Below are 336,457 nucleotides of genomic sequence, written 5' to 3'. Positions count from 1 at the left end.
CGAAACAGCATTTGATGAATATCTTGATAATAGACACCAGGGCTTCCATCTTTGGTAAACCAGCCTGGATCATAGCCTGAAATAGAACCAAAAAAGATGGCAAAAAAGATAATTTTAAGCCAGACATTGATTCCCATCGCTACCATGGAGGGAACTTCAATTGTATCCTTATCTATCCGGGTAATGGAGAGATTGATCGCTTCCACCACATCCGGGTTTTCAGTGGGATTGGGAATCAGTTGAATCGGTGGTAACGCCATTTAGGTATCCTATAGACTGTTAAAGTCGACTCGGTGCATCGATCAAAAGCGGCTCATTCAGAGTAAAACGCTGGGTATCGCCCCAAGGGAGTATTCGTTCATAACTGATATCCAGACGCAGCTTTTTCTCCTGAGCATAGGCAGACAGATCCAGAGAGGCCAAACCCGGTCCGAGCCATTCTCGCCGTACAGACTGGCTGGATATGGTTTGCCATCGGGGTGAACCTTGCAGCATGATGGCATCAACACCATGCAGGTATTTTTGTACTCGAATGGATAATCGTCCAAGTTGATCTGGAGTGGTTAACCCCGGAAACTCTACCGTTACCCGGCCATCTTCATCCTGAATATTTTTAACCTGAATACGCCAGATCACTTGCTCAAAGGCACGCATTTCCTGGTTGTAGAAGCTTTTAAGTTTTTCTACTTCAACTTGGAAGGTCGGATGCATGCTCAGTAAAATTTTGGATTCACTTAATTGCTCAGAGAAGTCAACATACCTTTCTTTTCCCCAATAAGGCCCTTTCCCCCAAAACCCTTCATACACCCACTGCTCTACTTCCGAACGACGCACCGAAGCAAAAAACAAACCGCCTGCCAATAACACCCCACCGATGATAGCCAATGGCAGTGCAGCAGCCGATAGCGCGGTACCCAGGGTCGCCAGGTAGGGCATCCCCGTGAAAGCTAACCCACTCCCAATCAGCTTAGAGGTCATTAATATACCACCCACACCCTGCAAACTGTGGCCCACAATTCGCGCATAATCGTTTCGAGCTCGGCCTTCTTTGAGCTCACCATACGAGATCAGCAAGGTCGCGGCCAGTGCGGCTGAACTTAACCACGAGGCCACCAGCGCACGTTGAGCTATCTGCCGTGATGACACCCCTATCACGGGTTTATCGGGTACCACTACAGTCGTTTGTCCTGGTAAGTTACGGCTCAAGTGCAGCTGTAGTCGTTGCGCTAACCGGGACGTGGTGCTGCTGAGCTGTACATAGGTTGGGGAGGCGTAGATCGAAGCACCACCGGCCATGACGCCGACCAGGCTGGCACTGAGTTGTATAGCAGGCAAGTTGGCCAGCGCCCCCAAACCGGAACGGGCATTGAAATCGTTGTTGTTCCACTCGTTGATCGTCTGTTGTGCACCGAGTAGCCCAAACAAAATCCCCAGCCCTGAGAAGCCCAGACCACCATAACTTCGAGCTAAGTGTGCACCTGTGCCTTCTATTTTTTCATAACTAAAGTAAGTCAAAGAGGTTTGCTGTGATATCGAAGCCGCACTGCCATGGGTTGACGGAGTTGAAACTGTTTGTTGCTGCAATATTGTCGTGATATGTGTGGATGATCTGCCCCGCAATAGGCGTTCATAGTTTTGCCTGGCAGTCGCTTCCAGATCTCGCAAGGGTATTCTGGTTGAACGAGCAACTACACCGGCTAGCTTTTCCAGGTGGTGTTGTTGAATCCGGCTATTCCCTGCCTCTAGAAGCACGGCCAGCTCGGTGGCAGTCTCGGCAATAATAAGCTCAATACGATGCAGTGCGCGGGTATCCTGTAGATTACTGATCACGGCTGAAGCCGCTGTAACCAAGGCCGCTAGCAATTTGATATAGTGTGCCTCTTCGCTCGTGTTGTCGTCGGGTATCTCCAGCTGTTTTTTTACGCAGCTGGCACCTTCGGCTGATTGTTTAATGCCTGCCATATAATGGTATAACTGACCGGCGCTATAATCGAAACAGGCTTCACAGCCATTCTGTTCTGCCCCTTGTAGTGCCAGCTCCACTTCGTCTCGCCAGCGTGGTCGTTCATCCAATGCAGCCCACAAGCTGATCAGTTGCTGTTGTGATTCTTCACGCTCTGGAGGACCAAACGCGGCAAACGCATGGCGCTGAGCTTCGGCTGAACGGTTAAGTGGATCATTACCGACAATCTGGCGCCCCAGATGGGTGATTTTACTCACAAAGCCTTCCGGGTTACGGTAGCGTTGGTCTATCTCCTGCTCATAGGGCGCAATCGCCTTGGCTGTGCTAAGGGCGTAGTGATAGGTGGTTTCATAGGCCTGGATATTGGCTTCTACCACCTCAGCCAGCCGCAGCAGGTCCTTGGCTTCACCCAGGGTGTCTTGCAGTGCCACGATGCGCGCGTACCCATAGCGTTCAGGGTGGGTCTCTTTCATCCTCTCATAGGGTTCAAGATTGAACATACTGATCGGGGTATGTCGCAAGATATTAGCTTCACGATCTTTCGTTTTGATGCCTTTAAAATCTTCCACATAGTCAGCCAGTTGATCTATCTTCAGCACATGCGGATCATCACCATGCAGGTCGAAGGGTTGCATCACTTTGTTTCGCCAACCTTCATCACGCTCCAGCACCTCAAACATATAGGCGGGCCAACGCTCTTCACTGTAGGCAATGTAGGTATCCATCGCACAAAGATTCACATAAGCAAATGGCTCAGTTTCCATCTGGTTGGCAACCCACTCACTGCTTGGTGTGCCTTTTTTCCATGTATAGCTATAAAACTGAAAGGGGGTGGCACAGGCGGTGGGCTCATCGAGTGAGTTGCAGTCGTCGGCACGGGTTTGGTAGCGAAAAATCAACCATTTGGCTTTATTATCCGTGACATTACTTCCGTCAATGCTCAGGTAGCCATAGATATACACATAACCCTGACGCAAAGACGCTAATTGATGGTGGGGAGCTTGATCTACACCGGCTGGAGGCGTCAGTACTGGAGGCAGCGCTTTGGAATCAGTCAGTAAAAGCTCGTCTGATATGACGTAACGACAAGGGTAAATGGGTATGATTTCTCGCGGGTCGCATCTGGCGATAACGTTTGATGACATGAGTCTACAGTCCCTTGTTGAATCTCAGCTGGCGTTGATCTGTACAGTAGCCAGATCCGGGCGTTCCTTGGTTGCAGCCAACTGCGTCTATGCCCTTGGGGTCAAAAGTAAACCAAAATATAGCCAAGGTGTCCAGTCATCGATGGATGCTATGATACTGATCCAAATTGAACACATTTGCTTTGCGAGTAAACACCTTGAAGCCGTTACCCATCGATGATGTCCTGCCTGAACTACGCCAGACGTTGCAACAGCCTGGCACCCTGCTGCTCAGTGCCGCACCGGGTGCAGGTAAAACCACGCGGGTACCGCTGGCATTACTGGATGAAGAATGGCTGGCCGGGCAGCGGATAGTGATGCTGGAACCTCGGCGTATTGCGGCACGACATGCGGCGCAGTTTATGGCGCAGCAACTGGGTGAGCCGGTCGGCCAGCGTGTCGGCTATCGTATTCGGCTGGAAACCCGCGTCAGCGCTCAGACCCGCATCGAGGTGGTGACCGAAGGCGTACTGACGCGACTGTTACAGGATGATCCGGAACTCAGCGGTATCGGGCTGGTGATTTTTGATGAGTTCCACGAACGCAATCTGCATGCCGATCTGGCACTGGCGCTGACGCACCAATGTCAGCAGCTGTTACGCCCGGATCTGCGTCTGCTGATCATGTCTGCCACACTGGATGAACAAGGGCTAAGCAGCGCACTGGAGGCTCCATTACTGATCAGTCAGGGGCGCAGCTTTCCGGTGGATATACACTACCTGCCCAATCCGAATGCCAACCAATCCATCACCGAACATACGGCACGTGTGATACGCCAGGCACTGCAGCACCCGGGCGATATGCTGGTATTCCTGCCCGGAGTGCGCGAAATCAGACAGGTACAGCAGACCCTCGAAGACCTGCCACCCGGCATTCAGTGTCTGCCGCTACACGGCCAACTGAGTGATGCCGAGCAAAAAGCGGCCCTCATGCCAGCCGCCAGTGGTCAACGCAAAATTCTGCTGGCGACCAATATTGCCGAAAGCTCACTGACTGTCGACGGGGTCCGCATTGTGGTGGATTCAGGTCTGGAGCGGCGCAGCGTGTTTCATCTCGCCAGTGGCTTGCACAGCCTGCAGACGCGACAGATCTCCCGGGCATCCGCGACGCAGCGCAGCGGTCGTGCCGGACGTCAGGCAGACGGGGTCTGCTATCGGCTCTGGTCAGCGCAGCAACACGAACGTCTGGATGCACAGATTCGCGCCGAAATACTGGATGCCGACCTCTCCTCCTTACGCATGGCACTGGGACAATGGGGCGCGGATGCCGATGAACTCTTCTGGCTCACACCACCGCCCGATACCGCATTACGACAGGCGGAAACCTTGCTGCAACAGCTCGGGATCCTGCATCCCGAGACCGCCAGCCTCAGTGATCATGGCAACGCCTGCGCCCGACTGGGCATTGAGCCACGCTGGGCGCATGCACTCCTGTCTGCACACGCGCTGGGTTATGGGGAGTACGCCTGCACGCTGGTGGCACTGGTACAGGAATGGCCCGGCACCCGTCGCAGCAGCGACGATCTGCTCAGACTCCTGAGCCATGCCCGGCAACAACGCGGCCTCTGGCAACAACGGATTCAGCCTCTGGCACAGAACCTCTGGCGCACACTGCAAGGCATGACACCCGAGCCCCATACCACTGACATCAGCAAAGATGACCTGCCCGCCCTGCTGCTGGCTCTGGCCTATCCGGATCGTATAGCCAAACGTCGCGACCAACGCGAAGGCTTCCTGCTCAGTCAGGGGCGTGGAGCAGAATGCAGCCCTGAATCAGACCTGGCACAGACCACCTGGCTGGCCTGTGCCGACCTCAGCACCCATGGACAACGCACCATTATACGTCTGGCCACCGAACTGTCTTCCAGTGCCTTGGCTGCATTGAAACAGATTGCACCGCAGCTGTTCACGGAAGTCACCGAAATCGGCTGGCAAGATTCCGGGCAATTTATCGCACAACGTCATCAGCAACTCGGTCAGATCCGCTTGCGCAGCCAACGCCTGCCCGAACTCAATGCCGAACAGTGGCAGGCCGCCTGGCAACACTTTATTCAACAACGTGGACTCGACTGCCTGCCCTGGTCAACCGAAGCACTTAACCTGCGGGCACGCATCGCCCTGATGCACCAGCACGCCGGTGCCCCCTGGCCCGATGTCAGCGACAGCGCACTGCTGGAAAAGGGACTCGACTGGCTGCTGCCCTACCTGCACAACGCCCGCCACCAACGCGACCTGGACAAGATCGACACCGGCAGCGCCCTGCGCAACCTGCTGAGCTGGGAACAACAGCAACAACTGGATAAACAGCTACCGACACACCTGAGCGTACCCAGCGGCTCACGCATCGCCATCGACTACACCCAACAACCACCCGTACTGGCAGTCAAACTCCAGGAAATGTTCGGCTACGAAGGCCAACCCAGCGTTCTGAACGGTCAGGTTCCCTTGCTCATCCACCTGCTCTCCCCTGCACGTCGTCCTCTGCAGGTCACCGCCGACCTGCCGCATTTCTGGCGAAACACCTACGCAGACGTACGCAAAGAAATGCGAGGCCGCTACCCAAAACACCCCTGGCCTGAAGACCCACTCAGCGCCGAAGCCACCCGTTTGACCAAAGCCGCCTTGCAACGCCGCAAGGGTCCTGTTTAAATCACAGACAGACAATCAGGGAATACACACAGCTGTGATGGAGCACGGGCCGGGCGGTAGCGTGCCTGACGGTAAAAACTCTCTTCTTTTTTATGATGGCTGGATGTGGTTGAAGTGTTTCACGTGCTTAATATCTTTTTCAGGCACTCCGTGTTGAGCTGGATACCTTTTAGGGAAATGTGCCGAATGGCTCACATGGAAAAGTCTATTAATATCAAGCTACTAGAAAAATTTATTAACCAAGGCCATGTTATAAAGGTATACCCTCTAATAAATATTATAAGGTCGAAGACCTCATTAACTAACTGTTAGCCATAATAATGAAAGAAATAAAGAGACCAGACGGGTGGGTAATTCAAGAAATAATTGATCCCAAAACAGGTGAGCGGAAGAATCGCTATTTTTACAAGAGAAATCGAGCGCCAAGGGTGCAACTTAAAAGTAAAGTTGCGCAGCAGTTAGCTGGCTATTCACTAATTGAGAAGGATCTTAGGAACGTTATTACTTGGCTAACAGAGATAGACAAGTTACACCCTAGGGATAGCCACAAATCAAAACCTTTTCAGGCATCACCAAATAGAGAGACATTTAATATCGTAAAAGGCTTATATGTTGCCTCGCTAACATTTTACGGAAAATGTTTTACTTCTTGCGATGGAAGACGAGTCAAGATTGAGAAATCGATAATTGATGATAAATTCAAAGAAGCACACGAAGACATCATGCATATGCGCCACAATTTCGCTGCACACAGTGGCGCCGATAGCTTTGAGGAAGTAAAAATAGCTCTTGTTCTTCATCCAAAAGTGAAGTCAAACATGAAGCCAGAAATATTCCGAGAATTATCCCAGGCAGACTTTAAAGATAGTCATGAGGAAGATGTGAGGTTTTTACGGTTAGCTGAACACGTTAGAAGGAAGGTCATAAGTAAAATAGACTCACTTGCTGAGCGAATATATGAGAAGGAAATTAGGCCGAAGGGGAAGAAATATTGGTACAACCAAGCAAAATAAGGCTAACAACCACATCAAGAACGCTCACTGTCGTTCGCTGGGACGCCGCTACCGCGGCGCCCCTTATGTGAAACGTTTTATAGTGCTTCGTAATTCGTAAATCTATTTGTAGGCCTCTCTAGTCGCAATCTTGTTATCAAGTTTAAATGGAGTTTATTATGAGTATATATCCTAAAGGTTCTGAGTGGCGAAAGTGGGACTTGCATGTTCATACCCCAGCTTCTGTACTAAGAAATGAATTTGGTAGCGATTGGGATGAATATGTTACTTTTTTATTTAAAAAGGCAATTGAAAATGATATTAGTGCAATAGGTATAACGGATTACTACTTGCCTGAAGGGTATAAAAAGCTAAAAAGAGAATATTTGGAAAACGATTCGAAATTAAACACTCTATTCGATAGTTCAGAGATTGATCTGATCAAAAAAATTAAAGTATTTCCTAATATTGAGTTCAGAATAAGCAAGTTGGTTTTAGGGAAAGAAAAGGACTTGTCCTGGAATAGAAAGGTTAATTACCATGTTATTTTATCTGATGATATACCGATAGAAAAAATAGAAAGTGATTTCATATCTCAAATTAAGATTTGTTTTGATGCTTCCACTGGAGCCTCAGTCCAAAAAAGACCATTAACAAGAGATAATCTGGAAGATCTTGGTATAAGACTTATAAATGAACACCCCCCATTTTCTGCTAGCGGAAGCGAGATTTTTGTAGGTATGCTTAATGCTTCTGTTGACGAAGATGATCTAATTACCATTCTAAATGGAAACTCAAGTTTTAAAGATAAGTATCTATTAGGGCTTCCTTGTGATGAAGACTTAAGCGAAATCAGCTGGAACTCGCAAGGCCATAACATACGTAAGAACTTAATAAAGCAAGCGCATATTATATTTTCTTCTAATCCCAATACTAAAAAATTTCTTCTTGGCGGCAAGGATGTATCGGCCTTCAAAAAAGAGTTTGGTTCGATTAAACCATGTGTCTGGGGGTCTGATGCTCATTCAAAGGATGAATTATTTATGCCTGCCAAAAATAGACATACCTGGATAAAAGCGGACCTTACATTCGATGGTTTAAAGAGTATAGTATACGATCCTAGTTCAAGAGTGGCTATTCAAGAGTTTAGCCCACAACAAAAAAGTGGCTATCAAACTATTGAACGAGTTAGATTCATTGATAATAGCCCCACTAAATTATTTAGCGAGCAATGGCAGCCTATAAACCCAGATTTAAATACGATTATTGGTGGTAAGTCATCAGGTAAATCATTATTTCTTTACCATATCGCTAAATCTATAAATGCTGATGAAGTCAATAATAAAGTAAGGCTATCGAAATCTGCATCATATGACGATCTGAATAGCATAAATTTTGAGGTTGAGTGGTCTAACGGTGAAATAAGTTCACTTTCAGATAGATTAGATACTAAGCCTATAACATACATTCCGCAGTTATATATTAACCATCTAGCAGAGGAAGATGGGAAAAATCAGCTAAACACATTGGTTAAAGATATTCTAAAACAGAATGAGCGCTTTAAACAATTTGGGGAAGCACAAGAGAAGAAAATCATCGGTGTTAGCAAAACACTCGTTTCTAAAATCGATAATCTTTATGAATTACGTGAAAAATATGCGCTACTAACGAAAGATATGGAGGCTTTTGGCACTAAATCAGCAGTTACAGGTGAGATAGAAAAGCTGAAAAATGACATTGCATTGCTAAGAGAAAAATCAGGATTTACTGAAGAAGAGGAAACTGCATATAAAATACTTTCATCAAGAAATTCTACACTTGATAAGCGGTTAGATATATTAAAGCAAATCAGTGATTGCAGTGCGCAGGTTGCTTCTTCAGCAGATTCATACTCTGAGGAAACTTTTTCAGGTTATTTAAATAAGATTATTTCCGATGTCGATATTCCTAACGACTCAACCTACTTAAACTCATTGCTTAATTCATTAAAAATTGAGCTCGATAACGTCGTATCTAAATTCAAGAATGATATTTTATCTAGGTCAGAATCAATACCGCAGAGTTTTTTGAAAATTAATACACAAAAAATTATTGTCGAAGAAAAACTTAAGCCTTTATTGACGAAGGTCAAAGATAAGGAAATATTAGACTTGACCGATAAAAACTTAAAAATTGAAGAAAATAAGCTAAGAAATATTGATGAAATCGAAAAGAAAAAGAAATCTATACATAAGCAGGGTTCGGAATGCAAGGATGAAATAAAGCAGTTATACAAAGACTTAGTGGGATATTATAAGGATTATGTCACAGAAATTTCTAATCCAGACTATCAGTTCGAAGAGGATATTAAAATCTCAGCCGAAGTAGCCTTCAATTCGGACAAGTTCAATGAATTTGTAAACTCATTTGACAGGCGAGGCAATATGCATTCATTGATAGGAGACCTTGTTAAAGAAAATGGAGACTTTGATTTCAACATCGATTGTCATGCGGAAAGGATCATAAATATTCATTCTAGTTTTGATAGTAAATCTGACATTCCTGCTGTCCGAAAAGGAATAGAGCACATAGATCTAGTAAAAAAACTTTATACTGATTGTTTTTATATTAACTTCATCGTTCAGTATAAAGATGATGACATAGTTAGGATGTCTCCAGGAAAACGAGGGTTGGTTTTGCTCAATCTGATTCTACATTTAAGTAATTCTTCTCATCCAATACTAATCGATCAGCCGGAAGATAATTTAGATAACAGAACTATTTACGATCAGTTAAATGAATTTATTAGAACTAGAAAGGTTAAGCGACAAATAATTATGGTAACCCATAACGCGAATTTAGTTGTTGCTGCTGACTCGGAATGTGTAATTGTAGCAAACCAAGCAGGGCAACAAGCAAATATTGAAAATGAGGAATTTAAGTTTGAGTACTATAGCGGTAGCCTGGAGTGCTCATTTGAAGATATAAGTAAGGCTGGGGCATTAAAGAGCAAAGGCATTCGCCAGCATGTTTGTGAGATTTTGGAAGGTGGTGTTTCAGCATTTAAAGAAAGAGAAATGAAGTATGGATTTAAGTCGTAAAGGCACCATACAAGTTGCTGTACCAGACAGCTTGCGCTGCTGGTGAGCAAGGCGTTAACCAAGGAGAATAATACGTGGCAATTACCCACCAGGAGGTTGACCCTCACCTAAACTACTTCCTTTGCTTGGAATCAGATATTCAGGGCCTTTCGCGTTGGATCGAATTCTCTCAGGAAAACGAAAATGTTTACTCAATAGAGTTGGCTCGCTTACTAATGGCAGCAAGCTCCGAAGTAGATGTTATTGCTAAAAGGGTTTGTAGTAGCATAAATTCTGAGTGCGATGCCAATAACATCCACGTCTATCAATCCATTTTATGTGAGGCTTTACCTATGCTGCCGGATGCATCGGTCGAAATGCCACGCTTTGGGATGACATTTTATCCTTGGTCGAATTGGCATCAGCCAAAGTCTCCACCAAACTGGTGGAAAGGCAATAACAAAGTCAAGCACCAGAGGGCTGAGCATTTCAAGCAAGCCAATCTAAAAAATGTCTTAAATGCATCAGCCGCTTTGCTAATTCTTTTGATTTTATATTTCCGATCCCGAGGAAATCACCACTTCCCTGCAATGAATCTTTTTAGTCCTAGAAGTTTTGCATATAAGGATGGACATATAGTGATTCCAGATGGAGCAATCGTTCCGTGGGGCTAACAAGCCACAGCAGTCGCTCCCTGTAGTTCCCCCGTTTTAGTGGACACCTCGACCTAACTTATAGACTTCCCCCACAGTAGCGGTTAATAATTTCAGTCTCAGCTTGTTCAAACACCACTATCAAAATCATGTAAACTGACTGATCACCTTAAATTTATTGGCCGGAAAATACTTACCATTTTTGCAATAAACCACCCTTCACTACAGCCAAAGAGTAAAGCGGCACGCACTCTGAACTACACCATTAACAAGCCAAGAAAAATACGCTATTAACCACATAAGGACATCAAGTGGACATATCCAAAATACTAATCAATAGCATTTTACAAGTCTGGTATATAATACCACTATTAATCCTCGTATTAACTTTAAAAAGCCGCTGGTTTAAAGGTGTTCTAGGTGAATATATAGTCAACAAGCTGTTGGCTGGCCTACCTGAAACCGACTACAAGTTAATTAAAAACGTTACTCTTCCAACAGAGGATGGACCACGCAAATTGATCACATCCTGGTTTCACGGTTTGGTATCTTTGTGATCGAAACCAAAAACATGAAAGGCTGGATATTTGGTTCACCTCATCAAAAGCAGTGGACACAAAAAATTTACCGCCACTCAGCCAAATTTCAAAATCCACTGCATCAAAACTACAAACACATTAAAACACTGGAATCTGTTTTGGACTGTAATCCTGAGTTCATGCACTCTTTAATTGTGTTTGTGGGTGATAGTACTTTCAAAACTGAAATGCCGGATAATGTGACTGCTGCACGAGGCTGTCTGGACTATATCAAGCAGTTCAATGAGGCGGTGATGCCTGACACGGAAGTCTACCGGCTGGTTACAAAGCTGAACCAAATCAAGCTGAAGCCCTGTCTGGTAACGGACTATAAACACCGCCAGCATGTGAAGGAGCTTGTGGTCAGTAAAAAAGAGGTCGCTAAAGAGGTCGGTAAGGAAGTCAGTCAGGAGATCATTCAAGAAGCCAGTATCGTGAGTAGTGATCCCCTCTGCCCACGTTGTGGTTCTGCCATGGTCATCAGAGAAACCAAGCGTGGTGCAAATGCGGGTCAGCAATTTTGGGGATGTTCCACCTTTCCCAAGTGTCGTGGGTTACAATTAAAAGAGAACTGACATACACCTCCCCTACTCCCACAGGAACTCCCAATGCACCAGGAACAACCCAACAACCCTCTACACGGTCTGAGTCTGGAGAAAATACTCACGCGTCTGGTGGAGCATTACGGCTGGGCAGCTTTGTACGAGCAGATACAGATCAACTGCTTTGATAATGATCCGTCGATTAAGTCATCACTGAAGTTTTTACGCAGAACGCAGTGGGCCAGAGACAAGGTGGAGCGTTTGTATATCAACACCTTCACCTGACCCACTCAAGGCTGCTCAGGGCGAACTGAGCTTACATCTCACTTTCCACATAGGGTGGCAATGAGTCGGCATCTGGCACTTTGGTCGGTTTGCCCTCGTCATCCAGTGCTACGAATTTGAACACTGCCTCGGTGACTTTTTCACGCTTGCCGATACGGCCTCGTCTGACCCAGCTTTCGACATGAATATCGAGTGAGCTGCGCCCTACCCGACAGACTTCGGTATAGACGCCCAGTATGTCCCCTACTTTCACGGGCCGAATGAAGCTCATGCCATCCAGAGCAACCGTGACGACGCGACACTGGGCACGCTGACCGGCGCAGATACCGGCGGCCAAGTCCATTTGCGACAGCACCCAGCCGCCGAAAATATCACCTGACGGGTTGGTATCGGATGGCATCGCCAGGGTGCGAATGGTGAGTCGGCCACGGGCGGGGGCATCGTCTTGTTGCTGCATTGATCTTCTCTCTGTGTCGCTGTGTTGATTTGCCTGTATTTATACCGCATTTTTGAACTGGAATACCGCTTCTTTTTGATAACGTTTCAAGACAATGGTGATCAACAGGGTGCGGTGTGGCTGAAAGATGGCTTTGAGTTCTTGCGGGTTTAATGACAGGGTTGAGATATCTTCATCTGTGTAGGTTTTGTAGCCGACAAGCCCGCTGCTCAGTTCAGGTACGGCGGTGAGGCTGATGTTCAAGCGATCTTCTGGCTGATCGATAATTTTATACAGCTCGGTGCAGTTGATCAGAAAACTGCGGTAGGACGCATCACCGGACCAGGCATGCACTTTGTTAATCGCCTGTTCCTGCAAACGCTGGGTACGCAGTCGGTTACGTTGGCCTTTGTCGTCATTGGCAAAGAGTTCGATCACATAGTCGGTGACGGGTGTGCCGTGATGATCCACCACTCGAATAACTGTATTTTGATAGCTGTTGTAGTGAGAACTGCGGCGCTTCTCGGCCTGCTCTGTCACGTCGCGATTGTGTCTTTCCAGCTGTTGCTGCCAGGCTGTAAACCCGTCATCTTCAACACGAAGCGCATTGCAGATCAGCGCCCAGGTTGGCTGCCGACGCGGCCCCCCGCCCTTGGCGGCAATGGAACTGTGATCTTCCAGATCTGCAATCCCGAAAGCGGTACCTAACTGGGTCTGGTGCATGCGCGGTAACACTTCCCGAGTCGGATCAGTAAAGTCGAGTTCGAATGCAGCTACATTGAGATTGGCTGTCGAGACACGTACTGTGCCATCAGTACCCGGCTGATTCGCCAGTGCCGAGATACCTTTATATCCGGCATTCCCTACTAGTACGGTGCAGAGTATTCGCCCCGGACCATAGTAAATCTGTTCGCCCAACAGATCCTTCTCAGCCAGTTTCCAGGTATAGGAACTGGCAATCTCCAGCCCTTTGAGTATCTGTGCACCCGTCTCAAATAGACGTGTCCCCTTCCAACCTTTCACTGCCCGGCCAATCATACTTCGCCCTGTGTGCGCCAGCGGCGACCCAAAGTTGGCGGGAGCCAGCATTAACAGACGTTTGATGGGTACGGTGTCCGGGGTAAAGTAACGTGTTATCCAGTGCCGCACTACCAGACCGCCGGTGCTGTGAATGACTACATCAACACTGCGGTGAGCGGTGGGCAGTTCCAGATCGGTCCAGGCTCGCTGCATCGCTTCTGCCAGGTCTTCATAATTGACCTGATCGTCCAGCGTGACATAATCGCCCAGCCTGACATGCCGGATGTCAGCAGCAATGCCTTCCGGTTGTGCGGCTGCCAGTTTCCTGGCAAGGGTTTTAAAAGAGCTGTAGTTATCGCTCCATCCATGGATAATGATGAGCATCGTCGTTCCTGCCTCTGCTTGTTGTTCTTCAACGTATCGTTAGAGGTATAGTACAAAGTTGGCTTTTCATCCATCAGAACACTGAGGTGCTTTTGCTCGATATTACCGAAACCATCCACCTGGCTGACTGGGAGATTGAATTCCAGCCGATCCGTGCGCAGGGTTCAGGTGGACAGAATGTCAACAAGGTCGCCTCGGCTGTACATTTGCGCTTCGACATCCACCGCTCGTCCTTGCCTCCGGCATACAAGGAGCGTCTGCTCAACTATTCAGACCAGCGCATCAATCAGGACGGTGTGATTGTGATCAAGGCGCAGCGTTTTCGTACCCTGGAGATGAATAAAGAAGACGCGCTGCTGCGCCTGAAAGAACTGATTCAGCTCGCCATCAAGCAGGCGAAGCCCCGTCGGGCAACGAAACCGACCAAGGGTTCGCAACGCCGTCGGGTGGATGAGAAAACGCAACGCGGAAAAACCAAGGCGTTGCGCAACAAGGTCGATTTCTGAGTTGGGCACCCCTGGAATTATCACACTATACTCAATGCAGGTTTTATGTCGTAAGCACCTGCATGGGAACTGAATTCTGCAATTACTGAGTCGCGCCGGGATAGTGCTGTTCTGTCTTTTATCCACGCCTGTCGGAGCATTTGTTGTGCCTTCAGACTTCACCGGATCGACAGACTATTTGCGTGAGCCGCTGCTCACGGCGCAGGAAGGACCGGAGCGCCTTGCGGCAGAAGATGCACTGGCAAGCCTTGAATTCGACACCGCTTTATTCCATCCGGCCAGTGATCTTTCTGCCCAGGCCTATTGGCACAAAATCGAGTTTGCTCCGGTTGATACACCAACTGAGTTAATCTTTCGGCTCAGCAATATCATGATTGATGAGCTGGATTTTTATCTACTCCAGAACGGTGAGGTCGTGCGTCACTGGGTGCGTGGCGATACACAGTCATGGAGTCCGGATGCCGCCTATGCCAGCATCTGGTTCCCGGTGGAGCTGCAGCCGGGCAGTACTCATCAGGTGTTGATTCGTAAAGCCAGTGAAGGACCGCTTCTCTTACCGCTGCGGCTGATGAGTCCGAAGCAGTTTGAGCAACTGACCGAGACGAGTTTCAAGATCTGGGCAGCCGCTGCCGGTGCACTGCTGATCTTGCTGATCCATAACACCGTCACTTTTTTACTGTTCCGCTATCCTGCCTACGGTTTTTACATCCTGTTTCACTCGCTGGTGTTTCTCAGCCTGGGCGTCACACAGGGGTTTGGCCCCTGGTTGTGGCCGATGGCGTTCAACCAGTTTTTGGGTTCAATTATCTTGACCCTGTATACCCTCTCGGCCTGGTGTATTTTTCACTTCAGCTTACAGTTTCTGCAAATTCGTACCCGTTTACCCGGCTGGTGGCGTTATCGCCGCCTGGCTGATCTGGCCTTTGCCAGTGCCGTGCTGGTCAGCCTGGTTGTACCTGAATACGCCTATGCGACCCCTTTTTCAGTGCTCCAGGGTGCGGTATCCATCTATTGCCTGTACCTCGGTTTCAAAATTTTACGCACGGGATTCTCCCCTGCCGCACTGTTTCTGGTCGCCTGGTCGTTCTTCATTGTTGGGGCCGCTATTGGCGGCATGGTGTTCCGTAGCCAGTTGCCTTTTAACACCTTCACCGAACACGCCTTGCTGATCAGTACGGTTATTGAGCTGCTGTGCTTCTCGTTCAGTCTGACTCAACGTACCCGCTATCTGGAGACAGAAAAAAATCAGCAACTGCTGACGAGCCCGGTTTCAGGATTGGCCAACCGGAACTATTTTATCAACCACCTGCACCGGCAACATGCGCTACCCAATGATAGAGTGCATCTGGTACTGATTCAGTTATCCGGTATCACCGAGCTGAGCGAAGCGGTGGGACCGGAAAGCGCGATGAAAGCCTCGGCAACACTGGCACAGCGCATCAATCAGGCGCTGGAGTCTGAACCCCATATTCTGCGCCATCGTCTACCCAATCTCAGTCATTCCAATGTCATCGATATGGATCAGGAAAACCTGGTGTTTCTGTGTGATCATCTGGACAGCCCCGGAGCGATTATTGAGCATCTGGAACCGGTGCTGAACCAGACGATCCATCTGAGCCAGCTTGAGTTTCAGCAGCTGTTCTCTATCGGCGTGGCATCAGGCGATCTGAACAGGATGGATGTGACGACGCTCTACCAGCATGCACAGCTGGCGGCTCGCGCCAACTGGCGCTCAACCCACCTGTGGAGCCCCTATCAGCAGGACCTGCAATCGCGCCAGCATCGGCAATTGATGCTGGTGGCTGAAATGAGCAAAGCAATCCGCAATCATGACTTTCACTTTGAGATCCAACCCAAAATCGTCCTGGCGACAGGCCAGATCAACAGTGGTGAGGTGTTGTTACGTTGGCATCATGCAAGCCTGGGCAGGGTGTCACCCGCAGATTTTATCCCGCTGGCTGAACATGTGGGGCTGATCTATCAACTGACACAACTGATACTGCATCAGGTACTCAGCTGGATGCAACAGCATGCAGATCAACTGCAGGGAACAACACTGGCAATCAATATTTCTGCTCGCGATCTGCTGCAGCAAAATTTTGCAGCGGGTGTCATCGAACTGTGTAAGGGCTATGGTATTTCACCTGGCAGCATTGTCCTGGAGATTACCGAAACATCGGTCGTCAGTGACAGTGGGCTAGCCGTTGATAATGCGGCCCTGCTGAGATCGGCAGGATTTAGTCTGTCCATAGATGACTTCGGCGCAGGTTATAGCTCCATGCAAAACATCCACCGCCTGCAGCCGGATGAAATCAAGATTGACCGCCTGTTCGTGTCAGATCTGGACAGTAATCCGACCCACCAGACGCTATGCCGCAGTCTGATTCAACTGAGCCGGGATCTGCACATTCATACGACAGCCGAAGGGATTGAGACAGAGGAGCAGTTGAAGCTGCTCTCTTCCTGGGGCTGCCATTCCGGTCAGGGGTATTTTTTTCATCGCCCCATGTCGCCTGAGGAATATCTTGATCTATTATAACTTGCAACACTCAGGATCAGGTGTTAGAACCAGGGACAGATATATGAAACCGGACTTTAGCGCATGACTGACATAACCCTCTATCAGTTTCCTATTTCACATTATTGTGAAAAGGTACGCTGGACGCTCGATTGGAAAGGACTCGACTACAAAACCTGTAACCTGATACCCGGTTTTCATATCAAAACTATCGGCACGTTATCCCGCTCGACAGCCCTCCCTCTTCTGGTAAAGGGAGACCAGATCATTCAGGGTTCTGCGGCTATTCTGGACTATCTTGATCGTTTGCAGCCGAACCCTTCTCTGGTTCAGGGCAGTGAGGCTGAACTGCAGCAGATCCAGCACTGGGAGTCACGACTGGATACTGAAGCGGGTACCGCTGTCCGGGTATTTGCCTATCATTATCTGCTTGATCGGCCAGACATTCTGGTTCTCTGGCTGACAACAGGTTCACCGGCTTACAAACGCTGGCTATTCCGACTGTTGTTTCCAAAAGTCGCACAGGTGATGCGTAAAAAAATGCGTATCAATGCTGCCAATGCCGACGTCGCACGCCAGACAGTTGAAGCCTGTTTAGGTGAAATCAGTGAGATCTATCGTTCAGGACGCTATCTGGCAGGAGATCACTTTTCCCGTGCTGACCTGACAGCTGCCGCGCTGTTTTCCCCACTGTTTATGCCTGCTGGTTATGGTATCGACTGGGGTAATACTCGACGTTTGCCGACAAAGATGCTGGCATGGATGGATAAACATCAGGCTGATCTGAATGAGCTGGCAGGCATTTATGAGCGATACCGCCACCTGAATACAAACAACCTTACAGGAGCCTCTGCAATCACATGAAAAAATATACAAGCACTCTATTTATTCTGCTGTTATTGTTCGCTGGCCATGCGCATGCTTCCAGCTTGCGCTTTGACAATACGCTCATCAATGAAGGAAAGCCGGCAAGCCTGCTTCTGATACATCTCGGTGAGCCTTTGAACAAAACAACATCGGATGTGTGTACCAGTCATAACCGCCAGGGTGACTGCCGTGAATGGCGCACCAATGAGATCTGGTTCTATCGCTATAATGATCTCAATTACACTATTCATATATCCGATGGCGTGATCGACAAAATTGAGTGGAGCCGCTTCTAGTACGCCTCCAGAACAACCTCACGACCAAGGATGATCGATACAATGAAACCTTTTTCAACACTACTGATTAAGCTGCTGGGCCTGTATCTGGGCTTGAACCCTCTTTTGGCTGTTACGCCGTTGCTGTTCAGCGCCAACGTCCATGAGTTCTGGACAGATGAATGGCGTCCAGTGTTCATCGCTACACTGGCCATTCCTATGATTGCAGGCTTGCTGTTATGGTATTTTGCCAGCGCGATTGCTAGCCGTCTGCATGACGATACCGCCACAACTCCGGCCATTCATGACGATGATCTGGTGCGCGCCGGAAGCTTTCTGATCGGCATGTATCTGTTTATCCAGCACCTTGGTCTGGTCATTAACCGCTATACCACCACCGGCGAGCTTTCCTATGGCTCCCTGCTGGTGGTGATCTTGAGTATTCTGATACTGCTGGGCCAAAGCGGTTTGCTGCGGATTTATCGGTGGGTAAAATACCTGGGCTTGCGTAAGCAATCGGTGGATCATCACTGAAACTCCTGTGCGCTGCGTGTATAATCGTGCAATCTTTTTGCAACTGTCACTTACACCAAGAGCACGCTGCGTTACATGTCTGATAATACTGAAAATACCACGGGTTATGTGAATCGACGTTTTTCCATTGCCCCGATGATGGACTGGACTGATACCCACTGCCGTTCCTTCCATCGTCTGATGTCACAACACGCCCTGCTCTATACCGAAATGGTGACCACCGGTGCGCTGATTCATGGCCACCGTGAGCGTTTTCTGCGTTACAGCGCTGATGAGCATCCTGTCGCCTTGCAGCTGGGTGGCAGCAATCCCGAAGAGCTGGCACTCTGCGCCCGTATGGCAGAGGATCATGGTTATGATGAGGTCAACCTGAATGTCGGCTGCCCCAGTGACCGGGTACAGAATAATATGATCGGTGCCTGTCTGATGGAGCATCCTCAGCGGGTGGCGGAGTGTCTTGCCAGGATGCAGGATGCTGTGCGCATTCCGGTGACAATCAAGCATCGCCTTGGTATTGATGAGCTGGACAGTCAGGAGTATCTCCTGAGCTTCATCGAACAGGTGCGCCAGAGTGGCTGTCAGACGTTTATCGTTCATGCGCGCAAGGCCATTCTGCAAGGTCTTAACCCGAAGCAGAACCGCGAGATACCGCCGCTCTGTTATGACCGGGTGTATGACGTCAAACAAACGTTTCCAGACTTGGAAATTATCATCAATGGCGGTATAACAACTCTGGATGATTGTATTACGCACTTGCAGCACGTCGATGGTGTAATGATTGGTCGGGAAGCCTATCAAAACCCCTATCCACTCCTCAGTGAGGTGGATGCCCGACTGTTTGATGACCACCATCCAATAGCGTCGCGTGTGGAGATAGCACAAGCCTTTATTCCCTACATAGAAACACAGGTTGCGCTCGGTGCCCCTTTGTATGCCATCACCAAGCACCTGCTCGGTCTGTTTCATGGTCAGCGCGGCGGTAAGCAGTTCCGCCGCCATATCAGTGAAAATGGCCACCAGAAAACTGCCGGGCCTGAGGTATTTCAACAGGCACTTGAATTTGTCACAGGATAAGGAAGTAACGATGGACCAGCTTGAACAACTGAAACAGATTACCAGCGTGGTTGCGGATACCGGCGATATCGAAGCGATTGCCCGATTCAAGCCGGTGGATGCCACCACCAACCCATCACTGATGCTGAAAGCAGCGCAGGACCCCAAGTATGCACATTTGTTGCAACAGGCCAAGCAGCAGGCGCTGGCCGTTGACGGCTCTAATGCTGAACAGCTGCAGCGTATGACCGACCACCTGGCGGTCTTGCTCGGGAGTGAAATCAGTCAGATGATTCCCGGACGCATTTCCACCGAAGTGGATGCACGCCTGTCTTTTGACACTCAGGCAACGCTGAGCAAGGCACGCCAGCTGATTGAGATGTATGCCAAACTGGGTGTGGGGCGTGAACGTGTTCTGATCAAGATTGCATCCACCTGGGAAGGCATCCGCGCTGCCGAAGTACTGGAAAAAGAAGGGATTCAGTGCAACCTGACACTGCTGTTTGGTTTCAGCCAGGCCAAAGCCTGTGCAGATGCCGGGGTGTTTCTGATTTCACCTTTTGTGGGCCGCATCCTGGACTGGCACAAGGCACGCTATCCGGAGCAGAATTTCAGTGGCGATCTGGACCCGGGTGTTGCCTCGGTCAGCCGCATCTACCGCTATTACAAAACCCATGCGTACAACACGGTGGTGATGGGTGCCAGCTTCCGTAACATTGATGAGATACGCGCTCTGGCAGGCTGTGACCGCTTAACCATCAGTCCGGCATTAATGCAGGAACTGGCGGAGTCGCAAGCGCCGCTGGTACGTCGTCTGGATGCGGAACAGTGTTCATCAGATGACGCAAAGCAGCCTGTCGACGAAGTTGCCTTCCGCTGGCAGATGAACGAAGATGCCATGGCGACCGAGAAACTGGCCGAAGGTATTCGTAACTTTGCTCAGGATCAGGTCAAACTGGAAACACTGCTGAGTCAGATCTGACCTGCAGCGCGTCAGGAACAGCTTTCAAGGGTCTCAACCAGATCCTTGAAAGCACTGCGGTTGCCTTCGTTCAGATCTATCAGGACCTTGTGGGCGTGAATGATACGCTTGCGCACATCATCCTCAGACTCCAGCACAAAGGGCACCTGCTTCAGGTCTTTTACACTGGTGGGCAAGAAGTCGAGCAGTAAAAAGACCTGATCGAAGCCCATCGCTAACAGAATCTGTGTGATATCCGGATTGGTGGACACCAGCGTAGGCTTTGGCATGTCACGCTCACTGCATTTGATTGCCAGTTTGGCAACCAGCCCCAGCGAGGTACTGTCGATATTGGTTGTTTCTGTCAGGTCGATCAGCGTATCTTTGATCGCTTCGTTGGAAAGACACTGCTCAAGGTGCTTGTCGATGGTGGAACAGAGCGTTAAACGCACTTCTCCGACAAACTTGAGTACATAGTGCCCATCCTGACAGGCATAAAAAATTTCACCGTCACTCATGGTCAGGCTCGAGATACTGTCATAATGGCAACATCATCTGGATGGCTTTCAGCACCAAACTCAAGTTCAGTGGTCAGCTGCTCCGATGATACAAATCCATCTTTCAATTTTCTCAGCAGCAAGGCTTCCTTGTCCGCCAGAGAAGGTTCAGCAATAGTTTCCAGAATCCCATCTGAAAATAACGTCAGGGTGAAATGCTCAGGCAGCACAATTTCACGTTCCTCAAAAACCGGCTTTTCAAACAAGCCAACCGGCATACCACGACCTTGCAGAAACTCTGCATGTCCCGCTGTACTCAGTACAGGCATGGGATGATGTCCACCCACTGCATAGGTGAGCGTCGAATTACGGTTATCCAGCAACCCGACAAACATCGTCATGTGCTTGCCCATACGCGTCAACAGAATTTCCTGATTGATACGGTTCAGGGTCGCCGAGGGTGACAACAGGTCAAAACTTGAGTGTCTGCGGTAGTTACGTACCAGACGCCCCGTCAGATTCTTGAGCAGGACCGTTACCAGTGCAGACGAAGCGCCATGACCTGACACATCGGCCAAATAGAACATGGTCTGATGGTCATTGATCTGAATTGCATCGACAAAGTCACCGCTGAGCAGCAGCGAAGGTGTCAGGGTATATTCGAATTTCAAACCGTTGATCACCTGCTCTCGTGGAGGCAGCAGGTTTTGCTGCACGTGCTGGGCGGCATGATGATCTGAGCGGAGTTCATCCAGACTGCGTTCGAGAGACTCACGTAAACGCCCGGCATCTTCAATATAGGCTGCCCGGCTGATTTGACGCTGCATTGAGGTCACAAACGCATCGGTATTATCAAACAATTCACTACACAAGAATACATCATCTGCACCGGCACGCAACGCCTGACGCAATGCGGTCGAACTATCCTGCGGAATCAGGGCGACTACCGGTTTTGGGGTCAGACGCGCAGCGAGATGGCGTAAAGTATCGAGATCGACCAGAGACAAATCCAGAATGGCAACCGAGTGTTCACGGCTTTCCAGCAAACTGTATGCAGTGTCGAGATCACGCGCCAACGAGATTTTAAGATTGGGTCTATCGCAGAGTTCGCACAGCTCGATCAGGCGATCTACAGTTTCAGTACATGCAGATACCAGAAGCACATGCTGAAAGATCCGACTCATAAATCACTGAACCTGTTGTTGATTGGATTCATGAGCGGACCTGTTGACAACACGGGTTTCAAGAGACTTTAGAAATCCGATTCATCAAATCGAACTTCCATCTCACCATCATTGATGAGGTATTCCCGACGTTGCAGGTAAGCATCACGAATGAATACATAACGATCACCGCTGATAATACGCTCAGCATTCATCAGCTGTGAACGCGTATCGATCAGGCGGACAGCACGTAATGAATTACGGACAGCACGGTCATCCACATAGGTAACCGGGTCCAGGTACCAGTCCGGCACCATGCCGACTGTATCGCGAACGGTACTCGGTCCAAAGAGTGGCAGTACAACATAGGGACCTGAAGACACACCCCAATAGCCCAATGTCTGACCAAAGTCTTCGTTGTTCTTGGGGATTCCCATCGGGGTTGCCACATCGATCAGACCACCAATACCAAAAGTGGTATTGAAGGTTATACGGGAAAAATCTTCCAGCGCATTATGAACCTTGCCTTGCAGCAGGTTGTTGATCATGGTGCGCACATCTCTGAGATTTTCAAAGAAATTGTTCACGCCTGTCTGGGCAATTTCCGGAGTGACGTAGCGATAACCCTGAGTCACCGGTTTTACGATGGCACGATCCAGACCATCGTTAAAAGAAAACATTGCGCGGTTAAACCCTTCCCAGGGATCATTTTCCTGTTGAGCCTGAGCAGCCGTAACAGACAACGACATGACAACACTCGCGGTAAACGCAACTTTTCTCAAGGATTTAGACAGCATTTCATTTCCTATATTCTGCCAGAGATGCGAAGCTAATGAGGTCTATTGTAGTCATTGATGCGCTGCGAATAAAGCGGATTAAGTTTATAATTGAAACAAAACCAACTGACAGGGATGCTTGCATGAGCCACCTTTTGATCAAAAACGCCAAAATTGTCAACGAAGGTCGTATCAGCGATGCGGATGTATTGATTCAAGGGGAACGAATCGAGAAGATTGCCGACTTTATCAGTCCGCCGATCGACTGCGAGGTACTGGATGCCAGCGGCAAGTATCTGTTACCCGGCATGATTGACGATCAAGTGCATTTTCGTGAACCTGGCGTGACCTATAAAGGCGATATCTATACTGAATCGCGCGCTGCCGTGGCCGGTGGTATCACCAGCTATATGGAGATGCCGAATGTCAAACCGCCTACCCTGACAATTGAAGCCCTGGAAGACAAGTTTGCCCTTGCCGGGCAAAAATCCATCGCCAACTACTCATTCTATATGGGCGCTTCCAATGACAACCTTGAGCAGATCAAGCGTCTGGACAAAAACCAGGCCTGTGGTGTCAAGGTATTTATGGGTGCATCGACCGGCAATATGCTGGTCGACAACATTCAGGCGCTGGAGGGCATTTTTCGTGAAGCCCCGTCTATTGTTGTGACGCACTGTGAGGACTCCCCCACTATTCTGGCCAACGAAGCAAAATACCGTGCTGAATATGGTGAGCAGATACCGGTGATGTATCATCCGGAGATACGTTCACGCGAGGCTTGCCTGAAGTCTTCGACGCTGGCGGTGGGGCTGGCCAGGCAGTTTGGTACCCAGTTGCATGTACTGCATTTGACTACGGCCGATGAACTGTCACTGTTCACCCCCGGCCCGGTCAGTGGCAAGCAGATTACCCTGGAAGCCTGTGTACATCATCTGTTTTTCAGCAGCGACGACTATGCCCGCCTGGGCAATCAGATCAAATGTAACCCGGCCATCAAGTCCCTGACAGATCGCGAAGCCCTGCTGCGTGCAGTCAATGAGGACATCATCGACATCATCGCCACGGATCACGCGCCGCATACCTGGGAAGAAAAACAGGCCGAAAGTTATTTTAACGCACCTGCCGGGTTACCTCTGGTACAACACGCCCTGCCGAGCCTGCTGGAACACTATCACAACGGCATTTTCACGCTGGAGCGGATTGTGCAGAAGGTCTGTCATAATGTTGCCGAGCGTTACAAAATTGCCGACCGTGGCTACCTGCGTGAAGGCTATTTCGCCGATATGGTTCTGGTTGATCTGCATAAGCCCTTTACCGTGACGCGCAACAACATCCTGTATAAGTGCGGCTGGTCTCCTTTTGAGCACTATCAGTTCCGCAGCAGCATTGATACAACACTGGTAAATGGCCGGATTGTCTATCGAGAAGGGCAAATTCAGGAACCCGGCGTGACCGGGCAGCGTCTGGCATTTAGTCGCTGAGCAGTAAACGTTCCTTGGCGCAGCGACTGAGCTTTTTCAGCGCTGCCTCGCGTTTGAGTGCGCTGCTACGATCCGGATGACTTTCCTGCCACACCAGAGTGACCGGTCGACGGCCACGGGTATAGCGCGCGCCCAGACGATCACAGTTGTTATGTTGATCCAACCGGCGTTGCAGGTCAGTGGTAATACCGGTGTAAAGCGACTGGTCAGCACAGCGCAGCATGTAGACATACCATTCATTCATGCGCGCATCATGCCAGAAATTACCGCACAGCGGTATCAGGCGTCCTGCCCGAACCAGCTGAGCTGAGATTGCAGCGCAACCACTTCACCCACAATAATGATTGCCGGTGCTTCCAGCTGCGCCTCAGCCTGCTGTGCCACGATGGTCTGCAGCTGCCCGGTCAACACCCGCTGCTGAGGCGATGTGCCCTGAGACACGATGGCAATGGGTGTATCAGCCGGTTTACCCTGCTCCAGCAAACCCTGAACCAGCAGCTCAAGCGTATGCAGTCCCATGTAAAACACGATGGTTTGATTCGGTTGTACCAGCTCGGCAAAATTCAGATCACTGGTGCGGTTTTTCAGCTGTCCGGTCACAAATTTGACGGATTGGGCATAGTTCCGGTGGGTCAGCGGGATACCGCCGTAGGTTGAACAGGCACTGGCGGCTGTAATACCGGGCACCACCTGAAACGGGATACCGGCAGCCTTGAGCTGCTCCAGCTCTTCCCCGCCCCGGCCGAAGATAAATGGATCACCACCTTTCAGGCGGACAACACGGCGTCCTGCCTGCGCATGTTCAATCAGGAGTTGATTGATATCCTGCTGTGGCACGGCATGATGATCGCGTTTTTTACCGACATAGATCATATCGGCATCGCGGCGGCACAACTCCAGCACCTCGTCGGATACCAGACGGTCGTACAGCACCACATCCGCCTGCTGCATCAGCCGCAGGGCTTTGAAAGTCAGCAGTTCCGGATCACCCGGCCCCGCACCGACCAGATAGACCTCACCTGTCTGACTGTCGCCTGAACCCGCCTGTATCTGTTCCAGCAACAAGGACTCCGCTTCGGCATCCCGTCCGGCAAAGACCCGCTCGGCAACCTGCCCATTGAGCACTTTTTCCCAGAAAACACGGCGTTCATTCACCGAACTGAAACGCGCTTTTACCTGATCACGCAGCCGTCCGACCAGTGCGCCCAGGCGACTGAAGCTGACCGGGATCTGGCTTTCCAGACGTGAGCGCAGAATACGCGCCAGGACCGGCGACTGACCGCCAGAGCTGATACCGATTACGATCGGGGAACGATCCACAATCGCCGGAAAGATAAAGGTGCAGAGCGGCGGATTATCGACCACATTCACCGGCACATTGACGGCCACGGCATCATGATGCACCTGCTCATTCAGCGGCTCATCATCCGTTGCCGCCAGCACCAGCGTTTTCTGCTGCAGCAGCCCGGCATGATAGTCACCGATTAACGCTTGCCCCTGATGTGCATTCAGCAGCGCCAGCAGCTCTGGATGGATCTGGTGTGCCACCACCGTCAGCCGGGCACCTGCCCGACTCAACAGCCGGGCTTTGCGCAGCGCGACATCACCACCGCCGACCAGCAGTACTTCACGTCCCTTGAGATCAAAAAACAGTGGCAAGTATTCCATACGGAGAGTCCTGATGCGGTTCAGCGAGGGCGTAACGGAATGCTGGAGGCAGCGTGCAGCCCACACTCACGGTTTTCCGGATTTTCCCACCACCAGCGACCGGCACGTACATCTTCACCCACGCTGATCGCACGGGTACAGGGCGCACAGCCAATACTGGGGTAATGGCGATCATGCAGTTCATTGTAGGGCACGTTGAAATGCCGCAGATAGGCCCAGATCTCTTTGGTACTCCAGTCCGCCAGCGGATTGAGCTTCTGCAAACCGTTGGCCGCATCCCATTCGGAAAACGCTACCGTATCACGCGTCACCGACTGTTCCCGCCGCAACCCGGTGATCCAGGCGGCACGGCCTGTCAGGGCACGCTTGAGCGGTTCAAGTTTGCGCACGCCACAACAGGCTTTACGCAATTCCTGAGACTGATAAAAAGCATTGATGCCCTGCTCACGCACATAGGCTTCCACGGCAGCGGCTTCGGGATAGTACACATCAACCTGTAACTGCGGGTAATGCTCTGTCACGCGTGCCAGCAGAGTCAGGGTTTCCTCAGGCAAACGACCGGTATCCAGCACAAACTGGCTGATATCCGGAAGATAGCGTGCCAGCAGGTCAGCCAGCACCATATCTTCGGCACCCAGACTGTTGGCCAGCACCAGATTACCCTGATACTGCGCAGTTGCTTCACGCAGCTGAGTCACCACCTGATCGATTTTCTGCTGCAGCTCGGGAGTCAATTGATCAGACATGTGATCACCTTATACCGTGGATTCAGAATGTTGACGATACACCGGGCGTGGATCATCAGCGGCACCCTGATAACGTACAGAAATCTCACTGAATGCTTTCAGGGTATCCGGGCTGTAGCGATCATCTGCCAGACTGAACGCATTGAAACCGCAACGTTCCATATAGCCCAACTGATCACGCCCCACATTACCAACTGCTCTGAGTTCACCTTCATAGCCCAGACGGCGTATCTGACGGGCAAGACTGTAGCCACGACCATCACGGAACACCGGGAATTCAACGGCAATCAGCGTCACTCGGGCAAGCCAAGGCTGCAACTGGGCAACGCTATGGTCACCATTGATTTGCACCCCTAACGCAGCCGGATTCAGCGCGGCGGCTGCATCCAGCTGTTCAATCGGCACCAGCAGAGCGTCTACACCTGTCGCCAGCGCTTCCAGTGTCTCGCCCTCTTGTGGCTGAATCAGCGTCCAGCGATCGGCAGCAGGCTGACGATTAATGAGCAGAGGCATAGACTTTCTCCTTAAACGGGGTCAAACCGACACGACGCACGGTATCCAGAAAACGTTCTTCGTCTGTGCGTTGTTCAACATAGGTTTCCAGAATTTTACGCAAGACAGCAGGTACTTCATCGGCCGCAACCGCTTTACCCAGCACCTTGCCGAGAGACGCATCCTCACGACCAGAGCCACCCAGTGTAATCTGGTACCAGTCTTCACCCTTTTTGTCGACGCCCAGAATACCGATATGGCCAACATGATGGTGACCACAGGCATTGATACAACCCGACATATTCAACTGGATATCGCCCAGATCATAGAGATAATCCAGATTATCAAACTCGGCGTTGATCGCATCGGAGATATTCAGTGTCTTGGCATTGGCCAGCGCGCAGAAGTCAAATCCCGGGCAGACAATCATATCTGTCAGGGTGTTGATATTGGCGCGTGCCAGATTATATTCGGTCAGCACGGTCCACACGGCATAGAGATCGTCCTGGCGCACTTCAGCCAGTACCAGGTTCTGATCGTGGGTTGAGCGGATTTCAGCAAAGCTGTACTGCTCTGCCAGCTCAGCGACCACATCCATCTGGCGATCGGTAATATCCCCTGGAGCACCCAGCAGTGGCTTCAGTGATACCACCACGCAGCGATATCCGCTGACCTTGTGTGCACGGGTATTGCGCTCGAACCAGACCTTAAAGTCGCTGTCTGACTGCAGCTGCTGTTGCAACGCAGGGGATTCGGCAGGTAACGCCTCATAGGGATGAGGCTGGAAAAAGCCCTTTACTCGCGCAATTTCAGCATCCGTCAGACGCAATTCGGTATCCCGGGTATGTTGCCACTCAGCTTCCACCTGATCGCGGAACGCATCCACGCCCATGGCTTCAACCAGAATCTTGATACGGGCCTTGTACTTGTTGTCACGACGACCGTTCAGGTTATAGACCCGCAAAATCGCGTCCAGATAGGACAACAGATCCTGCTTGGGCAGGAATTCACGGATCACTTTACCTATCACCGGGGTCCGTCCCAGACCACCACCGACCAGCACTTCAAAGCCGATGTCCCCCTCAGCATTACGCACCAGGTGCAAACCTATATCATGCACTTGACTGGCGGCCCGGTCTTCAGCACTGCCGGTCACCGCAATTTTGAATTTGCGTGGCAGATAGGCAAATTCCGGATGCAGAGTCGACCACTGACGAATGATTTCACACCAGGGCCGTGGATCTTCCAGCTCGTCCGGTGTCACTCCGGCAAAGTGATCTGTGGTGGTGTTACGGATACAGTTACCTGAGGTCTGGATGGCATGCATCTGTACCTGCGCCAGCTCTGCCAGAATATCCGGCACCTCTTCCAGCTTCGGCCAGTTGAACTGAATATTGGTACGCGTGGTGAAATGCCCATAGCCCTTGTCATAGGTACGGGCAATATGGGCCAGTTTGCGCAGCTGGTTAGCCGACATCAGGCCATACGGAATGGCAACACGCAACATGGGCGCCTGACGCTGAATATACAAGCCATTCATCAGACGCAAGGCCAGAAACTCATCATCAGACAAGTCTCCGGCCAGGTAGCGTCGGGTTTGATCGCGGAACTGTTCGACACGCTCATCAACAATCTGCTGATCGACAGTGTTATATTGATACATCGCTTAGCTTTCCCCTGACACCTGCAATTCAGGCGATGGTATTGACAGATGGGCGCAGTCTACTCTGAATGCAATATAACTTAAAATACTAATTATGAATTTTGTTATAATTAAAACACATTTAACCCACCTGACTCTCCGTCTGCTGGCCTGACAGGTCGATCTCAATCCAGCCAGCCTGCTCACGAACAGGCCAGCAGCGAATGCGCATGTTCGGATCTTCAAGACACTGTCCATCTGCCAGACTGAAGTGCTGTTTGTAAAGCGGCGATGCCACAGACCACTGCCCGTCACTTTCACAGAGCAATCCATGCGCCAGCACTTCGGCACCGGAGAAAGGGTCTCGGTGTGAAACAGCATAATAGGCAGGCTGTTGATCCGGCAACCAGAACAGCGCTACTGGCTGAGTCTCAACCAGTACCGCTACGCCTGAGCCGGCAACCAGATCCTCGGTGCGACACACCGGCAGCCAGGATGATTTCAGGTTAATCACCGCATTCATGCCACTTCCTCCTCGGTCAGGTTACGTGCCGGAATCCGCTGACCCCGCTCTTCAATCAACTGAATACGTGCGCGTCTGGGTTCACTGGCATTCACATAGCTGCGGAAACGCTTGCGCTTCTGCGGGTCTTCAACAGCGGTTTTCCATTCGCACTGATAGCTGTCCACCACATGCTGCATACGTGCCTCCAGTTCCTCGGCCAGCCCCAGACTGTCGTTCATCACCACCGCCTGAAGGTAGCTCAAGCCACCCTCCAGGTTTTCCATCCAGACAGATGTACGCTGCAGGCGATCAGCGGTGTAGACATAAAACATCAACAGGCGGTCGATATAACGGATCAGGGTTTCATCATCCAGATCGGTCGCAAACAGATCGGCATGACGCGGCTTCATGCCACCATTACCACACACATACAGGTTCCAGCCTTTTTCAGTGGCAATGACCCCGACATCCTTGCTCTGGGCTTCGGCACATTCACGGGTACAGCCGGAAACGGCCATCTTGACCTTATGCGGTGTCCTCAAGCCCTTGTAACGATTCTCCAGGCGTATCGCCATACTCATGCTGTCCTGTACCCCATAACGACACCAGGTATCACCGATACAGGATTTGACCGTACGCAGCGACTTGCCATAGGCGTGCCCTGTTTCGAAGCCGGCTGCAATCAACTCTTCCCAGATCAGCGGTAACTCATCCAGGGTGGCGCCAAACAGGTCGATGCGCTGGCCACCGGTGATTTTGGTATAGAGGTCGTATTTGCGCCCTACTTCACCCAGGCTGATCAACATCTGCGGGGTGATCTCTCCACCGGGAATACGCGGTACGACAGAATAGGTGCCATTTTTCTGCATATTCGCCATAAAGGTGTCATTCGTGTCCTGCAAGGCGACATGTGCGGGCTCGTGAACATGCTCGTTCCAGACGCTGGCCAGAATGGATGCGACAGCGGGTTTGCAAACCTCACAACCACCGCCTTTGCCATAGCGTTGCAGCAGATCGGCAAAGCTGTGTATCTCTTCCACCCGAATCAGATGAAACAGCTCCTGACGGGTATAGGCAAAGTGCTCACAGATCGATTTGTCGACCTGAACCCCTCGCTTCTCCAGCTCGGCATCCAGTACATTTTTCACCATCGCCGAACAACCACCACAACCGGTTGCCGCCCGTGTCATCTGCTTCAGGTCCGCCATGGAAACGGCGCCGTCATTCATCGCCTCGCAAATGTCGCCTTTGGTCACGTTGTGGCAGGAACAGAGTGTCGCTTCCTGTGGCAGTGAGGCAACACCCAGTACCGGCTCTGCTCCCGCAACGGCAGGCAGAATCAATGTTTCCGGATACTCCGGCAACACAATGGCGTTCAAGGCATACTGCAACAGCGTGTCATAGTAACTGTTATCGCCGATCAGGATCGCACCCAGCAGATGCTGACCATCGGCAGACACCACCAGACGCCGATACACACCTGACAGCTCATCCGCATAGCGGTAGTTCAATGCCCCCGGTGTAAGGCCCTGGGCATCACCGATCGAACCCACATCAACACCCAGCAGCTTCAGCTTGGTGGACATATCTGCCCCACTGAAACGGGTCCCGACATCACCACTGAGGTGGGCGACAGCGACCCGAGCCATGGTATATCCGGGTGCCACCAGGCCAAACTGCTGTTGATTCCAGATTGCGCACTCGCCTATGGCATAAATCGAGGGGTCACTGGTGCGACACTGGCTGTCAATCTGAATGCCACCACGTTCGCCCAGTACCAGTCCGGCCTCTGCGGCCAACCGGTCCTGCGGACGGATACCTGCCGAAAACACGATCAGATCGGTTTCCAGATAGCTTTCATCACTGAAACACATTTTCAGGCGTTGCGTATCACCACTGACAATGGCCTGAGTGGCCTTATCGGTATGTACCTGCACACCCAGCGCTTCGATCTTGCGCCGCAGCAGCTCGCCAGCCTGAGTATCCAGTTGCACCGGCATCAGTCGTGGCGCGAATTCCACCACATGCGCTTCCAGACCGAGTTTGGTCAGTGCATGCGCTGCCTCCAGGCCGAGCAACCCACCACCCACCACAACACCACGTTGGGCACCCTGCGCACTTTCCCGAATCGCATCCAGATCTTCCAGCGTCCGGTACACCAGACAATGTGGCTGCTCCCGTCCGGGAATAGGTGGCACAAACGGATAGGAACCGGTCGCCAGCACCAGGGCGTCATAGGCATACTCCCCCTGGGCGGTAATCACTCGACGCCTGTCACGATCCAGCCGGATCACGGGTTCTGCCAGATGCAATGCAATCGAGTGCCGGGTGTAAAAGTCTGGCTCACCCAGTTGCAGGTGTGTGGCATCCGGATGATCAAAATATTCCGACAGATGCACACGGTCGTAAGCGCGGCAAGGCTCCTCGGCGAAAACGCTCACCTGATACTCGTCAGCGACCGATGACGCCATCAGCTGCTCGACAAAATGATGGCCAACCATACCATTGCCAATGACTACAAGTTGCTTTTTCATGTTATGACCTCTTAAACCCGTAATGACTTGCTGGAACATCAGGCCTGCGCCGCCTTCCGTGCCACTGGGGACGCCTCTGCTTTACGCGCGGCACTCAGCGGCTCAACCTTGCGTTGTTTCTCATACAGGAAACGCAACACTTCGCGGCGATAGCGGTTGTATTTCGGGTCATCCGCAAGTTCAATGCGATTGCGCGGCTTGGGCAAGTCAATCTCCAGCACTTCACCAATCGTGGCTTCCGGCCCATTGGTCATCATGACAATCCGGTCCGACAGCAACACCGCCTCATCAACATCATGGGTAATCATAATGATGGTACTGTTGATCTCTGACTGGATTTTCATCACCTCATCCTGAAGGTGTGCCCGCGTCAGCGCGTCCAGTGCACCAAACGGCTCATCCAGCAGCAGCACTTTGGGTTCCATCGCCAGCGCACGGGCGATGCCGACACGCTGCTTCATCCCGCCGGAGATCTCTGCCGGGCGCTTGTCCAGTGCATGTGACATATGCACCATTTCCAGACTGCGCAGAATCCACTCATGACGCTGCGCTGCTGTTTTGGTTTTACGGAAGGTTTTGTTGACCGCCAAGGCCACGTTTTCATAGACCGTCAACCAGGGCAGTAATGAGTGGTTCTGAAACACCACACTCCGGTCAGGACCTGGTGCATTCACCTCTTTACCATCCAGAATCACCGCACCTTTGCTGGAAGGCAGCAGTCCCGCCACGATGTTCAACACTGTTGATTTGCCACACCCTGAGTGACCTATGATGGAGATGTATTCACCCTTTTCGATATTCAGGTTGACATCTTTTAACACGCAGCTGGCTTTATGGCCTGTGCCAAAGGTTTTGCTGACACCTTCAATTGCTAGATAATGCTTAGACATACTGTTGACCTCTCACTGTCTGTTAATGCTGTCTGACCCGTTACTGAGCGGAGGTACCGCGCGTAACCAGGACGGAAATGAAGCCGATCATGCGATCCAGCAGGAATCCGACCACTCCGACATACACCAGGGCCAGAACGATGTCGCTGATCATCGAGGCATTCCAGGCATCCCAGATAAAGAAGCCGATACCGACACCGCCAATCAGCATTTCAGCCGCCACAATTGCCAGCCAGGACAGGCCGATACCGATGCGCAGTCCGGTGAAGATGTAGGGCGCAGCCGCTGGCAGCATGATTTTGACAAAGTACTCATAGCCATTCAGTGACAGCACTCGGGATACATTGCGATAGTCCTCGGGAATGTTGCGTATCCCGACAGAGGTGTTGATGATGATCGGCCAAATGGCAGTAATAAAAATCACGAAAATGGCTGACGGGTTGCTGTCCTGAAAAGCGGCCAGCGAAATCGGCAACCAGGCCAGTGGCGGTACCGTCCGCAAAATCTGGAAAATCGGGTCCAGACCACGCATCGCCCAGGTGGATTGCCCCACCAGCACTCCCAGACTGATGCCAGCGACCACCGCCAAACTATAGCCATAAGCGACTCGCTCAAGGCTGGCGAGAATCTGCCAACCCATACCCACATCGGTACCGCCATGATTGTAAAAGGGGTTGACGATCAACTCCCAGGTATCAGACACCACCTTTGAGGGTGATGGCAAAGCGGCACCGGGGGCCGCGGTCATCCATTCCCAGATCAGAATGAACAGGCCACCAATGATCAGTGCGGGTAATACATTTTTCAAAAAACCATCGCCCAGGGGCTTCAGTTGACGAGTGACTTTTTGCAGCACTCCCGACACTTCAACACCACCGGAGCGGAAACTGTATTGAGTTCTTGCTGTCATGTTCTATTCTCCTGCATGAACGCGATTCAGATACGCTTGATTGTCAGACTGTCGAGATAAGCCTGAGGGTTTTCGGGATCAAACACCTTGCCATCGAAGAAGGTTTCCACCCCGCGTGAGCTGCTTTCAGGGATATCACTGGCATCCACACCCAACTCTAGGGCCGCTACACGCCAGAGGTCTTCCCGGTTGACCTGCTCAATCAAGGAGGTAGTGTCGAGTGTGGTTGGCAGATAGCCCCAGCGCTGATTTTCGGTCAGGAACCAGAGATCATGGCTTTTGAAGGGGTAAGACGCCTGGTCTTTCCAGTAACGCATCTGATCAGGATGGTTCTCGACCACCTTGCCAGTGCCATAATCAAAATTGCCTTCCATGCGATCGACAATGTCGTCAAACGGCGCATGAATCCAGCGACGACGTGAGCAGATCTGCGCCACTTCACGACGATTCTCCGGTTGCTCGCAGAAAATCTGCGCTTCCATTATCGCTTTCAGCAGTGCTTTGGTTGAGTTGGGGTTGGCATCCACATAATCGGCACGCATGGCAAACGCCTTTTCCGGATGGTTATGCCAGAGTTCGCCGGTAGTATTGGCGGTGTAACCAATGCCCTGATTGATCAGTTGCTGGTTCCAGGGTTCACAGACACAAAAGGTATCCATGCTGCCGACTCGCATATTGGCGACCATTTGTGCCGGCGGCACTACAATCGTGGAGATATCACGATCCGGGTCTATTCCACCGGCCGCCAGCCAGTAACGGATCCACATATCATGGGTCCCACCCGGGAAGGTCATGGCAGCGTTCACGGGTGCGCCACCAGAGCGTTTGTCAGACAGCGCCTGTCCGAATGCTGACGTGTCCAGACCCACCTTCAAATCGTTGTATTCCCGACCAACCGAAATGCACTGACCTGCCAGATTCAAGCGCGCAAGAATATACATAGGCACAGGTACGTTATTCGGCGTCATCGCACCAGAGGCGATCAAATACGGCATAGGGGTGAGAATATGCGCACCGTCGATACCGTTGCGCTGAGACCCCAGTACCAGATTATCGCGTGTAGTCCCCCAGGAAGACTGTTTCAGCACATCCACATCAGTCATGCCATGCTTGGCAAAAAAACCTTTTTCCAGTGCGACAAATAAGGGAGCGGCATCGGTCAGGGCAATAAAGCCCAACTTGGCAGAACGGGTTTCCAGTGGACCATTGCTGGCCGCCTGAGCCTGACCAGGCCAGATCCCTCCCAGAGTTGCCGCCCCGGCGACAGCCGCCAGGCCGCCGATGAAACGGCGACGATCCGGGTTACTGGGCTGAGTTTCAAGCAGCGAGTGATAATATCGTTTCATGTGATACTCCTTGGCGGCCCGGTCTTGCTGTGCAGGCCCTGAAAGAAACCAAAAAAAAACGGCGTCACCTCAGATCATCCGTAAACGAATGTGAGGTGGACGCCGTTGTCCAAATTCTTGCTATTAACAGTTTGCCCCGCAGGGCCGGTACTCATGAAGGATAAAGCAGTTATTGTGCCAACAATAAAAAATAAAATATGAATCAACCTTTTAGCTGAAAAATCTGTTTTCAGGCAGGGGGATCTGCCCCGCACTGACGCACTCATCTTGTGCAGCGCGCACTGAAATAACTCACAGATTCAGGGGAATTATAGTGACCGATGCTAACGCAGCAGCATCCGGGTTCGGTCAATAATCAGCTCGGCAACATCCTGCAGACGCAGGTTTTGCTCCATGGCTGACTGGCGCAACTGGCGATAAGCTTCAGCCTCAGTCAGACCCTGATATTCCATCAGCAGTCCTTTCGCTCGCTCCAGCACCTTGCGCTCAGTCAGGGCCTGCCGAGCCTGCTGCAGCTCATCACTGACGACCTGCAAACGTACGGACTGAGCCTGCAGCAGATCGTATACCGAACGCCCTGCAGTTGGCTCTGCCAATTGCACACTATCAGTCAAATAACGCAACGAGGCAGACTCAGCTGTTTCACCTGCAAGACTATCGAGCATAAAACGGTGTGTCTGCAAATCCTGGCGTGCAGCCTTGAGCTTATGCCGACACAGCTGCAACAGCGCATCTGCCAGACCTTCTTCAATACCTTTCAGCACATCGATACGGCAGGTTGCTACGTCGTACCAGATTTCGCTGAACGCTGACGGAACCGCTTCCTGATGACCTGCCCGTGCCACAATTTGTCGTAACCGGTTCAGTTCCGTGACACAGGTATGCTGCTGCAATGAACGCCAGGCGGACAAAGGCTGGTCCGGGCTGAAATTTTCAAACACTTCAAAACAGCGGGCCTGAGCTTCAATCAGATGTTGCAGTTTCTGCTGATCCTCGGCTGTGAAGTAGCCAGCTGCAAAACCACTGGCGCCCCAGGCACGCTCCTGACCAGCCAGTTCCTTGCCCTGCATGAAGTTAAACTTGGCTACCAGAATACGAGTAATGTCGGGATCAGCAGAGGTATCTGCAGCTTCAAACACCACCGACAGCAAACCGGCAATCAGGGTACTGATCATCTGAGTAAGCTCCGGTGCAGTGATTTGCTGCGTCAGAGCTCTCTGGCGTATAGCGGGTAACGCCTCCAATCCATGCAACACATGCGCCACACAGGTATACAAACGCACATGACCAGACAGATGACAGGCTCCCAGATCCAGCGTCTCCAAACGCTGACGCAGGCGTACTTCCATTTCCTGACATGCCTGCACCTGCTCCAGGCGCTGTGCAGCAAAGCGTGCGCCTGCTGATGCGAGGAACACATTGGACAGCCCTCGCTCTCGTTGCAACAGGTGTACCAGCTGACTGACCTCAGCCACCAGCTCACCAGTCAACAGCAACTGCTCCAGGTTGGCGATCTCACAACGCTTGGATGCCAGCAAAAAATCTTCAGCACTGCGGGTTAACATGCATCACTCCAGATATAACGTCCTGAAGATAGCTGCAAGGTTTATACCAGCCTCAGGAAACCCAGGTTGGCAAACTGACCTCACCCGCGACCGCCACCTGCCAGAGCTGACGACATTGCGATGGCGTGTAGCCCGCTGCCAATAGCCAATGCAGTTTGCTGAAGGCGGCTTCCGGTGTCATGTCCGCAGCCGCCAGAACACCAATGCGATTGAATTCGGCACCGGTAGCATAGCTGCCCTGCTCTACACCGCCCGTCAGGCATTGGCTGACATTGACGACCATGACATCCCGACGCACCAGTTCAGCCAGACACGGCAAAGGCCCGTCCTCAGCCGTGGGTGGATTGCCTGCGCCATAGCTCAGTACCACCAGGCCACGTAAACGCGGCTGCTCCAGCAACCAGTCACACGCCGAGCGCTGAATACCCGGATAGAGCATCAGCATCGCAACGGCCTGTGCATCCAGTTGATCAGGCAGCTGTTGTGGCTGAAAACGGAGATCCGCTGGCGGCAGGTTTGAGGTAACCTGCCAGTCAGGCGCAATTCCCAATTGCAGTAGCGGCTGACAGGCGGGTGAATCAAATGCAGCCATCGCCTGACTGTGCAATTTGCGACTGCGATTACCACGCAGCACCCGATCATGAAAACAGATACTGACCTCATGTAGCTGCCCGGCTGCAGCCAATGCCAGACTGTTACTGACATTCAACAACGCATCACTGCGCGGCCGGGATAACGGAATCTGTGCACCGGTCAGGACAACCGGCTTGTCCACTGCACCCAGCAGGAAGGACAAGGCTGAAGCGGTATACGCCAGCGTATCCGTGCCATGCAGAATGACAAAACCGGCATAGTCATACCAATGCTGCCTGATAAGCCTGGCCAGACGCAGCCAATCGGCTGGCTGAGCAGCCGCACTGTCAATCAGGGGCGTAATTTCATGCCAGTCAAACTCAGGGGTATCACTCCCCAGGCGCTGACGTAATTGTTGTTCCAGACCGGACACAGGTGCATAGCCCTGCCCGGTCTGCTGCATACCAATGGTGCCACCGGCATAAATCACCAGTACCGGATGTATCATGCGACCCTCCCAGAGGCCTCGATTAAAGAAGGCGCCAGCATGGCCTGAGGACTGAGCAAGCGGTCCAGCGTCTCTTCAGTCAACAGTGCTTCTGCCAACACCAGTTCCCGCACGGTTGCACCTGTATGCAGCGCGATAGACGCAATCCGTGATGCCTGACTGTAACCGATATGCGGTACCAGTGCAGTAATCACACCAATACTGTTGTTCAGATGTGCCGCACACCGCTCCGTATCGGCCTGAATTCCGCGAATACAACGCAACTCCAGCATCTCGCACGCCGAGCGCAACATCCGGATAGCATTTAACAGGTTATAGACAATCAGTGGCTCCATCGCATTTAGCTGTAGCTGACCCGCTTCAGCAGCCAGCGTCACCGCCAGATCGCTGGCAATGACCTGGAAGGCGGTCTGGTTCACGGCTTCCGGAATCACCGGATTCACCTTACCCGGCATAATCGAAGAACCGGGCTGCACGGCGGGCAGATGTATTTCGCCCAGGCCGGTACGCGGTCCACTGGAGAGCAAACGCAAGTCATTGGCCAGCTTGCTGAGTTTGATCGCCAGACGCTTCAGCATACCGGAGAAAAACACAAAGGCTCCCATATCTGACGTGGCTTCAATCAGATTGGACGCTGGCACCAGCGGCTTACCGGAAACCTTGGCCAAATGCCGAATGGCCAGGGCGGAATAGTCCGGATGCGCATTCAGACCGGTACCGATGGCAGTACCGCCCAGGTTCACTTCACACAGCAAGGTACAGGCTTCATGCAGGCGGTCAATATCCTCACCCAGTGTTACGGCAAAGGCTTCAAACTCCTGCCCCAGTGTCATAGGCACCGCATCCTGCAACTGAGTGCGCCCCATCTTGACGATACCGGCAAAAGCCTGCCCCTTGTCACGCAACGCATCAATCAGGCTGCTCAGACTGTCAATCAATGGATCCGTGGCACACTGAATGGCGACGCAGGCTGCTGTTGGATAGGCATCATTTGTTGACTGGGAGCGGTTTACATCATCATTGGGATGCAGATACTGATACTCCCCCCGGGCATGCCCCAGACGCGCCAATGCCAGATTGGCGATCACTTCATTGGCATTCATATTGGTTGAAGTGCCTGCACCACCCTGAATCATATCCACCACAAACTGATCATGCAGATGCCCCTGACAGACCTGTTCGCAGGCGGCGATAATCGCCTCCGCCTTATGCGCTGGCAGCAATCCAAGGTCGCGGTTGGCTGCTGCTGCGGCCAGTTTCACCATCGCCAGTGCATTCACCAGTTCCGGAAAATGACTGATCGGTACGCCAGTAATGGTAAAATTATCCAATGCACGTTGAGTCTGAATACCGTACCAGCAGTGTTCAGGCAGGTGTTTATCGCCCAGCAGGTCGTGTTCGGTACGCATTTGCATGATGAGATGTGTCCAATTGTTGTTGTAGGAATTACTCCATTTAAACAACTTTGCATCCTGGGAGCTATTTTGTAACCTGTCGCCCGATGATGCACTATTGCATCTATAGTGCATCAGAGTGCATCATATCGGAGAAATCGCACACCGGTCTAAAACAGGTAGCCATCATGAGTGAAGACTTGACCCGAAATCTGCGGCTGCTGTGCAGCTATTACCGGTCTATTTCCGAGGTCTGTCGACGTCTGGACGTAAACCGTACCCAGTTCAATCGCTACCTCAGTGGCAGCAATCGGCCTTCTGCACACATGATGCAGCGCCTGTGCGATTTCTTTGGCGTGGAAGAGCATGAAATACTGCTGCCCCATCATCAGTTTCAACGCCTGATTGATGTCAGACCCCGACAGCATACTGCCCGGGAACCTCAGCACCCTGAGCAGGAGCACCTGCAACATCTGCAGCAGTTGACCGGACAGTCGCTGGATAAGTATCTGGGCTATTACTTTGAGTACTATCTGTCGATGGCCTGCCCCGGCAATATTCTGCGTACGCTGGTGCATCTGGAAAAACCGGACAAGCAGGTCTATTACCAACGCCTGGAACGACTTCAGGAAGCCCCGGATGAGCGCCCCTATCATGGCATTTATCTGGGTGCTGCCTACCTGCTGACGGACCGGATCTTCCTGGTAGATTACGAATCTCTGACCGGTCAGGAAATCAGCCAGACCATTTTATTCCCCAGCTACAAGAACCGCATTTCCTATTTGTCCGGATTAAAAATCGGAGCCGCTGGCAGTGGCGATCGGATGCCCTGCGCCACCCGCGTGCTGTACGAGTATCTCGGTCATTCGGTTAACAAGCGCCAGGCCCTGAAACGCTGTGGTCTCTATCCGCTGGATACCGAACAGATCGAGCCTTCCCTGAAGCAGGCCCTGATCAACCAACTCGATGATGACGAGTATCATCTGCGCGCCAGACATTTGCACCGCTAACGCTCACCTGCACACCCAAAAGCACCAAACAGGTGCAGACTTAACCCGATGAATAACTGAACACCACAGGTGATTCGGTATTACATACTGTTTTCAGAGACCAATGCTGTTCTGGCATCTTTATTGCTTATTCTCGTTAAACAATTCGATGAATAGCCGGGGTTAACCTGGCAAAGGCAATGGCGCCCGCATCTTCTGACTGCTTCTGGCAGTTCGAGGATGCGGGCTTTTTTTTTGGGAGATTGGCAGCGCATGAAACAACACACCACCTGTCCTTACTGTGGCGTCGGTTGTGGCGTAACCGCGGAACTGGCAGACAATCGCCTGATTGCGGTCAGTGGCGACAGCCAGCATCCAGCTAATTTTGGCCGCTTGTGCATCAAGGGAATGACCCTGCCGGAAACAGTCTCAGCTGATGCGCGCCTGCAATTACCGCGTTTGCATGGACAAGCGATCAGCTGGGATGATGCCATGACCCAACTCAGCCAGGCGATTACCGAAGCGTTAGAAAGCCATGGGCCTGACAGCATCGCATTCTATCTGTCAGGCCAGTTACTGACTGAAGACTACTATGTCGCCAACAAACTGATGAAAGGCTTTCTTGGCTCTGCCCAGGTAGACACCAACTCGCGCCTCTGCATGGCATCGACGGTCGCAGGACACAAGCGTGCCTTTGGTGCCGATGCGGTACCCGGGTGTTATGCGGATATTGAGCTGGCTGACCTGGTGATCCTGGCTGGGTCCAATGCAGCCTGGAATCACCCCATCCTGTATCAGCGTATTCAGACTGCCCGTCAGGCACGGCCGGCGGTAAAAGTGGTCGTTATTGATCCTCGCGCCACTGCCAGCTGTGATATAGCCGACCTGCATCTTGCCTTGCGTCCCGGCACCGATGCCCTGCTGTTCAACGCCCTGCTGGTCTATCTGGCTGATCAGGGCTGCCTCGACCAGCAGTATATTGAGCAGCATACGCAGGGCTTTGATGAAACGCTGCAACAAGCCCGACAAGCCACGCCAAACCTGCAACAGGCTGCGCAACAGACGGATTTGCCCCTTGAGGACCTGACGCGTTTTTGCGAATGGTTTGCCTCTACAGACAAGACCCTGTTTCTGTTTTCACAGGGTATCAACCAGTCCAGCTCAGGCACCGATAAGGTCAACAGCCTGATCAATTGCCATCTGGCCACCGGCCGGGTTGGCAAGCCGGGCAGCTCTCCGCTGTCGTTAACCGGGCAGCCAAATGCCATGGGTGGCCGTGAAGTCGGCGGCCTGGCCAACCAACTGGCCGCCCATATGGATTTCACCCCCGAACATATCGATCGGGTGCGCCGCTTCTGGAATGCTCCCAATATGGCCACCGCGCCTGGACGCAAAGCCATTGATCTGTTTCATGCCGTTGAGCGTGGCGAAATCAAGGTGCTATGGATTATGGGCACCAATCCACTGGTCAGCCTGCCGGATACTGAACGGGTCAAGCGTGCGCTGAAACGCTGCGAGTGGCTGGTGGTCTCTGAACCCATGGCCAGTACCGATACGCTTAACCTTGCAGATCTCTGCCTGCCATCAACAACCTGGGGTGAGAAAAACGGCACAGTGACCAACTCGGAACGCCGCATTTCACGCCAGCAACCGCTGCTCTCCGCCCCAGGCGAGGCGCGGCAGGACTGGCAGATTCTGTGCGACCTGGCACAACGCCTTGGTTTCGGAAATGCCTTCAATTATCAGCACCCGGCAGACATTTTCATCGAACATGCCGCGCTGTCCGGATTCGAAAATCAGGGTAGTCGCTGCTTCGACATCAGCGGCTTAAGCCAGCTGGATCAGCATGCCTACGATCGGCTACAACCCATTCAGTGGCCTGTCACCACTACAACACCCTATGGAACCCAGCGACTGTTCAGCGAAAACCGATTCTATACCCCCTCTGGAAAAGCACACTTTGTCCCTGTTCAGTTTCGTGCGCCCGAACAAACCCTGAATGATAACTACCCGCTACGTTTGAACACCGGCCGTATTCGTGATCAGTGGCATACCATGACACGCACAGGGCGCAGCGAGCGATTGTTCCAGCATCGCAGTGAGCCTTTTATTGATCTGCATCCTCAGGATGCAAGCGCACGCCAGATCAGCACCGGCGATCTGGCACAGGTCGAAAACCAGCAAGGGCGTTATATCGGACGTGTCCGTCTGACCACCGACCAACGCCCAGGCGAAGTATTCATTCCTATGCACTGGAATCATCAATTCAGTGCTCAGGGTCGCTGCAATGCATTAATCCAGCCCGTCACCGATCCGGTTTCAGGACAACCTGAATCAAAACAGGGTGCCGTAGAGGTGCGTCGTTTTCCAGCCCGCTGGCACGGACAACTTCTGACACGCGACAACATCAGTGCACAATTACGTGGTTACTGGAGCCGCCAGCCTCTGGCACCCTGCCAGCAGTACATACTGGCCGAGACAGACTGGCCCGGCGACTGGTCCAACTGGTGCCTGCAGCATCTTGGACAACGTCCCGACGGTTATCTGGAAAACCCGATAACCGGCCAATTTCAGGCCTATGCCACGGAGCAGCAACGCCTGAAATGGTGGCTGCTGATCACCCCCACTTACCAGCCTGCTGATCTGCGGCAGATGGCCGCTCTGTTCGAGTCACCCTCATTGACACCATCACAGCGCGGCCGACTGCTACACGGACTGGATAGCCCGCAACACACGCAGGTGTGCAGTTGCTACCAGGTGGATGAACAGCGTATCCGTGAGGCAATTCAATCCGGTTGCCGCAGCGTTACCGAACTGGGCGACAGGCTGAGCTGCGGCACACGCTGCGGCTCCTGTATTCCCGAACTTAAAGCGCTCTTGGCGCAGGAGGTTGAACATGCAACAGTCGATCTCGACTAGGTTTCCAGGCGAAGTCGCTCTGGTTGGTGCAGGACCTGGCGATCCTGAGCTGATAACTCGCAAAGGCTGGCGCTTGCTCCTGAATGCCGACCTGATTGTCTATGATGCACTGGTCAGCGCCGAACTGATGGCTGAGATACCCGGCCACATCGCTCGCCACTATGTCGGCAAGCGTAAAGGACAGCATTCGCACAGCCAGGCAGACATCTGCCGGTTCCTGGTGCAACAGGCTCGACTGGGCAAACGTGTGGTCCGCTTGAAAGGTGGCGACCCTCTTATTTTTGGCCGTTTGACGGAAGAGCTGGACGCACTGCAAGCCGCAGGTATCCCCTTCACGTTAGTACCCGGCATTACTGCAGCATCCGGTTGTGCCGCCAGTTGCGGCCTTTCGCTGACAGAGCGTGGTATCGCCTCCAGCCTGAGATTTATCACCGCGTCCCACTGTGATCAGCGCAGCGTGCCCTGGGCAGACCTGACGCGACGGGATGAAACCCTGGTGTTCTACATGGGACTGTCACAAGCTTCCAGGATCAGTCAGGAACTACAACGCCATGGCTTACCGGCAGACTGGCCGGTCATGCTGATTGAGCGCGGCACACAGCCGGACCAACGCAGTATTCACACCCATTTGGCGGGATTGCCTCAGGCAGTGGAGATGCACGGCGTACAGGCTCCGGCACTGATCCTGATCGGCCAGGTAGCCAGACAAACACAGGAGAAAGCCCAATCTCAGGCCGCCTGATAAAAGATGTATTTTATTTACATCTTTTATTAAATGCGTCTACAATCCGTTTGAGTGCACGTGCGATCCAGCAGACTTTTGTCCCCCTTAGCTGAAGGATGATCGGATCGCCGTGCACGCTTTTTAATTGACGGAGTACTGACAATGCGGGCGGACCCAACACCCCCTCTGCTGGCCTATGCGTTTCGGCCATTTTTCCTGCTGTGCGCGCTTTACGCCGTACTGTTGATGCTGGGCTGGTCGCTCTGGCTGTCCGGTGTTGTCGAACTGCCGGTACGCTGGCCCGCTATTTACTGGCATAGCCACGAAATGCTGTTTGGATTTGTCACCGCAGCCATTGCCGGATTTTTGCTCACCGCCATGACCAACTGGACCGGAGCACCACCACTCAAGGGCGCAGGGCTGCTGGCGCTGGTACTGCTCTGGCTGGCAGGACGCATCGTTATGGGCCTCTCGGCATGGATCAATCCACTGTGGGTTGCCGCTGTTGATCTGGCATTTCTACCCCTGCTGGCAACCTATGTCGCGCGGATATTGCTAGGTCACGGAAACCGCCGGAACATGATCATGGTGGTGATTCTGGCGCTGTTGTGGGTGGCCAACCTGTTAATGCATCTGGGGCAACTGCAGCCCTCTGTCTGGCTGGTCCGTCAGGGTGAGTGGCTGGCTTTAAACCTTATCACGCTGATGATGGTTGTAATTGCAGGACGCATCACCCCCGCCTTTACGGCCAACTGGATTCGCTTGCAAGGCGGCAATCCTGAACAGGTTATTCGTTCAGCCAAAACCGACCTCTGGGCCATACTCTCGGTAGCCTTGCTGATACCGCTAACGCTGGGCAGTGCGCCAGAACCGATTGTTGCACTGACAGCCTTGCTGGCCGGGCTGATCAATGCCTATCGGCTATACCAGTGGCGAGGCTGGAAAGTCTGTCGGGAGCCGCTGCTCTGGATACTGCATCTGGGCTATCTCTGGATCGTACTGGCGCTGATATTGCGTGCAGCAACACCCTTGGGTCTGACCGATTCGCTTTGGCAGCACCTGCTGGGTGTCGGTGCCATGGGCACCCTGATTCTCGGGATCATGACCCGGGTCGCCATGGGACATACCGGACGCCCTCTCAAACTGGTACGCTTCGGTCTGCTGATCTACTGTGGCATACTGCTGGCGGCAGTGTTGCGGCTCCTGGCAGCGGCATCGCTGATTCACTACACGGCTGGTGTGCTGGCATCAGCTGCCTGCTGGATTGCTGCGTTCAGCCTGTTTCTGCTGGCGTATTGGCCCATACTCAGCCGTCCACGTGCGGATGGACGGCCCGGATAACACCTGGATCAACCATGCATATTACCCGCTTTACCGACTACACCCTGCGTGTACTGATTCAGGTGGCCGCCCAGTCACCTCAACCCTGCACCATTGCCGAAGTCGCCACACGCTACAATATTTCCCGCAACCATCTGATGAAAGTGGTGCAGGCGCTGAGTCAGCGTGGCTACCTCGCTGCTCAGCGCGGGAAAAATGGCGGTCTGCAGCTACCCAAGCCTGCAGCTGAGATCAATCTTGGTCAATTAATCCGCGACTGTGAGCAGGAGCGGCCATTGGTCGAGTGTTTTGGCTCCGATAACCAGTGCGTGATTACCTCCGCCTGTCGGCTGAAATCACTGCTCGCCGAGGCCCAGGAAGCCTTTTTCAGTGTACTGGATCGCTACACGCTTGCTGATCTGGTGGGTACTGTACATCGACAAGCCCTGATTGAATTGCTTCAGCTACCCCATCATCCCGACGAGCATTCATTAGGTTATTCTTAATTGATCTATAAAAATTCATATTTATTCTTTTTTATTTTATAGCAGATCCGCCATAATCCGGGCATCTTTCATCAACGACCGCTATTAACGGAAGCTTGTTGCCATGCCGGGATTACCTGAAGACCGACTCACTCATCTCAAACAGCTGGAAGCGGAGAGTATTCACATCATCCGCGAAGTCGCTGCGGAATTTGACAACCCGGTAATGCTTTACTCTATCGGTAAAGATTCGTCAGTCATGCTGCATCTGGCCCGTAAAGCCTTTTATCCAGGCACACCGCCCTTCCCGCTTCTGCATGTGGATACCACCTGGAAGTTCAGGGAAATGATTCAGTTCCGTGACAATATGGCCAAAGAAGCCGGTATGGATCTGATTGTGCATATCAACCCGGAGGGCGTTGCCATGGGCATCAGTCCTTTTGAGCATGGCTCCAAAAAGCACACGGACATCATGAAAACCCAGGGACTCAAGCAGGCGTTGAATCAATACAAGTTCGATGCGGCATTCGGTGGAGCCCGCCGCGATGAGGAAAAATCGCGCGCCAAAGAGCGTATTTTTTCCTTCCGCGACAAAAACCACCGCTGGGATCCAAAGAATCAGCGCCCAGAACTCTGGAACCTGTTCAATACCCGCGTCGATCCGGGTGAAAGTATTCGCGTCTTCCCGTTGTCGAACTGGACTGAGCTGGATATCTGGCAATACATCTATCTGGAAAACATCGACATCGTACCTCTGTACTACTCTGCTGTACGCCCAGTGGTTGACCGTGATGGCATGCTGATCATGGTCGATGATGAACGCATGCCTTTACGGCCGGAGGAAACCCCGGTGATGAAGTCAGTGCGCTTCCGTACCCTTGGCTGCTACCCCCTGACCGGTGCTATCGAATCCGAGGCAGACAGCCTTGAAGAGATTATTCAGGAAATGCTGCTGGCCACCACTTCCGAGCGCCAGGGGCGTGCTATCGATCACGATGGTGCCGGCTCCATGGAGCAAAAAAAGATGGAAGGGTATTTCTGAGTATCCGCTGAATAGTACAGCGCTCGAGAACACAGCGCTGCAACACGACAGAGCCAAGAGACTGAATACATGAGCCACCAGAGCGAACTGATTGCCAGCGATATCAAAACCTATTTGCACCAGCATGAAAACAAGGAGCTGTTACGCCTCCTGACCTGTGGCAGTGTGGACGATGGAAAATCCACCCTGATCGGTCGCCTGCTGCATGACTCCAAAATGATCTATGAAGATCAACTGGCTGCCATTACCCAGGACAGCAAGAAAGTCGGTACCACCGGTGAAACTGTGGATCTGGCACTGCTGGTCGACGGCCTGCAGGCTGAACGCGAACAGGGCATTACCATCGACGTTGCCTATCGCTACTTCTCTACCGCAAAACGCAAGTTCATCATTGCCGACACCCCGGGCCATGAGCAGTACACCCGCAACATGGCTACAGGTGCCTCTACCTGTGATCTGGCAATCATCCTGATCGATGCACGTCATGGTGTTCAAGTACAGACACGTCGCCACAGCTTTATCGTCTCCTTGCTGGGCATTCGCCATACACTTGTTGCAATCAACAAGATGGACTTGGTGGACTACAGCGAGGAACGCTTTAACCAGATCAAAGCCGACTATCTGGAATTTGCCAAATCCCTGAATCTTCCTGATATTCAGTTTGCACCCATCTCTGCCCTGCAGGGCGATAATGTCGTCAATCCATCTGCCAACATGCCCTGGTATCAGGGCCTGCCACTCATGTCGCAGCTGGAAGCGATTGAAATCTCGCGTGACCAGAACTTCGATGAATTGCGCTTCCCGGTACAGTATGTCAACCGTCCCAACCTGAATTTCCGCGGCTATTGTGGCACGCTGTCTTCCGGGGTGATTGAAGTTGGTGATGCCGTGACCGTGTTGCCATCCGGCAAACAAAGCCGGGTACGTTCAATTGTTACCTGGGAAGGCGAGTTACAGCGCGCCTTTGCTCCCATGGCCATTACCCTGACCCTGGAAGATGAGATAGACATTTCCCGTGGTGACCTGCTGGTACACAGCCGGGCGGTTCCTCAGACTCGCCTGACCTTCGCTGCACATCTGGTGTGGATGGATGAGCAACCGCTCAACCCGGCACGCGATTACGAGGTCAAGCTGGCCACCAGCCGCCAAACCGGTCGTGTCAGCCGCATTCACCACCGTATCGACGTCAATACGCTGCAGCAGTCACCCGCAGGCGTGCTGGAACTGAATGAGATTGCACAGGTCGACATCACCCTGGAGCGCCCGGTGGTAGCTGACGACTATACGCAACACAAAGGCACCGGTGCCTTCATTCTGGTTGACCGTCTGACCAACCGCACAGTGGCTGCCGGCATGATACAAAGCGGCGACTCAGCATCCGCAAGCCTGAACCTGACAGATCAATCGCAGCTCAACCAGACGCTGTGGCAACAACGTCTGAAACAGCAGGCGCGCTGCCTTCAAGTGATCGGTGGTAGCCAGACGGCACGTAAAACAGTTATTTACAGTCTGGAAAAAGCACTGTTTGAACGTGGTCTACAGGCCTGGGCGCTGGATCAATCATCCGCACCACCGCTGACGGCTGATTCAGCAGCAGCCTGGATTGACTGGTTACTGGCACAGGGAATTATTCTGCTAACCGATGTCGAGTACTCTCTGCCCTCGGCCCAGACACTGGACCTGGATCAGACGTCGCAGGATCTGGAATCCTTGACGCAACAGTTACTCAAACAACTGACGGAACCTAGCTGAATACCCAGACATAGATAATTGAAGCAAAACAGCTTTCCGCTCCTCAAATAGGTGTTCAGTTGCGCTGGATCAACAACACGCGACTGTACCCTGAGGGGCGGAATCCGTTAAACTATGCAGATCACCGAAATATTGCCTGCTTCACTCATTGCTTCAGGATTCACTGACCAAGCGCATGAATGAATTTCTGCTTATTCTGATCAGTACCGTGCTGGTCAACAACTTTGTATTGGTACAGTTTCTGGGACTGTGCCCCTTTATGGGTGTCTCCAACAAACTGGAAACGGCCATGGGGATGTCGCTGGCAACCACCTTTGTACTTACACTCGCATCCGTTTGCAGTTACCTGGTATACCGCTATCTGCTGCTGCCTTTTGATATCACCTGGCTAAGGACCATCTCTTTCATTCTGGTCATTGCCGTGGTGGTGCAATTCACTGAAATGGTGGTTCACAAAACCAGCCCGCTGCTGCACAAGTTACTGGGCATTTTTCTGCCCCTGATTACCACCAACTGTGCCGTACTGGGTGTCGCCCTGCTGAATATTCAGAAGCAGAACAACTTTATTGAATCCATCGCCTACGGTTTCGGTGCAGCAGCCGGCTTCTCCATGGCGCTGGTGCTGTTCTCGGCACTGCGTGAGCGCATCGCCGTAGCAGATGTTCCTGTCACCTTCAGAGGTGCTGCAATCGGGATGGTGACGGCAGGACTCATGTCCCTGGCCTTCATGGGATTCACCGGACTGGTCAGGGTCTGAGGGTGATATCGGCATGACAACGATTGTAACCGCCGTACTGATTCTGCTGTTATTGGCACTGGTATTCGGTCTGATTCTGGGCTTCGCTGCGGTGCGTTTTCGCGTTGAAGGTGACCCGATAGTCGAGCAGATCGACGCCCTGCTCCCCCAGACTCAGTGCGGTCAATGCGGATATCCCGGCTGTCGCCCCTATGCTGAAGCCATCTCCAATGGCGATGCCATTAACAAGTGCCCTCCCGGTGGTCAGAGCACCATTGAAGCCCTGGCGGATCTGCTGGACCGGGAAGTTGTGCCTCTGGATTCCGAGCACGGAGAAGAACAACCCAAAACCGTAGCCTATATTCGCGAAGACGAGTGCATTGGCTGTACCAAATGTATTCAGGCCTGCCCTGTTGATGCCATTCTCGGTGCGGCCAAACAGATGCATACCGTGATTGTCAGCGAATGTACCGGTTGTGATCTCTGTGTTGAACCCTGCCCGGTTGATTGTATCGATATGTTGCCGTTACCCGTGACTCCGACGAACTGGAAATGGCCTGCGCCGGTTTCCGATCCCAACCTGATCCTGACGGATCGTGGACGAGGACATCTGCTGCAGGGAGGTTCTCAATGACCCGCCTGTACAGCTTTCATGGTGGTGTACACCCACCGGAAAACAAGCGCCAGTCGCTGGGAGCACCGATCCGCCAGGCACCGCTGCCAGCACGGCTGATTTTGCCGTTGCAGCAGCATATCGGCAAACCCGCGACACCGCTGGTCGCCGTTGGCGATACAGTCCTGAAAGGACAAAAAATTGCGGAACCCAGTGGCCATGTCAGTGCAGCGATTCATGCACCCAGTTCAGGCAGCATCACCTACATCGGACTGCAACCGGTACCCCATGCTTCGGGTCTGGAGTCCCCCTGCATCGTTATCGAAACAGATGGTCAGGAGCAATGGATTGAGCGCCAGCCGCTGACCGACTATCAACAACTCGACAAACAGGCACTGATCCGTCATATCCGTAATGCCGGGATTGCAGGCCTGGGTGGTGCAGGCTTCCCTACCGATATCAAGCTGAATCTCGGACGGGATCATATCGTCAACACCCTGATCATTAATGCAGCCGAGTGCGAACCCTATATCACCGCCGATGATGCGCTGATGCGCGAGCGTCCCGACGAGATCCTGTCGGGTATCGAGATCATCGCACACCTGCTGCAACCCAGCCATATTCTGATCGGCATTGAAGACAACAAACCTAATGCAATCAAAGCACTGCGGGATGCTATCCGAGCCCGCAAGCTGCCGATTGATCTGGTCGTAGTACCAACCCGCTACCCTTCCGGTGGCGAAAAACAGCTGATTCAGCTGCTGACTGGTATCGAAGTTGCCAGTGGTTCTATTCCTGCCGATGTCGGGATTGTCTGCCAGAATGTGGGGACGGCTGCGGCTATTTACCGTGCAGTAATACTCGGCGAACCACTGATTTCGCGTATTGTGACACTGACAGGCTTTGCCTTGGGACACCGGCAAAACTATGAAGTGCTGATCGGTACGCCCTTCTCTGTCCTGCTGGAATCGGCTGAAGTAGACAGATCACGTATGTTCCGGCTGGTCATGGGCGGCCCCATGATGGGCATCTCCATCGAAGATGACCGTATTCCGGTGATCAAAACCACCAACTGTATCATCGCCGCTACACGTGAAGAGATGCCTCCCTCGCCACCGGCACAGCCCTGTATACGCTGCGGCATGTGTGAACAGGTCTGTCCGGCATCGCTGCTGCCACAACAATTGTTCTGGTTTGCCAAAGGGCGCGAGTTTGATAAGGCTCGTCACCACAACCTGTTTGACTGTATCGAGTGTGGTGCCTGCGCCTATGTCTGCCCGAGCAATATTCCACTGGTACAGCACTACCGCTTTGCCAAGTCTGAAATACGCAATGAAGAAGCAGAACAACTGAAGGCTGCACAGGCACGCGAGCGTTTCGAAGCACGGCAGGCACGTCTGGCACGCGAAGAGCAGGAAAAGGAACAGCGCCGTAAAGAGCGTGCTGAAGCAGCTGCGCGTGAACAGGCTCGTAAAAAAGCGGAAGCTGAACAGGCTGATGCAGGCGAGCAGGACCCGGAAGCGGAATTAAAAAAACTGAAAACGGCCGCCTCCATCGCCCGCACCAAGCTGAAAAAAGCCCGTGATGCGCTGAAGAATGCACAGGAAAAAGGACTGGACGGCACAGACAAGCTGGAAGCCACGGTACTTCAACTGGAACAAAGCGCCCAGGCAGCCGAACAGGCCTGGCAAAATGCGACAGGAGTACAGCACTGATGGCTCTGATACACCTCAGCTCGCCACATGTTTCCAAAGCCAATGCAACCGACCGTGTCATGCGACTGGTATTACTGGCGACCCTGCCTGCCCTGCTGGCACTGACCTTCTTTTTTGGCTGGGGAAGTCTGATTCAATTGTGTCTGGCAGCCACTTCCGCACTGCTGTTTGAAGCTGTCTGCCTGCGATTACGCAAGCGTCCGATACTGTTCTTTCTACGCGATGGCAGCGCACTGGTCACAGCGATATTGCTGGCACTGGCAATTCCCCCTTTTGCCCCCTGGTGGGTCGTGGTGATTGGCAGTTTTACCGCTATAGTGATTGCCAAACACCTGTATGGCGGACTGGGCAACAACCCCTTTAATCCGGCCATGGTGGCCTATGCACTACTGCTGATCTCCTTTCCGGTAGAAATGACCCAGTGGAATGCACCCTTCGTACTCATTGGTGACAGCTGGAAGGCATTAGCCAGTTTCCCTGAAAGTCTGATGATTATTTTCAGTGGTGTGAACCATCATTTGATTGATGCATATACCGGCGCCACCCCGCTTGAAGTCCTGAAACATCGTGGCGGCATGACCACGGAAGAGGTCTGGCGTAATGTACCGGTTCTCAGTGATGGGGTTTTTGCCTGGTACGGTATCAGTGCAGCCTGGCTGATGGGCGGGGTTTTTCTGATCTATCGCAAGGTGATCACCTGGCACGCACCCTTTGCCATGATTTCCATCCTGTTCCTGCTGTCCAGCCTGTTTTATGCAGGTGATCCGTCCAACTTTGCCGATCCCTTTGTACATATAGGGGTCGGTGCAACAATGATGTGTGCCTTTTTTATTGCCACTGACCCGGTGTCCTGTGCAACCAGCAATCGCGGCAAAATTGTGTTTGGGATCGGCGTCGGTGCACTGATTTACATCATTCGCACCTGGGGCAGTTTTCCGGATGCGGCCGCCTTCGCCATTTTGCTGATGAACCTGGCAGCGCCCTTTATCGATCACTATACCCAGCCGCGCAGCTACGGTCATCGGCGCGCCAATCGCGGTATTGGTGGAGGGCGATAAGATGCAGGAACTACTCAACAGCATTCGTCGCAATACGCTGGGCATTTCACTGTTTGCCGCCGTCACCGCCGGATTGATTGCCATCACTCAGGTGCTCACGCAGGATCGCATTGCGGCCAATCAGGAAGCACACCAGGCACGTATTCTGTATGAGATTCTGCCGCAGTCACTGGACCCCAACCTGCATCTGCAAACGCTTTCTCTGCCAGCACCGGAACTCGGCATGCATGAACCCATACGTGTGTTTCAGAGTATCGTCGATAATCAGGTACAGGCGGTGATTCTGCCAGTCACCGCACATGATGGTTACAGTGGTGATATTCACCTGCTGGTCGGTATCTGGCGAGATGGCCGTGTTGCGGGCGTCAGGGTGGTCAGCCATCGCGAAACACCCGGACTTGGTGATAAGATTGAAGTAGAAAAGTCGGACTGGATACACAGTTTCGACGACCTGCGCTGGTGGGGCGAGCAGGATCAGCGCTGGAATGTTCGCAAGGATGGTGGTGAGTTTGATCAATTTACCGGGGCAACCATTACCCCCAGAGCTGTCGTTCGTCGCGTGGCTGATACACTGGCCTATTTTGAACAGCGTAAAGCACAGTTGCTGACACCCGTCACCCGGACAGCAACGTCTGAAACAGAACGAGGTCATCCAAATGAATCCTGAACTCCGGAAAATCACGCTGGACGGCCTGTGGCACAATAACCCGGCACTGGTTCAACTGCTCGGGCTCTGCCCGCTACTGGCTGTGACTGGCAGCGTTGTCAACGCAATAGGTCTGGGCATTGCCACCACCGTGGTACTGGTGGGTTCCAACCTGACCGTCTCCCTGTTTCGTCATCAAGTGCCCGAAGCGGTGCGTTTACCAATTTTCGTGATGATCATCGCCGCCTTCGTCACCGCAATAGAGCTGCTGATGCAAGCACTGACCTATGAGCTGTTCCTAATTCTGGGGATTTTCATTCCATTGATCGTCACCAACTGTGCGATTATGGGACGCGCTGATGCCTTTGCGTCACGTAACCCGGTCCCGGCCGCAGTGGTTGATGGTCTGATGATGGGCATCGGCTTCAGTATTGTACTGATCCTGCTGGGTGCCATGCGTGAGGCCCTTGGAGCTGGCACACTGTTCAGTAACATGCATCTGCTGTTTGGAGAAACCGCGCGCAGCTGGCAAATCACCCTGGTTGAGAATTATCGCGGCTTTCTGTTTGCCGCTCTGCCGCCAGGCGCATTTGTCGGCATGGGTTTATTGATTGCTCTGAAAAATTTGATCGATGCTAAACTGAAACAACGTATAGAAAAATCAAAATCCACACAAACCGACCCGGTTGCCAGTAAGCGGGTCAGAATTACCGGATAACACAGGATATCATGAGCACAAACCTGCCAGGACTGACGCAACGCTTACTTCACTCCTTTTTTGTGTTACTTCTGATCGGGCTGTCGATCTCTGTGCAGGCCGATACAGGCCCTGCCAGCCAACCGGCGACATCGTCGCAGCTCCTGGCGGATTTGCTGGAAAATCCTGAAACCCGCGACCAGTTGATCCGCGAGCTGAGGGCACTGGCAACAGCCGAGGAAGGCGCAGCAGATAGCGAACAGCTGACGCTGGTACAGCAGGTGGCGGATACCACCCAAGCCTTTGCGCAACAACTCACCACGCAGATTCTGAATGCGCTGGACGCGATATCCACACTCGGTCAGACCGAGTGGCACCTGCTGGTCCCTCATGCGCTGAACTTTCTGTATGTCATTATTGCCACCCTGGCCAGTTATCTGGTGCTGCGCAAACTGGCGATACCACTGTTTCGCTACGCTAACAATCTGGTCAACACCCAACCAGGCGCTGGCCGACTACTGACACGCCTGGGAGTCGTACTGGGCGCATGGGTGGTGGATCTGCTCACCATTCTGCTGGCCTGGGTGGCCGGTTACAGCATTGCACTGTTCCTTATTGGTGAACTGGGCGAGATGGAGACAGTACAATCTCTGTTTCTGAACGCGTTTCTGGTCATCGAACTGTTCAAGGCGATGGTTCGTCTGTTTTTCTCGGCACGCTATGACCGCCTCAGACTTCTGCCTTTCTGTGCAGAAACAGCAGCCTACTGGAATGCCTGGCTGGCACGCATCAGCAGCTTTATCGGCTACGGTATGCTGTTACTGGTGCCTGTTGTCAATTTTTACCTGGCGCCGGCACTGGGACATCTGCTCAGTCTGATTATCATGCTGATCGCGTTTGCCTATGCCCTGGCCATCATTTTGCAAAACAAGAAACGTGTGGCACTGAACATCAGCGAGCAGGCTGAACAAGCCGATTTTGCCTTTACCACAGTACTGCTGAATATGCTGTCACGCAGCTGGCATTTGCTGGCAATTGCCTATTTCGCCGGGTTACTGCTGGTCACGGCAATCCGTCCCGAAGATGCACTGCCGGTGATGCTGCAGGCGAGTTTGCAAACACTGCTGGCGATCGTTGTCGGTCTGTTTATTTCAGCCTTGCTGACGCAGATGATTTCACGACAAATGCGCATTTCAGATGAACTGAAACAACGTTTCCCTGCACTGGAACAACGTCTGAACGAATTTATCCCTACCTCGCTGAAAGTGGTACGACTGGTCATCATGCTGGTCGTTTTTGCATTTGTACTGGATGCCTGGTCGCTGTTCAATGTCTCTGACTGGCTTAACTCGGAAGCAGGTACCCGTATTATTGGTTCAGCCCTCTCGGTTGCCATTATCCTGCTGGTGGCCAAGCTGCTCTGGATTGCATTTGCCAGCTGGGTAGAACACCAGCTGAATCCCACAACGGGCCGGGGGGCGGCCAGTGCACGCCAACGGACGCTGCTCAAGCTGCTGAGCAACGCAGTGATGATTACCCTGATCGTGTTCACCGTGATGATTACGCTGGCTGAGCTGGGTCTGAATATTGGCCCGCTCATCGCCGGTGCCGGTGTCGTCGGTCTGGCGATCGGCTTTGGCGCCCAGACACTGGTCAAGGATGTGATTACCGGGGTATTTATACAGCTGGAAAATGCCATTAATACCGGTGATGTAGTGACTGCCGACGGCATCACCGGCACCGCTGAAAACCTAACCATCCGCTCACTGGGGCTGCGTGATCGTTTTGGCACCTACCACCTGATCCCCTTTTCGTCGATTACCAGTGTTTCCAACTACATGCGCGGCTATGGCTACCATGTGGGTGAATATGGTGTCGCCTATCGCGAAGATACAGACGAAGTTATTGTTCATCTGCGCGCCGCATTTGATGAGCTGATGAGTGACCCTGAGGTACGTGACAACATTATGGATGATCTTGAAGTACAGGGTGTCACCGCCCTGGCCGACAACTCGGTCAATATCCGGGTACGTATCAAAACACTGCCTGGCGCTCAATGGTCAATCGGACGTGCCTACAACCGACTGGTTAAACGTCATCTGGATGCAGCTGGTATCGAGATTCCGTTCCCTCACCTGACACTCTATTTCGGTCAGAACAAAGATGGTTCAGCCCCTCCTGCTGCCCTCAATCTTGTCAGTACCCCTGCCTCGCGTCGTGCTGAAAAAGGGCTGAATACACAGCCCGATCAGGCACGTTCGAACCCGGAACCAGGAACCGATTTTGATGAGGTGTAGCGTTTAAAAATCAGACACAAGCTGTTATCCAGACGTTAGGTTAACCGGTTGCATAACAGCTTGTTTTTCTTTAACCTCGACAGGTTAAAAAATACCCATTCTCAATGGAGCCCTAGTCTGTGGCAGAACCGATTCCTGTTGTTATCTGTGATGATTCACAGCTAGCACGTAACCAGATGAGTCGAGCACTCAAACACTGGAATGTAAACATTACGTTTGCAGAGCATGGTCTGAAAGCATTGGAAGCGATTCGAGAGGGCAAAGGTCACTTACTGTTCCTCGACCTGACCATGCCAATTATGGATGGCTACGAAGTACTGGAACGCATCCGTCGAGATGACCTGCCCTGCCTGACAATTGTAGTCTCGGGTGATGTACAGCAAGCGGCGCAACAACGTGTCATGGCGCTGGGTGCGATCGACTTTATCGCCAAACCTATTGATGCCGTACGCCTGGGCGATTCTCTGCGCTCTTACGGGCTCATTGAAGAACTGGACCCTCAGCAGAGCGGCACAGGCAGCTCAACCGCCCCCGTTGTACAGCTGACAGACAAAGTCCAGGAAATTGCCAATATTGCCATGGGACGCACAGCCAGCCAATTGGCAGAGATGCTGCAAACCTTTATACGCCTGCCCGTACCACGCGTGGACCATCTGACCACATCCGATCTGGTCATGACACTGCGCAATGCCACAGGCCAACAACCCTCGACAACAGTCAGCCAGGGCTTTATCGGACCCGGTCTTGCGGGTGAAGCCCTGCTGATTTTTCAGGACTCATCCGTCGCAGACCTGGCCAGACTGCTGCATTATGATGGCCCTTTGAATGAAACGGCAGAGCGCGAGGTGCTGATGGATATCGCCAATGTCCTGACCGGCGCGTTTTTTACCAATTTCAGCAAGTTACTACAACTGTCTCTGAGCCGGACGACTCCGCGTATTCTGGGCCTGCACTCTGAGCCTCCCACCCTGCATAACAGTCCGGTTGCCAGTGAACAGTTGCTCTGCATTGAAATTGATTACCATATTGGTGACGATACCACCCATTGTGACCTGTTGATGCTCTTTACTGAAGACTCCTTGCCCGTGCTCACGTCTCAACTGGAGCGTTTGTCATGACCGAACTCAGCCATCAGAAAGCACTACATGACCTGCATGGTCAGCTCGGTTTGCTGGAAAATCTGGATGTCGGACTGGCGATTCTGGACAAGGAGTTCCGGGTGACCTTCTGGAACAGTTTTATGGCTAACCATTCCGGGATTAGCCAGGCACAGATACAGGGTCAGTCACTCTTCGGCCATTTCAAGGACCTGGATACGCAATGGTTCCGGCGCAAACTGAACAGCGTACTCGGTTTGCATAACCCGGCATTTATGACCTGGGAAGAACGCCCTTGGTTATTCCGCTTTAAAAGTTATCGTCCGATCACTGGCAACACACCCTGGATGTTTCAGAATATCACCCTGCTGCCACTGGCGGATGCCAAAGGGGAAGTTAATCAGATCGGTTTGATTCTCTATGATGTCACTGATGAAGCCGTCAGTCGTCAGGCACTGAAAAATGCCAACCTGGAACTGAGCCAACTCAGCCGCACCGATCACCTGACCGGCCTCCACAACCGCGGTTATTGGGAGCAGTGCCTGGAACAGGAGTATGAACGCTTTATCCGCACTCAGCAGCCCACGACTCTGGTGATGCTGGATATTGACCACTTCAAGCAGGTAAACGATACCTATGGTCACCTGGCCGGTGATGCTGTGCTCCGGTTTATATCCGATATCATTCGCCAGATGATTCGTTCAACCGATATTGCCGGGCGCTTCGGTGGTGAAGAGTTTGGCATACTCTTACCCAACACCCCCTCATCCAATGCTGAAATTCTGGCGGAACGTCTGCGTTACGCGATTGAAACCCGGCCAATACGCCATGAAGACGAGCAACTCCTAATCACGATCAGCCTGGGCATCGCCGCTGCCGACAGCGCCTATCTGGATTATAAAAGCTGGCTGGATCAGGCCGATCAGGCGCTATACCAGGCCAAGGAAAATGGCCGCAACCAATTCGTCACCTGTTAATGAACGTCTTATGAATGCTGAAAAACGTTACCAGATCTTTAGTCGATTGAGAGAGCACAATCCGGAACCCAAAACCGAACTCGAATACCAAAGCCCTTTCGAGCTGCTGATCGCCGTACTCCTCTCTGCCCAGGCCACCGATGTCAGTGTCAATAAAGCCACACGAAAGCTGTTTGCCGTCGCCAATACACCGGAGAAGATGCTGGCATTGGGCGTTGAAGGTGTTAAGCACTATATTCGTACGATTGGCTTGTTCAATACCAAAGCCGAGAACGTTATCAAAACCTGTGCACGCTTGCTTGACGAACATCAGGGTGAAATCCCCCAGACCCGTGAAGCGCTGGAGAAACTGCCCGGTGTCGGCCGTAAAACAGCCAACGTAGTGCTGAATACAGCCTTTCGGCAACCAGCCATGGCCGTAGACACACATATCTTCCGAGTTTCGAATCGTACCGGGATTGCCAAAGGCAAGAACGTGCTGGAAGTCGAACAGCGACTGATGCGTCTGGTACCGAAAGAATTTCTGCTTGATGCACACCACTGGCTTATTCTGCATGGACGTTATATTTGCACAGCACGAAAGCCTCGTTGCAATGCTTGCCTGATCGAGGATTTGTGCGAATTCAAGGAAAAAACTGACTAGTTATCCACCTGTTTTGTTATGCACAACATCTGTGGATAAAACTGTGATTAGTTTTTGGATCAATGACGCTGTTCAGCGTAATACGTGGCCTTCAGCAAATTGAAGCAAAAACAACCAGATGATATTTCACCTTATTTTTCAAATAGTTAAACATGTCAATACAGTTAACACATAAAAACTATTGAGTTAAGTCAATAAAATGTTGTCAAGTGTTTTGGATGTGCAAAAGTCGGAAAATGATGCTTGATTTTTGCACTGAAATAACGCAGATCAGCAGAAACCGCACATCGAAGAGGCATGTAACTACAGACAGGAGCTGACCTGATTGTTAATCAGGCAGCTCAATCTCGATATGGGATACAGGACGACAGCAGCAGGTGAGAATTTCATCATCCTTGAGATCGATCAAGGCATCCTGAACAGCTTCCACCTGCCCTTCCAGCAGGCGCACTTTACAGGTTCCACAGTAACCACCGCGACAGTTGTACGCGGCTGGAATCTGCTGAGCTTCCAGCGCATCCAGCAGAGAAAACTCATACTGGTAATAGAACGTATGATGGTTATTGACCTTGATTCTGGGAATACCGGACATAGTGCCTCTCAGAGATCAAAACCATCGAAGTCTTCGGTTTCAACATCGTTGTCTATCTGGCCTACCAGATAGGAACTGATTTCAGACTCCTGAGGTGCAACCTGCACGTTGTCACTGATCAGCCAGGCATTCATCCAGGGCAAGGGGTTCTGGCGTGGAGCGAACAACTCTTCCAGACCCAGCGCCTTCATGCGCACATTAGTAATATACTCAACATAATCGCCCAGAATGCGAGCATTCAGACCTATCATGGACCCCTGACTGAACAGATACACTGCCCAGTCTTTTTCCTGCTGTGCGGCTTCCTGGAAAATGCCAATGACATCCTGACGACACTCAACGGCGATATGCTTGAAGTCCGGATCATCCTTGCCAGATGCCAGTATATTCAGCATTTGCTGGGTACCGGTTAAATGCAGGGCCTCATCACGGGCGATCAGGCGAATGATTTTGGCATTCCCTTCCATAATCGCTCGCTCGGCAAAGGCAAATGAGCAGGCAAAACTGACATAGAAGCGGATCGCTTCCAGTACATTCACCGACACCAGGGTCAGATAGAGCTTTTTCTTCAGGTTATACAGCGTGGCATCCAGCTTTCGGCCATCCACCTCGCGCACACCCGGTCCATACAGCGAATACACTGTGACCAGTTCAATAAACTCATCATACAGACGTGTTACGGACTCGGCACGGCGTACAATTTCCGGATTGGTGACGATCTCATCAAACACCACAGAGGGTTCGGTGATGATGTTGCGAATGATATGCGTATAGGAACGGCTGTGAATCGTCTCGCTGAACGCCCAGGTTTCAAACCAGGTTTCCAGCTCCGGCAAGGACACGACCGGCAAAAATGCAATATTGGGTGAGCGCCCCTGAACTGAATCCAGCAAGGTCTGATACTTGAGGTTACTCAGGAAGATATGCTTCTCATGCTCCGGCATGTCCGCAAAATCCTTGCGGTCTTTAGTCAGATCAACCTCTTCCGGACGCCAAAAGAACGACAGCTGTTTTTCGATCAGTTTTTCGAAGAGTGGATACTTCTGCCGGTCATAGCGGGCAACATTGACGCTGCGTCCAAAAAACATGGGTTCGCGGGTTGCATCGTGATCACTGGTACTGAATGTTGAATAAGACATGTCGTTGCTCTTGTTTCCTTTGGTTCACCCTGGGTTGCTGTCAGTGCAGGCATCTGCAAGCGCGTTAGAGCTTGCAGGCACCGCCTTCACAACCCGAATCATCCTGCTGATCCGAAGCACCATCACGGGTGTTGTGATAATACAGGGTTTTCAGACCGTACTTGTAGGCTGTCAGCAAATCCTTCAGCAACTGCTTCATCGGTACTTTATCACCGGGGAAACGGGTTGGATCATAGTTGGTATTGGCAGAGATCGCCTGGTCGACAAATTTCTGCATAATACCCACCAGCTGCAAGTATCCTTCATTATTCGGAATATCCCACAGCAGTTCATACTGCTGACGCAGCGCCAGATATTCCGGCACGACCTGCTTCATGACACCATCTTTACTGGACTTGACCGATACAAAACCACGTGGCGGCTCAATACCGTTGGTGGAGTTGGTAATCTGTGATGAAGTCTCACAAGGCATCAACGCCGTCAGTGTTGAGTTGCGCAAGCCAAACTCACGGATATCCTCTCGCAGCGTTTCCCAGAAGTAATGCAGTGGCTCTTCACAGTAGCTATCGACATCCCGCTTGTAGGTGTCAATAGGCAACAAACCTTTGGCATAGGTAGTTTCATTAAACTTTGGACAGGCTCCCAACTCTTTAGCCAGCTGGTTCGAGGCCTTCAGCAGGAAGTACTGAATCGCTTCAAATGTCCGGTGTACCAGGCCATTGGCTGAGCCGTCTGAATAACGCACACCATTTTTAGCCAGATAATATGCCAGGTTGGTCACGCCGACACCCAGAGTACGGCGATTCTCTGTCGCCATCTGAGCGGCCGGAATCGGGTAATCCTGATAGTCCAGCAAACTGTCCAGCGCACGCACAATCAGATCAGCCAGTTCTTCCAGCTCATCCAGTGATTGCAGCGCTCCCAGATTGAAAGCAGACAGAGTACACAGTGCAATTTCACCGTTCGGATCATTTACATCATTCAATGGCTTGGTCGGCAGTGCAATCTCCAGACAGAGGTTGGACTGACGTACAGGCGCGACAGCCGGATCAAACGGACTGTGAGTATTACAGTGATCAACGTTCTGAATATAGATACGACCGGTAGAAGCTCGCTCTGCCGCCAGAATACCAAACAACTCAACGGCCTTGATGGTTTTCTTGCGGATATCCGGCTGCTGCTCATACATCAGATACAGGCGCTCAAACTCGTCCTGATCCGCAAAGAAAGCTTCATAAAGTCCTGGTACTTCATGCGGGCTGAACAGGGTAATCGTCTCACCCTTGATCAGGCGCTGGTACATCAGCTTGTTGATCTGCACGCCGTAATCGATATGGCGTACGCGGTTTTCTTCAACACCACGGTTATTCTTCAACACCAGCAGTGATTCCACTTCAAGGTGCCAGATCGGGTAGAACAGCGTCGCCGCACCGCCACGCACGCCACCCTGCGAACAGGATTTCACCGCTGTCTGGAAGTGCTTGTAGAATGGAATACAACCTGTATGGAAGGCTTCACCATTGCGGATCGGACTACCCAGTGCGCGGATACGGCCCGCATTGATGCCGATACCGGCACGCTGCGAAACATACTTGACGATCGCCGCTGCCGTCGCGTTGATTGAATCCAGGCTATCATCCGTCTCAATCAGTACGCAGGAGCTGAACTGACGTGTAGGTGTACGTACACCTGCCATGATCGGTGTCGGCAAGGACAACTTGAACAAGGACGTTGCGTCGTAGAAGCGTTTGACGTAGTCCAGACGCGTCTCTTTCGGGTAGCTGGAGAACAGGCAGGCAGATACCAGCATGTAGAGCAGCTGGGGTGACTCATAGACCTGGCCGGTGACGCGGTTCTGCACCAGATACTTGCCTTCCAGCTGCTTCACTGCAGCATAGCTGAAATTCATATCGCGGCTGTGATCGATACAGCGGTTCAGTTCGTCAAACTCAGCCTGGGTGTAGTCTTCCAGCAGGTGTGCATCGTAGCGTTTCTCAGCTACCATGCGACTGACATGGGAAAACAGGTCCGGCGCTTCAAAGCAACCGAATGCACGCTTGCGCAGATGGAAAATAGCCAGACGCGCAGCCAGATACTGATAATCCGGGGAATCTTCAGAGATCAGGTCTGCCGCTGATTTAATCAGTGTTTCGTGGATATCGGATGTTTTGATACCCTCGTAAAACTGCAGGTGAGCACTCAGCTCTACCTGTGAAACCGATACATTCTGCAACCCTTCTGCAGCCCAGATAATGACCCGGTGAATCTTCTCCAGATCGATGGGTTCCTGGCGTCCGTCTCGTTTGGTTACCATCAGATTTTTCTGCATAACACCGCTCTTCCGTATATCAAATGTTCATAGGGTCGCCAGAATGAAACAACTGGTCACTTTTTAGCCTGAAAACACAATATATAGTGTGCGTAACTCAAGTTGACACCAAATATAGTTATTTATAAAACAATTTCAACTCTTGATTTTAGTCCGTCAGAGGTGTAATCGGCCCTGATCACACCTCTGCAACAGCCTGAAAATGCGGCTTCCGAGGCGATTGAATCTGAATTTTTCCTGCACACAGCCGACGTGATTTTTTTTCATTGTAAGAGAAAGCTGGCTGCACTGTTTTGATCTTTGACATACTCATGCATTCATTCACGTCTGAACTGTCTCAGCGATGTTGGCGCATCAAGCCACGTAGAAATAATTAAAATTCACTAATTCAGTGCATTTTTCATCCAGAGTCGCACCAATAGCGCGCAGATTATACGAAAGTATTACATTGAAATTAAATGTTATTTTTCAGTTAATTACTCTAAATAAATAAGGATTTTCAGAATTTTTTGATTATCAGACATCAGGCATTCTCCCCAGAATAGTGCGTAAGCAGTATGATATGCGCCATTTTTTTGCCTTTTGGCTTACTTTCGAAGGAAGTGCTTATGCCTTACGTACACGACACACTGCTCCGGCTGCAAAAAAGCAGCCCTGCTCAAACAGAGTTTTACCAGGCGGCTGAGGAGGTTCTTGACTCAATCCGCCCACTTCTGGACAAGGACAAGCACTACCGCGAGCAGGGTATCATTGAACGTCTGGTTGAACCTGAACGACAGATTTTCTTCCGCGTAGTCTGGCACGATGATCAGGGACGTGTTCAGGTCAATAAAGGCTATCGTGTGCAATTCAATTCAGCACTGGGGCCCTACAAAGGGGGATTACGCTTCCACCACAGTGTGAATGCCGGGATTATCAAATTTCTGGGCTTTGAGCAGATCTTTAAGAATGCCCTCACTGGCCTGGCCATTGGTGGTGGCAAGGGCGGTTCAGACTTCAACCCGAAAGGTCGCTCCGATATGGAAGTAATGCGCTTCTGCCAGGCGTATATGACAGAACTCCACCGCCATATCGGTGCCACCATGGATGTTCCGGCGGGTGATATCGGTGTGGGCGCGCGTGAAATCGGCTACCTCTATGGACAGTACAAGCGTCTGACCGGCAGCTATGAAGGCGTACTCACCGGTAAAGGCTTAAACTGGGGCGGCTCACTGGCACGTAAGGAAGCTACAGGTTATGGTGCTGTCTACTTTGCCGAAAACATGCTGCAAGACCGTAACGATTCTCTGAAAAATAAAGTCTGCCTGGTTTCCGGGGCAGGTAACGTCGCGATTTACACCATCGAAAAACTCTATGAACTGGGCGCTCTGCCAGTCACCTGCTCTGATTCGCAAGGTACCCTGTACCATGAACAGGGTATCGATCTGGCGCTGCTGAAAGACATCAAAGAGCGCCGACGGGGTGCACTGACGGAATATCTGGACAGCCATCCGGATGCACGCTTTATCTCTGTGGATGAATACCCTGCTGACGGGCATGCTGTCTGGCGCTTCAAGGCGCAGGCCGCCTTCCCCAGCGCTACGCAGAATGAACTGACTGAAGCAGATGCCCAGGCCCTGCTGGCCAATGGCGTCACCTGTATCAGTGAAGGCGCCAATATGCCATCGACAGCAAAAGCCGTTGATCTGTTCCTGGAAGCAGGTATCTGCTACGGTCCCGGCAAGGCTGCCAATGCTGGAGGTGTCGCCACCAGCCAACTGGAGATGGCACAAAATGCCAGCATGACCCAGTGGAGCTTTGAAGAGGTCGACAACCGCCTGAAAGAGATCATGCGTGGTATTTATCAACGCAGCAGCGATACCGCCCGGGAATTCAACCAGCCGTCCAATCTGGTATTGGGTGCCAACATTGCCGGATTCCGTAAAGTCGCCGATGCAATGATCGACCAAGGTCTGGTTTAAATCCGTTCGGCTGATAGAATGCAATTTTTATCAGTCGCAATGGAGCTCGACAATGGACGAAAACCTCACCCAACTCGGCAATGATGTCGGCGGCTGGATAACCAACAACCAGGAGCTGATCATCAGTTATGCAGTGAACCTGACTGCAGCACTGCTGATCATTCTGGTTGGTTCAATGGTTATCCGCCTGGCTACCAATTCGCTCAATCGCCTGCTCAAGGCGCGTAAAGTCGATCCAACTATCGCTAACTTTGCTACCAGCCTGATCAAGTATGCCCTGCTGGCATTTGTCGTCATCGCGGCACTGGGACGTGTTGGCGTACAAACCGCTTCATTTGTTGCCATTGTCGGTGCCGCCGGTCTGGCCATTGGTCTGGCGTTGCAGGGATCGCTGTCCAACTTTGCTGCCGGTGTGCTGCTGATCGGCTTTCGCCCGTTCAAGGCCGGAGACTTTATTGAAGCCGCCGGTACTGCCGGGGTGGTTGAATCAGTACAGATCTTTACCACCGTACTGAAAACCGGCGATAACCGGATTATTGTAGTTCCTAACTCCAATATTCTGGGTGGCAATATCATCAACTACTCCAAGGAAGAACGTCGACGTATCGATCTGGTAATCGGCGTATCCTATGACGCTGATCTGCAAAAAACCAAACAGGTGCTGCAGCAGATTATCGAGCAGGATGAGCGCATTCTGACAGAACCAGGCTGCACGATTGCCGTCAACGAACTGGGTGCATCGTCGGTAGATTTTATTGTTCGCCCCTGGGTGAATACTGCAGATTTCTGGGCGGTACGCTGGGATCTTCTGGAAAAAATCAAGCAGGCACTGGATGCCAATGATATTGGTATTCCTTACCCGCAGATGGATGTACATCTGATTCGTGAAGAAAAGTCTGCCTGAGCAGGCCGAACAGGATAGCAGCGCCCGCCAGGCGGGCGCTGCTGTTTATCAACCCAGGTTTGCCTGGTCTCTCAGGACAAACTTCTGAATTTTGCCCGTTGAGGTTTTGGGCAGATCACAAAACACCACTTTTTTCGGGATCTTGAAACGTGCCATATTGTCACGACAGAACTGAATAATATCAGCCTCACTGACCTCTCCAGCTGCAGAAGCCTTTAACGTCACAAAAGCACAGGGTACCTCACCCCATTTTTCATCATTCATGGCAACAACAGCCGCTTCCATGACCGCAGGATGACGATAGAGTACATCTTCAACCTCAATAGACGAGATATTTTCACCGCCAGATATGATGATATCTTTGGAGCGATCCTTGATCTCGATATAACCATCCGGATGCCAGACAGCCAGATCACCTGAATGGAACCAGCCACCCCGGAAAGAAGCATCAGTGGTTGTTGGGTTTTTAAGATACCCTTTCATCACCAGGTTGCCACGCATAAAGATTTCACCCAGTGTTTTGCCATCCTGCGCCACCGGTTCCAGTGTTTCAGGGTTAGCGACCATCAACCCTTCCAGCATGGGTGCGCGTACACCCTGACGCGATTTTAACCGCGCTTTCTCGGCAGCGGATTTCTCATCCCACTCCTCATGCCAGGCACAGACAACGCTGGGTCCATAGGTTTCGGTCAGGCCGTACACATGTGTAACTTTAAAGCCCATCTGCTCCATGCTTTCAATCACTGCCGCTGGGGGCGCAGCACCTGCTGTCATCACTTTGACCTGATGCTCAATACCTGCTTTCATCTCATCCGAGGCATTATTCAGCATGTTCAGAACAATTGGCGCACCACAGAAATGATCCACTTTTTCAGATTTGATCAGTGCATAAATATCGTCAGCACGGACATGACGCAGGCAGACACTGACTCCCGCCGTTGCTGCGATCGCCCAGGGGAAGCACCAGCCATTGCAGTGGAACATCGGCAGGGTCCAGAGATACACCGGATGATGGCCCATATTCCAGGACACGATATTGCTCATGGCGTTGAGATACGCACCACGGTGGTGATAGACCACCCCTTTAGGATCACCGGTAGTCCCTGAGGTATAGTTCAGCGTGATAGCGTCCCATTCATTGTCGGGCAGCTGCCAGACATATTCAGGATCACCTTCCGCGATAAAGGCTTCGTAGTCGAGGCTGCCGATCAATTCACCGCCTTCATAGGATGGATCATCAATATCGATGACCAGTGGCTTCTGTGCCATCATCCGTACTGCGCGCTGGATAACTTCAGAAAACTCACGATCCACCATCACGACCTTGGCTTCACCATGCTGCAGTATAAAGGCAATGGCTTCTGCATCCAGGCGGATATTCAGTGCATTCAGTACCGCACCGGTTGCAGGTACACCAAAATGCGCCTCAAAGACTTCCGGCAGATTAGGTGCCATCACCGCTACGGTATCTCCCTTACCAATACCGCGCTTTGTCAGTGCACTGGCCAGCTGTCGGCAGCGCCGAAAGGTTTCCAGCCAGGTGCGTCGCACACCGGTATGTACAACAGCTGTTCGCTGTGGAAACACATCCGCCGCACGTGCGATAAAGCTCAAGGGGCTGAGTGCGGTATAATTGGCTGGATTCTGATCCAAACCGAGGCTATAGGGATTATGATTTGACATTGTCATGTTATTCTCCAGTATTGTCCCTGTCATTCTGTGCAATAATACGTACTTTCCCTTATTTCACAAGACGACTTAAGACAAATACCGACTCTTCGTGCGCAACACAATAAGGAAAATAAATCGCATGACAGATTTGCAACAAGCACTACTGCACTGCCAGAAAGAAGCAAACCGCTATCGGCTGCTGGCGGAACAGTCCACCGATTTGATATCACGCCATACAGCCACTCCGGAATGGACCTTCATTGATGTCAATCCGGCGATCGAACCCCTGCTGGGTTATCGGGCAGAAGAAGTGATCGGTACATCTGGCTATGCCCTGTTTCACCCTGACGATGCCGATAATCTGAAAAACCGCACGGGCGATGTCCGCTATCGTGACGGTCTCTATACCAATGTGTATCGCTATCGACACAAGCGCGGCCATTATATCTGGTTCGAAACCACCAGCCGTACCATTCGCGATGAACTGGGACATCCGCTGGAAGTCATTTGTGTGTCTCGCGATGTCACTGAGCGAGAACTGGCCCAACAGGCTACGCGACGTCTGGCCAAGGTAGTCGAAGCTTCATCAGACATGATTCTGTTCTGTCAGCACACCAGCCTGATTCTGACCTATCAGAATGAGTCAGCCCAGCGAACCCTGAGCAGTGCCGGCCCCACTTTACGTAACCGCCTGCCCCATCTGTTTACAGAAGCACTCTTTCACGAAGCAGTAGTCCCTGCACTCAACCAGGCGGCACAACAGGGCAACTGGCACGGTGCCATCCCTATGGCGCTGGATGATGACAGTGGTCGCGTTGCTGAATTGCGTGAAGTTATTGCCCACCGTGACCGCAATAACCGCAAGCATGTGGACTACTACACACTGATCGGTCGTGATGTGACAGCTCGCAAACATGCCGAGCAACAATACAAGCGCCAACAAAATGAAATGGCGCACATGTCTCGACTGTTATCAGTCGGAGAGATGGCCACAGAGCTGGCACACGAGATCAATCAACCGCTGGCTACCATCCTGAACTATAGCAATGGTACCCTGCGACAGATTGAAGAACAGCAACTCAAGGATGTCTCGCAAACACGACGTGCCCTGGAACTGATCTCACGCCAGGCACACCGGGCGGCTGAAATCATCCGGCGTATTCGTCGTTTTGTGCAGCGTACCGAGGTGCAATATACCGCGTTTGATATCAACGACTGTTGTCATGAGGTCATGACATTTTTAAATCAGGATGCGCGTGATCAGCAGATCTGCTTCCAGTTTGACCTCGATCCAGACTGCCCAATCGTGTACGGGGACCGGGTACAGGTTGAACAGGTACTGATCAATCTGTTGAGAAACGCCATAGAGGCCTATGCCAGTCACCCTTGCGAATCGCCTCTGATTCAGATAAAAACACGTCAGGAAAATCAGCAGGTTCAGATCAGTGTATGCGATCAGGCAGGCGGCGTAGCTCCCGAGATGATGTCGCAGTTGTTTGAACCCTTCACCACCAGTAAAGTAAACGGCTTGGGAATGGGTTTATCCATCTCACGTTCACTGATTGAAAGTCATGGTGGCCAGCTCTGGGCCGAGAGCGATGGTCAAAGCCAGAGCTGCTTTCATTTCAAACTGCCATCGAGAAACACAGAATGAAAACAGATAACACATACGTATTCCTGGTAGACGATGACACGGACTTTCGCGACTCCATGCAATGGTTACTCAGTTCCGCAGGCTATAGCGTCATCTGTGCCGGCTCTGCCAGCGAATTTCTTGAACGTTATCAGGGAGAACAAGGCTGCCTGTTGCTTGATGTTCGCATGCCGGGAACCAATGGTCTGGCACTGCAGCAGATCCTGCAGGAACGGGATATTCAGTTGCCTGTCATTCTGATCAGTGGTCATGGCGACATCCCGATGGCTGTCAATGCCATCAAGGCTGGTGCGCTGGATTTTATTGAAAAGCCCTTCGATGATCGCCGGGTACTGAATCTGGTCAGCAAGGCTTTACAGGAGGCTGAACAGCGCTTTAAAGCCCATGGCGAAACACAGGCACTCAAGCAACGCTACCATAACCTGAGTCAGCGAGAGCGCGAAGTCATGGCACTGGTGATTGAGGGGCAAGCCAACCGCGAGATTGCGGAAGCACTCGGCATCAGCCCCAAAACAGTTGAGGTTCACCGTGCCCGGGTCATGTCCAAAATGCAGGCCAGCAGCTTGCCGGTACTGGTCAATATGGGCAATCGATTGACGCAATCAGGTATCACCCTGCCTTAGACAAAGGATTGAGCAGGGCTTGATCCTGATCAGTAGCATGACGCGTCATCAGACGGTAAAATAGTGTCCGTACAATAATTATAAATACAAGTTCAGGAACAATGGACGATGGATAAGATACTGGTCAGCGCCTGTCTGATGGGTGCCAAGGTACGTTATGATGGACGCGACAACCTGCTGGAGCATCCTGCCCTGCAACGCTGGAAGGCCCAGGGACGACTGTTAATGGTCTGCCCCGAGTCACTGGGAGGCCTGCCAACACCTCGGCCACCCGCAGAAACACAATCCCGCTTTCCTATTCTGGTGACCACCCGTGAAGGTGACGATGTCACGCCCGAATTTCTTGCTGGCGCTGAAGCCACTCTTAAGCTGGCCAAACAGCACAGTGTCTGTTGTGCGCTGATGAAATCCCGCAGCCCGTCCTGCGGCAATACGCAAATCTATGATGGCAGTTTCTCTGGCACCCTCACCGAAGCACCCGGCGTCGCAGCAGATGAACTGATTCGCAATGGAATACCGGTATTTAATGAACACCAGTTGGAAGAACTGATACGCTTTGTTGAAGCGCAGACCGAAGCGGCCTAAAATGAAGGCCATTTTTTCGTCAACTACGGAATCGCTTCCCTATGCGCGCCAGTCAATACCTGATTTCAACCCTGAAAGAAACCCCTTCCGATGCTGAAGTCATCAGCCATCAGCTGATGCTTCGGGCCGGTATGATCCGCAAACTGGCTTCAGGCCTCTATACCTGGTTGCCCCTGGGACTGCGGACACTGCGCAAGGTTGAACGTATCGTCCGCGAAGAGATGGATGCAGCAGGTGCCCAGGAAGTACTGATGCCCGCTGTACAGCCCGCCGAGCTGTGGCAGGAGTCTGGCCGCTGGGAGAAGTATGGCCCTGAGCTGCTGCGTATCCAGGACCGTCATCAACGTGACTTCTGTGTCGGCCCGACCCACGAAGAAGTGATTACCGACATGATTCGCCGGGAGATTCGCAGCTACAAGCAGTTGCCCGCCAATTTCTACCAGATTCAGACCAAGTTTCGTGACGAGATCCGTCCGCGCTTTGGTGTGATGCGCTCACGTGAGTTCATCATGAAGGATGCTTACTCCTTCCACACCAGCCGTGAATCATTACAGGAAACCTATGACCGCATGTATGACGCCTACAGTCGTATCTTTACCCGACTGGGGCTGGACTTCCGTCCTGTACTTGCGGACAACGGCTCTATTGGCGGCAACTCCTCGCATGAATTTCACGTGCTGGCCGCTTCTGGAGAAGATGATATTGCTTTCTCCGACAGCGGCAGCTATGCCGCCAACATTGAAAAAGCTGAAGCCCTGGCACCCGCAACTACACGCCCTGCGCCCAGCGAAGAGATGCGTCTGGTTGATACCCCTGATACCAAAACCATCGCTGCACTGGTAAACGGTTTTAATCTGGCAATCGAGAAGACCATTAAAACTCTGATCGTCGCAGCCAGTGATGAATGTGATGCAGACTTTGTCGCCTTGTTGATTCGCGGTGACCATGAACTGAATGAGATCAAGGCTGAAAAACTGCCTCAGGTTGCCAGCCCGCTGCGCATGGCAACGGAAGAAGAGATTCGTGCAGTAGTTGGCGCCGGGCCCGGTTCTCTCGGACCTATCAATTTGCCAATCCCCTGCATTATTGATCGCAGCGTTGCCGTGATGGCTGATTTTGGCGCCGGCGCGAACATCGATGACAAACACTATTTCGGCATTAACTGGGAACGTGATCTGCCCATGCCCGAAGTGGCTGATCTGCGCAATGTGGTTGCTGGCGATCCCAGCCCCTGCGGTCAGGGTACCCTGGAAATCAAGCGCGGTATTGAAGTCGGGCATGTGTTTCAACTGGGCAACAGTTACTCAACAGCAATGAACGCAACCGTGCTGGATGAAAACGGCAAAGCGGTGGTCATGGAGATGGGGTGTTACGGTATCGGTGTTACCCGTGTCGTCGCCGCTGCCATTGAGCAGAATCACGATGATAACGGCATCATCTGGTCTGAAGCCCTCGCCCCTTTCACCGTTGCACTGGTACCACTGAACTATGACAAGTCCGAAACCGTGCGTGAAAAAGCCGATGCACTGTATGCCGCACTGAATGCAGCCGGTATCGATGTATTCCTGGATGACCGCAAGGAGCGTCCTGGTGTGAAATTTGCCGATATGGAACTGATCGGCATTCCGCACCGTCTGGTCATTTCCGAGCGTGGTCTCAACAATGGCACACTGGAATACAAACACCGTCGCGATGCTGAATCACGCGATATTGCGGCAGATGATGCCCTCGCATTTCTGCAACAACAGCTGAGTTAATAGAGAAGACGGGGCACAGGCCGCTACAATACAGCCTGTGACCCGTACCACCTCAGTCTACAAATGCACGCTCGATCACGTATTCACCGTGCACACCCTTGCGGGTTTCCTTGAATCCCCAATCATCCAGTACTCGCGTCAAGTCCTGCAACATGGCTGGACTGCCGCACAACATAAAACGGTCATCTTCAAGGTTGGGTGCGGGCATACCCAGATCTTCAAACAACTTGCCATCCAGCATCAGGTTAGTGATACGTCCCTGATTGATGTAGGGCTCACGGGTCACTGTCGGGTAATAAAGCAGCTGCTCAGCGATTTGCTCACCAAAAAATTCATTTTTAGGTAATGCATGCTGAATCTCCTCCTGATATGCCAGCTCGGAAACGTGACGCACGCCGTGGACCAGAATGACTTTTTCGTAGAGTTCGTAGACCTCAGGGTCTTTGATAATACTCATGAACGGTGCCAGGCCGGTTCCGGTTGCCAACAAATACAGATGCTTGCCTGGCAACAAAAAATCAGTCAGTAACGTACCTGTTGGCTTACGACTGATATAGATCTGATCACCCGGCTGAATCTGCTGCAAACGCGATGTCAGCGGACCATCAGGCACCTTGATACTGAAAAACTCCAGATTTTCTTCATAATTGGCGCTGGCAATGCTGTAAGCTCGCAACAATGGCTTGCCTTCCACTTCCAGACCTATCATGGTGAAGTGTCCGTTTTTGAAACGAAAACCCTGATCACGGGTAGTTTTAAAGCTGAACAAGGTATCATTCCAGTGCTGCACTTCAAGCACTGTCTCTTTCTGCAGATTGGACATCCTCGATCTTCCCATTAAATGCAAATGAATAGTGTTTGCACTTTAACGCATCGGCTCATATAAAATAAAAGAATTATTAGATATTTTTTAATGCCATAAATGAATATAAAAAACACGCTTTCTATTAAGGATAGTCTAATATAAAGTAAACTGACTAAATTGGATCACTCGACTTAACAGAGGAGAGCACTATGGACTTGAAAGTAAATGTAGGCGGAATAGACAAAATTGCACGCATTCTGGTGGGCGCGATTCTGCTCATACTGGCAATCATGGGTACTGGCACACCCTGGACCTGGATCGGTATCCTGCCACTGATTACAGGGCTGGCAGGACGTTGCCCGGCATACAGCCTGTTGGGCATTAACACCTGCGGCATCAAAAAATAAGCCCAACAGGGTTGGGCTTCAAAGACCATGGAGGTTTTTAACAAGCCTCCATGTGTTCTCACTCAGGGGGACAACAAGCCTTGAGCAAAACTGAATCGCTTAAAATGCATCACCGGGAATACGCACCCAGCCTTCCATCAGTACCCGCGCACTGCGGCTCATCACCGCTTTGGTAGCCGTCCATTCACCGTCGACCAATGCAGCCGCGGCACCGACGCGCAGGGTGCCGGAAGGATGACCGAAGGTCACGGCATCCCGCTCTCCGCCACCGGCAGCCAGGTTCACCAGTGTGCCCGGCACGGCCGCAGCCGTGGCAATGGCTACAGAAGCCGTGCCCATCATGGCGTGGTGCAGCTTGCCCATGGAAAGCGCACGAACACAAAGATCAATATCACCCGCTTGCAGGTTTTTACCACTGGAGGTGACATAGTCTGTGGCCGGAGCAACAAAGGCGATCTTGGGGGTGTGCTGACGGGCGGCGGCTTCAGAAATATCCTTGATCAGACCCATCTTCACCGCGCCATAAGCACGCATGGTTTCAAATTTTGCCAGCGCCTCGGCATCCGAGTTGATGTCTTTCTGCAGCTCGGTACCGGTGTAACCGATATCCGCGGCATTGACAAAAATGGTCGGAATACCGGAGTTGATCATGGTGGCTTTGAAGGTGCCGATGCCGGGCACTTCCAGCTCATCCACCACATTACCGGTGGGGAACATCGAGCCTTCACCATCGGCGGGGTCCATGAACTCAATCACCACCTCGGCTGCCGGGAAGGTCACACCATCCAGTTCAAAATCACCGGTTTCCTGTACTTCACCGTTAGTGATCGGTACATGGGCAATGATGGTTTTACCGATGTTCTTCTGCCAGATACGCACGGTGCAGATGCCGTTTTCCGGAATGCGTGAAGCATCCACCAGACCCTTGCTGATGGCAAAGGCACCCACGGCACCGGTGAGGTTACCGCAGTTACCGGACCAGTCGACAAAGGCCTTATTGATGGCGACCTGACCAAACAGGTAATCCACATCGTGATCCGGCTGTTCACTTTTGGCCAGAATCACGGTTTTGGAGGTGCTGGAAGTGGCACCACCCATACCGTCAATCTGCTGGCCGTAAGGATCAGGACTGCCGATCACCCGCTGCAGAATCTTGTCACGTGCCTCACCCGGCACCTGCGCCACTTCGGGCAGGTCGGTCAGGCTGAAAAATACACCCTTGGAAGTGCCGCCGCGCATGTAGGTGGCGGGAATCTTGATCTGGGGAACACTGGACATAACATGTCTCCTTAAAAGGTTACAACACCCAATCTTCGGTGCAAGACGGGAACAGGTCTTATCTGTTTGGACACGCCGTGAACCCTTCCCTGGGGGCTCGCTGTTGCCATCCCTGGCAACAGACGGTCCAACCAGATAAGACCCGTTCCCTTCTATAGAGCGCAGTTACGCAGCACCTTCTAAGAAGTTCTGGGCGAAGCGCTGCAGTACACCACCCGCTTTGTAGACATTCAGCTCAGCGTAGGTGTCTAAACGACACAACATAGGCACTTTAACCTGTTCACCATTCTTGCGGTTGATGACCAAGGTCATGGTGCCACGGGGTGCCAGCTCGCCTTCCACATCGTAGGTTTCAGTACCATCCAGACCCAGGGTCTTGCGGGTGGTGCCAGCTTCAAACTGCAGCGGCAGCACACCCATACCGATCAGGTTGGTGCGGTGAATGCGCTCAAAACCTTCAGCGGCAATCACTTCCACACCGGCCAGACGCACACCCTTGGCAGCCCAGTCACGGGAAGAACCCTGACCATAATCCGCACCGGCCACAATGATCAGCGGCTGTTTGCGTTCCATGTAGGTTTCAATCGCTTCCCACATGCGCATGACCTTGCCTTCCGGCTCCACGCGCGCCAGTGAACCCTGTTTGACCTGACCATCCACCACGGCCATTTCGTTGATCAGTTTCGGGTTGGCAAAGGTGGCCCGCTGAGCGGTCAGGTGGTCACCACGGTGAGTGGCGTAAGAGTTGAAGTCTTCTTCCGGCACGCCCATCTTGTGCAGGTACTCACCGGCGGCAGAGTCCATCATGATGGCGTTGGACGGTGACAGGTGGTCGGTGGTGATGTTGTCCGGCAGGATGGCCAGCGGACGCATGCCTTTCATGGTGCGCTCACCGGCCAGAGCACCTTCCCAGTAAGGCGGACGACGGATGTAGGTGGACATCGGGCGCCAGTCATACAGTGGGCTTTCGGCTTCCTGACCACGATCCAGATCAAACATCGGGATGTAGACCTGCTTGAACTGTTCAGGCTTCACGCTGGAAGCCACAATGGCGTCGATTTCTTCATCAGACGGCCAGAGGTCTTTCAGGGTGATCGGGTTACCGTTCTTGTCGGTGCCCAGCACGTCTTTTTCGATGTCAAAACGCACGGTACCGGCCAGTGCATAAGCCACGACCAGTGGCGGTGACGCCAGGAAGGCCTGCTTGGCGTAGGGGTGAATACGGCCATCAAAGTTACGGTTACCGGACAGCACCGCCGTGGCGTAAAGGTCACGGTCGATGATTTCCTGCTGGATTTTCGGGTCCAGTGCACCGGACATGCCGTTACAGGTGGTGCAGGCATAAGCCACGATACCAAAACCGAGTTTTTCCAGCTCAGGCAGCAGACCGGCTTCTTCCAGATACAGGCGGGCGACTTTGGAGCCAGGCGCAAAGGAAGATTTAACCCAAGGCTTGCGCACCAGACCCAGCTCGTTGGCTTTTTTCGCCAGCAGACCGGCCGCGACCACGTTGCGCGGGTTGGAGGTGTTGGTACAGGAGGTGATGGCCGCAATGATGACCGCGCCATCAGGCATCAGGCCCTGCTCTTCCTGCTTGCGTGCTGCGTCCAGATTACCGGCAATGCCTTTGGCCGCCAGATCGCTGGTGGAAACACGGGCATGCGGGTTGGAAGGACCAGCCATGGTGCGAACCACGCTGGACAGGTCAAACTTCAATACACGCGGGTACTGGGCTTTGACCAGACTGTCAGCCCACAGGCCTGTGGTTTTGGCGTAGTTTTCAACCAGTGCCACCTGCTCCGGCTCACGACCGGTCAGCTTCAGGTAATCAAGGGTCTGCTCGTCGATGTAGAACATCGCGGCAGTGGCACCGTATTCCGGTGTCATGTTGGAGATGGTGGCGCGGTCACCGATGGACAGGCTGGAAGCACCTTCACCGAAGAACTCCAGGTAAGCACCGACGACTCGCTCCTTGCGCAGGAACTCGGTCAAGGCCAGGACGATATCCGTGGCCGTGATGCCGGGCTGACGCTTGCCCACCAGTTCCACACCGACGATATCCGGCAGGCGCATCATGGAAGGCAGACCCAGCATGACAGTTTCGGCTTCCAGACCACCGACACCGATGGCAATCACACCCAGGGCATCCACGTGCGGAGTGTGGGAATCCGTACCGACACAGGTATCGGGGAAAGCCACGCCATCACGTGCCTGAATCACCGGAGACATCTTCTCCAGGTTGATCTGGTGCATGATGCCGTTACCGGCAGGAATCACGTCGACGTTTTTGAACGCGGTTTTGGTCCACTCGATGAAGTGGAAACGGTCTTCGTTACGACGGTCTTCAATGGCACGGTTCTTTTCAAACGCATCGGGATCAAAACCGGGGGCTTCCACAGCCAGCGAGTGGTCAACAATCAGTTGGGTAGGTACCACCGGGTTGACCTTGGATGGATCACCGCCTTTTTCAGCGATGGCATCACGCAGACCGGCCAGATCCACCAGAGCGGTCTGACCCAGAATGTCGTGGCACACCACACGGGCGGGGTACCAGGGGAAGTCCAGCTCCTGCTTGCGCTCGATCAGCTGTTTCAGCGCATCGGTCAGGTCTTCGGGTTCACAGCGGCGCACCAGCTGTTCGGCCAGTACACGAGAGGTGTAAGGCAGGGTTTCATAAGCACCGGGCTGGATGGCTTCAACCGCCGCACGGGTGTCGAAGTAGTCAAGGCTGGTACCGGGAAGGGGTTTGCGGAATTCAGTATTCATTGTGGCTTACCATTAAAAAGGTTGGCTCAATCGGCAAGAATCTGGGTGGCACCGGCTGCCACCCTTTTATCAGTCCGGGCTTAGCTGCGCTCAGAGAGCGCAGGCACCGGACGACAGTCTTCACCCACATAATGAGCGCTTGGACGAATGATTTTTCCATCAATACGCTGTTCAATCACATGCGCGCTCCAACCCGATGTGCGCGAGATGACAAACAGTGGTGTAAACATATCTGTCGGCACACCCATCATGTGATAACTCACCGCAGAGAACCAATCGAGATTCGGGAACATCTTTTTCAGATCCCACATCACCGACTCCAGACGCTCGGCGATATCATACATTTTGGTATTGCCCTGCTCTTCAGACAGCTGCTTCGCTACCCGCTTGATCACTTCGTTACGTGGGTCAGACACGGTGTAAACCGGATGACCAAAGCCGATGATGACTTCCTTGCGGCCAACACGCTCACGAATATCCGCCTCAGCCTGATCCGGGCTGTCATACCGCTTCTGGATTTCGAACGCTTCTTCATTGGCCCCACCATGTTTCGGACCACGCAGCGCACCGATGGCGCCAGCAATACAACTGTAGAAGTCGGAGCCAGTACCGGCAATCACACGACTGGTGAAGGTGGAAGCATTAAATTCATGCTCCGCATAAAGAATGAGTGACGTGTGCATGGCACGCACCCAGGATTCACGCGGCTTTTCGCCGTGCAGCAGGTGCAGGAAATGCCCACCGATAGAATCATCATCCGTTTCCAGATCAATACGCTTGCCGTTGTAGGCATAGTGATACCAGTACAGCAGCATGGAACCCTGGCACGCCATCAGTTTATCGGCGATATCGCGTGCACCGGGATGATTGTGATCATCTTTCTCTGGCTTGATACAACCCAGGACAGACACACCGGTACGCATTACGTCCATCGGATGTGCAGAGGGTGGCAGCTGTTCCAGTGCAGCTTTCACCGCAGCAGGCAGGCCACGCAAGGCTTTGAGCTTGGCTTTATAGGCAGTCAGCTCAGCCAGTGTCGGCAATTTTCCGTGCACCAGCAGATACGCAACTTCTTCAAACTCACATGTCTCAGCCAGGTCCAGTATATTGTAACCACGATAGTGGAGTTCATTGCCGTTACGTCCCACAGTACAGAGAGCGGTGTTGCCGGCGGCGGTACCGGACAGGGCAACGGACTTCTTCGGCTTGGGCAGCACGGTATTATTATCGGACATGATTGACTCCTGTTAAGACGGATTACTTGTTTTTACCCTGGGCGAATAACTGATCCAACTTCTGCTCAAAGTCGTGATAGTTCAGGAAATCGTACAGTTCCATACGGGTCTGCATGGTATCGACTACAGCCTTCTGATCGCCGTCATCCAGCAGATGCTGGAATACATTCAGGGCAGCCTTGTTGGCGGCGCGGAAGGCAGACAGGGGGTAAAGCACCATGGAAGCGCCGTTTTCCGCCAGTTCTTTTTTGTTGAACAGTGGCGTGGCACCGAATTCGGTAATGTTGGCCAGCAGGTGAGCACCCTTGATGCCGTCCGCAAACGCTTTGTAGTCTTCCAGGGTGTGTACGGCTTCAGCAAAGATGCCGTCAGCACCGGCTTCCAGGCAGGCCTGAGCACGCTCAACAGCCGCATTCAGCCCTTCCATCTGGAAGGCATCCGTACGGGCAATGATAAAGAAGTCGTCATCAGTACGGGCGTCTACAGCAGCCTTCACGCGATCAACCATCTCCTGCAGGGAAACAATCTCCTTGTTGGGACGGTGACCGCAGCGCTTTTGCTGTACCTGATCTTCCAGATGCACAGCCGCAGCACCGGCCTTGATCATCTCTTTAACGGCGCGCGCCATGTTGAATGCGCCGCCCCAACCAGTGTCGATATCTACCAGCAGTGGCGTTTCCACGGCGCTGGTGATACGGCGTACATCTTCCAGCACATCATTCATGCTGGTCATACCCAGATCCGGCAGACCATAAGAGGCATTGGCAACACCGCCACCAGACAGGTAGATCGCTTGATGCCCCACGCGGGTGGCCATCATGGCATGGTACGCATTAATGGTGCCGACAATCTGCAGTGGATTATTGTCTTGCAGAGCTTTACGAAAACGTGCGCCGGCAGTCAGTTGATTAGCCATTCTTTTCCCCTTTGGTTTCAGACTCTTGGTTCAGCTTGTTCTCAATATTGCGACGCGCGGCGCTGATATGTCGGCGCATCAGCAACTCTGCCAACTCCGGATCCCGGGCTTCAATTGCATCGATAATCTGCCGATGCTCTTTCAACGCCCGCTTGGGACGGGAACTGGAAACGCTGAACTGATAACGGTACATGCGTACCAGGTGATACAGGTCAGCACCCAGCAGCTCCAGCAGCTTGGCGTTTTTGCTCCCCTGTACAATGCGATAATGAAAGTCGAGATCTCCCTCTTTCTGGAAGTAAGAGCTCCAGGACTCCTCTTCCACCGAGAGTTCATGCTGATCCAGCAGACCCTTCAGTGAAGCGATCTCACGATCACTCATATTCTGTGCTGCCAGACGACAAGCCATACCTTCCAGCGCTTCACGCACATGATATATTTCGATAAGTTCATGGGCAGTCAGTTTGACCACACGTGCCCCGACATGCGCCTTGCGCTCAATCAGACGCAACCCCTCCAGACGGCGGATGGCCTCACGCAGAGGCCCGCGGCTGATGCCATACATGCGCGCCAGTTCTGGCTCGCTGATTTTATAGCCCGCCGGTAACTCGCCCTTGACAATCGCCGTGACGATCTGTTGACAGACCCGGTCCGCCAGGGTGCGGGTAATCGGCTCGAGAGGCAGAATATTATCTTTGTCTGACATGGTCACCCTTCAAGATTGTCGACAATATTTATGAGAAGCAACCTTACCGAGCCAAAATCATGCCGTCAACAGAGATTTCTGCTAAATATGTCTACACTAGACAAAAGTATACTGATTATTAGGCGGGTTTTTCCGTCTGGTAACGCAGCATTTCCTGATTCATCAACCGGGCGATCTGACGAGGCTTCTGAAACGGCAAAGAATGATCTGTTCCTGGCACCAGAAAGTAGTGCCAGTTCGGCAGAGTTGATGCCAGATTGGCGTGCAGTTGATGCATCAACTCGACACTCTGACCACCGATAAAACTGCTGACATCTCCCTGGGCGGCAATCAATGCTGCACGATCAAGCGTACGAATACCCTGGCTGACTGCATCCAGAGCATAGGCAAAGCCCAAGGGACGCTGAGCTAATCGACTGATTGCCAGTTGATCCGCCTGGGGTGTAGTACGTCGATTCGGAGAAATGGTCTCCAGAAACTGGCGGATACCTGACTCAACATCCTGACTGCGCAAATGTTCAGCCGCCTCACTGTACTTGTCACGCAACGCAATGGTTTCCTCCATACACACCCGGTCCAGCAACGCTGATTCCAGCAAAAACTGCTTGCCAACATGATCCGGATACTGCTGCTTATAGATCAGACTGACCAAACCGCCCAGAGAATAACCACCCAGATCAAAATGCTGCCACCCCAGATGTGTCACCAGCGCATGCAAATCACTCACCAGCATCGGCAGGGTAAAGGGATGTTCCTGATGATCCGGATAGTGACTCTGCCCTGCACCGCGTTGATCCAGCACCAGAACACTGGACCAATGCTGCAGAAAAGCCACCAGCATTTCCCAGGTATCGCGCCCGGCCACTCCAGCCCCATGCACCAGCACCAAATGCCGTTCCGGCAACCCGGATTGCGTATACAGACGGTAAGACAAGCGCTGATCAGCCAAACACAGCTGGTCAACATGACATTCAAACGGGTGCTTCATAACGCTCTCTCTTGGCAACACTCACATGGACTTCTGAAAGATACTTTTCAGCAGACTGACGGATAACATTGGCTCACAGGTCGGCTTCGGGCTCGCCAGCCTGAATACAGACAGGTAGAATCGCCTTTTTTGCAGACCGGTGTCGACAGTGATCAGTCATTATCCTCTACCCTATCCTTTAAATGCCAGTCAGGTTTTTGAACAGCTGCGCGCCCTCGGTGGCGCTGTTATTCTGGATAGTTGCCAACCTCACAGTCGTTTTGGCCGCTATGATCTGATCAGCGCGGCCCCCGCCCGTAGCGCTCGACTGAGCAGCAACGGACTGGAAATTCGTGAAAGCGCCTCAGACTGGCACGTAACGGATGAGGATCCTTTTACACTGCTGCAGCAATGGCTTAATACCCTTGGACCGGTCCATGACCCTGTCCCCCCATTTAACGGCGGATTGATAGGCTACTTCAGCTACGACCTGGGGCGCCATCTGGAACACTTGCCCAGCCACGCGACAGCGGACTTATCCTTACCTGACTTGCAACTGGGTTTGTACCTGCAAGCGGTCATTATTGACCACGAGACGCAAACCAGCCGTCTTGTGGTCCATTCAGATGCCGCTCCCGAGATAGTCGAACAGTTTCTGACCCTGCTTGGCCAGCCCACTTCGGTTTCCGTCAAGCCAGCGTTTCACCTGCGCTCATCGTTTAACAGCAACATGACCGCAATGGACTACCAACAGGCACTGGAGAAAATTCATGCCTATATCCAGGCCGGTGACTGTTATCAGATCAATCTGGCACAGCGCTTCAGTGCCGCTTATGAAGGCGACCCCTGGCAGGCCTGGTGTCTGCTGAAAGCAGCCGCTCCAACACCCTTCGCTGCTTATATTGAACTGGACCAGGATGCTGTACTGTCTCTGTCCCCTGAGCGCTTTCTGTTTTGCGATCCTGAAGGAAAGGCAGAAACACGTCCAATCAAGGGTACACGACCGCGGGGCGACACACCGGAAACAGACCAGCAGCTGGCCACTGAGCTACTGCAGTCAGAAAAAGACCGGGCTGAAAATGTCATGATCGTTGATTTACTGCGCAATGATCTGAGCAAAGTCTGCCAACCTGGCAGTGTGAAGGTACCAGAGCTTTTTCAACTGGAGAGCTATCCCAATGTGCATCATCTGGTCAGCAGCGTCACTGGACAACTTGAAGCCCATTACAGTCCTCTGGATCTGATACGTGCCTGTTTTCCGGGTGGCTCGATTACCGGTGCGCCGAAAATTCGCGCCATGGAGATTATTGATGAGCTGGAACCTCAACGCCGTTCTGCTTACTGCGGCTCCATCGCCTACATCAGTGCTTGCGGGCAGATGGACAGCAGTATCACGATTCGCACGCTGGTATGTCACCAGCAACAGATTCACTGCTGGGCCGGCGGTGGTATCGTTGCCGACTCACAGATCCCAGCTGAATACGCTGAGACTTTCAGCAAGGTAAACAACCTGCTTAACACGCTGGAAGCGACTCTTGAGCTAAAAAACTGAAATTCCTATCATATTTCTGACTCTTTTTGTCAAATATACTTCTATACTTTGGTATATAATCCCGGGCCGCATAGATGTTTAGATGCTGTTCCGGACATTCTATGCTTGCAGGGAAGACTGTAAGGCGAGGCGTGCCTGTTTTTCAGTGATTATTCAGGAGTCCTCTATATGAAACTCAGCTTTCAGTCCAAGCTACTTATTTCCATGCTGCTGCTGTTGCTGGTGTCGTTACTGGCACTCAGCAGTCTGGCACATCGCCTGTTAAATACCGAGGTTACGCAGGCGGTTCAGAGTGAAATCAACAACACGCTCAGAAATGTTGAAACCTTTGCTGCCGGCTGGCTGAATGCCAAATCGGATCTGGTGGTCAGCCTGACCCAACAGATTCCGGCACAGCGCAGTGATGCAGAGCATTTTCTGACGTATGCCAGAGAGGCCGGACAATTTGATCTGGTCTATGTTGGCACCGCTCAAGGTGAAATGTGGCAATCCAGACCCGCAGCCAACCTGCCCTCTGACTATGATCCACGTACCCGCCCCTGGTATCAGCAAGCCAGCAGCCGTAACAGCCTGGTGGTAACACCTCCCTATGCAGACGCAGGCACGGGTGAAATGATCATTTCACTGGCTGCGCCTTTGCGCAACGGCAGTCGTGGCGTGATCGGCAGCGATATCAGCATTGATTCGGTGATCCGGGAACTGCTCAGTATCGAGTCACGCTGGACATCTGAACTGTGGATGCTGGATGGAAATCAGACGGTGATTGCTCATCCCGATACAGGTCGCATTCAGCAAAATGTGCGTCAATTCCTGCCTGATCTGACGATACCTCGCCAGCAGAACGTCGTTGAAATCCGCTACAACAATGAAGTATGGTTAATGTCTGCCACACATATTGCCGAAGCCGACTGGACATTTCTATTACTGGTCAAGCGCAGTGAAGCGATGGAGGCCATCAGTCAACTCACCTGGACGCTGCTGACACTGAGCCTGCTGGTCCTGGTACTGTCTGGTGGTATTCTTTACCTGCTGGTCAATTATCAGACACGCCCACTGAAAGAACTCGCGCTGGCACTTGAAGATGTGTCTCAAGGTGAAGGAGATCTGACCCATCGCCTTAAAGTTGAAACAGCTGATGAGTTCGGTCAAATGAGCCTGGCATTCAATCGTTTTGTGGCCCAACTGCAGACAACCATCAGTGAAATGATTTTGCTGACAGATCAGGTTAATCAGGCGGCAGGCCGTAGCGTCGAAGACGTGCATAACAGTCTGGAACAGCTGACCCGGCAAAAAGAAGAGCTGACACAACTGGCTGCAGCCGCTCAGGAGATGTCATCAGCGACAGGCGAGATAGCCCGCAATGCAGAACAAACTGCCGACATAGCACAACAATCCTCTGAATCGACCCAGGCTGGATTACGGGTGGTCAAGACCAATCGTGAGCAAACACTGGCCCTGACTCAGCGTATCAGCGACAGTACAGCAGCCATCAATACAGTTGATCAACATGTGCAGCGTATCACCGGGATTCTCGACAACATCCAGAGTATTGCTGAACAGACCAACCTGTTGGCGCTCAATGCGGCGATTGAAGCGGCACGCGCCGGAGATCAGGGACGCGGATTTGCAGTCGTTGCAGATGAAGTACGTACCCTTTCGCAACGCAGCCATCAGGCTACCGAAGATATACGCGCCATGATTGCCGAGCTGCAAGACTCTACGCGCGATGCAGTCAACTTGATGGGACAGAGCCAGGAGCAGGCACGCATTAACGTTGAAAGTGCAGAGAAAGCCGAGCAGCAACTCATGACCATTGATCAGGCCAGCGGCACTATCAGTGGTATGGCAATTCAGATCGCCAGCGCGGTGGAAGAGCAGAATGCAGTCACCACGGAAATCAGCAGCAATACCGAACAGATCAAGGTATTGGCTGACAACCTGACTGACCAGACCAGCGACGCTGGCAACCGTGCCAATCAGCTGAAACAGGTGGCTAATGCCCTGCATCAACTGTCAGACAGGTTCAAGGTCTGAACCCGTCTGACAAATCAGTAATCAGAGTGACAGATCACGATTACTGGCAGCGATGAAGGCCTGTTTCAGGTCTTCATAGTTATGCACTGCAGGAAACTGCGGAAACTCACGTATGACATTTTCCGGGGCATGGAACAGGATGCCAGCCTCGGCCTGAGTCAACATGGTGGTATCGTTGTAGGAATCGCCTGCAGCGATGACTCGATAATTGAGCAACTGCAGCGCCCGCACCGACTGACGCTTGGGGTCACGCTGGCGCAGGGTATAGCCGGTGATCCGTCCCTGCTCATCAACATTCAGTTTGTGGCACAGCAGGGTCGGAAAACCCAACTGACGCATTAATGGCTGAGCGAACTCATAGAAAGTGTCAGACAGAATGACCAATTGAAAGCGCTCTCGCAGCCAGTCAACAAACTCAACGGCCCCCTCAAGCGGTGTCAAACGGCTGATGGTATCCTGAATCTGCGGCAAGGTCAGGCCATGCGCATCCAGTATCCGTAAACGCTGCTGCATCAGTTGATCATAATCGGGAATATCCCGAGTCGTTGCCTTGAGTTCATCGATACCGGTTTCTTCCGCAAATGCGATCCAGATTTCCGGAATCAATACACCCTCCAGGTCAAGACAGGCCAGTTCCATTCAATACTCCATACGTCAGGTTCAGACAAAAATCAGTGTTCCGGCAGAACTGTCTCTTTGAACAGCTCATCCACTTCATGGCGGTTCGCGCACGCCTGTACGCGATCAACTACATCAGGGGTTAAATGTGGTGCAAACAACCTAATAAAATCATACATATAACCACGCAAATAAGTCCCTTTCCGAAAGCCTATACGCGTTGTACTGGCTTCAAAAAGATGTGATGCATCTATAGCCACCAAATCCTTGTCCTGCTCCGGCTCTACCGCCATGGTTGCAATGATGCCAACGCCCAGACCCAATCGCACATAGGTCTTGATGACATCCGAGTCGACGGCAGTAAAGACGACCTTGGGTTCAAGCCCTTTCTGAATAAAGGCTTCATCCAGCTTGGAGCGGCCTGTAAAACCAAATACATAGGTCACAATCGGATGCTTGGCCAACTCTTCAAGAGTCAACTGACCAATCTGCGCCAGCGGATGATCCTTAGGCACGACCACGGAACGGTTCCAGTGATAGCAGGGCATCATGATCAGATCCGGGAAATGCGCCAGTGCTTCCGTCGCTATAGCAAAATCAACTTCGCCATCTGCTGCCATTTCAGAAATTTGCATGGGCGTGCCCTGTTGCATATGCAAAGCCACATCCGGGTACATCTTGATAAATTCATGGATAGTCGGCGGCAAGGCATAGCGTGCCTGAGTATGGGTCGTCGCCAGGCTGAGGCTGCCTTTGCGTTCATCGCTGAACTCCTGGGCCACCTGACGAATACTGTCGACTTTCTGCAGTATTTCACCGGCAATCTGCAGTATCGCCTCACCGGCAGGTGTTACCCGTGTCAGGTGCTTACCACTGCGGGCAAAAACCTCCACTCCCAATTCATCCTCTAACAAACGCACCTGTTTGCTAATACCTGGCTGCGAGGTATACAGGCTCTGTGCGGTCGCCGAAACATTGAGATCATGTCTGGCAACCTCCCAGATATATCTGAGCTGCTGAAGTTTCATGTGTCTTTACCCGAGCATAGTAAATGTATTTATATATAACTACAAAGAATAACAAAAAACTCCAGCAACGCCAATCGCTTCAAAGGCGGGCGTTCAAACGGCGAATTTCTTCATCATTTTGAATCAACCGTTTTTCCAACGAATTGATTTTTGCTTCAGCACGTACCAGCAATTCTTCTTTTTCCATAAGCTGTGCACGTAACAGGTTATCCCGCTTGGCAGCTTCATTGGTATAGGTAATATTTTTCTGGTTGCTGCGGCGCATATCTTCCTGCAGCTCTTTGACCTTGGCTTCCAGGCGCTTGGTTTTATTCAGTTCAGCCAACAACTGACTGTTTATTTTGGTCATATCTCGCTGCATCACACCGTGATCCTGACGCATTTTCAACAAGTCCGTTTCCTGACTTTTTACCTGCGACTTCAAGGTTTCAATCTTGACATCCTTGCGAGCCATGCGCGCCTGAAGATCATGAATCTCTCGTGTCAATTCCGATTCTTTTCGGCCAGCCTCTTCGCGTGCCTTTTCCAGGGCATTTCGATAATAACGCGTGTCGACCTCTTCTTTGGCCAGGGTTTCAAGCATATGGCGCTGCTCATCCTTGATACGCTGGTCAAACATGCGCCGGGCATCTTCATGCGCCTTGCGCAGCTGGGCCAGTTCATGTTCCAGGGCTGAACGTGCTTTTTCCTCTTTTTTTCGGGAGTTGGTTTCGCTGGAAAGATTGGTTTTTAACACCGTGATCTCGGCATTTAATGCCTTGATCTGTTCATAGCTTTCTTCAAGCTTTAACGTCTGCTCACGGTAACGGGCTTCCATCTCTTGCTGCAAGTGCTGAGAACGTTGCAAGGCTTCATCCGTACTGCGTTTTTCCACCTCTGCACCGATATCGGTACGCTGACGTGTCAAAGAAACACGTGACTGGGCTTCCTGTACAGCCTGATGCCAGATGCGTACAAATGACTGAGCCAATGTATCGGGCATGCCCGGCATTTTCAGATTTCGGTCCGTAAAAATAACGCGCTGAGGCAGCTCACTGCGCCACTGTACTAAAAAGCAGCCGATATCTTCCGAAGCGTGCTGCAGTTGCTCAGCAATAATCTCTGTCTGGGGAAAGGTGCCAGATAACAGCAACTCATCCGCTAATTCAAATACTTGTGTTTTAACCTGTTCCGTATCCATGCCGTCTCATTAACCAGATGTAAAGCGGATAATAAGCGGGTCGCGTGATTCCACGCAGCCCGCGGTGTAGAGGCTATAAGGATACATCATCAAAACGGAGGTTTCACTGTGGCTGAGTGCAGGATTCTCCGTTAATGTCTCTGGCTATGAGTCAGATTAATCAATCAGTGTATCAATCAGATCGATCATGAACTCACTGTCTTCCTCGCTCATCAGCTCCCAGCCGACCAACCCCATGTTTTGCAATACATTACGCCCTTTTTCCTCATCCGCCATCGACAACAGAGTTGACTTCAATGCGTCTTCATGGGACTGAAATGCGGGTCCTGCAAGCAACACATGGTGTATCACGCCAATCTGGCTGCTGACCAGCGGTTTCATTTCACTACGAATCAGCTCGGAAAGCTCATCATAGGCCTGCTTCAGGAAAAATCCGGCATCCGCTTCTCCCTTTAACAGGGTTTTGGCCACTAGCACATAGTTTTTCAGGGTTTTCACCTGAATATTGCTGTCATCCAAATCAGCCGATTCCAACATGATCATACCCATGGTATGCACATCGGGATCATCTGTGGTTGCAATGACTGAGCCCGGCTGCAAATCCTCGACAGAACCACAGGGGGAGGAGACTGAAACAGCAATCACTGTTTCATCCGCTTTATGTGCTGGCTTCATCAATGCCTTGAAGCCCAGTTCCCGCACCAGCATTGAGGCATCGTAAGGATTGGCATAGATCAGATCCACCTTTCCTTCGCGAATGTCCTGGCGCTGTTTTTCGAAACTGTCATACAACTCAAGGTGAATCGGTATCCCCAGCTGACGCTGCAGATAGGTATTGAAGTAAAACCATCCAGAGATGTGATCAGGTGCAAAATCCGGGCTTACAGTCAAATTCAGAGGCATAGGAGATCTCCACTTACATCAGCGTGGCATAAAGGGCTTCACTTTCACGAATTTTGCTGCGTGAAGGCTTACGCCGGACTGAGGTGTAACCTACCAGCTGTCCATTACGGATATTCGGAATCACCGTGGCCTTGACCCAGTAATAGGTACCATCTTTACGCAAATTTTTAACGAAACCCTGCCACTTCTTCCCTTCTGCGACTGTATCCCACAACCCCTTGAATGCCACTGCAGGCATGTCCGGGTGACGCAGGATATAGTGGTTGGTTCCGATCAGCTCTTCGCGACTGTAGCCGGACATATCGACAAAGGCCTGATTGGCATGCGTAATAATGCCTTCAGGATCTGTGCGGGACACAATCAGCTTGCCGTCTGGATAAGGCACCTCCTGATCAACAATCCGAGCCACCCGCTCGGTTCCATCATAGTAGCGAATCAAGACTTCACGTACCTGGCCGGTATCTTGTTCTGACATAGTACTTCTCCCAGCTATGCATGTATGCGCCCCCAAACAGAGGCGCAACCGCGTGACTTACAGGATCTTGCCGATCGCTTCAGCGGCGCGCTTGACGTCGAGAAAGATCAAGCCCAGACGAGCGTTGGTCTTGGCCACAACGGTCAATACCGAGTCTTTATTGGCATGGGTCATCAGGATATAACCTGACTTGCCCTTGACCAGCACCTGCTCCAGTTCGCCGCGCGCCAGTTCCTGAGCGGTGCGCTCTCCCAATGACAGCATCGCCGCACTCATGGCACCCACACTGTCCTCATCCATCGAGGCGGGCAGTAGTGAATCAATCATCAGACCATCCGTAGAAATCACTGCAGAAGCTTCAATCTCAGCCGAAGTACTGTTCAGATCATTAAGAATGGAAGTAAGCATTTCTGAGCGCATCGTTATCTCCTTTACGCCGTTAGCACAAATGTCGCAGTTAAGTATTTCCGTTGACTTCAGTAATCCAGATAACGGCGCATCAGCACCGAAAGCAGATTGACAAAGGACTGACGGTTCAGTGTTGGCATTCCTTCGAGTACCAACAAAAATTTCTGGTGACCAACATGTAACGTCCAAAACCCCAGTTCGCTGTGCCCGGCTGCATCCAGCAGCCCCCAGGACACGCTGTTAAATCCCAGATGTTCATGCAGCAGTCGCTGATGACGCTCGTGCATCAACACGATATCGGCAGAGAGTGCTGCCAAAGCCTCAGCTTCTTCATCAGCATAGCCTGACTGCCCCAGGCAAAAACCTTGTTCATCTGCCAACAGAACCCGGCCCTCAGCCAGCTGTGGCAAGTATTCAGGTAACAGTTGCTCAATCGACCCTGAAGGTACCGGCTCTGGCTCGCTGGTCAGCTGCAAAAAACCGCGCTCGGTTAGCCACTCAAGCAGCTCCTGAGCTTCTTTGTCGCTCTGCCCTGTCAGCTTTTTCAAGACTGCTGGGAAATAAGGTACATGCGTGTCCGCACTCAGAAGCTGTAGCAACAATGCACGACGTTCATCCATTTCAGGACTCAGCGTCGCATAATAGGAACCGCTCGGGGTTACTTGAAAAAACTCTGTCACTTCACTCTGGTCTTGATTCACAGTCGAACTCCGATTTCATTCCAGATGGGGCGCAGACCATCACTGCTAGGGGTTAAAATATCCAACAGCATCCGCTGCCACTAAAAAGGTAAACACATAGCGCTGGGGAACTGCCAATTCTGACAGCATCTGCACCGGGCTGAGCCGTTTGCTGTACCAGAGTTCTGCCAACGTACGCGCATGAGGTATTCGTTCAAAATGGGTAAAATCCGGCTTACGGATCAGCTGCAATGGACGGTTAAGGTCAATGCCTTCAGGCAAGCGTCCACGTGATGTCAGCAATGCCAGCTTCCACAACAGCTTATCCGCTACAATGTGGCGTACGGTTTCCTGCTGCATAGCCGCTGACACATCACATGCAACCAGCGAAAGCTCGCCCAGTGCAAACTTGGCACGCGCCATATGCAGCAACAGATCTTCATCCAGCCCACAAAAAAAGCTGTCTTCAGCAGGCAGGTAGATCAGCACTCCCGGAAGCCCGGAAACCTGCTGAGCCTGACGGGTCTGCCTGCCTGTCTTGACTGCCTGTACCACCCAGGGCAACAGACTGCGTTCCAGGTTAAAACGGATACGGCGCTGACCGGCTGTATCATTGAGATCCTGATCCGGCAGATGGCCACAATAATCAGGCAAGGTGTCCGCAGCGACCGTATCGGCAGAGGGTGTTACGGGTTTGATCTCGGCAACAGCCTCCTCAACAGCAGGCGTTTCCTGTACAGCCACTTCCTGACGACGGTGCGCCAGCACCAGATGTGCTTTTGAAATGACTTCCTGCACACCGTGACGATCCAGAGGAAACAGCTTGCGGCTACCATCCTGCAATTGCTTGCCACGATTCCACTGCTGCATCGCTTCCAGTCCTGCCTGCTTGCGTGCCTGCCATTCAGCAAAGACGCTGTCGCGGTCACTGACTGTAACCATCGACAGAGTCTCAGGTGACTTCAACTGCTGACTCAATCGTTCCAGCTGTTCTGACAGCACATTCAGTGTCAGAGGCCGTTTTAGTGGCAAAAACTTTTCAGGTGTATCCCCTGTTTCCACCAGCGCAATACCCGGCAATTCACTACAACCGGGATGCTGTCGCAACAATTTGAGATATTGCATTTCACCCGTCGCCGAAGACAGATCAACCAACAGCGCATTCGCCTTGTCGGGTGCCGTCAACATAAACAGCTTTTGCTGGCGGCCATTAAAAAACAGCTCAAGCATGGTCTGTTCAGCTGCACTAAACCCTACCAGACTGATCTTGTTATTCTGCTGGATAGCCACTGGAAGAATTCCTTATGCACATGCCTCAAACTGGGCAGGATTGAAGCACTGGGGCGATACGGACAAACTGCCATTAACAAGCACAGAATATTCCAGGGGCAAGCTACGGATAAAACGAAAATCAGACGTATCCGCGAACTTGCGCAGCGCACTCAAGGTCTGCTTATCCAATAAAGGTTCAGCCTGATCAATCACGCGATTGACCAAGGCTTTGCCCTTGCCACGCAATACCAGAAACAGGTCAATCAGGGCTCCTACAAGGCGCGGAGAATCCCCCTTGCGTATGGCGAAGTAGATACGTCGTATGTGCGTACGCAGGTGTTTGGGTACAGCACTGATATAACGAGAGGAATAGTTCAGCCCTAAATCGGTATCGGCATGCTCACAAATCAAAGACCGGCTTTTCTGCAGCTCAAAACAGATCTGCAGCTTTTCAGCAAAGCGGTCGGTTTCATAAACGGGAGTTGTCAGCGCATTCATTTTTACTGCCTCATGGACTCAATAACGCGTTGAATCCAGTTATACGCACCGGCTGAATCGCTGGCAATCATAGATCAACGTTTACTTGATTAGCGTCAATTTGCAGTGGCAAAACCCTTTTTTGTGCCCACCTTTATCCAAAGTATAAGCCTCGGATTGTCGACAAAACTTAACTTTACCCCCCCTATCCGCTAAAATTCACAGCGCCAATCACCATTCGATAACACATTCGAAACGACATCGGCGGACACTGACCGATGTTCGGTAGTGACAACAGATGAGGGCTATATCGTGCTTGAAGCTTACCGTAAACATGTAGAAGAACGTGCCTTAGAAGGCATCCCACCGACGCCGCTGGACCCTGAGCAGACGGCCGCACTGGTTGACCTGCTGAAAAACCCGCCGGCAGGTGAGGAAGAGTTCCTTCTGGATCTGTTGAGCAACCGTGTACCGGCCGGTGTTGACCAGGCCGCTTACGTTAAAGCCGGTTTCCTGGATGCTATCGCAAAAGGCGAAGCTTCCTCTCCGCTGGTCAGCCCGGAAAAAGCTGTGGAGCTGCTGGGTACCATGCTGGGTGGATATAATATCCAGCCATTGATTTCCGCACTGGACAAAGACGCTCTGGCACCTATCGCTGTTAAAGCGCTGTCTCACACCCTGCTGATGTTCGACGCATTCCACGATGTTCAGGAAAAGGCAGAGGCTGGCAATGCGTTTGCCAAACAGGTCATGGAGTCCTGGGCTGCAGGTGAATGGTTCACCTCCAAGCCTGAAGTACCCGAAAAAATTACTGTCACGGTTTTCAAAGTGCCAGGTGAAACCAACACCGATGACCTGTCTCCGGCACCTGATGCCTGGTCACGTCCGGACATCCCGCTGCATGCCAATGCCATGCTGAAAATGGAGCGTGAAGGGATCGAGCCGGTTGAACCGGGTGCTGTTGGACCGCTCAAGCAGATTGAAGCAGTTAAAGCCAAAGGTTTCCCGGTTGCCTATGTCGGTGACGTAGTCGGAACCGGTTCTTCACGTAAATCGGCAACCAACTCTGTACTCTGGTTCTTCGGTGATGATATTCCAAACATCCCGAACAAGCGTGCTGGCGGTTTCTGTTTCGGTGGTAAAATTGCACCGATCTTCTACAACACCATGGAAGATGCTGGCGCCCTGCCCATCGAAATGGATGTATCCAAAATGAACATGGGTGATGTTGTCGATGTTTACCCATACGAAGGCGTTGCCAAAAACCACGAAACGGGTGAAGAGCTGTGCCGCTTTGAACTGAAAACCCAGATGCTGCTGGATGAAGTGCGTGCCGGTGGCCGTATTCCGCTGATCATTGGTCGTGGTCTGACTCAAAAGGCACGTGAAGCACTGGGCCTGCCTGCTGCTGATCTGTTCCGCACCCCTGAGCAGCCAAATGACACGGGTACTGGCTATACGCTGGCTCAGAAAATGGTTGGTAAAGCCTGTGGTGTCGCTGGCGTTCGTCCCGGCACCTCATGCGAACCCAAAATGACCACCGTCGGCTCACAGGACACCACCGGTCCAATGACCCGTGATGAACTGAAAGACCTGGCCTGCCTGGGCTTCTCTGCAGACCTGGTGATGCAGTCTTTCTGCCACACAGCTGCCTATCCAAAGCCTGTCGACGTCAACACTCACCACACCCTGCCTGATTTCATTATGAATCGCGGTGGTGTCGCACTGCGTCCTGGCGACGGTATCATCCACTCCTGGTTGAACCGCATGCTGCTCCCGGACACCGTTGGTACGGGTGGTGACTCCCACACCCGCTTCCCGCTGGGCATCTCCTTCCCGGCCGGTTCAGGTCTGGTTGCCTTCGCCGCTGCGACAGGCGTGATGCCACTGGATATGCCAGAATCTGTTCTGGTACGCTTCAAAGGCAAGCGCAACGCTGGCATCACCCTGCGTGACCTGGTACATGCGATTCCTTACTATGCGATCAAAGAAGGTCACCTGACCGTTGCCAAAGCCGGTAAGAAGAACGTTTTCTCTGGCCGCATTCTGGAAATCGAAGGTCTTGAGGACCTGACAGTAGAACAGGCCTTTGAACTGTCTGATGCTTCTGCCGAGCGTTCAGCGGCGGGTTGTACCATCAACCTGTCTGAAGGATCTGTGGCTGAGTACCTGCGCTCCAACATCATCATGCTGAAATGGATGTTGTCTGAAGGTTACGGCGATGTCCGTACCATCGAGCGTCGCATCAAAGGCATGGAAGAGTGGCTGGCTAACCCAAGCCTGATGCGTGCTGACAAGGATGCCGAGTACCACACTGTCATCGAGATCGACATGTCTGAAATCAAGGAGCCAATTCTCTGTGCTCCAAATGATCCGGATGATGCCCGTTTGCTGTCCGAAGTGACTGGCGACAAGATCGACGAAGTGTTTATCGGCTCCTGCATGACCAATATTGGTCATTTCCGTGCAGCGGGCAAGCTGCTGGAAGCGGCTGGAAAAACCATTCCGACACGTATGTGGATCTCTCCACCAACCAAAATGGACCAGGCACAGCTGACCGAAGAAGGCTTCTACAGCATCTTTGGTAAAGCCGGTGCACGTATGGAAATGCCAGGCTGCTCACTCTGCATGGGTAACCAGGCGCGTGTCGCAGACAAGGCAACCGTAGTGTCTACCTCAACACGTAACTTCCCGAACCGACTGGGTAATGGCGCCAATGTGTACCTGGCCTCAGCCGAACTGGCAGCGGTTGCTGCACTGGAAGGCAAACTGCCAACCGTTGAGGAATACATGGCTTATGCCAACAAGATCGACAGCATGGCCGGTGAAATCTACCGCTACCTGAACTTCGATCAGATGGAAAAATACGTTGAGAAAGCCTCAAGTGTGATTCCGACAGCCAACGTCTGACAAACAGGCGTCAACTGACACCCAAGCCCCGGCCATGCCGGGGCTTTTTTGTTATATACAGGAGGTACAGGGACGGCGATTCAGGTGCACCACCGATACGCTGTTGTTACAATACGCCAACACCTGATACGAGGATTGTATGAAATCACTAAACCCCGATACCGCTCCAGAGCCCGGTTATGAAACCGCTCAAACCAAAAATGGCTTTCTGGCTTTAGTCTCACGTCTGGTTTTCGATGAAAAACTGCCGATCCGCTTTATGTATAAAACCGTTCCGGAGCATCTGAATGATACCGGCTGGCGGATGTTCACCGGCTATGAAACCGATGAGTTTCTGGCCAATGAGCAATTGAATTTGTTACCTGTTCCCCTGGAGAAAGTCTGCCAGCTCGACCCTGCCTTGCCAGAACTGGTGCAATATAATGCCGGAACGGTATGGGAACGCCCGCCAGAATCCAGCGAATGGGTGCAGGTACACGACTTTGATATCCCGGCACCGACGACAGAGGTCGCCATCACCAATGATGTTGAAGACTTCATTAAATCACGTGAGCGCAGTTAAGAGGTTTTTGCATGACCATGTCATCTTTCAGTACCTATGTACTGCACTTTTTCGGTATTGCCATCGTCCTGATCGGCCTCTCGATTAAACCTAACTTCAAAAAGCTGGGGATCGCCCTGGCCGTCGCCGGTTTTTTACTCGGCACATCACCTGTCTGGTATTCAGCATTGAACCAGCCCAGTGATGAAGAGCTTTACGAAGCCTGGAGAGAACAACAGCAACAACAGCAGCAGCGTCAACAGCTGCCTGACTGAGCTAAAATCGCCTGGCGGATCAGGCGTGGATCCTGATGACTGCGAATCTGGCTGAACAGGATGTCAGCCTGAGGAAACTGACGACGCAGCATATTCAGCCATTGCTTGACCCGGCCATGCACATGACGTTCGGATAAATCCAGCATGACTTGTGCAAGGTAAGTATCCAGCAAAGGCAGCACACGAAACCACAGCTGCTCTGTCGCCTGAGCGGGTTCAGCGTTTCGCAGACTTTCAGCCAGGAAAGGGTTACTCAGCATCCCACGGCCCAGCATGACATCATCACAGCCCGACAGGGCACGACAGCGCTGGTAGTCGTCCAGATTCCAGACCTCACCATTGGCAATAACATGCACACGCACAGCCTCACGAATACGGGCAATCCATTCCCAGTGTGCCGGTGGTTTATAGCCTTCCAATTTGGTTCGAGCATGCACGGCCAGGCTGGCAGCACCTGCTGCCTCGATGGACTGAGCATTTTCAATTGCCAGCGCTTTATCCATATACCCCAGACGCATTTTCGCGGTAACCGGTATATTAGACGGTACAGCCTGACGCACCGCAGACACAATCGCATGCAAGAGTTCAGGCTCTTTCAGCAGTACCGCACCACCACGGCTTTTATTCACTGTTTTGGCTGGGCAACCAAAATTCAGGTCAATCCCTGGCGCACCCAGCTCTGCAGCACGGGCCGCATTATCTGCCATTAACGCAGGGTCACTACCCAGCAATTGCAGGTAGACCGGAACACCTGAGCGAGTACAACCACCCTGATACAACTCCGGCGCAAGACGGTAAAAGACCGAAGCAGGTAACAGACGATCAGATACACGGATAAACTCCGTGACACATTGATCGATACCTGCAATCTCAGTCAGTAACTCCCTGAGGGTAAAATCAAGCACGCCCTCCATGGGGGCAAGATACAAGCGCGCCATGATTCAGTCGAAGGGTCTGTCGATCACAATGCAGCCAGGCCGCGCAGCATATCCGTTTGCAGATCACTGAGCGCCTCCAGACCCACCGACAGGCGAATCAGGTTGGGGCGAATCCCGGCTTTTTCTTTCTCTTCAGCCGTCATCCGACCATGTGTCGTGGTATCGGGATGCGTAATCGTGGTTTTGACATCACCCAGATTACCGGTAATGGAAACCACTTCTGTAGCATCGATGAAGCGCCAGGCAGCATCACGGTCACCTTCTACTTCAAAGGACAGCACCCCACCAAAACCCTGTTGCTGACGACAGGCCAGCGCATATTGTGGATGGTCCGGCAGGCCCGAGTAGTAAACCTTACGAATACCCGGCTGCTGCTGCAACCACAGCGCCATTGCCATGGCATTTTCACTCTGCGCCCGCATACGCAAAGGCAAGGTTTCCAGGCCCTTGAGAAAAACCCAGGCATTGAATGGACTCATACAACTGCCGCCTGTACGGATGAAGCCAAATACATCTTCCATCTCTTTGTCACGGCCAACCAGCACACCACCAATACAACGTCCCTGGCCGTCGAGATACTTGGTTGCCGAGTGCATCACGATATCCGCACCCAAATCCAGGGGGCGTTGCAGAATCGGCGTCAGGAAACAATTATCCACTACCAGCAATGCACCCTGAGCGTGAGCGATTTCAGCAACCGCAGCAATATCAGTTAACTCAGCCAACGGATTTGAAGGGGTTTCCAGAAACAGCAAGCGGGTTTCTGGCCGTATGGCAGCAGACCAGGCGGACAGATCCGTCGGATCAACAAAGGTGGTGCTGATCCCCGCGCGGCTAAAATAACGGTCAAACAAAGCGACAGTGGAACCAAACACGCTACGCGAGCAGACTACATGGTCGCCTGTTTTCATCAGCGCCAGTCCCAGACTCAGAATCGCGGCCATGCCAGAGGCTGTCGCGACAGCGCGTTCTCCGCCTTCCAACGCTGCTATACGCTGCTCAAACGCACGAACAGTCGGGTTGGTAAAGCGGGAATAGATATTACCCGGCTCTTCTCCACCAAAGCGTGCGGCAGCCTCACGTGCACTGGAAAACACAAAACTGGAAGTGGTAAAAATCGGATCACCATGCTCGCCCTCTCCGGTACGCTGCTGGCCGGCACGCACGGCCAGCGTCTCCAGTTCGCAATCCTGTTGCGAAAACTGGATACGCGCATCGCGCTCAAAACCTTGGCTCATGGATCGCTCCTTATTCAATTCGGGCATGCAGATCGCCAGACGCATCACTGTCGATATCCGCATCACTGTTTTCCTGCGGATGCTTGGCTTCATCCTTGCGCTTGGACTCCAGGCGCTGCAGGTAATCCTGATCCACGGTACCCGTCACATATTGACCATCAAAAACACAGGTATCAAATTCAGTAATGGCCGGGTTCAGTTGCGTCACACAGGATTTCAGGTCATGCAAATCCTGATACAGCATCCAGTCACAGCCAATATAATCACCGACCTGATCTGCTGTACGGCCATGGGCCACCAGTTCAGATGCTGTGGGCATATCAATACCATACACATTGGGGAAGCGCACTTCTGGTGCCGCCGAAGCAAAATAGACTTTGCGAGCACCGGCATCACGCGCCATTTCCACAATCTGCTTTGAAGTCGTGCCACGGACAATAGAGTCATCTACCAGCAGCACAACCTTGTCTTTAAACTCACTGGCAATCGGATTCAGCTTCTGGCGGACAGATTTTTTACGCAGCTTCTGACCAGGCATGATAAAGGTACGGCCTATGTAACGGTTTTTAATGAAGCCTTCACGGAAGGTCACGCCCAGCGTATGCGCCAGTTCCAGCGCGGAGGTGCGACTGGTATCCGGAATCGGGATTACCACATCAATATCATGATCTGGCCGTTCCTTGAGTATCTTTTCCGCCAGGCGCACACCCATCAGCATTCGGGATTCATGTACCGAGACACCGTCAATAATGGAATCAGGACGTGCCAGATAGACATACTCGAACAGGCAAGGTGCCAGGGTCTGCTGCTGCGTACACTGCTTCAGATGCAGGCCACCTTCACTATCGATAAAGATCGCTTCACCCGGGACGATATCGCGAACGCGCTCAAAGCCTGATGTATCCAGCGCCACACTTTCGGATGCCACCATATATTCAGCCTGACCGTTTACCACTCGCTTACCATACACCAGCGGGCGAATGCCATGCGGATCACGGAAAGCGAGCACACCATAACCGGTAATAATGGCAACCACCGCATAGCCGCCCTGACAGCGCTGATGCACTTTGGAAACCGCGGCAAAGATGTCTTCAGGAGTCGGATTCAGCTTACCCAGCTGCTGCAACTCATGCGCAAAGACATTCAATAAAACCTCGGAATCAGAGGTAGTGTTCACATGACGCAGATCGGCACGGAAAATATCATCGGCCAGCTCTTCAGCATTGGTCAGATTGCCATTATGCGCCAGTGCGATGCCGTATGGAGAGTTCACATAAAAAGGCTGGGCCTCGGCTGAACTGGAACTACCTGCTGTCGGGTAACGCACATGACCTATACCGAGATTGCCGGCAAGCCGTTTCATATGACGGGTCCGGAAAACCTCGTTCACCAGACCATTATCCTTGCGCATAAAGAAGCGATTGCCTTCGCACGTTACAATACCGGCAGCATCCTGTCCGCGATGCTGAAGCACCGTCAAGGCATCAAAAAGGGTCTGATTAACGTAGCTTCTGGCAAAAATGCCCACTATACCGCACATGCATTCAACCTCTGAGGTGATATTTTGATAAGGTTACCGACATTCAGCTTCCAGCCTGCCAGATCATCTGTCCGATATCTCTGGCCATATCCCGTGACCAGGTTTCCATGACCAGAAAGTGAGGAATCAACACGGACTCCCGCCACCATGGATCTTCAATTGCAGGTGTCATTTTTATTAACACCAGCATAATGACGACGACCAGGCCGCCACGCAAGGCGCCAAAGCCCACGCCCAACACCCGATCAGTCGCAGACAGGCCGGTTAGTTTAACCAATGAGCCGATCAGCGCACCGATCAGGTTACCCACAATCAATGTGGCTATAAAGAGTATCAGGAAGGCTACCAACTGGTGCACGGAGGGTGCAGCATTGAAGTAGCCTGCAACGATCTCGGCCAGCACTTCGTAAAACAGACGTCCTACAATAAATGCTGCAACCCAGGTCGCCAGGGATACGGCTTCACGCACAAAGCCGCGACGCAAGCTCATTAAAGACGATATCAACACAATCGCCAGTATTACCCAATCAGCCCAGTTCATCATCCTGCAGTCTTCATCAGTTTAGCTATTGCGTTGTAAAACGCACGATCATCCCTTCCAGACCATATTCCTGCTGCAAGGACACTTTTAACTCTTCAAGACGACTGCGTTGCATTTCCGGTCCGACAAACACCCGCACCACATCTTCGCCCTGACGGATATACACGCGATAGCCAGCATTAATCAGTCGGGTTCTCAATTCACGGGCATTGGCCTCTTGTCGGAAACTGGCTAATTGCAGTGCCCAAGCGGCGGGCACCTGATCGGCATCCAGTGCGGGGGCTTCTTCGGCCGGATTCAGACTGGGCCGCAATGCATCCAGAGATTCGGTAATCTCTGATACTGGAGCTGATACCACCGGCGTTTCTGTGACAGGGGCAACAGGCACCTGCTCTATAATGACCGGAGCTGGACGCTCTGTTTGCACCAAGCGCACCACTTCGGGTGCCGTCGGAATACGCGATTCAAGACGTCGCTCTTCGTAGCCAGCTGCGTTAAATACCAGCGGAAAAAAGGCGATACCGATCAATAGCAGCACCGCTCCACCGACTAAACGCTGTTTCAGATTAGCCTTGATCTCCATCCACCCACTCAACTTTCTGTAATGCATCACTGACGGTAAAGAAAGAGCCGGCAATCACTAAACGTGACCTGGCTCCCAATCGTGCAGGCAACTGCGCCAAGGCGCTCGCAACACTGTCGTATTCTGCCACTGATTCAGAATTCACACCAAGCGAATCCAGAATCTGCTTCAACTGTGCCGCCGTTGCACCTCTGGGCGTGTGCAGGGTGACCAGGTGCCAACGCTGAACGACCGGCAACAACTGCTCACAGACAGCATGCATGTCTTTATCGGCCAACATGCCCAACAGCAGATGTGTCTCCGACGTGGTACCTTCAGCCAGAGCTTGTGCTAAATACTGGGCAGACTCCGGATTATGTGCCACATCCAGAATACAGTCATGCCCAGCCAGACGTGCGGGCTGCATGCGTCCGGTCAATTGCGCCCGACGCAACCCTTCAGCAATCTGTGCAGGGGTAATGGCCAGCGGAATAAAGGGTAACACTTGCAATACAGCCGCCGCATTCTGCAATGGCAGTCGCGGACGCGGCAGATCGGCTAACACAAACCTGTCTCCCTGTGCATCCAGTCCACCCCAGGACCAGCATGAAGGCTCAACCTGATACTGATAGGCCTGACCATGACAGTGCAATCGGGTACCCAGCCTGGCTGCATGGTCGAGTAACGACTGAGGTGGCTGCGGGTCACCACAGACCGCCACTTGTGCAGGCCTGAAAATCCCGGCTTTTTCAAAGCCGATAGACTCTCGATCCGGACCGAGCCACTCGGTGTGATCCAGGGCAATGGTTGTGACCAGTGCGATATCTGCATCCACCAGATTGACCGAATCCAGTCGTCCTCCCAGGCCTATTTCGAGTAACAACACATCCGGGCGCTGCTGCGCAAAAATCAACAGCGCTGCCAGGGTACCATACTCAAAATAGGTCAGCGGTATGCCTTCACGCACCGCTTCGATCTGCGCAAACGCAGCACAAATCAACGCATCTTCAACCGGTTGTCCGGACAAGGAGATACGTTCGTTGTAGCGAAAAAAATGAGGTGATGTATAGGTCCCGACTGAATAGCCTGCCGCCAGCAGAATGGACTCCAGCAAGCGGATGCTGGTGCCCTTTCCATTGGTGCCGCCTACGACAATTCTGAAGCTCTGTTCAAGCTGCAGTGGCAGACGCTCCGCGACCTGTCGCATGCGATCAAGGCCCAGCTCAATCTCTGCCGGATGACAGGCTTCAATCGCCGCCAGCCACTCGGAGAGTGGCGAATCAGCATTTAAAAGTTCAGGTGACACGCTTTGACCGCCTGTCAGTGTTCGCTGACGTGTTCTTCTGCCTGATCGTCTACAGACGGGATCAAGCAGGCCGTTGAAATACCTGCCAACTTACTCAGTAAGGCAGCTATACGTGCACGCATTTCACCACGACTGATGATCATATCCACCTGGCCATGCTCCAGCAAAAACTCACTGCGCTGGAAGCCTTCCGGCAGTTTTTCACGCACAGTCTGCTCGATAACACGAGGCCCGGCAAAACCGATCAGAGCATTGGGTTCAGCAATGTTCAAATCACCCAGCATTGCCAGACTGGCTGACACACCGCCATATACAGGATCGGTCAACACAGAAATATAGGGCACCCCGGCTTGACGCATTTTTTCAAGCGCGGCACTGGTTTTGGCCATCTGCATCAGAGAGAAAAGTGCTTCCTGCATACGCGCACCACCCGATGCAGAGAAGCAGATCAGCGGAATCTTTTCTTCCAGCGCAAGGTGTGCAGCACGTACGAACCGCTCACCAACCACGGAGCCCATTGAGCCGCCCATGAACCGGAACTCGAACGCGACAGCCACGACTGGCGAACCTTCCAAAGTACCTTTCATGGCAACCAGGGCATCCGTTTCACCGGTTTCTTTTTCCGCGGCCGTCAGACGGTCTTTGTACTTTTTGGAGTCCTTGAACTTGAGCCGGTCAACAGGCAGCACATCGGCACCAATTTCAACACGGTTTTCAGGGTCCAGGAACAGGTCCAGGCGGCGCCGTGCCCCCACGCGCATATGGTGATCACACTTGGGGCAAACGTTCAGATTCTTGTCCAGTTCAGGCTTGTACAGCACTGAATCACACTTGGGACATTTTTCCCAAAGCCCTTCAGGCACGCTGCTGCGTTTACGCTCAGTACGCTTTACCAGAGAAGGAACAATTTTATCCAGCCAGCTACTCATCGTTCGTTACATTTCCGCTTAAAGAATTAGGTTTCAGGCATCCATTGCTGATCGCATATCGGCAATCACTTGACTCACCTGCGCAGGAATTAATGCAGGGGTTTGCGCCAGTTCAGCAATACGATTTACCAGGACACTGCCCACGATCACACCATCGGCAACATCAGCAATGGCCCTGGCAGATTGCGGGTCCCGAATACCAAAGCCCACTGCCAGTGGCAAATCTGTCATACCGCGAACCTGATTGATTTTATCAGCAACTTCGCCAACATTCAGTGCTGCAGAGCCCGTTACACCCTTCACTGACACGTAATAAAGATAGCCACTGCCGCGTTCACATATCTGCTGCAGTCGGGCGGCAGAGGTTGCTGGCGACATCAGATAGATATTATCCAGTCCTTTGCTGCTGAATAATACGCTGGTCTCTTCAGCCTCTTCGGGTGGCAGATCGACGGTCAGTACACCATCGACACCCGCCGCCACCGCCGCATCAGCAAAACGTTCATAACCGATCGCTTCAATCGGGTTCAGATACCCCATCAATACCACCGGTGTCTGATTGTCCGTTTTCCTGAATTCAGCAACCATGGCAATGACATCCAGTAAACGCACATGATGTTTCAGCGCGCGTTCACAAGCCAATTGTATCACCGGCCCATCAGCCATGGGATCAGAAAAAGGCACGCCCAACTCAATCACATCGGCACCGGCCTCAACCAGTGCATGCATCAGGGGCACGGTGACATCCGGCTGTGGATCACCGGCAGTCACATAGGGTATCAGGGCTTTACGTCCACTGGCACGCAGTGACTCAAAACGTTGCTGTAATCGGCTCATCGTTGTATTCGGTCCTATATCAGATCTGAATGCCATCCAGCTCGGCGACTGTATGTATATCCTTGTCACCACGACCAGACAGATTCACGACCAGCACCTGGTCTTTGTCCATGGTCTTGGCCATTTTCATCGCCTGGGCAACGGCGTGACTGCTTTCCAGAGCGGGCATTATACCCTCAACCTGGGTCAGAGTGCGAAACGCTGCCAGCGCTTCCTGATCATCAATCGCCACATACTCGGCACGACCAATATCTTTTAACCAGGCGTGTTCAGGCCCGACACCCGGATAGTCCAGCCCGGCGGAAACTGAATGTGTAGGCAGAATCTGTCCGGCGTCATCTTCCATCAGATAGGTCCGCATGCCATGCAATACACCCGGACGTCCATCGCTCAGCGGGGCTGCATGCTGACCGGTTGCCAGGCCGTAACCACCGGCCTCGACACCCACCATGCGCACACCGGTATCTTCAATAAACGGATGGAACAGACCTATCGCGTTAGACCCACCCCCAACACAAGCGATAATGGCATCAGGCAAACGACCTATCTGCTCAAGACTCTGAGCACGCGCCTCTCGACCAATAACGCACTGGAAGTCGCGCACCAGTTTTGGATAAGGGTGCGGACCTGCCGCTGTCCCTATGATGTAAAAAGTATTATCAACGTTAGTGACCCAATCCCGCATTGCTTCATTCATGGCGTCTTTCAGCGTACGGGTACCGGAGGTTACCGGAATCACTTCAGCGCCCAGCAGACGCATACGATAGACATTGAGTGCCTGACGTTTAACATCTTCGGAGCCCATATAGACTTTACATTCAAGGCCCAGACGAGCAGCCACCGTGGCAGATGCAACACCATGCTGACCAGCACCGGTTTCCGCAATAACACGCGGCTTGCCCATAAACTTGGCCAACAATGCCTGCCCAATGGTGTTATTAACCTTGTGTGCGCCGGTATGATTCAGGTCTTCACGCTTGAGGTAGATCTGTGCACCGCCGACCTCACGGGAAAGGCGTTCAGCATGATACAGAGGTGATGGACGGCCGACATAATGTGCCAGATCACGATCAAACTCAGCCTGAAATGCCGGATCTGCCCAGAGCTTTTCATACACCGCTTCCAGCTCTTCCAGGGCCCCGATCAGAGTTTCAGAAACAAAACGGCCACCATAAGGGCCGAAGTGCCCCCGAGCGTCGGGATAGGTCTGCTTTGCAGTCTGCTCAGTTTGCATTGACACGGTTCACCTCATTCATAAAGTGTCTGATTTTTTCAGCATCTTTGATGCCTTTTGCAGCCTCGACCCCACCGCTGACATCTACAGCGAAGGGTTGCACCTCGCGAATCGCCTCAGCGACATTATCCGCCGCCAGGCCACCCGCCAGCACCAGGCGAGGTGCCAGTTCCCTCGGTATGGCTTGCCAGTCAAACCGGGTACCTGTACCACCGGGAATTCCGGGAACAAAGGCATCCAGCAGAATCGCTCGCGCACCGGGATAACGGGCTGCTTCGGCAGTAATATCCATGCCTTCATGCACACGCAATGCCTTGATATAGGGTCGGCTGAAGCGCTCACAGAAGTCCGGATCTTCATCGCCATGGAACTGTAACAGGTCGATCCGGGTTGCGGACAGCAGGCTGTCCACTTCATTACGCGTTGCATTCACAAATAGAGCAGTTGAGGTTACAAATGCCGGCAAACGATCCAGAATAGAGACTGCCTGTTCAACCGCCACATAGCGCGGACTGGGTGGGTAAAACACAAAACCCAATGCATCCGCACCCAGACTTGCTGCGCAAAGCGCATCTTCCAGGCGCGTGATACCACAAATCTTGACTCGAGTCCGCATGACCACTCCCACTGCTCGTGAGCGGCTATGATACCAGAGCCTGAGAGCTGCGTCAGTCTGCCGATAACAGGAAATACGGCCCTAACGCTGTTTGTGGCAGGACAAACTCGGGAGGATATCCGACATCAACAAAATACAGCCCAAAAGGTGGAGCAGTGACTCCACCTTGCCGACGATCCCGAGCATCCAGCACCTGTTGTGCCCAATCCACTTCAGCCTCGCCTGCACCAATTTTCATCAGTACCCCGGCAATATTGCGCACCATGTGATGCAGGAATGCATTGGCCTTGATATCAATCACCAGCAGCTGACCTTCGCGGTAAATCTGCAGATGCTCAACACGACGTACCGGGTTCTTGGCCTGACAGCCAACTGCACGATATGAGGTGAAATCATGCTCCCCCACCAGCGCCCTCGCCGCCTGCTGCATACGCTCAATCTCCAGCGTCTTCCAGGTCCAGGTCACCCCCTTGGTGAGCACCGCAGGTTTGACCGCCGAGGAATATATCAGATAACGATAGCGGCGAGACAAAGCTGAGAATCGTGCATGGAAGTCGGCTCTGACCGGCTTCACCCAAAGGAAAGCGATATCATCTGGCAGATGGGTATTACCACCCATTAACCATGCCCGCTCAGGCCGCTCCACCCAGGTATCGAAATGAATCACCTGGCGACAGGCACTGACACCCGCATCGGTGCGCCCGGCACAGACCACATCGACGGGATGGTTTGCGATCCGGGAGAGTGCACTTTCCACTTCAGACTGAATAGAAGGCACAGGGTCTCGTGTCTGTTTTTGCCACCCATGGTAGGCAGCACCTGCATACTCAACCGCGGCCGCATAACGATAAGGGGCGACATCTGTCGCCCCTGATAAAGGTCTATCTTGTTGCATTCAATCCATAACTCAGTTCAGACTATCCAGCAAAGTTTGCGCTTCTTGCTTCTGTTTGTCATTGCCTTCAGCCAGAATCTCGCCCAAAATTTCACGGGCACCCTCTGCATCATCCATTTCCAGATAAGCGCGTGCCAGATCCAGCTTGGTTTCATTTTCATCAGCACCATCCAGCAGATTGAGACCATCCAGCATATCAATAGCTTCATCCGCTGACTGACTCTCTTCCAGTGCAATCTCATCATCAGTACTGCTGAGCAGATCATCCAGCTCATCATCCAGATCTGTTTCCAGATCATGCATGATATTTGCTGTCAGCTCTTCCTCAACCAGCGCGCCCGGCTTGGCAGGCGGCTCAGCTCCATCAGTCTCTTCCAGTTCCAAAGAGCCCAGCAGGCTATCCAGGTCATCTTCTTCAGGTGCTGCTTCAACATCGGCTGACCCAGTGGTTTCAGGCTCCTCGACAGCATCCTGCAGAATAAAGTCCAGATCATCCGCATCCACATCAGCGGAAGCTTCCTGCAGCTCAGGCAGATCATCCAGCTCATCTGCTTCATCAGTCTCTTCTGCAGGTGATTCCGTCATCAACAGATCATCCAGAGAGCCCAGCGTATCCTCTTCCTCGGGTTCAGATACTGTCTGCTGGGCATCAGAAACCGGGGGTTCTTCAATATCCAGCAACTCATCCAGCGAAGGCTGCTCCTCTTCGACTTCAGCTGTGACTTCATCAACCACGTCCACCTCAGGTTCTTCTGCAGGCACATCAGAAACCGGCTCTTCAACATCCAGATCCGTTTCTGCCAGCAAATCACCCAAATCATCTTCAGCTGCCAGGTCGTACTCTTCGTCTATGACCCGAACAGCATCGTCATCGGTTTCATTAAGCTCAAGATCCAGATCAAGATCCAGGTCCAGATCCGAGAAGTCATCCGTTGCTTCAGCAACAGAAGCCACTTCCTCTACCTCAGGCTCGGCTGTTTTCTCTGCTTCAGGCTCAGCCACAGCTGCTGCAGCCACTGCAGCCCCGGCTGCTGCGGCAGGTACTGCAGGATCGACATTGGCTGCTGCCGGAGCTTTAAACATAGGCTCGGGGGTTTTCTTGCCGCCACGACGGCGCGCCAGCAACAGGGCTGCCAGTGCCGCAATCAGGGCAGCCACAAGTCCTCCCACTACAGGCAGACTGGTCAGCTTGTCTACCAGGCTGCTCTCAGGCTCCGGTTGCGCTTCAATCGCCTGGAGCTCGGCGATCTGCTGATCTTTCAGCTCCATCATCCGTTGCAGTAATGCCATCTGCTCCTGCAGACTGGCAACACTGTCTTTCAAATCCTGGTTTTCCAGACGCACACGATCCAGATTTTCTTCGGTCATGATCAGGCGTGTATCGAGCTGCTCACTGCGTTGTAGCAAGGTATCCGCCACCTCGGCAGAGACACCTGACTCTTCACGCGGTGCGGTATCACCAATGACCGCCGTTTCCTGCTCCTCAGCAGCCACTTCTTCCGGTTCTGGTGTCACTATTCTCAGCTCGGCCTCAGCCAGCGCCTCAGCGGCTGCCGCCAGCGCTTCAGCTTCTGCAGCCGCCAACTCTTCGGCTGAAGGTTCGGCAACTTCCGGCTCAGCGGCTTCTTCTGCAACAGGCGCATCAGTCACGGCAGGCGCAGCATCGGCTACTGGAGCAGGAGCGGTTGCCGCAGCTGGTCGCGCCCGCCCTTCTCTCCATACCTCTGTCTGACGTGCCACTTCAGCAGACGCTTCTGCAGGTGACAATGCACGGATCTGATCGATACTCGGGATATCCATCACCGTTCCGGCACGCATCACATTGATATTGGCTGTCGGGAACGTCTGTGGATTATGACGCTGCAGTGCAACCATCATCTGCTGTGGTGTGATGGATGAATCGGGACGATGGCGGTTGGCCAGCACCCAAAGCGTATCATTGGAGCCAACATGGATCTGTCCTGGCCCGGTAGGCAGGGTACGCTGCTGCTGTGGTGTTGCCGCTCGGGCAGGTGCCACAGGCTGCGGCGCAGCACTCACTGCAGGTGTCACAGCTGGCTGGATCTGGCCACTGATCGGAGCCGGGTCAAAGACCGGCGGATCAAGCAGCACCGTATATTCACGGACCAGACGACCATTTGGCCAGTTCACTTCCACCAGAAAGTTCAGGAAAGGTTCCCGAACCGGCTCACTGGAACTCATGCGAATCACTCCGGAGCCATCCGGCGACACCTGCACCTGGAAGCGCACATCATTCAGAAACCGGGATTTGTTTAATCCGGCAATTGAAAATTCATCCGCATCAGCCATACGTGGTTGAATTTGAAGGGGTGAGAGATCACGGACCTGCATCAGCCGTATCTCGGCATTCAAAGGCTCGTTCAATGCCGAACGGATATTGATCTCACCAAGCCCCAAGGCATTTGCATTAGGTACTCCAAGCACCCCGGCGATGGCGAGGCTTAAGGCAAGTTTACGCAGCATCTGTTTTCCCTCTTGATATGCAAGTTCTCCGATTTTGCCAACAAAACAGAGGCTTGCTTATCCAATATAAGTAAACCAAGTATTATGTATAACCCCTTCAGTGGTCAAGCTGCGTCAACAGGTGTTCTGCAATCTGTATAGCATTCAAGGCCCCACCCTTCCGGAGACTGTCACTGACGGCGAACAGCATGATCCCCGCATCATTGTCAGCCTCGGTCCTCAGCCGGGAAATAAATACCTCGTCCTGCCCTGCAGCATCACTCACCACCGTGTAGTGCTGATCAGCCACACAACGCAAACCCGGTGTCTGACGCAACAGGGATTGTGCCTCATTCAGATCCACAGGAAATTGACATTCCGCATGTAAAACGACATTTTGTCCATGAAACAGCGGCAGCTGCAGACTGGTCACCGCCACTTCCAGCTGCTCATCACCCAATACCTGCTGTAACTGTCTGGAAACCCGGGTTTCAGTATCGGTTCGTCCGCTGGCATCAACACTGCCGGTCACTGGTAACAGGTTGAACGCGATCTGCTGACCAAAATATCCAGCTTCGGCATCCCGGCCATTGAGTAATTTCGCCGTTTCTGATGCCAGCGCCTCAATTCCCTTCCGCCCAGCTTCAGCCACCGAGCACAAACTGATCAGGTTCAAGCGTAATAATTTAAATCGCTGATGTAATGCCGACAACGCCATCGCTGCAACCACCACTGCCGGCATCGGTGAAATCAGGTAAGACGCACCACTCACTTCTCCGGCATTCACCTCAGGTACAATGCAAGGTGCATCGACACCGACCTCAGGACACAGGTCTATCACCCGCACACCGGCAGGAATCCGCCCCGGAGTGAATGCCTCCGGCAGCGCACCTGGCTGGCAGTTAAACAGCAGATCAATACCATTGAAATCAGCTTTATCAGCCGACACCACGCGATTGGCGTGACCGGCAAACATGACACTGCGACCAACCACCTCACCCGGGTCGGTTAACACCAGGCGCGCCACCGGAAACGCTCGGCTTTCCAAAATTTCCAGCAGATTTTCACCCAGCAGTGATGATACACCGGTAACAGCAACAACAATCGACATAACGCTTTGTATTCCTTAACAGGCTAAAAACAAAAACAGCCCGACAAACCTTGCGGTGCCGGGCTGCTGACATAACTCACTACACTCAGCTCTGCTGCATCAGGATTCTCAGCATCCGACGTAACGGCTCAGCAGCACCCCAAAGCAATTGGTCACCCACACTGAACGCATTCAGATAGTCAGGCCCCATCTTCATTTTACGCAGACGACCAACCGGGATACTGAGTGTTCCGGTCACGCGGGTCGGGGTCAGTTCGCGCATGGTGATTTCACGCTCGTTCGGTACCACTTTGACCCAGTCATTTGCAGATGCAATGATTGATTCAATCTCATCCAGCGGCACATCCTGTTTCAGCTTGATGGTAAACGCCTGACTGTGGCAACGCATCGCACCGATACGCACACAGGTACCATCAATGGCAACAGGATCAGAAGAGCGACCCAGTATTTTGTTGGTTTCAACAAAACCCTTCCACTCTTCCTTGCTCTGCCCGGCATCAACCGCTTTATCAATCCACGGAATCAGCGATCCGGCCAGAGGGACACCAAAGTTTGCAGTTTCGAATGACCCACTGCGCATGGTTTCTGCAACCTGACGATCAATCTCCAGAATGGCCGAAGCCGGGTTGGCCAGCTCAGCTTTCACGGAGGCTTCGATCTGCCCCATCTGGCTGATCAGCTCACGCATGTTCTGAGCACCCGCTCCGGATGCCGCCTGATAGGTCATGGAGCTGACCCATTCCACCAGATTCTCACGGAACAGGCCACCCAGGCCCATCAGCATCAGCGACACAGTACAGTTTCCACCCACAAAGGTTTTAATACCCTGTGACAGGCCCTGTTCAATGACACTCAGGTTGACCGGATCAAGAATAATGATGCTGTCATCCACCATACGCAGTGTAGATGCGGCATCAATCCAGTAGCCTTTCCAGCCGGCTTCACGCAGTTTTGCATAGACTTCAGTGGTGTAATCACCGCCCTGGCAGGAGATGATGGCATCCATCTGCTGCAGTTCACTGATATCGCGGGCATCCTTCAGCGTCGGAATGGTTTTGCCAATATCCGGCCCAGGCTGTCCTGCCTGAGATGTGGTAAAGAAAACCGGCTCGGCGATCAAATCAAAATCACGCTCTTCCAGCATTCTTTGCATCAGTACTGAACCGACCATACCACGCCAGCCAACAAACCCTACACGCTTCATTCGTGCCCCCAACTCTATTGAAATTTAAAAACAGGTCTTCACTCAGTATAGATAGGAACCCTACTGAGGACTCTCGGATCAGGCCAGTGCGGCAACAACCGCATCCCCCATTTCAGAGGTACTGACGCGACGCATGCCTTCAGACATAATATCGGCTGTGCGTAACGGCTGATCCAGCACCTTGCTGACGGCTGCTTCGATCGCATCAGCTGCCTCAGGCGCATTTAAAGAATAACGTAACATCATAGCGGCTGAGAGGATGGTTGCCAACGGATTTGCGATCCCCTGTCCCGCAATATCTGGTGCAGAACCATGACAAGGCTCATACATCCCCTTGTTATTCGCATCCAGTGACGCTGATGGCAGCATACCGATAGAACCGGTCAGCATTGCAGCCGCATCGGAGAGGATGTCACCGAACATATTGCCTGTCACCACCACATCGAACTGTTTCGGTGCACGAACCAGCTGCATGGCGGCATTATCCACATACATGTGGCTCAGCTCGACATCCGGATATTCCGCAGCCAGTTCATTCATGACCTCACGCCAAAGCACGGTGACCTCAAGAACGTTAGCTTTATCGACTGAGCAAAGCTTTTTGTTACGTGCACGCGCCGCTTCGAAAGCAACACGACCTATGCGTCGAATTTCATTCTCGTCGTAAACATAGGTATTAAAGCCCTCGCGAACACCACCTTCCTTGGTACGATAACCGCGCGGCTGACCAAAGTAGATCCCCCCTGTCAACTCACGCACAATCAGAATATCCAGGCCGGAAACAACTTCAGGTTTCAGTGTTGATGCATGTGCCAACTGCGGATACAGAATTGCCGGACGCAAGTTGCCAAACAAACCCAACTGAGAACGAATACCCAGCAAGCCTTTTTCCGGGCGAATCTGAAAATCCGGATTTGTATCCCATTTAGGCCCGCCGACAGCACCCAGCAAAATTGCATCGGCAGCTTTTGCTGCTGCCAGCGTTTCGTCAGGCAGGGGCACACCGGTCGCATCAATGGCAGCACCACCAACAAGTGCTTCATTCAGTTCCAGCCCTAATGAAAACTGCTGATTAACGCGCTCCAGCACCTTGCGCGCTTCCGCAACGATTTCAGGACCTATGCCATCACCCGGAAGAATCAATACGTTTTTTGCCATGTTAAGCCTATACCTTGATATGCATTAAAAAATAATCAGGAGAACATCCAGGGCGCTTCGGCCCGACGTCGCTGCTCATAGGCGCGGATGGCATCGGCGTGCTCCAGTGTCAGACCGATATCATCCAGCCCATTCAACAGGCAGTGCTTGCGAAAGGCATCAATCTCAAACGGCAACGACGTACCATCAGGCTTGATCACACACTGCTGTTCCAGGTCGATTTTCAGCTGATAGCCTTCCTGAGCCTCCACTTCACGGAACAGTTGATCCACCAGGTCTTCTTCCAGAATGATCGGCAACAGTCCGTTTTTGAAACTGTTATTGAAGAAGATATCTGCATAGCTCGGCGCGATAATGGCACGAATACCGAAATCCTCAAGTGCCCAGGGCGCATGCTCACGACTGGAACCACAACCAAAATTCTTGCGCGCCAGCAGCACACTGCAGCCCTGATAGCGCGGTTTGTTCAACACAAAGTCAGGATTCAGCGGACGCTGACTGCAATCCTGATCCGGCTGCCCCTCATCCAGATAACGCAGCTCATCAAACAGGTTCGGACCGAAACCGGAACGCTTGATGGATTTGAGGAACTGTTTTGGAATGATCATATCCGTGTCAACATTGGCACGATCCAACGGAGCAACAATACCTTCATGCAGAGTAAATTTTTTCATGACCTGGACTCCTGATCAGACTCGGGAAATTTCACGGATATCGACAAAGTGGCCCGCAATTGCAGCGGCCGCCGCCATGGCCGGGCTGACCAGGTGCGTACGACCACCAAATCCCTGCCGTCCTTCAAAGTTACGATTGGAAGTTGAAGCACAATGCTCACCGGCACCCAACTTATCCGGATTCATGGCCAGGCACATGGAACAGCCTGGCTCTCGCCACTCCATACCGGCTTCGATAAAGATTTTATCCAGACCTTCAGCTTCTGCCTGCATTTTCACCAGACCGGAACCCGGCACAACCAGTGCCTGCTTCAGCGTGGATGCCACCTTGTGCCCTTTAACGACAGCGGCCGCTTCACGCAGATCTTCGATACGTGAGTTAGTGCAGGAGCCGATAAAGACCCGATCCAGACGAATATCCGTAATTTTCTGGCGAGGCTGCAATCCCATATAGCGCAGGGCCCGCTCAGTTCCCTCACGCTTCACCGGATCGGCAATTTCTGCAGGGTCTGGTACCTGCGCGGTGACGGGGGCAACCATTTCCGGTGACGTTCCCCAGGTAACCTGAGGCTGAATATCTGCTGCGGCAATTTCCACTACCTGATCGAAAACCGCATCCTCATCTGATACCAGGTCTTTCCACGCAGCGACAGCTTGTTCCCAGTGTTCATCTTTAGGTGCAAATGGACGCCCTTTGACATAGTCCAGCGTTTTGTCATCTACAGCCACCAGACCGACCCGGGCACCCGCCTCAATCGCCATATTACAGATGGTCATACGTCCTTCCATGGAAATGGAACGGATCGCATCGCCACCGAATTCGATGGCATATCCGGTGCCACCAGCCGTACCGATCACACCAATAATATGCAGGACAACATCCTTGGCTGTGACGCCAGCTCCCAACTGACCGGAGACCCGAATCAGCATATTTTTCATTTTTTTCGCGATCAGACACTGAGTCGCCAACACATGCTCAACTTCCGATGTACCTATGCCATGCGCCAACGCGGCAAATGCCCCATGTGTTGCAGTATGCGAATCCCCACAGACCACCGTCATGCCCGGCAGGGTCGCACCCTGCTCCGGCCCGACAACATGCACGATGCCCTGGCGCGGATCGTTCATTTTGAATTCAGTGATACCAAAACTGTCACAGTTTTCATCCAGTGTTTTCACCTGAATCCGGGAAATAGGATCGGCGATAGAATCGACACCACCTGAACGATCCGTGGTTTGAACGTTGTGATCAGGTGTCGCAAGATTGGTATCCAGACGCCAGGGCTGGCGACCGGCCAGACGCAGTCCTTCAAACGCCTGAGGCGATGTCACCTCATGCAGTAAATGACGGTCAATATACAACAAGGCGCTACCATCAGCGTTCTCTGTCACCAAGTGGTCATCCCACAATTTGTCGTACAGGGTTTTGCCAGTCATCACATATTCTCCGGACAGGTTTTTATCGGTTTAAACACATGGTAAAAGAGTCGCACAAAATACTCAAATTCATATTTTTTATTTATTCAATTCCAAAATGGAATACAATGAGACATACAGCATACAGATTACCCGGATGAATTGATGGATACTCACAGCCTGCAAGCCTTTGTAATGGTCGCCGAAACGGCCTCATTTTCAGAAGCAGCCAATCGCCTGTTTTTGACACAATCAGCCATCAGCAAACGCATTGCACTCCTGGAGCAACAGCTCAACTGTCGCCTGTTCGACCGCATAGGGCGTCATGTAAAAATGACAGAGGCAGGACAACGCTTATTGCCCAAGGCGCGCGACATCCAGTTGGCACTCAAGGATGCTGAAACACTGGTGAACAATCTTAACCAACAGGTATCCGGCCGTCTCTCATTTGCCGCCAGCCACCATATCAGCCTGCACCGGTTACCGCCTTTATTGAAACACTACGCTCAGTCATTTCCGGAAGTCGAACTGGACCTGCGTTTTGATGAGTCGGAAATGGCCTACGAGCGTGTACTGAAAGGTGATATTGAACTGGCGTTGATCACGCTGGCACCTGAAGCTGATCCTCGTATCTGCAGTGAACAGATCTGGGATGACCGATTGTTCTATGTCGTGTCCTGTCAACACCCACTGGCGCAGTCTGAACACGTGACACTGGCGGCATTAAATGCCTATCCTGCCCTGTTACCACGCCCAGAAACCTTTACACATCAACTGGTACGACAACAGATGTCAGCCTGGCAACTGGAGCCTAATCTGGGCATGAGTACTAATTATCTGGATACAATACGCATGATGGTTTCAATCGGTCTCGGCTGGAGTCTGTTACCGGAGACATTGATTGATGATCAATTAACCCGTCTGCAACTGGACGCGGCTCCAATTCATCGCCCCCTGGGATACATTTACCACCGCGACCGCACCTTGTCGAATGCAGCTCAACAGATGGTCAGATTGTTACAACAGCATCGTGATGGAACGCAGCAACAGGATTGATTCCCGATCAGCTGTTTTAAAAAGCAGCTGCTCTGTATTACTATCTCATCAGAGAACACCGTCCGGCAGATGGAGCCCAATGTGACAGATGACCTGCAAGCAACAATCCGGCGCTGGCTTGAGCTTTTTCCGGCGCACACGGATCCTGCAGAGATGCCGGACTGGACCGAGTTGATGCAGCAGCTTCAACAGACCGGCTGGAAGCACCTGCCACAGCAGCATGCTGAGCTACTGGCGGTGATGACTCAGGAATCTATCGAATTCACGCGCTTTGCCAGCCAGCTGATCAGTCAGTATCAACAGCAGGAACAACCCGAGCTGGCGAGTTTTTTTAACGACTTTCATCAGCATATTAATCGTCTGACAGATGACTGGATACTGAAACGCTGGCAGCTGCCTGAGCAAATGGGTGCTCTTTTGCGTACACGTGCTTTCCAGGATGAAACCTGGCTGGAGCCCCCCTGGCTAAAGGGGCTGAACCACTTGTTGGAAACACCCTCTACGGAGCTGCATCATGCACAACAGAAAGCCTTACAGGATATGCTACAACTACTGAACACCCACCAGCAGGCGTTACAGCACTATGCTGACCAGTATGCACGTATTAATACACAAGCCTTGAATCAACTGTCTCAACAGATCGAATCAACAGATCAACAGATCAGCAGCCTTCGCCAATTACATCAGCTTTGGGTGGATGCTTACGAGCACAGTTATGCTGAACGCCTGGCAACAGAAGAGTATCAACTGGCACATGGTCGCATCAGCAACAGCATGATGCAGCTCAGACTCTGGATACAAACACAGCGTAACCAGCAGCTCAAACACCTGGGTATTGCTACCGAAACCTCGTTGAATCTGGCGTTCGAAAAAATTCATCAGCTAAGCAAGCAGGTCAGGCAATTACAACAGCAACAACAGCAGACCCTGACACTGCAGCAGGATCTGAATGCGTTACGCGCCAGTCTGAACAACATTCAGGAGGATACGCCTTGAGCCGTATCCGCCTTGATCCGGAACAGCTCAAACTGGAGCTGCTACAGTTTAATCAACAGCTCCTGGAAAGCTACCGGGTACTGAAACAACTTTCGCCTGTCGAGACGGGCCAGACGCCCGCTGAAACGTTACTACAGATCGATAAGGTCCGTTTACAGTATTATGCTCCGGAGCAGGTCAGCCCAGACATTCCCCCGGTACTGATCTGCTATGCACTGGTCAACCGTCCCTACATGATTGATTTGACACCCGAGCGCTCTCTGGTGCAGAAACTGCGCCAGCAAGGGATCGGCGTGTACCTGATCGACTGGGGATACCCTGATGCATCAGACCGCTATCTGGATCTGGATGACTATATCAACCACTATCTGGATCGCTGTGTTGACCATGCCTGCAGGCACGCAGGACTGGAGCGTGTTTCGTTGATGGGTATCTGTCAGGGCGGCACCTTCAGCCTCTGTTATACCGCTTTGCACCCAGAGAAAATTGAACGGCTGATCACGCTGGTTACGCCCGTTGACTTTGATACTGCTGATTTTACCCTTAGCAAACTGGCCCGACATATTGATGCAGATCTGGCGGTAGCAACCTACGGCAATATTCCCGGCGCACTGTTGAATGACACCTATAATGCGTTAATGCCAATGCGCCTTGGGCTACAAAAAAATATGGATCTCCCGCTGACACTCAGCGACGAAGCCAGTGCACGGGCCTTTCTGAGCATGGAAAAGTGGATTTATGACAGCCCTGACCAGGCAGGTACAGCCTTCAGCGAGTTTATCCAGAAGTTTTTTCAACAGAATCAGCTGGTCCGGGATCAGCTAGAGATAGGCGGTCAGGCTGTACGACTGGATCGTATTACGCAACCCCTGTTAAACATCTACGCCTCGCAAGACCATCTGGTCCCGCCCTCCTCATCGAAAGCACTGAAAGGCAAAACAGCCAGCTGCCTCTACCGCGAGAAAAGTATCCGAGCTGGCCATATCGGGTTGTTTGTCAGCAGTCGCAATGGCCACCAGTTATCGGATGCCATCAGCAACTGGCTGAATTTTAACCCTGCTGATAACACCTGATACCAGGAGGTCTGCAATCAGGAAGGCATGATCAAGAGGGCTTTGGCTTACCTGCACGCTGGCTGCTGCCATCTGTTTCATCCGCAACCGAGACCGAGTCTGTTGCAGATGCTGCCGATTTGGCTGCCTCACTGGCTGTCGGACTAAACATTTTCCACATCGCCAGATTCTGATCTGCAATACGATTCATCATGGTCAAGGGGTTCGCTGCACCGATCATGCTCTGCATCTGGTCACGAATCAAATCCTGGTGTTCCAGAAACGCAGCAATGCTCTGCTCCAGATACTGGCTCATCATCCCCTGCATACTGTCGCCATAAAAACGAATCAGCTGCTGTAATACCTGATTGGTCAGCAGCGTGCCATGGCCTTCAGCCTCCTGCTCACTGATGATCTGCATCAGGATATTACGCGTCAGATCCTGACCCGATTTTGAATCCAATACCTGAAAAGGCTCTGAGTTCAGAACCAGTTCCTTGACATCCTCCAAGGTTACATAACAACTGCGGGACGTGTCATACAAGCGCCGGTTAGTATACTTTCTCAGAATACGCACGCTACTACCCTTGTGTTTGATGGTCATCAGTTTTTCATTCCTCAGGTCCGTCCTTATGGCCGGCGCGGGTGTATTGATTCATCAAGCCAAACATCAGTTTCTGGAAGCCTTCCACTGTACCCAGCCCGGACGTCATAAACGGTTTGAACAGAGTCACTGGATCATAGCCTTCCACACCCTGATGCATACGCTCTCGAATGGTGTCGATCATCTCAGTGTGCAGGGATGACACATCCGGCAAACCCAGGCTTTCCCTGAGTTCCTCCGGAGTCATCTCAATATCGATCCTGAATTTCATCGCATCCCCCTTTGGATGTCAGACACCCGATTATCACCCTAGGATATAACAACTTCCTGATATTAATCCAGTTGTCTGAAGCGTTCAGGGTAGATCCAGCGACTTGCCAGAACCAACCCGACCACACAGATACAAGCCGCTGCCAAAAACGTCCCCTGCCCACCCCAGCTATCCCAAAACCAGCCGGAGAGCAGCGCGCCGGCTGCACCACCCGCACCAAACCCGGCACTTGCAAACAGCGCCTGTCCCCGCCCTTGCGTATTGTGGCTAAAGTAATGATAGACCAGTGCAATACCTATCGCATGCAAACTGCCAAAGCTGGCGGCATGCAGTAACTGAGCCAGCAAAAGCACCTCGACGCGCTGCGCCAAAAACGCGATCAACAGCCAACGCAGAATACACAGCGACAAGCTGACCAGCATCAGAAAACGCAGGGAAAAGCGCCGGAACAGTAACGGCATCACCACAAACAGCAAAACTTCAGCGACCACACCGACAGCCCAGAGCTGTCCAATCTGCCCACGGCTGTAACCCAAATCCTGTAGCATGACACTGTAGAAGGTGTAGTATGGACCGTGACTGAACTGCACCAGAAAGAACACTAACAGAAAAACCTGTACCTGAGGCACACCGAGGATACTGCGCAAACTTTTTGCAGGCTCTGCCGTATCGGCTGTCGTTCCCTGAGGTGCAGAAACCACCAGTGTATTCAGCCAGATCAGCAACATCAGCAGCAGCGCTATCCCGGGCAGCCAGCGTATATCCACATGATCCAGCAGCACCCCTGTTCCCATCACTGCCAGTACAAAACCTACCGAACCCCATACACGAATACGGCTGTAACGATCCCGTGATACTCCCAGATGTTGCAAGGTCAATACCTCGAACTGAGGCAGCACAGCGTTCCAGAAAAAGCTGAACAGCAGCATCACCACACCGATACCCAGAGCGCTGGTCTGCCAGAAAATAGCAATGAAGATTATCCAGGTCAGGCAGGCACCATAACGCACAATGCGCATACGCTGCCCGGTACGATCTGCTATCCAGCCCCAGATATTGGGAGCAATGACACGCGACAGATGCAACAGTGCCATCAGCACGCCAATCATCTGAGCACTCATCCCGAAGGACTGCAAATACAGGCTCCAGTAAGGCACCAGAGTCCCCAGCAGCGCGAAATAGAACAGATAAAATCCGGAAAGTCTGAAATACGGCATCGACGGGTTACCACCCTCCATGACAGCCAACTGAGCATATCAGGACAGAAAAAAATGACATGTAATATTTATTATTTAAAACAATAACATATAAAAATATATTATAAAAATATTCCCATTGCTCTATAAATTTTATCTGCAATTAACTTGCAGTCACCGCTTCATTTTGCCACGCTAAATAAGTATCAACCGTCAACGAGGAAAGTACAGCATCTCTGAGAGCGATAGGAATTCGCTCCAAACAAACCCAGCGAGGAGCACAAGATGACCCTGAAAAAACGACTGACAACCGCCGTTGCCGGCGCCCTGATCACCGGCATGGTGGCTTTCAGCAGCACTGCCGCAGCCGCCAACTGGCGCTATGCACATGAAGAGTTTGAAGGCGATGTACAGGATGTATTTGCACACAAGTTCAAGGAGTATGTCGAAGAGCACTCGGACAATACCGTACAGATTTTCCGCTTTGGTGAACTGGGTGAATCCGATGACATCATGGAACAGACTCAAATGGGCATACTGCAGTTCGTCAATCAGTCCCCGGGCTTTACCGGCTCTTTGATTCCTGAAGCACAGATTTTCTTTATTCCCTACCTGCTGCCAGTGGATGACGATGATATCATCGATTTCTTCCGCACCAGTAAAGCCATCAACGAAATGTTCCCTGAACTCTATGCTGAGCAGGGGCTGGAACTGCTAAAAATGTATCCCGAAGGTGAAATGGTTGTCACCGCAGATACACCGGTCCGTTCACCCGAAGACTTCCGGGGTAAAAATATCCGCACCATGACCAATCCGTTACTCTCGGAAACTTACCGGGCATTTGGCGCAACGCCAACACCTTTGCCCTGGGGTGAGGTCTATGGCGGCCTGCAAACCAATATCATTCAGGGACAGGAAAACCCGATTTTCTGGATACAATCTGGTGGTCTGTACGAGGTCTCTCCTAACCTGATCTTTACCGGACATGGCCAGTTCACTACGGCGCTGATGGCCAACCAGGATTTCTTCAACAGTCTGTCTGCCGATGAACAGCAGCTGGTTCGGGATGCCTCAGAATATGCCTTTGATTACATTACCGAGTATGTTCCCGGGCTCAGTGACGAAATGCTGGACAAGATTCTCGAAGCCAGCCCGGATGTCACCGTCACACGCTTAACCGAAGAGGAACGTCAGGTATTCATGGATCGCGCACCGCGTGTGGAACAACGATTTATCGATATGACCGGTGAGCGTGGTGAAGCACTGCTTGAGCAATTCAAGGCAGACCTGGAACCCTATCAGTCCCGCTAGTCTGAACATGGCAGCGGGGAATCCCTCGCTGCCTGATTCAGGCCTGGCCCTGATTTCAGCCAGGAGACTCCTAGATGAAGGATGACCTTCAGGATACGCACACATCCGGACTGCCCGGCTTTCTGGGTGTTATCGACTCAGGCATCAGTCGAATCGAATCCGTTATTCTGGCCGTTGGCGTACTGCTGATGGCTGTCAACACTGTCGCCAATGTGATCGGTCGCTTCGTTTTTGGTGAAAGCCTCTTTTTTGCTGAAGAGGTCAATCGCATTCTGATTGTCATGATCACCTTTGCCGGTATTGGCTATGCCGCTCGACACGGTCGGCATATCCGTATGTCAGCACTCTATGACGCCCTGCCAACCTCGGCACGACGCCTGCTGATGATTTGTATCGCCTTCGTGACCTCCGGCACGATGTTTTTCCTGTGTTATTACGCATTCACCTACATGCAAAGCATCTACAACACCGGACGCGTACTCCCCACCATGGGAATACCACTCTACCTGATGTATGTCTGGGTACCGATTGGATTTGCCGTGACCGGTATTCAATACTTGCTGACCGGAATCAAGAACATTTTTTCACGTGATGTCTATCTGTCGACTCATGTCGTCGATGGTTATGAAGAGACAGAAACCGAAGTCTGAACGCCTGGAGAAAGGATAATCAGATGATTACATACATGCTGGCGACCATGATCATACTCCTGCTACTGGGCTTCCCGATGATGATCCCGTTGATCATGGCAGCACTGGTAGGCTTCTATATGACCTTCGATGGCTTTGGCCAGATGAATATCATGATCCAGCAAATGATGGGGGGTATCCGCCCTACTGCACTGATCGCAGTCCCTATGTTCATTCTGGCTGCAGACATTATGACGCGCGGCCAGTCCGCCAACCGGCTGATTAATATGGTGATGGCTTTCATCGGTCATATCAAGGGCGGTCTGGCTGTCAGTACCGCTGCATCCTGCACCCTGTTTGGGGCAGTTTCCGGTTCAACCCAGGCAACCGTGGTGGCTGTCGGCTCTCCGCTACGTCCCAAACTATTGAAAGCAGGCTATAAGGATTCATTCACTCTTGCATTGATCATCAACTCCAGTGATATCGCCTTTTTGATTCCGCCCAGTATTGGCATGATTATCTATGGCGTGATCTCCGGTACATCTATCGGCGAGCTTTTTATCGCCGGTGTCGGACCTGGGTTACTGATTCTGGCAATGTTTTCCGCCTACTGCATTGCCTATGCCTACATTCACAAAGTGCCGACCGAACCCAAAAGCAGCTGGAAAGAGCGCCTCATTGCCATCAAGGATGCACTCTGGCCATTGGGTTTTCCGGTGATCATCGTCGGTGGTATTTATGGTGGTATTTTCAGTCCAACCGAAGCGGCCGCGGCCTGCGTACTGTATGCAGTCATTCTTGAGTTCATTGTATTCCGTTCTCTCAAGGCAACAGACATCTACAGAATCGCTAAATCAACGGGCTTGATTACAGCCGTAGTGTTTATCCTTGTGGCTGTCGGCAATGGCTTTTCCTGGATCATCTCCTTTGCACAAATCCCGCAAGCCATTCTCGGAGGGTTGGGGATCGATCAGGCCGGGCCTATTGGCGTACTGTTTGCCATTGCTATCGCATTTTTCATCGCCTGCATGTTTGTCGATCCGATAGTAGTCATTCTGGTGCTGACACCAATATTTGCCCCAGCCATCGCATCGACCGGCCTGGACCCGGTGCTGGTCGGTGTCCTGATTACCCTGATGGTGGCAATTGGCTCAGCCACGCCGCCGTTTGGCTGTGATATTTTCACTGCCATTGCCATTTTTAAACGTCCCTACTGGGAAGTGATCCGGGGTACGCCACCCTTTGTGTTCATGCTGGTGCTGGCATCAGTACTGATCATTTTTTTCCCGCAGATTGCGCTGTTCCTGCGTGACCTGGCGTTCCGATAACTCTGGAGGTGACTGTGTTTAACAAAATACTGGTGGCTGTTGATGGCTCTGAAGGGGCTCTCAAAGCACTGGAAAAGGCTGTTGAAATCCAGAAACTCACGGATGCAGAAATCTATCTGCTGTGTGTCTTCAAGCATCACAGTCTGTTTGAAGCATCCCTGTCGATGGTTAGGCCTGACTCGGTACAGATTCCCGATCAGGCATTGAAAGAATATGCGACAGATGTCGCCAACCATGCACGTGAGCATGCCAAACTTCTGGGCGCGTCGGCAAAAGTACGGGCATTCGTCAAGGGCGGACGCCCGTCGAAAACCATTGTCAAATTTGCCAAGGACAAGGACGTTGATCTGATTGTTGTTGGTACCCGCGGCACCAACGGTGATGTAGAGGGCTACTTTCTGGGCAGTGTTTCCCAGCGTGTCGCCAGCCGGGCCAAATGCCCGACACTGGTTGTCTGATATTCCGGGTCAGGACCAGGAATATCAGACACAGTATGGGCTTCAGGCACCAACAGCCTGTTGCAAAACCGAACGCTCAACGCTCTTCTGCGTTTTTTTTTTATGCCACTGGATCAGTTCCGGCTCACCTGCCTCGGATGTAAACAGATGCCCGACATCCGGCACCGCATAGCAGCGATCACCACGCATCGGCTGCCACTCATTGTACTGAGCATGACTGATGCCGACTTCCCAGGGCTCGGGGCTCTGCCAGCCATCGGCTTCAAGTTCAATGCGCACCTCAGCCCCGATCAGACTGACCGCACTGATACGCAACGGCAAATGCGCATGCGCTTCAGGTGTCAACTGTAAACGCACTTCGTGCGGACGCAAATAGCACTGAGCCTCACCAACCGGCAGAGTGCTTTCCGGCAGACCGATCCAGGCATCGCCCTGACTCAGACGTCCCGCCTGTATCTCACCCTGCAACACGTTGATGTGTCCCAGAAAACCCAGCACAAAACGGCTGTCCGGCTGAGCATAGAGTGTCTGCGGGGTATCGACCTGTTCAATACGACCAGCACTCATGACCACAACCTGATCGGACAGCTCCAGCGCCTCTTCCTGATCATGGGTGACAAACACACTGGTAAAATGCAATTCATCATGCAAACTGCGCAACCAGCGGCGCAGATCCTTGCGAACCTTGGCATCCAGAGCACCAAAGGGCTCATCCAGCAACAATACCTGCGGCTGCATCGCCAGCGCTCTGGCCAGGGCTACACGCTGTTTCTGGCCACCCGACAGCTGTGCCGGATAGCGTGTTGCCAAATGCCCCAACTGAACCATTTCCAGCAAGTCGCTGACGCGCTTGCGAATCTCGGCAGCTCCTGGACGACTTGCTTTAGGCATGACCTCAAGACCAAAAGCAATGTTCTGGGCAACTGTCATATGACGAAACAGCGCGTAGTGCTGAAACACAAAGCCCACCCGACGATCTCGCACATGCACACGCGTGACATCTTCGCCGTGAAACAGAATACGCCCTGTGTCTGCAGTCTCCAGGCCAGCAATAATGCGCAACAGGGTGGTTTTACCGGAGCCCGAAGGTCCCAGCAGGCCAATCAGCTGGCCATCTGGAATTTCCAGCGACAAGGGTTCCAGTGCCTGAAACTTGCCAAAGCGCTTACTGATATTCTCAACCTGGATACTCATACTTCCTCCTCACTCAGCGCTGCACGCTGACGCATTTGGCGCCACTCGATAAAGGACTTCACCAACAAGGTCAACAACGCAATACCGGCTAACAACGACGCACTGGTAAAGGCGCCCACCACATTATAATCCTGGTACAACAACTCAACGTGGAGCGGCAAGGTATTGGTTTCACCACGAATATTGCCTGATACCACCGATACTGCACCAAACTCACCCACCGCTCGTGCGTTGGTCAGCACCACGCCGTAAATCAACGCCCATTGAATATTCGGCAAGGTTACACGTCTGAACAGCTGCCAGCCGGAAGCGCCCAGAGTTACGCCCGCCTCTTCTTCTTCACGCCCCTGCTGCTGCATCAGAGGAATCAGCTCTCTGGCCACGAACGGACAAGTTACAAATACCGTCACCATCAGGATACCCGGCCAGGAAAACATCAACTGAATATCCTGATCCATTAACCAGCCACCCAGCCACCCATTGGAACCATAAAGCAGCAGATACAGCAGACCCGCCACCACCGGCGATACCGCAAATGGAATATCAATCAAGGTAATTAACAGTTTGCGTCCCGGGAACTCAAACCGTGTTACCAGCCACGCCAGAAAGACACCGAATACCAGATTGATCGGCACTGTCAGTGCTGCAACAAACAGAGTCAAACCGATGGCGCGCAGGGTGTAGTAATCAGTCAGGTTCGCCACATAGGTCTGCAGACCGCCAGAAAATGCCTGAGCAAAAATTGCCACCAGAGGCACCACCAGCAGCAGCCCGACCAGCGTCAGAGCCAGACTGATCAACGACCATTTAACCCAGGGCTGATCACCCACACGAAGATGTGAAGCCGTACGCATGTCTATCGCCCGTGTATGCGGCGCAGGTAGTGCGCCTGCCAGAGATTAATTGCAAACAGCAGCAGCAAGGATGCCAGCAACACAACCGATGCAATTGCACTGGCGGCAGCATAATCAAACTCCTGCAAACGGATGAAAATCATCAAACTGGTAATCTCACTGACGTAAGGCATATTGCCCGCAATGAAAATGACCGCACCGAACTCACCCAGACTTCGAGTAAAGGACAAGGCGATACCGGTCATCAACGCAGGCCAGAGACTGGGAAATACCACCCTGCGAAAGACTGTCATATCCGATCCCCCCATGCTGATACCTGCTTCCTCATCTTCCGCTGCCAGATCTTCCAGCACCGGTTGGACTGTACGCACGACGAACGGCAGACTGGTAAATGACATGGCCACAATAATACCCAGCGGGGTGTAGGACACCTTGACACCGACTTCAGCCAGAATCGAGCCATACCAGCCATTTTCAGCAAACAGTGCTGACAGGGTAATCCCTGCTACAGCCGTCGGTAATGCAAACGGCAGATCCATCAAGGCATCTACAATACGCTTGCCCGGAAATTCGTAGCGTACCAGCACCCAGGCCAGCAGCAGACCTACCAGGCCATTAAACAGGGATGCAAAGGCTGCCGCCCAAAGCGTGACCCGATAGGATGCAACAACACGAGGATCACTGATAACGGCCCAATATTCCTGCCAGGACATACCGGCTGTTTGCACCACCAAACCAGTGATTGGCAACAACAGGATCAGACTGATAAACAGCAGGGAGATCCCCAGACTGAGGGCGAACCCCGGCAGCACACGCTTACCGGGGTTCAGGGAAATGGCTGATGTGATCGCCAGAGACATGAGTGATCGGCTTCCCTGTCCGCTTAACGACGCTGCAATTGATCGAGCTTGCCACCGTTGGCAAAATGCTCAGTCATGGCACTTTCCCAGCTGCCTGCAATCTGTTCGATGGTCAGCAACTCCAATGGCGGGAACTGATCAGCAAACTCGGCCTGAACAGTTTCATTGTGCACCCGGTAGTTAAAGCCTGCCAGCAACCGCTGTGCGTCTTCTGAATACAACTCTTCAAGATAGGCGCGTGCCAGCTCCAGATTACCGTTACGTTCAGCATGACGCTCGACGACAGCAACCGGGAACTCAGCCAGGAAACTGACCTTGGGTACGACCACCTCAAACCCATGGTCTGGATATTCAGCAATAATATTGTTTACTTCAGATTCGAAGGTCAGCAATACATCACCGATACCGCGCTCTACAAATGTGGTTGTCGCACCACGGCCACCGGTATCAAACACCGCAACACGATTCAGAAACGTTCTGACGAAAGCATCAATTGCGGCCTGATCGTCTCCGAACACCTGCTGTGCGTACCCATAGGCTGCCAGATAGGTATATCGACCGTTACCGGATGTTTTCGGGTTAGGAAAGACACTGCTGACATCTTCACGTGCCAGGTCATCCCAGTTCTGAATATTTTTAGGGTTACCCTTACGCACCAGGTAGGCCATGGTGGAGTAGTAAGGCGAACTGGCATTGGGCAACTGTTCACGCCAGTCTGCAGGCAACAGGTTGCCACGCTCGTGCAGCACGTCTACATCAGTGACCTGATTGTAGGTCACCACATCGGCACGCAAACCCTGAATGATGGCTTGAGCCTGACGGGAAGAGCCGCCGTGAGACTGGCGTATTTCAACCGTCTGTCCGGTTTTGTTTTTCCAGTAATCCGCAAAATGTTCGTTGTAACTGGCGAACAGTTCACGTGCGATATCATAGGATGAGTTCAACAGTGACTGATCCGCAGCCTGGGCTTGAGCAGCACTGAATCCAAGTGCCAGGGCGGCAGCCAGTGTTTTAACCTGTTTGGCGAGTTTCATCTTCTTCTCCACATATTCTGAAAACGCATAAAAGGCATTTCGTTATGGGAAGTGAGATTATATTAAGTTACAGGTTATAACAATAATTTTATTTATAATATTTGGGAATATGCAGCATGCTGTTGACTCTATCTTTATCGCATCAAGGTCACTGCAAGACCGCCTGGGTAATGTCGATCACATCCAGAATGGTGCCCTGCCCCTGAAGCACACGAACAACCTTGTCTCCCAACAGAATCAACTCGACATCTCGCCTTCCGTAACCACTCTGGCGTCCCCAGTCATCCGGCAAGCGCACACCCTGCCGATACAGATCTACCGGCATGGTCTCACCCCGAGCCAGTTTGCGCTGCCAGCCTGGTGGCAGACTGCCTCCCCGCGCCAATTTCTGCTGCAAGCCTGGTGGCAAGGCTCGCTGCGCAAAAACCTGATCAACCTCATAGCGGGGACTGCCCAGATATTCTTCAAGAACCCGGCGCACCAAACGACGGCTTTCCTCTGTCGTCAGTCCTGGTAACAGCTGCCGCGTATCTGTCTGAGATGGTAGCGATGATGCGGCGCGGCCTCGCTCTTGAGACGCCGCCGGTGTAAACGCAGGAGGCGAAGCCTGCAAGGACAAACTGAGTCCGGCCAACAACAGGAATAGATAAGGTCTCATCGAAGTCTCCTTAAAAGTCATACGATGAAGCCAGTCTACCCTGCGGAGCTGAAGTTGACCTGAATCGATTTAGCTCTGATGGCTGACACGTGCCCATTCAGGCGGACGATGATAACGCCCCACTACAGAACAGAGGGTGACAAACGCCAGAAGTGAGTAAGCCAGCTGACTCAGATCGACCACCAGAACGGCCAACAGCAAGACCAGCAGATCACCGGTCAGTGTTGTCTTGCTGGCATGAATACCGTAACGCCGCTCCAGATATACAGCCAGAATATTCAACCCGCCCAGTGAAGCATTATGGCGAAACAGCAGTATCAAGCCAAAGCCAACCAGCATTCCGCCCAGCAGTGCCGAGAAAACCGGATCTATATCCATATAGATAAACAGACGCATCAGTTCGGACAGGCCTGCCAGTAAAGAGATACTGAAAAAGGTACGCAGCGTAAATACAGGCCCGAGCGTACGCCAGGCGAGCCAGTAAAAAGGCAGGTTCAGCAGGAAGAACAGCTGTCCGAATGACAGCGACGTCAGTTGCGTGAGAATCATGCCGATTCCGGCCGTTCCACTGATTAACAACTGAGAGGCATTGAGCAGATGCACGCCTAAGGCAACGAGAAGGCAACCCTCTACAAGCGAGAGCCAACAGTGAGTGGTTTTCATAACACAACCTCATCAGGTACTGACTTGTGGTCAATACGGGTTAATCAAGTACCCGGCTTCTTGTGGAAGCCGCGGGTACGGATTCTTGGGGGTAGCAAGAATCAAGCAGGAATCATACCAGAGATATTAAAAAGACGAAGCCTTTATTTTCAGTCAGTTGCTTTCAGGGCCGTCAGAGAAAAACGCACCGAAATTGGGCAAGAACACCGCCAGTGCACCAACATCATGGCAGCAATTGCTGTATGTAGGCTGGCAGGCTGAATGCGGCATGATGGATTTCGGGTGTATAGTAGCGGCAATTCAGACCTGCCTGCCGGTAACGCTGTGCCAGCTGCTGTTGATCTGGCAATGCCAGCGCAGTGTTGTCACTTGCCCAGGCCAACGCCATCAAGCCTCCGGCATAGGTGGGCACGGCGAGAGTATAAAAACGGGTATCAGCAAAATAAGGAGACAGACGCTGTGCCGTCGTCACCAACTCATCGGGCTGCATGAACACCACGCCATTCTGGGCCACAAACACACCACCCGGACACAACAAGCGCCGACAACCCGCATAGAAGGCACTGGAAAACAGTACCTCACCAGGCCCTACCGGATCAGTGCAGTCAGAGATAATCACATCAAACGGACCGCTTTCAGCCTGCTCCACATAGGCCATACCATCGGCAATGACGATATCGACCCTCGGATCATCAAAAGCACCCTGTGAATGATTCGGCAGGTATTCTCGGCACAGATCAATAACAGCCTGATCTATCTCAACCTGAACCACCTGCTCCAGATCCGGGTGTTTCAGCACTTCACGAAGGATACCGCCATCCCCACCACCGATAATCAGCACCCTGCGCGCCTTGCCGAATGCCAGCATCGGCACATGCACCATCATTTCGTGGTAAATAAACTCATCTCGCTCGGTCGTCTGGACAATACCATCCAGAGCCATTACCCGACCAAAAAAGCGGTTCTTAAAGATGATCAGGTGTTGGTGCTCTGTTTGACGCTCATACAGCAGCTCATCGATGCTCAGCGTCTGCCCATAGCCATCACTCAGGGTTTCAGTAAAGGATTTCATCTTGCAGAGGTGGTATCCAGCGGCATACGTCCACGAATAAATTCCTGGACCTCAACACGATCCGGCTGAAAGTAGCCTTCCAGTACCGGCAGAGTATTGGCCGGACGCGCCGCACCACACATGAACACATCAAACGCAGCAAACTGGCGCTCAGGCCAGGTATGCACACTGATATGCGATTCAGCCAGCACCGCTACGCCGGAAATACCGCCATTCGGGGTAAAGTGGTGCAGATGAATGTGCAACAGAGTCGCTCCGGCGGCCTCTACCGCATCGCGCAACGCCTCTTCCATATGCTCAAGACTGTCCAGCGAGGACGCCCCAAACAAATCGATAATCAGGTGCGTACCGGCAAATTCATGATCATCACGACGGATAAAAAAATCCTTGCGGTCTACAGGTGTTACCGCAGAACCGACAGGCCAGCTACGCTGCTGGGACAGCGTCTGAAAATACTTTTGCGTGTCGTTGATGTCTTTGATTGTCATGAGCCTATTTCAGTTTCAGTAAATCAGTTCGTACATCCGCATTCTGACCACGGTGACGCAGCAGATGGTCCAGCAGGGTCATCGCCATCATTGCTTCGGCGATAGGTGTTGCCCGGATGCCCACACAGGGATCGTGACGCCCCTTGGTGATCACATCAACGGCTTCACCCCGATTGTTAATGCTGCGGCCCGGCAGGCGCATACTGGATGTCGGCTTCAAGGCGATATGCGCAATAATATCCTGGCCAGTCGATATGCCGCCCAGAATACCACCCGCATGGTTGGAGAGAAATCCCTCAGGCGTCATCTCATCACGGTGTTCTGTTCCCTTCTGTGACACCACTGCAAAACCATCACCTATCTCAACGCCTTTGACGGCATTAATGCTCATCAACGCATGTGCCAGTTCGGCATCCAGGCGATCAAAGATCGGCTCCCCCAGTCCAACCGGCACACCGGAGGCCACCACGGAGATACGCGCACCGACTGAATTGCCTTCTTTGCGCAGGGCATCCATGTAGTCGGCCATGTGTGCGGCAGCCTCAGCATCCGGTGAGAAAAAGGGATTACGTGACACCTCATCCCAGTCAAACCTGTCTGCAGCAATTTCTATCGGACCCAGCTGCGACAGGTAACCACGAACACTGACACCGAGTTGTGCCAGCACTTTTTTGGCAATGGCACCACCTGCAACCCGCATTGCAGTCTCTCGTGCTGACGAGCGACCACCGCCACGATAATCACGGAAGCCATACTTGTGATCATACACATAATCAGCATGAGCAGGACGATACGTATCTTTGATATCAGAATAATCCTTGGAACGCTGGTCGGTATTTTCGATCAACAGACCAATCGGCGTCCCCGTGGTTCGCCCTTCAAACACACCGGACAGGATGCGCACTTCATCTGCCTCCCGACGTTGAGTGGTATGGCGCGAAGTCCCCGGCTTGCGTCGATCCAGATCCAGCTGCAAATCAGCTTCAGTCAACGGAATTCCCGGTGGACAGCCATCAATAATAGCGGCCAGAGCCGGGCCGTGGCTTTCACCACAACTGGTCAGAGTAAAAAGCTTGCCGATGGTATTACCGGACATGTGTCGATCCTGTTGTCATAAACCAAGTTAATCGCTTAGCATTCGCTTGCAAGGAACCCACAATCTTAATGAATTAATCAGCTAAACGCCATGACCGAGTTTAACCCGACACCTGACGAAGATGACGAAATCGACTTCCGTCAGTTGATGAAAGATGTAACCCCGATCCAGTCACAGCATGCAGATCTGGGCCGCAAGCCCGCGGGTAAAGACCCGTCTCAGGCCTATCGACGGATGATGGCGGCACGTGAACCTGAGCAGTTTATTGACGGTCTCTCCGCTGAAGCGGCAGAACTGGTGGAATCTGAAGATGAACTGCTGTTTGCAACACCCGGCGTACAGCTTGGCCGGCTGAAACGCCTGCGTCAGGGACATATTCCCTGGGAACAGGGCGTGGACCTGCATGGCTTTACTGTGGAACAGGCGCGTAATGAAGTCAGCCGTTTCATCCGTGATGCACAAAGACAGAATGCCCGTTGCGTCCTGATTGTGCATGGCAAGTCCTTCAGCCAGGCTGGACAGGGTGCTACGTTGAAATCCTGCGTCAATGACTGGTTAAGGCAGATGCCTGCTGTCGTTGCATTCAGCTCGGCACAGGCGCGTGATGGTGGTACTGGCGCGGTATATGTGCTGTTAAAAAACAACGCACGCTAGCTCAGACGATCATCTGTATGCTGAGGTGTATCAGGTTGTGATCGCGCTTCAAAGACATCCAGTTGCCGGGCAGCAATTCTGTTCCCCAGGTCGATCAACTCAGTGGCACGGTGAAATTCATGAAAACCGGCAAGGGATTTGGGTATACGGATCAGCAAGTCTGGCTGATATCCGGCAATTTTGTAGCGACTTAAGGCACTCTGGAGCACCTCCATGGAGCTGAGCATCACCCCCACACGCTGATTGGCCCTGACAGACCGGTCAGCCAGCAAATGGCGGATACCAGGCAGTACTTCAGAAGCGACTTCATCATCTGCCGCATTCAGATCCACTGCCAGAATCATATCAGCCTCGACAGCCACTGTCGGAATCATCGGCAGAGGGTTCAGTACTGCACCATCCACCAGGACACTGCCCGCCTTGTGCACAGGGGTAAACACTCCCGGTACCGCTGAAGAGGCACGGATGGCATCCAGCAGCGGGCCTTGCTGAAACCAGACCTCCTTTTGTCGACTCAAATCCGTTGCCACAGCTGTATAGTGCAGTGGCAGAGACTCAATCGACGGATTGCCAATCAGGGACTCAAGCTTGGCAAACACTTTGTCTCCGCGGATGGTGCCATGCGAAAAATGCAGATCCAGCAGACGGACAACATCAATCCAGCGCAGCTTGCCTACCCATTCCGCGTAAGCATCCAGCCCACCGGCCGCGTATACGCCACCCACCAACGCGCCCATTGAGCTGCCGGAAATAGAGACAATTTCATAGCCTCTGGCACACAGCTGATTGATCACACCGATATGCGCATATCCCCGCGCACCACCTGCACCGAGCACCAATGAAACACGCGGCATGGCGATTACTCCAACAGCCGGATCAATGTCAATGCTGTATCAGCTTCGCCCAATACACTGGGTGCCAGAGAGCCTACCCCATAAACCGAGATGCGCTCTGCCGCAATACCGGCGTCGATCAACTCTGCTTCCAACTGCTGTGCCTGGGCATTGCTTTCAGTCAAACCTGTATCACCACTGGTTACCCGCTGATGCACCACCAGACGCAATTGCAAGGTCGACGACTCATTCAGCAGTTGTAGCAGCTGATCCAGAACATCAGGCTGGCCTATCCGCCAATCCCGGAGGTCGACATAGCCCTGTGCGGCAAAACGCTGCTGCCAGGTCATCTCCGATACACCTGCCACCGCAGCAGCAGCCATGGACTCTGAATGAATGTAATCCACATGCAGATAGACACGGCCATTGCCGCGTCGCACGGCATAGACAGCCACATGCCCGGTCGGAATTTCAGCGGCCAGATAATACTGGGCACTGTCGACGCCAAGCAGATTGGCGTAACCAAACACCTGATTAGCCCAAAGGTTGCTGGCACCACACTGCCGCGATGAGCACTCATAGAGTATGTCCGCATTTTGGCGCAGCAATTGGTCGCGTACATGCTCAAACCCCTGTTCAGGGGTATTTCCTGACGATAACTGCCAGGTACGACGTACCAGCTGACCACTTAGGCGGCGCTCACTCTGGGTACGCAACAGCCCCTGAATACGCGTGATCTGACTCAAGGGCAACTGATAATCCGGCACCTGACGGGAGGTCTGATTCTCCAGGGTCGCCAACGGATAGGGTTCGAACCAGTCTGGCAGCTGATTGGCAGCCTGCAAGGGACTGACAAACAACAGTGCGACAAGGGCATAAAACCTGATTGAGCGATCGTACATGGTATCTCCTTAGATGCTACACACCGACGGACCCATCCGCCGACAGGTGTCGATTGACACTTGCTGCCACTGCAGCCACCGAGGCTTGCTCCAGATGGAAGTGATGCCCACCTGGCAGGCACTCAACCTGTATTCCTTCTACGCACTGAGCCAACTGATGGGTCTGTGCAGTTGCAATTCCCCGTTCAGCCAAGCACAGGCAAACAGGTGCCCGGATAACCTTCAGAAATTCACTGACTTGCGCCTCTGTTAACCTTAGCACAGAAGGCAGCACCAGGCAGGGATCTGTATGCCATTGCCAACCGGTTTCAGTCTCACTCAGGGCACGCGCAGCCAGTTGCTGCGCTGCATCAAGCGGCACCGGAAACCGGCTATTGGCACGTGCCATTACCGCTTCATCCCGGTGCGCATAGACGCGCTGCAAACGACCCGGCAAGCGCGTGCGCTGGCGTAAAGCCTGAGCCATCTGAGCAGGGCTCTGTTCTGCCGGAGTTGTCAGCGGGGCCAGACCATCCAGTAGGACGACTGATCCAACCCGTTCCGGTGCAACGGCTGCCAGCAACGCGGCAATACCGGCTCCCATAGAATGTCCGACCAGATGCACGCGCGACAGTTCCAACGCATCCAGCAATGCCAGCAGGTCAATCAGATGATCCCAGATATAATACGGAGTACCGGAAGGTCGATGAGCAGAACGGCCATGACCGGCCAGGTCAGGAGCCAACACATAACGGGGTTGCAGCAAGGGAGCCAGACGATAAAAGCTGGCAGCATTATCCAGCCAGCCATGCAAGGCCAACACAGGTTCGGATGTGGGTTCCCCCCAACTCAATCCGCTGAGCTGTATATGCGGCAGACTGAACTGCCGCTCAACCGGAATCACTGGCTCGACGATGGCCCTGCTCCAGAAACAGCACAGGCATCACGCGGCAAGACAAACTCCACGTCACTGCTCTGTACATTCACCATCATACTGCGGGCGACCTCTGTCACCGGCGCACCGGTAAAGACCACTTCATACAGCCCCATGACCAGAGGCATGTAGATATTCATCTCACTCGCCTTGTCACGCACCTGATGCAGTGTGTTCACCCCTTCAGCAACCTCGCCCAGCACAGACACAGCTTCATCCAGCGTCTTTCCCTGGCCCAGGGCATAGCCGACCCGATAGTTACGACTCAACGGCGACATGCAGGTCACGATCAGATCACCCACTCCCGCCAGACCCAGAAAGGTCATCGGGTTAGCCCCCATCGACACAGCAAAGCGACTCATTTCGGCCAACGCACGGGTCATCAGCATACTGCGGGTATTCTCACCCATACCCAGGGCTGCACTCATGCCGGCAGCAATCGCATAGATATTTTTCAACGTCCCGCCCAGTTCAACACCATAGGTGTCGGTGCTGGCATAAACCCGAAAATAGGGGCTGTGCAACAGCTGCTGGATGCGACTGCGCAACGCCTCATCCTGACTGGCAATAACAGTCGCAGTCAGTTGTCTGCGAGCTATTTCCTTGGCCAGATTAGGACCACTGAGCACCCCGATACGGGCGCCCGGTACCTCATCAGCGATAATCTCACTCATCAGACTGAAACTTTCGGTTTCGATTCCCTTGGTGGTACTGATCAGCATCTGCTCAGGGGTCAGATCAATCACGGCCTGACGCAATACACTGCGAAATGCGTGACTGGGTATCGACAGAAAGACAACCTCGGCGCCCTTCAGGGCATAGCTGAGGTCAGCAGTGGCTTCCAGTGAAGCCGCCAACGGGTAGTCGGGAACATAGCGTGTGTTACACCTTTCGCGGTTGATCTGTTCAACACGCTCGGCATCACGCATCCACAAACGAACCGGAAGTCCTTTTTCCGCTACCATGTTGGCAATCACAGTGCCGAAACTGCCTCCTCCGAGTACGGCAATATGAGATGTATGCGTCACTTGAGTCTCCATCGCTTACTTTGGCTCCTGTCTGTCCAGCACATCCAGCAGCCGGTCAACCCAGCGAAAGATCAGACTGATCAGACCAAATGACAATACCGCCAGCAGCAAGAACGCCAGCAGCAACATCGGGTCCTGGGTACGTTGAAAGCCCGCAACACCCACCACCGCAAAGAATGCGCTGACCAGGATTCCCAGGAGATTTCTGATTTTACGTGTACGATGCTTGTCTTGCTGCATGCTCAATCCGGCTTTTTGATCTCGGTTTCCGGGCTGCTCACCTCAGGCTCAACCTGAGAGTCGGCTTCCACGTCTGATTCAGGTTCAACTGAAGTGGCGGCGTCATTCGCAGCGTCGGCCAGTTCCATTTCAGCCTGCTCGGGTGCAACTTTGACTGGCAGCGGCTCCAGCAGTTCCGGGTCAGGATGGACACACTCCAGTTTTACGCCCGTACCCGCTTCCACTTCCGGAATCAGGAAGGAGTCATTTTCACAGGCAAATGCAATCGATGTACCACTGGCGCCTGCACGTCCGGTTCGTCCGATACGATGCACATAGTCATCGGCCTCTTCCGGTAGCTGATAATTAATCACGTGGGTAACACCATCGATGTGAATGCCACGCCCGGCGACATCGGTAGCAACCAGCACCTGGATCTTGCCACTACGGAAGTCTTCCAGGGTTTTAACCCGCTTGTTCTGTGGAATCTCTCCCGACATCAATGCTGAGCGAATGCCATCACGACGCAGCTTTTCTGCCAGATCGCGTGTTTCATGCCGACGGTTACAGAACACGATCGCGCGCTCAACGTTATGGATGCGCAGGTAGTTACGCAGCAGTCGATACTTGTCCGCAGCCGAAACCAGGAAAACTGTCTGGGTAATATTGTCAGTGACCTGGGACTCGGATTCTATTTCGATCTGGATCGGATCCTGGGTCCATTGACGTGCCAGCTGCATGATTTCTTCAGAGAAGGTCGCGCTGTACAGCAGCGTCTGGCGCTCAGGTCCCTTGCGAGGTGTATGTCGAATAATGGTACGGACATCCGGGATAAAGCCCATGCTCAGCATCCGGTCAGCTTCATCCAGTACCAGCACTTCAACATGATACAGATCCACATCCTTGGAACGGACGAAGTCAATCAGACGCCCCGGTGTAGCAACCAGCAGGTCGACAGGCCCTTTGGCCAGAGCTTTACGCTGCTTGTCATAATCCATGCCGCCCACCAGCGAAACGACGGACAGATCGGTATAACGCACCAGTGACTCGGCATCCGCTGCAATCTGCAAGGCCAGTTCACGCGTCGGTGCGATCAACAAGGCACGGGGCTCATTCAGTTTACGCGGCTCCGGCAGTGGATAATCCAGCAGGTCCGTAATAATCCCCATCAGGAAAGAAGCAGTTTTACCCGTGCCGGTCTGAGCCTTGGCAATCAGGTCCTTGCCTTCCAGTGCATGCTCCAGCGTTGCAGCCTGAATCGGCGTGCAATACTCAAATCCGAGATCCGCAATGGCATGCATCAGGTCATCCGGGAGGTTAAAGTCATGGAAGCGCTTACGGTCAGCCATTTCCGGCACCACAAACTCCTGAGGTGTCCAGCTCTTGCGACGACTGTTACCGCGACCATCACGACGCTTGCGACGTGGTTTGCGCTCAGCATCCTTAGCCGTGGACTGATCTGTATCCGGTTGAGCCTGAAGCTGTTCTTCTGTATTCAAGTGATTACCTTCCAATTGCGTTTCGATTGCTGCCATATCTTACCCTGTCAGAACACCTGCCGGAAAGGTGGCAGTGCCTCGAGTATCTGGCGGCCATAAAATTTTCCTGTCAGGCGACGATCCAGAATCACCACCCGACCACGATCCTGCTCGGTACGTAACAACCGTCCAACCGCCTGGGTCAGGCGCATGGAGGCCGCAGGGACTGCCCAGTCCACAAACGGATTGCCACCCTGCTGTTCAATCCACTCTGCCAGCGTTGCATCCACCGGATCATCTGGCACACTGAAGGGTAACTTGGTAATGATGACATCTGTCAGATAGGCGCCGGGCAGATCCACACCTTCAGCAAAAGACGCAAGACCAAACAGGCAACTGGGCTGCCCTGCATCGATACGTGTTCGATGCTGTTGTAACATCAACGACTTGGCACTGCTACCCTGTTCGATCACACGGTCCTTTAACTCTGGATTCAGCCCCTCAAGCACACGGTACATCTGCTTCCAGGAACTGAACAGCACCAGTGTTGCCTGCTGCGCTGGCAGCTCCTGATTCAGAAAAGCAATCACCTCCTCGGTATGCTCATCCGCCCGCCCGGGATCGGTGCGCATCCGTGGCACATGCAGCTCAGCCGCCTGATAATAATCAAACGGACTGGCCAGACGCTCACAAGGGGTATCATCCGGCAGTCCAAGCGTTTGCTTCAACCGATCAAAACGACCCAGTGCCGTCAGGGTTGCCGACGTGATCAGCGCACCAAAACAGGCCTGCCATAAATGCTCCTGCAGCGTTGCCGCTACAGATACCGGGCTGCTGCAACACTCAAACTCTGTCCCCTGCAGGGTGTCATGCAGAACCACCCAGCGCGCCGTTGGGCTGATACCCGATTCATCCAGACGTGCAAAGCTGCCAGCCAACCAGCTCATTTGCTGAATACGGTTCAGCAAAAAGCCCAGTTGAGGATAAAAGGCTTCCGCCTTGCCTCGTTCAATATCAGCAAGATTCCCTTCCATGGCCTCTTTTAACAGAGCAGCCAGTTGTTCCAGTTGCTGCAGCAGTCGCTGACAACCCTGCTGTACATCACGGGCCGGTGTCAGCCAGGCATCCGGTTGACGTCCACCCGCAAAACGCACCCTGGGGGTGCGCCCACGCTCTGACTCAAAGTTCAGCGCTTCCGCAAGTTCACGCCAGTTTTCCAGCGCCTGAAGCAGGTCTTCAATCGGCTGGTGCATACGGGCAATCGCTTCATCCAGAAAACTGGAACTGCACTGCTGACTGAACTGTTGCAGCTTTTTCTCCATCCCGGCAACCAGTCGCAGCGCCGTGATGAGTTTCAGACTGTAGGAAAAGTGACTGCCAGCCTTGTCGGCGAGATGATGTCCCTCATCAAAGATATACAGGGCTGAAGCAGGTTCCGGCAAAATAGCACCGCCCCCCAGTGACAGGTCAGCCAACACCAGATCATGATTGGCAATCACCAGATCCGCATCTCCCATCTGCTCACGAGCCCGATAAAACGGGCAAACACTGAAGTTAATACAGCGGCGGTTGCTGCATTGCATATGATCACTGGTCAGGTGACTCCAGGTTTCTTCAGAGGGAGCCTCGCTTAAGCGATCACGATCGCCATCCCAGCCACCTTCAGCGTAACGCTGCATCAGGCGCCGCACACTTTCCAGCACCGACGGCTCAACCCGACGCTGCTCTTCATCCTCGTAGAGAGCCATCTGCCCCAGCGCTAACTGATCACCCAGCAGCTGTTCAGCCTTGTTCAAACACAGATATCGGCCTCGCCCTTTGGCCAGCGTAAAGCGGAAACTGAGTCCTGCATGCTCGGCCAGCTCAGGCAAGTCCTTGTCAATCAACTGTTCCTGCAGTGCTACCGTTGCCGTCGAGACTATCAACTTCAAACCGCGCTGCCGTGCAATCGGCAAGGCGGCCAGCAGATAGGCGATGGTTTTACCTGTTCCGGTTCCGGCTTCGACCGCTACCAGATGAGATTCACCCAGGCGATGACCTTTTTCATCGGCACGGATACTGCCCAGGGTTCTGGCCACAGCAGCAATCATCTGCTTCTGTGCCGGACGTGCTTTCAAACCACGGCTATCCAGAAAACGCGTATAGGCAGTTTGTATCTCTTTTTTCAGTGACGCGTCCAGCACCCGGGTATCCTCTGTATTTTATGCGCTAGAGTGTATCAAAATCCGCTCTTTTCAGACACAACGACTTGACGGGAACCACATACTGTACAAAAATGCAGTTACTGTACACAAAAACAGGTTATAAAATGAAACTTACAGCCCGTCAAACACAAGTGCTCGACTGTATTCGTCGCCATATCGATGCCACAGGCTATCCGCCCACACGTGCAGAGATTGCCAAAGAACTGGGGTTCAAGTCGGCCAATGCCGCCGAGGAGCATCTTAAGGCCTTGCAACGTAAAGGGGCTATTGAGATTATCCAGCATACATCCCGAGGTATACGCCTGCCCGAGGAAAGCATCCCGGCTCCAGAGGAGTCCGGCCTGCCCCTGGTCGGTTCGGTTGCCGCCGGCTCACCCATTCTGGCGCTGGAACATATTGAGGAGCGCTGCCAGATCGCACCGGATTTTTTCCATCCCCCTGCTGACTATCTGCTACGAGTGCGCGGCATGAGTATGAAAAATATCGGCATCATGGATGGAGACCTGCTGGCGGTCCATCAAACCCGTGACGTCCGAAATGGCCAGGTTGTTGTTGCACGCATTGGTGATGAAGTGACTGTGAAGCGCTTTCAGCGCCAAGGAAATCATGTCAGCCTGATTGCTGAAAATGAGGACTTTGCTCCAATTGAGCTGGACCTGACACAGGATGAGCTGATCATTGAAGGACTGGGTGTTGGCGTTATTCGTCAGGGCAATTAACGCCTTACCCGGGAAGCCGGTTCAGGAGTGACTCACCACTCCTGCATACCTTCACGCATTTTCTCGACCAGCTGTCGCATATTTGCCAGCCAGCCTTGATACTCACTGAACACGTCAGCATCACCCGCATGGTCCGGGTTGATCTGCATCACCTGAATTTCAGAACGACTGGCTGCAGCAACAGATGGACGCGCCTTGTCTGTTGCACGCCAGCAAGCCGCATAGGCTTTTTGCAGGCAATGCAGCCAACTGTCCTGATTGGCTTCCAGCTGCAGTAGCTCATTCAATTCAGGCGATTCAAAGCCAGACCGTTCAAAGCCGGCAGCCAGCTCATCCAGCGTGGTAATAGTCTCAACATCCAGTTGATAACGCTCAGCAATTTCACGCAATAACGAACTGTATGCGGATACCAGATGAAACAACACCGATTCCTGATAAGATTCAATCAGCGCATGTTTACTCCAGGCAGTTGATGCCTGGGCCGCCTGCAATGCATCCAGATGCAGCCGGACAAAATTCAGCTTCTGGTTTGTTCGTGCCAGATAGACTTCACTCATTCACTCTCTCCAGGAACAGACAGGCCTTAACCTTCGCAAATATTATTTGGCTGGGCGTTTTTTGGCCGCATCGACTACCCACTGACCGTTATCATAAAATGCTCGCCAACCTGTTGCCTTACCCTCGACTTCAGTCATCACATACTGCTCTTTGGTTTTACGACTATAACGTACGATGGTCGGATTACCATCATCATCTTCAGTCGGCGCTGAGAGCAAAAAATGATACTTGGTATCAATTTGCTGTCGATGTGGCAGCAATTCTTTCACCAGGGGTGCACGGGTTTCCCGCTTTTTCGGAAACTGGCTGGCTGCCAGGAACAGCCCACTGGCACCATCGCGCAGCACATAGGTGTCATCCACCTTTTCACATGCCAGCTCAGGCATGGGTACCGGGTCCATTTTAGGCGGGGCCGGTTCACCATTGCGCAGCAATTTACGGGTATTTTTACAGGCACTGTTACTGCAACCAAAAAACTTGCCGAACCGGCCGGTTTTCAACTGCATTTCTGAACCGCACTTGTCACACTCAATGGTAGGACCGTCATAACCTTTGATACGGAAGCTGCCCTGCTCTATTTCAAAACCACTGCAGTCCGGGTTATTACCACAAATATGCAACTTGCGCTTTTCGTCCAGCAGATAGGAATCCATTGCTGTACCACAGAGCTTGCAGCGGTGCTTGTTACGCAGGATACGCGACTCCGCTTCATCATCGGCATCAGCACTGATAACTTCATCACCGGAAATCAGGTTGATTGTACATTTACAACGTTCTTTAGGTGGCAAGGCATAACCGGAGCAACCGAGAAACACGCCAGTGCTACCGGTGCGAATCATCATATGCCGCCCACAGTCCGGACACTCAATATCGGTCGGTGTGGGGGAGTTGGGACGCATGCCCTGTTCCGGGTCCTGCGCCTGCTCTAATGCCCGGATAAAATCATCATAGAAACGATCCAGCAACACCTTCCATTCCAGCTCCCCACGCGCCACCTCATCCAGATAACTTTCCATACGCGCTGTAAAACTGTAGTCCATCAAATCAGCAAAGCTTTCACTGAGTCGTTCAGTGACAATATCGCCCATTTTACAGGCATAGAAGCGCCGTCCCTGCACTTCCACATAACCACGTTCCTGAATTGTCGAGATGATGGCCGCATAGGTGGATGGCCGCCCAATACCTCGTTTTTCCAACTCTTTTACCAGGCTGGCTTCGGTATAACGGGGTGCCGGACGGGTGAAGTGCTGCTTGGGTTCCAGTGCTTCCAGGGTTAACCGGTCACCCTGCTGCAGGTCAGGCAGAATGATATCTTCATCATTTTTGCCACGCGCCGGCAGCACGCGAGTATAACCATCAAAACGCAGAATTCGGCCTTTGACTGCCAGCTCAAACTCGCCAGCCTGCACGGTAATGCGGGTACTGGTATATTGAGCAGGCATCATCTGACAGGCCAGAAACTGTCGACGGATCAAATCATATAAACGCTCGGCATCTGTTTCCATGCCACTGAGCCCATCGGCCGTCAGATTGACATCTGATGGACGGATAGCCTCATGCGCTTCCTGAGCCCCCTCTTTGCTGCTGTAACGCACTGGCTGCTCAGGCAAATAACGATCACCATAATGCTGCTGGATAAACTCACGACAGGCATTCACAGCATCTTCACTGAGATTGGTGGAGTCAGTTCGCATGTAGGTGATATAACCCGCCTCATACAGACGCTGCGCCATCATCATGGTTTTCTTTACCCCGAAACCGAGGCGTGTGCTGGCAGCCTGCTGCAGTGTCGAGGTAATAAATGGCGCAGAGGGCTTGCTACTGGTCGCCCGGTCTTCACGACCAGTAATGATATAGTCGGCCTGCTTCAGCAGTGCAAGCTGCTGTTCTGTCTGCTCCGCCGAGGTGGGTCTGAAGGCTGTCTCGCCCTGACGCATCACTTGCAGCTTGAGGGCATCGCCCTGCTCACTGAGTGTTGACGCAAACACTTCCCAATATTCTTCTGGAATAAAGGCACGGATTTCGCGCTCACGATCTACAATCAGACGCACTGCAACCGACTGAACCCGCCCTGCCGACAGGCCCCGCGCAACTTTTTCCCATAACAGCGGCGACACCATGTAACCTACGACACGATCCAGGAAACGACGCGCCTGTTGCGCATTGACCCGGCTCATGACCAGTTCACCCGGATCCTTGAAGGCCTCTTTGATCGCTTTTTTAGTGATTTCGTTGAATACGACCCGCTTGTAACGACTGTCATCTCCGCCTATGGCTTCGCGCAAATGCCAGGCAATCGCCTCCCCTTCACGGTCCAAATCCGTTGCCAGATAAATTTCATCAGCACTGGCCGCCAGTTTCTTCAGTTCATCAACGACCTTTTCCTTACCCGGCAGAATTTCGTAGCGCGCATCCCAGCCATGCTCAGGGTCAATACCCATACGCCGTATCAACTGCTCACGCGCTTTGGTTTTGCGATACTCAGCCTTGGCCTCTTCTGACAACTTGCGTGTCTGGGCGGCCAGCTTGGCTCGTTCTTTGGGATCACTGGTCGTGGTGCCGCTACCACTGGTGGGGAGATCACGAATATGGCCAACACTGGATTTCACCACATACTGGCTACCGAGGTACTTATTAATCGTGCGGGCCTTGGCTGGTGACTCTACGATGACAAGGGTCTTACCCATTAAATCTGGTCCTTTAAGTCGCTATGCGCCGGAAAATATCGTGCATATATAAGTGTTGAGTCGTGTCGGGTCAAGTTAAACTGTCGTATTGCGGCAGTTTAACTTTACGAAAAAGTTGCCATAATAGTGTTAAAACGCCCTGCAAAAGTGCGATTAACTCTATATGCTTGCTCAATTTTAGATACCAGAGTGCCAAACCTGATGCTAAGTGACAACCTGCTGTATGTATTTTTGATCGCTGCCCTGGGTCTGGCCGCCCTGTCGGTCAACTACATCATTACGTCACGCGAGCGCTTCAAGGAAAACCGCAATGCCCGTCTAAAATGGCTTAAAGAGCAATCAGAGCATACGCTAAATGCCCTGGCCGTTCTCAAAGAGATCAATTGCCGCGGCGATATTATCGACAAGCTTAATCAGCACGCCCTGTCACTGATTGAAGAAATTGGTGTACTGGCACCCGACTCTGAGCTAATGACAGACATCAGCAAAATCAAGGACACGACTGATCGCACACGCCCCAAGCAGGATGCATTCAACAATGACCGGGCGGTACGCAAGGCACAGATCTATATCAACTTTGCAGAAAAGCTGATCATCGACATGTCCAACAAGGGCAAAATGACACCACATCTGGCGCATACCTATCAACAGGAACTTTACTGGCTGAATGTATCCATGGTTGCTGATGCACATATCACTCAGGGAAAAACACTGATGCAACAGGGTGATAAACTGGCCGCGCTGTCACATTTCAAGCATGCCAAAGCCATTCTGGTCAGAGCGGCTGTCCCTGCACAGCAAAAGCGTGACCGGCTGCAACCGCTGCAAGGCCTGATAGATCAGTTGCAACCCAAGCGAGACCTGGGGCCCGGCGCACTGGCAGAAACCCTGGATGCCTATCTGAAAGAGCCGCAATAACCCCTGCCAGCTCTCGTCTTACAAATCACTTAACCGCTCAAAGCGTGGCAGTACCTCACCGGTCGGCAGTGTGACCGACTCACTGAACATGTCAGCAGGCCTGACCCATAGATCACCGGCCCCATAACAGGGTCTGTAAATAACCATCCACTCTTCCGTTTCTGAATGGCGTGCCAGATCGATGACCTGATATTCCTGTCCTTTATAATGACGATAACGCCCAGGTAGGGGTAATGACATACGAATTCCTCAGTCAGATTTTAGCCTGCAATATCGGCTGCAGTGCCGCATAAATAGCATCCAGTTGCTCAGCACCACCCGCTTCACGCCAGTAGACCGTAAAGTGTACCGGACTGGACTCCAGTGCCACCACTTCAGGTGGCAGCCGCTCAATCAACTCACGAATCAGGGCGCACGCCGAATCCGTTAGCTGATATTCGCCACGCTTCCAGGACCAACCGGCAGGCAACCCCTGGTTGGCAACATTTTCAGTGCGAAAAATCTGCCAGCTGATCCAGCGCTCTCGCTCATCACCAGATAAATCATGACGCAGTACCCGATAAGCAGGCACACGAATTTTTTCTGGCTCAGTCTGCCCTTTCGCACGGGTTGTCTCTAACTGCGCCAGCTGGACCGTAAAGCCCAGTTTCCGGGCATGCAACCGAATCTGCGATACCATACGTTCCCGAGGGCTTGGGCGTATCCACATGATTGAACCGATCAGCGACAGCATCACGACTATAGAGATTACCCATTCCATACTGCTATCCTATACTTAAAGTGAATTCATTAATTAGTTAAGGGCACTGCCATGAGCACTTATTCACACATACTGCTGGCAATTGATCTTTCCGATGAGTCTGATCAACTGATTACCAAAGCAGCGGAACTGGCCCGTCTTTACGAAGCCGAGCTGGATATCATCCATGTTGTGGAACCTCTCACTTTTGCCTATGGCGGTGATGTTCCGATGGACCTGTCCACCATTCAGGAACAGCTGGACGAACACGCCGAGCAAAAGCTGAACCACCTGTGCGCCACGATCGACCACCCGGTCAGCCGCCGCTACATCGTCACCGGACACACTGAATCAGAGATTCACCGGGTGGCCAAAGAAATAGCAGCTGATCTGATTATAGTGGGCAGTCATGGCCGACATGGCCTGGCACTGCTGCTGGGCTCCACAGCAAACGGCGTTCTGCATGGAGCCCAGTGTGACGTACTGGCGATTCGTGTCAGAAGTCAGGATAGCTAAAACAGCCAGCCTACTGCTGTAACGCCTCCAGCTCCACCCAGCGCTCCATGAGGCGTTCAACCAAAGCTTCCTGCTGCTGCAGCTGCTCTAGTGCCTGCGCCACCTGCGCATGCTCCTGGCTATAAAAATCAGGAGCTGCACAGACTTGCTGCAAGGCTTCCAGTTCAGCTTCAGCGGCCTCCAGCTCAGCAGGCAAGCTATCCAGCTCTCGCTGCAGTTTGTAGCTGAGTTTTCGTGTATTAGGCTTGGCTGACATCGGGGCAGTATCGCTGGTGGTGACCTGCTCTGCAGGCTGATCACTGATGGATGTCGTGGCCGAGGGCAGCATTCGCTGACGCAGCCAGTCCTGGTAGCCACCGACATACTCTTTGATCACGCCCTGGCCTTCAAATACGACTGTACTGGTCACGACATTATCCAGGAATGCACGATCATGGCTGACCAGCAAGACTGTTCCGGCAAACCCCATCAGGATTTCTTCCAGTAATTCCAGTGTTTCTACATCCAGATCATTGGTGGGTTCGTCCAGCACCAGCAAATTGGCCGGCTTACTGAACAGCCGAGCCAGCAACACACGGTTACACTCACCACCCGACAGGGCTTTCACCGGTGTACGTGCACGCTCAGCACTGAACAGAAAATCAGATAGATAGCTGATGATGTGCCGAGATCGCCCCTGCACTTCGACACTTTCACGACCGCCCGAAACGTTGTCGATAATACTTTTTTCCGGATCCAGGCTATCGCGCATCTGATCAAAGTAGGCCACTTCCATGCGCGTACCAAAGCGCACTTCGCCCTTCTCTGGCACCAGATCACCCAGCAGAATTTTTAGCAGCGTACTTTTCCCGGCACCGTTAGGGCCAATCAAGCCGATTCGATCGCCGCGCTGAATCTTCAGGTCCAGATCTTTAATCAGTGTTTTACCGGAAAAACTGTGCGACACCTGCTCCAGCTCCACCACCAGCTTACCTGACTTGGAGGCTTCATCCAGTGCGAAGTTGGCTTTACCCTGACGCTCCCGGCGCTGAGACCGCTCCCGGCGCATCTGTTCCAGCGCACGAACACGACCTTCATTACGGGTTCGTCGTGCTTTGATGCCCTGACGGATCCAGCGCTCTTCCTGGGCCAGCTTTTTGTCAAACTCAGCTCGATGCCGAGCCTCTTCTTCCAGCAACGCCTCTTTCTGTTCAAGATAGCGGGCGTAGTTACCGGGAAACTTGGTCAGAATGCCACGATCCAGCTCAACAATCGCGGTTGCCAAATGCTCTACCATGGCACGGTCATGCGAAATCAACAGTACGCCGCCCTGGAAATCCAGCAAGACCTGCTCAAGCCACTCAATGGCTTCGATATCCAAGTGGTTAGTTGGCTCATCCAGCAACAACAGATCAGGTTCCTGCACCAGTGCAGCCCCCAGTGCAGCGCGTCGGCGCCAACCACCTGACAGGTCGGCCATACGCTGTTCAGGGTCAAGACCCAGACGGGTCAGCACACGTTCGACCTTCTGTTCCAGATGCCAGCCATCCACCGCTTCAATCTGTTGCTGCAACACATCCAGTTCACGCATGGCTTCAGCATCCTGGCGCAGTACCAGCGCATCGTAAGCTTCACGCAATGCCACTACATCGGACAAACCATCACTGACGACCTGACGTACCAGACGCTCATCCGCCTGCGGCAGTGCCTGAGGCAACTGTGCTATACGCAATGTAGGCGCACGCCAGATAACACCACTATCCGGCTGCTGCTCACCGCTGATCAGCTTCATCAAGGTAGATTTACCAGCACCATTCAAGCCCACCAGGGCAATTCGTTCACCCGCCTCAATCTGCAAAGCTGCATTGTCCAGCAATACACGATTGCCCAATGCCAAAGAGAGCGCGTCCAGTCTGATCAGTGCCATAGAATATCCACTTACACATTAAATTCGTTCCGGCGCAATTCTACCAGAAAAGCACGGCCTTCCACCTAAAAGAAATCCTGCATTCTTCTTTATGGGAGCTTCTCAAATGAACCCGGCAGACGCTACACTGTCATCTAAAGGATACCCCGTACACGTATCCTTAAACGGAGGTTAAACGTGCATCTGCTTAAACGTGCCAGCCTGCTCATATCAGGCATGCTTTTTTCTGTTTCAATCACTGCCGGCACTCAGATCGAGTCCCAGAGAGAGCGCTATCTGGATACGCTCGAAGCGGCTCGCTCCGGTCAATCCGCTGTAGTGGAGGCCGCATTACCTCAACTGGCGGACTATCCACTACTGCCGTATATTCAGTATGCGATCGCCACACAGCAACTGAAAAAACTGTCTATTGATGATGTGGAATCCACACTGGACAAGCTTCAGGGTACGCCTCTGTATCAACGCTTTTTACACGTCTGGGCTGTCAGTCTGACGGAAGACAGGCGCTGGCCAGAGTTCTACGACTACTACGCCCGTATTCGCACCCCCAGCGCCCAACTGGAATGCCTGGCTGCTCGTGGCGAGATGCTGCTGGGCAATACTGAAAAAGCCTTCACTGAAGGGGCGCGACTCTGGTCAACCGGCAACTCTCAGCACGCAGCCTGTGACAGTCTGTTCAACGCCATGATTCAAGCTGGTAAAGTAGACTCAAATCTGGCACTGGAACGCGTATTACTGGCTCTGGAGAGCGACAACACTGGTATTGCCCGTTACGCAGAACGCTTTGTCACCGATCCTGCTGCTCAGCAACAACTGGCACTGATCTGGCAGCTCTATAATCAACCGGCATCACTGGCCGACAACCCCAACCTGCTGCGCCCACAAACACCCAACCGGGCACGACTGGCATCAATGGCTATTCAGCGTCTGGCCCGGGATGATCTTCGTCGCGCACTGCTCACCTGGAGTCAGCTGACACAGAACCTGTCCCTTTCAGACGCCGAGCAGGCACCCATTGCCAACCGCCTGGGCGTACTTTACGCCAAACGTTTCCAGCCTGATGCGGAAACGGTACTGGCACAGGTTGACCCGCAATACCGCTTCTCCGATGTCACTGAATGGCGTATTCGTCTGGCTCTGATTGAGCAGAACTGGCCCCGTGTCGAAACACTTATCAGTCACTTGCCCGACGACGTTCGTCTGCAAGGACGCTGGCTGTACTGGGCACTGGTTGCCGATCTGCAGCGGGGCCGTCAGCCTAATGCTGAACAATTGGCACTGCTGACATCCGAACGCAGCTATTACGGCTTCAAGGCAGCGGAGCTGACACAGCGCCCCTTTGCCCTGAATAATCAGCCTGCAAACTTCAACCAGACCCAGAAGCAGCAGATTGCACAACTGCCAGCCATGCAACGTATTCATGAATTTTATCGACTCGGCCAGACCCGTGAGGCAACTCAGGAATGGAACCTGATGACCACCACCCTGTCACCGGAACAGATTCATGTTGCGGCACATGTAATCAAGGACTGGGGCTGGTACTTCCAGGGTATTCGTGGTGCGATCGCCAGTGATCGCTGGGATGATCTGGAGCTGCGTTTCCCGGCACCCTATCGTGAACTGTTTGATCAGGCGACACGGGAGTTCTCCATTGAACCCTCCTGGGCCCTGGCAGTCACACGACAGGAAAGTGCCTTTCTGGATGTAGCCCGATCAGGTGCAGGTGCGCGCGGATTGATGCAGCTGATGCCTGCAACAGCACAAGAAACAGCTCGGCGAGCAGACATTCCGCTCAGCAGTCTGGAACGACTGAACGATCCGGATATTAACGTCCGCCTTGGCTCCGCTTATCTGGCCCAGATGCAGCGTCAGTTTAATGGTAACCGCGTACATGCAACCGCAGCCTACAATGCAGGCCCTGGTCGGGTACGCCAATGGCTGGCCGCACGAGGTGACCTGCCGCTCGACATCTGGATAGAGACGATTCCATTTGATGAGACACGTGGTTATGTATTGAATGTGCTGTCTTTCGGTGTGATCTATAACACGCTGGCAGGTCAGCCTGCTCGTGTATTCAGTGATCAGGAGCGTTCAATGCTGGCCTGGAGCAACCCCGGCCGCTAATACCCGAACAGCAAAATCGGACAGCTGGCGGGCGTCAAACGGCCACGCCAGCTCATCTCCGGTATGCGGACACAACAACACAGGAATATGCTCTGCATACCGCGCCATCAGCTGATCATCGTAAGCAATATCAACCAGGTCCACAGCAAAACGCTGTCCATCAAGCACCTGCTGCATCAGGGCAACAGCCTGATCACAAAGGTGGCATCCGACTGTTGTCATCAACTCCAGTTCACACAGAAATGCCTCATCTTCGGCACTGCACATAAAATACTCCCAAGTATTCGACTCATGCTCACCTAAGTGCTAATGTGGTAGTGAGCTTATCAAGTATACAGTGTACCTGAAATCGAAATTCTGATCAGATAACCGGACGTATAACAGGCAGCATCTATGGACAAAAAAGAAAGCTTTACCACCGACCCGCAAGCATTTATCAATTACGTCAGCGAAGAAACCAGCAAACTTCTGGAGATGTATTCAGCCACCGGCGGTGACGATATCTTTCGTCAGTTCACAACGTCCTGGACAGAGCTGGCCACACGTTCACTTGAAGATCCGACCGTCTGGATCAAAGCAATTGCCGATTACCAACAGGCACAACTGAATCTATGGCGCAATCTGCTGACTGGCAGCAGCGAACCCGTGGCCCAGCCGACACCCGGTGACCGTCGCTTTCAGAATGAGGAGTGGTCAAAAAATCCGGTCTTTGATTACATCAAGCAATCCTACCTGCTCTCCTCCAAAATGCTGACCGAGATGGCCGCACATGCAAAACTGTCCGACAAGGAACAGAAAAAGCTGGAGTTTTATACACAGCAGTTCGTCGATGCCATGTCTCCGACCAACTTTGCCTTTACCAACCCTGAAGTACTGAATCAGGCACTGGAAACCAACGGCCAGAGCCTGGTAGATGGACTGAAGAATCTGCTCGGTGATATCGATAAAGGTCATATCACCATGACCGATGAAACCGCCTTTGAGCTGGGCAAAAACCTGGCCACAACAGAAGGCGCGGTAGTCTTTCAGAATGATCTGTTTCAGCTGATTCATTACAAGCCTGAAGCTGAACAGGTGTATGAAAAACCCCTGCTGATTGTTCCACCCAGTATTAACAAGTTTTACATTCTGGATCTGCAGCCACACAACTCCTACGTAAAATACTGTGTTGAACAGGGCTATAACGTTTTTCTGGTCGCCTGGGTCAATCCAAGCAAGGAAATGAGCCATCTCAGTTGGGATGATTATGTTGAGCGCGGTGTACTCAAGGCAATTGAGGTTACCAAAGAGATCAATGCAACTGACAAGATCAATACAGTGGCCTGGTGCGTCGGTGGCACCCTGATGGCTACTGCACTGGCGGTCATGGCCAATCGCAAGGATAACAGCGTTGCCTCAGCCACCTTCCTGACAACACTGACGGATTTCCGCGATCCAGGTGACATGAAAGTGTTCATTGACGAATATCAGGTCAAGACACTGGCTGAAAAAGTGAACAAGGAAGGCATCCTCCATGGTCGCGAGCTGGCAACTTCCTTCAACATGCTGCGCTCCAATGATTTGATCTGGTCCTATGTAGTCAACAACTATCTGAAGGGGCAAACACCGCCACCTTTTGATATTCTCTACTGGAACAGTGATCCAACCAACCTGCCTGCCCGCATGTACACCTTCTACCTGAACAAGATGTATCTGGAAAACAAACTGGTCGAACCCGGTGGGGTGAGTATTTGTGGTGAGCCTGTTGATCTGGGAAAAATCAAAATACCCTGCTACTTCCTGTCCACCATTGAAGATCATATTGCGCCCTGGAAGAGCACCTTCAGTGCAACAGAAACCTTCAAGGGCTCAATGGAGTTCGTGCTGGGTGCCAGTGGCCATGTTGCCGGCGTCATTAACCCTGCTTCAAAAAATCGCCGTCACTTCTGGATCAAGGGTGAAATGGGCCAAGGCCCGGACCACTGGCTGGCAACTGCCGAGAAACAGGAAGGCTCATGGTGGCCACATTGGTCTGACTGGCTGAAACGCCGCTCCGGCAAAAAAGTTGACGCACCTAAGGAGTATGGAAACAGCCTTCATACACCCATAGAAGCGGCACCGGGCAGCTACGTCAAGGCACGCCTCGACTGATCTGCACCTCTCACTGTTCAACCCACTCGGGGCGCAGAACAGCGCCCCGTTTTAGTTTATATTACAGAGCTTTTGCCAAAGAATGGCTGGATACTGCCCCTCATGAGAAAAACGCTTCCCGCTTGCCTGACCGGCAAGGGTGCTGAAATACGCCAACTGATGCTGCTGGCCTGGCCAATTATGATTGCGCAAATGGCGCAGAACTCAATGGGATTTGTCGATACACTGATGTCCGGGCGCGCCGGCAGTGAAGACCTGGCAGCCATCGCACTGGGTACCAGCCTCTGGATTCCGGTCTACCTGGCATTTTCAGGCATTCTTATGGCGGTTACACCGACCATCGCTCACCTGGTCGGTGGACGCAAAGATACCGAGACACCCGGAATTTTTCAGCAGGGCGTCTGGCTGGGGCTGCTACTGGGGCTGCTTGCTTTCTGGCTTTTACGCAATACCGATCCACTGCTGTCGCGTTTATCACTGGAGGCCAGCCTGCAGGATAAAACACAACGTTATCTGGCTGCCATTGCCTGGGGCTTTCCAGCCTTAATGCTCTATCAAACCATCCGTGGATTCAGCGAAGGGTTTGGCAAAACGCGCGCCATCATGAAAATCGCACTGCTGGCATTACTGTGCAACATTCCACTCAACTATATCTTCATTTTCGGCAAGCTCGGCTTACCGGCGATGGGCGGTGTAGGCTGCGGCTGGGCCAGTGCTATCGTCATGTGGATCATGTTAAGCGTCGGTATACTCTATACTCGATTCAGCACCCAGTTTGCCCCCCTGCCACTCTGGCGGCCCTGGCATCGCCCACAGGTAACCAGTCTGCTGCAACTGCTCCGTCTGGGAATTCCTATTGGTATTGCGCTGCTGATTGAAGCCAGCATGTTCAGTGTCATTGCCCTGCTTCTGGCCCCTTTCGGTGAAGTCACGCTGGCGGCACACCAGATTACCATCAGCTATACCGGCATGGTATTCATGATTCCGCTCAGTATTGCGATGGCATTGACGATCCGGGTTGGGCAGCTGCAAGGCGCAGGCCACCCTCATCAGGCTCGCACTGCCGCTATGACCGGTATCGGCTTTACTCTGCTGATTGCCCTAGTCACCACTCTGCTGACGATTCTGTTGGCACCACAAATTGCCAGACTCTATATCGATGATGCAGAGATAGGCCGCCTGGCTATACTGTTATTGATGATTGCAGCACTGTTTCAGTTCTCGGATGCACTGCAAGTCAGCGCAGCGGGTGCGCTGCGTGGCTACAAGGATACCTTCATTCCGTTATTGCTGGTATTTTTTGCCTTCTGGCTGGTGGGCTTGCCCGCGGGCTACCTGCTGGGCCTGACTGACCTGTTACGGCCCGCCATGGGTGCTGCCGGCTTCTGGTATGGACTGGTGATCGGACTCAGCGTCGGTGCCGTAATCCTGATGATACGCTTGAATCGGGTCTCCAGAAATGCACAAATACCGCCTACTGCTGCTCCTGATCCCTCTGCTTAGTGGCTGTGCCGAACCCTCCGCCGAGAAAATGCTGCGTGACTATACTCAGCGGGTCAGCAATGCACTCGAACAACCGATAGAATTCGAGCCAGGAGCCGCTGACTATCCCGTATTGCCACCGCGCAGGGAGAGGCGACTGGAGACAGTCGAGCTGCGCGAGGGGCTGATCGACGTACTGAGACTGCGGCATTGTGACTTGCTGCCCCTGATTGCTGAACGCAACAGCAATTTGGGGCGGGTCATGACACCCTCACAAACCTTACAGTATGAATTACGTTTTCTGCCTGCGGTGCAAACCTGTGAGCAACAGTTACAAGACAGAATTAATGCTGAACCTGAACTACAGCCTTTATTACAGCGAGTCAGAGAAATCCGTCAGCATAAGGAGCAGCAGCTGCCGCGCGTTATCTGGAATGGCATTTATACCAGCCCGGAAATGGAACAGCAATTTTCACGTTCAGCCACAACCCTGCCTCTGCAGGCACCCGGTATTGCCAACCAGGCACAGCAGCTACTCGACCCTTTCAGCGTTATCAGCCGCCTGGCGACCACAGAGGCCTCCTGGCCAGACAGCGCCTTTATTCTGGGATTGGAACAACATTATGAACAACTGTATCGGACTGAAATCGGTAGCCAGTGGTTACGCAGTGTACAACTCTTGAGCTATACCATGAATCAGGTTGCCGACGGCATAGAGGATCGCCTGGCCAGACGGCCGATCTGCTTTAATCAGCAACCCAATAACCGAGCCACCATCATACAGAATGTGTTCCGTTCATTTTATGCACAGGAGTTTCAACCCTATCTGGCAAGGGTTGATCAATTTGGTCAGCGCTGGCGTAGGCTCCATGCAGAATTGCAGGGACCACTCCCGGTACCTGAAAGCACAGCACACTACTTCCGGCACCTGTTTGACACTGATTGGCCAGGTGGCCTGACGCAGCAGTTCTATCTTGCTCAGCAGCGCCATACAGATGCCTGGCAACAGCTACTGCAACACTGTGGTCTGATGCCCGGATCCGAGACCGGTGCACCAGACGCAGAATGACCGGGTTACTTGCGGTTATTCAATGACAACAGCTGATCCAGCTTGTTACTCAGACGCTCCTGCTTCTCTTTCTGGCGATTTTCTCGCGCCTGCTCCTTGAGTCGTTCACGACGCGCATCCTGCATGGCCTGGAGCTTGTTGCGTGCATGCTCAGCCTCCTCTGCACTCACCTGCCCTGCTGGCTGTCCATCCAGACCAATACGTTCAGCACCTTCTTTGAAGCTGCGCAAGTACTGCGGAGAGCGAACATAGGATGCCAGGGCACGCTTGATTTTGGTACGAGAGACCTTATCGTCAGCAACCAGGTCTTCCTGAATACCTATCTTCAGCGGACGCACATTTTCCCGGGAAAAAACCTCCGGATACGCATCCATCAGCAACTGCACCGCCGCCATATTCGCCGCACGATTCTTGTTGGGTTTACTGGCTACTGACGCATCTGTTGCTGCAGTGTTTACGGGATCGCTCACTTTTTTTCTCTCAACTTGCTGTTGTTTGTATTCTGCCTGATCAAGCATCTGCTCACATTCGCGCAATAATTGCTCAGTTCTCAATACGGCCTGTTCGGCCTCATTGAGTACCTTTTCGAATATAGTATTCATAACTATCTTCCTGATGAAACTGCTCAATCAACTCGTGACCCAGAAACTCGCAAAAGCGAGGTATATCCCGGCGCGTCGATGGATCTGTCGCTTTCACATACAAAATCTGCCCAGGGAGCATCTCCCTGACCTTTTTATGCAGCAGCATCACGGGCTCCGGACAAAACAGTCCGCTCGCATCAAGAGTCAGATCAGATACTGGTGAGTTCATCCGCAATTGCCAGCCTTCAGAAAAACATGCCGCATTGTCTCAGAATTTTTATGCCTAAGAAACCTGCAGATGCAATTAGCCTGGCAATCCAGGTCAGGAAACCCGCAGATCCAGATGGCAGGTAATCTCTTCCCGATCATGATACAGATGTCGTGCTGACAGTTGAAAACGAATACCTGCCGCTTCCAATCCTTCAGCGATCTCCTCAAGACACTGCTGGACAGCCTGATAACGCTTCTTCATCGGCAGTTTCAGATTGAAAATCATCTCCTGACACCACCCCTGCAACGCCCATTGCAACATCAACTCAGCAACACGAGCAGGCTTATCTGCTACATCACACACCATCCAGTCCACAGGCTTGCCCGGCGCAAACCCAAAGGCATCTTCACGGTGATGTGTTACCTGCCCGGTTTCCATCAGGGATTCAGCCATAGGCCCATTATCCACGGCGCTCACAAACATCCCCTGACGTACCAGCTGCCATGTCCAGCCACCCGGCGCTGCTCCCAGATCCACCGCCGTTTTACCGCCTCCTAATCGTGCGTCCCATTCAGCACGGGGAACAAACCAGTGCCAGGCTTCTTCCAGCTTCAGCGTAGAACGACTGGGAGCCGCTCCCGGGAATTTCAACCGACGAATCCCCATTTCCAGCGTAGAGCCATTGCGTCGTGGACTGACACCTAACAGCAGATGGCGCCCCGACAAGACAAACAGATGCATACGCCAATCTGCCCGCGCTTTGCGCGGCAACATCACACCCTGCTGCCGTAGCCGCTGCGCCATTGCCGACGCCAGCTTACCGGCAAAAGGCAGCAGCTCACGTCCGGCAGTAGTATCAGGCACTTCAGCCAGCAGTTCAGCACAAACCGGCAACTCCGTCATCGCAGGCAATAAAACGCTCAGCCGATCATCAGCCGGCAACTGCTCAAAGGGCGGTAAGCACGCGCACCATTGGCGTGTAAAAATCAATGAACGAAACGAAACAGCCTGAATAACCGCCAGTGCATCACCATACAGCTCAAACAGCACAAAGCCGGATTGTGCATCAAAACGGGGAAAGCCACTCTGACCAACGTCCACACAGTGCTGCATAAACTCGGCTGCACACTCGGACTCAAAACCGGCACGACACTGCAAGAGCAATAAATTCAACAACACCTACCCCCAAAATTCATGACTGGATACCGCTGACAGCATAACCTGTTTCAATATCCCAAAATACTTTTGATCCATATCAACTAAACATTAAAAAACCACCTCGACAACTACGCCCAAAGTGGTACACAGACACCTAATTCAAACAAATTCAAACCATTAGCGAACTCTTAACAACAGCACCATGCACGCAATTTAATCATATATATCAGTGCATTATATCACCACATAAACACATTAACACCAAACAATCTGATCGTTTTTCCTTTATATACAACTGCGACAACCTGCCGCAGATAAACCGGAGATCACATTGAAATGAAGGGGTAATTCACTGATAATCGCCGGTGGAACTCTTCTTACTATTAACAGCTTGTTGATGAGAGCCTGATATGAGCATTGCAACTGATCATCCAACCTACAACTACAAGGTGGTGCGTCAATTTGCCATCATGACCGTAGTCTGGGGTATTGTCGGTATGACCGTAGGTGTACTGATAGCAGCCCAGCTGGTCTGGCCGGCACTGAACTTTGACACGCCCTGGCTTACCTACGGACGTTTGCGTCCGTTACACACCAATGCGGTTATTTTCGCATTTGGTGGATGCGCCCTGTTTGCAACTTCCTACTATGTGGTGCAGCGCACCTGTCAGACACGTCTGCTTTCAGACGGACTGGCAGCCTTCACCTTCTGGGGATGGCAACTGGTCATCGTCCTGGCAGCGATCACTCTGCCACTGGGCCTGACCTCTGCCAAAGAGTATGCTGAACTGGAGTGGCCGATCGACATCCTGATCACTATTGTGTGGGTAGTCTATGCAATAGTATTCATGGGCACGGTCTTCAAACGTAAAACCGCGCACATTTATGTGGCAAACTGGTTCTACATGGCCTTCATTCTGGTTATCGCCGTACTTCACGTCGTTAACAGTGCTGCTATGCCAGTATCCTTGTGGAAGTCCTACTCTGCGTACGCAGGTACGATCGATGCCATGGTACAGTGGTGGTATGGCCATAACGCTGTAGGTTTCTTCCTGACAGCCGGCTTCCTCGGTATGATGTACTACTTCGTACCCAAGCAGGCCAACCGTCCGGTTTACTCATATCGCCTGTCTATCGTGCACTTCTGGGCACTGATCGCCACTTATATGTGGGCGGGTGGTCACCACTTGCACTACTCGGCGCTGCCTGACTGGACTCAGTCTCTCGGCATGGTCATGTCACTGATTCTGCTGGCTCCATCATGGGGTGGTATGATCAACGGTATGATGACCCTGTCTGGTGCATGGCACAAGCTGCGTACCGATCCAATTCTGCGCTTCCTGGTGGTTTCCCTGTCCTTCTACGGCATGTCCACTTTCGAAGGCCCGATGATGTCAATCAAGACTGTCAACGCCCTGTCACACAACACTGACTGGACTGTAGGTCACGTTCACTCCGGCGCCCTGGGCTGGGTAGCGATGATTTCCATCGGTGCGGTTTACCACATGATCCCCAAAGTCTTTGGTAAAGCACAGATGTACAGCAGCGGCCTGATCAACCTGCATTTCTGGCTGGCAACAATCGGTACTGTTCTGTATATCGTCTCCATGTGGGTCAACGGTATCCTGCAGGGCCTGATGTGGCGCGCAGTCAACCAGGACGGCACACTGACTTACAGCTTCGTTGAAGCCATGGAAGCCAGTCATCCGGGTTATATTGTCCGTCTGCTGGGTGGTGCTATCTTCCTGCTGGGTATGTTTGTAATGGCCTTCAACGTCTGGCAGACAGTACGTGGCGGCAGCTCCGTAGAAGCAGCTGACGCAGAACCCTCTGCACAGACTGCATGATTGAGGCGAGGAGCATATAGCAATGATTAAACATGAGACTATTGAAAAGAATGCCGGCCTGATGGCTATCCTGATCATTATCGTGATCAGTGCCGGTGGTCTGGCCGAAATCGTGCCCCTGTTCTTCAAGGACTCAACGACTCAGCCAATTCAGGATATGCGCACCTATACAGCTGTTGAGCTGGAAGGCCGTGATATCTATATTCGTGAAGGCTGCCATGTCTGCCATACACAGATGATCCGTCCGTTCCGGGCAGAAACTGAGCGTTATGGCCATTTCTCGACCGCTAACGAGCACGTATGGGAACATCCGTTCCTGTGGGGCTCAAAACGTACCGGACCTGATCTGGCTCGTGTTGGTGGTCGTTACTCCGATGACTGGCAACGTGCGCACTTGTACAACCCGCGTGACGTTGTTCCCACATCGAAAATGCCATCTTATCCCTGGCTGTTCGAGCGTCGCCTGACTGGCGATCAGACCGCCAGAAAGATGGAAGTGATGAGAACTCTGGGCGTTCCTTATACGGATGAGCAGATTGCCAACGCCAAATCAGATGTTCAGGGTGTTTACGAGGTGGATGCACTGGTAGCTTACCTGCAGGCACTAGGCAGAACACACACTAACTATGATGTGCGGTAATCCATTGTGAGTTATGAAGTCTATGGCCCGTTCATGCCATTGATCATGCTGATCACTTTCATCGGGCTGTTTATCTGGGTGCTACTGCCTCAGAACAAAAAGCGTTTCGATGATGCTGCCAACCTGCCCTTCGCCGATGATGACGAAGAGCAGGAGCAGAAAAATGGCCATGAGCGTGCCCATAACGGGAGAGATGAGAAATGAGTGCTTTCTGGAGCGCATGGGTTACTGTGATAACCCTGGCTGTTATCGTTGGCTGTACCTGGTTGCTCTTTGCAACCCGTAAAAGCCAGCCACACCAGGAGCTGACAGAAGAAACTGTCGGTCATTCCTTTGATGGTATCGAAGAACTGGACAACCCCATGCCAAAATGGTGGTTCCAGATGTTTGTTGCCACTGTGGTGTTTGGTCTGGTTTACCTGCTGCTCTACCCAGGCCTGGGTAACTTCAAAGGCTTGCTGGGCTGGACCTCAACAGGTCAGTGGGAAGAAGAAATGGCGTATGCCGAAGAGCATTACGCACCGGTTTTCCAGCGTTTCGCCCAGCTGTCAGTTGATGAACTGCAACAGCCTGAAAATGCTGAAGGTCTGCGTATTGGTCAACGTCTGTTTGCCAACAACTGTTCTGTTTGTCACGGTGTAGGTGGGGTTGGCTTCTATGGCTTCCCTAACCTGACTGATGGTGACTGGTTGTGGGGCGGCAGTGAAGAGGCAATCAAAACAACTCTGCACAACGGACGGATGGGTGCCATGCCTGCGTGGGCGGATGTACTGGGTGAAGATGGCATTCGTGACATGACTCACTATGTTCTGAGCCTGAGCAACCGCGAGCATGATGCTGCTTCAGCTGAACGTGCTCAGCCACAGTTTGCATCGCTCTGTGCTGCATGCCACATGCCAGATGGTACAGGCATGTATGCTCTGGGTGCTCCGAACCTGACCAATGATAACTGGCTGTATGGCGGTAGCTTTGAGCAGATCGCCCACACGCTGCGTCATGGTCGTTTCGGTGTCATGCCTGCGTTCAGCGGCCTACTCAGCGAAGACCAGATCCACTTGGTCACTGCATACGTGATGAGCCTCAGCAACGACTGATAAAATCGATTCAAATAAAGGTGATATGATGCAGGTCATATCACCTTTTTTTTTGGCATAATATGATTACATTAATTTCTACTGAAACACCTTAGAAATACAACCTACCTGTGAATGAGCGGCGGCCCACAATGAACCAGATTCCGGTGAAAGATGTGACTCCCGGCAAAGATAATCAAACCCAGTCTTATGATTTGTATGCCAAGCGGGAACATATTTACGTCAAGTATTACAAGGGTTTTTTCAAGAACCTGAGAACGGGTGCCGGCTTTGTAATGCTGGCCATGTTTTTCACTTTCTCCTGGATTCAGTATGATGGTCGACAGGCCATTCTATTTGACTTACCCAATCGCCAGTTCCACATTTTCAACGTCACTTTCTGGCCCCAGGACTTCATGCTGCTGTCCTGGCTGCTGATTATACTGGCCTTTATACTGTTCTTTGTAACTGTGTTTGCAGGACGACTCTGGTGCGGCTACGCCTGCCCTCAATTTGTCTGGACCTGGTTTTTTATCTGGGCTGAACGTATCACCGAAGGTGATCGTAATAAGCGCATGCGCCTCGACAAGGAACCGATGAGTCGGGAAAAATTGCTGCGCAAAACGGCCAAGCACACCCTTTGGGCAGTGATCGCCATTCTCTCAGCCATCGCCTTCGTAGGCTACTTCACCCCTATCCGTGAACTGGTTCCCAATATTCTGCAACTCAATCTGGGACCCTGGGAGCTCTGGTGGCTGGGCTTTCTCAGCGTCGCAACCTATGGCAATGCAGGTTGGTTGCGTGAGCAGGTTTGCATCTATATGTGTCCCTATGCCCGCTTCCAGAGCGTCATGTTTGATCAGGACACACTCGTCATCTCCTATGATGAAGCTCGCGGCGAGAAACGAGGCAAGCGCAAAAAAGACAGCGATTTCCGCGCAGAAGGCCTGGGCGACTGTATCGACTGTCATGCATGCGTAAATGTCTGCCCGGTCGGTATAGATATTCGTGACGGCCTGCAGTACGAGTGTGTTGCGTGTGGCGCCTGTATTGATGCCTGCGACGAGATCATGGACAAAATGTCTTATCCTCGCGGACTGGTGCGTTATACCACTGAGCACTCACTCAACGGTAAACCCACCAAGCTGCTGCGACCCCGGCTGATCGGCTATTTTGCGGCAGTGATCATCATGTGTGGCGCTTTCATCTATGTGTTATCCAATCGGGTACCCATTGAGTTCGAGGCAATCCGTGACCGTGGTGCGCTGTTCAATGAAGTCAGCGGCAATCTGATTCAGAATGTCTACACCTTGAAAATTGCCAATAAAGAACAGGTTGAACGCGTCTACCGAATCTCGGTGGAAGGACTGGAAGGCTTGCGATTGATCAATGAACCAGAGGTACGAATCAGTGCAGGTGAATTGCTCGACTACCCGATCCGATTACAAATCGACAGAAATAATCTGAGTCAGGCGAACTCTGCGATTACATTCACTGTCGAAACTGTCGACGAACCCAAAGTCAGTGCTACAACCGAGAGCCGGTTTATGGGACCAACACCAGGACGCTGACGGTTAAATCCGAATATTTTTAACGTATAATCGGTGGCAATTTTTTGCCACCCATTTTTTATGAGGTTATTTCATGAGTCAAGATGCTGCAATTGCGCCCTGGTACAGACAACCCTGGTTATGGTTTATTCTAACCCCCATCATCGCCGCCATGGTGGTAGGTTTCATCATGCTGTCAGTAGCGATCAATCAGCAGCGTATTGACCCGCCTCTGGACCGCGAATTTGTCCGTGATGGTCGTGGTTATGCTGTTGATGAATCCATGGCTGAAAATGCTCGCGTACTGGGCCTGAGCGGTGAGCTGCGCCTTGATGCCGAAACAGGTCAGGCAATCCTCAATATGCAGGGCACGTTGCCTGACAATCTGCAAACCATCGAACTACACGTCAAGGTTGGCGCCAACCAGCAACTGGATCATGTTGTTAAACTGCAGCGGATCAGCAACCTCAATCAGTTTAATGGCAGCCTGAGCAAGCCAATTACAGCGCGCTCAACCTTTATCATCATGTCACCGGAAGAAGCCTGGAAGATTCTGCAGGTTGCCCAGCCTCCATTTAATGACAAAATTATTGCCTTCACCCCGTAGTTATCACTGGAAGTACAGATGAACGCAGCTCAACACGCCTCCGTCCAAGCAGCAGAAACGCAGTGTTATCATTGTGGTTCTGATATTCCACCCGGCAGCCACTTCTACACACGCATTAACGATGAAGACAGGCGTATGTGTTGTCCGGGATGCCAGGCAGTGGCACAAACGATTGTTGAAGGCGGACTGGACAACTTCTATCGTCATCGTGGCACTGAGCTGAGCCCATCCAGTGCGGACCTGGCGGAACTTGAAGCCTTGACTGAAGAGCTGGCACTTTACGATAACCGCGAAATACAGCAAGGCTTTGTCAACAACATCGATAGCGACCAGCCTTCTGCCACACTCGTTATAGAAGGAATCAGCTGTGCTGCGTGTGTCTGGCTGCTGGAAAATCATTTGGGGAAACAACCCGGCGTTGTCGAATTTACCGTTAACCTGACAAATCACCGCGCCAAGCTCATCTGGCAGTCAGACAGCGTACGTCTCAGTCAACTGCTGGCGGAAGTTGCCCGGATAGGCTACAAGGCGCACCCTTACCACCCTGACAAGGAAGAACAGCTGCTGGCCCAGGAAAGCAAACGTTCCATTATCCGCCTGGGTGTTGCCGGTATAGGCTCCATGCAGGCCATGATGTTTGCAGCGGCCATTTATGCTGCCGACATTGCGGGTACAGGCATGGATGACAAGTATGTAATGCTGATGCGCTGGGCAAGCATGGTGGTATCAACACCTGTCATTCTCTATGCCTCCCTGCCCTTTCTGCGCAATGCCATTCGCGATATTCGGGCAAGACATCTGACTATGGATATTCCCGTTTCCATCGCGATTTGGGGCGGCTATGTCGCCAGTGTTTGGGCGACAGTCTTCAACACCGGTGAGATTTATTTCGAGTCGGTCACCATGTTTGCCTTCTTCCTGCTGATCGGACGCTTTATGGAAATGAAAGCCCGACAGCGCACCGGACGTGCAGGTAATGCTTTACTCAACCTTATACCTGCCAGCGCCATGCGTATTAATGATCACGGAGAGGAGGAACTGGTACCTGCCAGCAGCCTGCAACCGGGTGACCGCATACGTATCAAGCCTGGACAAACAATCCCGGCGGATGGTGTTATTGTGCGGGGCTTCTCGTCAGTCGATGAGTCCGCTCTGACCGGTGAGTACATGCCGGTATCCAAAAAGGTAAAAGACACCCTGGTCGGTGGCACTATCAATATCGAAAACCCGGTTGAAATGCAGGTCACCGTTGTTGGAGAGAACAGTCGCATTTCATCCATAGTACGCCTGCTGGACCGTGCTCAAAGTGAAAAACCCTATGTCGCGCGCGTTGCCGACCATGTTGCTCGTTACTTTGTCGGTGCCACCCTGGTCGTGGCTGCCTGTGTATCAACAGCCTGGTACTTCATTGAGCCAGCCAACGCGTTCTGGATCACGCTGGCTGTACTGGTTGTTACCTGTCCATGTGCGCTATCTCTGGCGACCCCGACAGCCTTGACCGCCGCAACAGGTACACTGCGCCAGCAAGGCCTGTTGATCACCCGTGGCCATGTACTGGAATCCTTCAGTAAAGCTACACATATCATTTTCGACAAGACAGGCACACTGACAGAGGGCCGCCTGGCCATTCAGGAAACCTGTCCGCTGAACGGCACGTCTGCAGCAGATGCTTTGACCTGGGGTGCAGCGCTGGAGGCACTCTCTGAGCATCCAATTGGGCGCGCCTTCACCCCATGGTACTGTTACACAGCTGATGACATTGAAAACACTGTCGGTAAGGGCATTGAAGGTGGTATCGAGGGGAAACGCTTCCGTATCGGCGCACCAGAATATGTCATGGAACTCAGCGGCCAGGCACTGCCGAATCTGCCGGATAACAAACGTCAGTGGATTCTGCTGGGTAACGAAACCGGGGCCCTGGCCTGGTTTGCACTGGATGATCAGATACGCCGTGAAACCCGTCAGGCCATTCAGTCTTTGAAAAAACTGGGATTGAGTGTCGAAATCCTGACCGGTGACACCTCACCGGCGGTACAGCGCATCGCTGAAAAACTGGATATCCAGGTTGTTAACAGCGGCATGAACCCGGAACAGAAACTGGCACGGATTCATCAGTTGCAGTCTGAAGGCAAACAAACCATTATGGTCGGCGATGGCATCAATGACATTCCTGTACTGGTGGGTGCACAAACATCAGTTTCCATGGGTGCAGCTACAGATCTGGCGAAAACCAATGCTGATGCAGTACTCACCAACAACAATCTGCAGACCCTGGCCGACAGCATTCTGATGGCCCGCAAGACACGCACCATTATCAAGGAAAACCTGGGACTGTCACTGGCCTACAATGTTCTGGCCTTACCGGCGGCTGCCATGGGCCTGGTTCCACCTTATATTGCTGCGATCGGTATGACTGCCAGCTCTCTTGTTGTCACGGGTAATGCGATGCGGCTTATTCGTGCACCACGCAAGCCCGCTCAACAGGTTGCCACACCCTCTGAACAACCCGCCAATATCAATGCAGGTACCTGATGGAAATTGTCATAATTTTAATTCCGATTGCACTGATACTGACCGGACTGGCTTTCTGGGCTTTTTTCTGGAGCGTGAACAGTGGCCAGTTCGATGATCTGGAGTCTCCCGCTCACAGCATCCTGTATGATGATGACGAAGATATGATCCCGGACGAAGCCAAGGTCGACAAGTCAGCTTCCAAGCCGAATGATGACTGAACCGCTGCTCTTCACCACCGCGCTGCTGATTGGACTACTGGGCAGTACACACTGTATCGGCATGTGCGGTGGCATTGCTGCCAGCGTTGGCCTGAGCACTCGCCAAAACGGACAATCTGCCTGGTTAATACTGCTCGGTTACAACCTGGGCCGTATTGCCAGCTACACCCTGGCAGGCGCCCTGCTGGGCATTGCCGGTGCTCTGGTTGCCACGGGTATCACCGGCGTGTTACTGCAAACCCTGGCAGGCCTGCTACTGATTGCCATGGGTCTGTATGTAGGTCAGTGGTGGTTTGGCATTACACGTCTGGAGTCCCTTGGCGGCCATTTATGGCGTCACCTGCAGCCCGTTGCAGCACGCATTCTGCCAGTACGCAGCCCAACCCAGGCCGTTTTATTAGGCATCGTCTGGGGCTGGCTGCCCTGTGGACTGGTATACAGTACACTGCTCTGGTCTTCAGCCAGCGGCAGCTGGCAACAAAGCGCATTGTTAATGGCGGCATTCGGGCTGGGTACATTACCCGCCATGTTCACCACCGGGCTGCTGGCACGCCAGGTACAAGCGGTCATGCAGAAGCGTCTGACCCGCCAGCTGGCAGGAGGTGTTATTATTCTGTTTGGCCTGTATACCCTGCCCTGGGGCAGAATCCTGAATCTGAGCTGAGCCTTTTTTGAAGTCGATTGAATTGAGGTATTTCCATTGAAAAATGATAGCCGTATTGTCTGGGACATGGAGCTGATCAACCGCTATGACCTGTCGGGGCCTCGTTACACGTCCTATCCGACAGCGGTTCAGTTCGATCCCGCGCTATCCGCCAGCGAACTCGTCCACCAGGGTCAGAACTCTGCTGACAAACAGGCTCCCCTGTCACTTTACGTGCATATACCTTTCTGTGCGCACGTCTGTTACTACTGTGCCTGCAACAAAGTGATAACGCGTAACCGGGATCGGGCTCAACCCTATCTGGAAACGGTCTATCGTGAGATGGAACAACTGTCACAATGGTACAGTGATGATCGTATCGTCGATCAGCTGCATTGGGGTGGTGGTACACCCACGTTTATCAGCGACAGCCAGATGTATGAACTGATGCAGGCACTGCGCCGTCAGTTCAACCTGCGTAATGATGATCAGGGCGACTACTCCATTGAAATAGATCCGCGTGAAGCCAGTCCGGAAACTCTCGATGTGCTGCGTCAAACGGGCTTCAATCGAATCAGCCTGGGCGTTCAGGACCTTGACCCTCAGGTGCAACAGGCTGTTAATCGGGTTCAGCCCCTGGAGCAAACACAAGCCGTTCTGGACAAAGCCAGACAGCTGGGTTTTTCCTCCATCAATATGGACCTGATTTACGGCCTGCCACATCAATCACTGGAAAGTTTCGATAAAACCCTTGATGTGGTGATAGGCATGAACCCTGATCGTCTGTCGGTATTCAACTACGCACATCTGCCGGACCGTTTCCGCTCCCAGAAACATATCAATCCGGAGCAACTGCCATCTCCAGAGACCAAGCTGGCCATTTTACAACACAGCATTAACAAGCTGCTTGATGCCGGTTACGTCTATATCGGCATGGATCACTTTGCCAAACCCGATGACTCACTGGCGCTGGCCCAGGCTGCAGGACAACTGCACCGTAACTTCCAGGGATACACCACACATGCTGAATGTGACCTGGTTGCGATGGGCGTCTCAGCAATCAGCCAGATCGGCCGGGTCTACTATCAGAATGAACATGATCTGGCAGCCTATACTCAAGCAGTTACACAGCAAAAACATGCGATACGTCGTGGTGTCTGCCTGACCGATGACGATATTATCCGTGGTGCTGTGATCAACCAGTTAATCTGTCACTTTGAACTGGATACGACAACCATTGAGCAGCGCTTTGGCATTCTGTTTAACGACTACTTTAATCAGGAACAAAGTGAGCTGACACAATTTGAAGCCGATGGGCTGATTCAGCGTCATGGCTCACGCATTGAGGTCACACCGGCTGGGCGTTTGCTGATTCGTCGTATCTGCATGGCATTTGATGCTTACATACCCAAACAGCAACCTACACGTGGCTATTCTCGCATTATCTGACCCTGATTCGCGGAATAAGGCTGAACTCTTTGACGCCAGCCTTCACCCGGTGCCAGAAATGTTACATAATGGTCGGCATGACTAAGGGTTCACGGAATAGGGTTCGCAGATGGATGATAAAAAAATGACTGGCAAACTCCACAGCCTGAATCAGGTACATTGCAGTACCTGCAGTCTGAGTTCGCTTTGCCTGCCCGTTTCGCTCAACATGACTGAAATGGAACGTCTGGACACCATTATCGACAAAAGCCGTCCGCTGAAGAAAGGCGAGCACCTGTTTCGCCAGGGTGACAACTTCAACAGCGTTTACGCTATCCGTGCAGGCTCGGTCAAAAGCTACAGCATCACGGATGATGGTGAAGAACAGATCACCGGATTCTTCTTCCCGGGTGAACTGGTTGGACTCAGCGGCTACGATACAAGCGTTTACCCTGTATCAGCCAAAGTACTGGAAACAACCACTGTCTGCGAAATCCCGTTCGAACGCCTGGATGATCTATCCGGCCACATGCCGGAACTCCGTCGCCAGATACTCAGAACCATGAGTAAAGAGATCTGCAACGACCAGCAGATGATGATGCTCCTGGCGAAGAAAAATGCTGAACAGCGTGTCGCCAGCTTTTTGTTGAAACTGTCACAGCGCTTTCATGAACGCGGCTACTCTGCCAGCTTCTTCCGTCTCTCCATGTCCCGTAACGAGATAGGCAACTATCTGGGTCTGGCGGTCGAAACCATCAGCCGTATTTTCACCCGATTCCAGACACTGGACCTGATTCATGTGGATGGCAAGGAAGTCGAAATCCTCAATGCCGAAAGACTGCTGGAGCACTCAGGCGAAGCACAGGCCAGTGAAAACACCTGCAGCAAACAGGGACGCTGATCCATCGGCATCCCTGGCTGCGTTCCCTCCCGGAGAACTGAATGTCCTACGACGAACTCTATATCAAGTCGGCTATCCGTTCGATTGCTGACTGGCCCGAAGCGGGCGTTATCTTTCGTGATGTAACCACCCTGTTCAAAGACCCTAAAGCCATGCGCATGGTCTGTGACGCCTTCGTTCAGCGCTATATGAACCAGCCGATTACACATATTGCCAGTATTGATGCCCGTGGCTTCATTCTGGGCTCGGTAGTCGCCTATCAGTTGAACCTGCCACTGATACTAATTCGTAAAAAGGGCAAGCTTCCGGGTGATACCATTTCTCAGGACTATTCGCTTGAATATGGCAGCGCTGCCATTGAAATCCAGACAGATGCTCTGGAACCTGGTGCCAAGGTACTGGTATTTGATGACCTGATCGCTACCGGTGGTACTGTGCTGGCAGCTATCTCATTGATTCGCAAGCTGGGAGCCGAGGTGCATGAGGTGGCGGCACTGATTGACCTGCCCGACTTGATGGGTTCTCAAAAAATTCAGGACAGCAACGTGCCTGTTTACAGCCTGCTCGCCTACGAGGGTCTGTAAACAGATGAATGGCTTTAAAAATTTACTCTGTTACCGCTTTCAACCCGCTGCAGACCTGACCACCGAATCGCTGGAAGAGGCGTTATCAGCGCATCCCTTTGTTCCCTGTGGACGCCAGGAGCTGCAACGCAGTGGCTGGGTGTCCCCCTGCCCCCTGGCTGACAGCCTGGTCTTCAGCAGCAATGGCTATCATCTGGTCAGCCTGCTTAAGGAAGAACGTATCCTGCCAGCAAGTGTCGTGCGTGATGAACTTCAGCTCCGCGTTCACAAAATTGAGCAGGATGAAGCCCGCAAGGTTTACAAAAAAGAGAAAGATCAACTTAAGGACGATGTGATTCAGGAACTGCTGCCACGCGCCTTTTCCAAACGTCAGTCTACCCGTGCCTTGCTGATGCCACAGCAAGGCTGGATTCTGATCGATGCCAGCAGCTTTAACCGCGGTGAACTGTTGCTCAATGCACTGCGTGAAGCCCTGGGATCTCTGAAAGTACGCCCTCTCGCAGTCAACACAGCGCCAGCCAGCATCCTGACCCAGTGGCTTCAGGATGCCAACCAGATCGCGTCAGGCTTTGAGATCGGAGACGAGTGTGAACTGCGCGACACCTCTGCAGAAGGTGGGGTTATACGTATCAAAGGGCAACCACTGCACAGTGACGAAATTGTGGCACACCTGGAAAGCATGCAAGTCACCCGGCTTGCCATGACCTGGGAAAGCCAGCTGGAATTCTTACTGCATGCTGACCTTAGCCTGCACCGTTTGCGTATGAGCGATCAATATCAGGAACAGCTGGAACAGGACCGACCAGAAGATGAACTGGCAGACTTTGATGCCTCAGTCGCCCGCCTGGGTCTGGAAATGAGCCGCCTGCTACCCGACCTGATTCACTGCTTTGGTGGCGAGCCCGCCTCGGAGTAATCATGTACAGCGTCAAAGAGATTTTCTACACCCTTCAAGGCGAGGGCGCCCATGCCGGGCGCCCGGCCATTTTCTGCCGCTTCACCGGCTGCAATCTCTGGTCTGGACGAGAACAGGACCGGGCGACAGCTGTCTGTGATTTTTGTGATACCGACTTTATCGGTACCGATGGCCAGAACGGTGGCAAGTTTGCAACGGCTGAATCACTGGTTCAGAGACTCAGGCAGTTCTGGCCTCCTGGCGCATCAACACCACCTTATCTGGTCTGTACCGGTGGTGAACCCGCACTGCAGCTGGATCAAACGCTGGTCGATGCATTGCACGCAGAGGGATTCATTATTGCCATCGAAACCAACGGCAGCAAGCCCTTGCCTGAAGGCATTGACTGGATCTGTGTCAGCCCCAAAGCCGATACCCCGTTATGTATCACTCAGGGGAATGAGCTCAAGCTGGTCTATCCGCAGATCCTCGCTCAACCTGAGCGTTTTGAGGCACTCGCATTTGAGCACTTCTACCTGCAACCGCTGGATGGCCCGGATGCGACTGCTGCACTCACTGCCTGTCTGCACTACTGCCTGCAACACCCACAATGGAAGCTGAGTCTGCAGACTCATAAAATGATCGGTATTGATTAACTCACCGTTTCTTCGCGCTGCCAATGCCGGCTGAATATCTGCCGGTTACGCCAACCGATGAGCAATAAAGCAGGTACTTGCATCAGCACACCATACACCAGGGCACTGGCAGACATTTCCGGGCTTTTCAGAAGCGTACTGGTGACCAGCAGAGCCGTACCTGCATTCTGCAGCCCGACTTCAACCAGCAGTGTTATGCGCTGAGGTTCGGGCAAGCCGAAGAAACGCGCTGCCAGATACCCCAGCCCCATCGCAGCCAATACCAGGGTTAAAACAGGTAAGGCCAGTTGAGGCAACAGCAGTACCAGACGTTCCCAACTGGTCACTACCAACAACACAACCGTCATCAACATCAGGATAAGTGCCAGTGAACGGCAGGTTTTCTGCAGACGTGCATTGATGACAGGAAAAAAATGCCCCAGCAACATCCCGACACAAACAGGTAACAGCGTGATCAACAACATCTGCTGGATTGCCTGAAACACTGGAAACTCAATCGACATCGGCCCCATAGAGAGCCCCTGAAACACCAACAATGCCAGCAGAGGTAATGTAAAAGGCACTATCAGGCTGTTTACTGCAGTCAGAGATACCGATAAGGCCGTATCACCACGAGACAGCAGGGTAATCGCATTGGACGTAGCACCGCCTGGAGCCAATGTCAGGATCATCAGTCCGGCAGCCAGCAACACAGGTAAACCAAAAAGCTGAACAACCACCCAGCCCAGCAATGGCAGACAGATCAACTGTGTCACAACGCCCAGGAGGATCGCCCGAGGGTGTGCCGCCACCCGCTGAAAATCCTTGATTGTAAGTGACATGCCCACACTCAGCATAATAATAAACAGTGCCAAGGGTAAAAAAACCTGACTGACCAGCGTTGCCTGCATCGATACATCCTGCCTAATTCACCAAGGTACTGCATACTACCAAAGGAATGCGCTAAATGCTGCATTGCAAAAACTTTTATCCAATATGACTGTTTTAATTTGCCTGAAAAAGCTGAAAGCCCCGATATACATAGGCTGCATCAGCCTACTCACAACTTCTGTGGATAACCCTGTGAAGAAAACGACGATAACTGGGACTCACCCCCATTTTTTCACGCCCTGCCTTAGATTGATTATTTTTTAACCAGTTATTTTTTCAAATAAAAATCAAATACTTATGATCAAACCGCTTCAAATGAAAGGTTTTTCCGGTTTCGGTTTTACATTTTTCCGGTTTTGTGAAGATCTTTTTGCTGTCAACCCTTTTGAGGCAGGTTATTCACATTTTATTTCATTCCAGTGTCTGTTTTATGTCCAATTTTTCAAGATAGCCTCAGCACTGGCAGCAGGTTAAGATAAGGCATATTTTTTATTTGGACGGATAGCATGCTGGACAGTACACCGGAGCGCCAGGCAGCGGCACAGCGCATCAGTATCATTGGGGCGATTGTTAACGCATTCATGAGCGCCCTGAAAATTATTGGCGGGGTATTGACCGGTTCAGCAGCACTGGTCGCAGATGGCTTGCACTCCCTGTCTGATATGGCCACTGATCTGCTGGTGGTGTTTCTGGTTGGTGTGTCTCACAAGAAACCGGACAAGGAGCATCCCTGGGGGCATGGTCGCTTTGAAACCCTGGGAACGGTGTTTTTGGCCGTTATCCTGTTGCTGGTTGCCGGCTTCATGACCTGGGACAGCCTGAAGCTCCTCTTCTCTGGCGAAATTCCAGCACCTCCCGCCTGGCCAGCACTGCTCATTGCTGCCATTTCAATTGGCGCCAACGAGGCATTGTTTTTTTACACGCTGAAGGTCGGCAAAACATCCAGATCCAATCTGATCATCGCCAACGCCTGGCATCACAGAACAGACTCTCTGTCATCGATTGTCGTATTACTGGCACTGATCGGTGCCCTGCTGGGCGTATGGTGGCTGGATGCTCTGGCAGCAGTTCTGGTCGCACTGTTGATCGCCAAGATAGGTCTTGACCTGCTGTTGAAGAGTCTGGCCGAACTGGTAGATACCGGCTTGCCTCAGGAACGCATTGAGGAGCTGCATGAGGAAGTTTTATCAGTAGACGGGGTGATCAATGTCCACAACATCAGAACACGCCTGATGGGCGGCCAGAGCCTGCTGGAGATGCATCTTCAGGTACACCCTCAGACCAGCGCATCCGAAGGTCACTTTATTGGTGATACAGTCTGTGCACGGCTGAAACAGCGGTTTGATGATATTGGCTATATCATTTATCACATCGATACCTATGATGATGAAACCCTGCCTGAGGTACAACTGGCCGCATTACCAGATCGTAAAGCCATCGAACAGCAACTGGATAGATTACTGGAACAACTGCTGGGAAGCCGCCCTGACTATCAGCTCACGCTGTTTTACACCCCGAAAACAGTGAAGCTGGAAATCAAGCTGTCACCCGCCATCTGGCCCCTGCTGCAACATAGGCAATTAACAGCGCCACAACTGGAACAGCAGTTGTTACAGACGCTGGAAACGCTACCCGGATTTCGGCAGCTGTCACTCTGGCTGCCGACCTCCGGATCTGAAGCTCAATCGCCGTAACGGCGTGAGGGTTCCCGCATGGTGACAAACTCTTCTGCAGCGGTGGGATGAATACCGATAGTTGCGTCAAATACGGCTTTGGTTCCTCCAGCCTTGATGGCAACCGCCATGCCCTGCACAATTTCACCGGCATCGGCGCCCACCATATGCAGGCCCACGACACGATCTGTGTCACGGTCAACCAGCAACTTCATCAGCGTACGTTCATCACTGCCACTTAATGTGTGCTTCATTGCACGAAACTCCGAGCGATAGACATCCAGACGAGGATAGCGCTGCCGGGCAGCCTCCTCGGTCAAGCCAACAGTACCTATATTGGGCTGGCAGAACACCGCTGTCGGAATGTTGTCATAGTCCACCGAATGAACTCCTTCAGCATAGAGTGAACGCACCAGCGCCATGCCCTCTGCCAGCGCGACGGGAGTCAGCTGAACACGGTCGATAACATCACCTACCGCATAAATGGAAGGAATTGACGTCTGGAACTGATCATTGACCTGAATCGCACCGTTGTCTGCACAGACAACACCGACCTGCTCCAGACCTAACCCCTGTGTTTTGGCGACACGACCGGTGGCGTACATAACCTGATCTACACGACACTGCTGGCCATCGTTAAAATGCACCAACAGCCGGCGATCCGGCTGTTGTTCAATACGGCTGATTTCGGTGTTGAAGCGCAACCTGACGCCTTTCTTGGATACTTCCTGCGCGGTAAACTCACGCACCTCCTGATCAAATCCCTTGAGGAACAGATCACCCCGATGCACCAGCTGTGTATCACAGCCCAAACCGGCAAAAATACCGGCAAATTCGACCGCTATATAGCCTCCGCCCACAACCAGTACCTGTTGCGGAAAAGTTTCCAGATCAAAGACTTCATTCGAAGTAATAATATGTTCAGCACCCGGAATATCCGGTACAAATGGCCAGCCACCTACCGCTATCAGAATGCGCTCGGCAGTAAAGGTCTGCTCACCAACCTGAACAGACTGAGGGCCGGTGATCTGTGCTCGTCCGTCAATCAGAGTACAACCCGAATTGATTAACAGGTTACGATAGATACCATTCAAGCGGGTAATTTCAGCGGTCTTATTATCGCGCAGGGTCGGCCAGTCAAACCCGGTCAGATCAGCCTGCAGCCCAAAACCTGCCGCCTCTTTGAAGCTTTCTGCATATTGCGAGGCATAGACGTAGAGCTTCTTCGGAACGCAGCCAACATTGACACAGGTGCCGCCCAGATAACGCTCCTCGGCAACGGCTACCCTGACCCCCATGGTCGCAGCCATACGGGCAGCACGAACTCCACCAGATCCGGCACCTATGACAAACAGATCATAATCAAACTGGCTCACTGCGTTCCTCCTTCTGGTACTCTTCAGATGACCTCTAGCATACACGCAAGCGGCTTTATCTGGCTAATCGAGTCTGGCTAAGCTACAGATTAATATTCACTATCAAGCAAATACGTCGAATCGATTTGCGACCCATGCGGAAGACTTTTAGAATGGGCATCCATTCTGATGACCCTGAGAGAACGCCCATGAAACTGGTTTCATTTAACACCAACAGTATCCGCATGCGGATGCATCAGCTGGAAGCACTGATTCAAGCCCATCAGCCTGACGTTATCGGCATTCAGGAAACCAAGGTTACAGATGATGCCTTCCCGCTAGCGGAAATTGAAGCACTGGGTTATCACGCCTATTTTCACGGCCAGAAGACCCATTATGGTGTCTGCCTGCTGTCAAAAACACCGGCACTCAGTATTCAAAAAGGATTTCCGGACGATGACGACACCGCCCAGAAACGCCTGATCATCGGCGAATTTCTCAGCGAATCCGGCAAGCGCTACACGCTGATCAATGGCTATTTCCCACAGGGTGAAAACATTGCTCACGAGGTCAAATTTCCCGCCAAGCGAAAATTTTATGCAGACCTGCTAACACTGCTTGAGACAAGCTACTCCGCAGACCAGGCACTGGTCGTGATGGGTGACCTGAATATTTCTGCAGAGGATATTGATATCGGCATTGGTGAACCCAACCGCCTACGCTGGCTGAAGACCGGAAAAACCAGCTTCCAACCGGAAGAGCGTGAATGGCTATCACGCCTGCATCAATGGGGACTGATCGACAGTTACCGTAAGCTGTATCCACACAAGGACGATAAATTCAGCTGGTTTGACTATCGCAGCAAGGGGTTTGAGGATGAACCCAAGCGCGGGCTGCGCATCGATGCCATCCTCACCACGCGCACACTGGCCGACTGCTGCACAGGCAGCGATATCGACTATGATATTCGCGGCATGACCAAACCTTCTGATCATGCCCCGGTCTGGTCAAGCTTTGACTATTGAAGGCTTAACTACTGAAGCTTTAACTACTGATAAGTCTCGGGTTTAAGCACCAGAACATCACAGGGCACAGCGTCCAGCACCCGCTCGACGCTGCTGCCTAACAGCAACCGATCCAGCATCCCTCTTGCCAAAGACCCCATCACCACCAGATTCATTCCCTGCTGTCGCACGAACTCAGGCAATTTCTGGTGAATTTCACCTTCAACCACATGCAGCAGATTCAGGTCAAAGGCCGGATCAAATGCCTGTACCACCTGTTGCAGACGGGTTTCATGCTCTTCCTTGATACGCTTCTGCATCGATTCAAAATCACCCACCACCGTGTCATCAAAGATAGCCGACTGAGGGATCGCGGCATAGGTATGCAGAATATGCAGCTCGGCACCAAGGCAATCCGCCATTAACCGGGCATACGCCAGAATCCTGTGATCCATGGCAGCAGCTTCATCATGCGCATGGAAGGGATCAATGGCAGCGACCAGCCGCATACGGTCCGGCCAGGGGCGCTCCTTGCACAACAGCAAGGGAACCCTGCTTTCACGCAACAACTGCCAATCCTGAGGAACCAGAATGCGGTGCAGTAAATGCGGATGCTCCGCCACCTCATGCAATAGCAGATCGGGTTGATAACGCGCAGCTTTGGTTAACACACCATCGGTAATATCACGTGCCCAGGCAACATCGGTGGTAATCCCTGGCTTTGCCCGGCGATAACGGCCAGCAATTGTATCCAGTTCTTCTTCCATGGATCTGAGCTGCTGATGTTGCAGGTTTTCCAACATCGCAGGTGCTACCATATTCATACTGCTCGGATAAGACTGATAGCCGCATTTGAACAACTCAATGCCAGCCTCTGCTGCCTGACCGAGGCGCAGCGCTTTATCCAGCAGACTATCGGTATTCTCATCTGTTGTCAGGTTAACCAACAGTTTTGAAAGTTTGGCCATGATGCCACTCCTTGTCTTGTCGCTTGATATGCTTTCATTCTAGCCGAAAACCCGTCACTAAAATGCTGACCAGGCTCAGCAAAGTGGCCAGACACACCAGCGTGATGGCAAACGACAGTTCGGTAGCTGGGCTTCATAGGTACGCGCCCGGCTTTCAACACCGCGCGCTACATTCAACAACCAGGGCTTGCTGTTATAACTGCGGTTACGAAAGCCCGTATGGCCCTCATGGTAGTTGAGGTAGAGGTTATATGTATCATTCAGAGCCACACCATTACGCTGGCGGGACATCTCGTTATACCAGCCGATAAAATCCAGTGCATCATCGATATTGGTACGACGTGCCAAACGATTCCCCGTCGCACGACGATAATCATCCCAGGTACCATCCTGAGCCTGAGCATAGCCATAAGCGGAGGACTGGCGGGGCATGGGAATGATACCAAACAGGGTTGGCCTGGGAGGACGCGCATTATGACGGAAAGAGGATTCCTGGCGGACAAAGGCGATTTGAGTCGAGATGGGCGTCCCCCAGCGCGCTTCAGACTTCTGTGCAGCCCGGTACCAGGCAGGTTCGTGAGCAATAATGTCACAGATATTTTCCTGAGCACGGGCAGGCGGTGGCGATGACGCGCAACCAGACAGTCCGACAACAGACAACAACATCAGGAAAACTAAGGTATTTTTAAATCCACTATTCATACCGGGGAATATACCTGAATGTCCCCGAATTAACACCCTTTGACCCTGGCTTTTGATCCAGGAACGACAGCCTGATGACTGCCGTTCCTCATGCGGATCAATGCGGTTGCTTGCCGTCAGCAATCACGGCAGGATCAGGATTTTCTTCGATATGAATCGGTTCATCCGGTAACTCGCCCTCATGCTCTTTCAAGGCACGCTTGCTGCGCATCTCAATCAACAACCACAGTACGAAACCGGCACCCAACCCCCAAGCCGCACCATGTGTTGCCAGGACAACACCCATAATACCCGCCACGCCCATGGAGGTTGCGTTATCGATCTGCTCCACTGCAACCGCAATACACAGGTAACCGGTAATCAGCAGTGTAATTGACAGAGCGATTGGCAATACAGGTCTGAACAGTGTCACCAGCGGCAGCATAAACAAGGCAATAAACCCGACAATCCAGAACACACCCGCACCTGAATAGATCGTATCCATGGCGCTGCGCCCATAGCGATAGCGTTCCGCGATAGTCGCCATAACACCGGTAAACAGCGGACCCGCCAAACCCGGATAGGGAGCAAAGAAAGAATGCATCAGATTCCGCAGCCCAGTGACCAGGTGTACACGGTCAACATTCACTTCAATTTTTTCATCCGGGCGCAAATGGTCAACACGCTTGAGCAGGCTCTGACCAACAATGATATCGCCGAAGGCAATGATGTAGGCAATAATCGCCGTCGGGATAGCGGCCAGCAGCAGTTGGTAGGTTGGGAAACCTACGGTGAAGGGCAAATAATCCCAGATTTTACCAAAGGCCGGTAACTCAAAGCCCCACTGCACAGCGGGTAAAGGATACTCAGATACCGACCAGCCGATCACCATGGTGATCAACATACCCGGAACCATACCGTAACCGGCAATGATTTTAGCCCAACGGTGCTTTTCCACCCAGTCACGGAAAGACAATGAAAAGAGTACATATACTGTGACCAGACCACCGATACCCAATGAGATAGGCGTGTTGTACAAGCGCCCGCCTTCACTGATTTCACCACTGATCGCAGCGATACCGGCACCCAGAAGAATACCCGCTTTGATTGAATTGGGAATATTATCAACCAGTTTCGTGCCCAGCCGGGTAATCCCCATAAACAGGAAAATGAACGTCACTACCAGCTGTAGCGCCACCAGCGCACGAATCGCGTCGGGTCCCGGTTCAAAGCCGCCAACAAACAAGAGTACCACCGGAATAGCCGGCGTAATCCAGCCAGGCACAAAGGGTACACCCAGCAGGTTCGGTAACATGAATCCGATACCGCAAACAACCACATAGGCCAGTGCGACATCATAAGGCAGCCCCAGGTAGCGCTCCAGCAAAGGGATCATCCCCATCGCCACGACAAACATCACCAGAGCCTGAATGGTTTCCGCCAGTTCCCAGCGGTAGTGAATAAAAGGCAAGCGGATCTTGAAAGGACCGGCTGGCCAGTAAGGGTGTTCCTCACCGTGCTTACGCTGATATAACATAGGTTTCTCTCTGTCTTATACCTTGGAATGGGGCTGAGTACGCATCCGGCGCACTCATAGGGCCTGAGTAAAGGTAAACCCTTATAGCAAACCAAGTCGATAGCCAGGAGAGAGACTTTAGTATTGAATGCCCACTAAAGTATTAGGGAAATCACTCATACCAATAGAAATAACACCAGGACAGCCCCTGTAGACTTCAGATGAAACACGACTGCGTTCAGTGTTATAATATCCCTTCATTTCCCCTTGTTTTTTTGACCGGAGATCTCATGGTCAGACGTACCAAAGCAGAAGCCGCCCTCACCCGGGAAAAGCTGCTCGATGCGGCTGAAAACGTATTTCTCGCCCGCGGCGTCGCCAACGCTACCCTGGAACAAATAGCTACTGAAGCTGGCTTAACCCGCGGAGCACTCTACTGGCACTTTAAGAACAAGGCAGAAATTTTTCATGCCATGCTGGATAGAGTACGCCTGCCGTTTCAGGAACTGATTGATGAGCTGGATGAAGCGGATCGACGGGAGCACCCCGCTCGCGCAATTCGACTGGCATGTCAGGAAGGTCTAAAGCGTCTGGAACAACCCCGTTATCACCGGGTACACAGTATTCTGATTTATCACAGCGGCGGTCTGTCAGAACTGGACTCACTGGCAATGCAGGAAGAGATTGCCAATGAGTCCTGCGGAATGCTGACAGAATATTTTCAGGCCGTTGCCCAGCAGGGGCAGCTGCGGGCTGATATCAGCCCGGAAACAGCAGCCCGTTTGCTGCAATCCACACTTGGTGGTGTTTTTCACGACTGGCTACGACATCCTCAGGAATACTCCATTCGTGAGCGCGGCATGGAAATGGTAGATACCCTGTTGCACCTGCTTTGTACTACCGAGCTGCCCTGACCCATTTCAGGACTCAGCCTGCCAGCCACCTCCCAATGCCTTGAACAGGGTTGCGCTGGCAATCAACTGGTCACGCATAGCCTCCGACAGCGCCAGTTGAGCCGACATTAATGCCCGCTGGGCATCCAGCACCTCAATGAATCCGATCAAGCCTTCGCGATAGCGAATTTCAGCCAGTTCAAGGGTGCGCTGATAAGCCGCCTCCTGACGCTGTACCGCCTCAGTCCGCTCAGCCCGAGTCTGATAGATTACCAGTGCATCACGCACTTCATTGAATGCCAGTTGTACACTGGACTGATACTGGATCTCCGCCTGCTCGGCTTGTGCTTCCGCCGACTCTATGCGTGCCTGTGTTCGACCAAAATCGATCAAGGGTCCGATTAACCCTGCCGTCAGCCCCCAGGCCGCGGCCCCGCCAGTGAACAGGTCATCAACCTCTAGCCCTCGTGTTCCCAATAAAGCTGAAAGACTGAAGCTCGGAAAACGACTGGCTTCAGCGACACCGATCCTGGCATGTGCCGCCATTAAACCTGCTTCAGCCGCACGAATATCCGGACGGCGTTGTAGCAACTCAGCAGGCATTAAGGCGGGTATCACCTCCGGAAGTCTGATCTGGTCTAACCGGGTATCACCATAATTCAACGTATCCATCAGTGCTGCTGGCGACATGCCGGTCAGAACCGCCAGAGCTCCTTCAAGGACACGTACCCGCTCACGCTGAACGGGTAATTGTGCCAACGCAGATTGCAACTCGGATTCAGCCTGACGCAGGGACAGCTCATCACTCTGTCCCATTTGATAGCGCAGCTGCTCCAGCCTCAGGGTTTCCTCTCGTGAAGCGATGGTTGCTTCAGTAATCCCCTGCTGACGCTCGGCATTACGAAAATCGAAGTAAGTCGCGACCAGGTCAGCCACAATATTCAACTGCAGCGCATGGTGCGCATATTCACTTTGAGCCAGCAACGCCTGTGCGGCGTCTTGTTCCTGTGCCAAACGTCCCCACAAATCGAGTTCATAACTGAGCACACCTGTGACGGCAAACTGATTGTTCAAACCAGTCTGTCCGGCAGGCGTCAGATCAGCGGCACTGCGCTCACGTGCTGCATCCGCCTGTGCACTGATGCTGGGCCGTTTGTCCGCCTGAGAGAGCCCCAGACGTGCATGAGCTTCCCTGATTCTGGACAGCTGTAACCGCAGGTCCAGATTATCCTGCATCGCCAGACTGACCAGATGATCCAAATGAGGGTCCTGGTACTGCTGCCACCAGTGTTGCCAGTCCTGCTGTGCTGCATCGGCATGCATATCAGACAGTGGCCACTGTTCAGGCAGAGCCGTGATAGGTTGCTGATAAGGCGTACCCACAGCACATCCGGTTAACAATACAACCAGCGCTGCCCCGGAAAGTCGCAGATATTTAGGCATGACCAACCTCCTGATCAGCATCCTTGCGGCTGCGGCGCCAGCTGGCAAAGTCCTCTACCAGCTTGTATGCCAGCGGCACAAAGATCAGTGCCAACGAGCTCGCCATCACCATGCCACCCACAACAACGGTTCCGATCTCCTGACGACTCACAGCACTGGCGCCACTGGCAAAGACCAGGGGCAAATTGCCGACAATAAAGGTCAAGGCCGTCATCAGAATAGCGCGAAAGCGCTGTTGTGCCGCCACCAGAGCCGCCTCGGTTGAACTCATACCCTCACGGCGGTTCTGCGCTGCGAACTCCACAATCAGAATGGCATTTTTAGCCGCCAGACCAATCAATACCAACAACCCCACCTGGAAATAGATATCGTTGGGAAAGCCTTTCAGCAACGAGGCCAACGCAGCCCCCAGCACACCAAAGGGCACCGCCGTAGCCACCGCCAATGGCAGGGACCATCGCTCATACTGCGCAGCCAGGATCAGGAACACCATCACCATACCCAGTCCAAAAGCCATACCACCGGAGCCCTCGGCTACATCCAGCTGGTACGCCTCGCCAATCCAGCCTATCAGCAGGTTACTATCGTCCAAAGCTTCAGCTGCTGCAGCCTCCATCGCCGCTTTCGCCTGCCCGGTGGTATAACCGGGTGCTGCATCTGCCAGGAACTTGGCCGCAGAGTAGACATTAAATCGATTGAGTATATCTGCCCCCATCTGACGCTCCAGGGTGACCAGGGAGCTCAGTGGAATCAACTCTCCCTGCTCTGACCGAACGAAGACTTTATTCAGATCTTCAGGCTGGCTGCGGAACTCGGCTTCTGACTGCAGATTAACACGCCAGATACGACCAGACAGCGTAAAGTCATTGATATACAAGGAGCCAAAGGTACTCTGCATGGTTTCAAAGATCGCATTGATCGGCACACCAACGGCTTTGGCCTTTTCGCGGTCCACTTCAGCAGAATAACGCGGGATACGGGTATCCAGTGTGGTTCTGGCATTGACCAATTCAGGCCGGGCATTCGCCGCCTGCATCAACCGATTCGCATGCGCGGCGACTTCAGCAGTCGTCGCATCACCACGCACCTGCAGATAGCCTTCAACACCCCCTGTCAAAGACATCCCCATGATCGGCGGTGGTGTAAAGGCGAACACCAGCCCTTCCGGGATCTGGGCTCCCATCCCCATGATTTTACCGGTAATAGACAGAGCATCCTGCCCTTCTCCCGTCCGCGCCTTCCAGTCTGACAGGTTAGCGAAACCTACTCCCGCATTGGTACGCAAAGAACCGGAGATAATGTCAAACCCGGAAATCGCGGTGAATGCCTGTAACTCGTCCAGCTCCAGCAAGGATGCTGAGAGCTGGTCACGCACTTCCGAAGTACGTGATAAGGCTGACACGGGTGGCAGCTGATAAACGACCAGGGCGATCCCCTGATCCTCCTGAGGCACCAATCCGGAAGGTAAACGCGACATTAAACTGACCGCCAACACAACCACCCCGATAAACAGCAGCACGCCCAGCAATGCATGACGCAGCAACCGCGCTACCAGCCAGGCAAAGCCGTCAGTAAAGCGATCAAATCCTGCATTAAACCACTGAAAAGGCTTGGCTACCCGGTGCGGCTGCTTATCCAGCAGCAAGGCACACATGGCAGGGGTCAGAGTCAAGGCAACCACACCGGATACCACAACCGATACCGCAATGGTTACCGCAAACTGACGATAGAGTTCACCACTGAGTCCGCCAAGGAATGCCACAGGTGCAAACACTGCCACCAGCACCAGGGTTGAGGAAATCACCGCGCCAGACACCTGCTTCATCGTCTCGATCGTGGCTTCGCGCGCACGCATCCCTTTTTCCTGAACCAGGCGATCAACGTTTTCCAGCACGATAATGGCGTTATCCACCACAATCCCGATCGCCAGTACCAGACCAAACAGCGTCAGCATATTGATCGAGAACCCCATCAGCAGCATGCCGGTCAGGGTACCGATCAAGGACACAGGAATAGCCACTACCGGAATCAACGTGGCTCGCAGATGCTGCAAGAACAGGAAAGTCACCAGGACAACCAGCAACACCGCCATTAACAGGGTGACGAATACTTCCTGAATGGAGATATCAATAAACTCGGTGGTATCGTAGGCAATGGTATAATCCACTCCCGATGGAAAACGCTGGGCGATATCATCCATCACCGCCACCACAGCCTGACCGGTTTGCAGGGCATTGGCTCCCGGTTGCAGATAAATTCCCAAAGGTACAGCGGCCTGGCCATTATAGGTCGCCGAGGATGCATAGCTCTGTGCACCCAGCTCAGCACGTGCAACATCACCGAGACGCAGAGTGCTGCCATCCTCTTCAGAACGCAGAATAATACGCTCGAACTCTTCCGGCTGAGACATCTGGCCACGTGTCGTCACGGTAAAGGTAAAAGCCTGTTCAGCCGGTACGGGTTCAGCCCCCAGACTCCCCGCAGCAAACTGGGCATTCTGCTCACGTATGGCAGCGGCAACATCTGAAGGCGTCAGACCATACTGCGCCAGCTTGTCAGGGCTCAGCCAGATGCGCATGGCATAGTCTTCAGCTGCAAAGAGCGAGGCATCACCCACGCCGGGTACACGTACCAGCTCATCCAGCACATTCAATAATGCATAGTTAGATAAAAACAGCGAGTCCCGGCTGTCATCCGGAGAGAACAACACAGGTACCATCAACAGGTTGGTGGAGCGGGCTTCAACACTGACGCCCTGATCACGCACCTGCTGCGGCAAACGTGGAGAAGCCGCCTGTACCCGGTTATTGACATTGATCGCCGCCTGATCCGGGTCCGTCCCCATGGCAAAGGAAATCGTGATCTGCAAGCTACCGGCATCCGTCGAACTGGACTCCATGTAGAGCATATTGTCCACACCGTTGATTTCCTGCTCCAGCGGTGCTGCGACGGCTTCCACCAACACCTCGGCACTCGCACCCGGGTAACTGGCCGTGACCACCACCTGAGGCGGCACCACATCGGGATACTGCTCAATAGGCAAGGCACGCAAAGATGCCAAACCGGCCAACACGATAATAATGGATAACACCGACGCGAAAATCGGCCGGTCAATAAAGAACTTCAGCATCAGGACTCCTCGTGCGAATCACTGTTCAGTACAGTAACGGGCGCACCTTCGCCCAGCATAATCTGACCACTGATAACCAGACGATCACCTGTTGACAGTCCTGACAGAATCACCTGTCCATCTGGCGTCACGGGTCCAAGCTCTACCTGGCGAACACGCGCCTGCCCTGCTTCAACCACGAACACCTGAGGACCTTGAGGACCTTGCCCTACCGCTTCTGCTGGAATCACAAACGCAGCCGGCAAGGTTTGCATCATGACGCGCACCCGAACAAACTGGCCCGGCACTAACACACCATCCGGGTTCGGGAACACGGCTCGCGCTGAAACACTGCCGGTACGTGGGTCAATACTGCTATCAGTAAAGTCAATCTGTCCTTCCAGCGTATAGGCCTCGCCATCAGGCAACATCAGATGCGCTTGACGCGCACCATTGCTGCGCGCCACCTGCTGGATGGCAGCATCTTTCTCTGGCAATGAAAAACGTACATGAACAGGGTCTTGCTGCGTGATTCGCGTCAACAAAGTACCACGCTCAATCAAGCTGCCCTCGGGCAAGCTTTCCAGTCCGGTAATACCGGACAGTGGTGCTTCAACCTGGGTATAACTCAGGTTCAGCTCAGCCGCTGCCACACCGGCCTCCGCCAGTGCCAAACGCGCCTCTGCCAGCTCACGTGCTGACAAGGCATTATCACGATCTCGCTGGCTGACGGCATTCTGCTCATACAACGTACTGATACGCTGCCATTCACGGTTCGCCTGGTTCAACTCGGCCCGTGCGTTAGCCCGCTCTGCCACTGCGCGTTGTAATTCGATCTGGTATACCTCAGGATCAATGCGAAACAGAGGCGTCCCTTGCTCCACACGCTGCCCTTCGGTGTACAGACGCTCTTCAAGCACTCCAGAAACCCGTGCTCTGACTTCAATCTCGCGCGACCCTCGTACCCGAGCCGCATACTCTTCCGACAAGGTCACTTCTTGTACCTCAACCGTCACCACACGCACGGGGGCTGCAGGCGGTGCCGCAGCGGCATGAGCAACCTCTTCTTCCGCCTGACAACCGGCCAACAGCACCAGCAGCATCACGCTCAACAGGGATCTGGAACCCTTGATCAATCTGCGCATCTTTCACCTACTCACCACATTCAAACTCTATAGCCAGGCCAGATACTGACGAACCGGCACAAGCAACCTGCACGCAATTATACATACATGAATGTATGTTAAAAAGCATTTTTTCATGCCACACCCGATACCCTGACAAACCCACCAGACGGGAATAAATATCAACAGCATTTGCAGACTTATCGAAAAAAACCGTTATAATCATCGCCATCTACACACACGGAACAGCTGTGTGCTCATCCAACAGGGAGATAGGCCCACGGATGAGCATGTCATGGTCGCAGGAGCGATGACCCATACATCCCGCCCCATTCGATCCGCCTCCCAGACTGATTTTCGTGCTGCGTTACCCTGACTGAATACTTGTTGGAGAGAACTCATGGCTGAGCTGATTATTTTTGGTTTTCCTTTGCTGGTACTGGCGATTTTATATTTCTGGTATATCGCGATTATTTCACGGCGCAATGCGGTGCTTGATGCGCTTTCAGGCATCGATGTACAGCTGAAAAAACGTCATGACCTGATCCCCAATGTGCTGACGATCGCCAAGCGTTTTATGCAACATGAACAGGATCTGCTGGAAGAAATTACCCGGCTCAGATCTGCGGCTATCTCGGCTCTGGAAAAGTTCGAAGATACTCAAAGTGCTGATGCAGCCAGCACCCACTTTTCGCTGGAAAACCAGCTTCAACGGGCCATGGGACGATTCATGGTTCAGGCCGAAGCCTATCCGGAACTGACGTCGGCACAACCCATGATCAATGCTCAGAACAGCTACCTGGAAGTGGAAACCAATATTGCTGCAGCCCGTCGCTTTTATAACACCTCGGTCAGACGACTGCGTAACAGCTGTGAAATTTTCCCGGGCACTCTGATCAATAAAATGGTTCGTATCGAGTCTTATCCCTTCTATCAGGCTGATCCTGCGGAAACACGCCCCGTCGATGCAGCTGCATTTCTATAAACCCTTTCACTGACAGACAGGATGGCACGATAAGGTTATGGCATCGACAAACACTTCCAGCTATCAGGTTTCCAGGAAGCTGAAGCAATCCGGCATCATGATGCACCTACTCGTCAGTGAGTGGCGCTCTTTCATCAAGCACACGCTGCTACGCAAACAAAAGCTGCCACCGTCACAACAACTGGACATCACGCTGGACGATGCAGCGCGCAAAACCTTTGAAGACGCCCTGCTGCCACTGGAAACCCTGCGCCAGCAAATCAATCAGGACGCCTGGATACTACGCAAAGTCGCCCTGCCTCTGCTATTGGTCTACATGGTGGTCTGTCTGTTTATTTTTCCTGTGGGGAAGCTCCTCTCCTTTTGGGTTCTTGCCTTGCCACTCACCCTGCTCTGCCTGCCTGCTGGCGTCATCAAAGAAACATTTTTCGATGCCTATGAACACTACAACGACCAATTCAGGCATGCTTTTATTCCTGCTCTGGCTAAAAGCTTCGGTGATATTGAGTATCAGCAGAATGGCTATATCGCAGATGAGCGCTTCAAGAACAGACTGCCAATGGGAGCGACATCATTTGATTTAGGCCTGGCCATAGCGCGTACAGAACAGGAAGATTATTTCTGTGGTACTCATCGTGGCTGTCGTTGGGAGCTGGTACAGGCCAACTTTTTCAATTACAAACATAAGTCGACTTTTAAAGGATTACTCCTGTTACTGGAGCTTCCCCGATCCTTTGAAGGCACGACTGTCATCAACATGAGAAACCCGGTCAAGGGAGCCCAAAGGGTCCATCTGGAACAAGGTGAATTTTCAGATCACCTGATCGTCAGCAGTACCGATCAGATTTCGGCCAGAAGCTGGCTCACTCCGGCGGTCATGGAGCGCCTCTATCAACTACGCCTGCTCTTTGATGGACTAAAAGGTCACCTCGCTGGTTCCAGCCTGTTATTGATGCTGGATACACCGAATTTCCTGTCCTTGCCACCCATTGATATTCCATTAACCGAAACAAAACCCTGCTTACACTTTGTATCGGAACTTGAGACTCTGTATCAACTGATTGACACTCTGTTGGCACAGTTTCCAGACCTGCCGCCTCAAACACCACGAGCGGTATAACGTCAGGTCTTCTTGTGAGGAAACGCTAGCATGCGCACTGTACTTTTTTTCTGTATCACCTTGCTCCTTGCATTCATGACGCTCTGGTCCTTGCAAGGTACTCAGTGGAAGATGACCCTGTTCACCGGCTTGCTGACACTGGGCTTCGGTCTGACATCAGTCAAGCGCCTGTTGCCAGATCCTGCCACGGCAAGCCCAAAGGTTAAAAACTTGCGCGCCCTGCTCTTTATAACGGCTTTTTTTGCGTTTGTATTTGCTGTCAAAATGATCCAGGTAGCATGATTACCATGAGCAAGACTCCTCCTGCTGAAGCAAAAAAGGATCGATAAAACCGATTCAAAAATATCAATTATCCTGTTTTATCGATTCATCTTCAGTGCTATAAAACAGTTGTAACCCAGCATTGGAGGTGTCACATGAAAACAATCAGACAAGTTACACTGGATGCGCACAAGCCGGTCAATGAGCTGTTGCTCCGTGAAGGCTACCGAATCGTCAAGACCGAATTCAGCTTACTCAATCAGTCGATTGTGGCCTGGATTGAAGAACCATTACGTGCTGACTTACCCCTGCTGCCCTGCTTTCTGAAGGTCATTGAAAATAGTCAGCCGGTTCCCCTGGTCTATGAGTATGTCAGTTCAGCCTTTAACCCTTTTGAGTCCAAGGCAGTACACCTGTTCAAAGTACCTGAAAGTGTAGCGCGTGCAGAACCCACAACCCTCTCTGCAGTGGCTTAAGGCAGGTTTTCTTGGACAAGAAGATTAACTATAAACACTTACACTACTTCCGAACCATTGCCAGGGAAGGCTCCATCACGGCGGCCAGTGACGTCCTGAAACTGGCTCCTCAAACCCTGAGTGGTCAACTCACGCAGCTGGAATCGGATTTTGGGCGGCTACTTTTCAGACGCGAAGGACGCAAGCTTCATCTGACCAGTTTCGGGCAGCAGGTATTTGATTACACCGATGCGATGTTCTCGATTGCTGATGAGCTGGCCCATTTTATCAGCACCGATGAGCTGATAGAGCGCAATATTTTTCGCGTCGGCGTCTCCTCTTCAATTCATAAGCTGATTGTTTACAACCTGATTCAACCTGCTTATCAGCATACACCCTCGCTGCACTTGATCTGTAAAACCGGCGAGACCGAGCGGCAGCTGAATGAGTTGCGCACTCACCGGCTGGACCTGCTGATCACAGATCGCTTGAAAGTCATTGAAGACATTACTTCATTTCAGATTAAAGAGGTACTCAGCTCAGGTATTAGCCTGTTCGCCGCACCCAAGATTGCCCGGAAGTTACGCGAAAAAGGCCTGCCGGACAGTCTGCAGGGCTCTCTGTTACTCGCCAATGCGCGGAATGCAGTGTACTTTGAGCGCCTGATCGCCTGGCTGGCAAAACGCAATATCCATATGCGTATTGCAGCTGAAATCGATGACAGTGCCCTGATCAAGATTTTTGGCTCACATGGCATGGGCGTCTTTGCTGCACCCACCATGATCGCCGATGAAGTCTGCCGTCAATATCAGGTCGAAACACTGCTGGAAATTGACAGTGTACAAGACAAGATCTATGCCGTGTATAACGATATCTCCAGTGCATCGCCCTGGATTACACAAATATGTCAGCAAACCTATCAGTAGCTATCACGCAACCGGGCATAGAGGTTGGAGGTGTCCTTAGTTGATCATTGGGCAAGCCAGGCAATTTGGAGCCGCACAGCGGTGGAAAAATTATCCGGCAACAACGGCTGGTTATGCATTACTCGTAGTGGCTCCAGAGCCTGAGAACTTTCACCACCCGCTCGTCTTCCAGCACCTGGTAAACCAGACGATGCTGAATATTGATGCGGCGCGAATACGTCCCCGCGAGGTCACCAATGAGCTTTTCAAACGGAGGCGGCTTGCAGCATGGATCTTCCGCTATCAGCGCTAACAGTGCCTGGGCTTTCGGTTTGAGACCACTGGAGGCCAACTTAATTGCATCCAATGTAACCCAGTACTCAAACGTTACTACACTCGCTTGAAGGCTTCAGGAAAGCTGCCCAAGGTTGCTTTGATTGCCTGCATGCGAAAGCTGATCGTTATCCCCAATACGATGGTCAAAAACAAGGAACGACGGTGCTCAAAAAATGCATAAATATATTGACTGGTGACCACAGTCACTTGTTATGTGCGACTACTCCACGAGGCAAGATATTCATGCAAAATCAAGCAGCGCCAGCCTTTCAAAGTATCGCGCTCTTTTTACGCTCAGTTGGCTTCAACTAACTCATCCAAGCATGAAATCATCTACATCGTTTACACTGCGCAAGATTTTCTCTTCGGGAACACCATAAGCAATGGCAAGATCAACGCTGGCCGATAGGGCCAGCTGGTAGTTCAGGTCGAAGTCAAAGGCTGCATCAGTCAGCTTGCCCAGCTTATCGAATTCGGCGTTAATCTCATCAACAACACGTTGATAAGTCTTGTCCAGAGAAGCCAGGAAGCTGTCCATTTCCGCCCTCAAGGATTCCATATACTTGACATCAAGGCCCTGCGCCAGTTGTAACATCATTTTCCCTGAGATTGATCCGATAATGCCGCCAAGCACCGGTATCGGAATAATGGTCTGTCCAGCTGCCGTCGCCAAGCCAACGATGGCTGATTCGGCACACAGACACATGCCTAAATCAAAATACTCCTCGGAACTGATTTCCCCTGCCATGTACTCATTGGTCAGCGTAGCCAAGCCTTTGCCAGCGCTGACCACAGCCGCAGCGAAGGGTGCAGCCATGCCAGCATAGTTGGTCAGGCCATAAATTGCACCACCAGTGATAGCACCAGCACCAAAGCCTTTGGCTCCTGCAAAACCTACATCCTTCCAGTCGTCGGCTGTGAATTCACCCCGGAAGACATTCTTACCTTCCCGAGCTTTGGTATATAGTGCCATCCCGGTGGTGATTACTCCGCTAACAGCACCGGCCACTGCGGCAGCTTGGGCAGCCCCAGCCCAAGATGGACCGTGATCTAACTCGATCTGCTCTTTGTGATCCGAGTTTATGTCATCAAGTTCAGCTTCATGAGCATCAAGCGTGTCATGCGCCACTCCCAACTGAACCTCTGAATAGGTGGATATACTGGGAGTAACAGCCTCTTCAAATTTCTTCCCGGTTAGCTCCTCTATCTTGCTGACCCACTCCCTGATCGCTCTTTGGCTTTTTTCATTAAGCTCAGTTTCCCCCCCATTAAGCACCCGCATGACAGTTTCGTATTTGTCAGATGGAAACATCAGGCCACTATCTTCGGCCATATCAGGGTATTTCTCTAGGTGCTCGACAAATGCACGCAACCCTTGAGATATGTTACCGTAGAACTTCGATTGAAATGCCTGATTATCAATAAAGAAGTCCGCAGCACCAGTGCGCGTGGTTCCCTCAAATGTGGCAACAGGATCGTTCCCACCAATAATGGAATAGGCATTGCGAATCTGAACCTCGACTATCTCCGCAAATTCACCATGCTTTGATCCCTCGGAGCCTAGAATTCTTGAGGGATCTTCTAACCATGCTCGGGCACCATCAACTTGTTCAAGAGCTTTTTCTAACAAGAGTTCTTGAGCATTCAGTGCGGCGTCTTTTGATGCCTCACGTACCTCGTTAAGGTGCTGTACCGCTACCCCAATAATCTGGTCACGAACGACACTGTTTCTAGAAGCCATATCAGCTTACATCCACCTTCTTGTTCAGCAACTCGGAGAGTGAGTGAACATGATTAATCAGTGCTGCGATACTTTGGCGCATTTCCAGATTGAACTGGTTGTAGTCTACCGGTGCATCCTGCTTCAGCTTGGTTAGCATCTCACGCATACCCTTGGTGTGTTGATCAGTCTGCTCCAGCATTCGGTCAATTTCTAGGGTGGCTGACCGGGTTGTTCGTATATGAACCTCCAGCTCTTTACGAGCGGCAGTGGCTTGATCTGCGATTTTGCCGTTCTTGCTTCGGGCAAACAAACCAGCACCCACAATAGCAGTACCGCCAATTGCCCAGCCCACCGGGCCGGCCAGTGCCAGCAAAGCCTTACCGCCGGCCACACCCGCGCCACCTTTGGCCAAAGCTCCACCACCCAGCCACGCCAAAGCCGCTTTAGAGGCTGCGGCACCAGACAAAGTAGAAATGGCGGTTCCAGTTGATGCGGTACCAAACGTGGTAGCCACTGCCATGGCCGCAGTAGGAGCAAAAGCTGCGGTACCGACCCCTGCTGCTACACCGATCGCAGCGCCGCCACCGGCCTTGACTTGAGCCTCTTTAGCAGCAAGCTCTAACTCATGCAGGATACTGTTGAAAACTGTGAACTCGGCTTTGTACTCCGCAAAACTCTTGTCGAAATCCTTGGGGGTGTTGGCTAGACTGTTGACGTACGCCTCGACCTCTGGGATCAGCTCCAAGCTTGTAGATTGCCTCAGCTTGAAAAGTTCCTCCGCTTTGACCTGCGCTCTTTCGCAAAGATCAGTGTAGTCAGCCTGCGCTTTTTCAAGCGCCCTCAATGCTTCCTTCTTAACACCAGTTTTGAACATTTGACGACTCCTTACGAACTATTGCTGTGGTAGCACATAACGAGCCTGTCGGATTAGACATTTTGAAATCAAAATTCCCAGCATCGACAGCCCCTGCTTCATTCTGTTAATTGTGACCTGCTCATATCAGTGAACTTTGCCACTCATTCAAACAGCCGATACTCATCAGTTCAGGCTATCACAGTCACCATTTGGTGGATTATGATTTAGCTCAATGCCTTTGTTGCCCCTGTGTCGCAATCTTCTCAAGGTTATGTACCATACAATACATCATCCACTGCGCGTTCACCTTGGATTTACCCCTCAAGGTAAACCGATTCAAGCCTTTGTTGCTTTCCAGGTTGCCGAACACCGGCTCGACTGTTCCCAAGCGCTGACTGTATATATGGCGGCCCATTGGGCTGTCGATCTTCTGCTTCATCTTCTCGATAAAACTGGACAGGAGTTTGCGCTCACCCAGTGTAAAGCTCACTTGTTGTCCATCTTGTTGATTGGGTCTACGCAGGCACTGATGTTTTAGAGAGCAGTCTCGACAGTGTTGGCGGTAAACCTGGAAGCTGATGGTTTCTTGCTCGCCAATCAGGCCCTTGAAGCGTTTCCACATCGGCTGGCCAACCGGGCAACGGCAGGTTTCCGTCAGCGGATCATAATTAAACTCAGCGGGTGTGAAACGTTGTGCTACCTGGCCACCACGTTCTTTACGTCGCTGTGCCTGGGCTTTATTGAAGGTTACAGATTCAGCAAAGCGTGGATCGCATTTACGGAACTGGTTATCGGCAATGTAGCCATCGATACCCAAGTGATAGATCAGCTTTATATTGGCACTATCGGGATCAGTGATATTGCCCTTTATCGGTGTACCACGCTGACCGAGCCGTTCAGGCGCGGTCGCTAAGTGCTTTTTTATCTTGGCAGAGACCTTTTCCAATTTCTCAATCTGAGCCTGCTCACGGGCGAGGATTTCAGGCGGTTGATCCTGATGGTCCCCTTGCTGATGCACGGTCAGCATACGTGAAACTGCACGGTCTATCTTGGCCTGTTTACGGTTTAATTCAGCACGTGTACCGCTCCATTCTTTGGCGGCATTAGAGGGTAGCTTACAGCCATCAATGGCAAACATCTCCCGACCAATCAGGTTGAGCCCATCACACACCATCAGCACATGCGTAAACAACGGCGCGATCACTTCATCCATACGGGAGATAAACTCTGCAATCGTGCTGTGATGCGGTTGGCTGTCAGCCGACAGAGCCATGAAAATCACGTTCTCACGACACGCCTGCGCAATCTTGCGGCTACTAGTGATGCCTCGGGAGTAAGCGAATAACACCACCTTCAGCAGAATTGCCGGATCATAAGCCGGAGCACCGTTGACGTCATTGCGATAGCGGGATTCAAACACGCTGAGATCGAGATCATTATCCACGACGTGGTTCAGCGTATATTCAAAGGTGCCGGGTTGGATTTGATCCGCAAAACGCAGCGGAATCATCTTGGTCTGGTTGTAATCGTAGTGCTTGTACCGTGCCATCCTTGCCACCTCTGATCTCGAAGTCGATTCATTGATCTTAGCCGATCACTGTGCCACCCGCCAAGGGCTGGAGGACTTATCCGACAGTCTCAACGCCCGCGTTCAACAGCGTAGTGGAACTACGTCTGTTGCAACCGTTTGTTATGCCCGCTCCGCTTCATGTCAGGTTCGCTTTTTGAGAGACGAGTAAACCTTGCTTTTTTCCCGCTTGCCTACGGCAAGCACATACACAAGCAGCTCATCGTCCATAACCTCATAGGCTAACCGGTAACCAGCAGAGCGCAGTTTAATTTTATACACGGATTCATAGCCACTTAATTTATCAGCAGCCACTCTGGGATTTTCCAATCGCTCCGCCAACTTTTTCTTGAACTGGCTCTTTATTGGGGCACCAAGCTTTTCCCACTCTTTCAGCGCAGCCGGAAGAAAGCGCAGGTTATAAGTCATCCAACGACACCGCTATAGCTTGATCTTTGTCGCCACGACGCTCCTCAACAAGCTGCGCCAGTTCATAGTCGTCGACCATATCCATCAGAGCCTCGTAGGTCTCCGCTGGAACCAGGTAAGCCGCTGGCTTGTTGTGATTCAGCACTGCTATGGGTGAACCACTCGCCTGAGACAGTAAGGCTGAAGGGTTTTTCTTTAACTCTGAAATACTTACAGAAAAATCCGCTAATACCTGACGCATAAAAAACCCTATTCAGCTCTAAATTATGGTCATATATTAGCTCATATTATTGCCGGGCGCTACGAGCTTGTAGGCATACGCACGCCTAAACGGCGAGCAACTTGTTGTGAGTCCAACGGCCGTAGGCCGCGATGTTTAAGGCACTTGTATGGTTAATTTGCTCCATTTCTGGGTAAAGTGAGGCCCATCATTGTCGTCAACCCCATCAACATCCGGCGCTATGCCCAGGCTATTGGTGTTTTTGCCAAAACGGATAAGCTGGACGCTGCTGTTATTGCGCGTTTTGCTGGGTAATCCTCCATCAATCGGGTACTGCATGTGTTGTTGAAAGAGATCGATCAACTCACACAGAAGATTGACCAACTGGTTGCGCAAGTTAAACACTGGCGGGTTAAATCTGAAATCCTCACCAGTGTACCAGGGGTCGGCAAAGTCCTGGCGTATACGTTACTCAGTGAGCTACCCGAACTCGGTACGCTCAATCGAAAAGAGATCGCCGCGTTGGTTGGTGTAGCCCCTATGAACCGCGAAAGTGGCAACTATCGAGGCAAGCGAACCATACGGGGTGGCCGCCCACGCATTCGCACTGTAATGTTCATGGCCATGATGTCTGCCATTCAATGTAACCCAGTATTCAAACGTTACTACACTTGCTTGAAGGCTTCAGGAAAGCTGCACAAGGTTGCTTTGATTGCCTGCATGCGAAAGCTGATCGTTATCCTCAATACGATGGTCAAAAACGAGGAACGATGGTGCTCAAAAAGTGCATAAATATATTGACTGGTGACCACAGTCACTTGTTATGCGACAGTTTGGTGACGCTTGAGCCGACTTTCCACGCTCGCCCCTTGACGACTTTCGAAGATAATCATTGCTGCCTATAGCGTAGCGCATTGAGCAGCAGCGAAAATGCCGGCGACGAATGGCGGCGGCTTGGGTAATAAAGGTGATAGGGTTCGAAGGTCTTGCGCCACTGACCAAGCACTTCGACCAGCTCCCCGGATTCCAGCTCTTTCTCAAAGTACGCCTGCGGCAGGTAGGCTAAACCAAGCCCGGCCAGCGCGGCGTCGCGAACAGACGCGATGCTATTGGTGATCAATGGACCTTCCACTTTTACTCGCATTTCCTTCCCTGACTCTACAAACAACCAAGAAAATTGCTCGCCGTGCGTGGGCAGACGGAGATTGATGCAGGAATGTTCTGTGAGGTCGTGCGGGTGCTTCGGTTGCGGTCTACGCTCAAAGTAAGCGGGAGCACCGACCACCGCCATCGGGTGCGGACCACTGATCGGTACCGCGATCATGTCCTTCTCCACCAGACCACCGCGACGAACGCCGGCATCGAAACGGCCGCTGACAATATCCGTGAGGCCATAGTCGACGGCCAGTTCCACCCGGATATCCGGATACTCAAGAAGGAAACGCTCAATTGCCGGCAACAGCACACGGTGCACCGCATACTCGTCGGCCGTCAGGCGGACCGTCCCGGCGGGCTTATCCCGTAATGCGGTTATCTCTTCAAGGCCCGACTCAATCTGGCGCATGGACGGGGCCACCAGCGCGAATAGCCGATCACCGGCTGCAGTCATCGAGACACTGCGCGTCGTGCGCGAGAACAAGCGCAACCCAAGACGCTCCTCCAGACCCCGGATGATCTGGCTCAACGCCGATTGTGAAACCCCCAGTCGCGCGGCGGCCCGGGTAAAGCTGGCCTCTTCAGCGACCGCGAGGAAAGCCATCAAATCTTGCAGCTGACGCCCCTTCATTCATAAATCCTGCTAATAATGGCATCCTTATTTTGCCGTATTATCAAATAGCCTGCCAGTGCCTACGATGTACTCACGCTGGCATTTGCCAAGCGTCTAACGTCCAAACACCACCCTTTTCAGGAGGATCCACCCATGAATAACGTCATTGAAACCGTTAACATCCAAAACCCGGGCATGGCGTGGCACATCGCAGCAGACATCCACTTCCCGCCGGGCTTTGACAAGCACCAAACCTACCCGGCGATCATCAGTGCGCACCCCATTGGCAGCTGCAAGGAGCAGACCTCCGGCAATGTCTACGGCGCCGCGCTTGCCAGTGAAGGCTTCATAGTGATCGCCTTCGATGCCAGCTACCAGGGGGCCAGCGGCGGCGAGCCCCGCCTTACCGAGGACCCGGGCCAGCGCGTGGAGGATTTTCGCCAAGTCATCGACTATCTGGTGACCTTGCCCTATGTGGATGCCGACCGTATCGGCGTGCTCGGCGTCTGCGGTGGCAGCGGATACGCCATCAGCACCGCCAAATCCGAGCGCCGGCTCAAAGCCGTGGTCTCCATCACCGGCGCCAACTTCGGGCGCATCAGTCGCGAAGGCTTTGCCGGTTACGATCCGCTTGGGACGCTGGAAGCCATGGCTAGTCAGCGCACCGCCGAGGCTCGTGGCGGCAAAGCGCAGGTGGACGACGTACTTCCGCCCAGCGTGGAGGGCGCAAAAAAGGCCGGTGTTACCGACATTGATGTGCTTGAGGCTACCGACTACTACAAGACACCTCGCGGCCAGGCCCCACAAGGTAAGACCAGCTTCCTGTTCTCGCGCCGGGCTGCGGCAGTCGACTGGGATGCCTTCCACCTCGCCGAGGTGTTGCTGACCCAGCCGTTACTGGTAGTGATAGGCGACAAGCCCGGCGGCTTCGGAGCCTATCGCGATGGCCTGGAGATCTACGGCCGGGCGGCATCAAAAGACAAGGAACTGCTGGTACTGCCGAATACTTCGCACTATGACTTGTACGACCAGCCTGAGGCCACCACGAAGGCACTCGAAAAAGTCGTTCCGTTTTTCCAAAAACACCTGTCTGCCTGATTGCAATGCCTGCGTCCGCCGCCATTATGGCGGCGGACGCAGGAAGCAGATTAACGAAACCCATCGCGGGTCATTTAGCTATCTCTTTTGCAGCGACAATTGCCGCCAGCCAGCCGATCCTGCGAAATATTGCGAGTGCGCATAACGCTCGCAACACCGGACAATTTGCAGCGAAGCGAAAAATTGTTCCGTGTGCTTGCGTTTGTTAAGCCATCTGCCGCCAATGAGTGACATCTTGAATCTCGGCTAAATCGTCCTGCTCTGCTTGTTGTGTCTTGTAAAGGTCCCATCTGATTTGCAGGTTGAGCCAAAAGTCGGCCGAAACACCAAAGAACAGGCCCAAACGAAGCGCAGTACTGGGCGTGATACCACGCTTCTGATTAACCAGTTCATTAACCCTTTGGTAAGGAACATGAATGGCATCTGCCAGTTCGCGCTGTGTAATTTGCATCGGGTGCAAAAACTCTTCTAGAAGCATTTCACCAGGATGGATCGGCTGTCTATGTGTAGGAATACGGATCATATTTTACCTCTAGTGGTAATCGGTTAGCTCTACTTCGTCGGGGCCAGCTTCAGTCCACTTAAAGCAGATCCTATATTGATCGTTCACTCGAATACTGTGCTGCCCTTTTCTATCGCCAGACAAAGCTTCCAACCTGTTACCCGGAGGAACTTTCAGCTCATCACGATGGACAACAGAGTCCAATAATTCGAGCTTTCTTACAGCAATTCTCCACAAAGACTGTGGGCATAATTTTCGGGCTGCCTTGGAGGCCACTCCATTGAAGATATCTTCGGTGCCCTTATCTTTGAAATGAATAATCATGATAGAACGGTAGCACGGCTTCCATGCTACGTCAATTTCGATTGTGAGCGAACAGGCTTAACGTCCGGCTCATTTGCGCCGCTTTGTGGCGTCAAATGGAGCCACTTGTTAGAAGTAAATTTACAGTTTTTTCTGCAACCAAGTAGTACTAATGTACCTCCCATCTTTCACTCCGTACTCATCAAATGTGCCAACTTCAATGAAACCAAACTTTTTATGGAATGCAAGCGAGGCTACATTAGGCAACGCTACTCCTGCTATTGCTCTGTGAAGTCCAAAAATCTCCAGCGATACAAACAGAGAGTTATACAAATGCGTCCCAACACCTACCGACTTTGACTTGGGTGAAATATATACACTGACCTCAACTGTTTCATTGTATGCAGCTTCAGGCCTATATTTTTGTGAACAACAAAACCCTAATACTTCATTATCATTCACCGCCACAAACATTTGACATGGTGTTTCTTGACTGAATGAAAGTAGCCACGATTTCCTATCACTTAATGGAACAGGAGATGGCTCAAAATAACGAGCATCGCTATTAAGTATATAGTGATTGAGTATTTCTGTTATTTCACTAAAGTCGTCTTCAACCACATGGCGAACATTCATGCTTACTCCTTTGTTTCGTACTGCAATTCTAACGCCCGCGTAATAGGCGCGAGCTTGCGAGCGTCCTAATTGACGCGATTGTTAGATTTTTCCTGGCCCAGAGCTAGGCCAGAGTAAATTGCAAAACAGACAACAATAAGTGAAAACCCTGCAAGAACCTGAAAAACAGAAAGTAGCTGGAGGATAGGATTTGATGGGCTTATATCGCCATAGCCAAGAGTGGTTATAGTGACGCCACTAAAATAGATCGCTTCAAATATTGTCGAAAACTGGTAGCAATCCTTAAAGTAATAGGACGGTGCTAAATAGTACAAGGTAGCAAAATTTATAATTAGCTCAATGTAGCTATTAAATGAAAGTCTTAGTCTCTGTCCATATTTAAGGTCACTCGAAGGCTTATCTCCATCGAGTTTTTGAACCGCGTCATCCAGAAATGATTTAAATATCTCTACAGCTCTTGAAATAAGAAAAATCCACGATAAGAAAATGACCAGCCCACCAAACACATATTTGGCAAAATCATGCGCATAATACCCGCCATCAAAAAAATAGTGCCCTATGGGTACTAAAATCGCTGCCCCCACACACCAGCTGATAGACATCAGAAGATAACGCCTATTATATTCGCGCAGTGCATCAGATAGGTCGCTGGGTTTGCCAGTTTTTTCTATAAGTTCGAGCTTCTTCTTTTCTGCATATTTATATGTTGGGGATATTAGCCACCACAACTTTCTTGTTTTTTCCTTCTTCATGTGATCCCCATGGTTTAAAACCTACGATAAATCTAACGCCTTGCTCACCGGAAAATTAGGAGCGCAGCGAGTAATTTTTCCGAGTGCAGCAATTTGTTATGACTAGAAACGGTTACGTTCCAGCCAACTAATAAAATCCGGGGCATCCTCTGTGAACCGGTTTGTCTCATGATCCCACAAAAAAATTGCTGGAGACTCGCCGACAGACCAGCAGAAAAGGTCACCGCAACCATTGCTAGCAAAAGCGATATAAGCTCGGCTCTTTACGTAAATCTGATTTTCTAGCAGTTCTTGAGGAGCGAGAATTTCAGCGCTAAACCTCAGATCGTTTAAACCGCCCAATCTAACAAAATCACGATACCAACCTTTGAGCTCTGCTTTCAGAGCCAGCTCTACCTGATCCATTTCGCTTTCTGGTGGAATCGGCTCATCGAGCCGATACTTTTCGTTTTTGGCCAAGATACTCTCAATCTGATGCATAGCTTTAGTCATAACGCCTGCTATAAGCGGCCGAGTGCAACGAGGTCCGGCGCGCGCAGCGCGCGTACTTAATAGCTTGGTTAGGCATCAGCCTGCCTAAGTTTAGACCAAGTTCGATAACCAAAATAAATTACGGCTATACCAGGGAGTGATGTGACAATTTTCGCGCCCTGTATTTCTATCTCAATTACTCCAGATGCACCTATTAGTAATAAGAATAGGCCAGAAATTATTAAGAGGAACGACAATGTTTTTGAGGTTTGATAGTGCGCCCACCCCAATAAAGATTCTTTTGGAAGACTTTCTCTTACAAACTTTTTAGCCGCCCCTATTTTTCCGTATATCACGCCTAACAGAAACCCTGCTAGAAATAGAAATAAGACACCTCCAAATACAACTACATAGCCGCCCACAATTGGTGCAGCAATAAGGAATTGACTGTCTTGCTGTAAAATAGATAGGTTGATACCCGGATTTTTTAACTGTTGGTTTATGTTCAAAAATTGGTCACTATTCGATGGAAGCGGCCTTCCTATAAACGGGTTTTCTACTCCTGTAAACTCAGGGCCGGAGGAATTTGAGGGTTGTGAAGGGCTGTTTTCTTTCATCTATTATTCCTCCTTTCGATTGATGCATAACGCTCAAAGCAGGCGCGCCGCTTTTTGGCGTCGCCCTGCCTTTGCTTGTTAAATTTTGACCAACTTTTGCACACCATTACCCGTCCTTGCGTTGTTGAGAGTCACAAATCCGGAGCCGTCGTTAAAAGCATAAAATACAGAATTTTCGTGCAAGACTTGTTTCAACTTCTCAAGTTCGGCGGGATCGCTAGGCTCAACTATCCAGATACCTGCGGTTACGTAAGCTGGATTAGTTCGATCTATGGTGCAGCAATACTCAAAGTCGGTAAGCGCAGAAAGTAGTGGTCTTAGACCACCAATTAATGTATCCGATTTAGCCAATTTGGCCTCAAGGGATATTACCATTGCCATTTTTGAATAATCGAGATCGTCAGAATCCAGATCTGAGCTGTTGGAGTAGGTAATAATGTATTGCCCATCGGGAAAGTAAGTAGGGGAACCTTCCATCACCGTAGCCAATGCCTTCGGGCTTGAAAATTGAAACTCCAAATCTTGAACGTTACTCATCAGAGAAACAGATGTAAGCACAATGCCAGTCGCAGAAATTAGCCATTTTCTCAGACTTTCCTTATTCGGAAATTTCTTCTCATTCATTGCACGAATCTCTCCGAGAAATTTAACGCGGAAATAAACCGCGTGTGCTGCGCAGCAGTGCACGTCGGTTTAATTGATTGGTTAAAGGTTTCTGCGGGGATACAAATGGTATTCATGGTGACCAACCCGCTCAAATATCACCTCATCGCCAGGCTTCAGCTCATGAGCTTCGAAAAAGCGTCGAGTTAAAGGGCCTCGCACTCTAAAAAATTTTTTTGCTCCATCAATGTCAGCTTTAACGGGCTCACAAACACCAATGTAAAGAGTGGCCTCCTCTGCTGACTCTACTTTGTTCGAACCACCGATAAGCTCCGGTGGAAAAAAATCCATAATTTCCGTAAGAAGAATATAGTTGTTCTTAAAACTGTTTTCGTTGAGCTTTACCGACCTGTACTTCAACTTCTTTTTCTCCCTGACCTTTAACGCTTGGCTCTGGGGCTGCGGAGCGCAGCGTAATGCAGTCCCTAGCAGCCATTTGATACTCATTGAGCCTTCTCCCCAGCTTAGCCAGATTGGCTAAGCTGGAAGGCGACGAAACCAAAAAGGAGAAGACCCAATGAAATTTTATACTACACAACATCCGTACTATTGTGGAATAGATTTGCATGCACGGTCTTTGTACGTGTGCATTCTGGATGAAACCGATGAAACCATCCTGCACCGCGAAATCAAAGCACGACCAGAACCCTTGCTGGATTTATTAACCCCCTACATCGGCAACATTGTTGTGGGTGTTGAATGCATGCACTGCTGGTACTGGGTTAGTGATTTCTGTACCCAACACGGTATCGATTTCATTCTTGGCCATGCTTTATATATGAAAGCTATCCATGGTGGTAAAGCCAAAAATGATCGCATTGACTCCTATAAAATCGCTCACCTTATCCGTGGCGGCAACTTCCCGATGGCCTATGTGTATCCACCCGAGATGCGTGCAGCGCGTGACTTACTCCGTCGTCGTACCCGTATTGTGCGTCATGGTGCCGATTTAAAAGCGCATGTGAAAAACACCACCAGTCAGTACAACTTACCACCCAATAACCTGGATCTAAAATACCCTTGCGCTCGGGAAGCGATGCGAGATTGCTTTGATGATGCGTTCGTACAGCGCAATGTGGATCTGGACTTAAACATCATCGCGTTTTATCGCCATGAACTCAGCTCTATCGAGTGCTTTATTGAAAAGCATGCCAAACATCATAATGGCCGCGATTACCACATCCTGACCAGCTTTCCCGGCATTGGCCGTATTTTAGCGCTGACGATTCTGTACGAAGTCGGTGACATTGGTCGTTTTAACACGGTGCAGGACTTTGCTTCGTATAGTCGGCTCATCAAGTGTAAAGCGGAGTCAGCTGGTAAAAGTTACGGCACTCAGGGCAATAAAATTGGCAATGCGCATCTCAAGTGGGCCTTTGGTGAAATTGCCGTGCTGTACCTGCGTGGTAACGACAAAGCAAAAGCCTACTTACTGAAACTACAAAAGCGCATGAGCAAAGCCAAAGCGCTCTCGGCATTGGCACATAAAATTGGGCGCTGCGTGTACTACATGCTGAAAAATCAAAAGGTGTTCGATGAAAAACGTTTCCTGACCGGTGAAGTCGCGGGGCAAGGTGAGCTGAACGTCTAACTGGAACACCCTGGCTGATGCCCAAATGAAGGCTGGGTAGCCCGTAGCAATAAGCTGAAACACCCACCTTCTGGCACACGGCCGTAGCCAGAGCGCTTTGATTAGACACCTTGTCGCCGCGCACCCCTATCAGCAAGATGGTTTGCACCTGTGCTGAGCCTGAAACTAACTGGCTTGAAGCCCGACGCCTTGAATAGTGCCAGCAACAGGTTAACCGATGAATGTCTGGTGCCCCTGCTGTCAGCAAGGAGGCTGAAATCAGCAGGCACTCATTGAGCATGAGATAAGAGAGCCCCGATATGTGTTTGTTGTAGGCTATCGCCTGGCAACAATAATGACAGATGAAGCAGTCTATCTTGCTGATGGACAACAGACTGGCCGCTACCGCGGCCAGGAGAGCGGTTTTACCTATTGACTCCCGAGAGGCTCATATGTGTTATGTGTGGATGTCAGCATAGCTCTTTAGGTACTCCTTGGCTGAACCAAACGTAGGCATCATGGCCTTCTGATTCTCTTGAGACCATATAGGTAAGCGCCACTGGTGATCCTGCTTCAGAACAAAAGAAAATGGTAGAAACGTCCCATTTTCCTGATGGTAAATAACGTGCAGCTTCTGAACCGACGGTATGTACTCCTCAGAGACAATCTTTGCCGCCCCGTCCTCTTCTACACTGAACCAAATCCCGCCGTATTTTTCTTCCATGCTCACAGCTCACCTACACATAACGCCGCCAGCACGCGCGGCTTTGTAGTGAAGGCGAAGCCGCAACGAAAAAAACGTCGCCGTGGCTGGCCTTGTTAAATTTTTATAGCGCCATATGCAACAGTGGATAAGACTTGCCCTGACCATCGACTGGTGAGCGGCCTGTTACTTTAAAGCCAATATGCTGGTAGAAACCTAGCGCCTGCTCATTCTGCTCGTTTACATCGACCTTTGATGCTCCCTGCTCGTTGATAGCATGAGACGCTAACATGGCACCAATGCCTTTTCCGCGTGCATCAGGTGAGATGAACAACATTTCAATATTACCGTCATGTACGCCGCAGAATCCCTGTATTTCACCATTGCCGTTTTTAGCGCACCTTAAATCAACAGCGGCAAAGTACTGTTCCAGAATTAACGGCTTTAACTCCTGTAGATCATCTTCAGCTAAAAAGTCGTGGGTTGCTCTGACCGATGCCTCCCAGATTTCTATCAGCTTAAGATGATCTGCTTTTTCTGCGATCTCGATATTCATCACTAAACCTGATTGAAAATTTAACGTTTGCAGCATGCGCACCTATGGAATGGAGCCGAAGGCGCAATGTAATGGGTGTCGCCGTGCCTGCACTGGTTAGGCATATTTAACTTAATGGCCACAGAAAAGAGCCAAGATTTCTATTTTCAGACATTGCCACCAAAAAGCCTTTCGAGAATTTTTTTGTGTGCTGGACCCGATAGCTTGGGATTATATTGCTCCCAGCGTCTTTCATCGAACTTGGCTGTGGCATCAATGACTGGCGCCATTGACTCTGCACGTTCTTCTGCGGGGTATACTCGATTCATTGCAAGCCGCAAGGCATCAGAGCTTCGATCTTCGTCTAGCGAACCATCTGTATTAACTGTCAGTCGCATATTGTCTATTCGAATTACTTGCTCGGGCTTTCTTTCCTTCAGTGTGTAAAGCGCCATTGCTATATGAATATTGCTGCCAGCGAATTTTTTTAGACTTGGCTCATTTCGAGAAAAAAATCCTTCAAAGGCTTTCTGTGAAATGTGCTCAACACTGTCATCCGAATGCACTATGAAGACTCGGTATCCTATGCTCATTTTGATCTCCTCTGTGCCTAACGCCCGCAATAAGCGGCCGAGTGAAACGAGGTCCGGCGACCGCAGGGAGCGCACTTAATTGCTTGGTTATGCATTTAATCTGCCTTATTGCCGGGTTTACTTTGTACGGCCGCTTTGAAGGCATTGAACACTTCATTAAGCTTTTCAGTATTACCTTCTGAAGCTTCCTGCCTCATAATAGCAAGGTACTCACCGAAATCAGTGCCTTTCATCTGCTCAAGAATTTTGTCTGCCTCGTCTTTACTTGATAAAGCCTCTGGCATCCGTTCGATTTTTGCCAATCTTATATAGAGCTTTGTGGCTAACAGCCTACATGAGCTTACGAATGTTCTCTTAACAACCTCAGGCTCTCTTGACCCCATGCTACTCCGAGAGAGCTTAGCAAATTCTGAGACTTGATCGATCGTAGGGTCGGAATCAAACAGCACATCGAAACCTCGACCCTTCTTATCGAAATGAGCAGCACGATTTCGTATTTTTTGGACAAACCTAAGCGCTCTTCCTTCATCGTCGCTAATAAGCCCTAATGACATACAAAGAATTATCTTGGAGTCAAAGTCTCCAGCAGGTTTATTCAGTTCCGTCAATTTTTGTCCGAGCTTATCAGAAACACAAATCGCACGCACCAGAAGCCCAAGGATCTCTTCTAAATATGCTGCGAGAATTAATATAGCCCCGCGATCCGACTCTTTCTCGACAAGTTCAGTTACTTTTTTTGCTAGCCCAAGGAACTCCGCGCCCGGAACCTTTTCCTTTATTTTTTCGGTCACGTCGACTCCTCATGCATAACGCCAATGTTCAGCGGCCGGTTTGGAGGCGCACCGCGCCGGAAAACCGGTCCGGTGGAGGCCCGCCAGGGCCGGAACGAACTGCAACTACTTGTTATGTTTTCTGATTAAATCACCAGTAACTTTACTATGCCATTCTTCGTGACAGCTCCTACAGAGCATAGAAGTGGGCCACTGGTCTGCATCCTCAAAAAGCTTTATTGGAGCCCAATGATGCTTTTCCAAAAGCTCCAATTTGCCACACCTCTCACAAGGCGCTTTTTCGCGAAGAGGCATTTCAATGATCTCGTCGTCAGCACCCAAGACTTTTTTCGCTTTTGCTTTCTTTTCAAATAATCTGGTTCTCGCATTACAGTGCTGACAAACATAGGGATACCGCTCTCTTCCAGCAGAATCCACCATCTTTCTTAATGTCCAATCAGGCCCCTTTCCACAATTTGGGCAAGGTTCATTTAGCTTTTCTCGATGATTAAACATTTCATTACTTCAACATAACGCCTGTAACACTTGGCCGAAAAAGCGTAGATTTTTTGGATCAAGTGCTTACGCTTGTTATATTTATTTCCAAAGCACCTCTGGAATAAAGATATTTTCTTTATCTGCGACATTATCAATATTGTTATTTATTGCTATATAATCATCTCTACTTCTCATTCTTGCCCACAATGATCTTAATTCATCATACTCCCTATCGGAAACATAGGGCTTAATAGCCATCATCCGTTGATTAAATGAAGCATTCATTTGAAATCCAGCGAAGTTCATCGACATTATATAAAAAGTACAAATAAACAGTATTACTAAATTTACTGCTATTGTTACATAAATCTTCCTAAATATAAAATTACGATTACCTCTATCACTTTCACCATTACGTTTTCTATTTACATACAATATAGTGAAAATAACAATAATACAAAAAACTATTGGTATACTGAGTAAATATGAACTTATAATAAATGAGTATTTTTCCCTTAAACCTAGAGCCGCTTCTTCATAAAGCCTCTTTGAAAATCCATTATAAATAACATCACCCGTCCATATAAAAAATTGCGCTGAGTAATTTAGAATTGGCTGAATAAATAAAATAACGAGCAATGACGCAATCACACTTGCATAGATGCTTTTTCTTATGTTTGGATCGTTGATCATTTTAAAATCTCAACTTAATATAACGCCGTGGTTTGGGGCCGGAACGAAGCGCCAGCGTAGTGGAGGTCCCAGCCGCGATAGCGGCGAACAACACCACTTTGTTATGTTTCATTTTCAGGATCCGTATCTACAACGGTAATTGACTTTGTATTATTAAGCAGCCTTTCGACCTCCTTAATACCGTAGCCTTTCATATGAACCACCTTGCTATCTCTTGTTGTTATTATCACTTCCCGGCTCGCTCTAGCGTCGATCCATGCAACAATTACCTTAGCAAGAGAATTCCAGGGCATGGACTCTGAAAACGCCTGTACAAATTCTGTAAACCCTGAAGCTTGTGGTTTGAAGGATAGTGCCGCCAATCCGTAATATTCGATACCAGCATCCTTCATAGCTTTATTAAATGAGGCATAGCTATGCTTAAATAGGTGAACGATGATTCCGTTTTCAAGCCCTGTTGTCATGATATTGCCTCCATGCCTAAGGAAACATAACGCTCCGCTAAAGGGCACCGCTCGCGGTGTCACTTTTCAGCGGCTTGTTAGCAGCTTCAGCACGCAAGCGCTCGACTAGCCAAACTTTAATAATGGATTGGCGAGTGACTCCTATTCGAGCAGCTTCGCGATCAAGCGACTCTACTACCCAAGCAGGAAAATCAACATTAATGCGCTTTGCTTCATGATTCACTCGACGTGCGGTTGTTACATCAAGATCGTCAATGATGTCCTCTACACACTCATCAAACTTTGAATCAAATTCTTTAGCTTTCATACAACTCTACCTCTCTATTGCGCGAACGTCTTACCGAAATAATCCGTATTTTTTCACCTCGGTAAGTGATCACAGCAGACCAGTGCTTATCATCTATAAGACCAATGACGAGGTAACGAGGTTCATCATCTGACTTAGCTTGAATCTCTAGTAAATCTTGGTCTTGCCACAAGACCTGTGCATCATGGAAATCAATTCCATGCTTGTAGAGGTTCGCTTGGCTTTTTTCATCATCAAATTCAAACATATTCACGAGTATAAATTATACCCTTTTTACTCATTTAGCAAGAAAGTGGGTATGATTCACTGCTAACGCCTAAGCACACCGGCGCGAGCTTGCGAGCGTCCGGCAGCCGACGGCTGCGTAGTGCTGCGTTTGGTTAGGTGTTTTCACGACTTCTCCACGGTGTTTTTCGGCCTGTGATGAGTTCGACAAGAAACCACACCACACACGCCATGAAACCTATAATTACTAAAAGCATTAGCGAGAAAACTACTTTGTAAAGAGCTGTCCAATCTAGCTGAGTTAGCCCAAAGGCCAACAACATGAGCGCAGCTGCTATAAACCAAAGGAGAATGCCCAACACAAAAGGTTTAGGTGCATTGTCTGGAATCATTCTGCTCATCCGATTAAGTGGGTCAAGCATTGCGTACACCTAACGCTTTGCTCACCGGAAAATAGCGAGCGCAGCGAGTAATTTTTCCGTGTGCAGCAATTTGTTATGCATTTCTACTTGAGACCGTAATATTTAAGTGCTGCCTCGGTAAGAACCTTTGTAGCCACTGAAACGCCTACGCTCCATGTACCTTCAGCCGCCTTTTTGAGATTAGAGCCTAGCCATTTCTTGGCTTGTTGACCAAAGGGCTCTTCAACGCTAGATGGCTCTTCCGTAGCAATAATTTCAGCTAATTCAGAAGCATCTTTTTCTGGGATGCCAGACTTAACGAGGTGTTCAATAAAAGACTGGCCGTCTCTTTCGTTGACTGCAACGGAAATTCTAGAACCAGAACCACCAGCTACTGCTGTTGAGACGTTTCCATAAATAATTTGTTGTGAGATCTGTTGAACTTGCTCAACATCTTTCTTTTCAGTTTTTGTGGTTCCAAATGCCACATGAACAGAACCAGGCACTGACCTCTCAAACTCAATAGTTAGTTCCAAAATACGGCTACGAACGGCCTGCTGTATTTCGTAGAACGACGTTGGGGAAATTAATCCGCTTACATCATTGCAGGCGTAACCTTTATAGATCTTCCCTTGAAGCAGCAGAATTAAATTTGATGCATCAATACCAAAATCCCCACCATCCGAGGTCTGTCTTCTAACCATTTCATCCACGGCAGCGATGCTTTCTCGAACTTCATACTTCGTCCAACTTTCGCCTGCGTGTTTTTCGATGAGGTAAGGCGGTATTTGAGCATTCTTGATACCAGAGCCAAATGGACCCGAAAAAGTACCTCGGTAGGTGACACCAACAATTCGGTAATCAGGAACATTCGCATCCATTGGATACCCTTCAGATTCATGTTTCACCCATTCTTCAAGAGTATCACTACCAAGCCTTGCAGCCAGTAAGCGTAACTTTAAAAGAATTGAACCAAGATCAGCTCCTTCTTGAACCACGGATTCTTGAATTTGTTGGAGAAGAGACAATTTAACCTCCATACTCATTATTGCATAACAATATTATTAGAAGGAAAGCTTCCGTATTTAAATGCGGAAACTTTCCTTCTTTCACATTTACCTGTCTTTATAACAGGATCGGGAACCCCCGTCACCTCTCGCTTATGCAAAAAAGATATAAAAACATGACTTAAAAATACGAAAAATTTCCTTGTGTTGGATATTATACGGAAATACACTGTATAAAAAAACAGTACGGCAAGCAAAAAGGAATTTTATGCGCCAGTCACCCTTCCTTCAGAGCGTTCACCAAGAGATGTTGCGTCGCCGTTACGCCAAGCGCACCATCGAAACTTATCTTCACTGGATCAGCGTCCTCGCAAGCTTCCGGTGGTACTTACGCCTGACGAAATCGCCCGTTTCTTCGTTGCATTGAGAGTAGAATATTATCTGCCGGCGGCGCTGATGTATGGCAGTGGTCTCAGGTTAATGGAAGCGGTTCGTCTGCGAGTTAAAGATATTGATTTCGATTACTGCTGTATTCGCGTTTGGAACGGCAAGGGTGGCAAACACCGTACTGTGACATTGGCGCCCGAGCTAAAGACTGATTTGCGCGCTCAAGTGACCAAAGTCGATAGCTATCTGCGGATCGATGTGAAAAAACCCGAATTTCAGGGAGTCTGGATGCCCCATACTCTGCGCCATAAATATCAAACAGCCAGTAAATCTCTGGATTGGCAGTATCTTTTTCCGTCGGCGCGTCTCAGTATTGACCCGGAAAGCGGCTTGACTCGACGCCATCACATTGATGAGACAGGGGTTCAGAAGGCTGTTCGCGTGGCCGCACGTGAGGCTGATATTAAAAAATCGGTCACGCCACACACCCTGAGGCACTCATTTGCAACGCATTTACTGGGTTCAGGTGCGGATATTCGTACTGTCCAGGACCAGTTGGGTCATACGGATGTAAAAACAACGCAGATTTATACTCATGTACTACAAATGGGCGGGAATGCCGTTCAGAGCCCATTTTCCCGCTTGAGTCAGGCGACCTAAAGCCTCCAGGCACGCTACCGCCCATAACGCAGCAAGTCGATTGCGGCATCCGAGGCAGCGTCAGAGCTGGGTGATGTCGTGACACTATACCCCCGAATATCAGAACTGCAAACCTTTCAGTAGCTGTAACGCAGTCGCGCATAGAGGTTGGAAGCGTCCTCAAACTGGCCAAAAAAGGTATGGCTCTTTTTGCCACCAAACAGATTTCCCCCTAGCGTCAATGTCCAATGATCATCAACACGATAGTTCACCGAAGGTCTGAGGTAATAATCACGATCACTGGGGGACCAGTAACTGAACAGCGAGAGTGTCAGATTGTCCTGGCGTAGCCGCTGTGTCAAACGCAAGGTCAGCAAATGGCGGTATTCATCAGGTCGATAGCGTCCGTCTGCAACGGGCCAGGTGGATTTCAATCCACTGTAGTCCTGTGTCCACTCCAGATAATATTGCACAGCAGCGTTAAAGTTTGGTCTTAACTCGCGATCATAGCCCAGCAAGAACCTCAGTTGATCATTGGGCAAGCCAGGATGATCGCCAGCCGAATCACTGCCTTCATACCAGGCCAGCTCAGCATTCGCGATGCCCCCCTTAAAAGGGGTACGCAGGCTGGCACCATAGACATCCAGGCGCGGAAAAAAAGCGTCACCTGTCGTCGTCATTCCCAGCGGCTGAGTCCAATACCCACGGTAGGCATATAACGCCCATTCAGTCGCTTCATGCGTACCATACAGGCGTGCCGCCCACTGACTCTCGCGTCCCCAGCGATCACGTGACTGTGGCCGGATACGTCCCTCGGGGGCCGCCATCTGTGTTCCGCTCATGGCTGAGAAATAGCTGAATCTGTCACCCCGGATATACCGGTCCGGCTGGAACTCTGGTGTCCACACCAGATCCAGATTAACCGATTCAGTAAAATAGCTGACCTTGGCACTGGTAGCCGGTGCTTTCAGATACTCGTCATCCCGCCCGGAAAAATAGGATTGCCAGTCTTTGGCAAACAGATCGTTCAGAAACAGCATGTCACCCGTTCCCCAGGTCAGCACTTGCTGCCCCAGACGGACATCCATATTCTGACCGACCTGAAAGTCGATCAGGGCTTCACGCAGGTCCAGGCGCTGCTTGTCTTCTACACCATCAGCGTAGAGATCAGTTTTCAGGCTCCAGCGCAGATCCCCCAGATAGTCACTCATCTCAACACGGGCACGCCCTTCTCCAAGGGTCATGTCGCGCCCCAACAAAGGATCACGATGAATACGTCCACCGGCAGCCATCTCGTAAAAGCCATGTACGACGAATCCCGAAGAGGACTCCTCTTCTGCCCAGGGATCGCCCCAATCGTCTGCGGCCACCTGTGAAAGAGAGACACAGGCACACGCCGTCGCAAGCCAGCCGTACCACCGCATTACTGCGGTCTCCTCAGCCAGTCACGTGGCTGGCGTCGCAGCGAGCGTTCGCTGAACACCTCGACTGGCAAACCCAGGTTATAGGCAACAAACCCAAACTCCATTACTGTTTGACCACCGCTGCGCAAATCCTGAACACGACTGCGCATCACGGTTGGAAAGCCCTCAACATCCTGAATATCGAGCGCTTCGACAGTACGATAGACCGCCCCGGAAGCATCCATATACTCAATTTTTTCTGGCAAAAAATGCTGCTTGTTGATATTCACCCGATAGTGGTGAAAGTCGGCGGTAGAGGTATCTTTAGGATGGCTTTCAATCAGGTAGTGCGTATCCGTGGTTTCCAGAAGGACATGCGTATCCTCACCGGGATGCCGACCGGAAACATCTTCATAAAAAAAGTGTGAGCCCACAAAGCTGGTACGTTTGTCTCCAGCCGAGATACGCCGCACCAGATCCAGGCTGGGCAGGTAGAGCCAACGGTCATCATCCCGCGCCACATTTTTAGTCACCATGAACACTGTATCCCGCACATCCGCAGGACGGCTAAAGGCGACATAAAAATGTTGCCGTCCACCCGGTTCTTCATTCAAGCGCAGGATCGTGAACTGGCGCTGCTGCTCTCGCCCCTGGCCATCGGTAATAGTCATGCGTACTTCGCTGCGTCCATCATTACCGGGATAGTAACTGGCCAGATTGGCGCGTTCGACTATCGCATCGACGTCAGTCAGATCTGCAGCCAGCACGGACATGCTCATCAAGGCCGTCAGGGTTGCCGTTGCCATGTTACGGAGTAAGGATTGCATTTTAAGCCTCCTGTTGACCGCCAAACAGGCGGTCCTTGTCTTTTATTTGCTGAATCACCGCCGGTAGAATCACAATCGTGACCAACGCGGAAACTGCCATAATCGTTGCCAGGAAAAAGCCGACCGTTATGTAGGGTACCAGCGGTGCCAGCAGCAAGGGTGTAAAGCCGATGGCTATCACGATAGCATTACGGCTGATCGCACGTGATGGCCCTTTATACACCTCATCCACCGTTGCAGGCCAACTCCCGGTTGCACGGTAAATGGCTCTCGCACGCTCCAGAAAGTGGATGGCAAAATCCACCGACAGTCCCAGGGTTAATGCCGATAACACCGCAATCGGCATATCGTAGTCCTTGCCAATCCAGCCAATCAGGCCATAAATAAACAAAATGGTGATACTGAGTGGCAGCATGGCTAACAGCCCGATCTTGATTGAACGGAACAGCACAATCATCATAACCAGCACCATCAGAAAGGCGCCCATCAGACTGTTGAGCATGCCGTTGACCATCTGCTCCTGCCACACCACATTAATATAGGACATGCCTGCCCAGTGCGCGCTGACACCATCCGGTAAAGGGTGCTCCGCCATATAATCGGCCACCTGTTGCATCACCCGACTGACATCCTGATTATCGCCACTGCTCAACTGGAACCACAGAAGGCTGGAAAGATAATCCGGTGTAACCATTTTCCAGAGATCATCCGGGCGATGTGATGACTGAAAGCTCAGCAATGTTTGTGCGACGCCACGAGCAGAATCCGGCAGGCGGTAGTGTGTATCATCACCCGCATTCAGTTCCCGGAACACCGTCTTGACCAACGTGGGCAATCCATTCACCTTGCCAACATCCTCACTCTGCTGCAGTGTTTGCATCAGTCGGTCCATATAGTCGAGTATTTCCGGGCTAAGGAAATACTTGACCTCAACCTGAATACGCTCCACTTCATCCAACAGGTCCAGCCACAGGGTTTCATTGTCCAGATCAAGATAGGATGCCTGATCCAGCAGCGCTCCAAGGTCACTGGTGAAGCGGTCGAAGTCATTATTTTCGGCCTCTGACAACATTTCCTGCAAGGCAAGCTGCTGCTCTGCCGTTGCCTGATTTTCCTGCAGAATACGTGTCAGTTCAGTGGTCAGTTGTGCATGCGGAGGCTGTGACAGATTTTTTTCAAAGACCAGAAACGCATCATAGGTTCCGGAAAAATGACTGTTCATGACACGATCAGCCACGCGCAGGGAATGATCGGACTTGAACCAGCGCACCGGATTGTCATTGATCTGAATCTGGCTGACACCCCAGGCACTCAGCAATATCACCGCCATAAAGATCGCCAGCAGAGGCTTGGCTGACTTGACTGACAGCTTTCCGGTCAGGGATAACGCCCGGCCTAAACGGGAGTTATCATCCTCCTGCAGGGAATGATCTTTCAACTGAGCCAGGCGTTTATCTGACAAGCTCATGATATACGCTGGCACAAAGGTGACTGTCAGCAAAAATGCCAGCAGTATGCCGAAGGCCACATGCAAACCAAAAATCTGTACCGGTGGAATGGGGGTGAACGCCAGAGAAGCAAATCCGATAGCCGAGGTGATAGATGTAAACAGCATTGGTGTAAACAGGTGGCCAAGTACTTCCTGTAACGCCTGACGAGGCTTTTCACCGGGTTTATAACGATCCGAGAATTCCGACAGAATATGTACTGAGTCCACCACCGCAATCGGCATCAGGAAGATCGGAATCATCGAACTCATGATATGAACCGTGTAGCCTTGCCCGATCAGCAGTCCCATGGTAATAATGACCGTGCCCATGGCCACTATCATTGGCGCAGTAATCAGGACAAAACTGCGAAAAAACACCCACATCAGCACAAAAATCATCAGTCCGGCCAAGGGCGCTGAAATGGCCATCTGGATAAACATCTCCACACCAAAGGTGTCTTCGGCAACAGGCAGACCCGCCATATAAAAACGGTCCTGGCTATCAAACGTGTCAATGATGGCCTGAATTTCCTGAGACAAGCGATAACTTTCTGACTTGTGGGTGATCGGCACATAGATACCTGCCGCCTGATGATCACCGGAAACCAGAGTGTTCTGCAGTAACGGCAGACGTTCAACAGCCTCACGTATGGCATCCGCTTCCGCCTGATTTTCAGGAGGCTGTGCCATCATCCAGTTGAAACGTATCGTTCCCAGGCCCTCCTGAGTAATGTTGTCCACCAGATTCAAGGCCATCTGATCCTGACGTATTACACCTTCAAGTGACAGAATGGCTTCCGATAGCTGGTGCAGGGTCGTCAGCGAATCCGGGTTGTAGATACCGGCAGGGTGGGTCTCATTGACGATACCCACCACAATCATGTCATGCATGCCGAAACGGGCCTTGACCTCCTCATGATATACACGGTCAGGCTGATCATGCGGTAACATGTTTTCCGGATCAGTATCGACCTGAATCGCCGGGATTTGTACCGCTGCCAGGATGGCAAATAGCAAAAAGGATACAAACACCCATCTGGGATGATTGATGGACAGCGATACCAGGCGGTCACGCAACATGGAAATACCTCTATTCAGCGTCATACGAATGAACACATTATATATTAGATTAATCTAATATCAATAGAGGTAATCCTGAGCCGTAGATGCTCACCTTGCGGATTTACTGTTTCGCCTGATCAGTAAACAACTGAGACAGTTGTATATCCAGCAGCTGTTTTTTGGCATCTGACAGTGCGCTCAAACGCTCATTGAGCAACGCCTCCCAGGGTTCAGCATGTCCCTGAAGATCGACCTCGGGTACAGGCCAGGGTAACCAGCCAGCCAGATCATGCAGCGTCACCCCCTGCAGGTCACGCGATAAAAGATAGCTGCCCTCTGCCGTGCGACTCAGCAGGTTTGCCTGCATCAACAGTGGCAGATACCTGTCCCAGTCTTCCTGCCCCAGACCCGGGGTACAAGTGAGCAACTCGGTTGCGGTTAAAGACTGCCCTTGCTGCTGGGCCTGCCATAACAGACGCAACAAGTGTAATACCACAAACAGATGCGCACGACGCCGGGTCCGCCTTCCAACCTGATAAATCGTCAGCGCCCGGCTCAATTCAGCTCCCAGCAAGATGATAATCCAGCTGATAAAAATCCAGGCCAGAAACAGCGGTACTGCCGCAAAGGCACCGTAAATCAGCTCGTAGGATGGAAACTGTGTGACAAAAAATGCAAAGCCCCGCTTGGATAATTCAAACATCAAGGCAGCAAACACACCGCCCAGTAACGCATTCAACAGCGGTACCGAGCAGTTAGGCACCGCACAATACAGCAGCATAAATGCCACAGCTGAAAACAGGATTGGCAGCAAACTGAAAACACGGCCTGGACCGACAAAATCCGTGGCACTGGTATAAACAGGCAAAGCGGCAATATACGAGGTTACAACCAGGCCCAAACCGATCAACAGCGGTCCAAGACTGAGGACAGCCCAGTACAACAGAAAACTGGAAACCCCCTTGCGTGGCTCAGCCACACGCCAGATACGGTTCAGCGCTGCCTCTATGTTTTTCATCATCATGATGGAAGTAATGACCAGAAACACGACCCCAACAGCGGTCAAACGCCGTGCCTGAGCCGTAAAGTCACTTAGATACTGATGTACCACTTCACCGGTTGCCGGTACAAAATTCTCCAGCACCCACTGCTGTATCACATCTCCAGCTCCCTGAAATGTCGGAATTGTAGCCAGCATCGTGTAGGACACTGTGACCAGAGGTACAACTGCAAACAGCGTGGTGTAAGTCAGAGCGGATGCATTCAAGATACCCTGATTTCTGAAAAACTGACGGATCAGATCCTGCCAGAAATTCAACAAGGCTGTCGGGCGTATCGACTTTATCTTCACGAAATCCTCTCTCTTGGTTGGACAGGTGTACCCGGAGATATACAATACACAGCCGGCAAACACAAACAGAGAGCACTCAAAAGACCATGTCTGAAACCCGTATTTATCATAATCCTCGCTGCTCCAAGTCGCGTCAGACACTCCAGCTCCTGCAGGATCAAGGCATTACTCCTGAGGTACGCGAATACCTGAAAGACCCACTCAATGCTGAAGAACTGCGTGAACTCCTGGCCATGTTGGGCATTTCGGCCCGGGCACTTCTGAGAACCAAGGAAGCTGAATACGCCGAGGCAGGGCTTGCCAATCCTGAACTGGATGATGCGGCTGTGATTGAGGCAATCTGCCGCTATCCAAAGTTGATGGAACGTCCAATTGTTGTGCACCAGGGACAAGCGCGTATCGGCAGACCACCCGAGCAGGTACTGGAACTCTTCTGATGCAAGAACCCTATCTGTTGGTACTCTATTACAGCCGCCATGGTGCTACTGCGACGCTGGCGAAACATATCGCCCGTGGTGCCGAGCAGGCAGGCATTGAAGCCAGACTGCGGACAGTTCCGCCGGTATCGGCAAACTGTGAAGCCACAGCACCCGGAGTACCGGATACCGGGGCACCCTATTGTACGCTGGATGATTTACGTCATTGTGCGGCACTGGCACTTGGAAGCCCCACCCGGTTTGGCAACATGGCCGCACCGATGAAATATTTTCTCGACAGCACCAGTGAGCTCTGGCTTTCAGGGGCACTGATCGACAAACCCGCCGGTGTGTTTTCCTCCAGTGCCAGCCTGCATGGCGGTCAGGAAACCACCCTGCTCAGCATGATGCTGCCCTTGCTACACCATGGCATGGTGATCAGCGGCATTCCCTACAGTGAAACCCTGCTTAACCGGACTCGCAGTGGTGGCACGCCCTATGGAGCCACGCATCTGGCAGGACAGGATGGCCAGCGTGCGCCTGATGCTGACGAGCTCAGCCTGTGCCAGGCTCAAGGAAAGCGGCTGGGCGAACTGGCCTTGAAACTACTTCGGAGATCCGTATGACACTCGCTCAAAAAGCCAACATCAGCCGTTGGGTTACCCTGACAAGCTACTTTGCCCTGCTGCTGCTGTTGACCCTCTGGTACCTTGTCATTGCACCCGCCAAAGGCGATAACCCCTGGGTTATCTGGCTGGTGCATTTCTTGCCGCTGATCGCATTCATTCGCGTTGTGCTGCGTGGTGATGCACGCGGACATGCCTGGCTGTGTTTTGTCCTGCTGTTCTACTTTCTCGGCGCAGTACTCGCCACCCTGATGCCGCCTACTCGCTGGCTGGGACTGGCAGAATCGCTGCTGTTATGTACGCTGTTTACCGGCGCGATGATGTTTGCGCGCTGGAAAAGTCAGCTGGATCGGGGGCTCAGCTAAATGCCAGTCACCCATTTCAGTATTCAGCAGATTAACAAGACGGATACACAGCAAGCCAGCCAGGTGACCGCCTGTGATCAGGCGCATGATACCGAGCAGTACGCTCACTCCATCATCAGTGAGTTTAAACGCATTCAGGGCAGCCGTGCCGGACGCCAGTACGGCATGTTTAGTCCTGAACACCCCGGATTTCGTGCCCTGCTGATGCAGTGGCGCGAAGAGCAGATTCCCTTCGTTCGCTTCTGCCAGCAGGTCACTCGTCAACTGGCCCTGCAGCTGGATCAGCATGAAGAGTTGTTTCAAGGCTACCTGTGCTTTCTGGCGGAACACCTGGAACGTGGTGACCGGCTGTTCATTTTCCATCTGCGACAGACCGCCGCACTGACATTGAACACAACCCTGGAGCTGCTTGAAACCGACTATATAGAATTCAGTGAAACCGGTTTTGGTGTTGCGATTGACCTGCAAAGCCTGACTGAAGGCGCAGACAAGTATCTCACGCTGAGCTTTGGCCGGGGTGACCGGGGCATTAAACCGGTCGTCTGCGAATGGCTGGGCTATATGGATACGGTCGATAAAAAGGCAGAGACTGAACATTTTCTGGCCCTGGTCGATACTTACTGCAACGACCTGCCCAGCGAAGAGAGTCAACCTCTGCGGGAAAAAGTGATCGATTACTGCATGGACCAGGATAAGGCTGGCGAACCTGTGGTGTTTGCTGCACTCTCCGACCAGGTCGATGCCGGGCTGGAACGTTATGTGCGCCAGCATCAGCAAAGCCCGAAAGAGGAGCTGATTCCAGACCGTAAACAGTTACGCAACTACCTGCGCTTTACCGGCAAGAACAACGATGTCTCCATCAGCTTTGCCAGTACCAGCCTTGGCAAAGAAGTGGAGTTTGATCCCACTCAGGAAGTGCTGATGATTCGTAACCTGCCCAAAAGCCTGTTACGGCAGTTGAAAAAGCTGCATGACGAGGATCGCTAAGCGATCCTCCGGCAGCTGCCGACAAGCGTCGTAAATAGGCCTCGCCACCCAGATTGTTCATTTGTCTGAGAATAAACGCCTGGCGTGAACGCATGTACTGACTGGGTCGTGTCACATCCATGCGTGCCGGAGCCGGTAGCACACTGGCCAGCAACGCGGCTTCTTCACGGGTAATACGGGATACTGGCTTCTTTAACAGATACTCACTGGCAGCACCTACACCGTACTCCTGTCGACCAAACTGAGCGATATTAAGATAGACCTCCAGTATGCGCTCTTTGGTCCAGAGCAACTCCAGCAACAGAGCCAGACACCATTCAATGACCTTGCGAAAGGTGCTGCGCCCACCCCAGAGAAACAGATTTTTGACCACCTGCTGGGTAATGGTACTGCCACCCCCTGCCTGCTGACCACTGCGATAGGCAGCAATCGCCGCCTGTGTGGCTTGCATATCGATGCCCGGATGATCCGGAAACTTCTGATCTTCAGACGCGATAACAGCCAGTTGCATGGCAGCCGGAATCTCGCTCAAGGGCACCCAATGATGCCGGGCAAAATCAAGATCCGCATCGAACAGCGCACGCAGGTTATGCTGCAGCATAAAGGATGTTGTCGGTGGATTAACCCAGCGCATTGACCACAACAGCAGTACAAAAGTGACTAACAATAACAGTACAGCCCAGAGAAGCCATCGCAGCCAGCGTTTTAATTTTTTCACCATAGGCAGCTCAACCTCCGCTCAAACCTGCAGTCAACTCATCCACAAAGGTGTACACTAGCTTGTATAAAAGACACAACGCATATAACAGGAGCTCCTATGGCAGACTATACCCTGACACTGAACGGCCTGACTTGCGGCGGCTGCGTCAAAGCCGTCAAACAAGCACTTGAGCAACTGGAAGGCATCGAATCCATGGAAATCACTCAGGATTCGGCTAACATCAGCGGCTCTGTTTCACTCGATCTACTCATTGATACTATCGAAAATGCCGGCTTTGAAGCCAGCGCTGACTGAAAACATCAATGCACAGGAATACGCATGACCGATTCTACCCGACTGGCGCTGCGCGGTCTGCGTTGCGCTGCATGTGTTAACAGCATTGAAACCGCCCTCTCCCAGGTAGAAGGTGTCACCTCGGTCAGCGTTAATCTCGCAGACCGCAGTGCGGATGTCCAGGGGACAGCAACACCTGAGACACTGATAGCAGCCGTCAGTTCAGCAGGCTTCGCTGCCACACCAATGGATGCCAGCTATGGTGAAGCTGAACGCCGTCAAGAGGAAGCCGCCCAGCTAGTGCTGGCAAAACGGCGTACCTGGGTCGCACTGCTACTTGGCGCTCCGCAGATGCTGTTGATGATGACTGGCCACCTGCCCATGCCGGAAGATGGCCGGCTGATCTGGGGAATTATCGGCCTGCTGACACTGGGAATGATGATCTACTCCGGTGGTCATTTTTTTAGCGGTGCCTGGAAAGCACTGAAAAACCACCATGCCACCATGGACACCCTGATTGCCATAGGTACCGGCAGCGCCTGGCTTTACTCGACGCTGATTATTCTCTGGCCTGAGCTCCTGCCTGTCGAAGGACGTCATGTATATTATGAAGCAGCAGCCTTTATCATTGGCCTGGTCAATCTTGGCCATGTACTGGAAACACGTGCACGTGGCCAGGCATCTCAGGCCATTCGTGCACTGATGCAGTTACAGCCTGACAGCGCCACACTGATTCTGCCCGGTGGCGAAGAGAAGTCCATGCGCCTGTCATCGATCCAACCCAGTGACCTGTTACGTGTCAAACCCGGTGAGCGTATCCCCGTGGACGGTCAGCTTGCCAGTGGCGAGACACGGGTGGATGAGTCAATGCTCACCGGTGAACCCCTGCCCATCCTGAAACAAAAGGGCGACTGGCTCTCTGCAGGCACGGTGAATTTATCCGGCAGTATCAAACTGCGCGTACGCAAGGTTGGCGAGGATACAGCTCTGGCGCACATTATTGCCATGGTACGCCAGGCACAGAACAGCAAACCGGCCATCGGTCGCCTGGCGGATAAAATCAGTGCTGTTTTTGTCCCTGTGGTTATTCTGATCGCCCTGCTAACCGCCGCAATCTGGTGGAACATTGGCCCGGAGCCCTCCAGTGCCTATGCCTTTATCACCGCCATGACCGTGCTGGTAATTGCCTGCCCCTGTGCATTAGGTCTGGCAACGCCTATGTCAATCACCGTGGGAGTTGGACGTGCTGCCGGGCTCGGTGTCTTGATTCGCAAGGGTGATGCATTACAGGAGGCGTCCCGTCTCGATGCCGTTGTGCTCGATAAAACCGGTACTGTCACCGAAGGCAAACCGGCATTGACACATCTGGAACTGCTGGAACCCGACTCTCTTAAACCGGACAACGGCTCAGAGCTTGCTGTTGAAGACTATGTGTTACAGCAGATCGCCAGTATTGAACGTGCCTCAGAGCACCCTCTGGCACAGGCACTGGTGATGGCCGCAGAAGCACGCCAATTGCCACTGCAGCAAACTGGCTCTCCCCAGATACACCCAGGTCAGGGCGTGACGGAGCAGTTGCATGGGCAACGCTGGGCGATTGGTAACCGGGCGTTGATGCTCGCTGAGGGCGTCAGCCTGTCAGACTCAGCAGAGACACGTATTCAAACCCTGTCCGATCAGGGCAATACGTTGGTGATGCTGGCTGTAGATGGTCAATTGGCAGCTTTGTTGGGTATTGCAGATCCGGTCAAAACCGACAGTGCAGATGCGATTGCACGGCTGCGTGACACCGGGGTCCGCGTCATTATGCTCACCGGTGACAGTGAGCGAACAGCCCGCGCGGTAGCCAGACAGGTTGGCATTGATGAGGTCATCGCAGAAGTCATGCCGGATCAGAAAGCCCAGACAATTCGTTCATTGCAGGCCGCAGGATTACGTGTCGGTATGGTCGGTGATGGCATTAACGATGCCCCGGCACTGGCGCAGGCAGACGTCGGGTTTGCCATAGGCACAGGAACAGATGTGGCGATCGAAAGCGCGGATATCACGCTGATGCGAGGGTCACTGCAAGGCGTCGCCGATGCCATGCAGATCTCCCGCGCCACCCTGAAAAACATTTATCAGAATCTGTTTGGTGCATTTATCTACAACACTCTGGGAATTCCACTGGCAGCCGGAATTTTATTCCCGTTGACCGGCTGGCTGATGAATCCGGCCTATGCTGCTGCAGCCATGGCACTGTCATCAGTCACCGTCGTCAGTAATGCCAACCGGCTGCGCATTCTGCCGCTGACGCCTCAACGCTTGAAGCGTTCTACCAGTTCATAAAGCCTTTCTGCCGTAATCTCCAGCGCTTTACTGCGCTGGGATGCGGCATTGCCTTTCTCTACGCTGTGATTGGCAAGCGTATTAATATTCACGACTTGTTGGTTGATGGTTTCAGCCACACTGGCCTGCTCTTCAATCGCAGCGGCCATCTGAACAGTCATCCCGGCTATCGAAGAAACCGCTGCAGAAATCTCGGTCAAGGTCGATTGAGTGCGCTCCATCTGCTCAGCCGCTGAGCTGGCATCCTGCTCTCCCTCTGCTGCCAAAGCACACGCCGCAGCAGCCTTCTGCTGCAAGCTGTTAATAATTTGCTGAATCTGCCCGGTTGATTCACGGGTGCGCAGAGCCAACTGGCGTACCTCATCAGCAACCACGGAGAAACCACGTCCATGGTCCCCTGCCCTGGCAGCCTCTATCGCAGCATTCAGCGCCAGCAAATTGGTTTGCTCGGCAATCTGTTCAATCAAATCTGTAGTACCCGCAATCTGCTGTGATGCGTCTGACAAAGTACTCACTGATTCAGAAATTTCTCTGACCTTGCGCTGCAGCTGTGCTACCGATGCCTGTGTCTGCTCTGCCACTTGTTGTCCCTGGCGTGCCATTTGGTCAACATTATCAGACTGGGTCGCTGTTTCCTGCACATGCCCGGAGACTTCTGCGATAGTAGCCGCCATTTCATGCATTGCCGTTGCCACCTGCTCTGTCTCGGTCTGCTGATCACGAACACCCTGTGTTGCCTGAGTTGACAATACATGTGCTTCGGAAGCCTGTACCGCAACATCCTGCGCCCCATGTTCCAGACGAGTCAATACAGTATTCAGATGGGCAGCATCACTGAGAATCGACATTTTTAGCTGACCATACAAGCCGGAATCATCGGTATAACTCAGCATCGCTGCTTCATCTCGGAAGGCGTGCGGCATACAATCCAGCAAACGTTGCAAGTCCCGGCGGTTACTCCACCAGATACCCGCATAACCGATCAAAGCACCAAGTAAAGCAACTGGCCAAACCTGTTCAACACCCAGCCATTGCAACACAGCGCCCGATAACAGCGCCACACCCAGTGAGGCCAGCAATATGCTGACCTCTCGCTTACGAATTTTGCGATAGCGAGGCACGCCTTTTCCAGCCTTAAGGCGGGCATAGAGCTTTTCAGCCCGGGCGATATCCTCTCGACGCGGTTTGCGGCGTACAGACTCAAAACCGGTAACTTTTCCGTTGGAAAAAATCGGGGTGATATAGGCATCCACCCAATAGTAGTCACCATTCTTGCAACGGTTCTTGACGATGCCCATCCAGGGCTTTCCTAGACCAATATATTCCCACAAACCCTTGAAGGCCTCTGGTGGCATATCAGGATGTCGGACAATGTTATGCGGCTGACCGATCAGCTCCTCACGCGTGTAACCACTGATTTCCACAAAATTATCGTTGCAGTCCCGGATTCGACTGTCCGTATCTGTTGAAGAAATCAGTTGCTGTGATTCAGGAAAACTGCGCTCTTTTCCTGACATGTGAGTCTCTTGATCCATAGTAAGCGTTCCACTGCTATTCAGCATTTCTGCTGTTAAACTTGAGTTATGTTTAAATTAGATCATCCAGGAAGTAATGCAAGTCTACTGCAAAAAGCTTGATCCAGATATTAAAATAGCGACAGAAGTCGCCCAAAGGCGACTTCTGCTGTGCGTTTAATCTGCTTTATCGAGGGAGTCCAGCTGCAGAACGCTCAGGGTACGTTGACGCACCTGCTTCAGCAGTTCGGTGTTTTCAATCAGAGATTCGCCGTAGGAAGGTATCATCTGTTTCAGTTTATCTTGCCATTCCGGCGTTTTCAGTTTGTCAGCAAAACTGCGTTCCAGAATACTCAGCATCGCCTGTACAGCCGTCGAAGCCCCAGGAGATGCTCCCAGCAACGCTGACATGGTGCCATCCGCCGATACAATCACTTCAGTACCAAACTCAAGCTTGCCACCCCCGGCAGGATCTTTCTTGATAATTTGCACCCGCTGCCCGGCAATAGACAGCTCCCAATCATCGGCCTGCACATTGGGAAAGAAGTTACGCAAAGCCTTGACGCGCGATTCGTGTGACTGCAAGGATTCGCTGATCAGATAACGAGTCAGATCCATATTGCGCAAACCAACGGACACTATCGGGCCAATATTGCTGGGTCGAATGGATTTGAACAGATCGCTGTAAGAGCCGTATTTAAGGAATTTGGTCGTAAATCCGGCAAAAGGTCCGAACAGTAAGGATTTTTTACCATTCATAATGCGGGTATCCAGGTGTGGAACCGACATGGGAGGAGCGCCCAATGGCGCCTTGCCATAGACCTTGGCATGATGCTGCTCAACGATCTCGGGCTTGGTACACACCAGCCATTGGCCACTGACCGGGAAACCACCATAACCATGCCCTTCGGCAATACCGGTTTTCTGTAACAAGGGCAACGCGCCACCACCGGCACCGAGGAACACAAAATCCGCGGTGATCGGTGTAATATGCCCATCAGCCTTGTTCTGCACCTGCACCAGCCAACGGCCATCCGGTTGCTTTGTCAGAGTATTCACATTATGTGCTACCAGCAGATCAAAGTCTGGCTGATGCCCCAGCCAGTCCACCATCAGGCGGCTCAAATCGCCAAAGTTCACATCGGTTCCATAGCGTACACGTGTAGCGGCAACCGGCTCGCCTGCCGGACGATCCTGCATCACCAGCGGCATCCACTCGCTGATCAGTGCAGCATCTTCGGTGTATTCCATATCGGTAAACATGGGATGAGCCGTCAGTAAACGGTGACGTTCACGCAGGAAAGACACGTTAGCCTCACCCCAGACAAAGCTGCAATGAGGTGCGGTATTGATGAAACGACCAGGCTCTGGCAAGGCCTGCTGCTCAACCAGATAAGACCAGAACTGCAGACTTTGCTCAAAAGCCGCATTGATATTGAATGCCTTGGTCGTATCCAGTGAACCGTCTGGCTTTTTGGGAGTATAGTTCAGCTCACAATAAGCCGCATGACCTGTCCCGGCATTATTCCAGCCATCGGTGCTTTCCTGCGCAACATGATCCAAACGCTCAACCATCATGATTTTGATAGTTGGATCCAGCTGCTTCAGCAGCACCCCGAGAGTGGCGCTCATCGCACCAGCCCCGACAAGCAACACATCTGCCGTTCTTGCGGTCATTTCGATCCTCACCATTACCCAAAATAACAAAGCTGGAATTATAAAGTGTCCAGCATCACAGACCATTCACCTATGGTGGAATATGTCGACAATATTACTGAATAGTTGATAGGGATATAATACGGGAATTCCGCTGACGCTGCACTGCGACATACGAAAAATAGCGGGAATTTTATCTGGACAACAACGGGCGGCCATCAAATAACCACCCGTTTAATAAGCGTTTTTTGAAGCTTTAAAGCGCAACTGATCGTCAATCTTCAGAAAATACCTGAATACGTTTTGGCTGCACTGCTTCACGCTTTGGAATGGTAATTTCCAATACACCGTGTTTACATTTGGCGTTAATGGCATCACCATCTGCTGAGTCGGGCAGACTAAAACGGCGATAGAAAGAGCCGAAACTGCGTTCAACGCGCTTGTAGCCATCTTTCTCAGTCTTGCTTTCTGATTCCTTCTGTCCCTTAACAGTCAGCACACCAGCCTCCATACTGACCTCGATATCTTCCGGCTTAACACCGGGAATATCGGCAAAAATCAGAAATTTGTCCGTTTCTTCCTTGATGTCAACAGATGGTGCCCATTCAGCCGTTGCAATGGAGCTTTCCTCGGATTTATCTTCGCGGTTCAACTCCAGCTCTTTCTGTAACTGCCGAAGCAGGCTCCAGGGTTCATAACGTGTTATAGCCATGATCTGAATCCTCCAGGTTAATACAGGTTGTACGACTCAAAGGCCAGCAGACTCCTGTGCCTTTCACCTGATAAATAAGGTCAGACCGACGCTTTTCAAGTCGCCTTCAAGCGCTTTTTCAAGTCCTCAATCAAGCCATCACAGGCCTGTTCAATCAGATCTACCACCTGATGAAACCCGGCATCACCCTGGGTGTAGTAAGGGTCTGGTACCGCTTTCTGCTGGCCGGGAAAGGCATAGTCCAGCAACAGCTTCAACTCTCCGGCATAGTGCGCCGGTTCAAGCACACGCAAGTCATTCAGGTTATCCGCATCCATGGCCAACACATAGTCAAAGTGCTCGAAGTCTTCACGCGTTGCCTGACGAGCACGCAGATGACTGATGGTATAACCACGCTGTAAAGCAACCTGCTGGCTACGCGGATCAGGTGCCTTGCCTGTATGCCAGGCAGCCGTACCAGCCGAATCAACCCTCACCTGATGCTGCAATCCTGCCTGCTCCAGGCGAGCTTCCAGCACACCCTGCGCTGTTGGAGAACGACAAATATTACCCAAACACACCATAAGAACATTTAACTGCTGTGATTGACTCATCTGCTCAGACTTTCCCTTTAAGATTCAATGCATCCGCAACCGGCTGCCAGGCAGCCAGCTTTGCGGCAAAATTCAGACTGGCATGCGCCGGACTGGTTGATGGCAGTCGATGGCAAGGGAGCTGATGCAGCTCCAGTGGTATGACAACATGACGGCGAAAGCTTTGCCATGCCTTATCGCCATTACAAAATACCTGACGAATATCAGGATATCGACGAAATAACGCCGCAAAATCATTGGCCTGCTCACTGTGCCGACAGATCGCGGTATCCAGACTTCCCGGACGCTCACAGGACTGCAAGACATCCCACACAGCCACACCAGACGCCTGCAGAGCTGCAACCCGCTGCGCATAAGGCAGCTCTGGATCAAAATCCAGTAATGTCGCCATAATCGGCCAGAATGCATTGCGTGGATGCGCATAGTAGGCCTGTGCCTGCAAGGATGCCTTTCCCGGCATGCTGCCCAATATCAACACCTGGGCCCCCTCGGCAATCAACGGTGGAAACCCTGTCACCCAATGATCTAGCTGTTCAGCCACCGCATCTCCTGAACTATCCATCTGAAAACAAAAAACTTTACATCAACCCCCGGCAGGTTACCATAACCCTCTTTGAGCCTTCAGGATATTCAAACAGATGTTAAACCGGATTCTGTGTATAGATGATGCTGCTGATATACGTGCCGTTCTGCAAGTTGCCCTGGGGATAATCGGGGGCTTCTCGGTTCAGCTGTGCGCATCCGGTTCACAGGCAGCCGAAACAGCCGCCGACTTTCAGCCAGATCTGATTCTGCTGGATGTGATGATGCCGGACATGGATGGTCCGGAAACACTCGCAGCATTGCGCAAGCTACCCGGCCTGGAGCAAACCCCTGTAGTATTTATGACCGGACAGGATCAACCGGAACAGATCGAGCAACTACGCGCATTGGGTGCCCTAGGCATCCTGCCAAAACCCTTTAATCCGGCTGAACTGGCCAGCCAGATCAAAGCGTTGTGGTCGCTTCATTCCGGCAGTTAACTGCGCGGCGCACGATGTCCACGTGCCAGATCACCCGAACGAACACCATCACGATGTCCCGGCTTAGCCGGTTTCTTGCGCCGGGGAGCCTTGTCACGTGCAGGTGCTTTCAGCTGTGTGTCTGCCAGAGCATGTACGGGTTCAAATCCCGGTTCAACACGCCGCTCCAGCAACTGCCGGGTCAAACGCTCAATGGCACGCAACTGATCCAGCTCATCTGCACACACCAGTGAAACAGCCTGCCCCACCTGTCCTGCTCGACCCGTACGACCAATACGGTGTACATAGTCTTCAGGCACATTCGGCAGATCAAAATTCACCACATAGGGTAGCAGGTCAATATCCAGGCCGCGTGCGGCAATATCGGTCGCAACCAATACACGTACTTCACCCGCCTTGAAGTCAGCCAGTGCTTTTGTACGGGCGTTCTGGCTCTTGTTGCCGTGAATGGCAACCGCACTGATGTGGTTCGCTTCCAACTGACGAGTCAGTTTATTGGCACCGTGTTTGGTCCGGGTAAACACCAGTACCTGCTGCCATTCACCCTGGTGAATCAGCTTGCACAGCAACGGGGCTTTCTGATTTTTGTCTACCGGTGAAATCCATTGCGCCACTGTGGGTGCTGTCGCATTGGAAGGTGTGACCGACACTTCGACTGGCGATTTCAGTAACCCTTTGGCCAGAGCCCGTATTTCCGTAGAAAACGTCGCCGAGAACATCAAGGTCTGACGCTGTTTCGGCAATAAGGCCATAATCCGCTTGATATCATGGATAAAGCCCATATCCAGCATGCGGTCAGCTTCATCCAGAACCAGCACTTCCAGTTGGTCGAAACGTACTGCGTTCTGCTTGTACAGATCCATCAAACGACCTGGCGTTGCAACCAGCACATCAACGCCTTTGCGCAGCGCCATCATTTGCGGATTAATTTTCACCCCGCCAAACACGATGGCTGAGCGTAACGGCAGATAGCGGCCATACACACTGACACTTTCACCGACCTGAGCGGCCAGCTCGCGTGTAGGGGTCAGTACCAGTGCACGCACTTTATTGGCACTTACCGGCTCGCCTGTACTCAACCGCTGCAACAACGGCAGGGTAAAACCCGCTGTTTTGCCAGTACCGGTTTGCGCAGCTGCCATCAGGTCCTGACCAGCCAATACGACGGGAATGGCCTGTGCCTGGATTGGAGAGGGGGTATCGTAGCCCTGTTCGGCTACTGCTTTAAGAATGGGATCTGATAATCCCAGTGAAGCAAAACTCATTCAGTGATCTCTTATCGGCGTCCTGTGGACGAATAGCGGACCCAGCTTGAAGGGTCCAGAGTGGAGCCATAGAGTCTAGCGGATCAGGCGTGACAAAGCACTCTTTATCCAGCCTGTCGCTTAAAAGAATGCCAGCCAGACCCCTACACCCAACATCAGGCTGCCAGCGATACGGTTTAGCAGGCGCACATTGTGTGCATGCTGCAAAAACATCCGTAACGCTTTGCCACCTCCGGCATAGATCAACATACAGATCAGCTCCAATAGCAGAATGATGCTCAGCAATAACGCCAACTGAGGTACCAACGGCTGCTGCTGGTTAATAAAGGGCGGCAGCAACGCCACATGAAACGCCCAGCCTTTGGGGTTGGCAACCGCCGTGACAAAGCCCTGCACAAACAACTGCCAGGCTGAAACTGTCTGACGTACCGCTGCACTTTCCGGAATAGCCATCCGCCCCCGGGACTGCCACATCTGTACACCGATGTAGAAGAGGTAAGCCCCTCCGACCCACTTGAACACCTGAAAAAATCCGGGATAGGTCAGCAGCACTGCGGCAACGCCCAGTACAGCCAGTACCGCGACCAATGCCACGCCCAGCATTTCGCCCCACATCATCCACAGAGTGCGCTTGACGCCCAGCGTGATTCCCAGCGTCATCGCCAGGGTCATACACATTCCCGGTGTCACCGATACAAAGAAAAAGGTAGGCACAAATACCGACAGCATCGCCAGGCTCATACTGAAAATCCATCACTCAGTCATGTTCAAAAAAGGCATCATAAACCCAAGCCTTCAGCCTAACGCGTGAAAATTTCGTCCTCATGACAAATCCAGTGAAATCAGCACAGCAAAGCAGATGCAAAGCGACAGCTTAGCCGATAGACTCGAAGCAGCTAACAGGAGGAATCGTGAAAATACTCTTCGTATCACCCGATCCAAAGCCAGAACGCTGGATCACCCCCCTTCAAGCCGCTCTGCCGGATGCCCAGTGGATCGCCTGGCACGCTGAATTACCACCTCAGCAAGCCGATTACGCACTGGTTTGGCAGCCACCTGCGGCACTGTTTGAGCGGGAACCGGGCCTCAAAGCCATTTTTAATCTGGGTGCAGGTGTGGATGCCCTGCTCAAGCTGTCCGCACTACCACCCACCCTGCCCATTTATCGGCTGGAAGATGCTGGCATGTCGGCACAGATGGCAGAGTACTTACTGCATCAGATTGCCGAAATCACCCGTGCAATGCCGGTATACCGCCAGCAGCAGCAACAGCAGATCTGGAAAATGCAACCACCCTGTCGCCGCCAGGAGTGGCCCATCGGGTTTCTCGGGTTAGGACAAATTGGTCATAAGGCTGCTCAGGCACTACAACTGCTGGAATACCCTGTCGCCTGCTGGAGCCGAAGTCACAAACAGATCGAAGGGATTCACAGTTACACTGGCACCGGTGAACTCGCGGCATTTCTGCAAAATACCCGAATACTGATCAACACCCTGCCGTTGACACCGGATACAGCCGGTATTCTGAATCAGACACTGTTTGTACAGCTACCGGCAAACAGCGTATTGATCAACGTAGGTCGCGGACAGCATCTGGTTGAACAGGATCTGCTGGAGGCACTGGCTTCAGGCTCACTGCAACAGGCCGTACTGGATGTTTTTGCTGAAGAGCCCTTGCCCGCTACACATCCCTTCTGGAGCCATCCAAAGATTACGCTCACACCGCATATTTCGGCACCCACGCTCAGGGAGGAGACCATCCGTCAGATTACTGACAAACTGAAGGCCCTGGCTCAAGGACAGCCCATCACGGGTGAAGTGAACCGTCAGCGCGGTTATTGATACTCTGATCAGCCAGCCCCCGATACAGATCGGGGGTCTCCTGCTTCAGACTTTACGCAGAATCACTGACCCGACGGAATAACCGGCGCCAAACGAACAGAGCAGGCAGAGGTCCTCCGCCTGCAACCCTTCACGGTGACGTGCAAAAGCAATAATCGAGGCCGCAGAGCTGGTATTACCGAACTCATGCAAAATGGTCGGTGCCTCGTCCGCATCAGGATCGCGGCCCAGTACTTTTCGGGCAATCAGGCTGTTCATGTTGATGTTGGCCTGATGCAACCACAGACGACGCAGCGTTTCAGCGGGCAGGTCAAGTGACTGCAAGTGTTCAATAATCAACTCAGCCACCATCGGTACCACATCCTTGAACACCTTGCGGCCTTGCTGCACAAAATAGGTGTCGGGGGCATCCAGAGAGCGATCTTCGCACTTGCTCAGGAAACCAAAGTTATTGCGGATATTGTTCGAAAAAGCCGTTTTCAGGCGTGTTCCGAGAATGCGGAACTGAAGCGGACTGCGAGCCAGTTCAGCGCGTTCAACAATCATCGCGGTACAGGCATCACCAAATATGAAATGACTGTCACGATCACGGTAATTCAGGTGTGCCGAACAGATTTCCGGGTTAACCACCAGCACGCGTGTCGCATTGCCCGCCTGCAGCGTATTATCGGCCAGCTGCAACGCAAAGGTTGCCGATGAACAGGCCACATTCATATCAAATGCAAAACCGCCAGCACCGAGCGCCTGTTGCACCTCAATTGCAACAGCCGGATAGGCACGCTGCAAATTGGAACAGGCAACGATCACACAATCCAGATCGCTGCCCTTCAATCCGGCTTCATCCAGTGCCAGCTGTGCTGCCTGAATCGCCATTTCGGCCTGCAGACTCAGCGCATCATTGGCACGTGGAGCGACATAGGGTTTCATGCGTTCAGGGTCCAGAATACCCTGTTTATCAATCACGTAACGACTGAGAATGCCGGATGCTTTATCAATAAACGCCGCAGACGAAGGCTGCAACTCTTCCAGCTCACCCAGCGCAATCGCGGCACTGTGACGTGTGTTGTAGTCGGCAACAAAACAATTAAAGGATTCCACCAGCTCATCATTGCTGATGACATCGACAGGCGTATACAGGCCAACGCCACTGATTACGTTATTCAAGCGGGGCACTCCGAACAGACTTGCTTAGTTTTTCACCCCGTCTGATTACAGAATTTCAGATCAGGACTTTCAAGCATTGTCCTGCATGATAGAGGCTAAATCCAGCCTCATATGCAACCGATCGCAATTGCCGTGCAGAAATAGCAACGGGCTGTGACAGCGGCAGTGGCAAGCCACGATCACTGCCCTCTGCCAGCCACTGGGCAAAGCCTTTGCCGACCAGCGTACCGGTGGTGTTACCACGGCCATTATAGCCACTGGCAGCCAGCAGCCCGGGAGCCGGTGAAAACAGGCGCATCACATGATCCGGCGTAAACCCCATGCGTCCGCTCCAGTGAAGCTGCCATTCGACCTCAGGCAAATCCGGAAAGTAATGCCGCTGTATACGCTGCGCCCAGCAACGTAACCAGGATACCGGTTTGTGCTCGCCACTCCCAAGACTGCCCAGAATCAATCGCCCGTCAGTATCCCGACAGATGCTGCTGAGTACTTTACGGGTATCCCAGGCACCCTGTCCGCCTGGTAAAATGGCGTCGGCCGCAGCCCCACTGAGCGGTGCTGAAGCCACCTGGTAATAGTAGCCAGCAAAAAAGTGACGTGTCAGTTCAGTCCATTCGCCTTCCGTATAAGCATTACTGGCCAGCACCACCTGATCAGCCAGGACACTGCCCGTTGGTGTTTGAACCCGCCAACCTGACGCCTCGCGCTGCAGTGATATGACCGGGCTGCGACAATAGAGTTGCGCACCACCTGCCATCGCCGCACGCGCCAGCCCAAGCGTATAGGCATAAGGGTTAATCACCCCTGCACGCCGATCCAGTAACACGGCGGGTATACGTTCGCTGCCTGTGAGTTGAGCCGCGTCAGCGCCCTGAAACAGCTCAACAGGGGCTCCCTGACGTTGAAACTGGGCATGACGCTGTTCCAGTGAGCGCACTCCGGCAGCATTATGTGCCAGATGCAGAGTACCCTGTCGCCGGGCATCACACTGAATGCGATAACGTTCAATCAGATCAAACACCAGAGCGGGCGCTTCGGCCAGCTGTTGATTGGCACGATCGCCCAGATCCTTGCCCAAACGCTGACAAATATCTTCCGGAGGCAACCACATACCGGCATTCACTAATCCGACATTACGCCCAGACCCGCCTTCCGCCAGCTCGGCAGCCTCCAGCAACAGCGCTTTGATTCCGTACTCCTGCAGATGCAATGCACAGGACAGCCCGGTAATGCCACCACCAATAACACACACCTCCGTGTGCCGCTCCCCCTCCAGACGGGGCAGTGATGGTACCGTTTCACCTGACGTCAGACGCCAAAGACACTGCTGTAACATTACGCGCTCCCTGTCAGCCACAGGCTGTCGCTGTTAATCGAACTGGATACCCTGAGCCAGAGGCAATTCACGCGAGTAATTCACCGTATTGGTCTGACGACGCATATAGCTTTTCCAGACATCAGAGCCGGATTCACGCCCACCGCCAGTTTCTTTCTCACCACCAAAGGCTCCACCAATTTCGGCACCACTCGGACCTATGTTGACATTGGCAATACCGCAATCACTGCCCAAGGCCGACACAAAGGTTTCAGCTTCACGAACATCGGTGGTAAAGATGCAGGAAGACAAACCTTGAGGAACATCGTTGTTCAAGGCAATCGCCTCATCCAGCCCGGTATAACTGATGACATACAAAATAGGCGCGAAGGTTTCCTGACGCATGAGATCGGTTTGCCCTGCCATTTCAACCAGGGCTGGCGAGACATAGTAGGCGTGCGGGTAGCGCTCCGCCAACTGACGCTCACCGCCCGTCACTTGGGCACCTGCGGCTTTCGCAGCCGTCAGTGCCTGCTGCATGGCCTCATACGCATCGGCATCAATCAACGGTCCGACCAGCGCCCCTTCGAGTGGATGACCAATGGATACACCGCTGTAAGCTTTTTTCAGGCGTGCCAGCAGCTCATCCCGGACACTCTCATGTACGATCAGACGGCGCAGTGTGGTACAACGCTGCCCGGCAGTGCCAACAGCAGAAAACAGAATGGCACGCACGGCCATATCCAGATCAGCACTGGGTGCCACAATCATGGCATTGTTGCCTCCCAGTTCCAGGATGCAGCGCCCGAACCGTGCAGCAACCAGTGGTGCAACCTGTCGCCCCATCCGGGTACTGCCAGTAGCACTGATCAATGGAATACGCGCATCTTTCACCAACTGCTCACCGGCATCACGCTCACCCATGATCACCTGACTCAATCCAGTCGGTGCATCCTCACCAAATGCAACCATCGCCTGCTGCAGTAATGACTGACATGCCAGGGCTGTTAAGGGCGTTTTTTCAGACGGCTTCCACACCAGACTGTTACCACAGACCAAAGCCAGCGCAGCATTCCAGGCCCAGGGCGCTACCGGAAAGTTAAATGCGGTAATCAAGCCAATCGGACCCAGCGGATGCCAGGTTTCACGCATATGATGTCCGGGACGCTCTGATGCAATCGTCAAACCAAACAGCTGTCGTGACTGACCTACCGCCAGATCACAGATATCTATCATCTCCTGAACTTCGCCCAGTCCCTCTTGCAGGATTTTGCCGCACTCCCAGGACACCAGCGCACCCAGGTCAGCCTTATGCTGTCGCAACGCTTCACCAAACAAACGTACCAGCTCGCCTCGCCGCGGTGCAGGCACAGCACGCCAGTGCGCAAACGCTTCATGTGCCGCCGCGATCTTGGCTTCCACATCGGTGGCTGAATCAACCTTTACCTGGCCGATCACCTCACCATTCACCGGTGAGGTGACACACAACTCACCGCCCTGCCAGTCCGCTTGCTGGACACCCAAACGCGCCATAATGTCATTAATCATGCTCACTCCTGTCATGTTCAAAGAGGGTTGATCAGAGTATGGGCAGCAGCATCCTCTTTACACAAGCGAGGATTTTGACCAATATCATTCTTTTTTTTCATGACAAAACACTGGGCCAGCGATGAACAAACGCCACCTTCCCTCTCTCACCGCCATGCAATGTTTTGAAGCAGCCGCACGACACATGAGCTTTACCCGGGCCGCTGATGAACTGAGCCTGACCCAAAGTGCGGTGAGCAAGCAGGTCGCCCAGCTGGAAAGCCTGCTGGCACATCCGCTGTTTCGTCGCGTACGCAAACGTCTGCAATTAACCCCGGAAGGCTCGGTCTATTTGACTGAGGTGCGCAAAATACTGTCACAAGTGGAGATGTCGACTCGCTACATGCGCTCCTATGGTACCGATAGCGCCGTGCTGAATGTCGCCACACTGCCAACCTTTGGTGCCCGCTGGCTGATACCGCGTCTGAAGGGTTTTCGTTTCAGCTATCCAGATATCGCTCTGAACATCAGCAATCGCTCGGAACCTTTCGATCTGGAAAAAGAACGTATTGATATCGCATTCTTTTTTGGCCATGGAGCCTGGCCAGGCACGGAATCCATCCGACTCTTCACAGAAGAGGTGGTGCCGGTCTGTGCACCCGAACTGCTGCCACCCACTGGACTGGAAAACCCGATGCAGATCACCCGTCTGGTGTTGATGCAGAATGCCCAACGCCCAGAAGCCTGGCATGAATGGTTTGAAGCCCAGGGGCTGTACACTGAACAAAGCTATCATGGCCCGCGTTTTGACAGTTTTTACATGTTGATTCGTGCCGCGCTGGCAGGCTGCGGTGTCGCACTGGTGCCACGTTTTTTGGCTGCAGAAGAACTGACTGCTGGCACCCTGATTATTCCATCACCTTACGCACTGAAAAGTCAGGATGCCTACTACATGGCTTACCCGGAGCATAAAGCTGAATTGAGCAAAATCCAGCATTTCCGTGCCTGGATAGAAGCCGCCCTGAAAAAGGACCGGTGTTAGCCTCATAAAAAGAATTTTTGGAATGAACATCCTGCGATTTTTCGCTTGAGCCAGACGCTGGACTCTGCTGAGATAGCCCTCAGCATCACCTCTGACTGAAGGAGTCTTCTGTGAGTTATCTGACCCCGGCTCAACTGCGTTCACGTTTTTCCAGTGCCCTGTCGGCCATGTATCGTGACGAAGTCCCCCAGTATCAAACCCTGCTGGACCTGGTTGAACAGGTTAACCAGAAGACACTGCAACAGCAGCCTGATCTGCATCAGGCACTGGCAGCGCGAGGAGAGCTGCCACGTCTGGCGCTGGAACGCCATGGCGCGATCCGTGTGGGCCAGGCCTCGGAACTGGCAATGCTCTGCCGGATCTTTCGTATTATGGGTATGCACCCGGTGGGTTACTATGACCTGTCCGTTGCCGGTGTACCGGTTCATTCCACCGCGTTTCGCCCGATCGAAGCCGACGAGCTGAAACAGAATCCCTTTCGAATTTTCACCTCCCTGTTACGCCTGGAACTGATTGAAGACCCGGCACTGCAAGACTTCGCCACGGAACTGCTCAGCCAGCGCGATATTTTTACCGAACCCTTGAAACAGCTGGTGGTACAGGCAGAGCAACAGGGTGGCCTGTCAGCGGAAGACGCTGAACGTTTTGTATTGGAAGCACTGGAAACCTTTCGCTGGCATGACACCGCCACGGTGACAGCAGAGCGTTATCAAGCCTTGCTGCAACAGCATCGTCTGATAGCGGATGTTCTCTGCTTCCGGGGGCCTCATATCAATCACCTGACACCCCGCACACTCGACATCGATGCTGTACAACGCCTGATGCCTGAATGGGGAATCACTCCCAAGGCCGTCATCGAAGGTCCTCCAGCCCGTCACTGCCCGATCCTGCTGCGTCAGACCAGTTTTCGGGCACTTGAAGAGCCAATACGCTTTCTGGATCAATCACAAGGCCAGCATACCGCCCGCTTTGGTGAAATTGAACAACGCGGTATCGCTCTGACCCCCAAAGGCCGGGCACTCTATGATCAGCTGTTAAATCAGTCTCTGAGCCAGCCACAAAGCCAGGATAACGTGCGTCATCAGCAGCAACTGGCAGACATCTTTACCGCCTTTCCGGATGATGACACAACCCTGCGACGTGAAGGGCTGGCCTATTACCAATATCGTCTGAGCCATGACGCCACAAAGAAAGACCTTTCGGATCATTCGCTTGAACATCTGATTGAGGCAGGCATGGTGCAGGTTGACCCGATTACCTATGAAGATTTCCTGCCCGTCAGTGCTGCCGGTATTTTCCAGTCCAACCTGGGTGATGATGACCGCAGCCTGAATGCAGGCCAGGCACACCAACAGGCTTTTGAAGCGGCACTGGGCTGTCAGGTACAGGACCCTTTTAAGCTTTACGAAGCGCAACAGCAAGCCTCACTGAATGCCTGTCTGGTACAGCTGCAAGCACTGCGCCGCTAGGGTACACTGAAGGGAAAATAACCTGTCGTGAGTTCAGTATGTCCCTGTTTAACCCTGAACAGATTCAAATCGGCATCAGTGCCTGCCTGCTCGGTGAGCAGGTACGCTTTGATGGCGGCCACAAACAATCCCGCTATTGCTTGGATGAGCTGTCACGCGTATTCCACTATCGACCAGTCTGCCCGGAAGTCGCCATAGGCCTCGGCATTCCGCGCAAGACCATTCGTCTGGTGAACCAACAGGGTGATATCCGGGTTAAAGCGACCGATAACAGTTTTGATGTGACCGATCAGTTGGCAGACTTTTCCGCCCGTCAGGCCCAGGCCATGGACTTCATCAGCGGCTATATTGTCTGCGCCAAATCACCCAGCTGTGGCATGGAACGTGTCAAACTCTATGACAGCGAAACCGGCTACAGCGAAAAAGCAGGTGTTGGTCTGTTTACCCAAACCCTGATGAAGACCTGGCCCTTACTGCCAGTGGAAGAAGATGGACGTCTCCACGATCTGGTACTGCGGGAGAACTTTATTACCCGTGTGTTTGCCTACCATGACTGGAAAACCCTGGTTAGTCAGGGACTTAGCCGCCAGGCAATGGTGACATTCCATACCCGCTACAAGTACTTACTGATGGCGCACCATCAGGAAAAATACCGTCAACTGGGACGCCTGATCGCCAACTTCAGTGAAGACCTGCAGGCGGATGCCGATGCCTATTTCACCCTGTTCATGCAAACGCTGATGCATCCAGCCACCCGGCGCAATCACACCAATGTACTGCAACACCTGCAAGGCTTTTTCTCGGACCGGCTGAACAGTCGACAGAAACAGGAGCTGGCCGACAGCATACATAAATACCGAGAAGGCCTGCTGCCACTGCTGGTACCTATCACCCTGATACGTCACTACCTGAATGAATTCGAACAGCCATTTGTGGATCAGCAGGTGTATCTCAACCCGCATCCGGAAGAACTGAAACTGCGCTACGGCTATTAACCGGCCTGGCGCAGCAATTCAGCCGGGCAGACCCGTACGTTGGTAAAACCGGCATCCTGCAGGTTACGGGCCTGCAGCTGGCTCATCACGCCCTTGTCGCAGTAGAGCCAATATTCACGACCGGGATCCAGGGCCTCAAAACCGCTGTGTAAACGGTAAAACGGCATCGCCTGAACCTCTACATCAACCAGCGACAGTGGAGCCTGTGCCACCTCGTCGGGTGCACGTACATCCAGCACCACCACCCGATCATGAAACTGCAACGATCCCGGCAACAGCTCGGGAGCTACCTGACGTGCAGCCAGATCGGCCGGTAACTCGGTAATCGGCTGATACACCGCGTCTGCCAGCGCATCAGCCAACACCGCAGGTGACATCCTGGCTTCCTGAGCTTCTATCTCATGCAGCCTGGCACGGGTGGTCGGACGCTTGCTGATCACAGCACAGTATTCAGGAATTGCTTCAGCATAAACCGCAGCGCCTATCTGTTTTGCCTGGTCCACTATTGCCTGCTTGTTCGTGGTAATCAGCGGTCGCAGAATCAGACGCTCGGTCGCCCGGTCAATCACCTGCAGATTGGTCAGGGTCTGACTGGACACCTGGGAAATCGCCTCACCGGTAATCAGCGCAGTGGTTTTCAAGCGCGCGGCTATACGATCTGCACAACGGATCATAGTGCGTTTCAGCACCACCCCCATCAAGGCATCATCAACCTGAGTCAGTATCTCCTCCACCACACCTTCAAAAGGCACAGTGACAAACTTCACCCGATGCGAACGGCCGTAACGCTGCCACAGGTAGTAAGCCACCTGCTTGACGCCCTCTTCATGTGCGGCACCCCCCAGGCGAAAGAAGATAAAATGGGTATAGATACCACGCTGCAGCATCTGCCAGGTCGCCACACAGGAGTCATAACCACCCGAAATCAGGGTGGCGACATTTTCCTGTGTACCCAGCGGATAACCGCCCATCCCTTCCCGTCGACGACTGACGATAAAAAGACGCTGATGATGTATCTGCAACATCACCTGCACCTCAGGATCTTTCAACCGCACACCGGCATTTTGGGTATGCTGAAACAGATAACCCCCGACATATCGCTCCAGATCAATGGAGCGGAAGTCATGCACACCCGCGCGCTGCACGCGTACAGCAAAGGTTTTACCTGTCAGGCTGTCACCCACAGCCGCCAGCGTCAGTTCACAGATACGATCCTGATCCGGCAGCTCAAATTCCTGTGCTTCCATGAAGTGGTGAATGCCGGGGATACAGGTCAATGCATCGCTGATTTGAGTGGTAATCGATGCAGGCGCATCCGCACCGACTTCAACTTCAAGCAAGTCCCAACATCCACCGACACGTGCAGGCTCCCAGATCTCTTTGACGATCTGACGGATATTCTTTTTCAGCTGCTTGATCTGCTGCTGACGCACCGCACGGCTTTTAATGGTGATTTCAGGGAAGAAACGAATAATATATTTCATGACAGTCTATTGAATCAGCAACCGATCAGGCTTTCTTGACGAATTCGGACTTCAGCTTCATGGGTCCAATACCATCGATCTTGCAATCGATGTCATGATCACCACCTACCAAACGGATATTTTTCACCCGTGTACCGACCTTGACCACCAGCGAAGATCCTTTTACCTTGAGGTCCTTGATCACGGTGACCGTATCACCATCCTGAAGCGGATTGCCGTTCGCATCCCGAATCGACAGGCCGTCTTCCGACGTATCCGCCGTGGCATCTTTAGACCATTCGTGTGCACATTCAGGGCAGACATACATCAGCCCGTCTTCATAGGCATAGCTCGACCCACAGGCCGGGCAATCAGGAAGATTACTCATCAAAGTACCTTGTCTCTGGCAGGAAAAGTGAACCTTGCATAGCGACAAGGCCTTGAAGGCTGCGCATTATGCCAGAAAATGCACAATTTTTCCATGGCTGAAACTGACTGGTCCGATGCCATCGCACGACCTACTCAGACAGCCTGATGCTCCAGACCAGAGGTACTGCTTCCGTGTGACACGTTATTCATCACACTCAAGCCTGCAGCTTTTTCCATAATGCATTCACAATGGGTTTGTTAACCAGCGTACAGCGATACAGGCGCACCTCCAGCGGTGTTTGCCATTCTTCACCTTCACACGCGACCAGGCTTCCCTCGGCCAACTCTCGCTCTATGCAGAGTCGTGGCATCCAGGCAATACCGTTTCCCTGCAAGGCCATGCCTTTCAAGCCTTCAGCCATGGCCGTTTCGTACACGGTTTTCAAGCGCAAACGTATCGGGTGATGTTTTAGCAGCAGCCGCACTGTTCGTCCTAAAAAAGCACCCGATGTATATGACAGAAATGGAATGGGGTCATCAGATGGACTGTTTAAGCTATACAAGGGTTGCCCATCAGGACCAGGTTTGCATACCGGGATCATGGATGTATCGAGCAGATGTATGGATGGAAAAATAACCGGATCCAATTGCAGGGTTGCATAGGAGTCATAATAGACCTGCATCATATCGCATTGGCCATCCCTGAGTGCATGCACAGCATCTTCAACATTCATTGCCACCAGACGAATAGAAATTTCATCCGTCAACTTGCCTAATGAATTCAACCAGTCAGGGAAAAAAGTAAAGGCAAGTGAATGCGCTGCTGCAACCTCTAAAATATCCTGCTGATGTGGGGACAAGCCTCTCAGGCGTGTGATGGTTTCGTGCAGTTGACTCACAACGCTGCGTGCGCTGATCAAAAACAACTGACCTTCAGCCGTCAAGGTGACTGGCGTTCGACTGCGATCAATAAGCTGCACACCCACGGCTTCTTCCAATGACTTGATGCGACGACTAAACGCAGGCTGTGTCACATGCCGTTTATCTGCCGCTTTAGAAAAGCTTTGTGTAGACGCCAGCGCCAGAAAGTCTTCAAGCCAGCGGGTTTCAAAATCCATGGACCCAATCTCACATTATGCATTTATTGCATAATGTATCTGATAATAGCATTGGATTACAGGGCCTGGATTGTACAAGAATGCGCATGCCGTCAGTTGTTGTACGGATTGATACCATCCATTTTGAGAGCCATCATGATCATAGACACGCCGCGCCAGGACGAAATTCTTAAACAGCCACACCGTATCGAAAAAGATTTGCTGGGTTACCTGGCAGTTCCTGCAGAGGCCTACTACGGGGTTCAAACACAACGCGCATTAGAGAATTTTGTGCTGACAGGCGTTCCCCTGGCGCACTTTCCCAAACTGATCATTGGCTTGGCGATGGTCAAAAAGGCTGCAGCATCGGCCAACTTCGACACCGGCCATTTGGAGGCACGGCATTTAGAGGCGATTCACTATGCATGTGACTGCCTGATCAATGGTCAATATCACGAGCAGTTTGTTGTGGATATGATCCAGGGTGGTGCCGGTACATCAACCAATATGAACGCAAACGAAGTGATTGCCAATATTGGTCTGGAATATCTTGGTCATGCAAAAGGCGCATATGAGCATCTGCACCCGAACAACCATGTCAATATGTCCCAATCAACCAATGATGCCTATCCAACGGCCATCCGTGTCGGTTTGCAGTTATCCCATGCCGAGCTGGTCGACAGCCTGGCACTGCTGCAAGAGGCATTCGCAAGCAAGCGCGATGAGTTTCATGATGTCATTAAAATGGGTCGGACGCAGTTACAAGATGCCGTCCCCATGACACTGGGACAAGAGTTTGGCGCCTATGCAACCACCCTGGGTGAAGATATCGAACGTATTGCAGGGATGTATGATTTGCTGCGTGAGGTGAATCTGGGCGGTACGGCGATAGGCACCGGCATCAATGCAGACCCACTTTACGCTGACTTGGCGGTAGCCCACCTGTCCCATGTGTGCGGACACCCGATGCGCTTGGCTGCAGATTTAATTGAAGCAACATCGGACATGGGAGCATTTGTGCTCTTCTCGGGGATGACCAAGCGTCTGGCTATCAAGCTTTCAAAAATCTGCAATGACCTTCGCCTGCTGTCCAGTGGACCACGAACAGGCTTTAACGAAATCAATCTGCCTGCACAGCAGCCAGGTTCTTCGATCATGCCAGGCAAGGTGAACCCGGTAATACCTGAAGCCGTTAATCAGGTCGCCTACCAGGTGGTCGGCAATGATATGGCCATCACCATGGCCGCCGAAAATGGTCAATTGCAATTGAACGTAATGGAGCCACTCATCGCCTACAAGATTCTGGAATCCATGCGCTTGCTGCGACGTGCAATGGATATGTTGCGTGAGCGTTGTGTCGTGGGTATTACCGCTAATCGCGAACGCTGCCTGGATCTGGTCAACCAGTCCATCGGGTTGATTACAGCCTTGAACCCCTACATCGGCTACGATAATGCCACGCGTATTGCCCGGACTGCGCTTGAAACCGGAAAAGGCGTACTGGAACTGGTACGAGAAGAAGGCTTGATTGACGACGCCCTGCTAGAAGAGATCCTCAAGCCAGCCAACATGGTCAATCCACGCCGTTTAATGGTCTGAGCTCAGGTTTTATGCCCTGAATAGAGGAAAGCAGGAACCTGCTTTCCTCTAGCCCTGAAAGCTTCACAAGTATGTTAGCCAAGTCGCTGACGCTGTTTTCGTAACCCACGCAATCCTTCCAGCATCAGCACAACCACTGCCAACCAGATCGCGATATAGGTGGGCCACTCAGCAGCCTGAATAGTCTCGCCGAGCAGCAAAGCTACCAGAAACAGCAATACGGGTTCAACATAGATCAGCAAACCAAACAGGCTAAGGTTCAGATGCGGTGCTGAAAGTGCCTGAAAAGCAAGCGCAAGCGCACTGATCAATCCCAGTCCCAGCACCAGCCACAGCAGATGACTACTGTTACCCAGCTCCGCCAATACCTGCCCACCCTGAAGAATGAAGAACATACTGACCGGCAGACTCAGGGTCATATCAAACCAGAGCCCTCCGATCGTATTGGTATCCGTGACCCGACGCAGCCAGAAATATCCAGGATAACCCAGGCAGATGGCCAGTGTTGGCCAGGTCAGTGTCTGCGACAGCATCAGTTGATTGATGATACCGATCAGCGCAAAGACACAGGCCAGTTGCTGAAAGCGCGACATGCGGTCTTTAAACGCTATCCGGCCGACAATGACCATGCTGATCGGCAACATGAAATAGCCCAGTGACACAGCCAATCCATAGCCATTTACCGGTGCCCACATAAACAGCCATAACTGCACGCCAACCAGAAACGCCGACAGCAGGCGGGTTAACCAGAAATAGCGCTCACGAAACAGACGCTGAAAAATGGTCACGACCTGAGGCCAGTAGCCGCGATACCACATAAATAGCGTCAGGCACGGCAAGGTCAAGCAGATACGCCAGCCATAAATCTCCTCCCCGCCCAACGCGGTCAGCAACGAGGTATAGGCAAACATCAACGCAAAGAAAACAGACGCAATCACATTCAAGGTGACGCCAAGTGCAGTATTGGGGCTAGTGACCATTATGGATTCTTAGTGTAGATTGAACAGAAGGCGGTATTCTATTACGCGTTACCTGATAAAGGTGCCGGATTTAACCCCACAAAATGAGAAAATTTCTCACATGAAGCCTTCAATGACACTGGATAAGTTTGATCATACGCTGCTGGAACTGCTTCAGAAGGACTGCATGATGCCCTTGCGAACACTGGCAGAAACTGTGCACCTGTCCACGGCAACAGTGCAACGACGCATCCAGAAACTCAAGGATTCCGGCTATATTCAAGCACAGGTCGCGGTACTCGATCCGGATAAACTGGGACAGGTCATTACCCTGCTGGTTGAAGTGCATGCCGACAAAACGCAAACAGCGGATCTTGAGCTACTGAAATCCAGATTCTCCGGTCCTGAAGTACAACAATGTTACTACGTGACCGGTGATGCTGACTTCATGCTGGTACTACTGGTACCGAGCATGAGTCGTTTTCAGGAACTCTGTGATCAGCTGTTTCACAGCAATCCAAACGTGAAATGGTTCAGAACCATCGTGGTGCTGGACCGGGTCAAAACAACCCTGAATGTCCTCTAGTGGTGCTCGTCATGCAGCACTTCCAGCCGTCGGGTTGGCCAGTGCAGTGTTGCCGTACGAATCAACATTTTCTCTGCCAGCTCTGGTTGTGCCGCTGCGATCACCTGTGCGGCAAAATCAGCCATAAACTGCGCCTTCAGTTCGGCTCGCGCCTGATCCGGGCCCACTTCATCATAAGGTGCAGATGACAACAGCAAAAAGCCATCATCCGGTATCCTTCCCTGTGCCATATTGGCACGGATAATACCGGCTGCCTTGGCTATAGGATCAGAGAGATTCGGACTGAAAGGCCCGATAATCAGCGCCACATTGGGCGCATGTAAAAAATCAAATCCGCGTCCGACACAGATCATCCATTCACGATGCTCGATATCCAGTTCGCGTTGCAGCTGACGCATTTCAGCAATGTGGCGCAGATTCCCTTCCACCAAAGGCAGCAAATCATAACGAATCTGTGTTGGCATATCGGTAAAAAATCCCTCCAGCCTGACAGGCAGCGTATCGAGATCCTCAACACCTAATTCAGCCAGATCCAGAGATTCACCATCACTGTTATGCAGAATCAGTGCATCCTCATCCGTTTCAAAACCACACACCAACGGGTAAACCGTTTTGTGGCCCTGACCAAAAATAGCCTCTACCTGCTGACGAATCGCCTGCGCATGCGCCATCGCAGCGTCCTTGTCGCAGTTGAATCCGGCACAGCCTCGCGCCCGGTCACCTTTGGAAAAATGGTAGGTAATAATGATCAGTGCCCGATGGCCCTGACGTATGGCATCCATCACCTGACTTTCCAGCAAATCTCCCAGATACGGCCACCCCAGATCAAAAATTCCGCCCAGATTGCGAAACGGGCGGACAATACCCAGCGGGGTCTGGGTGGCATAGGGAAGATGAATACGTCCATCCATACACTTCAGTGCGATGATACGGGTGGGATGTTCTGCCAGATAACGCTGACGCGCCAAAGCATTATCGGGGTCGCAAAACAGGGCTGAATGTGTACGGCTGAGTTCCATCAGCCAGTCAATACGTTGGTCAATCGGTGCGGAATGAATCGCAGTCGGCATCGTTATTATTCTCCGTTGCTGTGAGCCATCAGGCGTAGGTGCCTGACTTCATGCTAACGCAACACAGAGATTTTCGATACATCCAGCGCTATATATGGCATACATGGCAGGTGCGTCGTACTAGCCCCCTACTAATGTGATCAAGTGCTAATGGGATCGGATATATCTGACACGCCGTGAACCCGTCCCTGGGGGCTCCAGTGCGCCTTCCATGGCGCACAGGGTCAGGCATATCCGATCCCATCAGCCCTTTTCAACCTGAGTGCCAGCATACAGTCGATTTGGTACAGGACTATGGGCGGGGTGGTGGTATCGCTTTGGAGTGACCGTCAGCCGCCATGGACGGCGGCTGCCGAGCGGTCAAGGATGACGAAAAGCGTGTCACACCAAAGCGATACCACTACCCAGCGTGGCACCCTGAGGGCACAGAAAGAGCAAGGAATGCAGAAATCAGGACATCAGTGACGCCTGGGCTGCTGTTCCCGCTGCAGTATCTGTTCAGCATCCAGCGATGCTATCGGGATAGCGGTATTCACAGGTATCTCACCCTGAAGTTGTAAGGCCTGATAACGCAGCACACAGACGCGTAGAAACGAGGTGAAGTTGCCCAGATCGTGTCCGGCATCGATCGATTCATGATACAGACGGGTGATGAGTTGAGGGGTTTGCATACCATCACGCAGGGCAATTTCTTCCAGCAGTTTCCAGAAATAGTTTTCCATCCGCACACTGGTCACCATGCCATCAATACGCAATGAATGCGTGCAGCTTTTCCATAAAGCCGGATCGGCGTTAATGAATAATCGACACATACCCCCTCTCCTCTTCAATACCCGCTTACTGCAACAGTTTCTGGAACTGCGCCAGCCAATCAGGATGTGCTGGCCAGGCCGGTGCAGTCACCAGATTGCCATCAGTCACCGCTGCATCAACCGGAATATCGGCATATTCACCGCCACAGGCTTCCACTTCAGGACTGCAGGCCGGATACGCAGAACAGCGTCTGCCTGTTAACACTTTAGCAGCTGCAAGCAATTGCGCACCATGACAGATAGCTGCAACCGGCTTGCCCGCTTCAAAAAAGTGCTGAACCTTGCTGATAACCTCTGGATTGAGGCGCAAATATTCCGGTGCACGGCCGCCTGGAATCACCAGGGCATCATAATCGCTGGCCTGAATTTCGCTGAAACTGGCATTCAGGGTAAAGCGATGACCGGGTTTTTCACTGTAGGTCTGATCACCTTCAAAATCGTGAATCGCTGTAGCGATACTGTCACCGGCTTTTTTATCGGGGCACACTGCATGGACCTGATGCCCAAACGCCTGCAATGCCTGAAATGGCACCATGGTTTCATAGTCTTCAGTGAAATCGCCGGTAATCATCAATATTTTCTTGCTCATGCTGGGCCTCCTTATCGTTATTACCCAAGTCGATCATGGCACAGCTGAAAACCTCAGGGGTATTACCGGAATACTACCCATCCCTTTTACCTGTTTTTTGCAGGGTTGAAGCCTTGACTGGAATTCAGTAGTATTTTTATTAATTGAACGTTCAATCAAGGAAAAATATGCCTATTGTCGGTGTTCAGGAAACCCGTAAACAGCAGCTGATTGATGCCGCACTGGCATCGATTGCGGAGCTGGGTTTGCAAAAAACCACCATCATTACCATCAGCCAACGGGCCGGGTTGTCATCTGGCATCATCAGTCATTATTTCGGTGGTAAACAGGGGTTGATCGAAGCGGCATTGCGTCATTTGCTGGAACGCCTGGGGCGCGCATATGTGGAAAAAATCCAGCAAACCGATGGCTCTCCCATCGCGCGTATTCATTGCATTATCGAAGCCAACTTCACCGAGTTTCAGCGTTCCGAACTGGCTGCCAGAACCTGGTTAAGCTTCTGGGCACGATCCATGCACGAGCCGGGATTAAAGCGCCTGCAACAAATTAACAATGCACGCCTGTGCAGCAATCTGCGCTACGCCTTCATGCAGTCCATGAACCGCGAGCAAGCACAGGACGCAGCTCGCCAGACAGCCGCGATGATTGATGGCTTCTGGCTTCGCAGCGCCCTGAGCGCGGACCCGGAAGAAAATTTTGCCACGGGTGAAACGCTCTGCAAAACCTTTGCACTCAGCCTGTTAGCTCATTAAAGGAGTCTCAGATGTCACTGCCTCGTTATCAGAACTATGTACACGGTCGCCCGCTGGCCAATCAGAGCGGTGAAACCTTTCCGGTGATCAATCCCGGGACAGGTGAAGTGATCTATGAGATGGAAGTCGCCGATGAAAGCATTCAGCAGGCGGCCATCGACAGCGCACAGCAAGGGTTTGCCACCTGGTCTGCCATGAGTGGCATGCAGCGAGGGCGTATCTTGATGAAGGCCGTCGCGCTGCTTCGGGAGCGCAATGATGCGCTGGCGGCTATAGAGGTACAGGATACGGGTAAGCCCTGGCAGGAAGCGGTCGCTGTAGATGTTGTGACCGGTGCGGATTCAATTGAATTTTTTGCAGGTCTGGCAGCTTCCATTGAGGGTAACCAGCAAGACCTCGGTGGTGATTTCTACTACACCCGTCGCGAACCGCTGGGCATTTGTGCCGGGATTGGTGCCTGGAACTATCCGCTGCAGATTGCCTGCTGGAAATCAGCACCGGCATTGGCGTGCGGTAACAGCATGATTTTCAAACCGTCTGAAGAAACACCTCTGGGCGCTCTGAAACTGGCCGAAATCTTTACTGAAGCCGGACTGCCAGACGGCGTATTCAATGTCGTTCAGGGTGATGGCCGGGTTGGCGCCTGGTTAACCCATCATCCCCGGATTGCCAAAGTCTCCTTTACCGGTGAAGTCGGTACCGGACAGAAAGTCATGGCAGCTGCCGCCAGTTCCTTGAAAGAAGTCACCATGGAGCTGGGTGGCAAGTCACCGTTGATTATTTTCGAAGATGCCGACCTGGAGAACGCTGTTTCTGCCGCCATGCTGGGTAACTTTTATACTCAGGGCGAGATCTGTACCAACGGTACCCGGGTTTTTATCCATGAATCCCTGAAAACAGCCTTTTTACAACGCCTGTTAGCGCGTACGCGTGACAATATCAAACTGGGCGATCCCATGCTGCCGGACACCAATTTTGGTGCCCTGATTTCGGCCAAACATCGTGAAAAAGTACTCGACTATATTCGTCTGGGTGTGGAGGAAGGGGCTACTTTGTTGCAAGGTGGTCAGGCCGCCAGTCCGGCATCAGCCCCGGGTGGTTTTTTTGTAGAACCCACTATTTTCAGTGACTGCCAGGATGAGATGACTATCTGCCGGGAAGAGATTTTTGGCCCGGTCATGTCTGTACTGACCTTCACCGACGAAGACGAGGTTATTGCCCGCGCCAACAGAACCGACACAGGATTGGCTGCCGGTGTCTTTACCCGGGACATTCGCCGAGCACATCGCGTCATCCACCAGTTGCAGGCCGGTATCTGCTGGATCAACAGTTACGGCGCATCGCCCGCTGAAATGCCGGTCGGCGGCTATAAGCTCTCGGGTATAGGTCGTGAAAATGGTCGTGTCACACTGGACCATTACACTCAACTCAAAGCTGTATATGTCGGCATGACCGACCTGGAGAGTCCATTTTGAGTATTCCAGAGAACACCTATGATTACATCATCGTTGGTGCCGGCTCTGCGGGCTGTGTACTGGCCAATCGACTGACCGAGGATGGCAAGCACAGTGTCCTGCTGCTGGAAACCGGTGGCAGTGACCGCAGCATTTTTATTCAGATGCCAACGGCCCTGTCGATTCCGATGAATACAGAGAAATATGCCTGGCAGTACGAAACCCAGCCCGAGCCCTATCTGGATAACCGCCGCATGCATTGTCCTCGTGGCAAGGTTCTGGGCGGCTCGTCATCGATCAATGGCATGGTGTACGTTCGCGGCCATGCCCGTGATTTTGATGAATGGCAAAGTGAAGGCGCGACAGGCTGGAGTTATCAACACTGTCTGCCCTACTTCCGCAAGGCTGAGAGCTGGGCATTTGGCGGTAACGCCTATCGCGGTGATCAGGGCCCTCTGGGCGTCAATAATGGCAACCAGATGCAGAATCCGCTCTACCGTGCATTTATTGAGGCAGGTGTACAGGCCGGTTATCTGAAAACCGATGATTACAACGCTGCCCAGCAGGAAGGCTTTGGCCCCATGCACATGACGGTGCATAAAGGTCGCCGCTGGTCGACAGCCAATGCCTACCTGCGCCCGGCTCTGCAACGTGGCAATCTCAAGGTTATCACCCATGCCCGCGTTCACCGGGTGGTGCTTGAAAACAAAACCGCCGTCGGCGTTCTGTTTGAACATCAGGGAACGTTGCAAACTGCCCGGGTTAACCGGGAGGTGATCCTGTCGGCAGGGTCTATCGGCTCACCGCACCTGTTACAGCTCTCCGGTATCGGTAATCCTGACGTACTCAAGGCGGCGGGTATTGAAACACTGCATGCCTTGCCAGGTGTCGGTGAAAACCTGCAGGATCATCTGGAGTTTTACTTTCAGTTTCGCTGCCTGAAACCGGTATCGCTGAATCGTAAACTGGGGCTCTGGAGTCGCTTTCTGATCGGTACACGCTGGATTCTGTTCAAAGACGGCCTGGGTGCCACCAATCATTTTGAATCCTGCGGATTTATCCGCTCCAAGCCCGGCGTAGAGTGGCCAGATCTGCAATATCACTTCCTGCCAGCCGCAATGCGCTACGATGGCAAGGAAGCCTTTGATGGCGATGGTTTTCAGCTGCATATCGGGCACAACAAGCCACGCAGCCGTGGCCATGTTCGGGTTACCTCTGCCAATCCGCACCAGCCACCCGAAATACAGTTTAATTACCTGCAACATGAAGCCGATCGTGAAGGCTTCCGTGCCTGTGTACGCCTGACACGCGAGATTATCAATCAGCCAGCCATGGATGCCTATCGGGGCGATGAGATTCAGCCAGGTCTGGATGTCCAGAGTGATGAGCAGATCGATGCCTTTGTCCGCCGGGCAGTTGAAAGCGCCTACCATCCCTCCTGCTCCTGCAAAATGGGCGTGGATGCCATGGCCGTTGTGGACCCGGAAACCCGTGTCCATGGCATTCAGGGACTGCGTGTGGTGGATTCTTCGATTTTCCCCACCATTCCCAATGGCAATCTGAATGCACCGACAATTATGGTGGCTGAACGCGCCGCCGACCTGATTCAGGGCAAGGATCCCCTGGCACCTTCGGACGCACCTGTTTCGATGGTATCCGGCTGGCAGGAACGCCAGCGACCTGGCACAGCACAACGCTAAACCAAAAACGGTTGTTGCTGGCTGCACTCAGTGCAAACCATCAGACTTTAACGATCATCCGCCTGTAACCGGCGGATTGACCGTTAAACTCTGAGCCGTGAACACGCGGTGGTTTGTGTCCGATTCGAAAATGCACTTGTTGCCCTAGAGGAGGAACACCCATGCTGTTTCGTAAATTGATAGACCGTTTGTACCGGAGGCGCGCATGACTCTCTGGTTATCTCTCGGAATGCTGTTCACCTTCGCGGCCATTGTGGTCGTGCTGTTTCGCTGGTGGAATGTCCGATGTATCGGCGTAACCCCCGTCTCCACCCTGACCTTTATCGCCATCCTGTTCACATCCGGTCTGGATGTTGGTCTGATCATGTTTCCGCTGACCGAATTTGCAGGCTATGCCGATCTGGCAGAAAGCCCTGAATACGGTTTTGCGAATCCGCTCGCCATAGAGTTCGGGTTTTGGGGCTTCCTGATCTGGGGATTTTATTTTCTGACCTGCTTTTATTTCTGCATCATTGAACCCAAAGTCGGCTTTTTTGAACGGCCTCTGGTGAAATGGATCAACAATGCGGTCATCATTGGTACCTGCGCCTTCACTGCTTTCCTATTGCTGGTCAACCTGCCCTGGTATCTGCCGAAACTGGGTGATGGTGAAAGTGTCATCCCCACCTTTTATCTGATCGTTCTGGTATCAATCGCCGCAGCTGTATACTCCAGCAGCCAGCTTAAATATGTGCGTATTCTCAGCCTGGGATCCTCAGCACTGTTCATCGCCCTGATCGGCATGATGTGGAGCGGTGCCTTTCTCAGCGAGACCGGCAGTCCGGGTGACTTTCTGGCCACTGCCGCACTGATCGGAGACTACTTCGCCAATCTGCATCAGTTTATGCTGCCGCTGAATGATTACCATGAGTTTTACCTGTTCTGGTGGTTCTCCTGGAGCATTATGATCGGTCAGTTTACTGCACGTTTTGTCAGTGGCCTGAAAACCTGGCAATTGATGCTGGCGATGCTGATTTTCCCTTCAGTCGCTATCGGTACCTGGTTCACCGTACTGTATCACTATCACGCTGAGGATCTCTCGATCAGCAGCTGGATCAATCTGGCAATGATCTCTGTCGGCATCCTGATGGTGATCAATTCGCTGGACTCTCTGATTCGTCTGTATACCGAAAATCTGAAGCTGACTGCACGGCATATTGGAAAATCGCGCTATTACATCGGCAACTTTATTGCTATGTGTGGCCTGACAGCGCTGTTCCAGCTGGATTTTCTGCGTATCCAGTGGGTTGGCGCGCTGGTTATCGCGATCTATTTTGCCTGCTTTGCCTATATTCTGCTGTTCAAACGTCAGGAGGTGTTTGCCATAGAAGGCTCTCCGGAAGAGAACACGCTCGACTATAAGCGTATTGAACTGGCCAATTAAGCCAGGCACGCTGAGCGCCCGTGTTACGGGCGTTTCAGCGCACTGTTTTTAGGCCGTTTTCCGGCAATCAAAGATCCACCGACGATGGCAAGACTGGCATAGAACAGTGCCAGGCTGGCATCCGCCTCACCCGCCAGAATTAACAGTACCACCGAGATCAGGGGCGCACTGTAGGCCAGGGTTCCCAGCAGTTGCAGGTTACCGTGCTTGACACCATGATCCCAGGTAAAAAAAGCAATACCCACAGGCCCTAACCCCAGGCCAATGACTCCGATCCATTGACCCCAACCCTGAGGCCAAACGGTTTCTTCCCAGAGCAGATGACATAGCAGCGCCAGAAATGCTGTCAACGCGCAGAACCAGCCTACCGCATCGGTCGGCACCGCCTTGACCAGTCGATTCAGAACCGAATAGCTGGACCAGATCAGAGCGCACAGTAAGGCCAGCAGATAACCGGGCAGGTACTCGGACTGGAACCCCTGGTGATTCTGACCAATCAAGATCCAGCAACCCAGTAACGCCAGACTGGCACCGATAAGGTGTACCCCTCGCAGCCGCTCTCCCGGCAACAGCGCACTTAACAACACAATCAGCAGAGGCCATAAATAGGCCAACAAACTGACCTCTACAGCTGGTGCCAGCGTCATCGCCTTGAAGTAGACGAAATGATAGCCAAACAGTCCTGCGACACCGATGACCCAGGCTGCAACTGGCTGACGTAAATACACCAGGCCCGAGCACTTCTGTCTGCGCCAGCGAATCAACATCAGCACAAAGGCAATGGCAAAGGTCATCGCCATCATCTGAAACTCCGGGATCGCTCCCCCGGTCATACGGGTCAGTAGTGCCAGGGTTCCCCAAAGGAAAATTGAAATCGAGCCAATCAGCGTGGCACTGTGCATACGGGTCATATTCAGAGGCTATCCCATTACAGAAAAGACACAGTCTAGGCTGTGTCAACTGCAACGTCTTTGCCGGATCAGCAGTGTTGTTTGGTGGATTGGCGGTAATAGCGGGGAGATTGGCCAAAATGGCGCCGGAAACGGTCACTGAAGGCCGCCAGATTGGTATAGCCGACCTGATCAGCAACAGCCTGAACCTGCAAGGTTGTCGTTTCCAGCAACTGCCGGGCACGCTGCATGCGTAACTGCAGCAGATACTGCTGTGGTGACATCCCCAGTTGCTGCTGAAACAGCGCATTGAGCTGGCGAACACTCAAATGCACGACATTCGCCATTTGCGGCAAGGTCACCGGGCGATCGATATACGCATCTAAATAGGCCTGCAACAGCTCAATACGCCGGTCCTGCTTCCGCTGAATTTCAGGCTGATAGCGTTGCTGCAACAACTGCAGCAGCAACCCGAGCATCTGCTGTTCAATGCTGCCCGCAGCACGGCTATCAAGACCATGCAGCTGCTGAAACAAAAACTGGATATAGTGGCTGAGGGCCGCATCAAGCTGTACAAAAACCGGCAAACGCTCCAGCAAGGGAGCCATCTCTGTCGGCACATCAGCCACCAGAAAGCGATTTGCAACCGGCGCATAAAAGCCATGATCTGCACCCGCAGGAATAATGGCCGCCTGCTGCGCCGTCACCGCGCCCTCTCTGCGCTCGACACTCAGGCACAGCTCACCATCCACCGGCAAAACCAGCTGATGGTAATCGTGACTGTGACTGGCAACCTCCTGGGAGTAGGAACGCAATGCCAGCGAAGGTGAAGCTGAATGCATCTGACCGACGCCTGCGAAAGTGACATTAAAGCAGCAGTATATACCAGCCCAATCCACCAGGAGAATCACCCCGGATACACGGCCCACAGCGCAATTCCCAAAGAGAAATATTTCTTCTTGACTGGAAACGCTTGTTAAATTGGGGTAGGGTCTAAGCATGATCTCGATTTTACTGCCTATCGGCGCATTGCTCTGCGGTATTGCACTGTTACTGCTTGGCATCGGTCTACTCAACACCTTACTCGCACTTCGAGGCAGTGCCGAGGGCTTCAGTGATCAAACACTCGGCCTGCTGGGCTCTGCCTATTTTATCGGCTTCATTCTGGGTACCTGGCTATGTCCCAGACTCATTCGTCGCATGGGGCATATCCGTGCTTTCGCCTTTTTTGCAGCCGCCACCGCAACCTGTGTCTTATTGCACGTACTGATTATTGATCCTGTCATCTGGTTTGTACTGCGCATCATTACCGGTACAGCTCTGGTCGGTATCTATACCGTGATTGAAAGCTGGCTCAATACCCAGGCTCCCCCGGAACGCAGGGCACGAGTATTTGCCGTCTATATGGCAATCAACCTTGGCGCATTGGCACTGGCTCAGCAACTGCTGCGAATCGACAGCCCGATGACCTTCACCCTGTTTGCCATCGCAGCGATTCTGATTATTCTGGGGCTCATGCCCGTTGCGGCGACACGTTTGGTACAGCCCAGCATCAATGATACGCCCTCTCTGTCACTCACACGCTTATGGCAAGCGGCGCCGGTAGCCTGTGCCGGTGCCCTGCTCTCAGGTCTGGCGATGGGAGGCTTTTGGGGACTGGGGGCTGTGTATGCCGGTCGAATCGGCTTATCTCCGACAGAAATTGCCCTGTTTATTTCACTGGTGATTCTCTCAGGTGCACTTTGCCAATGGCCGATGGGTTATTTGTCCGACCATATTGACCGCCGCCGTGCGCTGGCCATTATTGCCATGCTGGCAGCCCTTGGAGGTGCGTTAATGCTGGCTCTGGGACCCTATGGACAATGGTTTTTGCTCGGTGCAGCCGTCTTTGGCGCGGGCGCATTTGCCGTCTACCCGGCCGTTATTGCCCATCTGATAGACCACTTGCATCAGGACGAAATCCTGTCCGGCAATGCCGCGTTGCTAATGCTGCATGGTGTCGGGGCTGCCCTGGGACCGGCGACCGCAGGCTGGCTGATGAACCACACCAGCCCTCAGGCCCTGCCGGTCTATTTCAGCGTGATGTTTTGCCTTTGCGCTGTCTACAGCCACCTGCAGGCACGTCGTCAGCGCGATACCATCGTCGAAGCATCGGCCCATTATGTACCCATGGTGCGCACCTCACCGGTGGTGCTTGAAATGATGCTGGACGACCAAACGCCCTCCCCCGAAACGGATACAGACTCAACTTTCAGGAGTAATGACCATGATTCTGGCAACTGATCTGGATGGAACCTTTCTCGCTGGCGATCCGGAAAACCGCCAGCGCCTCTACCAACTGATCACCGCACATCAGGGTATCCAGCTGGTCTTTGTCACCGGTCGGGGCCTGGAGGTCGTTGTCCCCCTGCTGTCAGATCCGGCGATTCCCAGACCGGCTTACATTATCTGTGATGTCGGGGCGACCGTGGTTGATGGGAACACCCTGCAACCCGTCTATCCGGTGCAGAGTGAAATTGATGCGGCCTGGCCTGGCGAACTACCCATCCTGGATGCCCTGCAGCACTTTCCTGGCCTGGAGCGCCAGGAAGTCCCTCAACAGCGTCGCTGCTCGTACTTCTGTGAGCCAGGTGCAGTCACCGACGCTCTCCGGCAAACACTGGATGATCTCGGCTGTGATTTGCTGTTTTCTGCTGGCATGTATCTGGATTGTTTGCCACGTGGCGTCAATAAAGGCTCAACACTGAAACGTCTGGTCCAGCAACTGCAGCTCTCGCCAGATGACGTATTGGTCGCGGGCGACACACTGAATGACCTCTCCATGTATGAGCAGGGATTCAAGGGTGTCTGTGTCGGAGAATCTGAGCCCGCGTTATTGGAGGCTACAGCGGACAGAGCCAGTGTATTACATGCCCGGTTGAGTGGTTGTGGAGGTATCCTGGAAGCAGTTGTACATTTCGGCTTTCTCGGTCCACTGGGTGTGGACCATGAACTCCCGGACCTGAACATCAAGGGTAAAGCCGAACTGGTCATGGTCTACCATCGGCTGCCTTACGAAGAGGTGCAGGAATCCGGGCAGTGGGTCCGCCGCCCGCCGTCATCACCGAATGGTATTTTGCCCACACTTCTGAGCTTTTTTGCCCGTGGCGAAACCGGTTCCTGGGTTGCCTGGTCGATCCATGAACCTCGCAAGGGACATACATTTGAGGTGCATACCGATGTTGATCGGCAGCTGTATCCGAATCTGGTAGCTGCACGAGTAGCCCTTAGCAAAGAGGATGTGGATACCTTCTACAAGCGCTTTTCCAAGGAAGCCTTCTGGCCAACGCTGCACACCTTTTGGGAACGCGCCATATTTCGTGAAGAAGACTGGGTAACCTTCCTCAAGGTCAACCGCCTGTTTGCCGAACGCACCGCTGCTGAGGCCGCCGAAGGGGCAATCATCTGGCTGCATGACTACAACCTGTGGATGGTGCCAGCTTACCTGCGTCCACTACGCCCGGATCTGACCATCGCCTTCTTTCACCACACCTACTTTCCTTCAGCAGATGTCTTTAACGTATTGCCCTGGCGACGCGATATTATTGGTAGCCTGCTGCAATGTGACTATATCGGCTTTCATATTCCGCGGCAGGCAGAAAACTTTGTCGATGTTGCACGCGGTGTTGCACCACTGGAAGTACTGGAAACCAGCAGCTGTGCCCCTCGTTTCCTGACTTACGGCTGTGCTGTCGGGCTTGACCGCATGACGACAGCCATCCGCGTACATGACCGGAAGATCGGCTTGGGAGCGCATCCTGTTGGGCTGGATGTCAGCCGTATTGAACAACTGGTACAAGCCCCGGATTGTCAGGCACTGATGGAAACACTGCGCCAGCAACTGCGTCAGGTCCGTGTCGTGCTGTCTGTTGAGCGACTGGATTACACCAAGGGGACGCTGGCCAAACTGCTGGCTTTTGAGTCCCTGCTTGATGCGCATCCGGAACTGATCGGCAAAGTCTCGCTATTGACCATCTGTGTTCCGGCAGCACGCGAGATGACTATCTATGATGAGTTGCTCGGACAGATTGAACAGGCTGTTGGACGCATTAACGGTCGCTTCTCCCGAGTAGGCTGGACACCCGTACAGTTCTTCTACCGCGCCTTTCCATTCAAGGATCTGATCGCCTACTATCTGATGGCCGATGTGATGTGGATCACCCCCTTGAGAGACGGTCTGAACCTGGTCGCCAAGGAGTACATTGCAACACAGGGGCTGTGTCATGGTCAGGGAGTACTGGTACTGTCTGAATTTACCGGTGCGGCGGCTGAGCTGCATGGCGCCTTGTTAACCAATCCGCATGACCCGCATGACCTGAGAGATACTCTCTACATTGGCCTGACACTGGGACAGGCCGAACGTGAAGCACGCCTGAAAGAGATGTATCAGATCGTCTGTCATAACGATATAGGTCGCTGGGGCACCGAATTCCTGGAGGCCGTCAAGGCAACAGTAGAAGACATTCTGCCAGAGGATACCCGCGGAGCGGCCTGATACTGATTCATTCTACTGAACGACGCACAGGGATTTTATGTCCCCAGAAAAACAGTGCCAGCCCGCCAACAACCAGCAGGCAGCCTTTCCACAGACTGGCCGTGAGCGGTTCAGCATTGAGCAGATGCCCCAGCATCAGGGCAAAAACTGGCGTAATAAGTGTCACCAGCGCGACCGTACTGGCTGGCAGATGGCGCAATACATGAAAATAACTGACAAAGCCGACCAGCGAGCCAAAAATTGCCAGATACAACACTGACCAAAAGGCACGACTTCCGGGGTCAATGACCAGAGGCGCTGCCCCCATCAACCACCAGGTCACGCCAAAGCCCGGCAAGGACCAGAGGAGTGCGCCCACCGTATGTGCCAATGGATGCACCTGGGCACCGGTACGCTTGACCAGCACCCCACTCAAACTGAACAGTACCGCAGCCAGCAAGAGCAATAACACACCGGGAAGACTGTCCTGTCCCAGTACCACGTCATCGGTAAAAATCACGCCCAAACCCAAAAATGCCAATGCGCTGGCCACCCAGCGATAGGGCCGCAATGCAGGCTCATGCAACAACACCAGTCCAAAAATGGCTGACAGAATCGGGGCCAGGCCAAAAATAATCGAAATCAGCCCTGAAGGTACGTAGCGTGAAGCGATATAGGTACAGCACATGGCACCGAAAACACCGAGCGACGCGTAGGCATAGGCCAGTTGAGCTCTGGCACTCAACGGCAGACGGATACGCAGCACTGCCAGCAGCAATAATCCAAGAAAGGCAGCAATACCCATACGCAACCAGCCCGCCAGCACCGGATCGATGGTTTCGCTGCTCCAGGCAATCGTGAGGGGTGTGGTGGACCAGATCAACACCACAGCGAGATAGGCAACCGGTATGGACATCATGTCTCCGAAGCCGTCGTCAAAACGGCACAGGCTCCGCACACAGACAGGCTGTGGCAGAGACATCTAAAAAACCCAGGAAGGCTTTCATCTTCCGCCATATCTGATACAAGGTCAACGGCCTGGAGCTATATCCGAGTAAATTTCTCTGTTATTGCTAAAACCGCAAAAGGCGACGATACTGATCACTACCAATCGTTCATAGGAGAAGATGCATGAGCCTACAAGTTGGGGATACCTTTCCTTCACTCACCCTGACAGTGATGGGTGAAAATGGTCCCGAAAAAGTCACCACCGACAGCCTGGTCCAGGGCAAAAAAGTAGTCCTCTTCGCAGTTCCTGGTGCCTTTACACCCGGCTGTTCCAATACCCACCTGCCCGGCTTTGTGGTCCACGCTGATGAAATCAAGGCCAAGGGTGTTGACCATATTATCTGTACATCGGTTAACGATGCCTTTGTGATGGGAGCCTGGGGAAAAGCCCAGAACGCCGATGAAATCATCATGCTGGCCGACGGCCTGGGTGAACTGGCCAATGCGGTGGGACTGGTTCAGGATCTGTCTGCAGCAGGACTCGGGTTGCGCAGCCAGCGTTATGCCATGATCCTTCAGGATGGCAAGATCGAACTGCTGAATATCGATGTCAAAGGTGTCGATAAAACCAGCGCAGAAACACTGCTGGCAGCACTCTAGGAAAGCGGCTTATCCGTGATCGGTACTGTCGATCACTCTACCAGACGGCGCTGTTGCTTGACCGCATACATGGCAGCGTCTGCTCTGGCAATCAGCGCTTCCGGATGAAACTCATCATGTGCTGAGGTCACAACCCCGACACTGGCACCTGCGTACTCCAGAGTGACAGCACCCAGCTCAAACATGCCTTGTGTCAGTTGAGAGAGACGCTCAGCAAAGCCGGCTTGAGCGGCAGAGTCCCCGGCTGAATTGGCCATGGACAAAGCCACAAATTCATCGCCCCCATAACGTGCCAGCACATCACTGCCACGCAGACCGGTTTTCAGTTGTTCGGCCATCTGAATCAAAAACAGATCACCGGCATCATGCCCATACACATCATTGATCTGCTTAAAATTATCCAGATCTATAAACCCGACATGTACAGCACTGCCCTCACGTTGAGCACGTGCCAACATACGTTTGAGCTCATCAATTAAAGCACGTCGATTGGGCACTCCGGTGAGTGAATCCAGCATCGCCAACCGGCTGTACTCGGCATTCAGCTGACGCAGCTGTGTGATCAACTCTTCTCTGGCAAGCTGCTGGGAAATGATCTGTGCAAAGAGTCGTAAAAACAGTATTGACTGATCATCCACCTCCCGTCGGGAAGCACTGGCACCACACAGGGTGCCAAAAATTTCATGGTCCAGCCGACGCACCGGTTCACTGATATAGGTTTCGATACCCAGCGCTTGAGCCGCCTCAGAGTCTCCCCAATGCTCTGACACCTGGCTGACATAAGTGCGGGTTTCTTCAAAAGAACGCTTGCACAGCGTATCTTCCCAGGGAACCGACAGGCCTTCAGTAATCTGCATATCACCCATGTTACGGGCAAACACAACGGATTGTATGTTTTGATGAAAATCAATCGAAGTAAAATATACCGATTCCAGGCCAGTGAACTCTTCAATCAATTGCAACAGTGGCCTGATCAATGACTCCAGATCAGCACTGTCGCTCATAATATCGTCCAGTCGATACAGGATCTCTTCGGTCTTCATACTACGGCCAAATCTGGAGAAGGGTCCTTTGATTAAAGCAGTTGATTACCACTCCTGCAACTGAGCTTTGTGCCCAAGCCAGTGATTACTCTTACCGATTCAATTGCTCGGCCACTTCAACAGCTTCGACTATAGCCAGTTTGATCGACTCAGAATATTCATCTTCGTAAATTACTGAACAAATGATCCGATGAAGTAAATCCTTGTCGATAACGTTATCAGCGACCCAGACGGCAATGTTTTCCATCTCCTTGACGAATCGCTTTACCACATAATCAAAGCCATTAAGTTCGAGGAAGTAGGCTCCCAACGCCAGTGATGAACGCTTGTTACCATCGTTGAAAGCATGATTTTTATTGATAGAAAACACTAGGTGAGTCAGCTTGTCTTCCATCTCCGAATAGTACCAGTCGTTTTGGATATGCTCTAAGGGGCTTGCCAACTGGCCAATATCCTTGATACCCGACAATCCGCCAGAATGCTCGATGATCCAGTCGTGAACACTGACCGCGTGCGCTACATCAAAATAGAAAAACCGGATGCATGTTCCTGTAGGGTCATTCATTAATGCGATCCTTTGGCTAGCGATCTTTCAGGCGCTTGAGTACTGCCAGTGTTTCCGGGTCACTCAGCTGCTCTTCCAAGGAGCGGCTCTTTTCACCCAGGAACCTTTCAAAATCTGCTTCCGGTACAGATTGTATATAAGCCTCCAACTTCTCGTGCAAAGCATCGCGGAAGCATAAATCACGACTGGCCATTTTGGTTCGCACATCCAGAATGAGCGGTTTGAACAGCGGATGCTTTTCAAAACTGGCAAACAGGTTTTCGGCTTCTTTTTGTGTGAGCTTGCGCCCTTGTATCGTGCTGGCTTGCTCAAGCTCATGGGCGATCCCCGATTCATAACTGGCAATCAGGTTCAACACTTCGGCATACAGTGTTTCGCGGATATTGGCTTTAGCAGCAAGATTCAACACCTTTTTATATTCCGTGGCGTTTTCATGGAAAATGCTTTGGTAAATCAAGTTGGTAAATCGGGCATACTTCCAATGATTACCTTCCACATAGTTATCCAGAGCATCGGTGAACTGGCGGCGGTAATTTTCTTCCTGTAGTGCACTGACCAGATAGTTTTCATCACGTTGATTGATGAATCTGGTATGCCCACCCGCCCTTTCGGCCATGACATCCAGTACAATATCGAGCAAACGGGAGCGCAGCAGGCGCGCGGGTTCACTTTCGGTCAGTAACATACCGATGTTGAGTACTGCACGAAAACTAAACACCCCTAACACACTAGTTTTGGTACCGTCATCGATGTCGGCACCATATACTAATTCTTTGAATTTTCTTAGTTTATTTCCCCTAAGAAGTTGGTAGCCGTTGTTTTTCAGCTCTTCTCTGTGACTGACCAAATAGCGCTCAATAGTACGATCTGCAACGTCATACATAGCCATCACTTGTGCTTTGGTGAATACGGATTCCCCTTCAAACATCACACCACCCAAGCCCAAATGCTGTTCAGCCTGTTGCAGGGCGTAGCGGTTGTTGAGGATGTTCTGGCGATCGTGTGACGATTCAGTAAGGTCTTTCGCCATCCTGGAGTTCCTCAGTTTTTGATTGAGTGGATGAATTGACAGTCAATGGGCTGTTCATATTTATATTGAATGGTCACTTAACAGTTTAAAGAAAGCATGCACCAAGTCTTCGTTAAACTTCACATCATTCCCTGACTATTACTGTGTTTGTTTAACATCACCGATTGGAAATTTAAATAGCTGACATATACTTTCAACGGAAACTTATCAAATTCATTCAATTTCACATATATTTTGCATAATAATTTTCAGTTTGTTCTCGCTACAGTTCGTTTAGCAGGCGGCTTTCTTCTTTTGCGTACCACCTTCTTACCCATCCCCTTCAATCCTCTGAAGTCCTGACGCCTGACCTCACTGATCAGCTCACCCAGCCCTTGCGTTAATGGTTGCATAAACTCACCATAGCGCATCTGTTTTTCACTGATCGCACCAAGCTGCGATTCCCAGTGAGCGGTCATGTCGGGAACGACCATGCGTTCCGGCAAGCTATTTACCAGCAACCGCCCTATGTCGGTTGAATGGATCTCCTTGCCTTTCCTGGTCAGAAACTGACGTTTGAACAACAACTCGATGATTCCGGCACGGGTGGCTTCTGTTCCAAGCCCATCGGTATCTCTGAGAACCTTTTTGATCTCCGGATCTGATACAAACCGTGCAATCCCTGTCATCGCAGCCAGCAGGGTTGCATCCGTGAAGTGTTTCGGCGGACTGGTCTGCTTCTCGTCCAGTCGGCCATCAATGCAGTTAACCAGGTCACCCGTCTTCACATTCGGCAGTACCACTGACGAGAATTCGGCATCTTGCCTGGTGCTTTTCTGGGGCGGCAGCAGTGCTTTCCAGCCGTCAGCCAGAACTGACTTCTGCCGGGCAATGAACAAGCCGCCTTCCACTTCACTATCAATCTGATGCTCTGCATATTCAAAGGGCGGGTAGAACTGCATCAGGTACTGACGGGCAACCAGTTCGTAGATATTCTGCTCATCCTGCGACAGACGCTCAGCCGGCATTGACCTGGACGTTGGAATAATGGCGTGGTGTGCAGACACTTTGGAGTCGTTCCATGCCTTGCTCTTCAGGCCAAGATCTGCCTGGCCGACAGCCTCAGAAAGACCCGAAACCGTTTTGGCAATCGCCTGAGTCACCGCCTGACGTTCAGCATAATGCCCATTGGGCAGATAGCGACAATCTGAGCGCGGGTAGGTGATCAGTTTGTGGCGCTCATACAGTTGCTGGCAGATATCCAGCGTTTTCTGCGCGTTCAGATTGAAACGTTTTGAGGCATCGATCTGGAGAGCCGATAAATTGTACGGCAAGGGAGCGGGCTGTTTTTTCTTGTCACGTTTCACCGCTTTGACGCTACCGTTTTTCCCCTTCACCTTCTCCAGAACAACCTCCGCAAGTCTGCGTGACAACACACGGCCCTCTTCATCCATGTAAGGTTCACAGGCAGCACTTGGTTTCCACTTGGCAATGAATGACTCACCTGCCGTCGTCTGCAGCGTTACAAACACCTCATAGAAGGGCCTGGAGACAAAATGTTCGATTTCCTGATCACGGTGCACAACCAGACCCAACACCGGTGTCTGTACCCGGCCAATCGACAATACCCCGTTGTAGCCTGCAGCTTGTCCCAGCAGCGTACACAGCCGTGTCATATTGATGCCATAAAGCCAGTCCGCGCGGGTTCGTGCCAGTGCCGAGGTTGCCAGGGGAATAAATTCACTGTTTTGTCGCAGCCCCTGCAGTGCTTTGCGGATGGCATCTGGATTCATGTCATTGATCAGACAGCGCAATGTGGCTTCACGTTTTGCCTGATTCACGCCACTGTAGTTAATCACTTCATCAACCAACAGCTGCCCTTCGCGGTCCGGGTCACCCACATGCACCAGGCTGTCAGCCTGTTTGATCAGTTTGCGCAGCAGGGTCAGCTGTTTGCGTGTCGTGCTTTTGGGTTGTAGCTGCCAGGTTGATGGCAGAATCGGCAAGTGTTCAAGGCGCCATTGTTTATAGGCAGGGTCATAGCTATCCGGTTCAGCTTGCTCAAGCAGATGCCCTATACACCAACTGACCCAGATGTCGGCACCACAGCGAATATAGCCATCCTCCCGCTGTTTAGGACCAGGCAAGGCATCGGCCAGCGCACGCCCCAGGGAGGGTTTTTCAGCAATAAATAGCTTTACCACGGCAGCGTATCCAGATTTTTCCGGTACAGCCTGTTATATTCGCTGTTTCGTAAGCATTCAGAAGGATTTTTGCTCATGCGTCTTCCTGTTACCGTCTGGGGGCTGGCCTTGGGACAGGCACTGCTGGTATCCGGTAATATTCTCCTGGTATCTGTCACTGCACTGATAGGACAACAAATTGCACCCAGTCTCAGTCTGATTACCCTGCCGGTTGCGCTGCAGTTTCTCGGACTGATGGGTGTCACCTTGCCAGCAGCACACCTGATGCGCTGGCTGGGACGCAAAACCGGCTTTTTGATCGGCAATCTGATCGGTGTATCAGGCGCTATCCTGGCCTATTTTGCCTTGGCTGCCGGAGATTTTACACTCTTTTGCCTGAGCACGTTTCTATTGGGCATGGCAATCGGCGTGGGGCAGCAATACCGCTTCGCAGCGATTGAAGGCTGTCCTCCTGCGCTGCACCCGCGAGCAATCAGTCTGGTCATGGCAGGTGGTGTGATTGCTGCCATCCTCGGTCCAAACCTGGCTATCTGGGGTGAAAAGCTCTTCCCGGCCACCCAGTATCTGGGCGCCTTTGCGGTGCTGATCGGTCTCTATCTGCTGACCACAGGCTTGATTGCCTTAATCCCGCTGAAAAAACCAACCCGCGCTGAACTGCACGGGGAAGTCAGACCCTATGCTGAGCTATTTCGCCAACCCCAGCTGATTGCGGCAATTACCGCAGGAGTAATCGGCTATGCCGTGATGGTCCTGATCATGACAGCGACCCCACTGGCCATGCAAGGCTGTGGTTTCGGTTTCAGCAGCACCGCCAGCGTCATTCAGTGGCATGTTCTGGGAATGTTTGCACCCTCCTTCTTTACCGGTCGTCTGATCTCACGCTATTCGGAAGCCAAGGTTATTCAGACGGGTTGTCTGCTACTGATCCTGTGTGTCCTGCTCAATCAGCTGGGCACCGGTTACTGGCACTTCTGGACCGCATTGGTTGCACTGGGTATCGGCTGGAACTTCACCTTTATCGGGGCCACGTCGCTGTTGACTCATACCTACCGCCCGGCAGAAAAAGCCAAGGTTCAGGGTATCAATGACTTTTTAGTGTTTGGCAGTGCTGCCATCGGCAGTCTGCTGGCTGGCTACTGGCAGAGCCTGCTGGGTTGGGAAATGCTTAACCTGTTGATGCTGCCAGCTATCGGGGTCGCCATGCTGCTGGTTGCTTTCAGTACGCGCCGAAACGCGGCAGCACTTCAGAACTGACAACGGTATTGTCTGGGCGTCTGGCCAAAGTGGTGTTTAAAGGCTTTGCAGAGATGGCTGACATCTGACATACCCACTTCTTCAGCCAAGTGAGACAGTGCATGATGGCTATGACGCAAGCGCCAGGCTATATGCTTCAGTCGTATCTCTTGCCAATATGCCCTTGCGGTCTGATTGAAGTGCTGCATAAACAGCCGGTCAAGCTGTCGCCGGCCGATACCGACTTGACTGGCCAACTGATTCACCGTCATCGGCTGCCCCAAATACTGCCGCATCAATGCCAAAGCACGGTTGATATGACGGTCAGTATGCGGCACGGCTTGCAAAGACTTCAGACGGTGATGAGTCTCACGTGTTTCATCTACCAGCATATCAGCCAGCCCTTTAAGGGCTTTTTGTCGACCACAATGCCGGCTCAGTAATTCCGTTGCCAGGTCAATAGCCGCACTACCACCGGCACAACTGATCCGCTGGCCATCCAGCAGATAGAGCTGATCACAACGCATGTCGATATCCGGGAAGCGGGTCGTGAACTCCTGAGCGTGTCGCCAATGCACGGCGACGCGGTAGCCCTTCAATAGCCCGGCCTCAGCGAGCAAAAAACAGGCATTATCAATACTGACAAGACTTAACCCCTGCTGTACAGCACGACGTAATAGGGTGCGATACTCAGCTGCCATCGCAGCACTCTGACCGGCTTCCCGTGCCCCAAATATCACCAGATACTGATAACGGCTCCAGTCAACCTCTGTCGCACTGACCGGTGTATGTATCTCGACGCCACAACTGGCGGCCACTCTGGCACCCGCTTCATTGCCCAGTATTTGCCACCGGCAATCCCGCTGCTGACTCAGATCCTCGTCATCGGATGAAAAACGTAATTTATCGAGAAACCCGCCAAATGGCAGTAATGCAAAACCCGGCAGCGGTAATAACAGAAAACCAGCATCTGCTTGAGACATCGTAAAATTTGTCCAAAATAAACATTTATATGTCTAATTTTTACAGATAATTGTGTATTTGTCGCCTGCATACTGTGCACCCTATTTACTGTTTTCTGCTTAGGAATTGTGATGGCACTGGAAACCTGGTTAATTTATTTTTTGGCGACGCTGGGGTTGTCATTGACACCTGGTCCGAACAGTCTGCTGGCACTGACGCACGGTGCGATCCATGGACCGGTCAGCACTCTTAGAACCATTGCCGGTGGTGCTGCAGGCTTTGCCTGTGTCATCGCCTTGTCCATGTTTGGTATTGCTTCGGTACTGACACTCGCTGAAAATCTGCTGCTGGTGATGAAAATTCTGGGCGGGTTGTATCTGGTCTGGCTGGGAATTCAGGTCTGGCGCTCACCAGCACCGGGACAACCTGGCGTCACAGTAGACCAGGTCTGTGGCTGGAACATGGCACGTCAGGGTTTCCTTGCAGCACTCTCAAACCCGAAAGTCATTCTGTTTTTTGCCGCGTTTTTACCTCAGTTCATCGATCCTGGTCGTGATCTGTGGTTACAGTTCCTGGTCATGATGCTGACCTTTGTATTGGTGGAATGCCTTGCCGAGCTGTTGATCGCCGGCTTTGCCAACAGTGTTTCCAACTGGCTGGGACGCTGCGGTAAAGGGTTCAATCGGGTCTGTGGCGGTCTCTTTGTGGCAATAGGTGCGGGATTACCTCTGAGCAGCTGATTTTCAACCGGGCAGGAGTCGTAACTTTTTGCGTTAATGTCGCTCCTGCAACCTTCAATTCTGCAAATAATGCTCTAATCTGAGATTAACAGTATCAGGTCTAGAGGACATCGCCAGTGAACATAAGAACAAAATTGATTCTGGCATTCATTGCGCTGGCAATTCTACCTATCCTGATTATTTCAGCTGTACTGATCACCCATTTACGACAACAGGCTGAAGAGACGTTTCAATCCAGTACCACACGTGAAATCCGTCAGATCGACAATGCGATGCAGGTGTACTTTGATGCCATCGATAAGAGTGTTCACTTTCTTGCCAGTCACCCATTGGTCAAGCAGGTTGATGCCAGTGTTTCCGATTATCTGACCAGCGCTGAAGTGGTGATGACCCCTGATCAGGCTGGCGGTATCGAACAGGAGGTGTTTGAGCTGTTCGATCACTTTGCCACGACGCATCCCGGCCTGGCATATATCTATATGGGTACAGCAAATGGTGCCTATGTGCAGTGGCCACTCGGTAGCGTATCAGCACGCTATGACCCTCGTCAGCGCCCATGGTATCAGGCGGCAATGGCACAGCCAGACGCCCCCGTCAGAACATCAGCCTACTACTGGGAGCCAGACGATGCGGTCATTGTCAGCACCGTCATGAGCACGGCCAATCAGCTTGGACGAACCGGTGGCGCACTGGGCCTGGATGTTTCACTGGGCCAGCTGACCGCCATGGTCAGAGATATCCGGCTGGGCGAAACCGGTTATCTGATGCTCCTTGAAGCCAGTGGTAATATTCTGGTCGATGCCGCAAACCCGGAGCACAACTTCAAAAACATCCAGGAACTCTCATCAGAGTACCGCCTGTTATCCAATATGACAGGAGGACGACAACGCGTCAGTCTATCCGGAAAAGACTATATGGTGGCCATCTATGAATCACCCGGTCTGGGATGGCGTTATATAGGGTTGATTGAGTACGACGAAGTCATGGCGCCTGCTCAACGCATGATAGGCTTTCTGTCACTCGTCGTACTGGCTATGGTACTGCTCTTCTCTTTGATCGGTAAATTCACTGCCGATGTGATTGTACGCCCTATCAGATCAGTCTCTGCCAGTCTCAAGGAAATTGCACAGGGTGAGGGCGATCTGACAAGAGAGTTACCGGTCAAAGGCAAGGATGAGTTGGCGGAACTGGCGACCTGGTTTAATCACTTTCTGAAAACGATCCGTAATCTGGTCTCGCAAATAACACAAAGTGCCGAAGCCTTAAAGCAGTCCTCCTCGCAATCGACATCGCTGTCGAACAACATGACAGAGACAGCCGGACGCCAGGGCCATTCTGTTGATATGGTTTCGACTGCATTTCATGAAATGGTGGCAACAGCAAATGAGGTGGCCAAATCATGCAGTCATGCGGCACAAGCCGCAGATGCGGGTTACCACGAAGCACAGGGCGGCCAGGCCAGTATCAATATGGCCGTTACTGAAGTGGACCGGCTCAGTGCCGAGATAGAAGATTCAGTCAGTGCAATTGAACAGTTAGAGGAAGACTCCAGAAATATCAACCTGATACTGGATACTATACGCGGTGTAGCAGAACAGACCAATTTGCTGGCTCTCAACGCGGCGATAGAAGCGGCACGGGCAGGTGATCATGGCAGAGGGTTCGCAGTTGTCGCAGACGAAGTGCGGGGACTCGCACAAAGAACAGCTCAGTCTACCGAAGAGATCAACCTGTTGCTGAGCAAACTCAATACGCGTACCAGTCTTGTGAGTCAGCGCATGTCGGCCAGCAAGCACGCAACCGAAAAGACTGTTGCCAGTATTCAGGCAGTCAGTGAAAGCTTTGACCGTGTCAGAACCTCAGTTGACATGATTCGTGATATGAATACACAAATCGCAGCCGCTGCGGAAGAGCAACATCAGGTAGCCGAGGAAATTAATCGTCATATCGCAGAAGTAAACAGCGATGCTCAACAAGTTAACGAGATGTCAGAGCATGTCAGAGAAACCTCGTCATCTCTGGCAGAGCTGTCCAGTCAACTGGACAGTCTCGTCAAAGCATTCAAAACCTGAGCGTTTCAGGCCGCAATACATACCTGATTACGGCCGCCGTTTTTTGCCCGATAAAGTGCAAGATCGGCGGCCAGAAACAGTTCATCCACACCGCCGTCCAGATCCGGGTAGGCAACCACGCCGATGCTGATAGTAATCGTGCCGATATCACTGCCTGCTTGCGACCAGCGCTCAGATTCTATGCGGTTACGCAAACGTTCGGCAATCTCAAACCCTTCCTGTAAATCAGTCTCGGGCAATACGATCACCAGCTCTTCACCTCCATAACGTCCGGCATAATCGACGTGACGTGTTGCTTCCTTCAGCAAGGCCCCAAAACGATTTAGTACTCTGTCTCCGGCCTGATGGCCAAAGCGATCATTAATCTGCTTGAAATGATCGATATCGATTAACAACAGGCACAGGGGGTGCTGAAAACGTTCTGCCCGGGCAACATCGTCCTGCATGCGGCGCATCAACTCGTGGCGATTATACAAGCCGGTCAGGGAATCGTGGGTCGCCAGGCGTTCCAGTTCCATCTCGGCCAGCTTGCGTGCGGTAATATCCTGGCCAATCGCAATGGACCCCATCAGAGTGCCATCTTCACCAAAAAAGCGACGGGAATTCCAGGCAATAATTTTCTCTTCGCCCTGTTTGCAGCGAATGCGGGTCTCGAAGCCCTCAACCATGGTGTCGTGTTCAAGAATTTCGGTGACCTTGGCACCGATGGAGGCCCGATAGTCAGGATCGGGGTAAAGCCATTCCCAGATTGCAGGGTTGTCCAGTACTTCATCCCGGCGATAGCCACTGATTTGTTCTGCGGCCTTGTTCCACAGGGTAATGCGCCACTGCGGATCAAGTACGTTGATCCAGACCATGGCGTTATCGATAACAAGTTCACGAAACTGATCGAGTTCACGCAGCTGCTGACGCTGATGACTGTCTCGAAGCTGGCTGGCCTGAAGATCCTTTTTCCAGGGACGTAACACCCAGTACAGCAGCAAAATGGTTATGCAGACAAAACCCACACCCTTGAACAGGCTGATCGGAATGGCAAGATCAGGACGACGCAAGACCCAATAATGCCCCAGCAGATCCATACCGATAAAAACCAGACCGGCTACCAGGCTGCAACCACCCAACAGCGCAAAGAAATGTCGCGACGAGCTTGAGGCTCGAAGCCGACTGATTGCAGACCATGGGTTCACGACATCCTCCTGTGCCTCCCAAGAGCATGCATCGACTATTATTATTCTCGGGAGAACTCGGAGCCTTGGGAGCTATACAGAGAGTATAAGCACCCTGTTTTATTAAGCAAAGCACTCGTGCGGATCAAAAGACCGAAACCTGACAGGTTTCTGGATCTTTTCACACATGAAACAAAGGCGGCGTCAGCAGCGTTGAAGGCTGGCGTTGCATAATCACCTTGCCCTTGCGCACTGACAGCAACACTTCACCCTGCTGACGCAGCACCGCGTAGTCATCACCGCCCTGTAACAGAATAAAGCTGGCTGGCTTACCTGCAGCAATACCATAATCATTCCCCAGGTTCAGCGTCCGTGCGCTGTTGTCGGTGATAAAGTCCAGTGCCGTCCGGAAATCCTCATAGCCCATCATCTGACAGATATGCAGGCCAAAATCCAGTGTTCGCAACAGACTGCCGTTACCCAGCGAATACCAGGGATCAAAGATGGAGTCTTCACCAAAACAGACATTAATACCCGCCGCATTTAACTCTTTGACCCGGGTGACACCTCTGCGTTTGGGGTAGGTATCAAAACGACCCTGCAGATGAATACTTTCAGTAGGACAGGAAACAAAATTGATGCCAGAGCGTTTCAACAAGCGAAACAGGCGTGAACAGTAGGCATTGTCATAGGAATGCATCGCTGTTGTGTGACTGGCGGTGACTCGTTCACCCATATCATTGAACAGGGCTTCTGCCGCCAGCACTTCCAGAAACCGTGATGCCGGGTCATCGATCTCATCACAATGCACATCGATCAGCCGATCATACTTCAAGGCCAGCTGCACCAGAAACTTGACCGACGCCTCACCCAGCTCACGGGTATACTCAAAGTGCGGGATACCCCCAACCACATCAGCGCCAGCTTCGACTGCCGTTTCCAGCAGTTTTTCACCCTGTGGAAAGGATAGAATACCCTCCTGCGGAAAGGCTACCACCTGGATATCGATGCGGTCACGCAGTTCATCCCGCAGGGCACACAGGGTATGCAAGCCCAACAGACTGGGATCGGTGGTATCAACATGCGTACGCACATGCTGTACCCCTCGCCCTACCAGCATTTCCAGTGTCTGCAACACCCGCTGGCGAATATCCGTTTCGCTCAGCATCGGCTTGCGCTGCCCCCAACGCTCAATGCCTTCAAACAGCGTACCACTGTGATTCCAGTCCGGTTCACCTGCGGTCAGGGCTGCATCCAGATGGATATGCGGCTCAACAAAGGGCGCGCAGAGCAGATTACCACCCGCATCCAGCTGACCATCACTGACCGGCAGTAACCCGGGTTGAGCCTCAATACGGCTGAAACGTCCAGCCTCAATCTGTACTCGATGGTATTCGTTTGAATGACGTAAACGCGCGTTGACAATATCCATAATTTCTTTCCACACCAGAGGAACACTTATACCGCAGCAACACTTATTCAGCCGAACGGTAGCCGGCGACGGGCATCGGTAACTTCAGCAGTACACCATAGCAGAGCGCTGCCGCCAGCACACCCACCACAGGAGGCAAGACCGGGGAGAAATAGGCGGCGGCAGAACCGATCGCATAGGCTGCCAGCCCCTGCCAGTTAAAATCAGGCAAGGTAACACTGCTGAGTAACGGATATTGCCCTTTATGACGCAACCAGAAGTCCGCCATAATCACCCCGCCAATCGGCGGTATAAAAGTGCCCAGGAGAATCAGGAAAGGAATCAGAAAGTTATACATGCCACCAACAGCCAGAACCGTCCCGATTGCCGCACCACTCACTGTTACCAGCTGTCGACGGTCGGTACGCAACAGATTACAGCCCGCCACCGCAAAGTTGTAAATGGTGTTGTCCTGTGTGGTCCAGATATTCAGGAACAGCATCAACACCGCCAGCACCACAAAGCCCTGTGCCAGCATGACATCAACGATATCCGCCTGCTGATAAATCAGTGCCCCCAGCGCACCGGTAAACACCATCAAGCCATTGCCGACAAAGAAGGCGGCCAGTGTCGCCAGTACCGCCATTTTCGGACTGGCGGCAAAACGACTCCAGTTGGTTGCCTGAGTACCGCCGCTGACAAAAGTACCGATAATCACTGTTACCGCAGCAGCAAAGCTCATACTGCCACTACCGGACTGCCCAGCCAGACTGCCCCATCCGCCAATATCCACCCAGCCTTTATAGAGGCTGATCAGAATAAACAGCATCATGGCAGGTACCGCAAAGCGCGACAACCAGTCCAGCCCCTTGTAACCCACCATCGCGGTGGCACAAAACGCAAAGCCGAACAGGATCATCAACGGGATTTCCAGGCTTTCTGGCAGCCCGGTGGTTTTAATCAGCACAATCGACAGCGTTGCCGTACCCCAGGCATACCAGCCTATCTGAGTAAAACCCAGCACAAAGTCGGACAGTTTGCTGCCCTTTTCACCAAAGCAGAAACGCCCCATTAACACCGAATTCAGGCCGCTTTTACAGGCAATGTACGCCAGTACCGCTGCATAGCTGCCCAGCAACAGGTTGCCGACCAAAATCACCAGCAGGAGCTCGTTAAAGCTGAATGCAGCACCTAAGGATCCGCCCGCCCACATGGTGGCGGTAAAAAAGGTAAAGCCAAGCAATACCAGGGAGGTAGACAGCAACCCCTTACGTGCCCCGGCGGGGACTTCACTGAGTGGATAATCCGTTTCTTTCATTTCACTATCCTCTGTTTAAGTCGGGATACAGCATCTGTATGTTCAGCAAAGGGCATGCCAGCACTGACAGCCCCTGTCAGGTTGTACTAGCGTGCCTCTCCATGCGGGTTGCGTGGATCATTCAGCCAGTTCATATAGGGTTTGTCAGCGTCACGGCGCACCATGGTGATGCAATCATTGACCGGACAGGTAATTTGACACAGATTACAGCCGACACATTCAGCTTCAATGATATCGAACTGGTTCGTTCCATCGGCTTTGGATGTCAGGCTGATGGCCTGATGTGAGGTGTCCTCGCAACTGATATAACAGCGCCCACAACCAATGCAGCTTTCCTGATCGATGTTGGCGACAATCTTGTAGTTCATATTCAGGTATTTCCAGTCAGTGGTGTTCTGTACCGCCAGACCACGGAAATCCTCCAGTGTCTGGTAGCCTTTGCTGTCCATCCAGCGACTGAGTCCATCCTGCATTTCGGTCACGATACGGAAACCATGCACCATTGCGGCCGTGCAAACCTGTACAGAGCCCGCGCCCAGCGCAATAAATTCAGCCGCATCCCGCCAGGTACTGATACCACCAATACCAGAGATTGGCAGTCCCTGCGTTTGTGGATCACGGGCAATTTCTGACACCATGTTCAGTGCAATGGGTTTAACCGCCGGGCCACAGTAACCACCGTGGGTGCTTTTACCATCCACAATCGGCCGGGCCACCATCTGGTCCAGATCTATCCCGGTGATGGAGTTAATGGTATTGATCAGCGACACGGCATCTGCGCCTCCGGCATGCGCTGCACGGGCAGAAAACCGAATATCGGTAATGTTCGGTGTGAGTTTGACGATCACCGGTAAACGGCTGTAGGTCTTGCACCAGCGCGTTACCATTTCGACAAACTCCGGCACCTGACCGACAGCCGCACCCATGCCGCGCTCCGGCATACCGTGAGGACAACCAAAGTTGAGTTCCAGACCATCTGCTCCGGTTTGCTCAACCAGCTTGACGATGGTTTTCCAGGACTCTTCTTCGCAAGGAACCATCAGCGATACCACCAGCGCCCTGTCTGGCCAGTTTTTCTTCACCGCTTCGATTTCGCGCAGGTTGATTTCCAGGCTGCGGTCAGTAATCAGTTCGATGTTGTTGAAGCCGGTCACCTGCCCGGTAGCATCATAGATGGCCGAATAGCGTGACGACACATTCACGGCAGCCGGGTCTTCACCCAGGGTTTTCCATACCACGCCGCCCCAGCCTGCTTCAAAGGCACGCTCAACGTTATATGCCTTGTCAGTCGGAGGTGCGGATGCCAACCAGAAGGGATTAGGGGATTCAATACCGGCAAAACGTGTGAATAAATTAGCCATGTGATATCTCCCCAATTCAGGCTTGAGTGATTAAGAGTTGATGGATGGACTCGGCAGCCAGCTTGCCTTGCTGAACGGCTTCAACGGTAAGGTCTTCGCCGACAGCGGTGCAATCGCCCCCGGCAAATACACGCTCCAGTCCCGTATGAAAGCGCGTATCAACCGCCAGTTTGCCAGCGTCAAGACGAAGCTGTTCCAACTGTGCATCCTCCGGCATTTCCAGCGTCTGGCCCACCGCCTTGAAGATCGCATCACAGGGCAGGACGTCGCAATGAGGCAGATCGACCAGTGCACCACCTTGCATCGCGGTGCGCCGAAGGTGAATCGCTGCCACACCCCCCTGATCATCCAGGGTGATCGCTTCCGGGCGACACCAGGTCTTTATCCGCACCTGATGGTCACGCGCGATCTGCTGCTCATGATCTGTCGCACTCATGCTCTCGGTGCCGCGCCGATACGCCAGCGTCACCTCTTCACACCCCAGACGGCGTAGCTGACAGGCGATATCGACAGCGGTATTACCGGCACCGATCACCACAGCATGCTGAGGTATATTCAAGCCGTTCAGATCCGTGGCCTGCCTCAGCACCCGTATATAATCCACAGCATTCTGTACACCGCTGGCCAACTCATTTTCCAGGCCCAACTGTCGTGTTCCCTGCAAGCCTATTGCCAGAAAAACGGCATCAAACCCGGACTGCAACTCTGCCAGGCTCAGATCCCGCCCTAACGCCTGACCGGTATGCAGGGTAATACCACCGATCCCCAATACAAACTCAACCTCTCGCGCCGCAAAATCATTAGTCATTTTGTAACGTGCGATGCCATATTCATTCAGGCCACCCGCTTTCTCACTGGCTTCAAAAATCTCAACCTGATGGCCTTTCATCGCCAAACGGTGCGCACAACTTAAACCGGCAGGTCCTGCGCCAACGACAGCGACCCGCTTTCCTGTATCGGGTGCCCGGTCAAAGGGATGCCCGGTAAACTCGGCATGATCAGTCGCATAACGCTGCAGTAATCCGATCAGTACCGGTGCGCACTCGGCTTCTTTATTGCGAACACAGGCCTGTTCACAGAGAACTTCCGTTGGACAGACCCGCGCACAACTACCGCCCAGAATGTTGCTGCTGTAGATGGTCTGTGCAGCTCCCTGAAGGTTGTCGGAATGAATTTGCTGGATGAAGCTGGGAATGTTGATATCACTGGGACAGGCTTTGATACAGGGTGCATCGTAGCAGTAAAGGCAGCGGGCACTTTCCAGATGTGCCTGCCGCTCGGTCAGCGGGGGATGAATATCACTGAAGCAGGCATCAATATCCTGCGGTGGTGACACCAGGGTCACAGGGGGTTGAAGGCTCATTGTCAGGTTCTCCGGTTATCACTGAGATGGTCGGTTCATCGTTGTTATAATCTGGAAGAATGCAGACTCCGTGCCATCTTCTGACCAATCGGTCAGAAGATTTTATAAATCTCACATACAGAATTGATTTATAAAAAATTTAACCCATAAAAAAGTACTTCAAACGATACATTTAAGATTAGTTTTATGAATCAGACTTGCTCTGATGCGGTTTTTTCTGCACTCTTTTCAGGCATTGCAGCCTATTTTTGTGCCCGATCCGGTGCCTTTTTCAGTGAAATTGATTCGATATGAGTGTTAAAAAACGATCTGTCAAACCTGTCCGCCGCAGTCTGGCCAAAATCCGCAAGGATAACTCCGACCAGATACTCAAGGTTGCAGAGCGCCTGTTCAGTGACAAGGGCTACAGTGGTACAACCATTTCCGCCATTGCCAAAGAAGCCGGTCTGCCCAAAGCCAATGTGCTTTACTACTTTCACACCAAAGACGCCCTGTATAAGCGCGTGCTCAGCAATATTCTGTCGATCTGGATGCTCAGCATGAATGACATGACTGAGGACCAGCATCCACGCGATGCATTGCGCAGCTATATCGTCAAGAAGATTCGTCAATCCAAGGAACACCCCCATGCATCACGTATTTTCGCTGCCGAGATTCTGCATGGGGCTCCCTATCTGCGTGAGCAGCTGGAAACCGATTTAAAGGAACAGTTTCAGGCCACCTGCCAGGTGTTTCGCCACTGGATTTCGAAACAATGGATGGACCCGGTCAACCCGGAGCACCTGATGTTCATGCTCTGGTCTTCGACACAGGCCTATGCTGATTTTCAGGTTCAGAGCAGCATCATGCTGAGCAAAACCGAACTGGACGACCAGGACTTCAATGAAGGCGCTGACCTGCTCGTCCGGCTGGTATTGAAAGGGTGCGGTATCAATCAGGTATAGCGTTTAGAGCTGGCTGACCTTCTGCAGTACCTGAGGTGCGTCAACACCTTCAATCGCCACGACTTCAGCCATCTGCAGCATGGCGTTGAGTAACACTGAACAACCCGCTTCACACTCCTCTGCCGTGGTAGACTCGATTTCATTGTGGCTGATACCATTCAAACAGGGGGTAAACACCATACTGGTCGGTGCAAAATCAGAGACATAACATGCATCATGACCGGCACCGGCAATAATATCCATGTGGCTATAACCCAACGCCGCCGCAGCGGTACGCACCGCCTCGATGCACTGCGGCGCAAAGGGAATCGGGGCATAATACCAAATCGGTTTCAGCTCAATTTTGACACCGGTTTCCTGCGTCAGTCTGGCGACTGTTTCCTGCAACTGCGCATCCATATCACTTAACGCGGCATCATCAGGATGACGCAAATCAACACTCAGAGTCACTTTACCCGGAATCGTATTACGTGAGTTGGGTCCAACCTGCATGAAGCCCACCGTGCCGCATCCCGGTTTATGCTGTTGCGCGATCGACTGCACTGCCAGAATCAGCTCTGCACTGCAGGTCAAGGCATCGGTACGCAGATGCATCGGCGTGGTACCGGCATGCGACTCCTGCCCGGTCAACTCAACGTCGTACCAACGCTGCCCCTGCCCGCCTGTTACGACTCCGATAGTCTTGCCTTCAGCCTCCAGATAGGGTCCCTGCTCGATGTGGGTTTCAAAAAAGGCATGATACTGACGCCCCGTTACAGGCGTTTCACCGGCATAACCGATACGCTCCAGCTCATCGCCCAGGCGTTTGCCCTCCACATCCACCTTGTCGAGAATCTCCTGCAGCGTAAAACGTCCAGAGACGACGCCTGATCCCATCATAGCCGGTGCAAATCGTGAACCTTCTTCATTGGTCCAGACCGAAATCTCAATGGGATGACGGGTTTTGATACCATGGTCATTCAGGCTGCGGACCACTTCCAGCCCGGACAGTACACCAAACACCCCGTCAAACTTTCCACCGGTGGGCTGGGTATCCAGATGACTGCCTGTGCCGACAGGTGGCAGGCTCATATCCTCACCGGGACGTGTCGCCATGATGTTGCCTACCTGATCGATTTTTACCGTACAACCCGCTTCTTCTGCCCAGCGGATGTAGAGATCACGGCCCTGCTTATCCAGGTCCGTCAACGCCAACCGGCAACAACCGCCTTTATCCGTTGCACCAATTTTGGCCATCTCCATCAAGCTGTCCCATAACCGCGCTTTATTCACTTTCAAGGCTTTCATGCATCCCACCTTCCTTATCTGTCATTGCCATCTGGACTGCCAGTCCTGTTGTTTCGTGCTGAACTGGCGCATAGAACATGCCATGCAAACTTCTGACCAAATGGACAGAAAGTTCATTAAATTACATTTATACATTTGATTTTTAAATACTTAATACTTGATCAACTGAAATAAGAGGAAATGAAAGCACAACACATACAGCTGGCATGTTCAAAAAATGCACGTTTTTGAGTCATCCAGCCCCGTGATTGTGCAGAGCGATCCAGATACTTTTTGCTGAAAAAATCTGAAAATCCATAGAGATAAAAATATTCATATTTAAAAACAGAGTATTACAAACAAAAACCACAAACTTCTGTCCATCTGGTCAGATTATTGCATTAACCCCGTCATTCGCAGCAAACGTCTGCTGCTGTTCGCTTAGAGTGTTCTGAAGGAGTCAAACCATGGGTGTATTGATACAAGGCGGTCTGGTAGTCAACGCAGACCAGAGTCTGATGGCCGATGTCTACTGCGAGGCTGGCAAGATTCAGCAAATAGGCAGCAACCTTCAAGTCCCCGAAGGAACCGAGATTGTCGATGCCAAAGGTCAATATGTCATGCCTGGCGGTATCGATCCGCATACCCATATGCAGCTGCCTTTTATGGGTACGGTTGCCAGTGAGGACTTCTACACGGGTACAGCGGCGGGACTGGCCGGTGGTACCACGATGATCATCGATTTTGTCATTCCGTCACCTCAACAACCCCTGATGGAAGCCTATCAAACCTGGCGGGAATGGGCTGAAAAATCAGCAGCCGACTATTCCTTCCATGTCGCAGTGACCTGGTGGGATGAGTCAGTATATGAGGATATGGGGACTCTGGTACAAGAAGAAGGGGTCAACTCATTCAAACATTTTATGGCCTATAAAAATGCCATCATGGCGACCGATGAAACCATGGTCAACAGCTTCAATCGCTGCCTGGAACTGGGTGCCATGCCGACCGTACATGCCGAAAACGGTGAGTTGGTCTACCATCTGCAACGCAAATTGCTGGCGGCCGGCCTGAAAGGCCCGGAAGCGCATCCGCTGTCACGCCCGAGTGAGGTGGAAGGCGAAGCGGCCAACCGGGCTATCCGTATCGCACAGTCGCTGGGCGTTCCCCTCTACCTGGTACATGTTTCCTGCAAAGAAGCCGTTGATGAGATTGCCCGTGCCCGTCATGAAGGGCAGCGTGTTTATGGTGAAGTGCTGGCAGGCCATCTGGAACTGGATGACAGTGTCTACCGGAATCCGGACTGGTCATTCGCTGCCGCCCATGTCATGAGTCCGCCTTTCCGCCCCAAAGAGCATCAAGCCGTGCTCTGGAAAGCACTCCAGGGAGGCACTTTGCAAACCACCGCAACAGATCACTGCTGCTTCTGCGCTGAACAGAAAGCAGCCGGAAAAGAGGATTTTTCCAAGATACCCAATGGCACCGCCGGTATTGAAGATCGCCTGATGGTGCTGTGGGACTCCGGTGTAAATAAAGGTCGTTTGACGGTGAATGAGTTTGTCGCCGTTACCTCTGCCAATACGGCAAAAATCTTTAACATCTTCCCGCGCAAAGGCTGTATTGCCGTGGGGGCTGATGCCGACATCGTGGTCTGGGACCCCAACAAGCAGCACACGCTGTCTGCCAAAACACACCACCAGAATATTGATTTCAACATCTTTGAAGGGCGCACCGTGACCGGCGCCCCCTCCCACACGCTGAGCCAGGGACGGGTGGTCTTCAAGCAAGGCACCTTGATGGCCGAACGCGGTGCGGGACGTTACATCAAGCGCCCGGCATTCCCGGGGATTTTTGAGGCCATTGAAAAATATAACGCTGAACAGGCCCCGACTGCTGTTGAACGCAGTCTCTGATTCAGGCGAGAGAGGAACACCTGTCATGCATGCTGTCAAACTGCAACCGGAAACATCCAGTCCGACAAAGCCTCATCGTCTGATGATCGGTATCGACGATCTGTCCCTGGTATTTGAGACCAATGATGGCCCGGTACACGCACTATCACATATCAACCTGGATATTCACCAAGGGGATTTTGTGTCCTTTATCGGCCCATCCGGCTGTGGCAAAACCACCCTGCTGCGTGTCATTGCCGATCTGGAGCAACAGACCAGTGGCACTATTCATGTGGGCGGCACATCACCTCAGGATGCCCGGTTGAACCGCCTGTATGGCTATGTGTTCCAGGCACCAGCACTGTTTCCCTGGCGTACCATTGCCAGCAATTGTGCCTTGCCGATGGAAATTTCTGCCCAGCCAAAATCCCATCGCCAGGCACAGATTGACAAGTACCTGACGATGGTGGGGCTGCAGGACTTCAAGCATAAATTTCCCTGGCAACTGTCTGGCGGTATGCAGCAACGCGCTTCAATTGCCAGAGCCCTGTGTCTGGAACCCGAACTGCTGCTCATGGATGAGCCTTTCGGTGCACTGGATGAAATCACCCGTGACCACCTGAATATGGAACTGCTGAAAATCTGGAAAGCCACGGGTAAAACACTGGTTTTCGTGACCCATTCAATCCCGGAAGCCGTGCTGCTGTCCACCCATATCGTGGTGATGTCACCGCGTCCGGGACGCATCATTAAGGTGATTGAAAGCCCCTTACCACGTGACAAGACGCTGGCCCTGCGCGATAGCGAAGCCTTTCATGCGCTGGCCGCCGAGATACGTCAGGCACTGGCCAGTGACCATCAGATTGATTGAGGGGCAGGCGATGAAACAACAGTTGAAGTCACTCACCCAGACTCAAGGCTTCGCCGTGCTGACGCTGGTACTGGGTATTCTGGTGATCTGGTATATCGCAGCCCTGCTGATGAATGGCAATCAGATGATCAACATGCTCGAACGCACCGGTCAAAGCTGGACCTACATTCAGGTACTACAAGGTGCCTATAGTATTCAGCGCCCACCCTTGCCCGTTCCTCACCAGGTCGCCATGGAACTCTACCAGAGTGTATTCAATCAGGCAGTTACCTCACGCCGTTCGCTGGTGTATCACAGCATGATTACCCTGGAATCCACCCTGCTGGGCTTTGCACTGGGCTCATTGCTGGGCATTTTAATTGCGGTCGGCATCGTGCATAACCGCACCCTGGATGCCAGTCTTATGCCCTGGGTGATCGCTTCACAGACAGTGCCTATTCTGGCGATTGCACCCATTGTTGTGGTGGTACTGGGTTCGATGAACCTGACCGGTGTTCTGCCCAAAGCAATGATTTCCATGTACCTGTCGTTCTTCCCTGTTGTTATCGGCATGGTCAAAGGGCTGCGCTCGGCCGATAAGCTGCATACCGAATTGATGATCACCTATAACGCCAGTGCGCAACAGATGTTCTGGAAGCTACGCTGGTTTTCAGCACAGCCCTATCTGTTTGCCAGCCTGAAAATTGCCATTTCAGCCGCCCTGGTTGGTGCCATCGTGGCCGAGTTACCGACCGGTGCTCAAGGTGGCCTGGGCGCACGCCTGCTCAGTGGTTCCTACTATGGCCAAACGGTGCAGATTTGGGCTGCTCTGGTGATTTCTGCCTTGCTTGGCTGGGCACTGATTACGCTGGTTGGTATGGCTGAACGCCTGGTGCTCAACAGACGAGGATTACGTGGATGAACCGACTCTTAACCCCTTTGGCCATCTGCATCCTGCTGGCACAAACATGGATCGCCTTGCACTTGCCTAAAGGCTTCTATCAGGATTCATTTCTGTTACCGGTGTTGCTGATCGCGCTGCTGGCTGCGGCCCACCTGATGAGCCGACTGACCGCGCTGGCCGATAGTGGCAGGCCTTGGCAGCGTCCCTGCCAACTGGCTGTGCCGACACTGTTTGGGCTGATGATTCTGCTGGTCTGGGAAGCCATCGTGCGTGGCTATGATGTACCCCTGGTACTCATGCCAGAACCCAGCCGGGTGTTTGTCACGCTGGGCAACAACCTGCCACTGCTCTGGGCGGACTTTCAACAGACATATCTGAAGGCGGTACTGGCAGGTTATCTGATGGGCTGCGGTCTGGGATTTGTGGCCGCTAAACTGGTAGTGCGCAGTCCCTTCCTGCAAAAGGGGCTGCTGCCGCTGGGTAATTTCATGGCTTCGATCCCGATTATCGGTATCGCCCCGATCATGGTGATGTGGTTTGGTTTCGACTGGCAATCCAAGGCGGCTGTCGTGGTGGTCATGACCTTCTTCCCGATGCTGATCAACACGGTCGCCGGACTGCGTTCTGTAGACCCATTGCACGCCGACCTGATGCACACCTATGCAGCAGGCAAAGGGCAGATTTTCTTCAAAAACCAGCTCCCTCAAGCCATGCCGTTCATTTTTAATGCGCTGAAACTGAACTCCACGCTGGCCTTGATCGGTGCCATTGTTGCCGAATTTTTTGGCACCCCCATCGTCGGTATGGGCTTTCGCATCTCGGCAGAAGTTGGCCGCATGAACATGGATATGGTCTGGGCAACGATCTTCGTTGCTGCCCTGGCTGGCTCTTTGAGTTACGGGGCGTTAGCCCTTTTGGAACGCCGGGTGACCTTCTGGCACCCTTCTGTACGACGTGAACGCTGAATTCTATCCCAACCTAGTCAAATGAGGCACAACCATGAAAAAAACGATCACCACCACGGCTGTCGGAATCGCTTTGGTAGCAGCCGCTTTTTCCGCTCAGGCAAATGACAAGCTGACACTTCAGCTCAAATGGGTTACCCAGGCGCAGTTCGCGGGCTACTATGCCGCGCTGGATCAGGGATTCTATCAACAAGCAGGTATTGACCTGACCATCAAGCCCGGTGGACCGGATATCGCACCCGCCCAGGTTCTGGCAGGTGGTGGCGCCGATGTTGTAGTTGACTGGCTGCCGTCAGCCCTGGCTACCCGTGAGCGTGGCCTGCCTCTGGTGAATATCGGTCAGATCTATGACCGCTCGGGCATGATGCTCACCTGCCTGAAATCCAGTGGTATTGAAACACCGGAAGACTTTGCGGGCAAAACACTGGGCGTGTGGTTCTCCGGAAATGAGTACCCTTTCCTCAGCTGGATGTCGAAACTGGGGTACGAAACCACTGGCGGGGCTCAGGGTGTCACCGTACTGCGTCAGGGCTTTAACGTCGATCCACTGTTCAATGGTCAGGCTGATTGCATCTCCACCATGACCTATAACGAGTATGGTCAGGTACTGGACGGTGGTCTGACACCTGAACTGCTGACACTTTTCCCGTATGAGGATGAAGGGGTTGCCACCCTGGAAGACGGTTTGTATGTGCTGGAAAGCAGTCTGGAAGATCCTGCCAAAGTGGATGCACTGGCACGTTTCCTGAAAGCAACCGTACAGGGCTGGGAATGGGCGCGGGAGAATCCTGAAGCCGCAGCCAACATCGTGCTGGAGTATGATGATTCAGGTGCTCAGACCGAGGCACATCAGGTACGCATGATGACCGAGGTCGCGCAACTGCTGAGCAGCGGTGAGCAGGGTATTGGCTATCTTGATCCAGCGGCGTTTGATCGCACCGTAGAAGTACTGCTGGGCAGCGACTCGTCTCCAGTCATTACCCAGGTACCGGAAGGCGCCTACACCCATACAGTGTTTGACGCCATGAAGGCTCTGGATTAATCCGCGACAACAATCACCCGTACCGCGTCCAGACGCAACCGCGCGTTCTGCAGCCCCTGCTGCAGGGTGCGGGTGTCCAAACGATGTGCCTCCAGTTCAGCCTCATCCACGGCAGGATTCACACGCGCCAAGGCCTCCAGTCTCTGGTAAGCCGCATCACGCTCCAGGGACAGCGTCTGCAAGGCTGTCTCTCGCAGCACGGGCAAACGGGCATCAGCCAGCTGCTGTGCCTGCTGTAACTGTACTGTGATCTTGTCGCGTACCATCCGAACCATATTTTGAGACGTTGAGAGTTTCAGCGGCTGCGCCAGCTGATTCAGCGGCTGATGTCCGAGAACCTCGCTGAGATCACGCCCTTCCGAATCCAGCAACAAACGCACATAACCACCCGGCAGATAACGCGGCAGTTGTAATGCACGCGGTACAGTCAGATTCAATTCATAAATGGCTTCCAGCAACAGAGTACCCGGTGGCAAGGCAGGCAACTTCAGCATGCAGATTGCATTGTTACCCATCTCGTTATGCGTCAGCATCTCCATCAGCTCGATCATCAACGGATGTTCCCAGCTCATGAACTCAATCTCTTCGCGCTGCAGGGCCTCTTCACGACTGAATGTCAGCGTCATGCCTTCTTCAGGCAACTCGGCCAGTTGACACAGCATATGCTCACCGGGATGCAGTACCAGTCCATGGCGACCGTGTGGCTGCAAACTGATCCCGAAACGATCAAATAACCGCTCGGCATAGGTCTGAATCCGGCTCACATCATCCTCAGACTGCATGGCCTGGAGTACCTGATCTGCACGCTCCGCATTGAAACTGCTCATTTCCAGCAGTCGATCCCGTCCCTCGGCCAGCTCCTGTTCAAGCGCTTCACGTGCTTCCTGAGTAGCATGCAGCAGAGACTCAAGCGCAGCGGCATCTTCAGGTTGATGCATGGCTGCATGCAACGGCTGGGCAAACCGCTGATACAGAGCATCACCCACTGCACAGACCCGTTCAAATGCATTCAGGCCCTGGTGGTACCACTGCATCAACACATCGGTAGGACTCTGGCGATAGTAGGGCAGGTGAATCTGTACATCCTGTGTCTGACCAATACGGTCCAGACGCCCGATGCGTTGTTCCAGCAAATCCGGGCTCAGAGGCAGATCAAACAGTACCAGATGATGACAAAACTGGAAGTTACGCCCTTCACTGCCAATTTCAGAGCAGATCAGCACCTGGGCGCCCAGTTCCTGATCTGCAAAATAGGCAGCACTGCGGTCACGATTCACCAGGCTCATGCCCTCATGGAACACACTGGATCTGACCCCCAGGCGCAAACTCAGATACTCATCCAGTGCTACAGCCGTCTCGGCATGAGCACAGATAACCAGGACTTTGTCACGACGATGCTGCTTCAGCCAGTCTTGCAGCCAGGCGACCCGGGGGTCGACGCTGATCCAGTCGGTGCCCAGATGCCGCTCAGGATGCAGCAAGGGTTCCAGTTGTACATCCGCCCCCTGAGGTGCATAAAAATTGGGGGCCAACAACGGGTAACCCTGAAAACGACGCGCCGGAAAACCCTCCACAGTGCGACGGGTATTACGAAACAACACCCGGCCTGTGCCCTGCTGATCCACCAGCTGGTGAATCAATCGATCCAGCAAGTTGTCCTGTGACAAGGCCGGAGCGGCCAGCCAATGAGTAATGGCTTCTTCCCCCAGTCGTGCTGCCAGCTCACGCTGTGTATGGCGATCCTGACGCAAAAACGCCGCACCACCTTCCAGCAACGAGCCAATCAGATGGTTCAAATGAAAATACTGCTGCTCCTGCTCCAGAAACCGGTCCAGATCCGGATAACGCTCAGGGTCCAGCAGGCGTAGCCGGGCATAGTGCCCTTCCGGCCCTAACTGCTCGGGAGTCGCAGTCAGCAACAGCAGCCCTTCGCTGCGCTGTGCCAATCGCTCAACACAGTGGTAGGCATGGCTGACCACCTCTCGGCTCCAACCCAGATGATGGGCTTCATCCACCACTAACAGATCCCAGCCTGCAGCCACTGCCTGCTCAAGACGTGCGGCATCCCGGGTCATCAACGAAACCGGCGAAATCACCCGTTGGGCAGACTCGAATGGGTTATCGTGACCAGACGCCTGTAACGCTTCACAGCGTTCAGCATCCAATAGTGAAAAGGTCAGATTGAAACGGCGGTGCATCTCCACCAGCCACTGATGCAAGAGTGAGTCCGGCAGCAAAATCAGCACCCGGCGGGCTCGTTCACTGATCAGGCGCTGATGCAGAATCATCCCGGCCTCAATAGTCTTGCCAAGTCCGACCTCATCGGCCAGCAGTGCACGTGGTACCGGGCGGGAAGCCAACTCGGCAGCGATATAAAGCTGGTGTGGCAATAAGGCCACCCGTGCGCCCAGCAGGCCATAGGCAGGTGACTGTTCCAGACGGTGACGGTGTTCCAGTGTCTCGACACGCAGTTTAAATAGCCCGTGACGGTCAATCTGACCGGCAAACAACCGTTCCTGGGGCTTGCTGAAATGGACCGCACTGTCGAGGTGCAATTCCGGCAAAATCACCTCATTCCCGGCCGCATCCTCACCCAGATAAATGAAGCAGCCATTATGCTCGATGCGTTCACGAACCTGGATCACCACGCCTTCGTCACTGTAAATCTCTTCATCGGCTTCATAACAGACACGGCTCAAGGGAGCATTATCAATGGCGTAGGTACGTACCTCACCCGCTGCCGGAAAACTGATCTCTACTCGACGATTGGCGGACTCCACTACAATCCCCAACCCCAGATCCACTTCGGTGTTACTGATCCACCGCTGCCCCGGCACAAATTCAGTCTGAGACAATCTGAAACCCTCTGTCACTCTGTAAAAAGGACACCATGATAGGCGCAGTTACGCAGGAGTTCAAAGGCTGATCGTGATTCCTGAAACTCTGTGCAATAATAGGCGCTTTGTTGCCCTGTAACGGATACAGACAGACGCCCATGACTCAGACCAACGATGTGATTGCCTACCAGGGGCACGAAGGTGCCTACTCTCATCTGGCTTGCTGCCGAGTTCACCCTGAACTGCGTGCCCATGCCTGTGAAAGCTTTGTCGAAGCCATGTTTATGGTAGAACGTGGCGATGCTCGCCTGGCCATGATTCCACTGGAAAACTCAACAGCCGGACGTGTCGAGGAAATCTACCGGCTGATGCCAAAAACCCAGCTGCATATTATTGGCGAGCATTTTGAGCCAGTGAATCATTGTTTGCTGGCCCTGCCTGGCACCAAACTGGAAGCGTTACGCACCATCGCATCACACCCTCAGGCACTGGCCCAGTGTGACGGCAATATCAAAAAACTGGGTTTGCAGCCAATCGCCGCACTGGATACCGCCGGTGCTGCACATGAACTGGCAGAGAGCCGCCAACCCGGGCATGCGGCGATTGCGTCCAGCCTGGCGGCTGAACTCTATGAGCTGGAGATTCTCAATCCGAATTTTCAGGATATCAGCGGCAACACCACCCGCTTCATGATCCTGGCGCGCGAGAGCCGCATGCCGGCCTTTGAAGAAGGTCAACACTACATTACTACGCTGATGTTTCGCGTCCGTAACATTCCGGCAGCGCTGTACAAGGCGCTGGGAGGCTTTGCCACCAACGGTGTCAACATGGTCAAACTGGAAAGCTATATGGCCTCCGACACCATGCAGGTTTCCAGCTTTCACCTCGATGTTGAAGGCCATCCGCATCAGGCGGCCATGCAGCATGCCTTACAAGAGTTGAATTTTTTTGCCAGTGAAGTCCGGATTATGGGGACGTACAAGGCACATCCTTTCCGCAAACCGGGCTGATAGCCCGGAATCACCCGCTTTAAACATCCGGGGCGCCGGTTTTGCAGTGCACAGAACGCTTATCAGCGCTCCTCTTCTTGAGTAATGCATTGATCTGCAGGCTTTTAGATCTTTCGCATGCTGCAATGCACAAAAAAATATTTTATTAGAATGAAAAAATCTAACAGTAGGTGATTTCCCTATTGTGCGGCGCACAAAATTGAACTATCTTTAAATTGTCCTGAGCTTCAGGACGCGAAAAAGTTGTTCCTTTCCGGATTCAACCTTATCGCATCCCATCTCTCAACTCTTCCTGAGTTGTATGCACTTTGCTTGCCCCTCTTCGGAGGGGCTTTTTTTTGACAGGTCACAGCCCAAGAATGGCGGTAGCGATACCAAAATACACCAGAATACCCGCAGCGTCGGCAATCGTTGCAACCAGAGGAGCGCTGGCTGTAGCTGGATCGAAGCCAACACGCTTCAGAACAAACGGCAGGCTCAAGCCCAAAAGACTCCCCATCATGACCACAGCGACCATGCTCAACGCCACAATCATGGCAATATCCTGTCCACCTCGATAATGACCAATGAAGGCAACAGCAAATGCCATGGTCAAACCAAGCGCCAGAGCAATAAGTATCTCCCGTCCAAACAGCCTCGCCCAATCGGAGAGCTCCACATCACCTGTGCCCAAAGCACGCACCATCAGTGTCGAAGCCTGAGAGCCGGCATTACCGGCACTACCGATCAGCAACGGCATAAAGAACACCAGAACAGCATATTTGGAGATGGTATCTTCGTAGATCGCGATACCGGCAGCTGTAAAAATATTGGCAAACACCAACAGCAGCAACCAGAAGATACGTTTACGATACAGCATAAACTTGGACGCATCTTTGATGCTGCCTTCCAGACCACTGATTGAACCCCCTTTCAGGATGTCCTCAGTTGCCTCTGCTTCAGCAACGTCCATCGCATCATCGTAGGTCACAATACCGACCAGGCGCTGCTGATTATCAATGACTGGCAATGCCAGCAAGTCATAGCGGCTGATCAGCCTGGAGGCATCTTCCTGCTCCTGATCCGGAGACATGGTGATCAGTTCAGATACCATCAGATCGCTGACCAGGGCGGTAGGACGACTGACAATCAGTTCACGCAGAGAAACGGTTCCTACCAGGCGATGGAGCTTATCCAGGACGTAAATCTGATAGATGGTTTCGGCATCCGGCGCGGTTTTACGTACCTTGTCCAGTGCCTGCAGTACTGTATCAGTCACTGGTACGCTGGCGTAGTTACTGGTCATGATGGCACCGACAGTACCATCCTCGTATGAGGCCATACGACGCAAGTCTTCGCGCTCCTCCTGAGCCATCAACTTGAGAACAGCAGTCTGACGATCCTCATCCATCAGGTTAAACAGGTCAGCACGCTCATCTGACTCCATACAGTTCAGCAACTGAGCCAGACCTTCGGCAGTCATTTCCTCGGAAACGTCAAACTGGGTATTAAGCGGCAGGTAACCAAAAACTTCGGCGCGTTCTTCGATATCAAGATGGGCCAGAATTTTGAGGCTGACATCCACCTCTTCTTCATGCAGAAATTCGGCCAGATCCGCCGGTTGAAACTCCACCACCAGCGATTCGATGGCGACGGTGTCCTGCTTCTCCATTGCATCGCGCAAGGATTCAGAGAGTTCGGCGTAATTCATTGTCAGTCTCCAAAGCAGGCTCAGCACCCACCCGAACGACTGTCTTACAGATCAGCGAAGAGGAGGGCTTGTGTTGAGCAGGCAGATATCAGTTGATTGATGTTAAAGCAACATCGGCTGGGGTCCATGATGATCCTCAGATTAAACCCTATGAATGTGTATAATATATTGAAAAAAGACGCATTTTGTCAAGAAAGCGAGCGAAATTGTCACTTTCTTGACACATTTGACCGAGCGTTCACTGCAGCACTCTTCAGGCAGGTCCGCTATTACCTGCCCCGGACACTAGCCACCCTGCAACAGCGACTGAGCTTTCTCTTCACCCAGATAGTCCACCATGGCAGATGACAAATGTGTCACCCAGTCCTCTCCCTGTCGCTCCAGCATCAGCACACGTAACCCCATCGTTTCAGCCAAAGGCAGTCCCTCAGTACCCAGAACCATCATCGCAGTCGCCCAGGCATCGGCATCCATATTTTCCGGCGCCAGCACTGTGACCGATGCCACACGATGATCAATCGGCCAACCGGTCACCGGGTTAATGGTATGGGAGTAACGCTGCCCGGCCACCTCAAAATAATTGCGATAGTCACCCGAGGTTGCAACCGACATGTTGGTGACAGGAATAATGTGATGCGCTACCTGTACGCCACTGTGAGGCAGCTCAATACCGATACGCCAGCTCTGCTCAGCCGCTCGCTGACCGGCAGCAACAATATCACCACCGATATTCACCAGATAGTTTTGCAGCCCTTCAGCGGCAAGATAACGCGCCACTTCATCGACACCAAATCCCTTGGCCACACCCGACAGATCGATAAAAAAATCGGCCTGCCGACGTGCTGTACCCGCTTCAGAGTCCAGCTCCAGCCCCTGATAACCGGCAGTTTCCAGTCGAGCCGCCAGCAACTCCGGCTCTGGAATAGAGTCTGGGCGCTGCTCCGGTCCAAAGCTCCACAGGTTTACCAGATTACCAACTGTGATATCAAAGGCTCCGTCACTCTGAGCGGATATTTCCTGACTCAACGCCAATACACGCATCAGATCGGCTGAGACCGGGCGCCACTCACCTACCGGATGCGCATTGAGTTGCATCAGCTCCGATTCCGGCTTCCAGGTAGACATCTGCCAATCTACGCGCTCCAGAGTTTCCTGAATGCCCTGACGCAACTCGGTGAGACGACTATCGCTGACAGGATCCGCCAGCGACACCATCCAGAAGGTACCAAAAATCGCACCTTCCAGGCGTTTGACTTCAGATTCTGCAGGCTTGTCAGTACAACCTGCCAACACCAGAATCGATAACAGGATGAATGACAGCACGCCATAGCGCATCGGATTCATTAACGATTTACCTCTGTTGATTGAGCCTGCTCTTGCTGACGCAGATAGCGGGCTTCCATTTTTTTCAATACACGCGACACCGCAACAAAGCCGAACGTCGCTGTCACGCATGTCGCTGCACCAAAACCGCCAGCACAGTCCAGACGCGATGGACCATCCGTTTCCGGCTTGCGATGACAGACGCTGCCATCAGCCTGGGGATAGCGCAGCTGCTCCGTGGAGTACACACAGTCGATACCAAATTTGTCAGTCTTGCTGAACCCATGATGGCGACGTAACACCGAACGCAGTTTTGCGGCCAGGGGGTCCTGCGAGGTCCGAGTCAAATCTGCGATACAGATCTGGGTGGGGTCAACTTGCCCACCCGCACCACCCAGGGTAATCACCGGAATCTTGCGGCGCTTGCACCAGGCAATCAGAGCGGCCTTGTCACGCACGTTATCGATGGCATCTACGACATAGTCTGCATTATCGTCTATCAGCTCAGCCAGATTGGCCGCCTGAATAAATGCCGCACGCTGATGCACCTGACAATAGGGATTAATGGCCTTGATACGGTCCGCCATGACCTCGACTTTCATCTGCCCGATGGTCTGATCGGTGGCATGAATCTGACGATTGATATTACTGATGCAGATATCGTCTAGATCAATCAGGGTGATTTCACCTATCGCTGAACGTGCCAGCGCTTCAGCCACCCAGGAGCCTACACCTCCGATTCCCACAACCACGACATGTGCCTGACGAAAATATGCTGTCAGCCCCTCACCGTAGAGCCGTCGCGTTCCACCAAAGCGCAGCTGATAATCCTGATCAGCTTGTTCAGAAAACACCTTGCCTACCATCCCATTACCTGCTTCACAAACGGCACGGTGATACGTCGATGGGCACTCAGGGAGGCATGATCCAGCTCATCCAGTACCTTGAGCAACTCGGTCAGATCCCGCTTGCCATGGTGCATGATATAGCGCAGAACCTCATCACTCAGTTCAAACCCCCGGCTTGCAGCCCGCGCCTTGAGCGTATCGATTTTGGCGGCTTCCTGAATAGGCTGCACCTGGAACACCAGCCCCCATTGCAGGCGGGAAGTCAGGTCAGGCAACGCCAGCTGTATACCTGCAGGCGACTGAGTGGCCGCCACAATCAAACGTACACCCGCTTCACGAAGCCGGTTAAACAGATGAAACACGGCCTCTTCCCAGACTGCCTGTTGTGCGATCAGCTGCAGGTCATCAATACAGACCAGATCCATCTGTTCCAGGCCGTCAAACAGCGAGGGCTCAAAGGCGATCAGCTCCTGCAACGGCAAATAGGCGGCCTGACGCCCCAGCGCATCAGCCTGATGGCAAGCCGCCTGGAGCAGATGGGAGCAGCCACTGCCGGAGTGTCCCCACAGGTATAAAACCGGATCACCACCGCCCGCAGATGAGGCCTTCAAGGCTTCACACAGCAGTCCATTATCACCGGTCACAAAGTTTTCAAAACGGGCCTCTTCACGTAAAGAGATACCCAAAGGCAACTGTACAGGAGGTGTCAGTTCAGACATGTTTCAGTTCCAGAAAAATTCCAGTTGTCCATCTGGCAAGGCATTGAAACGGGGGTGGCGTTGCAGCTCGCCGCGCAGACCACTGACCGCCCCCTCATAATCAATACTGACTCGTAATGTACCGGCATTAAAACTGACGGGGCGTATCGACTGACTGCCAAACAGTTCACGCAGTTGCGCCATGGCATCCAGAAAATCAGCGGGCTGATCCAGACGATAGAGTGTCAACAAATATCCGGAAGGGGCCATGACCGGGGCCAGCGCCAGGGGGGCCGTCAGTTGATCAGGTTCAGCGGCAACCCGGTCAGACAGTTCTGACACAAATGCCAGCAGACGCTCCGCCTGTACAGGCCAGTCACCCTGCGTCGACAGGCTTTGACGATCACCCTGGTGCCAGATTAGCCATTCAGTGAAGGGCTCTGCGCCCTGCGCATCTATGCGTGCCAGCACAATATAATCCGGGGCATAGCGGGCGGAAGCGGCCAGCACTGCCTGCGCGTCTCCCTGCCATAGACGGTCAGCCGTTATCGCCTGTTGATCAGTCAGGTCCATCAACGGAGACAGCACTGAAACCGGCGACGCAACCTGACGTCGCAGCTCGCTGGCCAGTGGATGAGCAGCCGGAGCCACATCGCGCACACCCGCCTGCTCCTCTGCCATCCACACCAGCAGCGTGTCAGCCACCACTGCATGACAGGGTAGCAGCATCAGCAAAAGTGCCAGGATAGATTTTCGGTTCAATGGCTTGCGCGCACTCAGTTTATTGAACATTGAATTCCGCCCGCTGGTTTTTTTATCTGTTTCATCAATAAAATGTGCGACAACTTTAACACACAATAGCCCAGTCACCAGCAACCTGATAAACTTGCGGGCTGAATTTCTTCTTCTCATCCGTGATCTAAAGGTCGGATACGCCATGTCTACAGATTCTGCAAAAACATCACTCAGTTACAAAGATGCGGGTGTCGATATCGACGCCGGTAACGCACTGGTCGAGCGCATCAAGGGTGTCGCCAAACGTACGGCTCGCCCGGAAGTACTGGGTGGACTCGGTGGTTTTGGTGCCTTGTGTGAAATTCCGGAAGGCTATCGCAAGCCGGTGCTGGTCTCTGGCACCGATGGTGTAGGCACCAAGCTGCGTCTGGCGATGGATCTGAACACCCATGACACTATTGGTATCGACCTGGTTGCCATGTGTGTCAATGATCTGGTTGTCGCAGGCGCGGAACCCTTACTGTTTCTCGACTACTACGCCACAGGTCGTCTGAATGTGGACATGGCTGCTGACGTTGTCACCGGTATCGGCAAAGGCTGCGAGCTGGCAGGCGCTGCTCTGGTCGGTGGTGAAACGGCTGAAATGCCCGGCATGTATGAAGGTGATGACTATGATCTGGCCGGTTTCTGTGTCGGCGTGGTCGAAAAAGATGGCATCATTGATGGCTCCAAAGTCGCCGCCGGCGATGCACTGTTGGCACTGGCCTCCTCTGGCCCTCACTCCAACGGCTACTCACTGATCCGTAAAATTCTGGAGTTCAGCCAGGCTGACCTGCAACAGCCGATGGGACACACCAGTCTGGCCAAGGCGCTGCTGGAACCAACCCGCATTTACGTCAAACCCCTGTTGCAGCTGATCAAAACACTGCCTGTACACGCGCTGTCACACATCACTGGCGGTGGCTTGCTGGAAAACATTCCGCGTGTCCTGCCAGCCGATGCCAAGGCCGTCCTGAACACCGACAGCTGGGCGCTACCGCCTGTATTCAAATGGCTGCAGCAGGCAGGCAATGTTGAAATGACCGAAATGTACCGTACCTTCAACTGTGGTGTCGGCATGGTCATTGCTGTGCCTCAGGCACACAAGGCTGACGCCCTGGCACTACTGAATCAACTGGGTGAAACTGCCTGGGAAATCGGCGTTATCGAAACTGCCGCTGCCGGTGAAGCTCAGGTTGAAATGCGTGCAGGTGGCAGTGCATGAGTAAACGCATCGTCGCCCTGATCTCTGGCAGCGGCTCAAACCTTCAGGCTATTCTGGATCACTGCCAACAAGGCAGCATTCAGGGTCAGGTGGTTGCGGTGGTCAGTAACCGCGACGATGCCTTTGGTCTCAAGCGCGCAGAGATGGCCGGGGTTCCTGGCCATTTCATTGATCATCGTCGCTTTGATGGTCGTGAAGCGTTTGACCTGGCCTTGATCGATCAAATCGATGCCTACCAGCCGGATCTGGTTGTACTGGCAGGCTTTATGCGCATCCTCAGCCCAGGCTTTGTTCGTCACTATAGTGGACGCCTGTTCAACATCCACCCCTCACTGCTACCACGTTACAAGGGTTTGAACACACATCAGCGTGTCATGGATGCCGGAGATCCGGAACATGGCTGTACCGTACATTTTGTCACCGAGGAACTCGACGGTGGCCCTCTGGTCATACAGGCCAGAACAGCCGTTCTGACTTCGGATGATTCAGCCTCGCTTCAGGCACGCGTGCATACGCTGGAACATCAGATTTACCCCTTGGCTGTCAGCTGGTTTTGTGCCGACCGACTGCAGCAAACTGACGAGGGCGTTCAGCTGGATGGCGTGCTGCTGCCTGCCTCCGGCTTTCAGTTGGAAACCTGATATCAAGAGAGGCTTTATGCGCGGGATCTGTATCGCTCTGCTACTCTGCTGCACCAGCCTGACAGCACAGGCAACCCCGGTCACACTGGAACCCTACACAGCGGTATACAGTAATCGCGTGGACGCTGCGATCTCCTTCAGTGGTGAAGCCGTACGAACGCTGCAACAGCTGGATGACGATACCTGGGAACTCTCCGTTCAAGCCTCTGCGATGATGGCCAACATTCGCGAGACAACACGCATGAAGTTGCAGCAGGGACAGCTGCTGCCCCTGCACTATGACTACCACCGGCGCATTCTGACCCGCACCCGCAAGGCGCAGCTGAGCTTCGACTGGGCTACTGGCTATGTCACCACCGACATTGATGACAAACCCTGGCGCATGGCTATCGAACCCGGCGTACATGACAAGCTGAGTTATCAGCTGCAGATGCCTGCCGATATTGCCGCAGGCCTGGACAGGCTTGAATATACCGTTGCCGATGGCGGCCACATGCAGGTATACCGTTTCAAGGTCACCGGCGAGGATGAGGTTGAGACACCTGCGGGTACGTTTCGAGCCATTCGGGTTGAACGGGACCGGGGAGAAGACTCGGATCGCGAAACCCTGATCTGGTTTGCACCTGAACTCGACTATCTGGTCGTCCGTCTTGAGCAAGTGGAACCCAACGGCAACCGTTACGCTCTGTTATTGAAACGACTGGAATAAGCCTTTCATGTTCAGCACTTCCGCACTAGACTGAAATAAAACAATAAGGAGTGCTTATGACCAAAGTGCTGGTTGTGGATGATGAACCCAACATTCTGCTATCGCTTGAGTTCCTGATGGAGCAGGCAGGTTTCAATGTTACGACTGCCGAAGATGGTGAAACCGCGCTGCAACGCATTAATGATACAGAACCCGATCTGGTACTGCTGGATATCAGCCTGCCGGGTATCAGCGGCTTCGATGTGCTGGAGCAACTGCGCCAGGATGCACGCTTTACCCGCCTGCCCGTCATCATGCTGACGGCACATGGGCGTGAAGTGGAGCGCGAGAAAGGGATGGCACTGGGTGCCGACGACTACATCACCAAGCCCTTCTCCACCCAAACGCTGGTACAAAAAGTCAGGACACTCCTTCAGGAAGCGAGCTGAGCCATGCCAAAACGTCAGTTATTGCTGGGCATCTGGCTGCTGGCTACCGGCCTGGTCAGCTTCACCGCACTGATACTGGGTGTACTGCTGGATGCTCAGTTGGCACACGATGCCCAATCCCGGACACTACTCTGGATAACCGTAGCCCTGTCACCTGCCGTTCTGCTGCTTACCGGCATCTGGCTGGAGCGCAAACTCTTTACCCCTCTGCGCCACCTGCAGATTCAATGCGCCCGACTGGCGGCCAACCCGGATGCCAGGGATGACTTCCGTCCGGAAGGCTGGCTCAGCCATCTGAACACAGATTTTTCACGTCTGCGTGAGGGCTGGCGTAATGACCGAGCCCAACTGGAAACAGCACGTGAAGCGGGCGCGCGCGATGCAGCCCGTATCCGTCACGAACTTGAAGCGGTGCTCGAAGTACTGGAAGTCCCTCTATTGCTCTGTGATCGACACCAGCGGGTATTAATGCTGAATCCGGCCGCCAAAGCCTTTTTCAGCGATCATCCGGCACTGGGGCTGGGCCGCCATCTGCAACAGTTACTGCCCCTACCCAACCTGACCGACACGCTGAAGAAGCTGCCCACTGATGGCAGCCCCAGACAATTACTGCTGCACCATGATGAGCGCTGGCTGCGCTGCGATCTTCGCCGTGTCAGAGCCAATCAGGGCGAAGCACTTCTGACCCTTAGTGATACCACCGAGATTCACGCCAGCCATCAACGCTGGCGCCAGCCTCTGGCAAAACTCCTGCCGCAACTGAGAGGTCATACGGCCAGTCTTACGACCACTGCCGAGGCACTAAGTGGCAGCCCTGAAAATATCGAGCTGCGAAACCGCCTTGAACAGGCCATGCATGAAGAAAGCCAGACAATGGGTGAGCTGATTGACCAGCTGTCCAGGGTTCTGGAATCCTTGCAACTGGACCAGACCTGTCTTTCCGATACCTGGTCCGGCGATCTGACGGCAGCCCTGTCAGACCTGTGTGAACAGCAACAGATCCAGATTACACCGATAGGTATCCCTGCCTGGTTTCGGGCAGACAGCCCGACCCTGCTGGTGATGCTGGAAACCCTGTTGCCAACACTGGGACAGGCCTGTCAACAGCAGGTATTTGAAATCGAGTTTTGTCTGGGCAACAAGCGGGTTTATCTGGATCTGATCTGGGCCGGCAAACCTGTATCCCAGCAACAACTGGATCGATGGCGTGAGCTGCAACTGTCAGAGCAGCCGCTGGCGCCCCGCATCAGCGATGTCCTGAGCCAACACAACTCAGACTGGTGGTGTCTGCCGGACCATGATCGGGAGCATGCCCGGTTGCGCATACCCTTACCCGCCACGGATCGCTATGCCGAACCGGACCGCACCACAGAGCCGCGCCCGGAGTTTCATGACTTCAGCATTGCCGAACTACCTCCACCCGACAGCGAACTGGGTAACTGTCTGCTGTCCCAACTGGAAATGGTGGTGTTCGATACCGAGACAACGGGCCTGAAGTTACGCGAAGGTGACCGCGTGATCAGTATTGGCGCCTGCCGCATCCTCAATGGCAGATTACTGGCCAATGAACAGTTTGATCAACTGGTCAACCCGCAGCGCGACATCCCCGCTGCAAGCACCGCCATTCATGGCTTACAGGACGTTGATGTGCAGGGCGCACCGCCTATAGCCGTGGTGCTGCCACGTTTTCACAGCTACGTGGGTCAGGCCATACTGGTCGCCCACAATGCGGCCTTCGACCTGCTGGCGATCGACCAGCCGGCAAGAGAGTCAGGATTATCCTTCGATATGCCGGTACTGGATACGCTGCTACTGTCCCGTGCAATTGATCCGGATCTGGACACCCACGGACTGGATGCCCTGTCAGAGCGTTTCCAGATCAGCTTTCCCGCGGGAACACGCCATACCGCGCTGGGTGATGCGAGGGTCACTGCAGAGCTGCTGTTGAATCTTCTTCCACGCCTGGAGGCGCGTGGCATCACGACACTGCAACAGGCACTGGATTTTCAGGCCTCAGCCGAAACAGTGCAGGTTGGCTGACGATGAACGGTCCATCACTGGTCAGTCGGCTCATCTCGCTTACACTGCTGGGGCTGCTGTTTTTTATTCCCCCTTTGCTGTTGCTGTTTGATCGTCCGACTGCACAGGGGCTTTCACAGCTACCCGTCTGGCTATTTGCCAGCTGGCTGATACTGATTCTGCTGACAGCCTGGGTCATGGAGCGCAGCGATGAAGAATGAGCTGCTGGTATTACTGGTCGCCTTCAGCTATCTGGCATTACTCTTCCTGATTGCCGCCTGGGGAGATAAACGCGCAGAACAGGGACGCTCGGTCATCAACTCTTCCACAGTCTATGCACTGTCGATTGCGGTTTATTGTACCGCCTGGACTTTCTATGGCAGCGTTGGCCGGGCAGCGGCAGCAGAACCCAGCTTTCTGCTGATCTATCTGGGCCCCACCCTGGCGATGCTGGCTGGCTGGATACTGATTCGCAAAATGGTACGCATCGCCCGCGCACAACGCCTGACATCCATAGCTGACTTCATCAGTGCGCGTTATGGTAAAAGTGAGGCGATAGGCGCTCTGGTCGCTGGCATTGCAGTGATCGGTATCATTCCCTATATTGCGCTGCAGCTGAAAGCCATTACCGTCAGCTTTGATGTACTGACCGGCTACCCTGTCAGCGACGGCCCCCGCGGAGCCGAGCTCTCTTTCCTGCTGGACCAGTCTTTCTGGATTTCAATCGTTCTGGCAATTTTCATCATTCTGTTCGGTACCCGGCAACTCGATGCCAGTGAACGCCATGAGGGGATGGTGACCGCCATTGCTTTTGAGTCTTTGATAAAACTCCTGGCGTTTCTGGCTGTGGGTATTTTTGTCGTGTTCGTGCTCTATGGCGGCCCTGCAGACCTCTTCGCTCAGGCTGCTGCGCATCCATCACTGGCAGGCGACTTCGGACTGGGCAATGTACCCGGTGGTGCTGCCGGATGGGTTGGCTTGCTGTTACTGGCCACACTGGCTTTTTTGACCCTGCCCCGACAATTTCAGGTACTGGTGGTTGAAAATGTCGACGAGCGTCACATCAAGCGCGCTTCCTGGCTGTTCCCTCTCTACTTGCTGGCGATTAACCTGTTCGTCATCCCGGTAGCACTGGCAGGTCTGATGCTTGGCGATGCAGCCGGAGCACCAGACAGCTTTGTTCTGACCCTGCCATTAGCAGCAGGCCTGGAATACCTGCCGTTACTGGTTTTCATTGGTGGTCTGTCGGCAGCGACCAGTATGGTCATTGTAGAAACCATTGCCCTGTCCACCATGGTCAGCAACCAGCTGGTCATGCCATTACTGCTGCGCTGGCGGCGTCTGCATCTCGATCAAAGCAGTGACCTGAGTGGCTGGCTGCTGAGTATTCGACGGATTGCCATTATTCTGATTCTGCTGCTGGGTTATCTGTATGTCGCACTCATCGGCGACTCCTATTCACTGGTCACCATCGGACTGGTGTCCTTCGCCGCTGCCGCACAGTTTGCTCCGGCGCTGTTACTGGGGATGTTCTGGCGTGGCGCCACGCGGGCAGGCGCTGCCGCCGGTCTAGCTGGTGGCTTTATCGTCTGGTGCCATACCCTGCTGATACCCGGTTTTGCCCAGTCCGGCTGGCTTTCTTTGTCCCTGTTGACAGATGGTCCCTGGGGCATTGAATGGCTTCGCCCCTATCAATTGTTTGGCCTGACGGGTCTGGATATCCATACGCATGCCCTGTTCTGGAGTATGCTGGTCAACGTCGGCCTGATTCTGCTGGTATCACAATTCACCCGTCAGACCAGCCTGGAACAAACCCAGGCCGCCCTCTTTACTCAGGCATTGAGTCAGGATCGCCTGCAAACGCATTTATGGCAGGGACACACCAGCCGGGGCGAGCTGCGTCAGCTGGTCTACCGTTATCTGGGCCCAAGTGCCACTGAGCGTCTGTTTAATGCGTTCAGCGACCCTCATCACCCCGTTCAGGACGACAGTCCGGCACCACCCGACATGATCAGTCAGGCAGAAAAACAGCTGGCTGGGGCATTGGGCAGCTCTTCGGCACGGGTACTGATCAACTCGGTAGTACGCGGTGAAGCACTGGATTTGCAAGCTGTGTTAAGTATTCTGGATACCACGTCACAGACACTGGAGTACAACCGTCGACTGGAACAGAAATCCACTGAGCTGACACGCATAGGCAATGAACTGCGCGCCGCCAATGACCGGCTACGTGAACTGGATAAACTCAAGGATGAGTTTGTTGCCATGGTCAGCCACGAACTGCGAACCCCGCTCACATCCATTCGAGCCTTTGCAGAAATTCTGAAAAACACTCAGGACCTGCCGCTACCCAAACAGCAGCATTTCCTCGATGTCATCGTACGTGAAAGTGAACGCCTGTCACGGCTGATAGAAGAGATTCTGGACCTGGCGCGTCTTGAATCAGGCCGCATGACACTGAAGCCTGAACCCGTAGACCTTGTGGCAGCACTGCACCAATCCGTCGATGCGGTCACCCGTCTCTATGAAGAACGCAATGTAGTACTGGAGCTATCACTCACCCCCCAGCAGGCCTGGGTCAGTGCCGATGTGGACCGGTTGCAACAGGTCTTGATCAATCTGCTGGATAATGCCCGTAAATTTGCCGCCGATGAGCAGCCCAGGGTCCGCGTAACCTTGATAACCCGAGGTCATCATTATCGCTTGAGTGTTGAAGACAATGGTGTAGGCATACCGGATGAACAACGAGACCGGGTATTCGAAAAGTTTCATCAGGTTGAGCAAGGCAGCGCCAGCCACCCACGCGGCCGCCCTCGCGGTACCGGACTGGGTCTGCCGATCTGTCGCGGTATTCTGATGCATCTGGGTGGCCGGCTTTGGGTTGATGACCCTCAAACCCTGGGTGGAGCCTGTCTGGTCATGGAGCTGCCAGCCACCCGGGCACCAACTCCCCCCCTTAACTGACTGCCAGCTTTTGCAGACTACGAATCTGTTGCAATGCCAGCTTCAGCTGCAACTGCTGACTGTCAGATAAGCGTTGACGGTCAATCCAGCCATCCGGCTTACGCCCCAACGCAATCGCTTCCATTTGCGCCTCCAGCAACAAGGACAACAGCAACGCCAGTGCCTCAGACAAAGCGGCTGCTTTCGCTGGATTCAGATGTCCGGCCGCAGCCAGTGCTGCCAGACGCCCGCGACAATCCTGTTCAGCCACACCTTTGCGCAATGCAAACAGTCGGAGCGCAGCCTGCAGCGGCAGCAATCCCTGGCGTTTAAGGTTCAGCGCCTGCTGATGAGGAGCGTCCTGGTCATCTCCCGCCAAACGATCAAATCGATCCAGCGCCACCCGGGTTTCCTGCTGCAACTCATTCATCTCATCAAGGAACAGACCTGCATTCGGCATTAATTCGACAACATATCGCCGAAAACGACTGGCCAGAGCCGCATTACCATATACCGGCGCGAAATCGAGCAGTATATTTGATAGCTGCACCAGTTTGACGGTACGCCGCCCACTCCAGAGACGCATCTGTTCGCACCACTCACTCAAGGGTTTACGCCAGAGCGGCCAACGCGCCATCACATGCCCCCGACATAAAGGAATGCCGGCAACATCCAGTTTAGTTGTAAACCGCTCAGCCAAGGCTTGAAACCAGGTGTCGATCTCGTTGTGCCGTGACGAAGGGTAATCATCCAGAATCATGGCGTTGTCCTGATCAGGACCCAACAGGCTTTCATGCCGCGCACCCGACCCCAGGGTCAGCACACAAAAATCACAGGGCGGCTCCCCCCAGCCCTGGTTGCGCATTTCATCCAGTGACTCTCTGACCGTATAGCGATATATCCAGTCATTATGATCGCTCAACACCTGGCTAATCCGCCATGCCGGCAGATCCAGTGCCTGTAAAGCAGCGACCAGCTGAGGTTGCCAGGCTTTTATCGCTGCAAGATCCTGGGTACCGTTTAACCCATCAAAAGCAGTTTTAAGTACGGACAGACAGTCCGGCCAGTGTTTTGTATCGGGTAATGAGTCCTGACTGAAAAGACTGCGCCAGCCACTTTCGGCCATGTTGCTACTCCCTGATCCTGTCCTGAGGCACATACACACAGCCTAGCCGCTCATGACCCGTATGTCTGCCTGCCTGCCTCATCAAAAAGTCGTGACTCAGCGCAAAAAAATGACAAAAAACTGACTTTAATCGCCCGGTTATCCGGATTTGGCGTTGCATTTACAAAGCAAATCACGTGATAATGCCGTGCAATTATAATTTTTACCTATAATTGAATAGATTCAGGGTATAGGATGCAACTGAGAAAAACCGGTCAGTCAGCTCTCAGCGTTCAGGGCATTCCCGTCAAACACCTTGTTGCGCTGCTGGTGGCACTGCTGGTCGTACTGACGGCCGCCTTCTGGCCAGAGAGTAACACTGAGCCCACCACCACTCACACCCTGACCACTTCAAGTACATCGCACCCGCCTTCGCCGCAAATACGTTACCGTGCTGCCAACCAACCACCGGAAACACGTCACAGTGGTGACCTGGAACTTACCCAGTCCCTGCCAGATGAAGACGAACACGCACTCACCATCCTGGATGATGCACTCCTGGCACAGACAGAGCCCGAAGCAGTCGAAATAGTTGAAGATGAAATTCAGCTGGAATATAAAATTGCCATTGATCAGGGTGATACTCTGAGCACCATTTTTGACCAGGTAGAGATTGGTCAGACGGTCATGTATCAAATTCTCGCTGCAGATGAACAGCTACTGGCACTGGATATTCTGCGTCCAGGCAACCTGCTTACCTTCCGCAAAAATCCGGAAACTCTTGAGCTGGACGAAATGGAGCTCTACATCCATGCCGGCAACCAGGTCATTTATCGCCGCGTGGATGATCAGAACTTTGAGTTCATCGAAGTCATCCATGAGGGTGACTGGGAGCAGGAAATCGTCGCAGGTGAAATCTATGGCAGCTTCTATGTTTCTGCCATACGCGCAGGGTTAAGCAAAGCCGAGATTCATGAAATTAATAAACTTCTGGGTGAGCAGATCGATTTCAATCGCCAGATCCAGGCCGGTGATCGCTTTCAGATCGTTCGTAACAGTCAGTATGTGAATGATGAATTCACCGGGCAAACATCGATTGAAGCGATTCGCCTGCAGCAACGCAGCCGTGCTTATACCGCCTTCCTGTTTGAAGATGGCAACTATTATGACAGCAACGGTGAAAGCCTGACACGCGCTTTCCGTCGCCTGCCTCACAACCAGAACTTTCGTGTCAGCTCCAACTTCAACCCCCGCCGTTTGCATCCGGTTACAGGTCGTGTTTCTCCGCATAATGGAACCGACTTTGCCATGCCAACCGGCACACCGGTGGTCAGCATTGGTGATGGTGTTGTCACACGCGTAGAAAACCATCCATTCGCTGGACGCTATCTGGAAATTCAGCATGGCAGCACTTACAAAACCCGTTACCTGCACATGCATCGTATTGATGTCCGTCGGGGTGATTCTGTTCAGCGTGGACAGCGCATAGGCCTATCCGGTGCAACTGGACGGGTCACTGGCCCACATCTGCATTTTGAATTACATATCAACGGCCGTCCGGTTAATCCGATGACTGCAAACCTGCCAATGGCCTCTTCCGTTCCCCGGGAACAGCTTGCCCAGTTTAATAAACGAGTCGACGAACTGGTGAGCATCATGGAAGTTGCACGTGAAGAGCAGTTTGCCATGCGTCGCGACCAAAACCAGCCCGGCACCTGACATCCTCTAGATGATACCTGTCTGAATGGAGCTTGAGCTCTCAACCCTGCTGCTATTAATGCTGGCTGCGTTGGCAGCCGGCTTTATAGATTCGATTGCTGGCGGCGGTGGGCTTATCACAGTCCCCGCATTACTCGCCACCGGCATGCCACCAGCGCTTGCACTGGGCACCAACAAACTGCAGAGCTGCTTTGGCTCCCTGACAGCAACCCTCTACTTCTGGCGCCAGGGGCTGATTCGAATCCGCTCACTCTGGCCACACATTATTTGTACTTTTTGTGGCAGTGCTCTTGGCACTCTGCTGGTGCAGCATCTGGACCCCACCCTGCTAAGCAAACTACTGCCTTTCCTGCTGATCGGATTTTCCCTCTATTTTCTGCTTTCTCCACGTATCAGTAACGATGATACAGCACAACGCTTGTCACCCATGGCCTTTGCATTTCTGATTGGCACCAGCGTTGGTTTTTACGATGGTTTTTTCGGCCCTGGTACAGGATCATTCTTTGCGATTGCTTTCGTTGCACTGGCAGGCTTTGGCTTGGCTAAAGCCACTGCACACACTAAACTACTTAACTTTACATCCAACATCGCTTCCCTGCTGTTTTTTGCGCTGGGTGGCCATGTACTCTGGACCGCCGGACTGGCGATGGCTGTTGGGCAGTACCTGGGCGCACGCGTCGGTTCACGCATGGTTGTCAGCCATGGCGTCAAACTGATTCGACCGCTGTTGGTCGGTATCTCGCTGGTCATCAGCTTGCGGCTAATATGGCAACATTACTTCTGAACCTAGAAAGAACGCTAAGCTAACGTGATCACTCTGGAGACCCCTTATGCGTCTGAGCTTCCCTGCCCTGTGCCTGTTGCTGAGCTGCCTGCTCGCCACTCACTCTGCTGCACAAACCCAAGGCAGTGGTGAAATACGCCTGCTGGCAACACCGGATGTGCTCAATTCCGAAGACGGTGGAGAGGTATTACAGGTCTACCTGCCACCTGCCTGGCACACAGTACACAAAGAGTGGCTGGATAACCGCGGCATCAAAGAGGTTGTCCCTCAGGACCAAACCATTATCAACTGGCGCGAGATGCTGGCATTCCAGGTGATCGACAAAGTACGCATGCCGCCTCAGGCTTATCTGGATCAGTTACGCGATGCGCTACGCAGCAGCTGTGATTTCAGCCACTTTCAAACCTTGTCTGGCAGCGTCAACTCCCGCTATGCAGAAGCGACGCATATCAGCTGGTGCGGGCAGGTTGCTGGTGCCGCCTGGGGAGAAATTGTACTGACACGCATTATTGCGGGCGAAAGCACCCTCTACAGCCTGAACAAATCCTGGCGTACCATTCCGTTTCGCTCAGTGGAAGCAATCGGTCTCCCTGAAGAGGAAATCCGCTACTGGTCTACACAACTTAATCGCAGCCGCCTCTGTGATACACGCCGTCACGACTGCTAGCAGCTTATCTTCAGGTTGATTTATAAAAGCTGTTACAATGTGCACTATATTGATGTTATGTAAATCAGGGAGATAGTCTTTCATGCGGCAAACCGCCAAGCGCTTTTTTTATCCGCTGGTGTCAGCACTACTGTTTTTGACCGCAAGCAGTGCACAGGCCAGTCTGAATCTTGGCCAGTACTTCAAGGATGAACGAGGCAGCACCAACTGGCAGTATGTCGCCAACTTCTCCAGCGGTGTTCTGATTATCACCCTGTCGATTGTCGCCATTATTCTGCTACTGACCTGGCGCAAGGCACACCGCGCTAATCACGAACTCACCCAGATACGCAATGAACTGGAACTGCGCGTAGAACAACGCACAGCTGAACTGAAAGCATCTGAGTCTTATGTTGCCAACATACTGCGTTCCTTACCCCTGATGCTGGTGGGCTTGAATAGCCAGGGGCAGATCACTCACTGGAACCGCCAGGCTGAGCAGATTGCAGGGGTTACAACTGAAGAAGCGCTTGGCCGTGATCTCTGGCAGATCTACCCGACTATCAGCATCACGCCTTCTCAAATTGAGCAGGCACTCCAGCAAAATGAACCCATCCATATCAAGCAAAGCCAGAGTGGCCTCTACTACTTTAATATTATTATCTACCCGCTTCAGGAGCTTGAAAACCCTGGCGTCGTGGTTCTGATTGATGATGTCACCCAGAAGATTCTGGCAGAGAACATGTTGATCCACAACGACAAAATGGCCTCAATGGGAGAGCTGGCTGCGACGATGGCGCATGATATCAACACTCCCTTACAGGGCATTCTGTTCGACCTGAGCAGCTTTCAACGCCTGCTCGCCAATGGCCGGCTGCTACAGGCAGAAAATGAGTGTGGAAAAGAGGTTGAACGTCTTAACCACTTGCTGGAGGATGCTTCAGAAAAGGGCCGTCACGTCACCGCAGTCATTAACAACCTGCTCAGCTTTGCACGCCAGCGTACGGATGAAAAAATACCCGCAAAAGTCACCGATCTGATGGAACACGCACTGGAGCTTGCCAGCGATGTGCTTATTTCACCGGACGACCTGCGTTTCAGCGCCATTCCCATAGAGCGAGACTACGCGAGCAACCTGCCACTGCTGAACTGTTACAACATTGAACTGCAGCAAGCCTTTTTAAGTCTGTTCCGCCATGCCTTTGATGCCCTGACTGAAGATGGGCTGCCCAAAGAACCTAAAATCCGCATTTCCATCAGTGAGTCCTGTGATACGCTGTGGGTACGTATTCAACATAATGGCAAACCGCTGACAGATGAAGAGCAGATGTCCCTGTTTGAACCGTTTTTCAGTAGTGATGATGCTCAGGAGCGACATATGAATGAAGCTGGGAAACGTCTGTCATTTGCCTATTTCATAGTGACAGAGCAACATCAGGGGCACATGGCCGTCACCTCTGACCCTGAGGCAGGCACAACGTTTCATATACAACTGAACCCGGAGATCTGACGCAACGCAGGTTCAATAGATTGAAGGAGTTTTCATGGATAACGCGCTACTGAATATCAAGAACCTGTCTGTCGCCTTTGCTGGCAACACTGTCGTACATCAGATGAACCTGCATATTCGACCCGGTGAATGCGTTGCACTGGTGGGTGAATCCGGTTCAGGCAAATCAGTTACAGCGCTCTCCGTTCTCGGACTACTTCCTTACCCCATGGCGAGCCATCCTCATGGGCAGATACTCTTTCATGATCAGGACCTGTTATCACTGCGTGAACCTCAGTTGCGTGCTATTCGTGGCAACCGCATCAGTATGATATTTCAGGAACCCATGACTTCACTGAATCCACTGCATTCAGTCGAGAAACAGATTGGTGAAAGCCTGCAGCTGCATGCCGGAATGAGCCGCAAACAGGCCCGCAGCCGCATTTTGGAATTACTGACACTGGTTGGTATACCTGAACCCGAAAAACGTCTGAAACAGTACCCTCATGAGCTGTCAGGCGGCCTACGCCAGCGCGTAATGATCGCTATGGCTCTGGCAAATGAACCCGAGCTGCTCATAGCCGATGAGCCAACAACCGCACTGGACGTCACTATTCAGCAGCAGATTCTCGAACTGTTACGACATCTACAGAAACAGCTCAACATGGCTGTACTGTTGATTACCCATGATCTCAATATCGTGAAACGCTATGCCGACCGCGTCTACGTCATGCAGCAGGGACGACAGGTCGAGTCTTCGCCGACACCAGTGTTGTTTGAACAACCACAGCATCCCTATACCCAAACCCTGCTGAGTGCAGAGCCTGATGGTCAGCCAGCTCCCGTTCCTGCGGATACAGCACCTCTGCTGCAAACAGAGTCACTGAATGTCTGGTTCCCGATCCACAGCGGCTTGTTAAAACGCGTTACCGATCATCACAAGGCAGTAAATGACATCAGCCTGACACTACATCGGGGTGAAACACTGGGAGTTGTTGGAGAATCCGGCTCAGGCAAAACAACTCTGGCTCTGGCCATACTGCGACTGACACGCTCTCAAGGCGCGATTCACTTTGCAGGCCAGGACCTGAATCGCCTGGCTCAAAAGGCTGTCAAACCCTTTCGTCGACAGATGCAAATTGTCTTTCAGGACCCTTTTGGCAGCCTGAGTCCACGTATGCTGATTGGCGAATCCATCGCTGAAGGGCTGGAAGTGCATGGTGTGAAAGACCGCAATGAAATCGAGCAGCGCGTCATACAGGCATTGAAGGATGTCGGACTACCTGCTGACATCAGGCATCGTTACCCACATGAGTTCTCCGGCGGACAGCGCCAGCGTATCGCGATTGCCAGAGCCCTGGTACTTAAGCCTGAACTGATTGTACTGGATGAGCCTACCTCCGCGCTGGATCGTACAGTACAAAAGCAGATTATTGAGCTATTGCGTGATCTCCAGGCGCGCTATCAGCTCAGCTACCTGTTTATCAGTCATGATCTGGCCGTTGTTCGCGCACTCAGCCATAAACTGCTGGTAATGAAAGATGGTGTTGCTGTGGAGCAGGGAGATGCAGCAAAAGTGTTTAATCATCCGTCACATCCCTATACCCAACGATTGCTGCAGGCTGCACTGGGCGATCAAGCGCGTCCCTGCGCTTGATACTTCATGTTTAATTGCGCTTAATGGTCGCCTGGCTGCGCAGACTGTCAACTCGGTTCTGATATTCCTGCTGACCCAATGTCGCACCCAGCAATGACATCATCAGCGCCATCTCTTCGTCACTTAAAGCCGTCTGTGCATGCTCTACTGCATCCAGACGCAACAGTGCAAAGCTGCCATCACGTAACGCCATCAGGTCATAGCGTGGAGTGGAGTCAGCAGAGAGCCCAAAGAAACGTTGACGAATTTCTGAGGGTACACGGGAATCTGCACGATCAGCACCGGCAACTTCACTCCACTGCAAATGATCGAGCGTTTCACCAGCCTGCAAGGCTGACAGCCATTCAGAGACCTGCTGCTCCAGCTTTTCTGTTGCACGCGCAGTGATTAACTCCAGTTCCAGCTCATCCCGTGCCTCGTCAAAAGTAATCTGACGGCTCGGCAAGTGCTCCCGTACACGAACCACAACCGCACGCTCGCGGTCCAGCTCAATCGGCAGGCTATTCAAGCGGTCACGTAACAGATCCTGGCTGAACGCAGCCTCCAGAACTCGTGAGTTGCGTCCGAGAAAATCACTACCACCATCCCGACTGATCGGCTCAGAGCGCTCAATCACCAGATCCAGCTCTTCTGCCGGTACAATCAGATCTGCCGAGGAGAACGACAGGTCAGCCAGTCGCTCCATCTGCTCGACATAGCGCATTTCGGCCTCACGCTCAGCGATTTCCAGACGCAAATCATAAGCCGCTTCTTCAAAACTCGGACGCTCTCCCTTACGCACACCATCCAGACGGATCAGGTGATAGCCAAACTCGGTCTGAACCGGCTCACTGATATCACCTTCCTGCTCCATTTGAAACAGTGCATCAGCAAAGGCATCTACCAGAGCCTCACGCCCCAGATACCCCAGAACACCACCTTGCGAGGCTGATCCGGGATCATCTGAATAGCTGCGCGCTAACTCAGCAAAGTCAGCACCTTCCTGCAGCTCGAGATACAACTCCTGAGCTTTTGCCAGTGCGGCCAGAGCATCACGCTGACCATCCACTTCAATCAGAATATGGGATACAGACCGTTCCTCTTCGCTGACAAAGTCCCTCAACATCTGTTCATAGATGCCACGCACTTCATCATCACTCACCAAAGAGGGGTCAACAAAATCATTACGATCTAACAGTACATACTCCAGCACCACCTGCTCAGGTGTTTGCAAAGATGATGCACGCTGATCGTAGAGCGCCTGAATTTCAGACTCTGCGACCTGGGTATCATTCAGTACATCCAGCAGTGGAATGCGCACCCAGGCAACATCACGCGTTTGCTGGTCCAGGCGAACGATGCGCTCAACTTCATCCTGAGTGGTAAAGGACGACAGCAGATAGGCGGCTCGCTCCTGATCCGTCAAGGTTTCCTTGCGCAGTAATTCACGGTACATCAGCGGTGTAAAACCGGCGTTACGCAATACCAGTTCAAACTGGTTGCGATCAAAACGCCCGTTCACCTGAAAATCTGGCGTTGAAACAATGTACTGATCCAGCATCTCCTCTGACAGAAACAGTCCTTGGCGCTCTGCTGACTGAACCAGTAACGCCTGCTCAATCAGATTTTCCAGGACACGGCGCTCCAGCAGCGCATCGTCCAGCAAGGTTGGATCCGCATCAGGCCCCATCTGCATCAACAACTGTCGACGCTGCAGATCGACGCCACGCATGAGATCGATCCTGGCAATATCTTCGCCATTCACCTCGGCGGCGGGCTTTTCCTTGGATCCCAAGCCAATCAACGATTCGACACCGAACAGTGCGAAAGTGATCGCAATCAGACCCACGATGATCTTGGCGATAATGCCTTTTGAGTTGTCCCTGATGGATTGAAGCATTGTTTACAGTTACCTTTTCGTTTAATACAAAAAAAGCGCACCCATGGGAATGCGCTTTCTTCGACCGGGAAGGTCAGCTTACTTGTTTACCGCATCTTTCAGCGCTTTGCCAGGCTTGAAAGTTGGCAGAGTAGCGGCTGCAATCTCGATTGGCTGGCCAGTCTGTGGGTTACGGCCAGTACGGGCGGCACGCTCTTTAACAGAGAAGGTTCCAAAACCAACCAGCGCAACGGACTCGTTGTTCTGCAGCGCTTTGGTAACAGCTTCCAGAGTCGCATCCAATGCACGACCTGCAGCTGCCTTAGGTAGATCAGCAGAAGCTGCAATAGCATCAATCAATTCAGACTTATTCACATTGTTCCCCTTAATGCATCGTTATTTTGTTCTGTTCGCGTGGTATGCCCAGTAACTCTTCAGGCCACTTTATACCAACACTCAGAATCCGGTGTCAACCGCAAAGCCCCTTTTTATGGGGGCTTCAGCGTTTAATGAGTGCTTAATTGTCCTGGCTCAGGTTTTACACCTGCACTCTCTTTAGCAACAATTTCTGCTTCTTTCTCATCAAGAGGCTCCGGAGAGCGGGTCAATGCCACCTCCAAAACCTCATCAATCCATTTTACCGCGATTATGTCCAAGTCTGCCTTAATATTTTCAGGTATTTCTTTCAAATCTCGCTTATTTTCATCCGGAATGACCACAGTTTTGATGCCACCCCGGTGTGCAGCCAGTAATTTCTCTTTCAAACCACCGATCGGTAGTACCTGTCCACGCAGGGTAATCTCACCGGTCATCGCCACATCAGAGCGTACAGGAATGCCTGTTAACGCAGAAATCAGCGCTGTGCACATACCTATACCGGCACTCGGTCCATCTTTTGGCGTCGCACCTTCCGGCACATGGATATGAATATCCTGCTTCTCATGAAAATCAGGACGTATCCCCAGTTGCACCGAACGATTGCGCACCACGGTCAGAGCCGCCTGGATGGATTCTTTCATCACATCACCCAGCGAACCGGTATGAATCTGACGCCCTTTCCCTGGCACGATCGCCGCTTCGATACTCAGAATTTCTCCGCCAACCTGCGTCCAGGCCAACCCGGTTACATGCCCGACCAGGTCTTCCTCTTCAGCCTTACCATAGTTGTGCTTGTGTACACCCGAGTAATGCTCCAGATTCTCAGCGGTGACCTGCTGTAACGCCTCAGTCATTTTACCCAGGGCGAACTCACGTACCGCTTTACGACAGATCTTGGCAATCTCACGCTCCAGACCACGTACACCAGCTTCCCGGGTGTAATAGCGGATCAAATCCAGAATCGCCTCATCAGTAAACACCAGCTCACCTGATTTCAGGCCGCTTTGCTTCATCTGCTTGGGAATCAAGTATTTTTTCGCAATATTGAGCTTTTCATCTTCGGTATAACCCGGAATACGGATAATTTCCATACGATCCAGCAAAGGACCGGGAATATTCATCGAGTTGGACGTACAGATGAACAGTACATCAGAAAGATCCATATCCACTTCAAGATAATGGTCGTTAAAGGTACTGTTTTGCTCAGGATCCAGCACTTCCAGCAGCGCTGAAGACGGGTCACCACGATGATCCATCCCCATTTTGTCAATTTCATCTAACAGGAACAGAGGGTTTTTGACGCCTGCCTTGGTGATTTTCTGCACCAGCTTACCCGGCATGGAGCCGATATAGGTACGTCGATGACCCCGAATCTCGGCTTCATCACGGACACCACCCAACGCCATACGCACATACTCGCGATTGGTGGCACGGGCAATGGATTTACCCAGTGAGGTCTTACCAACACCCGGAGGCCCTACCAGACACAGAATAGGCCCTTTAAGCTTGCGAACCCGCTTCTGTACAGCCAGATATTCAATAATACGTTCTTTGACTTCTTCCAGACCAAAATGATCTTCATCCAGAATATTCTGTGCGCGCTGCATATCCAGACGCACCTTGGAACGTTTGGTCCAGGGCACCTGCAGCATCCAGTCAATATAACCACGCACCACTGTTGCCTCTGCGCTCATCGGCGACATCATTTGCAATTTTTTGTGCTCGGCCAGCGTCTTTTTCAGCGCCTCTTCAGGCATTCCGGCGGCTTCAATCCGACGACGCAACTCATCCATATCATTGCCGCCAGTCTCATCCATGTCACCCAGCTCTTTCTGAATAGCCTTCATTTGCTCGTTCAGATAGTACTCGCGCTGGCTTTTTTCCATCTGTTTTTTTACCCGGCCACGGATGCGCTTCTCAACCTCTACCAGGTCAATTTCAGTTTCCATTTTGGCCATCAGATATTCCAGTCGCTCACGACTGCCGAGCATCTCCAGAACCTTTTGCTTCTCGTCCAGCTTGAGCGCCATATGCGCTGCAAGGGTATCCGCCAGGCGCCCAATGTCATCGATATTCTGCAGTGAACTCAGCACTTCAGAAGGTATCTTCTTGTTGATCTGAATAAAGCGTTCGAACTGGTCCAGTGCCGTATGCTTGTAGATTTCACTTTCAGCTTCAGTGGCCTCTTCAGTCACCATCACTTCAAGGCTGGCACTGAAGCAGTCTTCGTGATCCGTCAGGCAGGCAATACGCGCACGGTACTCGCCTTCAACCAGTACTTTGACCGTACCATCTGGCAATTTCAGCATTTGCAAAATGGTGGCCACAGTTCCGACATGGAACAGATCGGAAGCAGCAGGCTCATCTTCAGAAGCACTCTTTTGCGCTACCAATACAATCTGTTTGTTGTGAGCCAGAGCATTATCCAATGCTCGAATCGACTTGGCTCGCCCCACAAACAGCGGGATAACCATGTGCGGGTATACCACAACATCCCGCAGTGGAAGAACCGGAAGCTCGATATCAACACGGCCACGACCGGCGTTATCCTCTATTGCTTCAAAGTGATCCATAATTCTGTGCCTCTGTGCTGCGCAGCAACCCGGTCTGGGCTGTGCTCTTTGGATAGTATCAGTCTATGGGGGCAAGGAAAGAAATTGCAAGCCGCAACACCCTTCAGGTCTCTGTTACGGCTTGACGACAAATTTGGAGCTTCAGTGATTACTTGTAGTAGGCATTAGAGGTATTACTGTGATCCGTCACATCCTTCACCGCTACCAGACCTGGAACACGTTCAATCAGCGTTTTTTCCACGCCATCCTTCAGCGTCAGGTCGACAGCACTGCATCCCTGGCAACCACCGCCAAACTTGAGAATTGCAATATGCCCGGCCTCTTCTTCAATCAACTCGATCAGCTTGACCTCGCCCCCATGAGCGGACAGCCCCGGATTGATATCTGAATAGAGAATATAGTTGATCTGGTCCTGCAACGGGCTGTCAGCTGTCACTTTAGGCATTTTGGCATTGGGGGCCTTGATCGTCAGTTGCCCACCCATTCGATCTTCAGCAAAATCGATTACCGCCTCTTCCAGATACGGCAAGCTGTTTTTTTCCAGATAAAAACGCAGCTTGACGGTTTCCAGCACCTCATCCTGATCATTCACCTCGTCTGGTCGGCAATAGGCCAGACAAGTCTCAGCATAGGGCGTACCGGGCTGAGTCACAAACAACCGCACAGCCATTCCGTCAACATTCTGTTTTTCAAGCAGGCTGGCCAGGTAGTCCTGAGCACCCTCTGTTACCGTAATTATCATCGTTTTAACACTCACAGCTGTCATAGATGTCTAATTGACAGCATACACTGAAATTAATTCCGAGTAAATTGATCGGATATTACGCCTTTGATCGAATACCGAAATACTAAAAGCAGATTTTCGCAACTTCCGGTCCCGGTTCGCAATGAAAACAGGTTATAATTGCTTCTTTTTTTCAGATGACCATGCCTAGAAAACAACGCCGCCCCTCGCCGCCGTCCGCCCCCTTACCCGTCATAGATACACCCCTTGACGTGATACGTTTAAGTAATGAGTGTCGAGGCATTGCCTTGCATGGCGGAAAAACCCTGTTCATTCGCAACGCACTCCCGGGAGAGCAGGTCTTGGTGCGCGTCGAAGCTTCACACAAACGCTTCGACGAAGCTGACACGATCGAGGTCATGAAGGCAAGTCCAGACAGGGTGAATCCTGTATGCCAGCATTACCAGCAGTGCGGCGGCTGCGATCTGCAGCACCTGAATACTCAAGTCGCTCCCGGCATCAAACAGCATCTGGTGGTGGACCTATTGCAGCGCTTTTCAGACGTATCACCGGAGCAGATCGACAACCCGATTGAATCCCGTCCAACCGGTTATCGTCGCAGCGCCCGTATAGGTATTAATCAACGTCAACGGGACGGTGCGTTACTGACCGGTTTTCGCCGTCGCCAATCGGCCAAGCTGCTGAATATTGAACACTGCCCGGTACTGGACTCACGACTGGACTCACTGTTTCAAAAACTGCACGAAACACTGGCAGAAACGCCTGATGTACGCCATATCACTGAAGTACTGGTCAGCCTTGGAGACAGCGAGGGTGCTCTAAGGTTTCGCGCTGTAAAGCCGCTATCCTCGACGACCCAGCAACGTCTTGTGGAACTTGGCAAACAACTGCAACTAAGCATCTGGCTGGAAGACCATCAGCAAAATCTGACACCCTTGCACCACCAGGCAGAGCTTGGTTTTCAGGCTGATCCACAGACTCAGTTATTTTTTCAGCCCGGTGACTTCCTGCAGGTCAATGCTGAGGTGAATCGCGCCATGATTGCACGTGCCAAAGAATGGCTTGACCCTCAGCCCGAGCAAACCTTACTGGATCTGTTCTGTGGGCTGGGTAATTTTGCATTACCTCTGGCACGCCATCTGAAACAGGTTGTGGGTGTGGAAGGCAGCCAGACAATGGTTTCTCGTGCACAGCAAAATGCGCTGCATAATCAGCTGCACAACGCTGATTTTTACTGCGCCGATCTGAGCCAGCCTATCAAGGAAACCGCCTGGTATCGGCAGTACCGACCGGACCTGATACTGCTCGATCCACCGCGCAGCGGTGCTGCAGAGCTGATTCCGCAATTGCTGCCGCTAAAGCCCCGCAAAATTTTGTATATCGCCTGCAACCCGGCTGCCCTGGCCCGGGACGCTGGCACATTAATCGCCGCTGGGTATGACATGACCCGGTTCAGTGTACTGGATATGTTTCCCAACACATCACACATCGAATCCATGGCACTGTTTGAGGTACGCAAATGATTGATCTGCTTTACGCTGATGATGTCATGGTGGTGGTATCCAAACCGGATAATCTGCTATCCGTACCCGGCATAGGTGAAGCCAAGCGGGACTGCCTGGTCACACGCCTGCAACTGGAGTTTCCGACCATACGGATTGTTCACCGTCTGGACTATGCCACATCAGGCTTACTGGTCCTGGCACTGAATGCAGGCTCACACCGGGCATTGAGCATACAGTTTCAGGAACGTGTACCGAAAAAACGCTACCAGGCGCTGGTCACCGGAAACCTGGCAGAAACACAGGGAAAGATTGACTTACCACTGTCACCCGACTGGGAAAACCGCCCTCTTTCCAAGGTTGACCTGGAGAATGGCAAGCCCTCGCTGACACACTGGCAATGCATAGAACGTCAAAGCGAACACAGCCGGGTACTACTCTACCCACATACAGGCCGTTCGCATCAACTCAGAGTTCATTTGCTTGCTATTGGCCACCCGATTCTGGGTGATGTTTTTTATACAGATGAAGCCGAGCACCAACAGCATCCACGTATGATGCTGCATGCTGACCAGCTGGAATTGAGGCATCCACTCAGTGGTGAGTGGATGGTCTTTGAATCACCCTGTCCTTTCTGAAGCAACCCTTTCTGAAACAGGCCGCTGGAGACGCCTCAGGGCACCACTCGCCGCAAACTCTGGCCCTGTTTCCAGGCAGAGATGTTTTCAGCAGTCTGGGCGATAATCGCTTCACGTGCCTGACGGCTCCCCCAGGCATTGTGGGGCGTCACCAACAGATTTGGTACAGAGGGATCCAGTAATGGATTTCCGTCACGTGGCGGTTCCTGAGTCAGTACATCCGTTGCAGCACCAGCAAGATGACCACTGCGCAAAGCATCGACCAATGCTGCTTCATTGACGATACCGCCGCGTGCTGCATTTACCAGAAAACTGCCTTTGGGCATCAGCGACAAAGCCGCGGCATCGATCAGATTACGTGTTTGCTCTGTCAATGGACAGTGCAGACTCAGCACATCCACCTGGGGTAACATTTCCTCCAGAGCGATACGCCCGGACGCCACTTCACTGCCAGGGCGTGCTGCAATCAATACACGCATGCCGAAAGCCCGAGCCAGTTCAGCCACTCTGGCTCCCAGCTCTCCATAGCCAACAATACCGAGGGTTCGCCCACTGAGCTCCAGAATCGGGAAGTCCAACAGACAGAACTGTTCGGCGTGCTGCCAACGTCCCTGCTGGACAGCTCGGTGATAGTCTGCAAAACGCGTATGCAGCACCAGCATCAGCATCATGACATGCTGTGCAACTGATCCGGTACCATAGCCCTGGCAGTTATACACAGCAATGCCTGCCTGACGCGCAGCTTCCAGGTCAACATTATTGAGCCCGGTCGCCACTACACAGATCAGTTTCAAGGATTTAGCTTGGGTCAGGGTTTCAGCTGTCAGGATGGCCTTATTGGTAATCACAATATCAAAACCATCAATACGCTCAGCCACCTGTTCCGGAGTACTGGCCGGATAGACAACCCATTCATCCAGGCCTGCGGCCAAGGGCGAGAGATCCAGATCATCAAGACTGGTACTATCCAGAAAAACAGCGCGCATCAACTGACACCCTTAATCATTAGTCAAACGTGATACCCAGACGACGGCCAACTTCTTCATAGGCCTCAATCACACCACCCAACCCCTGGCGGAATCGATCTTTGTCCATTTTGGTACGCGTCTCTTTATCCCACAGACGGCAGCCATCTGGCGAAAATTCATCGCCCAGCACCACCTGACCGTTGAACAGACCAAACTCCAGCTTATAGTCAACCAACAACAAACCGGCCTCATCAAACAGTTGTTTCAATACATCGTTTGCCTTGAAGGTCAACTCTTTGGCGATGGCGATATGCGCAGGATCAGCCCAGCCGAAGGTGGCGATATGGGATTCATTCACCATCGGATCGCCCAACGCGTCATTTTTCAGAAACATTTCAAAGGTGGGCGGATTGAGCGTCATACCTTCTTCAATACCGAGACGGCGGCACAAGGAACCCGCTGCATAGTTACGCACAACACACTCTATCGGCATCATGGACAAGCGCTTGACCAGACTCTCGGTATCAGACAGCAATGCTTCAAAGTGCGTTGGAATACCTGATGCTTCCAGCTTCTGCATGATAAAGGCGTTAAACTTGTTGTTGACCATTCCTTTACGGTCCAGTTGCTCAACTTTTTTACCATCAAATGCGGAGGTGTCATCACGGAACACCATGATCATGCGATCAGGGTCATCTGTGGTGTATACAGATTTTGCCTTACCCGCATACAGTGCTTCACGCTTTTCCATTCATTTCTCCAATAAACAGCGCCCATACACGGGCGCTGTATCTGATTAACAAGAGTCGGTATATCAGAGGCTCTGAGGCAGCTGATCTTTTATCTGCCAGAGGATCTCTTCGGCTACCACAGCCGGAGCAGCGATACCCTGATCGGTCAGCACGGTCACCATCACCCCGGTTCGGGTACGGTTCAGCGTCAACTGGTAACGACCGACATGTTCAAATTCACCAGTCCGGTCATTAAACACACCCCGTCCACTGCCACCGAAGACAAAAATAACGCGCCCACCCAGCCAAACTTTGTAACCATCCTGGTTTGCCGGATTGTTGGGGTCATTCAGATCAGCCAACACTTCCTCATCACCAGCCAGCTCTGCCGATGTGCGAGCACCACGGGAGGAGTAGATATTTTCTTCCGGCTCAGCTTCACCCAGTCCAAGCGCAGAGCTCAGGAAACTGGTATCCAGCGTAATCTCTTCACGATCCGAGAACAGCCACTCAAAGAACCCTTGACGGCTAGTGTCCTCAACCGGAGTTGTCGTGGTATAGGTCATATAGAACACACCTGACTGCTGATTGCGCGTACCTACATCCAGATCAGCCTGATCAAGAGCCTGACTGATCAGATCCCAGGCACGGTCAGCCGGCGCATTGACACGCAATGCCGGATTACCACGTGCATCACGTCCCAGCTCTGCACGAGTAGCTCGTTGCTGCTGCATCGCCAATAGGGTTTGCGCAGTCGTCGGTTCAGTCGCACGACTGAAGTAACGCAACATTTCAAACATCATATCGCTCTGATAGCTGATATCTGGAACACTGTGATCCCAGTCCACCACATCTGGTTCCTGACCCGACGGGAACTGTACATGCTTCATCCGGATTGAAGTACGGCTGTAATCATCCGGATCAGGACGGACAACGACACGCAGCTTGTTCTCGGCAGGCCCCTCAATCTGACGCAATGTCAAACGACGTAACCAGCGATCCAGCAAACTGTGCTCCCGGCCATCCGTACGAATCCAGTCCGTTTCAATCACGCCCTGACGAGGATCTGTTCTGGCAACCCTTACACCATTGTAGTCCCAGAAATCGATAACCTTGGTCCATACATCCGCAATAGGTTCATCCACCATGATGACCCGTTCGCCCTCAAGACGCTGCAGACTGACCGTGTCAGATGTGGGATCAGCATAAAAAAACTCAGGACGAGGCGCCTGAAAACGCCCCTGTATACGCGTTGCCGTAATACCGACATCCGGCACCACAAGCTGATCCCGGGTTTCTCTGGCCTGAATGTGATCAGGAATGACCAGACGCTGTCCGGCCTCGGCCAACTCATAATCCTGACTGCGATCACGAATCAGGCCATGTTCACCATACACCGGATTTTTTATCGAACCACAACCGGATACCAGCAATGCTGTTGCCAGCAATGGCAGACCCAGTCTGAATAATGTGCTCATTTGGATACCTGTACTCATGCAATACCACTATCTTTGAGTGCCTGACGCACAACATCATGATACTGGGGTGAAAGTGGTGTCAATGGCAGGCGAATTCCATGCTGCATCAGCCCCATTTCGGCCAACGCCCATTTAACCGGAATCGGATTCGCTTCCACAAACAAAGACGTGTGCAGTGGCATCAAACGCTGCTGCAATGCTCGTGCAGCCTCTGCTTCACCAGCCAGCCCCAGACGACAGAGTTCTGCCATTTCGGCAGGTGCCACGTTTGCGGTGACGGAGATATTCCCCTGCCCACCCATTAAAATCAATTCGATTGCAGTGGCATCATCACCTGAGTACACGGCAAACCCTTCAGGAGCCGCTTCAATCAGTGCACGTGCACGCTCAAGATTACCGGTAGCCTCTTTAACACCGACAATGTTGCTGACTGATGCCAGACGCAATACAGTCTCAGGTAACATATCACAGGCTGTACGGCCCGGTACGTTATACAGGATCTGGGGGATATCCACTGCATCAGCAATCGCACAGTAATGTTGATACAAGCCTTCCTGGGTCGGTTTGTTGTAGTAAGGGGTGACCAACAGGCTGGCATCTGCACCCACATTCTTCGCTGCTTGTGTCAATTCAATCGCTTCACGGGTTGAATTGGCACCCGTACCCGCTATCACAGGAATGCGTCCATTCACCTGATCCACGACAAAAGCAATCGCTTCGGTATGCTCTTCACAGCTCAATGTGGCCGACTCACCTGTCGTACCGACAGCAACAATCGACGCGGTCCCCTTCTCGATATGGAACTCCACCAGGCGTTTCAATGCTTCCCAGTCGATATCTCCGTTGAGGGTCATAGGGGTGACCAACGCTACCATACTGCCGCAAATCATTGTGTTCTCCATATTGATCAGGCGGTGGTGATCTGAACACCACACCGCATCTGTAAAAAAGCAAGGTTAACCTGCTGCCCCGCTTCTGCTATCGTATCTGAATGACCGGTCATTCTAAACGAATAACCCCCCTTTAGCGTAGTAGCAGAAACATTTTTTCCATAGACTTTTTCAGGAGAGCCTTATGCAAGTCGCCACCATTGACCATCCCGTAGCAGACTTCACTGCCAAAGCGACCAGTGATACAGAGGTCAAGCTGAGTGAATTGAAAGGTCGCAATGTTGTGCTGTACTTCTACCCTAAAGACAGCACACCGGGATGCACCACCGAAGGTCAGGACTTTCGTGACCTGTACCCGGAATTTCAGAGCCTGGATACCGAGATTTTTGGTGTTTCCCGTGACAGCTTGCGCAGCCATGAAAACTTCCGCAACAAACAGTCCTTTCCGTTTCAGCTGATCAGTGACCCGGATGAAAGCCTGTGCCAGCTCTTTGATGTGATCAAGCTGAAAAAACTCTATGGCAAAGAGTATCTCGGTATTGACCGCAGCACCTTTCTGATCGACAAGCAGGGCATCCTGCGAAAAGAATGGCGCAAGGTCAAAGTCGCCGGACATGCTGCTGAAGTACTGGAACAGGTTAAATCCCTGTCATAAAAACACCCGACCCGGGCCTCAGGATACTGACTCATCCGGAGGCCCCTGACTCTCCTCATGCACATGTTCCAAGGCACGCGGCCAGGCATTGACGATTGACTTAATCAGCGTCGCCAGCGGAATTGCAAAAAAGACCCCAAGCACCCCCCACAGACTACCAAACAGCAGAACTGCAACAATAATCGATACAGGATGCAGGTTCACTGCCTCGGAAAACAGAATGGGAACCAGTACATTGCCATCCAGTGCCTGAATCACAAAGTATGCAATCATCAGGGTAATGAATTCACTGCCCCAACCCCATTGAAAGAATGCAACACCGGCAACCGGCAAGGTCACCACAGCAGCCCCGATATAGGGAATAACCACCGAAAGACCGACCATCAATGCCAGCAATGCCGCATAATTCAGTCCCAGAAACACGAACACAACATAGGACACCGCACCCACAATCAGAATTTCAATCACCTTGCCACGAATATAATTGGCAATCTGCGCATCCATCTCGGTCCAGATACGCCGCATCATATCGCGCTTTTCCGGCAGATAGGCGGTCAGGCTCCCTGCCAGATAATTCCCGTCCTTCATAAAGAAAAATACCAGGATAGGCACCAGAATCAGGTAAATCAGCAAGGCAACAATATTGGTAATCGAATGCAGTGAGAAGGTTAGTGCCCATTGCCAGGCCCGGCCGATTTCACTGGCTGCCATGGCGATCAACTGACGCACCTGCTGTTCAGACACCAGCTCGGGATAACGCTCCGGCAGCAACAGCAACACTTTCTGTATCTCTGACATAATGCGCGGCGTTTCATTCAGCAACGTCAACAACTGTCGCCAGACCTGCGGCAACACCAGCAACATGAATGCCAGAAAAGCCGCCATGAAACTGGTAAACACCAACAGCACAGCCACCTTGTGCGGCATATAGCGAGTACAACGCTGCACAGCCCCCTGCATCAAAAATGCCAGGATAATACTGAAAAACACCGGTGCCAGCGCCTTGCCCAGCGTCAGAATCACCAGCAGCGAAACAGCCAGCAATACAAACAGCAGCAACGCCTCTTCATCGGAAAAGTAACGATGTACCCATTTACTGATAATTTTTAGCATGAAGCCTGCAACTCCTCGAAACCTGTCAGCCGCGGCGGATAATATAAATAAAGCGATCCTGCTCAGTGAACGACTTCAGCAGGGTATGGTCTGATTGATCTGTATAGGCCTTAAAGTCTCTGACCGAGCCGGCATCCGTTGCAATCACCTGCAGCAACTGTCCCGGCACCATACGACTTAATGCCTGTTTAGCTTTTAACAAGGGTAAAGGACAGTTAAGACCACTGGTATCCAATAGCTGATCCGGGTCCGGTAATGATGACATACAAACCTCATTGTTCCACTGTATTCGTAACGTTCAGCTGGTGACAGCTGGACGGAAATGCCACGCTTAGATTAAAGTGCAGCTCATGGTATTACAACTCAACATGATTACAAACAGGCATTCATTCTTGAAAGCAATTCTATCAGCGGTCTTTTTTAGCCTCTGTACAATCGGGTTGATTTATCCATCCCACAGCCACGCATCGACCAATCTTCCCAGTCTCGCAGACCCGACATCGGCTTCAGTATCCCTCTCTTCTGAGTACAGGCTTGGGCGTAACTGGGCAAGAATACTGCGTGGGCGTGCGCCCCTGTTGCAAGATCCGATAACCTTCCATTATCTGGATGAGCTACTCTGGGATCTTGCACCTCACAGCCAATTGACGGATAGACGCCTGGAACTAATTGTTTTAGACAATCCAACATTCAATGCGTTTGCAGTTCCTGGTGGAATTATTGGTGTTCATGCCGGGTTGATTACCGCAGCCGGCTCGGAAGATGAACTGGTATCGGTGCTGGCTCATGAATTGGCACATCTCAGCCAGCGCCATTATGCACAGCGTATCGAGGAAGAGCGTCGTAATCGACCGCTGGTCCTTGCTGGCGTACTGGCCAGCATCCTGATCGCCGCAGCTGATCCACAAGGCGGTGCCGCCGCACTCTCAGGCACTATCGGCGCACAAGCACAAGCACAATTAAGTTTCAGCCGACGCAACGAAGAGGAAGCTGACCGTATCGGTATGCAAACCCTGGTAGCCGCCAACCGGGATCCGAAAGCCATGCCTATGATGTTCTCCAGATTACAGCGCAGCTATCGTTTTTATGGTCAGCGCCCACCTGAGTTTTTGCTCTCGCACCCGGTAACTGAAGCGCGCATAGCTGACTCGCTGAACCGCGCCGAAGCGCTACCGACCGTAACACCTCGTCCCTACACACCCGACTTCGATCTGATTCGCACGCGCATGGAAGTCCACCTGAGCAACCAGCCGGGTGAAATACTGCAGCGTTTTCTGGCTGACAGCCGTGAAAACAGCCATGCCAGATCGCATTACGGTGTTTTACTGGCAGGCATACGTACCGGTGAGCTGAAGCTGGCACGCGAGGCACTTGCCAAGCTCCCTTCAAGCTGGCAACAACACCTGTATGTTCAACTCAGCGGTATCGAACTGCTACTGGCTGAGCATGATTACACTGAAGCCCAGCATCAGTCATCGCAACTGATGGATCTTTATCCTGGTAGCCTGCCCGTGATGAAACTGCATGCCCGAGTGATGCATGAGTCCGGAAGACCGGATCGCGCTATCCCTGTTTACCGGCAGGTTTTGCAAGACTACCCAACAGATGTCGATAGCTGGTATCAGCTTGCTGAGGCAGAAGGACTGGCCGGTAACATCACCGGAGTACATGAAGCACGCATTGAGTATTTTCTGCTCACAGGCAACCTTGACAGCGCGGTACAACAAATTACCTTTGCCAAACGTGAACGCAACCTGAGACCTGCAGATATAGCACGACTGGAGCAGCTGGAAGCCGAAACACTGGAAATCCGCCGCCAGATGAAAGAGGACTTCTGAAGCAGAAGTCCTTCAAGAAGTTTTAACTGCTTACGGGGAAATCCAGCATGCGCTGCAAAGGCAACCGGGCACGCTCAATCAGATTAGTCGACACCTGTATCTCCTGATCGCCACGCAACAGCACATCGCGCAGATTTTCCAGACCATTCATCGCCATCCAGGGGCAATGCGCACAACTGCGACAGGTAGCCCCTGTTCCACCGGTTGGTGCTTCGATCAACACCTTACCAGGCGCAGCCTGCTGCATTTTATAGAAAATGCCGCGATCGGTCGCCACGATAAACATCCGGTTAGGCAAGGTTGCCGCTGCACGAATCAACTGACTGGTTGACCCGACGACATCCGCCATCTCGACCACAGTATCAGGTGACTCCGGATGCACCAGTATCGCTGCTTCGGGATAGACTTTTTTCAGTTCCTGCAGCCCCTTGGCCTTGAACTCCTCATGTACGATACAAGCGCCATCCCACAGCAGCATCTCAGCACCTGTTTTCTGACGCACATAATCGCCCAGGTGCTTATCCGGTGCCCAGATGATCTTCTTTCCCTGGTCTGCCAGATGCTCAACCACCCGCAAGGCAATACTGGAGGTCACCACCCAGTCAGCCCGGGCTTTCACCGCTGCCGAAGTATTGGCATAAACCACCACTTCATGATCCGGGTATTGATCACAAAACGCCGAAAACTCATCCACTGGACAGCCCAGATCCAGTGAACAGGTCGCCTCCAGGGTTGGCATCAGCACCCTCTTTTCCGGGCTGAGTATCTTGGCCGTCTCGCCCATAAAGCGCACGCCTGCCACCAGCAGGGTCGATGCAGGATGCTGACTGCCAAAACGAGCCATTTCCAGTGAATCCGCGACACAACCACCACTTTTTTCTGCCAGCGCCTGAAGAATCGGGTCGGTATAGTAGTGTGCGACCAGGCACGCATCTTTCTGCTTGAGCAGGGAAAGAATTTCATCTGTCAGTTGGGCTTCTTGCTGGGAAGTTAAAGCGCCTGGCAAGTGTTCCTGAGCAAAATGTTCCTGCACAAGAATACGATCCGCCAACTCTCGTTTGGTTAACATGGACAGTTCCGAACTCCGGGTTTAAGGGAAGCAGGCTGCACCGAGAACGGAGCAGCACTCAATCCAGCATTATAACACATGGAAATCCGCGAAAGACCGATCAGTCTTCAGGATTGATAGAGGGTAGGGTCGGCGATACCCGCCTGTTGGAAGCCAACAGCACGCAAACGACAGCTATCACAACGACCACAAGCACGTCCCTGATCATCAGCCTGATAACAGGAAACCGTTTTGGCATAATCCAGCCCCAAACGCACCCCTTCCTGAATAATCTGTGCTTTAGTCAGATCGATCAACGGCGTCACAATCTTGATGGGTGCACCCTCAACTCCCTGTCGGGTTGCCAGTGCAGCCATTGCTTCAAATGCACGAATAAACTCTGGACGGCAATCTGGATAACCAGAATAGTCGACAGCATTGACACCTATAAAAATCGCCTGGGCATCCAGTACCTCAGCCCAGCCAAGCGCCAGTGACAGAAATACTGTATTACGTGCAGGTACATAGGTCAGTGGAATGCCATCAGCGGGGTCTTCAGCAGGTGCACCTTCAGGCATATTCAGGCTGTGATCGGTCAGCGCCGAACCGCCGAAATCCTCCAGATGCAGGCGCAGTACTCGATGCTCTACTGCACCTAACTCTGCAGCCACAGAACGAGCCGCATTCAACTCAGTCAGCGAACGCTGGCCATAATCAAAACTCAGCACGTAGCAGCTATATCCCTGGTCTTTGGCCATTGCCAGGACTGTGGCCGAATCCAGACCACCGGACAGCAACACTACGGCACGCTTACCGCTTGTCATCTTAACTCTCAATCCTCAGTTGCTTTCCACAGGCCGGAAACTTTGCGCCAGGGTGGCAGCTGTACTTTGCGGGTATTCAGTGATGACACGTTGCATCATATGACGTGAACGTTCATGCTCACCCAGGCGTGAAAAGGTTACGCCCAGTTTATAAAGAGTATCGGGCACCTTGTGATGGCCCGGAAACTTCTCCAGCACTGTCTCGAACGCCACTTTAGCCTGTTCTGGCGACTCTTTAGCCAAATGCAACTCACCTAGCCAGTAATACCCGTTAGCGGTATTGGCATGCTCTGGATAACGTCTGACAAACGCATTGAATGCATCAATTGCCGCATCAAATTCGCGTGTCCGTACCAGCGCAAAGGCTTCATCATACGCCTGTTGATCGTTGGCAGAAGCTGGCTCAGCAGCCACCTGTACAGGGTCTGCTTCAGCGGCAGCTTCAACAGGCAGCAGATCAGAAGGCGCCGATAAGGGCGGCAGGGTATCAGAGTCCATCGCTGCCTGCATCAACACACTGAGGCGCCGATCCACATCACGATAGCGTTCGAAGGAGTCTGTTTCCAGGCGGTTCAGCTTGTGCTGTGCCGTCTCCAGCTCACCGCGCAGTTGTCGTACCTCTTCCTGCAACTGATACACCAACTGGATCAGTTCACTCTGGCTTGAGGCACCGGGAAGAGCCGCAGCACTACCTGCCTGCTCCCCACTGCGAATTTCAATCACTGGAACCTGAGCCTGTGCTGACATCGTCAGCACAGCACTCAGACAACCCGCAACTGTGTATTTCAGCGTAGGTTTCATCATCCGTTTATCAGCGGCTCAGGTATCTCAGCTCAACACGACGGTTCTGCGACCAGGCACCTTCATGGTTACCGGCAACTGCAGGACGCTCTTCGCCATAGCTGACAGTTTCGATCTGGCTTGCATTCGCACCGTTAACCAGCAACAGACGTTCTACAGCCTGTGCACGACGCTCACCCAGAGCCATGTTGTACTCGCGAGTACCACGCTCGTCGGTATGACCATCCAGACGAACACGTGCAGATGGATTACCTGCCAGGTAACGTGCATGACCTTCCAGATCAGCAAAGAACTCTGGACGAACAACCGCACGGTCGAACTCGAAGTAGAATACATTTTTCAGGGTTGCAACTTCTTCCCAGCTGCCTGGAGTCACACCTGTACCGGTGCCAACACCGTATGCACTGGTGTCTCCGCCTGTACCACTTACAGCACCGGAATCACTACGGCTACCAGTAGAACTACAACCCGCAGCAATCGCCATTACAGCAGCCAGCGTCAGCGCTTTAGTCAAATGAACAGAACGCATTTTTTTCTCCTGTTGCTGACACTCACATCAGCAAATCAATAAAAGGTTGATACAATTTATTTCAAAAATGGCGACCACGCCGGTTCACGGACATCCCCTTGCGGAATAGGCATATTGAATCGGATACGCCCATCCAGTGAAACCGCAGCCAAAATGCCGCGTCCATTGTCCTGCGTAGCGTACATCACAATGCTACCGTTAGGTGCGATGCTCGGAGACTCATCGTAATCGCTGTTGGTTAAAATATCCAGACGTCCGCTCTTGAGATCCTGAACAGCTATCTGGAAACGACGTGAACTGCCACGGTGAACCATGGTCAGAAAACGCCCATCCTGCGTGAGACGTCCGCGGGCATTGTAACTGCCTTCGTATGTCACACGTTCCACTGCTCGCGAGGCCAGATCCATCCGGTAGATCTGTGGAGAGCCTCCGCGGTCAGAGGTGAAGAATAAGGAACGGCCATCCGGGGACCAGAATGGCTCAGTATCAATGGCTGAATTTTGTGTCATCCGATCAAGTGCACGCGTGCGCAGATCCAGCACATAAATTTCCGGGTTACCATCTTTCGACAGCACCATGGCCAGCTTGTTACCATCAGGAGACCAGGCAGGAGCGCCATTCAGTCCAGGGAAAGACTGAATCTGCTCACGCTGCCCGGTAGCCAAATGCTGAATGTAAATCACGGGTCGAGTGGTTTCAAATGATACATATGCCAGTTTCGAGCCATCAAATGACCAGGCAGGTGACAGAATCGGTTCATTTGATTCCAGTACAGTGCGCGACCGTTCGCCATCCCAGTCAGCCATATGCAGACGATAACGACGATTCTGGGCATCCCGACTATCAGATGTCACGTACACAATACGCGTGGAAAAAGCACCTTTAATACCAGTCAGCTCCTCAAACACCACATCCGAAATAAAGTGCGCGGCATCACGCAGATTGTTTCGTCCGGCAGACACTTCACGAGTCAGCAAGCGTTGCTCCTTCAACACATCATAGAGTTCAAAGGTAATTTTAACCTCATCTCCGGAGTGCGGCTGTATACGCCCAATAACCAGGTAATCCTGGTTCATCATCCGCCAGTCACGGAAAAACACCTGCTCTTCACGATCCGGAAAGCTCAACATATTCTGGCGATTCATAGAGCGGAAAAAACCGCTCCGCCCCAGGTTCTGGCTGACAATCGCAGCAACATCTTCAGCCAGAGCTGATTCACCCGCCCAGCTGAAAGGTGCAACTGCAACTGGAACAGGACTGTCGACCCCCTGGGTCACTTCCACGACCAATTGCTGCGCCATCAAACCCGAGCTAAAAAACACAATCAATGCACAGATAAATCGTTTTAACATTTGCATTACCATCTTAACCCTTCAGGTCTGAAGTTTATCTGAATACGTCTCAGGCGACGTTCAAATAACATAGGATCCACCTCCGCCACCCTGGGCAAACGCTCAGTACGGCGCACTGCCTGCTCGACTGACCGATCAAATGCCATATCGCCACTGCTGCGTAAAATACGCACATCAACAATATCGCCTGTCGGTGTCAGATGAATCTCTACCGTGGCATACATCCCCTGACGGGCTGTTGCCGGTATATTCCAGTTACGCTCCAGCATGGCCTGGATGTAAGATCCTATATCACCCACCACTGCATCCGCTGCGGCCTGGGCTGCAGCGCGTGCAGCCTCGGCCTCGCGCTGCCGAGCTTCTTCTGCTGCTCTGGCAGCCTCTTCCTGACGTCGCCGCTCTTCCTGTGCACGACGTTCAGTTTCCTGTCGACGCTGTTCCTCCGCCCTGCGCTGCTCTTCGGCTCGCCGCTGCTCTTCAGCGCGCCTTTGCTCCTCCGCCCGCCGTTGCTCTTCCGCACGGCGCTGCTGTTCGGCAGCCTCTTGCTGCTGTCGCTCCTGCTCAGCACGCAAACGTGATTCAGCTTCCCGCTGAGCCGTTAACTCTTGCTGACGACGCTGTTCCGCTTCCTGCTCTCGCCGTTGCTGTTCCTGTCGCTGCTGCTCTGCCTGACGCTGCTGCTCGGCTTGGCGTTGCTGCTCTTCCTGACGTTGCTGCTCGGCCTGGCGTTGCTGCTCAGCCTGACGCTGCTGCTCCTCCTGACGTTGCTGTTCGGCCTGACGAGCCTGCTCTTGCGCCCTTGCCTGCTCAGCTGCCTGCTGCGCTGCAGCCTGATCCGGTTGCAGACTACTGAGATCTATCATACGCGCCTGAACATGACGAGGCTGCGGGCGTGGGGGCTCAGAAAAATCAAACCACTGGCCTGCAATTAGCGCCAACATTGCCAGATGCACCAGTGTCGCCAGCACAACTGGCGATACATAACTGCGATAATTATCCACGCCGGACCTACTCAGTGACCAGACCCACACTGGGTGCGCCCGCCTGCTGCAAAAGCACCATCAGCTGCACAACCCGGTCATAGGTCACATTTTTATCCCCCCTGACAAGCAGGAGTTTATTCGGATTTTCACTCAGCACACTGCTGATACGCTGACTGACCACTTCACCATCCACTGCTTCTGAATCAGAGCCACCGACATTGATGTAGTAGTTACCGTCCCGATCGACCGTTACAATCAACGGTTCCTGATCGTCCGTTTCAACAGGATCAGCCGTCGCCTGAGGTAGATCCACGTCCACCCCCTGAGTCAGCATCGGCGTTGTCAGCATAAAAATTACCAATAACACCACCATCACCTCAATGTAGGGTACCACATTGATTTCGGCGTTTAGGTTACGCTTTTTCCGTGTACGCCATTCCATCGTCAGACCTCAAAGCGCATGCAGGCGACGGTAGAGTATGCTGGAAAACTCATCCGCAAAGGTTTCATAATTGCTAAGCAGTGATTCCGACTGAGCCGCAAAGCGGTTGTAGGCAATTACAGCCGGAATCGCAGCAAACAAGCCAAGGGCTGTTGTAATCAGAGCCTCAGCAATACCCGGTGCCACAACAGGTAAAGTCGCATGGGGTACAGTAGCAAGACCACGAAATGAGTTCATAATTCCCCAAACCGTACCAAAAAGTCCCATGTAGGGTGTTGTAGAACCTACGGTTGCAAGGAAAGGCAGGTGTTTTTGCAACTTTTCTTCTTCACGGGAAATTGCCACACGCATACGTCGCTGTATGCCATTCATGACAACATCGGGTTCAGCCTTACCCTGCTGAGTCAGACGAGTAAACTCTTTCAACCCTGCACGAAAAATGTTTTCTGCCCCACAGTTTTCATTAGGGTGCTGACTGACTTCCCGATACAGCTGTCCCAGATCTGCACCTGACCAGAAACGCTCTTCAAACGCTCGCATTGAGCGCTGCGCAGAGCGAATGACCGAGCGGCGCTGAAAGATCATCACCCAGGAAACAAATGAGGTGATCATCAAAGCCAACATGATGAGCTGTACGATAAAACTGGCATCAACAACCAGCGACCAGATGGATAACTTGTCTTGCACGGTTCACTCCTAACCTGATATAAGGCAGGCGCTCACAATAGCAGTCGCAAAAATTAATACAAGTAGGAACAGCCCCAGAAAGGGCCAGAAATGAGGTTTTTTTTACACAACGGGGGAAGGTATGAACTAGCCCTGTTTTGCGCTACAGGACAGACAGCAACTGGTAGTAGGCTCTGCCTTGAGACGATTCAGCTCAATAGCTTCACCACAGATTTTACAGCGCCCAAAACTGCCAATATCAATACGCTTGATCGCTTCTTCACAGGCACGCAGCTCAACCAGTAAATGCCCTTGTTGTGACTCTTTTCCTGCCGCCTCTGCAAGCTCCTGCATCAGCACAGCATGCAGTTGCAATAACTCACGGCGGCAATCACTGAGGAAGCGGTCTTTAACTAAAGCCGACATACATCTCACCCTGTTACTTGTCTTGATAGTGACTCAATCACGAAGCGTTTCAGACAATAGTAACAGGGCGTTGACGTCAAACCTTGATCAGGATCATGCAAGCCCCTATTCACCTAGAGGTTTTTCAATTCCAAAGTGCCGGTAGGCGTGATCTGTGACCACCCGTCCCCGCGGTGTACGCATCACGTAACCCTGCTGAATCAGGTAGGGCTCCAGTACATCCTCTATAGTATCTCGCTCTTCACTGATGGCGGCAGCCAGGCTGTCGACGCCTACCGGTCCGCCGCCAAATTTTTCAATCATGGCCAGCAGCATACGCCGATCCATATGATCGAAGCCGCGCTCATCCACATTCAGCATATTCAGCGCCAGATCAGCCAGCTCCAGTGTAATTTCACCATTTCCCCGAACTTCAGCATAATCCCGCGCACGGCGCAGTAAACGGTTGGCAATCCTCGGCGTACCACGTGCCCGACGAGCGATTTCACGTGCTCCTTCGGGAGCGATCGGCGTGCCAGTCAGGCGTGCGGCACGGCTGACAATACGTGTCAGATCATCCACTGAGTAGAATTCGAGACGCTGCACAATACCAAAACGATCCCGCAAAGGAGATGTCAGCAACCCGGCACGCGTTGTCGCACCTACCAAAGTGAAAGGAGGCAGATCTATCTTGATTGAGCGCGCAGCGGGGCCCTCGCCAATCATGATATCCAACTGATAATCCTCCATCGCCGGATAAAGAATCTCCTCAACATTGGGGCTCAAGCGGTGAATTTCATCGATAAACAGCACATCACCCGGCTCCAGATTGGTGAGCATGGCGGCTACATCACCCGCTTTTTCCAATACCGGTCCGGAGGTCGTACGTATCTGACTCCCCATCTCATTGGCAATAATATTGGCCAGCGTGGTTTTACCCAGGCCCGGTGGACCGAAAATCAACGTATGATCCAGCGCTTCCGAACGCTTACGTGCAGCATGGATAAAAATCTCCATCTGCTCCCGTACAACGGGCTGTCCTTCATAGTCCTGCAGCGTCTGAGGACGTACCGTCCGGTCCTGTACTTCTTCAACAGCACCGCTAGCCAGCGGGGTAATAAAACGATCAGCTTCTATCATGCGTTATCCCCGTTATGGACTGATCATGGCGCGCAACGCCTGACGAATCAGATCTTCAGCCGACGCTTCGGCACCCAGGGTCCGACTGGCCTGCTCCACAGAGCGGGTCGCCTGAGCAGGCTTATAACCCAGAGCCACCAGAGCAGTTTCTGCTTCACGCCGTTCATCCACCACCGGAGACGCAGATTCTGCCAACGGTAAAGGTACGTCATTCATCAACTTAAGCCCGGATGGCTGACTGCTAAAGGACTTCAAACGATCCTTCATCTCGATAATCAGGCGCTCAGCCGTTTTACGACCCACGCCGGGCAACTTCACCAGGGTCGCAACATCTTCATACTCGACACACCGGATAAAAGCATCACCACTGGTACCGGAAAGAATGGTCAACGCCAGCTTAGGTCCCACCCCGTTGGTTTTGATCAGTTCGCGAAACAGACTGCGCTCCTGTCGATCGGTGAAGCCATACAGCAACTGCGCATCTTCACGTACCACCAGATGGGTATAGATAGCTACTTCCTCACCCACCTCCGGCAAGCGGTAAAAAGTATTCATGGAAGCTTCCACTTCATACCCAACCCCGCCGACATCCAGCATCAATGATGGCGGATGTTTTTCCAACAAGCGGCCCCGCAAATAACCTATCATGATGATTCATCATCCTTTTTGATATGACGTACTGTCCAGCGTTTGCGTCGGCCCAGCAAGACTCGACGCGGTGTGCGGTCGATGCCCGCCACCACAAACACCGGCAGACGAAAACCGCTGTATATCGCCAGCAAGCGGATTACAAAAATCAAAGTCATCGCCGATAATGCCAGCAGGTTGGCATCCAGATGACCATGTAAAAGCACATAAAAACTGGCACCGATCAATGCACAGGTGGCATAGAATTCATCCTGCTGCAGAATACCCGGAATCCGACCTGTGAGTACATCCCTGATCACACCACCGGCACAGCCGGTACTGATACCCATAATGACAGCAATTAATGGTGAGAACCCTAACGCCATTGCCTTTTCGGCACCGGCGATGGCAAACAATGCCAGACCCGCCGCATCCAGCACCAGCAAGGCACGTCGTGGCAACACCCAGAAGCGACAATAACCGAATGTCAGCAATGCGGCGCCAATAGCGGCCCACAGCAACAAGGGATCCGCAATCCAGATCAGGGGGTGGGCATTGAGTGCCAGATCCCTCAGGGTACCTCCACCCAGAGACGTCGCCAGGGCCAGCACCATCACGCCAAACAGGTCGATCTGCTTGCCTCGTGCCGCCAGTACACCGGTAATGGAAAAGATGGCAATCCCGAACAGATCGGCGAAATAGACAAAGCGCTCCAGTTCCAGATCGATCATCGCCAACGCCCTCCCTTACCGGAATGCTGTCCGGCGAGGCTGATCAGACTGCGCCTGGCATGCGCATGACACAGCGCAATAGCCAGGGCATCCGCTGCATCCGCCTGAGGCAAACCCGGCAACTTCAGCAAACGGGCCACCATCTGTTGCACCTGAGTCTTGTCTGCAGCACCCGATCCGACCACCGACTGCTTGACCTTGCGTGCCGAATATTCATACACCGGCAAGGACTGGTTTGCTGCAGCCACGATCGCCACACCTCGCGCCTGCCCCAGTTTCAATGCAGAATCGGCATTACGCGCCATAAACACCTGCTCAATCGCAAACTCCTGGGGCAGGTAGCGCTCAATCACTTCGCTGACGCCGGCATACACCTGCTGCAGGCGTTCAGCCAGCTCACCCTCGCGAATGCGGATGCAGCCACTGGCAACATACTCATTATGGCCGTTCACGCTATTGATCAGACCATATCCGGTAATGCGGGAACCGGGATCAATGCCCAGCAGTATCATACCCGCGACCTCAAGCCAACCACCGGTTCAGGATCATTGCATCGCCTCTTCCGGGATATCGGCATTGTGAAACACATTCTGGGTATCATCCAGATCTTCCAGTGCATCCAGCAACTTCAACGCTTTCTGCCCACCATCCAGATCAAGCGCTACGGTGGTGGACGGAATCATCCCCGTCTCAGCGTGCACCGGCTCAAAACCCGCCTCAACCAATGCCTGTTTAACATCCATAAATTCAGCGATGCTGGTGAAGACATCAATCGAACCGTCATCATTCGTAACGATATCATCCGCCCCTGCCTCCAGCGCAACTTCCATGATCTGATCTTCATCCACCCCCGGCTCGAAGCTGATCTGGCCTTTCTTATCAAACAGATATGAAACCGAGCCATTGGTACCCAAATTACCACCGTGTTTGGTAAACGCTGCACGTACCTGCGATACGGTGCGATTCACGTTATCGGTCATGCACTCCACCAGAATAGCGACACCGTTGGGGCCATAGCCTTCATAGGTCAACTCATCATAATTGTCACCTTCAGCACCGCCGGCCCCGCGCTGAATCGCCTTCTCGATGGTGTCTTTTTTCATATTGGCGCCCAGCGCCTTATCGACCGCAGCCCGAAGACGGGGGTTATCCTCAATACTGCCGCCGCCCTCTTTGGCCGAAACGGTTAACTCACGAATCAGCTTAGTAAAAATCTTGCCACGCTTGGCGTCCTGAGCCGCTTTGCGATGCTTGATATTGGCCCACTTTGAATGACCTGCCATAGACACTACCTCATTAACAAAGAAGGGGCTCGCAAGCCCCTGTATTTCGTCGATCACTCCGACCGGAGCGACTGTCACATCACTCTTAAGGAGTTTTGCGCAGTTTGATATTCAACTCACGCAGCTGAGCTGCACTGACCTCGCCCGGCGCATCGGTCAACAAGCAGGCTGCGCTCTGTGTTTTCGGGAAAGCAATCACTTCACGAATCGATGCAGATCCGGTCATCAGCATCACCAGGCGATCCAGACCAAACGCCAAACCACCGTGTGGTGGCGCACCATAACGCAGCGCATTCAGCAGGAAGCCAAATTTCTCTTCCGCTTCTTCATCACTGATACCCAGCACCTTGAATACGGCACGCTGCATGGTCTGATCGTGGATACGGACAGAACCGCCACCCAATTCAGTACCATTCAGGACCATGTCATAGGCACGGGACAATTTACCTTCGGGTGCAGCGATCAACTCATCCGGCGTGCAGCTGGGTGAGGTGAAGGGGTGGTGCAGTGCCGTCAGGCCACCGTTACCGTCCTCTTCGAACATCGGGAAGTCCACCACCCACAGCGGCGCCCATTCACACTGATGCATTTTCAGGTCTTCACCGACCTTGATACGCAGTGCACCCAGGGCTTCATTCACAATCTTGGCTTTGTCAGCACCGAAGAATACCAGATCACCGTTCTGTGCTCCCAGGCGCTCCATAATCTGCAGGGCAACAGTCTCACCAAGGAATTTAACAATCGGTGACTGCAAACCTTCTGCACCCGTCTCCAGCGCATTGACCTTGATCCAGGCCAGGCCTTTGGCACCATAAATACTGACAAACTTGGTGTAGTCATCAATCTGCTTACGCGTCAGCTCTGCACCACCTGGCACTTTCAGAGCAGCAACACGTCCCTTCGGATCTGTAGCAGGCGCTGCAAATACCTTGAAGTCGACCTCGGCAACCAGGTCAGCAACATCCACCAGCTCCATCGGAATACGCAAATCAGGCTTATCCGAACCGTAACGCTGCATGGCTTCTGAATACGGCATCCGCGGGAAATCGCCCAGATCCACATTCAGTTGCTCCAGAAACAATCCACGAATCATCTGCTCAGTGATACCCATGATCCCCTCTTCATCCATAAAGGAGGTCTCAATATCAATCTGGGTAAACTCAGGCTGGCGATCCGCACGCAGATCTTCATCACGGAAACATTTGGCGATCTGGTAATAGCGATCAAACCCGGACACCATCAACAACTGTTTGAACAGCTGTGGAGACTGTGGCAGCGCAAAGAAATGGCCTTCATGCGTACGACTGGGTACCAAATAGTCACGTGCACCCTCAGGCGTCGCACGTGTCAGGATCGGGGTTTCAATATCCAGGAAGCCATTTTCTTCCAGATAGTTACGGATATAGTGTGTAATTTTGGAACGGAAACGCAATTTGCGCTGAATTTCAGGACGGCGCAAATCGATAAAACGGTTACGCAGGCGAACATCTTCACCCACCTGCTGATGCTCATCCAGCTGGAAAGGCGGTGTATCTGCCTTGTTCAGAATGACCAGCTCTTTGCCCAGCACTTCGATAGCGCCCGTAGCCATGTCCGGATTTTCAGTTCCTGCGGGACGCGCACGCACCAGGCCCTGAATCTCGATCACATACTCATTGCGCACGCTGTCTGCCAGTGCAAAACTGGCTTCACGATCCGGGTCAAATACCACCTGGGTAATGCCTTCACGATCTCTGACATCCAGGAAAATGACGCCCCCATGATCCCGACGGCGGTGTACCCACCCCGATAACGTAATGTCCTGACCGATGTGTTCTGTGCGAAGATCGCCGCAATAGTGGCTGCGCATGATTGATAGTTCCTGTTTCCGTCACGGTAAAAGCAAATTGGCGCAGAATTATACCCTATATTCGCGATGCTGACAGCGTTGTATTGCCAATTATCTTGCCGCGAATCCCCTAACATCTGCCAAACCCAGCTTGAAAACCTTTCATACAAAGACAACAAGCACGCGAGGCAATCAAGGGACAATTGACAAACAGCAAAAACCTGTGCAACCATGAATATTGGTGTTTTCTACCAATGGACGCAAGGCACAATATGGACATGTATCAGCCCACCATCACCTCATGTGTTTATCATTTCCAAGATGTAAAAATAGGGAAGCGCTGCCTTAAATGGCGCACAGCTCTCCTATGACGCCTTTTATTGGCTTCTGCCGTATTTCACGCGGAGACGATCTTTTTGAGCTTGTAGCTGCCGTACTGTGTAACAATCCCACTGAATTTGAACAATACGTCAGCGCAGAACTTGCACAAGAAGGATACTGGCTTCACTGGGCTAACAATGTCATGCCATTGGAAAAATGGACAGCCCGCTACCCGACACACTGGGGTGCTGTTTTAGCCGATGGACTGACTTCTCAACATCCGGTAGTCATGGGTCCAATTACCCCCCTGAAACAAGCCACTCCTCCCCTGAAGGATTGGCTAAACGTCAACCTAATCGGTTCAGTCGTACCATTAGACTTTCAATTCGCTGTTGACCCACCCAAAACGGTCCCGGATATACTTCTTGAACCGCTTTTCGGTCAACCCGAGCCAGCTATCGAAGCAGACCGCCTAAATACCTACGCAGTACTGGATGCATCTAAGTTTCCGTACATACTACCCGAACTACTGGAACATTCAGACCTGCACTTTCAATCACTTTTTCAGGGAGAGGCCCAAGCTGAGATAGGCACACATGCTCCCTATCTGGTCCAGTTATTAAAGGACAATCATTTCACGCGCCGACTCTTTACAGGGCCCGAGGGAGTTAATGGAATATGGCATAGAGTATCGGGTCTATTCATTCGTACCAGTGCCGACTTTAATACGCTTCGGCATCACTTACGCAAATTCACCCGTGTGCAGGATGAACAAGGCAAATGGTTTTACTTCCGCTTTTGGGAAGCAGGTGTCAGTGCTCGATCCCTCTGGCTGGGAAACCATGTTGATCTACACCCTCTGATCTCCCCTTTTTTCCCAGACTCACTGAAACCTCAAGTCATCGTAATGCTTGATGATGAAGCTGTTCAGCTATCTCGCATTCCTGGTACCAAACCCAGCAGATCCACACCTTTATTTACTCAGAGCGCGCGTAGTGCCATGAGAGATATACGACGTACCTTACAATTTCAAGAGCTTATTGAGATCGCACTCACACATGCAGGTATTACAGATGCTGCTGCAATTGAGACCGCTACTCAACAACTCAATCAACTTCGCTCATTGTTTTTCTCTCTGGGCTTCTGGCGACGAGATCACTTGGTCAAACTGTGTGTGTGGGAGCTACTGCTCGGCCCAAATTTTTTACGTAACTTCGCACAAGGCCGTGTATGGGAAGTATGTCAGTTACAAAAACCTCCTCATGAAACCCTGTCCATACTGACTGAACTCATCAAGGAAGAAGGTGAAATCCATGCCGATGAGTCAGATGAAACTTAATACCCGACAACTATCCGGCTCCACCCTGATTATCCTCATATTACTGGCAGCCGCCGTGGCTCTTTGGCTATGGCTGCTGGATCGACCCGGATCATTGAGCCTTAGGTTTCAGTCGCATGCCGTCACCCCCTCCGTGAAACAACTGGTCATTAATGATCGTCGGGTGATGGCGCGGGCATCTGTCACCGGGCGCAATGAAAACGGTCCGGCAAGCTATGCGCATCGCTTTACTGACCGGATGGATTACAGAGTCCTTTGGTATGACTTTGTCGAAAAGCAAGCCTGGCAGGCTGAGTTCTCGGTGCGTGGATGTGACTTATCCACCTTTGGTGATAGGAGAGAACACGCCGTTTTGAAAGTAACTGTGGGGCCTGGAGCCGATGTTACCGTGGGA

Annotated in this window: 316 protein-coding genes and 4 pseudogenes; 132 read left to right on the top strand and 188 right to left on the bottom strand. The window is 52.4% G+C overall.

Going from position 1 to position 336,457, the window contains the following annotated elements; genetic code table 11:
* Both ADINL_RS15750 and ADINL_RS15745 read right to left on the bottom strand, forming a co-directional pair.
* Positions 1 to 260, bottom strand: a 260-nt coding sequence (locus tag ADINL_RS15750; protein WP_036550187.1) for a hypothetical protein, incomplete at its 3' end; no start/stop codon positions are given.
* Positions 261 to 279: 19 nt separating this feature from the next.
* Positions 280 to 3,108 (bottom strand): toxin VasX, encoded by a 2,829-nt coding sequence (locus ADINL_RS15745; RefSeq protein WP_152547699.1) that lies wholly within the window; start codon positions 3,106 to 3,108, stop codon positions 280 to 282.
* Between the two features lie 167 nt (positions 3,109 to 3,275).
* Here ADINL_RS15745 and hrpB point away from each other — a divergent pair, with 167 nt between their 5' ends.
* The 6 genes from hrpB (at position 3,276) to ADINL_RS15715 (ending at position 11,904) form a co-directional block, all read left to right on the top strand.
* Positions 3,276 to 5,795, top strand: a complete 2,520-nt coding sequence (gene hrpB, locus ADINL_RS15740; protein ID WP_051632887.1) for an ATP-dependent helicase HrpB — start codon at positions 3,276 to 3,278, stop codon at positions 5,793 to 5,795.
* Positions 5,796 to 6,115: 320 nt separating this feature from the next.
* Entirely contained in the window at positions 6,116 to 6,808 is a 693-nt protein-coding gene (locus tag ADINL_RS15735) for a hypothetical protein (protein WP_036550182.1), read from the top strand.
* A 158-nt stretch (positions 6,809 to 6,966) separates the two neighbouring features.
* Positions 6,967 to 9,867, top strand: coding sequence for a TrlF family AAA-like ATPase (locus tag ADINL_RS15730; protein WP_036550180.1), 2,901 nt, complete (start codon positions 6,967 to 6,969; stop codon positions 9,865 to 9,867).
* Positions 9,868 to 9,941: 74 nt separating this feature from the next.
* On the top strand, positions 9,942 to 10,520 hold the full coding sequence (locus tag ADINL_RS15725) for a hypothetical protein (RefSeq protein WP_051632886.1): 579 nt from the start codon (positions 9,942 to 9,944) through the stop codon (positions 10,518 to 10,520).
* Positions 10,521 to 11,052: 532 nt separating this feature from the next.
* Complete coding sequence (locus ADINL_RS15720) at positions 11,053 to 11,652, top strand: nuclease-related domain-containing protein (RefSeq protein ID WP_239644407.1); 600 nt, start codon at positions 11,053 to 11,055, stop codon at positions 11,650 to 11,652.
* Between the two features lie 33 nt (positions 11,653 to 11,685).
* Complete coding sequence (locus ADINL_RS15715) at positions 11,686 to 11,904, top strand: VF530 family protein (protein WP_036550179.1); 219 nt, start codon at positions 11,686 to 11,688, stop codon at positions 11,902 to 11,904.
* Between the two features lie 31 nt (positions 11,905 to 11,935).
* On the opposite strand, the gene ADINL_RS15710 is transcribed toward ADINL_RS15715, so the two are convergent.
* Together ADINL_RS15710 and ADINL_RS15705 are read right to left on the bottom strand one after the other, a co-directional pair.
* Positions 11,936 to 12,361: an acyl-CoA thioesterase gene (locus ADINL_RS15710; protein ID WP_036550177.1), complete on the bottom strand. Its 426-nt coding sequence runs from the start codon at positions 12,359 to 12,361 to the stop codon at positions 11,936 to 11,938.
* A gap of 39 nt (positions 12,362 to 12,400) precedes the next feature.
* Positions 12,401 to 13,744 carry an esterase/lipase family protein gene (locus tag ADINL_RS15705; RefSeq protein ID WP_036550174.1) on the bottom strand — a complete coding sequence of 448 codons (1,344 nt, stop codon included), beginning with the start codon at positions 13,742 to 13,744 and terminating at the stop codon, positions 12,401 to 12,403.
* Positions 13,745 to 13,836: 92 nt separating this feature from the next.
* Between ADINL_RS15705 and arfB the strand changes: the two genes are divergently transcribed.
* From arfB to tal, 7 genes are all read left to right on the top strand, one after another.
* Entirely contained in the window at positions 13,837 to 14,250 is a 414-nt protein-coding gene (arfB, locus tag ADINL_RS15700) for an alternative ribosome rescue aminoacyl-tRNA hydrolase ArfB (RefSeq protein WP_036550173.1), read from the top strand.
* A 145-nt stretch (positions 14,251 to 14,395) separates the two neighbouring features.
* Positions 14,396 to 16,789, top strand: a complete 2,394-nt coding sequence (locus ADINL_RS15695) for an EAL domain-containing protein (RefSeq protein ID WP_036550167.1) — start codon at positions 14,396 to 14,398, stop codon at positions 16,787 to 16,789.
* Between the two features lie 63 nt (positions 16,790 to 16,852).
* Entirely contained in the window at positions 16,853 to 17,632 is a 780-nt protein-coding gene (locus ADINL_RS15690) for a glutathione S-transferase family protein (protein ID WP_051632885.1), read from the top strand.
* Complete coding sequence (locus tag ADINL_RS15685; RefSeq protein ID WP_036550163.1) at positions 17,629 to 17,931, top strand: DUF2845 domain-containing protein; 303 nt, start codon at positions 17,629 to 17,631, stop codon at positions 17,929 to 17,931. The genes ADINL_RS15690 and ADINL_RS15685 overlap by 4 nt, the downstream gene beginning before the upstream one ends.
* A gap of 42 nt (positions 17,932 to 17,973) precedes the next feature.
* Positions 17,974 to 18,444, top strand: a complete 471-nt coding sequence (locus tag ADINL_RS15680; protein ID WP_036550160.1) for a hypothetical protein — start codon at positions 17,974 to 17,976, stop codon at positions 18,442 to 18,444.
* 75 nt (positions 18,445 to 18,519) lie between these two features.
* Positions 18,520 to 19,518 (top strand): tRNA dihydrouridine(20/20a) synthase DusA, encoded by a 999-nt coding sequence (dusA, locus tag ADINL_RS15675; RefSeq protein ID WP_084154557.1) that lies wholly within the window; start codon positions 18,520 to 18,522, stop codon positions 19,516 to 19,518.
* A 10-nt stretch (positions 19,519 to 19,528) separates the two neighbouring features.
* On the top strand, positions 19,529 to 20,479 hold the full coding sequence (gene tal / locus ADINL_RS15670; RefSeq protein WP_036550157.1) for a transaldolase: 951 nt from the start codon (positions 19,529 to 19,531) through the stop codon (positions 20,477 to 20,479).
* An 11-nt stretch (positions 20,480 to 20,490) separates the two neighbouring features.
* On the opposite strand, the gene ADINL_RS15665 is transcribed toward tal, so the two are convergent.
* The 3 genes from ADINL_RS15665 to ADINL_RS15655 form a co-directional block, all read right to left on the bottom strand.
* Entirely contained in the window at positions 20,491 to 20,976 is a 486-nt protein-coding gene (locus tag ADINL_RS15665) for an STAS domain-containing protein (RefSeq protein WP_036550155.1), read from the bottom strand.
* Positions 20,977 to 20,978: 2 nt separating this feature from the next.
* Positions 20,979 to 22,139: a PP2C family protein-serine/threonine phosphatase gene (locus ADINL_RS15660; protein WP_051632884.1), complete on the bottom strand. Its 1,161-nt coding sequence runs from the start codon at positions 22,137 to 22,139 to the stop codon at positions 20,979 to 20,981.
* A gap of 68 nt (positions 22,140 to 22,207) precedes the next feature.
* Positions 22,208 to 22,915 carry an MlaA family lipoprotein gene (locus tag ADINL_RS15655; RefSeq protein ID WP_036550153.1) on the bottom strand — a complete coding sequence of 236 codons (708 nt, stop codon included), beginning with the start codon at positions 22,913 to 22,915 and terminating at the stop codon, positions 22,208 to 22,210.
* A 122-nt stretch (positions 22,916 to 23,037) separates the two neighbouring features.
* Here ADINL_RS15655 and ADINL_RS15650 point away from each other — a divergent pair, with 122 nt between their 5' ends.
* Positions 23,038 to 24,378 carry a dihydroorotase gene (locus ADINL_RS15650; protein ID WP_036550151.1) on the top strand — a complete coding sequence of 447 codons (1,341 nt, stop codon included), beginning with the start codon at positions 23,038 to 23,040 and terminating at the stop codon, positions 24,376 to 24,378.
* Here ADINL_RS15650 and ADINL_RS15645 read toward each other — a convergent pair.
* The 13 genes from ADINL_RS15645 to ADINL_RS15585 form a co-directional block, all read right to left on the bottom strand.
* Positions 24,368 to 24,622, bottom strand: coding sequence for a GIY-YIG nuclease family protein (locus ADINL_RS15645; protein WP_036550149.1), 255 nt, complete (start codon positions 24,620 to 24,622; stop codon positions 24,368 to 24,370). The genes ADINL_RS15650 and ADINL_RS15645 overlap by 11 nt on opposite strands.
* A gap of 35 nt (positions 24,623 to 24,657) precedes the next feature.
* Complete coding sequence (gene cysG, locus ADINL_RS15640) at positions 24,658 to 26,046, bottom strand: siroheme synthase CysG (protein ID WP_036550147.1); 1,389 nt, start codon at positions 26,044 to 26,046, stop codon at positions 24,658 to 24,660.
* Between the two features lie 20 nt (positions 26,047 to 26,066).
* Positions 26,067 to 26,792, bottom strand: a complete 726-nt coding sequence (locus ADINL_RS15635; RefSeq protein WP_036550144.1) for a phosphoadenylyl-sulfate reductase — start codon at positions 26,790 to 26,792, stop codon at positions 26,067 to 26,069.
* Between the two features lie 9 nt (positions 26,793 to 26,801).
* Positions 26,802 to 27,305 (bottom strand): DUF934 domain-containing protein, encoded by a 504-nt coding sequence (locus ADINL_RS15630; RefSeq protein WP_036550141.1) that lies wholly within the window; start codon positions 27,303 to 27,305, stop codon positions 26,802 to 26,804.
* Positions 27,289 to 28,947: a nitrite/sulfite reductase gene (locus ADINL_RS15625; RefSeq protein WP_036550138.1), complete on the bottom strand. Its 1,659-nt coding sequence runs from the start codon at positions 28,945 to 28,947 to the stop codon at positions 27,289 to 27,291. Before ADINL_RS15625 ends, ADINL_RS15630 begins: the two co-directional genes overlap by 17 nt.
* Before the next feature lie 121 nt (positions 28,948 to 29,068).
* Positions 29,069 to 29,449, bottom strand: coding sequence for a nitrite reductase small subunit NirD (gene nirD, locus ADINL_RS15620; RefSeq protein WP_036550136.1), 381 nt, complete (start codon positions 29,447 to 29,449; stop codon positions 29,069 to 29,071).
* On the bottom strand, positions 29,446 to 31,965 hold the full coding sequence (gene nirB, locus ADINL_RS15615) for a nitrite reductase large subunit NirB (RefSeq protein WP_036550128.1): 2,520 nt from the start codon (positions 31,963 to 31,965) through the stop codon (positions 29,446 to 29,448). The genes nirD and nirB overlap by 4 nt, the downstream gene beginning before the upstream one ends.
* 38 nt (positions 31,966 to 32,003) lie before the next feature.
* Positions 32,004 to 32,855, bottom strand: coding sequence for an ABC transporter ATP-binding protein (locus ADINL_RS15610; protein WP_036550125.1), 852 nt, complete (start codon positions 32,853 to 32,855; stop codon positions 32,004 to 32,006).
* A 40-nt stretch (positions 32,856 to 32,895) separates the two neighbouring features.
* Positions 32,896 to 33,765 carry a nitrate ABC transporter permease gene (gene ntrB, locus ADINL_RS15605; RefSeq protein WP_084154556.1) on the bottom strand — a complete coding sequence of 290 codons (870 nt, stop codon included), beginning with the start codon at positions 33,763 to 33,765 and terminating at the stop codon, positions 32,896 to 32,898.
* Positions 33,766 to 33,791: 26 nt separating this feature from the next.
* Positions 33,792 to 35,111: a CmpA/NrtA family ABC transporter substrate-binding protein gene (locus tag ADINL_RS15600; protein ID WP_051632883.1), complete on the bottom strand. Its 1,320-nt coding sequence runs from the start codon at positions 35,109 to 35,111 to the stop codon at positions 33,792 to 33,794.
* A gap of 323 nt (positions 35,112 to 35,434) precedes the next feature.
* Positions 35,435 to 36,676 (bottom strand): nitrate regulatory protein, encoded by a 1,242-nt coding sequence (locus tag ADINL_RS15595; RefSeq protein ID WP_036550123.1) that lies wholly within the window; start codon positions 36,674 to 36,676, stop codon positions 35,435 to 35,437.
* 52 nt (positions 36,677 to 36,728) lie between these two features.
* On the bottom strand, positions 36,729 to 37,757 hold the full coding sequence (locus ADINL_RS15590; RefSeq protein WP_036550121.1) for an asparaginase: 1,029 nt from the start codon (positions 37,755 to 37,757) through the stop codon (positions 36,729 to 36,731).
* A complete protein-coding gene (locus ADINL_RS15585) occupies positions 37,754 to 39,172 on the bottom strand; it encodes an aspartate ammonia-lyase (RefSeq protein ID WP_036550109.1) in 1,419 nt (472 codons plus the stop codon). The genes ADINL_RS15590 and ADINL_RS15585 overlap by 4 nt, the downstream gene beginning before the upstream one ends.
* A gap of 167 nt (positions 39,173 to 39,339) precedes the next feature.
* On the opposite strand from ADINL_RS15585, the gene ADINL_RS15580 reads away from it, so the two are divergent.
* The 17 genes from ADINL_RS15580 to nth all read left to right on the top strand — a co-directional run bounded on the left by ADINL_RS15580 (position 39,340) and on the right by nth (position 58,861).
* On the top strand, positions 39,340 to 40,161 hold the full coding sequence (locus ADINL_RS15580) for a helix-turn-helix domain-containing protein (protein WP_036550107.1): 822 nt from the start codon (positions 39,340 to 39,342) through the stop codon (positions 40,159 to 40,161).
* Between the two features lie 252 nt (positions 40,162 to 40,413).
* Positions 40,414 to 43,059, top strand: coding sequence for a nitrate reductase (locus ADINL_RS15575; RefSeq protein ID WP_036550349.1), 2,646 nt, complete (start codon positions 40,414 to 40,416; stop codon positions 43,057 to 43,059).
* On the top strand, positions 43,037 to 43,801 hold the full coding sequence (gene cobA, locus ADINL_RS15570; protein WP_051632882.1) for a uroporphyrinogen-III C-methyltransferase: 765 nt from the start codon (positions 43,037 to 43,039) through the stop codon (positions 43,799 to 43,801). The genes ADINL_RS15575 and cobA overlap by 23 nt, the downstream gene beginning before the upstream one ends.
* Before the next feature lie 144 nt (positions 43,802 to 43,945).
* A complete protein-coding gene (locus ADINL_RS15565; RefSeq protein WP_036550104.1) occupies positions 43,946 to 45,124 on the top strand; it encodes an NnrS family protein in 1,179 nt (392 codons plus the stop codon).
* Between the two features lie 14 nt (positions 45,125 to 45,138).
* A complete protein-coding gene (locus ADINL_RS15560) occupies positions 45,139 to 45,609 on the top strand; it encodes an RrF2 family transcriptional regulator (protein ID WP_051632881.1) in 471 nt (156 codons plus the stop codon).
* Positions 45,610 to 45,712: 103 nt separating this feature from the next.
* Positions 45,713 to 46,630: a sulfate adenylyltransferase subunit CysD gene (cysD, locus tag ADINL_RS15555; RefSeq protein WP_036550102.1), complete on the top strand. Its 918-nt coding sequence runs from the start codon at positions 45,713 to 45,715 to the stop codon at positions 46,628 to 46,630.
* Between the two features lie 69 nt (positions 46,631 to 46,699).
* Entirely contained in the window at positions 46,700 to 48,382 is a 1,683-nt protein-coding gene (gene cysN, locus ADINL_RS15550) for a sulfate adenylyltransferase subunit CysN (protein WP_036550100.1), read from the top strand.
* A 175-nt stretch (positions 48,383 to 48,557) separates the two neighbouring features.
* Positions 48,558 to 49,139 (top strand): electron transport complex subunit RsxA, encoded by a 582-nt coding sequence (gene rsxA / locus ADINL_RS15545; protein WP_036550098.1) that lies wholly within the window; start codon positions 48,558 to 48,560, stop codon positions 49,137 to 49,139.
* A gap of 13 nt (positions 49,140 to 49,152) precedes the next feature.
* Positions 49,153 to 49,752, top strand: a complete 600-nt coding sequence (rsxB, locus tag ADINL_RS15540; protein ID WP_036550096.1) for an electron transport complex subunit RsxB — start codon at positions 49,153 to 49,155, stop codon at positions 49,750 to 49,752.
* Positions 49,749 to 51,446: an electron transport complex subunit RsxC gene (rsxC, locus tag ADINL_RS15535; RefSeq protein WP_036550094.1), complete on the top strand. Its 1,698-nt coding sequence runs from the start codon at positions 49,749 to 49,751 to the stop codon at positions 51,444 to 51,446. The genes rsxB and rsxC overlap by 4 nt, the downstream gene beginning before the upstream one ends.
* Positions 51,446 to 52,504, top strand: coding sequence for an electron transport complex subunit RsxD (gene rsxD, locus ADINL_RS15530; protein WP_036550092.1), 1,059 nt, complete (start codon positions 51,446 to 51,448; stop codon positions 52,502 to 52,504). Before rsxC ends, rsxD begins: the two co-directional genes overlap by 1 nt.
* Before the next feature lies 1 nt (position 52,505).
* Positions 52,506 to 53,171, top strand: a complete 666-nt coding sequence (rsxG, locus tag ADINL_RS15525; RefSeq protein WP_036550090.1) for an electron transport complex subunit RsxG — start codon at positions 52,506 to 52,508, stop codon at positions 53,169 to 53,171.
* Positions 53,161 to 53,868, top strand: a complete 708-nt coding sequence (locus ADINL_RS15520) for an electron transport complex subunit E (protein WP_036550089.1) — start codon at positions 53,161 to 53,163, stop codon at positions 53,866 to 53,868. The genes rsxG and ADINL_RS15520 overlap by 11 nt, the downstream gene beginning before the upstream one ends.
* A gap of 11 nt (positions 53,869 to 53,879) precedes the next feature.
* A complete protein-coding gene (locus ADINL_RS15515) occupies positions 53,880 to 56,144 on the top strand; it encodes a mechanosensitive ion channel domain-containing protein (protein ID WP_036550088.1) in 2,265 nt (754 codons plus the stop codon).
* A 119-nt stretch (positions 56,145 to 56,263) separates the two neighbouring features.
* Complete coding sequence (locus ADINL_RS15510) at positions 56,264 to 57,262, top strand: response regulator (protein ID WP_204368262.1); 999 nt, start codon at positions 56,264 to 56,266, stop codon at positions 57,260 to 57,262.
* On the top strand, positions 57,259 to 58,218 hold the full coding sequence (locus tag ADINL_RS15505) for a sensor domain-containing diguanylate cyclase (protein ID WP_036550084.1): 960 nt from the start codon (positions 57,259 to 57,261) through the stop codon (positions 58,216 to 58,218). The genes ADINL_RS15510 and ADINL_RS15505 overlap by 4 nt, the downstream gene beginning before the upstream one ends.
* Positions 58,219 to 58,228: 10 nt before the next feature.
* On the top strand, positions 58,229 to 58,861 hold the full coding sequence (gene nth, locus ADINL_RS15500) for an endonuclease III (protein WP_036550082.1): 633 nt from the start codon (positions 58,229 to 58,231) through the stop codon (positions 58,859 to 58,861).
* Between the two features lie 328 nt (positions 58,862 to 59,189).
* Here the strand turns inward: nth and yfaE are convergent, their stop codons facing one another.
* The 3 genes from yfaE to nrdA all read right to left on the bottom strand — a co-directional run bounded on the left by yfaE (position 59,190) and on the right by nrdA (position 62,921).
* Positions 59,190 to 59,453, bottom strand: a complete 264-nt coding sequence (gene yfaE, locus ADINL_RS15495; RefSeq protein WP_036550079.1) for a class I ribonucleotide reductase maintenance protein YfaE — start codon at positions 59,451 to 59,453, stop codon at positions 59,190 to 59,192.
* 8 nt (positions 59,454 to 59,461) lie between these two features.
* Positions 59,462 to 60,592: a class Ia ribonucleoside-diphosphate reductase subunit beta gene (gene nrdB, locus ADINL_RS15490; RefSeq protein WP_036550077.1), complete on the bottom strand. Its 1,131-nt coding sequence runs from the start codon at positions 60,590 to 60,592 to the stop codon at positions 59,462 to 59,464.
* A 64-nt stretch (positions 60,593 to 60,656) separates the two neighbouring features.
* Entirely contained in the window at positions 60,657 to 62,921 is a 2,265-nt protein-coding gene (gene nrdA / locus ADINL_RS15485) for a class 1a ribonucleoside-diphosphate reductase subunit alpha (protein WP_036550074.1), read from the bottom strand.
* Between the two features lie 608 nt (positions 62,922 to 63,529).
* Between nrdA and gdhA the strand changes: the two genes are divergently transcribed.
* Both gdhA and mscS read left to right on the top strand, forming a co-directional pair.
* Positions 63,530 to 64,882, top strand: coding sequence for an NADP-specific glutamate dehydrogenase (gene gdhA, locus ADINL_RS15480; RefSeq protein ID WP_036550072.1), 1,353 nt, complete (start codon positions 63,530 to 63,532; stop codon positions 64,880 to 64,882).
* Between the two features lie 52 nt (positions 64,883 to 64,934).
* Entirely contained in the window at positions 64,935 to 65,786 is an 852-nt protein-coding gene (mscS, locus tag ADINL_RS15475; protein ID WP_036550070.1) for a small-conductance mechanosensitive channel MscS, read from the top strand.
* Positions 65,787 to 65,834: 48 nt separating this feature from the next.
* Here mscS and ADINL_RS15470 read toward each other — a convergent pair whose 3' ends face one another.
* Positions 65,835 to 67,475: an acyl-CoA synthetase gene (locus tag ADINL_RS15470; protein WP_051632880.1), complete on the bottom strand. Its 1,641-nt coding sequence runs from the start codon at positions 67,473 to 67,475 to the stop codon at positions 65,835 to 65,837.
* Positions 67,476 to 67,596: 121 nt separating this feature from the next.
* Between ADINL_RS15470 and ADINL_RS15465 the strand changes: the two genes are divergently transcribed.
* The 4 genes from ADINL_RS15465 (at position 67,597) to ADINL_RS15450 (ending at position 72,076) form a co-directional block, all read left to right on the top strand.
* Positions 67,597 to 69,111: a PAS domain S-box protein gene (locus ADINL_RS15465; protein WP_036550069.1), complete on the top strand. Its 1,515-nt coding sequence runs from the start codon at positions 67,597 to 67,599 to the stop codon at positions 69,109 to 69,111.
* The gene (locus ADINL_RS15460; protein WP_036550067.1) at positions 69,108 to 69,734 is read left to right on the top strand and encodes a response regulator transcription factor; all 627 of its coding nucleotides are present in this window, start codon (positions 69,108 to 69,110) and stop codon (positions 69,732 to 69,734) included. Before ADINL_RS15465 ends, ADINL_RS15460 begins: the two co-directional genes overlap by 4 nt.
* 108 nt (positions 69,735 to 69,842) lie before the next feature.
* A complete protein-coding gene (locus ADINL_RS15455; protein WP_036550065.1) occupies positions 69,843 to 70,319 on the top strand; it encodes a 2-thiouracil desulfurase family protein in 477 nt (158 codons plus the stop codon).
* A 41-nt stretch (positions 70,320 to 70,360) separates the two neighbouring features.
* Positions 70,361 to 72,076 carry a proline--tRNA ligase gene (locus ADINL_RS15450; protein WP_036550061.1) on the top strand — a complete coding sequence of 572 codons (1,716 nt, stop codon included), beginning with the start codon at positions 70,361 to 70,363 and terminating at the stop codon, positions 72,074 to 72,076.
* Positions 72,077 to 72,128: 52 nt separating this feature from the next.
* On the opposite strand, the gene ADINL_RS15445 is transcribed toward ADINL_RS15450, so the two are convergent.
* Positions 72,129 to 72,899, bottom strand: coding sequence for a ferredoxin--NADP reductase (locus ADINL_RS15445; RefSeq protein ID WP_036550058.1), 771 nt, complete (start codon positions 72,897 to 72,899; stop codon positions 72,129 to 72,131).
* Between the two features lie 191 nt (positions 72,900 to 73,090).
* On the opposite strand from ADINL_RS15445, the gene ADINL_RS15440 reads away from it, so the two are divergent.
* Entirely contained in the window at positions 73,091 to 73,288 is a 198-nt protein-coding gene (locus ADINL_RS15440) for a YgaP family membrane protein (protein ID WP_462686717.1), read from the top strand.
* 99 nt (positions 73,289 to 73,387) lie between these two features.
* On the opposite strand, the gene prpF is transcribed toward ADINL_RS15440, so the two are convergent.
* From prpF to ADINL_RS15410, 6 genes are all read right to left on the bottom strand, one after another.
* A complete protein-coding gene (gene prpF, locus ADINL_RS15435; protein ID WP_036550055.1) occupies positions 73,388 to 74,566 on the bottom strand; it encodes a 2-methylaconitate cis-trans isomerase PrpF in 1,179 nt (392 codons plus the stop codon).
* A 165-nt stretch (positions 74,567 to 74,731) separates the two neighbouring features.
* On the bottom strand, positions 74,732 to 77,332 hold the full coding sequence (acnD, locus tag ADINL_RS15430; protein ID WP_036550052.1) for a Fe/S-dependent 2-methylisocitrate dehydratase AcnD: 2,601 nt from the start codon (positions 77,330 to 77,332) through the stop codon (positions 74,732 to 74,734).
* Between the two features lie 80 nt (positions 77,333 to 77,412).
* Complete coding sequence (prpC, locus tag ADINL_RS15425) at positions 77,413 to 78,567, bottom strand: bifunctional 2-methylcitrate synthase/citrate synthase (RefSeq protein WP_036550049.1); 1,155 nt, start codon at positions 78,565 to 78,567, stop codon at positions 77,413 to 77,415.
* A 22-nt stretch (positions 78,568 to 78,589) separates the two neighbouring features.
* Positions 78,590 to 79,483, bottom strand: a complete 894-nt coding sequence (prpB, locus tag ADINL_RS15420) for a methylisocitrate lyase (protein WP_036550046.1) — start codon at positions 79,481 to 79,483, stop codon at positions 78,590 to 78,592.
* Positions 79,476 to 80,189, bottom strand: a complete 714-nt coding sequence (locus ADINL_RS15415) for a GntR family transcriptional regulator (RefSeq protein WP_036550043.1) — start codon at positions 80,187 to 80,189, stop codon at positions 79,476 to 79,478. The genes prpB and ADINL_RS15415 overlap by 8 nt, the downstream gene beginning before the upstream one ends.
* 118 nt (positions 80,190 to 80,307) lie before the next feature.
* Positions 80,308 to 81,177, bottom strand: coding sequence for an alpha/beta fold hydrolase (locus ADINL_RS15410; RefSeq protein ID WP_036550041.1), 870 nt, complete (start codon positions 81,175 to 81,177; stop codon positions 80,308 to 80,310).
* Positions 81,178 to 81,325: 148 nt separating this feature from the next.
* Between ADINL_RS15410 and pabB the strand changes: the two genes are divergently transcribed.
* Both pabB and ADINL_RS15400 read left to right on the top strand, forming a co-directional pair.
* Entirely contained in the window at positions 81,326 to 82,708 is a 1,383-nt protein-coding gene (gene pabB, locus ADINL_RS15405; protein WP_036550039.1) for an aminodeoxychorismate synthase component I, read from the top strand.
* 168 nt (positions 82,709 to 82,876) lie between these two features.
* Positions 82,877 to 84,742 carry a methyl-accepting chemotaxis protein gene (locus ADINL_RS15400; protein WP_036550037.1) on the top strand — a complete coding sequence of 622 codons (1,866 nt, stop codon included), beginning with the start codon at positions 82,877 to 82,879 and terminating at the stop codon, positions 84,740 to 84,742.
* 21 nt (positions 84,743 to 84,763) lie between these two features.
* Here ADINL_RS15400 and thrH read toward each other — a convergent pair whose 3' ends face one another.
* From thrH to ADINL_RS15355, 9 genes are all read right to left on the bottom strand, one after another.
* On the bottom strand, positions 84,764 to 85,381 hold the full coding sequence (gene thrH / locus ADINL_RS15395) for a bifunctional phosphoserine phosphatase/homoserine phosphotransferase ThrH (protein WP_036550035.1): 618 nt from the start codon (positions 85,379 to 85,381) through the stop codon (positions 84,764 to 84,766).
* A gap of 32 nt (positions 85,382 to 85,413) precedes the next feature.
* Entirely contained in the window at positions 85,414 to 86,388 is a 975-nt protein-coding gene (cysB, locus tag ADINL_RS15390) for an HTH-type transcriptional regulator CysB (RefSeq protein ID WP_036550032.1), read from the bottom strand.
* A 79-nt stretch (positions 86,389 to 86,467) separates the two neighbouring features.
* Positions 86,468 to 87,568, bottom strand: coding sequence for a DNA-binding protein (locus tag ADINL_RS15385; RefSeq protein ID WP_036550030.1), 1,101 nt, complete (start codon positions 87,566 to 87,568; stop codon positions 86,468 to 86,470).
* 156 nt (positions 87,569 to 87,724) lie between these two features.
* The gene (locus tag ADINL_RS15380) at positions 87,725 to 88,471 is read right to left on the bottom strand and encodes a PhnD/SsuA/transferrin family substrate-binding protein (protein ID WP_036550029.1); all 747 of its coding nucleotides are present in this window, start codon (positions 88,469 to 88,471) and stop codon (positions 87,725 to 87,727) included.
* A 13-nt stretch (positions 88,472 to 88,484) separates the two neighbouring features.
* Positions 88,485 to 88,946, bottom strand: a complete 462-nt coding sequence (locus ADINL_RS15375; RefSeq protein ID WP_036550027.1) for a PAS domain-containing protein — start codon at positions 88,944 to 88,946, stop codon at positions 88,485 to 88,487.
* A gap of 57 nt (positions 88,947 to 89,003) precedes the next feature.
* On the bottom strand, positions 89,004 to 89,366 hold the full coding sequence (locus ADINL_RS15370; protein ID WP_036550016.1) for a roadblock/LC7 domain-containing protein: 363 nt from the start codon (positions 89,364 to 89,366) through the stop codon (positions 89,004 to 89,006).
* A 56-nt stretch (positions 89,367 to 89,422) separates the two neighbouring features.
* Positions 89,423 to 90,055, bottom strand: a complete 633-nt coding sequence (locus ADINL_RS15365) for a hypothetical protein (RefSeq protein ID WP_036550014.1) — start codon at positions 90,053 to 90,055, stop codon at positions 89,423 to 89,425.
* A gap of 45 nt (positions 90,056 to 90,100) precedes the next feature.
* Positions 90,101 to 91,324: a hypothetical protein gene (locus tag ADINL_RS16130; protein WP_051632879.1), complete on the bottom strand. Its 1,224-nt coding sequence runs from the start codon at positions 91,322 to 91,324 to the stop codon at positions 90,101 to 90,103.
* Positions 91,325 to 91,336: 12 nt separating this feature from the next.
* Entirely contained in the window at positions 91,337 to 91,804 is a 468-nt protein-coding gene (locus ADINL_RS15355; protein WP_036550012.1) for a hypothetical protein, read from the bottom strand.
* A gap of 291 nt (positions 91,805 to 92,095) precedes the next feature.
* Here ADINL_RS15355 and acnB point away from each other — a divergent pair, with 291 nt between their 5' ends.
* The 3 genes from acnB to ADINL_RS15340 all read left to right on the top strand — a co-directional run bounded on the left by acnB (position 92,096) and on the right by ADINL_RS15340 (position 95,509).
* Complete coding sequence (gene acnB / locus ADINL_RS15350) at positions 92,096 to 94,693, top strand: bifunctional aconitate hydratase 2/2-methylisocitrate dehydratase (protein WP_036550329.1); 2,598 nt, start codon at positions 92,096 to 92,098, stop codon at positions 94,691 to 94,693.
* Between the two features lie 139 nt (positions 94,694 to 94,832).
* Positions 94,833 to 95,255: a DUF2185 domain-containing protein gene (locus ADINL_RS15345; protein ID WP_036550010.1), complete on the top strand. Its 423-nt coding sequence runs from the start codon at positions 94,833 to 94,835 to the stop codon at positions 95,253 to 95,255.
* Positions 95,256 to 95,266: 11 nt separating this feature from the next.
* Positions 95,267 to 95,509 carry a hypothetical protein gene (locus ADINL_RS15340; RefSeq protein WP_036550008.1) on the top strand — a complete coding sequence of 81 codons (243 nt, stop codon included), beginning with the start codon at positions 95,267 to 95,269 and terminating at the stop codon, positions 95,507 to 95,509.
* Here ADINL_RS15340 and ADINL_RS15335 read toward each other — a convergent pair.
* The 17 genes from ADINL_RS15335 to leuC all read right to left on the bottom strand — a co-directional run bounded on the left by ADINL_RS15335 (position 95,491) and on the right by leuC (position 114,192).
* Entirely contained in the window at positions 95,491 to 96,447 is a 957-nt protein-coding gene (locus ADINL_RS15335) for a tRNA dihydrouridine synthase (RefSeq protein WP_036550007.1), read from the bottom strand. The two genes, ADINL_RS15340 and ADINL_RS15335, sit on opposite strands and share 19 nt — an antisense overlap.
* A 23-nt stretch (positions 96,448 to 96,470) precedes the next feature.
* Positions 96,471 to 97,685: an O-succinylhomoserine sulfhydrylase gene (locus ADINL_RS15330; protein ID WP_036550006.1), complete on the bottom strand. Its 1,215-nt coding sequence runs from the start codon at positions 97,683 to 97,685 to the stop codon at positions 96,471 to 96,473.
* Positions 97,686 to 97,695: 10 nt separating this feature from the next.
* Positions 97,696 to 99,225 carry an amidophosphoribosyltransferase gene (gene purF / locus ADINL_RS15325; protein WP_036550004.1) on the bottom strand — a complete coding sequence of 510 codons (1,530 nt, stop codon included), beginning with the start codon at positions 99,223 to 99,225 and terminating at the stop codon, positions 97,696 to 97,698.
* A gap of 43 nt (positions 99,226 to 99,268) precedes the next feature.
* The gene (locus ADINL_RS15320) at positions 99,269 to 99,769 is read right to left on the bottom strand and encodes a CvpA family protein (protein WP_338036402.1); all 501 of its coding nucleotides are present in this window, start codon (positions 99,767 to 99,769) and stop codon (positions 99,269 to 99,271) included.
* A 22-nt stretch (positions 99,770 to 99,791) separates the two neighbouring features.
* Positions 99,792 to 100,349 (bottom strand): SPOR domain-containing protein, encoded by a 558-nt coding sequence (locus ADINL_RS15315; RefSeq protein ID WP_036550000.1) that lies wholly within the window; start codon positions 100,347 to 100,349, stop codon positions 99,792 to 99,794.
* Positions 100,333 to 101,634: a bifunctional tetrahydrofolate synthase/dihydrofolate synthase gene (folC, locus tag ADINL_RS15310; RefSeq protein WP_036549997.1), complete on the bottom strand. Its 1,302-nt coding sequence runs from the start codon at positions 101,632 to 101,634 to the stop codon at positions 100,333 to 100,335. Before folC ends, ADINL_RS15315 begins: the two co-directional genes overlap by 17 nt.
* Positions 101,635 to 101,648: 14 nt before the next feature.
* The gene (accD, locus tag ADINL_RS15305) at positions 101,649 to 102,563 is read right to left on the bottom strand and encodes an acetyl-CoA carboxylase, carboxyltransferase subunit beta (RefSeq protein ID WP_036549994.1); all 915 of its coding nucleotides are present in this window, start codon (positions 102,561 to 102,563) and stop codon (positions 101,649 to 101,651) included.
* Between the two features lie 33 nt (positions 102,564 to 102,596).
* Positions 102,597 to 103,400 carry a tryptophan synthase subunit alpha gene (trpA, locus tag ADINL_RS15300; protein WP_036549993.1) on the bottom strand — a complete coding sequence of 268 codons (804 nt, stop codon included), beginning with the start codon at positions 103,398 to 103,400 and terminating at the stop codon, positions 102,597 to 102,599.
* A gap of 19 nt (positions 103,401 to 103,419) precedes the next feature.
* Entirely contained in the window at positions 103,420 to 104,634 is a 1,215-nt protein-coding gene (gene trpB / locus ADINL_RS15295; RefSeq protein WP_036549991.1) for a tryptophan synthase subunit beta, read from the bottom strand.
* Positions 104,624 to 105,250 carry a phosphoribosylanthranilate isomerase gene (locus ADINL_RS15290; protein ID WP_036549987.1) on the bottom strand — a complete coding sequence of 209 codons (627 nt, stop codon included), beginning with the start codon at positions 105,248 to 105,250 and terminating at the stop codon, positions 104,624 to 104,626. Before ADINL_RS15290 ends, trpB begins: the two co-directional genes overlap by 11 nt.
* Positions 105,251 to 105,302: 52 nt before the next feature.
* Complete coding sequence (gene truA / locus ADINL_RS15285) at positions 105,303 to 106,145, bottom strand: tRNA pseudouridine(38-40) synthase TruA (protein ID WP_036549984.1); 843 nt, start codon at positions 106,143 to 106,145, stop codon at positions 105,303 to 105,305.
* Positions 106,146 to 106,157: 12 nt separating this feature from the next.
* Positions 106,158 to 108,629, bottom strand: a complete 2,472-nt coding sequence (locus ADINL_RS16125) for a motility hub landmark protein FimV (protein ID WP_051632878.1) — start codon at positions 108,627 to 108,629, stop codon at positions 106,158 to 106,160.
* 97 nt (positions 108,630 to 108,726) lie between these two features.
* Entirely contained in the window at positions 108,727 to 109,719 is a 993-nt protein-coding gene (locus ADINL_RS15275) for an Asd/ArgC dimerization domain-containing protein (RefSeq protein ID WP_036549982.1), read from the bottom strand.
* 85 nt (positions 109,720 to 109,804) lie between these two features.
* Positions 109,805 to 110,923: an aspartate-semialdehyde dehydrogenase gene (gene asd / locus ADINL_RS15270; protein WP_036549981.1), complete on the bottom strand. Its 1,119-nt coding sequence runs from the start codon at positions 110,921 to 110,923 to the stop codon at positions 109,805 to 109,807.
* A gap of 78 nt (positions 110,924 to 111,001) precedes the next feature.
* Positions 111,002 to 112,081 (bottom strand): 3-isopropylmalate dehydrogenase, encoded by a 1,080-nt coding sequence (gene leuB / locus ADINL_RS15265; protein ID WP_036549978.1) that lies wholly within the window; start codon positions 112,079 to 112,081, stop codon positions 111,002 to 111,004.
* Positions 112,082 to 112,116: 35 nt separating this feature from the next.
* Complete coding sequence (leuD, locus tag ADINL_RS15260; protein ID WP_036549974.1) at positions 112,117 to 112,755, bottom strand: 3-isopropylmalate dehydratase small subunit; 639 nt, start codon at positions 112,753 to 112,755, stop codon at positions 112,117 to 112,119.
* Positions 112,756 to 112,770: 15 nt separating this feature from the next.
* Complete coding sequence (gene leuC / locus ADINL_RS15255; RefSeq protein WP_036549969.1) at positions 112,771 to 114,192, bottom strand: 3-isopropylmalate dehydratase large subunit; 1,422 nt, start codon at positions 114,190 to 114,192, stop codon at positions 112,771 to 112,773.
* A 144-nt stretch (positions 114,193 to 114,336) separates the two neighbouring features.
* Between leuC and ADINL_RS15250 the strand changes: the two genes are divergently transcribed.
* From ADINL_RS15250 to phaC, 3 genes are all read left to right on the top strand, one after another.
* Positions 114,337 to 115,227 (top strand): LysR family transcriptional regulator, encoded by an 891-nt coding sequence (locus ADINL_RS15250; protein ID WP_036549967.1) that lies wholly within the window; start codon positions 114,337 to 114,339, stop codon positions 115,225 to 115,227.
* 81 nt (positions 115,228 to 115,308) lie between these two features.
* Positions 115,309 to 116,223 (top strand): poly(R)-hydroxyalkanoic acid synthase subunit PhaE, encoded by a 915-nt coding sequence (locus ADINL_RS15245; RefSeq protein WP_036549965.1) that lies wholly within the window; start codon positions 115,309 to 115,311, stop codon positions 116,221 to 116,223.
* Complete coding sequence (phaC, locus tag ADINL_RS15240; RefSeq protein WP_036549963.1) at positions 116,220 to 117,296, top strand: class III poly(R)-hydroxyalkanoic acid synthase subunit PhaC; 1,077 nt, start codon at positions 116,220 to 116,222, stop codon at positions 117,294 to 117,296. Before ADINL_RS15245 ends, phaC begins: the two co-directional genes overlap by 4 nt.
* 31 nt (positions 117,297 to 117,327) lie before the next feature.
* Here the strand turns inward: phaC and phaR are convergent, their stop codons facing one another.
* From phaR to ADINL_RS15225, 3 genes are all read right to left on the bottom strand, one after another.
* Entirely contained in the window at positions 117,328 to 117,879 is a 552-nt protein-coding gene (gene phaR, locus ADINL_RS15235) for a polyhydroxyalkanoate synthesis repressor PhaR (protein WP_239644406.1), read from the bottom strand.
* A 7-nt stretch (positions 117,880 to 117,886) separates the two neighbouring features.
* Positions 117,887 to 118,150 (bottom strand): DUF6489 family protein, encoded by a 264-nt coding sequence (locus ADINL_RS15230; protein ID WP_036549960.1) that lies wholly within the window; start codon positions 118,148 to 118,150, stop codon positions 117,887 to 117,889.
* Positions 118,151 to 118,212: 62 nt separating this feature from the next.
* Positions 118,213 to 119,367 carry an MFS transporter gene (locus ADINL_RS15225; protein WP_036549957.1) on the bottom strand — a complete coding sequence of 385 codons (1,155 nt, stop codon included), beginning with the start codon at positions 119,365 to 119,367 and terminating at the stop codon, positions 118,213 to 118,215.
* A 264-nt stretch (positions 119,368 to 119,631) separates the two neighbouring features.
* Between ADINL_RS15225 and ADINL_RS15220 the strand changes: the two genes are divergently transcribed.
* From ADINL_RS15220 to ADINL_RS15205, 4 genes are all read left to right on the top strand, one after another.
* The gene (locus ADINL_RS15220) at positions 119,632 to 120,657 is read left to right on the top strand and encodes a TRAP transporter substrate-binding protein (RefSeq protein ID WP_036549954.1); all 1,026 of its coding nucleotides are present in this window, start codon (positions 119,632 to 119,634) and stop codon (positions 120,655 to 120,657) included.
* 74 nt (positions 120,658 to 120,731) lie between these two features.
* Positions 120,732 to 121,307: a TRAP transporter small permease gene (locus ADINL_RS15215; protein ID WP_036549951.1), complete on the top strand. Its 576-nt coding sequence runs from the start codon at positions 120,732 to 120,734 to the stop codon at positions 121,305 to 121,307.
* Between the two features lie 23 nt (positions 121,308 to 121,330).
* The gene (locus ADINL_RS15210) at positions 121,331 to 122,614 is read left to right on the top strand and encodes a TRAP transporter large permease (RefSeq protein WP_036549948.1); all 1,284 of its coding nucleotides are present in this window, start codon (positions 121,331 to 121,333) and stop codon (positions 122,612 to 122,614) included.
* A 14-nt stretch (positions 122,615 to 122,628) separates the two neighbouring features.
* Positions 122,629 to 123,072 carry a universal stress protein gene (locus ADINL_RS15205; RefSeq protein ID WP_036549944.1) on the top strand — a complete coding sequence of 148 codons (444 nt, stop codon included), beginning with the start codon at positions 122,629 to 122,631 and terminating at the stop codon, positions 123,070 to 123,072.
* 42 nt (positions 123,073 to 123,114) lie between these two features.
* Here ADINL_RS15205 and ADINL_RS15200 read toward each other — a convergent pair whose 3' ends face one another.
* The 9 genes from ADINL_RS15200 to aroC all read right to left on the bottom strand — a co-directional run bounded on the left by ADINL_RS15200 (position 123,115) and on the right by aroC (position 130,991).
* Positions 123,115 to 124,266 (bottom strand): sulfate/molybdate ABC transporter ATP-binding protein, encoded by a 1,152-nt coding sequence (locus tag ADINL_RS15200; RefSeq protein ID WP_036549942.1) that lies wholly within the window; start codon positions 124,264 to 124,266, stop codon positions 123,115 to 123,117.
* Positions 124,263 to 125,120, bottom strand: a complete 858-nt coding sequence (gene cysW / locus ADINL_RS15195; protein WP_036549940.1) for a sulfate ABC transporter permease subunit CysW — start codon at positions 125,118 to 125,120, stop codon at positions 124,263 to 124,265. Before cysW ends, ADINL_RS15200 begins: the two co-directional genes overlap by 4 nt.
* Positions 125,121 to 125,122: 2 nt before the next feature.
* On the bottom strand, positions 125,123 to 125,980 hold the full coding sequence (gene cysT, locus ADINL_RS15190) for a sulfate/thiosulfate ABC transporter permease CysT (RefSeq protein WP_036549937.1): 858 nt from the start codon (positions 125,978 to 125,980) through the stop codon (positions 125,123 to 125,125).
* Between the two features lie 23 nt (positions 125,981 to 126,003).
* Positions 126,004 to 127,014, bottom strand: coding sequence for a thiosulfate ABC transporter substrate-binding protein CysP (gene cysP, locus ADINL_RS15185; RefSeq protein ID WP_036549934.1), 1,011 nt, complete (start codon positions 127,012 to 127,014; stop codon positions 126,004 to 126,006).
* A 148-nt stretch (positions 127,015 to 127,162) separates the two neighbouring features.
* A complete protein-coding gene (locus tag ADINL_RS16505) occupies positions 127,163 to 127,672 on the bottom strand; it encodes a hypothetical protein (protein ID WP_051632877.1) in 510 nt (169 codons plus the stop codon).
* A 69-nt stretch (positions 127,673 to 127,741) separates the two neighbouring features.
* On the bottom strand, positions 127,742 to 128,335 hold the full coding sequence (locus tag ADINL_RS15175; RefSeq protein ID WP_036549931.1) for a YitT family protein: 594 nt from the start codon (positions 128,333 to 128,335) through the stop codon (positions 127,742 to 127,744).
* A 223-nt stretch (positions 128,336 to 128,558) separates the two neighbouring features.
* Complete coding sequence (gene speE, locus ADINL_RS15170) at positions 128,559 to 129,407, bottom strand: polyamine aminopropyltransferase (protein ID WP_036549928.1); 849 nt, start codon at positions 129,405 to 129,407, stop codon at positions 128,559 to 128,561.
* Positions 129,404 to 129,895: an adenosylmethionine decarboxylase gene (speD, locus tag ADINL_RS15165; protein ID WP_084154554.1), complete on the bottom strand. Its 492-nt coding sequence runs from the start codon at positions 129,893 to 129,895 to the stop codon at positions 129,404 to 129,406. The genes speE and speD overlap by 4 nt, the downstream gene beginning before the upstream one ends.
* A gap of 4 nt (positions 129,896 to 129,899) precedes the next feature.
* Positions 129,900 to 130,991 carry a chorismate synthase gene (gene aroC, locus ADINL_RS15160; protein ID WP_036549926.1) on the bottom strand — a complete coding sequence of 364 codons (1,092 nt, stop codon included), beginning with the start codon at positions 130,989 to 130,991 and terminating at the stop codon, positions 129,900 to 129,902.
* Between the two features lie 90 nt (positions 130,992 to 131,081).
* Here aroC and ADINL_RS15155 point away from each other — a divergent pair, with 90 nt between their 5' ends.
* Positions 131,082 to 131,645 (top strand): Smr/MutS family protein, encoded by a 564-nt coding sequence (locus tag ADINL_RS15155; protein WP_036549923.1) that lies wholly within the window; start codon positions 131,082 to 131,084, stop codon positions 131,643 to 131,645.
* Here the strand turns inward: ADINL_RS15155 and ADINL_RS15150 are convergent.
* Genes ADINL_RS15150 through dinG form a run of 7 tightly spaced genes read right to left on the bottom strand, consistent with a single transcriptional unit; the run spans position 131,642 to position 139,201 of the window.
* Positions 131,642 to 132,499, bottom strand: coding sequence for a patatin-like phospholipase family protein (locus ADINL_RS15150; RefSeq protein ID WP_036549921.1), 858 nt, complete (start codon positions 132,497 to 132,499; stop codon positions 131,642 to 131,644). The genes ADINL_RS15155 and ADINL_RS15150 overlap by 4 nt on opposite strands.
* Positions 132,500 to 132,504: 5 nt before the next feature.
* Positions 132,505 to 133,380 carry a DUF4892 domain-containing protein gene (locus tag ADINL_RS16115; protein ID WP_051632876.1) on the bottom strand — a complete coding sequence of 292 codons (876 nt, stop codon included), beginning with the start codon at positions 133,378 to 133,380 and terminating at the stop codon, positions 132,505 to 132,507.
* Positions 133,381 to 133,396: 16 nt separating this feature from the next.
* Entirely contained in the window at positions 133,397 to 134,263 is an 867-nt protein-coding gene (locus ADINL_RS15135) for an alpha/beta fold hydrolase (RefSeq protein ID WP_036549917.1), read from the bottom strand.
* Positions 134,260 to 135,321 (bottom strand): NAD(P)H-dependent glycerol-3-phosphate dehydrogenase, encoded by a 1,062-nt coding sequence (locus ADINL_RS15130; RefSeq protein ID WP_239644405.1) that lies wholly within the window; start codon positions 135,319 to 135,321, stop codon positions 134,260 to 134,262. The genes ADINL_RS15135 and ADINL_RS15130 overlap by 4 nt, the downstream gene beginning before the upstream one ends.
* A gap of 15 nt (positions 135,322 to 135,336) precedes the next feature.
* Positions 135,337 to 135,561, bottom strand: coding sequence for a hypothetical protein (locus ADINL_RS15125; protein WP_036549913.1), 225 nt, complete (start codon positions 135,559 to 135,561; stop codon positions 135,337 to 135,339).
* A 2-nt stretch (positions 135,562 to 135,563) separates the two neighbouring features.
* Positions 135,564 to 137,075 (bottom strand): ATP-dependent RNA helicase RhlB, encoded by a 1,512-nt coding sequence (gene rhlB / locus ADINL_RS15120; protein WP_084154553.1) that lies wholly within the window; start codon positions 137,073 to 137,075, stop codon positions 135,564 to 135,566.
* Positions 137,076 to 137,086: 11 nt separating this feature from the next.
* Positions 137,087 to 139,201 carry an ATP-dependent DNA helicase DinG gene (gene dinG, locus ADINL_RS15115; protein WP_036549911.1) on the bottom strand — a complete coding sequence of 705 codons (2,115 nt, stop codon included), beginning with the start codon at positions 139,199 to 139,201 and terminating at the stop codon, positions 137,087 to 137,089.
* 125 nt (positions 139,202 to 139,326) lie between these two features.
* On the opposite strand from dinG, the gene lexA reads away from it, so the two are divergent.
* On the top strand, positions 139,327 to 139,941 hold the full coding sequence (lexA, locus tag ADINL_RS15110; RefSeq protein WP_036549908.1) for a transcriptional repressor LexA: 615 nt from the start codon (positions 139,327 to 139,329) through the stop codon (positions 139,939 to 139,941).
* Between the two features lie 32 nt (positions 139,942 to 139,973).
* Here the strand turns inward: lexA and ADINL_RS15105 are convergent, their stop codons facing one another.
* The gene (locus ADINL_RS15105) at positions 139,974 to 140,498 is read right to left on the bottom strand and encodes a DUF6586 family protein (RefSeq protein WP_036549906.1); all 525 of its coding nucleotides are present in this window, start codon (positions 140,496 to 140,498) and stop codon (positions 139,974 to 139,976) included.
* A 42-nt stretch (positions 140,499 to 140,540) separates the two neighbouring features.
* A complete protein-coding gene (gene topA / locus ADINL_RS15100) occupies positions 140,541 to 143,186 on the bottom strand; it encodes a type I DNA topoisomerase (protein WP_036549903.1) in 2,646 nt (881 codons plus the stop codon).
* Positions 143,187 to 143,387: 201 nt separating this feature from the next.
* Between topA and ADINL_RS15095 the strand changes: the two genes are divergently transcribed.
* A complete protein-coding gene (locus ADINL_RS15095; protein ID WP_036549900.1) occupies positions 143,388 to 144,104 on the top strand; it encodes a hypothetical protein in 717 nt (238 codons plus the stop codon).
* Between the two features lie 18 nt (positions 144,105 to 144,122).
* Here ADINL_RS15095 and ADINL_RS15090 read toward each other — a convergent pair whose 3' ends face one another.
* Complete coding sequence (locus tag ADINL_RS15090) at positions 144,123 to 144,344, bottom strand: DUF1653 domain-containing protein (protein ID WP_036549898.1); 222 nt, start codon at positions 144,342 to 144,344, stop codon at positions 144,123 to 144,125.
* Between the two features lie 13 nt (positions 144,345 to 144,357).
* On the bottom strand, positions 144,358 to 144,864 hold the full coding sequence (locus tag ADINL_RS15085) for a hypothetical protein (RefSeq protein WP_036549894.1): 507 nt from the start codon (positions 144,862 to 144,864) through the stop codon (positions 144,358 to 144,360).
* A 51-nt stretch (positions 144,865 to 144,915) separates the two neighbouring features.
* Between ADINL_RS15085 and ADINL_RS15080 the strand changes: the two genes are divergently transcribed.
* Positions 144,916 to 145,359, top strand: a complete 444-nt coding sequence (locus ADINL_RS15080; protein ID WP_036549891.1) for a universal stress protein — start codon at positions 144,916 to 144,918, stop codon at positions 145,357 to 145,359.
* Positions 145,360 to 145,369: 10 nt separating this feature from the next.
* Here ADINL_RS15080 and ADINL_RS16895 read toward each other — a convergent pair whose 3' ends face one another.
* The 3 genes and pseudogenes from ADINL_RS16895 to ADINL_RS16885 all read right to left on the bottom strand — a co-directional run.
* Complete coding sequence (locus ADINL_RS16895) at positions 145,370 to 145,615, bottom strand: hypothetical protein (RefSeq protein WP_409669831.1); 246 nt, start codon at positions 145,613 to 145,615, stop codon at positions 145,370 to 145,372.
* 315 nt (positions 145,616 to 145,930) lie between these two features.
* Positions 145,931 to 146,263 (bottom strand): annotated as a pseudogene (locus tag ADINL_RS16890) (ATP-binding cassette domain-containing protein); the annotation flags it as partial.
* Between the two features lie 126 nt (positions 146,264 to 146,389).
* Positions 146,390 to 147,265, bottom strand: a pseudogene (locus ADINL_RS16885) (ABC-F family ATP-binding cassette domain-containing protein); the annotation flags it as partial.
* A gap of 177 nt (positions 147,266 to 147,442) precedes the next feature.
* On the opposite strand from ADINL_RS16885, the gene ADINL_RS15070 reads away from it, so the two are divergent.
* Entirely contained in the window at positions 147,443 to 149,389 is a 1,947-nt protein-coding gene (locus ADINL_RS15070) for a transglycosylase SLT domain-containing protein (protein WP_036549885.1), read from the top strand.
* Here the strand turns inward: ADINL_RS15070 and ADINL_RS15065 are convergent.
* Positions 149,357 to 149,656 carry a glutaredoxin family protein gene (locus tag ADINL_RS15065; RefSeq protein WP_036549883.1) on the bottom strand — a complete coding sequence of 100 codons (300 nt, stop codon included), beginning with the start codon at positions 149,654 to 149,656 and terminating at the stop codon, positions 149,357 to 149,359. The two genes, ADINL_RS15070 and ADINL_RS15065, sit on opposite strands and share 33 nt — an antisense overlap.
* A gap of 126 nt (positions 149,657 to 149,782) precedes the next feature.
* Here ADINL_RS15065 and ADINL_RS15060 point away from each other — a divergent pair, with 126 nt between their 5' ends.
* The 3 genes from ADINL_RS15060 (at position 149,783) to ADINL_RS15050 (ending at position 154,070) form a co-directional block, all read left to right on the top strand.
* Positions 149,783 to 151,519, top strand: coding sequence for a PHA/PHB synthase family protein (locus ADINL_RS15060; RefSeq protein WP_051632873.1), 1,737 nt, complete (start codon positions 149,783 to 149,785; stop codon positions 151,517 to 151,519).
* A gap of 102 nt (positions 151,520 to 151,621) precedes the next feature.
* The gene (locus ADINL_RS15055; protein ID WP_051632872.1) at positions 151,622 to 153,022 is read left to right on the top strand and encodes an MATE family efflux transporter; all 1,401 of its coding nucleotides are present in this window, start codon (positions 151,622 to 151,624) and stop codon (positions 153,020 to 153,022) included.
* A complete protein-coding gene (locus ADINL_RS15050) occupies positions 152,979 to 154,070 on the top strand; it encodes a DUF3080 family protein (RefSeq protein WP_036549881.1) in 1,092 nt (363 codons plus the stop codon). Before ADINL_RS15055 ends, ADINL_RS15050 begins: the two co-directional genes overlap by 44 nt.
* Before the next feature lie 5 nt (positions 154,071 to 154,075).
* Here ADINL_RS15050 and ADINL_RS15045 read toward each other — a convergent pair whose 3' ends face one another.
* The 3 genes from ADINL_RS15045 to rlmM form a co-directional block, all read right to left on the bottom strand.
* Positions 154,076 to 154,672: a ProQ/FINO family protein gene (locus ADINL_RS15045; RefSeq protein ID WP_051632871.1), complete on the bottom strand. Its 597-nt coding sequence runs from the start codon at positions 154,670 to 154,672 to the stop codon at positions 154,076 to 154,078.
* Entirely contained in the window at positions 154,641 to 154,820 is a 180-nt protein-coding gene (tusA, locus tag ADINL_RS15040; protein WP_338036401.1) for a sulfurtransferase TusA, read from the bottom strand. Before tusA ends, ADINL_RS15045 begins: the two co-directional genes overlap by 32 nt.
* A gap of 156 nt (positions 154,821 to 154,976) precedes the next feature.
* Complete coding sequence (gene rlmM, locus ADINL_RS15035; RefSeq protein WP_239644404.1) at positions 154,977 to 156,041, bottom strand: 23S rRNA (cytidine(2498)-2'-O)-methyltransferase RlmM; 1,065 nt, start codon at positions 156,039 to 156,041, stop codon at positions 154,977 to 154,979.
* A 392-nt stretch (positions 156,042 to 156,433) separates the two neighbouring features.
* Between rlmM and ccoN the strand changes: the two genes are divergently transcribed.
* The 14 genes from ccoN (at position 156,434) to queE (ending at position 169,579) form a co-directional block, all read left to right on the top strand.
* The gene (gene ccoN / locus ADINL_RS15030) at positions 156,434 to 157,870 is read left to right on the top strand and encodes a cytochrome-c oxidase, cbb3-type subunit I (protein ID WP_036549877.1); all 1,437 of its coding nucleotides are present in this window, start codon (positions 156,434 to 156,436) and stop codon (positions 157,868 to 157,870) included.
* A 22-nt stretch (positions 157,871 to 157,892) separates the two neighbouring features.
* Positions 157,893 to 158,510, top strand: coding sequence for a cytochrome-c oxidase, cbb3-type subunit II (gene ccoO / locus ADINL_RS15025; protein WP_193364977.1), 618 nt, complete (start codon positions 157,893 to 157,895; stop codon positions 158,508 to 158,510).
* 6 nt (positions 158,511 to 158,516) lie between these two features.
* Entirely contained in the window at positions 158,517 to 158,714 is a 198-nt protein-coding gene (locus tag ADINL_RS15020; RefSeq protein WP_051632870.1) for a cbb3-type cytochrome oxidase subunit 3, read from the top strand.
* Positions 158,711 to 159,604: a cytochrome-c oxidase, cbb3-type subunit III gene (gene ccoP, locus ADINL_RS15015; RefSeq protein ID WP_036549876.1), complete on the top strand. Its 894-nt coding sequence runs from the start codon at positions 158,711 to 158,713 to the stop codon at positions 159,602 to 159,604. Before ADINL_RS15020 ends, ccoP begins: the two co-directional genes overlap by 4 nt.
* 131 nt (positions 159,605 to 159,735) lie before the next feature.
* Positions 159,736 to 161,154 (top strand): cytochrome c oxidase accessory protein CcoG, encoded by a 1,419-nt coding sequence (gene ccoG / locus ADINL_RS15010; protein ID WP_036549875.1) that lies wholly within the window; start codon positions 159,736 to 159,738, stop codon positions 161,152 to 161,154.
* 73 nt (positions 161,155 to 161,227) lie between these two features.
* Positions 161,228 to 161,740, top strand: a complete 513-nt coding sequence (locus ADINL_RS15005; protein WP_036549873.1) for a FixH family protein — start codon at positions 161,228 to 161,230, stop codon at positions 161,738 to 161,740.
* A gap of 18 nt (positions 161,741 to 161,758) precedes the next feature.
* The gene (locus tag ADINL_RS15000; RefSeq protein ID WP_036549872.1) at positions 161,759 to 164,272 is read left to right on the top strand and encodes a heavy metal translocating P-type ATPase; all 2,514 of its coding nucleotides are present in this window, start codon (positions 161,759 to 161,761) and stop codon (positions 164,270 to 164,272) included.
* Entirely contained in the window at positions 164,272 to 164,472 is a 201-nt protein-coding gene (ccoS, locus tag ADINL_RS14995) for a cbb3-type cytochrome oxidase assembly protein CcoS (RefSeq protein WP_036549870.1), read from the top strand. Before ADINL_RS15000 ends, ccoS begins: the two co-directional genes overlap by 1 nt.
* Complete coding sequence (locus ADINL_RS14990; protein ID WP_152547697.1) at positions 164,465 to 165,136, top strand: sulfite exporter TauE/SafE family protein; 672 nt, start codon at positions 164,465 to 164,467, stop codon at positions 165,134 to 165,136. Before ccoS ends, ADINL_RS14990 begins: the two co-directional genes overlap by 8 nt.
* Before the next feature lie 36 nt (positions 165,137 to 165,172).
* On the top strand, positions 165,173 to 166,564 hold the full coding sequence (hemN, locus tag ADINL_RS14985) for an oxygen-independent coproporphyrinogen III oxidase (RefSeq protein ID WP_239644403.1): 1,392 nt from the start codon (positions 165,173 to 165,175) through the stop codon (positions 166,562 to 166,564).
* A gap of 109 nt (positions 166,565 to 166,673) precedes the next feature.
* Positions 166,674 to 167,444, top strand: a complete 771-nt coding sequence (gene fnr, locus ADINL_RS14980) for a fumarate/nitrate reduction transcriptional regulator Fnr (protein WP_084154552.1) — start codon at positions 166,674 to 166,676, stop codon at positions 167,442 to 167,444.
* Between the two features lie 41 nt (positions 167,445 to 167,485).
* On the top strand, positions 167,486 to 168,028 hold the full coding sequence (locus tag ADINL_RS14975; protein ID WP_036549867.1) for an adenine phosphoribosyltransferase: 543 nt from the start codon (positions 167,486 to 167,488) through the stop codon (positions 168,026 to 168,028).
* Positions 168,029 to 168,032: 4 nt separating this feature from the next.
* The gene (locus ADINL_RS14970) at positions 168,033 to 168,944 is read left to right on the top strand and encodes a recombination-associated protein RdgC (protein WP_036549865.1); all 912 of its coding nucleotides are present in this window, start codon (positions 168,033 to 168,035) and stop codon (positions 168,942 to 168,944) included.
* A gap of 2 nt (positions 168,945 to 168,946) precedes the next feature.
* Positions 168,947 to 169,579: a 7-carboxy-7-deazaguanine synthase gene (queE, locus tag ADINL_RS14965; protein ID WP_036549863.1), complete on the top strand. Its 633-nt coding sequence runs from the start codon at positions 168,947 to 168,949 to the stop codon at positions 169,577 to 169,579.
* Here the strand turns inward: queE and ADINL_RS14960 are convergent.
* Entirely contained in the window at positions 169,576 to 170,469 is an 894-nt protein-coding gene (locus tag ADINL_RS14960; RefSeq protein ID WP_051632869.1) for a bile acid:sodium symporter family protein, read from the bottom strand. The genes queE and ADINL_RS14960 overlap by 4 nt on opposite strands.
* A gap of 486 nt (positions 170,470 to 170,955) precedes the next feature.
* Here ADINL_RS14960 and ADINL_RS14955 point away from each other — a divergent pair, with 486 nt between their 5' ends.
* The gene (locus ADINL_RS14955; protein ID WP_036549862.1) at positions 170,956 to 172,143 is read left to right on the top strand and encodes a cation diffusion facilitator family transporter; all 1,188 of its coding nucleotides are present in this window, start codon (positions 170,956 to 170,958) and stop codon (positions 172,141 to 172,143) included.
* On the opposite strand, the gene gorA is transcribed toward ADINL_RS14955, so the two are convergent.
* Positions 172,131 to 173,498 carry a glutathione-disulfide reductase gene (gene gorA / locus ADINL_RS14950; protein WP_036549860.1) on the bottom strand — a complete coding sequence of 456 codons (1,368 nt, stop codon included), beginning with the start codon at positions 173,496 to 173,498 and terminating at the stop codon, positions 172,131 to 172,133. The two genes, ADINL_RS14955 and gorA, sit on opposite strands and share 13 nt — an antisense overlap.
* A gap of 188 nt (positions 173,499 to 173,686) precedes the next feature.
* On the opposite strand from gorA, the gene xthA reads away from it, so the two are divergent.
* Complete coding sequence (xthA, locus tag ADINL_RS14945) at positions 173,687 to 174,502, top strand: exodeoxyribonuclease III (protein ID WP_036549859.1); 816 nt, start codon at positions 173,687 to 173,689, stop codon at positions 174,500 to 174,502.
* A 23-nt stretch (positions 174,503 to 174,525) separates the two neighbouring features.
* Here xthA and ADINL_RS14940 read toward each other — a convergent pair whose 3' ends face one another.
* The 3 genes from ADINL_RS14940 to ADINL_RS14930 form a co-directional block, all read right to left on the bottom strand.
* The gene (locus ADINL_RS14940; RefSeq protein WP_036549856.1) at positions 174,526 to 175,449 is read right to left on the bottom strand and encodes a universal stress protein; all 924 of its coding nucleotides are present in this window, start codon (positions 175,447 to 175,449) and stop codon (positions 174,526 to 174,528) included.
* Between the two features lie 75 nt (positions 175,450 to 175,524).
* On the bottom strand, positions 175,525 to 176,115 hold the full coding sequence (locus ADINL_RS14935) for a transglycosylase SLT domain-containing protein (RefSeq protein WP_239644402.1): 591 nt from the start codon (positions 176,113 to 176,115) through the stop codon (positions 175,525 to 175,527).
* Between the two features lie 133 nt (positions 176,116 to 176,248).
* Complete coding sequence (locus ADINL_RS14930; RefSeq protein WP_036549850.1) at positions 176,249 to 177,667, bottom strand: permease family protein; 1,419 nt, start codon at positions 177,665 to 177,667, stop codon at positions 176,249 to 176,251.
* A 269-nt stretch (positions 177,668 to 177,936) separates the two neighbouring features.
* Between ADINL_RS14930 and ADINL_RS14925 the strand changes: the two genes are divergently transcribed.
* On the top strand, positions 177,937 to 178,560 hold the full coding sequence (locus tag ADINL_RS14925) for a TetR family transcriptional regulator (RefSeq protein WP_036549847.1): 624 nt from the start codon (positions 177,937 to 177,939) through the stop codon (positions 178,558 to 178,560).
* Between the two features lie 6 nt (positions 178,561 to 178,566).
* Here ADINL_RS14925 and ADINL_RS14920 read toward each other — a convergent pair whose 3' ends face one another.
* Genes ADINL_RS14920 through ADINL_RS14910 form a run of 3 tightly spaced genes read right to left on the bottom strand, consistent with a single transcriptional unit; the run spans position 178,567 to position 184,236 of the window.
* Entirely contained in the window at positions 178,567 to 179,982 is a 1,416-nt protein-coding gene (locus ADINL_RS14920) for an efflux transporter outer membrane subunit (protein WP_036549845.1), read from the bottom strand.
* Positions 179,975 to 183,112 carry an efflux RND transporter permease subunit gene (locus ADINL_RS14915; protein ID WP_036549842.1) on the bottom strand — a complete coding sequence of 1,046 codons (3,138 nt, stop codon included), beginning with the start codon at positions 183,110 to 183,112 and terminating at the stop codon, positions 179,975 to 179,977. Before ADINL_RS14915 ends, ADINL_RS14920 begins: the two co-directional genes overlap by 8 nt.
* Positions 183,112 to 184,236: an efflux RND transporter periplasmic adaptor subunit gene (locus ADINL_RS14910; protein ID WP_036549839.1), complete on the bottom strand. Its 1,125-nt coding sequence runs from the start codon at positions 184,234 to 184,236 to the stop codon at positions 183,112 to 183,114. The genes ADINL_RS14915 and ADINL_RS14910 overlap by 1 nt, the downstream gene beginning before the upstream one ends.
* A gap of 379 nt (positions 184,237 to 184,615) precedes the next feature.
* On the opposite strand from ADINL_RS14910, the gene ADINL_RS14905 reads away from it, so the two are divergent.
* The 5 genes from ADINL_RS14905 to ADINL_RS14885 all read left to right on the top strand — a co-directional run bounded on the left by ADINL_RS14905 (position 184,616) and on the right by ADINL_RS14885 (position 187,962).
* Positions 184,616 to 185,200: a LemA family protein gene (locus tag ADINL_RS14905; RefSeq protein WP_036549837.1), complete on the top strand. Its 585-nt coding sequence runs from the start codon at positions 184,616 to 184,618 to the stop codon at positions 185,198 to 185,200.
* 37 nt (positions 185,201 to 185,237) lie between these two features.
* Positions 185,238 to 186,320: a DUF3137 domain-containing protein gene (locus tag ADINL_RS14900; protein WP_036549834.1), complete on the top strand. Its 1,083-nt coding sequence runs from the start codon at positions 185,238 to 185,240 to the stop codon at positions 186,318 to 186,320.
* Positions 186,321 to 186,350: 30 nt separating this feature from the next.
* Positions 186,351 to 186,602, top strand: a complete 252-nt coding sequence (locus ADINL_RS14895; protein WP_036549832.1) for a hypothetical protein — start codon at positions 186,351 to 186,353, stop codon at positions 186,600 to 186,602.
* A gap of 134 nt (positions 186,603 to 186,736) precedes the next feature.
* Complete coding sequence (locus ADINL_RS14890) at positions 186,737 to 187,057, top strand: DUF7352 domain-containing protein (protein WP_051632868.1); 321 nt, start codon at positions 186,737 to 186,739, stop codon at positions 187,055 to 187,057.
* Positions 187,058 to 187,068: 11 nt separating this feature from the next.
* Positions 187,069 to 187,962, top strand: a complete 894-nt coding sequence (locus tag ADINL_RS14885) for a LysR substrate-binding domain-containing protein (RefSeq protein WP_036549830.1) — start codon at positions 187,069 to 187,071, stop codon at positions 187,960 to 187,962.
* Positions 187,963 to 188,080: 118 nt separating this feature from the next.
* Here ADINL_RS14885 and ADINL_RS14880 read toward each other — a convergent pair whose 3' ends face one another.
* The 6 genes from ADINL_RS14880 to ADINL_RS14855 form a co-directional block, all read right to left on the bottom strand.
* Positions 188,081 to 188,308, bottom strand: coding sequence for a Txe/YoeB family addiction module toxin (locus tag ADINL_RS14880; protein ID WP_036549826.1), 228 nt, complete (start codon positions 188,306 to 188,308; stop codon positions 188,081 to 188,083).
* Between the two features lie 282 nt (positions 188,309 to 188,590).
* Entirely contained in the window at positions 188,591 to 190,018 is a 1,428-nt protein-coding gene (locus ADINL_RS14875) for a hypothetical protein (protein ID WP_036549823.1), read from the bottom strand.
* A gap of 1 nt (position 190,019) precedes the next feature.
* Positions 190,020 to 190,874: a hypothetical protein gene (locus ADINL_RS14870; protein ID WP_036549819.1), complete on the bottom strand. Its 855-nt coding sequence runs from the start codon at positions 190,872 to 190,874 to the stop codon at positions 190,020 to 190,022.
* A 211-nt stretch (positions 190,875 to 191,085) separates the two neighbouring features.
* Positions 191,086 to 192,405: a transposase gene (locus tag ADINL_RS14865; RefSeq protein WP_036549815.1), complete on the bottom strand. Its 1,320-nt coding sequence runs from the start codon at positions 192,403 to 192,405 to the stop codon at positions 191,086 to 191,088.
* A 162-nt stretch (positions 192,406 to 192,567) separates the two neighbouring features.
* Positions 192,568 to 192,852, bottom strand: a complete 285-nt coding sequence (locus tag ADINL_RS14860) for a type II toxin-antitoxin system RelE family toxin (protein WP_036549811.1) — start codon at positions 192,850 to 192,852, stop codon at positions 192,568 to 192,570.
* A complete protein-coding gene (locus ADINL_RS14855) occupies positions 192,842 to 193,093 on the bottom strand; it encodes a type II toxin-antitoxin system Phd/YefM family antitoxin (RefSeq protein WP_036549808.1) in 252 nt (83 codons plus the stop codon). Before ADINL_RS14855 ends, ADINL_RS14860 begins: the two co-directional genes overlap by 11 nt.
* A 408-nt stretch (positions 193,094 to 193,501) precedes the next feature.
* Here ADINL_RS14855 and ADINL_RS14850 point away from each other — a divergent pair.
* Positions 193,502 to 193,864: pseudogene (locus ADINL_RS14850) on the top strand (transposase); the annotation flags it as partial.
* 97 nt (positions 193,865 to 193,961) lie between these two features.
* Here ADINL_RS14850 and ADINL_RS14845 read toward each other — a convergent pair.
* Entirely contained in the window at positions 193,962 to 194,858 is an 897-nt protein-coding gene (locus ADINL_RS14845) for a LysR family transcriptional regulator (RefSeq protein WP_036549805.1), read from the bottom strand.
* A 135-nt stretch (positions 194,859 to 194,993) separates the two neighbouring features.
* On the opposite strand from ADINL_RS14845, the gene ADINL_RS14840 reads away from it, so the two are divergent.
* Positions 194,994 to 195,938, top strand: coding sequence for an alpha/beta hydrolase (locus ADINL_RS14840; RefSeq protein ID WP_204368259.1), 945 nt, complete (start codon positions 194,994 to 194,996; stop codon positions 195,936 to 195,938).
* Positions 195,939 to 196,143: 205 nt separating this feature from the next.
* On the opposite strand, the gene ADINL_RS14835 is transcribed toward ADINL_RS14840, so the two are convergent.
* The 8 genes from ADINL_RS14835 to ADINL_RS14800 all read right to left on the bottom strand — a co-directional run bounded on the left by ADINL_RS14835 (position 196,144) and on the right by ADINL_RS14800 (position 200,329).
* Positions 196,144 to 196,461, bottom strand: a complete 318-nt coding sequence (locus ADINL_RS14835; protein ID WP_036549801.1) for a HigA family addiction module antitoxin — start codon at positions 196,459 to 196,461, stop codon at positions 196,144 to 196,146.
* Positions 196,462 to 196,470: 9 nt separating this feature from the next.
* A complete protein-coding gene (locus ADINL_RS14830; RefSeq protein ID WP_036549798.1) occupies positions 196,471 to 196,764 on the bottom strand; it encodes a type II toxin-antitoxin system RelE/ParE family toxin in 294 nt (97 codons plus the stop codon).
* A 120-nt stretch (positions 196,765 to 196,884) separates the two neighbouring features.
* On the bottom strand, positions 196,885 to 197,379 hold the full coding sequence (locus ADINL_RS14825; protein ID WP_036549794.1) for a GNAT family N-acetyltransferase: 495 nt from the start codon (positions 197,377 to 197,379) through the stop codon (positions 196,885 to 196,887).
* A gap of 65 nt (positions 197,380 to 197,444) precedes the next feature.
* Positions 197,445 to 198,131 carry a potassium channel family protein gene (locus ADINL_RS14820; RefSeq protein ID WP_036549790.1) on the bottom strand — a complete coding sequence of 229 codons (687 nt, stop codon included), beginning with the start codon at positions 198,129 to 198,131 and terminating at the stop codon, positions 197,445 to 197,447.
* A gap of 102 nt (positions 198,132 to 198,233) precedes the next feature.
* On the bottom strand, positions 198,234 to 198,623 hold the full coding sequence (locus ADINL_RS14815; RefSeq protein WP_036549786.1) for an SMI1/KNR4 family protein: 390 nt from the start codon (positions 198,621 to 198,623) through the stop codon (positions 198,234 to 198,236).
* A gap of 68 nt (positions 198,624 to 198,691) precedes the next feature.
* A complete protein-coding gene (locus tag ADINL_RS14810) occupies positions 198,692 to 199,219 on the bottom strand; it encodes a hypothetical protein (RefSeq protein ID WP_036549783.1) in 528 nt (175 codons plus the stop codon).
* Positions 199,220 to 199,297: 78 nt separating this feature from the next.
* A complete protein-coding gene (locus ADINL_RS14805; RefSeq protein WP_204368258.1) occupies positions 199,298 to 199,843 on the bottom strand; it encodes a hypothetical protein in 546 nt (181 codons plus the stop codon).
* 81 nt (positions 199,844 to 199,924) lie between these two features.
* A complete protein-coding gene (locus tag ADINL_RS14800) occupies positions 199,925 to 200,329 on the bottom strand; it encodes a DNA binding protein (RefSeq protein WP_036549780.1) in 405 nt (134 codons plus the stop codon).
* A 70-nt stretch (positions 200,330 to 200,399) separates the two neighbouring features.
* Here ADINL_RS14800 and ADINL_RS14795 point away from each other — a divergent pair, with 70 nt between their 5' ends.
* Positions 200,400 to 201,473 (top strand): IS110 family RNA-guided transposase, encoded by a 1,074-nt coding sequence (locus ADINL_RS14795; protein ID WP_036549777.1) that lies wholly within the window; start codon positions 200,400 to 200,402, stop codon positions 201,471 to 201,473.
* A 436-nt stretch (positions 201,474 to 201,909) separates the two neighbouring features.
* Here the strand turns inward: ADINL_RS14795 and ADINL_RS14790 are convergent, their stop codons facing one another.
* From ADINL_RS14790 to ADINL_RS14740, 10 genes are all read right to left on the bottom strand, one after another.
* A complete protein-coding gene (locus tag ADINL_RS14790; RefSeq protein WP_036549775.1) occupies positions 201,910 to 202,176 on the bottom strand; it encodes a hypothetical protein in 267 nt (88 codons plus the stop codon).
* A gap of 103 nt (positions 202,177 to 202,279) precedes the next feature.
* A complete protein-coding gene (locus ADINL_RS14785; protein WP_036549773.1) occupies positions 202,280 to 202,711 on the bottom strand; it encodes an acetyltransferase in 432 nt (143 codons plus the stop codon).
* Positions 202,712 to 202,857: 146 nt separating this feature from the next.
* Positions 202,858 to 203,283 (bottom strand): hypothetical protein, encoded by a 426-nt coding sequence (locus ADINL_RS14780; protein ID WP_036549771.1) that lies wholly within the window; start codon positions 203,281 to 203,283, stop codon positions 202,858 to 202,860.
* A gap of 95 nt (positions 203,284 to 203,378) precedes the next feature.
* Positions 203,379 to 204,074, bottom strand: coding sequence for a hypothetical protein (locus ADINL_RS14775; protein WP_036549769.1), 696 nt, complete (start codon positions 204,072 to 204,074; stop codon positions 203,379 to 203,381).
* Between the two features lie 576 nt (positions 204,075 to 204,650).
* Complete coding sequence (locus tag ADINL_RS14765) at positions 204,651 to 205,244, bottom strand: hypothetical protein (RefSeq protein ID WP_036549764.1); 594 nt, start codon at positions 205,242 to 205,244, stop codon at positions 204,651 to 204,653.
* Positions 205,245 to 205,345: 101 nt separating this feature from the next.
* Positions 205,346 to 205,708, bottom strand: coding sequence for a hypothetical protein (locus ADINL_RS14760; protein WP_036549760.1), 363 nt, complete (start codon positions 205,706 to 205,708; stop codon positions 205,346 to 205,348).
* A 37-nt stretch (positions 205,709 to 205,745) separates the two neighbouring features.
* Complete coding sequence (gene brnA, locus ADINL_RS14755) at positions 205,746 to 206,015, bottom strand: type II toxin-antitoxin system BrnA family antitoxin (protein WP_036549758.1); 270 nt, start codon at positions 206,013 to 206,015, stop codon at positions 205,746 to 205,748.
* Positions 206,005 to 206,262, bottom strand: coding sequence for a BrnT family toxin (locus ADINL_RS14750; RefSeq protein WP_036549754.1), 258 nt, complete (start codon positions 206,260 to 206,262; stop codon positions 206,005 to 206,007). The genes brnA and ADINL_RS14750 overlap by 11 nt, the downstream gene beginning before the upstream one ends.
* Positions 206,263 to 206,395: 133 nt before the next feature.
* Positions 206,396 to 206,662 (bottom strand): hypothetical protein, encoded by a 267-nt coding sequence (locus ADINL_RS14745; protein WP_036549751.1) that lies wholly within the window; start codon positions 206,660 to 206,662, stop codon positions 206,396 to 206,398.
* 83 nt (positions 206,663 to 206,745) lie between these two features.
* Positions 206,746 to 207,687 carry an AbiTii domain-containing protein gene (locus tag ADINL_RS14740; protein WP_036549749.1) on the bottom strand — a complete coding sequence of 314 codons (942 nt, stop codon included), beginning with the start codon at positions 207,685 to 207,687 and terminating at the stop codon, positions 206,746 to 206,748.
* Between the two features lie 315 nt (positions 207,688 to 208,002).
* On the opposite strand from ADINL_RS14740, the gene ADINL_RS14735 reads away from it, so the two are divergent.
* Positions 208,003 to 208,695 carry an integron integrase gene (locus tag ADINL_RS14735; RefSeq protein ID WP_084154551.1) on the top strand — a complete coding sequence of 231 codons (693 nt, stop codon included), beginning with the start codon at positions 208,003 to 208,005 and terminating at the stop codon, positions 208,693 to 208,695.
* A 116-nt stretch (positions 208,696 to 208,811) separates the two neighbouring features.
* Here ADINL_RS14735 and ADINL_RS14730 read toward each other — a convergent pair whose 3' ends face one another.
* From ADINL_RS14730 to ADINL_RS14715, 4 genes are all read right to left on the bottom strand, one after another.
* Positions 208,812 to 210,098, bottom strand: coding sequence for a DUF1302 family protein (locus tag ADINL_RS14730; RefSeq protein ID WP_036549747.1), 1,287 nt, complete (start codon positions 210,096 to 210,098; stop codon positions 208,812 to 208,814).
* Positions 210,098 to 210,904, bottom strand: coding sequence for an outer membrane lipoprotein-sorting protein (locus ADINL_RS14725; RefSeq protein WP_084154550.1), 807 nt, complete (start codon positions 210,902 to 210,904; stop codon positions 210,098 to 210,100). Before ADINL_RS14725 ends, ADINL_RS14730 begins: the two co-directional genes overlap by 1 nt.
* Before the next feature lies 1 nt (position 210,905).
* The gene (locus ADINL_RS14720; RefSeq protein ID WP_239644400.1) at positions 210,906 to 213,497 is read right to left on the bottom strand and encodes an efflux RND transporter permease subunit; all 2,592 of its coding nucleotides are present in this window, start codon (positions 213,495 to 213,497) and stop codon (positions 210,906 to 210,908) included.
* A gap of 79 nt (positions 213,498 to 213,576) precedes the next feature.
* Positions 213,577 to 214,806, bottom strand: a complete 1,230-nt coding sequence (locus tag ADINL_RS14715) for a YihY family inner membrane protein (protein ID WP_084154549.1) — start codon at positions 214,804 to 214,806, stop codon at positions 213,577 to 213,579.
* Between the two features lie 86 nt (positions 214,807 to 214,892).
* Here ADINL_RS14715 and arsC point away from each other — a divergent pair, with 86 nt between their 5' ends.
* The 4 genes from arsC to ADINL_RS16595 are packed head-to-tail and all read left to right on the top strand — an operon-like array spanning position 214,893 to position 217,200.
* Positions 214,893 to 215,243 carry an arsenate reductase (glutaredoxin) gene (arsC, locus tag ADINL_RS14710; protein ID WP_036549745.1) on the top strand — a complete coding sequence of 117 codons (351 nt, stop codon included), beginning with the start codon at positions 214,893 to 214,895 and terminating at the stop codon, positions 215,241 to 215,243.
* A complete protein-coding gene (wrbA, locus tag ADINL_RS14705; protein ID WP_036549743.1) occupies positions 215,243 to 215,848 on the top strand; it encodes an NAD(P)H:quinone oxidoreductase in 606 nt (201 codons plus the stop codon). Before arsC ends, wrbA begins: the two co-directional genes overlap by 1 nt.
* A complete protein-coding gene (locus tag ADINL_RS14700) occupies positions 215,845 to 216,213 on the top strand; it encodes a DUF2069 domain-containing protein (protein ID WP_036549740.1) in 369 nt (122 codons plus the stop codon). Before wrbA ends, ADINL_RS14700 begins: the two co-directional genes overlap by 4 nt.
* A complete protein-coding gene (locus ADINL_RS16595) occupies positions 216,214 to 217,200 on the top strand; it encodes a nucleoid-associated protein (protein ID WP_051632866.1) in 987 nt (328 codons plus the stop codon).
* Between the two features lie 58 nt (positions 217,201 to 217,258).
* Here ADINL_RS16595 and mtgA read toward each other — a convergent pair.
* Positions 217,259 to 217,921: pseudogene (gene mtgA, locus ADINL_RS16725) on the bottom strand (monofunctional biosynthetic peptidoglycan transglycosylase); the annotation flags it as partial.
* Between the two features lie 96 nt (positions 217,922 to 218,017).
* Here mtgA and ADINL_RS16720 point away from each other — a divergent pair.
* On the top strand, positions 218,018 to 218,215 hold the full coding sequence (locus tag ADINL_RS16720; RefSeq protein WP_036549737.1) for a cation transporter: 198 nt from the start codon (positions 218,018 to 218,020) through the stop codon (positions 218,213 to 218,215).
* Positions 218,216 to 218,239: 24 nt separating this feature from the next.
* Positions 218,240 to 220,522, top strand: a complete 2,283-nt coding sequence (locus tag ADINL_RS14685) for a heavy metal translocating P-type ATPase (RefSeq protein WP_036549734.1) — start codon at positions 218,240 to 218,242, stop codon at positions 220,520 to 220,522.
* On the opposite strand, the gene ADINL_RS14680 is transcribed toward ADINL_RS14685, so the two are convergent.
* The 5 genes from ADINL_RS14680 to ADINL_RS14660 all read right to left on the bottom strand — a co-directional run bounded on the left by ADINL_RS14680 (position 220,492) and on the right by ADINL_RS14660 (position 225,538).
* A complete protein-coding gene (locus ADINL_RS14680; protein WP_239644399.1) occupies positions 220,492 to 222,039 on the bottom strand; it encodes a methyl-accepting chemotaxis protein in 1,548 nt (515 codons plus the stop codon). The genes ADINL_RS14685 and ADINL_RS14680 overlap by 31 nt on opposite strands.
* 174 nt (positions 222,040 to 222,213) lie before the next feature.
* Positions 222,214 to 223,713: a malate dehydrogenase (quinone) gene (mqo, locus tag ADINL_RS14675; RefSeq protein ID WP_036549729.1), complete on the bottom strand. Its 1,500-nt coding sequence runs from the start codon at positions 223,711 to 223,713 to the stop codon at positions 222,214 to 222,216.
* A 253-nt stretch (positions 223,714 to 223,966) separates the two neighbouring features.
* A complete protein-coding gene (locus ADINL_RS14670; protein ID WP_036549718.1) occupies positions 223,967 to 224,404 on the bottom strand; it encodes an Hsp20/alpha crystallin family protein in 438 nt (145 codons plus the stop codon).
* Positions 224,405 to 224,499: 95 nt separating this feature from the next.
* The gene (locus ADINL_RS14665) at positions 224,500 to 224,997 is read right to left on the bottom strand and encodes a low molecular weight protein-tyrosine-phosphatase (RefSeq protein WP_036549715.1); all 498 of its coding nucleotides are present in this window, start codon (positions 224,995 to 224,997) and stop codon (positions 224,500 to 224,502) included.
* Positions 224,998 to 225,001: 4 nt separating this feature from the next.
* Entirely contained in the window at positions 225,002 to 225,538 is a 537-nt protein-coding gene (locus tag ADINL_RS14660; protein WP_051632865.1) for a DNA-deoxyinosine glycosylase, read from the bottom strand.
* Positions 225,539 to 225,635: 97 nt separating this feature from the next.
* On the opposite strand from ADINL_RS14660, the gene ADINL_RS14655 reads away from it, so the two are divergent.
* Complete coding sequence (locus tag ADINL_RS14655) at positions 225,636 to 226,019, top strand: response regulator (protein WP_036549713.1); 384 nt, start codon at positions 225,636 to 225,638, stop codon at positions 226,017 to 226,019.
* Here ADINL_RS14655 and ADINL_RS14650 read toward each other — a convergent pair.
* Positions 226,016 to 227,284, bottom strand: a complete 1,269-nt coding sequence (locus ADINL_RS14650) for a DEAD/DEAH box helicase (protein WP_036549711.1) — start codon at positions 227,282 to 227,284, stop codon at positions 226,016 to 226,018. The two genes, ADINL_RS14655 and ADINL_RS14650, sit on opposite strands and share 4 nt — an antisense overlap.
* Before the next feature lie 120 nt (positions 227,285 to 227,404).
* Positions 227,405 to 228,025, bottom strand: a complete 621-nt coding sequence (locus tag ADINL_RS14645; protein ID WP_036549708.1) for a LysE family translocator — start codon at positions 228,023 to 228,025, stop codon at positions 227,405 to 227,407.
* A 170-nt stretch (positions 228,026 to 228,195) separates the two neighbouring features.
* Here ADINL_RS14645 and ADINL_RS14640 point away from each other — a divergent pair, with 170 nt between their 5' ends.
* Positions 228,196 to 229,125 carry a 2-hydroxyacid dehydrogenase gene (locus ADINL_RS14640; protein WP_036549706.1) on the top strand — a complete coding sequence of 310 codons (930 nt, stop codon included), beginning with the start codon at positions 228,196 to 228,198 and terminating at the stop codon, positions 229,123 to 229,125.
* A 45-nt stretch (positions 229,126 to 229,170) separates the two neighbouring features.
* Here ADINL_RS14640 and ADINL_RS14635 read toward each other — a convergent pair whose 3' ends face one another.
* The 3 genes from ADINL_RS14635 to amaB are packed head-to-tail and all read right to left on the bottom strand — an operon-like array spanning position 229,171 to position 233,152.
* Positions 229,171 to 230,289: a beta-ketoacyl-ACP synthase III gene (locus ADINL_RS14635; RefSeq protein ID WP_036549704.1), complete on the bottom strand. Its 1,119-nt coding sequence runs from the start codon at positions 230,287 to 230,289 to the stop codon at positions 229,171 to 229,173.
* Positions 230,290 to 230,344: 55 nt separating this feature from the next.
* Positions 230,345 to 231,625: an L-pipecolate oxidase gene (gene amaA / locus ADINL_RS14630; protein ID WP_036549702.1), complete on the bottom strand. Its 1,281-nt coding sequence runs from the start codon at positions 231,623 to 231,625 to the stop codon at positions 230,345 to 230,347.
* Between the two features lie 33 nt (positions 231,626 to 231,658).
* Positions 231,659 to 233,152, bottom strand: coding sequence for an L-piperidine-6-carboxylate dehydrogenase (gene amaB, locus ADINL_RS14625; RefSeq protein ID WP_036549699.1), 1,494 nt, complete (start codon positions 233,150 to 233,152; stop codon positions 231,659 to 231,661).
* Between the two features lie 121 nt (positions 233,153 to 233,273).
* Between amaB and gcvA the strand changes: the two genes are divergently transcribed.
* The 3 genes from gcvA to ADINL_RS14610 all read left to right on the top strand — a co-directional run bounded on the left by gcvA (position 233,274) and on the right by ADINL_RS14610 (position 236,637).
* Positions 233,274 to 234,173, top strand: coding sequence for a transcriptional regulator GcvA (gene gcvA / locus ADINL_RS14620; RefSeq protein ID WP_036549696.1), 900 nt, complete (start codon positions 233,274 to 233,276; stop codon positions 234,171 to 234,173).
* A gap of 110 nt (positions 234,174 to 234,283) precedes the next feature.
* The gene (hglS, locus tag ADINL_RS14615; RefSeq protein ID WP_036549693.1) at positions 234,284 to 235,642 is read left to right on the top strand and encodes a 2-oxoadipate dioxygenase/decarboxylase HglS; all 1,359 of its coding nucleotides are present in this window, start codon (positions 234,284 to 234,286) and stop codon (positions 235,640 to 235,642) included.
* 38 nt (positions 235,643 to 235,680) lie between these two features.
* Positions 235,681 to 236,637, top strand: coding sequence for a YbgA family protein (locus ADINL_RS14610; RefSeq protein ID WP_036549690.1), 957 nt, complete (start codon positions 235,681 to 235,683; stop codon positions 236,635 to 236,637).
* On the opposite strand, the gene thiI is transcribed toward ADINL_RS14610, so the two are convergent.
* From thiI to ADINL_RS14595, 3 genes are all read right to left on the bottom strand, one after another.
* Positions 236,634 to 238,121, bottom strand: a complete 1,488-nt coding sequence (thiI, locus tag ADINL_RS14605) for a tRNA uracil 4-sulfurtransferase ThiI (protein ID WP_036549686.1) — start codon at positions 238,119 to 238,121, stop codon at positions 236,634 to 236,636. The two genes, ADINL_RS14610 and thiI, sit on opposite strands and share 4 nt — an antisense overlap.
* Positions 238,122 to 238,146: 25 nt before the next feature.
* Positions 238,147 to 238,488 (bottom strand): zinc ribbon domain-containing protein YjdM, encoded by a 342-nt coding sequence (locus ADINL_RS14600; protein ID WP_036549685.1) that lies wholly within the window; start codon positions 238,486 to 238,488, stop codon positions 238,147 to 238,149.
* A 196-nt stretch (positions 238,489 to 238,684) separates the two neighbouring features.
* A complete protein-coding gene (locus ADINL_RS14595; protein ID WP_036549683.1) occupies positions 238,685 to 239,587 on the bottom strand; it encodes a LysR substrate-binding domain-containing protein in 903 nt (300 codons plus the stop codon).
* Positions 239,588 to 239,722: 135 nt separating this feature from the next.
* Here ADINL_RS14595 and ADINL_RS14590 point away from each other — a divergent pair, with 135 nt between their 5' ends.
* Positions 239,723 to 241,165, top strand: a complete 1,443-nt coding sequence (locus ADINL_RS14590; RefSeq protein ID WP_051632864.1) for an aspartate ammonia-lyase — start codon at positions 239,723 to 239,725, stop codon at positions 241,163 to 241,165.
* 74 nt (positions 241,166 to 241,239) lie between these two features.
* Here the strand turns inward: ADINL_RS14590 and rarD are convergent, their stop codons facing one another.
* Positions 241,240 to 242,145, bottom strand: coding sequence for an EamA family transporter RarD (gene rarD, locus ADINL_RS14585; RefSeq protein WP_036549681.1), 906 nt, complete (start codon positions 242,143 to 242,145; stop codon positions 241,240 to 241,242).
* A gap of 112 nt (positions 242,146 to 242,257) precedes the next feature.
* On the opposite strand from rarD, the gene ADINL_RS14580 reads away from it, so the two are divergent.
* Positions 242,258 to 242,710 (top strand): Lrp/AsnC family transcriptional regulator, encoded by a 453-nt coding sequence (locus tag ADINL_RS14580; protein ID WP_036549677.1) that lies wholly within the window; start codon positions 242,258 to 242,260, stop codon positions 242,708 to 242,710.
* Here the strand turns inward: ADINL_RS14580 and ADINL_RS14575 are convergent.
* The 3 genes from ADINL_RS14575 to ADINL_RS14565 all read right to left on the bottom strand — a co-directional run bounded on the left by ADINL_RS14575 (position 242,707) and on the right by ADINL_RS14565 (position 245,181).
* Positions 242,707 to 243,780 (bottom strand): carboxysome shell carbonic anhydrase domain-containg protein, encoded by a 1,074-nt coding sequence (locus tag ADINL_RS14575; protein ID WP_036549675.1) that lies wholly within the window; start codon positions 243,778 to 243,780, stop codon positions 242,707 to 242,709. The two genes, ADINL_RS14580 and ADINL_RS14575, sit on opposite strands and share 4 nt — an antisense overlap.
* A gap of 458 nt (positions 243,781 to 244,238) precedes the next feature.
* Positions 244,239 to 244,592, bottom strand: a complete 354-nt coding sequence (locus ADINL_RS14570; RefSeq protein WP_036549672.1) for a ribbon-helix-helix domain-containing protein — start codon at positions 244,590 to 244,592, stop codon at positions 244,239 to 244,241.
* Positions 244,593 to 244,617: 25 nt separating this feature from the next.
* Positions 244,618 to 245,181, bottom strand: a complete 564-nt coding sequence (locus ADINL_RS14565) for a DJ-1/PfpI family protein (RefSeq protein WP_036549670.1) — start codon at positions 245,179 to 245,181, stop codon at positions 244,618 to 244,620.
* Between the two features lie 167 nt (positions 245,182 to 245,348).
* Here ADINL_RS14565 and betI point away from each other — a divergent pair, with 167 nt between their 5' ends.
* The 4 genes from betI to ADINL_RS14545 all read left to right on the top strand — a co-directional run bounded on the left by betI (position 245,349) and on the right by ADINL_RS14545 (position 250,510).
* On the top strand, positions 245,349 to 245,933 hold the full coding sequence (gene betI, locus ADINL_RS14560) for a transcriptional regulator BetI (protein ID WP_036549667.1): 585 nt from the start codon (positions 245,349 to 245,351) through the stop codon (positions 245,931 to 245,933).
* A gap of 11 nt (positions 245,934 to 245,944) precedes the next feature.
* Positions 245,945 to 247,408, top strand: a complete 1,464-nt coding sequence (betB, locus tag ADINL_RS14555) for a betaine-aldehyde dehydrogenase (protein WP_036549665.1) — start codon at positions 245,945 to 245,947, stop codon at positions 247,406 to 247,408.
* 2 nt (positions 247,409 to 247,410) lie between these two features.
* Entirely contained in the window at positions 247,411 to 249,087 is a 1,677-nt protein-coding gene (gene betA, locus ADINL_RS14550) for a choline dehydrogenase (RefSeq protein WP_036550262.1), read from the top strand.
* Positions 249,088 to 249,292: 205 nt separating this feature from the next.
* Positions 249,293 to 250,510: a BCCT family transporter gene (locus tag ADINL_RS14545; protein ID WP_036549662.1), complete on the top strand. Its 1,218-nt coding sequence runs from the start codon at positions 249,293 to 249,295 to the stop codon at positions 250,508 to 250,510.
* Positions 250,511 to 250,533: 23 nt separating this feature from the next.
* Here ADINL_RS14545 and yddG read toward each other — a convergent pair whose 3' ends face one another.
* Both yddG and ADINL_RS14535 read right to left on the bottom strand, forming a co-directional pair.
* Positions 250,534 to 251,421 (bottom strand): aromatic amino acid exporter YddG, encoded by an 888-nt coding sequence (gene yddG, locus ADINL_RS14540; protein ID WP_036549660.1) that lies wholly within the window; start codon positions 251,419 to 251,421, stop codon positions 250,534 to 250,536.
* A gap of 68 nt (positions 251,422 to 251,489) precedes the next feature.
* Positions 251,490 to 252,242, bottom strand: a complete 753-nt coding sequence (locus tag ADINL_RS14535) for an AraC family transcriptional regulator (RefSeq protein WP_036549657.1) — start codon at positions 252,240 to 252,242, stop codon at positions 251,490 to 251,492.
* A gap of 157 nt (positions 252,243 to 252,399) precedes the next feature.
* Between ADINL_RS14535 and ADINL_RS14530 the strand changes: the two genes are divergently transcribed.
* Both ADINL_RS14530 and ggpS read left to right on the top strand, forming a co-directional pair.
* Complete coding sequence (locus ADINL_RS14530; protein ID WP_036549655.1) at positions 252,400 to 253,683, top strand: MFS transporter; 1,284 nt, start codon at positions 252,400 to 252,402, stop codon at positions 253,681 to 253,683.
* Positions 253,667 to 255,934, top strand: coding sequence for a glucosylglycerol-phosphate synthase (gene ggpS / locus ADINL_RS14525; protein ID WP_036549653.1), 2,268 nt, complete (start codon positions 253,667 to 253,669; stop codon positions 255,932 to 255,934). The genes ADINL_RS14530 and ggpS overlap by 17 nt, the downstream gene beginning before the upstream one ends.
* Positions 255,935 to 255,941: 7 nt before the next feature.
* Here the strand turns inward: ggpS and ADINL_RS14520 are convergent, their stop codons facing one another.
* Positions 255,942 to 256,829 carry a DMT family transporter gene (locus ADINL_RS14520; protein ID WP_036550249.1) on the bottom strand — a complete coding sequence of 296 codons (888 nt, stop codon included), beginning with the start codon at positions 256,827 to 256,829 and terminating at the stop codon, positions 255,942 to 255,944.
* A 215-nt stretch (positions 256,830 to 257,044) separates the two neighbouring features.
* On the opposite strand from ADINL_RS14520, the gene ADINL_RS14515 reads away from it, so the two are divergent.
* Positions 257,045 to 257,521 (top strand): peroxiredoxin, encoded by a 477-nt coding sequence (locus ADINL_RS14515; RefSeq protein ID WP_036549651.1) that lies wholly within the window; start codon positions 257,045 to 257,047, stop codon positions 257,519 to 257,521.
* A gap of 32 nt (positions 257,522 to 257,553) precedes the next feature.
* On the opposite strand, the gene ADINL_RS14510 is transcribed toward ADINL_RS14515, so the two are convergent.
* The 4 genes from ADINL_RS14510 to ADINL_RS14495 form a co-directional block, all read right to left on the bottom strand.
* Positions 257,554 to 258,564 (bottom strand): sensor domain-containing diguanylate cyclase, encoded by a 1,011-nt coding sequence (locus tag ADINL_RS14510; RefSeq protein WP_036549649.1) that lies wholly within the window; start codon positions 258,562 to 258,564, stop codon positions 257,554 to 257,556.
* Between the two features lie 91 nt (positions 258,565 to 258,655).
* Entirely contained in the window at positions 258,656 to 259,129 is a 474-nt protein-coding gene (locus ADINL_RS14505) for a type II toxin-antitoxin system death-on-curing family toxin (RefSeq protein ID WP_193364976.1), read from the bottom strand.
* Positions 259,130 to 259,145: 16 nt separating this feature from the next.
* Entirely contained in the window at positions 259,146 to 260,159 is a 1,014-nt protein-coding gene (locus tag ADINL_RS14500) for a hypothetical protein (protein WP_036549647.1), read from the bottom strand.
* Positions 260,160 to 260,407: 248 nt separating this feature from the next.
* Complete coding sequence (locus tag ADINL_RS14495) at positions 260,408 to 262,342, bottom strand: DNA topoisomerase III (RefSeq protein WP_036549645.1); 1,935 nt, start codon at positions 262,340 to 262,342, stop codon at positions 260,408 to 260,410.
* Between the two features lie 75 nt (positions 262,343 to 262,417).
* Between ADINL_RS14495 and ADINL_RS14490 the strand changes: the two genes are divergently transcribed.
* The gene (locus ADINL_RS14490) at positions 262,418 to 263,596 is read left to right on the top strand and encodes an MFS transporter (protein WP_036549643.1); all 1,179 of its coding nucleotides are present in this window, start codon (positions 262,418 to 262,420) and stop codon (positions 263,594 to 263,596) included.
* Here ADINL_RS14490 and ADINL_RS14485 read toward each other — a convergent pair.
* A complete protein-coding gene (locus tag ADINL_RS14485) occupies positions 263,587 to 264,558 on the bottom strand; it encodes a GlxA family transcriptional regulator (RefSeq protein ID WP_036549640.1) in 972 nt (323 codons plus the stop codon). The genes ADINL_RS14490 and ADINL_RS14485 overlap by 10 nt on opposite strands.
* A gap of 111 nt (positions 264,559 to 264,669) precedes the next feature.
* Here ADINL_RS14485 and ADINL_RS14480 point away from each other — a divergent pair, with 111 nt between their 5' ends.
* Both ADINL_RS14480 and ADINL_RS14475 read left to right on the top strand, forming a co-directional pair.
* The gene (locus ADINL_RS14480) at positions 264,670 to 265,278 is read left to right on the top strand and encodes a LysE family translocator (protein WP_036549637.1); all 609 of its coding nucleotides are present in this window, start codon (positions 264,670 to 264,672) and stop codon (positions 265,276 to 265,278) included.
* A 116-nt stretch (positions 265,279 to 265,394) separates the two neighbouring features.
* On the top strand, positions 265,395 to 267,350 hold the full coding sequence (locus tag ADINL_RS14475; RefSeq protein WP_036549634.1) for a methyl-accepting chemotaxis protein: 1,956 nt from the start codon (positions 265,395 to 265,397) through the stop codon (positions 267,348 to 267,350).
* Between the two features lie 5 nt (positions 267,351 to 267,355).
* Here ADINL_RS14475 and ADINL_RS16105 read toward each other — a convergent pair whose 3' ends face one another.
* The 5 genes from ADINL_RS16105 to ADINL_RS14450 all read right to left on the bottom strand — a co-directional run bounded on the left by ADINL_RS16105 (position 267,356) and on the right by ADINL_RS14450 (position 273,969).
* The gene (locus ADINL_RS16105) at positions 267,356 to 268,537 is read right to left on the bottom strand and encodes a GGDEF domain-containing protein (RefSeq protein WP_051632863.1); all 1,182 of its coding nucleotides are present in this window, start codon (positions 268,535 to 268,537) and stop codon (positions 267,356 to 267,358) included.
* Between the two features lie 160 nt (positions 268,538 to 268,697).
* On the bottom strand, positions 268,698 to 269,948 hold the full coding sequence (gene codA, locus ADINL_RS14465) for a cytosine deaminase (RefSeq protein ID WP_036549631.1): 1,251 nt from the start codon (positions 269,946 to 269,948) through the stop codon (positions 268,698 to 268,700).
* Positions 269,949 to 269,991: 43 nt separating this feature from the next.
* Positions 269,992 to 271,245 carry a cytosine permease gene (codB, locus tag ADINL_RS14460; RefSeq protein WP_036549628.1) on the bottom strand — a complete coding sequence of 418 codons (1,254 nt, stop codon included), beginning with the start codon at positions 271,243 to 271,245 and terminating at the stop codon, positions 269,992 to 269,994.
* 86 nt (positions 271,246 to 271,331) lie between these two features.
* Positions 271,332 to 272,606, bottom strand: a complete 1,275-nt coding sequence (gene preA, locus ADINL_RS14455) for an NAD-dependent dihydropyrimidine dehydrogenase subunit PreA (RefSeq protein WP_036549626.1) — start codon at positions 272,604 to 272,606, stop codon at positions 271,332 to 271,334.
* A gap of 16 nt (positions 272,607 to 272,622) precedes the next feature.
* Positions 272,623 to 273,969, bottom strand: a complete 1,347-nt coding sequence (locus ADINL_RS14450; protein WP_051632862.1) for an NAD(P)-dependent oxidoreductase — start codon at positions 273,967 to 273,969, stop codon at positions 272,623 to 272,625.
* 290 nt (positions 273,970 to 274,259) lie between these two features.
* On the opposite strand from ADINL_RS14450, the gene ADINL_RS14445 reads away from it, so the two are divergent.
* Positions 274,260 to 274,913: a TetR/AcrR family transcriptional regulator gene (locus tag ADINL_RS14445; protein ID WP_051632861.1), complete on the top strand. Its 654-nt coding sequence runs from the start codon at positions 274,260 to 274,262 to the stop codon at positions 274,911 to 274,913.
* Between the two features lie 3 nt (positions 274,914 to 274,916).
* On the opposite strand, the gene ADINL_RS14440 is transcribed toward ADINL_RS14445, so the two are convergent.
* Positions 274,917 to 276,200 carry a Zn-dependent hydrolase gene (locus ADINL_RS14440; protein WP_051632860.1) on the bottom strand — a complete coding sequence of 428 codons (1,284 nt, stop codon included), beginning with the start codon at positions 276,198 to 276,200 and terminating at the stop codon, positions 274,917 to 274,919.
* Positions 276,201 to 276,646: 446 nt separating this feature from the next.
* On the opposite strand from ADINL_RS14440, the gene hydA reads away from it, so the two are divergent.
* The 5 genes from hydA to ADINL_RS14415 are packed head-to-tail and all read left to right on the top strand — an operon-like array spanning position 276,647 to position 281,832.
* A complete protein-coding gene (hydA, locus tag ADINL_RS14435; RefSeq protein WP_036549624.1) occupies positions 276,647 to 278,092 on the top strand; it encodes a dihydropyrimidinase in 1,446 nt (481 codons plus the stop codon).
* A 25-nt stretch (positions 278,093 to 278,117) separates the two neighbouring features.
* Complete coding sequence (locus ADINL_RS14430) at positions 278,118 to 278,942, top strand: ABC transporter ATP-binding protein (protein WP_084154546.1); 825 nt, start codon at positions 278,118 to 278,120, stop codon at positions 278,940 to 278,942.
* 10 nt (positions 278,943 to 278,952) lie between these two features.
* Positions 278,953 to 279,843: an ABC transporter permease gene (locus ADINL_RS14425; RefSeq protein WP_036550229.1), complete on the top strand. Its 891-nt coding sequence runs from the start codon at positions 278,953 to 278,955 to the stop codon at positions 279,841 to 279,843.
* A complete protein-coding gene (locus tag ADINL_RS14420; RefSeq protein WP_084154545.1) occupies positions 279,840 to 280,790 on the top strand; it encodes an ABC transporter permease in 951 nt (316 codons plus the stop codon). Before ADINL_RS14425 ends, ADINL_RS14420 begins: the two co-directional genes overlap by 4 nt.
* Positions 280,791 to 280,824: 34 nt before the next feature.
* Positions 280,825 to 281,832 (top strand): ABC transporter substrate-binding protein, encoded by a 1,008-nt coding sequence (locus ADINL_RS14415; RefSeq protein ID WP_036549622.1) that lies wholly within the window; start codon positions 280,825 to 280,827, stop codon positions 281,830 to 281,832.
* On the opposite strand, the gene rapA is transcribed toward ADINL_RS14415, so the two are convergent.
* Positions 281,829 to 284,687 (bottom strand): RNA polymerase-associated protein RapA, encoded by a 2,859-nt coding sequence (gene rapA, locus ADINL_RS14410; protein ID WP_036550224.1) that lies wholly within the window; start codon positions 284,685 to 284,687, stop codon positions 281,829 to 281,831. The genes ADINL_RS14415 and rapA overlap by 4 nt on opposite strands.
* Positions 284,688 to 284,827: 140 nt before the next feature.
* Here rapA and ADINL_RS14405 point away from each other — a divergent pair, with 140 nt between their 5' ends.
* Positions 284,828 to 285,679, top strand: a complete 852-nt coding sequence (locus ADINL_RS14405) for a prephenate dehydratase (RefSeq protein ID WP_036549619.1) — start codon at positions 284,828 to 284,830, stop codon at positions 285,677 to 285,679.
* Positions 285,680 to 286,025: 346 nt separating this feature from the next.
* Here the strand turns inward: ADINL_RS14405 and mgtE are convergent, their stop codons facing one another.
* The 5 genes from mgtE to ADINL_RS14380 all read right to left on the bottom strand — a co-directional run bounded on the left by mgtE (position 286,026) and on the right by ADINL_RS14380 (position 291,030).
* A complete protein-coding gene (gene mgtE / locus ADINL_RS14400; protein WP_036549616.1) occupies positions 286,026 to 287,369 on the bottom strand; it encodes a magnesium transporter in 1,344 nt (447 codons plus the stop codon).
* A gap of 285 nt (positions 287,370 to 287,654) precedes the next feature.
* Complete coding sequence (locus tag ADINL_RS14395) at positions 287,655 to 288,713, bottom strand: FAD:protein FMN transferase (protein WP_036549614.1); 1,059 nt, start codon at positions 288,711 to 288,713, stop codon at positions 287,655 to 287,657.
* Positions 288,713 to 289,558 (bottom strand): tRNA cyclic N6-threonylcarbamoyladenosine(37) synthase TcdA, encoded by an 846-nt coding sequence (gene tcdA, locus ADINL_RS14390; RefSeq protein ID WP_051632859.1) that lies wholly within the window; start codon positions 289,556 to 289,558, stop codon positions 288,713 to 288,715. Before tcdA ends, ADINL_RS14395 begins: the two co-directional genes overlap by 1 nt.
* Positions 289,552 to 290,259: a DnaA regulatory inactivator Hda gene (hda, locus tag ADINL_RS14385; RefSeq protein ID WP_036549611.1), complete on the bottom strand. Its 708-nt coding sequence runs from the start codon at positions 290,257 to 290,259 to the stop codon at positions 289,552 to 289,554. Before hda ends, tcdA begins: the two co-directional genes overlap by 7 nt.
* 3 nt (positions 290,260 to 290,262) lie before the next feature.
* On the bottom strand, positions 290,263 to 291,030 hold the full coding sequence (locus tag ADINL_RS14380; protein ID WP_161667758.1) for a DUF2066 domain-containing protein: 768 nt from the start codon (positions 291,028 to 291,030) through the stop codon (positions 290,263 to 290,265).
* A 145-nt stretch (positions 291,031 to 291,175) separates the two neighbouring features.
* Between ADINL_RS14380 and purM the strand changes: the two genes are divergently transcribed.
* The 7 genes from purM to ADINL_RS14345 are packed head-to-tail and all read left to right on the top strand — an operon-like array spanning position 291,176 to position 298,998.
* On the top strand, positions 291,176 to 292,237 hold the full coding sequence (gene purM, locus ADINL_RS14375) for a phosphoribosylformylglycinamidine cyclo-ligase (RefSeq protein WP_036549606.1): 1,062 nt from the start codon (positions 291,176 to 291,178) through the stop codon (positions 292,235 to 292,237).
* On the top strand, positions 292,234 to 292,878 hold the full coding sequence (purN, locus tag ADINL_RS14370) for a phosphoribosylglycinamide formyltransferase (RefSeq protein WP_036549604.1): 645 nt from the start codon (positions 292,234 to 292,236) through the stop codon (positions 292,876 to 292,878). The genes purM and purN overlap by 4 nt, the downstream gene beginning before the upstream one ends.
* Positions 292,879 to 292,894: 16 nt before the next feature.
* Complete coding sequence (locus ADINL_RS14365) at positions 292,895 to 293,587, top strand: DUF3108 domain-containing protein (RefSeq protein WP_036549601.1); 693 nt, start codon at positions 292,895 to 292,897, stop codon at positions 293,585 to 293,587.
* 56 nt (positions 293,588 to 293,643) lie between these two features.
* A complete protein-coding gene (locus ADINL_RS14360) occupies positions 293,644 to 294,015 on the top strand; it encodes a response regulator transcription factor (protein ID WP_036549597.1) in 372 nt (123 codons plus the stop codon).
* 3 nt (positions 294,016 to 294,018) lie between these two features.
* Positions 294,019 to 296,055 carry a 3'-5' exonuclease gene (locus tag ADINL_RS14355; RefSeq protein ID WP_036549595.1) on the top strand — a complete coding sequence of 679 codons (2,037 nt, stop codon included), beginning with the start codon at positions 294,019 to 294,021 and terminating at the stop codon, positions 296,053 to 296,055.
* Between the two features lie 2 nt (positions 296,056 to 296,057).
* Positions 296,058 to 296,255: a hypothetical protein gene (locus tag ADINL_RS14350; RefSeq protein WP_036549593.1), complete on the top strand. Its 198-nt coding sequence runs from the start codon at positions 296,058 to 296,060 to the stop codon at positions 296,253 to 296,255.
* Entirely contained in the window at positions 296,245 to 298,998 is a 2,754-nt protein-coding gene (locus ADINL_RS14345) for an ATP-binding protein (RefSeq protein WP_036549591.1), read from the top strand. Before ADINL_RS14350 ends, ADINL_RS14345 begins: the two co-directional genes overlap by 11 nt.
* On the opposite strand, the gene ADINL_RS14340 is transcribed toward ADINL_RS14345, so the two are convergent.
* Positions 298,991 to 300,103 (bottom strand): DUF294 nucleotidyltransferase-like domain-containing protein, encoded by a 1,113-nt coding sequence (locus ADINL_RS14340; RefSeq protein ID WP_036549589.1) that lies wholly within the window; start codon positions 300,101 to 300,103, stop codon positions 298,991 to 298,993. The two genes, ADINL_RS14345 and ADINL_RS14340, sit on opposite strands and share 8 nt — an antisense overlap.
* A 234-nt stretch (positions 300,104 to 300,337) precedes the next feature.
* On the opposite strand from ADINL_RS14340, the gene ADINL_RS14335 reads away from it, so the two are divergent.
* The 5 genes from ADINL_RS14335 to ADINL_RS14315 all read left to right on the top strand — a co-directional run bounded on the left by ADINL_RS14335 (position 300,338) and on the right by ADINL_RS14315 (position 306,377).
* A complete protein-coding gene (locus tag ADINL_RS14335; RefSeq protein ID WP_051632858.1) occupies positions 300,338 to 301,801 on the top strand; it encodes a peptidoglycan DD-metalloendopeptidase family protein in 1,464 nt (487 codons plus the stop codon).
* Positions 301,802 to 301,826: 25 nt separating this feature from the next.
* Positions 301,827 to 302,585: a TSUP family transporter gene (locus tag ADINL_RS14330; protein WP_036549587.1), complete on the top strand. Its 759-nt coding sequence runs from the start codon at positions 301,827 to 301,829 to the stop codon at positions 302,583 to 302,585.
* Positions 302,586 to 302,631: 46 nt separating this feature from the next.
* A complete protein-coding gene (locus ADINL_RS14325) occupies positions 302,632 to 303,252 on the top strand; it encodes a hypothetical protein (protein WP_036549584.1) in 621 nt (206 codons plus the stop codon).
* Between the two features lie 82 nt (positions 303,253 to 303,334).
* Positions 303,335 to 304,741, top strand: a complete 1,407-nt coding sequence (locus ADINL_RS14320) for a two-component system sensor histidine kinase NtrB (RefSeq protein WP_036549582.1) — start codon at positions 303,335 to 303,337, stop codon at positions 304,739 to 304,741.
* Positions 304,742 to 304,775: 34 nt separating this feature from the next.
* Positions 304,776 to 306,377, top strand: coding sequence for an ABC transporter ATP-binding protein (locus tag ADINL_RS14315; protein ID WP_036549580.1), 1,602 nt, complete (start codon positions 304,776 to 304,778; stop codon positions 306,375 to 306,377).
* Between the two features lie 10 nt (positions 306,378 to 306,387).
* Here ADINL_RS14315 and ADINL_RS14310 read toward each other — a convergent pair whose 3' ends face one another.
* The 4 genes from ADINL_RS14310 to nfuA form a co-directional block, all read right to left on the bottom strand.
* Positions 306,388 to 308,256, bottom strand: a complete 1,869-nt coding sequence (locus tag ADINL_RS14310; RefSeq protein WP_036549578.1) for a SurA N-terminal domain-containing protein — start codon at positions 308,254 to 308,256, stop codon at positions 306,388 to 306,390.
* A 78-nt stretch (positions 308,257 to 308,334) separates the two neighbouring features.
* The gene (locus ADINL_RS14305; protein WP_338036403.1) at positions 308,335 to 308,625 is read right to left on the bottom strand and encodes an HU family DNA-binding protein; all 291 of its coding nucleotides are present in this window, start codon (positions 308,623 to 308,625) and stop codon (positions 308,335 to 308,337) included.
* A gap of 116 nt (positions 308,626 to 308,741) precedes the next feature.
* Complete coding sequence (lon, locus tag ADINL_RS14300; RefSeq protein ID WP_051632857.1) at positions 308,742 to 311,186, bottom strand: endopeptidase La; 2,445 nt, start codon at positions 311,184 to 311,186, stop codon at positions 308,742 to 308,744.
* 148 nt (positions 311,187 to 311,334) lie between these two features.
* The gene (gene nfuA, locus ADINL_RS14295; RefSeq protein ID WP_036550209.1) at positions 311,335 to 311,928 is read right to left on the bottom strand and encodes a Fe-S biogenesis protein NfuA; all 594 of its coding nucleotides are present in this window, start codon (positions 311,926 to 311,928) and stop codon (positions 311,335 to 311,337) included.
* A 185-nt stretch (positions 311,929 to 312,113) separates the two neighbouring features.
* On the opposite strand from nfuA, the gene rlmD reads away from it, so the two are divergent.
* A complete protein-coding gene (gene rlmD / locus ADINL_RS14290; RefSeq protein ID WP_036550206.1) occupies positions 312,114 to 313,454 on the top strand; it encodes a 23S rRNA (uracil(1939)-C(5))-methyltransferase RlmD in 1,341 nt (446 codons plus the stop codon).
* The gene (locus ADINL_RS14285; protein WP_036549576.1) at positions 313,451 to 314,071 is read left to right on the top strand and encodes an RluA family pseudouridine synthase; all 621 of its coding nucleotides are present in this window, start codon (positions 313,451 to 313,453) and stop codon (positions 314,069 to 314,071) included. Before rlmD ends, ADINL_RS14285 begins: the two co-directional genes overlap by 4 nt.
* 35 nt (positions 314,072 to 314,106) lie before the next feature.
* Here ADINL_RS14285 and ADINL_RS14280 read toward each other — a convergent pair whose 3' ends face one another.
* The 4 genes from ADINL_RS14280 to dapA all read right to left on the bottom strand — a co-directional run bounded on the left by ADINL_RS14280 (position 314,107) and on the right by dapA (position 318,138).
* Positions 314,107 to 315,057, bottom strand: a complete 951-nt coding sequence (locus ADINL_RS14280; protein ID WP_036549573.1) for a 2-hydroxyacid dehydrogenase — start codon at positions 315,055 to 315,057, stop codon at positions 314,107 to 314,109.
* Between the two features lie 19 nt (positions 315,058 to 315,076).
* A complete protein-coding gene (gene purC / locus ADINL_RS14275; protein WP_036549572.1) occupies positions 315,077 to 315,790 on the bottom strand; it encodes a phosphoribosylaminoimidazolesuccinocarboxamide synthase in 714 nt (237 codons plus the stop codon).
* A 63-nt stretch (positions 315,791 to 315,853) separates the two neighbouring features.
* A complete protein-coding gene (bamC, locus tag ADINL_RS14270; protein WP_036549569.1) occupies positions 315,854 to 317,248 on the bottom strand; it encodes an outer membrane protein assembly factor BamC in 1,395 nt (464 codons plus the stop codon).
* Between the two features lie 14 nt (positions 317,249 to 317,262).
* Complete coding sequence (gene dapA, locus ADINL_RS14265) at positions 317,263 to 318,138, bottom strand: 4-hydroxy-tetrahydrodipicolinate synthase (protein ID WP_036549567.1); 876 nt, start codon at positions 318,136 to 318,138, stop codon at positions 317,263 to 317,265.
* Positions 318,139 to 318,322: 184 nt separating this feature from the next.
* On the opposite strand from dapA, the gene ADINL_RS14260 reads away from it, so the two are divergent.
* Positions 318,323 to 318,793: a peroxiredoxin gene (locus ADINL_RS14260; protein ID WP_036549565.1), complete on the top strand. Its 471-nt coding sequence runs from the start codon at positions 318,323 to 318,325 to the stop codon at positions 318,791 to 318,793.
* Positions 318,794 to 318,811: 18 nt separating this feature from the next.
* Here ADINL_RS14260 and ADINL_RS14255 read toward each other — a convergent pair whose 3' ends face one another.
* Both ADINL_RS14255 and ADINL_RS14250 read right to left on the bottom strand, forming a co-directional pair.
* A complete protein-coding gene (locus ADINL_RS14255) occupies positions 318,812 to 319,906 on the bottom strand; it encodes an AI-2E family transporter (protein ID WP_036549563.1) in 1,095 nt (364 codons plus the stop codon).
* A gap of 25 nt (positions 319,907 to 319,931) precedes the next feature.
* Positions 319,932 to 320,171 (bottom strand): sulfurtransferase TusA family protein, encoded by a 240-nt coding sequence (locus ADINL_RS14250; protein ID WP_036549561.1) that lies wholly within the window; start codon positions 320,169 to 320,171, stop codon positions 319,932 to 319,934.
* A gap of 127 nt (positions 320,172 to 320,298) precedes the next feature.
* On the opposite strand from ADINL_RS14250, the gene ADINL_RS14245 reads away from it, so the two are divergent.
* Entirely contained in the window at positions 320,299 to 321,744 is a 1,446-nt protein-coding gene (locus ADINL_RS14245) for a M48 family metalloprotease (protein WP_239644397.1), read from the top strand.
* Between the two features lie 22 nt (positions 321,745 to 321,766).
* Here the strand turns inward: ADINL_RS14245 and nadA are convergent, their stop codons facing one another.
* The 15 genes from nadA to aspS form a co-directional block, all read right to left on the bottom strand.
* A complete protein-coding gene (nadA, locus tag ADINL_RS14240; RefSeq protein ID WP_036549557.1) occupies positions 321,767 to 322,813 on the bottom strand; it encodes a quinolinate synthase NadA in 1,047 nt (348 codons plus the stop codon).
* 107 nt (positions 322,814 to 322,920) lie between these two features.
* The gene (gene queC, locus ADINL_RS14235) at positions 322,921 to 323,616 is read right to left on the bottom strand and encodes a 7-cyano-7-deazaguanine synthase QueC (RefSeq protein ID WP_036549554.1); all 696 of its coding nucleotides are present in this window, start codon (positions 323,614 to 323,616) and stop codon (positions 322,921 to 322,923) included.
* A gap of 15 nt (positions 323,617 to 323,631) precedes the next feature.
* On the bottom strand, positions 323,632 to 324,420 hold the full coding sequence (gene ybgF, locus ADINL_RS14230; RefSeq protein ID WP_084154542.1) for a tol-pal system protein YbgF: 789 nt from the start codon (positions 324,418 to 324,420) through the stop codon (positions 323,632 to 323,634).
* Between the two features lie 7 nt (positions 324,421 to 324,427).
* Complete coding sequence (pal, locus tag ADINL_RS14225; protein ID WP_036549548.1) at positions 324,428 to 324,946, bottom strand: peptidoglycan-associated lipoprotein Pal; 519 nt, start codon at positions 324,944 to 324,946, stop codon at positions 324,428 to 324,430.
* 56 nt (positions 324,947 to 325,002) lie between these two features.
* Positions 325,003 to 326,298: a Tol-Pal system beta propeller repeat protein TolB gene (gene tolB / locus ADINL_RS14220; RefSeq protein ID WP_036550202.1), complete on the bottom strand. Its 1,296-nt coding sequence runs from the start codon at positions 326,296 to 326,298 to the stop codon at positions 325,003 to 325,005.
* A 5-nt stretch (positions 326,299 to 326,303) separates the two neighbouring features.
* Positions 326,304 to 327,299 (bottom strand): cell envelope integrity protein TolA, encoded by a 996-nt coding sequence (gene tolA, locus ADINL_RS14215; protein WP_051632855.1) that lies wholly within the window; start codon positions 327,297 to 327,299, stop codon positions 326,304 to 326,306.
* Positions 327,300 to 327,306: 7 nt separating this feature from the next.
* Entirely contained in the window at positions 327,307 to 327,723 is a 417-nt protein-coding gene (gene tolR / locus ADINL_RS14210) for a protein TolR (protein ID WP_036549545.1), read from the bottom strand.
* A 9-nt stretch (positions 327,724 to 327,732) separates the two neighbouring features.
* Positions 327,733 to 328,410, bottom strand: a complete 678-nt coding sequence (gene tolQ / locus ADINL_RS14205) for a protein TolQ (protein WP_036549543.1) — start codon at positions 328,408 to 328,410, stop codon at positions 327,733 to 327,735.
* A 126-nt stretch (positions 328,411 to 328,536) separates the two neighbouring features.
* Positions 328,537 to 328,815 carry a TraR/DksA family transcriptional regulator gene (locus ADINL_RS16100; RefSeq protein WP_051632854.1) on the bottom strand — a complete coding sequence of 93 codons (279 nt, stop codon included), beginning with the start codon at positions 328,813 to 328,815 and terminating at the stop codon, positions 328,537 to 328,539.
* Positions 328,816 to 328,920: 105 nt separating this feature from the next.
* Positions 328,921 to 329,934: a Holliday junction branch migration DNA helicase RuvB gene (gene ruvB / locus ADINL_RS14195; protein WP_036549541.1), complete on the bottom strand. Its 1,014-nt coding sequence runs from the start codon at positions 329,932 to 329,934 to the stop codon at positions 328,921 to 328,923.
* Positions 329,935 to 329,946: 12 nt separating this feature from the next.
* Positions 329,947 to 330,582: a Holliday junction branch migration protein RuvA gene (ruvA, locus tag ADINL_RS14190; RefSeq protein ID WP_036549539.1), complete on the bottom strand. Its 636-nt coding sequence runs from the start codon at positions 330,580 to 330,582 to the stop codon at positions 329,947 to 329,949.
* Positions 330,579 to 331,292 carry a trimeric intracellular cation channel family protein gene (locus ADINL_RS14185; protein ID WP_084154541.1) on the bottom strand — a complete coding sequence of 238 codons (714 nt, stop codon included), beginning with the start codon at positions 331,290 to 331,292 and terminating at the stop codon, positions 330,579 to 330,581. The genes ruvA and ADINL_RS14185 overlap by 4 nt, the downstream gene beginning before the upstream one ends.
* The gene (ruvC, locus tag ADINL_RS14180; protein WP_036549536.1) at positions 331,289 to 331,804 is read right to left on the bottom strand and encodes a crossover junction endodeoxyribonuclease RuvC; all 516 of its coding nucleotides are present in this window, start codon (positions 331,802 to 331,804) and stop codon (positions 331,289 to 331,291) included. The genes ADINL_RS14185 and ruvC overlap by 4 nt, the downstream gene beginning before the upstream one ends.
* A gap of 33 nt (positions 331,805 to 331,837) precedes the next feature.
* Positions 331,838 to 332,575 (bottom strand): YebC/PmpR family DNA-binding transcriptional regulator, encoded by a 738-nt coding sequence (locus ADINL_RS14175; protein WP_036549534.1) that lies wholly within the window; start codon positions 332,573 to 332,575, stop codon positions 331,838 to 331,840.
* 85 nt (positions 332,576 to 332,660) lie between these two features.
* Entirely contained in the window at positions 332,661 to 334,424 is a 1,764-nt protein-coding gene (gene aspS, locus ADINL_RS14170; protein ID WP_036549531.1) for an aspartate--tRNA ligase, read from the bottom strand.
* Between the two features lie 346 nt (positions 334,425 to 334,770).
* Here aspS and ADINL_RS14165 point away from each other — a divergent pair, with 346 nt between their 5' ends.
* Together ADINL_RS14165 and ADINL_RS14160 are read left to right on the top strand one after the other, a co-directional pair.
* Positions 334,771 to 336,063 (top strand): DUF4123 domain-containing protein, encoded by a 1,293-nt coding sequence (locus tag ADINL_RS14165; protein WP_161667757.1) that lies wholly within the window; start codon positions 334,771 to 334,773, stop codon positions 336,061 to 336,063.
* A partial coding sequence (locus tag ADINL_RS14160) for a hypothetical protein (RefSeq protein ID WP_152547694.1) occupies positions 336,044 to 336,457 on the top strand: 414 nt, incomplete at its 3' end. The genes ADINL_RS14165 and ADINL_RS14160, both read left to right, overlap by 20 nt.

The organism is Nitrincola lacisaponensis (assembly GCF_000691225.1).
In the GTDB taxonomy this organism is placed as follows: Bacteria; Pseudomonadota; Gammaproteobacteria; order Pseudomonadales; family Balneatricaceae; genus Nitrincola; species Nitrincola lacisaponensis.
Note: the sequence above shows the minus strand (reverse complement) of the source record. Positions and strands in the feature narration are given on the sequence as shown.

Bases quoted from the DNA above. Each gene is read 5' to 3' on its own strand.
- ADINL_RS15745 (WP_152547699.1), bottom strand. From the start codon at position 3,108: ATGTCATCAAACGTTATCGCCAGATGCGACCCGCGAGAAATCATACCC.
- ADINL_RS15735 (WP_036550182.1), top strand. From the start codon at position 6,116: ATGAAAGAAATAAAGAGACCAGACGGGTGGGTAATTCAAGAAATAATT.
- ADINL_RS15730 (WP_036550180.1), top strand. From the start codon at position 6,967: ATGAGTATATATCCTAAAGGTTCTGAGTGGCGAAAGTGGGACTTGCAT.
- ADINL_RS15715 (WP_036550179.1), top strand. From the start codon at position 11,686: ATGCACCAGGAACAACCCAACAACCCTCTACACGGTCTGAGTCTGGAG.
- ADINL_RS15710 (WP_036550177.1), bottom strand. From the start codon at position 12,361: ATGCAGCAACAAGACGATGCCCCCGCCCGTGGCCGACTCACCATTCGC.
- ADINL_RS15705 (WP_036550174.1), bottom strand. From the start codon at position 13,744: ATGCTCATCATTATCCATGGATGGAGCGATAACTACAGCTCTTTTAAA.
- ADINL_RS15690 (WP_051632885.1), top strand. From the start codon at position 16,853: ATGACTGACATAACCCTCTATCAGTTTCCTATTTCACATTATTGTGAA.
- ADINL_RS15685 (WP_036550163.1), top strand. From the start codon at position 17,629: ATGAAAAAATATACAAGCACTCTATTTATTCTGCTGTTATTGTTCGCT.
- ADINL_RS15680 (WP_036550160.1), top strand. From the start codon at position 17,974: ATGAAACCTTTTTCAACACTACTGATTAAGCTGCTGGGCCTGTATCTG.
- dusA (WP_084154557.1), top strand. From the start codon at position 18,520: ATGTCTGATAATACTGAAAATACCACGGGTTATGTGAATCGACGTTTT.
- tal (WP_036550157.1), top strand. From the start codon at position 19,529: ATGGACCAGCTTGAACAACTGAAACAGATTACCAGCGTGGTTGCGGAT.
- ADINL_RS15665 (WP_036550155.1), bottom strand. From the start codon at position 20,976: ATGAGTGACGGTGAAATTTTTTATGCCTGTCAGGATGGGCACTATGTA.
- ADINL_RS15660 (WP_051632884.1), bottom strand. From the start codon at position 22,139: ATGAGTCGGATCTTTCAGCATGTGCTTCTGGTATCTGCATGTACTGAA.
- ADINL_RS15655 (WP_036550153.1), bottom strand. From the start codon at position 22,915: ATGCTGTCTAAATCCTTGAGAAAAGTTGCGTTTACCGCGAGTGTTGTC.
- ADINL_RS15650 (WP_036550151.1), top strand. From the start codon at position 23,038: ATGAGCCACCTTTTGATCAAAAACGCCAAAATTGTCAACGAAGGTCGT.
- ADINL_RS15645 (WP_036550149.1), bottom strand. From the start codon at position 24,622: ATGAATGAATGGTATGTCTACATGCTGCGCTGTGCTGACCAGTCGCTT.
- cysG (WP_036550147.1), bottom strand. From the start codon at position 26,046: ATGGAATACTTGCCACTGTTTTTTGATCTCAAGGGACGTGAAGTACTG.
- ADINL_RS15635 (WP_036550144.1), bottom strand. From the start codon at position 26,792: ATGTCTGATCAATTGACTCCCGAGCTGCAGCAGAAAATCGATCAGGTG.
- ADINL_RS15630 (WP_036550141.1), bottom strand. From the start codon at position 27,305: ATGCCTCTGCTCATTAATCGTCAGCCTGCTGCCGATCGCTGGACGCTG.
- ADINL_RS15625 (WP_036550138.1), bottom strand. From the start codon at position 28,947: ATGTATCAATATAACACTGTCGATCAGCAGATTGTTGATGAGCGTGTC.
- nirD (WP_036550136.1), bottom strand. From the start codon at position 29,449: ATGAATGCGGTGATTAACCTGAAATCATCCTGGCTGCCGGTGTGTCGC.
- nirB (WP_036550128.1), bottom strand. From the start codon at position 31,965: ATGAAAAAGCAACTTGTAGTCATTGGCAATGGTATGGTTGGCCATCAT.
- ADINL_RS15610 (WP_036550125.1), bottom strand. From the start codon at position 32,855: ATGTCTAAGCATTATCTAGCAATTGAAGGTGTCAGCAAAACCTTTGGC.
- ntrB (WP_084154556.1), bottom strand. From the start codon at position 33,765: ATGACAGCAAGAACTCAATACAGTTTCCGCTCCGGTGGTGTTGAAGTG.
- ADINL_RS15600 (WP_051632883.1), bottom strand. From the start codon at position 35,111: ATGAAACGATATTATCACTCGCTGCTTGAAACTCAGCCCAGTAACCCG.
- ADINL_RS15595 (WP_036550123.1), bottom strand. From the start codon at position 36,676: ATGTTAACCCGCAGTGCTGAAGATTTTTTGCTGGCATCCAAGCGTTGT.
- ADINL_RS15590 (WP_036550121.1), bottom strand. From the start codon at position 37,757: ATGATACATCCGGTACTGGTGATTTATGCCGGTGGCACCATTGGTATG.
- ADINL_RS15585 (WP_036550109.1), bottom strand. From the start codon at position 39,172: ATGCAAATGCGTACCGAACACGACCTGCTGGGCGATAAACACCTGCCT.
- ADINL_RS15580 (WP_036550107.1), top strand. From the start codon at position 39,340: ATGAGTGAAGACTTGACCCGAAATCTGCGGCTGCTGTGCAGCTATTAC.
- ADINL_RS15575 (WP_036550349.1), top strand. From the start codon at position 40,414: ATGAAACAACACACCACCTGTCCTTACTGTGGCGTCGGTTGTGGCGTA.
- cobA (WP_051632882.1), top strand. From the start codon at position 43,037: ATGCAACAGTCGATCTCGACTAGGTTTCCAGGCGAAGTCGCTCTGGTT.
- ADINL_RS15565 (WP_036550104.1), top strand. From the start codon at position 43,946: ATGCGGGCGGACCCAACACCCCCTCTGCTGGCCTATGCGTTTCGGCCA.
- ADINL_RS15560 (WP_051632881.1), top strand. From the start codon at position 45,139: ATGCATATTACCCGCTTTACCGACTACACCCTGCGTGTACTGATTCAG.
- cysD (WP_036550102.1), top strand. From the start codon at position 45,713: ATGCCGGGATTACCTGAAGACCGACTCACTCATCTCAAACAGCTGGAA.
- cysN (WP_036550100.1), top strand. From the start codon at position 46,700: ATGAGCCACCAGAGCGAACTGATTGCCAGCGATATCAAAACCTATTTG.
- rsxA (WP_036550098.1), top strand. From the start codon at position 48,558: ATGAATGAATTTCTGCTTATTCTGATCAGTACCGTGCTGGTCAACAAC.
- rsxB (WP_036550096.1), top strand. From the start codon at position 49,153: ATGACAACGATTGTAACCGCCGTACTGATTCTGCTGTTATTGGCACTG.
- rsxC (WP_036550094.1), top strand. From the start codon at position 49,749: ATGACCCGCCTGTACAGCTTTCATGGTGGTGTACACCCACCGGAAAAC.
- rsxD (WP_036550092.1), top strand. From the start codon at position 51,446: ATGGCTCTGATACACCTCAGCTCGCCACATGTTTCCAAAGCCAATGCA.
- rsxG (WP_036550090.1), top strand. From the start codon at position 52,506: ATGCAGGAACTACTCAACAGCATTCGTCGCAATACGCTGGGCATTTCA.
- ADINL_RS15520 (WP_036550089.1), top strand. From the start codon at position 53,161: ATGAATCCTGAACTCCGGAAAATCACGCTGGACGGCCTGTGGCACAAT.
- ADINL_RS15515 (WP_036550088.1), top strand. From the start codon at position 53,880: ATGAGCACAAACCTGCCAGGACTGACGCAACGCTTACTTCACTCCTTT.
- ADINL_RS15505 (WP_036550084.1), top strand. From the start codon at position 57,259: ATGACCGAACTCAGCCATCAGAAAGCACTACATGACCTGCATGGTCAG.
- nth (WP_036550082.1), top strand. From the start codon at position 58,229: ATGAATGCTGAAAAACGTTACCAGATCTTTAGTCGATTGAGAGAGCAC.
- yfaE (WP_036550079.1), bottom strand. From the start codon at position 59,453: ATGTCCGGTATTCCCAGAATCAAGGTCAATAACCATCATACGTTCTAT.
- nrdB (WP_036550077.1), bottom strand. From the start codon at position 60,592: ATGTCTTATTCAACATTCAGTACCAGTGATCACGATGCAACCCGCGAA.
- nrdA (WP_036550074.1), bottom strand. From the start codon at position 62,921: ATGCAGAAAAATCTGATGGTAACCAAACGAGACGGACGCCAGGAACCC.
- gdhA (WP_036550072.1), top strand. From the start codon at position 63,530: ATGCCTTACGTACACGACACACTGCTCCGGCTGCAAAAAAGCAGCCCT.
- mscS (WP_036550070.1), top strand. From the start codon at position 64,935: ATGGACGAAAACCTCACCCAACTCGGCAATGATGTCGGCGGCTGGATA.
- ADINL_RS15470 (WP_051632880.1), bottom strand. From the start codon at position 67,475: ATGACAATGTCAAATCATAATCCCTATAGCCTCGGTTTGGATCAGAAT.
- ADINL_RS15465 (WP_036550069.1), top strand. From the start codon at position 67,597: ATGACAGATTTGCAACAAGCACTACTGCACTGCCAGAAAGAAGCAAAC.
- ADINL_RS15460 (WP_036550067.1), top strand. From the start codon at position 69,108: ATGAAAACAGATAACACATACGTATTCCTGGTAGACGATGACACGGAC.
- ADINL_RS15455 (WP_036550065.1), top strand. From the start codon at position 69,843: ATGGATAAGATACTGGTCAGCGCCTGTCTGATGGGTGCCAAGGTACGT.
- ADINL_RS15450 (WP_036550061.1), top strand. From the start codon at position 70,361: ATGCGCGCCAGTCAATACCTGATTTCAACCCTGAAAGAAACCCCTTCC.
- ADINL_RS15445 (WP_036550058.1), bottom strand. From the start codon at position 72,899: ATGTCCAATCTGCAGAAAGAGACAGTGCTTGAAGTGCAGCACTGGAAT.
- ADINL_RS15440 (WP_462686717.1), top strand. From the start codon at position 73,091: ATGGACTTGAAAGTAAATGTAGGCGGAATAGACAAAATTGCACGCATT.
- prpF (WP_036550055.1), bottom strand. From the start codon at position 74,566: ATGTCCAGTGTTCCCCAGATCAAGATTCCCGCCACCTACATGCGCGGC.
- acnD (WP_036550052.1), bottom strand. From the start codon at position 77,332: ATGAATACTGAATTCCGCAAACCCCTTCCCGGTACCAGCCTTGACTAC.
- prpC (WP_036550049.1), bottom strand. From the start codon at position 78,567: ATGTCCGATAATAATACCGTGCTGCCCAAGCCGAAGAAGTCCGTTGCC.
- prpB (WP_036550046.1), bottom strand. From the start codon at position 79,483: ATGGCTAATCAACTGACTGCCGGCGCACGTTTTCGTAAAGCTCTGCAA.
- ADINL_RS15415 (WP_036550043.1), bottom strand. From the start codon at position 80,189: ATGTCAGACAAAGATAATATTCTGCCTCTCGAGCCGATTACCCGCACC.
- ADINL_RS15410 (WP_036550041.1), bottom strand. From the start codon at position 81,177: ATGAAGCACCCGTTTGAATGTCATGTTGACCAGCTGTGTTTGGCTGAT.
- ADINL_RS15400 (WP_036550037.1), top strand. From the start codon at position 82,877: ATGAAACTCAGCTTTCAGTCCAAGCTACTTATTTCCATGCTGCTGCTG.
- thrH (WP_036550035.1), bottom strand. From the start codon at position 85,381: ATGGAACTGGCCTGTCTTGACCTGGAGGGTGTATTGATTCCGGAAATC.
- cysB (WP_036550032.1), bottom strand. From the start codon at position 86,388: ATGAAACTTCAGCAGCTCAGATATATCTGGGAGGTTGCCAGACATGAT.
- ADINL_RS15385 (WP_036550030.1), bottom strand. From the start codon at position 87,568: ATGGATACGGAACAGGTTAAAACACAAGTATTTGAATTAGCGGATGAG.
- ADINL_RS15380 (WP_036550029.1), bottom strand. From the start codon at position 88,471: ATGCCTCTGAATTTGACTGTAAGCCCGGATTTTGCACCTGATCACATC.
- ADINL_RS15375 (WP_036550027.1), bottom strand. From the start codon at position 88,946: ATGTCAGAACAAGATACCGGCCAGGTACGTGAAGTCTTGATTCGCTAC.
- ADINL_RS15370 (WP_036550016.1), bottom strand. From the start codon at position 89,366: ATGCGCTCAGAAATGCTTACTTCCATTCTTAATGATCTGAACAGTACT.
- ADINL_RS15355 (WP_036550012.1), bottom strand. From the start codon at position 91,804: ATGAATGCGCTGACAACTCCCGTTTATGAAACCGACCGCTTTGCTGAA.
- ADINL_RS15345 (WP_036550010.1), top strand. From the start codon at position 94,833: ATGAAATCACTAAACCCCGATACCGCTCCAGAGCCCGGTTATGAAACC.
- ADINL_RS15340 (WP_036550008.1), top strand. From the start codon at position 95,267: ATGACCATGTCATCTTTCAGTACCTATGTACTGCACTTTTTCGGTATT.
- ADINL_RS15335 (WP_036550007.1), bottom strand. From the start codon at position 96,447: ATGGCGCGCTTGTATCTTGCCCCCATGGAGGGCGTGCTTGATTTTACC.
- ADINL_RS15330 (WP_036550006.1), bottom strand. From the start codon at position 97,685: ATGAGCCAAGGTTTTGAGCGCGATGCGCGTATCCAGTTTTCGCAACAG.
- purF (WP_036550004.1), bottom strand. From the start codon at position 99,225: ATGTGCGGTATAGTGGGCATTTTTGCCAGAAGCTACGTTAATCAGACC.
- ADINL_RS15320 (WP_338036402.1), bottom strand. From the start codon at position 99,769: ATGATGAACTGGGCTGATTGGGTAATACTGGCGATTGTGTTGATATCG.
- ADINL_RS15315 (WP_036550000.1), bottom strand. From the start codon at position 100,349: ATGGAGATCAAGGCTAATCTGAAACAGCGTTTAGTCGGTGGAGCGGTG.
- accD (WP_036549994.1), bottom strand. From the start codon at position 102,563: ATGAGTAGCTGGCTGGATAAAATTGTTCCTTCTCTGGTAAAGCGTACT.
- trpA (WP_036549993.1), bottom strand. From the start codon at position 103,400: ATGAGCCGATTACAGCAACGTTTTGAGTCACTGCGTGCCAGTGGACGT.
- trpB (WP_036549991.1), bottom strand. From the start codon at position 104,634: ATGCAAACTGAGCAGACTGCAAAGCAGACCTATCCCGACGCTCGGGGG.
- ADINL_RS15290 (WP_036549987.1), bottom strand. From the start codon at position 105,250: ATGCGGACTCGAGTCAAGATTTGTGGTATCACGCGCCTGGAAGATGCG.
- truA (WP_036549984.1), bottom strand. From the start codon at position 106,145: ATGCAACAAGATAGACCTTTATCAGGGGCGACAGATGTCGCCCCTTAT.
- ADINL_RS16125 (WP_051632878.1), bottom strand. From the start codon at position 108,629: ATGCTGCGTAAACTTGCCTTAAGCCTCGCCATCGCCGGGGTGCTTGGA.
- ADINL_RS15275 (WP_036549982.1), bottom strand. From the start codon at position 109,719: ATGTCGATTGTTGTTGCTGTTACCGGTGTATCATCACTGCTGGGTGAA.
- asd (WP_036549981.1), bottom strand. From the start codon at position 110,923: ATGAAGCGTGTAGGGTTTGTTGGCTGGCGTGGTATGGTCGGTTCAGTA.
- leuB (WP_036549978.1), bottom strand. From the start codon at position 112,081: ATGGCAAAAAACGTATTGATTCTTCCGGGTGATGGCATAGGTCCTGAA.
- leuD (WP_036549974.1), bottom strand. From the start codon at position 112,755: ATGAAAAAATTTACTCTGCATGAAGGTATTGTTGCTCCGTTGGATCGT.
- leuC (WP_036549969.1), bottom strand. From the start codon at position 114,192: ATGACTGGCAAAACCCTGTACGACAAATTGTGGGATGACCACTTGGTG.
- ADINL_RS15250 (WP_036549967.1), top strand. From the start codon at position 114,337: ATGGATACTCACAGCCTGCAAGCCTTTGTAATGGTCGCCGAAACGGCC.
- phaR (WP_239644406.1), bottom strand. From the start codon at position 117,879: ATGACCATCAAACACAAGGGTAGTAGCGTGCGTATTCTGAGAAAGTAT.
- ADINL_RS15230 (WP_036549960.1), bottom strand. From the start codon at position 118,150: ATGAAATTCAGGATCGATATTGAGATGACTCCGGAGGAACTCAGGGAA.
- ADINL_RS15225 (WP_036549957.1), bottom strand. From the start codon at position 119,367: ATGCCGTATTTCAGACTTTCCGGATTTTATCTGTTCTATTTCGCGCTG.
- ADINL_RS15220 (WP_036549954.1), top strand. From the start codon at position 119,632: ATGACCCTGAAAAAACGACTGACAACCGCCGTTGCCGGCGCCCTGATC.
- ADINL_RS15215 (WP_036549951.1), top strand. From the start codon at position 120,732: ATGAAGGATGACCTTCAGGATACGCACACATCCGGACTGCCCGGCTTT.
- ADINL_RS15210 (WP_036549948.1), top strand. From the start codon at position 121,331: ATGATTACATACATGCTGGCGACCATGATCATACTCCTGCTACTGGGC.
- ADINL_RS15200 (WP_036549942.1), bottom strand. From the start codon at position 124,266: ATGAGTATCCAGGTTGAGAATATCAGTAAGCGCTTTGGCAAGTTTCAG.
- cysW (WP_036549940.1), bottom strand. From the start codon at position 125,120: ATGCGTACGGCTTCACATCTTCGTGTGGGTGATCAGCCCTGGGTTAAA.
- cysT (WP_036549937.1), bottom strand. From the start codon at position 125,980: ATGTCTCTGGCGATCACATCAGCCATTTCCCTGAACCCCGGTAAGCGT.
- cysP (WP_036549934.1), bottom strand. From the start codon at position 127,014: ATGAAACTCGCCAAACAGGTTAAAACACTGGCTGCCGCCCTGGCACTT.
- ADINL_RS16505 (WP_051632877.1), bottom strand. From the start codon at position 127,672: ATGAGACCTTATCTATTCCTGTTGTTGGCCGGACTCAGTTTGTCCTTG.
- ADINL_RS15175 (WP_036549931.1), bottom strand. From the start codon at position 128,335: ATGAAAACCACTCACTGTTGGCTCTCGCTTGTAGAGGGTTGCCTTCTC.
- speE (WP_036549928.1), bottom strand. From the start codon at position 129,407: ATGAAATCCTTTACTGAAACCCTGAGTGATGGCTATGGGCAGACGCTG.
- speD (WP_084154554.1), bottom strand. From the start codon at position 129,895: ATGACAATCAAAGACATCAACGACACGCAAAAGTATTTTCAGACGCTG.
- aroC (WP_036549926.1), bottom strand. From the start codon at position 130,991: ATGTCCGGTAATACCATCGGCAAGCTTTTTACTCTGACCAGTTGTGGT.
- ADINL_RS15155 (WP_036549923.1), top strand. From the start codon at position 131,082: ATGACCGAGTTTAACCCGACACCTGACGAAGATGACGAAATCGACTTC.
- ADINL_RS15150 (WP_036549921.1), bottom strand. From the start codon at position 132,499: ATGCCGCGTGTTTCATTGGTGCTCGGTGCAGGTGGTGCGCGGGGATAT.
- ADINL_RS16115 (WP_051632876.1), bottom strand. From the start codon at position 133,380: ATGTACGATCGCTCAATCAGGTTTTATGCCCTTGTCGCACTGTTGTTT.
- ADINL_RS15125 (WP_036549913.1), bottom strand. From the start codon at position 135,561: ATGCAGCAAGACAAGCATCGTACACGTAAAATCAGAAATCTCCTGGGA.
- rhlB (WP_084154553.1), bottom strand. From the start codon at position 137,075: ATGGCAGCAATCGAAACGCAATTGGAAGGTAATCACTTGAATACAGAA.
- lexA (WP_036549908.1), top strand. From the start codon at position 139,327: ATGAAACTTACAGCCCGTCAAACACAAGTGCTCGACTGTATTCGTCGC.
- ADINL_RS15105 (WP_036549906.1), bottom strand. From the start codon at position 140,498: ATGAGTGAAGTCTATCTGGCACGAACAAACCAGAAGCTGAATTTTGTC.
- topA (WP_036549903.1), bottom strand. From the start codon at position 143,186: ATGGGTAAGACCCTTGTCATCGTAGAGTCACCAGCCAAGGCCCGCACG.
- ADINL_RS15095 (WP_036549900.1), top strand. From the start codon at position 143,388: ATGCTAAGTGACAACCTGCTGTATGTATTTTTGATCGCTGCCCTGGGT.
- ADINL_RS15090 (WP_036549898.1), bottom strand. From the start codon at position 144,344: ATGTCATTACCCCTACCTGGGCGTTATCGTCATTATAAAGGACAGGAA.
- ADINL_RS15085 (WP_036549894.1), bottom strand. From the start codon at position 144,864: ATGGAATGGGTAATCTCTATAGTCGTGATGCTGTCGCTGATCGGTTCA.
- ADINL_RS15080 (WP_036549891.1), top strand. From the start codon at position 144,916: ATGAGCACTTATTCACACATACTGCTGGCAATTGATCTTTCCGATGAG.
- ADINL_RS16895 (WP_409669831.1), bottom strand. From the start codon at position 145,615: ATGTCAGCCAAGCCTAATACACGAAAACTCAGCTACAAACTGCAGCGA.
- ADINL_RS15065 (WP_036549883.1), bottom strand. From the start codon at position 149,656: ATGTGCAGTGCCGAAGATGAGGCATTTCTGTGTGAACTGGAGTTGATG.
- ADINL_RS15060 (WP_051632873.1), top strand. From the start codon at position 149,783: ATGGACAAAAAAGAAAGCTTTACCACCGACCCGCAAGCATTTATCAAT.
- ADINL_RS15055 (WP_051632872.1), top strand. From the start codon at position 151,622: ATGAGAAAAACGCTTCCCGCTTGCCTGACCGGCAAGGGTGCTGAAATA.
- ADINL_RS15050 (WP_036549881.1), top strand. From the start codon at position 152,979: ATGCACAAATACCGCCTACTGCTGCTCCTGATCCCTCTGCTTAGTGGC.
- ADINL_RS15045 (WP_051632871.1), bottom strand. From the start codon at position 154,672: ATGAATACTATATTCGAAAAGGTACTCAATGAGGCCGAACAGGCCGTA.
- tusA (WP_338036401.1), bottom strand. From the start codon at position 154,820: ATGCTGCTGCATAAAAAGGTCAGGGAGATGCTCCCTGGGCAGATTTTG.
- ccoN (WP_036549877.1), top strand. From the start codon at position 156,434: ATGAGCATTGCAACTGATCATCCAACCTACAACTACAAGGTGGTGCGT.
- ccoO (WP_193364977.1), top strand. From the start codon at position 157,893: ATGATTAAACATGAGACTATTGAAAAGAATGCCGGCCTGATGGCTATC.
- ccoP (WP_036549876.1), top strand. From the start codon at position 158,711: ATGAGTGCTTTCTGGAGCGCATGGGTTACTGTGATAACCCTGGCTGTT.
- ccoG (WP_036549875.1), top strand. From the start codon at position 159,736: ATGAACCAGATTCCGGTGAAAGATGTGACTCCCGGCAAAGATAATCAA.
- ADINL_RS15005 (WP_036549873.1), top strand. From the start codon at position 161,228: ATGAGTCAAGATGCTGCAATTGCGCCCTGGTACAGACAACCCTGGTTA.
- ADINL_RS15000 (WP_036549872.1), top strand. From the start codon at position 161,759: ATGAACGCAGCTCAACACGCCTCCGTCCAAGCAGCAGAAACGCAGTGT.
- ccoS (WP_036549870.1), top strand. From the start codon at position 164,272: ATGGAAATTGTCATAATTTTAATTCCGATTGCACTGATACTGACCGGA.
- ADINL_RS14990 (WP_152547697.1), top strand. From the start codon at position 164,465: ATGACTGAACCGCTGCTCTTCACCACCGCGCTGCTGATTGGACTACTG.
- fnr (WP_084154552.1), top strand. From the start codon at position 166,674: ATGGATGATAAAAAAATGACTGGCAAACTCCACAGCCTGAATCAGGTA.
- ADINL_RS14975 (WP_036549867.1), top strand. From the start codon at position 167,486: ATGTCCTACGACGAACTCTATATCAAGTCGGCTATCCGTTCGATTGCT.
- ADINL_RS14970 (WP_036549865.1), top strand. From the start codon at position 168,033: ATGAATGGCTTTAAAAATTTACTCTGTTACCGCTTTCAACCCGCTGCA.
- queE (WP_036549863.1), top strand. From the start codon at position 168,947: ATGTACAGCGTCAAAGAGATTTTCTACACCCTTCAAGGCGAGGGCGCC.
- ADINL_RS14960 (WP_051632869.1), bottom strand. From the start codon at position 170,469: ATGCAGGCAACGCTGGTCAGTCAGGTTTTTTTACCCTTGGCACTGTTT.
- ADINL_RS14955 (WP_036549862.1), top strand. From the start codon at position 170,956: ATGCTGGACAGTACACCGGAGCGCCAGGCAGCGGCACAGCGCATCAGT.
- xthA (WP_036549859.1), top strand. From the start codon at position 173,687: ATGAAACTGGTTTCATTTAACACCAACAGTATCCGCATGCGGATGCAT.
- ADINL_RS14940 (WP_036549856.1), bottom strand. From the start codon at position 175,449: ATGGCCAAACTTTCAAAACTGTTGGTTAACCTGACAACAGATGAGAAT.
- ADINL_RS14935 (WP_239644402.1), bottom strand. From the start codon at position 176,115: ATGTTGTTGTCTGTTGTCGGACTGTCTGGTTGCGCGTCATCGCCACCG.
- ADINL_RS14930 (WP_036549850.1), bottom strand. From the start codon at position 177,667: ATGTTATATCAGCGTAAGCACGGTGAGGAACACCCTTACTGGCCAGCC.
- ADINL_RS14925 (WP_036549847.1), top strand. From the start codon at position 177,937: ATGGTCAGACGTACCAAAGCAGAAGCCGCCCTCACCCGGGAAAAGCTG.
- ADINL_RS14920 (WP_036549845.1), bottom strand. From the start codon at position 179,982: ATGCCTAAATATCTGCGACTTTCCGGGGCAGCGCTGGTTGTATTGTTA.
- ADINL_RS14915 (WP_036549842.1), bottom strand. From the start codon at position 183,112: ATGCTGAAGTTCTTTATTGACCGGCCGATTTTCGCGTCGGTGTTATCC.
- ADINL_RS14910 (WP_036549839.1), bottom strand. From the start codon at position 184,236: ATGCGCAGATTGATCAAGGGTTCCAGATCCCTGTTGAGCGTGATGCTG.
- ADINL_RS14905 (WP_036549837.1), top strand. From the start codon at position 184,616: ATGGCTGAGCTGATTATTTTTGGTTTTCCTTTGCTGGTACTGGCGATT.
- ADINL_RS14900 (WP_036549834.1), top strand. From the start codon at position 185,238: ATGGCATCGACAAACACTTCCAGCTATCAGGTTTCCAGGAAGCTGAAG.
- ADINL_RS14895 (WP_036549832.1), top strand. From the start codon at position 186,351: ATGCGCACTGTACTTTTTTTCTGTATCACCTTGCTCCTTGCATTCATG.
- ADINL_RS14890 (WP_051632868.1), top strand. From the start codon at position 186,737: ATGAAAACAATCAGACAAGTTACACTGGATGCGCACAAGCCGGTCAAT.
- ADINL_RS14875 (WP_036549823.1), bottom strand. From the start codon at position 190,018: ATGGCTTCTAGAAACAGTGTCGTTCGTGACCAGATTATTGGGGTAGCG.
- ADINL_RS14870 (WP_036549819.1), bottom strand. From the start codon at position 190,874: ATGTTCAAAACTGGTGTTAAGAAGGAAGCATTGAGGGCGCTTGAAAAA.
- ADINL_RS14865 (WP_036549815.1), bottom strand. From the start codon at position 192,405: ATGGCACGGTACAAGCACTACGATTACAACCAGACCAAGATGATTCCG.
- ADINL_RS14860 (WP_036549811.1), bottom strand. From the start codon at position 192,852: ATGACTTATAACCTGCGCTTTCTTCCGGCTGCGCTGAAAGAGTGGGAA.
- ADINL_RS14855 (WP_036549808.1), bottom strand. From the start codon at position 193,093: ATGCGTCAGGTATTAGCGGATTTTTCTGTAAGTATTTCAGAGTTAAAG.
- ADINL_RS14845 (WP_036549805.1), bottom strand. From the start codon at position 194,858: ATGAAGGGGCGTCAGCTGCAAGATTTGATGGCTTTCCTCGCGGTCGCT.
- ADINL_RS14840 (WP_204368259.1), top strand. From the start codon at position 194,994: ATGAATAACGTCATTGAAACCGTTAACATCCAAAACCCGGGCATGGCG.
- ADINL_RS14835 (WP_036549801.1), bottom strand. From the start codon at position 196,461: ATGATCCGTATTCCTACACATAGACAGCCGATCCATCCTGGTGAAATG.
- ADINL_RS14830 (WP_036549798.1), bottom strand. From the start codon at position 196,764: ATGATTATTCATTTCAAAGATAAGGGCACCGAAGATATCTTCAATGGA.
- ADINL_RS14825 (WP_036549794.1), bottom strand. From the start codon at position 197,379: ATGAATGTTCGCCATGTGGTTGAAGACGACTTTAGTGAAATAACAGAA.
- ADINL_RS14820 (WP_036549790.1), bottom strand. From the start codon at position 198,131: ATGAAGAAGGAAAAAACAAGAAAGTTGTGGTGGCTAATATCCCCAACA.
- ADINL_RS14815 (WP_036549786.1), bottom strand. From the start codon at position 198,623: ATGACTAAAGCTATGCATCAGATTGAGAGTATCTTGGCCAAAAACGAA.
- ADINL_RS14810 (WP_036549783.1), bottom strand. From the start codon at position 199,219: ATGAAAGAAAACAGCCCTTCACAACCCTCAAATTCCTCCGGCCCTGAG.
- ADINL_RS14805 (WP_204368258.1), bottom strand. From the start codon at position 199,843: ATGAATGAGAAGAAATTTCCGAATAAGGAAAGTCTGAGAAAATGGCTA.
- ADINL_RS14800 (WP_036549780.1), bottom strand. From the start codon at position 200,329: ATGAGTATCAAATGGCTGCTAGGGACTGCATTACGCTGCGCTCCGCAG.
- ADINL_RS14795 (WP_036549777.1), top strand. From the start codon at position 200,400: ATGAAATTTTATACTACACAACATCCGTACTATTGTGGAATAGATTTG.
- ADINL_RS14790 (WP_036549775.1), bottom strand. From the start codon at position 202,176: ATGGAAGAAAAATACGGCGGGATTTGGTTCAGTGTAGAAGAGGACGGG.
- ADINL_RS14785 (WP_036549773.1), bottom strand. From the start codon at position 202,711: ATGAATATCGAGATCGCAGAAAAAGCAGATCATCTTAAGCTGATAGAA.
- ADINL_RS14780 (WP_036549771.1), bottom strand. From the start codon at position 203,283: ATGAGCATAGGATACCGAGTCTTCATAGTGCATTCGGATGACAGTGTT.
- ADINL_RS14765 (WP_036549764.1), bottom strand. From the start codon at position 205,244: ATGATCAACGATCCAAACATAAGAAAAAGCATCTATGCAAGTGTGATT.
- ADINL_RS14760 (WP_036549760.1), bottom strand. From the start codon at position 205,708: ATGACAACAGGGCTTGAAAACGGAATCATCGTTCACCTATTTAAGCAT.
- brnA (WP_036549758.1), bottom strand. From the start codon at position 206,015: ATGAAAGCTAAAGAATTTGATTCAAAGTTTGATGAGTGTGTAGAGGAC.
- ADINL_RS14750 (WP_036549754.1), bottom strand. From the start codon at position 206,262: ATGTTTGAATTTGATGATGAAAAAAGCCAAGCGAACCTCTACAAGCAT.
- ADINL_RS14745 (WP_036549751.1), bottom strand. From the start codon at position 206,662: ATGCTTGACCCACTTAATCGGATGAGCAGAATGATTCCAGACAATGCA.
- ADINL_RS14740 (WP_036549749.1), bottom strand. From the start codon at position 207,687: ATGAGTATGGAGGTTAAATTGTCTCTTCTCCAACAAATTCAAGAATCC.
- ADINL_RS14730 (WP_036549747.1), bottom strand. From the start codon at position 210,098: ATGCGGTGGTACGGCTGGCTTGCGACGGCGTGTGCCTGTGTCTCTCTT.
- ADINL_RS14725 (WP_084154550.1), bottom strand. From the start codon at position 210,904: ATGCAATCCTTACTCCGTAACATGGCAACGGCAACCCTGACGGCCTTG.
- ADINL_RS14720 (WP_239644400.1), bottom strand. From the start codon at position 213,497: ATGACGCTGAATAGAGGTATTTCCATGTTGCGTGACCGCCTGGTATCG.
- arsC (WP_036549745.1), top strand. From the start codon at position 214,893: ATGTCTGAAACCCGTATTTATCATAATCCTCGCTGCTCCAAGTCGCGT.
- wrbA (WP_036549743.1), top strand. From the start codon at position 215,243: ATGCAAGAACCCTATCTGTTGGTACTCTATTACAGCCGCCATGGTGCT.
- ADINL_RS14700 (WP_036549740.1), top strand. From the start codon at position 215,845: ATGACACTCGCTCAAAAAGCCAACATCAGCCGTTGGGTTACCCTGACA.
- ADINL_RS16595 (WP_051632866.1), top strand. From the start codon at position 216,214: ATGCCAGTCACCCATTTCAGTATTCAGCAGATTAACAAGACGGATACA.
- ADINL_RS16720 (WP_036549737.1), top strand. From the start codon at position 218,018: ATGGCAGACTATACCCTGACACTGAACGGCCTGACTTGCGGCGGCTGC.
- ADINL_RS14685 (WP_036549734.1), top strand. From the start codon at position 218,240: ATGACCGATTCTACCCGACTGGCGCTGCGCGGTCTGCGTTGCGCTGCA.
- ADINL_RS14680 (WP_239644399.1), bottom strand. From the start codon at position 222,039: ATGTCAGGAAAAGAGCGCAGTTTTCCTGAATCACAGCAACTGATTTCT.
- mqo (WP_036549729.1), bottom strand. From the start codon at position 223,713: ATGACCGCAAGAACGGCAGATGTGTTGCTTGTCGGGGCTGGTGCGATG.
- ADINL_RS14670 (WP_036549718.1), bottom strand. From the start codon at position 224,404: ATGGCTATAACACGTTATGAACCCTGGAGCCTGCTTCGGCAGTTACAG.
- ADINL_RS14665 (WP_036549715.1), bottom strand. From the start codon at position 224,997: ATGAGTCAATCACAGCAGTTAAATGTTCTTATGGTGTGTTTGGGTAAT.
- ADINL_RS14655 (WP_036549713.1), top strand. From the start codon at position 225,636: ATGTTAAACCGGATTCTGTGTATAGATGATGCTGCTGATATACGTGCC.
- ADINL_RS14650 (WP_036549711.1), bottom strand. From the start codon at position 227,284: ATGAGTTTTGCTTCACTGGGATTATCAGATCCCATTCTTAAAGCAGTA.
- ADINL_RS14645 (WP_036549708.1), bottom strand. From the start codon at position 228,025: ATGAGCCTGGCGATGCTGTCGGTATTTGTGCCTACCTTTTTCTTTGTA.
- amaA (WP_036549702.1), bottom strand. From the start codon at position 231,625: ATGTTACAGCAGTGTCTTTGGCGTCTGACGTCAGGTGAAACGGTACCA.
- amaB (WP_036549699.1), bottom strand. From the start codon at position 233,152: ATGATTAATGACATTATGGCGCGTTTGGGTGTCCAGCAAGCGGACTGG.
- gcvA (WP_036549696.1), top strand. From the start codon at position 233,274: ATGAACAAACGCCACCTTCCCTCTCTCACCGCCATGCAATGTTTTGAA.
- ADINL_RS14610 (WP_036549690.1), top strand. From the start codon at position 235,681: ATGTCCCTGTTTAACCCTGAACAGATTCAAATCGGCATCAGTGCCTGC.
- thiI (WP_036549686.1), bottom strand. From the start codon at position 238,121: ATGAAATATATTATTCGTTTCTTCCCTGAAATCACCATTAAAAGCCGT.
- ADINL_RS14600 (WP_036549685.1), bottom strand. From the start codon at position 238,488: ATGAGTAATCTTCCTGATTGCCCGGCCTGTGGGTCGAGCTATGCCTAT.
- ADINL_RS14595 (WP_036549683.1), bottom strand. From the start codon at position 239,587: ATGGATTTTGAAACCCGCTGGCTTGAAGACTTTCTGGCGCTGGCGTCT.
- ADINL_RS14590 (WP_051632864.1), top strand. From the start codon at position 239,723: ATGATCATAGACACGCCGCGCCAGGACGAAATTCTTAAACAGCCACAC.
- rarD (WP_036549681.1), bottom strand. From the start codon at position 242,145: ATGGTCACTAGCCCCAATACTGCACTTGGCGTCACCTTGAATGTGATT.
- ADINL_RS14580 (WP_036549677.1), top strand. From the start codon at position 242,258: ATGACACTGGATAAGTTTGATCATACGCTGCTGGAACTGCTTCAGAAG.
- ADINL_RS14575 (WP_036549675.1), bottom strand. From the start codon at position 243,780: ATGCCGACTGCGATTCATTCCGCACCGATTGACCAACGTATTGACTGG.
- ADINL_RS14570 (WP_036549672.1), bottom strand. From the start codon at position 244,592: ATGTGTCGATTATTCATTAACGCCGATCCGGCTTTATGGAAAAGCTGC.
- ADINL_RS14565 (WP_036549670.1), bottom strand. From the start codon at position 245,181: ATGAGCAAGAAAATATTGATGATTACCGGCGATTTCACTGAAGACTAT.
- betI (WP_036549667.1), top strand. From the start codon at position 245,349: ATGCCTATTGTCGGTGTTCAGGAAACCCGTAAACAGCAGCTGATTGAT.
- betB (WP_036549665.1), top strand. From the start codon at position 245,945: ATGTCACTGCCTCGTTATCAGAACTATGTACACGGTCGCCCGCTGGCC.
- ADINL_RS14545 (WP_036549662.1), top strand. From the start codon at position 249,293: ATGACTCTCTGGTTATCTCTCGGAATGCTGTTCACCTTCGCGGCCATT.
- yddG (WP_036549660.1), bottom strand. From the start codon at position 251,421: ATGACCCGTATGCACAGTGCCACGCTGATTGGCTCGATTTCAATTTTC.
- ADINL_RS14535 (WP_036549657.1), bottom strand. From the start codon at position 252,242: ATGCATTCAGCTTCACCTTCGCTGGCATTGCGTTCCTACTCCCAGGAG.
- ADINL_RS14530 (WP_036549655.1), top strand. From the start codon at position 252,400: ATGATCTCGATTTTACTGCCTATCGGCGCATTGCTCTGCGGTATTGCA.
- ggpS (WP_036549653.1), top strand. From the start codon at position 253,667: ATGATTCTGGCAACTGATCTGGATGGAACCTTTCTCGCTGGCGATCCG.
- ADINL_RS14520 (WP_036550249.1), bottom strand. From the start codon at position 256,829: ATGTCCATACCGGTTGCCTATCTCGCTGTGGTGTTGATCTGGTCCACC.
- ADINL_RS14515 (WP_036549651.1), top strand. From the start codon at position 257,045: ATGAGCCTACAAGTTGGGGATACCTTTCCTTCACTCACCCTGACAGTG.
- ADINL_RS14510 (WP_036549649.1), bottom strand. From the start codon at position 258,564: ATGAAGACCGAAGAGATCCTGTATCGACTGGACGATATTATGAGCGAC.
- ADINL_RS14505 (WP_193364976.1), bottom strand. From the start codon at position 259,129: ATGAATGACCCTACAGGAACATGCATCCGGTTTTTCTATTTTGATGTA.
- ADINL_RS14500 (WP_036549647.1), bottom strand. From the start codon at position 260,159: ATGGCGAAAGACCTTACTGAATCGTCACACGATCGCCAGAACATCCTC.
- ADINL_RS14490 (WP_036549643.1), top strand. From the start codon at position 262,418: ATGCGTCTTCCTGTTACCGTCTGGGGGCTGGCCTTGGGACAGGCACTG.
- ADINL_RS14485 (WP_036549640.1), bottom strand. From the start codon at position 264,558: ATGTCTCAAGCAGATGCTGGTTTTCTGTTATTACCGCTGCCGGGTTTT.
- ADINL_RS14480 (WP_036549637.1), top strand. From the start codon at position 264,670: ATGGCACTGGAAACCTGGTTAATTTATTTTTTGGCGACGCTGGGGTTG.
- codA (WP_036549631.1), bottom strand. From the start codon at position 269,948: ATGGATATTGTCAACGCGCGTTTACGTCATTCAAACGAATACCATCGA.
- codB (WP_036549628.1), bottom strand. From the start codon at position 271,245: ATGAAAGAAACGGATTATCCACTCAGTGAAGTCCCCGCCGGGGCACGT.
- preA (WP_036549626.1), bottom strand. From the start codon at position 272,606: ATGGCTAATTTATTCACACGTTTTGCCGGTATTGAATCCCCTAATCCC.
- ADINL_RS14450 (WP_051632862.1), bottom strand. From the start codon at position 273,969: ATGAGCCTTCAACCCCCTGTGACCCTGGTGTCACCACCGCAGGATATT.
- ADINL_RS14445 (WP_051632861.1), top strand. From the start codon at position 274,260: ATGAGTGTTAAAAAACGATCTGTCAAACCTGTCCGCCGCAGTCTGGCC.
- ADINL_RS14440 (WP_051632860.1), bottom strand. From the start codon at position 276,200: ATGAAAGCCTTGAAAGTGAATAAAGCGCGGTTATGGGACAGCTTGATG.
- hydA (WP_036549624.1), top strand. From the start codon at position 276,647: ATGGGTGTATTGATACAAGGCGGTCTGGTAGTCAACGCAGACCAGAGT.
- ADINL_RS14430 (WP_084154546.1), top strand. From the start codon at position 278,118: ATGCATGCTGTCAAACTGCAACCGGAAACATCCAGTCCGACAAAGCCT.
- ADINL_RS14425 (WP_036550229.1), top strand. From the start codon at position 278,953: ATGAAACAACAGTTGAAGTCACTCACCCAGACTCAAGGCTTCGCCGTG.
- ADINL_RS14420 (WP_084154545.1), top strand. From the start codon at position 279,840: ATGAACCGACTCTTAACCCCTTTGGCCATCTGCATCCTGCTGGCACAA.
- ADINL_RS14415 (WP_036549622.1), top strand. From the start codon at position 280,825: ATGAAAAAAACGATCACCACCACGGCTGTCGGAATCGCTTTGGTAGCA.
- ADINL_RS14405 (WP_036549619.1), top strand. From the start codon at position 284,828: ATGACTCAGACCAACGATGTGATTGCCTACCAGGGGCACGAAGGTGCC.
- mgtE (WP_036549616.1), bottom strand. From the start codon at position 287,369: ATGAATTACGCCGAACTCTCTGAATCCTTGCGCGATGCAATGGAGAAG.
- ADINL_RS14395 (WP_036549614.1), bottom strand. From the start codon at position 288,713: ATGAATCCGATGCGCTATGGCGTGCTGTCATTCATCCTGTTATCGATT.
- tcdA (WP_051632859.1), bottom strand. From the start codon at position 289,558: ATGGTAGGCAAGGTGTTTTCTGAACAAGCTGATCAGGATTATCAGCTG.
- hda (WP_036549611.1), bottom strand. From the start codon at position 290,259: ATGTCTGAACTGACACCTCCTGTACAGTTGCCTTTGGGTATCTCTTTA.
- ADINL_RS14380 (WP_161667758.1), bottom strand. From the start codon at position 291,030: ATGTTCAATAAACTGAGTGCGCGCAAGCCATTGAACCGAAAATCTATC.
- purM (WP_036549606.1), top strand. From the start codon at position 291,176: ATGTCTACAGATTCTGCAAAAACATCACTCAGTTACAAAGATGCGGGT.
- purN (WP_036549604.1), top strand. From the start codon at position 292,234: ATGAGTAAACGCATCGTCGCCCTGATCTCTGGCAGCGGCTCAAACCTT.
- ADINL_RS14365 (WP_036549601.1), top strand. From the start codon at position 292,895: ATGCGCGGGATCTGTATCGCTCTGCTACTCTGCTGCACCAGCCTGACA.
- ADINL_RS14360 (WP_036549597.1), top strand. From the start codon at position 293,644: ATGACCAAAGTGCTGGTTGTGGATGATGAACCCAACATTCTGCTATCG.
- ADINL_RS14355 (WP_036549595.1), top strand. From the start codon at position 294,019: ATGCCAAAACGTCAGTTATTGCTGGGCATCTGGCTGCTGGCTACCGGC.
- ADINL_RS14350 (WP_036549593.1), top strand. From the start codon at position 296,058: ATGAACGGTCCATCACTGGTCAGTCGGCTCATCTCGCTTACACTGCTG.
- ADINL_RS14345 (WP_036549591.1), top strand. From the start codon at position 296,245: ATGAAGAATGAGCTGCTGGTATTACTGGTCGCCTTCAGCTATCTGGCA.
- ADINL_RS14340 (WP_036549589.1), bottom strand. From the start codon at position 300,103: ATGGCCGAAAGTGGCTGGCGCAGTCTTTTCAGTCAGGACTCATTACCC.
- ADINL_RS14335 (WP_051632858.1), top strand. From the start codon at position 300,338: ATGCAACTGAGAAAAACCGGTCAGTCAGCTCTCAGCGTTCAGGGCATT.
- ADINL_RS14330 (WP_036549587.1), top strand. From the start codon at position 301,827: ATGGAGCTTGAGCTCTCAACCCTGCTGCTATTAATGCTGGCTGCGTTG.
- ADINL_RS14325 (WP_036549584.1), top strand. From the start codon at position 302,632: ATGCGTCTGAGCTTCCCTGCCCTGTGCCTGTTGCTGAGCTGCCTGCTC.
- ADINL_RS14320 (WP_036549582.1), top strand. From the start codon at position 303,335: ATGCGGCAAACCGCCAAGCGCTTTTTTTATCCGCTGGTGTCAGCACTA.
- ADINL_RS14315 (WP_036549580.1), top strand. From the start codon at position 304,776: ATGGATAACGCGCTACTGAATATCAAGAACCTGTCTGTCGCCTTTGCT.
- ADINL_RS14310 (WP_036549578.1), bottom strand. From the start codon at position 308,256: ATGCTTCAATCCATCAGGGACAACTCAAAAGGCATTATCGCCAAGATC.
- lon (WP_051632857.1), bottom strand. From the start codon at position 311,186: ATGGATCACTTTGAAGCAATAGAGGATAACGCCGGTCGTGGCCGTGTT.
- nfuA (WP_036550209.1), bottom strand. From the start codon at position 311,928: ATGATAATTACGGTAACAGAGGGTGCTCAGGACTACCTGGCCAGCCTG.
- rlmD (WP_036550206.1), top strand. From the start codon at position 312,114: ATGCCTAGAAAACAACGCCGCCCCTCGCCGCCGTCCGCCCCCTTACCC.
- ADINL_RS14285 (WP_036549576.1), top strand. From the start codon at position 313,451: ATGATTGATCTGCTTTACGCTGATGATGTCATGGTGGTGGTATCCAAA.
- ADINL_RS14280 (WP_036549573.1), bottom strand. From the start codon at position 315,057: ATGCGCGCTGTTTTTCTGGATAGTACCAGTCTTGATGATCTGGATCTC.
- purC (WP_036549572.1), bottom strand. From the start codon at position 315,790: ATGGAAAAGCGTGAAGCACTGTATGCGGGTAAGGCAAAATCTGTATAC.
- bamC (WP_036549569.1), bottom strand. From the start codon at position 317,248: ATGAGCACATTATTCAGACTGGGTCTGCCATTGCTGGCAACAGCATTG.
- dapA (WP_036549567.1), bottom strand. From the start codon at position 318,138: ATGATTTGCGGCAGTATGGTAGCGTTGGTCACCCCTATGACCCTCAAC.
- ADINL_RS14260 (WP_036549565.1), top strand. From the start codon at position 318,323: ATGCAAGTCGCCACCATTGACCATCCCGTAGCAGACTTCACTGCCAAA.
- ADINL_RS14255 (WP_036549563.1), bottom strand. From the start codon at position 319,906: ATGCTAAAAATTATCAGTAAATGGGTACATCGTTACTTTTCCGATGAA.
- ADINL_RS14250 (WP_036549561.1), bottom strand. From the start codon at position 320,171: ATGTCATCATTACCGGACCCGGATCAGCTATTGGATACCAGTGGTCTT.
- nadA (WP_036549557.1), bottom strand. From the start codon at position 322,813: ATGTTAACCAAACGAGAGTTGGCGGATCGTATTCTTGTGCAGGAACAT.
- queC (WP_036549554.1), bottom strand. From the start codon at position 323,616: ATGACAAGCGGTAAGCGTGCCGTAGTGTTGCTGTCCGGTGGTCTGGAT.
- ybgF (WP_084154542.1), bottom strand. From the start codon at position 324,420: ATGATGAAACCTACGCTGAAATACACAGTTGCGGGTTGTCTGAGTGCT.
- pal (WP_036549548.1), bottom strand. From the start codon at position 324,946: ATGCGTTCTGTTCATTTGACTAAAGCGCTGACGCTGGCTGCTGTAATG.
- tolB (WP_036550202.1), bottom strand. From the start codon at position 326,298: ATGTTAAAACGATTTATCTGTGCATTGATTGTGTTTTTTAGCTCGGGT.
- tolR (WP_036549545.1), bottom strand. From the start codon at position 327,723: ATGGAATGGCGTACACGGAAAAAGCGTAACCTAAACGCCGAAATCAAT.
- ADINL_RS16100 (WP_051632854.1), bottom strand. From the start codon at position 328,815: ATGTCGGCTTTAGTTAAAGACCGCTTCCTCAGTGATTGCCGCCGTGAG.
- ruvB (WP_036549541.1), bottom strand. From the start codon at position 329,934: ATGATAGAAGCTGATCGTTTTATTACCCCGCTGGCTAGCGGTGCTGTT.
- ruvA (WP_036549539.1), bottom strand. From the start codon at position 330,582: ATGATAGGTTATTTGCGGGGCCGCTTGTTGGAAAAACATCCGCCATCA.
- ADINL_RS14185 (WP_084154541.1), bottom strand. From the start codon at position 331,292: ATGATCGATCTGGAACTGGAGCGCTTTGTCTATTTCGCCGATCTGTTC.
- ruvC (WP_036549536.1), bottom strand. From the start codon at position 331,804: ATGATACTGCTGGGCATTGATCCCGGTTCCCGCATTACCGGATATGGT.
- ADINL_RS14175 (WP_036549534.1), bottom strand. From the start codon at position 332,575: ATGGCAGGTCATTCAAAGTGGGCCAATATCAAGCATCGCAAAGCGGCT.
- aspS (WP_036549531.1), bottom strand. From the start codon at position 334,424: ATGCGCAGCCACTATTGCGGCGATCTTCGCACAGAACACATCGGTCAG.
- ADINL_RS14165 (WP_161667757.1), top strand. From the start codon at position 334,771: ATGACGCCTTTTATTGGCTTCTGCCGTATTTCACGCGGAGACGATCTT.